The sequence below is a fragment of the Dehalogenimonas sp. W genome (assembly GCF_037094495.1).
Lineage (GTDB): Bacteria > Chloroflexota > Dehalococcoidia > Dehalococcoidales > Dehalococcoidaceae > Dehalogenimonas > Dehalogenimonas loeffleri.
The window spans coordinates 1,314,864-1,772,240 of the sequence record NZ_CP146612.1; the positions used below are offsets into that span (position 1 = coordinate 1,314,864).

Annotated in this window: 441 protein-coding genes, 18 tRNA genes, 2 pseudogenes, 2 riboswitches and 2 other annotated features; of the genes and pseudogenes, 249 read left to right on the top strand and 212 right to left on the bottom strand. The window is 51.5% G+C overall.

Going from position 1 to position 457,377, the window contains the following annotated elements; genetic code table 11:
* Positions 1-339 precede the first annotated feature (339 nt).
* Positions 340-1,167 carry a DUF72 domain-containing protein gene (locus tag V8247_RS06815; RefSeq protein WP_338737097.1) on the bottom strand — a complete coding sequence of 276 codons (828 nt, stop codon included), beginning with the start codon at positions 1,165-1,167 and terminating at the stop codon, positions 340-342.
* A gap of 127 nt (positions 1,168-1,294) precedes the next feature.
* On the opposite strand from V8247_RS06815, the gene lexA reads away from it, so the two are divergent.
* The 19 genes from lexA to nrfD all read left to right on the top strand — a co-directional run bounded on the left by lexA (position 1,295) and on the right by nrfD (position 21,958).
* Entirely contained in the window at positions 1,295-1,927 is a 633-nt protein-coding gene (lexA, locus tag V8247_RS06820; RefSeq protein WP_338737098.1) for a transcriptional repressor LexA, read from the top strand.
* A 23-nt stretch (positions 1,928-1,950) separates the two neighbouring features.
* On the top strand, positions 1,951-3,129 hold the full coding sequence (locus V8247_RS06825) for a hypothetical protein (RefSeq protein WP_338737099.1): 1,179 nt from the start codon (positions 1,951-1,953) through the stop codon (positions 3,127-3,129).
* A 17-nt stretch (positions 3,130-3,146) separates the two neighbouring features.
* Positions 3,147-3,362 (top strand): hypothetical protein, encoded by a 216-nt coding sequence (locus V8247_RS06830; protein WP_338737100.1) that lies wholly within the window; start codon positions 3,147-3,149, stop codon positions 3,360-3,362.
* 28 nt (positions 3,363-3,390) lie between these two features.
* Positions 3,391-6,528, top strand: coding sequence for a DNA polymerase III subunit alpha (locus V8247_RS06835; protein WP_338737101.1), 3,138 nt, complete (start codon positions 3,391-3,393; stop codon positions 6,526-6,528).
* Positions 6,529-6,606: 78 nt separating this feature from the next.
* A complete protein-coding gene (locus V8247_RS06840) occupies positions 6,607-7,521 on the top strand; it encodes a hypothetical protein (protein ID WP_338737103.1) in 915 nt (304 codons plus the stop codon).
* A gap of 253 nt (positions 7,522-7,774) precedes the next feature.
* Positions 7,775-8,887, top strand: a complete 1,113-nt coding sequence (locus V8247_RS06845; protein WP_338737104.1) for a cytochrome c3 family protein — start codon at positions 7,775-7,777, stop codon at positions 8,885-8,887.
* A gap of 5 nt (positions 8,888-8,892) precedes the next feature.
* Positions 8,893-9,282 (top strand): hypothetical protein, encoded by a 390-nt coding sequence (locus V8247_RS06850; protein ID WP_338737105.1) that lies wholly within the window; start codon positions 8,893-8,895, stop codon positions 9,280-9,282.
* Positions 9,283-9,295: 13 nt separating this feature from the next.
* Positions 9,296-9,697 carry a cytochrome c maturation protein CcmE gene (locus V8247_RS06855; RefSeq protein WP_338737106.1) on the top strand — a complete coding sequence of 134 codons (402 nt, stop codon included), beginning with the start codon at positions 9,296-9,298 and terminating at the stop codon, positions 9,695-9,697.
* 16 nt (positions 9,698-9,713) lie between these two features.
* Positions 9,714-11,663, top strand: coding sequence for a heme lyase CcmF/NrfE family subunit (locus V8247_RS06860; protein ID WP_338737107.1), 1,950 nt, complete (start codon positions 9,714-9,716; stop codon positions 11,661-11,663).
* Between the two features lie 29 nt (positions 11,664-11,692).
* Positions 11,693-12,127, top strand: coding sequence for a hypothetical protein (locus tag V8247_RS06865; protein ID WP_338737108.1), 435 nt, complete (start codon positions 11,693-11,695; stop codon positions 12,125-12,127).
* Between the two features lie 6 nt (positions 12,128-12,133).
* Positions 12,134-13,261, top strand: a complete 1,128-nt coding sequence (locus V8247_RS06870; RefSeq protein ID WP_338737109.1) for a hypothetical protein — start codon at positions 12,134-12,136, stop codon at positions 13,259-13,261.
* 2 nt (positions 13,262-13,263) lie between these two features.
* Positions 13,264-13,986 carry an ABC transporter ATP-binding protein gene (locus tag V8247_RS06875; RefSeq protein ID WP_338737110.1) on the top strand — a complete coding sequence of 241 codons (723 nt, stop codon included), beginning with the start codon at positions 13,264-13,266 and terminating at the stop codon, positions 13,984-13,986.
* The gene (locus V8247_RS06880) at positions 13,983-14,657 is read left to right on the top strand and encodes a heme exporter protein CcmB (RefSeq protein WP_338737111.1); all 675 of its coding nucleotides are present in this window, start codon (positions 13,983-13,985) and stop codon (positions 14,655-14,657) included. Before V8247_RS06875 ends, V8247_RS06880 begins: the two co-directional genes overlap by 4 nt.
* Before the next feature lie 3 nt (positions 14,658-14,660).
* Positions 14,661-15,350 carry a cytochrome c biogenesis protein CcsA gene (locus V8247_RS06885; protein WP_338737112.1) on the top strand — a complete coding sequence of 230 codons (690 nt, stop codon included), beginning with the start codon at positions 14,661-14,663 and terminating at the stop codon, positions 15,348-15,350.
* A 15-nt stretch (positions 15,351-15,365) separates the two neighbouring features.
* A complete protein-coding gene (locus tag V8247_RS09145; RefSeq protein ID WP_375340860.1) occupies positions 15,366-15,509 on the top strand; it encodes a CcmD family protein in 144 nt (47 codons plus the stop codon).
* A 215-nt stretch (positions 15,510-15,724) separates the two neighbouring features.
* Positions 15,725-16,771 carry a multiheme c-type cytochrome gene (locus V8247_RS06890; RefSeq protein WP_338737113.1) on the top strand — a complete coding sequence of 349 codons (1,047 nt, stop codon included), beginning with the start codon at positions 15,725-15,727 and terminating at the stop codon, positions 16,769-16,771.
* 182 nt (positions 16,772-16,953) lie between these two features.
* The gene (gene fdnG, locus V8247_RS06895; RefSeq protein ID WP_338737114.1) at positions 16,954-19,956 is read left to right on the top strand and encodes a formate dehydrogenase-N subunit alpha; all 3,003 of its coding nucleotides are present in this window, start codon (positions 16,954-16,956) and stop codon (positions 19,954-19,956) included.
* Positions 19,957-20,754, top strand: coding sequence for a 4Fe-4S dicluster domain-containing protein (locus V8247_RS06900; RefSeq protein WP_338737115.1), 798 nt, complete (start codon positions 19,957-19,959; stop codon positions 20,752-20,754).
* Entirely contained in the window at positions 20,747-21,958 is a 1,212-nt protein-coding gene (nrfD, locus tag V8247_RS06905; RefSeq protein WP_338737116.1) for an NrfD/PsrC family molybdoenzyme membrane anchor subunit, read from the top strand. Before V8247_RS06900 ends, nrfD begins: the two co-directional genes overlap by 8 nt.
* Positions 21,959-21,981: 23 nt before the next feature.
* Here nrfD and V8247_RS06910 read toward each other — a convergent pair whose 3' ends face one another.
* Positions 21,982-22,875, bottom strand: a complete 894-nt coding sequence (locus tag V8247_RS06910; RefSeq protein WP_338737117.1) for a universal stress protein — start codon at positions 22,873-22,875, stop codon at positions 21,982-21,984.
* Positions 22,876-23,033: 158 nt separating this feature from the next.
* Between V8247_RS06910 and V8247_RS06915 the strand changes: the two genes are divergently transcribed.
* From V8247_RS06915 to metF, 10 genes are read left to right on the top strand one after another with little or no spacing between them, the layout of a single operon-like run.
* Positions 23,034-24,212 (top strand): radical SAM/SPASM domain-containing protein, encoded by a 1,179-nt coding sequence (locus V8247_RS06915; RefSeq protein WP_338737118.1) that lies wholly within the window; start codon positions 23,034-23,036, stop codon positions 24,210-24,212.
* Positions 24,209-25,351: a radical SAM/SPASM domain-containing protein gene (locus V8247_RS06920; RefSeq protein ID WP_338737119.1), complete on the top strand. Its 1,143-nt coding sequence runs from the start codon at positions 24,209-24,211 to the stop codon at positions 25,349-25,351. The genes V8247_RS06915 and V8247_RS06920 overlap by 4 nt, the downstream gene beginning before the upstream one ends.
* 23 nt (positions 25,352-25,374) lie before the next feature.
* Positions 25,375-26,349 (top strand): AsnC family transcriptional regulator, encoded by a 975-nt coding sequence (locus V8247_RS06925; protein ID WP_338737120.1) that lies wholly within the window; start codon positions 25,375-25,377, stop codon positions 26,347-26,349.
* A complete protein-coding gene (locus V8247_RS06930) occupies positions 26,346-26,987 on the top strand; it encodes a bifunctional precorrin-2 dehydrogenase/sirohydrochlorin ferrochelatase (RefSeq protein WP_338737121.1) in 642 nt (213 codons plus the stop codon). Before V8247_RS06925 ends, V8247_RS06930 begins: the two co-directional genes overlap by 4 nt.
* Before the next feature lie 16 nt (positions 26,988-27,003).
* A complete protein-coding gene (hemA, locus tag V8247_RS06935; protein ID WP_338737122.1) occupies positions 27,004-28,263 on the top strand; it encodes a glutamyl-tRNA reductase in 1,260 nt (419 codons plus the stop codon).
* Position 28,264: 1 nt separating this feature from the next.
* The gene (gene hemC, locus V8247_RS06940) at positions 28,265-29,191 is read left to right on the top strand and encodes a hydroxymethylbilane synthase (protein ID WP_338737123.1); all 927 of its coding nucleotides are present in this window, start codon (positions 28,265-28,267) and stop codon (positions 29,189-29,191) included.
* A complete protein-coding gene (cobA, locus tag V8247_RS06945) occupies positions 29,192-30,709 on the top strand; it encodes a uroporphyrinogen-III C-methyltransferase (RefSeq protein WP_338737124.1) in 1,518 nt (505 codons plus the stop codon). It abuts the gene before it with no gap.
* A complete protein-coding gene (hemB, locus tag V8247_RS06950) occupies positions 30,702-31,685 on the top strand; it encodes a porphobilinogen synthase (RefSeq protein WP_338737125.1) in 984 nt (327 codons plus the stop codon). The genes cobA and hemB overlap by 8 nt, the downstream gene beginning before the upstream one ends.
* On the top strand, positions 31,685-32,989 hold the full coding sequence (gene hemL, locus V8247_RS06955) for a glutamate-1-semialdehyde 2,1-aminomutase (RefSeq protein ID WP_338737126.1): 1,305 nt from the start codon (positions 31,685-31,687) through the stop codon (positions 32,987-32,989). Before hemB ends, hemL begins: the two co-directional genes overlap by 1 nt.
* 16 nt (positions 32,990-33,005) lie before the next feature.
* Positions 33,006-33,893 carry a methylenetetrahydrofolate reductase [NAD(P)H] gene (gene metF, locus V8247_RS06960; RefSeq protein ID WP_338737127.1) on the top strand — a complete coding sequence of 296 codons (888 nt, stop codon included), beginning with the start codon at positions 33,006-33,008 and terminating at the stop codon, positions 33,891-33,893.
* Here metF and recO read toward each other — a convergent pair.
* The 12 genes from recO to V8247_RS07020 all read right to left on the bottom strand — a co-directional run bounded on the left by recO (position 33,831) and on the right by V8247_RS07020 (position 45,525).
* The gene (gene recO / locus V8247_RS06965; protein WP_338737128.1) at positions 33,831-34,679 is read right to left on the bottom strand and encodes a DNA repair protein RecO; all 849 of its coding nucleotides are present in this window, start codon (positions 34,677-34,679) and stop codon (positions 33,831-33,833) included. The two genes, metF and recO, sit on opposite strands and share 63 nt — an antisense overlap.
* Entirely contained in the window at positions 34,676-35,371 is a 696-nt protein-coding gene (locus V8247_RS06970; protein WP_338737129.1) for a DNA alkylation repair protein, read from the bottom strand. The genes recO and V8247_RS06970 overlap by 4 nt, the downstream gene beginning before the upstream one ends.
* Positions 35,368-35,697 carry a tRNA-binding protein gene (locus tag V8247_RS06975; protein WP_338737130.1) on the bottom strand — a complete coding sequence of 110 codons (330 nt, stop codon included), beginning with the start codon at positions 35,695-35,697 and terminating at the stop codon, positions 35,368-35,370. The genes V8247_RS06970 and V8247_RS06975 overlap by 4 nt, the downstream gene beginning before the upstream one ends.
* Before the next feature lie 4 nt (positions 35,698-35,701).
* Positions 35,702-36,763, bottom strand: a complete 1,062-nt coding sequence (gene corA / locus V8247_RS06980) for a magnesium/cobalt transporter CorA (protein ID WP_338737131.1) — start codon at positions 36,761-36,763, stop codon at positions 35,702-35,704.
* A 15-nt stretch (positions 36,764-36,778) separates the two neighbouring features.
* Positions 36,779-37,390, bottom strand: coding sequence for a recombination mediator RecR (recR, locus tag V8247_RS06985; protein WP_338737132.1), 612 nt, complete (start codon positions 37,388-37,390; stop codon positions 36,779-36,781).
* Between the two features lie 3 nt (positions 37,391-37,393).
* Entirely contained in the window at positions 37,394-37,693 is a 300-nt protein-coding gene (locus tag V8247_RS06990; protein ID WP_338737133.1) for a YbaB/EbfC family nucleoid-associated protein, read from the bottom strand.
* Positions 37,693-39,315 (bottom strand): DNA polymerase III subunit gamma/tau, encoded by a 1,623-nt coding sequence (dnaX, locus tag V8247_RS06995; RefSeq protein ID WP_338737134.1) that lies wholly within the window; start codon positions 39,313-39,315, stop codon positions 37,693-37,695. The genes V8247_RS06990 and dnaX overlap by 1 nt, the downstream gene beginning before the upstream one ends.
* Before the next feature lie 82 nt (positions 39,316-39,397).
* Positions 39,398-40,351 carry an IS110 family transposase gene (locus V8247_RS07000; protein WP_375340887.1) on the bottom strand — a complete coding sequence of 318 codons (954 nt, stop codon included), beginning with the start codon at positions 40,349-40,351 and terminating at the stop codon, positions 39,398-39,400.
* Positions 40,352-40,836: 485 nt separating this feature from the next.
* The gene (gene budA / locus V8247_RS07005; protein WP_338737136.1) at positions 40,837-41,622 is read right to left on the bottom strand and encodes an acetolactate decarboxylase; all 786 of its coding nucleotides are present in this window, start codon (positions 41,620-41,622) and stop codon (positions 40,837-40,839) included.
* A 117-nt stretch (positions 41,623-41,739) separates the two neighbouring features.
* Positions 41,740-43,446 (bottom strand): DNA mismatch repair endonuclease MutL, encoded by a 1,707-nt coding sequence (gene mutL / locus V8247_RS07010; RefSeq protein ID WP_338737137.1) that lies wholly within the window; start codon positions 43,444-43,446, stop codon positions 41,740-41,742.
* A gap of 52 nt (positions 43,447-43,498) precedes the next feature.
* Positions 43,499-44,854 (bottom strand): HAMP domain-containing sensor histidine kinase, encoded by a 1,356-nt coding sequence (locus tag V8247_RS07015; RefSeq protein WP_338737138.1) that lies wholly within the window; start codon positions 44,852-44,854, stop codon positions 43,499-43,501.
* Positions 44,851-45,525: a response regulator transcription factor gene (locus V8247_RS07020; protein WP_338737139.1), complete on the bottom strand. Its 675-nt coding sequence runs from the start codon at positions 45,523-45,525 to the stop codon at positions 44,851-44,853. The genes V8247_RS07015 and V8247_RS07020 overlap by 4 nt, the downstream gene beginning before the upstream one ends.
* Positions 45,526-45,636: 111 nt before the next feature.
* On the opposite strand from V8247_RS07020, the gene V8247_RS07025 reads away from it, so the two are divergent.
* From V8247_RS07025 to V8247_RS07060, 8 genes are all read left to right on the top strand, one after another.
* Positions 45,637-46,305, top strand: coding sequence for a hypothetical protein (locus V8247_RS07025; protein ID WP_338737140.1), 669 nt, complete (start codon positions 45,637-45,639; stop codon positions 46,303-46,305).
* Between the two features lie 160 nt (positions 46,306-46,465).
* Entirely contained in the window at positions 46,466-47,566 is a 1,101-nt protein-coding gene (locus V8247_RS07030; protein ID WP_338737141.1) for a hypothetical protein, read from the top strand.
* An 86-nt stretch (positions 47,567-47,652) separates the two neighbouring features.
* On the top strand, positions 47,653-48,156 hold the full coding sequence (locus tag V8247_RS07035; RefSeq protein ID WP_338737142.1) for a hypothetical protein: 504 nt from the start codon (positions 47,653-47,655) through the stop codon (positions 48,154-48,156).
* Positions 48,157-48,417: 261 nt separating this feature from the next.
* A complete protein-coding gene (locus V8247_RS07040) occupies positions 48,418-48,924 on the top strand; it encodes a hypothetical protein (RefSeq protein WP_338737143.1) in 507 nt (168 codons plus the stop codon).
* On the top strand, positions 48,914-49,225 hold the full coding sequence (locus tag V8247_RS07045; protein ID WP_338737144.1) for a hypothetical protein: 312 nt from the start codon (positions 48,914-48,916) through the stop codon (positions 49,223-49,225). Before V8247_RS07040 ends, V8247_RS07045 begins: the two co-directional genes overlap by 11 nt.
* A gap of 13 nt (positions 49,226-49,238) precedes the next feature.
* A complete protein-coding gene (locus V8247_RS07050; RefSeq protein WP_338737145.1) occupies positions 49,239-49,655 on the top strand; it encodes a hypothetical protein in 417 nt (138 codons plus the stop codon).
* Positions 49,656-49,757: 102 nt separating this feature from the next.
* The gene (locus V8247_RS07055; protein WP_338737146.1) at positions 49,758-50,207 is read left to right on the top strand and encodes a hypothetical protein; all 450 of its coding nucleotides are present in this window, start codon (positions 49,758-49,760) and stop codon (positions 50,205-50,207) included.
* Between the two features lie 219 nt (positions 50,208-50,426).
* Positions 50,427-50,879: a hypothetical protein gene (locus V8247_RS07060; protein WP_338737147.1), complete on the top strand. Its 453-nt coding sequence runs from the start codon at positions 50,427-50,429 to the stop codon at positions 50,877-50,879.
* 143 nt (positions 50,880-51,022) lie between these two features.
* Here the strand turns inward: V8247_RS07060 and V8247_RS07065 are convergent, their stop codons facing one another.
* Positions 51,023-51,226, bottom strand: a complete 204-nt coding sequence (locus tag V8247_RS07065; RefSeq protein WP_338737148.1) for a hypothetical protein — start codon at positions 51,224-51,226, stop codon at positions 51,023-51,025.
* Positions 51,227-51,558: 332 nt separating this feature from the next.
* On the opposite strand from V8247_RS07065, the gene V8247_RS07070 reads away from it, so the two are divergent.
* From V8247_RS07070 to V8247_RS07125, 12 genes are all read left to right on the top strand, one after another.
* Complete coding sequence (locus V8247_RS07070; RefSeq protein WP_338737149.1) at positions 51,559-51,930, top strand: DUF2089 domain-containing protein; 372 nt, start codon at positions 51,559-51,561, stop codon at positions 51,928-51,930.
* Positions 51,927-52,205 (top strand): hypothetical protein, encoded by a 279-nt coding sequence (locus V8247_RS07075; RefSeq protein WP_338737150.1) that lies wholly within the window; start codon positions 51,927-51,929, stop codon positions 52,203-52,205. Before V8247_RS07070 ends, V8247_RS07075 begins: the two co-directional genes overlap by 4 nt.
* 25 nt (positions 52,206-52,230) lie before the next feature.
* Entirely contained in the window at positions 52,231-52,650 is a 420-nt protein-coding gene (locus V8247_RS07080) for an SHOCT-like domain-containing protein (RefSeq protein WP_338737151.1), read from the top strand.
* Positions 52,651-52,695: 45 nt separating this feature from the next.
* On the top strand, positions 52,696-52,842 hold the full coding sequence (locus V8247_RS07085) for a hypothetical protein (RefSeq protein ID WP_338737152.1): 147 nt from the start codon (positions 52,696-52,698) through the stop codon (positions 52,840-52,842).
* A 69-nt stretch (positions 52,843-52,911) separates the two neighbouring features.
* Positions 52,912-53,193, top strand: a binding site (T-box leader).
* Between the two features lie 37 nt (positions 53,194-53,230).
* Positions 53,231-54,658, top strand: coding sequence for an anthranilate synthase component I (trpE, locus tag V8247_RS07090; protein ID WP_338737153.1), 1,428 nt, complete (start codon positions 53,231-53,233; stop codon positions 54,656-54,658).
* A gap of 9 nt (positions 54,659-54,667) precedes the next feature.
* Entirely contained in the window at positions 54,668-55,249 is a 582-nt protein-coding gene (locus V8247_RS07095; RefSeq protein ID WP_338737154.1) for an aminodeoxychorismate/anthranilate synthase component II, read from the top strand.
* The gene (trpD, locus tag V8247_RS07100; protein ID WP_338739344.1) at positions 55,242-56,270 is read left to right on the top strand and encodes an anthranilate phosphoribosyltransferase; all 1,029 of its coding nucleotides are present in this window, start codon (positions 55,242-55,244) and stop codon (positions 56,268-56,270) included. The genes V8247_RS07095 and trpD overlap by 8 nt, the downstream gene beginning before the upstream one ends.
* Entirely contained in the window at positions 56,260-57,036 is a 777-nt protein-coding gene (gene trpC / locus V8247_RS07105) for an indole-3-glycerol phosphate synthase TrpC (protein ID WP_338737155.1), read from the top strand. The genes trpD and trpC overlap by 11 nt, the downstream gene beginning before the upstream one ends.
* Before the next feature lie 3 nt (positions 57,037-57,039).
* A complete protein-coding gene (locus V8247_RS07110; RefSeq protein WP_338737156.1) occupies positions 57,040-57,702 on the top strand; it encodes a phosphoribosylanthranilate isomerase in 663 nt (220 codons plus the stop codon).
* Positions 57,689-58,876, top strand: coding sequence for a tryptophan synthase subunit beta (trpB, locus tag V8247_RS07115; RefSeq protein WP_338737157.1), 1,188 nt, complete (start codon positions 57,689-57,691; stop codon positions 58,874-58,876). Before V8247_RS07110 ends, trpB begins: the two co-directional genes overlap by 14 nt.
* Complete coding sequence (gene trpA, locus V8247_RS07120; RefSeq protein ID WP_338737158.1) at positions 58,873-59,658, top strand: tryptophan synthase subunit alpha; 786 nt, start codon at positions 58,873-58,875, stop codon at positions 59,656-59,658. The genes trpB and trpA overlap by 4 nt, the downstream gene beginning before the upstream one ends.
* 212 nt (positions 59,659-59,870) lie before the next feature.
* Positions 59,871-60,971: an ATP-binding protein gene (locus V8247_RS07125; RefSeq protein ID WP_338737159.1), complete on the top strand. Its 1,101-nt coding sequence runs from the start codon at positions 59,871-59,873 to the stop codon at positions 60,969-60,971.
* A gap of 21 nt (positions 60,972-60,992) precedes the next feature.
* Here the strand turns inward: V8247_RS07125 and V8247_RS07130 are convergent, their stop codons facing one another.
* Positions 60,993-61,232: a hypothetical protein gene (locus V8247_RS07130; RefSeq protein ID WP_338737160.1), complete on the bottom strand. Its 240-nt coding sequence runs from the start codon at positions 61,230-61,232 to the stop codon at positions 60,993-60,995.
* 252 nt (positions 61,233-61,484) lie between these two features.
* On the opposite strand from V8247_RS07130, the gene V8247_RS07135 reads away from it, so the two are divergent.
* The 8 genes from V8247_RS07135 to V8247_RS07170 all read left to right on the top strand — a co-directional run bounded on the left by V8247_RS07135 (position 61,485) and on the right by V8247_RS07170 (position 66,410).
* A complete protein-coding gene (locus V8247_RS07135; RefSeq protein ID WP_338739346.1) occupies positions 61,485-62,015 on the top strand; it encodes a cysteine peptidase family C39 domain-containing protein in 531 nt (176 codons plus the stop codon).
* Between the two features lie 85 nt (positions 62,016-62,100).
* Positions 62,101-62,496, top strand: a complete 396-nt coding sequence (locus tag V8247_RS07140; RefSeq protein ID WP_338737161.1) for a metalloregulator ArsR/SmtB family transcription factor — start codon at positions 62,101-62,103, stop codon at positions 62,494-62,496.
* A 42-nt stretch (positions 62,497-62,538) separates the two neighbouring features.
* Complete coding sequence (locus V8247_RS07145) at positions 62,539-63,021, top strand: permease (RefSeq protein ID WP_338737162.1); 483 nt, start codon at positions 62,539-62,541, stop codon at positions 63,019-63,021.
* Entirely contained in the window at positions 63,018-63,575 is a 558-nt protein-coding gene (locus tag V8247_RS07150; RefSeq protein WP_338737163.1) for a permease, read from the top strand. Before V8247_RS07145 ends, V8247_RS07150 begins: the two co-directional genes overlap by 4 nt.
* 42 nt (positions 63,576-63,617) lie before the next feature.
* Positions 63,618-64,688 (top strand): ACR3 family arsenite efflux transporter, encoded by a 1,071-nt coding sequence (arsB, locus tag V8247_RS07155; RefSeq protein ID WP_338737164.1) that lies wholly within the window; start codon positions 63,618-63,620, stop codon positions 64,686-64,688.
* 138 nt (positions 64,689-64,826) lie between these two features.
* Entirely contained in the window at positions 64,827-65,042 is a 216-nt protein-coding gene (locus tag V8247_RS07160) for a hypothetical protein (protein ID WP_338737165.1), read from the top strand.
* Between the two features lie 72 nt (positions 65,043-65,114).
* Entirely contained in the window at positions 65,115-66,143 is a 1,029-nt protein-coding gene (locus tag V8247_RS07165) for a permease (RefSeq protein WP_338737166.1), read from the top strand.
* Between the two features lie 21 nt (positions 66,144-66,164).
* Positions 66,165-66,410, top strand: coding sequence for a thioredoxin family protein (locus tag V8247_RS07170; protein ID WP_338737167.1), 246 nt, complete (start codon positions 66,165-66,167; stop codon positions 66,408-66,410).
* 15 nt (positions 66,411-66,425) lie between these two features.
* Here V8247_RS07170 and V8247_RS07175 read toward each other — a convergent pair whose 3' ends face one another.
* The 3 genes from V8247_RS07175 to V8247_RS07185 all read right to left on the bottom strand — a co-directional run bounded on the left by V8247_RS07175 (position 66,426) and on the right by V8247_RS07185 (position 68,143).
* Positions 66,426-66,821 carry an SRPBCC domain-containing protein gene (locus tag V8247_RS07175; RefSeq protein WP_338737168.1) on the bottom strand — a complete coding sequence of 132 codons (396 nt, stop codon included), beginning with the start codon at positions 66,819-66,821 and terminating at the stop codon, positions 66,426-66,428.
* Between the two features lie 171 nt (positions 66,822-66,992).
* Positions 66,993-67,544: a peptidylprolyl isomerase gene (locus tag V8247_RS07180; protein WP_338737169.1), complete on the bottom strand. Its 552-nt coding sequence runs from the start codon at positions 67,542-67,544 to the stop codon at positions 66,993-66,995.
* Positions 67,545-67,576: 32 nt separating this feature from the next.
* A complete protein-coding gene (locus V8247_RS07185) occupies positions 67,577-68,143 on the bottom strand; it encodes a peptidylprolyl isomerase (RefSeq protein ID WP_338737170.1) in 567 nt (188 codons plus the stop codon).
* Positions 68,144-68,269: 126 nt separating this feature from the next.
* Between V8247_RS07185 and V8247_RS07190 the strand changes: the two genes are divergently transcribed.
* On the top strand, positions 68,270-68,497 hold the full coding sequence (locus V8247_RS07190; RefSeq protein WP_338737171.1) for a hypothetical protein: 228 nt from the start codon (positions 68,270-68,272) through the stop codon (positions 68,495-68,497).
* On the opposite strand, the gene V8247_RS07195 is transcribed toward V8247_RS07190, so the two are convergent.
* From V8247_RS07195 to V8247_RS07265, 15 genes are all read right to left on the bottom strand, one after another.
* Positions 68,494-68,682: a hypothetical protein gene (locus tag V8247_RS07195; RefSeq protein WP_338737172.1), complete on the bottom strand. Its 189-nt coding sequence runs from the start codon at positions 68,680-68,682 to the stop codon at positions 68,494-68,496. The two genes, V8247_RS07190 and V8247_RS07195, sit on opposite strands and share 4 nt — an antisense overlap.
* A gap of 144 nt (positions 68,683-68,826) precedes the next feature.
* A complete protein-coding gene (locus V8247_RS07200) occupies positions 68,827-69,072 on the bottom strand; it encodes a glutaredoxin domain-containing protein (RefSeq protein ID WP_338737173.1) in 246 nt (81 codons plus the stop codon).
* 137 nt (positions 69,073-69,209) lie between these two features.
* Positions 69,210-69,950, bottom strand: a complete 741-nt coding sequence (locus V8247_RS07205) for a DUF502 domain-containing protein (RefSeq protein ID WP_338737174.1) — start codon at positions 69,948-69,950, stop codon at positions 69,210-69,212.
* 190 nt (positions 69,951-70,140) lie between these two features.
* A complete protein-coding gene (locus tag V8247_RS07210) occupies positions 70,141-70,431 on the bottom strand; it encodes a DUF1540 domain-containing protein (RefSeq protein ID WP_338737175.1) in 291 nt (96 codons plus the stop codon).
* Between the two features lie 123 nt (positions 70,432-70,554).
* Positions 70,555-70,809, bottom strand: coding sequence for a Smr/MutS family protein (locus V8247_RS07215; RefSeq protein WP_338737176.1), 255 nt, complete (start codon positions 70,807-70,809; stop codon positions 70,555-70,557).
* A 50-nt stretch (positions 70,810-70,859) separates the two neighbouring features.
* Positions 70,860-70,936, bottom strand: a tRNA-Val gene (locus V8247_RS07220).
* A gap of 72 nt (positions 70,937-71,008) precedes the next feature.
* On the bottom strand, positions 71,009-71,617 hold the full coding sequence (locus V8247_RS07225) for a biotin transporter BioY (protein ID WP_338737177.1): 609 nt from the start codon (positions 71,615-71,617) through the stop codon (positions 71,009-71,011).
* Positions 71,618-71,632: 15 nt separating this feature from the next.
* The gene (locus V8247_RS07230; RefSeq protein ID WP_338737178.1) at positions 71,633-71,872 is read right to left on the bottom strand and encodes a hypothetical protein; all 240 of its coding nucleotides are present in this window, start codon (positions 71,870-71,872) and stop codon (positions 71,633-71,635) included.
* 88 nt (positions 71,873-71,960) lie between these two features.
* The gene (ribE, locus tag V8247_RS07235) at positions 71,961-72,425 is read right to left on the bottom strand and encodes a 6,7-dimethyl-8-ribityllumazine synthase (RefSeq protein ID WP_375340861.1); all 465 of its coding nucleotides are present in this window, start codon (positions 72,423-72,425) and stop codon (positions 71,961-71,963) included.
* Positions 72,418-73,650 carry a bifunctional 3,4-dihydroxy-2-butanone-4-phosphate synthase/GTP cyclohydrolase II gene (locus tag V8247_RS07240; protein ID WP_338737179.1) on the bottom strand — a complete coding sequence of 411 codons (1,233 nt, stop codon included), beginning with the start codon at positions 73,648-73,650 and terminating at the stop codon, positions 72,418-72,420. The genes ribE and V8247_RS07240 overlap by 8 nt, the downstream gene beginning before the upstream one ends.
* An 84-nt stretch (positions 73,651-73,734) precedes the next feature.
* Positions 73,735-74,361, bottom strand: coding sequence for a riboflavin synthase (locus V8247_RS07245; protein ID WP_338737180.1), 627 nt, complete (start codon positions 74,359-74,361; stop codon positions 73,735-73,737).
* A 7-nt stretch (positions 74,362-74,368) separates the two neighbouring features.
* Positions 74,369-75,466, bottom strand: coding sequence for a bifunctional diaminohydroxyphosphoribosylaminopyrimidine deaminase/5-amino-6-(5-phosphoribosylamino)uracil reductase RibD (gene ribD, locus V8247_RS07250; protein ID WP_338737181.1), 1,098 nt, complete (start codon positions 75,464-75,466; stop codon positions 74,369-74,371).
* Between the two features lie 71 nt (positions 75,467-75,537).
* Complete coding sequence (locus tag V8247_RS07255; RefSeq protein WP_338737182.1) at positions 75,538-76,380, bottom strand: 4Fe-4S binding protein; 843 nt, start codon at positions 76,378-76,380, stop codon at positions 75,538-75,540.
* Positions 76,381-76,450: 70 nt separating this feature from the next.
* Positions 76,451-76,774: an FmdB family zinc ribbon protein gene (locus V8247_RS07260; RefSeq protein WP_338737183.1), complete on the bottom strand. Its 324-nt coding sequence runs from the start codon at positions 76,772-76,774 to the stop codon at positions 76,451-76,453.
* A 68-nt stretch (positions 76,775-76,842) separates the two neighbouring features.
* Positions 76,843-77,223, bottom strand: coding sequence for a RidA family protein (locus V8247_RS07265; protein ID WP_338737184.1), 381 nt, complete (start codon positions 77,221-77,223; stop codon positions 76,843-76,845).
* Between the two features lie 225 nt (positions 77,224-77,448).
* Between V8247_RS07265 and nusA the strand changes: the two genes are divergently transcribed.
* From nusA to truB, 5 genes are read left to right on the top strand one after another with little or no spacing between them, the layout of a single operon-like run.
* Positions 77,449-78,933, top strand: a complete 1,485-nt coding sequence (gene nusA / locus V8247_RS07270) for a transcription termination factor NusA (protein ID WP_338737185.1) — start codon at positions 77,449-77,451, stop codon at positions 78,931-78,933.
* Complete coding sequence (gene rnpM / locus V8247_RS07275; protein WP_338737187.1) at positions 78,905-79,213, top strand: RNase P modulator RnpM; 309 nt, start codon at positions 78,905-78,907, stop codon at positions 79,211-79,213. Before nusA ends, rnpM begins: the two co-directional genes overlap by 29 nt.
* Positions 79,206-80,981, top strand: coding sequence for a translation initiation factor IF-2 (gene infB / locus V8247_RS07280; protein ID WP_338737188.1), 1,776 nt, complete (start codon positions 79,206-79,208; stop codon positions 80,979-80,981). The genes rnpM and infB overlap by 8 nt, the downstream gene beginning before the upstream one ends.
* Positions 80,978-81,340, top strand: a complete 363-nt coding sequence (gene rbfA, locus V8247_RS07285) for a 30S ribosome-binding factor RbfA (RefSeq protein WP_338737189.1) — start codon at positions 80,978-80,980, stop codon at positions 81,338-81,340. Before infB ends, rbfA begins: the two co-directional genes overlap by 4 nt.
* Before the next feature lie 4 nt (positions 81,341-81,344).
* Entirely contained in the window at positions 81,345-82,235 is an 891-nt protein-coding gene (gene truB, locus V8247_RS07290; protein WP_338737190.1) for a tRNA pseudouridine(55) synthase TruB, read from the top strand.
* Between the two features lie 7 nt (positions 82,236-82,242).
* Here truB and V8247_RS07295 read toward each other — a convergent pair whose 3' ends face one another.
* Positions 82,243-82,683 (bottom strand): hypothetical protein, encoded by a 441-nt coding sequence (locus V8247_RS07295; RefSeq protein ID WP_338737191.1) that lies wholly within the window; start codon positions 82,681-82,683, stop codon positions 82,243-82,245.
* 149 nt (positions 82,684-82,832) lie between these two features.
* On the opposite strand from V8247_RS07295, the gene V8247_RS07300 reads away from it, so the two are divergent.
* The 5 genes from V8247_RS07300 (at position 82,833) to V8247_RS07320 (ending at position 87,403) form a co-directional block, all read left to right on the top strand.
* Positions 82,833-82,967 (top strand): DUF5679 domain-containing protein, encoded by a 135-nt coding sequence (locus tag V8247_RS07300; RefSeq protein ID WP_338739350.1) that lies wholly within the window; start codon positions 82,833-82,835, stop codon positions 82,965-82,967.
* A gap of 123 nt (positions 82,968-83,090) precedes the next feature.
* On the top strand, positions 83,091-84,206 hold the full coding sequence (locus tag V8247_RS07305) for an inositol-3-phosphate synthase (RefSeq protein WP_338737192.1): 1,116 nt from the start codon (positions 83,091-83,093) through the stop codon (positions 84,204-84,206).
* A gap of 39 nt (positions 84,207-84,245) precedes the next feature.
* On the top strand, positions 84,246-85,430 hold the full coding sequence (locus tag V8247_RS07310; protein ID WP_375340862.1) for a glycosyltransferase family 4 protein: 1,185 nt from the start codon (positions 84,246-84,248) through the stop codon (positions 85,428-85,430).
* A gap of 16 nt (positions 85,431-85,446) precedes the next feature.
* Positions 85,447-86,031: a CDP-alcohol phosphatidyltransferase family protein gene (locus V8247_RS07315; RefSeq protein WP_338737194.1), complete on the top strand. Its 585-nt coding sequence runs from the start codon at positions 85,447-85,449 to the stop codon at positions 86,029-86,031.
* A gap of 88 nt (positions 86,032-86,119) precedes the next feature.
* Positions 86,120-87,403, top strand: a complete 1,284-nt coding sequence (locus V8247_RS07320; RefSeq protein ID WP_338737195.1) for an adenylosuccinate synthase — start codon at positions 86,120-86,122, stop codon at positions 87,401-87,403.
* Here the strand turns inward: V8247_RS07320 and V8247_RS07325 are convergent.
* From V8247_RS07325 to rpsO, 6 genes are all read right to left on the bottom strand, one after another.
* On the bottom strand, positions 87,400-88,041 hold the full coding sequence (locus V8247_RS07325; protein ID WP_338737196.1) for a GNAT family N-acetyltransferase: 642 nt from the start codon (positions 88,039-88,041) through the stop codon (positions 87,400-87,402). The two genes, V8247_RS07320 and V8247_RS07325, sit on opposite strands and share 4 nt — an antisense overlap.
* 12 nt (positions 88,042-88,053) lie before the next feature.
* On the bottom strand, positions 88,054-88,956 hold the full coding sequence (gene dapA, locus V8247_RS07330; protein ID WP_338737198.1) for a 4-hydroxy-tetrahydrodipicolinate synthase: 903 nt from the start codon (positions 88,954-88,956) through the stop codon (positions 88,054-88,056).
* A complete protein-coding gene (locus tag V8247_RS07335; protein WP_338737199.1) occupies positions 88,956-89,978 on the bottom strand; it encodes an aspartate-semialdehyde dehydrogenase in 1,023 nt (340 codons plus the stop codon). Before V8247_RS07335 ends, dapA begins: the two co-directional genes overlap by 1 nt.
* Positions 89,979-89,989: 11 nt before the next feature.
* On the bottom strand, positions 89,990-90,784 hold the full coding sequence (gene dapB, locus V8247_RS07340; RefSeq protein ID WP_338737200.1) for a 4-hydroxy-tetrahydrodipicolinate reductase: 795 nt from the start codon (positions 90,782-90,784) through the stop codon (positions 89,990-89,992).
* Between the two features lie 103 nt (positions 90,785-90,887).
* Entirely contained in the window at positions 90,888-93,086 is a 2,199-nt protein-coding gene (locus tag V8247_RS07345) for a polyribonucleotide nucleotidyltransferase (RefSeq protein ID WP_338737201.1), read from the bottom strand.
* A gap of 59 nt (positions 93,087-93,145) precedes the next feature.
* On the bottom strand, positions 93,146-93,409 hold the full coding sequence (gene rpsO, locus V8247_RS07350) for a 30S ribosomal protein S15 (protein ID WP_338737202.1): 264 nt from the start codon (positions 93,407-93,409) through the stop codon (positions 93,146-93,148).
* A gap of 172 nt (positions 93,410-93,581) precedes the next feature.
* Here rpsO and V8247_RS07355 point away from each other — a divergent pair, with 172 nt between their 5' ends.
* From V8247_RS07355 to V8247_RS07385, 7 genes are all read left to right on the top strand, one after another.
* Positions 93,582-95,381, top strand: coding sequence for an ABC transporter substrate-binding protein (locus tag V8247_RS07355; protein WP_338737203.1), 1,800 nt, complete (start codon positions 93,582-93,584; stop codon positions 95,379-95,381).
* Positions 95,382-95,459: 78 nt separating this feature from the next.
* Entirely contained in the window at positions 95,460-96,506 is a 1,047-nt protein-coding gene (locus tag V8247_RS07360; RefSeq protein WP_338737204.1) for an ABC transporter permease, read from the top strand.
* The gene (locus V8247_RS07365; RefSeq protein ID WP_338737205.1) at positions 96,503-97,393 is read left to right on the top strand and encodes an ABC transporter permease; all 891 of its coding nucleotides are present in this window, start codon (positions 96,503-96,505) and stop codon (positions 97,391-97,393) included. The genes V8247_RS07360 and V8247_RS07365 overlap by 4 nt, the downstream gene beginning before the upstream one ends.
* Positions 97,390-98,565 (top strand): ABC transporter ATP-binding protein, encoded by a 1,176-nt coding sequence (locus tag V8247_RS07370; protein WP_338737206.1) that lies wholly within the window; start codon positions 97,390-97,392, stop codon positions 98,563-98,565. Before V8247_RS07365 ends, V8247_RS07370 begins: the two co-directional genes overlap by 4 nt.
* Positions 98,558-99,616, top strand: a complete 1,059-nt coding sequence (locus V8247_RS07375; protein ID WP_338737207.1) for an oligopeptide/dipeptide ABC transporter ATP-binding protein — start codon at positions 98,558-98,560, stop codon at positions 99,614-99,616. The genes V8247_RS07370 and V8247_RS07375 overlap by 8 nt, the downstream gene beginning before the upstream one ends.
* A gap of 87 nt (positions 99,617-99,703) precedes the next feature.
* Complete coding sequence (locus tag V8247_RS07380; RefSeq protein ID WP_338737208.1) at positions 99,704-100,582, top strand: DMT family transporter; 879 nt, start codon at positions 99,704-99,706, stop codon at positions 100,580-100,582.
* 322 nt (positions 100,583-100,904) lie between these two features.
* On the top strand, positions 100,905-101,816 hold the full coding sequence (locus V8247_RS07385; RefSeq protein ID WP_338737209.1) for a carotenoid biosynthesis protein: 912 nt from the start codon (positions 100,905-100,907) through the stop codon (positions 101,814-101,816).
* On the opposite strand, the gene V8247_RS07390 is transcribed toward V8247_RS07385, so the two are convergent.
* Positions 101,745-102,635 carry a TPM domain-containing protein gene (locus V8247_RS07390; protein ID WP_338737210.1) on the bottom strand — a complete coding sequence of 297 codons (891 nt, stop codon included), beginning with the start codon at positions 102,633-102,635 and terminating at the stop codon, positions 101,745-101,747. The genes V8247_RS07385 and V8247_RS07390 overlap by 72 nt on opposite strands.
* A 2-nt stretch (positions 102,636-102,637) precedes the next feature.
* A complete protein-coding gene (locus V8247_RS07395; RefSeq protein ID WP_338737211.1) occupies positions 102,638-103,204 on the bottom strand; it encodes a LemA family protein in 567 nt (188 codons plus the stop codon).
* Positions 103,205-103,329: 125 nt separating this feature from the next.
* Here V8247_RS07395 and V8247_RS07400 point away from each other — a divergent pair, with 125 nt between their 5' ends.
* Complete coding sequence (locus tag V8247_RS07400) at positions 103,330-104,250, top strand: PAC2 family protein (RefSeq protein WP_338737212.1); 921 nt, start codon at positions 103,330-103,332, stop codon at positions 104,248-104,250.
* The gene (locus tag V8247_RS07405; protein WP_338737214.1) at positions 104,234-105,058 is read left to right on the top strand and encodes a PAC2 family protein; all 825 of its coding nucleotides are present in this window, start codon (positions 104,234-104,236) and stop codon (positions 105,056-105,058) included. Before V8247_RS07400 ends, V8247_RS07405 begins: the two co-directional genes overlap by 17 nt.
* 361 nt (positions 105,059-105,419) lie before the next feature.
* Here the strand turns inward: V8247_RS07405 and V8247_RS07410 are convergent, their stop codons facing one another.
* On the bottom strand, positions 105,420-106,145 hold the full coding sequence (locus tag V8247_RS07410; RefSeq protein WP_338737215.1) for a hypothetical protein: 726 nt from the start codon (positions 106,143-106,145) through the stop codon (positions 105,420-105,422).
* Between the two features lie 54 nt (positions 106,146-106,199).
* Complete coding sequence (locus V8247_RS07415) at positions 106,200-106,655, bottom strand: ferritin-like domain-containing protein (RefSeq protein WP_338737216.1); 456 nt, start codon at positions 106,653-106,655, stop codon at positions 106,200-106,202.
* Positions 106,656-106,877: 222 nt separating this feature from the next.
* Between V8247_RS07415 and V8247_RS07420 the strand changes: the two genes are divergently transcribed.
* Genes V8247_RS07420 through V8247_RS07460 form a run of 9 tightly spaced genes read left to right on the top strand, consistent with a single transcriptional unit; the run spans position 106,878 to position 113,723 of the window.
* Positions 106,878-107,087 carry an AtpZ/AtpI family protein gene (locus V8247_RS07420; protein WP_338737218.1) on the top strand — a complete coding sequence of 70 codons (210 nt, stop codon included), beginning with the start codon at positions 106,878-106,880 and terminating at the stop codon, positions 107,085-107,087.
* Between the two features lie 19 nt (positions 107,088-107,106).
* Positions 107,107-108,060, top strand: coding sequence for a F0F1 ATP synthase subunit A (locus V8247_RS07425; protein ID WP_338737219.1), 954 nt, complete (start codon positions 107,107-107,109; stop codon positions 108,058-108,060).
* 42 nt (positions 108,061-108,102) lie between these two features.
* On the top strand, positions 108,103-108,333 hold the full coding sequence (gene atpE, locus V8247_RS07430; RefSeq protein ID WP_013218006.1) for an ATP synthase F0 subunit C: 231 nt from the start codon (positions 108,103-108,105) through the stop codon (positions 108,331-108,333).
* A gap of 24 nt (positions 108,334-108,357) precedes the next feature.
* Complete coding sequence (atpF, locus tag V8247_RS07435; RefSeq protein ID WP_338737220.1) at positions 108,358-108,858, top strand: F0F1 ATP synthase subunit B; 501 nt, start codon at positions 108,358-108,360, stop codon at positions 108,856-108,858.
* 9 nt (positions 108,859-108,867) lie between these two features.
* On the top strand, positions 108,868-109,413 hold the full coding sequence (locus tag V8247_RS07440; protein WP_338737221.1) for a F0F1 ATP synthase subunit delta: 546 nt from the start codon (positions 108,868-108,870) through the stop codon (positions 109,411-109,413).
* 33 nt (positions 109,414-109,446) lie between these two features.
* Positions 109,447-110,958, top strand: a complete 1,512-nt coding sequence (gene atpA, locus V8247_RS07445; protein ID WP_338737222.1) for a F0F1 ATP synthase subunit alpha — start codon at positions 109,447-109,449, stop codon at positions 110,956-110,958.
* A 17-nt stretch (positions 110,959-110,975) separates the two neighbouring features.
* A complete protein-coding gene (gene atpG / locus V8247_RS07450) occupies positions 110,976-111,833 on the top strand; it encodes an ATP synthase F1 subunit gamma (protein WP_338737224.1) in 858 nt (285 codons plus the stop codon).
* Positions 111,834-111,850: 17 nt separating this feature from the next.
* Entirely contained in the window at positions 111,851-113,242 is a 1,392-nt protein-coding gene (gene atpD / locus V8247_RS07455) for a F0F1 ATP synthase subunit beta (RefSeq protein ID WP_338737225.1), read from the top strand.
* A gap of 31 nt (positions 113,243-113,273) precedes the next feature.
* Positions 113,274-113,723: a F0F1 ATP synthase subunit epsilon gene (locus V8247_RS07460; protein ID WP_338737227.1), complete on the top strand. Its 450-nt coding sequence runs from the start codon at positions 113,274-113,276 to the stop codon at positions 113,721-113,723.
* Positions 113,724-113,874: 151 nt separating this feature from the next.
* On the opposite strand, the gene V8247_RS07465 is transcribed toward V8247_RS07460, so the two are convergent.
* Together V8247_RS07465 and rpsP are read right to left on the bottom strand one after the other, a co-directional pair.
* Positions 113,875-114,102, bottom strand: a complete 228-nt coding sequence (locus tag V8247_RS07465) for a KH domain-containing protein (RefSeq protein WP_338737228.1) — start codon at positions 114,100-114,102, stop codon at positions 113,875-113,877.
* 27 nt (positions 114,103-114,129) lie between these two features.
* Positions 114,130-114,372, bottom strand: a complete 243-nt coding sequence (rpsP, locus tag V8247_RS07470) for a 30S ribosomal protein S16 (RefSeq protein ID WP_338737230.1) — start codon at positions 114,370-114,372, stop codon at positions 114,130-114,132.
* Positions 114,373-114,652: 280 nt separating this feature from the next.
* Here rpsP and prfB point away from each other — a divergent pair.
* The 3 genes from prfB to V8247_RS07485 all read left to right on the top strand — a co-directional run bounded on the left by prfB (position 114,653) and on the right by V8247_RS07485 (position 118,544).
* Positions 114,653-115,697, top strand: a protein-coding gene (gene prfB / locus V8247_RS07475) for a peptide chain release factor 2 (RefSeq protein ID WP_375340888.1) whose coding sequence is annotated in 2 segments (ribosomal slippage) — positions 114,653-114,664 and positions 114,666-115,697 — 1,044 coding nt in all. Because the reading frame shifts where the segments join, the coding sequence is not laid out codon by codon here.
* Entirely contained in the window at positions 115,690-116,922 is a 1,233-nt protein-coding gene (locus V8247_RS07480; protein WP_338737233.1) for a peptidase MA family metallohydrolase, read from the top strand. The genes prfB and V8247_RS07480 overlap by 8 nt, the downstream gene beginning before the upstream one ends.
* Complete coding sequence (locus V8247_RS07485; protein WP_338737234.1) at positions 116,919-118,544, top strand: peptide ABC transporter substrate-binding protein; 1,626 nt, start codon at positions 116,919-116,921, stop codon at positions 118,542-118,544. Before V8247_RS07480 ends, V8247_RS07485 begins: the two co-directional genes overlap by 4 nt.
* 33 nt (positions 118,545-118,577) lie before the next feature.
* Here the strand turns inward: V8247_RS07485 and V8247_RS07490 are convergent.
* A tRNA-Ser gene (locus V8247_RS07490) sits at positions 118,578-118,667 on the bottom strand.
* Between the two features lie 54 nt (positions 118,668-118,721).
* Positions 118,722-121,274 carry a PAS domain S-box protein gene (locus tag V8247_RS07495; RefSeq protein ID WP_338737235.1) on the bottom strand — a complete coding sequence of 851 codons (2,553 nt, stop codon included), beginning with the start codon at positions 121,272-121,274 and terminating at the stop codon, positions 118,722-118,724.
* Between the two features lie 184 nt (positions 121,275-121,458).
* Here V8247_RS07495 and V8247_RS07500 point away from each other — a divergent pair, with 184 nt between their 5' ends.
* The gene (locus V8247_RS07500) at positions 121,459-122,799 is read left to right on the top strand and encodes a glutamine synthetase family protein (protein WP_338737236.1); all 1,341 of its coding nucleotides are present in this window, start codon (positions 121,459-121,461) and stop codon (positions 122,797-122,799) included.
* Between the two features lie 420 nt (positions 122,800-123,219).
* On the opposite strand, the gene V8247_RS07505 is transcribed toward V8247_RS07500, so the two are convergent.
* On the bottom strand, positions 123,220-123,759 hold the full coding sequence (locus V8247_RS07505; protein WP_338737237.1) for a hydrolase: 540 nt from the start codon (positions 123,757-123,759) through the stop codon (positions 123,220-123,222).
* An 11-nt stretch (positions 123,760-123,770) separates the two neighbouring features.
* Positions 123,771-124,967, bottom strand: a complete 1,197-nt coding sequence (locus V8247_RS07510) for an MBL fold metallo-hydrolase (protein WP_338737238.1) — start codon at positions 124,965-124,967, stop codon at positions 123,771-123,773.
* 318 nt (positions 124,968-125,285) lie between these two features.
* On the opposite strand from V8247_RS07510, the gene V8247_RS07515 reads away from it, so the two are divergent.
* Positions 125,286-125,726 carry a universal stress protein gene (locus V8247_RS07515; protein WP_338737239.1) on the top strand — a complete coding sequence of 147 codons (441 nt, stop codon included), beginning with the start codon at positions 125,286-125,288 and terminating at the stop codon, positions 125,724-125,726.
* Between the two features lie 51 nt (positions 125,727-125,777).
* Positions 125,778-127,181 (top strand): MFS transporter, encoded by a 1,404-nt coding sequence (locus tag V8247_RS07520; RefSeq protein WP_338737240.1) that lies wholly within the window; start codon positions 125,778-125,780, stop codon positions 127,179-127,181.
* Positions 127,182-127,362: 181 nt separating this feature from the next.
* Here V8247_RS07520 and V8247_RS07525 read toward each other — a convergent pair whose 3' ends face one another.
* On the bottom strand, positions 127,363-128,166 hold the full coding sequence (locus V8247_RS07525) for an ABC transporter permease subunit (protein ID WP_338737241.1): 804 nt from the start codon (positions 128,164-128,166) through the stop codon (positions 127,363-127,365).
* Positions 128,159-129,115, bottom strand: a complete 957-nt coding sequence (locus V8247_RS07530; protein WP_338737242.1) for an ABC transporter ATP-binding protein — start codon at positions 129,113-129,115, stop codon at positions 128,159-128,161. Before V8247_RS07530 ends, V8247_RS07525 begins: the two co-directional genes overlap by 8 nt.
* A gap of 216 nt (positions 129,116-129,331) precedes the next feature.
* On the opposite strand from V8247_RS07530, the gene V8247_RS07535 reads away from it, so the two are divergent.
* The gene (locus V8247_RS07535; protein WP_338737243.1) at positions 129,332-130,120 is read left to right on the top strand and encodes a DOMON domain-containing protein; all 789 of its coding nucleotides are present in this window, start codon (positions 129,332-129,334) and stop codon (positions 130,118-130,120) included.
* 64 nt (positions 130,121-130,184) lie between these two features.
* Here V8247_RS07535 and V8247_RS07540 read toward each other — a convergent pair whose 3' ends face one another.
* The 5 genes from V8247_RS07540 to V8247_RS07560 all read right to left on the bottom strand — a co-directional run bounded on the left by V8247_RS07540 (position 130,185) and on the right by V8247_RS07560 (position 136,283).
* Positions 130,185-131,063 (bottom strand): DMT family transporter, encoded by an 879-nt coding sequence (locus tag V8247_RS07540; RefSeq protein ID WP_338737244.1) that lies wholly within the window; start codon positions 131,061-131,063, stop codon positions 130,185-130,187.
* Positions 131,060-132,808, bottom strand: a complete 1,749-nt coding sequence (recN, locus tag V8247_RS07545; protein ID WP_338737245.1) for a DNA repair protein RecN — start codon at positions 132,806-132,808, stop codon at positions 131,060-131,062. The genes V8247_RS07540 and recN overlap by 4 nt, the downstream gene beginning before the upstream one ends.
* Before the next feature lie 96 nt (positions 132,809-132,904).
* Positions 132,905-134,878 carry an endonuclease/exonuclease/phosphatase family protein gene (locus tag V8247_RS07550; protein WP_338737246.1) on the bottom strand — a complete coding sequence of 658 codons (1,974 nt, stop codon included), beginning with the start codon at positions 134,876-134,878 and terminating at the stop codon, positions 132,905-132,907.
* A complete protein-coding gene (locus V8247_RS07555; protein WP_338737247.1) occupies positions 134,875-135,405 on the bottom strand; it encodes a ribonuclease H-like domain-containing protein in 531 nt (176 codons plus the stop codon). The genes V8247_RS07550 and V8247_RS07555 overlap by 4 nt, the downstream gene beginning before the upstream one ends.
* Positions 135,406-135,578: 173 nt before the next feature.
* On the bottom strand, positions 135,579-136,283 hold the full coding sequence (locus V8247_RS07560) for a DUF5343 domain-containing protein (RefSeq protein ID WP_338737248.1): 705 nt from the start codon (positions 136,281-136,283) through the stop codon (positions 135,579-135,581).
* Between the two features lie 176 nt (positions 136,284-136,459).
* On the opposite strand from V8247_RS07560, the gene V8247_RS07565 reads away from it, so the two are divergent.
* Genes V8247_RS07565 through ftsZ form a run of 3 tightly spaced genes read left to right on the top strand, consistent with a single transcriptional unit; the run spans position 136,460 to position 139,079 of the window.
* Positions 136,460-136,672, top strand: coding sequence for a hypothetical protein (locus V8247_RS07565; protein WP_338737249.1), 213 nt, complete (start codon positions 136,460-136,462; stop codon positions 136,670-136,672).
* Positions 136,673-136,723: 51 nt separating this feature from the next.
* Positions 136,724-137,923 (top strand): cell division protein FtsA, encoded by a 1,200-nt coding sequence (gene ftsA, locus V8247_RS07570; protein WP_338737250.1) that lies wholly within the window; start codon positions 136,724-136,726, stop codon positions 137,921-137,923.
* A 25-nt stretch (positions 137,924-137,948) separates the two neighbouring features.
* On the top strand, positions 137,949-139,079 hold the full coding sequence (gene ftsZ / locus V8247_RS07575; RefSeq protein ID WP_338737251.1) for a cell division protein FtsZ: 1,131 nt from the start codon (positions 137,949-137,951) through the stop codon (positions 139,077-139,079).
* Between the two features lie 200 nt (positions 139,080-139,279).
* Here ftsZ and V8247_RS07580 read toward each other — a convergent pair whose 3' ends face one another.
* Positions 139,280-141,715, bottom strand: coding sequence for a hypothetical protein (locus tag V8247_RS07580; protein WP_338737252.1), 2,436 nt, complete (start codon positions 141,713-141,715; stop codon positions 139,280-139,282).
* 202 nt (positions 141,716-141,917) lie between these two features.
* On the opposite strand from V8247_RS07580, the gene hemW reads away from it, so the two are divergent.
* The 5 genes from hemW (at position 141,918) to V8247_RS07605 (ending at position 147,005) form a co-directional block, all read left to right on the top strand.
* On the top strand, positions 141,918-143,048 hold the full coding sequence (hemW, locus tag V8247_RS07585) for a radical SAM family heme chaperone HemW (protein WP_338737253.1): 1,131 nt from the start codon (positions 141,918-141,920) through the stop codon (positions 143,046-143,048).
* Positions 143,049-143,069: 21 nt separating this feature from the next.
* Entirely contained in the window at positions 143,070-144,893 is a 1,824-nt protein-coding gene (gene lepA, locus V8247_RS07590) for a translation elongation factor 4 (RefSeq protein ID WP_338737254.1), read from the top strand.
* An 80-nt stretch (positions 144,894-144,973) separates the two neighbouring features.
* On the top strand, positions 144,974-145,675 hold the full coding sequence (gene cbiE / locus V8247_RS07595) for a precorrin-6y C5,15-methyltransferase (decarboxylating) subunit CbiE (RefSeq protein WP_338737255.1): 702 nt from the start codon (positions 144,974-144,976) through the stop codon (positions 145,673-145,675).
* Positions 145,676-145,696: 21 nt separating this feature from the next.
* On the top strand, positions 145,697-146,257 hold the full coding sequence (cobO, locus tag V8247_RS07600; RefSeq protein WP_338737256.1) for a cob(I)yrinic acid a,c-diamide adenosyltransferase: 561 nt from the start codon (positions 145,697-145,699) through the stop codon (positions 146,255-146,257).
* Between the two features lie 121 nt (positions 146,258-146,378).
* Entirely contained in the window at positions 146,379-147,005 is a 627-nt protein-coding gene (locus V8247_RS07605) for an inorganic diphosphatase (protein ID WP_375340863.1), read from the top strand.
* Here V8247_RS07605 and V8247_RS07610 read toward each other — a convergent pair.
* Entirely contained in the window at positions 147,002-147,598 is a 597-nt protein-coding gene (locus tag V8247_RS07610; RefSeq protein WP_338737258.1) for a glycosyltransferase, read from the bottom strand. The genes V8247_RS07605 and V8247_RS07610 overlap by 4 nt on opposite strands.
* Before the next feature lie 132 nt (positions 147,599-147,730).
* On the opposite strand from V8247_RS07610, the gene glmU reads away from it, so the two are divergent.
* The 4 genes from glmU to V8247_RS07630 are packed head-to-tail and all read left to right on the top strand — an operon-like array spanning position 147,731 to position 152,414.
* Entirely contained in the window at positions 147,731-148,933 is a 1,203-nt protein-coding gene (gene glmU, locus V8247_RS07615; RefSeq protein ID WP_338737259.1) for a bifunctional sugar-1-phosphate nucleotidylyltransferase/acetyltransferase, read from the top strand.
* Positions 148,934-148,963: 30 nt separating this feature from the next.
* On the top strand, positions 148,964-150,148 hold the full coding sequence (locus V8247_RS07620) for a sugar phosphate nucleotidyltransferase (protein ID WP_338737260.1): 1,185 nt from the start codon (positions 148,964-148,966) through the stop codon (positions 150,146-150,148).
* 1 nt (position 150,149) lies between these two features.
* A complete protein-coding gene (gene glmS, locus V8247_RS07625) occupies positions 150,150-151,937 on the top strand; it encodes a glutamine--fructose-6-phosphate transaminase (isomerizing) (RefSeq protein ID WP_338737261.1) in 1,788 nt (595 codons plus the stop codon).
* 24 nt (positions 151,938-151,961) lie between these two features.
* Positions 151,962-152,414: a universal stress protein gene (locus V8247_RS07630; protein WP_338737262.1), complete on the top strand. Its 453-nt coding sequence runs from the start codon at positions 151,962-151,964 to the stop codon at positions 152,412-152,414.
* On the opposite strand, the gene V8247_RS07635 is transcribed toward V8247_RS07630, so the two are convergent.
* Entirely contained in the window at positions 152,411-152,866 is a 456-nt protein-coding gene (locus tag V8247_RS07635) for a YbhB/YbcL family Raf kinase inhibitor-like protein (protein ID WP_338737263.1), read from the bottom strand. The two genes, V8247_RS07630 and V8247_RS07635, sit on opposite strands and share 4 nt — an antisense overlap.
* Before the next feature lie 20 nt (positions 152,867-152,886).
* A complete protein-coding gene (locus V8247_RS07640; RefSeq protein WP_338737264.1) occupies positions 152,887-153,585 on the bottom strand; it encodes an HAD family hydrolase in 699 nt (232 codons plus the stop codon).
* A 141-nt stretch (positions 153,586-153,726) separates the two neighbouring features.
* On the opposite strand from V8247_RS07640, the gene V8247_RS07645 reads away from it, so the two are divergent.
* On the top strand, positions 153,727-154,575 hold the full coding sequence (locus V8247_RS07645) for a universal stress protein (RefSeq protein ID WP_338737265.1): 849 nt from the start codon (positions 153,727-153,729) through the stop codon (positions 154,573-154,575).
* 64 nt (positions 154,576-154,639) lie between these two features.
* The gene (locus V8247_RS07650) at positions 154,640-155,290 is read left to right on the top strand and encodes a ribulose-phosphate 3-epimerase (RefSeq protein ID WP_338737266.1); all 651 of its coding nucleotides are present in this window, start codon (positions 154,640-154,642) and stop codon (positions 155,288-155,290) included.
* A gap of 3 nt (positions 155,291-155,293) precedes the next feature.
* Here V8247_RS07650 and rpiB (V8247_RS07655) read toward each other — a convergent pair whose 3' ends face one another.
* From rpiB (V8247_RS07655) to malQ, 7 genes are all read right to left on the bottom strand, one after another.
* On the bottom strand, positions 155,294-155,767 hold the full coding sequence (gene rpiB, locus V8247_RS07655) for a ribose 5-phosphate isomerase B (RefSeq protein ID WP_338737267.1): 474 nt from the start codon (positions 155,765-155,767) through the stop codon (positions 155,294-155,296).
* The gene (gene tkt / locus V8247_RS07660; protein ID WP_338737268.1) at positions 155,760-157,772 is read right to left on the bottom strand and encodes a transketolase; all 2,013 of its coding nucleotides are present in this window, start codon (positions 157,770-157,772) and stop codon (positions 155,760-155,762) included. Before tkt ends, rpiB (V8247_RS07655) begins: the two co-directional genes overlap by 8 nt.
* Positions 157,773-157,962: 190 nt before the next feature.
* Positions 157,963-159,003 (bottom strand): HD domain-containing phosphohydrolase, encoded by a 1,041-nt coding sequence (locus V8247_RS07665; protein WP_338737269.1) that lies wholly within the window; start codon positions 159,001-159,003, stop codon positions 157,963-157,965.
* A complete protein-coding gene (locus tag V8247_RS07670) occupies positions 159,000-159,386 on the bottom strand; it encodes a response regulator (protein ID WP_338737270.1) in 387 nt (128 codons plus the stop codon). Before V8247_RS07670 ends, V8247_RS07665 begins: the two co-directional genes overlap by 4 nt.
* 126 nt (positions 159,387-159,512) lie before the next feature.
* Positions 159,513-161,894, bottom strand: coding sequence for a DUF3536 domain-containing protein (locus V8247_RS07675; protein WP_338737271.1), 2,382 nt, complete (start codon positions 161,892-161,894; stop codon positions 159,513-159,515).
* Position 161,895: 1 nt separating this feature from the next.
* Positions 161,896-163,809: a 1,4-alpha-glucan branching protein GlgB gene (glgB, locus tag V8247_RS07680; protein WP_338737272.1), complete on the bottom strand. Its 1,914-nt coding sequence runs from the start codon at positions 163,807-163,809 to the stop codon at positions 161,896-161,898.
* A complete protein-coding gene (malQ, locus tag V8247_RS07685) occupies positions 163,810-165,933 on the bottom strand; it encodes a 4-alpha-glucanotransferase (RefSeq protein ID WP_338737273.1) in 2,124 nt (707 codons plus the stop codon). It lies immediately after the preceding gene.
* 164 nt (positions 165,934-166,097) lie between these two features.
* On the opposite strand from malQ, the gene glgP reads away from it, so the two are divergent.
* The gene (gene glgP, locus V8247_RS07690) at positions 166,098-168,194 is read left to right on the top strand and encodes an alpha-glucan family phosphorylase (protein WP_338739352.1); all 2,097 of its coding nucleotides are present in this window, start codon (positions 166,098-166,100) and stop codon (positions 168,192-168,194) included.
* Here the strand turns inward: glgP and V8247_RS07695 are convergent.
* A complete protein-coding gene (locus V8247_RS07695) occupies positions 168,191-169,273 on the bottom strand; it encodes a glycosyltransferase family 2 protein (protein ID WP_338737274.1) in 1,083 nt (360 codons plus the stop codon). The genes glgP and V8247_RS07695 overlap by 4 nt on opposite strands.
* Before the next feature lie 125 nt (positions 169,274-169,398).
* Here V8247_RS07695 and V8247_RS07700 point away from each other — a divergent pair, with 125 nt between their 5' ends.
* Complete coding sequence (locus V8247_RS07700) at positions 169,399-170,097, top strand: Crp/Fnr family transcriptional regulator (protein ID WP_338737275.1); 699 nt, start codon at positions 169,399-169,401, stop codon at positions 170,095-170,097.
* A 51-nt stretch (positions 170,098-170,148) separates the two neighbouring features.
* A complete protein-coding gene (locus V8247_RS07705) occupies positions 170,149-170,364 on the top strand; it encodes a ferredoxin (RefSeq protein ID WP_338737276.1) in 216 nt (71 codons plus the stop codon).
* Here V8247_RS07705 and V8247_RS07710 read toward each other — a convergent pair.
* The 6 genes from V8247_RS07710 to V8247_RS07735 form a co-directional block, all read right to left on the bottom strand.
* Positions 170,357-171,229: a YihY/virulence factor BrkB family protein gene (locus V8247_RS07710; protein WP_338737277.1), complete on the bottom strand. Its 873-nt coding sequence runs from the start codon at positions 171,227-171,229 to the stop codon at positions 170,357-170,359. The two genes, V8247_RS07705 and V8247_RS07710, sit on opposite strands and share 8 nt — an antisense overlap.
* Entirely contained in the window at positions 171,219-172,343 is a 1,125-nt protein-coding gene (locus V8247_RS07715; RefSeq protein WP_338737278.1) for an AI-2E family transporter, read from the bottom strand. Before V8247_RS07715 ends, V8247_RS07710 begins: the two co-directional genes overlap by 11 nt.
* 93 nt (positions 172,344-172,436) lie before the next feature.
* The gene (locus tag V8247_RS07720; RefSeq protein WP_338737279.1) at positions 172,437-172,664 is read right to left on the bottom strand and encodes a YtxH domain-containing protein; all 228 of its coding nucleotides are present in this window, start codon (positions 172,662-172,664) and stop codon (positions 172,437-172,439) included.
* A gap of 3 nt (positions 172,665-172,667) precedes the next feature.
* On the bottom strand, positions 172,668-172,952 hold the full coding sequence (locus V8247_RS07725) for a hypothetical protein (RefSeq protein WP_338737280.1): 285 nt from the start codon (positions 172,950-172,952) through the stop codon (positions 172,668-172,670).
* A 105-nt stretch (positions 172,953-173,057) separates the two neighbouring features.
* On the bottom strand, positions 173,058-173,648 hold the full coding sequence (locus V8247_RS07730) for a phosphatase PAP2 family protein (protein ID WP_338737281.1): 591 nt from the start codon (positions 173,646-173,648) through the stop codon (positions 173,058-173,060).
* Positions 173,636-174,025 carry a hypothetical protein gene (locus tag V8247_RS07735; RefSeq protein WP_338737282.1) on the bottom strand — a complete coding sequence of 130 codons (390 nt, stop codon included), beginning with the start codon at positions 174,023-174,025 and terminating at the stop codon, positions 173,636-173,638. Before V8247_RS07735 ends, V8247_RS07730 begins: the two co-directional genes overlap by 13 nt.
* A gap of 31 nt (positions 174,026-174,056) precedes the next feature.
* Here V8247_RS07735 and V8247_RS07740 point away from each other — a divergent pair, with 31 nt between their 5' ends.
* Both V8247_RS07740 and V8247_RS07745 read left to right on the top strand, forming a co-directional pair.
* On the top strand, positions 174,057-174,455 hold the full coding sequence (locus V8247_RS07740; RefSeq protein WP_338737283.1) for a hypothetical protein: 399 nt from the start codon (positions 174,057-174,059) through the stop codon (positions 174,453-174,455).
* A gap of 14 nt (positions 174,456-174,469) precedes the next feature.
* The gene (locus V8247_RS07745) at positions 174,470-175,639 is read left to right on the top strand and encodes a tubulin/FtsZ family protein (RefSeq protein WP_338737284.1); all 1,170 of its coding nucleotides are present in this window, start codon (positions 174,470-174,472) and stop codon (positions 175,637-175,639) included.
* Positions 175,640-175,706: 67 nt separating this feature from the next.
* Here the strand turns inward: V8247_RS07745 and V8247_RS07750 are convergent, their stop codons facing one another.
* The 8 genes from V8247_RS07750 to surE form a co-directional block, all read right to left on the bottom strand.
* A complete protein-coding gene (locus V8247_RS07750; RefSeq protein ID WP_338737285.1) occupies positions 175,707-177,980 on the bottom strand; it encodes a hypothetical protein in 2,274 nt (757 codons plus the stop codon).
* Between the two features lie 95 nt (positions 177,981-178,075).
* Positions 178,076-179,131, bottom strand: coding sequence for a 23S rRNA (adenine(2503)-C(2))-methyltransferase RlmN (rlmN, locus tag V8247_RS07755; protein ID WP_338737286.1), 1,056 nt, complete (start codon positions 179,129-179,131; stop codon positions 178,076-178,078).
* A 23-nt stretch (positions 179,132-179,154) separates the two neighbouring features.
* On the bottom strand, positions 179,155-180,531 hold the full coding sequence (locus V8247_RS07760) for a cobyrinate a,c-diamide synthase (RefSeq protein ID WP_338737287.1): 1,377 nt from the start codon (positions 180,529-180,531) through the stop codon (positions 179,155-179,157).
* Between the two features lie 109 nt (positions 180,532-180,640).
* Complete coding sequence (gene panC, locus V8247_RS07765) at positions 180,641-181,474, bottom strand: pantoate--beta-alanine ligase (RefSeq protein WP_338737288.1); 834 nt, start codon at positions 181,472-181,474, stop codon at positions 180,641-180,643.
* Entirely contained in the window at positions 181,461-182,306 is an 846-nt protein-coding gene (gene panB / locus V8247_RS07770) for a 3-methyl-2-oxobutanoate hydroxymethyltransferase (RefSeq protein WP_338737289.1), read from the bottom strand. Before panB ends, panC begins: the two co-directional genes overlap by 14 nt.
* Before the next feature lie 10 nt (positions 182,307-182,316).
* Positions 182,317-182,694: an aspartate 1-decarboxylase gene (panD, locus tag V8247_RS07775; RefSeq protein WP_338737290.1), complete on the bottom strand. Its 378-nt coding sequence runs from the start codon at positions 182,692-182,694 to the stop codon at positions 182,317-182,319.
* Positions 182,691-183,560 carry a Rossmann-like and DUF2520 domain-containing protein gene (locus tag V8247_RS07780; RefSeq protein ID WP_338737291.1) on the bottom strand — a complete coding sequence of 290 codons (870 nt, stop codon included), beginning with the start codon at positions 183,558-183,560 and terminating at the stop codon, positions 182,691-182,693. Before V8247_RS07780 ends, panD begins: the two co-directional genes overlap by 4 nt.
* 170 nt (positions 183,561-183,730) lie before the next feature.
* Positions 183,731-184,507 carry a 5'/3'-nucleotidase SurE gene (gene surE, locus V8247_RS07785; protein WP_338737292.1) on the bottom strand — a complete coding sequence of 259 codons (777 nt, stop codon included), beginning with the start codon at positions 184,505-184,507 and terminating at the stop codon, positions 183,731-183,733.
* Positions 184,508-184,848: 341 nt separating this feature from the next.
* Between surE and queA the strand changes: the two genes are divergently transcribed.
* On the top strand, positions 184,849-185,880 hold the full coding sequence (gene queA / locus V8247_RS07790; protein ID WP_338737293.1) for a tRNA preQ1(34) S-adenosylmethionine ribosyltransferase-isomerase QueA: 1,032 nt from the start codon (positions 184,849-184,851) through the stop codon (positions 185,878-185,880).
* Positions 185,881-186,246: 366 nt separating this feature from the next.
* On the top strand, positions 186,247-186,549 hold the full coding sequence (locus V8247_RS07795) for a hypothetical protein (RefSeq protein WP_338737294.1): 303 nt from the start codon (positions 186,247-186,249) through the stop codon (positions 186,547-186,549).
* A gap of 47 nt (positions 186,550-186,596) precedes the next feature.
* Here V8247_RS07795 and V8247_RS07800 read toward each other — a convergent pair whose 3' ends face one another.
* The 3 genes from V8247_RS07800 to V8247_RS07810 all read right to left on the bottom strand — a co-directional run bounded on the left by V8247_RS07800 (position 186,597) and on the right by V8247_RS07810 (position 187,957).
* On the bottom strand, positions 186,597-186,803 hold the full coding sequence (locus V8247_RS07800; protein WP_338737295.1) for a helix-turn-helix transcriptional regulator: 207 nt from the start codon (positions 186,801-186,803) through the stop codon (positions 186,597-186,599).
* Positions 186,796-187,233 carry a hypothetical protein gene (locus V8247_RS07805; RefSeq protein WP_338737296.1) on the bottom strand — a complete coding sequence of 146 codons (438 nt, stop codon included), beginning with the start codon at positions 187,231-187,233 and terminating at the stop codon, positions 186,796-186,798. The genes V8247_RS07800 and V8247_RS07805 overlap by 8 nt, the downstream gene beginning before the upstream one ends.
* 286 nt (positions 187,234-187,519) lie before the next feature.
* Entirely contained in the window at positions 187,520-187,957 is a 438-nt protein-coding gene (locus V8247_RS07810) for a protease inhibitor I42 family protein (protein WP_338737297.1), read from the bottom strand.
* 566 nt (positions 187,958-188,523) lie between these two features.
* Here V8247_RS07810 and V8247_RS07815 point away from each other — a divergent pair.
* Positions 188,524-188,718 (top strand): hypothetical protein, encoded by a 195-nt coding sequence (locus V8247_RS07815; RefSeq protein WP_338737298.1) that lies wholly within the window; start codon positions 188,524-188,526, stop codon positions 188,716-188,718.
* A gap of 45 nt (positions 188,719-188,763) precedes the next feature.
* A complete protein-coding gene (locus V8247_RS07820; protein ID WP_338737299.1) occupies positions 188,764-189,864 on the top strand; it encodes a hypothetical protein in 1,101 nt (366 codons plus the stop codon).
* Between the two features lie 185 nt (positions 189,865-190,049).
* On the opposite strand, the gene V8247_RS07825 is transcribed toward V8247_RS07820, so the two are convergent.
* The 3 genes from V8247_RS07825 to V8247_RS07835 form a co-directional block, all read right to left on the bottom strand.
* The gene (locus V8247_RS07825; protein WP_338737300.1) at positions 190,050-191,123 is read right to left on the bottom strand and encodes an ABC transporter permease; all 1,074 of its coding nucleotides are present in this window, start codon (positions 191,121-191,123) and stop codon (positions 190,050-190,052) included.
* A 4-nt stretch (positions 191,124-191,127) separates the two neighbouring features.
* Entirely contained in the window at positions 191,128-192,045 is a 918-nt protein-coding gene (locus V8247_RS07830; RefSeq protein ID WP_338737301.1) for an ABC transporter ATP-binding protein, read from the bottom strand.
* A gap of 85 nt (positions 192,046-192,130) precedes the next feature.
* Positions 192,131-192,718: a hypothetical protein gene (locus tag V8247_RS07835; RefSeq protein ID WP_338737302.1), complete on the bottom strand. Its 588-nt coding sequence runs from the start codon at positions 192,716-192,718 to the stop codon at positions 192,131-192,133.
* 43 nt (positions 192,719-192,761) lie between these two features.
* Here V8247_RS07835 and hpt point away from each other — a divergent pair, with 43 nt between their 5' ends.
* The 3 genes from hpt to V8247_RS07850 are packed head-to-tail and all read left to right on the top strand — an operon-like array spanning position 192,762 to position 195,747.
* Positions 192,762-193,337 (top strand): hypoxanthine phosphoribosyltransferase, encoded by a 576-nt coding sequence (hpt, locus tag V8247_RS07840; RefSeq protein ID WP_338737303.1) that lies wholly within the window; start codon positions 192,762-192,764, stop codon positions 193,335-193,337.
* Positions 193,321-195,030 carry an adenine deaminase gene (ade, locus tag V8247_RS07845; protein WP_338737304.1) on the top strand — a complete coding sequence of 570 codons (1,710 nt, stop codon included), beginning with the start codon at positions 193,321-193,323 and terminating at the stop codon, positions 195,028-195,030. The genes hpt and ade overlap by 17 nt, the downstream gene beginning before the upstream one ends.
* 6 nt (positions 195,031-195,036) lie before the next feature.
* Positions 195,037-195,747 (top strand): phosphoribosyltransferase family protein, encoded by a 711-nt coding sequence (locus tag V8247_RS07850; RefSeq protein ID WP_338737305.1) that lies wholly within the window; start codon positions 195,037-195,039, stop codon positions 195,745-195,747.
* Positions 195,748-195,756: 9 nt separating this feature from the next.
* Here the strand turns inward: V8247_RS07850 and V8247_RS07855 are convergent, their stop codons facing one another.
* The 5 genes from V8247_RS07855 to V8247_RS07875 are packed head-to-tail and all read right to left on the bottom strand — an operon-like array spanning position 195,757 to position 201,531.
* Positions 195,757-196,566, bottom strand: a complete 810-nt coding sequence (locus V8247_RS07855) for a pseudouridine synthase (RefSeq protein WP_338737306.1) — start codon at positions 196,564-196,566, stop codon at positions 195,757-195,759.
* Positions 196,563-197,801, bottom strand: a complete 1,239-nt coding sequence (locus V8247_RS07860) for an exonuclease SbcCD subunit D (protein ID WP_338737307.1) — start codon at positions 197,799-197,801, stop codon at positions 196,563-196,565. Before V8247_RS07860 ends, V8247_RS07855 begins: the two co-directional genes overlap by 4 nt.
* Positions 197,802-197,829: 28 nt before the next feature.
* Positions 197,830-199,125 (bottom strand): glycine--tRNA ligase, encoded by a 1,296-nt coding sequence (locus tag V8247_RS07865; protein ID WP_338739354.1) that lies wholly within the window; start codon positions 199,123-199,125, stop codon positions 197,830-197,832.
* Between the two features lie 34 nt (positions 199,126-199,159).
* Positions 199,160-199,690, bottom strand: coding sequence for a hypothetical protein (locus tag V8247_RS07870; protein WP_338737308.1), 531 nt, complete (start codon positions 199,688-199,690; stop codon positions 199,160-199,162).
* Between the two features lie 56 nt (positions 199,691-199,746).
* Entirely contained in the window at positions 199,747-201,531 is a 1,785-nt protein-coding gene (locus tag V8247_RS07875; protein ID WP_338737309.1) for a sodium:proton antiporter, read from the bottom strand.
* Between the two features lie 89 nt (positions 201,532-201,620).
* On the opposite strand from V8247_RS07875, the gene V8247_RS07880 reads away from it, so the two are divergent.
* The gene (locus V8247_RS07880; RefSeq protein WP_338737310.1) at positions 201,621-202,259 is read left to right on the top strand and encodes an MBL fold metallo-hydrolase; all 639 of its coding nucleotides are present in this window, start codon (positions 201,621-201,623) and stop codon (positions 202,257-202,259) included.
* Here V8247_RS07880 and V8247_RS07885 read toward each other — a convergent pair.
* The 5 genes from V8247_RS07885 to V8247_RS07905 form a co-directional block, all read right to left on the bottom strand.
* Entirely contained in the window at positions 202,256-204,298 is a 2,043-nt protein-coding gene (locus V8247_RS07885) for a sodium-translocating pyrophosphatase (RefSeq protein WP_338737311.1), read from the bottom strand. The two genes, V8247_RS07880 and V8247_RS07885, sit on opposite strands and share 4 nt — an antisense overlap.
* Positions 204,299-204,331: 33 nt before the next feature.
* Entirely contained in the window at positions 204,332-204,976 is a 645-nt protein-coding gene (locus tag V8247_RS07890; RefSeq protein ID WP_338737312.1) for a haloacid dehalogenase, read from the bottom strand.
* Entirely contained in the window at positions 204,973-205,836 is an 864-nt protein-coding gene (locus V8247_RS07895) for a thiamine phosphate synthase (RefSeq protein WP_338737313.1), read from the bottom strand. The genes V8247_RS07890 and V8247_RS07895 overlap by 4 nt, the downstream gene beginning before the upstream one ends.
* 115 nt (positions 205,837-205,951) lie before the next feature.
* Complete coding sequence (locus V8247_RS07900) at positions 205,952-206,308, bottom strand: YraN family protein (RefSeq protein ID WP_338737314.1); 357 nt, start codon at positions 206,306-206,308, stop codon at positions 205,952-205,954.
* Positions 206,305-206,943, bottom strand: coding sequence for a ribonuclease HII (locus V8247_RS07905; protein WP_338737315.1), 639 nt, complete (start codon positions 206,941-206,943; stop codon positions 206,305-206,307). The genes V8247_RS07900 and V8247_RS07905 overlap by 4 nt, the downstream gene beginning before the upstream one ends.
* An 86-nt stretch (positions 206,944-207,029) precedes the next feature.
* On the opposite strand from V8247_RS07905, the gene V8247_RS07910 reads away from it, so the two are divergent.
* Together V8247_RS07910 and V8247_RS07915 are read left to right on the top strand one after the other, a co-directional pair.
* Positions 207,030-208,664: an NAD+ synthase gene (locus V8247_RS07910; protein WP_338737316.1), complete on the top strand. Its 1,635-nt coding sequence runs from the start codon at positions 207,030-207,032 to the stop codon at positions 208,662-208,664.
* Position 208,665: 1 nt separating this feature from the next.
* Positions 208,666-209,691, top strand: coding sequence for a nitrogen fixation protein NifH (locus V8247_RS07915; protein ID WP_338737317.1), 1,026 nt, complete (start codon positions 208,666-208,668; stop codon positions 209,689-209,691).
* Here V8247_RS07915 and V8247_RS07920 read toward each other — a convergent pair.
* From V8247_RS07920 to V8247_RS07945, 6 genes are all read right to left on the bottom strand, one after another.
* Positions 209,688-211,529, bottom strand: a complete 1,842-nt coding sequence (locus tag V8247_RS07920) for a Maf family nucleotide pyrophosphatase (protein ID WP_338737318.1) — start codon at positions 211,527-211,529, stop codon at positions 209,688-209,690. The two genes, V8247_RS07915 and V8247_RS07920, sit on opposite strands and share 4 nt — an antisense overlap.
* Before the next feature lie 56 nt (positions 211,530-211,585).
* Positions 211,586-213,397, bottom strand: a complete 1,812-nt coding sequence (gene typA / locus V8247_RS07925) for a translational GTPase TypA (RefSeq protein WP_338737319.1) — start codon at positions 213,395-213,397, stop codon at positions 211,586-211,588.
* Positions 213,398-213,562: 165 nt separating this feature from the next.
* A complete protein-coding gene (locus V8247_RS07930) occupies positions 213,563-214,177 on the bottom strand; it encodes a response regulator (RefSeq protein WP_338737320.1) in 615 nt (204 codons plus the stop codon).
* 4 nt (positions 214,178-214,181) lie between these two features.
* Positions 214,182-216,605 (bottom strand): histidine kinase N-terminal 7TM domain-containing protein, encoded by a 2,424-nt coding sequence (locus tag V8247_RS07935; RefSeq protein WP_338737321.1) that lies wholly within the window; start codon positions 216,603-216,605, stop codon positions 214,182-214,184.
* Between the two features lie 142 nt (positions 216,606-216,747).
* Positions 216,748-219,099: an endonuclease MutS2 gene (locus V8247_RS07940; RefSeq protein ID WP_338737322.1), complete on the bottom strand. Its 2,352-nt coding sequence runs from the start codon at positions 219,097-219,099 to the stop codon at positions 216,748-216,750.
* A 124-nt stretch (positions 219,100-219,223) separates the two neighbouring features.
* Positions 219,224-219,300, bottom strand: a tRNA-Asp gene (locus V8247_RS07945).
* A gap of 272 nt (positions 219,301-219,572) precedes the next feature.
* On the opposite strand from V8247_RS07945, the gene rpsF reads away from it, so the two are divergent.
* The 10 genes from rpsF to ileS all read left to right on the top strand — a co-directional run bounded on the left by rpsF (position 219,573) and on the right by ileS (position 227,602).
* A complete protein-coding gene (gene rpsF / locus V8247_RS07950; RefSeq protein ID WP_338737323.1) occupies positions 219,573-219,893 on the top strand; it encodes a 30S ribosomal protein S6 in 321 nt (106 codons plus the stop codon).
* Between the two features lie 29 nt (positions 219,894-219,922).
* Positions 219,923-220,324 (top strand): single-stranded DNA-binding protein, encoded by a 402-nt coding sequence (locus V8247_RS07955; protein ID WP_338737324.1) that lies wholly within the window; start codon positions 219,923-219,925, stop codon positions 220,322-220,324.
* A 38-nt stretch (positions 220,325-220,362) separates the two neighbouring features.
* Positions 220,363-220,839: a 30S ribosomal protein S18 gene (rpsR, locus tag V8247_RS07960; protein WP_338737325.1), complete on the top strand. Its 477-nt coding sequence runs from the start codon at positions 220,363-220,365 to the stop codon at positions 220,837-220,839.
* Between the two features lie 38 nt (positions 220,840-220,877).
* Complete coding sequence (gene rpmH / locus V8247_RS07965) at positions 220,878-221,018, top strand: 50S ribosomal protein L34 (RefSeq protein ID WP_338737326.1); 141 nt, start codon at positions 220,878-220,880, stop codon at positions 221,016-221,018.
* A gap of 36 nt (positions 221,019-221,054) precedes the next feature.
* Positions 221,055-221,390 carry a ribonuclease P protein component gene (gene rnpA / locus V8247_RS07970; RefSeq protein WP_338737327.1) on the top strand — a complete coding sequence of 112 codons (336 nt, stop codon included), beginning with the start codon at positions 221,055-221,057 and terminating at the stop codon, positions 221,388-221,390.
* The gene (yidD, locus tag V8247_RS07975) at positions 221,387-221,596 is read left to right on the top strand and encodes a membrane protein insertion efficiency factor YidD (protein WP_338737328.1); all 210 of its coding nucleotides are present in this window, start codon (positions 221,387-221,389) and stop codon (positions 221,594-221,596) included. Before rnpA ends, yidD begins: the two co-directional genes overlap by 4 nt.
* A 28-nt stretch (positions 221,597-221,624) precedes the next feature.
* Complete coding sequence (locus V8247_RS07980; RefSeq protein ID WP_338737329.1) at positions 221,625-222,689, top strand: PQQ-binding-like beta-propeller repeat protein; 1,065 nt, start codon at positions 221,625-221,627, stop codon at positions 222,687-222,689.
* Between the two features lie 67 nt (positions 222,690-222,756).
* Positions 222,757-223,659: a YidC/Oxa1 family membrane protein insertase gene (locus V8247_RS07985; RefSeq protein WP_338739356.1), complete on the top strand. Its 903-nt coding sequence runs from the start codon at positions 222,757-222,759 to the stop codon at positions 223,657-223,659.
* On the top strand, positions 223,547-224,236 hold the full coding sequence (jag, locus tag V8247_RS07990) for an RNA-binding cell elongation regulator Jag/EloR (RefSeq protein ID WP_338737330.1): 690 nt from the start codon (positions 223,547-223,549) through the stop codon (positions 224,234-224,236). Before V8247_RS07985 ends, jag begins: the two co-directional genes overlap by 113 nt.
* Positions 224,237-224,290: 54 nt before the next feature.
* Positions 224,291-224,533 (top strand) — a binding site (T-box leader).
* A gap of 33 nt (positions 224,534-224,566) precedes the next feature.
* Positions 224,567-227,602 (top strand): isoleucine--tRNA ligase, encoded by a 3,036-nt coding sequence (gene ileS / locus V8247_RS07995; RefSeq protein WP_338737331.1) that lies wholly within the window; start codon positions 224,567-224,569, stop codon positions 227,600-227,602.
* 36 nt (positions 227,603-227,638) lie between these two features.
* Here the strand turns inward: ileS and pdxT are convergent, their stop codons facing one another.
* From pdxT to V8247_RS08020, 5 genes are read right to left on the bottom strand one after another with little or no spacing between them, the layout of a single operon-like run.
* Entirely contained in the window at positions 227,639-228,247 is a 609-nt protein-coding gene (gene pdxT, locus V8247_RS08000; protein ID WP_338737332.1) for a pyridoxal 5'-phosphate synthase glutaminase subunit PdxT, read from the bottom strand.
* Positions 228,248-228,274: 27 nt separating this feature from the next.
* Positions 228,275-229,858, bottom strand: coding sequence for a phosphoglycerate dehydrogenase (gene serA, locus V8247_RS08005; RefSeq protein ID WP_338737333.1), 1,584 nt, complete (start codon positions 229,856-229,858; stop codon positions 228,275-228,277).
* Positions 229,859-229,900: 42 nt separating this feature from the next.
* Positions 229,901-231,004, bottom strand: a complete 1,104-nt coding sequence (locus tag V8247_RS08010) for an alanine--glyoxylate aminotransferase family protein (protein ID WP_338737334.1) — start codon at positions 231,002-231,004, stop codon at positions 229,901-229,903.
* A gap of 45 nt (positions 231,005-231,049) precedes the next feature.
* Positions 231,050-232,267, bottom strand: a complete 1,218-nt coding sequence (gene tyrS / locus V8247_RS08015; protein WP_338737335.1) for a tyrosine--tRNA ligase — start codon at positions 232,265-232,267, stop codon at positions 231,050-231,052.
* On the bottom strand, positions 232,261-233,193 hold the full coding sequence (locus tag V8247_RS08020; protein ID WP_338737336.1) for a bifunctional riboflavin kinase/FAD synthetase: 933 nt from the start codon (positions 233,191-233,193) through the stop codon (positions 232,261-232,263). The genes tyrS and V8247_RS08020 overlap by 7 nt, the downstream gene beginning before the upstream one ends.
* A 305-nt stretch (positions 233,194-233,498) precedes the next feature.
* Here V8247_RS08020 and V8247_RS08025 point away from each other — a divergent pair, with 305 nt between their 5' ends.
* The 5 genes from V8247_RS08025 (at position 233,499) to rimI (ending at position 243,523) form a co-directional block, all read left to right on the top strand.
* The gene (locus tag V8247_RS08025; protein WP_338737337.1) at positions 233,499-237,254 is read left to right on the top strand and encodes a DNA-directed RNA polymerase subunit beta; all 3,756 of its coding nucleotides are present in this window, start codon (positions 233,499-233,501) and stop codon (positions 237,252-237,254) included.
* Positions 237,247-241,137 (top strand): DNA-directed RNA polymerase subunit beta', encoded by a 3,891-nt coding sequence (gene rpoC / locus V8247_RS08030; RefSeq protein WP_338737338.1) that lies wholly within the window; start codon positions 237,247-237,249, stop codon positions 241,135-241,137. Before V8247_RS08025 ends, rpoC begins: the two co-directional genes overlap by 8 nt.
* 118 nt (positions 241,138-241,255) lie before the next feature.
* Positions 241,256-242,281: a Holliday junction branch migration DNA helicase RuvB gene (gene ruvB / locus V8247_RS08035; RefSeq protein WP_338737339.1), complete on the top strand. Its 1,026-nt coding sequence runs from the start codon at positions 241,256-241,258 to the stop codon at positions 242,279-242,281.
* Positions 242,282-242,331: 50 nt separating this feature from the next.
* Entirely contained in the window at positions 242,332-242,913 is a 582-nt protein-coding gene (locus tag V8247_RS08040; protein WP_338737340.1) for an epoxyqueuosine reductase QueH, read from the top strand.
* Positions 242,914-242,941: 28 nt separating this feature from the next.
* Complete coding sequence (gene rimI, locus V8247_RS08045) at positions 242,942-243,523, top strand: ribosomal protein S18-alanine N-acetyltransferase (RefSeq protein ID WP_338737341.1); 582 nt, start codon at positions 242,942-242,944, stop codon at positions 243,521-243,523.
* A gap of 10 nt (positions 243,524-243,533) precedes the next feature.
* Here the strand turns inward: rimI and V8247_RS08050 are convergent, their stop codons facing one another.
* The 3 genes from V8247_RS08050 to V8247_RS08060 form a co-directional block, all read right to left on the bottom strand.
* The gene (locus V8247_RS08050) at positions 243,534-243,731 is read right to left on the bottom strand and encodes a tautomerase family protein (protein WP_338737342.1); all 198 of its coding nucleotides are present in this window, start codon (positions 243,729-243,731) and stop codon (positions 243,534-243,536) included.
* 56 nt (positions 243,732-243,787) lie between these two features.
* On the bottom strand, positions 243,788-244,009 hold the full coding sequence (locus V8247_RS08055; protein WP_338737343.1) for a hypothetical protein: 222 nt from the start codon (positions 244,007-244,009) through the stop codon (positions 243,788-243,790).
* A gap of 71 nt (positions 244,010-244,080) precedes the next feature.
* Positions 244,081-244,740, bottom strand: a complete 660-nt coding sequence (locus tag V8247_RS08060; protein ID WP_338739358.1) for a class I SAM-dependent methyltransferase — start codon at positions 244,738-244,740, stop codon at positions 244,081-244,083.
* Between the two features lie 11 nt (positions 244,741-244,751).
* On the opposite strand from V8247_RS08060, the gene V8247_RS08065 reads away from it, so the two are divergent.
* The 9 genes from V8247_RS08065 (at position 244,752) to V8247_RS08105 (ending at position 254,459) form a co-directional block, all read left to right on the top strand.
* Positions 244,752-246,164 (top strand): tRNA uridine(34) 5-carboxymethylaminomethyl modification radical SAM/GNAT enzyme Elp3, encoded by a 1,413-nt coding sequence (locus tag V8247_RS08065; RefSeq protein ID WP_338739360.1) that lies wholly within the window; start codon positions 244,752-244,754, stop codon positions 246,162-246,164.
* A 187-nt stretch (positions 246,165-246,351) separates the two neighbouring features.
* On the top strand, positions 246,352-246,942 hold the full coding sequence (locus tag V8247_RS08070) for a 4Fe-4S dicluster domain-containing protein (RefSeq protein WP_338737344.1): 591 nt from the start codon (positions 246,352-246,354) through the stop codon (positions 246,940-246,942).
* Entirely contained in the window at positions 246,939-247,805 is an 867-nt protein-coding gene (locus V8247_RS08075; protein ID WP_338737345.1) for a CoB--CoM heterodisulfide reductase iron-sulfur subunit B family protein, read from the top strand. Before V8247_RS08070 ends, V8247_RS08075 begins: the two co-directional genes overlap by 4 nt.
* 1 nt (position 247,806) lies before the next feature.
* The gene (locus tag V8247_RS08080) at positions 247,807-250,839 is read left to right on the top strand and encodes an FAD-dependent oxidoreductase (RefSeq protein WP_338737346.1); all 3,033 of its coding nucleotides are present in this window, start codon (positions 247,807-247,809) and stop codon (positions 250,837-250,839) included.
* Positions 250,840-250,863: 24 nt separating this feature from the next.
* A complete protein-coding gene (locus V8247_RS08085) occupies positions 250,864-251,307 on the top strand; it encodes a hydrogenase iron-sulfur subunit (protein WP_338739362.1) in 444 nt (147 codons plus the stop codon).
* A gap of 2 nt (positions 251,308-251,309) precedes the next feature.
* Complete coding sequence (locus tag V8247_RS08090; RefSeq protein ID WP_338737347.1) at positions 251,310-251,498, top strand: hypothetical protein; 189 nt, start codon at positions 251,310-251,312, stop codon at positions 251,496-251,498.
* A 78-nt stretch (positions 251,499-251,576) separates the two neighbouring features.
* Complete coding sequence (locus V8247_RS08095) at positions 251,577-252,497, top strand: methyl viologen-reducing hydrogenase (protein WP_338737348.1); 921 nt, start codon at positions 251,577-251,579, stop codon at positions 252,495-252,497.
* Between the two features lie 19 nt (positions 252,498-252,516).
* Positions 252,517-253,959: a Ni/Fe hydrogenase subunit alpha gene (locus V8247_RS08100; RefSeq protein ID WP_338737349.1), complete on the top strand. Its 1,443-nt coding sequence runs from the start codon at positions 252,517-252,519 to the stop codon at positions 253,957-253,959.
* Positions 253,959-254,459, top strand: coding sequence for a hydrogenase maturation protease (locus V8247_RS08105; RefSeq protein WP_338737350.1), 501 nt, complete (start codon positions 253,959-253,961; stop codon positions 254,457-254,459). Before V8247_RS08100 ends, V8247_RS08105 begins: the two co-directional genes overlap by 1 nt.
* Here the strand turns inward: V8247_RS08105 and V8247_RS08110 are convergent.
* The 3 genes from V8247_RS08110 to V8247_RS08120 all read right to left on the bottom strand — a co-directional run bounded on the left by V8247_RS08110 (position 254,456) and on the right by V8247_RS08120 (position 256,057).
* Positions 254,456-254,767, bottom strand: coding sequence for a hypothetical protein (locus tag V8247_RS08110; RefSeq protein ID WP_338737351.1), 312 nt, complete (start codon positions 254,765-254,767; stop codon positions 254,456-254,458). The genes V8247_RS08105 and V8247_RS08110 overlap by 4 nt on opposite strands.
* Positions 254,768-254,867: 100 nt before the next feature.
* A complete protein-coding gene (locus V8247_RS08115; RefSeq protein WP_338737352.1) occupies positions 254,868-255,350 on the bottom strand; it encodes a TlpA disulfide reductase family protein in 483 nt (160 codons plus the stop codon).
* Between the two features lie 14 nt (positions 255,351-255,364).
* Entirely contained in the window at positions 255,365-256,057 is a 693-nt protein-coding gene (locus V8247_RS08120; protein ID WP_338737353.1) for a cytochrome c biogenesis CcdA family protein, read from the bottom strand.
* 195 nt (positions 256,058-256,252) lie between these two features.
* Here V8247_RS08120 and V8247_RS08125 point away from each other — a divergent pair, with 195 nt between their 5' ends.
* From V8247_RS08125 to cobU, 12 genes and pseudogenes are all read left to right on the top strand, one after another.
* A complete protein-coding gene (locus V8247_RS08125) occupies positions 256,253-256,996 on the top strand; it encodes a radical SAM protein (RefSeq protein WP_338737354.1) in 744 nt (247 codons plus the stop codon).
* A pseudogene (locus tag V8247_RS08130) lies at positions 256,996-258,774 on the top strand (adenosylcobalamin-dependent ribonucleoside-diphosphate reductase). Before V8247_RS08125 ends, V8247_RS08130 begins: the two are co-directional and overlap by 1 nt.
* Positions 258,775-258,956: 182 nt before the next feature.
* On the top strand, positions 258,957-259,916 hold the full coding sequence (locus V8247_RS08135; RefSeq protein WP_338737355.1) for an ABC transporter substrate-binding protein: 960 nt from the start codon (positions 258,957-258,959) through the stop codon (positions 259,914-259,916).
* Positions 259,917-260,063: 147 nt separating this feature from the next.
* Positions 260,064-261,017 carry a cobalamin-binding protein gene (locus V8247_RS08140; RefSeq protein WP_338737356.1) on the top strand — a complete coding sequence of 318 codons (954 nt, stop codon included), beginning with the start codon at positions 260,064-260,066 and terminating at the stop codon, positions 261,015-261,017.
* 66 nt (positions 261,018-261,083) lie between these two features.
* Complete coding sequence (locus tag V8247_RS08145; RefSeq protein WP_375340865.1) at positions 261,084-262,157, top strand: FecCD family ABC transporter permease; 1,074 nt, start codon at positions 261,084-261,086, stop codon at positions 262,155-262,157.
* A gap of 2 nt (positions 262,158-262,159) precedes the next feature.
* On the top strand, positions 262,160-262,966 hold the full coding sequence (locus V8247_RS08150) for an ABC transporter ATP-binding protein (protein WP_338737357.1): 807 nt from the start codon (positions 262,160-262,162) through the stop codon (positions 262,964-262,966).
* A gap of 134 nt (positions 262,967-263,100) precedes the next feature.
* On the top strand, positions 263,101-264,030 hold the full coding sequence (locus V8247_RS08155; RefSeq protein ID WP_338737358.1) for a cobalamin biosynthesis protein: 930 nt from the start codon (positions 263,101-263,103) through the stop codon (positions 264,028-264,030).
* Positions 264,008-265,105, top strand: coding sequence for a histidinol-phosphate transaminase (gene hisC / locus V8247_RS08160; RefSeq protein WP_338737359.1), 1,098 nt, complete (start codon positions 264,008-264,010; stop codon positions 265,103-265,105). The genes V8247_RS08155 and hisC (V8247_RS08160) overlap by 23 nt, the downstream gene beginning before the upstream one ends.
* Before the next feature lie 33 nt (positions 265,106-265,138).
* Positions 265,139-265,328, top strand: a riboswitch (cobalamin riboswitch).
* 226 nt (positions 265,329-265,554) lie between these two features.
* Entirely contained in the window at positions 265,555-266,613 is a 1,059-nt protein-coding gene (gene cobT, locus V8247_RS08165; protein WP_338737360.1) for a nicotinate-nucleotide--dimethylbenzimidazole phosphoribosyltransferase, read from the top strand.
* A 36-nt stretch (positions 266,614-266,649) separates the two neighbouring features.
* Positions 266,650-267,417 (top strand): adenosylcobinamide-GDP ribazoletransferase, encoded by a 768-nt coding sequence (cobS, locus tag V8247_RS08170; protein ID WP_338737361.1) that lies wholly within the window; start codon positions 266,650-266,652, stop codon positions 267,415-267,417.
* Positions 267,418-267,427: 10 nt separating this feature from the next.
* Complete coding sequence (locus V8247_RS08175; protein WP_338737362.1) at positions 267,428-268,048, top strand: histidine phosphatase family protein; 621 nt, start codon at positions 267,428-267,430, stop codon at positions 268,046-268,048.
* A 2-nt stretch (positions 268,049-268,050) separates the two neighbouring features.
* Complete coding sequence (gene cobU, locus V8247_RS08180; RefSeq protein ID WP_338737363.1) at positions 268,051-268,605, top strand: bifunctional adenosylcobinamide kinase/adenosylcobinamide-phosphate guanylyltransferase; 555 nt, start codon at positions 268,051-268,053, stop codon at positions 268,603-268,605.
* 86 nt (positions 268,606-268,691) lie between these two features.
* Here cobU and trxA read toward each other — a convergent pair whose 3' ends face one another.
* The 7 genes from trxA to V8247_RS08215 form a co-directional block, all read right to left on the bottom strand.
* A complete protein-coding gene (gene trxA / locus V8247_RS08185) occupies positions 268,692-269,009 on the bottom strand; it encodes a thioredoxin (RefSeq protein ID WP_338737364.1) in 318 nt (105 codons plus the stop codon).
* Positions 269,010-269,110: 101 nt separating this feature from the next.
* Positions 269,111-272,464 (bottom strand): FAD-dependent oxidoreductase, encoded by a 3,354-nt coding sequence (locus V8247_RS08190; RefSeq protein ID WP_338737365.1) that lies wholly within the window; start codon positions 272,462-272,464, stop codon positions 269,111-269,113.
* Between the two features lie 17 nt (positions 272,465-272,481).
* On the bottom strand, positions 272,482-273,627 hold the full coding sequence (locus V8247_RS08195) for a (Fe-S)-binding protein (RefSeq protein WP_338737366.1): 1,146 nt from the start codon (positions 273,625-273,627) through the stop codon (positions 272,482-272,484).
* Between the two features lie 89 nt (positions 273,628-273,716).
* Positions 273,717-274,787: a sensor histidine kinase gene (locus V8247_RS08200; protein WP_338737367.1), complete on the bottom strand. Its 1,071-nt coding sequence runs from the start codon at positions 274,785-274,787 to the stop codon at positions 273,717-273,719.
* Between the two features lie 92 nt (positions 274,788-274,879).
* The gene (locus V8247_RS08205) at positions 274,880-275,572 is read right to left on the bottom strand and encodes a response regulator transcription factor (protein ID WP_338737368.1); all 693 of its coding nucleotides are present in this window, start codon (positions 275,570-275,572) and stop codon (positions 274,880-274,882) included.
* A 124-nt stretch (positions 275,573-275,696) separates the two neighbouring features.
* A tRNA-Arg gene (locus V8247_RS08210) sits at positions 275,697-275,769 on the bottom strand.
* A gap of 34 nt (positions 275,770-275,803) precedes the next feature.
* The gene (locus tag V8247_RS08215; RefSeq protein WP_338737369.1) at positions 275,804-276,349 is read right to left on the bottom strand and encodes a small multi-drug export protein; all 546 of its coding nucleotides are present in this window, start codon (positions 276,347-276,349) and stop codon (positions 275,804-275,806) included.
* Positions 276,350-276,466: 117 nt separating this feature from the next.
* Here V8247_RS08215 and dxs point away from each other — a divergent pair, with 117 nt between their 5' ends.
* The 7 genes from dxs to V8247_RS08250 are packed head-to-tail and all read left to right on the top strand — an operon-like array spanning position 276,467 to position 284,649.
* Entirely contained in the window at positions 276,467-278,389 is a 1,923-nt protein-coding gene (gene dxs, locus V8247_RS08220) for a 1-deoxy-D-xylulose-5-phosphate synthase (protein WP_338737370.1), read from the top strand.
* Positions 278,390-278,436: 47 nt separating this feature from the next.
* Positions 278,437-279,648, top strand: coding sequence for a phosphoglycerate kinase (locus V8247_RS08225; protein ID WP_338737371.1), 1,212 nt, complete (start codon positions 278,437-278,439; stop codon positions 279,646-279,648).
* Positions 279,645-280,853: a 2,3-bisphosphoglycerate-independent phosphoglycerate mutase gene (locus V8247_RS08230; protein WP_338737372.1), complete on the top strand. Its 1,209-nt coding sequence runs from the start codon at positions 279,645-279,647 to the stop codon at positions 280,851-280,853. The genes V8247_RS08225 and V8247_RS08230 overlap by 4 nt, the downstream gene beginning before the upstream one ends.
* Before the next feature lie 4 nt (positions 280,854-280,857).
* Positions 280,858-281,610 (top strand): triose-phosphate isomerase, encoded by a 753-nt coding sequence (gene tpiA / locus V8247_RS08235; RefSeq protein ID WP_338737373.1) that lies wholly within the window; start codon positions 280,858-280,860, stop codon positions 281,608-281,610.
* 28 nt (positions 281,611-281,638) lie between these two features.
* Positions 281,639-282,589 (top strand): tRNA (adenosine(37)-N6)-dimethylallyltransferase MiaA, encoded by a 951-nt coding sequence (gene miaA, locus V8247_RS08240; RefSeq protein WP_338737374.1) that lies wholly within the window; start codon positions 281,639-281,641, stop codon positions 282,587-282,589.
* A complete protein-coding gene (gene dapF, locus V8247_RS08245) occupies positions 282,576-283,424 on the top strand; it encodes a diaminopimelate epimerase (protein ID WP_338737375.1) in 849 nt (282 codons plus the stop codon). The genes miaA and dapF overlap by 14 nt, the downstream gene beginning before the upstream one ends.
* 40 nt (positions 283,425-283,464) lie before the next feature.
* Positions 283,465-284,649 carry a pyridoxal phosphate-dependent aminotransferase gene (locus V8247_RS08250; protein WP_338737376.1) on the top strand — a complete coding sequence of 395 codons (1,185 nt, stop codon included), beginning with the start codon at positions 283,465-283,467 and terminating at the stop codon, positions 284,647-284,649.
* A 120-nt stretch (positions 284,650-284,769) separates the two neighbouring features.
* On the opposite strand, the gene hflX is transcribed toward V8247_RS08250, so the two are convergent.
* The 4 genes from hflX to lysA all read right to left on the bottom strand — a co-directional run bounded on the left by hflX (position 284,770) and on the right by lysA (position 289,187).
* On the bottom strand, positions 284,770-285,927 hold the full coding sequence (gene hflX, locus V8247_RS08255) for a GTPase HflX (protein ID WP_338739366.1): 1,158 nt from the start codon (positions 285,925-285,927) through the stop codon (positions 284,770-284,772).
* Between the two features lie 71 nt (positions 285,928-285,998).
* Entirely contained in the window at positions 285,999-286,850 is an 852-nt protein-coding gene (locus V8247_RS08260) for a regulatory iron-sulfur-containing complex subunit RicT (protein WP_338737377.1), read from the bottom strand.
* On the bottom strand, positions 286,843-287,880 hold the full coding sequence (gene holB, locus V8247_RS08265) for a DNA polymerase III subunit delta' (RefSeq protein WP_338737378.1): 1,038 nt from the start codon (positions 287,878-287,880) through the stop codon (positions 286,843-286,845). The genes V8247_RS08260 and holB overlap by 8 nt, the downstream gene beginning before the upstream one ends.
* Positions 287,880-289,187, bottom strand: a complete 1,308-nt coding sequence (lysA, locus tag V8247_RS08270; protein ID WP_338737379.1) for a diaminopimelate decarboxylase — start codon at positions 289,185-289,187, stop codon at positions 287,880-287,882. Before lysA ends, holB begins: the two co-directional genes overlap by 1 nt.
* A gap of 109 nt (positions 289,188-289,296) precedes the next feature.
* Here lysA and dprA point away from each other — a divergent pair, with 109 nt between their 5' ends.
* From dprA to V8247_RS08305, 7 genes are read left to right on the top strand one after another with little or no spacing between them, the layout of a single operon-like run.
* A complete protein-coding gene (gene dprA, locus V8247_RS08275; protein ID WP_338737380.1) occupies positions 289,297-290,391 on the top strand; it encodes a DNA-processing protein DprA in 1,095 nt (364 codons plus the stop codon).
* Between the two features lie 25 nt (positions 290,392-290,416).
* Complete coding sequence (topA, locus tag V8247_RS08280; RefSeq protein ID WP_338737381.1) at positions 290,417-292,546, top strand: type I DNA topoisomerase; 2,130 nt, start codon at positions 290,417-290,419, stop codon at positions 292,544-292,546.
* Positions 292,524-293,501: a site-specific tyrosine recombinase/integron integrase gene (gene xerA / locus V8247_RS08285; protein ID WP_338737382.1), complete on the top strand. Its 978-nt coding sequence runs from the start codon at positions 292,524-292,526 to the stop codon at positions 293,499-293,501. Before topA ends, xerA begins: the two co-directional genes overlap by 23 nt.
* 8 nt (positions 293,502-293,509) lie before the next feature.
* On the top strand, positions 293,510-294,574 hold the full coding sequence (locus V8247_RS08290) for a Xaa-Pro peptidase family protein (RefSeq protein ID WP_338737383.1): 1,065 nt from the start codon (positions 293,510-293,512) through the stop codon (positions 294,572-294,574).
* Between the two features lie 12 nt (positions 294,575-294,586).
* On the top strand, positions 294,587-295,249 hold the full coding sequence (locus V8247_RS08295) for a PHP domain-containing protein (RefSeq protein WP_338737384.1): 663 nt from the start codon (positions 294,587-294,589) through the stop codon (positions 295,247-295,249).
* Positions 295,250-296,086, top strand: a complete 837-nt coding sequence (locus tag V8247_RS08300) for a formyltransferase family protein (protein WP_338737385.1) — start codon at positions 295,250-295,252, stop codon at positions 296,084-296,086.
* On the top strand, positions 296,073-297,065 hold the full coding sequence (locus tag V8247_RS08305; RefSeq protein ID WP_338737386.1) for a carbohydrate kinase family protein: 993 nt from the start codon (positions 296,073-296,075) through the stop codon (positions 297,063-297,065). The genes V8247_RS08300 and V8247_RS08305 overlap by 14 nt, the downstream gene beginning before the upstream one ends.
* Here V8247_RS08305 and V8247_RS08310 read toward each other — a convergent pair.
* Genes V8247_RS08310 through aspS form a run of 3 tightly spaced genes read right to left on the bottom strand, consistent with a single transcriptional unit; the run spans position 297,058 to position 300,920 of the window.
* Positions 297,058-297,672, bottom strand: coding sequence for an ATP-dependent Clp protease proteolytic subunit (locus V8247_RS08310; RefSeq protein WP_338737387.1), 615 nt, complete (start codon positions 297,670-297,672; stop codon positions 297,058-297,060). The two genes, V8247_RS08305 and V8247_RS08310, sit on opposite strands and share 8 nt — an antisense overlap.
* On the bottom strand, positions 297,672-299,087 hold the full coding sequence (tig, locus tag V8247_RS08315) for a trigger factor (protein WP_338737388.1): 1,416 nt from the start codon (positions 299,085-299,087) through the stop codon (positions 297,672-297,674). Before tig ends, V8247_RS08310 begins: the two co-directional genes overlap by 1 nt.
* A gap of 36 nt (positions 299,088-299,123) precedes the next feature.
* A complete protein-coding gene (aspS, locus tag V8247_RS08320; protein ID WP_338737389.1) occupies positions 299,124-300,920 on the bottom strand; it encodes an aspartate--tRNA ligase in 1,797 nt (598 codons plus the stop codon).
* A 557-nt stretch (positions 300,921-301,477) separates the two neighbouring features.
* Here aspS and V8247_RS08325 point away from each other — a divergent pair.
* On the top strand, positions 301,478-302,236 hold the full coding sequence (locus V8247_RS08325; protein WP_338737390.1) for an ABC transporter ATP-binding protein: 759 nt from the start codon (positions 301,478-301,480) through the stop codon (positions 302,234-302,236).
* Positions 302,215-303,459 (top strand): SufD family Fe-S cluster assembly protein, encoded by a 1,245-nt coding sequence (locus V8247_RS08330; RefSeq protein ID WP_338737391.1) that lies wholly within the window; start codon positions 302,215-302,217, stop codon positions 303,457-303,459. Before V8247_RS08325 ends, V8247_RS08330 begins: the two co-directional genes overlap by 22 nt.
* Positions 303,460-303,552: 93 nt before the next feature.
* On the opposite strand, the gene V8247_RS08335 is transcribed toward V8247_RS08330, so the two are convergent.
* Positions 303,553-303,747 carry a zinc ribbon domain-containing protein gene (locus V8247_RS08335; protein WP_338737392.1) on the bottom strand — a complete coding sequence of 65 codons (195 nt, stop codon included), beginning with the start codon at positions 303,745-303,747 and terminating at the stop codon, positions 303,553-303,555.
* Positions 303,748-303,852: 105 nt separating this feature from the next.
* On the opposite strand from V8247_RS08335, the gene V8247_RS08340 reads away from it, so the two are divergent.
* Together V8247_RS08340 and V8247_RS08345 are read left to right on the top strand one after the other, a co-directional pair.
* Entirely contained in the window at positions 303,853-304,485 is a 633-nt protein-coding gene (locus V8247_RS08340) for a YkgJ family cysteine cluster protein (protein ID WP_338737393.1), read from the top strand.
* A gap of 1 nt (position 304,486) precedes the next feature.
* Complete coding sequence (locus tag V8247_RS08345) at positions 304,487-306,253, top strand: YgiQ family radical SAM protein (RefSeq protein WP_338737394.1); 1,767 nt, start codon at positions 304,487-304,489, stop codon at positions 306,251-306,253.
* A 301-nt stretch (positions 306,254-306,554) separates the two neighbouring features.
* Here V8247_RS08345 and V8247_RS08350 read toward each other — a convergent pair whose 3' ends face one another.
* The 9 genes from V8247_RS08350 to V8247_RS08390 form a co-directional block, all read right to left on the bottom strand.
* Entirely contained in the window at positions 306,555-307,094 is a 540-nt protein-coding gene (locus tag V8247_RS08350) for a hypothetical protein (RefSeq protein WP_338737395.1), read from the bottom strand.
* On the bottom strand, positions 307,015-307,356 hold the full coding sequence (locus V8247_RS08355) for a DUF6717 family protein (protein ID WP_338739368.1): 342 nt from the start codon (positions 307,354-307,356) through the stop codon (positions 307,015-307,017). Before V8247_RS08355 ends, V8247_RS08350 begins: the two co-directional genes overlap by 80 nt.
* A 13-nt stretch (positions 307,357-307,369) precedes the next feature.
* Complete coding sequence (locus V8247_RS08360; protein ID WP_338737396.1) at positions 307,370-307,918, bottom strand: zinc ribbon domain-containing protein; 549 nt, start codon at positions 307,916-307,918, stop codon at positions 307,370-307,372.
* A gap of 15 nt (positions 307,919-307,933) precedes the next feature.
* Positions 307,934-308,299: a hypothetical protein gene (locus V8247_RS08365; RefSeq protein ID WP_338737397.1), complete on the bottom strand. Its 366-nt coding sequence runs from the start codon at positions 308,297-308,299 to the stop codon at positions 307,934-307,936.
* A 622-nt stretch (positions 308,300-308,921) separates the two neighbouring features.
* Positions 308,922-309,200: a hypothetical protein gene (locus tag V8247_RS08370; RefSeq protein WP_338737398.1), complete on the bottom strand. Its 279-nt coding sequence runs from the start codon at positions 309,198-309,200 to the stop codon at positions 308,922-308,924.
* A 103-nt stretch (positions 309,201-309,303) separates the two neighbouring features.
* Positions 309,304-309,376: transfer RNA gene (locus tag V8247_RS08375), tRNA-Lys, on the bottom strand.
* Between the two features lie 49 nt (positions 309,377-309,425).
* On the bottom strand, positions 309,426-310,079 hold the full coding sequence (locus V8247_RS08380) for a thymidylate synthase (protein WP_338737399.1): 654 nt from the start codon (positions 310,077-310,079) through the stop codon (positions 309,426-309,428).
* Between the two features lie 20 nt (positions 310,080-310,099).
* Positions 310,100-310,807, bottom strand: a complete 708-nt coding sequence (locus V8247_RS08385) for a hypothetical protein (protein ID WP_338737400.1) — start codon at positions 310,805-310,807, stop codon at positions 310,100-310,102.
* Positions 310,808-310,817: 10 nt separating this feature from the next.
* Complete coding sequence (locus tag V8247_RS08390) at positions 310,818-311,408, bottom strand: DUF6657 family protein (RefSeq protein WP_338737401.1); 591 nt, start codon at positions 311,406-311,408, stop codon at positions 310,818-310,820.
* 105 nt (positions 311,409-311,513) lie between these two features.
* On the opposite strand from V8247_RS08390, the gene V8247_RS08395 reads away from it, so the two are divergent.
* Positions 311,514-312,140, top strand: a complete 627-nt coding sequence (locus V8247_RS08395; RefSeq protein WP_338737402.1) for a SagB/ThcOx family dehydrogenase — start codon at positions 311,514-311,516, stop codon at positions 312,138-312,140.
* On the opposite strand, the gene cimA is transcribed toward V8247_RS08395, so the two are convergent.
* The 12 genes from cimA to V8247_RS08455 all read right to left on the bottom strand — a co-directional run bounded on the left by cimA (position 312,117) and on the right by V8247_RS08455 (position 324,741).
* Positions 312,117-313,712, bottom strand: coding sequence for a citramalate synthase (cimA, locus tag V8247_RS08400; RefSeq protein WP_338737403.1), 1,596 nt, complete (start codon positions 313,710-313,712; stop codon positions 312,117-312,119). The genes V8247_RS08395 and cimA overlap by 24 nt on opposite strands.
* 2 nt (positions 313,713-313,714) lie before the next feature.
* Positions 313,715-314,803: a 3-isopropylmalate dehydrogenase gene (leuB, locus tag V8247_RS08405; protein WP_338737404.1), complete on the bottom strand. Its 1,089-nt coding sequence runs from the start codon at positions 314,801-314,803 to the stop codon at positions 313,715-313,717.
* Positions 314,803-315,306 (bottom strand): 3-isopropylmalate dehydratase small subunit, encoded by a 504-nt coding sequence (leuD, locus tag V8247_RS08410; protein ID WP_338737405.1) that lies wholly within the window; start codon positions 315,304-315,306, stop codon positions 314,803-314,805. The genes leuB and leuD overlap by 1 nt, the downstream gene beginning before the upstream one ends.
* Positions 315,307-315,334: 28 nt before the next feature.
* On the bottom strand, positions 315,335-316,588 hold the full coding sequence (leuC, locus tag V8247_RS08415; protein WP_338737406.1) for a 3-isopropylmalate dehydratase large subunit: 1,254 nt from the start codon (positions 316,586-316,588) through the stop codon (positions 315,335-315,337).
* Positions 316,575-317,000, bottom strand: coding sequence for an MgtC/SapB family protein (locus V8247_RS08420; RefSeq protein ID WP_338737407.1), 426 nt, complete (start codon positions 316,998-317,000; stop codon positions 316,575-316,577). Before V8247_RS08420 ends, leuC begins: the two co-directional genes overlap by 14 nt.
* A gap of 10 nt (positions 317,001-317,010) precedes the next feature.
* Positions 317,011-318,546: a 2-isopropylmalate synthase gene (locus V8247_RS08425; protein ID WP_338737408.1), complete on the bottom strand. Its 1,536-nt coding sequence runs from the start codon at positions 318,544-318,546 to the stop codon at positions 317,011-317,013.
* Between the two features lie 130 nt (positions 318,547-318,676).
* Positions 318,677-319,678, bottom strand: coding sequence for a ketol-acid reductoisomerase (ilvC, locus tag V8247_RS08430; RefSeq protein WP_338737409.1), 1,002 nt, complete (start codon positions 319,676-319,678; stop codon positions 318,677-318,679).
* Between the two features lie 11 nt (positions 319,679-319,689).
* Positions 319,690-320,211, bottom strand: a complete 522-nt coding sequence (gene ilvN / locus V8247_RS08435) for an acetolactate synthase small subunit (protein WP_338737410.1) — start codon at positions 320,209-320,211, stop codon at positions 319,690-319,692.
* Positions 320,211-321,899, bottom strand: a complete 1,689-nt coding sequence (gene ilvB, locus V8247_RS08440) for a biosynthetic-type acetolactate synthase large subunit (protein ID WP_338737411.1) — start codon at positions 321,897-321,899, stop codon at positions 320,211-320,213. The genes ilvN and ilvB overlap by 1 nt, the downstream gene beginning before the upstream one ends.
* 9 nt (positions 321,900-321,908) lie before the next feature.
* A complete protein-coding gene (gene ilvD / locus V8247_RS08445; protein ID WP_338737412.1) occupies positions 321,909-323,576 on the bottom strand; it encodes a dihydroxy-acid dehydratase in 1,668 nt (555 codons plus the stop codon).
* Positions 323,577-323,682: 106 nt separating this feature from the next.
* Complete coding sequence (gene rpiB, locus V8247_RS08450) at positions 323,683-324,114, bottom strand: ribose 5-phosphate isomerase B (RefSeq protein WP_338737413.1); 432 nt, start codon at positions 324,112-324,114, stop codon at positions 323,683-323,685.
* Positions 324,115-324,120: 6 nt separating this feature from the next.
* A complete protein-coding gene (locus V8247_RS08455; protein ID WP_338737414.1) occupies positions 324,121-324,741 on the bottom strand; it encodes an L-threonylcarbamoyladenylate synthase in 621 nt (206 codons plus the stop codon).
* A gap of 70 nt (positions 324,742-324,811) precedes the next feature.
* On the opposite strand from V8247_RS08455, the gene guaA reads away from it, so the two are divergent.
* The 6 genes from guaA to V8247_RS08485 are packed head-to-tail and all read left to right on the top strand — an operon-like array spanning position 324,812 to position 331,207.
* Positions 324,812-326,485 (top strand): glutamine-hydrolyzing GMP synthase, encoded by a 1,674-nt coding sequence (gene guaA, locus V8247_RS08460; RefSeq protein ID WP_338737415.1) that lies wholly within the window; start codon positions 324,812-324,814, stop codon positions 326,483-326,485.
* 23 nt (positions 326,486-326,508) lie between these two features.
* Positions 326,509-327,069 (top strand): hypothetical protein, encoded by a 561-nt coding sequence (locus tag V8247_RS08465; protein WP_338737416.1) that lies wholly within the window; start codon positions 326,509-326,511, stop codon positions 327,067-327,069.
* A 52-nt stretch (positions 327,070-327,121) separates the two neighbouring features.
* Positions 327,122-328,378: a phosphoribosylamine--glycine ligase gene (gene purD / locus V8247_RS08470; RefSeq protein WP_338739370.1), complete on the top strand. Its 1,257-nt coding sequence runs from the start codon at positions 327,122-327,124 to the stop codon at positions 328,376-328,378.
* Between the two features lie 54 nt (positions 328,379-328,432).
* Entirely contained in the window at positions 328,433-328,891 is a 459-nt protein-coding gene (gene purE / locus V8247_RS08475; RefSeq protein WP_338737417.1) for a 5-(carboxyamino)imidazole ribonucleotide mutase, read from the top strand.
* Positions 328,892-328,893: 2 nt separating this feature from the next.
* The gene (purB, locus tag V8247_RS08480) at positions 328,894-330,249 is read left to right on the top strand and encodes an adenylosuccinate lyase (protein ID WP_338737418.1); all 1,356 of its coding nucleotides are present in this window, start codon (positions 328,894-328,896) and stop codon (positions 330,247-330,249) included.
* 43 nt (positions 330,250-330,292) lie between these two features.
* Positions 330,293-331,207, top strand: a complete 915-nt coding sequence (locus tag V8247_RS08485) for a phosphoribosylaminoimidazolesuccinocarboxamide synthase (protein ID WP_338737419.1) — start codon at positions 330,293-330,295, stop codon at positions 331,205-331,207.
* A 6-nt stretch (positions 331,208-331,213) separates the two neighbouring features.
* Here V8247_RS08485 and hisB read toward each other — a convergent pair whose 3' ends face one another.
* The 5 genes from hisB to V8247_RS08510 are packed head-to-tail and all read right to left on the bottom strand — an operon-like array spanning position 331,214 to position 336,806.
* Complete coding sequence (gene hisB, locus V8247_RS08490) at positions 331,214-331,804, bottom strand: imidazoleglycerol-phosphate dehydratase HisB (protein WP_338737420.1); 591 nt, start codon at positions 331,802-331,804, stop codon at positions 331,214-331,216.
* 1 nt (position 331,805) lies between these two features.
* Positions 331,806-332,891 (bottom strand): histidinol-phosphate transaminase, encoded by a 1,086-nt coding sequence (gene hisC / locus V8247_RS08495; RefSeq protein WP_338737421.1) that lies wholly within the window; start codon positions 332,889-332,891, stop codon positions 331,806-331,808.
* Positions 332,884-334,170: a histidinol dehydrogenase gene (gene hisD / locus V8247_RS08500; protein WP_338737422.1), complete on the bottom strand. Its 1,287-nt coding sequence runs from the start codon at positions 334,168-334,170 to the stop codon at positions 332,884-332,886. The genes hisC (V8247_RS08495) and hisD overlap by 8 nt, the downstream gene beginning before the upstream one ends.
* Positions 334,171-335,571, bottom strand: a complete 1,401-nt coding sequence (gene hisG, locus V8247_RS08505) for an ATP phosphoribosyltransferase (RefSeq protein ID WP_338737423.1) — start codon at positions 335,569-335,571, stop codon at positions 334,171-334,173.
* Positions 335,568-336,806, bottom strand: coding sequence for an ATP phosphoribosyltransferase regulatory subunit (locus V8247_RS08510; RefSeq protein ID WP_338737424.1), 1,239 nt, complete (start codon positions 336,804-336,806; stop codon positions 335,568-335,570). The genes hisG and V8247_RS08510 overlap by 4 nt, the downstream gene beginning before the upstream one ends.
* Positions 336,807-336,984: 178 nt before the next feature.
* Between V8247_RS08510 and ligA the strand changes: the two genes are divergently transcribed.
* From ligA to V8247_RS08525, 3 genes are all read left to right on the top strand, one after another.
* Positions 336,985-339,042 (top strand): NAD-dependent DNA ligase LigA, encoded by a 2,058-nt coding sequence (ligA, locus tag V8247_RS08515; RefSeq protein ID WP_375340889.1) that lies wholly within the window; start codon positions 336,985-336,987, stop codon positions 339,040-339,042.
* The gene (gene pth / locus V8247_RS08520; RefSeq protein WP_338737426.1) at positions 339,042-339,608 is read left to right on the top strand and encodes an aminoacyl-tRNA hydrolase; all 567 of its coding nucleotides are present in this window, start codon (positions 339,042-339,044) and stop codon (positions 339,606-339,608) included. Before ligA ends, pth begins: the two co-directional genes overlap by 1 nt.
* A gap of 70 nt (positions 339,609-339,678) precedes the next feature.
* Entirely contained in the window at positions 339,679-340,983 is a 1,305-nt protein-coding gene (locus tag V8247_RS08525) for a DUF1015 domain-containing protein (RefSeq protein WP_338737427.1), read from the top strand.
* A gap of 50 nt (positions 340,984-341,033) precedes the next feature.
* Here V8247_RS08525 and V8247_RS08530 read toward each other — a convergent pair whose 3' ends face one another.
* Positions 341,034-342,398, bottom strand: a complete 1,365-nt coding sequence (locus V8247_RS08530) for a TrpB-like pyridoxal phosphate-dependent enzyme (protein ID WP_338737428.1) — start codon at positions 342,396-342,398, stop codon at positions 341,034-341,036.
* 481 nt (positions 342,399-342,879) lie between these two features.
* Between V8247_RS08530 and V8247_RS08535 the strand changes: the two genes are divergently transcribed.
* The 6 genes from V8247_RS08535 to V8247_RS08560 all read left to right on the top strand — a co-directional run bounded on the left by V8247_RS08535 (position 342,880) and on the right by V8247_RS08560 (position 348,688).
* On the top strand, positions 342,880-344,388 hold the full coding sequence (locus V8247_RS08535) for an AMP-binding protein (protein ID WP_338737429.1): 1,509 nt from the start codon (positions 342,880-342,882) through the stop codon (positions 344,386-344,388).
* Between the two features lie 74 nt (positions 344,389-344,462).
* Positions 344,463-345,053 (top strand): ATP-binding protein, encoded by a 591-nt coding sequence (locus V8247_RS08540; RefSeq protein WP_338737430.1) that lies wholly within the window; start codon positions 344,463-344,465, stop codon positions 345,051-345,053.
* Positions 345,054-345,065: 12 nt separating this feature from the next.
* Positions 345,066-346,565, top strand: coding sequence for a leucyl aminopeptidase (locus V8247_RS08545; RefSeq protein ID WP_338737431.1), 1,500 nt, complete (start codon positions 345,066-345,068; stop codon positions 346,563-346,565).
* Between the two features lie 66 nt (positions 346,566-346,631).
* A riboswitch (molybdenum cofactor riboswitch) is annotated at positions 346,632-346,752 on the top strand.
* A gap of 25 nt (positions 346,753-346,777) precedes the next feature.
* Entirely contained in the window at positions 346,778-347,767 is a 990-nt protein-coding gene (gene moaA, locus V8247_RS08550) for a GTP 3',8-cyclase MoaA (RefSeq protein WP_338737432.1), read from the top strand.
* A gap of 5 nt (positions 347,768-347,772) precedes the next feature.
* Positions 347,773-348,252: a cyclic pyranopterin monophosphate synthase MoaC gene (gene moaC / locus V8247_RS08555; RefSeq protein ID WP_338737433.1), complete on the top strand. Its 480-nt coding sequence runs from the start codon at positions 347,773-347,775 to the stop codon at positions 348,250-348,252.
* Entirely contained in the window at positions 348,245-348,688 is a 444-nt protein-coding gene (locus V8247_RS08560) for an MOSC domain-containing protein (protein ID WP_338737434.1), read from the top strand. Before moaC ends, V8247_RS08560 begins: the two co-directional genes overlap by 8 nt.
* Positions 348,689-348,703: 15 nt before the next feature.
* Here the strand turns inward: V8247_RS08560 and V8247_RS08565 are convergent, their stop codons facing one another.
* Positions 348,704-349,843, bottom strand: coding sequence for a type II glyceraldehyde-3-phosphate dehydrogenase (locus V8247_RS08565; RefSeq protein WP_338737435.1), 1,140 nt, complete (start codon positions 349,841-349,843; stop codon positions 348,704-348,706).
* Between the two features lie 148 nt (positions 349,844-349,991).
* On the opposite strand from V8247_RS08565, the gene V8247_RS08570 reads away from it, so the two are divergent.
* The 6 genes from V8247_RS08570 (at position 349,992) to V8247_RS08595 (ending at position 351,386) form a co-directional block, all read left to right on the top strand.
* Positions 349,992-350,064 (top strand) — tRNA-Lys (locus tag V8247_RS08570).
* A 71-nt stretch (positions 350,065-350,135) separates the two neighbouring features.
* Entirely contained in the window at positions 350,136-350,921 is a 786-nt protein-coding gene (locus V8247_RS08575; RefSeq protein ID WP_338737436.1) for a MarR family transcriptional regulator, read from the top strand.
* An 81-nt stretch (positions 350,922-351,002) separates the two neighbouring features.
* Positions 351,003-351,078: transfer RNA gene (locus V8247_RS08580), tRNA-Phe, on the top strand.
* A 33-nt stretch (positions 351,079-351,111) separates the two neighbouring features.
* A tRNA-Leu gene (locus V8247_RS08585) sits at positions 351,112-351,199 on the top strand.
* Positions 351,200-351,223: 24 nt separating this feature from the next.
* Positions 351,224-351,297, top strand: a tRNA-Gln gene (locus V8247_RS08590).
* 14 nt (positions 351,298-351,311) lie between these two features.
* Positions 351,312-351,386 (top strand) — tRNA-Asn (locus V8247_RS08595).
* A 312-nt stretch (positions 351,387-351,698) separates the two neighbouring features.
* Here V8247_RS08595 and V8247_RS08600 read toward each other — a convergent pair.
* Positions 351,699-352,286, bottom strand: a complete 588-nt coding sequence (locus V8247_RS08600) for a phosphatidic acid phosphatase (RefSeq protein ID WP_338737437.1) — start codon at positions 352,284-352,286, stop codon at positions 351,699-351,701.
* A gap of 75 nt (positions 352,287-352,361) precedes the next feature.
* The gene (locus V8247_RS08605; RefSeq protein WP_338737438.1) at positions 352,362-352,850 is read right to left on the bottom strand and encodes a ferredoxin-like protein; all 489 of its coding nucleotides are present in this window, start codon (positions 352,848-352,850) and stop codon (positions 352,362-352,364) included.
* A gap of 219 nt (positions 352,851-353,069) precedes the next feature.
* On the opposite strand from V8247_RS08605, the gene V8247_RS08610 reads away from it, so the two are divergent.
* The 9 genes from V8247_RS08610 to V8247_RS08650 are packed head-to-tail and all read left to right on the top strand — an operon-like array spanning position 353,070 to position 364,585.
* Entirely contained in the window at positions 353,070-354,836 is a 1,767-nt protein-coding gene (locus V8247_RS08610) for a formate--tetrahydrofolate ligase (protein ID WP_338737439.1), read from the top strand.
* Between the two features lie 22 nt (positions 354,837-354,858).
* Positions 354,859-356,778, top strand: a complete 1,920-nt coding sequence (locus V8247_RS08615; protein ID WP_338737440.1) for an ASKHA domain-containing protein — start codon at positions 354,859-354,861, stop codon at positions 356,776-356,778.
* Complete coding sequence (locus V8247_RS08620) at positions 356,775-357,545, top strand: AAA family ATPase (protein ID WP_338737441.1); 771 nt, start codon at positions 356,775-356,777, stop codon at positions 357,543-357,545. Before V8247_RS08615 ends, V8247_RS08620 begins: the two co-directional genes overlap by 4 nt.
* A gap of 2 nt (positions 357,546-357,547) precedes the next feature.
* A complete protein-coding gene (locus tag V8247_RS08625) occupies positions 357,548-358,435 on the top strand; it encodes a tetrahydrofolate dehydrogenase/cyclohydrolase catalytic domain-containing protein (RefSeq protein ID WP_338737442.1) in 888 nt (295 codons plus the stop codon).
* Positions 358,436-358,488: 53 nt separating this feature from the next.
* Entirely contained in the window at positions 358,489-359,430 is a 942-nt protein-coding gene (locus tag V8247_RS08630; RefSeq protein ID WP_338737443.1) for an acetyl-CoA decarbonylase/synthase complex subunit delta, read from the top strand.
* A 57-nt stretch (positions 359,431-359,487) separates the two neighbouring features.
* Positions 359,488-361,689 carry an acetyl-CoA decarbonylase/synthase complex subunit alpha/beta gene (gene acsB, locus V8247_RS08635; RefSeq protein WP_338737444.1) on the top strand — a complete coding sequence of 734 codons (2,202 nt, stop codon included), beginning with the start codon at positions 359,488-359,490 and terminating at the stop codon, positions 361,687-361,689.
* Positions 361,690-361,707: 18 nt separating this feature from the next.
* Positions 361,708-363,066 carry an acetyl-CoA decarbonylase/synthase complex subunit gamma gene (acsC, locus tag V8247_RS08640; RefSeq protein WP_338737445.1) on the top strand — a complete coding sequence of 453 codons (1,359 nt, stop codon included), beginning with the start codon at positions 361,708-361,710 and terminating at the stop codon, positions 363,064-363,066.
* Positions 363,066-363,947, top strand: coding sequence for a dihydropteroate synthase (locus tag V8247_RS08645; RefSeq protein WP_338737446.1), 882 nt, complete (start codon positions 363,066-363,068; stop codon positions 363,945-363,947). The genes acsC and V8247_RS08645 overlap by 1 nt, the downstream gene beginning before the upstream one ends.
* On the top strand, positions 363,932-364,585 hold the full coding sequence (locus V8247_RS08650) for a DUF3786 domain-containing protein (protein WP_338737447.1): 654 nt from the start codon (positions 363,932-363,934) through the stop codon (positions 364,583-364,585). The genes V8247_RS08645 and V8247_RS08650 overlap by 16 nt, the downstream gene beginning before the upstream one ends.
* Positions 364,586-364,785: 200 nt before the next feature.
* Here the strand turns inward: V8247_RS08650 and rplT are convergent, their stop codons facing one another.
* The 10 genes from rplT to V8247_RS08700 all read right to left on the bottom strand — a co-directional run bounded on the left by rplT (position 364,786) and on the right by V8247_RS08700 (position 372,190).
* Positions 364,786-365,133, bottom strand: coding sequence for a 50S ribosomal protein L20 (gene rplT, locus V8247_RS08655; protein ID WP_338737448.1), 348 nt, complete (start codon positions 365,131-365,133; stop codon positions 364,786-364,788).
* Positions 365,134-365,152: 19 nt separating this feature from the next.
* Positions 365,153-365,356, bottom strand: coding sequence for a 50S ribosomal protein L35 (rpmI, locus tag V8247_RS08660; RefSeq protein WP_338737449.1), 204 nt, complete (start codon positions 365,354-365,356; stop codon positions 365,153-365,155).
* Complete coding sequence (infC, locus tag V8247_RS08665) at positions 365,334-365,945, bottom strand: translation initiation factor IF-3 (protein WP_338739372.1); 612 nt, start codon at positions 365,943-365,945, stop codon at positions 365,334-365,336. The genes rpmI and infC overlap by 23 nt, the downstream gene beginning before the upstream one ends.
* Before the next feature lie 27 nt (positions 365,946-365,972).
* On the bottom strand, positions 365,973-367,721 hold the full coding sequence (gene thrS, locus V8247_RS08670) for a threonine--tRNA ligase (RefSeq protein ID WP_338737450.1): 1,749 nt from the start codon (positions 367,719-367,721) through the stop codon (positions 365,973-365,975).
* A gap of 97 nt (positions 367,722-367,818) precedes the next feature.
* Positions 367,819-369,060, bottom strand: a complete 1,242-nt coding sequence (locus tag V8247_RS08675) for a hypothetical protein (protein ID WP_338737451.1) — start codon at positions 369,058-369,060, stop codon at positions 367,819-367,821.
* A 263-nt stretch (positions 369,061-369,323) separates the two neighbouring features.
* Entirely contained in the window at positions 369,324-370,037 is a 714-nt protein-coding gene (locus tag V8247_RS08680) for a 4Fe-4S dicluster domain-containing protein (RefSeq protein ID WP_338737452.1), read from the bottom strand.
* A complete protein-coding gene (locus V8247_RS08685) occupies positions 370,027-370,284 on the bottom strand; it encodes a phosphohydrolase (protein ID WP_338737453.1) in 258 nt (85 codons plus the stop codon). The genes V8247_RS08680 and V8247_RS08685 overlap by 11 nt, the downstream gene beginning before the upstream one ends.
* Before the next feature lie 90 nt (positions 370,285-370,374).
* Positions 370,375-371,058 (bottom strand): Crp/Fnr family transcriptional regulator, encoded by a 684-nt coding sequence (locus V8247_RS08690; protein ID WP_338737454.1) that lies wholly within the window; start codon positions 371,056-371,058, stop codon positions 370,375-370,377.
* Positions 371,058-371,990: a 4Fe-4S double cluster binding domain-containing protein gene (locus V8247_RS08695; protein WP_338737455.1), complete on the bottom strand. Its 933-nt coding sequence runs from the start codon at positions 371,988-371,990 to the stop codon at positions 371,058-371,060. The genes V8247_RS08690 and V8247_RS08695 overlap by 1 nt, the downstream gene beginning before the upstream one ends.
* A 118-nt stretch (positions 371,991-372,108) precedes the next feature.
* Positions 372,109-372,190, bottom strand: a tRNA-Leu gene (locus V8247_RS08700).
* Between the two features lie 20 nt (positions 372,191-372,210).
* On the opposite strand from V8247_RS08700, the gene V8247_RS08705 reads away from it, so the two are divergent.
* Together V8247_RS08705 and V8247_RS08710 are read left to right on the top strand one after the other, a co-directional pair.
* A complete protein-coding gene (locus V8247_RS08705) occupies positions 372,211-372,642 on the top strand; it encodes a zinc-ribbon domain-containing protein (protein ID WP_338737456.1) in 432 nt (143 codons plus the stop codon).
* 4 nt (positions 372,643-372,646) lie between these two features.
* Positions 372,647-373,324, top strand: a complete 678-nt coding sequence (locus V8247_RS08710; RefSeq protein ID WP_338737457.1) for a YggS family pyridoxal phosphate-dependent enzyme — start codon at positions 372,647-372,649, stop codon at positions 373,322-373,324.
* On the opposite strand, the gene V8247_RS08715 is transcribed toward V8247_RS08710, so the two are convergent.
* Together V8247_RS08715 and def are read right to left on the bottom strand one after the other, a co-directional pair.
* The gene (locus V8247_RS08715) at positions 373,321-373,965 is read right to left on the bottom strand and encodes an MtnX-like HAD-IB family phosphatase (protein WP_338737458.1); all 645 of its coding nucleotides are present in this window, start codon (positions 373,963-373,965) and stop codon (positions 373,321-373,323) included. The genes V8247_RS08710 and V8247_RS08715 overlap by 4 nt on opposite strands.
* Positions 373,962-374,495 carry a peptide deformylase gene (def, locus tag V8247_RS08720; protein ID WP_338737459.1) on the bottom strand — a complete coding sequence of 178 codons (534 nt, stop codon included), beginning with the start codon at positions 374,493-374,495 and terminating at the stop codon, positions 373,962-373,964. Before def ends, V8247_RS08715 begins: the two co-directional genes overlap by 4 nt.
* A 111-nt stretch (positions 374,496-374,606) precedes the next feature.
* Here def and V8247_RS08725 point away from each other — a divergent pair.
* Positions 374,607-374,683, top strand: a tRNA-Pro gene (locus V8247_RS08725).
* Between the two features lie 17 nt (positions 374,684-374,700).
* On the opposite strand, the gene V8247_RS08730 is transcribed toward V8247_RS08725, so the two are convergent.
* From V8247_RS08730 to V8247_RS08750, 5 genes are all read right to left on the bottom strand, one after another.
* On the bottom strand, positions 374,701-375,666 hold the full coding sequence (locus V8247_RS08730; protein ID WP_338737460.1) for an oligopeptide/dipeptide ABC transporter ATP-binding protein: 966 nt from the start codon (positions 375,664-375,666) through the stop codon (positions 374,701-374,703).
* Complete coding sequence (locus V8247_RS08735) at positions 375,663-376,604, bottom strand: ABC transporter ATP-binding protein (protein ID WP_375340890.1); 942 nt, start codon at positions 376,602-376,604, stop codon at positions 375,663-375,665. The genes V8247_RS08730 and V8247_RS08735 overlap by 4 nt, the downstream gene beginning before the upstream one ends.
* 1 nt (position 376,605) lies before the next feature.
* Complete coding sequence (locus V8247_RS08740) at positions 376,606-378,039, bottom strand: ABC transporter permease (protein ID WP_338737462.1); 1,434 nt, start codon at positions 378,037-378,039, stop codon at positions 376,606-376,608.
* Positions 378,040-379,020: an ABC transporter permease gene (locus V8247_RS08745; protein ID WP_338739374.1), complete on the bottom strand. Its 981-nt coding sequence runs from the start codon at positions 379,018-379,020 to the stop codon at positions 378,040-378,042.
* 92 nt (positions 379,021-379,112) lie between these two features.
* Entirely contained in the window at positions 379,113-379,439 is a 327-nt protein-coding gene (locus tag V8247_RS08750) for a hypothetical protein (protein WP_338737463.1), read from the bottom strand.
* On the opposite strand from V8247_RS08750, the gene V8247_RS08755 reads away from it, so the two are divergent.
* Complete coding sequence (locus tag V8247_RS08755; protein WP_338737464.1) at positions 379,420-380,130, top strand: oligopeptide/dipeptide ABC transporter ATP-binding protein; 711 nt, start codon at positions 379,420-379,422, stop codon at positions 380,128-380,130. The two genes, V8247_RS08750 and V8247_RS08755, sit on opposite strands and share 20 nt — an antisense overlap.
* Positions 380,131-380,134: 4 nt before the next feature.
* On the opposite strand, the gene glp is transcribed toward V8247_RS08755, so the two are convergent.
* The 4 genes from glp to V8247_RS08775 form a co-directional block, all read right to left on the bottom strand.
* Positions 380,135-381,346 carry a gephyrin-like molybdotransferase Glp gene (glp, locus tag V8247_RS08760; protein WP_338737465.1) on the bottom strand — a complete coding sequence of 404 codons (1,212 nt, stop codon included), beginning with the start codon at positions 381,344-381,346 and terminating at the stop codon, positions 380,135-380,137.
* Positions 381,346-381,849, bottom strand: coding sequence for a MogA/MoaB family molybdenum cofactor biosynthesis protein (locus V8247_RS08765; protein ID WP_338737466.1), 504 nt, complete (start codon positions 381,847-381,849; stop codon positions 381,346-381,348). Before V8247_RS08765 ends, glp begins: the two co-directional genes overlap by 1 nt.
* Positions 381,850-381,937: 88 nt before the next feature.
* Entirely contained in the window at positions 381,938-383,020 is a 1,083-nt protein-coding gene (locus tag V8247_RS08770; RefSeq protein ID WP_338737467.1) for a type IV pilus twitching motility protein PilT, read from the bottom strand.
* Between the two features lie 23 nt (positions 383,021-383,043).
* Complete coding sequence (locus V8247_RS08775; RefSeq protein ID WP_338737468.1) at positions 383,044-383,256, bottom strand: MerR family transcriptional regulator; 213 nt, start codon at positions 383,254-383,256, stop codon at positions 383,044-383,046.
* 273 nt (positions 383,257-383,529) lie between these two features.
* Here V8247_RS08775 and V8247_RS08780 point away from each other — a divergent pair, with 273 nt between their 5' ends.
* From V8247_RS08780 to mfd, 9 genes are all read left to right on the top strand, one after another.
* Positions 383,530-384,717, top strand: coding sequence for a M20 family metallopeptidase (locus V8247_RS08780; RefSeq protein WP_338737469.1), 1,188 nt, complete (start codon positions 383,530-383,532; stop codon positions 384,715-384,717).
* Positions 384,718-385,509 carry an acyl-CoA dehydratase activase gene (locus tag V8247_RS08785; RefSeq protein ID WP_338737470.1) on the top strand — a complete coding sequence of 264 codons (792 nt, stop codon included), beginning with the start codon at positions 384,718-384,720 and terminating at the stop codon, positions 385,507-385,509.
* Positions 385,510-385,556: 47 nt separating this feature from the next.
* A complete protein-coding gene (plsX, locus tag V8247_RS08790; protein WP_338737471.1) occupies positions 385,557-386,582 on the top strand; it encodes a phosphate acyltransferase PlsX in 1,026 nt (341 codons plus the stop codon).
* A complete protein-coding gene (gene trxB, locus V8247_RS08795) occupies positions 386,560-387,492 on the top strand; it encodes a thioredoxin-disulfide reductase (RefSeq protein ID WP_338737472.1) in 933 nt (310 codons plus the stop codon). The genes plsX and trxB overlap by 23 nt, the downstream gene beginning before the upstream one ends.
* A gap of 14 nt (positions 387,493-387,506) precedes the next feature.
* On the top strand, positions 387,507-387,959 hold the full coding sequence (gene rplI / locus V8247_RS08800) for a 50S ribosomal protein L9 (protein WP_338737473.1): 453 nt from the start codon (positions 387,507-387,509) through the stop codon (positions 387,957-387,959).
* A gap of 6 nt (positions 387,960-387,965) precedes the next feature.
* Positions 387,966-389,321: a replicative DNA helicase gene (gene dnaB / locus V8247_RS08805; protein ID WP_338737474.1), complete on the top strand. Its 1,356-nt coding sequence runs from the start codon at positions 387,966-387,968 to the stop codon at positions 389,319-389,321.
* Positions 389,321-389,998: a DnaD domain protein gene (locus V8247_RS08810; RefSeq protein ID WP_338737475.1), complete on the top strand. Its 678-nt coding sequence runs from the start codon at positions 389,321-389,323 to the stop codon at positions 389,996-389,998. The genes dnaB and V8247_RS08810 overlap by 1 nt, the downstream gene beginning before the upstream one ends.
* Positions 389,985-391,331, top strand: coding sequence for an ATP-binding protein (locus V8247_RS08815; protein ID WP_338737476.1), 1,347 nt, complete (start codon positions 389,985-389,987; stop codon positions 391,329-391,331). The genes V8247_RS08810 and V8247_RS08815 overlap by 14 nt, the downstream gene beginning before the upstream one ends.
* Before the next feature lie 77 nt (positions 391,332-391,408).
* A complete protein-coding gene (mfd, locus tag V8247_RS08820) occupies positions 391,409-394,837 on the top strand; it encodes a transcription-repair coupling factor (protein ID WP_338737477.1) in 3,429 nt (1,142 codons plus the stop codon).
* 52 nt (positions 394,838-394,889) lie between these two features.
* On the opposite strand, the gene V8247_RS08825 is transcribed toward mfd, so the two are convergent.
* Positions 394,890-394,965, bottom strand: a tRNA-Ile gene (locus tag V8247_RS08825).
* 9 nt (positions 394,966-394,974) lie between these two features.
* Positions 394,975-395,643, bottom strand: coding sequence for a zinc ribbon domain-containing protein (locus tag V8247_RS08830; protein ID WP_338737478.1), 669 nt, complete (start codon positions 395,641-395,643; stop codon positions 394,975-394,977).
* A gap of 166 nt (positions 395,644-395,809) precedes the next feature.
* On the opposite strand from V8247_RS08830, the gene lysS reads away from it, so the two are divergent.
* Together lysS and serS are read left to right on the top strand one after the other, a co-directional pair.
* Positions 395,810-397,294: a lysine--tRNA ligase gene (gene lysS / locus V8247_RS08835; protein WP_338737479.1), complete on the top strand. Its 1,485-nt coding sequence runs from the start codon at positions 395,810-395,812 to the stop codon at positions 397,292-397,294.
* Between the two features lie 6 nt (positions 397,295-397,300).
* Positions 397,301-398,545, top strand: a complete 1,245-nt coding sequence (gene serS / locus V8247_RS08840) for a serine--tRNA ligase (protein WP_338737480.1) — start codon at positions 397,301-397,303, stop codon at positions 398,543-398,545.
* Between the two features lie 14 nt (positions 398,546-398,559).
* Here the strand turns inward: serS and V8247_RS08845 are convergent.
* From V8247_RS08845 to V8247_RS08900, 12 genes are all read right to left on the bottom strand, one after another.
* Positions 398,560-398,634: transfer RNA gene (locus V8247_RS08845), tRNA-Gly, on the bottom strand.
* Between the two features lie 63 nt (positions 398,635-398,697).
* The gene (locus V8247_RS08850) at positions 398,698-400,167 is read right to left on the bottom strand and encodes an NAD(P)/FAD-dependent oxidoreductase (RefSeq protein WP_338737481.1); all 1,470 of its coding nucleotides are present in this window, start codon (positions 400,165-400,167) and stop codon (positions 398,698-398,700) included.
* 335 nt (positions 400,168-400,502) lie between these two features.
* Positions 400,503-400,579: transfer RNA gene (locus tag V8247_RS08855), tRNA-Pro, on the bottom strand.
* A gap of 40 nt (positions 400,580-400,619) precedes the next feature.
* Positions 400,620-401,351 carry a 2Fe-2S iron-sulfur cluster-binding protein gene (locus V8247_RS08860; RefSeq protein WP_338737482.1) on the bottom strand — a complete coding sequence of 244 codons (732 nt, stop codon included), beginning with the start codon at positions 401,349-401,351 and terminating at the stop codon, positions 400,620-400,622.
* A 5-nt stretch (positions 401,352-401,356) separates the two neighbouring features.
* On the bottom strand, positions 401,357-403,234 hold the full coding sequence (locus tag V8247_RS08865) for an NADH-quinone oxidoreductase subunit NuoF (protein ID WP_338737483.1): 1,878 nt from the start codon (positions 403,232-403,234) through the stop codon (positions 401,357-401,359).
* Between the two features lies 1 nt (position 403,235).
* On the bottom strand, positions 403,236-403,706 hold the full coding sequence (locus V8247_RS08870; protein WP_338737484.1) for an NAD(P)H-dependent oxidoreductase subunit E: 471 nt from the start codon (positions 403,704-403,706) through the stop codon (positions 403,236-403,238).
* On the bottom strand, positions 403,703-404,623 hold the full coding sequence (gene porB / locus V8247_RS08875; protein ID WP_338737485.1) for a pyruvate synthase subunit PorB: 921 nt from the start codon (positions 404,621-404,623) through the stop codon (positions 403,703-403,705). Before porB ends, V8247_RS08870 begins: the two co-directional genes overlap by 4 nt.
* The gene (locus V8247_RS08880; RefSeq protein WP_338737486.1) at positions 404,623-405,798 is read right to left on the bottom strand and encodes a transketolase C-terminal domain-containing protein; all 1,176 of its coding nucleotides are present in this window, start codon (positions 405,796-405,798) and stop codon (positions 404,623-404,625) included. The genes porB and V8247_RS08880 overlap by 1 nt, the downstream gene beginning before the upstream one ends.
* On the bottom strand, positions 405,798-406,094 hold the full coding sequence (locus V8247_RS08885; protein WP_338737487.1) for a 4Fe-4S binding protein: 297 nt from the start codon (positions 406,092-406,094) through the stop codon (positions 405,798-405,800). Before V8247_RS08885 ends, V8247_RS08880 begins: the two co-directional genes overlap by 1 nt.
* Positions 406,087-406,662: a 2-oxoacid:acceptor oxidoreductase family protein gene (locus V8247_RS08890; RefSeq protein WP_338739376.1), complete on the bottom strand. Its 576-nt coding sequence runs from the start codon at positions 406,660-406,662 to the stop codon at positions 406,087-406,089. The genes V8247_RS08885 and V8247_RS08890 overlap by 8 nt, the downstream gene beginning before the upstream one ends.
* 31 nt (positions 406,663-406,693) lie before the next feature.
* A tRNA-Arg gene (locus V8247_RS08895) sits at positions 406,694-406,766 on the bottom strand.
* Positions 406,767-406,822: 56 nt separating this feature from the next.
* The gene (locus tag V8247_RS08900; RefSeq protein WP_338737488.1) at positions 406,823-408,103 is read right to left on the bottom strand and encodes a cation:proton antiporter; all 1,281 of its coding nucleotides are present in this window, start codon (positions 408,101-408,103) and stop codon (positions 406,823-406,825) included.
* A 113-nt stretch (positions 408,104-408,216) separates the two neighbouring features.
* Here V8247_RS08900 and V8247_RS08905 point away from each other — a divergent pair.
* Positions 408,217-408,304: transfer RNA gene (locus tag V8247_RS08905), tRNA-Ser, on the top strand.
* A gap of 96 nt (positions 408,305-408,400) precedes the next feature.
* Positions 408,401-408,490, top strand: a tRNA-Ser gene (locus tag V8247_RS08910).
* A gap of 70 nt (positions 408,491-408,560) precedes the next feature.
* On the opposite strand, the gene V8247_RS08915 is transcribed toward V8247_RS08910, so the two are convergent.
* Positions 408,561-409,127, bottom strand: coding sequence for a bifunctional nuclease family protein (locus tag V8247_RS08915; protein ID WP_338737489.1), 567 nt, complete (start codon positions 409,125-409,127; stop codon positions 408,561-408,563).
* Positions 409,128-409,460: 333 nt separating this feature from the next.
* Here V8247_RS08915 and ppsA point away from each other — a divergent pair, with 333 nt between their 5' ends.
* The 5 genes from ppsA to V8247_RS08940 all read left to right on the top strand — a co-directional run bounded on the left by ppsA (position 409,461) and on the right by V8247_RS08940 (position 418,962).
* The gene (gene ppsA / locus V8247_RS08920) at positions 409,461-411,725 is read left to right on the top strand and encodes a phosphoenolpyruvate synthase (protein WP_338737490.1); all 2,265 of its coding nucleotides are present in this window, start codon (positions 409,461-409,463) and stop codon (positions 411,723-411,725) included.
* Between the two features lie 229 nt (positions 411,726-411,954).
* Positions 411,955-412,989, top strand: coding sequence for a deoxyguanosinetriphosphate triphosphohydrolase (locus V8247_RS08925; protein WP_338737491.1), 1,035 nt, complete (start codon positions 411,955-411,957; stop codon positions 412,987-412,989).
* Between the two features lies 1 nt (position 412,990).
* Positions 412,991-414,754 (top strand): DNA primase, encoded by a 1,764-nt coding sequence (dnaG, locus tag V8247_RS08930; protein WP_338737492.1) that lies wholly within the window; start codon positions 412,991-412,993, stop codon positions 414,752-414,754.
* Positions 414,755-414,757: 3 nt separating this feature from the next.
* Positions 414,758-416,281, top strand: coding sequence for an RNA polymerase sigma factor RpoD (rpoD, locus tag V8247_RS08935; RefSeq protein WP_338737493.1), 1,524 nt, complete (start codon positions 414,758-414,760; stop codon positions 416,279-416,281).
* An 89-nt stretch (positions 416,282-416,370) separates the two neighbouring features.
* A complete protein-coding gene (locus V8247_RS08940; RefSeq protein ID WP_338737494.1) occupies positions 416,371-418,962 on the top strand; it encodes an SMC family ATPase in 2,592 nt (863 codons plus the stop codon).
* Positions 418,963-418,974: 12 nt separating this feature from the next.
* On the opposite strand, the gene V8247_RS08945 is transcribed toward V8247_RS08940, so the two are convergent.
* Complete coding sequence (locus V8247_RS08945; protein WP_338737495.1) at positions 418,975-419,523, bottom strand: HD domain-containing protein; 549 nt, start codon at positions 419,521-419,523, stop codon at positions 418,975-418,977.
* Positions 419,524-419,565: 42 nt separating this feature from the next.
* Here V8247_RS08945 and V8247_RS08950 point away from each other — a divergent pair, with 42 nt between their 5' ends.
* Entirely contained in the window at positions 419,566-420,435 is an 870-nt protein-coding gene (locus tag V8247_RS08950; protein WP_338737496.1) for a lysophospholipase, read from the top strand.
* 684 nt (positions 420,436-421,119) lie between these two features.
* Here the strand turns inward: V8247_RS08950 and uvrA are convergent.
* Complete coding sequence (gene uvrA / locus V8247_RS08955) at positions 421,120-423,945, bottom strand: excinuclease ABC subunit UvrA (protein WP_338737497.1); 2,826 nt, start codon at positions 423,943-423,945, stop codon at positions 421,120-421,122.
* Positions 423,946-424,123: 178 nt separating this feature from the next.
* Here uvrA and V8247_RS08960 point away from each other — a divergent pair, with 178 nt between their 5' ends.
* Positions 424,124-424,786 (top strand): DUF6629 family protein, encoded by a 663-nt coding sequence (locus V8247_RS08960; RefSeq protein ID WP_338737498.1) that lies wholly within the window; start codon positions 424,124-424,126, stop codon positions 424,784-424,786.
* 136 nt (positions 424,787-424,922) lie between these two features.
* On the opposite strand, the gene V8247_RS08965 is transcribed toward V8247_RS08960, so the two are convergent.
* The 3 genes from V8247_RS08965 to V8247_RS08975 form a co-directional block, all read right to left on the bottom strand.
* Positions 424,923-425,429, bottom strand: a complete 507-nt coding sequence (locus V8247_RS08965; RefSeq protein ID WP_338737499.1) for a hypothetical protein — start codon at positions 425,427-425,429, stop codon at positions 424,923-424,925.
* A 193-nt stretch (positions 425,430-425,622) separates the two neighbouring features.
* Positions 425,623-426,483, bottom strand: a complete 861-nt coding sequence (locus V8247_RS08970; RefSeq protein ID WP_338737500.1) for a nucleotidyl transferase AbiEii/AbiGii toxin family protein — start codon at positions 426,481-426,483, stop codon at positions 425,623-425,625.
* A complete protein-coding gene (locus V8247_RS08975) occupies positions 426,480-427,070 on the bottom strand; it encodes a type IV toxin-antitoxin system AbiEi family antitoxin domain-containing protein (RefSeq protein WP_338737501.1) in 591 nt (196 codons plus the stop codon). The genes V8247_RS08970 and V8247_RS08975 overlap by 4 nt, the downstream gene beginning before the upstream one ends.
* A 213-nt stretch (positions 427,071-427,283) precedes the next feature.
* Between V8247_RS08975 and V8247_RS08980 the strand changes: the two genes are divergently transcribed.
* Positions 427,284-427,514 carry a hypothetical protein gene (locus V8247_RS08980; protein ID WP_338737502.1) on the top strand — a complete coding sequence of 77 codons (231 nt, stop codon included), beginning with the start codon at positions 427,284-427,286 and terminating at the stop codon, positions 427,512-427,514.
* Positions 427,515-427,544: 30 nt separating this feature from the next.
* On the opposite strand, the gene V8247_RS08985 is transcribed toward V8247_RS08980, so the two are convergent.
* The 6 genes from V8247_RS08985 to V8247_RS09010 form a co-directional block, all read right to left on the bottom strand.
* Positions 427,545-428,081: a plasmid pRiA4b ORF-3 family protein gene (locus tag V8247_RS08985; RefSeq protein ID WP_338737503.1), complete on the bottom strand. Its 537-nt coding sequence runs from the start codon at positions 428,079-428,081 to the stop codon at positions 427,545-427,547.
* A gap of 268 nt (positions 428,082-428,349) precedes the next feature.
* Positions 428,350-429,546 (bottom strand): HD domain-containing protein, encoded by a 1,197-nt coding sequence (locus V8247_RS08990; protein ID WP_338737504.1) that lies wholly within the window; start codon positions 429,544-429,546, stop codon positions 428,350-428,352.
* A 66-nt stretch (positions 429,547-429,612) separates the two neighbouring features.
* Positions 429,613-430,224, bottom strand: coding sequence for a hypothetical protein (locus V8247_RS08995; protein ID WP_338737505.1), 612 nt, complete (start codon positions 430,222-430,224; stop codon positions 429,613-429,615).
* Positions 430,221-432,866, bottom strand: coding sequence for a site-specific DNA-methyltransferase (locus tag V8247_RS09000; RefSeq protein ID WP_338737506.1), 2,646 nt, complete (start codon positions 432,864-432,866; stop codon positions 430,221-430,223). Before V8247_RS09000 ends, V8247_RS08995 begins: the two co-directional genes overlap by 4 nt.
* Before the next feature lie 17 nt (positions 432,867-432,883).
* Positions 432,884-433,087, bottom strand: a complete 204-nt coding sequence (locus tag V8247_RS09005; protein WP_338737507.1) for a hypothetical protein — start codon at positions 433,085-433,087, stop codon at positions 432,884-432,886.
* Positions 433,087-436,077: a BPTD_3080 family restriction endonuclease gene (locus V8247_RS09010; protein WP_338737508.1), complete on the bottom strand. Its 2,991-nt coding sequence runs from the start codon at positions 436,075-436,077 to the stop codon at positions 433,087-433,089. The genes V8247_RS09005 and V8247_RS09010 overlap by 1 nt, the downstream gene beginning before the upstream one ends.
* A 537-nt stretch (positions 436,078-436,614) precedes the next feature.
* On the opposite strand from V8247_RS09010, the gene V8247_RS09015 reads away from it, so the two are divergent.
* Both V8247_RS09015 and V8247_RS09020 read left to right on the top strand, forming a co-directional pair.
* The gene (locus V8247_RS09015) at positions 436,615-437,568 is read left to right on the top strand and encodes an IS110 family transposase (RefSeq protein ID WP_375340891.1); all 954 of its coding nucleotides are present in this window, start codon (positions 436,615-436,617) and stop codon (positions 437,566-437,568) included.
* 277 nt (positions 437,569-437,845) lie between these two features.
* Positions 437,846-438,481, top strand: a complete 636-nt coding sequence (locus V8247_RS09020) for a MarC family protein (RefSeq protein WP_338737510.1) — start codon at positions 437,846-437,848, stop codon at positions 438,479-438,481.
* 37 nt (positions 438,482-438,518) lie between these two features.
* Here V8247_RS09020 and V8247_RS09025 read toward each other — a convergent pair whose 3' ends face one another.
* The 3 genes from V8247_RS09025 to V8247_RS09035 form a co-directional block, all read right to left on the bottom strand.
* Positions 438,519-439,472 (bottom strand): IS110 family transposase, encoded by a 954-nt coding sequence (locus V8247_RS09025; RefSeq protein WP_375340892.1) that lies wholly within the window; start codon positions 439,470-439,472, stop codon positions 438,519-438,521.
* A 283-nt stretch (positions 439,473-439,755) separates the two neighbouring features.
* Positions 439,756-440,766, bottom strand: coding sequence for a nucleotidyl transferase AbiEii/AbiGii toxin family protein (locus V8247_RS09030; protein WP_338737512.1), 1,011 nt, complete (start codon positions 440,764-440,766; stop codon positions 439,756-439,758).
* Positions 440,754-441,380, bottom strand: coding sequence for a DUF6088 family protein (locus V8247_RS09035; protein ID WP_338737513.1), 627 nt, complete (start codon positions 441,378-441,380; stop codon positions 440,754-440,756). The genes V8247_RS09030 and V8247_RS09035 overlap by 13 nt, the downstream gene beginning before the upstream one ends.
* Before the next feature lie 563 nt (positions 441,381-441,943).
* On the opposite strand from V8247_RS09035, the gene V8247_RS09040 reads away from it, so the two are divergent.
* The 15 genes and pseudogenes from V8247_RS09040 (at position 441,944) to V8247_RS09110 (ending at position 457,361) form a co-directional block, all read left to right on the top strand.
* Entirely contained in the window at positions 441,944-442,450 is a 507-nt protein-coding gene (locus V8247_RS09040; protein ID WP_338737514.1) for an NYN domain-containing protein, read from the top strand.
* 673 nt (positions 442,451-443,123) lie between these two features.
* On the top strand, positions 443,124-444,299 hold the full coding sequence (locus tag V8247_RS09045; protein ID WP_338737515.1) for a tubulin/FtsZ family protein: 1,176 nt from the start codon (positions 443,124-443,126) through the stop codon (positions 444,297-444,299).
* A gap of 730 nt (positions 444,300-445,029) precedes the next feature.
* Positions 445,030-445,404: an NADH-quinone oxidoreductase subunit A gene (locus V8247_RS09050; RefSeq protein ID WP_338737516.1), complete on the top strand. Its 375-nt coding sequence runs from the start codon at positions 445,030-445,032 to the stop codon at positions 445,402-445,404.
* A complete protein-coding gene (locus tag V8247_RS09055; RefSeq protein ID WP_338737517.1) occupies positions 445,395-446,006 on the top strand; it encodes an NADH-quinone oxidoreductase subunit B family protein in 612 nt (203 codons plus the stop codon). Before V8247_RS09050 ends, V8247_RS09055 begins: the two co-directional genes overlap by 10 nt.
* Entirely contained in the window at positions 446,006-446,455 is a 450-nt protein-coding gene (locus V8247_RS09060; protein ID WP_338737518.1) for an NADH-quinone oxidoreductase subunit C, read from the top strand. The genes V8247_RS09055 and V8247_RS09060 overlap by 1 nt, the downstream gene beginning before the upstream one ends.
* Complete coding sequence (locus tag V8247_RS09065; RefSeq protein ID WP_338737519.1) at positions 446,445-447,548, top strand: NADH-quinone oxidoreductase subunit D; 1,104 nt, start codon at positions 446,445-446,447, stop codon at positions 447,546-447,548. The genes V8247_RS09060 and V8247_RS09065 overlap by 11 nt, the downstream gene beginning before the upstream one ends.
* On the top strand, positions 447,548-448,603 hold the full coding sequence (gene nuoH / locus V8247_RS09070) for an NADH-quinone oxidoreductase subunit NuoH (RefSeq protein WP_338737520.1): 1,056 nt from the start codon (positions 447,548-447,550) through the stop codon (positions 448,601-448,603). The genes V8247_RS09065 and nuoH overlap by 1 nt, the downstream gene beginning before the upstream one ends.
* Complete coding sequence (locus V8247_RS09075) at positions 448,590-449,171, top strand: NADH-quinone oxidoreductase subunit I (RefSeq protein ID WP_338737521.1); 582 nt, start codon at positions 448,590-448,592, stop codon at positions 449,169-449,171. Before nuoH ends, V8247_RS09075 begins: the two co-directional genes overlap by 14 nt.
* Complete coding sequence (locus V8247_RS09080; RefSeq protein ID WP_338737522.1) at positions 449,171-449,656, top strand: NADH-quinone oxidoreductase subunit J; 486 nt, start codon at positions 449,171-449,173, stop codon at positions 449,654-449,656. Before V8247_RS09075 ends, V8247_RS09080 begins: the two co-directional genes overlap by 1 nt.
* A 5-nt stretch (positions 449,657-449,661) precedes the next feature.
* Positions 449,662-449,967, top strand: a complete 306-nt coding sequence (gene nuoK / locus V8247_RS09085; protein WP_338739378.1) for an NADH-quinone oxidoreductase subunit NuoK — start codon at positions 449,662-449,664, stop codon at positions 449,965-449,967.
* 16 nt (positions 449,968-449,983) lie between these two features.
* Positions 449,984-451,945: an NADH-quinone oxidoreductase subunit L gene (nuoL, locus tag V8247_RS09090; RefSeq protein ID WP_338737523.1), complete on the top strand. Its 1,962-nt coding sequence runs from the start codon at positions 449,984-449,986 to the stop codon at positions 451,943-451,945.
* Between the two features lie 22 nt (positions 451,946-451,967).
* On the top strand, positions 451,968-453,458 hold the full coding sequence (locus V8247_RS09095; RefSeq protein ID WP_338737524.1) for an NADH-quinone oxidoreductase subunit M: 1,491 nt from the start codon (positions 451,968-451,970) through the stop codon (positions 453,456-453,458).
* On the top strand, positions 453,459-454,919 hold the full coding sequence (locus V8247_RS09100) for an NADH-quinone oxidoreductase subunit N (protein ID WP_338737525.1): 1,461 nt from the start codon (positions 453,459-453,461) through the stop codon (positions 454,917-454,919).
* A gap of 246 nt (positions 454,920-455,165) precedes the next feature.
* Positions 455,166-456,117, top strand: a pseudogene (locus V8247_RS09105) (IS110 family transposase).
* 308 nt (positions 456,118-456,425) lie between these two features.
* Complete coding sequence (locus tag V8247_RS09110) at positions 456,426-457,361, top strand: IS110 family transposase (protein ID WP_338736829.1); 936 nt, start codon at positions 456,426-456,428, stop codon at positions 457,359-457,361.
* The last annotated feature ends 16 nt before the right edge of the window (positions 457,362-457,377 follow it).

Sequence of the window (457,377 nt, forward strand, 5' to 3'; positions counted from 1 at the left end):
CGCAGCGGTAATATTTATTTTTGTCTGGTACCGGAAAAGGCCCGGAATGGGACATTTGACTATTGCATTATCTCGCAGAATATGCTATTATATGTTCTGATTTTAGGCACCAGGTGAAAGTAGTACCCGAGCTGAATTGTTTCTTATACTGACGAATCCCCGCCACCCCCGATTCAATCGTAAAAATGGATTCGCTTCCTTCGTTTATCGGACAGAATACGACCCGGCTTACCAATAACACCTTGAGGGTAAGGCAGACTGCCAACTGATCACTGACCACTGATCACTGTAAACTGATAACTGCCAACTGCAAACTGATTACTGACTACTGACTACTGACTACTGACTACTATCAACTGACTGCAGTATATTTTTCATATCCTGCGCATTCCGGGGCGCGTAAGCCTGCCAGTGATTATTAAAAAAGGCGTACACGGTATGACCCTGAGCGGCGGTTCTAACCTGTTCCGTCAGCAGTTCAATCTCCGGTTCTGAATAGAGATAACGGTATCGGGTTTCATTGTTGCCGGTCCACCAGTCGGCGGCGTTGCGGCCGTGAAACCGGAAATATGCCAGGCCGGAGGTCAGCGGCAGGTTGCGGGCGATGGAAGAGCTGAACTGCGGTTCATCAATGTTGACCCAGGCGGCACCGGCTTCTGACAGCATCCCCGCCATAGCCGCATCATCACTCCAGCTGCGATGCCGCAGCTCTATTGCCAGCGGATAGTCGCTGAAGGTGTGCAGTACCGCCTGCAGTAGTTGTTGCCCCTGAGGAGTGTTTTCAAAGCCGGCCGGGAACTGTGCCAGCACCGCGCCCAGTTTGCCGGCCTGGTGCAGCGGCCGGATGCCGCGGGTGAACTGTTCCACATCATCCCGGCAGATGACGGCTGTCTCGCCGGTGGCCTTTTCAAACATCCCGGGATGGGTGAATTTCTGCCACAGCTTGGCGGTGAACTTGAAATCATCCGGAGTTTTACGCACCCAGCTTTCGGCATACGCCGGGTTGACCGGGGCGTAGAAGGAACTGTTAATCTCCACGCAGTTAAAGGCCTGAGCATAAAAACCCAGTTCGTTACGGGTGCCCGGCGGGTAAAAATATCCGTTCCAGGTGCCCTCGCCGCGCGGGTAGCTCCAGCCGGAAGTGCCGATGTAAATATCGCCGGTCATCACCCTGATATTATAATCCCTTCTTGAGTTAAGGGTGCAGCTAAAAATATGCCGCAAAACCTATTGACAATACCCCGGCGTAAGTATAACATATGTAATATATAACAAATGTTATAAGAGGTGCGGTATGGAAGCACTTTCAGACAAACAACAAAAAGTTTTGGACTATCTCGGGCGGTTTATTGACCGCCACGGCTACGCCCCCTCCATGCGGGACATCGCCGGCGGCTGCGGTCTTAAAGCAGCGCCGGTGGCTCAGTATTACCTGGATGTTCTGGAAAAGAAAGGTTATATCAGCCGGATGAAGGGGGTTTCCCGCAGTATCACTTTTCCGCTTAAGGCAGCCGGTTCTTTGAAGCTGGTGCCGCTGCTGGGTACTATCGCTGCCGGTACGCCCATCGCTCTGCCGGAAAATGATACCTGGAGTCTGTCGCCTGAAGAAATGCTGGAGGTCTCTGATGACATCCTGCGCGGGCGCACCAATGTGTTTGCGCTGAAAGTCCGGGGCACTTCCATGATTGATGCCCTGGTGGATGACGGTGATACGGTGCTGCTGACTCAGGCCAATACCGCCGAGGACGGGGCCATGGTGGCGGTGTGGCTGCAGGACCGCAATGAGGTAACCCTGAAAAAGATTTACCGTGAAGCCGGTCGGATTCGCCTCCAGCCGGCCAACCGCTATATGGATCCCATTTTCTGTGACCCCGGCAACGTTGAAATTCAGGGCCGGGTCATCGGCATCATCCGCAAGCTGGACTAAGCAGTCTTTTTGAAGAGCAGACCATGAAATTGTGTTGCCTCCTTTTGCCTAATTTTCCGTTCCGTTGTGAAACGCTGCGGCAGCCGGAGCTTGCCGGCCGTCCGGCGGTGGTTACCTATTCCGTCGGTTCGCAGAAATTAGTGCTGGACCACTCACCGGGCCTTAAAGGCGTGGAGCGGGCGATGCCGCTACAGCAGGCGCTGTCCCGACAGCGTGAACTGGCTATCGTTCAGGCCGATATGGCCCATTACCGGGGCATATTTGACATCGTTCTTGATCGTCTGGAGCAGGTCAGTCCGCTGGTGGAAGGTAGTGTCCTGGGCGATATTTATATCGGCTGCGGTGGGATGGAGCGGCTTTACCCGGATGACCGGGCGCTGGTGCAGGTGGCCCGGCAGACTGTTCCGGCTGATTTTGAAGTTCGTTGCGGTATCGCCGACGGCAAGTTCCTGTCCCGGCTCATGGCCCTGAACAACAGTTCCGACGGCTTTGAGAAGGCTGCCGGAGATATTGCCGGATTATTAAAAGACATGAGCTGTGATTTATTGCCGGTGTCGCTTAAAAGCAAAAGCCGGCTGCATGATTTTGGTCTGCATACCCTGGGACAGCTGACCGCGCTGTCGCGGCCGCAGCTGGAGGCTCAGTTCGGGCCGGAAGGCGGGCTCATCTGGAAACTGGCCCGCGGCCGGGATAATACGCCGCTTTATCCCCGGCTGTCCGAGGAGACTATTGAAGAAAGCACCAGCCTGCCGTCACCGGTGACTTCGCTGGAAGTCCTGTTGCTGGCCGTGGAATCATTGTTAATCCGAGCCTTTGGCCGGTTCGGGACGCGGGGCTGCGGCGTGCGCTGTATTGAATTGTGGAGCCGCACCAGCGCTGCGGAGTACTGGCAGAAGACAGTGCATTTCAAGGAACCGGCAATGACGGTCGCCGCGGCTCTCCGCCGCGTTAAACAGGTGATAGAGAATTGTCCCCAGCCCGGACCGGTGGAGGAACTGGGCATGAAGGTTGTCCGGCTGGGGCGGCCCGGCGGACAGCAGAGCAGTATCTTCACCGAAGTCAGGTCGTCCGATAAACTGGAAAGCGATATTCAGCAACTGGAACTCAAGATGGGCGCGCCGCAACTGTTTAAGGTAAAGGAGGTGGAGCCGTGGTCCCGGATACCGGAAAGACGCTACACGCTGACACCCTTAAGCCGGTAAACCTGCCGGAGCCGGTTATGGTGCGCGAAGACGCCTCACAGCCGGCGGCCGTAAACCTGAACCGGCGCTGGTTGCCGGTGGAGCGGGTGGCGGAAAGCTGGCGGGTGGATGATGAATGGTGGCGTCCCCGGCCGCTGGCCCGGCTTTATTACGCCGTTATCCTCTCCAGCGGACGGCGGCTGACGGTCTTCAAAGACCTGACGGACGGCCGCTGGTATCACCAGAGCTACTAAAAAAAGAAGCTGAAAGCTGGCGGCTGAAATGGCTTACGCTGAACTACACTGTCACAGTTACTATTCCTTCCATGACGGCGCTTCCTCGCTGGAAGAACTGATTGTCCGTTCCAGAGAACTGGGTTATACCGCGCTGGCCGTTACCGACCACGACAACCTGTGCGGGGCCATGCGCTTCTCCCATCTTACGCAGTCAATGGGTCTGCCGGGCATCATCGGTGCCGAGGTGACGCTGGAAGGCGGGTTTCATCTTACTTTGCTGGCGGAAAATCAGGAGGGCTACCGCAATTTAAGCCGCCTGATTACCATCGGGCATGAGACCGGGGAGCGCCATCTGCCCCGGATACCGGAAGCGCGGCTGGCCGATCACGCCGCCGGTCTTATCGTGTTGTCCGGCTGCCCTCAGGGCCGGTTGTCTTTACTGGCGGCGGAAGGGCGTCTTGATGAGGCCCGTATGCTTATCCGCCGGTATCTTGAGTGGTTCGGCAGCGGCAACTATTTTATTGAACTGCAGCATAATCTGGTCTATGGTGACGATGAACGTAACCGCCGGCTGGTCCGGCTGGCCGGCGAAACAGGCGTGCCGGTGGTCGCTGCCGGTAATGCGCATTATCATGTCCGGGAGCGGCACCGGCTGCAGGATTGTCTGGTGGCCGTCAAGGCCTGTAAAAGTCTGGAAGCCAGCCATTTAGAGCGGCGGCCAAACTCGGAATTTTACCTGCGTGCGGTGCCGGAAATAGAGGCCCTTTTCCGCGGCTGCCCGGAGGCCGTGGCTAATACGGTCGGCATCGCCGCTCGCTGTACCTTTAATCTGGCGGCTCAGGTCGGCTATGCCTTGCCGGATTACCCGGCGCCTGAAGGTTATACGCCGGAAAGTTATCTGGAGCAGCTGTGTCTGGAGGCCGCCGTCAGGCGTTACGGCAGCGTTACCCCGGCCGTCAGGTTGCGGCTGGATGAAGAGTTCCGGCTGGTGCGTAAGCACAATCTGGCTGGCTTTCTGTTGCTGTACCATGACGTTATCAAACTGGGGCGGGAGGTCATGATAGATCAGGGGCTGACCACCCCGGAGGTGCCTCTGGAAGAAAATCCGCCGGGCCGGGGTCGCGGCTCATCGGTATCGCTGCTGATCGGTTACCTCATCGGCCTGTCGCATATAGATCCGTTGCAGTACAAGCTGTCGCTGGAGCGGTTTTTGCCGGAAGACGCCCTGGGTTGCGTGCCGGATATTGATCTGGATTTTCCCCGGCGGATTCGTGAGGAACTTATACTGCGTACCCACCGGAAATGGGGCTGGCGCTACGCTGCCCTGACCGGTACCATCGCCACCTATCAGATAAAGGGGGCGGTGCGGGGTCTGGGCAAGGCGCTTAGTTTGCCCCCGGAAGAAGTGGACCAACTGGCGAAATATGTTGAATGGGGCAGTGCCAAAAAACTGGAGAAGCGGATGCAGCAGGAACCACGCTTTCGTGCCAGGGTTACGGCACCCGTCTGGCGGGACCTGATAACGCTGGCTGCGGAGCTTGACGGTTTCCCCAAGTATCTGGGACAGCACCCCGGCGGCATGATTATTTCCTCGGTGCCGCTGACTGATATCGTACCGGTGCAGCGGGGTGCCATGGCCGGACGCTATGTCTGCCAGTGGGATAAGGACAGCATTGACGATGCCGGCTGTGTCAAGATTGATTTTCTGGCTCTGGGGGCCTTGTCCCAGATGCAGGATGCCGTGGAGTTGGTCAGGCAACGCACCGGCCGGTTCATAGATATGTCCCGGATAGATTTTGATGACCCGGCGGTTTATGACATGCTCGGCCGCGGCGATACCATCGGTATCTTTCAGGTGGAGTCGGCCGCCCAGATGCAGACCATTACCCGGCTGAAGCCCCGCAATCTGCTGGACATGGCCCACGAAGTGGCGGCCGTGCGTCCTGGTGTCGGCGCCAACGGCGGTGTCCAGGAATACCTGGCCCGGCGGCTGGGCCGGAGGCCGGTGGCCTTTGACCATCCGCTGGAAAAGCGGGCCTTGGAGCGTACTTTGGGCGTGGTGTTGTTTCAGGATCAGGTCAACCAACTGGCTATTGACGTTGCCGGGCTGTCGCCGAGCCTGGCTGATCAGCTCCGGCGCGCTTTCAGCCGTCGCCATAATGAGGCGATGCTGGAACACTTTCACGGTCTGTTTATGGCCGGTGCCGCCGGTCGCGGCGTGCCTGAGGACGCCGCCGAAATCATCTGGCGCAAGTTTAACGGCCAGTACATGTTCCCGGAGTCGCATGCCTTTGCCTTTGGTGTAACCGCCTATCAGGCGTCATGGCTTAAACTGTATTACCCGCTGGAGTTTTTTACCGCTATTTTCAATCAGCAGCCGATGGGTTTTTACAATCTGGAAACGCTGAAAGAGGATGCCAAACGCCACGGCATTACCGTGCTGGGGCCGGATATTAACCGCAGTTTAAGTGAATGTACCGTTGAGAACAGTGCGTTGCGTCTGGGTTTGCGACAGGTGACCGGATTGGGCGAGGCCGCGGCGACGGCAATTGTCGGCAGCCGGAATAAGGCCGGGGATTACAAGAGTATCGGGGATTTTCTGGAACGCAGCGGTGTTTTGGAAGATGTGGCGCTGTCCCTGACCGGTGCCGGAGCCTTTGACGGCCTGGAGGCTAACCGCCGGCAGGTGAAATGGGAAATCGGCCTGCGGTACCGCCCGGTTAACTCTCAGTTATTCTTGCCGCTGCCGGTAGCCCAGGATATGGCGGCCCTGGCCGCGCCCGGGGTATGGGAACGTATGGAGGAGGAATACTGCACGCTGGGACTGTACCCGGCCGGTCACATCATGGCCGGTATGAGGCCGCGGTTGTCACCCGGTATCAGCTCCAGCCGCGACATCGCCGCCATGCGTGACGGTACCGAGCTTACTACCGCCGGCATGGTCATCCGCCGGCAGCGGCCGCATCGCAAGGTGGTGTTTATTACCCTGGAAGATGAATTCGGGCATATTCCGTTGATGATTTTCCCCGGGATATATGAGCGTAATGAACATCGGTTTAAATCCCCCTTTATCGTGGTCAGGGGGCGGTTGTCACGGCGTGACGGGACTCATAATCTGGTGGTGGAACAGGTAAAGACATTTACCGCGCTGGCAAAGGCGCCGGCGTCAAAGGATTGGGGCTAAACTTGTACCGTTAAAGGAAAATAGGGTAAGCTGAAAAAGCAAAAGTACTAATACCAGTGGTGCTATTGGAGGTGACACATGGTGAAATATCTCGGACGTTTGATGCTGGTTTTATGGTTCGCCGTGATGTCTGTCGGAATTGCCCCGGTGAGTCCGATCGCCGCCGCTGACGGCGAAACGATCACCGGCTATGAAAACGTCACCATCTGGGTTTATCCGGAGTACGATGACCCGCGCCTGCTGGTGATGATGGAAGGGGATATTACGGGCGCTGATGCCCCGGCTGAAGTCCGGTTCCTGGTGCCGGCGACCGCGCAGATGTATTCTGCCGGTTCCATTGATAGTCAGGGGGTTTATTCCGGAGGTCCGCCGAACCGGGAGGCCTCAGAGATTTCCGGATGGGATGAAATCAGTTACGAGCTAACCTCCCAATCCTTCCGTGTTGAATACTATGCGCCGTTAATCAACGGCCAGGTGGATAAGTCCATAGCCCTGGATTATCAGTTTCTTTATCCCGTGGTTAATCTGGAAGTTATCATCCAGGAGCCGCGGACATCATCGGGGTTTAAAGCGGTCCCCGCGGGAACCAGTTTTATTGATGCTGAGGGGTTCAAATCTCATTCATATACCTATGATGCGGTTATTGCCGGGCAGTCGTTAGTATATGACATAACCTATACCAAAGCCGACAGTCGCCCTTCTCTGGAGATTAATGAAAACGGGACTTCGGGTGCATTGACCGCAGTTATTGTCATTCTCGCCTTAACAGCCGCCGTAGCCGGGTTCTTCTTGTGGCTGAGATCCGCCGGTAAAAAGCCGGCGAACCGCGCCGCTAAACGGCGTGCCGGCAGACAACAACCCAAAGGCAAAACGTTGCCTGCCCGGGGCACGTCCAATGCACGTTTTTGCTCCTACTGTGGTAAACCCTTGAAAGGATCGGGCGCCTTTTGCGCCTTTTGCGGTGAAGCCACCGGGCATGGCTCTGAAGACTAAATAGTAAGAGTATCAAAACCCGTAGTAATGGAAAATCCCGTGGAAGGAAGGCTTGGTTTTGCCCTTCGTAGGAAATTGCTTTTTACGACGTGGTTCTTTTGTCGGGTTGGGTTTGTCGGGAATGGGAAGTGTTGACAAGCTGAAAATGCCTCATGTACTATATCCAAAGAACTAGTGCTAAAGCTCAATGATTATCATTGACATCCAGGGAATCAGGCTTCTGCATCAATCAAGTGATAAGGCGGATTAACGGATGGCAACATTTACGGGCAGAAAATGGATTTTATTCGGCATTATCACGCTCATGATGTCGCTGCTTTTCATTCTCTCAGCCTGTTCTCAAACCCCCGACGAAGAAACCAGCGGTACCGTTGAAGATTCTCATACCACAGTTGAATATGCCGGTTCCGATGCTTGCTTTGACTGTCATCCCGCAATCCACAATGATTTTGTGACCTCCGGTAATCCCTGGAAGTTAAAAACCTCTGAGGTTGCCCGCAATAATCCCATTCCGATACCTGCCGGATATGCTTGGGAACTGATCAGCTATGTCATCGGCGGTAATACATGGAAGACATTGTATGTGGACAATAACGGCTACCTGATTACCTCTGCCGGCGGTAAACCCGGCAACAATCAGTATAATCTGCTTACCGGCGTCTGGTCGGATTATGCCCCGGACGAACAGATTCCATTTACTTGCGGTGAATGTCATACCACCGGTTATTCTCCGGAAGGTAATCAGGGCGGTTTGCCCGGCATCGTCGGCACCTGGGAACTGGAGGGTGTTCAGTGTGAAGCCTGCCACGGGCCGGCCCGGGATCATGTTGAAGGACAGGGTGAAAAAAAGGAGACGGTGGTTATTGATTCTTCTGCCGCATTGTGTGGCCGCTGTCATACCAGCGGTGATGACCTGAGTGTCATCCCGGCTAACAATGGGTTCATATTAAAGAACGGGCAATATAATGAACATCAGGCGTCCCCTCACCAGTATACGGATTGTGTAAAATGCCATGACCCGCATAAAAAGGGTGAGTTCTCCGTCAAGATAGATTGTGGTGATTGTCACTTGAAGGTGCGTGACGACTATACCGGCAGTACCATGGATATTGTAGGCGTAGACTGTGAAGATTGTCACATGCCTAAGGCAACGCTCTCCGGCCAGAGCCTTGGTCTTTATCAGGGTGATGTCAGAACGCACTTGTTCCGGATCAACACCGACCCGGATGCTCCGATGTTCAGTGAGGACGGGAGTCAGGCTAACGGGTATGTAACCCTGGATTTTGCCTGCCTGTCATGCCATTTGCAACGAGACATTGAATGGGCGGCGGCTAATGCTCCAGGGATTCACTCGGCGGGTAAGTGATTGATATGAAGAACAGTGGTGTTATTAGAAAAAGGATAAAAAGGATTCTGCTGGCATTACTGGCGTTCATGGTGGTGATGGGGCCGGTAACGGCCTGGATATTACCCAACATCCACAACATCATCACGATAAATGATTTTGATTATACCCTTGATTCTGGTATTGTTTCACTGGCGCCTCCTGGTCTGGTGCCGCAGCCTCCGGCAATATTACAGGCGACCGGACCTTCCGATTATGTGAAAACTCCCCACTCTTTGGAAGGCCGTGTGGGGTTTTGTTTTGATTGTCACTCCCTAAGCGGTAAAATACCTTCGCCGGCCAGTCATCTTGGCCGGCCTCAGGACGATTGTACAGTCTGTCACAGTCCGGTATGGGTGATCGCTGAAACCGGTTGAAAGGTGGGTGCAGATGGGTAAGAAGAAGTTTGTTATCGGCGGTTTGATTCTGTTTCTCGCGATCGGTTCGCTTGGCTGGGTGGGGTTTATGAATTCAGCCACTTATTATTACGAAGTCAATGATTTTCTGGAGCGACAGGAACTTCTTGGCGATCAGAGTGTCCGGGTTAATGGGACAGTCGTTTCCGGCTCGGTGGAGACCGCGAACGGGGGATTGGGCATCACTTTCACAATTAGGGATGTGACATTAAGTTCCGCGACTATTCCGGTCGTCTATCACGGGGCAGTACCGGACACCTTTCAACCGGATACTGACGTAGTTGTTGAAGGGAAATTTTCTGCGGATGGCGTTTTTGAAGCGACAGCTATTATGACTAAGTGCGCTTCAAAATATGAACCTGAGCTTGCAGAATGAAATGGACAATTGAATAATGGCTGATATCGGTTACATCGCGCTTTTCCTTGCGCTGGCCGTCTCTGTTTATTCTGTAATAGCTTTCATCGTTGGTGGCATCAAGAATGGTAATTCAGCTTGGTTCGGAAGCGCGCGAAACAGCCTTCTGGCAGCTACTGGTCTGATTACCATTGCCGTCGGCGTTTTGTGGACGGCAATACTGACCCATCAGTTTAATATTGAATATGTTGCCCAGTATACCTCCACCGATATGCCCCTTGTATATCTTATAAGTACTTTGTGGGCGGGTAACGATGGTTCTTTGTTGTTCTGGGCCTGGTTGTTGTCAATATTTGCCGCCATCGTAGTTCTTACACGACACCGCACCGGTCAGGACCTGGTTCCGATTGCCTCAGCCGTGATGATGTTTAGCCTGGTGTTTTTCTTGGTGTTGTTGGTGGTTGTTGCCAATCCGTTTGATACATTGAGCTTTACCCCCCTTGAAGGTAACGGGCTGAATCCGTTGCTGGAGAACATCGGGATGGTGGTACACCCGCCGACCCTGCTTTTTGGATATGTCGGTTTTACCGTACCTTTTGCATTTGCTATTGCCGCCCTGGTCAAAGGACGGGCCAGCGACGAATGGCTGGTCCTAAGTCGCCGCTGGGCACTGATTACCTGGCTTATCCTCGGTCTCGGCCTGGTTATCGGCATGTGGTGGGCTTACGTTGAATTAGGCTGGGGCGGTTATTGGGCGTGGGATCCGGTTGAAAACGCGGGCCTGATGCCTTGGTTGCTGGCCACTGCTTTTTTGCATTCCATCAAGATGCAGCGCCGGCGGGGCATGTTCAAAGTCTGGAATATGCTCCTGATTATAGGTACGTTCGGGCTCAGTATATTTGGAACTTTCCTTACGCGCAGTGGGCTGCTTTCGTCGGTTCATACCTTTGGTGAAACCGGGCTTGAGCCTTATTTTCTTACCTTTTTAGGTGTTACCATTTTAGGTGCGTTGGGATTGCTGGCATACAGAAGCCGGATGCTCAGAAGCGAAACCGAGATGGAATCGTTTGTGTCCAGAGAAAGCACCTTTTTACTGAATAATCTTCTGTTTGTCGGTGCCACCATCGCTGTTTTTGTCGGTACTATGTTTCCGGCTATCTCCGAACTGTTCGGCGGTTCCGAGGTTACTTTAGGAGCCAATTTCTTTAATCAGGTAAACGGGCCGATATTCCTGGCTATTGTTGCATTGGCTGGTATTTGCACACTGATTGGCTGGCGGAAAGCGTCTAATAGTAATCTGATTCGCAATTTTTTACGGCCGCTGATTGCTGCTTTGGTGCTGGCGGTTGTGTTGTTTGCCTTAGGGGTCCGCGAATTGACGGCGTTGGCAGCTTACCCGCTTTTGCTTTTTGTCCTGATGACCATTTTAACGGAGTGGTTGCGGGGGGCCAATTCCCGCCGTAAGGTCAGGAACGAGAATTTTATTATCGCTTTCCTGCGGTTGATCTGGTCAAACAAGCCCCGCTATGGCGGTTACATCATTCATCTGGGTATTCTGGTAATGACCATGGGCATCATCGGCTCATCGGTGTTTGATGCCAAAACCACTGCCGTGTTGAATGAAGGTGAGACCGTTGAGATCAACCAATATGCCCTGACATTTGATAAGCTGGATTTTTATACTACCCCCAGCAGAGATGTGATTACTGCCGGACTGGCGGTAACTGCTGATGGCAAAGATGCCGGGCATATTATTGCAGAGAAGATATACCACTATAGTTTTGCGCAACCAGTGACGGAAGTCGGCATCATCGGTTCCCCCATAGAAGACTTGTACGTCATATTTATAGACTGGGATGAAACCGGAGCTGCCGCTTTTGAGATTAGAGTAATTCCGCTGGTGTTGTGGGTATGGATAGGGGGCATGATTATTGCCCTGGGCGGAGTGGTCGCCTTCTGGCCGGAACGCCGTGCGGTAACTGCCTGACTAGTATCTGAAGCCGATAGGGGATATTAATGATTATTGCGCTGGCAATATTAATGGCTTTGGCGGTTTTTGTCGCCGTGGTTTATCCATTTTTCAGAGTAAGTGGTGTTAAGGAAAAGCTAGTGCGGACCGGCAGTGTGAAAGAGGTTCATTATCAGCGTGACCATACCTATGTTTTGCTTAAAGAATTAGAAACTGACTATCAATCGGGTACTCTTAGTCGCGAAGACTATGAGGAATTGGAGTCTAAATATCGGAACCGGGCAGTGTCCATATTAAAGGACCTTGATAATATTCAGTCCGAGTCTAACGAAGGATTGCGTAGCCTTGAAGCAGATATAGAGCAACAAATCGGCCGACTCAGAAAGGCCAAAGGGCGATTTTGCGCCTATTGCGGAGCGCAGCAGGACTTGGATACTCTGTTTTGTCCGGATTGCGGCAAGCGTTTGAAGACTAAGGGGTAGGATCTATTGAAAAAAGCGGTTCTTGTTTTTTTTGTGGCGTTCGTTCTCTCGTTTAATCAAGTTGCTGCGGCTGAGGCAGACGGTGTCATAACCGGGCAGCTAATTAACGGCTCACTAAATGGTGAGCCGGCAGGGGCGCTGGGCCTGATTTTGGAAGCCTACGGCGCCGGTGCGGTTGAGCCGGTTGCTACCGCAGCGGTCGCCGGGTCTGACGGATCCTTTGAATTTACCGGTTTAAATACCGATTCTTCAATCACATATTATGTCGCCGCTGAATATCTGGGGGTAACGTATTACAGTGAACCCATTAATTTTCCGACAGATGTTGTTGTCGTTGAAGCTGAAGTGCCGGTTTATGAGACCACTGAACTTGATGATGCGGTCAGTATCGCTTTGTCGCATACCATAATTTCGCTAGAAGAGGATGGTCTCGGTTTTACCGAATTTTTTATTATTGAAAACAAGGGTGACCGTACTTATGTCGGATCAGGGCAGGTAATCGGCACCGCTGCCGTCACTTTGGTATTACCCCTGCCAAATGACGCTGAACATATTGAGATAGGTGCTGAAATCGCTGACACAGTTGTATTCACTAATGCCGGTTTGGTGTATTCCGGGCCGATCAAACCGGGGTACACACCTGCGACTTATTCATACCATATCCATACCAGCCAGTCACAATATCTATTTAGTCGCCAGGTAGACTACACACAGGACAGATATGAATTACTGGTACAAGGTACCGACAAAATTAATGCCCCGTTGTTAACTAGAAATGAGACCTTGGTAATTGAAAACGTGGCTTATCAATATTTCTCCGGCAGTGCCATTTCCGGTGGGGAAGTGCTGTCCATCCAACTTGACGGGTTAAAGACAAATCCTGCGCAGACTATTTTATGGGTCGGCGGTGTTCTTGTGCTTTTGGTTGCCGGGTTTGTACTCCTCATGCGCCGAGGTGGCCGGGGTCGTGTGGCGGTCAACGGAAATGAGCGTGAACAGTTGCTGATTCAAATTGCCCGGTTGGATGACGAATATGAGAGCGGGAACATTGAAGAGGGTGAATATCGGACAAAACGGGCTGAATTGAAGAACGCCGTATTGACCATGAGTCAGCGACCGGAAGACGAGGAATAAACGTGGTAGGGAAGGACGAGAAAGAACTGGCGGTTACGGTTAGTCAACTCGTCAAAACGTTCAACCATCGTCCTGCTCTTAAGGATGTGTCCTTAACAATCGGACGGGGGGAGAAGCTCGTTATCTTCGGCCCCAACGGGGCTGGTAAGACTACCTTGCTAAAAATTCTTGCGACCCTGATGAAGCCTGGTTCCGGCACCGTCCGTATTGAGGGGTATAGTCTTGACCAGGACGCCGAACAAATCCGGAGACGGATCGGAGTGGTCAGTCATCAGAGTTACCTTTACGGCGGCTTGACGGCCTTTGAAAATCTGGAATTTTATGCCAAATTACATGACATCCCAAATCCTGGCCGTAAGGTTAGGGAAGTGGTGGATCTGGTGGCAATGACCCCCAGAATTAACGATAGGGTTGTCACTTTTTCCCGGGGTATGCAGCAACGGGTTTCCATCGCTCGCTCCTTACTGCATGACCCGTCAATTTTGTTGTTGGATGAACCGGAAACCGGACTTGACCAGGCGGCTATCGCTACCGTCTGGAGTCTTCTACGGGAGCGCGGACGTACCATAATAATGACCACTCACAGTCTGGAAAGAGGATTGGAAATTGCAGACCGGGTGGTTATTCTGAACAAGGGAAGAGTTGTCCTGGAATCCTCGGTTTCATCTATGAGTCTGGCAAGTTGCCGCCAATCATACTTTGAACTGACCGGAGCCAGATCGTGAGTTCATCTTTTAAGAAAATAAAGGCAATCCTTTACAAGGATATGATCTCGGAACTGCGGACCCGTGAGGTGACCTTTTCCGTATTGGTATTTTCATTACTGGTTATCGTGATTTTTAATTTTGCGTTCGGAGTGGACAGGCCGACGATGGAAGCCGTGGCGCCGGGGGTGCTCTGGGTCGCATTTGCGTTTGCCGGAGTTCTTGCGTTAAATCGGACATTCATACCGGAAAAAGAAAATGGGTGTCTTGATGGTATTTTATCGTGTCCGGTTAGCCGCGAAGATATCTTTTTGGGAAAAATGTTGTCCAGTTTGGTCTTCATGCTGGTGGTTGAAGCGATTACTCTGCCGGTTTTTGCGGTTCTTTTTAACCTGCCGGTCCTCTCGTTACAGATTATTGTGGTCACTGTTCTGTCCACCATCGGCTTCGTTGCCGTCGGCACCTTGTTTTCAGCTTTAGCAGTCAATACACGGGCCAGGGAAATGGTATTGCCCATTCTGTTTTTGCCGGTGGCTGTCCCCGTGATTATCAGTGCGGTTAAAGCCTCAGAAATAGCGCTTGCCGGTGGCGGCTGGGGGGACATTTCTTCGTGGGTGTTGATCATAGTGGCTTTTGACGCCGTATTTGTGACCGTCCCATACCTGGTTTTTAATTATGTTGTGGAGGAGTAGCCGATGGATAAACCGATGAAAACAATATCCCCCCGATGGAGTTATTTTCTGCTGGGATTGAGCGCTGTTTCAATTATCGTCAGTTTGTTTATGGTTTTTGTCGTGGTGCCTACTGAAGCTACCATGGGCATCATTCAGCGTATTTTTTATTATCATGTACCGGTGGCCTGGGTGGCATTTCTGGCGTTTTTCGTGGTCTTTGTCGCCAGCATAATGTATCTGTGGAAACGGTCACGAATGTGGGATATTATCGCGCACGCAGCTGCCGAGATTGGCGTTATTTTTACTACGCTGGTCTTGATAACCGGTTCTATTTGGGCCAAGCCCATTTGGGGTGTTTGGTGGACCTGGGATGCGCGCCTGACGGCGTCCCTGGTATTATGGCTGATTTATATCTCCTACTTAATTGTCCGTTCATTTATCGCTGAAGAAGAGCGGGCGGCTCGCTTTGCCGCCGTAGTCGGTATTATAGGCTTTGTGGATGTTCCCATTGTGGCCCTGGCTATCGTCCTGTGGGGCACTCAGCATCCCAATCCGGTTATTTTTGAGGGCGGGTTGGCACCGACCATGCTGGCGACACTGCTGACAAGCCTGCTGGCTATTACGAGTGTATTCTTCCTGTTATTGCTGCAGCGCATATCGCTCAGACAAGATGAACTTAGAATCAACGAATTAAAACGTTATTTGGACTGACGAAAGGAAATCACCATGGAAAACATAGAATATTTATTTGCTGTATTCGCCATAATCTGGGTCGTGATTTTTGCCTACGTTATGATATTGATCCGAAGACAGCAACGCTTGAAACAAGAAATTTCGCGTTTGACCGAGATTCTCTCCGAACGTACTTAATTCATTTTTCCGCTGGTTGACGCTGTCATTGAGTGTCTATTGTTAACTTGGTAGTAACTATATATAAAGTATTAGTACTCAACTCACTAAAACCTTGACAGTACTAGTTCCCCGGGCTTATACTTCGGCGTGTCACTGCTGACTTGCAGTACCCTCATCTTGTTGCTTTTTTGCGCGCGCAAACGCGAGGCAAATAAAGAGAAAGGAGACCCGAAATGCCAAAAATGACTCGGGGAGGGGTGGTGGCCACATTACTTGGGGCGCTCATGTTATTTGGGTTGTCACTGGTGTTTGTGGGATGTACCGGGGAGCAGGGATTAGCAGGACCGGCAGGACCTGCGGGCCCGCAAGGACCTCCAGGTGAACCGGGCGAAGACCCAACGGTGGCTTGTATTGACTGCCATAACGAAACTGGTCTGATCACCTCAAAAAGACTGCAATACAGCTATTCCGTACACGGAACCAGCGCGCCGGAATCAGATACTCAGACTGTATATGATTATGCCGGAGCTCGCGACAACTGCACCGCCTGCCATTCAGGAACCGGTTTTATAACCTGGCAGGAACAAGGTGGTTCAACGAGTGCAGTCAAAGCAGCAGTCAATAACACCAGAATTGATTGCCGTGCTTGCCACGAAATCCACACGACCTATTCAGAGGATGACTTCAAGTTGCGCACAATTGATGCGGTGCCGATGCTGATTGACTCCACTAAGATCTATGACGCCGGCAGCAGCAACTTGTGTGCTAATTGTCACCAGTCTCGAACCCCGGCACCGGTGCCGGGTGGTGGAGTGGTTGCTATTCCTAATACCCACTATGGACCGCATCATGGGCCCCAGGCAACCATGCTGTTGAGCATCGGGGGGTACGGACTCGTTGATGACCCCAATCCTCATGCAACTCAGGTGGAAGGCGGCTGTGTAACCTGCCACATGGCCGATGACAAAGCCACCCAGGCCGGAGGCCACACCTTCAATGCTTCTCTGGCTGGGTGTCAGAGTTGCCATGAAGGATTGAATACCTTTGATCGTCATGGTGTTCAAACTGAGACCAAGGCTTTGTTAAACCAATTGGAATCTTTGCTTACGCAACAAGGCGTGATGCATGACGGCGAACCGGTTGCCGGTAAAACCTTCACTGAAGATCAGGTTGGAGCATACTTCAATTGGCTGTACATAACTGAAGACGGCAGCCTCGGCGTTCACAATTCCTACTATGTCCAGGAGCTATTGAAGAAGTCTATTTCTGATATAAGCTAATCGGGCGTCGCACATTCAGGGTTGGATTGGAGGGGGAGTAGCGTAGGGATGGCTCCCCTCCAATCTAAATATCCATCAGACAGACTCGGCGTCATATTTGTCAGTGAGAACTGTGGTAATAGCCGATACACCGGCAGATTTTTGGTAGAGAACTCTAATTACCGTTAGGAAAAGTTTTTGATATGAAAAATGGGATCAACCGCCGGGATTTCATTAAACTCAGCAGTGGTACCGTTGGGTTGTTTGCAACCACCGGTCTATTCCGAGGCCCGCTTGAGCCGCTGGTTGACAGTCATATTAAACAGGTTGAGCTCAGGTGGGGTACTGAGACTCCCACTATTTGCCCATTTTGCTCCTGCGGTTGTGGCCTGGTCTGTTATGTTGCTGATGATCGTTTGGTACGGATTGAGGGGGATACTTCTCATCCCATCAACCATGGTTCAGTCTGTCCCAAAGGCGGGGCTTTGGCCCAGGTCAGGAACGGGGTAGAAGAAGGCAGTTTCAACCAGCAGCGTTTACAGCACGTTCTCTATCGGGCCCCTGGATCCGATGTTTGGGAACAAAAAGATTGGAATTATGCTTTTGACCGCATCGCGCGCCGGATAAAAGATACCAGAGATTCTCATTGGATTGAGGTGAACCATCGTGGACGCCGGGTTAACCGGGTAGATGCGATCGGTTCAATCGGGGGTGCTGCACTAAATAATGAAGAATGCTATTTGATTTCTAAAATGGTGCGTGCTTTGGGTGTTGCGTACGTGGAGCATCAGGGTGCTAACAGTCAATTATCAGGGTTTGCCGGACTTAACGCCTCTTTCGGGCGTGGGGCAATGAGCAATCATTGGACGGATGTATCCAATTCGGATTGCGTACTTATTATCGGAGCCAACGTTGCCGAAAATCATGCCACTGGATTTTTACATGTAAAATCGGCTCAGGATAAAGGTGCTGTTGTCATCAATGTTGATCCGCGCTTTACCAGGACCTCGGCGAAAGCAGATGTATATTGTCCGCTCAGATCCGGCACGGATTTAGCCTTTGTTGGAGGCTTGATCAAGTTCGTTATTAAAGATATTGAAGCTAATCCCGAAAATTACAACTTGGACTATATCAGGAATTACACCAATGCTTCATATTTAGTGCGGTCGGAATTTAAGGGGCCGGAAGTGCTTGACGGCTTTTTTTCCGGATTCAACACCAATACGTCTGAATATCAGAGGACTAGTTGGGCTTTCCAGAAAGGCGAAGATGGTCTGCCTTTAAGGGACAGCTCATTGATGTCTCCGGAGTGCGTGTTTCAACTGATTAAACGGCATTTTGCCCGATATACGGTCGAACTGGTCAGTACCGTTACCGGTATCTCGCCGCGGTTATTGAATCAAGCGTACCGCCTTTTTGGTGACACCGGGGCTAAGAATAAAGCCGGGACTATCATGTGTTCTACGGGGACAACTCAGCATACCACCGGTACGCAAACGATTCGGGCGATGGCTATTTTGCAACTGCTATTGGGTAATATGGGAATTGCCGGTGGCGGCGTCAATGTTATCAGCGTTGAGTCAAACGCTCAGGGTGCATCTGACCATGGTCTTGTGTCCGGTTTGCTGCCGGGTTATCTGGAGATGCCGTTAGATACTGACACTAATCTGATGGCATACGGCAACCGATTACAAAATCATGGAAACCCAGGAACCTATTCCCACGGTACCCAATCCACCGGACTTGTCAGTTTACTGAGGGCATGGTTCGGCGAAACGGCTGTGGCCGATGATGGATTTGGCTATGATTATTTGGTTAGGCTAGATAGTGATGGTGACTATTCAGGTCTGTCCCTGCTTGATGGTGTCTCCCAGGGGCGTGTTAACGGACTGATGGTTTGGGGACAGAATCCTGCCGTTGGCAGTGCCGGGGCCGATGCAGTTAGTCGAGGTCTGGAGAGATTAGACTGGCTGGTAGTCACCGATCTTTTTGAGACTGAAACGGCGGCCTTCTGGAAACGTCCCGGTATTAATCCGTCCGGGATTCAAACCGAGGTGTTTTTATTGCCGGCGGCGGCCTCATTTGAAAAATCCGGCAGCGTCACCAATTCCGGGAGATGGATGCAGTGGCGCGAAAAAGCGCTGGATCCGCTAGGAGAAAGCCGCGCTGACCTGGGAATTGTTGACGGTATCATGAAACGCCTGAAAGACCTTTATGCCGAAGAGGGAGGGCCTAATGAAAAAGCGATTTCAAACCTCACCTGGAGCTATGGCGATGCCCTCTCGGTGGCCCGTGAAATCAATGGTTATCGCGTCGGCACCGGCCTTCGGCTTGAGGCCGCAGACGATCTGACTGAGGACGGTGACACGGTCTGTGGAAATCGTTTGTATCGCGGAAGCATGGCTGGATCCGGCAATATGGCAGCCCGCAGAGATATTGACCCGGGTGGGTTTATCATAAACCTGTATCATCGTTGGGGCTGGAGCTGGCCGGGCAACACCCGGATTCTGCATAACCGCGCTTCAGTGGATCTTGATGGAAAGCCTTGGGACGGTCGGCGTTCGGTGATTGAATGGGATTCTTTCAACAAACGTTGGAAAGGGGACGTGCCTGACGGCACGGGAGGGCCGCATGCGCAGGCTTTTGTGAATCTGGAATACGGCTGCGGCCGGATGTTCACCGCAGGCTTGCCGGACGGGCCTTTGCCGGAACACTATGAACCTTGGGAGAGCCCGGTTCAAAATATGCTTTCATCTATTCAGAATACCCCGCTCTTGCGGCAGTTTGAACCCCTCAGGGCCAATGCGGCGGAATACCCTTTGGTAGCCTTCACGTTTCGGGTGGGAGAGCACTTTGGTTCCGGGCAGATGACGCGTAATATGCCCTGGCTTTTGGAAATGTCTCCAGAGCCATTTATTGAAATAAGTTATGAACTGGCCGGGCAGCGGGGAATTAGAAACGGTGACGAAGTTATTGTGCGCTCTGTCCGGGGAGAAATTCGGATGCGGGCGTTGCTGACTCATCGTCTCAAACCGCTTGATATCGGTGGTCAGACAATACATCAGGTAGCCCTGCCAACTCAGTGGGGTTTTATCGGTCTCGGCACCGGAGATAGCGCAAATAGGTTGATTCCGGCGGTCGGAGATGCAATGTCTGCGGTGCCGGAATTTAAAGCATTTTTATGCGATATCGTAAAGGGGGCATAGATGGTTGAAGTTGCGGTACTGGTTGATATTACCCGCTGCATAGGTTGCCGGGCTTGTCAGATGTCATGCAAGCAGTGGTGGCGTTTAGAACCGTCGGAGACATCTTTTAGCCCTACCATCACGAATCCCCCCAAGCGAGACGAACACACTTATCTTAATGTTGAGTACCATGAAGTCATCGGTGACGACGGGCGACTTTCCTGGAATTTTGTTCATAAACGTTGTTTCCATTGCGTGGACCCGGTGTGTGTGTCTGTCTGCCCTGTCGCGGCGATGCGGAAGACGCCTGACGGTCCGGTGGTTTGGGATGAAGCCCGCTGTATGGGTTGCCGTTATTGCGCCCAGGCTTGCCCTTTCAGAATACCCAATTATCAGTTCCACAGCCTCTGGCCGGAGGTCAGTAAATGTTGGTTCTGTTGGGACCGGATTGCCGAAGGCCTGCAACCGGCTTGCTCCAAGGCCTGTCCGCCCAAGGCGATAGAATTCGGTGAACGGGAAGCCGTGTTGGCTGAAGCCCATCGCCGGATTGAAGAGTTTCCAGAAAAATACGTTGATTATGTTTATGGTGAGAAAGAAGCCGGAGGAACCTCTCTTTTTTACATCTCCGGGGTGCCTTTTGAACAACTCGGTTTTAATATGGCAGTCCCTCATGAACCCTTGCCTGAATTAACATGGGAATTTTTAAGTAAGATCCCGTTTGAAGCGGCGGCCATAATCGGTTCAATGACTGCTATCTGGTATATTCGAGGCCGGGCGCTACAAGATTTGCCGGAGAAAGATGAGGCTGGTCATGAATAACAAGCCTTCTCTTTACACCCGTTGGGCACCATCAAGCGATACTCCGTTATTTACCCCGTGGAGTGTGTTGTTGTTACTGTTAGCTATTGGTGCACTGGCCGTCGCGGCGGGCAAATTCATATTTGGGATGCACGCCGTAGATAATCTTAGCAATGACTGGCCTTGGGGGATTTGGGTTTCGTTTAATGTCATGGCAGGGGTTGCCTTGAGCGCCGGCGGTTTTGTAACAGCAGGGATCGTCTATATATTTCGCATTAAAAGATATTGGCCGGTAATACGGCCGGCAGTGTTTACCGCGTTTATCGGATATGTCATTGCCGGGGCTGGTATTGCCATTGATATCGGGCGCACTCCGAGAATTGTACATCCTTTGTGGATGTGGCAACCGGAATCAGTCATGTTTGAAGTTGCGGTCTGTATGACCATTTACACGACGGTGCTATTTTTTGAATTCAGTCCCCTGATTGCAGAGCGGTTTCGATTGCGGCGCACCCTTAAATTCCTACATGCTATTATGATTCCGCTGATTATTTTGGGCATTACTCTGTCGTTCATGCATCAGTCCTCACTGGGGGCTGTTCACCTGATCATGCCGCATTTAATGTATCCCTTGTGGTACAGTGAATGGATGGGCCACATGTTCTTTGTGTCTGCCATGGCCCTTGGTTTGTGTGTCGTCATTATTGAGTCAACCATAAGTTCAAAGATATTTAAAAAAGGGCTGCGGATTGACCTGCTGGGCGGTTTGGGTAAGGCTGCAGCCTGGATACTCCTCGCTTATTTACTTTTCCGGTTCTGGGATTTGAATACAACCGGACGGCTGGACAGTTTTACCTTGGATAATACCTTCGGCTGGCTATTTACCGTAGAAATCGGGCTGATGACCTTGGCAATGATTTTACTTTTCATCAAAGGCGTTCGGCGTTCTGCCGGGTGGCTTTTTACAGCCTCTATGTTCGTCTTGATAGCCGTAGTATTAAATCGGCTAACTACTGATTTGATCGCCATGGCTCCATCCAGAACGACCGCGTATGTACCCGCCTGGACGGAGCTGCTTTTTTCCATCGGTCTCGTGGCTGGCGCCATGTTTGTTTTCAGGGTGGTGGCTAAGTATCTGCCCTTGTTTGAAGGTCGGGGTTACGGGCTCTCTGGGGAAGAAGAAAAGGCCAGCTTTTCCTCGACTGCTGAAACTGAAACCGCCTGAGGTTAGTTTCGGTCCGGTCAAAATTATAAATTCGGTTTAAGCATCAACACCGGACAGGGTGCGCCGACCATTATGCGTTCAGCTGTGCTGCCATAGACCCATCGCCCCTTACCGGATTGGCCATGAGTAGACATGGCGATGAAACTGAATGGGTTGCTGGCGGCTAGATTGATGATCTCTTCGGCCGTTTTACCGACGAGTACCTGAGTCCGGGCCTTAACCCCTTGGTCACCCAATTTATTTTTGATTGAGTTCAGGTATTGCTGTCCGTTTTTTACCGACAGGGCAGATTCCCGGCTCTCCTTTTCGCGCCATACGTCCTTCATTTCGTCAGTAAAATCGGAAGGAATGATTGGTTCACGGCAGACATTGGTGAGAACAATCTCAGTTTGATTTACTCCCCATTCTTTGATTAATTGGACCACAAGGGGCAAAATGGATTCTGCAACCGGTGATTCATCCAACGGAACGATAACATCTGTGTGTTGCCAATCGCAATTAACCGAAGTTCCATTACGGATCAGCCACACCGGTTTATCAGTCTGACGCAACACTTTGAGCGCAATAGAACCAAGGACCCAGCGGTTAAATCCAGAGCGGCCATGGGTGCCCATCAGGATGAAATCACTATTGTCTGATGCGGCATATTTGGAAATGCCATCGCTTGCCTGCCCGTTGATCATGACGGCCTTAGCCTTGACCGGTCGTCCGGTATCATGGGATTGACGGATGAGTTTGTTGGCGGTTGCCTCAACGTAAGCCTCGTGCATTGGGCAGAACTGGTCTTCAGGCTCACAGATATGTAGGCAGGTAATTTCCAAGTCAAGCCGGTGGGCGAGTTCTCTGGAGAAAGGGAAAACTATTTCCCCCATTTTGGAACCGTCAAGTGGAACCAGTAACCGTTTGAACAATGACATAGCGTCCTCCATGTCTGTAGTCGGTTTACACTCTGAGGATTCTAGCGCTATCCGGAGAAGATAGTCAAAAATATAGCGAAAGTTCTAGTACTTATGATATACTCTTGGCGCCAAGTAATCAAATCATATAATGTGCTGATGTTGGAAAGGGGTCGTTTATGATTTCAATTTCCCGGTTACTGTGTGACAACATTGGACCTCAGGATTCTTTGCGTTACAGCCCAAATGCAAACGCGGATGGCCAGCCCAAACCGTTTCAACCGCCGATAGTAGTCTGGAATTGCACCCGAGCTTGTAACCTGCATTGCATTCATTGTTATGCCAGCGCCACCAATAACTGCTCGCCTGATGAAATCAGTACCGATGAAGCTAAGACGTTTATCAAAGGACTGGCTGACTTCGGCGTACCAGTGATTCTTTTTTCCGGTGGCGAACCTTTAATGCGGCGTGATTTGTTTGAATTGGCTGATTTTGCCCGGGCGCATGGAATCCGGGTCGCCCTGTCTACCAACGGCACTCTCATTGATCGGGAAATGGCGGTCAGGATTCAAAATGCCGGTTTCGCTGAAGTCGGTATCAGCCTTGATGGTATTGGTGAGAATAATGATAAGTTTCGTGTTCAACCCGGCGCTTTTGAAGCTGCCCTCACAGGAATTCGGCACTGCGTGGATTTGAAACAAAGGGTTTCTTTAAGGTTGACTATCACCGGACATAATCATAAGGAAATTCCTGCGATGCTGGATTTGATTGAGGAAGAAAATATACCCCGCGTCTGTTTTTATCACCTGGCTTATACCGGGAGAGGCGACAAAATCATCAAAGATGACCTGACCCATGCGGAAACACGGGCTGCGGTTGATGTTATCTGTGATAGAACAATTGACTGGCACAAACGTGGTATTGCTAAAGAAATTTTAACGGTGGATAATGCCGCCGATGGGGTTTACCTGTATCTGAGGGCCCGCTTGACTGACCCGGAAAGAGCGGAAACCATTTACAGTTTGTTGAAGCGAAACGGCGGCAACAGCTCCGGAATTAAAATTGGCGCCATTGATGACCGGGGCAATGTCCATCCTGATCAATTTACCTGGCACCACACTTTCGGTAATATCAGAGAGCGTAAATTCGGCGATATCTGGATGGATACTTCCCATCCGCTTCTCGCTGCGTTGAAGGATCGGAAGAAGGTGCTTTCCGGACGTCGCTGCCCCCAGTGCCGTTATCTGGAAGTATGTAATGGTAATCTAAGGGTACGGGCTGAATCGGTCAGCGGTGATTATTGGGAAGATGACCCAGCCTGTTATTTGAGTGACGAAGAAATCGGGATTATCGCGTGACAGTTGAAAAATCAAGCAAAGATATCATAATTCCCAAACTTCAATTGGTGGCTTGGGAAGTCACCCGCAGCTGTAATCTTTTGTGCGACCATTGTCGCGCTTCTGCGGTACAAGGACCTTATTCCGGGGAACTCAATACCGCCGAGTGTTTTAACCTGGTTGACGAGATAACTGAGGTGGGGAGTCCAATCCTTATCCTGACCGGCGGAGAACCGCTCCTGAGATCGGATATTTTTAAAATAGCTGATTATGCTTCATCAAAAGGTCTGCGGGTGGTATTGGGAACAAACGGGACTCTGATTGATCCGGACATGGCGGCAAAAATGCAGGCAGTCCCGGTAGCTCGGATCGGGGTGAGTCTGGATTTTCCAACACCGGAACTTCAGGACAAATTCCGGGGACAAGCTGGTGCCTTTGAAGCGGCGATACGCGGAATAACCAATGCCCGGCGTGCAGGTATCAGCGTTCAGATAAATGCTACCATCACCAAACTTAACGCCTGCTATCTTGATGATCTGTTAGCTTTGGCGAATGAACTTGAAGCCGTCGCCTTTCATCCATTTATGCTGGTGCCTACCGGTCGCGGCAAGGGGTTGGCGGAAGTGGAACTTTCTCCTCAGGAATACGAAGATATTCTGAATTGGATTTACGACAAACAACAGGAATTGGGTGACCGGATGTTTTTCAAGCCGACCGATGCGCCCCATTACCTAAGGATAGTACGGCAACGGCAAAAACAATCACGTCTGACGGCACAGGCCTCTCCTGCATCTTGTCATCGGGAGGCTGATGGTCATTCAGGCAATCAGCCTCACGCTCATGCGATGAATGCCTTGAGCCGCGGGTGCCTGGCCGGAACGGGTTTTTGCTTCGTTTCGCACCGGGGTGATGTTCAGGGTTGCGGTTATCTTGATGTTCAAGCCGGTAATGTCCGGGAACAAAAGTTCACCCAAATTTGGAATAATTCTCAATTGTTCTGTGATTTACGTGATTTGAGTCTTTATAAAGGTAAGTGCGGGCAGTGTGAATATCGCCGATTATGCGGCGGGTGCCGGGCGCGCGCTTTTGAAGCTACCGGCGATTATCTGGAAGCCGAGCCTTATTGTATTTATGAGCCGCAGTTGGCTGAGCAACATTAAGCCCGTGAAAGGGGTGGTGAGGCATGATGACGTGTGACGCGACCGATAAAAAACTCATCGGATTATTACAGCGTGATTTTCCCTTGAGCCTGGAGCCTTTTAATGATCTGGGTCGTTGTTTGGGTTTATCTGGAGCCGCTGTTTTGGAGCGCACCAAACGTTTTAAGGAAGACGGTCTTGTCCGGCAAATCGGCCCGGTCCTTGAAGCTCGTAAACTGGGTCACTATACCACCCTGATAGCCCTCAAGATTGCATCGGAAAACGTTGAAAAGGCCACCGGGGTCATTAAACATCATCGGAGTATCAGCCACGGGTACCTGCGACAGCATGAATTCAATGTGTGGGTTACCTTGACGGCCCCTTCTGAATCAGCCATGAAAGATGAATTGCACCGGCTGAAAGAGCAAACACTGGCGGATGAGATTGCGGAATTGCCGGTAGTAAAGCTGTTTAAAATAGGTTTTTATCTGGACCTCGAAGAAAATGGCAGGCAACCGGACTTCAATACGGCCGTGGATTACCGTCCCGTCAATATTACCCCTGAAAAACGGGCTGTGCTCAATGAACTGCAACAGGATTTACCGCTGATTGACCGCCCTTTTGAGGCCATGGCCCGGAATGCCGGAATTGACACCGAAGGGTTTTTAAGTTGTTGCCGGTCATTGAAGGATGACGGGGTGATACGCCGTTTTGGAGCGGCGGTAAATCATCGCCGCGCCGGATATGTAGCCAATGCCATGACCTGTTGGGCAGTACCGCCGGAATTAGTGGACACCGTCGGCACACGACTGGCCGCTCAAAAAGAGGTTTCCCATTGCTATGAGAGGAAAACAGGTTCGGGTTGGGAGTATAATCTGTTTGCGATGATTCATGGCCGCCGGGATGTTGAATGCTTTCGAGTGGCTGATGCGGTAACCGATGAGCTGGGATTAGATAAATATTCGGCTCTTTTCAGTATTCATGAAATCAAAAAAGAAAGAGTTAAGCACCGAATTTGAGTGAGGCACCAAAATACTACCCCACATTTATCAGCCTGACTGGACGGGATTGTCTGGTTATTGGGGGTGGTACCGTTGCCCAGCGTAAAATAGAAACCCTGTTGGAATGTCAGGCGAGGGTGAGGGTCATCAGCCCTCAGGTGGTATCCCGGGTGGCTGAATTGGCGGCTGCCGGTTCTATTGAGCTTGTTGACCGGGGATATGCAGAGGGTGATCTGGACGGTGCCTTTTTAGTAGTCTCGGCCACTAATGATGCGGCTGTTAACCAGCAGGTTTCACTGGAGGCGGCGCGGCGAGGCCAGTTGATTAATATGGTTGATGATCCGGACCACTCTAATTTTATCGTACCGGCAACGCTAAATCGGGGAGATATTACCATTGCGGTTTCTACTGCCGGCACCAGTCCGGCGCTGGCCCGCCGAATCAAGCACGATATTGAAGAAAGTATCGGTGCTGAATATGCCGATGTCGCTAAACTGGTCGGCGGGGTGCGGCGCAACCTTTTAGATCGGGGCATATCCATCAGCCCCGAAAAATGGCAGGCGGCATTGGATTTGGAAGAGCTGACCGGATTGGTCAGGAACGGCCGGGGCCAACAGGCCGCCGAGATACTGCTAACAAAATTAGTGGAAGATTAGCGGGGAAGAAATACACGTGCAAATCTGTGCCGTTGGCGTTGCCCATCATACCGCACCCGTACACATTCGGGAAAGACTGGCGATCGGCCATGCCCGGTTACCCGAAGTCCTGAGTGAACTGCAACGCTACGTTGACTACGGCGTCGTGCTTTCAACCTGCAACCGGACCGAAATCTATGTTTCCGGTGGGATTGAGCGTAAGCTTGAAGAGCATGCAATCAAATTCCTGAATGATTTTACAGGGGTCTCCTTCGCCGACTTGCTGCCGCATATCTATTTGAAAAAGGATGCCAGTGCCTGTGGGCATCTCTTCCGGGTGGCCGGCGGCCTGGATTCCATGATCATCGGTGAGTATGAGATATTAGGACAGATTAACACGGCACTTGAGATTGCTGAACAGTCCAAAATGGTGAATCTGCCGTTGCGGCAGCTGTTTAATCAAGCCGCCGGTACCGGTCGGCGAATTAGAGAAGAAACTGATATCAGCAAGAACGCCCTGTCGGTCAGTTCGGTGGCGGTTGACCTGGCAAAGCAGGTGCTGGGAGAATTAAAAGGGTGTTGTGTATTAGTGATCGGGGCCGGTGAAGCCGGGAGATTGGTGGCCAAAGCCGCCAGGGAGCGCGGAGCTTCCCGGTTGATAATTTACAATCGCTCCCGGGACAAGGCTCTGGAGCTGGCAAAGTCCCTCGGGGCGGAACAGGTCACGGACGACCTGTGTCACGCCCTGGCTGAAGCCGATGTGGTGGTGAGCTGTACCTCCGCCCCACATACGGTGGTAGATTATGAGCATATGGTTCAGGCAAAAAAGCGCCGTACAAGACACCAGGTGGTGATGGTGGATATTGCCGTTCCCCGGGATATTGACCCGAAGGTCAAAACACTGGACGGTGTCGTCCTCTATAATCTGGATGATATGACCGAAATCTGTAATGCTAATCGTAACCGGCGGCAACGTGAAAGTCTCAAGGCGATGAAAATCATCAGCGCCGAAGCCGATGATTTTCTGGATTGGTGGCAATCGCTGGAAGTGAAGCCGACGGTGACCGCTCTTATCAAAAAGGCTGAAAATATCCGCAAGATGCAATTGGAACAGACCATCAAGAAACTGCCGCCGATGTCGGAAGAACAGCGGCAAAATCTGGAGGCAATGACCCGGTCAATAGTCACCAAGGTATTGCACGACCCCATTGCCTATCTTAAAGAAGACTCCCGGAATAAGAAAGAGTATTCAAAAATGGTCAACGAAATTTTCCGGCTGGATAGAGAGAAAGTTTGAAGTGATACAACCAGGTATAAGGATCGGTTCGCGGGCTAGCCGCCTGGCGCTGGTACAGGCGGAATATATCAAATCGCGTTTGCAACAGGCCCATCCCGAAGTAGCGTTTAACATCGTGAAAATCAGCACTCAGGGGGACCTGAATCGGCGGGTTTCCATGGGGGAATTACCCGGCGTGGGCTTTTTCGTGAAGGAAATAGAAGCCGCTTTGATGGCGGATGAAGTGGATATTGCAGTTCACTCACTTAAGGATATGCCCGCCGACGTGCCGCCGGGGCTTGCCCTGACGGCGGTGCCTGAACGCGAGGATCCGCGGGATGCCTTAATCTCCCGGGGTCATTATTCCCTGTCGGAGCTGCCTCCGGGGGCTAAAATCGGCAGTGACAGCCTCAGACGAGCCTTTCAAATCAAGGCGGTTCGGCCGGACATCCAGGTGGTATCCATCCGGGGAAATATTGAAACCCGTATCAAGGCGGTTGACACCGGGCAGGTTGACGCGGTTATTCTGGCCGCCGCCGGGTTAATCCGGCTGGGTTGGCGGGACCGGATAAACCAGTACCTGTCGCTGGAAATATTTTTGCCTCCGCCCGGGCAGGCGGCGCTGGGGATTGAGATCCGGAGTGGAGATGACCGAAGAGCCGCACTTACAGCGGCGGTTAACCACGCTCCCACTCATCAGGCAGTGAAAGCAGAAAGAGCCTTTCTTCGCCGATTAGGCGGCGGCTGCCGGGCCCCTATTGCGGCTCTGGGTACGGTTGACGGTGCTGTGCTAACATTGCGGGGTACGGTCGCCGATGAAAGCGGCAGAACGATTATCACAGACCAGGCTTCCGGCGATGTTTCGGCGGCCGAAAAAGTCGGTATCGCGCTCGCAGAACGTCTGTTGAGTCTGGGTGCCGCCCAATTTATCAATAAGGCAGGGGAATAGATGCAGCAAGGTATGGTATATCTGGTCGGTGCGGGTCCGGGTGACCCCGGATTGATTACCGTCAAGGGACTGGCCTGTCTGAGTAAAGCCGAGGTTATTGTCTACGACCATTTGCTGGACGAGTGTCTGATGGAAGCGGCTCAAGCCGGAGTGGAAAAAATATATGCCGGTAAAAAAGCCGGCTGTCACGCCCTGAAACAGGAAGAAATTAACCAGTTGCTGGTGGATAAGGCGGCGGCAGGAAAAATCGTGGTTCGCCTCAAAGGCGGCGACCCGTTTGTCCTGGGACGGGGCGGTGAGGAAGCCGAAGCCTTAAGAAATGCCGGTTTGCCGTTTGAGGTAGTGCCCGGTATCACCTCTTCAATTTCCGCGCCGGCATATGCCGGTATCCCGGTGACTCACAGGACGCTGGCTTCATCATTTTCCGTTATCACCGGGCATGAAGACCCGGCCAAGGAAACCAGCAGCATCAATTGGGCCAAGGCCGCTATCGCCACCGACACTCTGGTATTTTTAATGGGCACGGCTAACTTGCCCAGGATTGTGGCTAAACTGATTGAGCACGGCCGAGCCCCTCAAACGCCGGCCGCCGTGATTATGAACGGTACCCGTCCGGAACAGAAGGTGGTAACCGGCACCTTGGACAACATTGTTGAAGTCGCCCGGAAAGGCGGCATCCAGCCGCCTTCCATTACTGTTGTCGGCGATGTGGTCAGCATGCGGCAGAAAATAAACTGGTTTGACAACCGGCCGCTGCATGGCCGGAAGGTATTGGTTACCCGCTCCCGAAGTCAGGCCAGTGAGTTGAGCCGGGCACTGTCCGCCCGCGGCGCCATAGCGGTGGAATTGCCGGTAATTTCAATTATCGCCGGGGATGAAGCCAGGCTGGATGCCGCCGTAAACGATGCCGGCAGGTATGACTGGGTAATCTTTACCAGTGTAAACGGCGTTGAAGCCTTTTTCCAGAGTCTTGACCGACAGGGTAAGGACAGCCGCTGGTTTGCCGGGTCACAAATTGCCGCTATCGGTCCGGCGACCGCCGCAGCGCTTGAGGCTCGTTGCCTGCGGCCGGATTTCATGCCGGCGGAATATACCGCAGAAGCCGTTCTGGCCGGTTTTGGCGATGAAGCAGTTCGCGGTCAACGGTTCCTGCTGCCGAGGGCGGATATCGCCCCACCGCTGCTGGCTGAAGGATTACAACAGCGAGGCGGTGAAGTGGTGGAGATTGCCGCCTATCGGACCAGGGGTGAACCGGGTAGCGATTCCGATACGGCCAAGTCGGCGGCTGCCGGCTGTGAAGTAATCACGTTTTGCTCGTCCTCCACCGTAGAGTATCTGCTGAAACTTATCCCGGCTGAAGAACTGACCGGCAAGATTATTGCCTGTATCGGGCCGGTGACGGCCGCCACGGCTGAACAATCAGGTCTGAAGGTGACTATACAGGCAGGGCAACATACCATCCCCGGCCTGGTAGAGGCGATTGAGGAATATTATGCGGCGGAGGGGGACGGTGAGTAATTTTCCTGAACTCAGGTTGCGGCGATTGCGGCAGACTCCCGGTCTGCGGCGGCTGTTCCGCGAAACCGAACTGGACGGCGGTGATTTTATCCTGCCGCTTTTCGTTGAGGAAGGTGATGGGCCCGGCAGCAGCATCAGTTCCATGCCTGGAGTGGCCCGGCAGACGCTTGAGAGCCTGCCGGGGGAACTTGAAGAGATTGTCCGGCTGGGTATCGGCGCCGTGATTCTCTTTGGTATTCCAGACACGAAAGATGAACTGGGTTCATCCGGGCTTGACCCTGAGGGTATCGTGCCGCAGGCGGTCAGGCTGATCAAGCGGCAGGCGCCGGAACTGACGGTGATTACCGACGTCTGCCTGTGTGAATACACCAGTCACGGCCATTGCGGTATCATCAAAGGCGGTGGCGTTGATAACGATGCCACGTTGCCGCTGCTGGCTAAAATGGCCGTGATGCACGCCCGGGCCGGGGCTGACATGGTCGCGCCTTCAGATATGATGGACGGCCGGGTCGGGGCGATCAGGCAGGCCCTGGATGAGGCCGGGCTGGAAAATACCCCGATTCTGGCGTATTCCGCTAAATATGCTTCTGCCTTTTACGGGCCTTTCCGCGAAGCCGCCGGTTCTACGCCCGGATTCGGTGATCGCCGGGGCTATCAAATGGACCCGGCCAATGCCCGTGAAGCCACCCGGGAAATCATAACCGACATCAATGAGGGGGCTGATGCCGTCATGGTTAAACCGGCGCTGGCCTACCTGGACATTATCCGGCAGACGAAAGATAGCTTTGACTATCCGGTGGTTGCTTACAACGTTTCGGGCGAATATGCCATGGTCAAGGCCACCGCCGAGCGGGGCTGGGGCGATGAAAAGCGCCTGGTGTTGGAGATACTGACTTCCATTAAACGCGCCGGCGCTGACGCCATAATTACCTATCATGCCAAAGATGCCGCCCGGTGGCTGGGGGAACAGGACTAATGGAGCGATATCCTAAATCAGCCGAACTGTTTGCCGCCGCGCAGCGGGTTTTACCCGGCGGCGTGAACAGCCCTGTCCGGGCTTTTAAGGCCGTTGGCGGTCAGCCGCTGTTTATAGAGCGCGGCGAGGGCGCGTACCTTCACGACGTTGATGGTCACCGGTTTATTGACTTCGTCGGCTCCTGGGGGCCGATGATTCTGGGGCACGCCAGTCCGGCGGTGATTAAAGCCATCGTGGAAACAGCCGGAAAGGGCACCAGTTTCGGCGCGCCCAGCCGGTTGGAGACCGAACTGGCGGAGGCAATAAACAACGCCATGCCTCATCTGGAGATGGTACGGCTGGTCAGTTCCGGCACCGAGGCGGTCATGAGCGCCTTGAGACTGGCCCGGGCCTTCACCGGCCGCGATAAGATTATAAAATTTGAAGGCGGCTATCACGGCCACTCCGACGGCCTGCTGTCCAAGTCCGGCTCCGGTCTGGCGACGCTGGGTATTCCCGAATCACCCGGCGTGCCCGCCTCTTTCGCTGCGGAAACGCTGACCGGCGTTTATAATGACCTGAGTTCGGTTGAAACGCTGTTTGAGCAGTTTCCCGGCCAGATTGCCGCGGTGATACTGGAACCGGTGGCCGCCAATATGGGCGTCATTCCGCCGCAGCCCGGTTTCCTGGAAGGATTACGGCAGTTAACCTGTGAGCGCGGTGCCTTGCTGGTATTTGACGAGGTAATCTCCGGTTTCCGCGTCGCCCAGGGCGGTGCCGCTGCCAGGTACGGTGTGACGCCGGACCTGACTACGCTGGGTAAAATCATCGGCGGCGGTCTGCCGGTGGGGGCTTACGGCGGCCGCGCGGACATCATGCGCCATGTCGCGCCGTCCGGGCCGGTGTATCAGGCCGGTACCTTGTCTGGTAATCCGCTGGCAATGGCCGCCGGGCTTGCCACTCTCGCCGCTCTGGCAGCTCCGGGCGTCTATCAAGCCCTGGAGGACAAGGGGCGTATGCTGGCTGACGGTATTCTGACGGTTACCGGGAAACTGGGACTGCCGGTGACGCTGAATCGGGTCGGCAGCCTGATGACACTGTTCTTTACCGGCGATGAAGTGACCAACTACACTTCGGCCAGCCGTTCCGACACCGGGTGTTTCGGGGTCTTTCACCGGGCATTGCTGGACAACGGGATATACTGGCCGCCGTCTCAATTTGAGGCGGCCTTCCTGTCCACTGCCCACAGCGAAGCTGATATAATAGAGACCATCCGGGTTATTGGGCTCGCCCTGAACAAAACAGAAATAGCACAGCCCGGATAAAGGGTGGTAACAACACATGCACGTCAGGGATATTTACGGCCAGGGTAATATTGTCTTCAGTTTTGAACTCTTCCCGCCGCGGTCGGAAGATGCTTCAGAACGGCTTTTCGCTACCATCAAGGACCTGATTCCGTTGGAACCGGCCTGCGTTTCGGTTACTTACGGCGCCGGTGGCTCCACCCGTGAGCTGACGCATGACCTGGTGGTGCGGATTCAACAGGAAACCGGACTGACGGTTATTTCTCATCTCACCTGTGTCGGTTCTTCCCGCGATGAAATCTACCGGATACTTGAACGTTATCGCCGCAGCGGCATTGAGAATATCATGGCCCTGCGGGGCGATCCGCCCAAAGGGCAGGCCGATTTCGTGCCTGCCGCCGACGGCTTCAGTCACGCTGCCGAACTGGTGGAGTTTATCAAGGAACATTTCCCCGACATGGGTATCGGCGTGGCTGGATATCCCGAAGGTCACCCCCAGATGCCCAACCGCCTGACGGAGATTGAATATCTCAAAGCCAAGGTGGATGCCGGGGCGGATTATATCTGTACTCAGCTTTTCTTTGATAACCGTGATTTCTATGATTTTCGGGAGCGTTGTCACCTGGCGGGGATTACGGTGCCCGTCGTGGCCGGCATCGCCCCGGTTACCTCCAGCCGGCAGTTAAAAAAGATGGCTGAAGTGGCCGCCGGCACCCGCTTTCCGGCCAGTCTGCTTAAGGCGGTCGCCCGCACTGAAGATGATGACGGGGTCAGGGAAGTCGGCGTGCATTGGGCTACCGAGCAGGTCCGGGATCTGGTGGACCACGGAGCGGCCGGTATTCACTTCTATACACTCAATACCTCAGGCGCCACCCTGCAAATCTACAAGGCGCTCGGCATCACCAGTTCCCGCAGATTGGCCTAACCGCGTATCCGAAGCCGGTTCTAACGGCGGCAGCATGACTTCCAGTTGGTGCAGCCAGGCGCTGCTTTTGATATCGCGTTCCAGCAGATAACGCAGGTAGTTGTGCAACAGTTGCTTCAGCTCCCGGTTGAGCACTGAGTCCAGCTTCAGGCGCACCGATTGAGCCAGCCCGTGGTCAACCAGAAAGCGCAGCACCTTCTGGCCGTTGACCGAAACCGGCAGCACGGACGATTTAGCCGCACAGTTCGGACACAGCAGCCCCCCCAGACTGTTGGAAAAGTAATTCACCTCGGCTTTAAGCGCCGCGCCGCAGTCCAGACAGAGCCGCAGTTGCGGCTGGAAGCCCAGTGCGCTCAGCAGATTAAGCTCAAAAAAGCGGCTCAACAGCTCCATATTTTCGGCGGTGCAGGCATTGTCCAGCGTTTCAACCAGCAGGTCAAAAACCAGAGTGCTGGGTTGCTCTTCCTCTACGAAATGGTTGACCAGTTCGGCGTAATACAGCGCGTAGGCCGTTCTTTCCAGTGAAGAGCGCAGGCACAGGTGCGGGTTGAGCGTCTGACTGCCGATAATGGTCGGGAAGCCCTTGCCCCGCGTTAAAGTAATGTCCGTATAATTGAGCAGTTCCAGGTGTCCGGCCAGTTTGCTGCCGGACTTGCGGACGCCCCGGGCCAGCGCCGAAACCTTGCCGGATTGCCGGGTGAACAAGGTAATCACCCGGTCAGCCTCTTTCAGCCGGGCGCGCTTGATGACTATCGCCGGTGTTTTAATTTCCCTGGCATCACTCATAAAGTGGCTGACTTCCCGGACAGGCGATTCTGCACGGCTTCGCTCCTAAGTTCCCGCAAAGCATCGGCGGCAATCCAACGGGCGGCCTTGTTGTTCAGGGTGGTCATTTCTTCGCCGGTTGTAATCGCCAGCGCGTTGAGCGCGATTGAACGTTTACCGATCTGGCGTAGTGCCCAGTTAACGGCCTTTTTGACCAAATTACGTTCATCCGCCGCGCCGCGCAACAGGTGCGGCAGAAACTCCGCCAATCCGGCGTCTGACACCATCTTGTTACCGACCGCCAGCCGGGCCATCAACACAAAACCGGCCCGCTTGATAAACTCCCCCTCGGCGCGGCTCCATTCCAGGGCTTTTTCATAGGCGTAAGGTGTCTTTTCCCATAGATTGGCACAAACCTGGTCGCAGGTATCCCAGGAATCAAATTCTGACGTCCATCGGTCCATCAGTTCCGGGGTAACCTGTCCGGGATCGGCGACCATTGAGGCCAGAATCCGCGCCTCATGGATACCGGTCTGCCAAAGCTCCAGGGCCAGCGGGTGTTGCTTGCGGTGGGCCCGGGCAATTTCCCGCAGGGCGGGTATTGATACCCCCAGGGTATTATCGGAGTTGATGCCGAAGCGGGCCATGCCGGCAACATTGGCCGGATTGGCGGCTTCCCGCAGGTGCTTGATGATGATAGTGCAATCGTTCATAAAATCCTCGTGCCCGGCGGGGTAACGGCATCCGGCGCGATGAGAACCACGTCACCTTCTTCCGGCACGGCACCCAGCACCAGTACTTCAGATACGAAATCGGCGACCTGCCGCGGAGGCAGGTTGGTGACCGCCAGTAGGGTGCGTCCTTCCAGTTCTGCCGGCTGGTAACGCCGGGTCAATTGAGCGCTGGACTGCCGGATGCCCAAATCGCCGAAGTCCAGCCATAATTTATAAGCTGCCTGCCGGGCTTTGGGAAAAGGTTCTGCCTTGATGACCCGGCCAGTGCGGATTTCTATTTTGGTAAAATCATCGTAGGTTATCATGCGCCTAGAGCCACTTTTTGCGGCGGAAGAAAATCAGCAGGGCGATAGCCACGGCGGACATGAAGCCGAGAATCAGGAAATAGCCGTATTCCCAGCCCAGTTCCGGCATATTCTCAAAATTCATGCCGTAAACCCCGGCAATGAAAGTCAGCGGGATGAAGATGGTAGCGATTATGGTCAGCACCTTCATGACGGCGTTCATCCGGTTGGAGACGCTGGAGAGGTAAATATCCAGCAGGTCGGACAGCATTTCCCGGGCGTTTTCAATACTGTCCATTGCCTGGACGGTATGGTCGTAAACATCCTGAAAATAAATCCGGGTGGCATCGTGAATCAATGAAGAATCCGAGTTACGGAGTCCGCTGATGACCTCCCGCAACGGCCAGATACCGCGGCGCATGAATAATAATTCTCTTTTAAGGTTTTTAATGATGGAAAGAGTGCCCTCAGCAGGGGATTCCAGCAGATTCTCCTCCAGATTTTCGGTGATCTCGCCGAAATCCTCCAGCACCACAAAATAGTTGTCCACGATGGCATCAATAAGTGCGTAGGCCAGGGAATCAGCGGTTTGGCGGCGCAACATGCCCTTGTTTTTACGCAGACGTTCCCGAACCAGACCGAAGGCATCGCCCGCACCTTCCTGGAAAGAGATGACATAATTTCTGCCCAGTATCAGGCTGACCTGTTCAGCAACGGTTTCGCCTTCAATTTCATCCCGGTACAGCATCTTGAGTACGATAAAGAGATACTCTTCATGATCCTCAAGTTTCGGTCTTTGCTGGGTGTTGACGATGTCTTCCTGGATGAGCGGATGCAGTCCGAAGCGCTGCCCGATTCTTTGGATTATTGCCGGATCTTGAAGGCCGTCAACATTGATCCAGGTGATCGTGCCTTCCCGGAGAGCAAAGGTTTCGTTGATGTCGTCAAGAGGTTTTTCCTGGAATTCCGCTGTGCTGTAATCTATCAGGTTCAAGCGTGTTTTCTCGGTTCGCCGGCGGCCGACATGAATCACGGTTCCCGGCGGCATCCCGGCTTTATGAGACTGACTGAAAACTTCTTGATTCACCTGAAGATTCTCCGCTTAAAACTCCTGACGGTTTTCCAGCGCCCGGGACAACGTTACGTCATCGGCGTATTCAATCTCGCCGCCGAAAGGCAGCCCCCGGGCCAGCCGGGTTACTCTGACGCCCAGCGGGGTAATCAGGCGCTGCAGGTACATGGCGGTGGTCTCGCCTTCCACGTTGGCATTGGTCGCCAGGATAACCTCGGTGACGGTGCCGCTTTCCAGCCGCTGCATTAGTTCCGCCAACCGGATATCAGCGGTGCCGACGCCCTCGGAAGGGGACACCGCGCCGTGTAAAACATGGTAGGCGCCCTTATAGACGCCGGTGTGTTCCAGCGTCAGCATATCCTGAGGCTGTTCCACCACGCAGATTCGGGTCGCGTCACGTTCCGGCGAGGCACAGATGGTGCAGGTGTCGTCGTCGGTGATGTTCCAGCAAATACGGCACAACCGAGTCTGCTGCTTGACGCCGATGAGGGCGTCAGCCAGTTCCCGCACCTGATCCGCACTGGCCTTCAGGATATGATAGGACAGGCGCTGGGCGCTTTTCGGCCCGATGCCCGGCAACCGGCCCAGCACTTCGGTCAGGCGATTGACTGCCGCGGCCGTGGACTTGGGTGCCTCTTTCATCGTTTAGCCCAGTCCGGGCATTCCCATGCCGCCCATCATGCCGGACATTTCCTTACTGGCCGCTTTCTTGGCTTTTTCGGTGGCATCATTGATGGCCTTGATGATGTTATCCTCAAGCTGCCGCGTTTTTTCCGGTTTCATCGCTTCCGGGTCAATGGTGATGGACAGCAGTTTCTGCTGGCCGTTGACGGTTACTTTGACCGAGCCTTTTTCACCTTCAACTACAATTTTGTCCAGTTCTTTCTGTATCTTGGACAGTTGTGATTTGAGTTCCATTGCTTTTTTTACCTGGGAAAAGTCCATTATTCCTCCACGTTATCTACGTTTATTATCTCGGCGCCGCGTCGCTGCGCCTCCTTGACCAGGTGGTTGGCGGGCGGCTCATGCAGGCAGTTGACCTCGCACGGGACGCCCAGACAGGCCGACAGAATCTCGGCGGTGATCCGCCGGTTCTCCGGCTCATTGATCTTGTTCATATGAATCGGGAACTTAAACGACAGGGTTACCACGCCGTCAGTGAAGCTGACGGGCTGCACTCCGGCGCTGCGCAGGATGGCCAAAGCCGAGGAACGCCGCAGCTTCGGCGGGGCGCAGCCGAGGATGTTCGGCCAGTTATTCCGGAGTTCCTCCAGCGTACTCACCGGTTCGGCGGCGGGCGACGGGGCAGGCCCGGGTGTCTCCGGCCTGGGCGGGGCGGGGCTTTCAGCCCTGGTGGTTACTGGCGCCGGTTCCGCATCGGGTTTTGCCGCCGCTGGTTTAGCCGCAGCAGGCGGCGAGACCGGTTTGCGTGGCTCTGCCGGACGGACCGGAGAGTGGGAGGACGCCGGCGCGGCGGCTACCGGGGCAGCCGGGGGCAGTACCGCGTCCATCAGCGCCATTTCCATGGCCAGCGGGGTCGTCATATCAGTATTGCCGGCTAACGAGATGAAGCCTTTCAGCGCCCGCATGATGTAATCCATGGAGGCCGCAGCTGCGGCGGTTTTGGCGGCGAGCAATTCTTCATCGGTCAGATTGAGGGAGTCCGCCGTGCCGGCTTTCACCAGAAGCACCTGGCGCAGTTTCTCAATCACTTCCCGGTTAAACTGTTTAAGGTCAACGCCGTCGGCAGCGACACCGGCCAGCAACCGGATACCGGCAGCGGCGTCCGCTTCGGCAATAGCCTGCATCAACTGGCCGGCACGACCATCGCCGGTCAGCCCGAGGCTGTCCTGAACCTGGCGCAGACTGATGGTGCCCTGGCAGACGGTAGCCGTCTGTTGCAGCAGGTTTTCCGCATCCCGCAGGCTGCCGCCGGCCGCCCGGGCCAGCAGTGTCAGGCCCTCGCGGTCAATATCAACCCCCTCAGCCTTTGCGACCTCGGCCAGCTTGTCGGTGACGTCGGCGGTAGTCAGACGGCGGAAGTCAAAGCGCTGACAGCGGGACAAAATGGTGGGTAGTATCTTATGCAATTCAGTGGTGGCCAGAATAAAGATGACCCGCGGCGGTGGTTCCTCCAGCGTCTTCAACAGCGCGTTGGAAGCACTGGTGGACAGCATGTGGACTTCATCAATAATGTAGACCTTGAATCTGCCTTCGGCCGGCGCGTAATTGGCGCGTTCGGTGAGTTCCCGAATCCGGTCCACCTGGGTGAACGTCGCGGCATCAATCTCAATGACATCCATGGCACTGCCCTGAGTGACAGCCTGGCACATGGAGCAGGTGTTGCACGGCTCACCGGTGCCTTCGTTGGTCAGGCAGTTGACCGCCTTGGCCAGGATACGCCCGGTGGAAGTCTTGCCGGTACCCCGCGGCCCGCAGAAAAGATATGCCTGGGCTACCCGTTGCTGCCGCAGGGCGGACAGCAGGGTGTCGGTTATCGGCTTCTGGCCCACCACCTCGCCGAGGCTCTGGGGGCGCCATTTGCGGTAATAAACATGAGACGTCATAAGCAGGGAGATTATACCTTATAGTTAGTTTGCTGTCAGCAACCGTTGGCAGTTATCAGTTTACAGCAACTGTAATGGAATCCTAATGACAAGCAACCAACGGATGCATGATTTGGGCGTTCCAGACAGTCCTGTTTTTCAGCATAGCGTTCAATATACAAAGCAATTTACGCATACAGGCCACCAGGGCTACCTTGCGCCGTTTGCCCGAGTCCACCAGGCGTTGATAGAATTCTCTCAGCAAAGGGTTCCAGCGAACAGCTGAAAAAGCAGCCATGTAAATAGCAGCGCGTACGCTGCTTCGGCCTCCCCAGATAGACCGTTGGCCTCGCCTTTGACCGCTGTCACGATTGAATGGCGCCAAACCACATAATGCCGCAATCTCTTTACGGTTCAGGTTGCCGAGTTCAGGCATGTCAGAAAGCAAAGTCAGAGACAGGTTAGGACCTACTCCAGGTACGCTTTGCATGATATCGCTTTTCTCTTTCCACTCAGTGTTGCTTTCTATCATGCTCCCCGACTCTTTGTTGATATCATCCAGTTCCTGCTCCAGCCAGCTAATATGTTGTTTAATCCGTTCTTTTACGGTATGGTTTGCTTGACCCAGGCGGTTCTTTTCCGCCGTCAGCATAGCTACTACCTGCCTGCGCCGGGCCATGATCGCCGCCAGCTTCTGAGTGTCTTCATCCGGCAAAATCCGGGGTGACGGCTTAATGGTGGCGGCAAAACGAGCAATGACTCTGGCATCCAGGCCGTCCGTCTTGGCCAGAAGACCGGTAGAGCGGGCAAAGTCTCTGATATGGCGGGGATTGACCACCGCCACAGAGAAACCGCGGGCGCTCAATTCATAAGTCGCTGCGACTTCGTAACTGCCGGTGGACTCCATGACGATCAGGCTGGGGGATACTTTACGCATCAGACTCGACAGCTTCTTGATACCATTTTCGTCGTTAGTAAAGGCCCAGTGCTCCTTGTTTTCGTGTACCGCTACATCAATGGTGGCTTTGGAGATATCGATGCCGACAAAACTTTCCATTTCCATGCATCTCCTTTTTCCCTTATCCCATCCTTGCAGATACGGGCTTTAATGGCCCATGCAACTGTTCGGGCTTTCCGGGCTTATTCGGGAGACGACCCCGCTGTCTAACGGTGTTGGAGCACCTAGTAATCATCGGTCTGTCTCCCGTTAACAGATATTTTACTATTTAGTTAAAGATACAAGTTATCAGTGGTCAGTGATCAGTTGGCAGTCTGCCTTACCCTCAAAGTGTTATTGGTAAGCCGGGTCGTATTCTGTCCGATAAACGAAGGAAGCGAATCCATTTTTACGATTGAATCGGGGGTGGCGGAGGATTCGTCGGGATAAGAAACAATTCAGCTCGGGTACAACTTTCACCTGATGACTAAAAACAGAACATATAATAGCATAAACTGCGACGTAATGCAAGGGGTAAATGTCCCATTTAAGGGATTTATTTTAATCTGGGGATGATCATTGTGAAATCTTCTTCCAGCCTGGTACTACTTCTCCACTTGCTCCAGATCATCTGATAAATCCGGGGTTAAATCCAGGTCATAGAAGTCACTGTCGGGACCGGGCAGGGTCAGATTGAATTCGGAGATATAATCAATGGCGGCGGTAGCCTCGGATATTTGCAGGTCAAGCACATGACCGCCGGCCTGTTTGTCGGCCGTCAGGAAATGCAGGTGGAAGCCGGGGACGTTGATGCCGTCAACGTACGGCGGACTGATGAAGCCCACGATGGTTCCCGCCACGTTGGTGAATTCAAATACACTTTGGTTGGCGGTTACTGCCGCCAGCGGCGGATAGGGCTTTTGCTGCGCCGGGACGCTGCGCGTCTGCACATAGGAAAAAGTGCCGGTAATCTCAACGGCATAAAAGATGTTATCGGTGGGCAGAATGCCGTCCAGAAAAGTCTGCAAGGTTACATAACTGGTGCCCGCTGCCAGCGGAACTTCCTTGTCAGTGTCAAAAAAGGTGACGGCGGCGAAGGGGGCGGTGACGCTGTCGGCCGGGACATAGGCGACACCATCGGCTTTGACCTGGTAGAAAACGCCGTCATAAAAGACCATCTCGCCGTCAAGACCTTCAAAGGTGCCGATACCGAAATCCCCGTACTCTTTCAATTCGCCTAGAGACATGACGCCGTCATAAACCCCGTTGAGCAGGGCGTCAATGGTGGAGATCTGGGTCAGGGCATCGCTTTTGGGAGCGGGAGCGCAGGACGACAGACCGATTATCGCCAGTAACAAGGCCGGAACAACAAGAATATTTCCAGGTTTCATCAGAAAAAATTCGCCTTTCAAGGGGGTTCGGGGTGCCTTACCGTCAGGAGATTCTAACAACGGGAGAGGCAAATCACAAACGGCGGCAGCTGACCGCTGAGGTTTGATAACTTGTCATCACGTCCGTTTGAAATGGCGTTCCAGCGCAACGGTTTCCAGCTTCATCAGGGTGGGGCGGCCGTGGGGACAGGTGTTGGGGACTTCCGCCTTCTCCAAATCCAGCAGCAAGGCCCGTATTTCCTCCTGGGTCAGGCTTTTGCCGGAGCGGACGGCAGAATGACAGGCGATGAGTTCGGCCAGTTTTTCCTCGCCGCGGGTACGGGATTCCGGGGAATTGAGAAACTCATGCAGCGCCGTGAGCCAGTCACTCCCGGCCAGGGCCGAAGGCACCGCCCGGACCAGCAGCGTGCGGCCGCCGAAGTCCTCAGTGACGAAACCGAATTCTGCCAGCATTTTGGACAGTGCGGTCACGACGGCAGCTTCCGCCGGACTGAGTTCAACGTTCCGCGGTTCTAAGAGCGCCTGGGAGGCCGGAGTGTGGTTTTGCCGCGCCGTCAGTACCTTTTCGTACATGATGCGTTCGTGCGCGGCGTGCTGGTCAACGATATATAAACCGTCCGGCCCCTCGGCCAGAATATAACAGCCGGCCACCTGGCCGATGGCCCGGAGGGCCGGTAAAGACCGCGCCACGGTCATGCCCGATGCGGGCAGCGACCGGGCAGGGGCGGCGGTTTCCGGAAACAGATTTTCCACAAAGGGCTTCATATCCTGCCGATAATCAGATGGCCGATAAAGCGGTACCGGTTCGCCGATAACCGGCACCGGGGATTCACCGATCAGTGCCGAACGAACAGATTGACGCACGAAATTGAAGATACGGTTATCCTGATGAAATTTTATCTCGGTCTTGGCCGGATGGATGTTAATGTCAATGTCTGCCGGCGGCAGGGTCAGATTGATGACGGCCACCGGATAACGACCTACGGTGAGCAGGCCGTGATAAGCTTCTTCTACTGCCCGGCTGAGCATGGGGCTTTTCACCCAGCGCTGGTTAACGAAGAAGAACAAGCCTGTGCGGTTAGCCCGGCCGGCATCAGGCGGCGCAGCCAGGCCGGAAACCGACAGCGACTCAGCGGCGGCTTCAACATCAATCATGCGGGAGGCCGTTTCCCGCCCCAGTATCTCGGCAGCGGTATCCCGTAATTGACCGGTGCCCGGCGTGTTCAAAGAGCGGCGGCCGTCAACGGTAAGGGTAAAACGCACCTCCGGCCGGGCCAGGGCATAGTTGCTGACTACGTTGACGATATGGCCGGTTTCAGTGGCATCTGTTTTCAGGAATTTCAGCCGCGCCGGTACCGCTTTGAACAGGTGGGAGACACTGATGCTGGTGCCGCGGGTGCGGGCGGCGGGTTTGTCGGATGTCCGGCCGTCGCGCCGGATGACTAAACACCCCGAAGGGGCATTGGCTACGGCGGTTAAAAGCTCTACGTCGGCTACGGATGTAATACTGCCCAGCGCCTCGCCGCGGAAGCCCAGGCTCATGATACCGGTCAGGTCATCAAAAGAAGTTATCTTGGAAGTGGCGTGGCGGGTAAAAACCAGCGGCAGATCGGCCGGGGCGATGCCGCAACCGTCATCGCTGACCCGGATAAGGCCGGTGCCGCCGCCTTTAATCTCAATATCCAGGTTCCGCGCTCCGGCATCCAGGGCGTTCTCAATAAGTTCCTTGACCACTGACGCCGGACGCTCCACCACCTCGCCGGCGGCGATACGGGCGACGGTTTTTGAGTCCAGCAGTTTGATAGGCACAGTAGGATTGTACATGAGAAGGCAGGCAGTTGTCAGTAGTCAGTTATCAGTTGACAGTTCGCAGTTGTCAGGTTTTGGAGTTGACCGGCAGGGTCACGGTAAAGGTGGAGCCTTTACCCAATTCGCTTTCCACCTCCACCCGGCCGCCGTACATCAGGGTTATGCCCTCAACGATGGGCAGCCCCAGCCCGTTGCCCTCGGCGTGGCGGTCAACCCGGTAGAACCGCCAGAAGATCTTTTCCAATTGGTCCGGCGGTATGCCGCGGCCCGTGTCCGCCACGGTAATCGTTATCAGCCCGCTGCTTTCCGTCATGGTAAAGGTAACGCCGCCCTGACTCGTCGCCTTCACGGCGTTTTCCAACAGGTTGTCGACGATGCGCTGGAAGTCCAGCGGTTCTCCAGTCGTTTCTATATCCGGCTGGATTTTATGTGTAAGCGTAAGTCCCCTGGCGGCGCAGGGCGCCTCCCAGTTGGTGAGGATTTCTTCTATGAGGCTGGAGAGGTCAAAGGGGGAGTTTTCCTGGTCGGGTACGGTATCCAGGCTGGTCAGCGTCAGCAGGTCTTCCACCATGGACTCCATCTGCTCCGTGTCTTCCTCTATGGAGCGCAGCGCCTCCCGATAGTAGTCCTTCGGCCTATCCCGCTCCAACGCCAAAGATGTCTGTGCCTTGATGTTGGTCAGCGGTGCCCGCAGGTCGTGGGTGGCGTCCTCGGTGAACCGCCGCTGGCGGTCAATGAAGCCGTGGATGCGGTCAAAAGCGGAATTCAGTGTCCCGGAGAGCTGCCCCAACTCATCGTTGCCCCTAACCGGTATGCGGTCAGTCAGCTTGCCGGGGTCAATCCCCTCAGCGGTCACCCTGATTGCCTTCACCTGCCGTAATGAGTGGTTAGCCAGGGCGTAACCGGATGCCCCGGCGATGATGAGGGCGAAGGGAACGGATCCGTAGAGGACGTTCTTGTATTGGTCCACGGTACTGCCGATGTAGCTGGAGTCACGCGTCACCACCAATAACTTGCCAGGGGATGATTCGTTGTACGGCCCGATACACAATTGCCGGCCGTCCAATCCCTCTTTGAACTGAAAACCAGTACCAAGTGTGGTGAAACCTGACAGCGAAAGACGAACGTCATCAAGTAACGACGGGTTACCCATGAGGGTTTCTGTTTCAACGTTGTAGATGAAAAGCGAACCCGGAACCTGGACTTCCAATTCGTTCAGCATCTCGGGAAGTTCTTCATTGCCGCTGATGAATATGGAAGACTTGACTCTGTTAAAATCAACGATCAACGATTCATACAGGTTATCATGTAAGCCCGAGGATAACAGCGCCAAAGATATCCAGCCGAACGTTGCCAGCGTGACCACCAGAACGACGGAATAAATAACCGTCAGCCTGAATTTAACGCTTTTCAACCAGTTCATGGAATTTTCAGCCTGTAGCCTTCTCCACGAATGGTCTGGATCGGGCCGGTTCCGGCATTCCAGCCGAGGCGCCGGCGCAACCTCTTGATGAGAGAGTCCATGGTGTTGGAAACGTGGTCTGTCTCTCCGCCCCATACATGCTCTTCTATCATTATCCGTGTAAGCACCCTTCCGGGGTGGGTGATAAAGTAGTCCAGCGCCCGGTACTCCATGGCAGTCAGGGCAACAAGATTTCCGTCAGCCGTGACTTCATGCGTCACTGTATCAACCGTGACCCCGGAGATCTCCACAACGGTTTGTCCCCCATTGGCCTGTCTTCTTTGCAGAGATCGGATGCGCGCCTTTAGCTCGGTTATAGAGAACGGTTTGCACAGATAATCGTCGGCACCGGCGTCCAGTCCCTCAATGCGGTGCCCGATGTGTGTTTTAGCTGTCAGCATGAAGATCGGTGTAGTCATGCCCTGTTTTCTTAAGATACGGCAGACATCGGTGCCGGAAATCTCCCCCGGCAGCATCACGTCCAGAATGAGGAGATCAAAGTTTGAGGTTTCGGCGTACAGCAGCCCGGATTCGCCTTCATCAGCCAGTTCTACAATGTGCCCCCCATCGTTTAACCCCCGTTGGATCAACCGGGCGAGTTTGAGGTTATCTTCAACCAGCAATATCCTCATTTACAAAACACTTTCGTACTACCTAAATCTTAGCTTCGGCCTGTCATAATTCTGTCAGGTTCGGGTGCTATTATGGGACAGGTGAAAATGATTACAACCTGGAGGTGTGAAATGAGAAACCTGATCTTGAGTCTGTGTGTCTGTATGTTGCTGGCCGTTCCGGCACCAAAGATCACCTCCGCTGCTTCCTCCTCGGAAAATTACACCCTTGAGCCTCCTATTGTCAACAGTACCAAAGATCAGCCCAGAACCCCGTCCGAGATTGAGGCCGCCCACCCCATGTCCGCGGAGGCGGAGGCCGCCATAGTCCACGTTGTCCCGCAATGCCCGGTCATCATTGACGGTGTGTGGTATACGGCTGAGCAGATCAACCTTTTCGATGGACAGCGTCTTCGGTTCACCGTGGATAAAGCAGGCGTTCTTTACGCTTTCACCACTGTGGAAGATTTTGAGTATTTCATACAAAGCGAGTACGGACGCGTTTTTGACGCGTTACCAGACATGGGTACATCTTCAACCGGCTTGACCGTTTCATACTTGCATACAGATATGTGGTACGAGGGGGGAGTGCCTCTCGTCGTGGTTCCCGGGGGCAAATTGGAGTACCTGGGCGTGTATAACAATGCCATTTCATCGGCAAAAATAAGCGACACACGTGGCGTCATGCTTTATGAATATGAAGCGTGTATGGGTTCCTCTTATTACTTACCGCCTGGCACCGTTTGGTCAATGCTCATTTTCCAAGGCTGGAACGACCGGGCTTCTTCTCTTCAGGGATAGGGGAATAACCAAGTCCGTTACCTCCGTAATGAGGCGCCGGCCGGAAGGAGGAGCCGAGATGAATGTATAACGGTTCTCGCAGCGTGGCCTTTACATGGGACGAAAGAAAAGGTTCCCAAACGGCAGTCAAAGGTCTAAAATAAACGAAAGGAAAACTCAAATGCAATTCAAGAAACGGTTTCTAATGGTTTTCATGTCCCTGACGCTTCTAGTGGGGATGCTGGGTGGGGGGGCCCCGTTCGTACAAGCGCAGGAGATGGTTAACAGCAAAACGGGTGCCTATGAATTTTCAGTCAAGCCGGGCACCGAAGAATGGAAGCGGTTCCTCAATTTCGATGAAATGCTAGAAGCGTGCCAAGTGCCTGAAGAGATATTGAAAAATATGTCAACCACAGCATTAGTGGAAACAGTTTTAAATTACCCACTGTTACGTGTTTACATGGCACATGATGACTTTCAGCAAGGGTTTGAGATTCTAACCTCCAATTTTAATGGTTTGCAAGAATTGTTTAATCGCTACAATGCAGGTACCGAGGTTTTCCAAATATACCTTGCGATGGATCCTTCATCGATCAACAAAGAATGGACCGATGTCCAGAAAGGTTCATATGCTCTCAGTTTTCTGGATATTGAAATGTTGCTTTTCCAAGAGCCGATCCTCACAAGCTTAACTGCCATTGAACTCCAGATGTTGGAAATAGAGGCTGGGAATAAGAACCGATTGATGCAAAATAACCCAGAGGTGTATAGCCTTTTTAATAGACAGATCTGTGCATCTCTCCTTGAGCAAGCATGCAACCAATACTCGAATAGATATTATGGTACGTCTGTATATACACCGATGGGTAGTGCCGTTGCGGCCCTACAAATGCAACCAGGAGATGAGCTTAGCCCGGCAGAGATAGCTTCCATAAACGCGTATTATGATTCTGCTTTCCCATACGCAACAAGAATGAAAAGTGCAACACGGATGTATAACTGTCACTCCTATGCTTGGTATAGTCAGGAATGGGGAAATACGATATGGATAAATGCGCCTAATCAGGCGACATATTGGAATGATGGCAGTTATAGTCAATGGACCGGGGTGCCCTATGTGAACCTAAAGGTAAGATATGTTAATGATGATCATTCCGCAATAATATACTCGACGGTGAATCATCAATACATATCGAAATGGGGCGCGGCCGGTTTATACACACACAGTCCCAGCCACTGCCCATACGTATCTACAACACTTTACTATTATTCCAGAAATTGACCAAAAAGATAACGCGACAGACCGGAGGTGGAGGCAATTTCCACCTCCAGTTTGCGGAACGTAATAGAGAATTGCTAGGAGGGCAAATGAAATCCCAATTCATGCCAAAACGGATTATCCTAATTCTGTTAATTGTTTCTCAGCTGACAATGACACTCGTTGGCTGTAGCGCTTCAGAAAGCAAGGGGGGGTTCAGTGTTATTTTGGCAGATACTGGTGAATCCCTGCTGACCGAAAGTGACATTAAAGCTTACCATGCTGACACTAACTCTCTCGAACTCAATACGTCCGGAATCAGCAAGTGGAATTCACAGCTGATTTATCAGGATGCCCCCAAGTTAGAAGACAGTATGTTTGGCCGTGAATTCATTATCGAGATTGAAGGTAAAGAGGTCGGTAGAGGCAAACTTTGGTCGAATGCTTCTTCTTCAACATTCCTAGGACTGGTGATTCTTGATGCTCTCGGAAGACTAGATAACGCCAATAATACTCTTTGGATCCAATCAGGTTATCCTAATACCGGGACATTACCCCCAACAATAAGTTCTGAACTCATCCGATATTTTGAAAAGCAGGATAAAATAAAATAGTATAGTTTACCCAGAATACTGGGGCCGGAACGCGAAGTTTGGATTATGGGAAAAAAGCATCAGATCATGCTGGAATATGCCATCCATGGCCCCCCTTCGATTCTTCGACAGCCCGCGCATTATTTGAGTAACAGGATTACGGGGATAAAAAAGCAAAGAAATAAAAATAACCGTAAAAACAGACCCGTTTATTCATCTCCTGTTCATGTTGGGGTGATATAATCCGTAACAATAGGAATGATCAAACGTGGAGGCATCACAATGAAATGGCATAAACTCATACCGGCGGCATTACTGACCATAATACTGACAACCGGCCTTTTGACCGGCTGTGCGAAGGTGGAAGCCGACCAGCCATCAGGACTCGTGGTCAATAGCCTTTCATATTCGATCGGCAATGTTGACGGGGATCCGGAGAAACCGGTCAAGATCTCATATTCCCTTTCGATCCAGAACAAAAGTAAAAGCGACATTTTCATCGGCAGAGTAACCCCCGTTATATCCGGGCCTGGGAATGATCTTATCCTGACCCAGACCGATGATTTTGACGCAAACACCAAGTTGGCCCCGGATTCTTTTGCTAATATCAACGGGGAACTGATCCTGGATCCCGGCTACACCGGCATGACGAAGGAAGATATGAAATGTTTAATGCCGAAGACTACAGAGTCCAAGGTATCGGCGTTCGCCATATATGGTGGAACGATGGGTATGCACGAGGCGTTCAATATGGAAGCACCGGATAGGAGGAGTGACGGTGAGTCGTGATCTCGGAATGGCACTAATGGTACTTTGCGGATTGGCTGTCTCATTACTTTCAATCCTGCTAGCAAATTGGTTAGGAGTGATTGTTGGAGGGGCTTTTCTGATTTCAACAATCGGATCTCTGATATGGAAACACTCGGGACCAAAATATGCAATTGGAACGGGTTTGATAGTACTAAGTTGGTCCATAGTATTTTTAGCTACAAACTACGAAGCGACATCTATTTACGGCCTTGCCGGAGTAATTGTAACTAGTTTGTTTACGGTGGGGGCTTTTTTCACCTACCGTGATCAAAACAAATAAGGCAAGTTGCCCCATGGGAAATGCATGGGCGGCGACCGGGCTCGCCATAAGCACGGATCCTTGGAGTTTTGGGGAATCTCACAACATTGATATCAACCTGCTCGGGTATACAGGATGGGCAATGATGTCAACTTGGTTTTGGGATATTGGTACTTTTGCAGTTACATATAATATTTACGATGTAACAGGTGGGTATTATGTAGATAGTCGGACACTGTATAGCAGAGAATTTGCTATTGTCTTCCAAGAAGATACTCCAATCTACGGATCAATCAACACAACACTACAGGCTGATCGTACATACCTAATATTCCTGCATGCCTACATTGATGCCAGCGCTTCGGACATGACAAGCTTTTCGCAGTCTTGGTCAAATGGGCCCGACTATTACACTACTTGGTCTATGATCGAACTCGCCTACAACAATTAACGTATTTGTAATTTAAGACAATACAATATCCAAGAGAGGGTTAATATTGACCTTCTCTTGGATATTGTATATAAAAATCAAGGTTTGAAACGAGGTATTCTGATGAAGTACGGATTAGGCGAGATTATTCTTATAATTGCTCTAATCGGACTTGTTGGAGTGCGGGTATTCCTTTACGCACTGGGATCATTGCACAAGAAAGAATCAGGTAAATATGTGACGTCTAAGGGAACGATACATATCCCCAAGGTTGATCTGGACAGAATCCCGACATCAAAAAGAGTCCAAATTGAAACAATGCCGATTGAAAAACAAGTTGCTTTCCTGGACGAATATTTGTGGCGGACGAAGAACCTGCCCGAGGCATATCTTCATTGGGCGTTTTTCGGGATGCATTATACCTATCTGGTAAGAGATGATCTCCAGTTTCGCTACTGGCTGACACTTGGCGGGTTGCTGGTTTGGGCGGTCATTGATTTATTCAGGATGCCTGAGATGGTCATGGCATATAATCTTAAACTTGTTGACCGAGTGTTAAAAGAGTTGGGATAGTGCCAACTGACGGGTTTATTCCCAATTTGTTTTCAGACACAGTACGAACGGTTTGTCGTCTGCTCCGGTGAGCCTCGCGGTGAAGGGTTTTAAGCTATTAGTTAGTAGCAATCTGTTTTAGGGAAAATATTTTCCCGTAAAAACCGTTTCGTTCATCTCCCGTTCATGTTGGGGTGGTATAATCCTAAAAATAGGAAAGACCAACGAGGAGGCATCGTTATGAAATGGCATAAACTCATACCGGCTGCATTACTGACCATAATACTGACAGCCGGCCTCTTAACCGGCTGCGCGAAGGTGGAAGCCGGCCAGCCATCAGGACTCGTGATCAATAGCCTGTCATATTCGATCGGCAATGTTGACGGGGATCCGAAGAAACCGGTCAAGATCTCATATTCCCTTTCTATCCAGAACAAAAGTAGAAACGACATATTCGTCGGCAGAGTAACCCCCGTTTTGTCCGGGTCCGGGAACGATCTTATCCTGACCCAAACCGATGATTTTGACGCAAACACCAAGCTGTCGCCGGATTCTTATGCCAATATCAACGGGGAACTGATTCTGGATACCGGCGACACCGGCATGTCCAAGGAAGAGATGAGTGCATCACTCAATATCACGGGGGTGGAAGTAGAATCCACTCTCATCCTTGGTCTTCCCGGCCAGGAATGACCGGATATCGTTCATTGTGGAAAAATACCTCAGAAAATACGAGCTGTCCCCGGACACCAGGGCACGCGCAGCGTGCTCCTACGGATAATACTTCAGGAAATGAGGTGTCCCCCCCACAGCAGGTGACGGCAGTATTTAACTGATCAGGATTTAGACTCGCCAGTACCATACTGGTTCATGACGGTTTTTACTTCTTCTATGCGCTCCGGTTTCAGCATCGCTAATATTTTGGGAACAAAGCTTCCCAAGTATTCCACGTTGAAGGTACCATTCGGCTGGATGCTGAAACTCTCATTCAGTGATGCTTTTACCTCATCCTGTTTTCCGTCCAGGACACGCTCCATCATAAAACTGAAAAACCTTTCCTGTCCCGGATTTAACTATTCTCCTAACGTTGTTCTTGTCTGTGATATCAGATCGAACGATAAGGCAATTTACTTTAGCACTTGTCATGACGGCAACAAACTCCAAGTTTGACAAGGCGCACGAAAGTATCGGTGAGTTCCCAAGCGGAACATTAAAGCAATCGGAGTCATGTTTTGATTTATTTCAGAGTTGAGTCCGAAATTATCCAATAATTCAAGCGAACAACAAGCTATAATTAAAAAAATCAAAAACACTATTGACAAAATCAATATATGCAGTATAATATCTGGTGAAAGTTCAAAGGGGGTGTCTGATGGCAAAAGAATGGGCTGAGCTGACAAAGTTGACCGGCGGGCAAACGATAGTGGTAGAACGGGTGCGGTTGCCGGAGTCGGGCATTGCCATAGAGGGTGAATTCGCCCTGCCTTCCTTAGCCCAGCTCTCCGGCGACGACCAGGTCTTCATCATGGCTTTTGTCGGGGCGCACGGTTCCATCAAAGACATGGAGCGTTTTTTCGGCATCAGCTATCCGACGGTGAAAAACCGGCTGGATAAGCTGGCGGCACAGCTTAAAATGGTGGAAATGGTGCCTTCGTCGCAGGGCGAAGACAAGGAAGATGTGCTGGGACTTCTGGAAAGAGGCGAAATATCTGCCGACGAGGCACTCAGGAGGATGAGCAAATGAACCGGCCGCCACTGCTGCTCCATTTGAGAATCCCGACCAGCGACGGTTCCTTCGGGCTATGGCTGCCTTGGTTTTTGATCTACCCGATACTGCTGGCGCTGATGCTGATCGCCTTGCCGATTGTGCTGGTGGCGGTATTGATACTGCTGCCGACCGGGAAGGCCCGGCCGTTGATCATGGGCGGGCCTTACCTGTGGAGAATCCTTTTTTCAATGCGGGGGCTTAACGTGGATATCAACGACGGCCCGAAGCGGATGACCTTTAATTTCATTTAAGAATCAGGGGACGGGAGATAATAAGATGACTGATAATCGGAAACGCATACTGGACATGCTGGAGGCAGGCAAAATCAGCGCCGCCGAGGCCATGAAACTGCTTGAGGCTATGGAAAAGACGGGCACGGAACCCAGACGCGAAGTCCGCAAGATAAAATATCTGCGGGTACTGATAGATAATCCCGGCGGTGATCACGGCGGGGGCAAGGCGGACAAGGTGAACGTACGGGTGCCGGTGTCGCTGATCCGGGCCGGGATGAAATTTACCTCACTGATACCCCAGGATGCCGCAGACCAGGTGGAAGGCGAACTCAAGAAAAAGGGCATCAGCCTTAACCTGAAGAACCTGAAAGATGAAGATATTGAGGAATTGATTGCGGCGCTGGCGGAACTTGAGGTTGATATTGACGGCGGCGAAGGTAAGGTCAGGGTCTTCGCGGAGTAGACCGGGAATTCCCGAAAAGCAAGACTAATTGTAAGGAGCAGATACATGAACAAGAGTTGCGGCGCAAGCGGCGGGTATATCTGGTTTATCGGCTGGCTGTTCACTATCGGGTTTGTTGATTTGTCGTTTTGGAAAATAGTGCTGGGAATCATCGTCTGGCCGTTTTACCTGGGACAGGCTTTGGCCGGATAAGTGAGACGTTGCTGCTCAGGATTTGACAACCCGCCACCGTTTGCGGTATTTTTAGTTTAACTTAAAAATTTAAAAGCGTTGATCCAGACGAGTACGTCTTTGGCGGACTTCAGAGAGCCGGGTAAGGTGTGAGCCGGTAGTTGCGCAGGGGCCGAATGGACTGGGGAGCTTCAGACCGAAAGCGTTAAGCGAGTAGGCTCTGACGGAAAGGGCGCCGTTAGCCGGCCCAGGGTATCGCCGTGCCTGAGAGTACGAGCCGTATCCGACAAATGAGATGGTTTTTACCGGTCGCAAGACCTGGATAAACCGAACCAGGGTGGCACCGCGAGATTTGAAGCTCTCGCCCCTAGTGGGCGGGGGCTTTTTTATTTGGTCGCGGGAGAGAAGAATGTACCAGCCAACTCTGGCAGAAATCAGGAAACTCAAGGGTAAAGGGAATCTGGCGGCGGTCAGCCGGGAGCTGATAGCCGACCTGGAAACGCCGGTTTCCGCCTTTCTTAAAATACAACGCGGCGGGCCGTCATTTCTGCTGGAAAGTGTTGAAGGCGGACAGCGGATGGCCCGTTACAGCTTTCTCGGTACGGAGCCCGGCCGGGTTATCGTGGCTGACGCCGGGTCAAAGGCCGACCCGCTGGAAACGGTGGAACAGGCGTTGAAAAACCGGCATATCGTGCCGCAGCCGGGGTTACCGCGGTTCAGCGGTGGCGCGGTGGGCTACCTGTCTTATGAAGCCGCCGGACGATTTGAAAAACTGCCGTCGCCGGCAGCCGACTCACTGGGGCTGCCGGAGGCCATGTTCCTGCTGACCGATACTTTCCTGGTGTTTGACCATGTTGCCCACCGCATCAAGGTCATTTCACTGATGCCGCTGGACGGCGATCTGGAAGAGGCTTACGCCGCGGCGGTGGGGCATATAGACGAAATGTGCCGGCGGCTGGCGGAGCCGCTGGCCAATGGCCATAAGGCCGCCGGGACCGTTACGACTGAGTTCACCTCCAGCGTCACCAGGGAAGCCTTTGAAGCCGGGGTGGCCGCCATCAAGGAAGATATTGCTGCCGGCGAGGCCATTCAGGTGGTGTTGTCGCAGCGGCTGTCACGGCCGACCGGCGTCGCTCCGTTTGATATCTACCGCTCATTACGCAGCATCAACCCCTCGCCGTACATGTTCTTTTTGGACTTTAATTCATTCCAGATTATCGGCACCTCTCCGGAGATACTGGTGCGGGTGGAAGACGGTGAAGTGGTGACCCGGCCGCTGGCGGGCACCAGGAAACGCGGGGCGACACCGGAAGAAGACCTGGCGCTGGAAGCTGAACTCATAGCCGACCCCAAGGAACGCGCCGAACACATCATGCTGGTGGACCTGGGCCGCAATGACATCGGCCGGGTGGCGGAGCCGGGGACGGTGGAAGTTTCCGACCTGATGAACGTGGAGCGTTACTCCCACGTCATGCATCTGGTCAGCCACGTCAAGGGGGAATTAAAGCCAAACCTGACGGCTTATGACGCCTTGCGGGCGACCTTCCCGGCCGGTACCGTCTCCGGCGCCCCCAAGGTCCGGGCGATGCAGATTATCGCCGAACACGAGCCGGAAAAACGCGGGCCTTATGCCGGCGCGGTGGGCTATTTCAGCTATAACGGCAATATGGATATGGCCATTGCCATCCGCACCATGCTGACCAAAGACGGCCGCGCCTATGTTCAGGCGGGGGCGGGCATCGTCTATGACAGTCAGCCGGTAGCGGAGTATCAAGAAACATTGAACAAAGCGCAGGCGCTGTTCAAAGCAGTCAGTCAGGCAGAAGCCGGCGGATAAGAGGAAACCATGATTTTACTAATTGATAACTACGACAGCTTTACCTATAACCTGTACCAGTACCTCTGCGAACTGGGGGCGGAGGTTGAGGTCAGGCGCAACGACGAGATTGATATCGACGGTATTGAAGCGCTGGCGCCGGAGAAGATCGTGGTTTCGCCCGGCCCCTCCACCCCGGACCATGCCGGTATCTCCATGGCGGCTATCCGGCACTTCGGGACAAAGCTGCCGGTGCTGGGAGTCTGCCTGGGGCACCAGTGCCTGGGTCAGGTGTACGGCGGTGAGGTGGTCAGAGCCGGCGCGGTGATGCACGGCAAGGCCTCCATGGTGGAACACCACGGGGACGGGCTTTTCCGGGATGTGCCGTCGCCGTTTTCGGTCATCCGGTATCACTCGCTGGCGGTGCGCCGGGAGTCGCTGCCGGCGTGTCTGGAAGTGACCGCCTGGACGGCTGACGGTGAGATCATGGGGTTGAAACACCGTGATTACGACGTTCAGGGCGTCCAGTTTCACCCGGAATCCTTCATGTCCGAATACGGGCGGGAAATCCTTAAAAACTTTCTGAACGGAGGCAGGAACGATGATAATTAAAGAGGCCATTGAGAATCTGGTCTGCGGCCGCTCGCTGAGCGCCGATGAGGCGGCGGCGGTGATGAATGAAATCATGGAGGGCCAGGCGACGCCGGCGCAGTTCGGCTCTTTCGTGACGGCGCTCCGGTGCAAGGGTGAAACGGTGGAGGAAATGGTCGGGCTGGCCCGGACGATGCGGGCCAAGGCGCTGCCGATGACGGCGGCCGGACCGTTAGTGGATACCTGCGGTACCGGGGGCGACAAGGCCGGGACGTTTAATATCTCCACTGCCGCGGCCATTATCGCCGCTGCCTGCGGCGTCAAGGTGGCTAAACACGGCAACCGGGCGGTGTCTTCCCAGTGTGGTTCAGCCGATGTCCTGGAGGCGCTGGGGGTCAAGATTGACCTTCTGCCGGACGAGGCCGTGGCGTGCCTGGACCAGGCAGGTATTGTGTTCATGTTTGCCCCGGTGTTTCATCCGGCGATGAAACATGCCGGGCCGCCGCGCCGGGAAATCGGCATCCGCACCGTATTTAATTTACTGGGGCCGCTGTGTAATCCGGCCGGGGCGACGGCGCAGGTTATCGGCGTGCCGCGCCGGGAACTGGTGCTGACCATCGCTACCGTGTTGAAAGAACTGGGCAGCCATCACGCCATTGTGGTTCACGGGGCTGACGGCCTGGACGAAATTACCCTGACCGGGGTGACCCATGCCTGTGAACTGCGGGCCGGCCGGCTGGAATGTTATGATATTGACCCGGCGGCGCTGGGTCTTGCCCGGTGTGAGGCTGAGGCCATCAAGGGCGGCGATGCCCGCTGGAATGCCGCCGCCATGTTGCGGCTGTTGCAGGGCGAGCCCGGGGCATTGCGGGACGCAGCCATCATTAACGCGGCGGCGGCACTTAAAGCCGCCGATGTGGTTGATTCACTGGCTGAGGGCGTGGTTCTGGCCGCTGCGGCCATAGATAATGGCAAGGCGCTGGCCAGGATGGAAAAATTCATTGAGGTCAGCCGGCTGCTGGAGGCGCAGCGTGATTCTTGACGATATCGTCAGGGCAACACGGGCGGCCACGGCGGTGCGTCAGCAACAAGTGCCGCTGGAGGCGCTAAAACGACAGGCGGCCCAGAGTCCGGTACCCCCGGATTTTACCGCGGCCATTGCCCGGCCGGGCCTCAGTATTATCGCTGAAGTCAAAAAGGCGTCACCGTCCCGGGGCATTATCCGGCCGGATTTTGAACCGGTGGCCATTGCCCGCAGCTATGCCGGCGGCGGCGCTGCGGCGATATCGGTGCTGACCGAAGAGCAGTATTTTCTGGGCCGCCCGGAATACCTGAAGGAGATTGCCGCAGATCTCGGTGCGGGACGTCCGCCGCTGCTGCGCAAGGATTTCATTACCGACCCGTATCAGGTCTATGAGGCGCGGGCCTGGGGCGCCAGCGCGGTGTTGCTGATTGCCGGTATTCTGACGCCGGAACGGCTGGCGGAGCTGCTGGAGCTGGTGGGGCGGCAGGGGATGGCGGCTCTGGTGGAGGCGCACGATGAAGCCGAGGTGGCAGCGGCGGTTAGCGCCGGTGCCCGGGTTATCGGTATCAATAACCGGGACCTGAAAACCTTTACAGTTGACATAAATACAACGGGGCGATTGCGGCCGTTGGTTCCGGCTGACCGGCTGGTGGTCAGCGAGAGCGGTATTGCCACCCATGAGGACATGAACTATTTAAGGCAGTGCGGGGTGGACGCCGCGCTTATCGGGGAGGCATTGATGACCGGAACAGAAATTAAACATCTAATGTCGGGTGGTGAATAGGCGATGACGCAAATAAAGATCTGCGGCATCACGGATGTGGAAACCGCCGATTTATGCCGGCGGCTGGGGGCGGACTTCATCGGCCTGGTGTTTGCCGATTCTGCCCGGCAGATAACGCCGGAGCGGGCGATGCTGATTACCCATCACCTGCTGAATCAGCCGCGGCGGCCGAAGCTGGTGGGTGTATTTGTCAATGCCCCGGCCTATGAGGTCAACCGTATTGCCGAATACTGCCGGCTGGATCGGGTGCAGTTGTCCGGCGATGAGGATGAAGATTATTGCCGGCGGATGGCCAGGCCGGTTGTCCGGGCGCTGGGGGTGAGTCACGAGGCGACCGCTGAGGAGATTGAAGCCCGCCTGACGGCGGGGCCCCAGCAAATTCATCTGGTGGATGCGCGGGTGTCCGGGCGCTACGGCGGCTCCGGCGAGCGTTTTGACTGGGAATTGCTGGCGTACCTGAATCCGGCACTGCCGGTGATGGTGGCCGGGGGACTGAACCCGGAGAATGTGGGGACGCTCATCAGCCGCTACCGGCCGTGGGGGGTGGATGTTTCCAGCGGGGTTGAAAGCCACGGACATAAAGACCCGGCCAAAATAATGGCTTTTATCCGGGCGGTGCGGGAAGCCGATTCCGGATTGAGAGGAGTAAATAATGCTGCCAGATAACAGGGGCTATTTTGGGGATTACGGCGGGCGTTACGTTCCGGAGACGATTGTGCCGGCGCTGAGTGAGTTGGCGCGCGGCTATGAAGCGGTGAAAGCTGATGAAGCCTTTCACCGGGAACTGGAGCGGCTGCTGACGGATTATGCCGGGCGGGCGACGCCGCTGTACTTTGCCGCCAACCTGACCGCCCGCTGCGGCGGGGCGAAAATCTATCTTAAGCGGGAAGACCTGGCCCATACCGGTTCTCATAAAATCAACAATGCCTTAGGCCAGGGACTTTTAGCCAAACGCCTGGGTAAACAGCGGATTATCGCCGAGACCGGCGCCGGGCAGCACGGAGTGGCGACCGCCGCCGTCTGCGCCATGCTGGGTCTGAAGGGCGTGGTTTATATGGGCGCGGAGGATGTTAAACGCCAGGCGCTGAATGTTTTCCGCATGAAGCTGATGGGCACCGAGGTGGTGCCGGTGGAATCCGGGTCACGAACCCTGAAGGACGCCATCAATGAAGCCATGCGGGACTGGGTCAGCCATCCCGATGACAGCTACTATCTTATCGGTTCGGTGGTGGGGCCGCACCCGTATCCGGTGATGGTGCGGGATTTTCAGGCGGTTATCGGGCGGGAAGCCCGGGCGCAGATGCTGGCGGTGACCGGGGCGTTGCCGGACCAGGTAGTGGCCTGCGTCGGCGGCGGCAGCAACGCTATGGGTATATTCTATCCCTTCATTAACGATGCCGGCGTCAAACTGACCGGTGCTGAGGCCGGCGGGTCGGGACTGACTTCCGGGCACCACGCCGCGCCGCTGTCCGGCGGGCGGCCGGGGGTGCTGCACGGGGCGATGTCTTACCTGATGCAGGACGCGCACGGTCAGGTGGCGGAAACCCATAGTATTTCCGCCGGTCTGGATTACCCGGGGGTCGGGCCGGAACACAGCTATCTGAAAGACAACCACCGCGCCGCCTATTTTGCGGTGAACGATACTGAGGCGCTGGCGGCCTTCCGGCTGCTGTCGGAGACCGAAGGCATCATGCCGGCCATGGAATCAGCTCATGCCGTGGCCCAGGCGGCCAAAATGGCACCGACGATGAGCGCGGAGCAGACGATACTGGTTTGTCTGTCCGGGCGGGGAGATAAGGACATGGATATTGTAATGAACGCTCTGGGGGTGACGGCATGAACGGAGTAACCGGTGCTTTCAGGCCGAAACATAAAACCCTGATCGGCTATCTGACGGTGGGCTATCCGGATATTGCGACCACGCTCAAGGCGGTGCCGCTGCTGGAAAAAGCCGGCTGTGACATGGTGGAACTGGGAATTCCTTTTTCCGACCCCATCGGGGATGGGCCGGTTATCCAGGCGGCCAGTTTTCAGGCGCTGGAAAACGGGGTGACGCCGGTGGATTGTATAGAACTGGCGCGGCAGTTAAGGCAGAAAGTGAATATCCCCCTGGTATTTATGGGGTACTATAATCCTATCCTCAGCTACGGCCTTGTGGACTTTTGTCGTCAGAGCGCGACGGCCGGCGTCAACGGCCTGATTGTGCCCGACCTCCCGCCGGACGAATCCGGGGCTTTGGACGCGGCGGCCGCGGATAACGGTCTGGACCTGATCCACCTGCTGGCGCCGACCAGTACCGCGGAGCGGATTGAGCTGGTGGCGGCTAAAAGCCGGGGCTTTATTTATCTGGTTTCGGTGGCCGGGGTCACCGGCGCCCGGGAAGGGGTGCCGGAATACCTGCCGGGTTTTGTGGCCCAGGTCAGGCGTCAGGCGTCTCAGCCGCTGGCTATCGGTTTCGGCGTGTCGTCACCGGCTCAGGCGGCGGCCATGGCCGGACTGGCCGACGGAGTGATTATCGGCAGCAAGCTAATTAAACTGATTGACGAAGATCCGTCTTTAGGGGGGCTGGAGACTTTTGTGCGGCAGGTCCGACAGGCGCTGGACGCGGCGGGTCCGGACTAAAGTCACCGGTCGGCGGCGGCGCGTGCCTGAGGGTAACTGGTACGATAGTACCAGGTAAGCGGCAAAATGGTACTAAGGTACTATGCCAAATCCACCCGAAAATGGCCGCATATAGTCAGATAGTATTATAGACAGCGGCAGCCGGGGCATACTATAGTGTTACTCAGTGACAATTGACCAAATAGACCACCTTGATGGGACGGACCCGGCGGATGTGTAAATTCCGTCGGTCAGATGATGCCTTGCGCTATGCCGCTGAAGAGTGGCGCAGCACCTTTGATTCCATTACCGACCCCATCTCCATTCATGACACTGATTACCGCATTACCCGATTGAATAAGGCTTTTGCCGCGGCTTATGCCGGCGGCGACATTGCCGCCTGTCTGGGGCAGCGTTGCTACGAGGTGATTCACGGCACCGCTGCGCCGCCGGAAGACTGTCCGCACCGGAAGGTCATGGAAGAGCGGCAACCGGTTAATACGGAGCACTATGATGTGGCCGGTGACCGCTTTCTGGATGTTTCCGTGTCGCCGATAATCGGCGAAGACGACCGTGTGTCCGGCGTGGTTCATATAATCCGCGATATTACCGAGCGCAAGCGGATGGAAGAAAATCTGATTGTTACCGACCGCATGGTGTCGCTGGGTGAGATGGCCTCCGGACTGGCTCACGAAGTTAATAATCCGCTGACCGGCGTCATCGGCTTCGCTCAGCTGGTCCTGAGCGACCCGCGATTGCCGGCGGGGTTGAAGAGTGACCTGGAGATGGTCAGCAGTGAAGCCCGGCGGGCAGCGGAAGTGGTGCAAAAAATGCTCAATTTTGCCCGGGGCGGCAGTGCCTCAGTCGGCTCGGTGGACGTTAACCAGACCCTGTTGAATGTCGTCCGGCTGCGGGAATATGAGCTGAGAGCCAATAATATCACGGTGGACAAGCGCCTGACGCTGTCGCTGCCGCAGGTCAATGCTGATGCCATGGAGTTGCAACAGGTCTTTGTAAACCTGATTATCAATGCCGAATATTTTATGGATAAATATCACCGCGGCGGGCAACTGGAGTTGACCACCGAAGAGGGTGAAGGGGTGGTGCGGATTATCATCGCCGATGACGGACCGGGCATTGCTCCGGATAAGCTGGCCCAGATATTCTCGCCGTTTTTTACGACTAAAGACTTCGGTCAGGGAACCGGATTAGGATTGTCTATCTGCCGGGGTATTGTGACGCGCCACGGCGGCACCATCCGCGCGGAGAGCGAAGCCGGCTCCGGGGCGCGGTTTATCATTGAGTTCCCGGTAGCTGAGGTGACTGAGGCCTGACGGCTCCCGGTGCGGGGCGATTTATTCTATCGGGATGACTTCTCCGCAGTGGGGACACTTGATGGTGGTGCGGAAAAAAGCCTGATACTCAGCCACGATGCCGTTTTGCGGAAAGACGGCGTAGCGGGTACCGATCTTATCCTGGGCCAGTTTGATGGCCTTGGCTTTGGCCTGTTCAAAATCCCCTACAAAATCCAGGCGGGTTACCGTCTTGGGAGAGTAGCTGGTTTCTACGATTTCGTACTGGCGCTCGTCGGTCATAAAACCTCCCGGCAAATTAATCTGCCGGTAATGATTATAGGCCAGTGCCGGATAAAAATAAATAGCGGATTTTTAGCTTTCAGCAGTCAGCCTTCAGGTGTCAGCTTTCAGTAAGCAGTAAACGGTAAACGCTTCGGCTTTTGACTTGCCCGGGACTATGAGCTAATCTGCGGAAACAAGCATGGAGGCAGGCCGGTATGGGGAACCTTGATCAGGTTGAACCGGTCTGATGAATCGGAGGGTGCGGTGACGATGATTAATATGCCCGGCGGCCGGCAATCATTTGATTTTGATTGCGGCCCGAAAGCCCTCCAGTTGGTGCTGGCATATTATGGGGTTGATATCCGGGAAGACCAACTGCTGCTGAAACTCAACGCCGATCATCTGGGTACTCAGGTGACAGACATGGCGGATATGGCCCGGTCACTGGGTTTTATCGTGGAGGCCCGTTGTGACGTAACTATTGGGGAAATCAAGAGATACGTTGATGCCCAACAACCGGTCATCGTCCTGGTTCAGGCGTGGGCTGATAAATATATGAGCCTGGATGACTGGCGGCAGACTGAAGAGCATGGTCATTATGTGGTTGTTATCGGATATGATGGACGCACCATCTTGTTTGAAGACCCGGCTACTTTCGGCAATACCTGGCTGACGGAACGGGAATTCCTTGCGCGCTGGCACGACATTGACCCGGTTACCGGTGAAAAACTCAATCGGTTCGCCATGATACTCGGTGGTAAACCGCCGGCACCGCCTCTGGTGCCGCAGCATATGGACTAGCCGGCCGGCACAGCCCGGCACCACTGAATTGACTAACCCGGAACTATCTGCTAATATGCGGAAATAAGCATATAGGCAGGTGGCCATGAAGAACCTGGTGGAAATTTTTAAATCCTTATCCGACAGCACCCGTTTGCGTATCCTGAATCTGCTCATTGAACGGGAATGCTGTGTCTGCGAGGTGGTGCAGGCGCTGGGTATTTCTCAGACGCGGGCTTCCCGCAATCTGTCCCAACTTTATGATGCCGGACTGCTGGAACAGCGGCGCGAGGGGTTATGGGTGATTTATTATCCGGCGCCGCAGACCCTCAACGATTATCGGGATTTGATCATCCGGGCGGTGGGTCAGGGCCTGGAAAATAATGAACAAGCCGCCGCCGACCGCCGCCGCTTGCGGGGCAGCGCCCGCTTGTGTCCGCCCGGCGACACTATTTCACCACCAACCGGCAGCACGCCTCACCCGGGCAGTGTCCGATGTTAGAGAATCCCAAATTTACCGGTTCTGAATCATTCAAGGAGTAATATGAGCAGCAACGCCCTTATCTTCATCTCCGCCGCCGCCGCTTTGTCGTTGGTCTCTTTTATCCTGGACCGCGATAAAACCATGCTGGGATTCAAGAAAGGCTGGCAGATGTTCCGCAAACTGCTGCTGCCGTTTTTGAATATCCTGATTATCGTCAGCATTGCCCTGTATTTAATTCCGCCGAGTGCGATTAATGAGTATCTGGGCGCCGAGTCCGGTATCCTGGGCTACTTTATTGCAGCCACTGTTGGCTCCATTACGCTTATTCCGGCTTTTATTTCCTATCCTATCGCCGCGGGGCTGTTGCAGCAGGGGGCCGGATACGCGGTAGTGGCGACTTTTATGACAACGTTGATGATGGTGGGTGTGGTTACTCTGCCGCTGGAAATCCGCTATCTGGGGCGTCGCGTCGCCATTACCCGTAATGCGCTCAATTTTGTGGCCGCCGTCATTGTTGGACTGGCAGTAGGAGTCATCTTGTGAAACAACTGGCAAAAAAATATCAGGCTTATGTCTGGATTGCCGCCTTTGCGGTGGCCATGATTGCCTCATTTGCGGTCGGTTTTAACCCCGGCACCACGGTTTTTACCAATTTCCGGGTTTCTTTGGTGGAAATGCTGTCTTTCCTGCCGTTTTTGTTCATTATTGTCGGCTTATTTGATGTCTGGGTGCCCAAGGAGAAGATTCAAAAGCATATCGGTCATGAGTCCGGCATCAAGGGTATCGCCCTGGTGGTCCTGCTGGCGATGCTTCAGGCCGGGCCGCTGTACGGGGCCTTTCCGATAGCCTATATCCTGTATAAGAAAGGTATCAGCCCCCGCAATCTGTTTATTTACCTGGGAGCCTTCTCTTCTTTGAAGATTCCGATGCTGGGTATTGAAATCGGCTATCTGGGCATAGAATTTACCTTAGCCAGGACGCTGATTTCCCTGCCGCTCTTTATTGCCATCGGTTACCTGATGGAGCGCTTCCTTAAAGGCCGGCAGTTTGAAGTTTTTGACGGCGGCAATAACGCCAGTCCTAAAGCAGGGGCCTGACATGACGCTGGTTTTACCGAAAAACGGGGAAGAAATTAACTGATGAGACAAACCGATGCCGGTTGCCCGAGCACGCTGTCCTTCCTGGACCGGTTCCTGACACTGTGGATATTTATGGCGATGGCCGCCGGTGTCGGGTTGAGCTTCTTTCTGCCGGAATTCGGCAGTTTCATCAATTCCCTGTCGGTGGGGACAACCTCAATTCCCATTGCGGTGGGTTTGATTCTGATGATGTACCCGCCGTTAGCCAAGGTGAAATACGAAGAACTGGGCAAGGTCTTCCGCAACTGGAAGGTGCTCAGCCTCTCGCTGGTGCAGAACTGGATTATCGGTCCCATTCTGATGTTTGCGCTGGCAATCATGTTTCTGGCGGATTTTCCGGAGTATATGGTCGGCCTGATCATGATCGGGCTGGCGCGCTGTATTGCCATGGTCATTGTGTGGAACGAACTGGCCAAAGGCGATTCCGAATACGCCGCCGGGCTGGTGGCTTTCAATTCCATTTTCCAGATTTTGTTTTTCTCGGTTTACGCCTATGTTTTTATTACCGTCGCACCGCAATGGTTCGGGCTGGGCGGCGCTATCGTGGATATCAGCATCGGGGAGATTGCCCGCAGTGTACTGATTTATCTGGGTATTCCGTTCTTTGGCGGCATGCTGACCCGCTACATTCTGCTCAAACAAAAGGGACGGGAATGGTATGAAACGCGTTTTATCCCCCGCATCAGCCCGGTTACCCTGATTGCGCTGCTTTTTACCATTATCGTGATGTTTTCGCTCAAGGGCGATGTTATCGTGGAACTGCCGCTGGATGTGCTGCGCATCGCGTTACCGCTGCTAATTTACTTTGTGGTGATGTTTCTGGTCAGCTTTTATATGGGACGGCGCATCGGCGCCGACTATCATCAAACGGCAGCCATATCATTTACCGCGGCGTCTAATAACTTTGAACTGGCCATTGCGGTGGCCATCGGGGTGTTCGGCATCGGTTCCGGTGTGGCGTTCGCTGCTGTTATCGGGCCGCTGGTGGAAGTCCCGGTGCTGATCAGTTTAGTCAACCTGGCGCTCTATTTCCAACGGCGATATTTTAAGCCGGCACCAGTAATAAATTAATTTAGAAGGAGATAAACCAAAATGTCCCAACAACAAGCCAACATCATTGTCTATCCTACCCCGGCCGGGGCGTCTTGCTGAGGGCCTAAAGGACAATCGTCGGAGACGATTGACGCGATTAAAAAAGCCGTTGAGGGCGTGCTCGGGGGCAGTGCTGAAGTTATTGATATTGAAACCATTGATGCCGATGCTGCGGAATTTGCCCCGGTGGTTGAGGCCTTCAACCGTTACGGTATCTGGGCGCTGCCCGTGGTGACGCTGGACGGCAAAGTGGTTTCAGTGGGTATCACCGCGCCGGAGCAAATAGCATCTGCTGTGAAGCAGGAAATCGGGCAGACTTCCCAGGCCGGCTGACGGATAGAAAGGTGCTGTTCAGGCAAATCAATATGACTTCAAACGTCTCTTTAGCACGGTAGGGAACCACGCATGGATTTTATCTTAAATCTGATTTCCGGCGGGGTTGAGTCCCTTTTTGATTACCTGTCGGCACATGTACTCACCTGCCTGGTACCGGCCTTTTTCATCGCCGGCGGTATCGCCGTGTTCATTTCGGCACCGGCGGTATTGAAATACTTCGGACCTCAGGCCAACAAATTCTTAAGCTACGGGGTGGCCTCCGTGTCCGGCAGTATACTGGCCGTCTGTTCGTGTACGGTACTACCGCTGTTTGCCGGTATCTATAAACGGGGCGGCGGTATCGGGCCGGCGACGACCTTTCTGTTCTCCGGCCCGGCCATTAATATCCTGGCGATAGTCTATTCGGCCCGGTTGCTCGGGTGGGATATCGGTCTGGCCAGAGCCATCGCGGCGGTGTCTCTGGCCATAGTTATCGGGCTGATCATGGCCTATCTGTTCAGGCAGGGGGCGGAAAACCAGGCCAGTCCGGAACTGTTTTCCGGCGACACAGATGATGCCAGTCCCCTCTGGCAAACGCTGCTGTTTTTCGGCAGCATGACCGGGATTCTCATTTTTGCTTCAGCCGCCAACTGGCCGGTTACTATCGCACTACTGGCGGTGTTGGGCTGGGTGTTATGGCGCTTCTTCAGCCTTGATGAGATTAAACAGTGGCTCAAGGAAACCTGGTCTTTTGTAAAATTGATCTTTCCATGGTTGATCGGCGGTGTTTTTCTAGCCGGGGTTATCAAGACGATTATCCCGGCTGATATCATCACCGGCGTGGTCGGGAGCAGCAATATCGGCTCCAATGCCCTGGCCTCGGTTTTCGGCGTCTTGATGTATTTTGCTACGCTGACGGAAGTGCCGATCATCAAGGCATTTCTGGAACTGGGCATGGATAAGGGGCCGGCGCTGGCGCTGCTGTTGGCCGGACCGGCTCTGTCGCTGCCCAGCATGCTGGTAATCCGCAAGATCATGGGCAATAAACGGGCTTTTACCTATTTCGGCCTGGTTGCAGTTTCAGCAACACTCGCCGGACTGATCTTCGGGATGATATAAGAACTTACGGAGCGTTGACGGATGAAAATTAAGATTTTAGGTACCGGTTGCCCCAAGTGCAACCAATTGGAAGCGGTGACCCGTGAGGCTTTGCAGGAACTGGGTATTGATGCCGAGGTTCAGAAAGTCAAAGATATCAACGAGATAATGGCTTATCCGGTGATGATGACGCCCGCGCTGGTAATCAATGAGAAGGTGGTGCTGTCCGGCAAGGTGCCCGGTAAATCTGAGGTGGCGGCGTTATTGCAAAAAGCGGCTGCCGCATAGGCGGTTGACCGGCGGTTAAGGTTTCTCCAGGTAATCCCGGAGGCGATCCCAGTAAAAGTCATGCCAGCCCTGGGCGATGGCTTCGGCGAATTCTTCCGGGACGCCTTCCTGGGTCAGCATCAGGGTGGTGGCGCCGCGTTTCTCCTGAAGTTCAATGGTAACGAGCGATGAAACGCCCTCCGGCCAGTCCGCCGCCCGCCAGTCCTGAACGATGAGCTTACCCGGGACAATTTTGCGGAAGGTGCCGGTTATATAGCCGCCATAGGCTGAGAAACACCCGCCGGGTTTGGCGTTTATTTCGGCCCGGTCACCGGTGAAGGCGGAGTGCTGTTCACTGTCGGTCAGGGCTTGAAAAACCTTCCGTACCCCAAACTCAAAAACCGCCAACTGGACGATGGTCTTACCGCTCAACCGGCCGCTCGCAATGGGGCAGGGTCCGGCGGTGCTTCGCTCGGCAGGCGTCACACTCGTTGTAGCAGGAACAGTTAAGCTGCGGACAGGTGCAAGAGCCGGCAGAGCGACCAATGGCAGCCGTATCGCCGCTCCCCCGGGTCTCTTGCGGACACTGTCGCGGATTCATTATTAGCTTTCGGTGACCTTAATCCCTTTAATGACCGGCGGGTCAACCGGGCTGGACATTTCACCGTGGGGAGAGCGGGCGACCTGGACGGCGGCCAGCTTCTCAATGACGTCCATGCCGGCAATCACCTTGCCGAACTGGGTGTAGTTGGGCGCGCCGTTAAGGCCGCGGGAGTCAGCGCCGGTGCAGACGAAGAACTGGCTGCCGTTGGTGTTGGGGCCGGCGTTGGCCATGGCGACGATGCCAGGATCATAGGAGTGTTTCACCGGCAGTTCGTCGGCAAAACGATAGCCGGGGCCGCCGGCGCCGGTGCCGGTGGGGTCGCCTGTCTGGATCATGAAAGTCTTGATAATGCGATGGAAGATGACACCGTCGTAGAAGCCTTCACCGGCCAGAAAAACGAAGTTATTGACCGTCTTGGGGCTTTCGCCGGCCAGCAGTTCAAGAGTGAAACTGCCGAGGCTGGTTTCTATCTCTGCACGATATTTCTTAGCCGGGTCAATTTTCATCTCCGGCGGGCTGCTCCAGCGTTTGGGGGTCTGTTCTGAACTCATTTTATTCCTTTCAGTATTTTTATTAGCTCTGGTTAATCGGAAGTGATGGTGACGCTGATCATATAGGGAGGGTCAATGGGTTTGGAAAGTTCGCCGGAAGCCGAAAGCGTCACCGGCACAGCGGCGATTTTCGCCACCACGTCCATACCCTCAACCACCTTGCCGAACTGGGTGTAGGCCGGATTCTGGTTTAAACTCAGTGCATTGGCACCGGTGCAGATAAAAAACTGGCTGCCGTTGGTGTCGGGGCCGCGGTTAGCCATGGCGACGATGCCGGGATCATAAGACCGTTTGACCGGCAGTTCATCGGCGAAGGTGTAGCCGGGGCCGCCGGCGCCGGTGCCCTGGGGGTCGCCGGTTTGAATCATAAAGGGTTCCATGATGCGGTGGAAGATGATACCGTCATAAAAACCGTCTTCGGCCAGGTCAATGAAGTTCTGGACGGTATTGGGGGCATCTTCAGTAAAAAACTCAATCTTGATGGTGCCCAGATTGGTTTCAATGACGGCGTATTGTTGTTTCGGGGTTGAACTACAGCCGGCGGCAGTCAGGATAGCCAGTATCGGCAGGACTAACAGAAAGGTTTTTAAAAGTTTCATCTTACCTCTTGGTTATTGGAAATGAGCCTTAATGATACGGGAAAAGCCCCGTCATTGCCAAATCGGGGGCTATTAAAAGTGACTTTGCCGGTATATAATCTGTTCAATATCGCGGCGGAGGAATCCATGAAAATAGAAAAACCGATTTCCAGCGTCTCCATTAACTACAAGGACGGCACCAAAGAATATTTAGACGTTTACGCCGTGGTGGGCCTCTCCGGGGATACCTGGTACAGCGCCCTGATGTCACCAGCCGACGAGGAAGAAAAGGTCACCCTGAACAATCTGATGGTGGACCTGTCCGACGCCATGCTGGAAGACCTGGATAAACTGCGGGGCAAAGGCAAGCGCTAGCAGTCCGGTTTTTCATCCCGCACAGGTTGCGGCCTTACCCTGAGATACATGATGCCGGCGGTGGCCAGGCCCATGATGACCCAGGCTATCCCCATCAGCGGCTGGCCGCTGCTCCACAGGCTGATGCCTAAGCCGTCCATCAGTCCGGCGGTGATTCCGATCAACAGTGACATATTGATTTCCATTTCCGCCGCAGATGGGGCAGGGAAGGCAGCTGCTTTTGTTTAATTTTACCGGTTAATCTTATATTCGGGGAATACGGGACAGTACCCGTTTATGGCGAAATTACTACGCGAATCCGGGGTTAATCCCCTTAGTTTGGCTGGTGCTTATGTGGCCAGCCTGGCTTCCAGCTCGGCATTGGCCGGTTCCACCAGGATGGTGCCGTCCGGGAAGACGATGGTGGGGACGCTGCGGCACCCCTTGTTGAGGCGCTCCACTTCAGCGGCGGCGTTCTGATCCTCGGCCAGGTCTATCCACTTGTAGGCAACGCCTTTGGCCTCAAAAACCCGCTTGGCCCGGTGGCAGTCGGGGCACCAGGTGGTACCGTACATGATGATTTCTTTTTCAGACATTCAACACCTCTCCATAACATTATAAAACGGATTGGCGGGAACCGGTTAACGATATACAGCTCCGTGGAGCCGCACAAAGAAAAATTGGACGTGGGCAGGTTTATCATCGCTGAATCAGGCACTCATCAGCTTCGCCGTTATTTTACTCCCAGCTTATATGACATTGTTTTAAGTTTTCCGTCCGGGCTGATGTTAACCGGGATAGCGCCGGAAGGAATTTCCGAAAGCTCACCGTTATCAGTGACGGAGCGATAACCATCAGCCAGGCCGAATCCCTGGCACTTATCCGGGGTGACCATGCCGCCGGAAACTATCATTCGCATAGCGCAATCCACCGCCAGGTCCGGACGACAAATTTGGTTTTCCCTAAGCAACTGCAGGAAGCCGGATGTCGGTAGCGGGGAAGTCGGCACATAGACGACATAAATCTTCTCGCCATTTTCGTCGACCATCTCGTTGGTGATAAAAGCCAAGGCCTTCATCCCGGCACGTGGAAAGTCTACCAACACCGTTTCTTTGAAGGCGGTCCTCCTGACGCCGCCCAGCGAATCCATTACCTGCTTGGCACCTGTATAAATTTGGGAATAGAGGGGAACGCGTTCCATCCCCTGGTCCAGCCTTTTTAACATGGCTCGCCCTAGTCCATTGTGCAGAACCAGTCCGACCCCCCAGATCAAGAGCAGCGTACTCAATATACCCAGGCCCATGATTTGCTGACCGAAGATAATGGTTATGAGGGGTTGCAGGATGCCATCTATCGTGGTGAAGACCCAGATAAGAATTAATATGGAAGCCAGAATCGGAATCAGAAAGAGCATACCGGATGTAAACTCTTTTTTGATGTTTCCTGTCAGCCACCGTCCGTGTTTATTGAACATTCAGGACTACCCCCGGATAATCACCCGGCTAAACCAACCGTTATTCCCATGATCGTTCACATTCGTAGCGACCCCTAATTAGGCACCGGGGCACTAATTCAAATCGGTGTACATAAAATCGGAAGCGTCTCCACTTGAGCCAAGGATTTTGCGGTTAATCAAACCCTTCCATGCAAATCACGCCGACGAATCACTTGCACTCAAAAGTGCTGCAATCCGCCGAAAAATTGTTGAAGCAGGTGACATCAATGGCCGGTGCCTGGCATTCCAGGCTGGCGTTGAATTTACAATTGGATGCGGCGCAAGCCCCAACACCGCTTTTCAGATCCTGGAATCCACCCTTGCTGGAACCGTGCAGATACGTATGGCACTCGGCGTGCGGTCCGACATTAATCGTGGCGGTGTGGCATATTCCCTGGTCGTTGTAGGCGCATACCCCCATGTTGCACTGGGACACGGAACTCATGGAACTCTGAAGCATCTCACCCTCCTGTTCTTTTAGGAACAGAATAAAACAGCATGAGGGGTTGAGCAATACGTAAAACCCCGCAATTTAATGTGTGAAGGTACCTAAAAATCGGGGCAATTGGCTGACTTGAGTAGGCTAGTGTTTGAAATGGACGAAGATGCGGCCGAAGTTCTTGTCGTCTTTTTCCAGCCGGTGGTAGAGCTTTTTGATGTCCGGCTGGGCCAGAAAGCGCAGTACCTTTTTCTTTAACTGGCCGGAGCCTTTGCCGGGGATAATCTCTACCGGGGTGATACGTTTGGCGACGGCCTCGTTAATGACGCGATTGAGTTCGGCGTCAATAGCGGCGCCTTTGTTGAAGATATCATGCAGATCAAGGGTAATTTTAGCCATTTGGGTACTCCGAATCATTGGCAGGCAGGGGTGTTATGCCGGGTTGAAAGTGGTGGGCGGTAGTGGTCTCGAACCACTGACCTCTGCGATGTCAACGCAGTGCTCTAACCAACTGAGCTAACCGCCCCAGAGAAGCGCTAAGATTTTAGCGGAAGCGGCCTTCTATGGCAAGCGCCGCTGTAACCGCGAAGCCGGTCTCTTAGCTGAGATAATCCCGGCCGGGAGTAATAACCCGGGCCACCGCGGCTGCGGCCGCAGTCTTGATCAGGTCACCGGCCAGGAAGGGCGCGACACCCATGGCGATAACCGAGGCCAGGGTGGGCGTCTGACCGATGAAGCCGAGCCAGAGGTACAGCCAGATAACGCCGGGGATATAAATGAGCAGGACCGATGCCAGGGCCATCAGGCCGAACATCCGGGGTACGGTCCGGGAAATAACATATTTGTCAGTAATGTGGCCGATAACCAGGGCGGCCAGGATAAAACCGATGAGATAACCGAAGGTGGAGCCGAAACCGGCGACACCGCCGGTGAACCAGGGAACGCCGACAATACCCAGCCCGACATATAAAGCCATGGCCCCGCCGCCCCACCAACGCCCCAGCGTAACGCCGGCCAGCAGCACGGCGAAGGTCTGCATGGTAACGGGAACCGGGGTAAACGGCAGGAGCGAAAACTTAACCTGTGCCAGCAGACCGGTTAAAGCGGCAAAGCCGATAACCAGGGCGATTTTAGCCGGGACAGACAACGCCTGTCGGCGGCGGAATACGTCATATTTCAGCTGTTCAAATTGAGCTAACAGTTCCATGTGAGACTCCGGTAATTATTTTCTTGCGATAGTCGGTTTTTCGCTGGCCAGAAGGTTGTAGGTGCTGACCCGGCCGCAACCGGCGCAGGTGACCGAGATGGTTATCGGCTGGCTCATCACCCGCTCGGCGACATTGGTGACGATGGAGTCAATGTTATCCAGCCGTTCATCCAGAACGGCCAGTTGCTGAGCGATGTCTTCCAGCGTCGGGGCGGCTTCGCGCCGCGTTACCTGCGATTTGGATTTATCGGCCAAATTATGCTCCAAAGGGTTCAGTGTTGAACCATTATAGGTTTTGAACCAGTGAGTGTCAAAACGCCGGGTTTCACCCGAACGAGTTTTTTTAGCCCATGGCCTTCATGAGGTTGGCCATTTCAATGGCCTGAACCGCGGCGTCAAAACCCTTGTTACCCATCTTGGAACCGGAGCGCTCTATGGCCTGTTCCAGCGTATCGGCGGTGATGACGCCGAAGATTACAGGGGTGCCGGTATCCAGATTCACCGCGGCCACACCCTTGGCTACTTCGCCGGCGACGTAATCAAAATGAGGGGTACTGCCTTTGATGACGGCGCCCAGACAGACCACTCCGTCATAGCGGCCACTCTTCGCCAGTTTCTTGGCAGCCAGCGGAATTTCAAAAGCGCCGGGCACCCAGGCGAAATCAACATCGGCGTCGTTCACGCCGTGCCGGGCGAAGGCGTCTTTAGCCCCGGACAGCAGTTTGCCGGTCATGAATTCATTGAAACGTGAGACGACCACCGCGAATTTAAGCCCCTGGCCGATGAGAGAACCTTCAAAATTAGCCATTATCCACTCCTTCAGCCTTTGCGGCCGGTTTAAAAATATGTCCCATTTTATCCCGTTTGGTTTCCAGGTATCTCAGGTTATGGGGATTGGGCGGTATTTCAATCGGTATAGTTTCTACCACTTTCAGGCCGTAACCTTCAAGTCCGACGACTTTTTTGGGGTTGTTGGTCATCAGCTTAATCTGATGCAGTCCCAGGTCAGCTAGTATCTGAGCGCCGATACCGTAATCCCGGAGGTCGGCGCCGAAACCCAGCCGTTCATTGGCTTCAACCGTATCCAGCCCCTGATCCTGCAGGGCATAGGCGCTAAGCTTGTTGTGAAAGCCGATGCCGCGCCCTTCCTGGCGCATGTACAGCAGGACGCCGCGGCCGGCGGCGGCAATCTGCTTCATCGCCAGATCCAGCTGCTCACCGCAGTCGCAGCGCATGCTGCCCAGCACGTCACCGGTCAGACATTCGGAGTGAACCCGCACCAGTATCGGCTCGGTGGTATCGGTGATGTCGCCGTATACCATCGCCAGATGTTCCCCGGTTTCCAGGGCGCTCTTGAAGCCGATGGCGCTGAACTCTCCGTAGCGGGTCGGCAGCCGGGCTTCAGCCACCCGGCGGACTAATTTTTCATTGCGGCGGCGGTAGGCGATAAGGTCTTCCACGCTGCCGATTTTCAGGCCCCATTCGGCGGCCAGTTCCCGTAATTTCGGCAGCCGGGCCATGGTGCCGTCTTCATCCATGATTTCACAGATAACGCCGGAAGGGTACAAACCGGCGAGGCGGGCCAGGTCAACCGAAGTTTCAGTGTGTCCGGCGCGCACCAGCACGCCGCCGTCGCGGGCCCGAAGGGGGAAGGTGTGGCCCGGGCGCAACAGGTCTTCCGGACGGGTGGCCGGGTCAACCAGCGCCCTGACGGTTTCCGCCCGGTCAGCCGCCGAGATGCCGGTGCTGACCCGGTGCCGGGCTTCAACGGAAACGGTGAAAGCGGTGTAGTGTTTGGCGGTGTTGTCCTGTACCATCAGCGGGATATTAAGTTCATCCAGACGCTCCCCGGTGAGGGAAACACAGATCAGCCCGCGGCCGTTTTTAGCCATGAAGTTGATGACATCCGGGGTGGCTTTTTCGGCGGCGACCACCAGGTCGCCTTCGTTCTCGCGGTCTTCGTCATCAACGATGATGACCATCTTGCCGGCTTTGATGTCGGCGATAATTTCGGGTATTGGTGCCAGTGTCATGAGCGAAAAATGTCTCCTGTCAGGGGTAATAATAGTCTGTCCTTGTATAAGGACATAACTAATCATACTACATAAAGGGGGAATTTACGAAGTAAAACCGTGTTCGGCCAGGAACGACGGGGTGATGCGGCTTTCCCGTCGGGTGGTAAAACGTTCGGTGTATTTGGCGATGATATCAGCTTCCAGATTGAGCCGGTCGCCGGGTTTCCGTTCGGCGATGGTGGTGTGTTGCCGGCTGAAAGCTACCAGCGACACGGTAAAGCTTTCATCAGTGACGTTTATGGCGGTCAGGCTGAGGCCGTCTACGGCGATAAAGCCCTTATCCACCACATAACGCATCAGCTCCGCCGGGGCAGCCAGCGTCAGCAGTTCGGCGTCGCCTTCCCAGGCGATCGCCTTCACCGTACCGGTGGCATCCACATGGCCTTGCACCAGGTGCCCGCCCAGACGGGAAGACAGGGTCATGGCCCGCTCCAGATTGACCCGGTGGCCGGGCTTGAGTTCACCGAGATTGGTGCGTTTGAGGGTTTCCGGCATGACATTGACGGTGAAGAAGGGCTGCTTCATCTCTTTGACGGTCAGACAGACCCCGTTGACAGCTACTGAGTCACCGGGTTTGAGGTCGGCAAATATCACCTCTCCCTGGATGGACAGGGAGTCGCCGCTGGTGGTGGTGATGATGCCGGTTTCTTCTACGATGCCGCTGAACACTGCTGACCTATTCCTTTAAAACGTAACCGGTAATGGCGGTATCGCCGTTAAAGTGGCTGGTGCGGGTTTTCTCCAGCCGCCAGGCTTTAGCCAGGGTTTCAGCGCCGATGCCGCCGACCGGGGTCAGCGCCTGCGCCCCGCCGATAATAACGGGCGCGATAAACACAATGACCTTGTCTACCAGTCCGGCATCAAACATGCTTCCCAGCACAGCACTGCCGCCCTCCACCAAAATGCTGGTCACCTGCTGTTGTCCCAGATGTTGCAGCAGGGCCGGCAGGTCTACCCGGTTATGGCCGTCGGGCAGCTCCACCAGCTCCGCACCGGCTTTGATGTAGCTCTGGCGCTGGTCTTCCGGAATTTGGGTCCCGAAGGCGATGATAGTGCGGCCGGGTTCGCCGAAAAGACAGGCCTCCGGCGGAGTGCGGCCCACGGAATCAATTACTACCCGCAGGGGTTGTTTATGAGAGGTCCCACCGCGACCGGCGCAGCAGCGGGCGGTCAGCTTGGGATCATCAGCGATGACGGTGCCGACACCGGCCATGATGGCATCAGCATCATGGCGCAGCGAATGGGAGTAAGCCCGGGATTCATCGTTGGAAATCCACTTGGAATCGCCGGTACAGGTGGCGATTTTGCCGTCTAGGCTCATGGCGAATTTGGCGGTCACAAAGGGCAGACCGGTATTGATATATTTAAAATAGGCTTCGTTGATTTCGCGGGCGGCCTCGCGGTGCTGGCCGACGTGGACTTCAATGCCGGCCGAGACCAGCGCAGCCTTGCCCTTGCCGAAAACCACCGGATTGTCGTCAAGGGTGGCGAAATGGACTTCTTTAATGCCGGCGGTGATGATGGCGTCGGTGCAGGGCGGCGTCCGCCCCTGATGAGCGCAGGGCTCCAGAGTGACGTACATGACGGCGCCGTTGGCTGCAGCGCCGGCCTGTTTCAGGGCGACAATTTCTGCGTGGTCCTGCCCTGGCGGCTGGGTGTAGCCCTGGCCGATAATCTCGTCATTCTTGACGATAACGGCACCGACCGCGGGATTGGGACTGACTTCACCAACAGCCAGCCCGGCCAGTTTCAGCGCCTGTTCCATGTAGTCCATGATGGTGGCATTCTAGCATCGGGCGGAAAACGGCGCAAATGGCCGGAGGGGGATGCCGCGCGGCAGCGCGCCTACCACAGGTTGGCGACGGTTGAGGCACTGCGGGCCCGCAGGGTAATGGCCCCGGTAGGGCAGGCGGCGCGACAAACGCCGCACCCGTAGCACTGGCGGGGGTTGATTTGGGCGGCGGCTGAGGTATGACTGTACTCCAGGGCGCCGAAATGGCAGACGCTGAAGCAGTTGCGGCACCCGGAACAGGCCGTTTCATCAATCTCAGCGACATATTCCGCCCGGAACAACACCGGCGTTTGCAGATTAAGGCTGACGTTCAGCGCCATGCAATCGGCCCGGTCGCAGTTGCAGATGCCGCCGATAAACGGCGTCTGAAAAGTCCAGATAGTGTGGCATAAGCCGTCTTCGTCGTGTTTTTGCATATCCAGCAGGGCTTCGGCAGGCGTGAGCACCTCCAACCCGGCGGTATCCGGCCCGTGAAGAAAGGTATCGTCAAGTTCGTTCAGGATTTCCTTGATACGGCCGCCGCCGGGGGACAGACTCAGGCCGTAGCAGTAGCGGGCCTCTTTTTTACCGATGGCATGACGGCAGATGCAGGTCAGACGCACCACCGAGGTGGTCATGGCCAGGACTTCGCTGACGTCCTCCAGCGGCAGTACCTGGCCGAAATGGTGTTTTTTCTGACGGCCGGTGAGCACCGGGGTGACCATATTGCGGACAATGGCTGGCATGTCCTGGATTTTGTTCAGGTTAGCCGCGCCGTTGGTCAGTCCTTCCGGATGGCGGAAGAAATGCTCAATGTACCGGCGGCGTTTGACGTCGTTCAGCAGTTCTTCGGAGTAATTGGCGGCTTTCAGGTACCATTTTTGGCCTTCACCGTGCTGGTGACAGAATTGACACATGGCGCTACTTTAAGGGGTCAGGCCCCGGCGGGTCAAGGCGCCGGCCCGTTTTCCTTTTGCTGACTGCCGTTTAAACACCTTCGCCTGCCGGTTTGGCCGGTTCCGCGGCCGCCGGCGCGGCGGCTTTTTCGGGTACGGCGGGTGTGCCGGCGGCGTCCGCAGGTTTGGCAGCAGCCTCGGTTTCCTTCTTGCGGTGCGCTACCTCCGGGTCTACCTCGGTCCGGCTGTCGGTGACGTAGAATCCCGGCCCTTTGAATACCAGATGCGGCGCACAATAAATCCGCTGGCCTTCTGCTCCGCATTTCGGACAGGTGCCGCCGCCGGTTTCAGAAAACTTTCGCGTTACCTCAAAGCGTGACTTGCACGTCAGACAGTCATATTCATAGGTGGGCATGTATGCTTCTCCCTTATTATATGGCGGGTCGGGTGTTATACCGCCCGGATGACAGTGATACCCTGAGTCTAGCCCAGTACCGCCACCACTTCTATCTCCACCAGGGCATTTTTCGCCAGGCCCGACACCTCTACGGTGCTGCGGGCCGGCGGTTTGACGCTGAAATACTGGGCGTAGACCTCATTCATGGCGGCAAAACCCGCCAGATCAGTGATAAAGACGGTGGCCTTGACCACGTCAGCCAGCGTCCCGCCGGCGGCCTCAATGACGGCTTTAAGGTTTTCCAGCACCTGCCGGGTCTGGGCGGCGATGTCGCCGCCGACTTCACCCGTCGCCGGATTAAGCGGCAACTGGCCGGAAGTGAACAGTAAGTTTCCGGCTTTTATCGCCTGAGAATAGGGGCCGATAGCTTTGGGCGCGTGGTCGGAGTGAATTATTTCTTTGGTCATTTTAGGGCCTCGCAAGTTATTTTGATGGCCCTGATTCTAATCTACCGCCGACCCGGATAGCAACCGGTCACGGACGGCTGGTTAAATACGGATATTTATGTTTACAACCTATTGCAGAAAGAATATTGAAGTGATATACTCTTTGCAGTTGAAGAGACCTGTGAAGTGGGTTGGAATCCCACTTTTTTATTGTATTAAAAATTGAAGGGGGAGCCGTAGTAAGAGATGAAGAGCGACTTTTTGCTCGCTATCACTCAACTCTCCGCAGAGAAAAACCTCTCTAAAGAGGTAGTGCTGGCGGCAGTTGAAGCAGCCCTGGTGTCCGCTTACCGCAAGGAGAGCTTTACCCCTAATCAAAATATCCAGGCCAAAATTGACAATCAGACCGGCCGGGTAAAGGTTTGGGCTGAGAAAACGGTGGTTGAGAAAGTCACCGATCCCCGGATTGAAGTGACGCTGGCTGAGGCGGTTAAAGTCCACCCCGGCATTCAGATGGGTGAGCCGGTGCTGATTGAAGACACGCCGCATGATGCCGGGCGTATTGCCGCCCAGACGGCCAAGCAGGTTATCCTGCAGCGCCTGCACGAGGCTGAAAGCACCGCTATCGTGGATGAATATGCCGGCAAGGCCGGTGATATTGTCTCCGGTATGATCCAGCGGGCGGAACCCCGTCAGGTGGTCATTGACCTGGGGCGGGCCGAAGCGGTCATGCCGCCGAATGAACAGGTGCATACCGAACGTTATCGTCCCGGTCAGCGCCTGAAGGTGTATATGGTGGAAGTAGCCCGGACTGTCAAAGGTGCGGTCGTGGTCGTTTCACGCTCCCACCCGGGCTTGCTGCGGCGGCTGTTTGAAATGGAAATCCCGGAGATTTACTCCGGCATGGTGGAGATAAAAGGGGTGGCCCGCGAAGCCGGCGCCCGTTCCAAAGTGGCCGTGTCTGCCCGGCAGTCCGGTATTGACCCGGTGGGCTGTTGTGTCGGTTTACGCGGTATCCGCATTCAGAATATCGTCAGCGAGCTCAACGGGGAAAAGATTGACGTTATTTCTTGGAGCGCGGATCCGGCCGTCCTGATTACCAATGCCCTCAGCCCGGCGCAGGTGGTGCGGGTTATCATCAATGAAGGTGAGAAAACCGCCACCGCGGTGATCCCGGATCGCCAGCAGAGCCTGGCTATCGGCAAAGAAGGGCAGAATGTCCGCCTGGCGGTGAAACTCACCGGCTGGCGAATTGACATAAAGAGTGTTTCTCAATACGAGGCCGAACACCCCGTGGTAGTCGCGCCGCCGGTGGTGGAACCGGAACCGGTCAAGGAAGAAAAGCCGGCGCCGAAGGCTAAGGAAAAAGCCGCCGTCAAGGCGGAGGAAAAGAGCGCCGAGAAACCGGCGGCCAAGCCGCAGGAGAAGCCCGCTGAACCGCTGCCGGAGCTGGCGCCTGAGATCATGGAACCGGTGCTGAGTGTTGAACCTGAAGCGCCGGCACCCGAACCTGAACCTGTCGGTCTGAAGCTATCTTTGGATATGGCCGAACGGGTATCGGTCGGCGAGAGCAAGTCCGGCGTTCGGTTCGCTGAGGATATCCTCGGTCGGGCTGCGGAAAATGCAGAAAAGAAAAAGCGGCGCGGCGGCCGGGATTCTGATGATAGAGATAAACGTAAGAAAAAGCGCAGCGGCGGCGCCGGTGAATTTGATTTCGGAGATGATTACTAACAAAAAGGTTCCACAGCGTACCTGTGTGGTCTGCCGGCAGGTAGGGGGCAAACGGGGTTTACAGCGTTTCGTACGCACCCCGGAAGGCGGCGTGTCGCCGGACAGCACCGGCAAGGCACCGGGCCGGGGCGCCTATCTGTGCCGCGAGCCGGCCTGTCTCAACGGTGCCTTGAAGGGCAATCAACTGGAATACGTCTTAAAGGTGAGACTCGGCAGTGAAGACCGGGAGACACTGAGGGCGGCTATCGCTGAAATGTTAAAGGAGCAATCCAGTGTCTGAACAAAAACAAAACCCAGCCGATTCCGCAGACCAGACTCCGGCTCGTCCGGTGGTGGAACTGCCCGCGGCTCTGACCGTGCGTCAATTATCGGCCACCATCCGGCAGCATCCCATTGAAGTCATCAAGCAGTTGATGCGCAACGGCGTGATGGCCAACGTCAATGAGGTGATTGATTTTGAAACCGCCGCCAAACTGACGGCGGATTTCGGCATTGAAGCCAAACCGCAGCCGGTGCGGTCGGCCGCCCAGAAGAAGAAGCGCCCGGATCAGGAATATCTGAAGCACCTGCCCCTGCGCCCGCCGGTGGTGACCATCATGGGTCACGTTGACCACGGTAAGACGCGCCTGCTGGATGCCATTCGCCAGACCCACGTCATGGAAAGTGAAGCCGGCGGCATCACCCAGCATATCGGGGCTTATCAGGTGGAGGTCAAAGGCCAGAAGATAACCTTCCTGGATACCCCGGGTCATGAGGCGTTTACCGCCATGCGGGCCCGCGGTGCCCGCGCGACCGATATTACTATTCTGGTGGTGGCGGCCGATGACGGCATCATGCCGCAGACCCTGGAAGCCATTGACCATGCCCGGGCAGCCGAGGTGCCGATTATCGTGGCTGTCAACAAGATTGACAAGCCCGGCGCCAATCCTGACCGGGTCAAACAGCAGCTGGCCGACCAGGGACTGGTAATTGAAGAGTGGGGCGGCGATACCATCGCCGTCGGCACCTCCGCCAAGGACGGTATCGGTATTGATGAGCTGCTGGAGAATATTCTCCTGGTGGCGGAAATTGAAGACCTCCACGCTGACCCCGGCGCTTCAGCCACCGGTGTGGTTATTGAAGCCGAGATGGATAAAAACCGCGGCGCCATGACCACCGTGCTGATACAGAACGGGACGCTCAAAGTCGGCGATATCGTGGTCGTCGGCAATGTCTTCGGCAAGATCAAGGCCATGTTCAATGACCAGAACAAACAAATCCGCAAGGCGGAGCCGTCCACTCCGGCGGCCATCCTGGGTTTGCCCGCCGTGCCCAACGTCGGCGATACCCTCACGGTGGCTACCAACGAACGCCAGGCCAGATTACAGATCAGCGAAAGGGCCGAAAAGAAGACGGCCACCGTCACCCTGTCCAGTCTGCATGAGCAGATTGCCTCCGGCAGCGTCAAGGAACTCAACATCATTCTGAAAACCGACGTTCAGGGCAGCATTGAACCTATCCGCACCTCGCTGGAGAAGCTGACCACCGAGAAACTGTCGGTGCATATTATTCATGCCGGCACCGGCAACGTCACCGAAAACGACGTCATGCTGGCTATTGCGTCCAGTGGTCTGGTTATCGGGTTCTCTACTGGTATTGAGACCGGCGCTCAGCGTCTGGCTGACGCGGAGAAGATAGACATCCGTCAATATGACATCATTTATAACCTGGTGGAAGAGGTTGATAAAGCCCTCAAGGGCCTGCTGGAACCGGAGATTAAGGAAATCATTGAAGGCCGGGCTGAGGTTCGCGCCGTATTCTCCGCCGGCAAGAAGGTCAATGTGGCCGGTATGTACGTTCTGGAAGGCAAGGCTACCCGTGGTGCCCGGGTCCGGGTCATGCGGGGCAGCGAGGTCATAACCGAAAATCCGATGATTTCACTGCGGCGCTTCAAGGATGATGTCCGTGAAATATTGGCCGGTTTTGAAGGCGGCGTCGGGCTGGATGGCTTCAACGAATTTGCGGTCGGGGATATTCTGGAATTTGTCCGCCGGGAGAAAAGCGCTTGAGCCATCGCATGGAGCGGGTGAACCAGTTAATCCGGGAAGAACTCAGCCGGATCATGCAGCGCGAGATTCGCGACCCGCGGCTGGAGTTTCTGTCCATCAACGCCGTGGAAACGGCGGCGGACCTGGGTTTTGCCAAAGTCTTCGTCAGTCATCTGGTCACCTCGGAAAACAAGAAGGAAATCCTTCAGACCCTGACCGGGGCGGCAGGGTATTTCCGGGGCGAACTGGGCAAGGTGCTGACGCTGCGTCATGTGCCGGAGCTGGCTTTTTACTGGGATGATTCCATTGAACGGGGCGCCCGCCTGAATCGTTTGATTGAAGAGGCCAACCGGGATTCCGTTAACCCCTCCGGTGAGTAAAACCATGAGCCTCAACGGCTGGCTCAACGTAGATAAACCGGCCGGCCTGACCTCTTACGGGGTTATCGCCCGCATCAAGAAGATTACCGGCCGTTGCCGTATCGGCCACGCCGGCACGCTGGATCCGCTGGCTACCGGGGTGCTGCCCATCGCTCTGGGCCAGGCGACCCGGACGGTGGAATATCTCCATCAGCTTTCAAAAACCTACCAGGCCGATATTGAACTGGGTACGGCGACCGATACCTACGATGCCGAAGGCCGGATAACCTTTACCGCCGATGCCTCCGCGGTGACGCTGAGTCAGGTGGCCGCCGCCCTTAAGGGTTTCTCCGGCAGTATTGAACAGATTCCCCCCATGTACAGCGCCCTTAAACTCAACGGCCGTCCGTTATATGAGCTGGCGCGGCGGGGAGAGACGGCTGAGCTTAAACCGCGCGCCGTCACCATCTTCCGGTTGGACTTGCTGGAATTTACCTCCCCGGTGGTGCGGATTGAAGTGGAATGCAGCGGTGGGACCTACATCCGTTCCCTGGCTTATGACCTGGGGCAGGCGCTGGGGGTGGGCGCGCATCTGAAAAAATTACGGCGGACGGCTTACGGCTGTTTTAACATCGGGCAAGCCGTCGCGCTGGATGAACTGACTGACGTCGGGGGCGTCGCCGCCGCTTTATTGCCGCTGGACCACGGACTGGATTTACTGCCGCGGCTAATGCTGGACGCCGCTATGTCGGCGAGCCTCAGTCACGGGGTGGTGACGCCGGAACTCCGGGCGCAACTGGCCGAAGGTCAGGCTTACCGGCTGTACGCTGCCGAAGGGGTTCTGACGGCCATCGCCGACCTGACCGGGCCGGAGCTGCGGCTGAAGGTCTTCGGGGCCGCTCAGCCGGGGGAATAAAACCGGGTCAGTCCTGGATTTCCGCCGATGGTTCCTCTTCCGCCACGGTGTCGGCCTCGGTTCCCGGCCGGCAGAATTTGTAACAGGCCACGGCTTCATGCAGTTTATCGGTGGCCTTTTCCAGTGTTATCCACCAGACGCTGCGGTTCCACGGTGAGGGCGTACATAAATATTCAACCCCGTAATTACAGCCGTCCAAAAACACCTTATAACCGTCAGCAAAGCGTTTTTTCACTTCTTTCAGGTCTTTGCCTGCCGGCTTGGGGGTGTCTTTCAGCTCGGCCAGCAGCGGCGTCATTACGGTCACGGCCTTATTCAGGGCTGCTCGGGTGGCCGCTTCATCTTCACTGTTCACCGCCAGGGTGACTTCATCTATTACGGCATCAGCCTGCTGAAAGATGCGGTCAAAATTTTCAAGCCAGCCGGAGTCTTTGGTGTTTTCATTCATTGCATTATTCCTCGCCCAGAGTATAGCAAGAAAACCCTTTTAAGGACACCCGGTAATTATTTGTTTTATTATAGCTTGAAATAGCTTGACAATGAGTCCATAATCAACGATGATATGGGGCTGGAATGACAAACCAAGGAGTCAGGAAGATGGAAGCTTATTGCGTCAAATGCCGGGCTAAAAGAGAGATCAAGGACGCCAAGAAAGTCACCCTCAAGAACGGCAAGCCGGCCACTCAGGGCGTCTGCCCGACATGTGGCACAAAAGTTTTCCGCATCGGATAGTCCGGGTTCCTCCTTATTTTTCCACCGGGACTGGTTGTCGTGTGTAAACACAGGCTGTAATCCTGCGTTGGTTCAGTCGTCTGAGTTTAGCTACCGTAATTATTAGAAAGGAGTCCAAATATCTTGGGCAAAATCAATGTCGCCATTATCGGCGTGGGCAATTGTGCGTCATCATTCGTACAAGGGGTTCACTACTACAAAAAAGCTAAGGAAAACGAATTCGTACCGGGTCTGATGCATGTCAACCTGGGCGGCTATCATGTCAGTGACATAGAGTTCGTCGCTGCTTTTGACGTGGATAAAAATAAAGTCGGCAAAGACCTGGCCGAGGCTATTTATACCACTCCGAACAATACCTTTAAATTCGCGGAAGTGCCGCTGACCGGTGTTAAGGTTGAGCGCGGCATGACCCATGACGGTCTGGGCAAATACCTGTCCCAGATTATTGAAAAAGCCCCCGGTCCGACTGCCGACATCGTCGGCATCCTCAAGGAACGGAAAGTTGACGTAGTCATCAATTACCTGCCGGTCGGCAGCGAAGAAGCCACCAAATGGTATGTTGAGCAGGTGCTGGAAGCCGGTTGCGCCTTCATTAACTGCATCCCGGTATTCATTGCCCGTGAAAAATACTGGCAGGATCGCTTTATTGCCAAAGGGCTGCCCATTATCGGCGACGATATCAAGAGCCAGGTCGGCGCCACCATCGTTCACCGCGTCCTGACCCACCTGTTCCGGGAGCGCGGCGTCAAGCTGGAGCGCACCTATCAGCTCAACTTCGGCGGCAACACCGACTTCATGAACATGCTGGAGCGCGAGCGTCTGGAAAGCAAAAAGATTTCCAAGACCAACGCTGTTTCTTCCCAGTTGGATTACAAGATGAATCCCTCTGACATCCACGTCGGTCCTTCTGATTATGTGCCGTGGCTGGAAGACCGCAAGTTCTGCCACATCCGCATGGAAGGCCGCACCTTCGGTGATGTCCCGTTGAATCTGGAGTGCAAGATTGAAGTCTGGGACAGCCCCAACTCCGCCGGCGTGGTTATTGATGCCGTCCGCTGTGCCAAACTGGCCCTGGAGCGCGGCATGAAAGGTGCGCTGTTCGGGCCGTCATCCTACTTCATGAAGTCACCGCCGGAACAGTATTCAGATGCCTGCGCTCATGACGCCACCGAAAGCTTCATCGCGGAAAGTGTCGCCGAGCTTAAAAAGGGCAAAAAAGCTGATACCAAAGAGAGCTAACAGCGCTCAACCCGTAATTGATGTAATCCTGCGGGGGAGGTGCCATTGAGAATAGCGCTGGTTGCGCCCTATGATTTTGCTTATCATGGCGGGGTCGCCAATCATGTGACCGCCCTGGAGCGGCATTTGACCGCTCTGGGGCATCATGTGGTTATCATTGCCCCGGCTTCCAAACCGGTAACCGCTTTCGGTAACCGCTTCGTGCATATCGGCACCCCGCGGCCGATGCCGGCGTCCGGTTCGGTCGCCCGTATCACCATATCCGTTCGTCTGGCCAACAAAATCAAAGCCGTTCTGGCCAAAGAGCAGTTTGACATCGTGCATTTGCATGAACCGTTTATGATCATGCTGTGTTCGGCGGTGCTGCGTTATTCTCAAGCCACCAATATCGGCACCTTTCATGCCGCTGAAGGCAAGCCGGGCTATAATTTCGGCTGGCCCGTCAGCCGCTGGATACTGAATCGCCGCGCCCGCAAGCTACAGGGGCACATTGCCGTGTCCGCCGCCGCGCGGGATTATCATTCCCGCTACGTCAAGGCGGATTACAGCGTTATTCCCAACGGTATTGACCTGACGCATTTCCACCCTGATGTTGAGCCCATCGCTGAATACTGCGACGACAAGCTCAACCTGCTTTTTGTCGGTCGGCTCGAGAAGCGCAAGGGGTTGAAATACCTGATTGATGCCTTCAAGAAGGTCCATCATCATAACCCGGAAACCCGTTTGATCATCATCGGTCCCGGCACCCGGATGCGGCCGAAATTTGAAAAACAGGTCCGCGACGCTCATCTGACCGATTCGGTGGTCTTTGTGGACTGCGTCAGTTATCAGGACCTGCCGCGCTATTATAAAACGGCTGATATTTTCTGCGCTCCGGCAACCGGGCAGGAGAGCTTCGGCATCATTTTGCTGGAGGCCATGGCGGCGGGCAAGCCGGTGGTGGCTTCCCGCATTTCCGGCTATGCCGGCGTATTGACGCACGAGCAGGAAGGTCTGCTGGTTAAACCCAAAAATGCCGCTGACCTGGCCAAAGCCCTGAACCGGCTGATTGATGATCCCGCCCTCCGGGCCCAACTCGGCGCCCGGGGTCTGGAAACGGTCAAAAATTACGGCTGGGACAAGGTGGCGGTGCGTATCCTGGAATACTATCGCCTGACGCTGCTGCGTCATGGCAAAACCGTCTCCGCTGAAGATACCCAGCCCCAAACCCTGACAATAGTATAGATAAGGAATCCGGCTGTTGAGCTTAAATGATTTTCGCCGCTCCATCGGCGGTAAAATGACCCGCGGTTTGTCCGGTCTGTTGGCCCGCAGCGGTCTCAGTCCCAACGCCGTGACCGTCATCGGCTTTTTAATCACCGTAGCCGCCGCTTATATCATTGCTGAAGGTAATCTGTTGGCCGGCGGGCTGGTGGTGCTTTTTGCCGGCTTTTTTGACATGCTGGACGGGGCCCTGGCCCGGGCGACCAACCGGGTCACCAAATTCGGCGCCATTCTGGACGCCACCCTGGACCGGTTGTCTGAGGCGGCGCTTTTCCTGGGTATTCTGGTTTATTTCGCGCCGGACGGTAATACCGCGCCCATCCTGCTGACCGGGGCCACCATGGCCGGTGCGCTCACCGTCAGTTATTTGCGGGCGCGCACTGAAGCCACCGGCCTTGAGGGCAAGGCCGGCTGGTTCACCCGGCCGGAGCGCGTCATCGTGCTGACGGCGGGCCTGTTGACCGGCTGGCTGATTGCCGCGCTGGCCGTTATCTGTATTATGAGCTACATCACCGTCGGGCAGCGCCTGGCGGGGGCTTATCGCCAACTGGGCGGTAAATGACAGACCGCCCTGATTCTGATAAAATGCTTCTTTGGCTTTTTCAACGGCGAGTATTCGCCGTCAGCCAATAAAACCGGGGGAGATTTCAATGCCAGTAACGGTTATAGTCGGTGCCCAGTGGGGCGATGAAGGCAAGGGCAAGGTCATTGACATGCTGGCCGAACGGGCGGACGCCGTGGTGCGTTTTTCCGGCGGCGATAATGCCGGCCATACGGTCATGAATCCGGGCGGCACCTTCAAACTGCATCTGGTGCCCTCCGGCGTTTTTTATCCGGATTGCACCTGTGTTATCGGCAACGGCGTGGTGGTCAACCCGGAGATCTTTGTCAGTGAACGCCAGATGCTTAACAGCCGGAACGTCAGCACTGATAATGTCTTTATCAGCGACCGCGCACACCTGGTGATGCCTTACCATTTGCAGCTGGACGCCCTGGAAGAAGCCGCCCGCGGCAATAAGTCACTGGGCACCACCCTGCGCGGCATCGGCCCGGCTTTTGCCGACAAGGTCGCCCGGATGGGTATCCGCGCCGGCGATCTGCTGGATGCCGACGTACTGCGCACCCGGCTGGAATATGTCCTGGAATACAAAAACAAGATTCTGACCAAACTGTACGGCGAAGCGCCTATTGATATTGAAAAACTCTATGACCTGTCCTGCTCTTACGCGGAGCAGTTGAGGGCTAATATCCGGGAAACCTCCTCACTGCTTAACGACATGGTGGACGACGGCAAGGCGGTTATTCTGGAGGGCGCTCAGGGGGCGTTGCTGGATACTGATTTCGGCACCTATCCTTACGCCACTTCTTCTTCGCCCCTCTCAGCCGGCGGTTGTCTGGGGGCCGGTATTGGCCCCACCCGCATTGACCAGGTGTTGGGCGTCTTCAAGGCCTATTGCTCCCGCGTCGGCGCCGGACCGTTTCCCACCGAACTGGTGGACGCCGTCGGCGACCGCATCCGGGACCTCGGTCATGAGTACGGCACCACCACCGGACGGCCGCGGCGCATCGGCTGGTTTGACGGCGTGGCGGCGCGCTTCAGCGCCCGCATCAACGGCATGACCGATATGGCCGTGACCCGGCTGGATATTCTGGATTCCTTTGATGAAGTTAAGGTCTGCACCGCCTATCGGCTCAACGGCGACACCCTGACTGATTTCCCGGCGGAACCGGGTTTGCTGAATAAGTGTTCCCCGGTTTATGAGACGCTGCCCGGCTGGAAGCAGACCACCACCGGCATCACCCGGCTGGATAAGCTGCCGAAGGAAGCCCGGTCATTCATCAACCGGCTGGAAGAGCTGTCCGGCTGTCCGGCGGCTTACGTTTGTATCGGCCCGGTGCGGGATCAGACCATAGAACTGCGGGCGCTGCTTTAAGGTTTAGCCGGCTCCCGCAGCATCAGGTGCATCTTAACGTCGGTACCCGGTATGGCCTCGGTTTGTAATAATCGGAAGCCCCAGCGGCCGTACATGGCGGCATTTCGCTCATTCTGAGTTTCCACAAAGGCCGGCATTTTTCCCCGGTCCAGGCGCTCCAGCATCGGCCGCACCAGGCGTCCGGCATGCCCCGCCCCCTGATATTCCGGCGCCACCGCCAGCAGCGCCAGGTATATATGCCGTTTCGGCACCAGTTTCTGACGGACACGGGAAAAACGGGCATCCATCCGGGTTTCCCGGAATAGTGAGCGCCAGCCCAGGCGCAGCGGCAGAACAGGCCAGCCGGCCCGGAACTGGGTGAAGAGAGAATCGTTAGCGTCAGGCCCCACCCAGATCACCACCCCCTCACAAGCCGGCGAGGTGACATAAGCCTCATACCCGGATGACAGCAATGACAGCCGCAGGTAATACTCAAAAGAAAAGTTCAGATTCTCCCGCTTGTCCGCATCCGGCACCAGGTAGGCCGTGGTCGGGTCATCGGCGAAGGCTTGAGCGCAGGTCACCGATGCCGCTTTAACCAGTTCCCCACTGAGCGGCAGGAGGCCTTCCGCCGGCGACAGCGTCACGTTAATGCCCACCCGGCCGACTTATCAGCCCAGCGGCAGATCAATGTCATAGCGTTTGAGTGTTTCCCTTATGAGGGCGGCGGATTTCTCGTCCGGCTCGGTCAGCGGCAGCCGCGGTGCGCCCACCCGGAAGCCGATGTAATTCAGGGCATACTTGATAGGCATCGGGTTGGCCACCACAAACAGGTTGTTGAATATCGGCGTCAGGTGCCGGTGGATGGCCGCCGCCTCTTCCAGATTGCCGGCGCTGAAGCTGTCCATCATCTTCTTAATTTGCAGGCCCACCAGGTGAGAGGCCACGCTGATGACGCCGTGCGCCCCGATGGCCATCATCGGCAGGATGTCGGAATCGTTGCCGCTCCAGATGGTAAAATCCGTCCGGATTTTGCGGGTTTCATCAATAATCCGGGCAATCTCCCCCAGGTTGCCGCTGGCTTCCTTGGTGCCGGCGATATTGGGGATCGCCGCCAGGCGGATGGTGGTGTCGGCGGACAGCGAGGTGACGGTACGGCCTGGTACGTTGTACAGGATAATCGGCAGGCTGGTCGCCTCGGCGACGGCTTTGAAATGGCGGTACAGCCCTTCCTGAGTCGGCTTATTGTAATAGGGCACCACCAGCAGTGCGGCATCCACGCCCAGCTTCTCCGCCTTGATGGTGTTTTCCACCGCTTCGGCGGTGGAGTTGGAGCCGGTGCCGGCAATGACCCTTGCCCCGTCGCCCACGGCTTCTTTAACCGCCATGAACAGCTCGTGCTCTTCCTCCCAGGTAACCGTGGGTGATTCACCGGTGGTGCCGGCCACCACGATGCCGTCTGAGCCGGAGGCCACCAGCCCGCGGGCCAGTTTGCGGGTCTGGTCAAAATCAATGCTGCCGTCGTCCTTGAACGGCGTCACCATGGCGGTAATCAGGCGTCCCAGTTCTTTCATTATTTACCTCCCAGCCAGCCGCGCAGCCGCATTTCTTCGGCAATCTGCACCGCATTGAGCGCTGCGCCCTTGCGGACATTATCGGCCACCACCCACATGGTCAGCCCCTTGGGGTGAGAACAGTCCTGGCGGATCCGGCCGACCCAGGTTTCATCGGTGCCGGCGGCCATCCACGGGTGAGGATAAAGACTGACCGTCGGGTCGTCCAGTACCCGTACCCCCGGGGCTTTAGCTAAAATATTGCGGGCCTCATCAGCCGAAATCGGCCGGTCAAATTCTATATTCAGGGCCTCGCTGTGGCCGATAAATACCGGTACCCGGACGCAGGTGGCCGACAGCGGCAGGTTCGGCAGGTGCATAATCTTGCGGGTTTCCACCAGCATCTTCCACTCTTCCTTGGTGTAGCCGGAATCCATGAAGATATCAATCTCCGGCAGCAGATTAAAGGCAATCTGGTGCGGATAGACGTGCGGCGTTACCGGCTGGCCTTCCAGGACGGTGCGGGTCTGCTCGGACAGCGCGTCAATGGCCGGGGTGCCGGTGCCGGACACCGCCTGATAGGTGCTGACCACCACCCGTTTAATGGGATTGAACTGGTGCAGCGGGTTCAGCACCACCACCATCTGAATGGTGGAGCAGTTCGGGTTGGCGATGATGCCGTGGTGGTTGCGGGCATCTTCAATATTGACCTCCGGGACCACCAGCGGTACGCCGTTATCCATCCGGAAAGCGGCGCTGTTATCAATGACCACGGCACCTTTTTTGGCGGCAATGGGCGAAAAATGGCGGCTGATATCGGCCCCGGCGGAAAAGAGCGACAGGTCAATATCCTCAAAACTGTCGGGGGTGGTCTCCCGGACTTCAATCTGCCGGCCGTTATAGTTCAGTTTCCGGCCGGCGCTGCGGTCGGAAGCCAGCAGTTCCAGGTGGTCTACCGGGAAATGCCGCTGCTGCAGTATTTTAATGAACTCCTGGCCGACCAGTCCGGTGGCTCCCACGATGGCAACTCTGAGACCCTTCACATTATCCCCCTTTAGAAATCAAGCAGTTTTTCCAGCCCGAAGATGAATTCCCCCGGACGTCCGGCGATTTCCCGTATCGCCAGCAGGACGCCGGGCATAAAGCATTCGCGGCTGGTGGTATCGTGTTTGATGGACAGCGTCTGCCCGGGCGCGCCTAAAATTACTTCCTGATTGGCCACCAGTCCCGGCATTCTGACCGAATGCACGGTCACACCGTCAAACTTCTGGCCGCGGCTGGGATGGCCGGCGTCGCTGTCCAGCGAGCGGAAGGGTTTATCCCGGGATGCGGCCATGGTGCGGGCGGTGGCAATAGCGGTGCCGGAAGGGGCGTCGGCCTTGTACTCATGGTGCAGTTCAATGATTTCCGCCCAGTCAAAATAGCGGGCGGCGATGCGGGACAGTTCCATCATCACCACCGCGCCCAGCGCAAAATTGGGCGCAATCACCGCGCCGATGTGATATTCTCTGGTCAAATCATTCACCCGGGCCAGGGTCTGGGCACTGAGGCCGGTCGTGCCGATGACCAGCGATACACCGGCCCGGGCGGCAATTTCCACGGTCTGCGGCACCGCCGCGGCCAGACTGAAATCCACCAGGACATCCGGCCGGGTATCGGCCAGCAGCCGGGCCAGATTATCATTCAGCGGTACCGGCGGCGCGTTTTCGGCGGGGGAAAATTTAGCGGATTTTTCGGCCCTGGCATCACAGGCACCCGCCAGTTCCAGGTCCGGGGCAGCGGTCACCGCCCGCATCACCTCGCGTCCCATCTGCCCGAGAGCTCCCTGTACTGCAACTTTAATAGTCATCACGTTTATCCTGTTTTCAGTATTTAGGCCGCAACCCCGGAATGGGGCGGTTAAAAAACCCCTCAGGGCCGTTGGGCCCTGAGGGGTTTCATCAGTTCCTCTATTACCTTCGGAATTGCGGCCGGTCACCCCGTTCCATCGGCGCGCCGGGCGCTGAGCGCCGGAAACCACCCTGAGGCGGTGCCTGGTTGCGCATGGCTTCCTTTTCTTCTTCAGTCGGCGGCGGCAGCAGAGCGCGGATAGACAGATTGATTCGGCCCTGAGAATCAATCTCAATCACCTTGACGTTGACGATATCGCCGATCTTGAGGACGTCTTCCACTTTATCCACCCGGCGGTTGGCCAGTTCGGAGATATGAACCATGCCTTCCTTGCCCGGCAGAATCTCCATGAAAGCACCGAAGCTCATGATGCGGGTTACCTTGCCGCTGTAGGTGGTGCCGGGTTCAATATCCTTGGTCATGCCCTCAATGATGGCAATGGCCTTTTTAGCAGCTTCGCCGTCGGAGGCGCCGATAATAACGGTGCCGTCGTCTTCAATATCAATGGAGGTTTTGGTCTCTTCAATGATGGCGCGGATCACCCGGCCGCCGGGGCCGATAACGGCGCCGATCTTGCTGGGGTCAATCTTCAGTTTGTACATCCGCGGTGCGTAGGGCGACATCTCAGCGCGGCTATGGCTGATGGCTTTATCCATGACATCCAGAATGACCTCACGGGCGCGCCTGGCCTGCGCCAGCGTCGCTTCAATTACCGCAAAGCTGATGCCCTTGAGTTTGATGTCCAGCTGAATGGCGGTGATGCCGTCACGGGTGCCGGCGACCTTGAAGTCCATATCGCCGTAATTATCTTCCAGACCTTCAATATCGGTCAGGGTGACAAAACGGTCGGGGTTGGCATCGTCGGTAATCAAACCAACGGAGATGCCGGCCACCGCTTTCTTGATCGGCACCCCGGCGTCCATCAAGGACAGGGAGGATGCGCAGGTGCTGGCCATGGAGGTGGAGCCGTTGGAGCTGACCGCCTCGGATACCAGTCTCAGGGCATAGGGGAACTCCGCTTCTGACGGGATTACCGGCAGCAGCGCCCGCTCCGCCAGCGCCCCGTGGCCGATTTCGCGGCGTCCGGTGCCGATCCGCTTGGCTTCACCCACGGAGTAAGGCGGGAAATTATAATGGTGAATATAACGTTTGGAAGTCTCCGGGGCGATATTGTCCAGCTTTTGTTCCATCTGCAGTGAGCCCAGAGTCACGATGTTCAAAATCTGGGTCTGACCGCGGGAGAACAGCGATGAACCATGCACCCGGGGCAGTACGCCGACCTCGGCGGACAGCTCGCGGATTTCTTCAATGCCGCGGCCGCTGACCCGTTCCTTCTTATCCAGAATAGTGGAGCGTACCAGTTGGCGGATTTTCTTATCGTAGGCTTCCATAACGGCGCCGCGGTCAAATTCTTCGCCCAGCGACTCCATCAGTTCGCCCTTAATCTTCCCCAGGTTTTCCTGACGCTGGGATTTGTCGGCCTGGTAAAAGGCCTCGGCCAGTTTGCCGTCCACAATAGCGGAAACTTTGTCCAGCAATCCGGCGTCAATTACCGGCGGGCTGACTTCCCATTTGGCCTTGCCGACGGCAGCGACCATTTCTTCCTGCAGGGCAATGATTTCCTGGTTGGCCTCATGACCGATGCGGATAGCCTCGTACATCAGGTCTTCCGGAGCTTCATTGGCGCCGGCTTCCAGCATGGTGACTGCTTTTTTGGTGCTGGCCACGACCACGTCCAGTTTGCTGTCGGCTAACTGAGAATGGGTGGGGTTAATGACGAACTCGCCGTCAATGTAGCCGACATGCACCGCGGACAGCGGGCCTTCAAACGGCATCTCTGAGATACCCAGGGCGCAGGAAGCGCCGATAACGCCGAGAATATCAGGATCATTCTCCTGGTCGGCGGTCAAAACGGTGACGATGATTTGAATCTCGCGGCGCCAGTACTTGGGCAGCAGCGGGCGTAGCGGCCGGTCAGCCAGCCGGGCGGCCAGGGTGGCGTTTTCTGAAGGCCGGCCTTCGCGGCGGATAAAACCGCCGGGAATTCGTCCGGCAGCGTACATCCGTTCTTCCACGTCAATGGTCAGCGGCAGGAAGTCCACACCGGGGCGCGGTTCTTTGGCTACCACCACGGTCGCCAGTATCACGGTGTCACCATAGCGGACGGTTACGGCGCCATTGGCCTGTCCGGCCAGTTTACCGCTTTCAATAACCAGCTTACGCCCGCTTATGGTGCGTTCAAATGTTTTAATATCAGACAACAGTCTCTCCTTTTAAGTGTTTTGGCAATAGTCCTTTCCTTAAATTATAAAGGAAAAGATTACTTGCGCAGACCCAGCTTGACGATCACAGCCTGGTAGCGGGCGGCATCCTCTTTCCTCAGGTAGGCGAGCATGCGCCGGCGCTGGCCGACTAATCGCAGCAGGTTACACTTGGTGTGAGAGTCCCGTTTGTTGGCCGTCAGGTGGGAGGTGAGCTGCACGATGCGAGCCGAGAGAATGGCGATCTGCACTTCCGCAGAGCCGGTGTCGGTGTCATGGCGTTTGAAGGCATCAATGACGTTGATTTTGTCCAGTTTTTCCAATTTCTTTCCTCTTAATCTTTTATCAAAGATGGATTATAGCACAACGTGTGAGGGGAATTAAAGAGGGGTGAGGAAAAAATTAGATATTGACATAGCACAAACTAGGGTTATAATTGAGACAATCGGTTCTCGGTTGGTAATTACCAGCCGAAATTTAGAAAAGGAGAGACTCATGAAACACAGGTGGCGAACCAGGGCGGGTTTGGTGCTCGCAAGTATTTTAGCACTGGCGATGTTTTTACCAGCATGCAGTGGGGATACTGATCCTACCACGGCGCCTCCAACCACAACTGCTGCCGACCCGGACGCAAACATTAAAAACCCTGAATCATTTATCATGGCCACAATTGGTTATCCTGATTCACTCGACCCGGCTTACGGCTATGACACGGCAAGCGGGGAATCAGTTCAATTGGTTTACGACACACTTCTTACTTTCAAAGGAGCGAGTACAACAGAGTTTTTGCCTGCTTTAGCAACCGAATGGACAATATCTGCAGACGGAAAAACCTATAGATTTCATATCCGCACTGGAGTTAAATTTCACAATGGAAATGACTTGACTCCTTCAGATGTTGAATATAGCTTTGAACGCGGCATGGTACAAGACTACGGCGCTGGTCCACAGTGGATGTTCTTTGAACCGCTGCTAGGTGGTTACAGTTCAAGAGATATTGAGCCCAGAATTCCGTTACAACAGATCACAGATGCGGTTCAAGTTGATGGGGAATGGGTTCAGTTCAATCTGATTGCTCCCTATGCGCCTTTTCTGCAGATTCTGGCAGGCCCTTGGGGTGGCATAGTTGATAAAGAATGGTGTGTACAAAATGGGGATTGGGATGGTTCTGAGGCTTCATACGCAGCTTTAAACGATCCCGATGCTGGAGCATCTCCACTACAGGCAATAATGAATGGCACCGGACCGTTTAAACTTGAGCGTTGGGATCCTGGTGTTGAAATTTCTTTTGTTAGATATGATGCCTATTGGCAGGGACCGGCAAACTTCGAAAGAGTCATCATTAAGACGGTTGACGAATGGTCAACAAGAAAATTGATGCTTCAAAATGGCGATGTTGATTATGCCTACGTACCGGCAACAAATTTTGCTGAAATGGAAGGCGCTACAGGTCTCACCATTATCAAAAATCTTCCAACTGTAACCGTTGACTCATTTTTCTTCCAGATGAGTATCAGTCCCCAGAGCACAATGGTTGGCTCCGGCAAACTCGATGGGGCAGGTATTCCGCTGGATTTCTTTACTGACATAAATGTCAGGAAAGGCTTTTCTCACGCCTTTGATTTCGGGACGTATCTACAAGATGCTCTATCCGGACAAGGTGTACAAGCTGCTTCTCCTGTAATCAACGGTTTGTCATACTACAACCCCAATTTGACCACAAAATATAACTATGATTTGGTTAAGGCTAGGGAGTACCTCCAGGCCGCGTGGGGTGGTCAAGTCTGGGAGAAAGGTTTTACTCTTACCCTTGCCTACAATTCCGGTAATCTTCCGCGCAAACTGGCGTGTGAGATTTTACAAGCCGGGCTCTTTGCAATCAATCCCTTGTTCAAAGTCAATATTCAAGTCATGCAATGGCCGACTCTACTCCGTGGAATGTACACAGGTCTACTACCAGCTTTCCAAATTGGATGGTTACCTGATTTTACTGACGCACATAATTTTGTCGTTCCATTCATGCATAGTCAGGGAACCTTTTCCGGTTGGCAAAACTACAACAACCCTGAAGCCGATGCACTTATTGCTGAGGGTATTAGCTCCATAGATCCCCAGGTGCGGCAACAAATATATGATCAACTCGCTCAAATATATTACGATGACGCTCCGGGAATTTTACTGGCCCAACCCCTGGGTCAGAGATACTTCAAAGATTGGATTCAAGGCTTTGTCTATAATCCAGCTTTACCGAGCCAAATGTGTAACATTTACCTGTTAAGTAAAACATACAAATAGAAGTACCATTGACGAATTTAAGCAGGTGCCCCTTCCCTTGAGAGACGGGGCACCTGCGGTTTACTACGAGGTACACACTTGGAATTCAGATCTTATTTAGTCCGCCGTTTGGCGATGCTTGTACCAGTGCTTTTTGGTGTCACCGTTTTAATATTTTTACTCCTTCAATTATTTTCACCTATTGAAAGAGCAGCCTTATATGTAAAAAATCCTGCCCAATTCCAACACATTGATGAAATTATCGCGCAGTACGGGCTTGATGCCCCAATTTGGAATCAATATATTACGTGGATGAATGAGATATTTCATGGTAATTTCGGTTGGTCCAGGGTTGTTTCGTTGCCGGTTACCGAGGCGATCGGCAAATTTTTGCCGGCAACTGTTGAGTTGGCATTGTTTGCGACTCCTTTGATTATTATCGGTGGGATATTTTTTGGATCCAAAGCTGCTGCCAATAAAGACAAATTTTTTGATCATGCCACACGTTTTGGTGCTATTATCGGTTGGTCTTTGCCTACTTTTTGGCTTGGGCTCGTTCTTCTAATGGTTTTCTACGGATATTTCAATGGTTTGCTGCCTCCTGAAAGATTAAGTACAGAAATGAGCATCGTTGTAAATTCTTCGGAATTTGTTCGGTACACAGGCATAAACTTTTTAGATGGGATAATGAACGGTAATTGGCAGGTTTTCTGGGATAGTATCAGGCACATGATACTGCCTGTAATCACTCTGACAGTGGTAAATATTGCTTTTATAATGAGATTAATGCGATCCAGTATGTTGGAAGCTCTTGGCAAAGGTTATATCACTACCGCTCGGGCCAAGGGATTGACTGAAAACATTGTCGTCAACGTTCATGCAAGGCGTAACGCATTAATACCTGTGCTTACTATCTCGGGTTTTCTTTTTGCTTCAATTGTCAATGGCGTAGTTATTACAGAAACGATATTTAACTACAAAGGCCTAGGTTGGTGGGCCTGGCAATCTGCGGTCCAAATAGATATTCCTTCAATTTTGGCGTTCGCCCTTTTTAACGGGGTGCTTTTTGTTGTTACCAATACCGTTGTTGATCTCCTTTATGCGCGAATAGATCCAAGAATCAGGGTTGGTGGTAAGGCATCATGACTAGTCTAAAGTCGTTATTTGGGAGATTAAAAAAGAATCCTCTGTCTATTATCGGGATAGTCATAATTGTCTCTTTTATATTTGTTGCGGCACTCGCTCCTATAATTGCGCCTCCGCCGGAAGGTCATGTCAATTCATATATGATTCCAAGAGATGGTTTCTCAGCGGTACCTAAACCCCCGAGTGATGACCATATTTTTGGTACCACACAAGGCCAATATGACGTTTTTTATGGTGTGATATGGGGGACTAGAACCGCTTTTCAGATTGGCCTTATTGTAATCGGAGCAATTGTAGTAATTGGGCTATTTCTTGGAAGTGTTGCGGGTTATTTTGGTGGTATTATTGACGATATTATAATGCGTATTACAGACGTCTTTTTGGCTTTTCCTTCACTTATTTTAGCGATGGCAATTACCATCGCCTTAGGTCCGAGCATTCCGAGCGTGATGTTAGCTCTAATTTTAGTTTCTTGGCCGAGCTACGCTCGCATGATTAGAGGGGAGATATTGGCGATACGCGAAGAAGATTATGTGACGGCTGCCCGGGGGGCAGGCAGTTCTGATCTGCGAATTATTACTCGGCATATATTACCTAATTCTATTTATCCTGTCCTGGTGATGGCTTCCCTTGAAATAGGTGCAGTTGTTCTTTCCGCGGCAGCATTGAGTTTTCTTGGACTGGGACCTCAGGAAGGATATGCCGATTGGGGGCAGATGATTAGTTTCGCCAGGAATTGGATTACGGGAACTGCTAATAATCCATTTGCCTATTGGCATGCGATAACAATACCGGGTATTTTTATATTTTTGTTTGTACTAGGATGGAACCTTCTTGGTGACGCTTTCCGTGACATTTTAGATCCTAGATTGAGTAAGGGCAGATGAACGAGCTTTTAAAAATAGAAAACCTTATCGTCCGTTTTCATACTGATGAAGGCGTCGTCCAAGCCTTGAACGGAATTACGTTTGATATCGGTCGCCGAGAAACCGTCGGGCTGGTCGGTGAAACAGGCTGTGGGAAAACTATGACTGCCTTCTCCATCCTTCGGCTCATTCCGCCACCCGGAAAGATTGAAGGAGGTTCGATTATTTTCGACCGAGGGGATGGAAAGCCCGAGGATATCCTGAAGATCGGCGAAAAGGAGATGCGCAAACTTCGGGGCAATCGCATTTCAATGGTTTTTCAAGAGCCAAGCGCTGCATTGAATCCTGTATTCACTATCGGTGACCAAATAGCCGAAGTAGTGTTGGTCCATGGGCGTCAGGAAACAGGTTTGCAGGCACTTGAATCCGTGAAGGCAGCTCTCCTTAAAACGGGATTTTCGGCGAGCGTATTCAAGCCATTCAGAACGGTTCAGCGCTATTTATATGGCCAGATAAGCCGTAATCCCAAAGCACTTCTCCCCCGCTTCATCGGTCGTATCCCGCTGATTCGCGGAATTATGTGGCGACTTAAGGCGGAGGCATTAAAAAAGGCCGTAGCCATGTTGAAAGAGGTTGAAATTCCGGATGCCGCCCGGGTAGCTCAGGCACATCCTCACCAGCTTTCAGGCGGCATGAAACAACGTTCGGTCATCGCTATGGCATTGGCCCATTCTCCCCAACTTTTGCTTGCAGACGAGCCAACGACGGCGTTGGATGTGACCATCCAATCTCAGATTTTGGTCTTGCTCAACAAACTCAAGAACGACTTCAATGCCTCCATACTCTATATCACTCACGATCTGGGAGTAGCATCGGAAATATGTGACCGGATAGGTGTCATGTATGCCGGTACTCTTGTGGAAATAGCTACGACTGAAGAAATATTTCTGCACCCGGCGCACCCTTATACCAGAGCTTTGATGGTTGCGGTCCCTCGGCCGGGAGTTGAACCTAAATCAATCAGCGGCAGCGTCCCGGATCCTATCGAACCTCCTTCGGGCTGCCGATTCCACCCGCGTTGTGACCGTGCAACAGCCGAATGCCGGGAAATATCGCCTGTCATGCGTGAAGTGAGCCCTGGTCACCTGGTAGCTTGTTACAATATAGGAGACGATCTTGGAAACGTTGGTTGAAACCCGTCATCTGAAAACCCATTTTCCTATTTTGAAAGGGCTTCTCCGTCGTCCTGCCGGTGCGGTAAAAGCTGTTGACGGCATTGACCTTAAACTGATAAAAGGGCAATGGCTTGGTCTGGTTGGAGAATCTGGTTGCGGGAAAACTACACTTGGTAAAACACTGGTGCGCCTGTATACTCCTACCTCGGGCCATATATATTTTAACGTGCCGGAAGTTGAAAAAGATGAGATTGAATCCTTGGAAACATCCGGCAATAACGCCGGCAGACTGCAAACACTAAGAGAAAAAGACGATGCCTCGTTATTTTCTGGAAAAACCCTCAAAGCCATGCGGAGACATGTTCAATTGGTGCATCAGGATCCATATAATTCTCTAGATCCTCGGATGAAGGTCAAGGATATCATTGGTGAACCACTGGTAGTCCATAATTTGATGAATTCTGCCGCGCGAAAAGAACGGGTAGTCGAACTCATTGAACAGGTCGGAATGAGTACTAAACATTTACAAAGATACCCTCATCAGTTTAGCGGCGGGCAACGCCAGCGTATCGCCATAGCCAGGTCATTGGCTACAAAACCCGGATTTTTGGTTTTCGATGAGCCTACCTCAGCCTTGGACGTTTCCGTCCAGGCTCAGATTTTGAATCTTCTTAAAACATTGAAAGCTGAAGAAAACCTGACCTATCTTTACGTTACCCATGATCTCAGAGTGGCTGAAAGTGTCTGTGACTCTATCGCTGTAATGTATCTTGGAAAAATAGCTGAGATCGGCAACGCCGATGAATTGTTCCACGCTCCACGTCATCCATATTCACAAGCCTTGGTACAATCTACTCCAATACCTGATCCGACCCGAAAACGTGGGCGGATAATTTTACCAGGAGAAGTGCCAAGCCCTGCTAATCCACCATCTGGATGCGTCTTTCATCCGCGCTGTCCGAAGGCATTTGAACCGTGCCCTAACATTGTACCGGTCCTTGCAGACTGTGGTGACGGGCACGAAGTTGCCTGTTTGCTGTATAAGACCTCATGGCCCGAAATCGGCTAAAAGGGTGGAAGCGATTAATCATACCATGCTGAATGAAAGCGCTTGAATACTTTAAAATACCTTGAATAAATCAGCGGAAATTTGAACTTGAAACCTGGTCTGTATTTGTTAATTGGAGCGGTTTCCGTTTCCTTTGCCGCCATATTTATCAGACTCGCCGATGCTCCGCCTTTAATCATTGCTGCTTATAGGATCGGTATTGCCTCACTAATCATATTGCCTTTTACATGGAAAAAGGTAGTCTATGCAGTCAGAACTATTTCCAAAAATACTTTTGGCTTGTTAGTACTAGCTGGAGTATTTTTATCAGCGCACTTTTATTGGTGGATCACTTCTTTGGAGTACACCACTGTTGCCAGTTCCGTGGTATTGGTTACCGCTAACCCGATATTTATCGGCCTGGCTTCCTATTTGCTTTGGAAAGAAAAACTGGGTCGCCGGTCAATATTAGGTATCATGGTTGCAATCGCCGGGGTCGTGGTGATCAACTTTGATAAGGTCTCTTTTAGTTCCGAGGCTTTTTACGGCAATATGTTGGCTTTGGTTGCTGGACTTATGGCTGGTGGATACCTTTTGATTGCAAGGGTATTACGTGACAAAATCAATGCTATCGCGTATTTGAGCTTGGTTTATGCCATTTCAGCGGTCATTCTGGTGATTTCAGCAATCGTAAGTGGTTTGGAATTCACCGGCTATTCCACCCAAACATTCCTTATGTTTATTTTGCTTGCCATCATACCTCAAATATTAGGTCATTCCAGTTTCAATCTGGCTGCCAGGCTTATGTCGGTAACCTTGGTATCAATTGCAATTCTGGGTGAACCGGTGGGCGCGACTATTTTAGGTATATTGATTCTCGGTGAACAGCCTGCGATACAGGAAATTATCGGCGGGGTCGTGATTTTGCTGGGTATATATCTAGTATTAAACAGAAAAACAGAACCGCAGGCGCTGGTGGATAACTGATAATTCAAATTATAATTGGTTAGTATAAGTCGATTTTTTTCTCGGTCCTTTGCCTCACCACCGTTATTCTAGCTCTTCGTACTGTTTTGGCTGCAGGCTTCCCCCGTTTGTCCGAAACCGCCAAAACCGTTAGAATCAGTCATTATTGCATTTAAACTTGAAAAAGAACCTGAACTTAAACCCCCTGACCTGGTGGTCGGCTGGCCGGGTATCGGCAACGTAGGGGTGAGGGTAAAATAAGGTGACCGGGATTGCTTTGGTTCCTCGCAAGGACGGATGGATGAAGGCCGGGAATGTATAATACCGGCCGAGAGAAAGGCTGATGAATTACAGAGGCTATATTCTTTGGGGACTGTCAATTGGTCTGCTGGTTACCGGCGTCATCCATATTTCCCGGATTATTAACAGCGAAACACATCCTTCTCTGGTTGATTTCAGCCAAGGCTCCCCGACTGGAAGTCTCCTTTTCGGGCTGGCTGTTTTACTCCTGTTTTTGCATTCTCTTTGGACTATCGGGTTCCACAGGGGATTAGCTTTGATAGTCGTAGGATTTGTGTTAGGTTTGCTTTTGGAGATCTTAGGAGTAAACTACGGCGCAATTTTTGGTCATTATGCTTACCATCCGGCTATAAATCCACGCGTAATGGATGTGCCCTTGCTGGTGCCGGTCATCTGGGCGGGTTTCATTTATGGCTCATTCAGTATCATGTCTTCATTTTATATCTGGCTAAACCGGAAGGCACCTGGAGATATGTATCCTGGCATCAGGTCCAAATTGATCTTTGCCGGACTGGGCGCTTTGTTGGTACTGGCGATCGATGTTGTTATGGAACCACTACAGGTCAAAGCCCGGAATTGGACATGGCTGGGCAGTGGTCAGTATTTTGATATTCCCGCGCAAAATTTCCTGGGCTGGTTTTTGTTAGTCTTTTTCGTACTTATGATATTTTTGTTTTTACAGGAGCATCTGCCGCGTATAAAAAGGCGTAACCATGAGATGCACCTGTTGCTGATTCCCGTGCTGGCATACGGTCTTTTGGGCCTGACACTGGCACTTTGGGCGCTTTTATCCAATATTCCGGTGCTGGCGGTTATTGCGGTATTAACAATGTTACCGATAGTAATTGTTAATTTGAAACTGTTTGCCAGATGGAGGGCGTTATCACCAGCCGCGACTGGCACCGCCGCCACCGCTGCTGCCGCCGCTGAAACCGCCGAAGCCGGAACTATGTGACGAACTGCTGCGGAAACCGCCGCCGGAAGACGACCAACTGGTGGGAAGACCGTTGGAGGAACGGGTCTGATAGTTGCGGGACAAGAGGGCATCAAGGAATAAACCGGATACCGCCAGACCGATGGTCAGGCCGACCAAAGCCCAGATATTACCGGTAGCCAGCCCGATGACCACCCCGGCGATGGCGCCCCAGATACCGCCTAACCAAATGCTCCTGGTGCGGGCCATGAAGGCTAAAAGATACATGGTGATAAAACCGATGCCGAAGATCACCGATTCAATCTCCCCAAAAATGTCCCGGATGGGGTTTTCCTCAATGAGGGACGGTGGTGTACCGGCACGGATAAGTTCTTCCAGTGCGGCAACACCATCGGCGATGCCGGCAGCGTAATCATCAACACGGAAAGACGGCAAGACGTAATCATCAAGGATACGCCCGGCGCGGCCGTCGGTGATGATTGGCTCCAGGCCGTAACCGACCTCAATACGTACCTTGTGATCTGCTACGGCGGTGATGAAGAGAACGCCGTTATCAGCATCCGCCTGGCCGATACCCCAGGCCTCAAAAAGTCTGACGGCGTAATTTTCTATGGTGTCGCCCTCTAAAGAGGCAATGGTCACCACGGCAATCTCAGCCCCGGTCTCCTGGGACAGGATGGTGAGACGGTTCTCTAGGGCGGAACGGGTGTCGGCATCAATAACACCGGCAAAATCCGAGACAAAGCCCTGCGGTGGCGGGAAAGGCTGCGCCCAAACAGCAACGGTGCCACCAAGCAGCAGTGCCGCGACGGTCAGGGAAGTTAAAACGAGACGGCGCATAGTTAGCTGAAATCCACCACGGGCGGCTGGTCAGTGCCGGGGAAACTCTCAAAATAATCCCGTGGATCAAAACCGAACATGCCGGCGATCAGAACGGTGGGGAAGCGTTTTATCGCAGTATTATAGTCACGGACTTCGGTGTTGTAGCGGCCGCGCTCCACAGCGATACGGTTTTCTGTGCCCGCCAGTTCATCCATCAGCGTAGTAACTGTTTCAATGCTGCGGAGTTCCGGGTAATTCTCCATGACGACCAGTAAGCGTGCCAGGGCGCTTTCAACGTCATTGGCGGCGGCGGCCTGATCTGTGGCGGTGTCGGCGCCGGCGTAACGGGTGCGGGCGTCGGCGATGGCGATAAAGACCGCCTGCTCCTGAGCCATAATACCCTTAACCGATTCAACCAGATTGGGGATGAGGTCAAAACGGCGCTGGTACTGCGTCTCCACCTGCGCCCACTGAGCATCAACCGACTGGCTGCGGGTGACCAGGGAGTTATAGGTGTTGATAAGAGGCAGAGCGATAACCAGCAGCAGAGCAACGGCGATGCCGATTCCGATAAGGAGTTTCTTCATATAATTACCTCAAAGATCAGGCTCATTAATTAGTATTATAAGGCAGGTCGTGGTTTGCTGCCACAATAATCATACGGTTCTTGATATGTTGTCCGAAACCGCCTAAACCGTTAGAATTAGTCATTATGGCATTTAAACTTGAAAAAGAACCTGAACTTAACGCCCCTGACCTGGTGGTCGGGTGGCCGGGTATCGGCAACGTGGGGCTGCTGGCGGTAGAGACGCTGTGGCGGCAGCTGGAGGCGGAATACCTGGGGGAGATAGAGCCGGAGCCGTATTTTTACCCCAGCGGTTTAACGGTAAAAAACGGGGTGCTGGAGAAGCTGTCTTTCCCGGCCAGCAAGTTCTATTACAAGCGGCTGGAGAACCGGGATGTTATCTTTTTTACCGGCGAGGAACAGCCGGCCGAGAGCGGCTCCACTTATGCCTCCGGGGTGAAGGCCTACCGCATGGCCAATGAGGTGCTGGACGTGGCTCAGCAGTTCGGCTGCCGGCGGGTGTTTACCTCCGGTGCGGCGGTCAGCCCCATTCACCACAAAGCAACGCCGGGGGTGTGGGCGGTGTCTTCCGACAGCGCCTTGCTGGCGGAGATCAACGCGGCCCGGAGCGGCAAGCTGGTCAGCGACTTGCAGGGGCGGCAGACCCAGGCCAATGTTTCCGGCCTGAACGGTTTACTGGTGGGGGTGGCCTCACGCCGGGGTTTGCCGGCGGCCTGCCTGATGGGTGAAGTGCCGGATTATCTGGCCCGGGCGCCGGTGGCCTATCCGGCGGCGGCCAAGTCCGTCCTGCAGGTACTGAGCGGGCTGCTGGGCTTCCGGCTGAATTACACTGAGCTTGATGAGATGCGGGTACAGATGAATGAAATGGTGGAGCAGTTTTTTGAGCAGTTCCCGGCCGAGATAAAAGAAAAACTGGCGCAGCGACGGCAGGAAGTGGCCGAATCTGAAAGCGGGGAACCCATTACCGAAGATGACAAGAAGTGGCTGGAGGATCATATAGAAGACTTGTTTAAGCCCGGAGGGGATGGCGATGACCGGGCAGCTTAAATATTCGGCGGCCCCGCGGCTGGAACGGCCGCTGATGGTGGTGGCATGGAGCGGGGAGACCGGTAATCTGGGACAACGGATTATCGGTTATCTGAACGATACCCTCCAGATGGCGAAACTGGCGGACATTGAACCGGGAGGCTTTTTCGGCATGAACAGTGTGGAGGTGTCGTCAGACCTGGTCAGCTTTCCGGAAAGCGTGCTGCGGTATTCCGAAAAGGCGTCCTTGATTACCATGTATTCCGATGTGCCGGCCTATGAAGTGCCGGAGTTTTTGAAACTGGTCCTGGATGTGGCCGCCCGCTACGGCGTGAGCCAGCTGGTGCTGGTCAACGGCTTGCCGGTCATGGCTTCACATAATACGCCGAGCGAACTGATTGCGAACCTGAACACACCGTTGCTGAAGGAATGGCTGTCCGGCGACGGGGTCAATACCGAAATCAATTATGAATCACCGCCCGGACAGCGGCCGCCCATAAGCAGTTACCTGATCTGGGAAGCGCGGCAACGGGGTATTGAAGCGGTGTCGCTGTGGGTGCCGGTGCCGTACTATCTGGCGCCGTATACCGACGAGGTCGGGGCCCGGCGTACCCTGGCTTTCCTGCGCGAAAAGCTGGCCTTGGCGCTGGACCTGGACGGGGCGGTGGATGCTGAGCAGCGTTTGCGGGAGCAGTTGGGCGCCTTGCGCACCGGCTCCGCCGATGTTGACCGGGCGCTGACCATGCTGGAGAGCAACATGAGCCTGACCGAGTACGAAGCCGGGCAACTGGCGGCGGCGGTGCGGGAGAAGATCGGGCAGGAAGGCTGACGCCGGCCCGGCGGCTGGGAATTCCAGATCCTAAGTTTTTAATTAGAACACTATCCGCCGCCCGATGTTCCACCGCCTGACGGTACCGGGCAAAATATATCCCCAAAATGGGACATTTGGTACTTGCGTAATTGCGTCGGATATGTTATCATATGTTCTGTATTTCTCAGGAAAAAGCCGGTGGCAAGCGATATGATTTGTTTCTCCGGCCGACGAATCCCCGGAGAACTACATTTGAACGTAAAAGAGGATTCGTTGCCTTCGTTTTCCGGTCAGAATACCAAAAGCCGGCGATGACGCCGGCTGGTTGGTTGCCTGAAATGGGCGCAGTGACAGCTTTTTCTTAAGGGACTCCGGTTGGTTAAGCGGTCTTTTTCTTGCGCGCCGGGGCCTTGCGCGGCTTCTTGGGGGCTTCGGGCTGGCCGGCCGGTTCTTCAGCTTTGGCGGCATGTTCTTCCGGCTGGGCCTGTGGCTGCGGCCTTTCCTGGGCATTGCGCAGGTAGCGGTGAATCTCATCCAGAGACGGCGGTGACACGCTGAAGACTTCAATGGTCGCCGGGAACTGAATCTGGTGGCCTTCGCGCATGAAGAGAATGCCGGCCTCGTTATCCTTGAGGGTTTCGGTAATCCGGCTGCCGATGTGCTCATAGCGCTTTTTAGCCACGGCCATCAGATTTTCCGTGGCCAGCCGGGCTACCTTGGATGAGGCAAAGCCCATCATGACAAAGCGTTCCCAGTCAATGCTCTCGTTCATCAGTTCCCGGTCTTCAATCGGCGTCAGGGCGGCGTTCTTGCTGAGACGGGCCTGGGTGATGTCGTACGAGGGGTTTTCAAACTGCTTCAGCGTGGCGACGGCCGCGTCGCCGGAGCTGTCAATGCCTTCATGATAAATCTGCGCCACCGCGCCGATGCGGTCCTCCAGGTGGTTGAGCTGGTCAGTGACCTCAGACCAGTAACGGTGAAACAGGGCCTGGTATTCCGCCGGGGCATCCGGCCATTGATAGAGCAGCGGCACGACATAAAGTTTGCGCTTGCCGCTGAAAGAGGCCGCGGTCGGCCGTTCAATCTTACTCAGTTCTTCGGACATGGTTTGACTCCTTCTGATTGTTACATTATTTATATAAAGAAAGAAAAGACGGCGTCAGTCTTCAACATAGACGACAGTTTCATACAGCCGCTCCAGCGCCGCCTGATGCTCCCGTTCCTGCTCCGACAGGGCGACGGCCAGTTCCCGGGCCAGACTGTCGGAAAAGACATCAGCCAGGTCCTGATAAAAGGCCGCGGCAGACGCCTCCTGGCGGATGGCAAAGAGCAGGGTGCCCGGCAGGTCGGCACCGGGCAGTTCATCCGGGGCTATCAGGTACTCTGATAAAGTGATGCGGGATATATCGGGATGGGGCACGGGCTGGATCGGCATTTCGCCTTCGGGTAACTTCTTAAGCGCCGCCAGATGGTTTTCCTCGGCCGCGGCCAGTTCCCGCAACAGCGCGGCGGCAGCCGGGTCGCTGGTCAGTCCGGCAGCGCGGTGGTACAGAGCCGCGGAGGCGACTTCCTTCATCATGGCGGTTTCCATTATTTCGGCGATCTGGTCGTTCATAAAGATCCTCCCGGCGGTTTAAAGCCGCAATCTATTCTAGTAAGCCGGAGACGGCAGTGTCAATGCCGGAGGGACAGCGCTCAGCCTGCTGAGTATTTGGTGTCGGAAATACGGGGTTTTTCGGGTCTTGGGACATCAACCGCCGAGTCTTAGTTACCCGGGACTAGGACTTGACCCGTATGGCCCGTTCTGCTATGCTTTGTCGGGTTTTTTGAGGCAGTGATGAACCGTTGGCTAATCGCTCTGAAGTTCATCGGCGTTGGCTGGTTTATCAGTTTCGCCATTTTGGGCGGGGTATTGCTGGGCCGATGGGTTGACCAGCGTCTGAACAGTGAACCTCTGGTCCTGATTATAGGCTTGTTTCTTGGTTTGATTGTAGCGTTTTACGGCGCATATCAGTTGATATCCGGGTCTTCTAAGAATAAAAACTGAAATAGCAAGGAAAACAGAAGTGCCAGAAGCCAAAAAAGTAATGGGGATGTCCAAACCGGTTTTCATTGCCGTCCTGTTGGTTATTCTGGCCGTTACCATCGTCAGTTTCCTCGCCGGCGGCATCGGCCAGGCTTTATTCGGGATAGATTTCCCCGAATGGCTGACCGTCAAACAGCCTGCACCCCACCTGCCGCCTTCACCGGTCTTTCATATCGGCGGCTTTGCCGTCACCAACACCATTCTGACCGCCTGGATTTCCATTTTGCTGCTGGGCGGAGTGTTCTGGGCGGCGACCCGGCGGATGAAGCTGATTCCCGGCCGGTTTCAGGCGATAGCTGAAAGCGTTATCGCCTATCTTTATGACTTCTGCACCGACATCGCCGGCGACAAGAACGGCCGTAAATTCTTCCCGCTGGTGGCTACCATCTTCCTGTTTGTTATTACCAACGCCCTGATGAACCTGATTCCGGGCTATAATTCCCTGCTTATTGACGACGGTCAACACATGGTGCATTTATTGCGCGGCGCTAACACTGATGTAAACTTTCCCCTGGCGCTGGCGGTGATTTCCTTCATTATGGTGGAGTACTGGGGCTTGAAAACCATCGGTATCTTCCATTACCTCGGCAAGTTCTTTAATTTCGGTCCGCTCATCAAGAGCATCAAGCATTTCCGCAAGGAAGGCCCGATGGGCGTTTTCAACGGCCTGATTGCTGTCTTTATCGGGTTGATTGAACTTATGGCTGAGTTTATCCGGATTATCTCTTTTACCTTCCGTCTTTTCGGCAATATGACGGGTGGTGAAATCTTACTGGTGTCAATGCTGTTCCTGATGCCGTTCATGCTGGCGCTGCCTTTCTACGGGCTGGAGCTGCTGGTCGGTTTCATCCAGGCGTTGATTTTCGCCGGCCTGACTCTGGTGTTCGCTCACATTGCCGTGACACCGCACTCCGAGGAAGCCTCGGAGCATTAATCCGTCACCAAATTAGCTCATATAGAGAAAAGGAGAAAAGACATGGAATTGGATGCAGCAAGACTTTTAGCGGCCGGTCTGGCCATGGGCCTGGGTGCTATCGGCCCCGGTATCGGTATTGGTATTCTGGGTAGCGGCGCGGTAAACGCGGTCAGCCGTAATCCGGAAGCTCGCGGCCCGATCTTCACCAATCTGCTGTTCGCTGTCGCGTTGGCTGAAGCTGTGGCCATTTACGCCCTGGTCGTTTCAATTCTTTTGATATTCGTAGCCTAGTTGTCCTAAAGGGGGGTTCTGACAGTGGAAAAACTGGGGATAGATCTTGCCAGTTTTATAGCCCAATTGGTCAACTTCGGCATTTTGCTGGTCGTGTTGTACCTGGTGGCCTATAAGCCGATTCTGAAAATGATGGACGCGCGCTCTGCTCGCATCAAAGAAAGCCTGGAACAGGCTGAAGAGATGAAAAAGCAGGCCGAGGCCGCTGAGGTGGAGTTTAAAAAGCAGATTGCTGAAGCCTCCAAGCAGGGACAGGCGGTTATTGAACGGGCATCTAAAACAGCCGATGAAATTCGGCTAAGAGCAATGGATGAAGCCAGGGGTGAGGCTGAAGCCCTGGTCAGCCGGGCGAAAGCGGATATTCACCGCGAACGGGATGAAGTCATTGACGAACTGCGCAAGGAGTTCGCTGATCTGACTATTCTGGCCGCCGGCAAGGTTATCGGCAAAACGCTGGACAAAAGCGCGCACCGCGACCTGATCAATCAGGTACTTGAAGAAAGCAATCAGTTAAGAAAGAATTAGGGGAGACAATTGGCAAAAAGAGCCTTTGCATTAGCCCTGCGTTATGGTCAGGCCGTCTATGAGATTGCCGAAGCTAAAGACGCTTTTGACAGCTGGCTGAGTGACCTGCAATTACTTGATACGGTCGTAGCTGATAAAGACATCCTCTTTTTTCTGGAGAGTCCGAAGATTGCCCTCGGCGTTAAGAAAGAAGTTTTGGGAAAAAAGCTGACCGGTGTTAATCCGGCGGCCGTCAACCTGGTGCTGTCACTGGCCAACCGGGGACGGCTGGGCATCATGCCCGATATTGTGGTTGACTTCCAACGCCGGGTGGACGAACGGCGGGGCATCGCCCACGCCGAGGTCACCTCGGCTGTTGCCCTTAGCGATCAGGATGTCGCTGATATCCGCAAAAAGCTCAGTGAGATGTTTGATAAAAAGGTGGAGGTTTCCGCCTCTGTTGACGCTTCATTACTGGGCGGGGTGGTCGCCCGGGTGGGCGACAAGGTAATTGACGGCAGTTTAGCCCGTCGTCTGCAAATTATGAAACAGGAAATCAATCAGGCCAGGCTGTAAACTAGTTTTGCTCCTGGAAGGAGGCTTGTAAAAGTGTCACAACGAGGACTTGATATTGTATCTGTCATCAAAGAACAGATAGAAAACTTCGGTTCTGACGTCGCCGTGGCTGATGTCGGAACGGTAATTGAAGTAGGCGACGGCATTGCCCGGATCCACGGTTTAGCCTCCGCTGAATTTAACGAACTTCTGGAGTTCCCCGGCGGCGTCATGGGTATCGCCATGAACCTGGAGGAAGACTCCGTGGCGGCGGTACTGCTGGGCGAAGATACCCTTATTAAAGAGGGCGATCAGGTCCGCCGGACCAATCGCATCATTGAAGTTCCGGTCGGCGAAGAGATGATCGGCCGCGTGGTTAATCCGCTGGGTCAGCCCATTGACGGCAAAGGCCCGCTGAAAACCACCAAACGCCGCGCTATTGAACGGGTGGCCCCCAACGTGGTTACCCGCCAGGGTGTGGATACGCCGGTGCAAACCGGCATCAAGGCTGTTGACGCCATGATTCCCGTCGGCCGCGGTCAGCGTGAGTTGATCATCGGCGACCGCTCTACCGGTAAGACGGCCGTGGCTATTGACACCATCATCAATCAAAAAGGCGGCAACCTGCTTTGCATCTACGTCGCCATCGGTCAGAAAACCTCTAAGATTGCTCAATTAGTGGGCACGCTGGAGAAATACGGTGCCATGGAACACACCATTGTGGTCGCGGCTTCGGCCTCTGACCCCGCCGCTTTCCAGTACATCGCGCCGTTCGCCGGTTGCGCCATGGGTGAGGAATTCATGGACAGCGGTAAAGAGGCCCTGATTGTGTACGATGATTTAACCAAACACGCCTGGGCTTACCGCCAGTTGTCATTGCTGCTGCGACGGCCGCCCGGACGCGAAGCCTATCCCGGCGATGTTTTCTACCTGCACAGCCGGTTGCTGGAGCGCGCCGCCAAACTGAACAAGGAAAACGGCGGCGGTTCACTGACGGCGTTGCCGATCATTGAGACCCAGGCGCAGGATGTGTCGGCCTATATTCCGACTAACGTTATTTCCATCACCGACGGTCAGATTTACCTGGAGCCGGATCTGTTTAACGCCGGCGTGCGTCCGGCGCTCAACGTGGGTATCTCGGTCTCCCGCGTCGGCTCAGCCGCTCAGACCAAGGCTATCAAGAAGGTGGCCGGTAAACTGAAGCTGGAAATGAGTCAGTATCAGGCGCTGGCGGCTTTCGCCCAGTTCGGTACTTCCGAGCTGGATAAGACCACCCGCGCTCAGCTGGAACGCGGTCAGCGCATCACTGAGGTGCTCAAGCAGCTGCAGTACAAACCGGTGGCCATGGAGAATCAGGTGGTTATCTTCCACGCGCTGCTTAACGGGTTCCTGGACGATGTGGAAGTTGCCAGTGTATCCAGGTTTGAAACCGATATGTACCAGTTCTTACAGGCTAATTACGCCGATATCACCAAAACTATCGCCACCGAAAAAGCGTTCACCGAACAGACCGAGAAGGCCTTGAATGACGCTTTGAAAGAGTTTAAAAAGAGCTTTGTGGCCTAAGGAAGGGAAGAAGCTGAATGGCTAACCTAAGAGCCATACGGTTGCGCATTCGCGGCGTTAAGAACATCGCCAAGATTACGCGCGCCATGGAAATGATTGCCGCTTCCAAAATGCGCCGGGCGCAGGACCGCGGCCTGGCCGGTCGGCCGTACCGGGAAAAGATTACCGAGGTGATTGCTGCGTTGTCCGCGGTTTCCGGCGGTGAGGCCGGGCATCCGTTGCTGGTCAATCGGCCGGTAAAAAAGATAATGGTAGTTCATATCACCCCGGATCGCGGTTTATCCGGCGGACTGGTCGGTAATATTAACCGGGCGACCCTGGCGTTTATTCAGGAGAAAAAAGGCACACCGGTTAACTTCATCGTTGTCGGTAAAAAAGGTTTGGATGTCATGCGCCGGACGCAGCGGGAAATTGCCGCTGAGTTTGTGGGCATGGGCGACAAGCCGACGTTGCAGGAAACCCTGCCGATTTCGCGGATTGTCATTGATGATTTTAAGTCCGGCGCGGTGGATGAAGTCTGGGTGGCTTACAGTCAGTTTGTGTCCACCATGGTGCAGAAACCGGTACTGGAGAAACTATTGCCCGTTGAGCCGGCGGAGATTGAACCGCAGCATAACGTGGAGTACATCTATGAGCCCGATGCGGCTTCCGTACTTGGTTCATTGCTGCCCGCCTATGTGGAAATGAAAATATTCCAGTTGTTACTGGAATCAATTGCCAGCGAGCAGTCGGCGCGCATGGTGGCCATGAGAAACGCTACCCAGAACGCCAACGAGCTTACTGAAGAACTTACTCTGGAATACAACAAGGCCCGGCAGGAATCCATCACCGGTGATTTACTTGATATCGTCGGTGGTGTGGCGGCGCTGGCTTAACTCAACAGGAGGAATTGATGTCCAAAGGCAAAGTAGTACAGGTTATCGGCTCGGTGGTGGATGTGGAATTTCCGCCGTCGGAACTGCCCGCACTTTTTAACGCGTTGGAAATTGACAACAAGGGTGAAAAGCTTGTCCTTGAAGTTCAAGCCCACGTCGGCAATAACTGGGTGCGTGCGTTGTCATTTATGCCCACCGACGGCTTGGCGCGGGGCGCGGTAGCCGTGGACACCGGGGCACCCATCAGCGTGCCGGTCGGCCAGGCCGCCCTGGGCCGTATCTTCAACGTGCTGGGTGAACCGCTGGATAATGAAGGCGAAGTCAAGGCCACTGAAAGATGGCCGATCCACCGCAACGCCCCTCCCTTTGAGGAGCAGGAAACCAGCGCTCAAATGCTGGAAACCGGCATCAAGGTTATTGACCTGATTACCCCATTCGCCAGAGGCGGCAAGGCTGGTCTTCTGGGCGGCGCCGGTGTCGGCAAGACGGTTATCATTCAAGAACTTATCCGCAATATCGCGACTGAGCACGGCGGCTATTCGGTCTTTGCCGGAGTCGGCGAACGCTCCCGCGAAGGTAATGACCTGTGGCATGAAATGAAGGACTCCGGCGTTATTGACAAGACGGCGCTGGTATTCGGTCAGATGAACGAACTGCCCGCAGTGCGTCTGCGCATCGCGCTGACCGGTCTGACCATGGCCGAGTACTTCCGCGACAAGGAACAGCGCGACGTGCTGCTCTTTATTGACAATATTTATCGTTATACCCTGGCCGGCGTGGAAGTGTCGGCGCTACTGGGGCGCATGCCCTCGGCGGTAGGTTACCAGCCGACTCTGGCTACTGAAATGGGCCAGCTGCAGGAACGGATTACCTCCACCAAGAACGGCTCCATCACTTCCTTTCAGGCCATTTATGTGCCGGCGGATGACTACACCGATCCCGGTGTGGTGGCGACCTTCGGTCACCTGGACGCCATTATCGCCCTGGAGCGTTCGCTGGCGGCTCAGGCGCTGTTCCCGGCGGTGGACCCGCTGGCTTCCAATTCCCGGATTCTGGACCCGGCGGTGGTCGGCGAAGAACATTACAAGGTTGCCCGCGATGTTCAGCGCGTACTGCAACGCTACAAGGACCTTCAGGACGTCATCGCCATCCTGGGTATGGAAGAGCTCTCAGAAGAGGACAAGGCCACCGTGGCCCGCGCCCGCAAGATTCAGCGCTTCCTGACTCAGCCGTTCTTTGTCGGTGAAATTTTCACCGGCCGGGCGGGTAAGTATGTCAGCGTGGCCGACACGGTGCGCGGCTTCAAGGAGATTCTTGAAGGCAAGCACGATTCTTTGCCGGAGCAGGCATTTTACATGGTTGGTTCCATTGAAGAGGCTGTTGAAGCTGCCGAGAAGATGGCCGCCTAGTTTTAATGATGTTACTTAACGGAGTGCGGTTGTGGCAACAATTAGATTAGAAATAGTGACCCCGGAGCGCCAGGTGTTTTCCGATGACGTGGATCTGGTAGTCGCACCCGGCAGTGAGGGAGAACTGGGTATTTTGCCGCATCACACCCCGCTGATGACGGCCCTCAAGACCGGTGAACTGCGGGCCAAAAAAGGTAGTGAAGAATATCTGCTGCTGGTTTCGGGCGGTTTTCTGGAAGTCAGACCTGACCGGGTGATCGTGCTGGCTGACGTTGCGGAACGGGCTGAAGATATTGACCTGGCCAGAGCTGAAGAAGCCCGCAAGCGGGCCGAGCAGCGTATGGCTGAGAAGTATGAACCCGGTGTTGATGCCGCGGAAACCGAGGCGGCCCTGCACCGCGCCATGGCCCGGTTGGCCATCGCCGAAAAATCCCGGCGCCGCGGTAAGCGGTCTCACGGCGGCCCGCCTCAGGTAGGGTAGAATTATTTAAAAACACTTAAGCCCTCCGGTTAACCGGAGGGCTTTTTTATTGGGGCGGACCATCCGGTCAGGGCGCTCTAACGGCAATGACCGAAAGGGCATAGTAACATACTATGCCCTTGATTGGTGCTGTAGGAAACAGAGGGTGGAATTACAGGATTTCAAGACGGGCTTTGATGCCGGCCTTGGCTGCCTTCACCCGGATCAGGGTGCGCATGGCCTGGGCGATTCGGCCCTGCTTGCCGATGATGCGGCCCTTGTCGCCGTCATCAACCTGCAGGCTGATCTTCAGCCCTTCTTCTTCCTGTTCTTCCGTTACGACCACCGCTTCAGGCTTGTCTGCCAGAGACTTGGCGATGTACTCAACTAGCTCCCTCATGGAGGCTCCTTTTCGGCGGGAGTCAGGTTACTCCAGAACCCCGGCCTTTTTTAGAAGTCTGGTGACAGTATCCGTCGGCTGGGCACCCTTGGTCATCCAGTCCTTGGCTTTGTCAGCTTCAATGCTGACGGTTTCCGGGTTGGTCATCGGGTCATAATGACCGATAATCTCCAGGAACGCGCCGTTGCGCGCTGACCGGGAGTCAGAAATGACGATCCGGTAACTTGGTTTCTTTGGGGCACCCATTCTTCGTAATTTGATTTTCAGCATTGTGTTGAGGATAACTCGCTTGTCTTTTTAGGGTATTATCCGATATGCCAGCTTTGGTGTCAACTATGTAATATTTGGCGGACTACGCGGCAGGTTTGGCAGGAAAGCAGGCAGCCGGTATAATCAGGGGGATTTATCCGGCGAGGCAGGAATCGGCGTCTCAGGCTGCTGATTATCTGGTGAAGGGGCTATCCCGGAGCCGGAATTAACGTTTAATGGAGTGATGCTGTTGGAAATACCGGAGAAATTCAGAGGGCTGTTAGAGCGGATTAACCACGATATGGTGTGTCTTTGACGTTGTCGAAAAAGAAAAAGAAGTAACCAGCCTGGAACACCTGATTACCGGAGACGGTTTTTGGGAGGATAGTGATAATTCCCAACGGGTAATGCGCCGGTTGAGCGGCTTGAAAAAGACGGTGGACCAGTGGCGCGGCCTGGAAAAACGGGTTGTGGAATTGGCGGAACTGGCGGGACTGGCTGGAGCCGATTCTGAAATGACTGAGGTGGTGGAGTCCGAAACCTCTGAACTTGAAACCGAGCTGGATAAGCTGGAATTTGAGCTGGCTTACAGCGGCGAATATGATGAACGCAATGCCATTTTGGCTATTCACGCCGGTGCCGGGGGTGTAGAGAGCCAGGACTGGGCGGAGATGCTGCTTAATATGTACCTGAAATGGGCGGAACGGCGGGATTATGAGGCGGAAATACTGGAAACTTCCGCCGGGGATGAAGCCGGCATCAAGAGTGTGACGGTGATGGTTCGCGGCCGTTACGCTTACGGCAGCCTGCGGAGTGAACACGGGGTGCACCGGTTGATCCGGTTGTCGCCTTTTGACTCCGATCACGCCCGGCATACCTCCTTCGCACTGGTGGAGATTATGCCCGAAGCTGAAGAGGATACCGATATTGAGATCAATCCGGATGACATAAAATTAGAAGCATTCCGCGCCAGCGGCGCCGGCGGCCAGAATGTTCAAAAAGTTTCCTCGGCGGTGCGGATTACCCATGTACCCAGCGGACTTGTGGTTACTGCCCAGACTGAACGCTCGCAGCATCAGAACCGGGAAATGGCCATGGGGTTACTCAAGGCGCGGTTGTTGAAACGCAAGATTGCCGAACAGGAAGCGGAGCGGGCGCGCATCAAGGGCGACCGGATTTCCAATGAATGGGGCAGCCAGATCCGCAGTTATGTGCTACATCCGTATAAGATGATTAAGGATCACCGCACCGGTGTTGAAACCGGAAATCCCCAGGTGGTGCTGGAAGAGGGGCAACTGGATATGTTTATTGAAGCCTATCTGAAAGGTCAGATTACCAGTGAGTAAGCGGTTTTTGGGCCTGATAGCGACCGGTATATTGCTGTTGGCGGCGATAGCGCCGGTACCCGCGGCGGCTGAAGAGCTGAATATCAGCAGTATGAATTACGCCGCTTCATTTCCGAATTCCCTCAGTTTCACCCTGAAGGCTACAGCACCGGTTGAAATTGTGGATGCCCGGTTGCATTATCAGGTGCAGCGGCAGGGCTTCGCCGAGGTGTTCAATGAAGTCATCGTGAAGGTGGCTCCGGCGACGGACGTCAGCCTGAGTTATTCACTTAATTTGCGCCGGGTAGGGGGCTTGCCGCCCGGAGTCGTCATAGATTATTGGTGGACGCTTTATGACGCCGGCGGGCGGGAATATGTCACTGAAGTGAATAAGCTGACTTTTAACGATGAGCGCTACCAATGGCGGGCGCTGTCTGAAGGGTTGGTAACATTATACTGGTATAACGGTTCAGATTCATTCGCCGGCCAACTGATGGCTACGGCCCAGCAAGCTCTGGATAAACTGGAGAACGATACCGGTGCCCGATTGAGCGAACCGGTTAATATTTACATTTACGATAGTGCCCAGTCACTTCAGGGTTCCATGGTGTTTCCTCAGGAATGGACCGGCGGGGTCGCCTTTACTAATTTCAATACCATAGCCATCGGTATAGAAACCTCCAGTTTGACCTGGGGAAAGCGGGCCATCGTCCACGAGTTGGCGCATGTGGTAACCAACCAGGTGACGGCTAACCCATACAACAGCATTCCGACGTGGTTGAACGAAGGCTTGTCTATGTATGCCGAAGGGCCGCTGGATGCCCTGTATGTCGTTTTTTATAACAGCGCCCGGGATCAGCAAAGCCTGATTTCAGTGCGCAGTCTGACCAGTCCGTTTTCGGCTGACCCCGCATTGGCGTATCTGTCCTATGCAGAAAGTTATCATGTGGTGAAATACCTGATTGATACCTACGGTCAGGACAAGATGAGCCGCTTTCTCGATCAGTTTGCTGAAGGCGCCAGCGCCGACGGTGCCTTGGAGGCAGTGTACGGTTTTGACTTGGAGGGGTTGGACGCCGAATGGCAGGAATACGCCTATAATGCCGTGCCGGACCGGTTTCAGTCCGCTGTGATATGGACACCATGGCTGGTGCTGCTTATAGTCCTCGTATCTGGAGCTTCGGTAATTATTGCCGTGTGGCTGTTTTATCCCCGGATGGTCAGGGTGGAAAGGGTGGATCAATGATCAGACGGTTGCTGACTCCCGTGCTGAGCGCGGTACTGGTTTTCTCAATAATTCTCACCGGTTGTACCCCTGGAGGCGGCGACACGCTACCCCCCCCCGGCAGTGGCGGCCGATTGAATCTGGCGGCAACTGAGCCTTATAACCTGGACCCGGCGCTGGTGGGGGATGCCGGCGGCCTGACGTTTGTCAGCCAGATTTTCACCGGGCTGGTGAAAGTGACCGCGACCGGTGTTGAGCCGGATATCGCCGCCGGCTGGGTGATTAGCAATGACGGTACCGTTTATACTTTTACCCTGCGGCAGGACGTCCTTTTTCAGGACGGCACCCCGGTGACGGCCGCTGACTTTAAGTATTCCTGGGAACGGGCGCTGACGCCGGCCACCGGCAGCACCACCGCCCGGACCTATCTGGGCGATATTCTCGGTGCTGAGGCAATGCTGGCCGGGGAATCGTCGTCATTGGCTGGAGTCAGGGTGATTGACGACTATACCTTGGAAATCACCATAGATACCGCCCGGTCCTATTTTCTGTCCAAACTGACGTATGCCACCGCTTTTGTGGTGGACGCGGCTAACGTTGCCGAAGGCGGGGAATGGTGGCGCAGCCCCAACGGCACCGGGCCGTTCAAGATGGACCAGTGGGCGACTGACGCCTACATCATGCTAAAAAAGAATGAAAGCTACTACGGCGGCGTGCCGTCGCTGGATTCGGTAGTATTTAAATTCTTGGCCGGGCGGGCCATGGACCTTTATGAACTGGGTGAAGTTGACGTGGCCGGGGTTGACCTGGCCTATATTGACCGGGCGCTGGATCCCGCAGGTGTATTTGCCGCGGATGCGCAGGTGATATCTCAGCTAAGTCTGTATTTTCTGGGTTTCAACAGCGCCGAAGCCCCTTTTGATGACCCGCTGATCCGTCAGGCTTTCTCCCTGGCGTTGAACCGGAATCAACTGATGGCACTGGTTTTCAACAACATGAACCAGGCGGCGGAAGGTATTGTACCGCCGGGTATTCCCGGGTATGACCCGGATAAAACGGGCATCGGCTTTGATCCGGAATTGGCTCGGGAGCTGATTGCCCGGTCATCATACGGCAGTGTAGCCAATTTACCCGAGATAACGCTGACTACTCTGGGTTATGGGGGTCTTATTGGCTCTGATCTGGAAGCGGTTATTCATCAGTGGCAGGTGAATCTGGGAGTAGAAGTTAAAGTCCGGCAACTGGAGCCGGAGGTCTTTCTGTATAACCTGAAACAGGAAAAAGATCAGATATTTTACCAGGGCTGGATCGCGGACTACCCGCATCCGCAGAATTTTCTGGAAATTCTGTTTCAGACCGGAGCCGACAACAACTGGGGTGGATACAGCAATCCCTTGGTTGACCAGTTGCTGGCGCAAGCCGCGATGTTGACCGATGAGGCGGCCAGCGAAGCGCTGTACCGGCAGGTGGAGGAGATACTGGTGGCGGATGCGGCAGTCTGGCCGTATTATTTTGGCCGCAGCTACCTGCTGGTCAAACCGTATGTGAAAGGCTATGAACTCAGTCCGCTGGGTGTGCCTGTGCTGCAAAACGTCAGCGTTGACCGGGCGGTGGAGGCTCCGACCGGGCTTACGGTGAGTTAATTCCGGGAAGCCTATCGGGAACGGTGGGGAAAATGGCGGAGGGTGTGGGATTCGAACCCACGGTTCCCTTGCAGGAACAACGGTTTTCAAGACCGTCACCTTAAACCGCTCGGACAACCCTCCATGGCAGGCCCGGAAACCAGCGGGCGTGAGCGTTATTTTATCACGAGCGGCTGTTTATTGCACGGCTGCGACGGTGGGATCCAGCGGTAACTCAATGATAAAAGCGGTATCCTGACCCTCGGCGCTTTTAACCCGGACCGTGCCGCCATGGCTGGTGACAATGCCATACACAATGGACAGCCCCAGTCCGGTACCCTGACCCTCCGGTTTGGTGGTGAAAAAGGGATCAAAAAGGTGTTTCTGTTGCTCCGGACTGATAGCCGGCCCTGTATTGGCCAGCGTCACCCGGATTTTGCTGCCGGCAACTTCTGTGGCCACCGTCAGACGGCCTCCGTTGCGGGATTCCCGCATGACATATTCGGCATTGATGATGATATTCAGAAAAACCTGTTGCATTTGCGCCGGGTCGGCCTTGATCTCCGGCAACTCCGGTGATAGATGTAAAACAACCTCAATATTATTAACTTTGTGCTCGTAAGCTCGAAGCAAAAAGGTCTCAGTGAGGACGTCGTTGAGCTGAGTCGGGCGTTTGAATGCCTCGTGGCGGCGGGCAAAGGTCAGCATATTGCGAACAACCTTAACGGTGCGCTGGGCTTCGGAGTAGATGGTGTTTACGTCCTCCCTGATGTCAGCCGGCAAGGTTTTCTCCTTGAGCAGTTCGGCAAAACCCAGGACACCGGTCAGGGGGTTGTTGATTTCGTGGGCGATTCCCGCGGCGAGTTCGCCGACTGAGGCCAGCCGGTCGGTGATGATCAATTTTTCCTGCATGGCTTTACGGTCGGTTATATCCCGGGCCAATCCCATCATAAAGGTTTGACCGTTGATATCAACTTTTTGCGCATGTATCTCCACCGGAACGTTGTGTCCGTCTTTGTGGTGGTGAACGGTCTCAAAGACCGCGCTGTTTTGCTCCAGCACCCGGGAAATGTTTTGTGGTAAGGCTGAAAGGTTTTCGGGCGCCACGATTTTATCCAGTGTCAGGTCCATGAATTCAGACTGAGTATAGCCCAGCGATTTGTGAGCCTGTTCGTTAAAATACTTGAATTTGCGAGAACCGGCCTCTACCACGAAGATACTGTCCAACGAAGCGTCCAGTAACCGGGCCCGGAGCGCCAGGTCCTGTTGCGCCCGATTACGATCAGTTACGTCCCAGACGGTGGAGATCATCAGGTTTTGCTCCGGCAGCGGGATATTGATGGCGCTGATGACATGTTCCGACCCATCCTGGTGGACAATCGGAATATTTTCCCAGACCATACGTTCCGGGTCTCCGGAGTTGATGTCGGACATGATTCTTTGCTGAATCTTGTGACGATACTCCGGATCAGGGTAGACGTGTTTGAAGAATTCAGTCACATCGGAAATTATTGCCGCCGGCCAGCCGTAGATAGCCTCAAATTGTCGGTTAATATATTCAAAAGGTTGATCCGGTGCGTTGACCGCCAGGCCGATCGGCAGATTGTCGGTAACTGTTTCAATAAACTGATTGCGGCGCGCCAGTTCCGCCAGATGGCGCGCCGCTTCAGCGCGTTTGCGGATTTTTTCAATACCGAGCGATAAATCCTGGGATACTTCCTCAATCAGATCGAATTCTTCCTGGTCAGCAAAGGCCTGGGCATTGGCAGAGCAAATACTGAAAGCGCCGATTACCTGATTATGCACGATTAGGGGCATAGATATGGCCGTGGCAAGCAAGCTGTCAGCATAACTGGCGCGAACGACCGGGTGGATGTCCTCTACTCGCTCGCTGCCAAATTCCTGCAGACAGCGTTCATAATCGGCCAGTTCACCGGCATGGACTGCCGGTTGCAGCAGCCCGTCGGTGTCAGCCAGCGCAATCCAGGCGACGTTATAATCCGGATGCTGGACGGTTCTCCGGCAGGCCTTGGCCAGCAAGGCGGTTTCTTCTTCCTCCTGGACGATGAGTTGATTGATATCCCTGATCAAGCTCAAAACCCTATTCAGGTAGACGATTTTTTCCGTGTGCTTGCGGCGTTCAGAAACATCCTCCAGCAGGGTAACAATGCCCCATGGTGAGCCTTCAGTACCTTTGAGCAGGGCCGAGCTATAGCGGGCCGGGAAAGAAGTGCCGTCAGGACGAATGATATCGTGTTCAATGACGCCGCTTTCACCTTCTCTGATGGTATGTCGTACCCCGGCGGTGAGCTCCGAATGTGATTCTGGCGTGAAAAAATCGTAAATACTCATACCGAAAAGTTCAGCCGGTTTATCCAGGCAGGACATACGGAATGCTGCGGGGTTGAATTCTACGATTTTGCCGTTAAGGTCTGTGACTACCACCCCCTGGGTGAGGGCATCAAACATCACCCTCAATTTTTCTTCAGCCTGTTTCAGGAGCTGATTGGAACGCCTTAACCGGCTCATGGAAGATCGTATTAAGAAAAACAGGAGGGCGGCAGTGATGACGACGAACCCTAGTCCTTTAAACGTTTGTAGGGATGCGATAGAACCAGGATCGCTGACTATCATAGCCACGAAACGGTCAGAAAATACGATCCAGATTACCGACACGACAAGATAAATGAGGGTGATGGTCAGCGGGGATAAACTCCTGAGCCTGGTTGATCCGGAATCAGTTTGCAACATTTTCGGTCTCCAACCTCTGAACAGCTATACTCATTATTAGCACACAAATCTCATTAGGACAACAGTTACAATGAATAACGGAAGATATTTTAGCGGGTGTTACAAAAACAGGCGGATTTTCTGTAACATACCTGAAACATTTATCGGGTAGAATGTTACCGAAAGAAATAACATGGAGGGAACTATGGCTAATACCCGTTCTGAGGCAATAGAATACGTTCTTAAACGAGCCCACGACGAAAAAGTGAGGTTCATCCGGTTATGGTTTACCGATATTCTGGGGCACCTGAAGAGTTTTTCCATTTCCATTTCGGAACTTGAAGGTGCTCTGCAGGAAGGTATGGGTTTTGATGGTTCATCAATTGAAGGCTATTGCCGGATTGATGAAAGCGACATGATGGCCTTGCCGGATCCTGATACCTTCATCACTCTGCCCTGGCGCAAAAAAGGTGAAGAGAATGTCGGTCGGATGTTTTGCGATATCAAGAAACCGGGTGGGGAACAGTTTGAAGGTGACCCCCGTTACGTTCTGAAGCGGATGCTTAAAAAGGCAGCCGAAAAGAACTATACATACTACGTCGGTCCGGAACTGGAGTACTTCTACTTTAAAGATGACAAGACGACCGAGTTTCAGGATCAGGGCGGCTATTTTGACCTGACACCCCGCGATGTGGCCAGTGACTGGCGTCGGGAAACGGTGCTGACGCTGGAAGACGTGGGTATCCCCGTAGAGTATTCTCACCACGAAGTGGCGCCTTCCCAGCACGAAATTGATATTCGCTATGCCGATGCACTGACCATGGCTGATAACGTCATGACCTATCGCCTGGTGGTCAAGGAAATTGCTTTGAAATACGGTATCTACGCTACATTCATGCCAAAACCGGTTTTTGGGGTGAACGGTTCCGGGATGCATTGCCACCAATCTTTGTTCAAGGGTGAACGGAATGCATTCTTTGACGCCAATGACCCTTACAACCTGTCCGATACCGCCCGCCAGTACATTGCCGGTATTCTTAAGCACGCCCCGGAGTTCACCGCGGTGACCAATCAGTGGGTCAACTCCTATAAGCGCCTGGTACCTGGTTATGAGGCGCCTATCTATCTTTCCTGGGCTCGTCGTAATCGTTCTGATTTGGTACGTGTGCCGGAATACCGCGTCGGTCGGGAGAATGCCACCCGGATTGAACTGCGTTCGCCGGATCCAGCCTGCAATCCTTACCTGGCTTTCGCAGTCATGCTGGCTGCCGGTTTAAAGGGTATTGAGGAAAAATATGAGGTGCCCGCGCCGGTGGAAGAGAACGTCTATGAGATGTCGGAAAAAGAACGCTCGCGCCGCGGAATTGCCACCTTGCCCAGTAGCCTGGAAGAAGCCGTGCATCTGATGGAGAAGAGTGAGTTGATACGCGAAACACTTGGGGAGCACGTCTTCAACGCCTATATTGAAAACAAGAAGATTGAATGGGCTAAGTTCCGCGCTTACGTCACTGATTGGGAAAGGAATCAGTACCTGTCAGTTTTGTAGGCCGTTACGGCCGATAAGGCAAGTTAAATCGGAGGCCCGCTAACAGGCTCCCGATTTAACTTGGGAAAGTTATCTTCACACCGGTCTTAAGCGCCTTTAGATGTGGCGGCGGACTTTCTGCGCGGAAATCCACAAATGGCCAAACACATTACAAAATAACTCTTCCCATCACAGGGGAAGTAATGGTAAGATAGTACTATGCTTGAAGGTAAATGTCCCAAATGCGGGTATCAATGCGCCGGATGGGGGTTAAGTTTCCCCCGGCATCAGGCTTGCGCGCATTGCGGGTCGGCTCTGGTGATTTCCGAAGACGGAAAAGTGATTGGAACCGGGTACTCACCGTTCACCGCCGAAAAGACACGGTGCGATAATACTGCCGCCGATACTAAAGAACGACGGGAATCCCGTTCCAGCTGACGCCTATTTTATCAAAGTGCTGACCGCTTTAAACTGCTCCGACCGGGCAGTTTTTAACATTTCAAAGAGAGCCATTTCCACACCAGTCAGTCGTATCCCCTCATTTTGCAGTCTGGTCAGCGCCAGCTTACGGTTGGCGGGTGATCGGGAGGCGACTCCGTCAGTGACAATCTGCACCTCGTATCCGGCTTTTTGAAGTTCCAAGGCGGTCTGATAAACGCAGATGTGGCTTTCAATGCCGCAGATGATGATTTGCCGGCGGCCGGTATTCCGCAGCGTTTCTAAAAATCCGTTTTCGGCACAGCAACTGAAGGTGAATTTCTCAATTGTTGCTGTCTCCGGCGTTAATGAGGCGATTTCCGGGATGGTGGGGCCCAGGCCGGCGGTATTCTGTTCGGTGATTATGGCCGGTACGCCCAGTAGCGCACAACCCTGAATCAGGTTCCCGATTTTTTTCAGCAGTTCCTCTTTATCCGGCATGACCCGGAACAGTTTCACTTGAACATCAATAATCAGCAATAGCGCATTGTCGGCTGTCAGCATTTTACCCTCTTTCAGGCAGGATTATTTTGCATTGCGGCGGCCAGCGAAATGCCCAACCGGCGACAGGCTTCCAGATCCGATGGATCAGGTTGCCATTTTGCTTTGACACCGGGGACGACGACCGGGATACCGCTGTCATTAAGGTGTTGTTCCAGTATGGACAGGCTCTCTCCACTCCAGCCGTAACTGCCGAAGGCGGCCCCGATCTTATTCTTGAATTTGAGACCTTTGAGGTCTGTCAGTATCGGCGACAGGGTGGGGAGGATGCCCTGGTTGAAGGTTGGAGAGCCCAGGACTACCCCTTTGGAACGGAAAACATCGGTAATAACGTCGTTCCGGTCAGAGGCGGCAGCATTAAACAGTTTGTAAGAAATACCAGCGGTGACCAGTCCTTCACCGACGGCTTCAGCCATTAACCGGGTGGCCTGCCACATGGTATCGTAGATAATTACGGCATCGTTATTTGGTTGTTGGGCGGCCCATTGCTGGTATTGAGCGACAATCTGGCTCGGGTTTTGCCGCCAGATCAATCCATGGCTGGGGGCTATCATATTAAGCGATAGGTTCAGTGCCAAAAACTCCTCAATTTTGCGGGAAACCATCGGGCTGAAGGGCGTTAAGATATTAGCATAATATTTTTCAGCCTCAGCAAAAAGCGCCGCGGTGTCCACTTCATCATTGAATCGTCCGGAAGATGCGAAATGTTGCCCGAAGGCGTCGCTGGAAAATAGAACATTATCTGGTGCGCTGTAAGTCAGCAGATTATCCGGCCAATGGAGCATGGGAGCCTCTATGAAGGTTAGAGTTTTTTCTCCCAGGTTCAATTGTTCTCCGGTCTTAACGGACCTGAAATGCCAGGGCTGACGATAGTAGCGGGGAATGCTTTCCAAGCCTCGGGGAGAAACGATAATTTCCGCTTCGGGACAATGTCGCATCACGGCAGGGAGTGAGCCTGAATGATCAACTTCAGCATGGGCGGCGATAACATAATCAATTTTACCAGGATCAATGATTTCGCTGATGTTGGACAATAGTTGATCTGCGAACGGAGTCCACACGGTATCAATCAGGGTGACTTTCTCGTCAATAATCAGATAGGCATTATAGGTTGAACCCTGGTGGGTTGATAACTCGTGTCCGTGAAATTGGCGTAAATCCCAGTCTGTCACGCCGACCCAAAAAATATTGTTGGAAATTTCAGTTTTCACAGATATTCCCCATATTCAAAAATCCTTGTTTATTCTATCGCGAACGGCGATTTGTAGCAAAAGGAGGTTTGAGAAAAGTATAATAAAGTAAAATAATATAACAATGTCCCAAACAAGGTGTAGTATACAAAAATATTTAAAAGAGCAATTTGCAATATGGTACTAGTTCCTGTATGATACCTGCATCAAATCTTCGGAGGAGGCGAAGTTACCCCTTGGGACCTAATATCGGGCAGGGTCTGATTGAGTAATTCCGCTCCAGTCTTGTCACAAGGAAATTGTCCGGAATGGGCAAAACTCAGAGAAAGGGAGGGAGGCATGTACAAAAAGATTTTGGTGCCCCTGGACGGGTCCAAAACTGCAGAGGTTGTTTTGGCACACGCCAAAGCACTGGCATATTCGGAAGGCGCGGAAATAGCTTTACTGAATGTGGCAGCCAATCCGGCTCAGGAGTTTGCTTTTGAGGACCCGGCTATCGCAGGTTATTCTGTTGCCGAACAGGAGCAAAAGGCGGCCACATACATGAGTAAGGTTTGTGATGAAATTAAAGCGGCAGGTTTTAAAGTCTCGTGTCATCTCCGTGAAGGTTCACCGGCTAACACCATTCTTAAAGTGTCCGAAGAACTGGGAGTGGATGCCATTGCTATGGCTACTCACGGCCGAAACTGGCCGGCTACCTGGCTTATCGGCAGCGTAGCCGAAAGGGTTGTACGTCATTCCAAGGTGCCGGTTTTGATGATACGCGCCAACGAAAGTTAAATCACGTACTGATTATTCTGTTTTGAAGGAAAATTAAAAGAGGGAGGGATCATGGCGAATATAGTTCAATCCGCCAAAAACGGAGCGCAAAGCCTGAAAAAGGTTATTTTTGCGTCATCCGCCGGTACCATGATTGAATGGTACGATTTTTATATCTTCGGCTCCCTGGGCACCATTGTTGCGCCCAAGTTCTACGCGTCCGATACTGAACTCGGCAGTATTATTGCCTGGCTGGCGACATTTGCGGTCGGCTTCATTGTGCGTCCGTTCGGTGCAATATTCTTCGGACGTATCGGTGACGTTGTTGGCCGAAAATTCACCTTTATGCTCACCATGGCAATCATGGGGCTGGCCACTTTTACCGTTGGTATCCTGCCTACCAAAGAAGTGCTGGGTGACTTTGCCGGCATTATCCTGATTACCCTGCGTATCCTGCAAGGTCTGGCGCTCGGTGGTGAATACGGGGGTGCCGCGACTTATATCGCGGAGCATACCCCTCACGGCCGCCGCGGCTTCTTTACCAGTTTTATTCAGACCACCGCAACGCTCGGTATGCTGATGTCCCTGGGTGTTATTTTGGCCACCCGTTTAATTGTTGGCGACGACGCCATGAATGAATACGGCTGGCGTATACCGTTTATCATCTCCATATTCCTGGTGGGTATTTCTCTGTGGATACGTTTATCCTTGCGTGAATCACCCATGTTCCAGAAACTTAAAGATACCAAAACTGTATCCAAGAATCCCCTGAAGGAAAGTTTTGCCAATCCATATAACCTGAAATGGGTGGCGCTGGCGTTGTTTGGCGCGACCATGGGTCAGGGTGTGGTTTGGTATACCGGTCAGTTCTATGCGTTATACTACCTGCAGAACATCTTTAAAGTGACCCTTCTTGACTCCAACATGATTATGGCCGGGGCTATCATTGTGGCTACCCCGCTTTTCGTCTTTTGGGGCTGGCTGTCAGACCGGATAGGGCGCAAAAAGATAATGATGGCCGGTATGCTGCTGGCGGTACTGACCTACTATCCGATCTATGGTGCCATGGCGGCTTTTGCTCCGGTGGATACCGGTCAACCATTCCTGTTTGACTATGTCAGTTATCAACCGGTAATTCTGAGCTTCTTGATTTTTCTCCAGATCTTGTATGTCACCATGGTGTACGGTCCCATTGCCGCCTTCCTGGTGGAGCTGTTCCCGACCAAGATCCGCTATACATCAATGTCTTTACCGTATCATATCGGTAACGGCGTCTTCGGCGGATTGGTACCCATCATCGGTTTGCAGATGATCCAGGCGACCGGCAATAATTACGCCGGTTTGTGGTGGCCGATGCTTATCGCAGGTGTCTGCTTTGTGGTTGGTTCAACGCTGTTAAAGGAAACCAACCGCGTTGATATTGACGACGATACAGCCTCCTTCGGTGCCCAGGACAAAGCTAAAGCCGAAGCCTAGTTCTGTAAATTCAACAAAAAAGCTATCGCCGGGTTTTTCCCGGCGATAGCTTTTTATTATTTTAAGGGGTTAGTTTTTGATTAGGCCGGTGTAAGACACTCAGTGTTGGTTGTATTCCTTGATAGGGTGAAGTGTTCCAACCGGCTTCAGTGCCCTTGGGTGTTACTGTTACGACGGTTAATTATAATTCCTCCCGGTTAATGCGGTGCAGGGCCATATAGATAAAAAATGCCGACAGCGCCAGAGTAATGAATACAGTCAACGGCCAATATTCTCCGCCCTCGGAGGTGACGAATCCGGTACCGATTGACAGTAGGCTGCCGGGCAGGACATAAGGCAACCATTCGGCAATATTCTCCAGCGCACTCAGCAGGAATATCTGAATCAGGATCAGGGCCAGGGGAATGCCCATTACCGGCACCCGGCTGTTAAACATGGTGCCGAGCATAAGCGACAGGGAGATATAAAAAATCACCGCCAATACGATGGTGAAAAAGGCTCCGAGAAAGGCGCTGACGGGGATAAACATTTGCTGGGCTAGTGATAATTGTGCATAGGCAATGACACCTTGAAGTACCACCGCCGTCACCAAAATGCTGGAGCTTAGGGCGATGAATTTGGCAATAACAAAACCGGAACGCGATACTGGTTTGGACAGAATCCAGGCCGCGGTGCCGGTAATCTTTTCTCCAATGAGGGCGCCAGCGGTAATTACCGCAGCACCCATCGGCACCAGGACCCCGGAAAGCAGGACATATGTGATGAAGCTGGTGGTCACCAAGCCGCTGTTGGATTCAAGCTCAATGACCAGTGCCAGAATCATATTGATTAGCACCATCCAGACCAGACTGTGGATCAGGAAGGTCTTGATGTTCCAAACCCGTTCCATTTCACGTTTGAAGACATTGGCGAACCCCATTCGCCAACCTTTGGCAGTGACCGGCTCCAGTTCGGCGGCATTATGAAAAACGGTAACTTCAGCCACTCTTTTCTCCTTCAACCAAGTTCATGAAAACTTCCTCCAGATGGTGTTTGCGGCGACCGAAATCAACAACAAAAACACCATTCGCGGTCAGGGCTAACTTGAGCAGGTGGCCTTCGGCGATTTCAATGTCTTTAACAGAAATATCCCAGTGGTACTGACCGTTCTCAACATTGTGCAGCACCCGGCCGATCCAGGCCTGGGCACTGAAAATATCATGGAGAACGTCAGAGTCACCACGAGTTACCAGAGAATAAGAAGAATCCTTATCGGCCAGCAAACGGTCAATGTTAGACTGCGTTACCAGCTTGCCCTTGTTAATGATTATGACTTCGTCGCTGACCCGCTGGACATCACTTAAAATATGAGTGGAGTAAAGGATGGTGGTTTTCTTCCGGAGCTGCATAAGTAGTTCCAACACGTCACGTCGTCCCATGGGATCCAGGGAAGCCGCCGGTTCATCAAGGATAAGCAGGTCCGGAGCGTGGATATAAGCTTGGGCGATACCCAGCCGCTGGCGTTCACCGACTGAAAAACCTTTGATGGGTCGGTCAGCAACCTCCGTTAAACTGACAATATCCAAGGTTTCGTTGATCCGTTCTTCAATCATGTCTCTGGGGCCTTCATAAAAAAAACGGCAGACATAACGCAGTGTCTGCCGGGCGGACATGTAATCATAAAACCGGGGGTCTTGAGCCAGATAGCCGACCCGCTTGCGGATATCCAGACTATCTGGGCCGATATCCATACCGAAAACTGAGGCCGAACCGCTGGTGGGGTGCTGGAGACCCAGCAACAATTTGATCGTGGTAGTTTTACCAGCGCCGTTAGGCCCCAGAAAGCCGATGATGGCATTCTCCCGGACTGTGATGTTCAGGGAGTCAACCGCGGTAACGGTTTCGTCAAACACCTTGGTAAGGTCAGTTGTGCGGACCACGACGGCATCAGACATATTGTGGGTACTCCCTGCTATGTTGTTAAATTATTATTATCAGGAAAACCGGCATAACTCTAGGATGAAACCCGTTATTTGTCAAGCATGAGTTAATTCCTGATCAGGAGTAATATATGAAATATTTCAATTTAAGTGCCGAATCATATAATATATAGGCGTTCTTCAGGTGTTGGATAATTACTCCCATTACAGGGATCATAACAGGAGGCACTAATGGGTGGTGAAGTCTTGGTTCTCGGTATTATCGCGATGGGTACATGGCTGATTCCGTTCTTCGGATTGCCGGTTCCTATCATCGGTCTGGTCTGGGGTATTATGATTCTGCGCCGACGACCAGCCAAAAAAGGTATGACCATCAGCGGAGTGATTCTCAGCTCCATCGGCCTGTTTCTAGCTGTCAGCTATACCATCATTACCGTTATCGGCGGGCAACCTGATATTATCAATCTCAATCCCGGCGGTGACTCAAATCTACCACCTCCAGGCCCGGTAGATTGGGAAGCTGACGGCGATATTTCCGCGGGTGAATATGAAAACTACCTGAGTCTGGGATCAGGATTGCAGATATACTGGAAAAATGACGGCCAATTCATTTATGCCGGAGTCCAGGCCACCACCGAAGGCTGGGTCAGTGTCGGCTTTATTGACGCTCTGCGGAGCGGGCCCAAAGATCTAATTATCGGATATACCGACGATACCGGTGTCGGACATATTTATGATCGCTGGGCGGCGACACAACCCGGCGGTAGTTTTCAGGATGATGAACAGCTTGGCGGCCAGAAGAGTCTTTTAGAATGGGCGGTAGCTTACGTTCCGCCGGTGGAAGAAGAAGAAGAAGTGGCTTTCACGGTTATGGAATTCCGACGCCGGTTGAATACCGGTGATGCATATGATCTGCAATTACTCACCGGTCCTAATTTGTTTACCTGGGCTTACGGTTATTCTGATGACATAAACACAGGTGCGGCGGAAAGCGGTTACGGGGTTCTGGAGATAAAATAACCCCGCCCGGACAGGCGAAGTTTAAACGGGCGTCTTTTCAAGGGCGCCCGTTTCTGTTTGCTGTTTAGCGCACGCTTCTGGCGGTGATGATAACACCGGTTAGCGCTAACAGGCCGCCCAAGGCGGCTATCGCCGAAGGAATTTCCCCCAGCCAGACGAAGGCTATCAGGGTGGCCACAATCGGGTTAAGGTACATGAAACTGGTGGCCACCGAAGCGGTGGTGCGGGTAAAGACATAATTCCAGGTCAGGTACGCCAGCGCCGCGGGGAAAATACCGAGATAAATGACTGCAGTGGTTGGCCCGGCAGCAGCGGACGGCAGATCCCGCACCAGGTCCGGGAGAAAAACCAACATTAAGGCAGTCCCAGCCCAGAATGAATAACAGGTTACTTCAAGCGGCTTGTAATATTTCAACAGGCGTTTCTGAATTACAAAAAATATTGAAGTACTCAAGGCTGCAAGCAGGATAAGCAGAGCCCCGGTTTCAAATTCAAGGTGGCCACCTTCACCAAAGGCAATCAACACGATACCACTAAAGCTGACGGCAATACCTATCCATTGCCTGACGGTTAGTTTTTCATGCAGCGTTATTGCCGCCAGTAGGCCGGTGAAAATAGGTACCGCACCGATGATAAAGCTGGCCGAGCCGGCGGTTACGGTTAATTGGCCGTTTGCCAGTAGGGTATGGTAAGCAGTGATGCCGATAGCTCCACCGAAAATTATCCATCCCAGGTCAGACTTCCGCGGCCATCGGATTCCACGGGTAAACCAAGCATAGGTGCCCAGGACGGCGGAAGCCGTTAGAAAGCGCAACAGGATCATGGCTCCCGGACTGTAACTTTCCAGACCGGCACGGTTGCCGGCAAACGACGATGCCCAGAAAATCAAGGTGACGCTGATAGCGAGTAAGGCTTTTTTGTCCACGCCAGGGAATAAGTTCAAATTGAGGAGCCCTTCTGCTCGGCGATGAATTGGGCAGCCCGTTCAAGAAGTTCCAACGCCCCCGCTTGTGAAGACGCCGAAACCGAATCACCTGAGAGCATCAGAGCCAATTCCCGTATGCGGGTTACAGTATTCAGTTCATCCAGTCGGCTGGAAGTGTGGCCGTTGGAAACGGTCTTATTGACGCAATAATGGTGTGCAGCGTATGCGGCTATCTGCGGCAGATGGGTAACGCAGATTACCTGATGCGTCAGAGCCAGCGTGGCCAGCTTGCGCCCGATAATGTCGCCTGATCTGCCGCCGACGCCGATATCAATTTCATCAAAGATGAGGACCGGAATCCGGTCTGCCTTTGCCAGGGCAGTTTTTACTGCCAGGGTGAATCTGGATAGTTCACCGGTGGATGCAATACGTTCCAGTGCTTTTGCAGGCTCTCCCGGGTTTGTGGCCGCCAGGAATTCCACCTTGTCCGCTCCGTTATTGGAGTATGCCACCTGACGGCCATCCGGCAAGGGTAATCCGTCCGGTGCCTCAACATATCCGAGGTTGATTTCAAATTTGACCATTTCCATTGCCAGATCAACCAATTCCTGGTTTATGGCTTTGGTTAGCTCGGCAGCACCCAGCTTGCGTTGGGTGGATAGCTGCAGTGCTTTTTCGGCTAGTAGTTGTTGCACCTGGTCGGCATTCCGACGTAACGACTCTATCCTTTCTCCGGAACTGTCCAGGTCACTAAGTTCATTGCTGGTTTTTCGGGCAAATTCCAGAATATCCGATATGCTGCCGCCGTATTTTCGCTTGAGTTCACGAATGAGATGCAAACGGCTTTCCACTATTTCAAGGCGTGCGGGGTCAAAATCCAATCCAGAGGCATAGGAGTTCAAGTCTCTGGCAGTTTCAGTAACGGTATATAGAGCTTCACGCAGGGATTGAGCTTGAGCCGATATGGAATGATCAATCCCACTGAGTTTTTCCAAGCCGGACAGCGCCTGGGACAGGCGGGAAACGGCAGAAGTTTCCCCCTGCGAGTCTTCGTCATCCAGCGCCTGTAATGTCTCAAAAACCAGCGCCTTTAATTTTTCGGCTGATGTGAGAACGATGGCTTCCTGTTCCAATTCTTTGTCTTCACCAGGGCAAAGCGTTGCCCTGTCAATTTCCTGAACTTGAAATTTCAAATAATCCGTCTGGCGGGAGCGTTCGGCCGCAGTGTGGGCAAAATCTGCAATAGATTTTTGTATTTGATTCATCTTCAGACTGAGCTGGCTGAATTCCTGCCTTGCGCCGGTAGTTCCGGCATAGGCATCCAGAAAATCCAAGTGGCTGGTGCGATCCAGCAAAGACAGGTGCTGGCTTTGACCGTGAATATCTATCAGTTGTCGGCCCAGTTCAACTATCAGAGTGCGGGGGACACTATCGCCGTTAAGCCGGATGACGGCACGGCCGCTTCGCTTCAAATTGAGGGTGATGATCAGGGGGTCGTTCCGGCAATCAATGCCTTTATGAATCAGATATTCAATGAGATCGGTGCGGGCAGACAGGTCAAAGATGCCTTCCAGACGAATTTCATCGGCACCATGACGTACCGAGGTTTCATCCAGCCGACCGGATAACAAAGCACTGACCGCGTCAATGACCAGCGATTTACCGGCGCCTGTTTCTCCCGTCAGTACATTAAAGCCGGCTCCGGGCAGCCAGTCAAAATCTTCAATTATGCCAAAATTCTGGACGCGCAGGTGTAAAAGCAAAGTGTGTGTCTACCGCAAATTTTGGTTTCAATTGTGGCATAAAAGCCGGAGCGGTACAAATAAAAAAAGGTTGCACCGGATGGTTCGGCGGGGTGGTCAGGGGGATGGATCATTGACTGTGGCGATTACGCCGTGGTGGTCAGAAGCTGTCCCGGTGGTCAGACTGACTTCAGACCAGGTGAGATCGGGTGACACCCAAATATAATCAATGCGTTGGAACGGGTCATCGGAACGGAAGGTATATGCCGGCGGAGGTTCAATGGACAGCAGTACATCCCGTAATCCGGCGGCCCGCATCAATTTGATTTCCGGATCATTGGGTTCGGCGTTAAAATCACCCATGATTACAGTGCGGGCGGTATTGCCGTAGAAACTCAACAGTGCCGATACTTGTTCAACCCGGATGTCTGAATCATCAGCTACATGATGCAGATGTACGGCAATTACCTGGAAATTGCGGCCGTTTATTTCCAGAATAGCAGCGATAAACGAACGTTCAAGCGGCAAACCTTCAGATGGTAGGGGGATATTAACCGCTGAGGCAATGGGGTAACGTGAAAGTATGGCATTGCCCCAGAATGGGCCGGAAGACGGACCGAAATAGTAAGGCATATTTAACCTTTGGGACAGCCATTCCAGCATATCAACCCGGCCACTGACCAGCCAGCCGCGTGAAATCTCCTGTAAGGCGACGACATCGGCGCCGCTTTCTTCTATATCAAGTGCCAGCGCCTCAAGGTTTAGAGTACCTTCGGCACTAAAACCGTTGTGCAGGTTGTAAGTCGCAATTCGCAGGGGGAAGCCGGTGTCAGTGCCGGCAGAAACCGCCGGTGTGGTAAATAAAAGGGCCACAGGTAGAATGACAGCGGCGATTACGGCGATTAAGCTTTGGGACCACTGGCGATGGCCGATGCGCAATCGGGGGCCCATATGGCGGAGGGAGGTCATAGCGCCGCCAGCGACCAGAACCGCCGCTAGAGCCAGCAGAATGGAATTATTATAAGGCAGAGCTATCTGATAAGAGGCGTAATAGCCCAGGATAAAAACCATCAACAGCGTCATACCGATGCCGTTGGAGATCGGCAGGCTGAGCGCGCCGCTACGCCGGGAGCCTGATGCCATTCCAGTAACAATGGCAAAAAACAGTTGACTGGCGGCTATCTGGCCCAGGAATAATAAAATTGCTCCCGGCCACCCTGAGAGGTAAGGGAACAGAGAAAACGTTAACAGGATTCCGGCAGAAAACAAAGTGATGAAATAGATGGTATCTTCCTGAAGGCTGTGAAAGTAGTAGGCGGCCATGATGCCGAAGGCTTGCGAAACGATTATCCAGAGAAAAGCCCCGTTGGTACCCCATCCGGTAAGTGTGGTCAGGGCAGGGATATTCTGCAGGATAATGAGTTGCAGGAAGATGAAGGGTCCGATGGCCAGCCAGGCACCGGCTTTGCCCTTGAAATTGAATGATGCCGAATCATTGTGATTTTCTAAATATTTAAAAACGAGCCCAACCAGTAACCCGGCGTTGATGACCGTGACGATTATCGGTAATGGTGTTTGTTGCCAGACCAGGTCATAGGTGCCGGCTCCGCCATAGAGCAGCGTATCCAGGACAATACCCCCCAAGAACCCGCCGGCGAATAACGGCATGGCGGCGTTGCCCTCACGCCGGACCTCATCCAGATAAATCGGGAGGAAGATAACTAAGGCGATAACTGCAAGTCCTGCCCAAACCACCGTCAGCAGCGGTAGTCCGTGCCAGAACTGGAGAAACAAACGGAATAAAATCAGAGATCCGAGGCTGAATAAGATAAGGTGGCGGTATGACAGACGGCGGCGCAGTGGTCCGGCGAGAAAGGAGGCACCGAAAATCAGCAAAGCTACAGCGCCTAATATGGGGGCGCCCAGGGAGTAGGTGTCGCCCAATGTCCAGGTTAGGCCTGCAACCAATGACCGGATGCTTTGTAGCCCGAACACCAGCGCGAGTGCCGGCAGTCCGACTGCAGGAAATATTTCCGGCAAGCCGATATCCAGTTTGGACAACAAATCGCCACGGAGCATAGGCTTCATCATACCATGTCCGTGTCCGGTATGGTACCAATAATCAGCCGATGCCGGATAATTTTCAGGTTCTGAGTGTCTTCCTTATTATATTCGAGCAGGGTGGTCAGCGCGGTTTGGTCCAAATCGTTAATAAAGCGCCACCACAGGCGAACAGCTTCATATCCGTTGACTTCGGGCAGGATACGTTTGATACCGAGTAATGGCTCCACTTTTTTCAGGCCGCCGTAAAGCCCATGGCGGTGGCAATGGTTCATCAGGTCGCAGTGGTTAAAACCTTCTGCCAGCAGGTCAACACCGAGTCGGCGTTTGATGTAGGGCAGGTCAAAACGGGCACCGTTATAGGTGTATATGGTTCCCACTCCGGCCAGTGCATTCAGCAGGGATTCAGAGGTAATATCGTCGCCGACCAATTGGATAAACTCCTCAGCCTGTTCGGGGCGGCAGATGTGAATACCGATAACGGTAATGGGGCAGGATTCCGGACTCAATCCGGTTGTTTCAATATCAAGGTAAGCATCGCCAAATGATTCACTCATCACATAATTATAACAAAACTCAGCCTTTGCCCTGACAAGAGTAGTAACTAGACATAATCACTGGAAAATAAGTATAAAATAATTATTATGCGAACCATTAAATAGGCACAAGTGGTGTGCGTTAAATTAGGTGAACACCAGAAGTCAGGGAAAAAGAAACTCAGGGGTGGAGATTATTTGCGGTTGTCGGCCATGATACGCTGAAGTTTATCAAAGGTTTCAAACCAGCGGAGTTTGACTTCATCTGTCCAGTTGGGGTCAAAGGTTGGAAATTTTGCCAGTAATAGTTGATTGGCATCAGGCGTCGAACCGTCCTGAGCAGAGACAGGGGATAAGGATTGTGGCTGTGAATTAGTGTCGGCGTCCTGGGGGGGGTGGTGTGTAGTTTTACGGACCTTTTTTGCGGTAGTCGCTCGGGAAGTACGGGATTTTCGGGTGATGAATGACGACAGGGTAATGCCGGCTTCATCTGCCATGCCGATAAAGAATTTGATGCACTTGCGGTTAACGTCGGCGGTAATCGGGAAATTCTCCCGTAGTTTTTCCTCCAGCTGGGAATAGGTAGCAGTGGCTGGATCAAGCGCCTGCAGAAAGAACGGATAGGCTTCATGAGCCAGTTGCTGCAGCAAATCGGAGCGCTGTTGCCCTTTGGCGAACACTATCTGCCGTAAGCGGAGAGTTGGTATGCCGGCGGCGTCAATCATTTTGAGATATTTCAGCGCCGAGATTAACTGCCCGCCGGTGCTGCCGGAGAATTTATCCCCCCAGAAACTGCGGTCTATACGCGCAGGTATGGCAGCCTTCAGCCCGTCCAAAAAATTCCAGAACGTGCGGTAGGACACATAAGGCGGTAGTGATTTGGTAACTGGTAAATTCATAGCTAAACAACCTCATTCTATGCCAGCCGGACAAAAATGACAAGGATTTTTGGTGGATGAAAGGACAAAAAATATTATGGCTTGGTAACAGTTAGGACGATTTTGGACAGTTGTTGACGGGTGCTTTTTCCAGCGCTTAAGATAGCTGCAATTCTTTCAGAAAGGCGGAAAAAATCATGGGGACAGCAATTGATTATCAAAAATTAATGACGGAGATTGTGTTCATCAATCTGCCAGGCCCGCAAGAACCCCAGCCGGGGATGAGCGGCGGTGAACTTCTTCACGGCTTCCTGGCAGAACTCAAGCGAGCGCCTGATGCCAACACCCGGGCTTTCATTGATAGTGTGGCTGCTAAATGGAGCGTCCGCTACCGCGAAGCCGGGAAATAGAACGGCTGCAAAATTCGACTACATTAACAGTAGGAATAATAAGGAGACAAAATGAAAAAAACGAGACTTGCAGCCATTGACGTCGGCACTACCAAAGTGTGTACGATCATGGCTGACGCTGATGAGGCCGGTATCCGGGTGCTCGGCGTCGGCGTGACGCCGTCTCGTGGCCTCCAAAAGGGTATGGTCGTCAATCTCAATGAAGCACGGGACGCCATCAAGCGTTCGGTTGGTATGGCTGAACAGTCAGCCGGTTATAAGCTTGATACTGCCACAGTCAGTATTACCGGACGGCACATTCATTCCACCAACAACCGCGGAGTGGTGGCTATATCAAGGAGAGAAGAGACGGTCAGACCACCGGATGTTGCCAGGGTGTTGGAAGTGGCGCGTAACGTCACCATACCCGGTGATAGGCGGATGCTGCATTTGCTGCCCCTGGCATATACGGTTGATGGGCAGGAAGGGGTCAAGAATCCGGTGGGAATGCACGGGTTCAAGCTGGAAGTGGAAACCCACATGGTCACGGCCTCGGCTACCTCACTGGAGAACCTGGTTAAGTGTTTTAAGGGCGCAGGTGTCAGTGTGGATGAAATGATTTTCAGCCCATTATCCAGTGCTGAGGCTACACTGTCCACTGATGAGATGCAAAATGGCGTGGTTCTGGCTGATATCGGCGGCGGCACCACCGATATTGCCGTATATAAAGACGGCAATATTATCCATACCTCAGTGTTACCGGTTGCCGGCTACCAGATTACTCACGATATTTCGGTCGGTTTGGGTGTCAGTTGGGAACTGGCCGAGCAAATTAAAATGAAGTACGGTTCGGTCTTTCCGATTGCCGGCGATTCTGAAGAAATGCTTTCTGAAGGTGGTAATTCATTTCCCCATTCACAACTAACGGAGATTATCCGTTCCCGGCTGGAGGAAATGGTGCGGCTGGTTCTTATGGAAGTGCCCACTGAAGATTATCAGAATCTACTGCGGGGCGGAATGGTATTTACCGGCGGGAGCGCCAATCTACCAGGACTGGCTGAGCTTGGAGCCGAGGTAACCAGACTCCCGGTACGAGTGGGAATGCCTCCGGCAATGTACGGTGTATCTGAAAAACTTAATGACCCGGCTTTTGCCACGGCAATCGGTCTAATCATGTGGAAAGCCAATGACCGCACTGGTATTCCGGTAAAGGCCACCGCGGGTCCGTCAGAAGGCGGCGGCAAATTCCTTGGTCTATTCAGAAAAAAATAACAGGTCAAAATAAGAAGGAGTAAAAATGGCTAAGACTATCTATGTCCCCAGTGGTGCCAGGATCAAGGTTATCGGTTGCGGCGGTGCCGGTTGTAATGCGGTGACCCGTATGGTGCGGGAGCAGATTCGCGGCGTTGAATTTGTCGCGATGAATACCGATGCTCAGGCGTTAGCAGTGACCGAAGCCCCGTTGCGGATCCAGTTGGGTGAACGCTGTACCCGTGGTTTGGGCGCCGGTGGTGATAATAAAATGGGGCGCAAAGCGGCTGAAGAAAGCAAAGAAGAGATTAAACAGGTCGTCGGGGAATCCGACATGGTTTTTGTTACTGCCGGTATGGGCGGCGGTACTGGTACCGGTTCGGCGGCGGTAGTTGCTGCGGCTGCCAAAGCCAGCGGGGCGCTGACTATAGCCGTAGTGACTAAGCCTTTCAGCTTTGAAGGCACCCACCGCACCAAAGTTGCGGAAGAAGGTATCAACGAACTCATGGAGAATGTGGATACTCTTATCCTGATTCCCAATGATAGATTGTTTGAAATCTGCGATCAGAAAACCGGCGTGGATGGGGCTTTCCGCATGGCGGATGAAGTCCTGCATCACGGCGTACAGGCTATCGCCGAGGTTATTACAGTCCCTGGTATTATCAATCTGGATTTTGCTGATGTACGCGCCGTCATGAAAGATGCAGGTCCGGCCTGGATGAGCATCGGCCACGGCAAAGGGCAGAAACGTGCCATTGAAGCGGCGCGGCAAGCTCTGACCAGCCCATTGCTGGATGTCTCGGTTGAGGGTTCCAAAGGTTGCATCTTTAACGTGGTCGGGGACAGTTCATTGTCGCTTTTTGAAGTCAACGAAGCTGCCGATGTCATCCGTCAGGCGGTTGACCCGGAAGCGAACGTTATCTTCGGCGTTACGGTTGACGATTCTATGAAAGACGAAGTTCGTCTGACCTTGATTGCCACTGGTTTTGCCGACCATACCACGGCGCTGGATAGCCGGGACAAGGAAATAACCCGGTTGCTCCGCAATATCAAAACTGAAAAAGAATTGGAAATCCCGGCATTTCTGCGGCAACGCGGCTTGATGGGTTCTACCCGCCGGCCGGAGCCGGTTCGTCCGGCTGCGCCCGCTTCACATAGCTTCCAAAAACGCTGGTAACCCTGGTTTGTTCCCTTAGACTAGGGGTGGCGGTTGGTTACCGCCACCCCGCCTGGACCTAGGTTTGTGGTTCAACCTAACAATTTGCTATTGGGGCGATCCGTTAATTATTTGATTTATTCCGCCTCATCTATAAAAAGAAGAAGACCGTCGGGACTCCTCCTCCCCCGACGGTCTTCTTCTTTTTAGGCACGGGTGTTTTAGTTGATGGCACCGAGGGCAACGGCGAACAGCACCGCAGCCAGTACGATACTGAGGTTGATTACCACCAGTAACGTTATCCAGGTGCCGCTGGTGAGTCTTTTGATAACGGCCCTGACCATGGCCTCCTCAGCCTTGGAGAGGGCCTCATTGGCCGCCTCACGGGCAGAGGCAGCAACATCTGATGCCCGGGCGGATGACTCACGGGATGATTTTGCCGAATCTTCAGCAGCCCGTACTGCGGTATCGGCGGCAATCCTAGCTGATGACTCAGCGTGTTCAGCCCGAGCGCCGGCTGCGTCTGCGGCTTTCTTGGCGGCAGCGGCGGTCATCTCCGCATCTTTGGCGGCCTGTTCCGACCGACCGGCGGCTTCGGCCGCCAATCTGGCGGCTTTTTCAATGGCCTCTTTGGCACCAGCTTCGGCCCGGGCGGCGGCATCAGCAGCTGATTTTGAAGCGACTTCAGCCCTAGCAGCGGCTTCGGCCGCCGAACGTATGGCTTCCTCAGCTGCGGTTTTGGCAGCTCTGGAAGACTCTTCTGCCGCCTGTCGGGCGACGGTTTCTGCATGTTCGGCGGCCTTTCTGGCTGCTTGTTCTGCGCGAGTAGCCGCTTCGTCAGCTAATTTGCCTGCTGTTTCAATAGCTTCTTTAGCTCCGGCTTCCGCGCGGGCAGCGGCCTCGGAGGCTGAAGTGGAGGCCACTCCGGCTCGGGCTGAAGCTTCGGCGGCTGAGCGGATGGCTTCATCCGCGGCCTTTTTAGCCACCTGGGCGGCCTGTTCGGAAGCCTCAAGAGAGGCAGCCACGGCTGCTTCACTAGCCTGGCGTGCGGCGACTCCGGCCTCCTCGGCGTGTTTGATGGCATCAGCGGCGGCACTTTCTGCCCTGGCGGTGGCCGTTTCAGTGGTTTGTTTGAAACTCTCCATCGCTTGTTGTGCCCGCTGGTCAACGGCTTCGGCTTTTTCTGATGCGGCTTCAGCAGCTTGACGGGCCAGGCGGGAAATCTCTGATGCCCTGGCAGCCGCATCTTCGGCAGATTTTTTTACCGCTTCGGCATGAGTGTTGGCGGATTCTACGGTGGCAGAGGTTAATTTGTCGGCGGCCTCCCCTGAGGTATCTATCAAGTTGTCAGCGGCGTTGTCAGCCAGTTCGGCGATACTCTTGACATCCGCCGCAACTTTGAAACCGTGCCGGGCTGCTTCTTTGGCGCCGTTGCCGGCCTCGTTAACGCCCGATGCGGCATCCCCGGTAATTTGGGTGGCGGCTTCAAGCGCGACGTCACCGGCGATATTAGCCAGTTCGCTGCGACGGGCGGTATCTTCTGCGGCACGGAAGGCCGCCGCTGCGGCTGATTTGGCAGCACGCCCAGCCTTAAGGGCATGAGTAACGGTCTCTCTATTAGGATTATTAGTCAAGGCCTTTGCAGCGCCGGAGGCATTTTCAACGGCGCTTTCAGCGTTCCGACCGGCGATCAGGGCCTCTTCTATGGATTTCTCCAGAGCTTCCCGAGTGGCCAAAGCGGTTAGTTCAGCCCGGGAGGCAGCCTCCTCGGCTGCGCGAGCAGCGGCTTGAGCGGATTCACGGGCCGCCATTTCAACGTCCTGAGCCTTGGCGGTAGCTTCTTCAGCAGCATATTTAGCGGCGCGGGCGGTTTTTTCCGCCTGAGATGCGGCTTCTTCCGCGCGGTGGGCGGCATCAGAAGCAATCTGAGTTGCCTGTTCAGCGGCGTCTTTAGCGGTATTGGAGGCCGATTCTGAACGGGCGGCGGCTTCTTCCGCCAAACGTTTTGCGGCCTCGGCGGATGCCAAAGCCCGGTCAGCGGCTTCCTTAGCCTTTATCATGGCTTCGGCGGCGGCTCTCTGGGCAGCCGAGGACGCGTTTTCCGCCTTGGTTGCCGCGGCTTCAGCCGCAGTTCGGGCACTTTCTGATGCTGCCTTGGCTTCTGCTGCCATTTTCTGGGCGGCCAAACCGGCGGCTTCAGCTCGTTTAGCGGCCTCGTCCGACACTTTAGCGGCGGCTTCTGCGGCTGTTTTAGCCGAGGCACCGGCTATTTCAGCCTTCTCGGCGGCTTCAGCAGCGGTTTTCTGGAAAACCTGAGCGGCCGCCGCGGCACCCTTTTTAGCTTCTTCTGCCTTGCTGACGGCATCGTCAGCGGCTTTTTTAGCCTCACCAGCGGCTTTTGCAGCTGACTCGGTTGCCTGTTGGGCAGCCTTTTCCCCGGCTTGGCGGGCTTCCACCGCCCTTTTTTCAGCTTCCTGAGCGGCTTGAGTAGCATTTCCGGCAGCTCCGGATGCCTGGGCAGCCGCGGCTTCAGCTTGACGGGCAGCCTGGATAGCCGCCCGGATATTGGCATCCATTTCATCAAGTATTTGAGGCAACGGCTTGGTTAGAATCTGGGGTTCTTCGCCATGAGATTCGGAATCAATGTTGTCAGACACCGCATTTCCTCCAGCCTATTATTTAAAGCAACAGTGTAAGCTCCTAATTGAAGGAGCAAAAATCGCTTGTGAATAAATCTAATGCTTAGGGTGACGGGTGTCAACTTAAAATATTAGCTGTCGGATAGCAGAATCAACGTAGCAGGTCCGTTGGCGGCAGTTTAGCGGTTATGCTACTATTGACATAAAAAAATAATGTTTAATGACTGATATTTCGCTCTATATTCATATTCCTTTCTGTGCTCGTCGCTGCGCCTACTGTTCGTTTACCTCCTTTACGGGTCGGAACCGGCAGATTCCCGAATATATTGAAGCTTTGGCCAGGGAAATAAGCCTGACCCGGCGACCACAGCGAAGTGTTGCGACTATATACTTCGGCGGCGGCACACCCAGTCTGATTCAGCCGGAAGATATTCAACGGCTGATTGCAGAAGTGAACCGGCATTATTGTATAACCGAGGGCGCTGAGATTACATTGGAAGCCAATCCCGGTACCGTGAACCCGGGGTATTTAAGGAATATCCGGTTGGCCGGGGTTAACCGCTTGAGTCTGGGGGCACAAAGTCTGGACGACCGTGATTTGGGATCGCTTGGCCGAACACATTCACAATCGGACATTTATATGGCCATTGCAGATGCCCGTGGGGCGGGATTTGATAACATCAGTCTTGATTTCATATACGGTTTGTCTCGAAGCCGCCCTGATGGCTGGGAATTGATGCTGGGCCGAATTGCTGAGCTTTCCGTGGAGCATTTGTCTTTGTACGGCTTAACGGTGGAGGAAGGCACGCCGCTGGCGGCTGCGGTCAGGAGTGGTGAAGCTGCGGTCCCTGATCCTGATGCCGCGGCGGCGGAATATGAGCAGGCAACGGAAATGCTTAAAGTGGCCGGTTACCAGCAGTATGAGATTTCCAATTGGGCGCGGCCTGGACGTGAAAGCCGCCACAATCTGGTGTACTGGCGGCGCGGAGAATATCTGGGGCTGGGAGTGGGCGCCCATTCATTATTGGATAACCAGCGTTTGTCCAATACGGCTGACCTTGATGATTATCTGGCGGCTTTAAGCCACGGTTGGATGCCGTGCGTTACCGAAGATACGATTAATACGGAAACTGCGTTGGCTGAAGCGGTCATCCTGGGGTTACGGTTGAACCGCGGGGTCAGTGCGGATGACATTGCCAGCTGGTATAATATAGACTTATTCCATCGGTTTGAGACCGAAATCAACGAACTGATTGGCCTTGGGTTAATGGATATCAGCGACGGGCGGCTGCGTCTGACCAGTCGTGGGCGATTGCTGGGCAATGAGGTTTTTCTGCGCTTTTTACCCTGATTTTAAATATAAAGGAAACGTATGCGACAAAGTCATATCCGGAATTTCTGCATTATCGCTCATATTGATCACGGGAAGTCAACTCTGGCTGACCGGTTGATTGAGAGTACTGGTGCGATGCGCCGAGAGGAAATGAGTGAGCAGGTCATGGACCGCATGGAACTGGAGCGAGAACGCGGGATAACCATTAAGGCCAAGGCTATCAGGTTGAATTATACAGCCGCGGATGGGAACAGTTACCTTTTGAACCTGATTGACACTCCCGGTCATGTTGATTTTTCGTATGAGGTTTCGCGCACTCTGGCTGCCTGCGAGGGAGCGGTACTGCTGGTTGACGTTACTCAGGGCATTCAGGCTCAGACCCTGGCTAATGTGTATCTGGCCATGGAACACAATCTGGAAATCATTCCCACCTTGAATAAGGTGGACCTGCCCAGCGGAGAACCGGAACGGGTGATGGATGAAGTGGAAAGTGTTCTCGGTTTTAGCGAAGCAGAAACCCTCAGGATTTCCGGCAAGACCGGTGTAGGCGTCCCGGAACTGCTGGAAACCATAGTTAAACGGGTGCCGCCGCCCGGAGGCGACCCGAAAGCGCCCTTGAGGGCGTTGATTTTTGACTCCCATTACGACCAATATAAGGGCGTGATTGCCTATCTTAGAGTGGTGGACGGCCGGATTAAAACTGGTGACCGGTTAAAATTAATGGGGCAGGGTACTACCCTTGAGGTGCTTGAGGTCGGGTATTTTAACCCCCGGGAGTGCCCGGTGTCCAGTCTTGAGGCCGGCGAGGTCGGATATATCGCGACCGGATTGAAAACGGTTGGTGATTGTTCGGTGGGTGATACCGTAACCTCTCTGGTCGAACCGGCACATGCAGCACTGGCGGCCTATCGGCCAGCCAAACCGATGGTCTTTGCCGGGATTTATCCCACTCAGGCATCCGACTATCACGAACTGCGTGAAGCAATGGAAAGATTGAAGTTGAACGATGCGTCGCTTTCCTACGAAATGGAAAACAGCCCCTTATTAGGGCATGGTTTTCGTTGCGGCTTTTTGGGTTTGCTGCACATGGATATTGTTTATGAGCGCCTGGAAAGAGAATTCGGTCTGTCGCTGGTGGTTACGGCACCGGCGGTCAGTTACTACATCACCCGAACCGACGGTGAAGTTATTACGGTGGTCAATCCATCCGAATTGCCGGCCCCGGCGGATATCGCCAGGATGGAAGAGCCATGGGTGAAGATTCGAATTCTGGTGCCTTCCAACTATATCGGCACGGTGATGGAAATGGAGAGAGAATTCGGTGGCATCCATCGCCATACTGAATTTTTGGGTCATGCCACCGGAACAGAAGGTACCCAGCGGGTACAGTTGGATTATGATATGCCGCTGCGATCTATGCTAACGTCATTCTACGATCAGTTGAAGAGCCGAACCAATGGATATGCTTCGCTGGACTATGAGTTTGACGGATATCGGGACGCCCGTCTGGTGAAGATTGACGTGTTGGTTAACAATCTGCTGGTGGACGCCTTTAGCCGCATCGTTCCGCCGGAGCAAGCCCAGGACGTTGGTAAATCCCTGGTACACAAGTTGAAGGAAGTCATACCGCGGCAATTGTTCAATATTCCTATTCAGGCGGCAGTTGGCGGCCGGATTGTTGCCCGGGCTGATATCGCAGCGAAACGTAAAGATGTACTGGCGAAGTGTTACGGCGGCGATATTACGCGTAAGCGGAAGCTGCTGGAAAAACAGAAGGAAGGTAAAAAGAAAATGAAATCCATCGGGCAGGTGGAAGTGCCCAAGGAAGCCTTCTTTAGTGTGCTTAAGACTGACATCAAATAATGTAATACACGCTTATTTCTGGAATGGTTTAAAATATGTTAATATTTTGTATCCAAGAAAAAAAGGAGTCTGTTGAGTTAATGAATCAGGCCAATAAACCTGTTTGCTACATCGTGGGAATCGGTCCAGGGGGGTCTTCCAAGTGGCTCACCCATGCCGCTGAAGAGGCGATTAAGGAATCCGATATCATTTTGGCCTGGGATTGGTCATTGAAGCCGGTTAAGGAACTGGCTAACGGGAAAGTGATTTTTTTCCAGGGAACCAAAGATTATCTGCAAAAGGAAAAAGAGGCCGCGGAGCGGGCGCTGCAGACCGGGGAGACCGTCGCAGTGTTGAGGGTCGGCGACCCTTGCGTGTCTTCCAGTTTGGCTCAGGTGCTGAGTGTTTTTAAAGATTTTGAAGTCCGAATTATTCCGTCGGCCGGTGCCGCACAGTTTGCCGCCGCTAAGGCACAGATCTGTTTGGATGAATCGGTACTGGTGTCCTTCCATGATGGTCGGGAAGAAGTTAAACAGCTTAAGCTGAAATTCCTGGTGGACAGTTTTAATATGGGGCGAAATCCCCTGATGCTGACCAACGAAACTCAGGTACCGCGGCAGACCGCTGAATATCTGGTTGAGCACGGTATACCGGCCACAACAACCACTCTTATTTGCGAATACCTGACTATGGAAGACGAGCAGGTTTACGAGGTGACGCTGGGCGATGTGGTCAACAACGATTACCGGTTGACCTCGGTCATGGTGGTCAAAAACCCGGCACCGCATGAATGTTGCGTTTAACTGTCGACGAATTAAATCTTCATGGTTGAAAAAATTGAGACACCTATCGTTCGTGAACCACTAAAGCAGGGATTGGTTCAGGTTTTTACCGGCGGCGGCAAGGGTAAAACCTCCGCCGGCCTGGGGACCGTACTGCGGGCATCGGGACGCGGCCTCAGGGTCTATGTCATATACTTCATGAATACCAGCTATGATTCCGGGGAGCATGAAGTTCTTCATCAGTTGCCAGGCGTCAAGTGGGCTGCCTTTGGACCGGGACTGGTACGCCATCCGGAAAAACCGTCGTCTGAGATCAGGGAACGCGCCGGTCAGGCACTGAGGGAAGCCCGAAGGGCAATGCTGTCGGGTGATTTTGACGTCATCGTCCTGGACGAGATTAATATTGTCACCGGCTGGGGCTGGTTGGATATCAAAGATGTGTTGCAACTGGTTAAAGATAAGCCTGAGCAGGTGGAACTGGTGATGACGGGGCGCCTTGCGCCCCCGGAACTGATTGAAGTTGCCGATCTGGTGACCGAGATGGTGAAAATCAAGCACCCTTACGACCGCGGTATTCCGGCGCGCAAAGGGATTGAGTATTAGGCGGTTTTTGACTCTGGCGGTTACCCTCTTTTCCTGATTGACCAAATTCCGAACTGTCTGTTACTTATCGTAATCATTCCCTTTTTCTGCTACAATATATTCAATTTATTAAGGAGTTATGATGTCACCGGAAAACAAGGAATCCACGAACGATTTGAATGAAATAAGAATTACCACTGGGTGCAGTGAGGAAGAGGCGTGCCCCAAGGTGAAACGCAAGCGCATTGCCAAACATGAAGATATGATTCTGACTATCCTCATTGAGATACCCAAAGGCAGCCGCAATAAGTATGAATATGATAAGGAACGCAAGGTCATCAAGTTTGACCGGATGCTGTTCTCGGCTGTCCATTATCCTTCGGATTATGGCTTTATCGTTGAAACCCTGGCGGGAGATTCCGATCCGCTGGACGCATTGGTTTTGGTATCGGAGCCGACCTTTCCGGGTTGTCTGATTGAAGCTAAGCCGGTTGGGCTTTTCCGCATGCGCGATGAAAAGGGTCCGGATGAAAAAATTCTGTGTGTGCCTATGGGGGATCCGCACTGGAATTTTATCAAGGAATTATCGGACGTGCCCGCGCATCTGCTGAAAGAAATAGAGCACTTTTTCAATATCTATAAGGAGCTGGAAAAGAAGAAGACCGGTGTTGATGGCTGGGAAGACAGAGAGTCCGCCATTAAAGCAGTGCTGGAATCTCAAAAGCGTTATCAGGATGATCTTAAGGAATTAGGCAACAGCCGAATTTAAAAATTTTCAGGTTGACCGTCGCCGCTCAGCAGTCTGGTATAGATTCCCACCAGTTGTTCGGCGGCGGTTTTTGTTGTTTTGGCATTATCAGCGTTCAAAATCATAAGGCGGTCCTTTGAGATTGCCATCCGGTCCAATTCCGCCAGTATTTCATCGTCTTCGGCTGTGACAACTGCCTCAAACATTTTCAAGGCATGTTCCGCTGACCAGCGGGTCATACCTTGCCGTGCGTCCTTGAGGATGTCAGGGCCGCTAACGGTCAGCACCATAGGCTTGAAACGAAGAAAGCGCCGATGGACGGCGGCCATAATGCCATAACTGCTCAGTCCGCAGGCATGAACAATGTCCGGTTTCAATGAGAGAATCAAGGGCGCGGCAAACAGGAAAGCCGCATAGGTGAGCGGATAATCTGCGCTGACGGGCAGATGGCGATATTTAATTCCCGGGTGTAATGCCGTTCCGGGCATCGGGCGATGAGCACTGATAAAATTCACCATCCATCCCAGATTAACCAATTCACCCAGTTGGGCGGCCGTTGCTTGAGATGCGGCATCACCGAGGTATACCAAAATTTTCCGTGTCCTGTCAGTCATGAGGTAACTATAGCCTAATTGACGACCCGCCGTAAATCCAAGAGGAACCTGAGTTTACGGCCATTGACAGCGTATTAGGTTGTGTTAGAATGACTTTGGTATTAACTTATGCTTGAGAGGCAATAAACTGCTGTGACTTCATTAGCGGTAATTTTGGCGGCTGGCGAAGGGGCCCGCATGCGGCCCTTAACGGCAACCAGACCCAAAGCGATGTTGCCGGTGGCCGGCCGGCCGATCCTAGAGCACCTGCTGGTTGAATGCCGCGCGGCGGGGATATCTGATTTTATTTTTGTGGTTGGTTTTCGGGAAGAGATTATCAGAAATTATTTTAATGACGGTAGCAGTTGGGGAGTCAGGATCAGGTACGTTTCCCAGCGACACCCGCTAGGTACTGCTGATGCTCTGCGGCAAGCCGGTCCGTGGCTGCATGCCCCTTTTGTCCTGATTAACGGGGACGTTGTGGTTAAAGCGGAAGATATCCGATTACTGAAGGAAATGGCGCCGCCGGCTATCAGCCTGGTTGAATGTGATGATGTTACCGGAATGGGGGTCGCTGAGGTTTCTGGTTGCCGAGTTGTGAAGCTTCATGAAAAACCTGCTGTGCCGCCGACCCGGCTGGTTAATGCCGGTATATATCACCTGTCATCAAACGTGTTGGCGACCGCCGCCAACACGGGTACTTCATCCCGGGGTGAATATGAAATTACAGCCACCCTTCAGTTGCTGATTGATTCAGGGGTTGAGGTTGGGTATCGGATGATAAATACCTGGCGGGATATCGGCAATCCCTGGGAACTCCTGTCGGCTAACGAAGACTATCTCAGCACCATTGAAAGCTATTCTGAAGGCAAGCTGGAACCGGGCTCAATGATTACCGGTCCGGTCTCTATCGGTCGGGATAGTCTGATACGGTCCGGTTGTTATATCACCGGGCCCGTGATCATCGGCGCAAATTGTGATATTGGCCCTAATTGTTACATTCGGCCGGCAACCACCATCGGGGACCATTGTCGGCTGGGTGCCGCGGTGGAAATAAAGAATTCGGTAATCATGTCTGGTACACACATTCCTCATCTCAGCTATGTTGGCGACAGCGTGATCGGCGAACGATGCAATTTGGGTGCCGGTACCAATGTGGCCAACGTCCGACTGGACGGTCAAATGGTAATAACCGGACGCGGCGGTCGCCGCAAAGCCGGCGTTATTATGGGAGACAAGGTGCAAACAGGGATTAATTCGAGCATTAATCCGGGTACCATCATTGGCTGCGAAGCTGTTATCGGTCCGGGGGCGGTAGTTGCCGGTAATATCGGTGCCGGAGCCAGGGTTTTTTAGGGACAATTGAGTGGGGCGCTATATAATCAAATGGTGAGACAGGCGATCATACTAGCCGCTGGCGAAGGACAACGACTGAGGCCGTTTACGGCGGCCAAACCTAAGGTCATGTTACGGGTCGGCGGCAAAGCTATCATTGAACATGTTATTGAGGCACTGGCTGGATGTCGTATCTGCGATATTATTATTGTTGCCGGCTATCACCGTGAACAGATTTATGATGCTGTCGGGGACGGTCGAAAGTTCGGTGTTAGTGTCCGATATGTCGTCCAGGAACAGCAGATTGGGACAGCTCACGCTTTAATGCAGGCAGCTGATTTAGCGTCTGATACTTTTTTGGTATTGCCAGGCGATCAATATATCACCGCTGACACCGTCAGATGGCTTTCCGATACAGCACCCTGGGCATTATTGAGCACAACGGTGGCCGATAACCAGACAGTACGGTATGGTGTTGTTAATTCAGAAAACGGGGCATTGCGGTCAATTATTGAGAAACCAAGACAGCCCTGCCATGCAAGGGTCAGTACTGGGATATTTGCCCTGAGCCGGGCAATATTTGATCATATTAAAACTGATGGTGATATGCCGGCAGTGGTAAATCGGATGATCGGCAGCGGCATAGCATTTCAGGAAGTTGAAACTCAAGCCCCCTGGCTGGATGTAATCTATCCGTGGGATTTAATTGCCTTGAACGACCGGATACTGAGGCAACAGGCACCGTTAAATGAAGGGACGATGGAGGCCGGTGTTTACGTTCAAGGTGGTGTTACCATCGGAGTCGGCAGCCGGCTCTGCTCAGGAGGTTACCTGAAGAGCCCTGTTAAAATTGGACAGGGATGCCGGATAGGGCCGAATGTGGTTATTGGTGCCGGGGTCAGTATCGGGGATAATGTTAACATCGGGCCTTTCAGCGTCATTGAAGACAGCATCATAGGCAATGATATTACAATCGGCCCTGGGTCATATTTATACAAGTCAGTGGTGGACTCCGGATGTCAAATCGGCAGTGGTTTTAAGGCGGTAGCCGGCCCGGCTGAGATACACTTGAACGGAGAGTTCCTCCAGATTGACACCGGTTCCATGGTCGGCGGCAATTGCCGGATTGCCGAGGGAGTCGTCGCTTCCCCCGGCAGTATTATCGGTAACGGCTGCTCCGTGGCGGCGTTAAAAGTGATTAAAGGCAATATTGCCGACGGCAGTCAGGTGGTCTGACATGTGCGGTATTGCAGGGTACGTTGGGCACCGCGCGGCTCAGCCCATTTTGCACACCGCCCTGGCCAGGCTGGAATACCGCGGCTATGATTCCTGCGGTATTGCCGTAGTCGGGGAACAAATGGTTGTGTATAAAAACTCGGGACGGGTTGAGGAAATGACGGCTACCGCTCCAGTGCTTTCAGGAAATGCCGGTATCGGTCATACCCGCTGGGCGAGTTGCGGCTTGCCGACCGCGGAAAACGCTCATCCTCACCTGGACTGTAGCAGGCACATTGCGGTGGTGCATAACGGTAATATCACCAATTATTTGAGTCTTAAAATCGATCTGGAAACCCGGGGGCATGTTTTCCTGTCCGGTACGGACAGTGAAGTTATCGTCCATCTCATTGAAGAGCATTACCATGGGAATGTGGCCGACGCTCTGTCATTGGCGGTCAGACAATTAGAGGGTTCGTATGCGATTGTAGCCCTGCATCAGGAAGAAGCACGATTGGCGGCGGTGAAACGTGGCAGTGCTCTGGTTGTCGGATTAGGCGATGGTGAAAATTGGGTTGCTTCTGACGTTAACGCTTTAGCGGAGCATACCGGTCGGGTTATGTATCTGGAAGAAGGGGACCTGGCGGTTATTGAGCGCGGAGCGGTTGTTATTCTCAATGAAGGCCGACCCGTTGAAAGATTCGTTCATCCCATAGAATGGCAACCAGATGATGGCGGTAAAGGCGGTTATGCACATTTTATGCTCAAGGAAATCCATGAGCAACCGAGAGTTTTACGGGAAAATATAGGTAATTGGTTGACCACCGAAATGTCTCCAAAACTCCGTTTATTATGGAACAGATTGTATCAGCCGCCGATGATTTTGGGTTGTGGTAGTTCCTATTACGCCGGTTTGACAGCCCGCTATTTTATGGAAGAAATGACCAGCCGTCCGGTGAGAGTGGAATTGGCGTCTGAGTTGAATCACCGGCCGGAGACTCCGGAGGCTGGGCGCCTGGTAATTGGATTAACCCAGTCTGGAGAGACGGCTGATACTTTGAATGCCCTGAATCGTCTCCGACAGTCCGGGGCTGGAATACTAGCCTTCGCCAATGTGGTCCGTTCCAGCGTTACCAGAATTGCCGATCAGACGATGTTACTTCGGGCCGGGCCGGAGATCAGTGTTGCGGCGACAAAAACCTTTACCGCTCAATTGGTAAGTTTATATGCGGCGACATTGGCAGCAGTAGGCAGGGATTACAATAGTAATAATGGCCTGGAGGCCCGGCTCAAGGAGCTGCCGGCGCTGGTCCAGATGTCTCTGGATGATACTGAAGAAGTAATTGATGCTGCCCAATGGCTGACGGGCTTTAGCAACGTTATCTGCATCGGACGGGGTGCTCATTATCCAATCGCCATGGAAGCTGCCCTGAAATTGAAGGAAGTTGCTTATATTCATGCCGAGGCTTGTTCAGCCGGGGAACTGAAACATGGGCCGTTGGCATTGCTGAACAGCCGCACTCCGGTAATTGCTGTTTTCGGGTCCCGTGACGATACATGGGAAACAATGTTGACTGCGGTCAGGGAAGTGAAGGTGCGCGGGGCACCGGTTCTTGCGCTGGTCCCGGGTGATAACGCCAGCGTCAGGCAACTGGCGGACCGGGTCATTTCGGTGCCGCAGGCGGACCGGCGGTTTCAGCCGGCCATCACGGCAGTAACAGTGCAACTCCTGGCGTACTACACAGCTCTGGCCCTGGGTTGTCCCATTGATCGGCCTCGGCACCTGGCAAAAAGTGTCACTGTGGAATAAAGAAATAAAGGGAGACCGTAGAAAATGTTCAATAAAATTTTGGTACCTCTGGACGGCTCAGTGTTATCCGAGTCCGTTTTGCCGCAGGCGGTTGCGATAGCAGAACCATCCGATTCTCTGATTACACTTTTCCGGGTGATGGAACCATTGGATAAAGGCGTTCGGGATACGATGGGCAGTGATCTGGCTTCCAAATTAGATGAAGTAAATCAGGATGAAGCAACAGACTATCTGGCTAAAATTGCTGCCGAACTTAAACGTCAGGGGTTAAAAGTGGAAACGGCCATCGTCACCGGCAAGCCGGCCGAGGCGATTATTGAATATATTGGGATGCACGCAGTGGATATGGTGGTAATGGCCACCCACGGACGGAGCGGGCTGTCCCGGTGGGCCTTCGGCAGTGTCACTGACAAGGTTTTGCATCAGTCTCCGGTACCTGTTTTAGTCGGTCCGGTACCGGGGGCCGCCCGCGGTTAGCGGGAGTACAGGCCGGTAACACAGGCTTCAGCCAAAACGTGCCCTGTTATTGACTGGTCAAATTGTTCCCGCCCGGAGCCGGCAGGGAGGTATGGCATATAATCAAGAGCCAGCAGTTTATAGACGTAACGATGAGCTGGCCCGGGCGGCGGACATGATGGATAAAATCCGAAGGTTCCGCCGGAATTAACACCCTGGCGGATACCCGTCGGTAATTCAGCCTTACGGGCCAGATTGGCCTGGAGGCGGCGCGTGTCGGCTGGGATACGCCATACCGTCCAATGGGTGAAAGTGCCCCGGGGGGCGTCGGGATCTTCCATGACCAGCGCCAGGCTTACGGCGTCGACGGGGATCTGTTCCCATGAAATTTCGGGCGAGAACCCGGGCCCGTTGCAGGTATAGCGGTCAGGGATTGTTGCTCCGTCGCCAATACCATCAATAATGAGTTTCATCCCGCCTCCTTGGTAATTTATTACAGGTAAGCAGTCACCTGGGGGAGGCTACTGATTTGCAGACAGTCCCTGGGGGCTTCACTAAATCCGCCGCGGTCAATCAGAACAGCCTTCATTCCAACGGCAGAAGCGCCCTGGACATCTATCTGAAATTGGTCGCCTACAAATATTGAATTGTCAGCCGCGGAGTTGGAACGCCTTAATGCCTCTTGAAATATTTCCGGATGAGGTTTGGTGAAACCTGTTTCCCGAGAAGTGACGACAGTGGTTAGGAAAGGGCTCAGTCCTAAATCATCCAGCATAGGGGTGATATCTTTATCTACGTTTGAAACCAATCCTAGTGCAATATCACGGCGCCGGAGTTCGTTCAGTGCGGGCAATACGTCATCAAAGAGAACATGATTGAATTTGGTATTCTGCCAGCGGAGCAGGATGGATCTCACTAAATCCGGGGCAGGTTCAACCCCTCCTTCTTTGAGGACGATGGATTGATGTTTGGCGTAAACTCGGTTGATTTCATCAGGAGCACGCTTGCTTAAGGGTAAGCGCGCGTTCTCATTATAGAAATATTCGTCTGCCGCGTTAAAAGCCCGCCGGAATGCTTTCGCCGGCATTTTAATGCCAAGTTCATTCAGTACTTCTGATTCCCAATCTTCCCTTGAAGGCTTATAGGTAATCAGGGTTTGGTAGAGATCAAAAAAGACCGTGTTAATCAACAAGAGGATTCTCCTTGAATTGTGGTTTGTTGTAAGTCCATTCTATCTCAGTCCACGCTCATGGCGCAATGGTAAAGGCTTTGGCCTGACTGATTTATTGGGGTATAATCTGAAATGATAACCAACTCTAGACACGGAGGCCGCATGACATATAGCAGGATACTCATACCTCTTGATGGCTCTGAATCTGCTGAGCAGGCGTTGCTTTTTGCTCGCGAAGTGGCGGGTCCCGGGACCGAATTGGTTTTGTTCAGCGTGTGCCCCGAAGATGATTTACGGCTTTGCCGTCTCAACAATGTTTATTTAGAGGTTCAAGCAAGGTCGTTAAATGCGGACGGCGTTAATACCAGGGTACATACCGAGCCAGGGGAAATGGGCGAGAGTCTTAAACGATACGCAGCAAAAGAAAAAATTGACCTGGTGGTGGCGTGTCGCCAGCCTCACACTGACTTGAATCGGGAAGACAAGGTTCTGAACAATCTAGTTTCCAAAAAATGTTCGTTGCTTTTAATAAAACCCGGTGAAGTTAATACCAAAATCAAACGCATTATCCTGCCTCTGGACGGTTCAATTACGTCCGAGGACGTATTGCCGTATGTGATGGAGTTAGCCGGAGCAACCGGCGCTGAAATCATTCTGCTTTCGGTCAACTCATTCCCGGATATTCCCTCGGACCGGCCGGCATCGGCCAAACCGAGCTGGGAAGAATACGCACTGATCTTGATGAAAGAAGTCCGTGAACAGGCTTCCAGTTATCTGGAACGCATCAGTGAAGAGTTTGATCAACATGGTATTAAGAAACAGACCCAGGTGGTTTTCGGCGGGGTAGCTGAAAGTATTCTTAAGGCTGCCGAGGATGAAAAGGCCGACCTTATCGCCATGGGTACCCATGCTCGGACCGGTTTTGACCGCTGGGTTTTTGGTTCAGTGGCGGCGACGGTGAGCGCCATGACCAGATTGCCAATGCTTCTGGTTCGCTCGACTGAGAATTGATAGCATAAAGATCTCTTGGACATTCGTGGCAACGAATGAAATTAACTTAATTAAGGATGAAGTTTTGGGAAAAATCAGGATCGTCCCGGCAATTTTGACCGATGACTCGGTTGCTCTTAAAACCATGGCGTATATGATTAAAGATGTGGCTGACTGGGTGCAAGTGGATATAATGGATGGTGAATTTGTGCCTTCCCACAGTATCAACTGGCAGGAGGTCAAGGCAACTCAAATGCCTTTTGAGTGGGAGGCTCATCTGATGGTGATGGAGCCCGGAGATTTTATCAGCGGTTTTAAATCTGCTGGCGCCCAAAGAATTATTTTTCATTTTGAAGCTACTCATGATCCTACCGGAGTGATTACAGCCGCTCGAGAGCAAGGCGTAGGTATTGGCATGGCAATCAATCCGGAAACTACGGTAACTCAGGTGGCTGGATTACTGCCGTTGCTGGACAGCGTACTGTTGTTGTCGGTTCACCCCGGTTTTTATGGGGCGGAATATATCCCTGAAGTGCTGGATAAGGTCGGGCAGTTACGAACACTGGTTCCCGATATCAGCATAAGTATTGACGGCGGCATCAAGGAAGACAATATTCTGGAAGTGGCTGCCAGTGGCGTCAATGATATCTGTGTCGGCAGCGGTATTTTTCGTGCCGATGATCCGGCGGCAGCTTATCTTAAATTTCAAGGAATATTAGACGCGGCCAGTCTCTAGCGGTTAGTGGTCAAGTAACGCCCGTCTTTCAATCTCAATCATCTTATCCAGACGGCGACGGTAACGTGGTTCGTCGCGAAAAGTCGCCTTTAGAAAGGCAACGGCGAGTTCCTGAGCCAGTGACAATCCGATAACTCGCGCACCCAGACAAAGAACGTTCATATCATCGTGCTCAACAGCCTGGTGGGCGGAGTAGGAGTCATGGCAGACAGATGCTCGGATGCCGGGAATCTTATTGGCGGCCATGCAGGCCCCAGCCCCCGAACCGCAAATCAATATACCTTTTTTCACCCGGCCGGAATTTACCTCTCTGGCCAATTTCTCGGCGTAATCAGGATAGTCGTCGTCTTGCAGGAATTCATGGGCTCCCAGATCCTGAATTTTGTAACCTTCACGTTGCAACAGCGGCATCAAAGCCTGTTTTAAGGCAAATCCGCCGTGATCGGAAGCGACCGCCAGCTGGTGTCCGTTATTCACTGTAGCTATCCATCAGGTTAATTGCTGCTTTGACAATATCAGCTGTCGAGAAACCGAATTTTTCAAAGAGAATATCGGCGGGTGCTGAGGCTCCGAAGTGGTCCAGGCCGATGCATACGCCTTTTTCACCAGCGTAACGTTCCCAGCCGATAGTGCGGCCGGCTTCAACGGTAATACGCCGGTGGATTTCCGGCGGTATAACTTCGCGACGGTATGACTCTGGCTGGGATTCAAAGAGTTCCCATGACGGCAAAGAAACAACCCGGGCACCGATACCTTTGGTCTCTAACTCCTGACCTGCTTCCAGCGCCGGAGTGACTTCGGAACCGGTAGCGATGATAATCAATTCCGGTGCATTAGCGGACTGCCACAAGGTATAGCCGCCGCGGCGGACGGCGGACAACGGTGCCAGCAAGCCTCTATCAAGTATCGGTAATTTCTGTCTGGTGAGCACCAGAGCGGTTGGTCCGTCACGGCGCTCCAGTGCCATCTGCCAGGCGACGGCGGTTTCAGTGGCGTCCGCCGGCCTAAAAGTTACCAGATTTGGAACCGAACGTAGGCCTAAAGTTTGCTCAACTGGCTGATGGGTGGGGCCGTCTTCGCCCAGACCAATGGAGTCATGGGTAAAGACAAAAATAACCTGAAGTCCCATTAAGGCAGCCAGACGCACTGGCGGCCGCATATAGTCGTAAAATACCAGGAAAGTTGCGCCATAAGGAATTATGCCGCCATGGAGGGCTAGTCCGTTGGCGATAGCGCCCATGGCGTGCTCTCGGACACCAAATTGCAGATTCCGACCGGACGGATTTTGGGTGCTGAAGATAGTACTGAAATCCATAACAGTCTTGGTGGATGGAGCCAGATCTCCGGAACCGCCCAGCAGATTTTCAATTTTCCGACCGAGGAAATTAATTACCTTGCCGGAAGCCTCGCGGGTGGCCAGCGGTTTGTCAGCTGATTTAAAAAGACTATCAAGTCCATCAGTCCAGCCATCCGGCAACTGCCCGGAGATAAAACTTCGGAGTTGGGCCGCTTCATCGGGGAAGGCGGCGGTATAGGCATCCAGTCGTTTTTGCCAGTCGGCTTGCCGGACGTGTCCGGCCTCAGTTGCCGACATATGCTGTTTAACTTTATCCGGGACATAGAATGACTCAGAGAACGGCCAACCAAGGTGTTCCTTCGCGGCAGCCAATTCTTCCACCCCCAATGGCTCGCCGTGAGCACTCCCGGTGCCGGCCTTGTGGGGGGCACCATAACCGATTACTGTACGGCAGATTATCAGCTTGGGTTTGTCTGTATTCAGCCGGGCTTCAGCGATGGCGTTTCTAACGGCGTCCGTATCAAGACCGTCTACTGGGCCGATGACGTGCCAGCCATAAGCACGAAAACGTCCGGCAACGTCCTCATTAAAATAGTTGGCCGTGTCACCTTCAATAGAAATATTATTGTCATCATACAAATAGATAAGTTTACTCAGTTTCAATGTGCCAGCCAGTGATGCTGTCTCAGAAGTGACGCCTTCCATCAGGTCGCCGTCAGATACCAATGCATAAATATAATGGTCAATGATGTCAAATCCGGGGCGATTGAAGCGGTCGGCCAGCCATGTTTCGGCCATTGCCATGCCGACGCCGCTGCTAAATCCCTGACCCAAGGGGCCGGTAGTCATTTCCACTCCGGGAGTCAGCCCGTGCTCCGGGTGCCCGGGTGTTTTTGAATCCCATTGTCGGAATTGTTTTATCTCGTCAATAGGCAAGTCGTAGCCGGTCAGATGCAGCATTGAATAGAGCAGGGCGGAGGCATGGCCGGCGGAAAGAATAAAACGATCACGGTCAAACCATGTTGGGTCTGCCGGGTTATGTTTTAAAAAGTGATGCCATAATGCGTAAGTCAGGGCTGCGGCGCCCATCGGTGCTCCTGGATGTCCCGAATTGGCTTTCTGGACCATATCAGCAGCGAGAAAACGAATGGTGTTTACAGCCAGGTTGTCTAGAGTATCGCTCATCCGAAACCTTTCAAGTGAAATCTATCTTGTTTAGCTTTTACATTATAACGATTTCGCCCGGTTGCTCCAAGCAAAATTTTCCAAAAAAGTGCCCGGAACAGTGATTCAAGGCAGCATCAAACAATCGTTATAGGATGGTTTGATGCGATGGTCGGGTATTCCGTTTGGTGGAAAATGGGTCTCTATGATATCAGGTGCCGGTGCTCATGGCTTGAGTTATAACGTGGCGGGCCTGAAAAAAGGCTTCGGCAACCGCCAGATCAAATTGTGTTCCCGAACAGCGGCGAATTTCATCCATGGCAAAATCAACACTCTTGGCAGCACGGTAAGGCCTTTCCGAGGTCATGGCATCAAAGGTGTCCGCCAGAGCCATGATACGGGCTCCCAGCGGAATGCTTTCGCCGGCCAGTTTATCCGGATAGCCTGCACCGTCCCAGCGTTCATGATGATTGCGCACCATAGCCAGAATTTCCACATCATCCACGACTGGCTTCAAAATTCGTTCGCCAATACCAGGGTGTTTTTCCATCTCGTCACGTTCTTCCTGAGTTAAAATCCCCGGTTTGTGCAAAACGTTGCCGTCAATGCCGATTTTACCAATGTCATGAACCAACCCGGCCAGCCGGATTTGCTCAATCAGGGTTGATGGCAAGCCCATTTCAATCGCGATACCGACAGCCATTTCCGAAACCCGCTGTGAATGTCCGGCGGTATAACCGTCTTTGGCATCCAAAGCGTAGGCGAGTGAGGTGATGGAGTTGAAGAAAGAGGAGCGTATTTTTTCCGCCTGGACCTCAACTTTATCTTCTAGGTTGCGGCGATATTCGCGGTTTTCAAGTTGCAATCGTCGTTTTTCCAACGCCCGCCAGACCGAAAAGACTACTTCATCAAGTTTGAATGGTTTTGTCAGGTAGTCATAAGCGCCCTGTTTCATGCATTCAATGGCTGTAGCGGTTTCGGTGACTGCGGTTGCCATAATTACGCCTATATCCGCATAATGCGTCTTGATTTCCGCCAGAAGTTCTATACCGGTTTTTCCGGGCATCTTCATATCCGAGATGACCAGTGCGATATCCGGATTATCTCTGATTAGGCTGAGCGCTTCGTCCGCAGACGAAGCTTCCAAACACTCGTAACCCTCATTGGCCAATTTTTGGTGCAACAGACGGCGGACGATCATCTCGTCGTCAACTATCAGAATAATGTCATTGCCGTGATTGTTATTTATCATAGTGAAGATACTACTTTTTCAATAATTGTTGTTAATTCTTTAGGGGAAAACGGTTTGGGGAGATACGGCTGGTTCACCGAGGTGAGGAAGTTCTCTGTGTTATGGGAAATGACGTCTCCAGTGGTGAAGATAATACCCGGCAATAGAGACGGCTGATGTTTGGTAATCCAATTATACAGTTCTTCGCCGTTCATCAGCGGTGTCCGGATATCAATTAAAGCCAGATCAAAAGCCTGGGCGTTGATGAGTTCCATCGCCGTCTGGCCATTGGGGGTCAAGGTGATTTCGTAAGCTTTTTCCAAGGTACGGCGGCATACTTCGCTGATGACCTTTTCATCTTCAACGATCAATACCTTGAGGCGTTTATGGCCGGCTTCTTTCATATTCCTGCGGTTTCTCTCAGTAGAATTATTGATTCAACTTAAGCGTAAGATAACATAATCCCGATTTTAAAAGCAATTAAAAAGCGGGGGTACTTTGGTACTACACTGCAGGTCTTAATTCAATCGTCAATGAACGAAATAATTCAATCGGGCCGCCAGACGATGGAAAGCAGCCACCCATGAGGCTGACGCAGGGTCGTCCTTTAGCCGGGGGTAGGTTTCTAACCGCAGTTGATGGAGGCTATTCTGTAATTGCTGGACATCAGGTAAAACCCCCTGGTTTTCAAACATATCCAGTAGGGCGACGAAGTTGTCCAGCGTGGGCTCATCCGGTGTGGCAACCAGTAATCTTTCTAAATACCTGGTCAGGCTTTCCGTCAGGGGAACCAGGTCCAGATTGAGCTTCCATGATGAGATTTCATTAAGAACCGACTCTAGTGCGGGTATGTTTATGTTATGGCCTTTTAACTCCGCTACAAGCCTCGAGTTGAGGGCTCTTTCCGCGGCGGCGGTAAAAAGAGCCGGGGCTTTCAGGCCGAGGTCAGTGCCGGATTTCATCACGGAACGGGTACGATTGAAGATTTGCAGATATGACTCTTCGGCGTCGGTCAAAGCATCGGCCAGAAGTTTACCGATGATTTGGCGTTGCATATCCGGTGACAAATCGGCCGGACGGTAAGTATTTCCTGGAAACTCTGTTGTCAGAAAATTCTGAATCTGATTGATTCCAAAATTGTTTTTGACTAAATCGGCAGCATATTGTGCCAAAGCATCATAATCATTTTCGGTGGTAAAGGTTTTTATTCCAGCCTGAAGAAGATTTCCGGTTAAGAATGCGGTGAACACAAACCGTTGGCGCTCACCCGTCGTTAGTGAGGTGATAACGACGTCACCCACGGAACCGCGGCCTGATCCAGCACCATAAAACCTGATGCCGGTATTATCTACTCTAAAGTTAAAGATATTCGTAGTTGGCCCGGGATTTTCAAAAATACTGGTCAAGGCAAAATGGGCGGCGATTTTTTCTAACCCGACAAATAACGGAGGGACGTTTCTCAGATAGATATCTCGTCCGGTGCCCCATTCCGGCCGATTGGAAACGGCAGTTTCAAGGATTGTCAGAAAAGAAGTTTCCGGGGATGTGCCGAATAGGTTTTTTGACAACTCCAAGGCCCGGCCGGCCTGTCTGAGTACCAGTATGGATTCCAGACCGCCGATATCGTCAAAGAACCAGCCGCAACTGGTAAAGCATGCCATTAACGTTCGCTGGAGTTCCAACAGTTTCAACGCTTGTGATGTTTCAACCGCGGAAAGAGGACGGATGGCCCATTGATTGAAGAAATTCACGATATTTTCGGAGCTGCGGTTCACGATGACCCGGCAGTAGTCGTCACGGGCTGCCCACGGGTCGGACAATAATTTTACGGCTTCAGATTCAAATAGGGGGTTTAGACGATCTCGGAGCAGTTCCATAGCTTGACGTAACGGGGCACGCCAACGCTGGTTCCAAAGAGGGTGTTTTCCAGTAGAACAACAACAACCGGAACGCCAGCGCTCAATGCCGTGGTCACAACTCCAGGAGGTGTTTTCCAGTATTTCCACCTCATGATCCGGAGGGTTTAAAGCCAGATACTCCGCGATACTGGTGACCCGGATGCCGGTTTGTTTCAGTTTGTCCACCGCGTAAGCCAGAGCCATTTCTCCGAAACGGTGATGATGACCGAAGGTTTCACCGTCTGTGGCAATGGTGATAAGTTCGGGGGTATCTGTGGTTGACTGGAAAGACTCCAGTATCCGGTTAGTGAAGTTGTCACCATTCCGCAATAAATTTCCGAAAGCGACATCCCGTGAAAGCTGAGGGTGGAAAAAGGCAATATTGATGTGACCTCCGGAAGGGAGAGCGCAACGATATAACCGTGAGGTATTGATACCGTCAGGTAATTCTTGCCACTCACCGCCGGGTGGTTTGAAACGGCCGGCCTGGTGCGAAGCGAGAATGGTGTATTTAATACCTTGCGAGGCCATGATTTCCAATGTCTTTAAGTCAACTGCTGTTTCCGGCAACCACATTCCTTCTGGGTGATGACCAAACCGGTGACGAAAGTCAGCAATCCCCCATATCACCTGTGTGCGCTTATCACGGTGGTCAGCCAGCGGCATAATCTGGTGGTTATAAGGCTGAGCGATCGGATTTCCCGGGTGGTTGTTGGATAGACTTGGCTTGGTCAAACCGGAATATAGCCTGGGATGGTTTGTTTGCATCCATGACAGCAGGGTAGGCCCGAAATTGAAACTCAAGTCGGTGTAATTATTGACGATGCGGATAATACGCCCCTGATTGTCTAGTATTCGGGCATTTAGATTTGCGGCGTAACATTCATCGGTAATGCGTTCATTCCAATTGTGATACGGGGCGGCGGACTCCTCAGTTTCTATCGTTTCCAGCCATGGATTTTCCCGTGGCGGCTGATAAAAATGGCCGTGGATGCATAAGTATCTTTCGTTCATATCAATCCGATGTTACCGGGGCCAGTATAAGGCCTCCCAAGGGCGGTAAATCAAGGGAAAGAATCTGGGTTTCATGTTCAGGGAAGGTATTAAATATTTCTGGAACCGGCATTCCTGAACCTCCGTAGCAGACAGCGTCGCTGGAAAAGATGACTTGCCAGCGACCCGCCTCCGGCAACGTTGCCCGATAACCCTGGCGGGTTACCGGAGTCATGTTTAGAGCGACGATTAATGGATTCTCTGAGGCTTGGCCCAGGCGCATGAAGATGATGACACTGGAAACGGAGTCGTCAGGAACCAGCCACTTAAAGCCTTCGGGTGCCGTATCCAGCTGATAAAGGGCTGGGTACTCGGAATACAGGCGGTTTAATTCGGCAACCAGTTTGAGCAGCTGATGATGCCGGGCAAAATCCAGGAGACCCCAATTCAGCTCTTCATCGTGTTGCCACTCGTGCCATTGCCCGAATTCGCCGCCCATGAATAACAATTTCTTGCCTGGGGCGGCGAACATGTAAGTAAATAACAATCGCAGATTGGCAAATTTTTGCCAATCATCTCCCGGCATTTTTGCCAGCAGGGATGCTTTTCCGTGGACAACTTCATCGTGTGAGAGGGGCAGGACGTAGTTTTCGCTGAAGGCATACAGCCCACGGAAGGTCAACTTACCATGATGATACCCGCGGTTAATCGGGTCCTGGTTAAAATAACTGAGCGTATCGTGCATCCAACCCATGTCCCATTTGAATCCAAAGCCCAATCCACCCAGGTGTACCGGACGAGAAACCATCGGCCAGGCGGTGGATTCTTCGGCGATACTGTGAGTATCCGGGAAACGACGATAAATCTCAGTATTTAACTTTTTTATGAAATCCACCGCCGCCAGGTTCTCCCGACCGCCGTATTTATTGGGCTCCCACTGGCTGGGTTGGCGGGCATAGTCCAGATATAGCATGGAGGCTACTCCGTCGACCCGCAGTCCGTCCGCGTGATAGATATCCAGCCAGAACAGGGCATTGGAGATTAGAAACGCCTGGACCTCGTGACGGCCGTAATTAAAAATACAGGATTTCCATTCCGGGTGGAAACCCTGACGTCGGTCGGCGTGCTCATAAAGATGGGTACCGTCAAAACCAGCTAATCCGTGGCTATCATTTGGAAAATGAGATGGAACCCAATCCAGAATCACGCCGACACCACTGCGGTGCAGATAGTCAATCAGATACATCAAATCATCAGGATTACCGTAACGGGCGGTAGGCGCAAAATAGCCGCTGATCTGGTAGCCCCATGAACCATAGAAAGGGTGCTCCATCAACGGCATAAATTCTACATGACTGAAATTATTTGATTTAACATAATCTGTGAGTAGCGGCCCTATTTCTCTATAACTGAGGAAGCTGCCGTCTTGTCGGCGACGCCAGGAACCCAGGTGGACCTCGTAGATGCTGATCGGGGAATTCAATCCGTTTTTGGTGCCGCGGCAACTCATCCAATCATGGTCTTGCCATTGATAACCAAAATCCCAGACTCGGGACGCGGTTCCGGGCGGTGATTCAGCGGCGAAGGCCACAGGGTCGGCTTTGATAAGGGGGAGTTTGTTATGGCGGGAAGTAATCTGGTACTTATAAAGGGTGCCGGCAGCTGCCGGAATGAAACCTTCCCAGATACCGGAATCGCCCCGTGGTTGCAGCCGATGGCTATCAGGGTTCCATTGGTTGAAATCGCCGATGACCGAGACTTCAGTGGCATCTGGCGCCCAGACGGCAAAAAAACATCCTGGTTCGCCAAGTCTTACCGTCGTGTGGGCGCCCAATTTGTTGTAAAGTTGATAATGGGTTCCTTCATTGAAGAGATGAAGGTCGGTGTCACTCAACAGAGTAAAATCATAATAAACCAGGCTATGCTTGTGAGGCATTTAGTTAGACTTCCGCATTTCGTTTATTTTCATCAGGAAACTTCTGATACCGGCATTTTGTTCCAACTTTTCCAGGGAGAGGGCGGTTTTAATTCTCCAATTAGCCCGCTGGTCGGTGGTACCCGGGATATTTTGGGATTGATGCTCGTCCCAGAGATCGGCCAGGTTAATCAGGAGCAACGGCGCGGGGCTTTGAGCTAATATTTCCATAACCGCTTTGCCGATACGACCCGCCGGCACTCCCTCCAGGTCAGTCGCCAAACCACTGGCTGCAAGCTCCTTTAGGAGTCTGTTTTTGCCGTTGAGACGAAGGGCTGTTTCAACTTCAGCTCGTTCTGGTGTCAGGACGCCGAGTGCCAAACGTTCCGGTATATCTTCTGAATTCCAAAAGGCCGCAAATGGAGGCAGATCATGGGTGTTCAAAGCGGCTGCCGAAAATCGCGGCGAGGCCGGAACAGTGTTTTCGGCGCCTCCGACTATTTCATACTGGGCGATATAACTCCGGTGAATGCGGTGATGGTCCATCATCGGTCTGACCTCGGGCGGCACCAAGCCTAAATCTTCGCCGATTATAACGGTATTGTGCCGCCGACTCTCCAAACACAGAATAGCATAAATCTCTTCGGCATTATATCTAAGATACACTCCTTCCGAAGGTGCTTTACCTGATGGGATACAAAACAGCCGATGCAAACCCATGATGTGGTCAAGTCTCAAAGCGCCGGAAAATTTCAGATGGTGGCGCAAAGCTTTGATAAAAGAACGGTAGCCGTTTTCCCGTTGCCGAATCGGGTGAGGTGGTTTGAATCCCCAGTCCTGTCCGCTGGGGAAAGCCGGATCGGGGGGTGCGCCAACCGATACGTTCGGTAGGTACTCTGTTTGATCCCGCCAGGCATCAAATCCATCCGGATGGACTCCTAACGGCAGGTCAAGATATAGCGCCTGACCCGTCTGGTGAATTGTCGTAATGGTGTCTGCCAGTTGAGTTTGAATAACAAACTGGCTGTAGCGGTAATAATTCAGTGTTTCGGGGCAGCAATCTGTTTCCTCAATTAAGCCTGATTGCTGTCTTTGGGGCCAATCCGGCCACGGAGTGCGGTGTTCTTCTGAGAAAGCGCGGAAGCGGGCGTAGAGCTCCATATCGGGATTGGCAGCAACGTGGTCTGTGAATTGTGTCCAGCGAGGTTCCGGACGCAGGTGAAAAAAATCTTCTGCGAGTATTTCCAGCAATGATCGCTTGAGTTCACCGACCAGGTGGTAATCGACGGTTTTGGTGCTTCTTGAATAACTCAGCTTTTGTTGAAAATCAACGGAGTGTAATAATGATACCGCTTCCGGGCAGTCGGATAATTCAGGGATTATTGCAGGCTCAATATATAGCTCATTCCAGAATTCACGGCTTACCGGTGAATAGGGGCTGGGATTAAAGTGTTCTCTAAGGAATACCGGTAACAACGGCAAGAGCGCGATTATTTCGCCTCCTAAGTCTGAACAGAACCGGGTCAGACGGCGTAAATCACCGAGGTCGCCAATGCCCCAATTTATACTGGAACGCAATGCATATAATGGACAAAACAATCCCCAGGGTTTTTGGGTTTCGTTATAAGTGAAGGCGTCGAAAGGAGCTGAAATGATCAGACTGGCCGTATTCGTGCCTCCAATGTCAAGGCACATTTGGTGATAGCCCCACGGTAATACCTCCGTGAAAGGCAACTCAAGCTTAAGATAATCCGCGGATTGGCCTGATGATTTGCAGAACTGATTGACGTCGTTCCAAACGTAACGTCTGACTTCACCGTTTTCCAATGTTAAACAGGCATTTATGGAGCCTTCAACTGAGGTTGTTTTTACCGTAAGGAAATTCAGTTGCCCAGACCAGGCGGTGAGTACCGGCTCAATCACTCTCCGGCAGCGATTTTCCTTAAGTTTTTCGGCTGCTCCTGAGGCTTCGGAAATATCGTTTACTTGCACGTCCATTGACCGGGCCAGCGCCAGCACGGAATCCGCACTGGGAACAACGGTCTGTCCCGTCATATCCAAATAACCGGGCAGGATGCCGCATTCGTTAGCCAGTGAAGTGATACCGTTGTCCAATGAACTTGAATGACTGGTGTTATTGTCCATGAGCCTCTGATTTCATAGCTGTCTCTTACCGATATTTAATAAAATAATTATACTTGTTGCTTACTTGACTTGCCATCGGCAGCCGATATAATGGTAGGCTGTTAGGTTCGGTCTGGTTGCCGGGGAGGCGTTTAGAATTGGAAGTTCAACATCTTAAATCAAAGTTGCCTGTTAGAATTAATCAATTGGCTGATTTATCAGCCAATTTGTGGTGGAGCTGGCATCGTGACGCAAGGGATATGTTTAATAAAATTGACCGGCGGTTGTGGCAGGTAACGGGTCATAATCCAGTAAAAATGCTGTATGATATAAATCCGGGACGGCTGGAAATTTTGGCCACAGATCCTGAGTTTTTAGAAATTTACGATGACGTAATTGCATCATTCGGGGCTGAAATCAGCGGCAGCGATGCCTGGTTAGCCCGGGAAGCCAAAACATCATTGAGCAGGCCGGTGGCCTATTTTTCCATGGAGTTCGCAGTTCATAACTCTTTGCCGATCTACGCCGGAGGGTTGGGCGTTCTGGCGGGGGACACCTGCAAAGAAGCTTCAGATCTGGGAATCCCCTTTGTCGGAGTGGGATTCATGTATCCCGAAGGCTATTTTCATCAACGTATCAGTGAAGACGGGTGGCAGACCGAAGATTATCTTTTGCTTGATTTTGAACGTGCCCCAATCAGCCGTGTTTGTACGGCGGACGGCCAGCGTTTATTGTTGAATCTTTCGGTCGGCGATAGGCAGGTTTATGTGGCTGCCTGGCAGGTACTGGCGGGCAGCAGTAAGCTTTATCTTCTGGATACCAATGTGCCGGAAAATGATTTGGAGGACCGGGGACTTTCAGCCCGGCTTTACAGCCCGGGTAAAGAGATGCGCTTGCAGCAGGAATATCTGTTGGGTTTCGGCGGTGTCATGCTGTTGCGGGCATTGGGGATTGAACCTGCTGTATGGCACTGTAACGAAGGCCATACAGCCTTTTTACTGATTGCGCGGTTGAAAGAATATATGACAGCGGGGCACTCCAGGATTGAAGCCGAAGAGTTGGTGCGGCGGTGCTCGGTGTTTACGACTCATACGCCTGTTCCTGCCGGGCATGATGTTTTTGAACTTGGCTTGATTGATCGCTACTTCTCATGGTTGTGGAATAAACTCGGAATAACCCGCGAAGAATTAATATCATTGGGACAGGTTCCCGGCGGACAGGATTTCAACATGACTGTGCTGGGATTAAAATTGGCAGCCAGCGCGAATGGTGTCAGTCAGGTTCACGGCGAAGTCAGCCGAAACATGTGGCGAAGCCTGTATCCGGGTCGGACCGCAGCTGAAGTACCAATCAGGCATATTACCAATGGGGTGCATATCCCCACCTGGGTGGCACCTGAGATCGCCCGTCTATATGAGGAATATGTTGATAAGGAATGGTATCGGCGACAGGATGACGCAGGGTTATGGGAGTCGCGGGTTCCGTTGATACCTGATGAAGAATTGTGGCATACGCATCAAGGGCGTAAACAAAGATTACTGCATTATATCCGGGAAAGGGTGCGTCGCGATTGGAAGGCCGGTGTTGATTCCGCCCCCAGACTGGCAGCCATGGGGGCTATGCTGGATCCGGAGGTACTTACGGTTGGTTTCGTCAGGCGTTTCGTTGAATATAAGCGACCGACCTTGTTGTTTCGTGATCTTGAACAGCTCAAGGAGTTGATTCGTGATTCCCAGCGCCCGGTCCAATTTATTTTTGCCGGCAAATCTCATCCAGCGGACTCCATGGCCAAGGAATTGATACATCGGGTTTATACTCAAGCCAAAGAGAATGATTTTGAAGGACGCCTCTGTTTCGTTGAAGATTATGATCTTCACCTGGCCCATTATCTGGTTCAGGGCGTAGATGTCTGGTTAAATAGCCCCCGGCGCTGGTTGGAAGCTTCCGGTACCTCGGGGATGAAAGCTGCGGTCAACGGGGTGCCGAATTTATCAGTCCGGGATGGCTGGTGGCACGAAGGATTCAATGGGAAAAACGGCTGGGCGATAGGAGATATCTCCAAGCCCGAAAGCGTTGATGAAGAAGACGCACTGGATGCCGGTGCTCTTTTGTATGTCCTTAAAGAACTTGTGGTACCGAAGTATTATGACCGAAATTTGGAGGATATTCCGTTAAAGTGGATGGCGGTTGTGAAGGAATCCGTCAGTACCGTACTGCCGCATTTTGCAGCCGCCAGAATGATGAAGGAATACACTCGTGAAATGTATCTGCCGCTAATTTAGCGCCAGGTCCACCAGCTGTTAGACAGAAAGTTCCAGCCAAAGGCAGCAATGATACCGATTGCCGCCGAAATAATATAGTGAAATCCGGTAGTTTCGGTCAGTAATCCCAGTATCCCCAGGTAGATAACCAACCCGCCCAGACTGACCAGGTTGAAACGTGCCAGGCGTCCGATATAATTTGAGCCAGTTGTGACGCGGCCTTTGAAGGTGAATCGGTCATTCAGTATAAAATTCCAGATAACCGCAGTTTCAAAGGCGACCGCACCCGAGGCCAGATAGGGTAATAGTCCGTTTTCAGTCAGTAGAGCGAGGATGGACAAATTGACAATTGAGCCGCTGGCGCCGACCGCAATAAATATAATAATCCGCTTATGTTCCCCCGAACGGCGCATCAGGCTGAACAGGTGGCGAAGATAGTCACCCTGGGTCAGTAATGAGAGTTTGGTCTGACCGGCACGCCGGTTCTCAAAACGGTATGGCACTTCCTTGATTTGTTGGGTATTGGACAGACACAGTATCTCCAGTAGGATCTTATAACCTACTGGACTAAGACTGGTACCTTGGAGTATTTCCCGGCGGAACAGAAAGCAACCGCTCATGGGGTCCTTGACGGAGCGGGTCTGCGGCAACAACAAATGCGCCAACCAGCCGGCTCCGGAGGAAATGAAACGTCGAAACGCCGACCAGTTACCGACACTGCCGCCCGGAATATATCGGCTTGCGATAGTCAGGTCTGCCCCATTTTGGCAGGCAGTTAGCAAATCAGCCATGACTTCCGGCGGGTGCTGCAGGTCGGCGTCCATAACCGCCAGCAGTTGACCCTGGGCTAGCGAAAAACCATCAACCACGGCGGAAGCCAATCCTCTTTTGTCGGTTCGGACCACGACAGTTACCGGGAAATCGGCGGCAAGTCGGCCGACTTCAGCCGCGGTGCCGTCAGGACTATTGTCGTCAACGATCAAAACATCGTAAGGGTAGCTTTTCAAGGCGATATGAATGCGTTCCAAAAGGGGGTGGATGTTAGCCACTTCATTGTATGTCGGGATAATAATGCTGAGATGTAGTTTGGAGTTCTTCATTGAGGTTTAATGCTAATGGAGACGAGGTGCGACGTCAAGTCCATGTAAGGGTGCGGCACTGACCGGCCTGGGTAATTCTCCGCGCTGTTTGCTCTCAAACCTCAGCTCTCTTATAATCAATGGCAATGTCAAATACGACTATTCCCAAGAACAAGATTGCTCTACCGGTTATCGGACGACGGGAACTGTTGATGAAAAGTCCGTATTTTGCGGGCTTATCGGAGGAAAACCTGTTACGCGTTGAAGAGATGATGCGTGAGGAGCACTTTGACCGGGACCATTTTATCTTTACTGAAGGTGATGATAATCATTACCTTTACCTCACTGCCAGTGGGGCGGTTAAAGTTTTTGGAACATCGGCGGATGGCAAGGAGCAAATTCTCTCCCTGGCCCGACCAGGTGACAGCTTTAATGATGTTGCGGCCTTTGACGGACGTTTATCACCGGCGGGCGCCCAGGCATTGACCCCGGTGATACTTTACCGGCTCAGCGGTCCTGAGTTGTTATCCCGTTCCTGTAGTTATGGTGCGTTGGCGGCGAATATTATCCGCGCTTTGGGCCAGCGAATCCGGGAGTTAGGTGACCTGGTGTCTGACCTCTCCTTTAGGCCGGTAGCGGGTCGTCTGGCGAAATTACTACTGGAGCAGCTACCCCACTCAGGCTCGGTTAAACTCACTCAACGTGATATGGCATCTATGGCTGGAACCGCGCGCGAAGTGGTAGCCAGAGCACTAAAGAGCATGGAAGATGACGGAATACTCAGAATTGAACGTCAACATATCATTATATTGAAGCGGGACGTTCTGGAGAAAATGGCGGCCTGACGATGACATATATCACAGACATCTATCATAAGTCCGGGTACCATTACTAAGATGGTGTATATTTTTGTTGACAATGCCCGATGTGACGGATGCATGCTTTGTCTGGCTGCCTGTAATCGGGACGGTTTGATGTTGACGGACAGCGGAATTACCCATGACCGCAGTTGTGATTGTCTGGATTGCCGTAAGTGCGAGTACATCTGTGCCCGGGGTGCCATTACTTGGGGCTATGAGGTAACCGAAGCCGGTTGCCGTAATATCAAATAGGTTTATCTGCGTCCAGGTTCAAAGTGCCTTCTGCTAATCTTTTCAGCTGTCCGTTGAATTCTGCGCCGATCAGCAGGATAAATGCTGACAGATATATCCACATCATTAATGCGATTGCGGAACCGATTGTTCCGTAAACGAGCTGGAAATTACTGAAGTTAGATAGAAAAACAATAAATCCGTATCGCAATAATTCAAATAATAGTGTGCCCAGCAAGGCGCCAGGCCAGATAAAACGCCAAAGATTGCGGTGGGTGGGCAGGAAGCTGTAAAGCACCAGAAATACCAGTAAGGACAACCCGGCACCTGTCAGGGTAAGGATAAGGCTGGCTGTATCGCCGAACAAGGGCAATTTGACCGACGGAATCAGGCTGATCACCGTAGGTAGCACCCCCGAAAAGAGGAATAGAAACCCGGCACTCAGAGACAAAGCGATATCCCTTGGCTTTCTCAGGTAAAAAGGGTGTCGTTCGCATATGCCGCAACTGCGATTCAGCGCTACAGCGATGGCGGTGAACATGTTGGAACTTGTCCAGAACAAAGCCAGCAAACTCACGACTCCGATGACACCCCTTGAAGCAATGATACTGTCAATATTTTCTACGATAACCTCTGAGGCGATAGGCAGGTTCTGTTCCATGAATTCAAAAATGGCTTGCTGAACTGTTTCCGAAGGCAGAAAAATACCAGCGATGGATATGAATCCCAATAGCAGGGGAAACAGCGAAAGAACGGCAAAATAAGCCACTCCGGCTGCCAGATGTGAGGCATCGTCACGGCCGAGAGCTTCAATAGTGCCGACGATGACACGAAACTGCCTGACGGATAAAAACCGATCTTTAATCCGGTTGATTCTATTTCTCAAAAGTTGTGCTGTCATAATGTAAAAGGGGCCGGTTGTCTTCCATCCGGGCGAGGTCATCGGTGTACTGGAAAATTTTGACTAATGTTGCTGCCAGTGGGACTGCCAATAAAACGCCCCAAATTCCCGCCAGATACGCCCCGAGTACCAGGAGCAGCAGGGCGATAGCCGGATGAATATGTAATAGCTGTCCCTGAACCCGAGGCACCAGCAAGTTGTTCTCCAGGCCCTGAATAAGAAGAAATAGTATTATTACCCATAAAATCAGGTCGGGATAGGTGGCAAGGATAATGAATATCGCGAAAATCCCGCTAATCCACGGACCGATGGTTGGCACCATTTCAAATAATCCGGCGACGATTGCCAGAAGCAGCGCCAGACCAAAGTTGACGTTTAATAGCAAAAGGCCGATAAAGGTAACACTGCCGACGATGCTGCCCAGAAGTATTTGGGCTCTGAGGTAACGGCCTAATACGCCCGAGATGATATTCAGAATATTCCGAGTGTGTACCGCCGCCAGCCCCGGCAAACCACGGTACATCGCATCGCGCAGTTTCTCCCAGTCTTTGAGCATGTAAAATAGAAACATCGGCAGGGCAGCGAAACCAAAGATGAAACCGATGGTGGTGGGGATAACAGTCACGCTGCGGGAGAAAAACCCTTGAGCGGCATTAGCGATTTCCTTGCCGGCATCTGCCACAAATTCATCAATACTGGCCTGAACATCGGGTGGGAACTGGGTCCGGATACTTTCCAGAAGATTAGAAAAGTAGTTGGTTACCGCGGTAAAAATCTGAGAAGTATTGTTAGAGAGTTCGGTTACAGTATTAAACAACGTAGCCAGCATATAGCTGGCAACCGCTATGATTAAGGCCAGCAGGACAAGCAAAACGAAGGTCACGAAGATAAGACGCTGGTAACGATTTAATCGGCCGGGCAGGGAAATGTGTTTTTCCATCAACAGGATTAGCGGGTGGAGGATATAAGCCGCCAGCAGCCCCAGCATAAACGGCAACAATACGCTTCTCAGGCTGTAAATGAGTACGGAGAATACACTTAGGACAACCAGAAAAACAATCATTCGCCAATGCCGGCTGATGATGTGCTGCAATTGCATACTGCTACCTTTTGGCCGCGAACGGGTTAAAAAACACAGTCTCTCCGATATCCGGCGCTGACGCCGGGAGAGACTGGTTTTTCAGCGGCGGGATTATTCGGCTTCTGAGAGCCGTGATTCCAGGTTGTTCTTGGCGATAGCCGCCCCCTCTTTAACCCGGTCTGCGAATTCATCAGCCCGGTCACCGAATTCAACTGCTTTATCTCGTAAGATAGCCCGGGTTTCGTCGCCCGGGTGAGGAGCGTAAAGCAATCCGATACCAATGCCGATGGCGGTGCCCAAAATCAACCCTAATGCGAAGTTGCCGGAATCGTTGCTCATAATCTATTTTCTCCTTCTGAAAAAACTATCAAATCCAGTTTTGAGACCCTGAAACAAGGCGGCGATTTCAATTATTGGTCTGACCAGCTCCCTGGTGGCGTATTGGGTAAACCCTTCAATAGCGCCTGAGGTGTTCTCAAGGGATTTTAAGATGTTTTGCGAACGGTCATAAATCCGGTTGGTTTTTTTATAAATAGAAATCACCAACAATAAGACAACAAAGCTGATTAAGATAATGAGGACTCCGGCGATAATGATAACCAGATCCCGATACCATTCAATGCCCATTTACGACCTCCGTTTGGGTTGGTGGTAGCGTCTCAACCACGGTTTGATGATAACATGCGACCTTGGCAGGCGCAAGTAGTATGATTTGTCAGAATAGTCAAAATCTCAAACCAGAAAGACCTGCCGCAGCACTGCTAACAACCAGTTGATAAAAAATGACAGCAAATGAAAAAGCCATCGTGTTGCCAGAGCAGCTAAAATGCCGATGCCGGCGCCACTGATAATATCCAGAGGGTAATACATCCCGGCATATATTCTGGCGAATGAATGTACTCCTGCGATCAGGAAAAAGAAATTTCCTGCTTTGCGGTTTCCTAACCAGACCGCAGCAGCAACAGCGAACAGAATAGCCGCTGAATTAGCCGGAAAAGAAGAGTCAGTCGGTTGATACAGCAACACGTTTATCGGCAGCTCGTCAAAAGGGCGGGGCCGGAAGATAACCAGATTTAGTAAACTGACCAGTCCGGTCCCGATACCCAGTGCAGCCATGGCTTGAAGAGTCAGTTTCTGGTTGGTCAGACGTTGCCGTGGCTCAGAAGCGGACAACCAAAGAAAAACCAATCCCAAGTTGGTGCTGATCAACAGAAAATAATCATTAGCCAATCCCTTAAACAATTCGTCCAAAATTCGGATATATCCGACCAGGGAATTGATGGCCTGTACCACCGCCTGGTCAAAATGAATCAGGTTCTCCAATATCGTATCCTGATCGCCTGGAAGAAGGTCATCTGCTTTAGGGATTCAATCCCGTTGACTATGGTGCCAACCGGGGGAGTGAACTTAGGGTGATTCACCAGGGACGACATGATAAATGTAAATGACCCGGCTGACAAAACAGCCAGACTGAATAGTCCGGCCTGTTGGGCGCCTTCAATAATTCCGGTCGGATTCCGGGCATTCCAGGTAAAAAACAGCACTGCCGGTATTACCAGAGCAACGATGGAGGTGATGCTATTGAACAGCCGATTTTGACTGAATAGCAAGCCGAGAAGACCACTTCTGATGGCGGCCAGTTGAATAACCGCAACTGTGGCGATAAGACTGGACAGAAAGTATTCAACAGAGAGGGTCATAAAGTGCCTCGCGCGTGAATTGGAATAAAAGTTGAAAGGGGTATCACCCGGAGTTGTTGCAAAACCAGCAGATAACTTCGCAATCATCAACGCTCTTGGTGAATTTACCGCTCTTGCTGGCCGCGACCCAGCCACCGGGCCCACTTTCAGCCCGCCGTTCCCAGACCAGCGGACGATTACAGCGTCCGAAGTGCTGGTGGGTGCCCCGAGCGCACTCACATCTACCCGAAGACCTGATCCATGCCTGTTGAATAATGCCGGTGGAAAACATTGGCCGCCAATTCCCCAGTTTTGGCAAATTATAACACCTGAGCCGGATTTTGCAATCACCCGGATTATTCAGCTTGTGATGAGTCTCACCGAAGCAGTTTCCACTGCTCCGCAGTTTGTGTTAAAATCGCGTCAATACACGAATAAAAAGCTTCAATAAGGCGAGGGAATAATATGAAATTAATGGTTGTGGGCTGCGGGCAGTGCGGCGGTCGTATTGCCGACCAGTTTTCTAAATTAAACCGGGTTGCCCATGTGCGTCGGGGTGTGGATATCGCCACCAATGTGGTCGCAGTAAATTCGGACGTGGCCGATCTTTCCGGGTTGGAGCATATCCGGGCTGATTACCAGCACCGGATTCTCATCGGTTCTCAAAAGACGTCCGGTCACGGTGTTGGTAAGATCAACGAGATGGGAGCTGAAATTGCTCGTGACGACGGCGATAAACTGATTGAGGCAATCAAAAACACCCCTAATTTTGGGGAAACCGACGCCTTTCTGCTGATCGCCGGCGCCGCCGGTGGTACCGGTTCCGGTTCCATTTCGGTGCTGTCTCAGCAGATTAAGGAAAGATTTCCGGAAAAGCCGGTATATAACATGCTGGTTTTGCCCTTCGCCTACGAAGAGGCGACTGAGGAACGCTCGGTTTTCAATGTCGGTATCTGCCTGAAATCCTGCTATCTGGTGGCCGACGCGATATTCCTGGTGGACAACCAGCGGTTTATTAAAGCCAGCCACTCACTAAGAGCGAATCTGGATAAGATTAACTATCACATGGTCAAACCGTTTTATAATTTATTATGTGCCGGAGAAGAAAAGAATTCCAAGTATATCGGTTCTAAAGTAATGGACGGTGGTGATATCATTCAAACGCTGTCCGGTTGGACGGTTATCGGCTTCGGACAGGCCAAGACGCCGAATCTGCGTTTTAGCCGAAATGCTGATTTCCGGGAACAAAGCAGTGAAGTCCGGAAAGGCGCTGAGGCGATAAACGCTGCGCTGGCCGACTTGTCATTGCGGTGCAACCCGACTGATGCCAAGCGGGGTCTGTATCTGCTGACCGCCGCTCAGGCGGATATGAGCATGGACCTGATCAATGAGATGTCCGGCGCTCTGAAAGGGATGGCCACTGAGGCCACCATCCGTACCGGCGATTATCCGCGCGGCGACAAGACGCTTGACGTTACCGTGGTGCTGTCCGAACTGGTTAATTCCAGCCGGGTGATGGATTACTTCAGCAAGACCATCAGCTATATTAACAATTCCCGTCGCCGTCAGTCCGGTCTGGAGTATGGTTTCCGCGGTGTGGAAGACTCCTTCAAGGATATTCCTTCACTTTTGTAGTTTTCGCAGGCAATAAAAAGGGGCTGGCGTTAAACGCCAGCCCCTTTTAGTGTTTTTTCAACGGTTACTACTTGTCTTCCGGGGGTTCCGGCGGCAGATTTTTGGCCTCTTTAAACATCTGCTCCAGCATCTCCATCCGGCTTTTCATGGTCTCACGCGGCGGCGGGGGCGCCTCCTCTTCGGGGGCTGCTTTTGCTGTTGGAGCTGGTTCCGGCTGGGGTTCGGCCAGTGGCGACGGACGACGGGGTTTGGCTGCTATTTCAGAGGCGGGTTTTTTAAGTTCATCAGCAGTTTCAGCAATCAGCCATTTAGTCCCGCTACCGATATCCGTCGCGTTCTGGACAATTTCCTGAAAAGTGCTGATCCAGGAACGGGCAGCCTCCTGGGCGGCGCGGCGAGCGGCTTTGACAGCATCCCGGGCGGCCCTGGTGGAAGCTTCACTGGCTTGTTTAGCCTCTTCAATGAGTTCCTGCATACGTTCAATGGTTGCCTGGGAAGCCGCGGCGGAATTTTCGGCCATCTCTCGGGTCGTTCGGCTTTGCTCCTCAATAGCCTGGATATGTGATTTGGTTTCTTCCATCCAGGTAGAAACCGTCTGTTTGGCATCTTCGGTCATTCGGAAGACCCGGTCCATGGCTTCCTGGGCTGTCTTACGGGCGGCCTCGGCGGATTGGACAGCAGCCTTGCCCGCTTCATCAGCTTTGGCGGCTGCTTCTCTGGCATTGTTACCCGCAGCTTCCGCGGCCTGCCGGGCAGAGCGTCCGGCTTCTTCAGCCCTGGCGATAGCCTCGGCAGCCAGTTTGACGCAATTCTCACTGGCCAGTTCTGAGCTTTTGACTGCATTCTCGCTGGCGTCCATTGCCATTCTGGTGGCCTTTTCCGAGGCTTCTCTGGCTTCATGTCCGGCACTTTCGGCCCGTTGAACAGCCTGTTGAGAAAGCGCAGCGGCGCGTTCCCCAGCTGCCTGAGCAGACAAAGAGATTTCTTCGGCGGTCTTGATGGCCTTTTCATAATTTTTGGAATAACCAGCGATAGAGGTTTCGGTCTGTTTGGCCAGTGTCTCGGCCCGTTTGATAATATCCCGGGTTTTAACTTCTACCACTTCGGCAGCTTTTTTGGCCTCCGTGGCAGCTAATTCCGCACCGGCGACACCGGCCGCGGCCAGTTCGGCCTTTGAGGCGGCATCAGCAGCCATATTCCTGGCGGTTTCAGCAGCCTGGGTGACGGCGGCAGTAGCTGTTTCAGCTCTGGCGATAGCTGCCTGGGAGGCCTCAATGCTGGATTGGGATGCCGTCTCAGCGGCTTTGATAGCCTTGTTGGAAGTCTCAACCGATAAACGGGAAGCCTGCTCTGCTGCTTCTTTGGCGGCCTCGCCGGCGGTTTTGGCTAATTCGGCAGCCTGCTGGGAAATACTGACGGCCTTTTCTCCGGCAGCTTTGGCTTCAGCGGCCGCATCGTTGGCGGTTTTTACCGCCTTATCGTAAGCGGCGGTGTAGGAGGAGGCTGATTCATGAATCTGACGGGCAATCGCCTCGGCCTGCTGCACAGCCTCCGACGCCTGCTGTTCCGCGGTGGCGACAGCTTTGGCAGCTTCAGATGCGGCATCGTCCAGCGCCTGTTTGGTCCTGGTGACGGTGGTATCGGTAAAACTGCGAGTCTGTTCAGCGATGGTATCGGTATTTTTGCGGGCCTCGGCAACCAGAGATGCTACATCTCGTTGTGCCTGGGCAATCACGCTGGCAACCTTTTCTTGGGTTCTGGCAACCGCCTCAGTGGCTTCCTGGGCGTTCTCTTGGGCGTCAGTCCGGGCATTTTCAGCCGCGGCCATAGCTTCTTTGGACGTAGCCAGGGCACGCGATGATTCCTCGGCGATGGTTTTCGCGGCTGCTTGAGCCTCCTTCAAAGCCTGTTGCGCCTCCCGGTTGGCGGCAGCTATTTCATCCTTTAACTCTTTGACCGTGGTTTCGGCTTTTTTAGAGGCATCCCGGTAGGCGCGGTTGAGTTCGTCAGCACCGGTCCCGGCGGCAGCAATGGCATTTTCGGCTTTGCGGAGGGCCTCTTCAAAAGCACGAGAGCCTTTTTCGTTCGCGTCCTGTGATTTTTGGGCGGCCTCTTCCGCCAGGCTGATAGCCTTGTCGTAGTTTTTGGCATAATTACGAGCGGCGTCGCCGGCGGCTTTCACCGCTTTATCCGCTTGCTTAACGGCTTCCTGGGCCTGCCGTTCGGCATTATCCACAATGGTGCGGGCGGTGCGGGCGATGTCACTGGCCTCTTTCATCGCCTCTTTGGCGGCATTGACTGACATTTCGCCTTTGGCCTGGAGATCATCTTTTTCCGACATGGCAACCTCTCGTCAAGAATGTTAAATTTATTCAGCCGGGGGTAATTGTAACTGAGGGTAAATGCGTTGGCAAACAGGAGACGACGAAACCGCTTTTAAGCCTGACGGCGGCGTAACTGACCGCAGGCGGCGTCAATATCAGCGCCCCGGCGGAGACGCGCCGTGACGGCGATGCCGTGATTTTCCAACAGGTGTTGAAAAGCCCTGACGTGAATCGCCGGTGAAGATTTGAAGGGAATATCATCCACGGGGTTAAAAGGAATCAGATTGACGTGGCAATTCAAGCCCTTCAACAGTTTTGCCAGTTGGAGAGCATCGTCCGGGCGGTCATTAACACCAGCCAGCAGACAGTATTCAAACGTCAGGCGGCGGCCGGTAGCAACCAGGTATTCCTGAGCGGCGCTGATGATTTCTGCCAGATTGTGTTTCCAACCGGGAATCAGCTGCCGGCGCAAATCGTCGTCCGCGGCATGCAGGGAAACGGCGAGGGTAACCGGTAATTCTTCCTGTGCCAGTCGCCGGATACCGGCAACGTGCCCGATAGTGCTGATGGTCAGGTGTCGGGCGCTGATACCCATTTCCTGGCTGAGCAGGCGCAGGGCTTTAACGACAGCTTCGTAATTCAACAAGGGCTCACCCATACCCATGAAGGTAACGTGATCCACGGTCTGATTTGGGTTTACCGGAGATTCGGAGAAGGATGTATTGACCGCTAAAACCTGGTCAACAATCTCCCCGGCACTTAGATTTCGCTGGAATCCGCTAAGGCCGGTGGCGCAAAAGGCACAACCAACGGGACATCCTGCCTGTGTGGACACACAACAGGACCGGCGTTCCGAATAGGGCAGTCCGACAGTTTCCACCTGGGCGCCATCAGCCATTTCCAGCAGCAGTTTAACAGTGCCGTCAGCACTATGCTGTCGGGTGATTATCGTGGAACGGCCGGGAGTATATTCCTTCGCCAGTTTCAACCGGAAGGATGCCGGCAGGTTGGACATGGCGGAAAAGTCCGCAGCCCCTCGCCGGTACAGCCATTCGGCCAGCTGGTTACCGCGAAAGGCCGGTTCACCCAGGGTAACGGCCACCCCCCGCAGCTCTTCGGTATTCAGGCCGATCAGCGATTTGAAGGGATAATCTGTCGCGTTGGTCATAACGGAATTATTTTTACAGCGGCTCAAGACCGGGCGCAGCGGTCAACAAAATGCTTCGCCATCCGGGCATCGCTGCCGAAGTGAAGATGAAGATAGCTGGCCAGTAAATTGTTACCGGGGCCCAGGACAAAGCCCTCCAATTGCTTTTTAGGTTCAACAACATGGTAGGCGGCTGAGTTCTCATCCGGCGTATCAAGGTGAGACCAATGAAACATATGTCCGCGAAGTTGTTGCCCACGCTCAGCAACCGGTGATTCTTTGAGAACCTCAGCTTCGGTATACCCCAGCCGCTGTAATTTGCCCTGCATGCGGCAAAGACCGGGCAGCAGGCCGATCATATCATGGGATTGGCCTTCAAAATCAACGATTCCCTGCGTCAGGTACATCAGACCGCCGCATTCGGCATAAACCGGCAAACCGGCGGCCACCGCTGCCTTGATGGACTCTTTCATTGACGTGTTGTCTTCAAGTTCTTTAAGGAAGACCTCAGGGAAGCCGCCGCCAATATAAACACCTTCAGTTCCTGCCGGCAGGGAGGTGTCGGCGACCGGGCTGAAGTAAGTAATTTCAGCGCCCCAGGCACGCAGCAGCTCAATATTAGCCTGGTAGTAAAAATTAAAAGCTTCATCTTTGGCGACGGCCATGCGGCAGCGGACCGGCTGCGGGTCGGCCGGAAAAAGTACTGGAGTTTCCGGCGGGTAAAATTCCGGGGCTTGTCCGGCGATTTCAATCAGGCGGTCCAGGTCAATGGTGCTCTCAATAAGGTCTCCAAGTTGGTCCAGAAAGCCGGAGTTGTCATTACGCTCAACCGCCGGCACCAGGCCCAGGTGGCGTTCCGGCAGGGTCAGCCCGGCATTTTTAGCCAGACTGCCGATGACGGGAATGCCGCAATTTTGTTCAATGGCCCCTTTTACGGTTTCCAGATGACTGGGGCTGCCGACCTGATTGAGGATGATGCCGGCGATTTTGACGTCCGGGTCATAATGAGCGAAGCCGTAAGCCAGGGCGGCGGCGCTCTGCCCCATTTTAGCCACGTTCAGAATCAGGATAACAGGTGAATCGGTGACTTTGGCGATATGGGCGGTTGAGCTGGTGCCGGCCGAAGCCCGATGGCCGTCAAAAAGACCCATGACACCTTCAATAATGGCTAAATCGCTGGTGCGGTTAAAATAGGCGAAGAGTTCTTTAACGTGGTCTTCCGGCAGCATCCAGGTGTCAAGGTTATGACAGTCTCGGCCGGCGGCGATGCTCAGATAGCCGGGGTCAATATAGTCCGGCCCGCATTTGAAGGGCTGAACCTTAAGCGCCCGGCGCTTCAGGGCATAGGCGATGCCGGTAGCGATGGTGGTTTTCCCGACACCTGATGAGGTACCGGCGATGACGATGCGAGGAATTTTCATAATAATCCGTACGGCGCTGATTAGCGGCACAAGCGCTGTCGCCTCAAACAATGAAACCAGAATGTATTATAGGCAGATTACCGGCAATACTCAATGAATGCCGGCCGGTTTATTTCAGAATGATATTATCAATCAGCCGGGTTTTACCGATTCTGGCCGCCAGCGATATCAGCACCGGACGGGCAACCACGGCCAATTCAGTCAGGGAGTCTGCGTCGGCCAGGCTGACATAATCAATAGCTGCGGACGGGACGGTCTCAATCAGGTCGGTCATGCGGCCTTTGATGACGCCGGTGTCGGCTTCGCCGCCGGCAATCAGATCGGCCGCCAACTGGAGCGAACGGTACAGTATCAGGGCTGCCTGCCGTTCAGCCGGATTCAGGTAGGTATTACGGCTGCTCATAGCCAGACCGTCGCTTTCCCGCACGGTCGGCATGACGGTGACACCCACCGGTATGTTCAGGTCGGCAACCATTTTTTGTATTACGGCTACCTGCTGGGCGTCTTTCTGGCCGAAGTAGGCGTAATCCGGTTGAACCAGATTGAACAATTTTAGCACCACGGTGGCGACGCCCTGGAAATGACCGGGCCGGGCTGCGCCTTCCAGTTTGCCCGCAATCTCGCCGGGGACGACGACGGTATCGGTGCCCGGGGGGTACATTTCCCCGGCTTCAGGCAGGAATACGGCATCGGTGCCGGCGGCGGCCAGTAAAGCCAGATCCCGCTCGGTGTCACGGGGGTAACTCTTAAAGTCCTCACCGGGACCGAACTGGGTGGGATTAACAAAGATGCTGACTACCGTTTGGGCGCATTCGGCGACTGAGGCCCGAACCAAAGACAGGTGGCCCTCATGGAGGTAGCCCATCGTCGGCACCAGCCCGACCAGGCCGGTCAGGCCGCGCCGGTATTGCCGTAATTCGGCGATGGTTTTAAGAATTATCATCAGCCTGCCGCAGGGCGTCAATCAGCGTATCATCCATGTCAAAGCTTTGCTGAGCCGTGGGGAAAGCGCCGATTTTTACGTCGTTGTTATAGGCGCTGACGGCTTCAGTGATAACTTCCGCCAGATTAGCGTACCGGCCGGCATGTTTGGGAACAAAATCGGTAAAAAGGCCCAGCAGGTCGGAAATCACCTGTACCTGGCCGTCACAGCCGGCACCGGCGCCGATACCGATGGTCGGAATGCTTATCGTTGAAGTAATGAAAGCGGACAGCGCCGACGGCATGGTTTCCAGCACGACGGCGAAGGCTCCGGCAGCCTCAAGTGCCCGGGCATCGGCAAGCAGTTTATTGGCGGCTTCCAGACTGCGTCCCTGGACCTTATAGCCGCTGAGTTGGTTGACCGACTGCGGCGTGAGACCGATGTGCCCCATGACCGGAATGCCGCAATCAACCAGTTTGCGGACCTTATCGGCAACAGTGACGCCGCCCTCCAGTTTGACTGCCTGAGCCCCGGCTTCCTGAATGAAGCGGGCGGCATTTCTGAGGGTTTCCTCAACGGTGATATGGTAGGTCATGAACGGCATATCGGCGATGACCAGAGCGTTTTTGGTCCCGCGGACGACGGCTTTGGTGTGATGGAGCATCTCAGCCATGGTGACCGGGATGGTGGATTCATAACCCAGGACAACGTTGCCCAGCGAGTCGCCCACCAGAATGAGAGGAATGCCGGCCCGGTCCACTATTTGCGCGGTGGCGTAATCGTAGGCGGTCAGGACTGAAAAGTGCTCGCCTTTATCCTTGAATTGCTGTACCTGCTGAATGGTGGTTCTCATAAAATGCCTCCTAAAAGGAGATAGCTCCAATGGCGTGTTTAACTGAGGTAATACGGTTGTTTCGGTCAACGTAAACCAGCGTGGGCATGTGACCGGTCAGGCTTTCTTCGGCGATCTGGACGTAAGTTAAAATGATGACCATGTCGCCCTTACAGGCGCAACGGGCGGCGGCGCCGTTCAGGCCGATTTCGCCGCTGCCGGCCTCACCTTCAATGACGTAAGTGGCGAAACGGGCACCGTTATTAAGGTTCAACACCTGTACCTGTTCATTAGGCAGGATATTGGCTGCCTGGAGCAGGTCGCGATCAATGGTGATGCTGCCTTCATATTCCAAGTCGCAGCGGGTAACCCGCGCCCGGTGTATTTTGCTGTTTAACATGGTTCTCACGATTGGGCCTCCAGCAGTTCTTTGAGTTCGGCGGCCTGAATGGTGTTGATACCGCCCCGGTTCAAGGCCAGGGGGATGGTTGCCTGTCCCATCACCTGGTAAAGATCCAGAATGTCAGGCGCCGCGGCGGCCAGCGCCGCCAGATGTTGTTGAACGGTTCCGGTGTCACCGCGCGAAATAGGGCCGGTGAGACAGTCCGGAGTCCCGATGGTCTCAATGTTGGCAATGGTGCCACGGATAAGCGGCAGAAGGGCTGTCACTGCCTGTTCCCGGGTGGCGAAACCCTGCCACAGTGCAGCCGCACGGTCAACCAGGGTGACCAGATAGTTAGAAGCCAGAATGGCCGAAGCGTGGTACAGGACGCGGTCCGCCGCAGACAGCTCAATCACCCTGCCGTCTAATTTGGCGGCCATGGCGCACAGGATAGACCGCAGGGGTTCAGACGCTTCAACGGCGAAGCTGATACCTGACGGAATGCCGGTAGTATCGCGGGAGCCGGCGCTGAGCAGGGGATGGAAGACGCCTGTGACCGCGCCTTGTGCCGTCAGTGTGTTCAGAGCCTCCAAAGGGGTCGCCGCTGAGATGTGACACACCATCCGGCCCGGTCGGACGTGAAGCGCATCGGCAACCTCAGCAATGGCACTGTCAGGGGTGGTGATAAATAACAGGTCAGCTGACTCAGCCACTGACCGGGGGTTTTCATACACCGCGGCGGAGGCCAGTTTGCCAGCCAATAACCGAGCCGAAGCCGGACTGCGGCTGGTAATTCCCGCCACCGTATAGCCGGCTTGATTTAAACTCAAGGCCAGAGCGGTGCCCATTCTGCCGGCACCGATAAAACCGATTTTAAAGTCTTTTGTGGTCACAGAAATACCAAAACCTTCCCGGCAAAAGCGGCGAAGGTTTTCCTCCTGTGCTATTGCCGTCTCGTTCCGGTGAGGGATACAAGCGGACTGTTTAGGCCAACATTATACCGCATCTTGTACAGAGCGGGAAATATTACGTTTCAGCAGGCTGGCTGATTGTGAAAAGCGGGTTACTGACGGAGTTTGATAAACCATTCCTGACAGACAGCATCAAGCCCGGTAATCATCGGCCTGCGGAACAGATTGGCGTGTAGTTCGGTCACTGAGACACAGTTCCGTTCAATAGCCTTGATATCAGTGCCCTCAACGGCTTCAAAATCCAGTTGACGGCGTACCAGCCAATAAAACTCCCGGCGTCCATCATGACCTTCCTTGACGCTGTCTATATTGGTCTTGTGCGCCAGTACGGTCAGTTCAATGCCCTTGAGTTTACCCAGGGGCAAATCCGGTACATTTACGTTCAAAAAAATATCCTTCGGCAGTTTGCCGGCCTGGATGTCGGCGGCGATAATGGCGGCCAGCCGAGCCGGGACTTCCAGGTTGGCCGAGTCTACCCCGGCGGTGGATATGGCCACGGTCGGAATGTTTCGGAGGTAACCTTGAAGCGCGGCCCCAACGGTGCCCGAGATCAGGACATCATCACCCATGTTGGGGCCATTATTGATACCGGAGATGACTAAATCCACCGGACCCGTAACCAGGTTTTCCAAGGCCAGAATGACGGCGTCACCAGGCATGCCCTCCACCGCAAAGCACTCCATGCCGTTAAGCGGTGAGTCCGCCTTACGCACCCGCAACGGCTGGCGCAGGGTGATGGCGGTGCCGGTGGCGCTCTGTTCCCGGTCGGGGGCTACCACGGCTACCGGGGCTACCTCTGATACATGGGTTGCCAGCGCCCAAAGCCCGGCGGCATTAATTCCGTCATCATTAGAGAGAAGTATTTTCATATGATTTCAGGATAGCATAACCGGTATTCGCTCTGCCAATGGGGGTAAGTTCTTAAGAATGATTGGCGTATTCGTCGTGAAATAGAAATCGAAGGCAACGAATCCCCCTTTATGACTGGAAAATCGCCGTTGCGGCGGGTGGTCGGCAGAATGTACAAAAAATTCAAAAGCTCTAATAAACATATAATAATATACAGAACACATAATAGCATATTACCAAGCATTCTGCAAGTGGCAAATGTCTCATTTCCAAAGTATATTTTTCAGCCGAAAAACAGGGGCGCCTTAAAATGTCAGGAAGTTTGACCAACGAACTGCAAAAACCGTTATAATTGCTTGCTTTGAAAACATCTGATTTTGATTATCATTTGCCGGAAAACCTGATTGCCCAAACACCCATTGAACCTCGCGACAGTTCCCGCTTGCTGGTGCTTGACCGCAATACCGGGGGGATTGAGCATCAGCGGTTTACGGATATTATGGACTATCTGGAGCCGGGAGACGCTCTGGTTTTCAATGACAGCCGGGTGATTCCGGCCCGGCTATACGGGCATAAACGGGAAACCGGGGCCAGGGTTGAAGCGCTTCTGCTGATTCGGAAAGCCCGGAATGAGTGGCAGGCCTTGCTGAAGCCGGCTAAAAAACTCGGTGGCGGCACGGTAGTTGAACTGCATGACCAAACCGGAGGGGACAGCGGGGTTAATTTTGAGGTGTTGTCCAAGAGCGAAGAGGGGATTGCAGATATCCGGTTCTCCGATGAAGCACGTCTGGAAGAATTGGGCATATTAGCCTTGCCGCCGTACATCCATCACCGCCTGGATGAGCCGGAACGCTATCAGACGGTTTATTCACGCATCAGGGGCAGCGTGGCGGCACCGACTGCCGGACTGCACTTTACGCCGGAACTATTGAAATCCATTGAGTCCAAAGGAATTAAACTGTTGTTTGTAACCTTGCATATCGGTCTGGATACCTTCCGACCGGTCAAGGAAGAAGACCCGGCCCGGCATCCGATCCATAAAGAATTTGCCTATCTGCCGGCGGAAACGGCGGCGGCGATCAATGAGGTCAAAGCCAATGGCGGCAGAGTGTACGGCGTGGGGACTTCGGCGGTGAGGACACTGGAGTGGGCGGCGAAAACCGCCGGACTGCCGTTGGAACCGTTTGAAGGCTGGGTGGAGCTGTTCATATTGCCAGGATTTGAATATAAGGTGATAGACAGGTTGATAACCAACTTTCACCTGCCGTGCGGTACGCCTTTGATGCTGACAGCGGCTTTTGCCGGGTGGGACAAGGTGAAGGATGCTTACGAGGCGGCGGTGGCGGAAGAGTATCGGTTTTTCAGCTTCGGAGATAGTATGCTGGTATTGTAATGAGCGGTCTGGACAGGTAACCACCTGTTGAGGAATCTGCTTTGTTACGGCACAATTGTCCAGCAGTTTTAACTGCTGCTACAAAAAACATAACGATACTTGATAGCCCCGGAGATATCTCGGTGACGATGGCGGTGAAAGCCAGCAGTACGCCATCCTCCCTGAAAAGTTCCCATTTCCAAATTTAAGCGAAAGACAGAATTCGCTGTATTGACAAGATAGACCAAAAAGATGTCCCTCCCGTTTTTTAACCATGTTGTGACATGATAAAGCCTGTGATGACAGTTCGTTGAACCTGGTGGTTTGGGCGGTATAAAACGTCGTGATAAGATGGAAATGGGAAGCTTATGGTATGGTATCAATACAATGAATAAATCCAAAAAAAGCCTGGAAACGGCCTATTTGTTGTTATTCTTGTTATGGCCGACAGGGGCACACAATTTCTATCTGGGGCGAACCATCCAGGGTGTCGGTTTCATCATCGGTTATTTACTTTGGGCGATAACCTACGTTTTACTCTCACCCGACAACGGTGGAGGATTTTTCATCGGTCAAGTTCTAATTACACCGTTAGCCGTTGTTTATTCCGTGTTGTTTATCCTGCCCATGCTGGTTGAATCTTTATTATTAAGCGGGAGAGTGGAACGCTACAATAGTAAGATGGACTGAATAGACGTCAAACGTTGGGAAAGCCAGTATTCGGAATAAGTAGTACGTCACTCTTCATGTAGAAATACTGCTTCAATAGGGGTGGCGAGGGCTTTGGCGACCCTATAAGCCAGTTCGATAGATGGCACGTATTTGTCCTGCTCCAGTGCAATAATAGTTTGCCGGGTACAGCCGGCACGTTTAGCAAGCTCATCTTGAGTCATTTCACTTTGTTCAAAACGGAGTCGCCGAATGCGATTGGTTATTTTACCCATTTCGGTTCATTTCCCAGTAGCCTATTAAAATACCGAGCGATTGCGCGATCGGAGTGATAACCAATATTGAGATGAATATCAGGGTCAAAAATACGATGGGAACCTGGCCTTGATCCTGATAGATTTCTGTCAAGGCTATAGTCCAGGTCACAATGGTCAATATCGTCGCAACCCATTGAATGCGGTGAGATCTTTCTTTAATCAGGATATCTCTTTCGTCAATCTGCGTTGTTTTCCTTAGTGTAATGTCCACCAATATCAAGTAGATCAATGGAATGCCGATAAAGATCGCATAGGTGATCAGTCTTATATTCAGATCTGTCTCAAATGCGTCAACACTTCCCTGTGAAATCAAGATAACAACGAGGACAACGACTAGTACGATTCCTGTTATCAGGCTGTACAATGCTCTTTTTTGTAAAGGGGCCATATCACACCTCCGATTTGTATTATCAGCATAATAGTAACCTATACTATACAAAATGTCAAGAGTATAATACATATATCGTTGGCAGGCGCGAAACAGGCGCCTATGTTGACCGGGTAAATGTATCGTCAAGTATCAGCTCTGGGTGGAAGGCGACTAGAAACAGCCGGATAGAATGATGTGTTTAGGTGTCAGTCTGAATGCTTCCCGGCACGATCCCGGTATGACACGACCAAGATGGCAACGTTCTTCTGTTTGAGTTTGATGTGGGGGGCATGGACGATGCCGTTTATTCCACAGTCACGTTGATCTTTAGTCTATTGATAACCGGCGGTGGGGTGTCAAAGACGCCTACCGAGGCGTATGACATGGAGATCACGGCGGTACCGACTCCAACCGCCTTAAAAGTCCATTCCTCGCCGCCCCGACCACCGAAGATGAATCCCCCGGTGAATTCCCGCGCACCGTCCTGTCTGGCAACTGCCGGATTGGTGAAACTAACACTCCAACGCATTCCAGCACTGCCGGCGGCGTATAGTTTTATAGTAAATGTGTCGCCCTGGGAGACGATAACATCTCGAATTATCAGACCGTCCTGGGACTCTGCCGCTTGTTCCATGTCCGACTGGGTTACTTCAATGACGGCGGCGGGGCGTGAAGCGATTAAGATGCCAACCAGCAGGACTGCAACGGCGGATACTGAGAAGATCAGGAGTCGTTTCTTCATCACCAGTCAGTGTACTCCGGAGATGGAGGTACTACAAGGGTGTGATCCTAGCTTAAGACTGGAATTGACTAATCTCAAATTGCGAATGAATTTCAAATCCGTATTACCGAAATGGGTTCCGATACGAACAGTCAGCGACTACTAATTTCGATGGCTTGATTAATGGGTAGGATTACACTTCTGCTGGCAATATTCTTCACAAGCCCTCTTTTGAGTTTTAAGGCTTGTCTTCTCTCTCTCTCTAGTCAATCGGGGTGCTTACGCGGCAATATATCACGGCTCTTTTGGCGTTCATCATCATCAAAGATCTTCCCTAGCAAAATGCTAAACTTTCAAGAAAGCGAATCACGGTAAAACCCGAAGGGCAAGAGTTCTCCCTGCTTTGTTACCAGAGATTAATCGGCGGGAAAAGCCGGGAACTCTCCCCGTCGGGACGGCCCCGCGAATGCCAGTCCCCTGGACTTTTCATAAGGCACATACTTGACCGCGACAGCCTGCATTACCTTTTATTGTTTGACCGTCCTTTACGTAGGGGCTATAGTGTAATACATGACAAGATGGAAAACATGGTAAAAGGACGCAATACTTCGGTCATTTCCGTCAGAGTACCGGATGACTTCCTGGCAAAGTTCAAGGCTGAGGCAAACAAGCGGGGCAAGTCTTACACTGTCCTCGTCCGGGAGTTGATGTACAAGGGCATCGGGATGAGTCCGCCATCAAATAAGGTGACAGCTTCAGTCAAGACCCCCTTCCCTCACTAACAGAGAAGGCGCAAACGCCAGAATAGAATGGTAAAGGCGCGAATTATGTATTACTTAAATAAAATACTATTTGCAATCAGATTGGGGAATAACCAAATCACCCCTTCTGGTGCGGTGTGGGATTCGATTCATTTGGATTTAGACTCATTTATCAAATCCTGTACCAATGACGGATTCACAATCTCCAAAATAACCGGTACTCTTGAGGGTGAAGTGGCGAATCTTACTCAAGGGCTGTGTTCCCAAACTTTGACACAGGAATTTGGTTTTTGCTTGTGGAAGCCTGTTGAATTTGACCTAGTATACAAAATGAGTAGTGTTGATCCCGATTTTGTAAATAATATATCGAAAAAAGATGTCAAAATATTAACAAGAGTCAAGATGGATGGCATCGGTCTTCAGTTAATGACATTCAGTAAAAATCGCTACAATACACGACGTCATGGTTTCAGAGTAATCAAATATCTCGCAGGGCAAATTAACAAACTTTCTAATGATATGACAATAGAATACTCATTTGACTATTTATTTATGAGATTAAAACCCGTAAAGGATATAGAATTGATTTCTAAATATGATAGTAATATTGTGATTTCGCCTATAAATGATAGGGTTATAGAATTTGAATATAAATATCATTCCAGCCTATCGAATTATCTATTTGATAGCGCTTGGAACCAGGTCAGCTACATTCTTAACACTGTATTTCCTATGTACTTCGCCCACCAAGTATATCTTATTTGTATCAATGAAAGTGAATATAAGTTGACAATGCTAATCCGTAACACCTCGAAAATATTTGAGAAATTCAATGACAGTAATTATCTGAATATTCGCCAAAGAATTAGGCTTTACAAACAGGCATCTAAAGAATTTTCGATATTCTATCAATTGGCTGCTGACGTAGAATTGATTAGACAAGCATACAATTCTAAAGCCAAAGAACCAATTGAAGAAGAACAAATTAAATTATTTGAAATCGTTGAGAAAACAAAGCAATCACTTCATTCTCCGGTTATAATACCGAATCGTGAAAAATCGATGGAGTTTTTGGTTCACGAAATGAGAGCACAGATTGGAACTGTTTTTATATTTCTAACTATTATAGTCTCTGTAGCTGCTCTATTAGCTTCTCTAATTATATGAGGCGATACTATTAGTTTATAGGACCCATACTGAACACCTTAATACCTTTCCAAACGCCAATGGCATGGCAACATAGAAATAGTTACTTCTCCTGATGGGTAGCTACGCTCAATTAGCACCTTCATCCCCCATGTTCGTCTAGTGGTGGTCTGAGGGCTACAAAAAAGCCCTCAACTTGGTGGAGTTTACTCCCACTTAAAGAAGCGGATGGTTAGAATTAGACAGACGACCAGCCAGCCCAGCAACACCAGAATATCGGTTGACAGGGGATACAGCGGCGCTGATTCCACCATCACCTGGCGGAAACTGTCGGCCAGATAGGTCAGCGGCATGGCGGTAATGACCGGGCGAATGAATTCCGGCATCATGTCCACCGGGAAGAAGACACCGGATAGGAACATCATGGGGAAGGATATGAGATTAACAATGGGGGTGGCGCCTTCAACGGTCTTAACGCGGGCGGCAACGACATAGCCCAGACTGATAAAGACCAGGGTTCCCAGGACAACCAGTCCGAGCAACAGGAATATACTGCCCAGGATGGGGACACCGAAAACGGCATAGGCAATGCCAAGCAGAATCGCCGCCTGGATTACGGCCAGCACCAACCGAAAGACCAGCTGACTGATAACCACGGTGGAGCGGCTTAACGGCGTGACCCCCAGGCGTTTGAGAACTTTCTTTTCCCGCCATTCAACCAGCGGCAGAATGCCGAACAGGCCGCTCTGCATGATAGACATGGCCAGGATGCCGGGGACGAAGAAATCAATGAAACGGAAACTGTCGGCCAGGATGGATTCTTCCGAAACGGTGATGAGAATCGGTGCCTGGGTCAACTGACGATTGAATTCATCAACAATCTGCCGGACAACCGGCAGGATTATCTGCGCTGTCTGGGTTTGGGAGGGGTCATGATAAATGGTCAGCGCCGCGGTGCCGCCGGTGCCGATGGTTTCCTCAATATTCGCCGGAATCCGGATTACGGCTGTCAGATCGCCGTTTTTGAGGGTATCAAGAGAGGCGTCAAGTTCGCCTTCGGATATGGTGAAGATGGGCACCGATGAAAAAGCTTCGTTCAAACCCTGAGCGATGTGGGAATCATCTTCAACGACCAGCCTGATATTGTAGTTGAGTTCGTCGGAACCGCTGAAAACCATGCCGAACAGGAAGATGAAAATCAACGGGAAGGCGAAAGTGAAAAAGACGGCGGTTTTATCACGCAGAAACTGTTTAAAATTGGCGATGATAAGTTTGTTCATGCGGCTATTCCCTGATCTTCCGACCGGTTAATTTCAAAAAGACATCTTCCAGTGAAGCCTGCCGGACATGGAGGTCTTGCAGCATGGAGGTCAGGTTGTGGTCCTCGGCGTATTTCAATACGGCCGACATGGTGACCGGCACATTGTCGGTGTAAATAACCACTTCATTGAGATCAACGGCGACACTGATGGCGCCGGGAAACTTCAATAATTCCGCCTCGGACGGCCGGGGTTCAAGTTCAAACTGGATGGCTTTCTCATGGAAATTACTGTTAATCAGCCCCCGGGGGGTGTCCAGCGCAATAATCTTGCCGTGATCAACGATAGCGATGCGGTCACATAATCGTTCCGCTTCTTCCATGTAATGGGTGGTTAAGAATATAGTCTTGCCCTTGGCTTTCATATCCTCAATGACCTGCCACATGCCGCGCCGAACCTGGGGATCCAGGCCGGTGGTGGGCTCGTCCAGAAAAGCGATTTCCGGGTCATTGATGAGTGCCATGGCCACCGACAGGCGTTGCAGCTGCCCGCCGGAAAGGTTTTTTACCAGTACTTTGCGGCTTTCGGTCAGCGAGAGCATGTCCAGAAGCTCATTGACCGGCAGGGTGCGGGTATAGAAAGCCGAGAAAACATCCAGCAGTTCTTCCACCGTAAGCGACGGCATCAGCGCCGGAGTCTGGAGCTGTGCGCCGATACGCTGCTTGATAGCGTTGGAAGCCCTGGCCGAGTCCATGCCGAGAACGGTGACTTTACCGGAATCCGGTTTGCGGAGGCCTTCAATTATTTCAACCGTGGTGGTTTTGCCGGCCCCATTGGGACCAAGCATACCGAAAACTTCACCTTGTCTGACTTCAAAACTAAGACCGTCCACGGCGCGGATGGGGCCGTAGACCTTGACAAGATTTTCTACTTTAATGACCAATCAGAGCCCTCAGAATGTACGATAATAGCGGAGATTCTAAACGACTGACAAGGCAACATCAAGAATTTTCAGGCACAGGCCGGTATCAGATGGCAATGGCAATAGCAAGGATAAGAATCAACGCGATAATGACGACCGCACCGATAAAAAGATAACGCGGCGGGATGTCTGCCAAAATACCGGAAAGCTGGACGCCTCCGCCGGAGGGGGCATGGTGCCGGGGCGCCTGAGCCGGACGGGGTTTTTCCATCACCGGCAGGGCTTCTTCCGGCAGGTCGGAATAGGCGGCCCATTGTTTGTAGAGTTTCTTTAATTTAGGGTCGGTGACGACCTGTTTGTGTTCAGCTGATGGCCCGGCGGGCGGAGCGATAAAACCTTTTTTAGCTGCGGCCAGCTCTGCCGGAGTGGGCGGATAATCTTCAGGCGAAGTGTGTCCATCGGCAGAAGCTTCGCCGTTTAATCGGGTGCCGCAGCCGGGACAATAATCAAATGGCGCGGACAGGGCTTTACCGCAACCGGGACAATAGTTGGTTTTATGCTGCGGGGGTGGGGTGAACAATTGACCGCCGCAATTGGGACAATATTTAACGTCACCGCCGGCGACGGCGGTGTCAATGTTGGTACGGCACCTGGTACAGGTAACGATGTTATGACCTTTTTCAGCTGTACTCATATCAGCCGCTATTATAGCACGAGCGGTAAAGAGAGAGGCAAGAATGGTGGACACAAAACAGACCAGTGTTTATAATGCCGGTGTGCCTGAACTTAAATTACTGTACACTCGTCATGACATTGAAGTCAGGATCAAACAACTGGCCTCGCGCATATCCGATGATTATAACGGCCGTTCGCCCCTGGTCATCGGCGTGCTGAAGGGGGCGGTTATTTTCCTGGCCGACCTGGTCCGGGAAATAGAGCTGCCGCTGGAAATTGATTTTATCGGCATGTCCAGCTACGGCAGTGATACAACCACCTGCGGCCAGGCAGTGGTGACCAGTAATCCAACCGCGGCGTTGGACGGCCGGGACATTATCATTGTGGAAGATATTGTTGATACCGGTATTTGTTTGAAGGCTTTGCGGGAATACCTGGCCAGCCGGCATCCGGCCTCGGTCAGGGTCTGCGCCCTATTGGACAAACCATCGCGACGGCGGGTGCCGGTAGCGGTGGACTATGCCGGGTTTGAGATACCCGACAAGTTCGTCGTCGGTTATGGCCTGGATTGTGCGCAGCGTTACCGTAACCTGCCGGCTATCTACACTCTGGAGGATAACGATGTCCGTGAATATTGAAAAACTGAACCGCCGGATAAAGGTTGCCCGGAGAGAGGCCCCGGCCGACCTGTTGCTCCAAAATGCCCGGGTGGTCAATGTCTTTAACGGAGAGATAGAAAAAGCCTCCGTGGCGATTTGCGACGGCATCATTGCCGGCGTGGGGGAATATGACGCCGCCGCAGAAATAATTGATCTTGAAGGCCGGTTTTTGTTGCCGGGCTTTATTGACGGTCATACCCATATTGAAAGCTCAATGCTGGATATCGGTGAGTATGCCCGGGCGGTCACGGCGCGCGGCACGACCGGTTTGGTAACCGACTTGCACGAACTGGTTAATGTCACCGGTATTGAAGGAATACGCTATATTCTGGAGGCGTCGCGCCATTTGCCGCTGGATATCAAGGTGATGGCGCCTTCCTGTGTGCCGGCGACGCATCTGGAGAGCAGCGGTGCGGTGCTGGACGTTGACAGCGTGACTGACGTGCTTAAAATGCCCGGTGTAATCGGTCTGGGTGAGATGATGAATTTCCCCGGCGTGCTGTTCGGCGACAGCCAGGTATTGGGGAAGGTTACGGCAGCGGCCGATAAAATTATTGACGGCCATGCCCCCGGTGTTACCGGATTTGACTTGAACGCCTATGCCGGCGCCGGCATTGGTTCCGATCATGAATCCACCAGATTGGCTGAAGCCAGCGAAAAACTAGCGCGCGGACTTCACATAATGATAAGGGAAGGTTCCACGGAAAAAAATCTGGAGGAACTGCTGCCGCTGGTAACAGCCCAGACCAGCCGCCGGTGCATGTTTGTGGTGGACGACCGGAGCTGCGCCGACCTCAAGCGGGATGGGGACATGGACGCTATCGTCCGCAAAGCCATCCGGCTGGGACTGGACCCGGTTACGGCCATTCAATTGGCGACATTGAACCCGGCGGAATATTTCGGATTCAAGCAGGTCGGGGCGATTGCCCCGGGATACCGGGCGAATCTGCTGGTAACGGATGACCTGCGGGTATTAGATATCAAACAGGTATTTTTTAATGGCCGCCTGATTGCAAATGATGGTCAGGCCTTGTTTGAAGTTACACCCAAGGCTCCCGAAGCCTTGAGGCGCAGCATGCAGGTCAAGCCGTTTGACCGAAAATCACTGGAACCTGACCTGAGGGACGGACCGGCGCCGGTTATCGGTTTGGTGCCGGGACAGATTGTCACCCGGTATTTGAAAGAAAAAATAACGGCGATACCTGATCTCAACCGGGATATTTTGAAAATGGTGGTAGTGGAAAGACACCATGGTACCGGTAATATCGGTATCGGACTGGTCAAGGGGTTCGGCCTGTCCGGCGGCGCCCTGGCTTCTTCGGTCGCCCATGATTCGCACAATATTATCTGCGTCGGTACTTCCGATGAGGAGATACAGAAGGCGGTTCAGGAAGTCATCCGGATGGGCGGCGGTTTAACGGTAGTCCGGGACGGGAAAGTACTGGCTTCTCTGGCTTTACCGATTGCCGGACTGATGTCCGACCGGCCGCTGGATGAGGTGGTGGCGGGATTTGAACATTTGGAAGCCGCGGCCTTACTAACCGGCGTCAGCGCTCCGGCGCCGTTCGCCGCGCTGTCCTTTCTGGCTTTGCCGGTAATCCCCGAACTTAAACTGACCGACCTGGGTCTGGTAGATGTCGGCGCCTTCGCACTAATTGGAAAGCAGGTATAACAACCTATGGTTTTTCGCGCACCAGCCCCCCAGCCTTTGTTTGAAAACCGCTTTGATGCCGGCAAACAACTGGCCGAGAAATTGACGGCATATAAAAATGAACCGGCCATTGTGCTGGCGATACCTAACGGCGGCTTACCGGTGGGTTTGCAGGTAGCCCTGGCACTGGGAGTGGACCTTGATGTCGTTATTGCGCGTAAGATTCCCATTCCGCTGCGGCCTGAGGGCGGGTTCGGCGCGGTGGCTGATGATGGTACCACCATTTTTAATAACGACATTATCAAATCCGTGGGCCTGACCCAGTCTCAGATTAACTACCAGGTGGCCAAAGTGCGCAATGATATCCAGCAACGCTCCCTGGCCTTTCGCGGCCCGAACCGGTCGCTGTCAGTGGTGACCGGCAAGACGGCACTTATCGTTGACGATGGTCTGGCTTCGGGTTACACCATGATGGCGGCGGTGGAGTCGGTCCGGCGGCGGCGGCCTGCCCGTATCGTGGTGGCGGTGCCGGTGGCTTCAGAAATGGCGGTGCGGACGGTGGAAAAGGTGGCCGACCGGGTAATCACCGTCCATACAGCGCTGGTGCCCAAGTTTTACGTGTCCTATTACTATCGGTTCTGGCACGAAATGAAAGACGACGACGGGCTGAAATGTGTGCGGGAATGGGAAATCCGGCGCTACAAGCCTAACCTTAAATCCATCAACAAGCCGCTGTAAGGATAGAGGTCAACGGCTTCGGGCGGTACCGGGTTTTAGCCCTGAGTTTGGTTTAGGCGGCTGGGCGGCGGTGCGGGTCAAACGCTGAATCTCTGAAGGCGACAGACGGCGGTAGTTACCTTCCTTCAAATCTCTTAACTCAATTGAGCCGATTCTGATCCGCTTCAATATTCTTACCTGGTGGCCCAGCGCGGCGAACAAACGCCTGACGATGCGCTTACGGCCTTCGTGAATGATAACACGGTAATTGTAAGGGGCTTTCAATACCGGATGAATCATGGCCGGAGCACTCAGACCGTCATCCAGGACAATGCCTTCTTTCACTTTTTCAAAATCGGTGACCGTCAGGGCGCCGTTGATGGCGACCAGATACTCTTTTTCCACGCCGAAGCTGGGGTGGGTCAGCCGGTGGGTCAGTTCGCCGTCATTGGTCAGCAGTATCAGCCCGGTGGTATTTTCATCCAGGCGTCCGACCGGAAACAACTGGTAACGGCGATAACTTTCCGGTATCAGATCAAGCACGGTGGTCCGCCCCTGCGGATCATCGGTGGTGGAGATAATGCCCAGCGGTTTATTGAGAATCAGGTAGATTTTGTTGGCGCTGGTGCCGGTGAGTTCAATAATCTGGTCGTTCAGCTTGACGATGTCTCCGTTGGCCAGCTCCAGGTTATAACCTTCAGCGGGAATATCGTTGACGGTGACCTGTCCTTTTTTTATGGCTTCCGCCAGCTCCCGCCGGGAACCGGCGCCGGCATCGCGAAGAGCTTTCAACAGCGTCAGACCAGGGGCGGCAACAGGTGATGATCTGGTTTTTCTCATGAGTTTGAAACCTCAGCCAGCAATATGTCCGCATGCTGCAGCAGTTCCGTCCGGCGGGTGCCGGTAATTGCCTGGACGTCCAGATACTGTTCCAGAGCTTTTCGGGGCGACAGTGCTTCAGCCTCAGCAACGCCGTACCGGCTCCGGTTTTCCCGTTCAATCAGGCGGGAAACGGCAAAATAATGGGCACCCTTGAGCGCACTTTTAATATCCGATTCACGGAGGGCCGGGGCGATGGACTCGGGTAGCCGTAATTTTAGCTGCACGACGGAGTTCATAATCAGTTCCCGGTTGGCTTCAATCAATGCCAACACTTCCGCCGTGGGATCCAGACAGTCTGCACCAAGGGTTTTCTCCAGGGTGAGAAACCTGCGGCCGTCAAGGCGGTGAAACCGATAATTTACTTTTTTTATAGCGGATCCGGTAGTCAATTCAACCTCATAAAAGCCCTTATCGTCTTTCTCTTCACCGAAATCCAGGCGCTCCAGCCCGCCGGCATAAACTACCGGCGGCGTTTCATTAAGCACCTGTCGCTTGTGAAGATGACCCAGGGCGACATAATCAAATTTGGGAGATGCGATATTGCCCAGCATGACTGTCGGTTCATTGCCAAGCACTAGTGATTTTTCCGACCCGAGGCGGGCCCCGTCCACCCAGATGTGGGCGGCCAGCACCGCTGGTAATGACGGATCCAGTTCCGCCGCCATGCGTTCAACCTTGGCTGATAAGATGGCTTCAATACCGGCCTTCAGGCCTTCCGCCGACAAGGGACGATCATCATTCTGGGCTTTAACCTCCAGCGCGCCTTTGCGGGGCCAGGGCAAGGCAGCTATCTGGATATCGCCGGAAGCGGTGGCAATGCGGTAGATACCAGGTTTGGCAGCCACAGTGACTCTGGAGATGCGCAAGATATCGTAAATTTCGGTTGACGTAGCGCGCCCGGAAGCTGCCGGAAGATCGTGATTACCGATCAGCAGAAAAACCGGGATATTATTATCGGCCAGTTGGCGGATACGGCGCGCGAATTCCCGCTGCTGAGTCTGGGACGGGTCCCGGCTTTTGAAGGCATCACCGCAGAATAAAACCAGGTCCACTTTTTCAGCGACGGCATACGTCACCAGCTTATCAAACGCCGCCAGAAAATCCAGGAAACGGGTGTTAAGGCCGCTGTCGGCGTCGGGACGGCCATAGGTTTCCACCCCCAGATGCAGGTCCGCAAAATGGATAATCTTCATTGCTGAATCACTGATTCGGCGCTGTTCTCTATTTTAGCTCACCTTTGAGACGGGGGAAGAGGTAGGCTTTAATCTCCGCAATGGGGATGCGGACCTGGGTCATGGAGTCCCGCTCACGAATAGTGACCTGATTATCATTGAGGGAGTCAAAGTCCACCGTAATACAGTAGGGCGTACCGATCTCATCCTGACGCCGGTAGCGACGGCCGATGCTCTGGGCATCATCATAGGTCACCATCCAGGCTTTGCGGAGCGAGGCATAGACTTCCTTTGACAGATTAGCCAGCGGTTCCTTCTTGGACAGCGGCAGTACGGCGGCCTTGAACGGAGCGAGGCGGGGATGCAGCTTCAGCACGGAGCGGATCTCATCCTTATCCGGCTCCTCGGTATAGGCATCAATCAGGAACGCCAGCACTGAGCGATCAACCCCCGCTGACGGCTCAATGACGTAAGGAGTGATGTGTTCTTTGGTTTCTTCATCAAAATATTCCAGCTTCTTGCCGCTGTGCTCCGAGTGTTGCTTGAGGTCAAAATCACAACGGTTGGCAATGCCTTCCAACTCGCTCCAACCCATGGGGAACAGATACTGGATGTCAGAGCAGGCTTTGGCATAATGGGCCAGCTCGCTGTCGCAATGCGCCCGCAACCTCAGATTAGCCGGATTCATACCCAGAGAGGCATACCAGTCAAGCCGGGTCTGGAGCCAGTGATCGTGCCAGTATTCATCGGTGCCCGGTTTGACGAAATACTCCAGTTCCATCTGTTCAAACTCCCGGGAGCGAAAGATGAAATTGCCGGTGGTGATTTCATTACGAAAGCTCTTGCCGATTTGGGCGATGCCGAAAGGCAGTTTTTTACGGGTGGTATTCAGCACATTCTCAAAATTAACGAAGATGCCCTGAGCGGTTTCCGGCCGCAAATAGACGACGGCAGCGGTATCTTCCACCGGGCCCATAAAGGTTTTGAACATCAAATTAAACTGACGCGGCGCGGTCAATTCTCCACCGCAGGAAGGGCAGACAGTGCCCTCAAAATCCTCCGGTCGCCAGCGCATTTTGCACTTGAGGCAGTCACACATGGGATCCGAAAAGCCGGTGACGTGACCGGAGGCTTCCCAGACGCGGGGGTTCATCAGGATGGAGGAATCCACACCGACAACGTCATCGCGCTCCTGAATAATGGATTGCCACCAGGCCTGTTTGATGTTGTTCTTGAGCTGGACGCCCAAGGGGCCGTAATCCCAGCAACCGCCCTGGCCGCCGTAAATTTCACTGGACTGAAAGACAAAGCCGCGCCGGCGGCTGAGCGATACAATTTTATCCATTTCGGTGGGGTTTTTTGCGTCCTGTGCCAAGTAATTACTCCTTTTTCTTGTCCTGGAAAGAATCAAAACCGCGGTAAGTCTGCAAGACCACCGGTAAGGCATAGATGATGAGGATAATTCCGCCGAGCACCAGGGTGATCAGAGTAAACAGCCACAGCGGCATAAGGTGACTGTCATTAAGAGCATAAAAGATGCCATCAATCAGAATATAGGCCACTACGGTCTGGATAATGGCCGGCATGTTGCCCATGGCTGTCAACAGTTTGGTGGGATTGAACCAGAAGTTGTGGACATTATCCTGAAACAGCTGCACCCGCCCGATAGCTCTGACGGACAGGTAGGCCAGCCCGGTCAAACCGATTTGGATAGCCAGCATCAGCCCGATAAAGCCGTTTTTGGAAACCGGGTCGCCGGAAGGTGCGCCGTCCAGGCCGAAGCGGTAATGAATCTCGGCCGGCAACTGGCCGAAAAAAAACCCGGCAATACCCGCAGCGATGACCATAACAGCCAGCGGCAGGATAATAAAACTCAAACGAAATTTCAGCGGATCAGGGTTTTGCGGCACGTGTTCCTCGTGCCATATTCTACCTTAATCCTGCCGGCGATGGAAATGCCGGGGATTCAGGAAACCAGGGCAACGAGGGTGGTTACCGCCTTGTTTTCCAAATCCGTATCCGGAGTGATTACGGTCAGTTCCGCTGAAGCCGACACCAGGAACAGGGGTATAGCTTTCTTGTGGTCACTCAAAAAAGCCTTGAAGGGGTAGTCGGCAGTAAGATTTGTGGTTTTAATCCTGGCGCCTTCAAGATACAGGTCATTGATGGTTTCATAACCGGCTCGGTCGTCAAATAGAACCCGGCCGGGCAGGTGGCTTTTTAAATGGGCTGCTTTTTTAGAAGCCGGCAGGTTTTCCGGCGGCAACAGGTAAGTATTGGCCGAGCCAAATTCCTTACTGAATTGCAGGGCTGCCAGGTGGTTTACGTTATCATTGGAAGTCATGGAGAGTACCCGGCCGTAATCACTGAATCCCAGGTTATCGGCAATACCCGGCGACAGGGCATTGCCGTAATAGGCTTTGAGTTTTTTACGCCGGGCGTAGGCAATATTAGATTTGCTGTGGTCAATAATGCAGGTTTGAATTTTTAATTCTTCCAGAATAGTGGCGATGTCCCGCACCCAGATTTGGCCGCCGATAAAGACGACGCCCTGAGGATTCGGTTTGGATATTTTGAACACGCGGGTGGCCACGGTGGCCAGGGTGCTGGAGGAGATAACGGTGATTATGATGACGGCAAAGGTTATCGGCAACAATATGTCTGCATCGGCAAAACCTTGTTCAGCAAGTCTGAAGCCGAATACCGAAGCCACGGAGGCGGACACGATACCTCGGGGGGCGACAGCACTCAGTAATATTTTATCCCGCCATTTCAACTTTGACCGCCAGCCGGCGATAAATACCGACAGCGGCCGGGCCAGAAAAATTAGCAACAGGCTGAACAACAGGATGCCGCCCGCCAGCGGCCTGATGGCCTGGATATCAATGGTGGCCGAAAGGGTAATGAACAATAGTGAAATCAGTATCAGCCCCAGGGTTTCCTTGAAATCCACGATGTGCTCAACACTTACCTGCTTCTGATTGGCGAGAACGGCACCCATGATGACGGCGGTAAATAAACCTGAATCCGGCTGAATCAAATCAGATACCAGAAAGGCTCCGATGACTACGGCCAGCACCACCGGAATCTGCAGGAAATCCGGGATAAGAAAACGGCGCAGCAGTTGTGTAATCAGCAATCCGCTGGCGCCGCCGAGGATGACCCCGACCAGGAGAGTAACGACAAGCGTCGTCAGGCCCTGCAGCACCGCTTCTTCCGGGCCGCCGGCCAGAATCACGCCGAAAACCAGCAGCGCCAGGGTGGCTCCTATCGGGTCAATAAGAATACCTTCCCATTTGAGAATGGGGCCGATATCGCCCCGCAGGCGTAAATGGCGCAGCAGCGGCATAATGACTGTCGGGCCGCTGATGACCAGAATGGCGGATAACAGGATTGCCGGCGCCCAGTCCAGACCCAATAGCCACCAGGCACCGAGAGCTCCGACCACCCAGGTGAGGACTACCCCCAGCGTAATCAACCTGGTAACCACCCTGGCGGTGCGCTTGATTTCCTCCAGTTTGAGGCTGAGTCCGCCTTCAAAAAGAATGATGGCCACCGAAAGAGAAATAAAAGGAGTTAAGAGGTCACCGAAAACAGCCTCGGGTTGCAGCCAGCCGAAAACCGGACCGGCCAGCAAACCGGCACCGATCAAAATCACGATTGAGGGGATACGGGTATACCAGCCGACAACCTGAGCGGCGATGCCCAGTACCAGAATGAGGGTCAGGCCGGACATGATGTGTTCGGTCAAAAATAACCTCCAGAGAATGAACCAATAATAAAAATACTATATAGTAAATGGGGAAGCAAGACCAAAAAAGATGAGGAGTTGACGCACTGATGATTTTGGAACGTTTAACGGTCGGGGCGATTGAGGCTAATTGTTATCTGGTGGGTGATGAAACCACTAAAGAAGGGCTGGTGATTGACCCGGGCGCTGACGCGGAACTGATAATAAGCCGGATCCGGCAGCTGGGACTGAAGATAAAATATATCATCCTGACCCACGGTCATTTTGACCATACGGCAGCAACCGGCGCGGTGAAAGAAGCGACCGGGGCGGTACTGGCGGTGCATCAGGGTGACCTGGAATTGTTGAATGATGACTCGTTGCCCCGGCTGATTGGTTTTCGGGCCACGCCGGTGCCGGCACCGGAAATGATATTGCAGGGGTGGGAAGACCTTAGTATTGGAGAAATGAAATTCACCGTACTGCATGTGCCGGGTCATTCTCCGGGAGGCATTGCGCTTTACGGTCAGGATACTGTCTTTACCGGGGACGCGCTGTTTGCCGGCGGTATCGGGCGGACGGACCTGCCGGGCGGCGACTATAATACTTTAATTGACAGTCTGAATACCCGGCTACTGGCCCTTGACGATGCCATAAAAGTTTACCCCGGGCACGGCCCCGATACTACTATCGGAGACGAGCGCCGGGGTAATCCATTTTTAGTTAATCCGCCCAGGCGGGAATGCTAAAAGATACCGTTCATATTCACGATGACCGGAGCCAGCACCAAAGAGATGATGGACACCAGTTTAATCATGATGTTGAGTGACGGACCGGAGGTATCCTTCATGGGGTCGCCAACGGTATCGCCAATGACGGTTGCTTTATGGGCTTCGGAGCGTTTGCCGCCGTAAGCACCGGTTTCAACCCACTTCTTGGCATTGTCCCAGCTGCCGCCGGCGTTGGAGAAGGCCACAGCCAGAATGAAGCCGGTAACCGTAGCGCCAATCAGGAAGCCGCCCAAGGCGATCTTGCCGAATAAGAAGGCGATAACGATAGGAGCCAGAACGGTCATAACGCTGGGCAGAATCATCTGTTTGAGAGACTCTTTGGTACAGATGTCAACGCACTTGGCGTATTCCGCCTTGCCGGTACCTTCCATCAAACCGGGGATTTCCGCGAATTGGCGGCGGACCTCATTAACGATGGAGAAGCCGGTTTTACCGACCGCCTGCATGGTCATGGCGCTGAAGACCGCGGGCAGCATGCCGCCCAGGAACAGACCGACCAGCACGGCGGGGTCCAGCAGACTGATTTGAGACGGGGTGATGCCGACAGCGATGGTGTAGGACAGCAGCAGAGCCAGGGCGGTCAGCCCGGCGGAGCCGATGGCGAAACCCTTGCCGATGGCGGCGGTGGTGTTGCCCAGGGAATCCAGCGCGTCGGTGCGCTCGCGAATTTCGTGAGGCATCCCGGACATTTCCACAATGCCGCCGGCGTTGTCAGCGACCGGGCCGTAGGCATCGGTGGCATCCTGAATACCCAGGGTGGCCAGCATGCCGACGCCGGCCAGCGCTACGCCGTAGACGTCACCGAAATTGTAGGCGACGATAATGGCGATGACGATAAAGACGACCGGGGGCGCGACGCTCATCAGGCCGTTGCCAAAGCCGGCGATGATGTTGGTGGCGGCGCCGGTCTGAGAGGCCTCAGCGATTTTAAGGGTGGGTTTGTAAACGTATGAAGTGAAGTAGTTGGTGCTTTCACCGATGGCCATACCGGCAGCTAAACCGGCTACGATGGCCACAAATAAGCCGAGGTCGGCTTCCAGGAAATACACTGCGGCGAAAGAGAATATCACCGACAGAATGGCGGCGACATAGGTGCCGCGGCGCAGCGCATTTAAAAGCGCCGTCATCTGCAATTTCTCACCGACGCGGACCGAGAAGATGCCGATAATAGAAGCGACGATACCGCCGGCGGCGACCAGCATCGGCAGCCACCAGGCTGTTTGTTCATCCGGCACCAGACCGATATTCAGATGGGTGGAGAACACGGCGATAGTGCCGAGGGTCATGGTGGCGATGATAGAGTCAACATAGGATTCAAAGAGGTCGGCACCCATGCCGGCGGTGTCGCCGACGTTGTCGCCGACGAAATCGGCGATGACCGCAGCGTTGCGCGGGTCATCTTCAGGAATGCTTTTTTCCACCTTGCCGACAATGTCAGCGCCGGTGTCGGCACCCTTGGTGTAAATACCGCCGCCGACGCGGGCGAAGATGGCGACTGAAGAAGCGCCGAAGCCGTAGCCGGGGATGATGGCCAGGAAGTTGGCATCGCCATTAAAGGCGAAGTACAGGATAGACAGGCCGAGCAGGCCGATGGCGACCACACTCATACCCATGACCGAACCGGCGCGGAAAGAAACTTTCAGACCATGGTTCAGGCTGACCGCTGCGGCTGCGGCGGTGCGGGAGTTGGCGCGGATGGCGATACTCATGCCGATGTAACCTGCCAGACCGGAGCTGATGGCACCGAAAACAAAAGCCAGTGCTACTTTCCAGCCGAGGTCAGGGACGACAATCAGTACCAGGGTGACTATCGCGACGAAGATTGCGAGTATCCTATACTCGCGTCCAAGGAAGGCCAGGGCTCCCTCTTTGATGGCAGCGGCGATTTCCCGGACTTTAGCGTTACCTTCATCCTGGCTAAGTACGAACTTGGCCAGGAATCCGGCGAGCACCAGTCCCAGGACCGCACTGCCGAGGGCTAGAATAATTGGGTCCACTAGTTCAGATTCCTCCTTTTATTATTTTGCTCTCTATTTAAGCCTATCGTTAAGCGCACCCAGTTGACCTTCCAGGCGCTTCTGCTGGAGTGACAGAGTCAGGTCGCTGCGGGTTTTTTCCAGAATACCCCGCGCCACATCGGTACTGCGGCGCAGGTTACCGGTAATGGCATCGGGAAAATCCATGGTGACCAGTATCTCATAAATTGAGTCCATGATGCCAAGCAGTTCTTCCGACCGCGACATATCGCCCTGGCGCAGGCCGTCAAGGATATAGCGGCGTAATTCACCGACGACCTCGGACATGCCGTTCAGGTAGGCGGCGGAATCAACACTGAGGTCTTCCGGAGCCGGAATCGGTTGTCCGTTGATGACGGCCAGAGTGATGCGGCCTTCGGCGTATTCCTTCTGGGCATCACGGAAAAAGCTGATGTTGGATAATTCGTCACAGGCTTTGATGCTGGCCGCCGCTTCCTGGAGCAGACCGTCTGCCTTGTTCAGCGCCTCTTCGGCTTCGGTCAGTTGCTGGCGGTGTATGGCGCGGATGGACAGCGAACAAAACCTGATGGCTTCCCGGGACAGGGGCAGGGATTTCTCTCTGGCGGCATCTTTTTCTGAAAAGGCAATGCGGATGCCGGCGGCAATCCGGTCCAATCTTTCGGCAAAATCCTGCGTCATACCGCTGCGGTCTCCTGTGGGGTAATGACCGGAATGCCGACCCGGCCGGCGAGAGTGTTTTTTAAGGCTGCCGGGCAGACCAGATAATCAGCCCCGCTGTCGGCTGCTTTGACCGCCTCGTCAGTATCCCGGGCTGCAAAACCGATGAGCTGGTCAACCGCCAGTAGTTTTCTTATCACCCCGGGCGGTAACGAACCGCCGTTAATGGCAACGCCGTCGGCGTTAACGGCGACGGCGATGTCTGCATATTCTCCAATAATAAAGAGACCTTTATCAGGTGTTTGCGAGCCCGACAGGTTCAAAGCCTGCCGCCACAACTCGCCGCGGCCGGCCCCGCTCTCATTGAGCTGAACCGTGGTTGCCGGTTCAGCCAGAGCTTCGGCAGCGGCAGCGATGTTACCGGTGATCAGGTAATGTTCCCCCAGCCGCTTAAGTCGGTGGCGGCGGCCGACGGCTCCGGTGAGTTCTTTCTCCAGGTCATATACCCGGTAACGGATTGATTCAAATAACGCACCGCTGAGGCGGGAATCCGGCAGGCGTGCCAGTTCTTCCAGGACCCGCAGTGACTGTTCCACCCGCCGGGCATTGGCGGTTACGGTATCAGCCAGACCTGTTGATGGGATTTTAGCTGCTTCTGGATTTCGGCCGACGTCGCCGGAGCTGTCACGGGCCGAAGTTAATTCAGCACTGGTGAAGGGGATGCCGGCCAGCAGGCGATTGCGCAGGCTTTTTAATTCGGCAGATACGGGCAGTGAATCAAGACAAAAACGTGCCACGTCCTCAAGAACGCGCAAGCCCTCGGCAGCGCGGTCAAGGTTGGCATCAACGGCCCGTAGCGTTTGACTGTGGAAATAAGTCAAGTCACATCCGATTGGACATTCATTCAATATATTTAAGCGCCTGATTGTAGCATAAGGGCTGGAGCAAGGCAAAGCTGATGGGCTGCCGGTAACACAGGGCGACCCGGCCTGTAAATTATTCCAGACTTACGGCGTAAGGTATATGTTCCAGCTGGTGGGTATTACCGGTGAACTGGATGCCGATGAAATCAATGCGCCAGTCCCCGTCAATCTTATTTTCAGCCAGGTAGCTCTGTGCGGCGCTGATCAGTTTCCGTTGTTTGTGCCGGGTGACGGATTCCGCCGGGGTGCCGAAGGCGTCAGTGGATTTGGCGCGGACTTCTACGAACACAATTTCTCGGCCTTTCCGGGCGATCAGGTCCAACTCGGCATTTTTGGAACGCCAGTTGGCGGCCAGAATTCGGTAGCCGTTCTTTTCCAGATATTTGCGGGCGATGGCTTCGCCGTTTTGCCCGGTGCTGATCCGGCTCATAAAAGGCTCCGGAAGTGTTGAACCGGAGCGAAGGAACGGCGGTGAATCGGGCATGGTCCATGGTGATTCAAGCAGGCCAGGTGTTCCGCGGTGCCGTATCCTTTGTGCCGGCTCAGGTGATAAAGGGGATAGCGGTCATCCAGCGCGGTCATCAGCCGGTCACGGGTGACTTTGGCGATGATAGAAGCGCAGGCGATGGATATGCAGACGGCATCGCCGTCCACGATGCCTTTTTGGGGCAGGCGGATGTCCGGCAGGGTCAGGTAGTCAATCAACAAACCGTCTGCTCCGGGCTGGAGTTCCGAAAGCGCCAGTTTCATCGCCAGTTTGGTGGCGGCAACGACGCCGTGGGCGTCGATATGCTGGTGCGAGACGACGCCGATACCAAAGGCAAGCGATTCCGTAGTGATCAAGTCATAAAGTTCTTCCCGGGTTTTGGCTGACAACAGTTTGCTGTCTTTGACGACCTTAAGCCAGCCTTTGCGCCGCCGCCGTCCCAAAATAACGGCCCCGGCCACCACCGGTCCGGCCAGGGCCCCCCGGCCGGCTTCATCCACACCGGCGACCAGGGTAAGGCCCTGTTCAAAAAAAGCCGATTCTTCCCGGAAATGCGGTATTACATGAGAGACAGCCATCAGTCGGCTATTATAGCATCTAAATAACGGGACGGCTTTACAGGGCACTTGACAATGAACCGGCAGCCTCATACGATAGCGAGACGATGAAAAAATTACGGCTGGCGCAGGCGCAGATAAATACCACGGTGGGTGATTTTTCCGGGAATGTCCGGCTGATCAGCGAATACCTGATAAAGGCACGGGATGCCGGTGCCGACCTGGTGGTTTTTCCCGAAATGACGGTTTGCGGTTATCCGCCCGAAGACCTGCTGCTCAAACCGGGCTTTATTGCAGCGAACGGAAAAGCCATGAGCGAGGTGGCGGCGGTGGTGCAGGGGATTACGGCGGTGGTGGGATTTGTGGATTGCCGGCCGGAAGGGCTATTCAACGCTGCGGCGGTGATTCAGGACGGGCAAATAACTGGTATCTACCATAAGATACATCTGCCGAATTACGGTGTTTTTGATGAACAGCGTTATTTTCAACCGGGGCAGGCCTGTCCGGTATTCACCATTAGAGGAGTCAAAGTTGGCCTGAACGTGTGTGAAGATATCTGGCGGGACAACGGGCCGACCGCCGGGCAGGCCGCAGCCGGCGCCGAATTAATCTTGAATATCAGTGCTTCACCATATCACCACGGGAAATATCTGGTTAGGGAACAGATGCTCAAGAGCCGGGCGCTGGATCACGGAGTCAGCGTGGCTTTCTGCAATCTGGTGGGCGGACAGGACGAACTGGTGTTTGACGGCGCCAGTCTGGTGGTTGACCGCCAGGGAACGGTGATTGCCAGAGCCGGTCAATTCAATGAAGAACTGCTGATAACCGACCTGAGTGTTGGCGGGATAGACACTGACAAATCCGGTCTGCGCCGGATGGCTGGACTACTGGAGCCGGACGCCGAGGTCTATCAGGCGCTGGTGACGGGAACCCGGGACTATATCACCAAAAACGGCTTCCAGCATGTGATTATCGGCCTGTCCGGCGGGTTGGATTCATCTCTGGTGGCGGCAGTGGCGGTTGATGCGGTCGGCGCGGAACACGTTAACGGTCTGATAATGCCGTCCCGTTTTTCCTCTCCGGTTAGTGCCGAGTACGCCGGGCAATTGGCGGCTAATCTGGGTATCAAGGTGTTTTCCATTCCTATTGAAGAGGTGTATAGCGCCTATCTGGATAATCTGGCTGGAGTTTTTACCGGGCTGAACGCTGACGTGACTGAAGAAAATATTCAGGCCCGCATCCGCGGCAATCTGCTGATGGCGTTATCCAACAAGTTCGGCTGGCTGGTGTTAAATACCGGCAACAAGAGCGAGGTAGCTACCGGTTACACCACACTTTACGGCGATATGGCCGGGGGTTTTGCGGTAATCAAGGATGTACCCAAGACGCTGGCCTATGAACTGTGCAAACATCGCAACCGGCAAGCCGGGCGTGACTTGATACCTCAAGCCATAATTAACCGGGCACCTTCGGCGGAACTGCGACCGGAACAAAAAGACTCCGACAGTCTGCCGCCTTATGATGTGCTTGACCCGATACTGTCGGCCTATGTGGAAGAAGACCGGAGCGTGCCGGAAATCATTGCGCAGGGATATGACGCGGCAACGGTGCGCCGGATAGCCCGGCTGGTGGACTCCAGTGAATACAAAAGGCGTCAGTCACCGCCGGGCGTGAAGATTACGCCCAAGGCTTTCGGGAGAGACCGCCGATTGCCGATCACCAATAAATTCCGGGGGGCTTAAAATGTCCGGCTGGCAGGACATGGTGAAAGGGAATCCGGTTGACTGGTTGCTTGAGCCGGATATCCAAAATCCTGCGGTGCGTTATCTGGCATTACGGGACTTGCAGGATTCACCGGCTGACTCTCCAGAATTTATTCAAGCTAAAGCAGATGCCTTTTCAACAGGTTCCGTGGCCACTATTCTTAGCCGGATGCGGCCGGAAGGTTTTTGGGTTAAGCCCGGAGGCGGGTATGGGCCGAAATTCACCGGTTCAGTGTGGTCGCTGGTGACACTGGCTCAAATGGGCGCCGACATATCACACCCGGGAGTACGGCTGGCGGCTGAGTATATGTTAGGGCATACCATCGCGCCTGCCGGCTGGTTCAGCTACAACGGCACCAATCCCGGTTTACTACATTGCCATGCCGGGTACCTGGCAGCGGCGATGCTTGATCTTGGCATGACAGGTGATCCGAAAGTGATGAACGCCGTTGAGTGGCAGGCAAGGTTGATCACCGGTGAAGATATTGCTGAGGTTGGCGACGAATCTCCCATCAGGTATTATCGCTACACCCCGGGTCCGGGTTTCGTCTGCAGCGCAAATACCGGAATGCCCTGTGCCTGGGGGGTGGTAAAAGCGATGGGGGCTTTGAGCAGGGTAAACTGCCTCCAGCGCAGTCGGACGATTCACGAAGCAATTGAAACAGGGCGGCAATTCCTTTTTGGAACCAATCTGAAAATTTGTGATTTTCCGACCCGTGATAAATCCAAAGACTATCGTGCCTGGTTCAAATTGGGGTTTCCCATGCTATATTCGTCAGACATATTGGAGGTTCTGGAAGTATTGACTCGCCTCGGAGATGGGGCGGATTCACGGTTACAAGCGATTTGGCAACTGGTTTTGGACAAACAAGATGCTGAAGGCCGATGGCTGATGGAATCGGCCCATGACGGTAAGAAGTGGGTTACAATTGAGGAAAAAGGTCAGCCGGGCAAATGGGTGACGTTGCGCGCTTTGCGTGCGCTAAAAGCGGCCTTTCCCTCTTAAGTGTTATGCCATTTGGCACAGTCACGGCACCCGGCCTCCGGGCGCCAATTGGATGAGACATTCGGGTGAACGCTTAGTTTAAGCAGCATGTCCATCATCAGGCAGACCGGCAGGCCGACGACGTTGTGATAGCAGCCCTTGATGCAGGCAACCGGATTAAATTCCTTATCCTGGATACCGTAAGCCCCGGCTTTATCCAGCGGGCTGCCGGAATTGACATAAATATCAATTTCAGCATCAGTATAATGCCGCATGGTAACCTGACTGGTTTTAATGTCAGCCAGGGTCTCACCAGTGGCAGCATCAGTGACGGCAACTGCGGTGACAACCCGGTGGGTTTTGCCGCGAAGCGCCTTCAATATTTCGGCGGCTTGCTCCGGCGAGTCGGGTTTTCCCATCATTTCACCGTCAAGAACGACGATGGTATCTGCGGCGATGACCGTGCCATGCTCAGTTCGGCCGGCCACCGCCGATGCCTTGGAGCGGGCGTGAGCCAGCGCCTGTTCTGCCGGTGTTAAACCGGCGGCAGGTGTTTCAGTTACCGATGAGGCGGACGTGGCAAACTTTAAGCCCAAAGCAGTCAGTATTTCAGCACGACGGGGTGAGGCGGAGGCCAGTATCAGGTTCTGGCGTTGAGTAAAAGCCTCTTCTTTAGACTGATTATGTTTTAAGGTTGCCACCGTTTCAACATGGAAAGTCTGCGGGAAGAGATCAACCGGGGTGATGTCTTCAAGGTCATAAGGCCCATGGGTCAGCGTCACCAGGTCCCGGGCCAGCGCTTCGGGATTGCAGGAAACATAGACCAATCTCTTTGAGGGATAAAAGTTCAGCGTCTTCAAGGCACCGGGATGGCAGCCGTTGCGGGACGGGTCAACGATGACGGCATCGGCCAGCCGCCCCAGGTGAGGCAGGACTGATTCCGTTCGGGCTTCCAGCAGTTCCACATTGTTGAATTCGCGAATGTTAGCCCGGGCATCTTTGACGGCGGCACCGGATTCTTCAATGGCGATCGCTTTTTTAACATAGGGTGCCAGCAGCACGGCGAAAGTTCCCACTCCGGCGTAGGCATCAACGACTGTCTCCTCGCCGGTGAGCTGTAATCGGTCCCGGATAATTTCCGCCAGTTTTTCGGCCTGAGCGATATTAACCTGAAAAAATGCCGGTGACGAAACCCGAAAACGCCGGCCGGCCATAATCTCGTGGTAATACGTTTGCCCGGTAATGACCGTGACCTCAGGGTTTTTTAATTTCGGCTGGATCAAGTACTCGTCGGTGTTGACACCGTAACGAATGGAAAACTGGGACGTTTCGCCACAACGGCCGGCCAGCGCCGCCATCAGGGAGTTAATGCCTTCGGTCATAATGAGACACTGGTCAACCGGCGCAAACCGGCGGGTGACCCGGTTGATAAAACCGAACCGGTTCAGACGGCGGCGTACTGTAAAACGGGCGTGATTGCGGTAACCGAATTCCTCCGGCGCCGGCACCACGGCATTGATGGGGAAATCAATGCCTTGCCCGGCCAGGGCATTTTGGACCAACTCCTGTTTAAGTACGAGTTGGTGGGGGTATTCAATATGCTGCCACTGGCAACCGGAGCAATCACCGAAATAGGGGCAGGGAGGTTCCCGGCGATGCGGTGACGGAGTGACCACTTTCTCAAGCATGCCTTCAAGTTGAGTTTCGGAATCGCGCAGAATGCGCACCTGGACCGTTTCGCCGGCGATACCGCCGAAAGTGTTGACCGGCAGACCTTCCGGTGACTGACCCAGTGCGCCGCCGCATTCCCCGATACCGGTCAGGACAATGGTTACAAGTTCAGAATCGGGATTATTCATGTTTAAATCCTCGTTTGAGCGGCGGTGACGGGCTAATCAGCTGAAAATACAGGCGGTTATTTTTCAGATCTTTTCCGGTCATGAGCTGACAGGAGCTTTTTTCTCAATCTGAGATTTTTCGGTGTAACTTCAACCAGTTCATCATCTTCAACAAAGTCCAGTGATTCTTCCAGAGAAAGTTTAATCGGCGGCGTCAGTCTAACGGAGATATCACTGGTGGATGACCGGATATTGGTCATCTTTTTTTCCTTGCAGACATTGACGGCTAGGTCAGAGCCACGGGCATGCAGACCGACAATCATCCCTTCATACACTTCCGTCATGGGATCAATGAAGGTCAAGCCGCGCTCCTGGGCATTGTTCAGGCCGTAGGTGACGGCGGTGCCGCTCTGGGAGGCGACCAGCACACCGCTGCGGGAGGACCCGACTTCACCCTGCCACGGTTCATAATGTAAAAACAGCGTATTCATCACGCCGCGGCCGCGGGTAGCGGTCAGAAAACTGCTGCGGAAGCCAATCAGGCCGCGGGTGGGAATATGATATTCCAGCCGGACATTGCCGTTGCCGTCATGATGCAGGTTGGTCATCCGGCCTTTGCGTTTGGCCAGCATTTCCGTCAGTTCACCGATACATTCCTCGGCGGTATCAATGGTCAGGGCCTCCATGGGTTCCATGACCTGACCGTCAACAGTTCGGGTGATGGCTTCCGGTTTGGAAAGCTCTACCTCGTAACCTTCCCGGCGGAGGGTTTCCACGAGCACGGAAAGATGAAGCTCGCCCCGGCCGGAAACGAGGAAGACATCCGGTGAGTCGGTATCTTCCACCCGCAGACTGATGTTGGTTTCCAGTTCCCGGTACAGGCGGGCTCGTATCTGGCGGGAGGTGCAGTATTTGCCCTCACGGCCGGCAAGGGGGGATGTGTTGACGCCGAAGGTCATTTTAACCGTCGGTTCTCCGATAGTGATACCGGGCAGCGCTTCCGGACGCTCCGGGCTGGCGATGGTTTCGCCGATGTTAACGGCATCAAGGCCGGTTACGGCGATGATATCGCCGGCATCGGCCCGGTCAACTTCCTGTCGGGCCAGACCGAGATGGGTAAATACTTCGTTTATCTGATAGCGTTTATTTTCGCCGGTGCTGTTAATGACTACTACGGAATCCCTGGGGGAAACCGCACCGCGGCGGATACGGCCGATGGCTATCCGGCCTTTGTGACTGGAATAATCCAGATTTGAGACCAGCATCTGCAGCGGGCCATCCTCAATTTCCGGCGGCGGTATTTCCCGCAGGATACATTCAAAGAGGGGCACCAGATCGGTGCCGGCCGTGTCAGGGTCGCTCACCGCGAAACCGTCCCGGGAACTGGAGTAGATGACCGGGTAATCCAGCTGAAAGTCGTCGGTGGCCAGTTCCAGAAAGAGATCCTGGGTCATGGATAAAACTTCTTTTATGCGGCGGGTCGGGCGATCCATTTTGGTGACCACGACGATCGGCTTAAGCTTTTTCTCCAAGGCCTGTTGGAGGACAAAACGGGTTTGGGGCATCGGTCCGTCGGTTGAATCAACCAGCAGCAGGCAGCCTTCCGCCATATTCAGCACCCGTTCCACTTCACCGGAAAAATCGGCATGGCCGGGGGTGTCAATAATATTTATTTTATGGTCACGGTACAAGACGGCGGTGTTCTTGGCCAGAATAGTGATGCCTTTTTCACGCTCCAGGGCGTTGCGGTCCATGATAAGTTCACCGACTTCCTGATTTTCCCGAAAAACGTGGGATTGCTTCAGCATCACGTCCACCAGGCTGGTCTTGCCATGGTCAACATGGGCGATAATGGCGATATTACGAATGTCTTCACGGTATTTGGGCACAAAAGTCTCCTTCAAACGGCGTGGTTAAATAATTCGGAAAAACAAAAACGACGCCTTAATCAAGCGTCTAAATTCGGAAGCGGCGCCGACGGGGTCGGGTGAATAAATATGAATTTAAAACCATTTAGGATTATATTGTAGCTTTATTACCGGCATGATGACAAGTCAGTCCTTGTAAACCTGGTCATAGTACTCCGGGTAAAGCTCTTTGGTGCATTTGGGGCAGATGGAATGGGTGAAATCAGCCCCGGTGTGCAGGGCGACATAATGTTCAACCGATTGCCAGTAGCCTTTATCATCACGGATTTGTTTGCAGTTGGCGCAGATGGGGATAAGGCCTTTGAGTTCTTTGATGTTATCCAGCGCTTCCTGGAGCTTGCGGGTGAGTTCCCGGCGTTCAGCTTCCATACCGGCTTTATACAGGGCTATTTCTACGGCGGCGCGGAGATCATTTTCGTTAAACGGTTTGGTCAGATAACCCAGCGGCTCAGCCTTTTTGGCCTGTTGCAGGGTAGCGGCATCAGCATAGGCTGTCAGATACACCACCGGAATGGTAAACCGGTTTTTCAGCTCAATAGCCGTGGCGATGCCGGAGTGCGGGCCTTTCAAGACAATGTCCATAAGAGCCAGGACAGGCTGGTGTTCCTCAGCCAGCGCCAGCGCGTCATCGCCATTGGCGGCCGGACCTATCACCTCATAACCCATGTCTTCCAGACTCATCTGGATGTCCTGGGCGGTGATGCCTTCATCCTCAACTACCAATATCTTAGCTTTAGCCATTGATTTAACCTTTCTGGAAAACAATTCTGAAGGTGGTACCGCCGGAGCGCTCCAGGTCAAAAACACCGCCTAATTGATGGCGGGCCAGGGCATTGACCAATCTCATGCCCAGCGAGCGATTATTCAGCGGGTCAAAACCTTCCGGAAGTCCGATGCCGTTGTCTTTGACGATCAGGACATATTTACCATTATCGTTAAGGGGTTGTAAAGAAATCCGAATGGTGCCGTGCTTGCCCTCGGGGAAAGCATATTTTATGGCATTAGTTACCAGTTCGTTGATGATCAGGCCCAGCGGGATGGCGGTATCAAGGTCAAATGACACTCCGGCGACATCAATGTCAGCGTGGATTACACCGGGTTCGGGAGCATAGGCGTGCAGCAAATTTGTAATCAGATCATTGACGTAATCCCGGATATCAATACTGGCGATATCGGCGGATTCGTATAGCTTGTTATAAACCAGCGACATACTCTTGATGCGTTCCTGGCTTTCCTTGAGCATTGCTTTAGTAGGTTCATCGGCGACGTACTGGCTCTGCATTTTAAGCAGGCTGGACACCACCTGCATATTATTTTTAACCCTGTGATGGATCTCTTTCAGCAGCAGTTCTTTTTCGGCCAGAGCGGCTTTAATGCGAGCCTGGGACTTTTTAACCTCAGTGATGTTCCGGGCAATGGTGGAGTATCCGGTAACGTGACCGTCGGTGTCTTTGATAGGGGATATAATCACCGCCACGTCAATAAGTGCGCCGTCCTTCCGTTGACGTGTGGTTTCCCAATTGACGGCGGTCCCGGATTTAAAAATCTCCTGGAGTATTTCCGGGACTTCATTGTCAATGCCGGCGGGGATGAGCGGGGAATTGGACTGACCGATCATTTCGGCCGCAGTGTAGCCAAAAATCTTTTCGGCTGCTTTGTTCCAACTGGTGATTATCCCGTTGGTGTCACGCCCGATGAGGGCTTCAGCGGAAAACTCAACGATGGAAGCCAATTGCGATGTGGTCTCCCAAATTCGGTTTCGTTCGGTAATATCGGTGAATATGGTAGCGAAACCTTTTTCTCCCCAGGGTGCGATTGAGATATCAAATTGGCGCCCCAGCGGTTTGAAATAGACCTGAATATGGCTCGGTTGACCGGAATAGGCCACTCCGGCATATTCTTCAAGGTACGGGGCTTGCGGGATGCCGTAGGCCTCTGTGGCAAGTTTGCCGATGACATCTTTCTTCTTAATGCCGATCAGCTTTTCAAATTCAGGGTTAACGTCAATAATGCGGTAATTTACGGCCTGACCGTGTTCATCTTCAACCAGCCGATGCAAGGCCACGCCCTCGGACATATTGGAGAACAGGGAAAGATAAAGCTCCTGGCTTTTACGGACCGCTTGTTCAGACAGATGGCGCTCAGTGATGTCCCTTAAAAGGATAATACGCCCGGTGGTCCGCCCGCGATTATCCCGCAAGATGCTGATGCTGGCCTCCAGGTGATGGTTTGTCCCGGTAATCAGACACAAGCTTGAAGACTCTTCACTTAATGAACTTAAAGAACTCAGCCACGGTGTGACGGAAATCAGGCTTAGCAGAGGCCGGCCGATGGGTGAATGGTCTGTTATGCCTATCATTTCCCTTGCAGAGCGGTTGATGTCAATTATTCGGTCGGCGCGATCCAGTACCAGCATGCCGTCAGGTATGGTATCAATGATGATGTTGCGGGCGACCGGGGCGATAGCCAGCAGATGTCTGCCGAAGATAGCCAGTAAAAACATTAACCCGGAAAAGGCAAATGCCACTCGGGTCAGGTCATAGCCGGGGAAGGGATTGAATCCGGAAACATAAAGAAGGCCGGCAATCCAGGGAATGGAGACGCCCGATAACAACAAAAAGGCGATCGGCCGGTATTCAGCGTGGGATTGTAAAGCCGCCCGGATAATCAGCAGTCCACCGCCCAGCAGGCAGAGGGTTGAATAGCCGATATTGGCGATCCAGAACCAAATCCCATGCCCGTAAATCATCAGATTGGTGTCTGGATTGACTGCGGAAAATGAATCCCAAATCAAATGGTGGTGTTCGTTAGTGAAGGCTAAGAGTAAAGTCACCGCAGGGATTAAAAAAAGCAGCACCAAATTGCGCTGCGACAGCCAGCGGCTGAATCCGCCATATGCCGCCGCGAATACAAAAAACAGAACCGGCGTATTCACCCCTCCGATGTATTCCAACTTGGATAACAGTATTTTGGTACTCTGAGCGGTGGCGGAGACTTCCAGTAAACCGAAAAAGATCCAGATTGAAGCGGCGGTCATCAGCAAAAAAAGCGCAACCCCACCGAAGGACTGACGGCGTTGCCAAGATACTGCGGCGGCGATCAGAGTAATGGTCAGAGAGAACAGGTACCCGGCGGTATAGGGCGTGATAATGAAGGCTGGTGCTTCCATGGCGTGTTAACGAACCCCCGTTATTGATGCGGTATTGAATTGGTGCCGGGTAAGTAACGATTTACGACAGTGATCGGTTGAACGTTGGTTCATTGTTTTTCAATGGTAACATACCGTCCGGGATTGTCAAGAGTCGGTTGTATTATTTCAACCGAATCACAGTTGCACCGTCACCGCCCTGGTCACGCGGCGCGCTGAAAAAATTACCTACCAGCGGATGACGGGCCGCTTGCTGTCGTACGATATCACGCAGCACTCCGGTACCGTAGCCGTGGATGACTCGGACTTCCGGCAGGTTGGCTGTTGCGGCATTATTCAGATATTCATCCAGCAGCGTTTCAATGTCATCGGCGCGTTTGCCCCGGAGGTCAAGTTCAATTCCAATCTGTTTGCCTGCGGACAATATCCTGACTTTGGTATCAGGCCGTTTGCCGGAAATGCCATTAGTTTTGACCACGCCCTGACGCTCCAATTTGAAGCGCAAAGACCCGGCAGATACTTCAATCTGACCGGTTTTGTCGTTAACGGATACGACATCAGCTTCTATTTCAGCCTCCTTGAGCCATACCCGGTCGCCTGTTTTAAGCAACTCGTTATCCGGCGCAACCTCGTTGGATATTTCAGAGAAAATACCCTGTTTCAGGCGGGTGCGGACATTTTCTGATATCGTTTTAGCCTGGTTTAAGGCGGCAGTGGAACGCTCTTTTTCCAGCGTATTTCTGGCCAGGCGCAACTCTTTCTGGAGTTGGGAGATTTCTTCCACGATGGTGTCTCGCGCGGTCTGAATGATTCCGGTTTTTTCATCGTGAAGCCGAGATAATTCGGTTTGGAGGATTTGCTGTCGGTTGTGCAGTGATATACGCTCCCGGCTAATTAATTTTTGCTGATCCTCCAGGCGCTGTTTCTCCTCCTGCAGGACATTAAGCAATTCTTCCAGTCGGCGACCGCCGCCGGATAACAGGCCACGAGCGGTTTCAATAATTGTTGGAGGTATCCCATAACGGGCGGCGGTGGCAATGGCATTTGAGCCGCCCGGCGAACCCAGAGTGAGCCGGTAGGTCGGTTTCAAGGTATCCGGGTCAAACTCAAACGAGGCGTTTTGTAAGCCCTGGGTTACATGGGCAAAAACCTTAAGGTCGGTGAAGTGAGAGGTAACCGCTCCCAGGGCGCCCAGAACCTGTAAGTGGAGCAGTATCGCCCTGGCCAAAGCGGAGCCTTCCTGAGGATCGGTACTGGCCCCCAGTTCATCCAGCAAAATCAGACTGCCGTCCTTAGCCAGGTTGATAATCCGGGCGATATTGTTCATATGGCCGCTGAAGGTTGAAAGAGCTTCCTGAACGCTCTGTTCATCGCCGATATCAGCAAATATACCGGAAAATACGGGCAATCGGGAGCCGCTTTCGGCTGGGATCGGCAAACCAGCCTGAGTCATGGCACTTAAAAGCCCCAGCGTCTTAAGGGCAACGGTTTTGCCGCCGGTGTTGGGGCCGGTGATAACGATAATACTGAAGTCCTTACCTATTTCAATAGATAGCGGGATAGCAGAATCACCAATCAAGGGGTGGCGGGCGTTATTGAGGTGGATGATGCCTTTTTCGGACGACGAGTTGCTATATACCGCGGCTTCCAGTGCTTTGACCTGATGCGCGTAGCGGGCTTTAGCCAGGGCATAATCAATTTCGGCGGCAGCCCGGAGGCCAGATATGATAGCGGCGGCGTGATTGCCGACCGCGGCTGAAAGCTCTCTCAGAATCCGTTCAATTTCCCGGGCTTCCATGATTTCCAGTTCCTTGAATTCATTGCCGGTTTCCAGGGCGGTAAAAGGTTCCAGAAACACCGTGGCGCCGGAGTTGGAAATATCATGGACGATGCCCTTGATTTCACCTTTGTATTCGGCTTTTACAGCGAGTGAGAAACGGCCCTCACGCTCGGTAATGATCGGCTCCTGAATATAATGCCGGGTAGCTTCAGACTGGATAAGGTTTTGTAATTTAGCCGTCATTTCGTCACGCTTGGCCCGTAAGCGGTTCCGGATGTTGAGCAGTTCCGGTGAAGCGCCGGGTTGGAGCTCCCCGTCTGCGGTGATTATGCGGTCCATGGTTTTCTCCAGCGTTGAAAAGCCGGCGATGTTTTCGGCAATAGCGGCCAGACGAGGTGTGTCGGCGGAGGTGTCTCCGATACCGCTTTTTAACTGGCGCAGAACGCCGATATTTCGCCGAATTTCGGCTAATACCTTACCCTCCAAGCCACGTCCCAGGTGGGCGAAACGCAATGGTTCGGTCACATCTGAAAGACCGTACGCCGACAGCCCCGGTTCATGCTGTAAAATCCGGCGGGCTTCGGCGGATTCGGCTAAACGGGCTTCAATCCAATCAACATCAGTTGAGGGTAAAAGCTTCAGCACCAGGGCTCGGCTGAGTTCAAAATGACAGAATTCAGCGATTATCTCCCGGATGCGGGGGAATTCTAGAAGGGAAAGATCTTTGTCCTGCATATGATTAAGGTTGTTGAATTAAACCTATTTTATCCGACATGAAAGGGCACACCAAATCATATCCTAGCAATAGTGGAAGAATCGTGCAAATAGACGAAAAACCCGGACGGGGAAGCTGAAAGAATGGCGACCCCGATGGGATTCGAACCCACGATCTCCACCGTGACAGGGTGGCATGTTAAACCGCTACACCACGGGGCCGCGCGAAGTGGAAGTGTACCGTAATCTTGCGCCGAATGTCAAACGAAACCGCCGGTATTGAGAAATTGAAACGATGAGTGAAAATTAATCAGGATCTGGATATTTGCAGAGCCGGCCGTAAACGCACATAATAGTATCCAATCATTACGCGGTATTCAGACAAACCTTGTTGTTTGCCCGGTTACGTTGTGCTATAATACCGCAGTTATTTAGGATTAAGTGTACTGTGGGAGGGTACTACCATCGCTGTTAAAGAAAAACGAAGCCAGGAAATGACCGAACTGCTGCGCAGTCGCACTGAGCCGGTTAGCAGTTATGAATTGGTCGTCATCTATCGCCAGGAATTGCCCCAGGAGAAAATTGATGTTGCTGTAGAGCACATCTCCAACATGATAACCGCCAACGGCGGTGTTGTTGACGCGGTGGACCGGTGGGGCAAGCGAAGGCTGGCGTATCCAATCAAGCAACAGCTTGAAGGTGTCTATGTCTTATTCAAATTCACCGCCGGCTCATCGGTAGTCAGAAAATTAACCGATGACCTGAGGATTTCCGAAAGCGTCCTGCGCCATATGGCGATTAAACCGGACGCCTAGGTCTTTGATGCCGGAAACGGGGGATATTGATGGTTAGTTTAAATAAGGTAATGATAATCGGCAACGTGGGTGTGGAGCCGGAGATGCGCTTCACTCCCGGCGGGCATCCGGTGACCACTTTTTCTGTTGCTACCAACCGGCGGTATGATGCCGGGGATGGTGAAAAGAAAGAAGAAACCGAATGGTTCAGTGTCGTTGCCTGGAACAAACTGGCGGAACAATGCAACCAGTTTGTGGCCAAAGGCCGACTGGTTTATGTAGAGGGCCGACTCCGAACCCGCAGCTGGGACGGACCGGATGGCCAGAAACGTTATAAGACAGAAGTTATTGCCAGTACGGTAAGTTCATTGGATCGGGCGCCGGCATCTTCCGGCGACAGTGCCACCGTGGAGCCCGGCGGCGATATCAGTCCCGATGACCTTCCTTTCTAAGTATATACAACAGATTATTTTTTTCAGGAGATTTTAACTTGGTAGTTTCGAGAAGTTTTGGATCCCGGCCGCAGGGCGGCGCCAGGCCCGCTGGACGCTTCGGCGGTCGCGGACGTTTTCAGGCAAGGCGTAAAGTATGTGCCTTTTGCGCTGACAAGAATCTGGTGATTGATTACAAGGATACCGCCCGTTTGAGCCGGTATATATCCGAACGCGGCAAGATTAACCCCCGTCGCCGCAGCGGTACCTGTGCGAAGCATCAAAGGGCTTTGGCAAACGCGATTAAACAAGCCCGGATGATAGCCTTGCTGCCCTTTGTACCGGAGCATATTCGTGTTGCCGGTACTTCCTGGACGGTCAGTCCGGGGATGCCGAAAGCCGTACCCGCTGTTAACGAAGCGGTAGCACCGAAGGTGGAAGGAACCGTGGCTGTTGTTGAAACTGAAACAGTGGCTGAGATTGAGATCGTCACCGAGGTTTCGGCTGAAACCACTGAAAATCCGACGGCGGAATAATTACTTTTTTTATTTGAATTATTGAGTGAGGGATAATCGTGCCCAAAAGAACATATCAACCCAAGAAAATTCCCCGGAAACGGGAACATGGCTTTTTAGCCCGCATGGCAACACGCGGCGGTCGTAATGTTTTGAAAGCTCGGCGTGCCAAGGGTCGTTTACGTCTGACAGTAGTTTAACCGGTTCTGCCCCTGGGTTCGGAAAGCGGAGGGGCAATGGCGCAATATTATTCGTTAAAAGATTCCCGGGAATTCCGCCGGATAATGAACGGCGGACGCGGTTGGTCGGATGCCAGACTGGTTATCAAGATAATACCTGGACATAGCGAGCACAATCGCATCGGCATCGTGGTCAGCAAGAAGGTCGGCGCTGCAGTAGTCCGCAACCGGGTCCGGCGGAGAATTAAAGAAATATTTCGCCAAAAACCTTTAGAAAAGGGATATGATATTGTAGTCATCGCACGGCAGGCTGCCCGGGACGCCAGCTACCACCAACTGGTGGAAAGTGCTCAAAAACTCACCGGACGGGCCGGATTGGTAATTCAGCAATGAAAAAAATGGCACTGTGGCTGATTAAAGCCTACCAAAACAGCATTTCCCGGGTTACTCCGCCGTCCTGTAGGTTTTTACCGACCTGTTCACAATATACGTATGAGGCTATATCCAGATACGGGGTTTTTAAAGGCGTCTGGCTGGGGGCCAAACGGCTTTCCCGTTGTCATCCATTGAATGAGGGTGGGTACGACCCGGTACCATGACCAGTGCATTATTGAGAGGTAGCCCGCTTTGAAAAATAAATTATTATCTTTGACAGCCATGCTGCTGGCTTTTACCATTCTTTTTACCGGATGTTTCGGCGGCGGCACCAGACCGCTGGGCTGGAGCGGCGTAACTCCGGATGGGGACAATCTATATTTCGTTACCCGCGACGGTACATTATTTTCCATTGACGCCGGCAACGGCAATACCGTTTGGCAAAACGCGCTGGAGAAAGCCCAGGGAGCCTACGGCAGTCCGCTGGTGATAGACGGCACTGTTTTTGTGGCCGGTTACAGCGGCAAGGTGTTTGCCTTGAATACAGCAGGCACGCTGAAGTGGGTTTATCCCACCGACAACAAACTACCGTCGGCGGTAGTCAGCGGGCTGGCGTACAGTGACGGGCTGATATACTACGGGTCCGATGACGGAAATATATACGCCTTAAACGCCGCTTCCGGTCAGAAAGAATGGCAATTTGAAACCGGCGACAAGGTATGGGCGACACCGGTAGTTGCTGACGGTGTTTTGTACGTCGGCTCCTTTGATAATTCCTTTTATGCACTTTCTGCCGATGACGGCCAGGAGTTATGGTCGTTTGACGCCCAAGGCGTGTTCACCAGTGCGGCTAGAATCGTTGGCGATACTGTCGTCGTGGGTTCTTTGGATCGTCAGCTTTACGCCCTTGATAAAAACACTGGAGCCGAACTGTGGTCCTTTACAGGTGAACGTTGGTTCTGGACGGCACCGGTCGTGCTGGACGGCAAGGTTTATGCGCCCAATACCGACGGCACTATCTACGTGATTGATCTTGCTTCCGGCTCACTGGACAAACAATATGAAATGACAGCACCTGTATCTTCAACACCGGTTGTGGTCGGAGATAAGCTGGTTGTGGCCGCCCAGGACGGCGTAATCAGCCTGATCGCGCTTTCAACAGGGACAGTCAGTGTCCTGACCGAACTGGATACCACGGTTAGAGCGCCGCTGGCAACCCAGGGCGATATTGTGTTTGTGCATTCACAGACAAATGAGACTATTTACGCTTTGAACGTAGCCACCGGGGCTCAAATCTGGCTACACAGCGTTCAGTAGAAGAGGTATTTAAGTGGATATAGGCGCGATATGGGATTTAGTTATTCTGAACCCGCTGATCAACGTTATGGTCTGGTTGTCCAGCGTATTGTTTCACAATTTTGGTTTGACGGTTATTGTTCTAACGGCAATTATATTCGGTATCCTGTATCCGTTGACGATGAAGCAGATGCGCGCCGCCAAGGCGATGCAGGAACTGCAACCCAAGATCCAGGAACTGCAAAAAAAGTACGCTAAAGACCGTCAAAAACTAGCTCAAGAGCAGATGGCGCTGATGAAGGAATCCGGGGCCAGTGCTTCTGGTTGCCTGGTGCCAATGCTGATTCAAATGCCGGTCTGGATCGCGCTTTATCAATCCATTATCCGGGTGCTGGCAGTTACTCCGGAAGATTTTGTGAACTTATCCAGCCGTTTGTATGACTGGCCGGTTTTGTATCAATCGCTGCCTTTGGACAGTAGTTTCTTATGGCTTAATCTGGCGGTGCCGGACTACTTGTTGGCGTTCCTGGTTGGCGGTGTAATGTTCCTGCAACAGAAAATGACGACACCTGCTTCAACCGACCCGAAGGTAGCGGCTCAAGGGAAAATGATGTTGTTCATGATGCCGGGCATGTTTGTTTTTATTTCCATTACCTTTCCGGCTGGTCTGGCATTGTATTGGTTGACCTCCAGCATTTTACGGGTTGTGATTCAATTGTTTGCCACGGGCCCCGGGGAATTGAAGCCCTGGATACAAGGAATGCTAAGCAGGTTTGACCGTGATCGGGATATTAAGGCTCGTGCAAGCCGGGTTGAAAAAGTAAAAACTAAGCCGGCGGCGTCTGCCGTTGTGGTTGATCAATCTGAGGAGATAATTGATGAAGCATCAGGAGATATACGGGCGGACAGTGGAAGAAGCGATAAGCAGCGCACTGGAAAAGCTAAAGGTAAGTCGGGAAGAACTGGAGATAGACGTAATAAGCGAAGGTAGTCACGGTATTTTCGGACTGGGCGCCGAGGAGGCATGTATTACGGTGGCTTTCAAAGAAAACTGCGCTCCGAAGGCTGTTTTATGCGCGGAAGATGCGATTACCATCACAACCGAGATTATTCAAAATCTGGTTGACCGGATGGGACTGGACGCTGATGTGGAATATCTGCCCGATGCCATGTTGACCGAAGAATCAGAGAATGAATCCGGGATGGTGTTTGATATTCTTGGTGAAGACCTTGGGCTGCTGATTGGTCGACACGGTCAGACGCTGTCTAATTTTCAGTATCTGGTGCGGATTTTGGTCGCCCAGCGTATCAAGGAGTACCTGCCGATTCTGGTTGACGTCAACGGTTATCGCCAGCGGCGCTTCAAGGCGCTTGAGGTTTTAGCCCGCCGGACGGCTGAACAAGTCAGGATAAAGCGGGTATCTTTCACCATGGATCCGATGCCGGCTTTTGAGCGCCGAATTGTTCACATGGTTCTTGCGAATGATCCGGCGGTTACGACACAAAGTACGGGTATTGGCGATGACCGTAAGGTGGTGGTAGTCCCGCGCGATAATACTACCAGGTAGGCTTTAAACAAACTTTCAGCTTGCCGCCACAGGCGGCGTATGATATTCTACGAGTCAAAAGCGGTGACGGAGAAGAGTAAACTGGGATTAACCTCCAGCGAGTCCGGTATGGTGGAAGCGGACAGGTATAAGACGGTTGAAAATCACTCCAGAGCTTCCAGGTGAAAGATCTATTGATTGATTAACTGAGGACGGGTTCCGCCCGTTATCCCGGAAGGGCATGTCAGTGCCTGAGAGCGTCTCTGTAGCAGGCAGGGAAAATAGGGTGGTACCGCGGGTGATTTTCCCGTCCCTAACCGGACGGGATTTTTGTATTTTGAGGGGAAAAATATGTTTCAACCAGTAGCCAGCCGGGTCAGCTTTCCGGAAAAAGAAGCCGAGGTTCTAAAACTCTGGGCCGATAAGGACATCTTCCGGCGGTCAATAGATAACCGGAAAGGTGCCAAACGATTCACCTTGTATGAAGGGCCGCCAACCGCCAACGGCAAACCCGGTATTCACCATGTGTTGTCGCGGGTGTTCAAGGACGTAATCCCGCGGTACAAGGTCATGAAGGGCTATTATGCGCCGCGGATCGGTGGTTGGGATACCCACGGTCTGCCGGTGGAGCTTGAGGTTGAAAAGGAACTGGGATTTAAAAGCAAAACCGATATTGAGCGTTACGGTATCGCCGCATTCAATCAGAAGTGTCGGGAGTCAGTTTTTCGTTACGTTAATGATTGGAACAAACTGACCGAGCGTATCGGATACTGGGTTGATCTGGAACATGCGTATGTAACCATGAATAACACCTATATTGAAAGCGGTTGGTGGGTGGTCAAACAATTATGGGATAAAGGACTGGTTTACCAGGGGCACAAAGTTACCCCGCACTGTCCGCGGTGCGGCACTTCTTTATCATCACATGAGGTGGCTCTGGGTTATGAAGAAAATACGGAAGACCCTTCGGTGTTTATCAAGTTTCTGGTGGACAAAAATTCACTCAGCGGCGAATTGGAGCAATTTGTTGACAAACCGTTTAATCTGCTGGCCTGGACTACCACTCCCTGGACTTTGCCGGCTAATACCGCTCTGGCAGTATCTGATTCCGCGACCTATGCCGTACTTGATATGGGCGATGAATACCTGGTTCTGGCGGCAGCTTTGGTTGAGGCTAACGGCTTAGCTGAAGTGCCGGAAGCCGGACGAATATCCGGAGCCAGGCTGGTGGGATTACGGTATGCCCCACTTTATGATGCGTTTAAATATGGAATGACAGTCTCACGTTTGGTGAATGGAGAGTTAATGCCGGTTGATGAGGAGGAATTATCGTATCCGGTAATTGCTGCTGATTATGTGTCCATGGATGACGGTACCGGTATCGTTCATACTGCTCCTGCCTATGGTGAGGTGGATTACGATTCAGGGCGCAAACAGGGACTTAATTTTATTCATCATGTTGATTTACAGGGTATGGTCACCGGCAATTATCCCGGTGCCGGCAAATTTGTAAAAAAGGCTGATGGTCTCATCATGGCCGATCTCAAGGAACGCGGTCGGGTATTCAAGTCTGAAAAAATTCTCCATACCTATCCATTCTGCTGGCGATGCGCTACCCCGCTGCTGTATTTTGCCAAACAGAGTTGGTATATCCGTACCACAGCCTGTCGTGACGCCCTGATTGACGGTAATGAAGCCATAAACTGGTATCCCGGTCATATTAAAACCGGGCGTTTCGGGGACTGGCTGCAGAATAATGTAGACTGGGCTTTTTCCAGAGAACGTTACTGGGGTACGCCGGTCCCGGTATGGCGCTGTGGTGATTGCCAGACTACGGAGTGTATCGGCGGATTGGATGATCTTAAATCCAAACCTGGTTTTTCCGGACTGTCGGAAAAACTGGATCTGCACCGGCCATATGTGGATGAATTTACCTTTGATTGTCCCCATTGCGGCGGCATCATGAAACGGGTAACCGATGTCATTGATTGCTGGTTTGATTCCGGGGCGATGCCGGTAGCCCAATACCATTATCCCTTTGAGGAAGACAGCCGCAAGATTTTTGTGGACGGCCGTTTTCCTGCTGATTATATTTGTGAGGCCATTGACCAGACGCGGGGCTGGTTCTATAGTCTGCATGCACTGTCAACTTTGTTATTCGGTCGGCCGAGCTACCAAAATGTAATCTGTCTCGGTCATATCCTGGACGGCAAGGGCGAGAAGATGAGTAAATCCAAGGGGAATGTGGTTTTGCCGGAGACCGTTATTGATAAATATGGGGCTGATGCCGTGCGCTGGTACCTGTTTACAGCTTCGCCGGCCGGTAACGCCCGCCGTTTTTCAGAAAACTTGGTAAGTGACGTAACCCGGTCCTTCATGTCAACGCTTTGGAACGTGTATTCTTTCTTCGTATTGTATGCCAATATTGATCAATTTCAGCCGGCTGAAAATCAGTTGGAGCCAGCGTCCGAGTTAGACCGATGGATACTTTCAGAGCTTAATCAGCTTGTCGCCGAAGTGACTGAAGATATGGATAATTATGACCCTGTAGCCGCCGCGAGGGCCATAGAGTCGTTCGTGGATTATCTGTCAAACTGGTATGTACGGCGTTCGCGGCGGCGTTTCTGGAAGTCTGAGAGTGATGCGGACAAGGTGTCAGCGTATCACACGCTGTATCAATGTCTGTTCAAAACCTCACAATTACTGGCGCCTTTTATGCCGTTTTTAGCAGAAACCATGTATCAGAATCTGGCTAAGTCGGTTTCTTCGGAAGCTCCTGACAGCGTCCATATGACCGATTATCCCGTGGCGGAAACAGAGTGTATTGACTCTAATCTGTCAACGGCAATGCGATTGGCGATGAAAGTTTCAAGCATCGGTCGAGCGGCAAGGGCTCAAGCCGGTATCAAGGTGCGACAACCCTTGAGTAGGGCCTTAGTGGCCGGGGTAAATAACCAGGAAAAGAATGGACTTACTGGGTTACTGGATGCGGTTATGGAAGAACTGAACGTTAAAGGCATTGAATTTGCCGAGGATGAAAAAGCATTACCTGAGGGGGCGGTAGCTGTTACTGAAGGACCTCTTACTGTGGCGGTTGATCCGGTTTTGACCCCGGAATTGGCCGATGAAGGACTAGTGCGGGAAATCACCCATCGTATTCAAGGTTTACGCCGGAGCGCCGGATTTGAAATTGCCGATAACATTATCACTTATTATGAATCAAACTCAGAGGTTGCAAGAGTCATTGGGGAATGGAGCGGTTATATTCATAAGGAAACATTATCCCGGCAGATTTCCAGGGGTATACCGGAAGAAACGGATCTGACTGCCGATGATTACAAACTTGAAGGACATCCTGTTCGGCTGGCAGTGAAGAAAGCCCTGTAAACGCAGTATTGGGTTTTCTATTGGTGACAATAGGGGTCAGAAATTGGTGTGGTAAGCCTGGTAGGTTTCAGCCATGCTGACAAAATATTGATGAAAACGGTCATCGTCCCCTAATTCCGGGTGAAAGGTGGTGGCCAGCAGATTATCCTGCCTGACGGCGACGATGGCACGGTTGCCCAATCGGGCCAACACTTCGGCAGGCGGTTCCGATGATTCTATCAAGGGAGCCCGGATAAAAACGGCTGGGAACGGCTTATCTCCGAGTACCGGAACCCTCAGCTTTTCTTCAAAGCTATCTACCTGCCGGCCGAAGGCATTTCGGCGGACGGTGATTTTCATCAGTCCCAGGCCGGCGGGCATATTGGGGTTGGTGTTGCCGACTTCTCCTGCCATCAGGATGGCACCTGCGCATGTGCCCCAAATCGGGAATCCTCTGGCGCAAAGATCAGCCAGCATAGTGTCCAGGCGGTATAAACCCATCAGTTTCAGGATGGTCGTGCTTTCCCCCCCGGGAATTATAAGCCCGCACAGATCAAGCAACTGGACCGGTTGACGTACCTCAACTGTCTCCAGGTTTTGGAAACAACGAAGTATTTTAAGGTGCTCGGAAAAGGCTCCCTGTAGCGCCAGCACGCCAATTTTCATTTTATGTGCATACCTGCAAAATGATATTTACAAATTAACCAGTCTGGCGGAATTGACTCCGTCAAGCGATTTTACCTGCTTCAGGCCATCCTCTGATAAGGCCTCATCCAGTGCCAGAACCATCAAGGCCTGACCTCGGGGTTTAAGGCGGGACAGGTGCATGTAGCTGACGTTGACATCGGCTTTGCCGGTGATGTTACCAACGGCACCGACCAGTCCAGGACGATCACGATGATCGGCGAAGAGGAAAAAGCCGCCGGGAGAGATATCAATCCAGTAGTCATTGACTTTAACCACATGAACTTCATCTCTCAGAAAGGTAGCGGCGACTGACAACGGACCGGCGCTGGTAACGGCTTCAATGGTGATAAGGCTTTGATAGTTATCACAAACCGGCTCTTTCTGCTCAGAAACGGTAATACCCCGCTTGCAGGCTATGATATCGGCGTTTACTACGTTAACGCGTTCTTCCGAAATTTGTTCTAAAACGCCGCCGAGTACCGTGGCTTTCAACGCCTGTGTTTCGTATTTAGAGACTTCGCCGCTGTATTTAATACCAAGAGTTTTGAATTGCCCTTCAGCCATCTGTTGTAATAATCGGCCCAGAGTTCTGGCTACCTTAACATAAGGGGCTATTACCGGTAAGCTTTCAGCCGGGATGTAAGGCGCATTGACCGCATAGCGGGCAGGGCGACCTTCAAATACGTCAATCACCTGGGTTACGACATCGGAGGTGGCCAAATCTTGGGCTTCGGCGGTGGATGCACCCAGATGCGGAGTGACGATTATATTATCAACGCCAAATAAAATACTTTCGGTACAGGGTTCTTTGACAAATACATCAATGGCAGCACCAGCCAGTTTATTGCTATTTATAGCGGCGACCAGGGCTTCTTCATCAATCAATCCGCCGCGAGCCGCATTAATGATACGGGTGGTGGGTTTCATCAAAGCCAGTTCCCTGGCCCCGATCATATTTTTGGTCTGGGCCGTCAGCGGTACATGAAGAGTAACAAAATCAGCTTCCCGGTAAATCCGGTCAAGTGTAGCCAGTTCAACTTGCATCGTCAGAGCGCGTTCCTCGGTGACATAAGGGTCATAACCCAATACCTTCATCTCAAAACCGCGGGCGCGTTTGGCTACTTCCGAGCCGATGTTGCCTAAGCCGACGACGCCCAAAACCTTGCCTTTCAATTCAGTGCCCATAAAATCGGCCCGCTTCCACTGACAACTCTTGAGCGAGGAGTTTGCGCGGGGAATATGGCGGGCCAGTGACAACATCAGCGCCATGGCGTGTTCAGCCGCTGAAATGGTGTTACCGGTGGGGGCATTAACCACAATAATGCCGCGTTCAGTAGCCGCATTGATGTCAATATTATCAATGCCGACTCCGGCACGTCCGATAATCTGGAGCTTTTTCCCGGCAGCAATGATATCCGCAGTAACTTTAGTTTGAGAACGTACCAGCAGGGCATCGTAGTCGCCGATTATGGCAACAAGCTCCTCCAGTTTCAGACCGGTTTTGACATCCACTTTAGCGACAGCTTTGATGCGCTCAACTCCGGCTGAGGAAAGGGCGTCGGCAACTAAAACTCTTTTATTATCTGGCACGAGTATCTCCTTATGATTTTGATTAAGCTGTTTTTCGTTGAATTATCTTTGTTCTGATTTTCCGGTAAACCCGGCTTGGGGCAAGGCTAATTTTAAGGCGTCAAAAACCGCCTGGATATCGCTCTCCTTTACCATACCAAGGTGTCCGATACGAAAAATCTTACCTTCCAGTGGTCCCTGACCGCCGGCCAGGACAATATCAAACTCTTCCCGCATGATTTTATTGAGCTTTTTAGCATCCAGTCCCTGGTCAGCGATGACCGATGTTACGGTATTGGAAGCGTAACGCTCGTCAGCCAACAGGTTGAGTCCGAGAGCCTTGACGCCGGTGCGGGTGAAATTGCCCATGCGGGTGTGACGGGCGAAGATACTTTCAATGCCTTCTTCCAGCATCATATTCAGGGCGACCCTGAATGCCAGAACAGCAGAAACGTTGGGGGTCCAGGGTGTCTGGCCTTTTTCCAAGCTTTTTTTAGCTTTGCCCAGGTCAAAATAGAAACGCGGCATTTTGGACTGAGCGTAAGCTTCCCAACCTGCTTCGGAGACCGCCAGCATGGCCATCCCGGGAGGTACCATCCACCCTTTCTGGGAACCGGAAATTGCCACATCAATACCCCATTCGTCAACAGGTACATTAATAGAGCCCAGGGAACTGATGCAGTCCACCATTAGAAGCTTGCCGGCAGATTTTACGATCTTGCTGATGGCAGCCAAATCATTGGTGATGCCGGTGGAGGTTTCATTATGGGTCACCAGCACTGCTTTAACGGCCGGGTTATTTTCCAAAGCAGTGCGTACGGCCTCCGGGTCGGCAGCCTGGCCGTGGGCAAAACTGAGGGAAACCACGTCGGCGCCATAGGTTTCGGCAATCTTGGCAAAACGCTCACCAAAGACTCCAATTGAAACCGACAGAACTGAATCGCCGGGCGAGAGCATATTGACGACGGCGGCTTCCAAACCTGCGGTTCCTGATCCCGTAACCAAAAGCGGGTCAGCCTGAGTTTGAAATACTTTTTTCATTTTAGCAGTGACGTCTTTAAGGGCGTCGGCGAATTCAACACCTCGGTGGTTTATCATCTGATGTCCCATGGCTGTCAGAACTTCAGGCGGGCAGGGGGTTGGGCCGGGAATTCTTAAGTTTTGCATTGTTTATAACTCCTTATTACAACTCATAATAGTTAACAAAATTGTTTAATCGGCGTTAATAATCCGGATAAAACCTCTTTTACCGGCTTTGATGACACAACCATTCGTCAGCGATGCCTTGTCCACCTTAATCTTTTCGCCTTCAATGGCGACGCCGCCTTGCGAAATCAGCCTCTTGGCCTCGCTTTTACTGCCAATCAAACCACAGCTAACCAGTAATGACGGTATATCTACGTTTGAATCATCTGCTGAAATCAGAGAACTGAAGGATACTCGATATTCGGCAATTTCAGTTGGGAGTTCACGGCGCTGGTGTACCCGTTCAAAGTGCTCAGCAGCTTCCCGCGCTTCAGCTTCAGTATAAAGTTGCAGTAATATTTCCTGAGCCAAACGTTTTTTGAGCCGCATCGGGTTAATTGCACTTGAGCGTATAGCGGAGGTGAATTCAGCCAGCTCCGCATCATTGATGTCGGTCAGTAGTTCAAAATACTGAATAATCAGGTCATCATTGATTGACATAACTTTGCCAAGGATGATCTCCGGGGGTTCCGCTACTCCGATATAATTATTCAGGCTCTTGGACATTTTCTTGATGCCGCTGGTGCCGGTCAAAATGGGGGTCATAAACACCTGCTGTGGTTGCTGACCAATCATGGACTGTAGTTCACGGCCGACCAGTAAATTAAACTTTTGATCATTCCCCCCGAATTCAATGTCCGCCTCCACCATGACGGAATCATAGGCCTGGAGCAGGGGATACAGGAATTCGGTGATGGTGATCGGGCGATTGCTTTCAAATCGTTTTTTAAAATCATCACGGGCCAGCATTTGAGCTATGGTGAAACGGCTGGTGAGTTTAATAACATCGGCCAGAGAAAATTTACCGAACCATTCGCTCTGCCACCGTACCTCGGTTTTTGATTTATCAACAATTTTGAAAAATTGCTGCAGATAGGTTTCGGCGTTGGCTTTAACCTGTTCAGCAGTCAGAATTGGCCGGGTGACGGAAGCTCCGGTCGGGTCGCCGATCTGGGCTGTCCAGTCGCCAACAATCAAAACTACCTGGTGTCCAAGCTCCTGTAATTGCCGTAATTTTCTCAAACCAACCATGTGACCCAGATGAATATCGGGTGAACTGGGGTCAAAGCCTTCTTTAAGGCGGAGCTTCTTACCGGAAGCCAGCAGAGTTCTGAGTTCGGATTCAGAAATTATCTCGCTGACGGCCCGTTTAAGAATATAATCCAGGTCTGCAACCATTAACATTCCGCCTTTGCCAAAATCGTTCTGGCTCTCAAAATATCGCCCTCAATCTGCTTCTTTAAAGAGTCAACTGAGTCAAACTTAATTTCCGGGCGAATTTGCTTTATTATAGCAATTTCCAGTATGTCATCGTAAACCTGGGTATTAAAGTCAAAGATGTGGGTTTCCACTGATCGCTTACCGCCACCAAAGGTCGGTCTCGTCCCGATATTGGTAATTGCCGGCCAATACTGCCCGGCAATTAAGGCCCGGGTGGCGTAAACACCGTCAGCCGGCAAGGCCTGATCAGCGGCAATTTCCAAATTAGCCGTCGGAATGCCCAACCCCATTCCACGGCCCTCACCTGTAATGACCCGACCTTCAAGCGAAAAACAGCGTCCCAGCAATTGATGTACCCGTTCCATATCACTTTGGGTCATTGCTTTGCGTATCAGTGTGGAACTGATTTTAGCATTGTCAATTTGCTCAGGTTCCACAACGGTCAGGCTGAAGCCTTTGCGGGCTCCGATATCTTTCAGGATAGCAGCGTTGCCTGAGCGGTCACGGCCAAGGGTAAAATCCGGCCCGATTACGAGTCTGCGCATAGATAAATGGCTGACCAGTAAATCCGTAAATTGTTCTGCTGATAATGCAGCCAGTTCTTCGGAAAAAGTCAGGCATACGACATGCTTAATACCAATTGCCTTGATAAGGTTCAGTCGCTGCTTTATTGACGTCAAATGAGGCAACTCTCGATGTTTACCCAAAACCAGCCGGGGGTGACCGATGAAGGTAACGGCGGCTGAGGCCAAACCAAGGACAACAGCTTGCCGGACGGTTTCCTTGAGAAGCGCCTGGTGACCCAGGTGAACCCCATCAAAAACACCGACCGTTAAAACTGTTGGCTGGATTAGCTCGGCAGATTTGAATTCTTTTTGTAATTGCGTCACGTTAAACAAAACCAAAAAGGGGATACCTATCCCCTTAACTATAAAATTGGGTGAAATGACACTTAATATTAGCATGGGTGGCCGAAAAGCTCAATCACAGTGGGTAGGAGACGTGCCGGAAATGTAATGGGCGACGCCATAAAACATGTTGACATCCGATTAGTATCGGTATATACTGAGTGGTTGTTAATTATGCCTCTTAGCTTTTATTATTATTTTGGGCCTCTTTCGGCCCATTTTTTCACTTGGTCATAGTCCGTCATTTTCCTTAAGCATTTATTGATCGTTTATTTTAAGGAGTAGACATGGTTTCAACTTTACCTGCTACCGGTGTAGTATCATCGGCCGCCACCCGCAAATCCTATTCCAAGATCCCCGAAGTGGTAAACGTACCCAATCTCATTGATATCCAATTGGCCTCTTTCCGCTGGTTCATGGAAGACGGGTTGAAAGCGCTGGTTGAAGAGATATCTCCGGTAAAAGACTTCAACGGCAACCGTATGGAACTGGAGTTTATCGGGTATGAATTCAGGGAACCGCGCATGTCCGAAGAAGAATGTCAGCATCGGGACAAAGATTATTCCATTCCTTTATATGTTAAGGCTCGTCTGATAATCAAGGCCACCGGCGAGATCAAGGAGCCGTTTGAGATCTTTTTTGGCGACCTGCCGCTGATGACTGCCAACGGCACTTTCATTACCAGCGGTACCGAAAGAGTCGTCGTCAGCCAGTTGTTACGTTCACCCGGTGTGTATTTTACCGTTCAGGATGATACGGCAACCGGCCGGCCACTGTGCCATACCAGTTTGATACCCAGCCGCGGCGCCTGGCTGGAATTTGAAACTTCAAACCGTGACGTAATCTCGGTAAAAATTGATGGCCGGCGCAAGATTCCGGTCACCAGTTTCTTGCGTGCTATCGGCTACGGTTCAGATCAGGAACTTATAGATTTATTTGCTGATGTGGATACATCGCCGGACCACATATATATACAGTCTTCTATTGAAAAAGATCCGCTGATTCGGGATACAGCCGGGGCTTTGATTGATCTTTACGGGCGGTTGAGACCTGGCGATCCGGCCAACGTTGATAACGCCACCAAGCTGGTTAACGATATGTTCTTCAGCCCTGATCACTACGACCTGGGCGCTGTCGGCCGTTATAAAGTCAACCGGCGGTTGAATTTGGAAGGCAAGGTTAGTGAGGCAAATAGGGCCTTAACCCGGGAAGACATCATTGCTATTATCAAGCAAATCATCAATATCAATAACAGTGTGGATCATGCTGATGATATTGACCATCTGGGCAACCGGCGTATCCGAACGGTAGGGGAACTGATTCAGAATCAGTTCCGTATAGGCCTTATTCGGCTGGAACGGGTTGCAAGGGAGAGGATGAGCATTGTCCCTTTGGATCAGGTGACACCCGGCGGGCTGGTGAATATTCGCCCGGTGGTTGCTGCGGTGCGGGAGTTTTTCGGCGGCTCGCAGTTGTCCCAGTTCATGGATCAGACAAATCCGCTTTCTGAACTGACCCATAAGCGCCGTTTGTCAGCCATGGGTCCCGGCGGTTTGTCTCGCGATCGTGCCGGGTTTGACGTCCGTGACGTTCATTATTCCCATTACGGCCGTATTTGTCCTATTGAAACGCCGGAAGGCCCCAATATCGGCCTAATCGGCTCTCTGGCAGCGTACGGCAGGGTTAATCGTTATGGTTTTATTGAAACCCCTTACCGCAAGGTGATCCGGGAGTTGCTTAATCATGATCTTCGATTGGTCGGCCTGGCGCCGGTTGAGGACATCATGGACGGGGGAAAAATTGTTTTGGCCGCCGGTAGCATTGTGGATGATAAATCTTTCAAGGCCATAGCCAAATTATCGGAGCAGACAGTTAAGGTTGAGCCATTCGTTTCTGATGAAATATATTATCTGGCTGCTGATGAAGAAGATAAGTACGTTATCGCCCAGGCTCACGCCCAACTTGACGGTCGGGGGCGCTTTTTAGACGAACGTATTGAGTCTCGCCTTGGCGAAAGCTATCTCTATGAACCACCGGCCAAGATTGAGTATATGGATATCTCGCCCAAACAGATTTTCAGCGTAGCGGCGTCGTTGATTCCATTTTTGGAACACGATGACGCTAACCGTGCTTTGATGGGCGCCAATATGCAACGGCAGGCAGTGCCTTTGTTGCGGCCCGAAGCACCTTTAGTAGCGACCGGTATGGAAAAAGAAGCTGTTCGTTATAGTTCTCATGTTATATTTGCCCGTCGTGACGGCAAGGTGCAGTCGGTAACCAGCGAGAAAATCATCGTTGAAACCCTTGATGGGCAGGAAGATGAGTACAAGCTGGTCAAGTTCATGAAAACCAATCAGGGCACCAGTATTAACCAGCGTCCCATCGTCAACCGTGGCGATAATGTTGTCGCCGGTCAGGTTTTGGTGGATTCCTCCGCCACTGAAAACGGTGAGCTGGCACTTGGACAGAATCTGGTCTGTGCCTTCATGAGCTGGCACGGCTATAACTACGAAGACGCTATCATTTTGAATGAGCGGTTGGTTAAGGAAGACCGACTGACCTCACTTCACATAACGCGCCATGAACTGGAAGCCAGAGATACCAAGCTGGGCGTTGAAGAAATTACTCGTGATATTCCGAACGTGGGCGAGGAATCACTGCGGGAACTTGATGAAGATGGCATTATCCGCGTCGGGGCTGAGGTAGGGCCTGATGACATTCTGGTGGGAAAAATTACTCCCAAAGGCGAAACCGAGCTGTCAGCCGAAGAGAAGCTGTTGAGAGCCATATTCGGGGAAAAAGCCCGGGAAGTTAAAGACACATCATTACGTATGCCCCATGGCGAATGGGGTAAAGTAATCGCTGTTAAAATGTTCTCTCGCGACGAAGGCGATGACCTGCCGGCCAGGGTCAATAAATGGGTGCAGGTCTGGGTTGCCCAAAAGCGTCAAATTTCTGTAGGCGACAAATTGGCCGGACGTCATGGTAATAAGGGTATTGTTTCCATTGTGGCGCCTTCCGAGGACATGCCTTTTTTGCCTGATGGGACGCCGGTTGACGTGATTCTTAACCCTATCGGGGTGCCTTCCCGTATGAATTTGGGTCAGATACTTGAACTGCACCTGGGATGGGCCGGACATTTGATGGGTTTCAAAGTTCGTACACCTGTTTTTGACGGAGCTTCTGACGTGGATATTGAAGACGATCTGGCACGTGCTTCTATTGCCCAGATGGCTGGTTTGATTAAACTGGACTACGCGGCCAAGAATACCGCTGAAATTGTTAAAAAATCCGTTGCCTGGCTTAACGAGCGTGGCTATGATGGGCGTAAAGTGTTTGACAGCCAGGTTGTCGGGTTTGCCCGCGAAGTATGTTTGCGATTATGGCTGACCCAGCAAGGCATAGCTGATGTTGGCGACATCAACGCCGGGGAGCTCTTTGATCGGGCGTTCAAAGTGGCCAGGGACCATAATATACCATTACCCATTGATGGCAAGACACTGTTACGTGACGGTAAAACCGGTGAATATTTTGACCAGCCGATTACCGTCGGGAACATGTATATTCTGAAGCTGAACCATTTGGTGGAAGACAAGGTTCATGCCCGGTCCACCGGTCCTTACTCCCTGATAAGTCAGCAGCCTTTGGGCGGGAAAGCCCAATTCGGTGGGCAGCGATTCGGTGAGATGGAAGTTTGGACTCTTGAGGCCTATGGCGCCGCATATAACCTTCAGGAAATGCTTACCATCAAAAGTGACGATGTGACCGGACGCGCCAAAGCCTATGAGTCAATTGTCAAAGGTGAAGATGTGTCGCAACCAGGTGTACCGGAATCTTTCAAGGTTCTGGTTAAGGAATTGCAGAGTCTGGGTCTGTCGGTTGAGGTAATCAACGAAGAGGAAAATCGGTTACCGGCGGAGCATTTAAACGAATCTCAAGCCGAGGAAGAAGGCTCGGAACTGGCTTTAGCCGGGGAACTGGCGGCCAGTTTGCTGGAATCTGAGGTAAATGAGGAAGAGGATAAAGAACTACAAGATGAATGAAGTAATTGATTTTGATGCCATCCGGATTTCTCTGGCCTCCCCGGAACAAATTCGCGGGTGGTCATACGGCGAGGTAACAAAGCCCGAGACCATAAACTACCGTACGTTAAAACCGGAGCGCGATGGACTGTTTTGTGAGCGGATTTTTGGCCCTACCAAAGATTTTGAGTGCCAGTGCGGCAAATACAAGCGTATCCGTTACAAGGGCATTATTTGCGATAAATGCGGCGTTGAAGTCGCCAGAGCAAAAGTCCGTCGCGAAAGAATGGGGCATATAGAACTGGCCTGTGCTGTTGGTCATATCTGGTTTACCCGGGGTATTCCCAGCCGCATCGGTTTGTTGCTGGATCTCTCTACCCGCAGCCTTGAGAGAATCATCTATTTCTCTCACTTTGTCATTACCCATGTTGATGAAGTTGCCAGGCAAGCTGCAGTGGACAGCCTTGAGCAAGGCCGTCAAATGGAACTGGATGACCGGGAAGCTGAAATTAACGCCCAGGTGGCCGCTATGGAGTCCGAAGGCGCCGAGATTGCCGAAATCAATAAGCTCCGCGGTGACTTTGAAACTGAACGTGCCGAAAGCGAAGAACAGACCGCCGTTATAGTTGAACAATTGCGTGGTCTTCGCCGTGGAAATCTGTTAACGGAGAGCGTGTTTTTTGAGTTGAAAACCCGGTTTCCAGAAGTTTTTGATGCTAAAATGGGTGCCGAGGCGATACTTGACCTTTTAAGGTCTGTTGATCTTGGCGAGATGCGCAACCACCTCATTTTGGAAACACGATCGTCTTCCGGACAAAGGCGGAAGAAAGCCTCCAAACAACTTCAATTGGTTGAGGCTTTCCGGCGCAGCGGTAATAAGCCGGAATGGATGGTGCTGACCGTATTACCGGTGTTGCCGCCTGATTTAAGGCCCATGGTCCAGCTTGACGGCGGTCGGTTTGCTACCTCTGATTTGAATGACCTTTATCGACGCGTCATCAACCGTAACAACCGGTTGAGTCATCTTTTAGAAATCGGCGCGCCGGAAATTATTATCCGCAACGAAAAGCGCATGTTGCAGGAAGCGGTTGATTCATTGATAGATAACGGTCGCCGGGGACGCAGTGTAGCTGTGTCCGGCGATCACAAGGCTAAATCAATATCCGACCTGTTAAGGGGAAAGCAAGGCCGGTTCCGGCAGAATCTTCTCGGAAAACGGGTTGATTACTCTGGACGGTCGGTTATTGTGGTCGGGCCGGATCTGAAACTACATCAATGCGGTCTGCCGCGCAAAATGGCTTTAGAGTTGTTTAAACCATTTGTGATGCATCGCCTGGTTACTGATGGTTTAGCCCCAAATATAAAGAGCGCCCGACGACTGGTTGAAAGAGCCAGACCCGAAGTATATGACATTCTTGAGGATGTCGTTAAAGACCGACCGGTAATGCTGAACCGGGCTCCGACGTTGCACCGGCTGTCAATTCAGGCGTTTGAACCAGTGCTGATTGACGGTTCGGCGATCCGGATTCACCCTCTGGTCTGCGCTGCCTTTAATGCTGACTTTGACGGAGACCAGATGGCGGTTCATCTGCCGTTATCCAAGGCGGCCGTTAAAGAAGCCCGGGAGGCCATGCTTTCCATCCACAATATGTTGTTGCCTTCCAGCGGGGATCCGGTAGTGACCCCCAGCTTGGATATGGTTTTCGGTTGTTTCTATCTGACTACCACACGCCCTGGCCTGAAGGGTGAGAACAAAGTCTTCGGGAGTTTTGAAGAAGCCAAACGATATTTTGACCGGGGCATCATTGACCTGCGGGCGGAAATCGATGTACGGACACCTGAAGGGGAGATGGTCAAAACCACGGTCGGACGCATTATCTTTAATGAGGCCCTGCCCCAGGGGATAGCGTTTTTCAACAAAGCTGTGGATAAATCAACCTTACGCCGTTTGATCGGCGAGTGTATTAAGATCACCAGCGACAATGAAATGGCCTTGTCATTGGATCACATCAAGAGACTGGGCTTTGAGTTCGCCACCCGTTCGGGTATCACCATTGCCATGACCGATATCGCTGTCCCTGGTCCGAAGGCGGAAATTATCGCCGCTGCTGATCACGACGCTGATTTGATTGAGCACCAGTATGCTCAGGGTTTGATCACAGACGATGAGCGCTATAACGGCGTTGTAGAAATCTGGTTGCGAGCAACCGACCAAATCGGCGATGCCATCGCCAAGGGCATGGATAACATCGGCAACGTGTATATGATGGCTAATTCCGGAGCCAAAGGTAACGTTTCTCAGATCAGACAGATGGCTGGTATGAGAGGTTTAATGACTAATCCTTCCGGTAAGATCATTGATTTTCCCATCAAGTCCAGTCTGCGGGAAGGTCTTTCTACTATTGAATACTTCATTTCTACCCATGGCGCCCGAAAAGGTCTGGCCGATACGGCATTGCGTACTTCCGGTTCCGGCTACCTTACCCGGAGGTTGATTGATGTTACCCAGGACCTGATTATCTACGAAGAAGACTGCGGTACCTTGGACGGTCTGTGGATTGAGGAACCTTCAGAGAAAGGTATTTTGCCGCCGTTAGCCGAGCGAATTGCCGGACGGTTGGCCGCGATGCCGGTGGCCGATCCTCAGACTGGTGAAATACTGGTTGATCGGGACGGTGAAATTGATGACAAGAAGGCTAGGGAGATTACGGCAGCCGGCGTTACCGGCGTGTTCGTGCGCTCTCCGATGTCCTGTGGGTCCAAGCGCGGTATTTGTCAGAAATGTTACTGGCGTGACCTGGGGCGCGGTAAGACGGTTGAGTTCTATACTGCCGTTGGTATTCTGGCCGCTCAGAGCATCGGCGAACCAGGTACCCAGCTTACTTTGCGGACGTTTCATACCGGTGGTGTGGTGGGTACAGATATTACCACCGGTTTGCCTCGCGTTGAAGAACTGTTTGAGGCCCGACCGCCCAAAGCTCAGGCGATTATCACGGAAATTGACGGTAACGTTGAAATTCAGGAGAGTGATGAAGGCCGCAGTGTGCGGATTCTGGCTAGAGAGAACTATCAGGATGAATACGATTTACCTGATAATTGGAATGTTGAAGTCGCCGACGGACAAGTGGTGGACATGGGTTCGGTATTGGCTACTGCTCCTGAAGCCGATAAGGAAGCTGTTCATCTTACTACGGACGGTGAATCTGTTCTGATTGCCAGAGTCGGTGGCCGCATGAGCGTTGAAGGACAAAAACTGGTTATCAGATATGAAGATCTTGATGAGCGGGAATATATGATTCCTGCAGCTACTCATATCCTGGTCGCCAATGGTGAAACTGTAAAAGCCGGACAAAAATTGACCGACGGTTCTATCAACCCGCAGGATATATTGTCGATTCTTGGTCGTGAATCTGTACAGCGGTATCTGGTTGAGGAAGTTCAAAAAGTTTACTTTTCTCAGGGTGTTCACATTAATGACAAGCATATTGAAGTCATTGTCAGGCAGATGATGAACAAGGTTCGCGTTGATTCTTCCGGCGACACTGACCTGGTACCGGGAGAACTCGTGGATAAGTTCCGCTTTGAGGATATCAATAACAAGATACTGGCTGAAGGTGGAGAACCGGCCACTGCGCACACGGTTTTGATGGGTATTACCCGTACCAGTTTGTCCACCGAATCCTGGCTGGCGGCCGCCTCATTCCAGGAGACCACCCGGGTGTTGACCGATGCAGCCATTCATGGGAAGAAAGATATTTTGGCCGGGCTGAAAGAAAATGTGATCATTGGTAAACTCATTCCTGCCCAGTGTCAATCATGCCGGGATGCAACATCCGAGAAAGCAGCAGAAATTGAATCTGCCAAACTGGTTCAGATTGAGCAACTTGAACAGCCTGTAATTTAAGTCTGTACATGGATTGAAAAAGGGGGGAGCGTCTGACGCTCCCCCCTTTTTTACGTAGGGGCACCTTGGAAACAGGTCAGAAAAGTTTAGGTTTATGATATAATGCCGACAGTATTTTATGACAGAACGAATTATTTCCAGTCAAAACAATAATGAAGACGATGGTCTTGATACCAGTTTAAGACCGAAATCGCTGGATGACTTTATCGGGCAAGCCAAGCTACGTGACAATCTGGATATCGCCATGGCCGCGGCCAGGGAACGCGGGGAAGCACTTGATCATGTACTGCTGTATGGGCCGCCGGGATTAGGTAAAACGACATTAGCTCACATAATTGCCCGGGATATGGGGGTAAGTATCCGGATTACCGCCGGGCCGGCCATTGAACGAGCCGGTGATTTAGCAGCCATTTTGACCGGGCTCCAACCTCATGATGTTTTATTTATTGATGAAATTCATCGGTTGGGACGGGCTGTTGAAGAAATCCTGTATCCAGCCATGGAAGATTTTGCTTTGGATATAGTAATTGGCAAAGGCCCGGGTGCCAAAAGCTTGAGGTTGAAACTGCCGCCGTTTACACTTATAGGGGCTACTACTCGCTATGCCATGTTATCCTCGCCATTAAGGGACCGGTTCGGTTCGGTATTCCGGCTGGACTATTATACTGAGCCCGACATTGAGGCTATTGTCAAACGGAGTGCTAACATATTGGGTGTCACAGCTGACACTCCAGGACTGCGGGAGCTCGCTTGTCGCGCAAGAGGTACGCCGAGGGTAGCCAATCGTCTATTAAAGCGAGTACGGGATTACGCGCAGGTGAGGGGTGACGGGTTCATTGATCAGGAGATTGCCGTTGCGGCGCTGGGCAGGTTGGAAGTGGATGATGTTGGTCTGGATAGTATTGACCATCACCTGCTAAAAACAATTATTGAAAAATTTTCCGGCGGACCTGTTGGATTGGAAACACTGGCAGCGGCAATCAGTGAAGATGCCGATACCATTATGGATATTTACGAGCCGTATCTGATGCAGCTAGGATTTTTAGAGCGGACATCGCGTGGGCGGGTGGCTACACCAAGAGCGTACGCTCATTTGAAGATCAAGCACAGCCGTAGAGGAAACCAGCAGAATCCGCTGCTGTAGATTTTCAAATCAGGTTGAAAGCTCCGAATAAGCTGTAGTATATTGAAAAAATGAATTGCCCCCGTTTACTGGTACACTGTTGCTGTGTGCACTGTTCCGCCTATACTCTTCAGTATTGGCGCGAACAAGGTTATGACGTTACGGCCTACTGGTATAACCCAAATATTCACCCTAATAAGGAGCATCAGCAGCGGTTGGAATCGCTGGGTGCCTATCTTAAAGGCAAGTCTATTGAGTTGATCTGGGAGAACGACTACAACCCGGCAGATTATTACGCCGCAATCGGGAATAGAGGCGAAAACCGATGCATTGGTTGCTATTCTATCCGACTCGTTAAAACTAGGGAATATGCAGAAGGGGCTGGTTATGATGGTTTTACCAGCAGTCTGTTAATCAGCCTGCAACAAGATCATCAGTCCGTCATAGATCAGGCGTTAAGGGCGACAGGTGAAACCGGATCCAGATTCAAGTATGCTGACATACGGAAAAGCTACAGTGAAAGCCGACGAATGACCAAACAGCGACCGTGGCTATATCGTCAAACCTATTGTGGTTGTTCATTCAGTGAGGCTGAGGCAGCTGCAAAGCTCAGGTACAAAGAATTTTTACAGCGAGACGAACGGCAACCATGAAGGGCTGCCTGATTTGTTGGATTACACAATGAACACTGACTATATCGTCAGACCGATGAACCGGAAAGACGTAACACAGGTAGCTTCCATTGATCGGGAGGCCTTTCCCACCATGTGGCCGCCGATGAATTTTTATCGGGAACTGGAAAACCAACTGGCTTCTTATCTGGTCTTGGTTGAAAAAACGGCGGTTATAGAACAAAGCGATATCGAAAATGAAGAGGACGGGATTTCTGGTAAAGTAAAGAGGTGGCTGACGCCACACGGGAAAGACCAGGGAAAAATCATTGCCTTTGCCGGTTTTTGGATCATGGCCGGCGAAGCTCATATCATCGGAGTAGCGGTAAAAAGCGAGTATCGGCGACAAGGGCTTGGGACGCTGATTCTGCAAGAGTTGATAGACCAGGCTAAGCAACGGCAGGCTGACTGTGTAACATTGGAAGTCAGGATGTCCAATTACGAAGCGCAACGTTTGTATGCCAGTCTCGGTTTTGTGGAAATGGGGGTAAGGAGGGCTTATTACACCGATAATCGGGAGGATGCGGTGATAATGACGCTGAAACCTGTTGCTTCAGGCAACAAAGCTCTGGGTAAGGCTTCCGACTTATAAGTTTCAGATTTTACAGCTGGCGAATGGACGACTCGGCGGCTAGTTTACCGCCGCTGGCCCAGTCATGTTTCGGGACGTCCCGAAAGATAATGGTGACCTTTTCCGCTGGAGTGCCGATTTTAACGAATTCAGCGGTGATGCCTTCGACGAGTTGTTTCTTCTGAGCGATGGTACGACCTTCGTGCATTTCAATACTTATAACGGGCATGAGTGCCTGCCTTAATCAAATACTTGTAAAACAAACTGAGGGAGCCTGAAAAAATTCTATCTGCCGCCTTTGGCTCGGCGGCGGATTTCCATCTCCTGTTCAAAACGGCTAAACTCTTCTTCGCTCATCAACTCGCAGCTTTCCAAACTGTTTTGCTCTAGATGGATCTTCATGGCTGCCCGGCATTTCCAGCAACGGTAAGGGCCGATGTACTGTGCATCGCTGATGGAAAAACCGCCACTGGTTTCGCATTTGGGACAGGTAATATTGACTAGCATATCATTCTCCTTTTTCAGGTAAATGGTCAGGTGACGGATAAATGTTATCAGTTTATCAGGCTGCAAACAAATTATGATGCAGGTTTTCTAAGCAGGAGACAAATATTGCGGGAAAAATATTTGAAAAGTCCTTTGTGATTAGCCTCCGGGCTGATGGAAATTATTTCAAAACCGGCACGGCGGGCCAGCTTTTTTATCTCCCCGTAGGTAAATAGATGGTAGAAACGGTTGACACTTCTGCCACCTGTACGCCAGGGAATGAAGGTGTCACGGCGCGTGAACCAGAATTTTGGCTGCCCGGCATTCCAGACCGTCAAAAACAGTTCGCCTTCCGGTCTTAAGACCCGTTTAATTTCCTGCAAGGCAAGTAACTGTTCCGATCGGGTTTTTATGTGATGGAGGCTGGCTACAGCAATCACCTGGTCAAAATGGCTATCTGGAAATGGCAGTGACCGCATGTCGGCAAGGTCTAACTTGACGTCAAATTGGTGTTTGGCGGCATATTTGGCGGCATATTTCAGCATTTCTGACGACAGGTCAATGCCAGACAATTCAAAGCGGCCTCGGAATGGAAGGAAGTCTGCACCATGACCGCAACCGGCGTTCAGCAATTTACCTTCAATCCAGCGGTCAGCTAGGGCGGTCAGCTCACTACCAAAAATGGTGTAGTGACGGAAGTTATACCAGCCAGGGGCGATAGCATCAAATTCGGCCTTTTTATGGTCAAGCATCAATAGAATTCATTACACTCCGTAAGTCCTGTATAATTGAACAGTATATAATGAAGAAGAGCACACGAACAATATCAGGCGTGACGCCTATCGCCGTAATGTCGCCGCCGGCCGGGTGTCCCGGCAAATGTATCTATTGCCCGGATTTTAACAATACTCCCCGGAGCTACACTCCGCATTCTCCTGCGGTGATGCGGGCGGCCTCCAGAGATTATGACGCCGCAGAACAAGTCGATCTTCGTCTGAAAATCCTTCAGGACATGGGACACCCAACTGATAAAGTGGAACTCATCATTATGGGCGGTACTTTTCTGGCCACGTCGATTTCCTTTCAATACAGGTTTATCAAGGACTGTTTTGACGCGCTGAATGGGCGGGTGTCAGAGTCTTTGTCGGAAGCGCAAGGTCTCAATGAGACGGCACAGCACCGAGCGGTAGGTTTGTGTCTGGAAACCCGACCTGATGTGTGCGGGGATGCGGAAATTGAACGCATGGTTGCCTGGGGCACGACCCGGGTGGAATTGGGCGTGCAGATGCTGGACGATAAAATCTATGAAATTGTCGGCCGCGGGCATGATATTGCCGCTGTCGCCGACGCCAGCAGAAGGCTTCGCAACGCCGGACTGAAAGTGCATTACCATTGGATGCCTGGATTGCCGGGTTCTACTCCGGAACATGACCTGGAACTGACGCAGGAAATTTTTAAAAATCCTGATTATCGGCCGGATGGGTTAAAGCTCTACCCAACGATGGTGGTAGAAGGGACCATATTAGAAGAGTGGCATCAAAACGGGCGTTACCAGCCGTATTCTGATGAAACTATGACCGGATTAATCGCCGATATGAAAAAGACTATTCCCGGTTATGTGCGTATTTCCCGGGTTTTAAGGGATATTCCGGCAGAATATGTTTCCGGCGGTTTGAAGAATTCCCTGCGGGATGGCGTCAGAACGAGATTAGAAGAGGAAGGCCTATTTTGCCGTTGTATCAGATGCCGGGAATACGGACATCGCCTGAAGAGAAAACTAAAAATCGGGACTCCCGGGCTGAAACGGACTGACTACCAGGCATCAGCCGGTCATGAAATATTCCTATCGTTTGAAGATGAATACGATACTTTGTTCGGATTGCTGCGGTTGAGAATTCAAGCTGAAATACCCAAACAACTGGCAGACCAGTATGAAAACGTTGCCCTGATTCGGGAGTTGCATGTATACGGCTCCGAGCTTGCCATAGGTGACCGCAACGATGAAAGCGTACAACACCGGGGTTATGGCCGGCGTCTGCTAAGCGAAGCAGAGCAAATCGCCCGTGAAGAGTACGGAGCGCAGTATGCGGCCATATTGTCCGGAGTGGGGGCCAGATCATATTATCGTGAACAAGGCTACACACTGCATTCATCATATATGGTAAAAACGCTTTGATGGCTCTGGTTGATTGACAAAAAACCTTCTTTACGATAATATTTTCCAACATGGTACTTTGGATATAGTACTGCTTATTAGTGCTGTCGCACGGCATGTTTATCAAGGCTTTTGCAGGCTTCAAATATTGCGGACAGGGGCTGGATGTATGTGGAAAAATTTGAAACCGAGGTTGAGGTGTTGAACTGTGCCTGATTCAAATCCGGTGCCTGAGTATGAGCTACTTCCGGGTCATGTCAGTGAATTTTCCTCTAATATCAAGGCAATGCATGGTATTGATGCCAATATGTGCTATCAATGCGGTAAATGTACAAGCGGTTGTCCCTTGAACGAATATATGGATATGACTCCGACACAGGTGATTCACGCGGTGCGTCTGGGATTGAAAGAATTAGTATTGAATAGCAATACCTATTGGCTATGTGTCGCCTGCGGAACCTGTACCAGCCGTTGCCCTCAGGATACCGGTTTGTTACAAGTGATGGATGCGTTGGCCAATATTGCCATGAAAGAGGGGATTAAGCCTAAGGAACCGGCGGTGGCGGCGTTTTACCGCACCGGACTAAGTCTGGTTAAAAGATTCGGGATGATGTATGAAGCCGGAGTTGCAGGACTGTTAACTCTGAAAACCGGGACATTGGCGCGGGATGCCGGCCTTGGGATCCGTATGCTGAAAAAAGGTAAGCTGGATGTATTGCCACACTCGCAGAACGCGGGGGAAATGAAAAGGATATTTGAGCGGGTAGCCCAAAAGGAAAAGGAGCTGGCTGGTTCATGAAATACGCGTATTACAACAGCTGCTCCTTACGTTCAACAGGCAAAGAATATGACAACTCATTGCAACATGTCTTTAAGGCGCTGGATATTGAACTTGAAGAACCGAAAAATTGGGTCTGTTGCGGTTCAACTCTGGCCCATAACGCTTCGGTATTGTTAGCCGATACATTGCCTCTGAAAAATCTGGCCGAGGTTGAAAAAATGGGGCTTGATGAGGTCATGGTTCCGTGTACAGCGTGTTATAACCGATTCAAGATAGCCCAATATGAACATGAAGACGATCGCAGAATTAGACATGAGATTGAAGATATCATTGGACATACATTTCAAAAAGACATCTCTGTGTTACATCCATTGGAAATATTAGCCCTTGATCAGAATCTGGAAAAATTAAAAACACTGGTAAAGCGGGATTTATCCCATTTAAAAGTTGTTAGTTATTACGGTTGTCTTCTGGTTCGGCCTCACAAGGAAACACAATTCAGAGATAATCCCGAATATCCGGTCACCATGGACCGAATCCTCAGCGCGATAGGTATTAAGACGTTGGATTGGTCTCACAAAGTGGAATGTTGCGGCGGTTCACTGTCAATTACCAGGCCGGATGTCGTGCTTGACCTGACCTCCCGGATTTTGGACGATGCTAAAGCGGTTGGTGCAACTGCGGTGGCGGTGCCCTGTACGTTTTGTCAGTTAAACCTTGATATACGGCAGGAAGATCTGGCAAAAAGAGGTAAGACGTACGATATGCCGATATATTATTTTACAGAATTGATTGCGCTGGCTTTGGGTATTCCTGAGAGGGAATTGATGCTGGGTAAACATTTTGTGGAATCTGAAAAAGTACTGGCGAGGGCGACTTAATATGGTGGATAAGACCAAAGTTGGCGCTGCCTTGGTGATCGGCGGTGGGGTAGGCGGCATGCAGACTGCATTGGATCTGGCTGAAGCGGGCATCAAGGTATATCTGCTGGATGAAGCTCCGGCAATCGGCGGCAAAATGGTTCAACTGGATAAAACCTTTCCGACTAATGACTGTGCCATGTGTACCGTGTCACCGCGCCTGGTTAATATTGACCGGCATCTTAATATAGAATTACTGACCAATTCAAAAGTAGTTAGTTATGACGGGGAGCCCGGTAACTTCAGGGTGAAGGTACATAAAAAAGCCCGATGTGTGGATGAATCCAAATGCACCGGGTGTAATGTGTGTATTGAAAAGTGCCCGGCAAAAACCAGCAGCGAATTTGATCATGGACTGGCAAACCGCAAGGCGATATATACCCTGTATTCCCAGGCGGTGCCGAATGTGCCGGTTATTGATAAAGCCCACTGTATTTATTTTATAAAAGGCAAAGGTTGCCGAGCGTGTGAAAAGTTTTGTGAAGCCAACGCTATTCTTTTAGATCAAGACGATGAGGAATTAGAGCTGAATGTAGGGGCCATTGTGATAGCCCCGGGGTACGATCTGTTTGCCGCCGAAGAAAAGCCACAGCTAGGTTACGGCCGATATCCGGATGTATTGACCAGTTTGCAATTTGAACGTATGCTTTCGGCATCGGGTCCTTCGGCCGGCAAGGTGATGAGACCTTCCAACGGCGAGTTACCCAAGAAAGTGGCCTTCATCCAGTGTGTCGGGTCTCGGGAAACGGGTGCCGATTTTTGTTCTGCGGTTTGTTGCATGTACGCGACCAAAGAAGCCCTGATATTGAAAGAGCATTATCCGGATACAGAAGTAACCATTTTCTATATTGACATTCGGGCTTATGGCAAAGGTTTTGAATCCTATTATGAGCGCGCAAAAAAAGCCGGCGTGAGATATGTTAGATGTCAGCCATCATCAATTAAGCAGGTTCCTTCCAATGATGAACTGATAATTCGTTATCAGGATGAACAAGGCAAGATCAGAGACGAAAGATTTGAAATGGTGATGCTTTCCTGTGGGTTAAGGCCCGCAGCGGCCGGACAGGAATTGGCGGCTAAACTGGGCATTAAAACTACCGGTGATGGGTTTTGTGTGACTGAAGGTTTGGACCCTGTAGCCACCAGCGTGGCAGGTGTTTATGCCGTCGGGGCTTTTACAGCACCGAAGGATATTCCAGAAACAGTCATCCAGGCCGGGGCTGCAGCATCCAGAGTTTTGGCTTTATTAGCTGATAAAAAGGGCGAACTGATACAAGAACGGGTAAATCCGGCGGAACGGCCCATTAGTGATGGAAATCCAAAAATCGGGATATTCGTGTGTCATTGCGGAAAAAACATATCTTCAGTAGTCAGTATTCCTGAGGTAGTTGAAGATGCGAAAACTATTCCCAATGTGACATTTGTTGATGATACTCTTTTTGCCTGTGCCTCCGATGCGGGTGAAAAAATTAAACAGGCGATTATTGAAAATGATTTGAGCCGGGTCATAATTGCTGCTTGTACTCCCAGGACCCATGAAGGGCTGTTTCAGGATACGATGCGTGAAGCCGGGTTGAATCCGCACCTGCTGGAAATTGCCAATATCCGGAATCAATGTTCCTGGGTTCACATGAATCAGCCTGAAGCGGCTACTGCCAAGGCCAAGGACATCATCCGATTAGCCGCAGTTAAGGTTACTCATTTGAAGCCGCTTTATCCCGGTCATATGGCGGTGAGTAATGAAGGCCTGGTTGTTGGCGGCGGTCTGGCCGGTATGTCTGCTGCAATTGATTTAGCTGATGCCGGATATCAAACCTACCTGTTGGAAAAAAGCGGGGACCTGGGCGGTAATCTTAAACGAGTGAAAATTGGGGAACCCGGCCGGGAGCCACAGATTAAATTGAAGGAACTTATCGAGCGGGTCAAGATTCATCCGAGGGTGAAGTTGTTTTTAAATTCTGAAGTAACTTCGTTTGAAGGCTCTGCGGGCAATTTTGTCATTGATTTTAAACATGATGGTGACAACCACGAAATAAAGGCTGGTGCCGTTATTGTAGCAACCGGAGCGTCGGAATATCGCCCTGGGGAATACCTGTACGGACAGGACTCAAGGGTAATAACCCAGCTTGAATTAGAGGAACGATTGAGCACGGACAGGATTGATGCTCGTACCGTGGTAATGATTCAATGTGTTGGTTCCAGAGACGAGGCTCACCCTTACTGCAGCCGGTTGTGTTGTATTCAGGCTGTTAAAAATGCCATTAAATTGAAAGCCCGCAGGCCGGAAACTGAAGTGTTCATTTTATATCGGGATATCCGCACCTACAGCCTGCATGAATCAGAGTACAGCCGAGCGCGCAAACTGGGCGTCAGATTTATCCGCTTTGAAGAAAATTCCAAACCTGACGTTATAGTTGATGGTAGCCGGCTGAAAATTTCAGTAATTGATTCGGTGCTGAACGCCAGACTAAATATCCCGGCAGAACTGGTGGTATTATCGGCCGGAATTGTACCCGATGCGGATCAAAGTTTGGCAAAGTTGATGAAATTGCCTCATTCCGAAGACGGCTTTTTGATGGAAGCCCATATTAAACTGAGGCCGGTGGACTCGCCGGTTGAAGGGGTATTTTTAGCTGGTTTAGCCCATGGCCCGAAATTGGCTGAAGAATCCATCGCGCAGGCTGGGGCTGCGGCGGCCAAGGCTGCTGCTATATTATCCAAGGATAATATCCAGCTTGAGGCTTGTGTTTCCGAGGTGCTTGATGAAAATTGTGACGGATGCGCCTATTGCGTTGATCCTTGCCCCTATGATGCCATCACCCTCATAGAATATAATTCAAACGGCAGCTTGAAAAAGACAGTTGAGGCTGATCCGGCCAAGTGTCATGGTTGCGGTGTGTGCATGGCGACCTGCCCTAAAAAGGGGATTATGGTGAAAAACTACTATCTGGACGAATTGTCCGAAATGGTTGCCTCAATTCTGACTCCGGCTTAAAAAGGTGGAATGATTGTGAGTACGATGATTACAACGGAAAAATCTGAAACCGAGCAGGACAGTGGTTACCAACCTTTAATCATTTGTTTTGCCTGCAATTGGTGTTCTTATGCGGCGGCTGATTTAGCCGGTGTATCCCGCATTCAATATCCCCATAATGTGCGTATTATCAGAGTGATGTGTTCCGGTATGGTCCATCCCAACCTGGTGATTGATGCGTTGACCAAAGGCGCGGATGGGGTGCTTATGTGCGGTTGTCATCCTGGAGATTGTCACTACCGGGAGGGCAACTTAAAGGCCGAGTCACGGGCTGAGGCTATTCAGCTGATGCTGCAGGATTTTGGCCTGGAAGAAGAGCGCTACCGGCTGGAATGGGTGTCGGCGTCAGAGGGGGCTCGCTTCGCACAGATTGTGACAGATATGGTGGCCGAGCTAAAGAGCCTGGGTCCCAGTCCGTATAGGATGTAAGGATGATGCAAATGGAGTTAGCACGCTTTTTTGATGGACGGAAATTCATGTGGGATGGGGAAACCTATGATTCTGAAACGGAGTATCGTCCCCATCTGGAAAAATATTCGGCTGAAGGATTTGAAGTAAAAGAGCTCAATGAGAATGAGAAGTACTACTTGTTTACCCGGCGTGTGGTGGCTGGTAGTTAGAGATAACCGCTCCGCCGGTTGACTGGTTACCGGTATTATCTTCAGGTAAGGTTGAAAAAACATAAGGAGGACCCAATCATGGTACGTGTAGCCGAGGAATGGTTCGCGGTATGTGGAGGCTGCGAAGTGTCTATTCTGGACATTGGCGAGCCGCTGTTGGACCTGTTGCCCAGTCTGGAGTTTGTTCACATTCCGGTTTTGATGGACCACAAGCTTTTTGGACAGACTGGTGAAAAATCCCAGATGGAAATCCCGGATGCCGACGTCGGTATCATTACCGGAAGCATCCGCACCCAGGAAAATAAAGAACTGGCCGAAGAAATGCGCCGGAAGTGCAAGGTAATTATTTCGTTAGGGTCCTGCGCCAATTTCGGGGGTATCCCGGCGTTAGGCAATATGTATTCCAATGATGACATTTATGAGACTAACTACCGTTCAGGTGTCAGTACCCAGTCCGGTGAAAACCCGTCGGAAGGCCTGCCGGCATTGACCGACAGGGTATATTCGGTCAATGAGGTTATCAAAGTTGATGTTTCTATCCCTGGTTGTCCGCCGACTCCAGAATGGATTGCCGGTGCGCTGGTGGCGCTTTTAGAGGGGAAGACCTTTAGTCTGCCGGAGCGCAGTGTTTGTGATGATTGTCCTACTGTCCGGGAAAAGAAAGCTCAGGTGGATATCCGACGACCGCTACAGGCTCCAGAATTCACGCCGGGACGATATGACAATATGCGTTGCTTGAACGAACAGGGCATTCTTTGTTTGGGACCGGCGACCCGCACCGGGTGCGGCGGATCAGAGAAGACACCGCGGTGTATCAAAGCCTATACCGCTTGCCGGGGTTGCTACGGTCCCATTCGGGCCGGAGCTAATCCGATGGTGGATATGATGGGAGCCCTTTCATCTGTCGGGCTTGACCCCAAGCAGATTGAAGACCGGATGGCTACTTTTAACCGCTTTATCGGCGCCGGGCGTCTACGCCCGATGCCGGCCCGTAAATAAGGGATTAGGAGAGAAAAAAATGAAAGAAATTGTAATTCAGCCAGTTTCCCGTATTGAAGGCGGGGCGAAGATAACCATTAAACTTGATGATGCCGGAAATGTTGCCGACACTCAGGTAAATGTGTTGGAATTAAGGGGTTTTGAACGTTTCTGTATCGGGCGTCCGGTAGAGGAAATGCCGCGCATTACTACCCGTATTTGCGGTGTTTGTCCGTGGTCACATCACTTGGCATCGGCTAAAGCCTGTGACGCTGTTTTCGGCGTCACTCCGCCACCGGCCGGGCGTAAATTACGAGAATTGTGCAACAGTATTGCCTTTATGGAAGAACATATCCTTCACTTCTACTTCCTGGGTGGGGGCGATTTTGTGATGGGACCTGATGCGGACTATGCGGTGCGTAACGTTTTTGGTATCGCGCAAAAACTGCCGGATGTCGCCCGTAACGTGGTCAAGGTGCGTCATATGTGTGCCCATATGCTGGAGATTATTGCCGGCAAGAGCATTCACCCCACCGCAGCGGTCCCGGGAGGATTCTCCAAACCGATGACTGAAGATGAACGCAAACAGCTTATCCCGATGGCGGAACAGGCTTTTGAACTTGCCAAGTTCTCCATTGACTATGCCAAGAAAAACATTTTCCCAGCCTATATTGATGTCGTCAAAACGGTAGGAGTCATTAAAACCGGCTTTTTAGGCACAGTCAAAGATGATGGGACACTGGATCTGTACGACGGTAAGCTTCGTATGATGGACCCGGAAGGGAATTATGAGGATTTTGAAGCGAAAGATTATCTGGACTATATCACGGAGCATATAGAGCCATGGTCATACGTCAAATTTCCTTACAATAAAAAATGGGGTGAATTTTCCATGGATCCGGAGAATCCCAATGGTATTTATCGGGTCAATACACTGGCACGGATGAATGTGTCCGATAAAATCAGCACTCCATTGGCTCAGGCTGAACTTGAAGAATTCCGGGCGGCCTTTGGTCGGCCGGCTCAACAGACGATGCTTTTCCACTGGGCACGTCTCATTGAAATATTGTACAACGCTGAAAAAGCTCTGGAACTGCTGAATGACCCTGAAATCACCAGTACTGAGACCAGGGTTCCGGTCACCCCGAGGGCGGCCAGAGGCGTTGGTTGCACTGAAGCGCCACGCGGCACTCTTATCCACGACTATACCACCGATGAAAACGGACTGGTTACTGCAGCTAATCTGATTGTGGCCACTTGTCAGAATAACGCGCCGATTAACATGTCTGTCAAACAGGCCGCCAAGCTGCTGATAAAGGACGGCAAATACGACCAAGGGATTCTGAATACGGTGGAAATGACTATTCGCGCTTATGATCCTTGTCTTTCCTGTGCCAGCCATGATTTGAACGGGCAGTTAGCCTGTAAACTGGATATTGTCAGTGCTGACGGGGAACTCATAGAGACCTTGAAAAATCACTAATGGAATATGTGCCGGATTACTACCGTAAGGATCTCTTGATTATGGGAGTGGGTAATCCGCTCTTTGGGGATGATGGATTTGGCCCGGCCGTGGCGGAGGAATTAGAACGCCGCGGCCGGGTGCCGTCTTATGCAGCGGTGTTGGATGTCGGAACAGGGGTGCGTGAAATTCTTTTTGACCTGATACTCAGCCCAAAACGCCCGAAAGAAGTTATCATCGTTGATGCACTGGATTGCGGTCGGGAAATCGGCGAAATCTTTAAAGTCAAAATTGATGAAGTACCGGCTATCAAGCGCCATGATTTTTCATTGCATCTGGCGCCCAGTCTTAATTTACTTAAAGAATTGAGAGACGATGCGGAAGTGACAGTGACAATTTTAGCCTGTCAACCGGAATCAATACCCGATCTGGTGACCGGCGGCTTGTCATCAGTGGTGGAACAATCAGTTCAAGGAGCCGCCGACTATATTGAAGCTCAGTATTTCAATAAAATAATTTAGGCGTTATCATCTGACCAATTCTGCATGATACGTTTTATGCGCTCGGCCAGTTTCGGCGAAGTGCGCAGACGCTGGATGAAAACCGGGCAGGCCTCAACCATAGAATTTTGAACGGCTTGAGCCATATTAGCCATCATCCCCTGCATTATCGCGTCATCCGGTATGCCTGAAGTGGTTCCTTGCTGGGATTCCAATTGACGCTGGATATCTCCTGGTGAAAAGCGCATCGGCATAGCACAAGACTTGTACCAGGGGCATTCCCGGCATTGAGCAATATTACTGGCTTCGTTAAGTATATCGTCTGTCATTTGACACCTCATCAACAGGATTGTGTACGTAGCACATATTATACATCACCGTACCCCGCCGAACCCAGCGGCAGAAAGTATGGCGCATTTCTGGACTGTTTTAATCTAGTCTTTTCAGGAAATTTTCAAGTTCATTAATATTTGCGAAAGGGCCGACTTTAATATCGGCAATTTTCCCATAACTGTTGATAAAATAGGTGGTGGGGGTGAATCTGACGTCATATTCGGCCGTCACCGTTCCGAATTTATCCTGAAGGACCGGAAAGGTGTAGGCATTTTCAACCATAAACTGGGTCAACGCACTCTGGGAATCCCTGATAGCAATAGTAATTATGTTAGTTGCCGTAGTTTGATTGGTATAAACTGCCTGAATAAAAGGCAGTTCCTTAATGCATCCCGGGCAGTCCAGTCTCCAAAAATTAATGATTACCGGTTCGCCGGCAAACTGACTGAGCGAGGTGGCATTGCCGTATAAATCCGACAATGAAAAGTTTGCCGGTGTGGCATCAATTGACTTATTACTACACCCAGAAAATAAAAGGGTGATCATACCAAAAAGATAGATAGACAGCTTTAATTTCAAATTACACTCCTTGTTTACACCGACAGGAGGTTTAACTTGCCGGTCAATATTAACAACCCGGTAAGCACCAATACTAGGCCTCCAGCAGCATAAAGCCAAATGAAGATACCTTTAAAACGCCGGATGGCAGAAAGGGCGGTTCCGGCAAAAAAAGCGATGATTAATAGTGGGATACCCATCCCTAACGAAAAGAGCATCAGCAGCCCGGTGGAATAGTAAACATCAGTGCCGCCGACCGCCAACGTCAGAATGCTGCCTAGTACCGGTGTGACGCACGGCGTCCAGGCAAGAGTGAAAACCGTCCCGGTAACAAAGGACCGAAGCAAACCCTGGCGACCAGCGGGGAGATGAATTCGCCTTTCCAAATTTAATTGGGGGAAACGAATGGCGGCTAGCATGAAAGTTCCCAACACAAAGAATATAAATCCAGAAATATATCGTATGACGGGAGATTCAGGACTTATCAGGTTGCCGGAAATACCAGCAATGAACCCCAGACCTGTAAAAATAATGCTGAATCCGGCGATAAATGCCACAGCATGTTTAAAGATAGAAAGACGCACCTGCCTGCTAACAGGCGACGAATTATCCAGGAATTCGGGGCCAGCCAGGATCACCAGATAGACTGGAATCATTGGCAAAACGCACGGAGAAATAAAGGCGACTACTCCGCCTCCGAAGGCAATCAACAAGTTTAAATCGTTCATTGGCTACCCCAATTATAAGGGCTAAAGGTGATTATCTAAAAATTGCCGTAATACGGGCTCAGATGATGTTAATATGTGTAACTTATGGTATAATTCCCCGGAGCAAACTAATCTAAACTTTAGATACATATTTATTCTAAAACTAATTTCTGAATACGGGGGCGGCAAGTTCCCATCTCGTGAAGGAGTTGACTGTTGAAGGTATATCATATTGCTTATGAACCATCTTATGGTTCTGTGGATATTCATATCTGGACAAAATGCACACTGGATTGCCGCGCCTGTTATACCAACTGGGAACTATATGATTTTGGCTTATATGACGATGCGTTGGAAGATATTAAAAACCGTGAACGACAGGCACCACCGGACAAATTTTTGTCCTATGACGAAGTAATAGCCTACCTGAAACCGCTGGAGATTAAATACGCGGTGTTTATGGGGACTGAAGCCGCCCTGGATCCGGAATTGCCTCAACTGGCGAAGGAACTCCATGAAAAGTGGAATTCGTACAATATTTTACTGACCAACGGCATGGTTATGCCGAATTTGGAAGATATTGATCAAGTTATATTCAGCTTAAAGGCTTACTCTGAAGATGTTTTTAAGGCATATACAGGGCGATCTAATAAGACAGCTTTGAAAAATTTTGAGGCAATCGCCAAAGCAGGTAAGAACCTTCACGCTGAGGTGGTCTATATTCCAGAACTTATTGAGGCTGACGAGGTTGAAAGAGTAGCCCAATTCGTCGCCTCAGTTGATCCTAATATCTCATTCCGTATTGACGCATATTTTCCGGTCCCGGAATGTCCCTGGCGGGCGGCAACAAACGAAGAAGTTGAGATAGCCGCTGAAAGAGCCAAAAAACATATGGACAATGTCACCATACTTACGCTTGATATGAAACGTATTGGGGACAAGGCGGTGAGGGTTTATTAATGGCAGCGCCAGCCATTGACAGTCTCTTGAATCTGACGCCTAATGCCCTTCGTGTTTTGGAAAAACGGTATCTCAGGCGAGACAGCCGGGGGGAAGTGGTTGAAACTCCCGCTGAAATGTTTCGCCGAGTGGCTGACGCCGTCGCCGCCGCTGAACGTAAATATTCTTCTGATACATGTGTAAGGTCTATCGCCGACGAATTTTATCGGATTATGACCGGTTTGTTGTTCTTACCAAATTCCCCAACACTTTTAAATGCGGGGACGACCAGCGGACAATTATCAGCCTGTTTTGTATTACCGGTTGAAGATTCTATTGAGGCGATATTTGATGCCGTCAAATACACGGCGTTAATTCATAAAAGCGGCGGTGGCACCGGGTTTTCCTTTGCCCATGTCAGGCCGGTCGGCGATATGGTCGACGGCCGGGTTGAAGCTGCAACCGGTCCGGTGGCACTCATTGACGTTTTTTCTAAAGCCGCTGATTATGTGCGGCAGGGGGGGATTCGCCGAGGTTGTAATTCGGTAGTTTTACCAGTTGACCATCCGGATATAATGGATTTTATTAAAGCCAAGGCCGATCCTTTGTCCCTCACTAATTTTTATATTTCTATTGCGGTTACCGATGATTTTATGCGACGGGTAAAGAGTCGTCAGGACTACCCGCTGATTAATCCGCGAAATGGACAGATATCCGGATGGTTGAATGCAAAGGCTGTTTTTGACAGGATAGTTGATCAAGCCTGAATGACCGGTGACCCTGGATTCGTATTTATTGACCAGATTAATGCGGCTAATCCCACACCCCAACTGGGACGGATTGAAATAATCAGCGGTTGCGGTGAGCAAACACTTCTGCCGTACGAATCATGTAATTTGGGTTCCATCAATCTGGCAAGAATGGTCAAGAATGACGGCGACAAGATTGGGGTTGATTTTGACACCTTAAGCGATGTTGTACCGCTGGCAGTTAGATTTTTGGATAATGTTATTGACGTAAATAAATTTCCGATTACCAAAATAGAAGAGATGACCAAACGTACGCGTAAAATCGGACTCGGCGTTATGGGATTCGCTGATATGTTGTATCAAATGGGTGTTCCTTACAATTCCGACCGTGCCGTGGGAATCGCACGGGAGGTGATGCGGTTTATTCGGGATAAAGCTCATGAAACCTCAAGGCAATTAGCCAGGGAGAGAGGCGCCTTTCCAGCTTTCAAGGGCAGCATCTTTGACGTTGAAGGTGGTGAACCGATTCGCAACGCCGCCTGCACAACAGTGGCGCCGACAGGTACATTGTCCATTATTGCCGGGTGTTCCAGTGGGATTGAACCGGTGTTTGCCGCGGTTTTTGTGCGTAATATTTTAGATGGGGAGAATCTACTTGAGGTTAATTCCCATTTTGAAAAGGCGGCCAAAGAAGCAGGGGTGTGTTCGCTGGATCTATTGCATCGGTTGGTGACATGCAACCACCTGCATGAGCAGAAGGATGTTCCAGAATACATTAGAAGTGTATTTGTAACCGCTCACCAGGTCAGTCCTGAATGGCATGTTAAAATTCAGGCTGCTTTCCAAGAATTCACAGATAATGCTGTTTCTAAAACGGTTAATTTTCCAAAAGAGGCTACACGGCAAGATATAGCGTCAGTTTTTAATATGGCGTATGAATCAGGACTAAAAGGGATTACCGTCTATAGAGACGACAGTCGTGAGCTTCAACCACTTTGTACCGGTGACGCCGGTATTGAATTAGTAAAATCCTACTTCAAACGTAAATAGTCCCCCCAAAGTTGCTTGACATCACGGTCGTATTGCGTTATATTATACGCAAATAGACCTTATATAAAACAAGACTACTTGATAAAATATGTCTTACTACTTTAAGCGGGTCAAAATATGCAAGTAATTACAGAGTCTGACAGTTATTTGGATTCAAATATATTAAGGAAGGTGGATAGGTCATGAAAAAACTATGGGAGTCAAGGGTGAAACACAGGCTATTTAAGGTATTGAGTGTTTTGGCGGCGTCGATGCTTGTGGCTATTGTGTTAGTTGGGTGTAGTAGTGAAAACGCCCCCGGAGCTATTACAGATCATGCCGGGCGACAATTGAATGTTAGTGAGATTCCAAACAGGATCGTGTCATTAATACCAAGTCATACGGAAATTGTCTTTGCACTTGGCTTAGGAGATAAAGTTGTTGCGGTAGATGATTATAGTGACTATCCGCCCGCTGCAACCAGTAAAGCAAAGGTAGGTAGTACATTATCTGGGTTAAGTACCGAGGCAATTGTTATTGCTGAACCTGATTTAATACTAGCTGATATTTCAGCAGTTGAATTAGGCGTTGTCGATACATTAACCAAACTGCTCCCGAAAACCGTTGTCGTTGTCGTAAAAGGCACCAGCGTGGCGAGTTTTCAAGATGTATATGAATCAATAGAGCTTATTGGAAAAGTCACTGGTGCTTCTAAAAATGCTGAACAAATCATTTCTGATATGAAAGCCAGAGTAAAGGCAGTAACCGACAAAACCGGTGGACTAACAACCGCAAACAAACCACGGACGGTGTATATCATCTGGCCTGAGCCGATGTACGTTTATGGCGGTCATGCGATCGGGTCTGCTTTGATAGAAGCCGCAGGTGGCGTCAATATTTTTGCTGAAAATCAAGGCGATGCAGTTCAGCTTGAAGAGCTAATTAGCCGTAATCCTCAAATAATACTGGCTTCCGCGAGTGAGGCAATGGGCGATTATGCTTACCAGTTTGCCCTTACCGATACCAGATTGGATACGACTGAAGCCAAAATCAACGGGGCTATTTATGGTATGAATGATGATTTTACCGGTCGTCCAGGCCCACGATTGGTTGAAGGTCTTGAGCAGATGGCGAAATTATTGCATCCGGAATTGTTCACCTGATACATGAAAAATAACCGAGCGTTCCATGTCCGGGTCGTTTTTATGTCTTTGCTGATGGAATTCCGGTGATAGTCTGGGAAAGAACCGCCTGCTGTAACCGTTAGTAGGTCATGCTAAAGCCAACGATATGATTCCAAGGAGGGAAACATGAAAGGTCCAAAATATCTTATTTCGATCATTACAGTGCTTATCGCAGTCATTGGCGTCAGCGCTTTGACGGGGTGTAAAGCGGGGGAACCGGAGGAGGTGTATGCCGACACAACCTATCCGCTTACTATTACTGATCAACTGGGGCGTTCTGTAACGATAAAATCCGAGCCGCAAAAGATTATTTCATTGGCGCCCAGCAATACAGAAATCGTGTATGCATTAGGATTGCAGTCCAGGCTGGTAGGCGTTACGACTTACTGTAATTATCCGGAAGCCGCCAAGGACAAACCGAAGGTCGGCGGCTTTTCCACCGTTAATGTTGAACTTATAACGTCCGCAAAACCAGATCTCATTATTGCCGCTAACATCCACGCGGGGAAAGTAATTCCTCAACTTGAAGGTCTTGATTTTACGGTGGTTGCTGTCAGTCCGAATAATATTGATGAAGTTATGCAGGCAATGGAATTGGTGGGGAAAGTTTCAAATGTGAATGCAACTACCGGGCCATTGGTTAAGGCTCTTCGTGATAGAATTGATATTGTTGTTAACAAGACTGCGACATTGAGTCAGTCGCAATTAACTAAAACCTTCTATATTGTTTGGCACGATCCGTTGCAGACCATTGGTGCAACTTCTTTTATTCATAGTCTGATTGGGGCTGCCGGCGGGTTGAATATTTCGGGTGATATTGAAGAAAAATATCCAAAAGTAAGTCTGGAAACAGTTATAGGATACAATCCTCAGGCGATAATTGCCCAAATTGGAATGGGTTCCGGTGAAGATGGGCCATTGATTTATGCTCAAACCGAGCCATTATTAGCCGGGGTAGATGCTCGAAGCAATGGCCAGATTTACGGGGTAATCTCGGACGTTGTTGGAAGGCCCGGACCGCGGGTGGTTGATGCACTTGAGCAATTAGCAAAGATGCTTCATCCGGAGCTTTTCAGTTAAAATAAAATCAGGGTTGGCCTTTGTAAGCCAATCCTGATCTTCAAACTTAATAAGGGAAACGAATATTTGAATATATCTGACGTTCAGGAAAGAGCAGCGGCGATTTCAAAAACCTGGAGAAGCCGAACGCTGGCGATTGGCTTTTTATTTATCATTCTGGTATTGGTGGGTGTTTTTGCTACCACACTGGGCAGTGTTAGTATTCCGTTTAATGAAACATTCAGTATATTGTTTTCCAAATTACCATTCATAGATATTACGCCAACCTGGCCTCCGGCGTTCGAGGTCATTATTACTAACATCAGGTTGCCAAGGGTGCTGCTTGCCTGTATTGTTGGTGTAGCTTTAGCGGTGGCGGGCGCCTCATATCAAGGATTATTTAGAAACCCTTTAGCTGATCCTTATTTGATTGGTGTAGCTCAGGGTGCGGCGCTCGGAGCGGTTTTAGGATTTTTATTCCCAATAGTGATTTTTGGAAGCACTGCGGGCGTAGTTCCAATATTTGCTTTTATCGGCGCACTGGTCAGCGTGGGCGTTGTATATATACTGGCCCGAGTTGGTGGGGTTATACCGGTGACGACACTGATATTGGCAGGTGTCGCTATGGGAGCTCTCTTTTCAGCTATGGTTTCATATCTTATTACCATTAGCGGTGACAAGATTCATGGTATTATTTTTTGGATGATGGGTAGTTTTTCTTCAAGTCAATGGACTGAAGTTAAGATTACGTGGCCAATAATCGTGATTGGTGTTGCCATAATATTCCTATTTGCACGGGCATTGAATATAATGCAACTTGGTGAAGAACAGGCTAAACAACTAGGCATTGACGTTGAAAAGGTAAAAATTATCTTGCTTGCCGTTTCCACCCTAATCACTGCAGCTGCTGTTTCTTTTGTCGGGATCATCGGGTTTGTCGGAATTATTGTTCCCCACGCCGTGAGGTTGGTATGGGGGCCGGATCACAGATTTTTATTGCCGCTTTCTGCCTTAGTAGGAGCAATATTTATGATAGTGGCAGACATCATTGCCAGGACTTTGCTGGCTCCAACGGAGATCCCCATCGGAATTATCACGGCGATTAGCGGCGCTCCATTCTTCCTATATCTATTGCGAAAACGTACTAAGGTGCTATTTTAATTATGCTGACCATTGAACTAGAAAAAATATCACTGGCTTATGGCGAAAACACAGTAGTCAGGGACGTGAGTTTTCGCATGCTCCCTGGTGAAATGGTTGGATTAGTTGGCCCGAATGGTTCGGGGAAATCAACTTTAATCAAGTCACTAAGCCGGATTTTGTCGCCGATACGGGGTAGGATCACAGCCAACAACTGTGACATTTCCCGGCTTGGTAGAAGAGAACTAGCCAGACTCATAAGTGTAGTGCCGCAGACGCCATGGCTGCCAAGCGCGTACACTGCATTTGAAATTGTACTGATGGGTAGAAACCCTCATTTAGGCACATTTCAATATGAAAGTGAGAAAGATCTTGCTATTGCCTGGGAAGCCATGGAGAGGGCGGGTGTACAACAATTTGCAGAGAGAAGAATATCCGAGCTTTCAGGTGGTGAAATTCAGAGTGTCCTGATCGCCAGAGCTTTGGCGCAGGAAACTGAAGGCATCCTGCTTGATGAACCAACCGCCAATCTGGATATTGGCCGCCAGATAGAAGTTCTGGATTTGATCAAAGAGGAGTGCCACCGCCGGCATTTGACGGTAATCGCAGCCATTCATGACCTGAATCTGGCAGCTCATTATTGTGAGAAACTGGTGCTTATTCGTCGTGGGGAACTCTACGCCTTTGGGTCACCCCAAGAGGTAATTACGACGGATAATATTTGTCAGGTTTACGGTCCCGGTAGTTATGTTCATGAACATCCTTTAACTGGATTACCAGCAGTGTTGCCTCGGGTCGGTAATGTAAAAAACGGTGATGGTTGCCGATAAAAAAAGCGGTAATTTAGTATTTACTTGCGTTAACGGGGACACAAAGGGAGAATAAAAAATGGCGCGGCGCTGTAATAGCTACGTCATAAACATCACCGGGCGTTGTAAGCCTTTGTATTGATAAGGGGTATTGTTTGGATATTATTTATATTTTGATAGTCGCCTTGGTGATTGAATTCACTATTGGTGATCCTCCTAACCAGGTTCATCCCGTGGCCTGGGTGGGTAAGGCGATTTCTTTTTTAGAACGCTTCGCATTTATTGGGGGGAAAGTCTATCAGTTTATTTACGGTATTGTTATAACCTTATTGCTGACTGCAGGGGTGGTCATTGCCTTAATATTGTTTCTGGATTGGCTGAAAGATATTAATTATTGGTTGTTTATAGCGGTTGCGGGTTTACTTTTAAAAGTCAGTTTTTGTTTTTTCTATTTACGTAAAACAGCGTTAGGCATCAAAAAACAGCTAGAGTCAGGGAAGCTGGGTGAAGCACGGTTTGATCTGAGGGGACTTGTAAGCCGGGACACGTCAAAATTATCTGAGCCGTATTTAGTATCAGCTACTGCGGAATCCGTTTCAGAAAGCTTATGCGACAGTGTGGTTACGCCGTTGTTTTATTTTCTTATTTTCGGTGTACCTGGAGCACTGGGATTCAGGGTGGTAAGCACTTTTGACAGCATGGTGGGCTACCGCGGCAAGTACGAATTTCTTGGAAAGTTTCCGGCTCGGTTAGATGATGTGCTTAACTTTATACCCGCGCGTATCACCGCCGGTTTGATCATATTGTCATCTGTTATTAGCGGTATGTCAGCGCGTCGTGCGCTGGAAATCGCCCGTCGCGATAATTGTAAAACCGAAAGCCCAAATGCCGGTTGGCCAATGGCTGCCGCTGCTGGCGCACTGGAAGTTCAATTTGAGAAAATAGGTCATTATAAGCTTGGAGACCCCAATAGACTGATGACCACTCGGATTATTGATGACTCACTAAGATTGATTAATGGAGCCACTTTGATTTGGTTTGTCATATGTTTTGCGGCAGGGGGTGTTATTATTGCTGTCGGCTAAGCCCAATATATCAGTATTGAGACGTTGCTATCACGGCGGGCCTGATTTTGCCGAATTAGAACGTCTAAAAATCAAACCCGAAGACGTTTTGGATTTTAGTTCAAATTCAAACCCGTATCCGTTTAACCTAAACTTCAACCTGAATGATGTGGTGATAGACCATTATCCGGATTCAAATTCTACCGAATTACGGCGTCTTATCGCAGCCCGGAATAAGCTGACAGAGGATAATGTTGTTGTCGGTGCCGGCAGTATGGAAATTATCCGGCTGATAGCGCAGGCTTACTTAGGCCCTGGAAATAAGGCGTTAATCTTGAAGCCGACTTTCGGTGAATATGAGACGGCCTGTCAAATTGCCGGCGCGGAAATAATTGAGTATTGGGCGGAAGAAAGCACACAATTCAAGTTTGATTCAGCACGATGTGGGGCAATTGCTATTCAATTAAAACCGAAAGTTGTGTTTATCTGTAATCCTAATAATCCCACAGGACAATATCTTTCCGGGGCAGAAATTGAGGCAATAATTGACGGTGTCGGCACTGATGGTCTGGTTGTTATTGATGAAGCATACATCGCCTTTACTCGCGACTCATGGGATTCGGCTGAATTACTGACCCGTCACCATAATCTGGTGATTATACGCAGTATGACCAAGGATTTTGCATTGGCAGGGTTACGTTTGGGTTATGGCTTGGGCAATTCCGAAATTATTGAAAATTTGGATAAAGTTAAACCGCCGTGGAATGTTAATGCGGTTGCGCAGAAGGCTGGATTACAAGCATTAAATGATGGTGCTTACATTCAGCGCAGTGAGCGCCAAATCCGTCTTAATCGGGATTATCTACTTTCTGAAATTAAAGCTCTTGGACATAAAACCTTGTCTTCCTGTACCAACTTTTTTTTAGTGAAGGTTGGAAAAGCGGCCCAATTTCGCGCCAGGCTGTTGCAAAATGGAATTATTGTGCGTGACTGTACTTCGTTTGGGCTTTCTGAATATGTGCGTATCGCGCCAAGGACTATGCCTGAATGCCGCAAACTGGTGAACGCTCTGCAGGCTCCTGTTAGTAAATGTTGACATGATATAACGTCTTCATTAAAATGATTATTAATTGAATATCGGGCTTACGGCGCTCGTAAGAGCTTAATTGGGAAATCCGCGAAAGTCGGATGCGGTCCCGCCGCTGTGACTGGTGACGAAAACGGCAAACAGCCACTGCTTTCCAACAGGAAGGTGGGAAGGCGCCGGTAGTAGGTTTGAGCCAGAAGTCAGAAGACCTGCCGTAGTGTTAAAGCCCTCGAGGAAGGGTTCGGGAGATGGTAAATCCCTGGACCGGAGAAGGTTCGGGGATTATTGCATTTATATCCCTGAACTGGATTCCAGTTTGGGGATTTTTCTTTAGATTGAAACAAAGAAGATGGCAAGGCTAAATACACTGGGACGGCTGGTTTAAGTAGTATTTTGGTTTAAATTCATGTCAATTATTCAAGTATGCGGCATATAAAATATATTAAAGGAGTCAAGGAATGGGAGAACTACTTAACAAAACGCTGGCGTCCATCAAACCACTGGACAAAGAAGCCATGCGCAAGGCATCCGCGAGACAGGATACTTTGATCAAACCCCAAGGTGCGTTGGGCCGATTGGAAGAAATATCTATTACATTGGCTGGTATTCAACGCAAGGCTATTCCGCAAATCAAAAATAAAGCAGTGGTTACCATGGCTGGGGACCACGGAGTGGTTGCTGAAAAAGTAGGGAATTATCCCCAGGAAGTTACCCCGCAAATGGTGCTGAATTTTGTCAACGGTGGTGCGGCAATCAATGTAATTGCCCGTCAGATCGGGGCCAGGGTAGTGGTTGTAAACATGGGGGTAGCCGGAGATTTGCCAGCGGAAATTCCCATAGTCAATAAACTAGTTGCCAGGGGTACCGCAAATATCGCCAGGGGCCCCGCTATGTCTGAGGCTCAGGCTATTCAAGCGATTGAGTCCGGAATTGAGGTGATTAATTCTGAAATTGATAAAGGGCTGGATATTGTGGGTACCGGGGATATGGGCATCGGCAACACCACACCTTCAGCGGCTATTTGTGCCGTTATGACAGGCCAAAGCGTAAAAAATGTCACCGGGCGAGGCACCGGACTTTCTGACGAACAGCTGGAATATAAAATCGGCGTGATTGAAAAGGCCATTACTCTTAACGACCCGGACGCTAATAACGCACTGGACGTGTTAGCCAAAGTTGGTGGTTTTGAAATCGGGGGTATTGCCGGGGTAATTTTGGGTGCCGCCGCCCGCGGGGTACCGGTGGTTGTTGACGGGTTTATCTCCGGAGCAGCGGCACTTATCGCCGAAGGTTTATGCGCACAAGCCAAAGACTATATGCTGCTTGGACACTTGTCGGTGGAACCAGGGCATCGTATTATGGCCGAAAAATTGGGTCTAAAGCCCATTGTTACTCTAGACTTGCGATTAGGTGAAGGTACCGGAGCCGCCATAGGTATCTTTATTGCTGAGACTTCCGCTAAAATACTGGCGGAAATGGCAACATTCGGCGAAGCCGGCGTTTCGGAATCCGAGTAAGAGCAGCTCAACCCTTATAATGAGGAGTAGGCATAAATGAAGTCTTTTCTCGCAGCCTGGCGTTTTTTAACCAGCGTACCAGTCCCGTTTTATAAAGAAGAATGGGACCGTCCCCTAAGTCAGGAGCAATTTGCCCGGTCATTGGTTTATTATCCTGTTATAGGTCTGCTTATAGGGACTATTCTGTGCGCGCTGTACTGGCTGTACAGCCAATTCCTGCCGGAACTGCTGGTAGATGCTATGCTGCTGGGAAGTATGGTCATGCTGACCGGTGGCTTGCATCTGGATGGAGTGGTGGATACCTTTGATGGTTTGGCAGGAGGGCATCGTTCACCCGAAAGACGCAAACAGATAATGAAAGAGCCGGGAGTCGGCGCCATCGGCGTTGTCGTGGTGGTGGTGCTGCTGTTGCTGAAATATGCCGCGCTACTTAGTTTGCCTGATAATGTTATGTATTCAGCGTTGGTCTTGATGCCGGTACTCAGCCGATGGGCGATGGTTTATGCCGTCTTTAGTTTTCCTTATGCCCGGGAACAGGGTATGGGAAAATCCCTGAAGGATGGTTCCGGCCGTGCTGTTTTGTTGATGGCAAGTGTAACGGCATTGATCATCGCGGTTTTGGCAGGGGGCTGGCGGGGTTTGGTGCTGTTCGCATTTATCTGGTTGCTAACCATTGCTTTATCCCGCTTTTTTCAAGGCAAGTTTCAAGGGTTAACCGGTGATAGCTACGGCACGATAAACGAGTTTAGCGAGTTTGCCGTTCTGGTTTTAGTCGTGTTATTCTCTTTCAACAGTTGGTTGTAGGAGTTTAAGGTTGAAATTGATTCTGGTTAGACATGGTGATACAGCCACTGATGATTCCGGCAAATGCTATGGCGCAACGGACATTGATTTATCCGAAAAGGGACAGCAGCAGGCTTTAGCACTGCAACAATCCTTTGCGGAAATTAAAATTGATGCCATCTACTCCGGTACTTTGAAACGCGGAGTTAAAACGGCAAATACTATCGCTGGCGTGCATGGCGTAACTGTCGTGAAGGCACCGGAATTAAATGAAGTTAATTTTGGGCTTATTGAAGGGCTCACGTTCAATGATGCCCGCTTGCAGTTCCCCGATGTTGCCGAAAGCTGGCAGCTAGGAAGTCAGGATCTATGCTTTCCTGATGGAGAAAGTTTCCATGAGTTATACGACAGGACCCTGAAATTTTTAGAGCGACTGAAAGGACACCAAAGTGATGAGACCGTTATGGTGGTAGGGCACGGAGGTCCATTGCGGATAATGGTATGTCATTTACTTGGGGTATCAGTCAGCCATCATTGGCAGTTTACCATGTCGCGATCTTCTGTGAGTGCACTAAGTATATATCCTAATGGTAGTGTACTGGAAAAGCTCAACGATATGGCCCACTGGAAATATTTTGAGGATAAAAAATAAATATGTGTCACAGAACCATCTTGTTGATTGGCGGGGCTCGTTCAGGTAAAAGCAACTTTGCGGAGGAACTGGCCAAACAAGCCGGGGGTGACGTTTTATTTGTGGCAACCGCAGAGGCCGGCGATGATGAAATGAGGCGCCGGATTGAAGTTCATAAAAAATCCAGGCCATCACATTGGCATACACTTGAGGCCACGCGCGGTGTCGGTACCCACATACAGGGAGAAAGCCGGAAGCACAGTGTAGTGATTTTAGATTGTATCACTCTTCTGGTAACCAATGTGCTCTGTCAGCATATGGCCGTCAGCGGTGAGGATTTAGATGAAAACAGTTTTGAATGCGATGTCCGCGCCGAAGTCAATTCAGTAATTGAGGTGATGAATAAGGAATCTGCCTCATTTATTATTGTGACAAATGAAGTCGGTGAGGGGATTATACCGATTGGGGCCGCAACTCGTATGTACCGTGATGTGTTGGGGAGGGCGAATCAGATGCTGGCACATGCCTGCGATGAGGTTTATTTAATGGTAGCCGGTATTCCACTCAAGGTAAAATAAAGAGCATCTGACTAAACGGAAAACGATATATAAAGGAATGGCGGCACAAAAAAGCCGCCATTCCTTTATTTTCTTAAATTATCTACTTAAGCCAGTTTATTGATTTTTTCTTCAAGGGTGCTTTCCGGCACTGCACCAACAACGGTATCTTCAACTTTACCGTCTTTGAAAAACATCAGAGTCGGGATGGACATGACGCGGAACTGTCCTGCGGTCTTCTGGTTTTCATCCACATTCATTTTGCAGAATTTGAAATTTTCCTTGTATTTCTCCTCAAGTTTGTCCACGATCGGGCCTACCATACGGCAGGGACCACACCAAGGCGCCCAGAAATCCACCAGAACTGGTAGTGTGGACTTAACGACTTCGGCATCAAAAGTATCGTCAGTAATTTCAAGCGGCATACTATTCTCCTCTTAATATCATGTATTATACCTGTATGATGGTAACGCGAAATCATCCAAAGGTCAAACCGCAGAAAATTTAAACGGTTAAACAAACTTGATTATGGCTTCAATATTGCGTTTACCATAGCGCTTAACTGATCGGTGGTAAAGTTTTTAACGACAATCCCTTTTTTAGGGCAGGTAGCCATACAAACCCCGCAACCTCGGCATTTTACCGGATCAGATTCAACTGTCTTTTTAATGTCACCGTTTCTGCAGTATTCAATAAGGGTAATGGCATTATAGGGGCAAGGATCAATACAGTACGCGCATCCGTCACAGTTGTCATCAATAACTTCCGAGACGCATGGTTCCAGAGTAATATACCCTTTACCAATGGTTGCCAGCACACGAGCCGCTGCTGCTTGGGCTTGAGCAACGGTTTGCGGGATATCCTTGGGTCCTTGGGCACATCCGACGACAAAGACACCGTCATTCATGGTGGCCACCGGGTCAAGTTTGGGATGCCGTTCCATAAAAAAGCCGTCTGCGCCGCGGGAGACTCCGAACAGGCGGCCTACAGATTCCGTGTCCTTTTGAGGTTCTACTGCGCCAGCCAGCACGACCATATCCACCGGTACGCGCAGTACCTGACCCTGAAGGGTGTCTTCCACGATGACTATCAGCTTCCCGGGTGTTTCGTCTCCAATAATGTGATTGGTAACTTCAGCGACCTTACCACGAATAAGGGCAACCCCTTCATCGGTTACCCTGTGGGAAAATTCCTCATAGCCTTTTCCGGCACAACGCAGGTCAATATACATTTGATATACTTGAGCGCCGGTACGTTCTTTTACGATGTGAGCCTGTTTCAATGAATACATACAGCAAATTTGAGAACAATACTCATGGTAATTCTTGTCTCGGCTGCCGACGCAATGCACAAAAGCAACACTTTCCGGCTGGCTGCCGTCCTTTAACACTATTGCACCGCTGGTGGGGCCGGAGGCATTGGCTAGTCTTTCAAACTCCAAACCAGTAATAACATTATCCAATCTGCCATAACCGTAATGTGCAATTCCCGATGGATCAAACATTTCGTAGCCGGTAGCAAGGATAATATTACCGGCTTCAATTTCAGACTCTTCGGGCTGCTGGTCAAAATTAATGCATTTAGGCTCACATGCCGCGACACACTGCCGACAGTCGGCGCATACAGCGCAATTCAGACATCTCGAGGCTTCGGCTATTGCCTGAGATTCAGTAATGGTTTGCGCTGTCTCGTCAAAAGAACCGGCTGAAAATGGTAAATGGGAAACATGGACTCGGTCTTTTTTTGCGATCCCTCCGGCAGATGGGCGGGTGACATTTACATTTGGTTTCCGGTTAATTGTTAAATCACGCCGGGTTAAATAGCGGTCAATAGAAACTGCGGCTTCTTTGCCGACGGCAATCGCTTCAATAACCGTGGCGGGGCCGGTGACGGCGTCACCTCCGGCAAAAACGCCGTCAATGTTGGTCTCCAGTGTTAAGGGGTTAACTCTGACAGTGCCGTTGTTTTCAAGGTCTAATCCGGACAATCCGGCCTTGTTAACCGACTGTCCGGCAGCAATGATGACAGAATCAGCCTTAAGCTCAAATTCACTCCCAGGCACAGGAATCGGCCTGCGTCTGTCGCTGGAATCAGGTTCAGCCAATTCCATCCGGATACAAAGCAATCCACTGATATTGTGATCCCTTTCGTTAATAGATACCGGGGTGGCGAGAAAGATAAATTTCACTCCCTCTGCCTCAGCTGCCAGTACTTCCTCAGGTATCGCGGGCATTTCGGTGCGTGACCGACGGTAAATGATACTGACTTCGGCGGCGCCCGACCGTAGGGCTGTTCGAGCCGCATCAATCGCTGCGTTGCCACCGCCGATAACGGCAACTCGATCCCCCAATGCCGGCATTTGGCCCTGTTTGACTCGTGTAAGAAAGTCCAGGGCATAATAAACGCCACCAGCCGTTTCACCAGGAATATCAAGGTGCTGGTTTTGCCAGGCCCCGCAGGCGAGAAATATGGATTCAAATCCGTCCTTTTTAAGCTGTTGAACCGAATCAACTCTACAATTTGTCTTGATTACTGCACCTATTTCCTTGATGTAATCAATATCATTATCCAAAACCGCATCAGGAAGGCGATAAGATGGGATTCCATATCGAAGCATACCGCCAGCCTTCTCTGCCGCTTCAAAGAGAGTAACTGGGTAGCCCAGTTTCAGTAAGTCATAGGCGCAGGAAAGGCCAGCAGGTCCGGTACCGATAACCGCGATTTTTTCACTACGATTAACCACGGACTTGATGGGTTGGCGTTTGTGGATTATTTCGTAATCACCGATAAATCTCTTTAAGGCGCGAATGGCTACCGGGGAGTCAATATCGGCACGGCTGCATTCAGTCTCACACGGGTGAGTACATACTCGCCCGCAGACAGAGGCAAAGGGCATGGTACGTCTTAGGACCTCAAGTGCTTCAGAGAATTTACCTTGCGAGATCAAAGCAACGTAGCCGTGAGCATTCACGCCGGCAGGGCAGGCGGCGCGACAGGGTGAAATGCCGCGCCGGTCAATTGTGTAAGTATTAGGGACCGACTGAGGGAATGGACGGTAAATTGCTTTGCGATTGGCTATTCCTAAATCAAATTCTGAGGGGACGGCTACCGGGCAGGCCACGGCGCAATCACCACAGCCTTTACATTCCTTCTCGTTTACATAACGAGGTTTGTGTTTCACTTGAATTTTGAAGTTACCTGCGTGTCCTCCAACATTGGTTACTTCGCTATACGCCATCAAAGAGATGTTAGGGTGTTGCCCAGTCTGGCTCATTTTGGGTGTGGAAATGCAAGCGGCACAATCAAGAGTGGGGAATGTTTTGTCTAATTGGGCCATGTGTCCGCCAATGGCTGGGTTTCTTTCTACCAGAAAGACCTGATTGCCTGACTCGGCAATCTCCAGTGCGGCGGTAATTCCGGCAATGCCGCCACCAACAACGAGGGTGTTGGAATTAACCTTTATCTGCGGTGATTCTAAAGCCTGCTGAGTAGAAACTCTTGCTACGGCTGCTTTGACCAAATCCTGAGCTTTGGTGGTGGCCATAAGCTTGGCGGGGTTAACCCAGGCACAATGTTCGCGAATATTAGCCATTTCCAACAAATAGGCATTGATTCCTGCCGATTCAAGTACCCTGCGATAGGTCTTTTCATGCATGGAGGGAGAACATGCGGCTACAACAATTCTGTTAAGACCATATTTTTTTATATCATCTTTGATGATTGTCTGACCCGGATCGGAGCAGGTGTACTTGTTAGTTCTGGAAACAGCCACCCCGGGTAATGATGCAGCATATTCGGCAACTGCGTTAACGTCAACAATACCGGCAATATTTACCCCGCAGTGACAGACATAAACTCCGGTACGGATTTCGTCGGTCATAATAACCTCCTTCAGGTCTATAAAGCCTCTGCAACTAACTCGTTGATGTCCAGTATCACAAAATCCTCCGGCAGGGCATGATTCAGTTTGCTGTCTCTGAGGTTAGAGAGGCAATATGGGCAACTGGTCACCAATTTATTTGCGCCGCTGGCTAGTGCCTGCTGCAAACGAGTGTCACTGAAACGTTCATTTTTTGGGGTTTCCAACCATATTCTGGCACCACCGCCACCGCAACACAGGCTGTCAGGTCCATAGCCCTGCATTTCTACAAGTTCCGTACCAGGCAGCGATTTAATAATTGTCCGGGGCTCATCATAGACATTATTATGCCGGCCTAAATAACATGGGTCGTGATATACAATGCGACCATTAATTGGTTTGGTAAATGTTAACCTGCCGCCTGTTATTAATGTTGACAATAATTGGGTGGTATGAATAATTTCAAATCCGGCGCCAAAATCTGGATAGTCGTTTTTGAAGGCCTGATAACAATGGGGCGAATTAACGATTATTTTGGTGACTTTGTGAGTGGAAATTGCCGACATATTGCCCTTAACAAGGCTTTGAAAGAGGGCTTCATCACCGCATTTTCGTACACTTTCACCACAGCAATTCAAGCCATCCAGAATTCCAAAGTTGATGCCGGCTTTTAAAAGAATGTCAGCAATCATCCGGACGCTATTCTTCTGGGTTGGGTCATAGGCCGTCACACAACAAGGGAAAAAAAGATATTCTGTTTCAACGTCAAACTGTTTGATACCAAGACCATCAGCCCAGTCGTTGCGTTTCTCCTGAGCTTCACCCATAGGATTACCGGTGGCGGTCAGGTTTCGCAGGGTACCGGATAACGCGACAGGTACTTCGGCAATCCCCAGGCTGGTGACTGCTCTTCTCAAGGAACGCATAAAATCAATGATAGGAACACCTCTGGGGCACCGTTGAACACACTTATTACAGGTGACGCAACGCCAGATATCACTGGAATCAAAATCGGTCAGGCCAAGTCGGGCTTCCAACAGCATTTTGCGAGGTAAAAATGAAACATAGTCCTGCCAGGGGCAGGTGGCGGAACAGGTCCCGCATTGGAAGCATTGGGACAGAGCCTCGCCACCATTTTCTTTGATTAGATCAAGTACTTCCAGGAACGGTGATTTGGTGGACATGACCAGTCCTCCTTAATGTGGTTGAACGCTCATTCAATATAAGGGATTATATCATAGTCAGGCACAAATGCTACAATCTTGGCGTTTGGTTAGTAGGTGTGCTCTTTGGAATCTGTTGCCATGGGTAACTCAACCGTGACGGTGGTACCCTGACTGGGAACGGAATCAATTTTAAGATTGGCACCAATCAGTCGTGCCCGTTCCTGCATCCCGGTTAGGCCAAGTTTTCCATTGACAGCCAGATCGCCGATACGTTCAGGAGGGTTGAACCCACGACCATTATCTTTAATGGTTAAATAGGTGGCCTGATCTGAAAAATCGATGGTGAGCCATACCTTGTCGGCAAACGCATGTTTACCAATATTACGCAAAGATTCCTGCACAATACGGAACAACACAAGTTCGGTTTCAACTGGGAACCTTCTGGGTTTGCCGATAATCTGGATTTCAGTTTTAAATTTAAAATGCTTGTCCAGTTCCGGAGCCAGCCATTCAATAGCCGGAATCAGGCCGAGATCATCCAATACCGAGGGTCTAAGGTCCTGACTGAAGCGACGTACACTGCTTAATGTACGATTTAAATGCTGGTGAACATCTTCAAAGTACGCTTCATCTGAAGACGGCAGGGCGGGGTGAAGCGACATATAGCCGTCAATTTTTCGGGAAATCGCAATCAAATCCTGAGCGGTATCATCATGTAGTTCTTGCGCAATCCGGCGACGTTCTTCTTCCTGTGCGATGGTGATCTGTTTCAGATAAAACCGAAGATTTTGCTGCATGCGTTGCAATTCACGCTGGGCATTTTCCAGTCTTAGGTAGGCCATCTGTCTGTGATGCTTGTCAGTTTCGTAGCTCTCCAACCAAAGATTAACTACCAGGCCAATTATTACGATGCCGATTATTTCAATGATGTCATCGGCAGTAATCGGTATTTCTAAGATAAAAAGATTAGGGACGATGATTGAAATAGCTGCCAGCAACACAAGGAGACCGATGCGAATCCCAAACACCAAGGCGGCGTAGGTCACCGGTAGCAACATGATTAATCGGCCGAAAGAGTGGCGACTTAAATCAAAAAAACTATTAGGGTCTAAAGTATCAACGAAAGGTATGAGTTGCGGATATTGTAATAAAAAGCCACCTATCAGCAAAAGAAGCAATAGCCATAAATGAAAGTTGGTAAATATCCTGAAAATCCGTCGCTGCCAGGAAAGCCTGCTACGGCCCGGAGAGTGGGTGGAAGAATTATTCTTCAGGGTAGTTCCTCCATATAGAACCACCCTCGTTTTAGGCCATATAGGATTGCTTCCGTTCTGGAAGCAACATTGAGCTTCTTGAAAATATTAGACAGATGAGTTTGAACAGTACGGCTGCTCAAGAACAATTGAGAGGCGATATCCCGATTACTGACGCCTTTGGCCGCGAGTTTCAAGACTTCCATTTCGCGTTCAGTTAATGCGTGAGACATGGAATCTGTCTCTGCCTCGGTAGCCTCAGAAGCCGGCGGGTTGTTCTTGTTGAGCTGGTCAATCACCCGTCGGGTCGTGGATGGCTGCAAAATAGATTCACCCGAATGCACAGCCCTGATAGCATCAATCAATTGATTGCCGCGGACATTTTTGAGCATATATCCTGCGGCACCGGCTTCAATCAAGGCCATGATATATTGGTCGGAATCATAGGCAGTCAATATTAACACTGCGGTTGTGGGGAGTATTTTCTTGATTTCCCGGGTTGCCTCTATACCGTTCATATTAGGCATGGCTATATCCATGACAATAACATCAGGACGATATACCCTTGCAAGTTCAACCGCGTCAACTCCGTCATTGGCTTCGGCAACAACCTGAATATCCGGTTGTCTTTCCAGCATCTCCCGCGTACCTTCGCGCACAATAATGTGGTCGTCAGCCAACAATACTTTAATTCTGTCGTTACTTTCCATAATAATTGTATTATAACGCTAACAAAGACTGGTGTCCATGATATTTTAGTTTTTGTAAAAAGCCTGACTTTTAGACGAGACTTATTTACTGAGTGTATAGGCGATAATTATAAAACTGATTAAGCGTCCCAGGAGGGATTCGAACCCGCGACCCGCTGCTTAGAAGGCAGCCGCTCTATCCACTGAGCTACTGGGACTCGTGGTTATACTATCATCGCTTTAAATCGGGGGTCAAGGTCTACTCTTTAGCCGCGTAAATATGAAAATGCCAATTAAAAATAATCCGGCTATAAAGGCTCCGGCCCATCCCAGCAGTGCCAAACAAGTGACGATTACTCCGGCGATTAACACGCCTGTAAGAATAGAGAATAAAGCGGCATGGAAACCCATTCCCAACAGTACCGCTGCAATGGCGCCGGTCCATGCCCCAGTCAGTGGCAAAGGAACAGCCACGAACATTACGAGTCCAATGCTCCGATATTTAAAAATGATACCGCTGCGTTTTTGAGTGCGTGCAAAGAGCCATTCAACGAAAGCCGCCCCCCAAGAATATTGCCTGACTTTTTCCGTAAACCAGGACAATAATTGTAAAATGAACGGAACAGGCAACATATTTCCGGCAATAGCTAAAAAATATGCGCCGAGCCATGGATAATCCAAGATATTAATCGCTACGGGAATGGCGCCGCGTAATTCAACTACGGGTAAAGTGGAAATAATAAAAATAACCAGTGAAGGTGAGAATCCAAGGTCTAAGAAGTACTGTTGGATGTCCATGTTTTGTGGAGTCTAACAAAGCTCATAACGGGCGTCAATACGAACGTGCCAGCTTGACAGACCAATCGGGCGCTGTTAGTATAATCGTTGTGCCCAACCCTTTGAAAAGGCGGTTCATTGTCTAAAATACTGGACAAAATTAATTCACCAATAGATGTTAAATCTCTCTGTGGGGCGGATTTGGACCGTCTGGCTGCGGAACTTCGGGAAGAAATTATTACCCGGGTTACGGCCAACGGAGGTCATCTAGCCTCCAGTCTTGGCGTTATTGAATTGACGATAGCTTTACACCGGGTATTCACTACCCCAACAGATAAAATAATCTGGGATGTGGGACATCAATCTTATGCCCATAAACTTTTAACCGGACGCAGGGAGCAATTTGCAACGTTACGACAATATAACGGCATGTCCGGCTTTACCTGTCGGGATGAAAGCTCTCATGACCCTTTTACTGCCGGCCATGCCAGCACTTCCATTTCTGCCGCTATCGGTATGGCGGTTGCTCGTGATTCACAAAAACAAAACCACAACATCATTGCCGTTATCGGTGACGGAGCAATAACCGGTGGAATGGCAATGGAGGCCTTGAATCATGCCGGCCATTTGGGGAAACGGCTGATTGTAATTTTAAATGATAATGGGATGTCAATTTCTCCAACAGTCGGCGCAGTTGCCAAGATATTCAGTCGCGTCCGTTTTGATCGACGGTATTACAAGGTCAGTGAGAAAAGCCGCCACATTCTAAAAAGAACGAAGCAGGGATCTAGACTGTGGGATTTTGGACAAAGAATCAAGGGTAGTTTAAAGCGGATGGTGATGCCGACGACGTTATGGGAAGAATTCGGCTTTGCTTATACGGGACCAATTGATGGGCACGATATTGAAGAAATTGTGGCGGCGCTGGAACAAACAAAAAATTATTCTCATAAACCTTCATTAATTCATATTATGACCACTAAGGGTAAAGGTTACGCCCCTGCGGAGAGCGACGCGGTGCATTTTCATGGCATTTCTCCCAAAGGCAGCCCGAAAAAGAATGGACACGGGCAACACTTACCTTCCTACAGTGAGGTTTTTGCCGCGACTGTTGAAAAATTGGCGGGAGATAATCCCAAAGTTATGGTTGTCACTGCGGCTATGCCTGACGGCTATTGCCTGGGCCAGATGCAAAAGAATATGCCCCAAAGAGTCTATGATGTTGGTATTTGTGAGCAACACGCCGTTACCTTCGCCGCCGGTATGGCTGCGGAAGGACTGATTCCGATAGTAGCGATATATTCTACTTTCCTTCAAAGGGCCTTTGATCAGATTATACACGACGTCGCCCTTCCCAAATTGCCGGTGATATTTGCTTTGGACAGGGGAGGGATCGTCGGCGAGGATGGTAAAACCCATCAGGGTATATTTGATCTGTCTTATACATCATTGATTCCCGACCTTATCGTGGCGGCACCGGCTGATGAAAACGAGTTACAGCATATGTTATACACTGCCACCCAGTGCGGGCAACCGATGGTTATCAGATATCCCAGAGGTACCGGTACCGGATTGAATTTGGATCGCGAACTTAAGATGATCCCTATCGGTAAGGCCCAGTTAATCCGGGAAGGCTCGGATGTGCTTTTTGTGGCTACCGGTGCCAGTGTCAACGCTGCGATCGAGGCTGCTGGGATGCTTGAGGAACAAGGTCATTACGCGGCAATAATCAACATGCGTTTTATAAATCCGCTGGACACCGATTTATTGCGAGAGATGACGAGATCAATCAAGAAGGTGATCACCATTGAGGAAAATGTCCTGAGCGGTGGCCTCGGAAGCCGGGTTGCCTTGTTTTTAGAAATCACCGGTATCAAGGACGTGGACTTAAGATGTCTGGCCATACCGGATGAATTTGTGAAACATGGCACGCAATCTCAATTAAGGGCGGACTACCACCTGGACGCCAGGGGAATTTACCAAGAAGCTGTTTCCTTTATCAACCAATCCTATCAAACCGACCAGGAAAACAATCTTATTTCTAACCATATAGGTTCATAATTGTCGCATTGGGATGCTGTCTGGTCATTTAAAAAGCAGGAGATCAAATGGATACATTGACGATTCGGGATGTTAATGTAAACAATAAGCGCGTGATAGTACGCGTTGATTTTAATGTTCCTGTTAATGGGGACGGACAGATTACTGATGATGGCAGGATCAGGGCATCCGTGCCAACCATAGAATACCTTGTTGAACGAGGAGCCAAGGTTATCCTGATGTCTCATTTGGGACGACCTGAAGGGCATTATGATCCGTCAATGAGTCTTAGTATCACCGCTGAGAGACTAGCTGTGATAATGCGCCACCCAGTACGGTTCGTTGGAGCGAGTGTCGGTCCGGAGGTGGAGCAGGCGGTTGACGCTATGGTTGGAGGGGATATAACTGTCCTTGAGAACTTACGGTTCCATCCTGAGGAGGAGGCCAACGATCCCCAATTTGTCGCTCAATTAGCCAGTGTGGGAGACATATTTGTTGATGACGCTTTCGGAACAGCCCATCGCAATCACGCTTCTATCGTCGGAATTGCCGAATATTTGCCGGCTTATGCGGGACTATTACTTGAGAAAGAGATAATTTCTTTGGGGCATATTCTGGAAAAGCCGGATCGGCCTTTTTGCGTGTTATTCGGTGGGGCTAAAATAAGCGATAAGGTCAAGTTATTAGAGAACGTATTGGATAAAGTAGATACAATTCTTGTTGGCGGCGGAATGGCGGCAACCTTTTTAAAAGCCAATAATTACGAGGTTGGAAAATCTATTGTTGATGAAAATTTGGAAGCGGCCGCCAAAATCATGGCTAAAGCAAAAAGTCATAACATTAGATTGTTACTGCCCCGGGATGTAATTGTCACCGGCGATCTGACACCGGATGCCAGGGGTGTGTGTGTTCCTATTGAAAATATTCCGCCATTGGGAAAGATCGTAGATATTGGCCTATTGACTATCAGTGTCTTCACCAAGGAGCTAGAACGTTGTCGCACGGTATTTTGGAACGGCCCCATGGGAATTTACGAAATGCCTCAGTTTTCCGAAGGTACTAAAGCTATGGCGGAAGTCATAGGGCGTTTGCATGCGACCACCATTATTGGCGGCGGATCTACCGCCGAGATTGTAGCTGAATTGAAAATGGCTGAAAAGATGAGCTTCGTATCTACCGGTGGTGGATCATCCATGCTGTTTTTATCCGGCGAAGCGCTTCCCGGTGTGGAAGTATTACAGAAAAAAAAGACGATTTGTGATCCCGGTAGGAAAGTATGAAAGATCAACTATCGTTGTTGCAGACATTGTCCGTTGAAACCGATAGTAAAATAGTGATGTTGGTTTTGGACGGCATTGGGGGAATACCCCATCCGGATACCGGCTTAACCGAATTAGAAACCGCGGCCACGCCCAATTTAGATGCTCTGGCTGCTATAAGTATTTGTGGGATGTCTGATCCGGTGATGCCTGGGATTACCCCTGGAAGTGCCCCTGGGCATCTAGGGTTATTTGGATATGACCCGCTGGAATATTATATCGGTCGCGGTGTGCTGGAAGCTTTGGGCATTGACTTTGAATTGCGGGACGGTGACGTAGCTGCAAGGGGTAATTTTTGTACTTTGGATGAAAATGGAATTATCGTTGACCGCCGGGCCGGGCGAATTTCAACAGGGAAAAGCACAGCATTGGCTGAGCAACTATGCGGTATTGATGTTGAAGGCGTTGAAGTTATTGTAAAAGCCGTTAAAGACCATAGAATAATAGTCGTCTTTCGGGGAGAGGGCTTGACGGACAAAATTACTGATTCGGATCCACAGCGGGTTGGATTTAGACCACAAACCGTTGAAAGACTGGCTGTTGATGGCTCAAAAATGGCTGAAGCTGCTAATCAGTTCATAGAAAAGGCCCTCCATGTTTTGAAAAACCATCACCCAGCCAATGGTTTAGTGTTAAGGGGGTTTTCTCAAAAGCCCGATTTACCTGGATTTTCGGAAATCTATAAATTGAAAGCCTGTGCCATTGCCAGTTATCCGATGTATCGGGGATTAGCTAAAGTGGTGGGCATGGATATTATCAGAACCGGGCAAACGGTTCAAGACGAGATCCAATCGCTGGTTGAAAATTACCGGAAATACAATTATTTTTTCGTACACTACAAGCCGACCGATGCTACCGGAGAGGACGGAAAGTTTGAACGTAAAGTCGCTATGATTGAAGAATTGGACCGCGTAATACCTCAGATTCAAGCTCTGGGACCGGATGTGTTGGTGGTAACAGGTGACCACTCTACTCCGGCTGTCATGAAAGGGCACAGCTGGCATTCCGTGCCGGTAATGATTTGCGGGGCTTTTTGTCGCCCTGATAACGTAAATTCGTTTAATGAAAGAGCTTGTTTGTACGGTGGCCTGGGGCATTTGACTGCCAGTCAGATTATGCCTGTTGCCATGGCGAATGCGATGAAATTGGAAAAATACGGGGCTTAGGCATATGGAAAAGCGGAAAATTGTTATCGCGGCTAACTGGAAAATGAACACTAATCTTGACGAGGCAGTGGAGCTGGCCAGTGAAATGCTGTTTGAGCTGTCCGAAATAGATAGTGTTGAAACCATTCTTTGCCCACCGTTTATATCATTACAAAAGCTCAAAGAACTATTCACTGATACCCGGATAAAATTGGGAGCTCAAAATGTATTCTATGAAGAAAAAGGGGCGTTTACTGGCGAAATATCGGCTTTGATGCTTCATGACCTTTGTCAGTATGTCATTATAGGGCACTCTGAAAGAAGACAATATTTCTGTGAAACTGACGAGATCGTCCAAAAAAAATTGGCCTCAGCTGTCAACTTGGGTATAAAGCCAATATTTTGTGTTGGAGAAAATTTGGAACAATACCAATCCGAGCAAACCGAAGAGGTTATCATTACTCAATTAACAAGAGGGCTAAGCGGACTGAAATTGCCGGATATATTGATCGCTTACGAGCCCATATGGGCTATCGGTACCGGCCAGGCAGCCAGTGCTGTTGAAGCGAACGAGGTAGCGTCTTTAATTCGGCGAACTTTCGGGGAATTATTTGGCCTTGATGCGGCCGGAGTGCTACCGGTTTTATATGGTGGCAGTGTAAACGCTGATAATATAGCTGAATATGTTTCAAAGACTGATATAGATGGGGCATTGGTAGGCGGAGCCAGCCTTAAATCAAGTCAATTTGTCAGTATTATTAAACGAGTGGCTCTATAGGGGATATTACCAGGCCTGTGTCTTTTTAGTGATTGACAACAAACTTGTTGCCATTGTAGGCCCAACCGGTAGTGGGAAATCAGAATTAGCGGTTAAGCTGGCGCATTTATTTCCGGGTGAAATAGTAAATGCCGACAGCAGACAGTTATATCGTTTCCTTTCCATTGGGACAGCTAAGCCCACTGATGCAGAAATGGAAAGTATACCGCACCATCTATTAGATTTGATTGAACCGGATCAGGATTTTAATCTGGCAGAATACCAGCATGTAGCCCATGAGATGATCCGGGGTATTCAATCCAGAGATTTGTTACCATTTATGGTGGGTGGAACTGGGTTGTACGTCTGGGCAACAATTGAGGGTTGGAATGTTCCTCAGGTGGCCCCAGATTGGAAATTGCGTCACTCATTGGAGGAGCGAGCCCGACGCGATGGGGCGGAAGCTTTGCAAAAATATCTTTCTGAGATTGCACCTGATGCAGCCTGCAAAATTGATTACAGAAATGTGAGACGCGTCATTAGAGCCTTGGAAGTCGCTTTGTATTTACGTAATGATAACAATCGCGATAACCCGACAACTCAAAGTCCGCCATACCAGACCTTAATTATAGGGCTTACCACTGACCGGGAATCCCTATATCAGCGTATTGACGCGCGGGTGGATAAAATGTTAGAAAAAGGTCTTGTCGGCGAAGTCCAGACAATTTTAGGCGCTGGATTTACGAGTGGTGCCGCCGCTTTCAAAAGCGTTGGGTATAGAGAAGTGCTAGAATATCTGGGTGATAGAGTCAGTGCTTCGGATATGGCAACAAAAATTAAAACACAAACCCACAGGCTGGTCCGGCAACAGTATAACTGGTTTAAACTTAATGATTGTCGGATACACTGGTTTGACATAAAAGCGGATTATTTTTCTGACGCCGTTGTTTTAATTAAGCGATTCCTTGATAAAAAAGGACGGAATAGTGGATTTTACTAAAGTTCAGAGCGTGGGCAATGACTTTGTCTTGATTGAGGCTTCCAAAAACAAACGAGATTGGTCTAGTCTGGCAAAAAATATTTGCTCAAGGCATTTTGGAGTTGGGGCGGACGGTTTGTTGGTATTATTTCCATCAAATGACGCCGATTTTAGGATGCGGATATTTAACAGTGACGGTACTGAGGCAGAGGCCTGTGGTAACGGGTTAAGATGCCTGGTAAATTATGTGCATCAAAAAAGAATTCACAGTGGTGACCACATGACGGTTGAGACAATGGCGGGAATAAGAAACGCCGAAATTAAAGTAGAAGGTGAAGGCACCAAAATCAGAATAGGCATGGGGTTGCCGGTTTTTGAGACCAGTAATATTCCGGTTGTCGTAGAGAAAGGGCAGGCAAAGCAAATTTGTAATATGACGACCGAATATCCACTTAATGTGCGGGATATTCAACTTAGCTTGTCTTTTGTGTCAATGGGCAACCCACATGCAGTGCATTTTAACAATTATCCGGTGACTGAATTCCCTCTGGACGTTTATGGGCCATTGGTAGAAAATGCCGCGATTTTTCCGGTACATACCAATTTTGAAGTAGTAAGGGTGATTCAACCGGATAAGATAGAAATGCGGGTGTGGGAACGGGGAGTAGGGGAGACGCTGGCGTGCGGAAGCGGGGCTTGTGCTGTTGCGGTGGCATCCTGGATATTAGGCTACACTGGCAGCAAGGTGGATATTAAACTACCCGGCGGTCTTCTCCAAGCTGAGTGGGATGGATACAACGAAGTGTTTCTGACAGGCAAAGCTGAAATCGTCTTTTTTGGTGTATGGCAACAATAATAGCGACACAACAATTCAACAACGAAAGGTCTGTTTATAAATGGAAATTGCTAATCGTATTAAAGAATTACCGCCGTATCTCTTTGTGACTATTAGTAAAAAGATAGCTGAAAAGAGGGCCAAAGGCGAGGAAATAATCAGTTTTGGCATCGGTGACCCTGATTTACCCACTCCTCAGAGGATAATTGATAAAATTTGTCAGGAATCAAGTGTTACGGCCAATCATAGATATCCTGAATCAGAAGGCTTACCCGAACTCAGACAGGCTATTGCTCAATGGTATCAGAAACGCTTTGGTGTCATGCTGGATCCTGAAACGGAAGTATTGCCTTTGGTTGGGTCCAAGGAAGGTATTGGTCATATAGCCTGGTGCATGTTAAATCCTGGAGATATCGCTTTGGTGCCGGATCCAGCTTATCCAGTTTATGCCATAAGCACATTGCTGGCCGATGCGGAACCGTACTATCTGAAATTGACCGCCGACAACAACTATTTACCAGATTTACCTAGTATTCCTGATAATGTACGGGCTAAGGCAAAAATGCTGTGGTTAAATTACCCCAATAATCCGACAGGTGCTATAGCAGACATAAAGTATTTTGATTCGGTTGTCCAATTTGCCGACGCAAACGACATTGCCGTGTGTCATGATGCCCCGTATACGGAAATTGCCTTCGAGGGCTATCGTCCCCCCAGTTTTCTTCAGGCATCGGGTGCTAAGAATATCGGCATAGAATTTCACTCGTTATCAAAGAGTTATAACATGTCCGGTTGGCGTATCGGGATGGCAGTTGGAAATGCGACTATGATTGATGCACTAAAACGCTTCAAGTCCAATATTGATTCAGGAATACCTCAAGCCATACAAATGGCTGCCATTGAGGCTTTAACCGGGTCTCAGGAGGATATCGCGAGAAATACAGCGGTTTATCAGCGCCGTCGTGACTTAATTGTGGAAACTTTATCTGATATGGGGCTGGAAGTAGAGAGCCCTAAAGCGAGTCTGTATATCTGGGCTCGTGTACCCACAGGATATACATCGGCCTCTTTTGCTACGGAGCTTCTGGACCAGGTTGGCGTCGTGGTTACTCCGGGCAACGGTTACGGTAGCCATGGTGAAGGTTATGTCAGACTGTCGCTGACAGTACCGGACGCGAGTCTATTAAAGGGGTTGTCTAAACTCGCCGCATGGAAAGGGATGGTTGGGCGAAGTAAAACCCGGTAGACTTGTTGAAAACAAATATATAGAGATTATGTAAACAGATAAACGGGTCTTTTGCGAGATATCTAACATAACATATATAGTGCGAACCTATATTGCAACATTGAATTAACAATTCCTTTTTTATTCATCAGATGAAATGAGAGCGGCTATTGTTTCCATCAGGTCTGACAAACCCCAACGCTTTACGGTGGAAGTTAATACAGTATTATCTGGACGATTGGATACAATAGCAGAAAGTTCATTCAAAGCTTTTGCCTCGTCCCAATCCCCGGCTACGCCAGGTAACAGGTCAATTTTATTGTAAACGGTAATACGCGGTTTTTGGGATATTTTAAGGTCGGATAGCACCGATTCAACTGTTTGGCAATGTTCTGGGGCGTTGTGCGCGGCTATGTCTATAACATGAACAATAATGGAGGCCTCCTGAAGTTCCTCTAAAGTGGCATTAAAGGCATTAACTACTGCCGGAGGCAGTTTGTTGATGAAGCCCACAGTATCAGTTAAAAGAACCTGGCGATTTCCCGGCAATGAAATTCGTCGAGTTGTCGGATCTAAAGTGGCGAATATCTTATCCTGAACAATGACGTCTGCTTTGGTTAATGCTTTAAGCAGGCTGCTTTTGCCGCTATTGGTATAGCCGACCAGCGCAACGACAGGTATGCCCTGGCGACGGCGATTTGAACGGTATAGCTCCCTTTGGTTACTCACATCATCAAGTTTGTGTTTTAGCGTGACAATTTTTCGTTGGATAAGGCGCCGGTCTGTTTCCAATTGGGATTCACCGGGACCTCTGGTACCAATCCCAGCCCCCAGCCTTTCCAGATGACTCCATTGACCGGCTAGTCTGGGTAAAAGGTATTCATGCTGGGCAAGTTCAACTTGCAAACGGCCTTCCCTGGTTTCAGCGTGCTTTGCGAATATATCAAGGATTACGGCGACCCGGTCTATAACCTTGACCTGAAGGGTGGCTTCTAAAACTCGTTGTTGCAACGGAGACAATTCATCGTCAAAAATAACGGTTTCGTAATTAAGGCTTTGTTTTAATTCTACAAGTTCTTCCAGTTTTCCCTTGCCCAAATATGTTGTTTTTAAGGGCTTAGGTAACCGTTGGGTAAGTCTTCCTACCACCGTTCCACCGGCAGTTTTGACGAGGTTTTCCAATTCATCAAGTGAATCCTGGCTATCCCAACCGCTCGTAGTCCGGGTTGTTGCCAGATCCAGAGCAACGAGAACCCCTCGCTCAGACTGGTGCGATGTTGAATGAGAAGCTTTTTTTATTAACCGTTACCTCAGTAAATCCAATAAACTTAAACAATATATAAAAGAGAGTGAAAGTTATGGTAAATCCCTTAGCGTTTTCTTCTTCGTCTGCGCGGCGGCCGCGTAGCCTCTGGTTCTTTTAACGGGGAGACAATTATGTCAAGCGTGTTGTCATCGTCGGTGATATTAGGTAAATCTTTTTCGGGCTCTGCCGTCCTAACCGGTCTCCTGCTGGGTTGAACCGGCATCGGTTTGGCCTCTATTGCCTGACAAGCACAGGCAGCACGCTCCTGATTTAACTGACGATACACTTCGTACTCATGACCCAAGCAACACAATAGTCGACCACAAACTCCAGATATTTTTAATGGGTTTAAGGGTAAATTTTGTTCTTTGGCCATCTTAATAGATACCGGTTCAAATTCAGATAGATAGCTAGAACAACAGAATTCCCGACCACAACGACCGAACCCTCCGAGTAATTTCGCTTCATCCCGTGGGCCAATTTGCCGTAACTCAACCCGCACATGCAACTGCCGGCCTAACTCCCTGACCAACTCACGAAAATCAATTCGACCTTCGGCGCTGAAAAATATGGTTACATGAGACTCATCAAGATTATATTCGGCTCCGAGGCATTTCATGGGAAGATTCAACCGGCTTACCTGTTCCCGACACGCCTCTAAAGCCTGAGACTCAGACTGGCATATATGATGCTTGTGTGTCATATCTTCATCGGTGGCAAGCCTGATTACTGGTTTTAAAGGACTTTCCAGTTGAGTTTCACCTTCTTGGGCTCGCACGGCGATTACTTTACCTACCTCTAACCCCCTCACCGTTTCAACAACAGCTAAATCACCCTGTTTGAGGGTAAACTCTGCACAATCAAAAGTATAGGCTTTGCCGGCCTTTTTAAATCTAATATCAACAACGTCAGGCATAATGGTTAATTGGCCCTCCTGAAAGTGGTAATTCTAACATTAAGGACTCGAGTGTAAGTTTTGGATTCGCATTTAATCCCAAAAACTTGCTGGTCTTTACGATAGACTGGAGTAAATGGCAGACTTCGTCTGTTTCAAACTGTGCGGCCAGGTAATTGGCAGCGTTAAAGTGCGTCAGATTCACGACAGAGTCTGTTATGTTAAGTTTACAGAGCAAAATATCTCTGCAGAAACTGCCCCAACTCGCCAACATACTATACACGTCTTCTCGTTTTGCGGCCATTAACCCAGCTATTTGATTTGCGGAGTCAAATCTAATTTTGTAATCAGCCGGCAACAGTTTAACAAATGCATCCAGATCACTTTCTCGTTGCTGTAGTATGCTAATATCGTCAATAGCACTGACAGCCCATCCGGCTCGTCCTTGGCAAAGGCGTGACAGTAAATCTGCCTGTTCCGTAGGCGTGTCGTGATTCTGAATCAACAAATCCCTGATATCGTGTTCCTTTGCCAGCCCTATATTCAATATCTGACAACGAGAACGAACAGTTTCCGGTAGCCCAGCTAAATTAGTAGTAATTAGAATAAACACTAGGTGAGCGGCCGGTTCTTCCAAAGTTTTTAAAAATGCATTTGCGGCTGATATTGTCATCTTTTCGGCTTGTTCAATGATGAACACCCGATATTGACTTTCATAAGGCGGAAGCGATGCTGCGTGATTGATGTCTCTTATCTGTTCCACCGTAATACTTGTTTTTGCTTTTATGTCAGCGGTGTCAGTAGCAATTTCAGTTATTTGGATGTCGGGGTGAAGGTTCTCAATAATGCGGCGGCATGACTCGCATGTTCCACATGGTGGATTATTTTCTACACAATTCAATGCTTGAGCAAACTTAAGGGCCAGCGTATGTTTCCCGCTATGCTCCGGGCCGTTGAAAATATACGCTTGAAATATTTCTCCGTTCTCAATCGCTCGTGACAGGTATTTTATTGGATTATCAAGTCCGATAAGCCCCCAGGTGCTATTCATCAATTGATATCACATCGTAATAAGTCAGCCATTACTTCCCGGCGTCGGATCAATCTCGCCTGGCCTTTATGGACCATCACTACCGCAGGTTTGAGCGAACCGTTGTAGTTTGATGCCATAGGGAGGCAATAAGCCCCGCAAACGGGCACAACGATGACGTCCCCGGATTTGACCGCGGGCAATTCAATGTCAGTTGCTAGGATGTCTCCGGATTCGCAATAACGTCCCGCAACCGTATAAACCTTATCCGGGGTTTCATTCATCCGATTGGCCAGGTAAGGCTCATATGCGGCACCATACAAAGAAGGTCGGATATTATCAGCCATCCCGCCGTCAACGCAAACATAATTTCTTATCTCGGGTATTTCCTTGATAACGCCAACTGTATATAAAGCGACCGCAGCCCGGGCGATCAATCCCCTGCCCGGCTCAATGGTTAAACCTGGGGGTACAATTTTCAATCGACCGCACTCATTGTCAAAGTGGCCTAAAATAGCTTCGGCATAAACGCCGATATCCGGCGGTTTCTGGTCTGACAGGTATTGAACTGCGAAACCTCCGCCGGCATCAAGTTCTTGTGTTACGAAGCCATGCACCTTTTGCATTTCTGAAATGAACTCTAAGGTTGTCGTCATGGCATCAAGGAATGGCTGGATCTCAAATATCTGTGATCCAATATGATAGTGAAATCCCACTATCTCAACATTTTTCAAAGCCATCGCCTGGGGGACTGAGACCATCGCTTCATTAAGGCTAAAACCGAATTTAGAATCAATATTTCCAGTAGAAATCTTAGCATGGGTATGAGGGTCGATGCCTGGCCTTATCCGAAATAAAATTTTCGGTTTGGCCCCCCGGTCTTCAGCAAGGCGATTCAAGCGGAACATTTCCCCAGGATTATCAATGACAATCCGCCCGACCCCTTTTTCAAGAGCTAATTCAAGCTCGCTGTCAGATTTATTGTTCCCATGCAGGTATACTTTTTCCATAGGAAACTCGGCGGCAGATGCAATCTCAAGCTCACCACCAGACACGGTATCCAAGCCCAACCCTGCTTCAGCGATGATTTTGAGAATAGCAATATTCAGCAACGCCTTGCCGGCAAACACAATTCTTGTATGATGACCATTTCGGTGGAATTCGGTAGCAAACTCTCGGCAACGTCCCCTGATGTCTTCTTCCGAGAATACATATAATGGAGTGCCGTACTCTGCGGCCAGGGTAACGGTATCGTATCCGCTTATGGTCAAATGACCTTCATCAGAAATAGATGAGCTGATAGGAAATATTTTAGATGGTTGTTTCATAAGTTCATCATAGCAAGCAGACACGATGTAGTCAAAGTTACCTACGTTTCAAAATGGAAGGTGGTTACCTTTTGTCGCGTTAAACTTGCTATGCTAGAATTGCAACACTTTGAATAATTATAGTAATAAAGCCTGGCATATCGGTTTCAGCATGATTCCAGGTGTTGGTCGTGCACGGATAGCTTTATTGGAAAACTATTTTGGTAATTTATATGAAGCATGGCGCGCAAATATTGAAGAGTTTTCCAAAGTTGGATTAGACACAGCAACGGTTCAGTCTATCGCTTCCTGGCGACCTAAAATAGAGCCGGAACGTGAATTAGAGAAAGCCAACGAATCAGGGGTTGAAGTGCTGATACCTGCCGACAGTGGCTATCCTGAGCGACTCAAAGAAATTTATGAGCACCCGATAATACTTTATGTTAAAGGCACCTTGGAACCTTCCGATGCAATATCGATCGCAATTGTGGGAACACGCAAACCGACAATCTACGGCCGGCAGGTTACTGAAGAACTGACGGCAAATCTTGCTGGTTGCGGACTTACAATATGCAGTGGTCTGGCAAGAGGTGTTGATACACTGGCTCACCAGACGGCGTTGAAGAATAATGGCCGCACACTTGCCGTTTTAGGTAGTGGAATTAACGTAGTTTATCCCTCAGAAAACCGTGAATTGGCCAAGCGAATTGTGGAAAGCGGCGCTCTTATCAGTGAATATCCAATTAATTCCGGTCCGAAGGCCGAAAACTTTCCCAGGAGAAACCGCATTATTTCCGGTTTGACGCTTGGCACGTTGGTCACTGAAGCCGGCAATTCCAGTGGAGCCAGTATAACAGCTGAATTTGCACTGGAGCAGAATCGGGAAGTGTTCGCAGTCCCTGGAAGTATTTTATCGGCTCAAAGCCGAGGCACTAACAAATTAATACAGCAAGGCGCGAAGTTGGTCAGAGAGGCCGCCGACATACTGGGTGAACTTAATTTGCGGTCGGTTATCAGCCAGCTTGATTTTAAAGAGATAGTACCGGAGAATGAGGCTGAAACGCTTATTTTGAGTAACCTTTCGCCGGAAGCGAAACATATTGACGAAGTCTGCCGGGCTTCCGGAATGTCCATCTCTCTGGTTAGCAGTACTTTAGCCGTCATGGAACTCAAAGGATTAGTTCGGCAGTGTGGAGGCATGCATTATGCTCTGTTCGGAAAATAAAAGGAGTCAATAATTCAAACAGCTTATGGTTAAAAGTAAAAAACTTGTCATTGTTGAATCACCGGCCAAAGCCAGGACTTTAGGCAGATTCTTAGGTTCTGGCTATACGCTGAAAGCGTCACTGGGTCATATCCGGGATTTACCTAAAAGTAAAATCGGTGTTGACGTTGATAACGATTTCACCCCGCAATACATAAATATGCGGGTGAAATCCGCCGTTTTAAAGGAACTTAGGGAAGCGGCAAAGAACTCGACCTCAATAATCCTGGCGACTGACCCTGATCGTGAAGGAGAAGCCATTGCCTGGCATTTGGTTGAGGCTATTAAGGCCGTCAACACCCCCTACCGGCGGGTAGTCTTTCATGAAATAACCAAAGATGCCATTGAGCAGGCATTTAAGTCGCCGCGGGATCTCAATATGAATTTGATCAATGCTCAACAAGCGAGGCGAATTCTTGATCGTCTGGTTGGATACAACCTGTCTCCTTTACTGTGGCAGAAAGTCCGGCGGGGCCTTTCCGCTGGTCGTGTGCAATCGGTTGCCTTGCGTATAATTGTGGACCGCGAACGTGAAATAGATGCGTTTGTACCGGTTGAGTATTGGACGATTGAAGCTGAATTTACTAAAGAGGCCGTAAAAGCTGCTTCTAGTTTCAAAGCAATACTCATCGGTGCAGGTGAGAAGAAAAAAATTACCATTTCAGACCAACGCGCTGCGGGAGATCTCATCGCTGATTTAAAACCCGCGGTATTTGCAGTCGGAAAAGTTACTACGAAAACTGCACCGAGGGAACCAGCCGCGCCTTTTATCACCAGTACTCTGCAACAGGAAGCCTGGCGTAAACTGAGATTTTCAGCTAAACAGACCATGGCACTAGCTCAACAATTGTATGAAGGATTGCCACTGGGACCCGAGGACAGTACCGGTTTAATAACCTATATGCGTACTGACTCAACTCATGTAGCGCAATCTGCCATTTCGGAAACCAGAGACTACATTTTAGATAAATACGGACATGATTATCTCCCGCAGAAGACACGCCAATTTGCAGGTAAAGTGAAAGGAGCCCAGGAGGCTCATGAAGCCATACGCCCAACTAGTATCAAACGCGAACCGGGAAAGATAAAACAATATTTAGAGTCAAATCAATTTAAACTTTACCAACTAATCTGGCAAAGAATGGTAGCCAGTCAAATGGCATCTGCCAAATTTGAGAATATTACGATTGATATTGAAGCCGGCAAAACGCACTCCGGGACTAAGTATACTTTCAGGGCGCAGAGTTCAGACAGTGTGTTTCCAGGATTCATGGCGCTTTACACCGAAGGCAAAGATGAAGATGAAGAGCAGAAGGTGCCTAAACTGCCTAAACTCGTTGAAAAAGACCCGTTGAAACTTCTCCGTATTCTTGATGAACAGCATTTTACTCAGCCTCCTCCGCGTTACACCGAGGCGACGCTGGTAAAAATGCTGGAACAGCACGGCATTGGGAGACCAAGTACTTATGCACCTATTCTTTCAGTTGTACAGCAAAGAGATTATGTGGAAAAGCAAAGAGGTGTTTTTAAGCCGACTGAATTGGGAATATTGATCCGGGATATCCTGGTGCAACAGTTTCCTGAGGTAATTGACACCGGTTTTACCGCACAGATGGAAAATAAATTGGACAAAGTGGCTGAGGACGGCTACGACTGGGTAAATGTGGTCAGGGATTTTTACATCCCCTTTGCAAAAGACCTCTTGGCTGCCAGGGAACAATTAGAAAAAGTTCCTCCGCCGATAGAGACTTCTGAAGAAGAGTGTCCTCAATGTAAACAGGACAAACTTTTAATAAAAGTAGGTCGCTACGGTAAATACATGGAGTGTCCTTCATGTCAATTCAGACAGTCATTCCGGATTCATACCGGCGTCCTTTGTCCGGGTTGTCCAGAACAAGCTGAAATTATCGGGCGATATACAAAAAAAGGCAAGATATTTTACGGTTGCGCCGCATTTCCGAAACATAAATTTGCCATGAATGCAAAGCCCTTGCCAACACCATGCCCCCAGTGCGGTGGTTTATTGGCCGAGTATCGCGATGATCAGGTTAAGTGTACGGATGCCAAATGCGGGTACAAAGCGAAAAAGAAAGATGACAACAACGCCGTTACCTGAAAATTATATAGATGAATATGTTTCCCACCTGCAGACAGAGTTAAACCTTTCTCCCAGGACAGTTAGAAATTATCTGAACGATATTATCGGTAACTATGAGCATGGAAAGCCCAAAGGCTTTTTTCAGTATCTATCATCTATCAGCGTGGATTTCCCAACCGGTGTAGATAAATATGTTATTCGGGGTTATATCGCCTGGCTCCTGGAACAAGGAGTGGCTAAAAACTCCGTTGGGCGGAAACTATCGGCCATCAGATCGCTGTACCGGTTTTTGTTGAGGGAAGAAATGATCAGTGAAAGCCCGATGCCGGTAGCCCGAAAACACGGTGGCAGATTATCGGCATTTTCCATCAAGCTTGATAAAAGGCTGCCTTCTTTTCTTACAGAAGATGAAATGCAGCGGTTGCTGGAAGCTCCCGACCCTGCTACGCCTTTAGGACTTCGCGATCGGGCAATTATGGAGCTTATCTACGCCGCAGGATTACGCGTCAGTGAACTTGTCAGCCTTCAGGATAATCAGATAGACCTTTACAGCCGGGAGCTCAGAGTTACCGGCAAGGGAAATAAAGAGCGCCTGGTACTGATTGGCAAACCGGCGGTGGATGCGATTAACCGGTATATCAAATCCGGACGGCCCCTGCTGATGAAAGACAAGAAAACTGATACGGCTTTATTCGTGAATTACCATGGCACCCGACTCACAGCCAGATGGATTCAAAAGCAGATGCTGAAGTATGCCAAATCAGCAGGTATCCGGCAGGAAGTTCACCCACATTTATTGCGGCATAGTTTCGCGACCCATATGCTTGATGGGGGGGCTGACTTGAGAGTCGTCCAGGAATTGCTCGGGCACGCCAGTTTATCCACCACACAAATATATACGCATGTATCCCGGAGCCACGCACGTAAAGTTTATCTGGCATCACATCCTCTGGCGAAAGAAGAAAAAACTTGAGGTCACATATGACAGAAAGACTCACCAGGCTCCGCCAGGAGTTTTCAGCGTTAGGCGTTGACGGCATGCTGATTGCGCAACCGGATAATCGGTATTATCTTTCCGGCTTTGACGGGTCGTCTGGTTATCTGTTGATAACCAGCAACCGGATGGTATTCGCGGTGGATTTCCGCTACGTGGAACAAGCAAAATTGCAGGCTCCGGGATTTGAGATTTTCCAAATACAGGGGAAGTTGAAAAATTGGCTGCCGGAATTATTACATGGGGCGAGTATCAGTAAGTTAGGCCTGGAGGCTAATTTCCTGAGCATGGCCGATTATCGGAATATCAGTGGGGTTTTGTCCGATTTGCAGCCGGCTGTTGAGGCCATTCACACCAGCGATGCCATAGAGATGTTACGCATGATCAAGGATGCCAAAGAAATCAGTCTGGTAACCGCGGCTGTCAAAGCGACCGAACGGGCGATGTTATTTGCATCGGAGGAGGTCATCAAACCGGGAATCAGCGAAAAAGAAGCCGCCTGGCAAATAGAGAAATATATTCGCCACGCCGGAGGCGAACTCGCATTTCCGATTATCGTTGCCGGTGGCGCAGCATCAGCCATGCCGCATGCTCAGCCCAGTGAACGTCCGATTCAAAAGAACGAGCCCATCGTGGTGGATTTAGGTGTCAGGCTTAATAAATATTGCGGGGACCTGACCCGGACTTTCTGGCTGGGTGAAAAAAGCCCGCGTTTTGAAGAGTTGTACCGCCTGGTGCTGGAGGCTCAGACCCAGGCTATCGCCAATATTTCCAGTGGTCACAGTGGTGTTGAAGCCGATGCCTTTGCCCGGGATATTATAGACAAGGCCGGTTACGGTCAGGAATTCGGGCATGGTTTGGGACATGGAATTGGCCTGGCTGTGCATGAGCTTCCCCGAGTCAGTACTGCCGGTGAGTCCCGGCTGACGGACGGGATGATTTTTACTGTTGAGCCTGGTCTGTATATTCCCGGCTGGGGCGGGATTCGGATTGAAGATGATGTGCTTCTTGAATATGGTAAAATCAAGCAACTGTCCACGTTGGCGAAATAGAAAGGCTGCGATTTGATCAAGGTTGACCTGCATATTCATACGTTTTACTCACCGGACGCCAATACTACTTTTGAAGAATTGACCGACCGATGCCGGGTGCTTGGCTTGGGCGCGATCGCTATTGCTGATCACGGCACCGTTGAGGGTGCGCTGGACTATATTAAAACCGGCCCGCCGGTGAAGGTTATCGTGGCCGAGGAGATACTGACCCCGCATGGTGAAATTATGGGTATGTTTCTGAAAGAAACCATACCTTCAGGTTTCTCCGTAGATGAAACGATCAAAGCCATCAGAGAACAGGACGGACTGGTATGTATTCCGCATCCCTTTGACCCGGTGCGCAGTTCAGCGCTTGACAGCCGTGTCCTGGAGCAATTGGCGGAAGCGCATAAAGTGGATATTCTGGAAACGGTTAACGCCCGTTATGTATTTAACTCCAGCATTCGGCAAGCCCGAAAATTTGCCGAAAGTCAGCGGCTGTTGCCGGGAGCCGGCAGCGACGCGCACAGTGCGGAGGAAATCGGCAGCGTTTATCTGGAGATGGCTGATTTTAATAATAAAGCCCAATTTCTGGAAGCCTTAAGGAAAGCCCGGATTTACGGACGCAACCGCAGTCCCTTTGTCCATGTCAGCAGTATCGCGCGGAAAATTAAAAAGAACATCACGGGGCGTTAGATGTACTCAATCGGTTGGTTCTCTACGGCCAAAGGGCCCGGTTCCCGCAATCTCTTAACGGCGGTGCAAAAAAGCATTGAGTCCGGTGAAGTTAAAGCCAGAATCAGCTTTGCGTTTGTCAGCCGGGAACCCGGAGAGTCAACGGAAACAGATAAGTTTATTGAGCTGGCTGGTTCTTACCAAATTCCCGTGGTGTGCTACTCCTATAAACGTTATCGGCGGGCCCACCAGAAAGCATCTGAGGATGAAACCGGTTTTCCCGAGTGGCGCCTGGGTTATGACCGGGAAGTGATGCGGCTGTTAGCTGATTTCCCCAAACCTGATCTTAACATGCTGGCCGGATATATGCTGATAGTCGGCCCGGAAATGTGTACCCGGTACAATATGGTTAACCTGCATCCGGCGGCTCCTGACGGTCCCTCCGGCACCTGGCAGGAAGTAATCTGGCACCTGATCAACGCCGGAGCCAGTTCTTCAGGTGTAATGACGCATCTGGTGACTCCGGAACTGGATCAGGGACCGGTGGTCAGTTACTGTCGCTTTCCGATTCGTCATGCCTATCAGTTTGACCAGTACTGGCGTGACAACGAGGGTTTGTGCAGCGACGACATCAAAGCCGGCGAAGGCGAACATAACCGGTTATTCCGGGAAATCAGGCGGCATGGCGCCGTTCGGGAATTGCCGCTCATCGTCAGCACCGTAAAGGCTTTCAGTGACGGCATCCTGAATATTAGCGACGGTCAGATATACGATACCCAGGGGGTGCTGACCACCGGATATGACCTGAGCGAACAAATTGACCGGCTGGTGAAAGCTGAACTTGATGGAGCCGCTTGAAGTAATCGGCCTGGGCGGTTTTCGGCAGGATGAGATCTATGGGCTTGACGATGATTATGCCGGCGCGGAGCGCCCTGCCCGACTGATTGCCACTGCTTCCGGCGGTCCGGCAATTAATACCATATTCAGCCTCGCACGGCTGGGTTTGAAATGCGGCGTCAGCGGCGCTGTAGGGGCAGATACAGCCGGTGGCCTGATGTTGGATGATATCCGGCGGGCCGGCATAGATACCTCCCTGGTGGCTGTTCGCGACGGGTCTGCTACCGACAAAGCCATTATCGTGTACGATCAGAATACCGCAAGTACTGCTTACCATTGTTACGACGCCGGCAATACCTGGGTTCCCGATGAAAGGCTCGCCTCTTTTTTGGCCCAGGCCTCGGTGGTTCATATTGCCGGTTTAGCCTCCGCGTCACAGTTGACCGCCCTGGGTGAGGTTATTGCCCGTGTCGCCCCCGAAGTCCGCCTCAGTCTGATGATCTCGGAACGCGAAGCCGCCTGGGGCATCAAGGCTTACGCGCCTCTGATTGGCCGCTCAGCGGTGGTATTTGCCGGCAAAACAGCCATTGAACGGCTGACCGGCAAGAATTTTAAAAGCGCCATGAGGATTTGCCGTAATCTGGGAGCCCAGGCGGTGGCGGTGTTTTTAAGCTGCGGTGAAGAAACCCGGAAGATTCGGAAAAAAGGCAAAGCCGCCTGTGTTTCCACGTTTATCTGCAATCATGAGTACGAATGCATGATAGAGTCAGCAATTCGTAAATGGCCGAATATCGTTGAGATAACCGGTGCCCAGGATGCCTTTGCCGCGGGGTTTATCTTTGGGATGGTCAAAAACAAAGGCATTGATGAGTGCGGCTTTATCGGGGATATCGTGGCTCAATTCTGTCTCAAAACTCCGGGGGCCAGGGATTCTCTCCCTGACCCCCGTGAACTTACGGAGCGTTTCTTCCAGATACACCGAGAAGAGTTGATTATTTAGCCGGCTTGTCTTCCGGTTTCTTGAGAATATCATCTATCAGACCGTATTCCTGGGCCTGAATGGGGTTCAGGTAGTAATCCCGGTCGGTATCGTGGATGATTTTATCCAGTGTCTGTCCGGTTCTGGCGGCCAGAATATCCCGGATGATGTCCTGAAGACGGGTGATTTCCTTGGCCTGAATCACAATATCAGACGCCTGACCCCGGGCGCCGCCGAGGGCCTGATGCATATGGATGGTGGAATTAGGCAGGGCAAAGCGTTTGCCCTTGGCCCCGGCGCAAAGCAGGACAGTTGCCATGCTGGCGGCCATGCCGACACAGATCGTGGACACCGCCGGACGAATCAGCTGCATGGTATCGTAGATCGCCAGACCGGCCGAGATCACGCCGCCGGGTGAATGGATGTACAGGTGAATATCCTTGTCCGGGTCTTCCCGGTCAAGAAACAGCAATTGGGCAATGATGGTATTGGCGACCTGATCATTGATTTCGCTGCCCAGGAATATAATTCTCTCTCTGAGCAGCAGGGAATAAATATCAAAAGACCGTTCCCCGCGGGAACTGCTTTCAATTACCATCGGGATTATGTTGGATGGATTCATAGTCATTATTCGGTTGCCTCCTCTTTTTCCTCTACCGCTTTTTCGGTTTTCTTAACGGTTTTTTTGGCCGGAGCTTTTTTAGCCGCGGCTTTGACCGGTTTTTTGACGTCACCGGCTTCAGGCGTTTCGCCGGCGTCCTGCCCGGCCAGTTCTTTCAAACGGGCCATGGTCTTGCGGGACAAAATAATTTGATTAATCTCATCACGGGCTTCCGGCCCTTCAAATCCCGGACGCTGGGCTTCGCGCTGATCCTCAGGGATGCCGGACAGCATCACTTCAATCTCGGCGTTTATCTCTTCTTCGGTAACTTCAATGGCTTCAGCCGTGGCGAGTTGTCCCAAAATCAAAGAGCGGCGGACCCGTTCCTCAGCCTGGGGGCGCAGCTGCCGGGCAAGGTCTTCCGGATTAACCCGGGCAAGTAATTCCCGGTATTCTTCCTCGGAACCCACCTGTTGCTGCCAGCGATCCAGCTGCTGATTCACCAGACGTTCATATTCCATGTCCACCAGATTGGACGGGAACTCAGCCGTGCTGACCTTAACCAGTTCGTCAACCAGCTTTGACTCAAATTTGCCTTCGGCACTGTTTTCAAGCTGTTTGCGATAGTTGTCGGTCATCCGTTCTTTGAGTTCGGCAAAGGTTTGAATTTCAGCTACGTCGATTGATTTAGCGAATTCATCATCCTCCGGCGGCATATTCTCTTCCTTGACTTCATGCACTTTAATCTTAAATTCAGGTTCCTTGCCGGCCAGTTCCGGTTTGGCGAAGTCATCGGGGTACCTGAGCTTGAATTCTTTTTCATCACCGGCTTTAAGCCCGATAAGCGCTTCGGAAAAACCCGGGGCCGGATAACCTGACTCCAGATTGATACCGATTTGGACGCCTTTTTGGTTAACAAAAGGGGTTCCGTCAATATTGCTTTCCATATCCATGACGGCCAGGTCCCCGTCTTTTACCGGCCGCTCAACAGGTTCCCAGGTGGCTTTTTCGTGGCGTATCTGCCGGATCATATTGGTAATGATTTCTACCGACACCTCCACCGGTTCAGGAGATAACCGGATGCTTTTATAATCACCAAGCTCAACCTTGGGCGGCAGCGGCACTTTGGCCTTAAAAATAACCGGGTCGTTCTGCAGAATCTCAACTCCGGGTGTGCCGAAGCTTTTTAGATCCTGTTCTTTAATGGCGGCTGAACAGGCTTTGGGTAAGACCTCATCCAGAGACTCTTCAATAAGCCGGTCCTTGCCAATATAACGCTCCAGAATCGGCCGGGGCGTTTTACCTTTGCGGAAACCCGGGACTTCGGTCTTTTTCACCAGCCTCTGATAGGCGTTTTCCATGGCTTCCTGCATGTCCGCGGTGTCCAGCTCAATGGTGAGCAATGCCTGGCAACCTTCAATCGTTGTTTCGGTGACTTTCATCAATACCTCTAAATATTATTACTATATTATTATAAGCTAATCTGGTACGTTTAACGAAATATGAACCTGGTCAATTTGAGCCTGACTGACCTCAGACGGCGAGCCGAACATCGGGTCAATCCCCGCCTGGTTCTTGGGGAAGGCAATTACTTCCCGGATAGTCGGCTCCCCGGCTAAAATGGCAACGACCCGGTCAATTCCCGGCGCCACACCGCCGTGAGGGGGCGCGCCGTATTCAAAGGCATCCAACAACTGCCCGAATAGTTCCTGATAGCGCTCTTCGGAGTGCCCCAGCAACTTAAACACCTTTCGCTGCAGGTCCGGCTGGTGGATACGGATGCTGCCGCCGGCGATTTCGTAACCGTTCAAAACCAAATCATAATGGCGTCCGTGGACTTTGCCGGGGTCGGTATCAAGCAGGGCTAATTCAGTCTCCCGGGGGGCGGTGAACGGATGATGCGTCGGCTGCCACCGTCCGGCCTCCTCGCTCCAGGTAAAGAGGGGGAAATCCACCACAAAAGCGAAGGCCAACTCATTCGGGTCAGCCAGTTCAAGGCGACAACCAAGGTCAGACCGGAGTCCGCCGAGTACAATGTTTGTCCGTTCATGCTCGCCGGCCACAATCAGCAGCAGGTCCCCGGCTTTAGCCCCGGCCCGCTGTGCCATTTCCCGGATTTGTTCTATGGTTAAATATTTGGCGGCGACTGATCTCACCTGTTCAATATCAAGGGTGTCCAGCTCACCGGCCTCTGAACCGAGGGCGATGGGAACCAAACCGGCTGCACCGAGTTGTTTAGCAGTATTGATCAGATCTTCAATTTGTTTCTTGTTGTAACCGCCGCAACCGGGGGCAGCAATTGCTTTGACCACCCCCCCTTTAGCTACGGTGCCGGAAAAGACACTAAAAGCAGAATCACGGACGATATCGGACAGGTCGGCCAGTTCCATGCCGAAGCGCAAATCCGGTTTGTCGCTGCCGTAGCGCTCCATGATGTCTCCAAAACTCAGGCGTGGAAACGGCTTGCGAATCTTTTTATGGGGCACGACGATCTCTGCGAGACTGGTGAACAGCCCTTCCAGCAATTCCATCATGTCTTCTTCATCAACGAAGCTCATTTCAAGGTCAAGCTGGGTGAATTCGGGTTGTCTGTCAGCCCGCAGGTCCTCATCCCGGAAACAACGGGCGATCTGATAGTATTTTTCCACCCCGGCCACCATCAACAACTGCTTAAGCTGTTGCGGCGATTGGGCGAGCGAGTAAAATTTCCCCGGATAGACCCGGCTGGGCACCAGATAATCGCGGGCGCCTTCCGGAGTGCTTTTCAGCAGAATCGGCGTTTCAATCTCCAGGAAACCCCGGTCATCCAGATAACGGCGCATAAAGCTGACGACCTGATGACGCAGTTTCAGATTGGCGGCCATGCGCGCGCGCCGGAGATCCAGATAACGGTACTTCAGGCGCAGGGCTTCATCAACTTCAACTTCTTCATTAATATAGAACGGCGGGGTTTTTGATTCGTTGAGGATTTCAACACTGTCAGCCACCACTTCCACCATGCCGGTTGCCATTTTTGAGTTTTCCGTGCCGGCCGGACGACGGGTGACGGTACCGCTCAGCTTGATGACGAATTCATTACGCAGGGCTTCAGCCAGATGATGGGCTTCCTTGGTATTTTCCGGGTTAAAGACCACCTGCACAATACCGGAGCGGTCGCGCAAATCTATGAAAATCAGATTACCGTGGTCGCGACGGCGGTGAACCCAGCCGGCCAGTGTCACCCGCTGGTTAATGTCGGCTTCGGTAAGTTCTCCGCATTGATGGTCTTTTAACAAGTTACTTCCTCAGATTTGCTAATACAAAGAGTGATTATATCCGAAGGACTATTTGAGTTCAACCATATTTGGGCCCCTTCCCTATTAAGCAGCCGTGATAAGTCACCCGCCGGCGCCACGGGTTTTGCATGCTTTACGACTTTGGCTGGAGTCTCTGACGCCCGACTGTTCATGGTGCTGCCTGAGAAGGTAATTGAATTTCATAATTCGGGCCAATTTTCGGGTAACGAACAATTTGCCAGCTTTGGCAAAAAAGGGGTTTAATCGTAAAAGGCTTTTTCGTAAAATTTTAACATCAATTGAAACAAATACCGGCTTTCCTGGCTGATAAGGCAGAAGAAGACAAACAATGCTGGAAGTACTTACAACATTAATAAACGTGCTGATATAATAGCACACTAGTATGTATAAGTCAATAGGCAGATGTCTCATTCAGGATATTTAGCGTTTGGTATCCGGATGACTGCCGAAATGATGACTTCGGCAATAAATTTGCGATTTGACCCGATGGATATTGTAAGTGATAATAGCCTCAGTCAACTCGTAAGAGGTATATTGTGGATAAAGAAAAGTTACTGGAGATAATCGGGCTTAAAGTAGAGGTCGGCGGTAAGGAAATTCTGCACGGCATTGACCTGACGATTAACGCCGGAGAAACACACGTCATATACGGTCCTAACGGCAGCGGCAAAACCACCCTGCTGATGACGATCATGGGTTTTCCCCGCTATAAAATTACCGCCGGTAAAATCATGTTTGAGGGTCAGGATGTGACCTATGCCTCATTAGATGAGCGGGCCAGGGTGGGCATCGGGCTTTCATTTCAACGACCGCCGATCGTGCGCGGTGTAAAAACCCGAGACATGGTTAACGCCTGCTTTAATGGACGGGAGGAAGCGGCAACGTTGACGGCACTGGCTGAAAAAGCCAATATGACCGGTTTTCTGGATCGTGACATTAACCACGGCTTTTCCGGCGGCGAAACCAAACGCTCCGAATTATTGCAATTACTGGCCCAGAGCCCGGACCTGGTACTGCTGGATGAACCCGAATCAGGCGTTGATTTGGAAAACATTGCCCTCATCGGCGAATTGATTAATGATTTACTGGGAAAAACCCACCCGATGCGCAGCCGCACCCGCAGCGGCCTGATTATTTCGCATACCGGTCATATTCTCAATTACGTTAATGCCCGGACAGGTTATGTCATGTTTGAGGGGCGCATCATTTGCGAGGGTGATCCTCACGAAATTCTGGAAACGGTGAAGATAAAAGGCTACGGAGAGTGTGCTTCATGTCAGACGTGCAAAAGATGAATAACCAGGCGAACCTGGAACGCGCCCGACTGGCGGCCGACAAAAAAGCCGGCGCCGGTCAGGATATAGATTTAACGCAATATCAGGTGACGGACAAAAAGGCCAAAGAATACCTTGACCGTCCGGAAACCATCGCTGAAGTAGATAAAGCGCGGATGCTGGAATCCGGGATCATGATAGACGACCGGTCCGGGCGATCCGGGACGTTCGTCCAGATGGATAATACCCCCGTTCACTTTGGAGCCGGCCAGGACGGCATTGAGGTCATGAGCGTCAGCCAGGCCTGGGAAACTTACGATTGGCTCAAGGACTACTGGTGGAAAGCCGTTGCCGTTGATGCCGACAAATACACCGCCCATGTGGAGCTTAACGGCGCCGACGGCTATTTTATCCGCGCCTTGCCGGGAGTAAAAACCGAATATCCGGTGCAGGCGTGTCTGTATTTACAACATAATAAATCGGTCCAGGATGTTCACAATATCATCATCGCCGAAGAAGGCTCTGAATTGCATATTATCACCGGCTGCGCGGTGGCTCATCGTCAGGAAATGGGGCTTCACCTGGGTGTTTCGGAGTTTTTCATCAAAAAAGGCGCCAAGGTCACCTTCAGCATGATCCACAACTGGACTGAAGCCACCGAGGTCAGGCCGCGTACCGGCGCTATTATTGAAGAAGACGGCCTGTTTTTATCCAACTATGTAATTATGAAACCGGTTAAATCAATCCAGTCTTCACCGATCGCCCACTGTATCGGTAAGAATGCCACCGTACGTTTCAACACCGTTATGGTGGCCACGCCCGGTTCTCACATGGACCTGGGTTCACGGGCATTTCTGGACGCTCCCGGGGCCCGGACCGAGATGATTGCCCGTGCGATCACCGCCGGCGGCGAAATCATCTCCCGCGGCTATATGGAAGGAAATGCGCCGGATATCAAGGGACACCTGGAGTGCCGTGGGTTGATACTCAAGGACGGCGGCAGCATCCATGCCATCCCGGAACTAAAAGCCACCGTGCCGAATGTGGATATGTCTCACGAAGCGGCGGTCGGTAAAATCGCCGAGGAAGAAGTTGAGTACCTGATGGCGCGCGGTTTAACCCGCGATGAGGCCACCGCGGCGATTATCCGGGGCTTTTTGAAAGTGGATATTGAAGGGCTGCCGGAGGCATTAAACGCGGAACTGCAAAAAGCGATTCAGGCTTCAGAAAGCGAAGCCTTGTAAGCCGGCAACATAATACTATGCCAATTAAAAAGACCGATGAGAAATCATCGGTCTTTTTGTGCCAGGGAACCGAACCGGTTCCCGAATTTAGCCTCAAGACGATACGCTGGGGGCACACCCCATGGCACCATAACCACCGCTACTGCCACCGCAACTGAAGCTGGAAAGAACCTTTTCCACTTCAACGCCGCCGCACTTTGGGCAGGTCACCTCGGCGGCATCTGAGAAATGGCGCAGCAATTCAAATTTAGACTCACATTTTTTACAGGAATATTCGTATATCGGCATTAACCCTCCATAATATATTGCCATTATACAATATGAGGATGGCTAGTAAAGTGACTTCGGTCACGCACTTTTGATTAAAGTAACCGCCATGTCTATAATCAATTGATGAGTTTAGCGACTACCGCCTTAACCGGTCTGTTTTCTGAGACTGACCTGACACGGATCAATAGCCTGGCAGCGACAAATTTCCAGAATTTGGGCCAAAAATATCAAAAATTCATTGCCCAGGTCATCCGGGTATTACGCGAGAATTTCCCCTCGGCGACGGTTTATAACGACGCTGACCTGGCCCAACTGGCGGCAATTGCCGATGTCATCGGCCATGATTCCAGGGCGATGATGAAACGGTTGAAAACCGCCTGCACGGGTTGCGGTTGGTGCTGTTCCAAAACCAAGCGTATTGTAGTCACCGAGGCGGATGCCGACCGTATCAGCCGGAAACTCAAACAAAAGCGTGAAGCGCTGTTTGTCTTCAATAATGGTGAATGGGAAATTCGGCAAGCCCAACCCTGTCAATGGTGGAATCCGAGGAACGGCCGATGTACCATATATAATGAACGTCCCCACACCTGCCGGTCCTGGCCCCTGGGTATTAATGATAATGATATAAACGCCATCATTCCGCAAAGTGAATGTAATTACGCCGTGGTAGCCTTGGCTCATAAAACCGTCATGCTGCTTCAGGCGATTGAAGCAGGCCAGGGAGTCCAGCCCTTAGCACCTGCAGCGGGTATTTAGAATGTTCTTACCGACTACCCGTGCAGAAATGACCCAGCTCGGCTGGGAAGAGGCTGATGTCATTATCGTCACCGGAGACTCGTATATAGACAGCCCCTTCATCGGGGCTGCCGTTATCGGCAAAATATTGCACCAGGCTGGATACCGGGTCGGAATCATCGCCCAACCCGATATCACCTCCCCTGCTGATATTACCCGGCTGGGCGAACCCCGGCTTTTCTGGGGGGTTACCGGGGGCAGTGTAGATTCCATGGTGGCCAATTACACTTCGCTGAAGAAGAAACGAAGAAGCGATGACTATACCCCCGGAGGGCTAAACACCCGGCGCCCCGACCGGGCCGCTATTAAATATACGAATCTGATCCGGCAGTATTTCAAAGGCACCGCCCCTATCGTTTTAGGCGGCATGGAAGCCAGTTTGCGCCGGGTGGCCCATTATGACTATTGGGATGACCGGATCCGGGGCTCTGTCCTGATAGACGCCAAGGCAGATTATTTAATCTACGGCATGGGCGAAAAAGCGATAACCGAACTGGCCGGCGCCCTGGCAAGCAAGTCAGCCGTCAAGTCAATCCGGGGTCTGTGCCGGGTGGCTAATGAAGCGGAAATTAACGAACTCCGGGGTGAATATCTGGAGTTGCCGTCACTGGAACAGGTTGTCGCCAGCGGCGATTCATTCACCACAATGTTTAAACAGTTTTATGTAAACAACGACCCGATTACCGCCAAAGGTCTGTTTCAAAAACACGATACCCGCTATCTGGTACAGAACCCGCCGGCATTGCCGTTAAGCCAGGCCGAGCTTGATGATGTTTATGCAATGCCTTATGAACGCGCCCAGCATCCTTATTACCAGCGTCTGGGGAAAGCTAAAGCCCTGGAAACGATCAAATTTTCCATCCAGACTCACCGCGGCTGTTACGGCGAGTGTAATTTTTGCGCCATCGCAGTTCATGAAGGCCGAACCGTCCAATGGCGAAGCGAGGCTTCAATTCTGGCAGAGGCCAGGCGACTAACCGAATACACGGACTTTACCGGCTACATCCGGGACATCGGCGGACCGACGGCTAATATGTACGGGTTTGAATGCGCCCAAAAACTCAAACGAGGGGCCTGTGCCGATAAGAGATGCTTATCACCGGGAGTATGCCCCACACTTAAGGCCGACCATTCCAGACAAATCTCATTGCTTAACAAACTGCGCCGCATAGACGGGGTTAAAAAGGTGTTTGTGGCCTCAGGTATCCGCTATGACATGGTGTTGAGTGACAAACAACATGGCGAGCCCTATCTGAAAGAGGTGATCCGACACCACGTTTCAGGCCAGATGAAAGTGGCGCCGGAGCATAGCGAGCCCAGAATTCTAAAAGCGATGGGTAAACCGGGTATAGAATCGCTGCTGAAATTTAAAGCTGAGTTTGACCGCATCAGCGCCAACGCCGGTAAGAAACAGTTTCTAACGTATTATTTGATCGCCGCGCACCCGGGCTGCACGGCGGCGGACATGCGTAAGCTGAAACAGTTCATCAGCCGTAATCTGCGGATAAATCCCGAACAGGTACAGATATTCCTCCCGGCACCATCCACCTGGTCAAGCGTGATGTACCATACCGGGAAAGACCCTTTCACCGGTAAGCCAATATTTGTAGAAAAAGACCTTAAAAATAAAGAAGGTCAAAAAGAAATAGTCACAGGCAGAGACGCGCCACATCAGCCACCAAAAAGAGCCACCAAGACAACGGATCGCTCTTTCGTTCGGAAACATTGAAAAATAAAGCTAGAATCATATTTGTTCGCCGCTCTGTTTCTAATCCCCCAGTCTACTAAGTTCGTTACTGATTCTTAAAGGGCTGTAGTATAGTTTTGTCAGAGTAACCCAATAGCGAAAGTTGAATTATCCTACCTCTTTTGTCCCCGAAAACCATTCAAATTGTCTCATAAATGACAGGGCTGTAAAAATCCACGTCTGTCAAGTGATTCAGGTTTGTCAAGACTATTAAAATACGAAGTGGATCGGGATAGAAGACCAAACTCGGTTGGGTAATATCTGTCCTCGTCGAATATTTCAACTATAGACATTTATGAACGCCATTAAATAACGGAAAGCCATGTTCTTTGTTAAAAACTCGAATACTAGATCTAAGTCTTTTAATACCCGAAGGGAATGATTGAGCTTTACAACCAAGAGAGTGAATATAATCCTCTATTTGGTAAAACATAAAATCGTATGGTAAAAATGACCCTCGTCGAACATCATTTCGATAGTCGTTAACAAATGACTCAACCTCTTTTATCTCATTTTTCAAATAATCAATGGAGTTTCGGTATCCTTTTAAAGATTCATAAATGTCTTCTAAGGCTGCTTCAATTTTAAGTTGTTCGGGATGTTTACCTGTTCCCAAACAGATTTTACACGATAATTTCTTTCCTGTATTTGAGACTGTGAATCCAGCGCCTTCGCAAGCTGTACATTGGTATAACGGATTTGGGGCAGTCATATCACCTCCAACAACTGTTTTTGGATTTTCGCTATTTTTCGGCTCTGATATATATATAATTTGGCGCTTCAGCGAAATACTTAAAAAGGGCAGGGCAGAGCCAACCTTCATCTGTTTTCCCAAATTCCCGATACCAGTTGCCCCCGTTTTCTTCTCTAACCCATTCTAATTTTGCTTGATGTCCCGGAAAAAGATTTGCTGAAAAGAACATTTTGAAGCCTCTTTCAGCATCGGGGATGTCTTTAACCAACTCGTTTATCATCTTGGGTATACCTGATACAAAAGGTTCTTGCACCAAGCCGACTCTATCGTCATCGAAAACCCAAGTACCATAGTAGAGATAAGGATAGATAACCATAATTGAATTCAAAATAGAATTCCTTTCTCTATTTATTCTTTCTTAATAGATTTATACCACCTGCTATGGTTAACCCAAACCCCAAAATTGATAATCCTGCCCCGAATCCAATATTGGCGGTATTCCTAGTTGGTACTGATGTCCCATAGTATTTCAATTGTTGCGGTGTGTAATTGTTTGGATTATACGGGGTAGTTAAACCATAGAAAAACACACCAGTTCCCAATGCCCATATTATCAAACCTAGTATAAATATAATCCCAGCATTTTTTAACCCTTTCGTAGTGGCCCCAAGGGTCGGGCCTTTTTGTGCCGTCGAGGATGGAAGTGTTGAAACAGCAAGGAGATTTGAAGTGGTCTTCGTTTGTTGTTGTCCACATTTTGGACAATAAACAGTCTCGGTATCTAATTGACGACCACATTTAACGCAAAAAGTAACACTGTTTTTTATTGAATTCTCTTTGTTTTGCAAATCATTTGAACGATATCCACGAATGATACCTAAAATGAATGAAGGTAATACAATCAAAATTGGTATTCCAATTATCAATAATAAGAGAGCCTCTGCGTCAGACATACAATGATTCCTCTTCTATTTTCTCCTTCTTAATTGACCAATACCGCCCCCGATGGTCAATCCAAAACCTAAAATTGACAATCCTGCTCCGAATCCAATTTCGGAGGTATCCCTCGTTGTCACTGAAGTTCCATAGTATTTCAATTGTTGTGGTGTGTAATTATTTGGATTGTAGGGAGTAGTCAAACCATGGAAAAATAAACCCGCTCCAATTGCCCATATTATTAAACCTATAAAAAAAATACCCCCAGCATTTATATGCCATTGGGTATTTCCAGTTGATTCGGTAGAGGATTTGAAAGGTAGTTCAGAGGCAGAAGGTGAAATTGGAGCGGCTATTGTTTTCCCACATTTAGGGCAGAATAACATTTCACTTTCCAACTTGTTTTCGCATTCGAAACATACACTAGTCTCCGACTTTTTGGGGGTGGTTGTTTTTGGGGAATATGTTACGATCCAAATTACCAAAATCGCCGTAAGAATTAAAAGAAATAGAATACTAACATAATCCAACGTGCCACTCCTGTCAATTTATAATATTTCTGAATTGCTGACTTGAAAACGAATCGACCTCGTATACCTTTGCACCATCTCAAGGCTTTTCCATCTTTTTAAATACTGGATTGTCATAGAATCTACACCTGTTTTCCTTAAAAGGCAAGCAAAAGTTCTTCATAAGGTACGTGTGTCACAGGGGATTAGTCTGATTTTCTAACCTTCGAAGAGTTGTCTAAATACCTTGCTAATAAATGCCCCCCTATATTCCCATTTGTTTGTCCATCATGGGAAACTGCCTTTAAGAAACCTACTGTGAGTTCGCCAAAGACTGTCAGAGGTCCTTTTTAAACTTGGTGCCAAGCGCGATTCTTCTGTTGGAGATTGAAAAGAGCATAATTTAAGCAGTGATCGACTGGACGGCGCCGATTGAGTTAGCCGACAAGATAAATGGTAAAATCAGCGATATAATGGCCGCTGTCCATATGAATAGTAAAGCCACATGGTCTTACGCCTCCGCTTTAGGTACTATCCCTAAAAGAACGGCATTAAATATCAGGGTGTTACCGCAGTTGGAGCACACCAACTGAATATGAGGTGTTACCGAACAGCCGCCAAGTATAACTTCGGTAGAGCCCATGTTTAATTCAGTAGATACAAAGACGCCGGCATTCCATTTGTCCATCTTACAGATCGGACAGCATTTCTCGCCGACCCATTTTGTCTCAAGCCAGTCGGAAACAAGCTGTTGTTCAGCCGGTGTTAACCGGCCCTGGTCATCAGGCATATACAAAGCCTCTCACCAAGTATTACCCTCTGTCGGTAGAATGTATTTTACAATACAATGTTGAAAAATGCCTCCGGCGAAGAAACCAGGGGAAGGTTGAATATGAGCCGCACAGGCCTCGAACCTGTAACCTGCTGATTAAGAGTCAGCTGCTCTGCCAATTGAGCTAGCGGCCCGCTGGGGACAACCTGACAAGCATAGCAAAAATGGGTATGTCAGGGCAAGTTATTCAGACTCAAGACCACAGGCTGTTTTAGCGATGTCCCAGGAATAATCATAGAGGTGCATGCCCTTGCTGACGGCAACGATTTCCCCGTCTTCCACCCCTATTTCCCCAGTCATATACTCTTTTAATAATTGAAGGGCGGCCAGATTGGAAGGAAACCCGGCCCAGAGGTCCCAGGAGCGGAAATAGACCACGAAATGCAGTTTGCCGTAGCGAATACGGGTATCCACACTTCTGAGGCAAGGCGGGTCAGACAGGTAAATAGCCTCAGGATTGCCGACAGTCATAAAGGCCTGGTTGGTGTTGTAACCGTCTTCTTTATACATTTTAATGACTTCGGTAATCTGGTTTTCCAGATACTGGCCGTAAGTGTATTGCTCGCCTTCGGCACGCTGGCCGGTCATCAGATACGGCAGGTAGTGATCCAGGTAGCCCATGGTGGTCGGCGCCGGAACGCCGGGGGGAACGTCAGGGATAATGGGGCGGTTACCGGGGTTTTGGATATGCACCGTAATCATGTCCAGTTCCCGCCGCTTTTGTCCGGCGTAACTGCCGCGCTCAATGGTATATTCATAGCCGTGCGCCAGAACTTCCCGCAGACAAAGGAACCAGGCTTCTGACAGGTCCCGGGCAACAACGCTGGACATCCTCATGACGGCCCCCTGAAGTTTATTTAAAGGGTTTTACGTAAGGCGGCGAAAAAGCGGTCCTGATATTCTTCAAAGAGATTCCAACGGTCCAATTCGGCTTTTACCACTGACGGGCTGATATCCCCGGCCTGGAGCTGGATGAACATTTCTTCAATCTTTACCCGGGCTTCGGTAGGTACACCGCGATGATCAATCCCCAGCAAGCCATGGGCTTTGAGTTCATAAACATTTTGGCTGACGGAATTTTCCGTCAACTGGTAAATGAACCTTAAAAGAGAAACATCCCAAAGCTCATCCAGACCGCGGATAATGGCTGCCTTTTTTTCACCCCGGCTGGTGATATCAGCATTGATGCGTTCAGCAACCGAGGGTAAATTGCCACTCAGGATACTCAGATTGCCGGGTTCATTTTTATAGGTGTAGAGCAGGCCGGGCGCGTTTGGCCCTAAATGAGAAGCAACCATGTCAAAATAGCGTCGGGCTTCCTGGCCGAACCCCTCAAGCCTCTGCATGTACATCGGGGTGACCAGTTTGGGTTGTTCCGCCAAAACCCGACCCTCCCGCAAAACGGTTTCCGGGGTCGCTGTCGGACCTTGCAGTTCGGAGTATACCGGTTCAGTTAAAAGATAGTAGTGGATATTGGTCTGACCGAAGGTGGCCAGCAACTGTTCCGGCGGCCGGATTACCTGAGTGTGGGCAATGGCCAGGTGAATACGTTCCTGTTCATTCATAGGTAAAATATCAGGCGACCGCGGCCAATTCCTTTTTTAGCTGATCTATGGAGTTCAGATACTGGCGGTCAAATTGAGTGAGGTTGCGGCGCCATTCTTCCTTAAACTGGGGGTACTGTTCAACGTTGATCTGACCCGGGTAATCCACCCCCTGCTGCTCCCGCATGGTCTGCCGGATGCGTTGTTCAAACCGGGTTTTGAATTGCTGGAAGGCCTGTTGTTTCTGTTGTTCACCCGGGCCGGTGTAGTGTTCAAAAATCTGCTGCAACTGACCGAGCAAGCCGGCGACGGTTTCCTGGTCGTTCTTAATCAGCATCAGCGCGCCCATGATTTTATGGGATTTCTCGGCAGCGGCTTCATCCCGCGGCACATCAAGCGCGGCCAGTAGCACCGGCGTCAACCCCAGTTTGACGAAGGCTGCTTCCTCCGGTTGGTAGGCGGCCAGTTCCTCCTCCAGGTCCAGGTCTTCCGCCAGATACTTATGCGCCAGCTTCTCCCCCAGCGGAACGTATTTCCAGCGCAGACGATCTTCCGGTGTGATTTCTTCAATTTCCTTAACTTTGTCCAAAGCAATGTCTTTGGCAGAGCGCATAAAATCCATTAATCAAGCCCCCGTTGTTGTTGGATAGGCACATTATACTAGATACGCCGGGTTGCTTAAAGAAAGGTCACCGGTCAATAAACCGGTGGTGTTATAATAATCATCATGGACGGTTTAGTAAGGCTGCCCGGTCCGAAATTGGACAGCGATGTAAGCGTTGAAGCTGCCATCTTTCGCCGGCGTTCAGTACGTCGTTTCCTCAAAGAGGAAATCTCCAAGGAAGCGTTGGCTCAAATTCTGTGGGCAGCTCAGGGAGTCTTAATTGGGGAACATCGCACGGTGCCGAGCGCCGGAGGCCTTTTCCCTTTGGAAATATGGGTGGTCATCGGTGCTGACGGAGTTGAGGCGACTGGCTCAGGTATATATCTGTATGTCCCGGCGGAAAACGGGCTGATAAGCCGCAGCCGGGGTGACTTTCGGGCGGCGCTGGCCGCGGCTGCTTTCGGCCAGCAATCTATTGCTGAGGCACCGGTAAGTTTGATAATTACGGCGGATTATGAACGAACCAAAGCGCGTTACCGGCAACGGGCTGAAAGATATGTTCATATGGAAGCCGGTCATGCGGCGCAGAATGTGTACCTTCAGGCAACGGCGCTGGGTTTAGGGGCGCTGGCCGTCGGGGCATTTGATGACGACGCTGTCAGGGAAATATCAGGGGCGGGCGAGAATCATGCGCCGCTGTATATCATCCCGATCGGCAGTGCGCCGTTAAACCTGCCCGCCGTTTTTTAAAAGCCAATACTCCAGACTGTCAACAAGGGCTAACCAACTGGCTTCAATAAGGTTGGAAGAGGCGCCGACGGTGTGCCATTCCTCATTACCGTCAGTTGACTCAATCAACACCCTGACAATAGAACCGGTGCCGGTGCTTTCTTCAAGAATCCGCACCTTAAAGTCTTTAAGATTGACCCTGGCCAGGGTGGGATATGAGGGCAGGAGGGCTTTTCTTAAGGCCAGGTCCAAGGCGTTTACCGGGCCGTTGCCCTCGGCGGCGGTATGCATAACTTCGCCGTTAACCCGCACTTTAACGATGGCTTCACTCATCATCTCTTCATGCGCCAGAGATACCATGGGGGCACGCCGCCGTTTTTCTATCACCACCATGAAGTCAATAAGTTCAAACGGGGGCTGGTAACCGGTCGCCGCCCGATGAACCAGCAGGTCAAAGGAAGCCTCGGCATTTTCATATTGAAAGCCCAGGCTTTCAAGGTCTTTGACTCTTTGAAGCAAGGCCTTGACTTCTTTGCCCCGGGCCGGGAGTTCAACCCCGATTTCGGTGGCGCGTTGTACAATGTTGGTTTTACCGGACAGCTCGGAAACCAGCGTCCGCGGTTTGTTCCCGACCGCCGCCGGGTCTATATGCTGATAAGCAAACTCCCAACGGGCCAGACCTGATACATGGAGTCCCGCTTTGTGTGAAAAGGCACTGTGGCCGACGTAAGGGAGAAAGGGATCCGGGGCCAGATTAGCCACTTCAGATACAAAATGGGACAATTCGGTGAGGTCAGACAGGTTATTGTCCGGCAAAACATCCAAGCCAAATTTTAACTTAAGAGCCGGGATGATGGAACACAGATTAGCGTTGCCGCAACGTTCGCCGTAACCGTTGATGGTGCCCTGGACCTGGACGGCGCCCGCCTTGACGGCGGCCAGACTGTTGGCTACGGCCAATTCGGCATCGTTGTGAGCGTGAATACCGACCGGAACATTGACGGCGGAAACGACGGCGGATACTGCTTCGGCGATTTCGCCGGGTAAGGCGCCGCCGTTGGTGTCGCACAAGACCAGACACTCCGCCCCAGCAGCGGCAGCGGCCTTCAGGACGGCCAGCGCATAAGCCTGGTCGGCCTTATAACCATCAAAAAAATGCTCGGCATCCAGAAAAACGCGCCGGCCATGAGCTTTCAGAAACTCAATAGAATCCGTCACCATGCGGATGTTTTCTTCAAGGGTGGTCGCCAGGACTTTTTCTACCTGAGGCGCTGAGCTTTTACCCACCAGGGTCACTACCGGCGCGCCGGATTCCAAAAGAGCCTTAAGGGTAACGTCATCTTCCGCGGCTATACCGGCTTTACGGGTACTGCCGAAGGCGACCAGACTGGCATTCTTAAAACCCATTTTAAGGGCTTGCTGGAAAAATTCATTGTCCTTGGGGTTGGCTCCAGGCCAGCCGCCCTCAATGAAGTGCATGCCGAAATCATCAAGCCGCTGGGCGATATGCAGCTTATCAGCAACCGAAAACGAGATGCCTTCACGCTGGGCTCCGTCGCGGAGGGTGGTATCATATAATTGTATTTCAGTCATGACTAAACCTCGGCGGCGACCAAATCCCCCATCTGCCGGGTACCGACCCGGGTATTGCCCGGCGCCATTATATCATCAGTACGGTAGCCCCGTTCCAAAACGGAATTGACGGCAGCCTCTACCGCCCGGGCTTCAGTTTCCAGGGCCAGTGAGTAGCGTAACATCATGGCCACCGACAGAATAGTGGCCACCGGGTTAGCGATATCCTGGCCGGCGATACTGGGGGCGCTGCCGTGTATCGGCTCATATAAACCGAAGGTTTTATGTCCGGACACCGGGATGCCGGCTAAACTGGCGGAAGGCAGCATGCCCATGGAACCGGCGAGTTGCGCCGCTTCATCCGACAAAATATCGCCAAATAGATTTTCCGTAACGATGACGTCAAAAGCCGATGGAGTACGGATGAGCTGCATGGCGCAGGCGTCCACCAGTGCATGGGTTAAGGTGACGTCGGGATATTCCGCCGATACTTCAATGGCTACCTGTCGCCACAGCCGTGATGATTTTAAGACATTAGCCTTATCCACCGATACCAGAACCTTTTTCCGGGCGCGGGCGACTTCAAAACCGGCCCGGACGATCCGGGCAATCTCGTGTTCTGAATACACCATGGTATCAACCGCTTTTCGGCCGCCGGCGGTAACCCATTCCTTTTTTGGCTTGCCAAAGTAGACGCCGCCGGTAAGTTCCCGAATAAAGATAAAATCAGTACCCCTGATGACATCCGGCTTAAGAGTGCTGGCATCAACCAGTTGATCAAAAACCTTAACCGGTCTCAGATTGGCGAACAGGCCCAGGCCTTTCCTCAATGCCAGCAAGCCGTCCTCCGGATGAACCGGCAGTTTAGGATCGTCAAAGCGCGGGTCACCGACCGCGGCGAGTAAAACCGCATGGCTTTTCCTCGCGGTTTTGAGGGTGGCCGCGGGCAATGCCGAACCGGTCTGGTCAATGGCTATGCCGCCGATCAACTCAGATTTAAATTCAAATTCATGGTGATATTTGGCAGCAACGGCCTGGAGTATTTTCAAGCCCTCGGCCATCACCTCCGGCCCGATGCCGTCGCCCGAAAGAACTGTTACTCTATATTTCACTATTGAACTACCCCTTTTGAAATCCGGTGTTTGGTATATTCAATCAAACCACCGGATTGAATAATCTGACTCATAAAATCCGGGTACGGCTTGGCCTTGAAAACCAGATTCTTGTTGACATTGCGGACGGTGCCGGCTTCAAGGTCAATTTCCAATTCATCCCCGGCCTCGGTTGCGTCCACCGCTTCCTGGCTTTCCAGTAACGGCAGGCCGATATTTATGGCATTACGGAAAAAAATACGGGCGAAAGTGCCGGCGACCACCGCCGATACTCCGGCCGCCTTAATGGCGATGGGGGCGTGTTCCCGGGAAGAACCGCAACCGAAATTTGAGGTAGCCACGATGATATCGCCGGGCTTGACCTTTTTTACAAATTCCAGGTCAATGTCTTCCATGCAGTGCTTCGCCAATTCATCGGGAGCGGAAACGTTGAGGTAGCGCGCCGGAATTATGGCATCGGTATCCACGTTGGCACCGTATTTATGAACAACACCTTTCAGCATGTAGCCTCCGTTAGTTTAATAATGAAATTCAGGCCAGGGCGCCGGGTGATACAATCTTGCCCGCCAGGGCACTGGCGGCAGCAACGGCCGGGCTGGCCAGATATACCTCGCTCTGGGGGCTACCCATGCGGCCGACAAAATTACGGTTAGTAGTGGCCAGGCATTTTTCACCGGCGGCTAAAATACCCATATGACCGCCGAGACACGGGCCGCAGGTGGGCGTGGAAACGGCGCAGCCCGCCTGAATGAATACCTCAATATAACCTGCCCGCAAGGCATCAAGATACACTTGCTGTGAACCAGGGATGATGATACAACGCAAATTGGAATTAACCTTTTTGCCGTTCATAATACTGGCTGCGGCTTGCAGGTCCTCAAAGCGCCCGTTGGTACATGACCCGATGACCACCTGATCCAGATAAACCCGGCCGACCTGGCTGACCGGTTTAACATTGGAAGGAAGATGCGGCAAGGCTACCTGGGGCTCCAGTTGAGAAACATCGTATTCATGTACCGCCTGATACTGAGCATCGGCATCAGCTTCAAAAACCACCGGCTTCCGGTCACCCCGACCCCGGGCATAGGCGACGGCCTTTTTATCGGGCTGAAACAAACCGGCTTTGGCCCCGGCCTCAATGGCCATATTGGCCATGGTGAAGCGGCCTTCCATTGACAGCTTATCAATGGCTTCACCGCCGAATTCCATGGCGGCATAAAGCGCGCCGTCAACACCGATCTGACCGATGGTGTAGAGAATCAGGTCTTTACCGCTGACGTATTTTGGCAGCTTGCCTTTGAAATTAAACTTAATGGTCGGCGGCACTTTCATCCAGATATCGCCGGTGGCCATGGCTGAGGCGATATCAGTGGAACCCATACCCGTGGCGAAAGCCCCCAGAGCCCCGTAAGTGCAGGTATGGGAATCCGCGCCGATGACAACGTCACCGGGCATGACCAGGCCTTTTTCATGCAGAATAACGTGCTCAATCCCCATTTGCCCGCATTCAAAGAAATTGACGCCCTGAGCGCGGGAAAATTCCCTTAATATCTTGGCCTGCTCGGCCGAAGCGATGTCCTTATTGGGCACGAAGTGATCCGGCACGAATACGATCTTCTTGGGATCAAACACCTTTTCCAGGCCGAATTTCCAAAACTCACGAATGGCAATCGGCGCCGTAATGTCGTTGGCCAGCACGACATCCACTTTAGCGCTGATAAACTCCCCGGGGGTCACATGGTCTTTACCGGCGTGGGCGGCCAGTATCTTTTCAGCTAGATTCACTTTTATTACTCCCTTTATGGTTGGTGTGCGGCAGGATCAGCAACAACAAAATTAATATGGCGGTAGCTATAGCAATAAGATACATTCCGGCGCCGGCGGCAATACCGATGGCCGCGACCGCCCAGATGGTGGCCGCGGTGGTCATACCTTCAATAACGCCTTCGCCGCGGCGCATGATGGTGCCGGCCCCCAGGAAGCCGATTCCGGTCACGACATTGGCCGCGATACGGGCCGGGTCAGCGGCATCAAAGGCAAAGATGGAAACAACGGTGAAAAGCGCGGCGCCGAGCGAAATAAGCGCCAGCGTGCGTATCCCGGCAGATTTACCGGCGCTTTCCCGCTGCACGCCGACAACAGCGCCTAATACCGCTGCCAGAACCAACCTGATGACCATTTCCAGTTCATTTTCCATGAGCAATACCTTAATCAGTAGTGGTCGGCAAGCCGTTAAGTTTAAATGCCAACAACCGGTTTAACGCGTTCATATAGGCTTTGGCACTGGAGACAATGATGTCGGTGTCCGAGCCGCGCCCCGAATAGGAAACGCCTTCGCTTTCAATGCGGATGAACACCTCTCCGATGGCATCAATGCCGGCGGTGATAGAGGTAACCGAAAACTCGGTTAACCGGTTAGGCACACCGACCAGGCGGTTAATGGCTTTATAGACCGCGTCCACCGGACCGGTACCCAGAGCGGCGTCTTCCAGAATGACGCCTTCAGGTCCAATCAGACGGACCGCAGCGGTAGGCACACCCCGGTCACCGCAGGTTACCTGAAGCCGGTCTAAATGGTAGGCTTCAACCACCGTCCGCTGTTCTTCAGCGACGATTGATTCCAAATCCCGGTCGGCCACTTCCTTCTTCTTGTCCGCCAGTTCCTTGAAAGCATTAAAGGCCCGGTCAAAGTCGGCTTCTGAAAGGTTATAGCCTAATTCCGCCAGGCGTTCCTTAAAAGCGTGCCGTCCGGACAGCTTACCCAACACCAGACTGGAAGACGGCACGCCCACGGAATGCGGGTCCATAATCTCGTAGGTTTTGGGCATCTTGATGACGCCATCCTGGTGAATGCCCGATTGATGGCGGAAGGCATTGGCTCCGACAACCGCCTTATTCGGCTGAACAGAAAAACCGGTCCGCTGGCTCACCAGCCGTGAGGTCGGATAAATCAGCTCGGAGTTGATGGAGGTAGTGACGTCATAGTAATCCGGGCGGGTACGAATAGCCATGACGACTTCTTCCAGCGCGGCGTTGCCGGCGCGTTCTCCGATGCCGTTTATAGTGCATTCCACCTGCCGGGCGCCATGACGTACCGCTTCCATGCTGTTGGCAACCGAAAAACCCAGGTCATCATGGCAATGAACGCTGATAACAGCCCGGTCAATATTTCTGACGTGGGTAAAAATATTCTGAATCAGGCCGCCGAATTCGTGCGGCATGGCATAACCCACGGTGTCAGGTATATTCAGGGTGGTGGCGCCGGCGTCAATGACAGCCTCCAGCAACTCGTACAGAAACTCCGGGTCCGAGCGTGAAGCGTCCATCGGGGAAAATTCAATATCGGACAGATAGCCTTTGGCCCGGGCGACCATATCTCTGGCCAGCTGCAGGACTTCACCGCGGTTTTTCTTCAGCTGGTGCACCATGTGAACCTCGGAAGCCGAGATAAATACATGGATACGGGGAGCGACCGCGTCCTTCAAGGCCTCATAAGCCCGGTCTATGTCTTTGGCATTAGCCCGCGCCAAACCGCAGACGGTGCAATTCTTGATTTCACCGGCAACGCGCTTGACGGCTTCAAAATCGCCGGGCGAAGTAACCGGGAAGCCGGCTTCAATGACGTCAACACCGAGCAGGTCAAGCGCCCGGGCGATCTCCAGTTTTTCCTGAATGTTCAGGGCTGCGCCGGCTGCCTGTTCGCCGTCCCGCAGCGTAGTATCAAAAATCTTTAACTTGTCCATTTATCCGGAATCCTCCTAAAATCGTTATTTTCAGATAACGGCTACCCCTCCTCCTGCCAGGAAGAGGGGTAAATAAGGATGAGAAGATTCCGGGATAAATATTTCATGCGTTTCAGACTTTCAATGCCGCTTATTTTTTAGGTTTGTTCAGCCAGCTCATCATACCGCGCAGCTGCTCGCCGACGATTTCAATGGGATGGGTGGCCTCAATACGCCTGGTGGCGTTGAAGTGAGGCTTGCCGGCCTGATTTTCCAGTATCCATTCGCGGGCGAAAGTGCCGTCCTGAATCTCGGTCAGTACCCGCCACATTTCATCTTTGGTTTCATCGGTGATGATGCGCGGACCGGTAACGTAGTCGCCGTACTCTGCGGTGTCGCTGACCGAATAACGCATATAGCGCAAGCCGCCGCGGTACATCAGGTCAACAATCAGCTTAAGTTCATGCAGACACTCAAAATAGGCGACTTCCGGCTGATACCCGGCTTCAACCAGTGTTTCAAATCCGGCTTTCACCAGGGCAGCGGTCCCACCGCAAAGAACTGCCTGTTCACCGAAAAGGTCGGTTTCGGTTTCTTCCGCGAAAGTGGTTTCTAAAACACCGGCCCGGGCCGCGCCGATACCGGAGGCATAGGCCAGCGCGGTGTCATGGGCTTTACCGCTGGCATTCTGAAACACGGCGATGAGCGCCGGCACGCCGGCACCTTCAGTATAAACCTGACGAACCATGTGACCGGGTCCCTTGGGAGCGATCATGGCGACGTCTATATTATCCGGCGGCAGTATCTGGTCAAAATGAATGTTAAAGCCGTGGGCAAACATCAAAGTCATGCCGGGCTTCAAATTAGGTTCAACGTCTTCCCGGTAGATTTTGGCCTGAACCTGATCCGGGGCCAGAATCATGAGAATATCAGATTTTTTAGCGGTTTCAGCGTTGGAGAAGACCTGAAAGCCGTCTTCCCCGGCCTGAGTGCAGGTGGGGGATTTGGGCCGTCCGCCGATAATGACGTTGAAACCACTGTCCCGCAAATTCTGTGCGTGGGCGTGTCCCTGACTGCCGTAGCCGATAATACCAATTACCTTATCCTTGAGCAGCTCGGGGTTGCAATCTTTTTCGTAATAAATGGTAGCCATTTTTTCTCCTATTATTTTTCTGATTCAACGTCGGTGCGACGATTCACCTGGTCGCCGCGAGGCATGGCAATACGCCCGGTGCGGGTCATTTCCATGATGCCAAAGGGCTTGAGTAGATTATACAGGGAATCTACTTTTTCCTCATCTCCGGTGGCTTCAACCATGACGGAACCGGCGGAAACATCAACAATTTTGGCCCGGAAGATATCCACTATCTGCATGATTTCCGAACGATTTTCCGCAGTGGCCTTGACTTTAATTAAAGCCAGTTCGCGGGTTACGATGTCCTGAGACGTAATATCCTGAACGCGGATGACATCAATTATTTTTTCTACCTGTTTGCGAATCTGTTCTACCTGGGTGGTGGTTCCTTCAGCCACGATGGTCATGCGGGACAGATGCGGGGTTTCTGAGTGGCCGACAGCGATAGAGTCTATGTTAAAACCGCGGCGGCGGAACAGACTGGCCATGCGGTTCAGGACACCGGGACGGTCAGCAACCAGAGCGACAATAGTATGTTTGGCGGCAGCCATCAGCAAGCCTCCTTTTTGGGCTCATGAAGAATATTGTTTATGCCGGCACCGGGCGGCACCATCGGATACACATTTTCCTCCGGCTCAATGATAAAATTCAAAATGAACGGCCCGTCGGTCGCGGCCGCCTGTTCAATGGCTGCTTCCACTTCGGCTTTACAGGTGACGTTTCTGGCCGGAATGCTGTAACCATCAGATATTTTAATAAAATCAGGGCACCACAGCGGCGTAGCTGAATAGTTGTGGTCGTAAAAAAGTTCCTGCCACTGACGCACCATGCCTAAAAAGCCGTTGTTCAGAATGGCGATCTTGACCGGGGCGTTTTCCTGACGAATAGTGCCAAGTTCCTGAATAGTCATCTGGATGCTGCCGTCACCGGCGATGCACCACACCGGTTCACCCGGCAATCCAACCTGTGCGCCGAAGGCGGCCGGCAACTCAAAGCCCATGGTGCCCAAGCCTCCGGAAGTAATAAAGCTGTTTGGTTTATCGTAGTAATAATGCAGGGCGGCAAACATCTGATGCTGCCCGACTCCGGTGACTATGGTAGCTTGGCCCTGGGTCTTTTCCCAGATTTTGCGGATAACGTACTGCGGCAGGATAGTGTCGGATTCCCGGATTTCCACGCCTGACGGGTATTCTTTTTTCCAACCGTTTATCCTGCTCAACCAATCTGAATGGTCGCCGGGGGCAATCTCTTTATTCAGTTCAAGGAGAACGGTCCTGACGTCACCGACGATGGGGACGTCCACTTTAACGTTCTTGCCGACTTCGGCGGGGTCAATATCAATATGCACCACTTTTGCTGACGGGGCAAAGGCACTGATCTTGCCGGTGGCCCGGTCATCAAACCGCATGCCGATGGCAATAATCAGGTCAGAGTCAGTCACCGCCATATTGGCACAAGCCAGGCCGTGCATGCCCAACATCCCCAGCGAAAGTTCATGGGTTTCCGGAAAGCTGGAAATACCCAAAAGCGTGGTGATTACCGGAATATTGGTGGTTTCAGCCAGTTGCCGCAATTCCTTGTAAGCGCCGGAGATACGGACGCCGTGGCCGGCGATAATCACCGGTTTTGAGGCCTCGCCAATCAGCTTGACGGCCTTTTTTACCTGAAGCTGATTACCGGCTCTGGTGGGTTTGTAACCCGGCAGATGGACTTTGGAGGGATAATGAAATTCAGCGGCCGCCTGCTGGATGTCGCGCGGCAGATCTATCAACACCGGGCCGGGACGACCGGTACCGGCGATGTAAAAAGCCTCTTTAATGGTCCGCGCCAGGTCATTGACATCGGTGACCAGATAATTATGTTTGGTTATCGGTAACGTGATGCCGGTAATGTCTGCTTCCTGGAAGGCGTCCCGGCCGATCATCGCCATGGGTACCTGGCCGGTGATGGCCACCATTGGAATAGAATCAATGTAAGCATTGGCCAAACCGGTCACCAGATTGGTGGCCCCGGGGCCGGAAGTTGCCAGACAAACGCCGACCTTGCCGGTAACCCGGGCATAGGCATCAGCGGCGTGGACCGCACCCTGTTCATGGCGAACCAGAATATGCCGCAGTTTCGGATAATCAGTCAGCGTGTGATATAAAGGCAATACCTGCCCGCCGGGGTAGCCGAAGATGACTTCAACGCCCTCTTTCAACAGGCTTTCGCATAAAATCTCTGAACCGGTTTGCTTCATCTTGTGCTCCTAATCGGTAAAAACCGCCCCGCGGCTGGCGGAACTGACCCTTGAGGCGTAGCGTTTCAAATAGCCGGAGTTAACCCTGGCCTGAAATACCGGGAGGCGTGATAATCTCAATTTGATTTCCTCATCGCTCAGCCGGACATTAAGCTGGTGCAAGGGAATGTTTATGTCTACAATGTCCCCTTCCTGCAGCGCGGCTAAAGGTCCGCCCAACGCGGCTTCCGGAGCGGCATGGCCGATAGCCGCACCGCGAGTGGCGCCGGAGAAACGGCCATCGGTTATCAGTGCAACCTCTTTATCCAAACCCATGCCGGACAGCATTGAAGTTGGAGTCAGCATTTCACGCATGCCGGGACCGCCCCGCGGCCCTTCATAGCGGATAATCACGATATCACCGGACTTCACTTTACCCGATTTAATACCATCGGTAGCGGCTTCTTCCGACTCAAATATGCAGGCCGGACCGGTATGCACCATCATCTCCGCGGCGACGGCCGAACGCTTAACCACGGCCCCTTCCGGGGCTAAATTACCGAACAATATAGCAATACCGCCGGTGGCGGCTACCGGGTTTTTCAGCGAGCGGATTACCTGTCCGTCAGCCGGAATGGCTTCTTTTAAAACATCCCCGAGAATGCCGCCAAAGACACTCCGGGTATCCAGGTGCAGGAAGCCGTGCAGTTCCCGCATTACGGCCGGAATGCCGCCAGCCGCATCAAGGTCTTCAATGTGGTCATCACCGGCCGGCCGGATACGGCACAGGCACGGTGTTTTGTCGCTTATTTCGTTAATCCGGCTTAAAGGGTATTCAATACCGGCTTCATGAGCAATGGCGGTCAGGTGCAGCACTGAATTGCTGCTGCCGCCCAGCGCCACATCAACCACAAAGGCATTATCAATGGCTTTTTTGGTAATAATCTCCCGCGGCCGGAGGTCCTCGGCGATCAATCGTAAAATAGTCTCTCCGGCTTGCTGGGCCAGGGCGCGGCGGCGGCTGTCAACGGCCGGGATGGTGCCGTTACCCGGCAGGCCGATACCCAAAACCTCGGTCAGGCAATTCATGGTGTTGGCCGTAAACAGCCCGGAGCAGGAACCGCAACCGGGACAGGCCGCGGCCTCAACTGATTCCAATTCTTCAGCCGATACGGTGCCCTTGACGAAGCCGCCTACGGCTTCAAAAACTGAGCTCAGATCAACCGCCTTAACCTGGCCGTCTTTATGGAGACGCCCGGCCAGCATCGGCCCGCCGCTGACAAATACGGCCGGAATATTCAACCTGACCGCGGCCATCAGCATGCCGGGAATGACTTTATCACAATTAGGAATAAACACCAGACCGTCAAAGGCATGTGCCCGGGCCATAACCTCTACCGTATCGGTAATCAGTTCCCGGGAAGCGAGGCTGTACTTCATGCCGTCATGATTCATGGCCAGACCATCGCAGACTGCAATGGTGTTGAACTCAAACGGGACGCCGCCGGCCTGGGTGACGCCCTTTTTGACCGCATCAGCTATATCCCGAAGATGCTGATGCCCCGGCACTATTTCAGTGAAACTGTTGACAATGCCGATAAAAGGCTTTTTGAAATCCGCCGGAGCTACACCGAGCGACCGCAGCAAGGCGCGATGGGGTGCGCGTTCAACACCGGTTTTTATGGAATCACTGTTCATACGGGCCGCCTAACTAAAAACCGTCCTGAGGGGGACGGGTAAAAATAGTACATCTAACCTTATCACAGGCACGATAATTTATCAAGGAAATACGATTAAAATCCGGTTAACGGCAGGCGGAAATCTTATCAATGCGCCGCTGATGACGCCCGCCTTCAAATTCGGTGTTTATGAATACGGTGAGCACTTCCAAATTAAGGTCGTCACCGTTAAGCTCGCCCAGGCACAGAATATTGGCGTCGTTATGACGCCGGGTCAGCTCAGCGTATTCCGTCTGGTAGCAGAGGGCCGCTCTGGCGCCGGGGTATTTGTTGGCCGTCATGCTCATGCCGATGCCGGTGCCGCAAATGAGAACCCCCCGGTCGGCGTCATCGTTGACCACCTTTGAGGCGACCAGGTGGCCGAAATCGGGATAATCAGCAGATTCCGCACTGTCGGTGCCGAAGTCGTAAACTTCGTGGCCCTGTGCGCTCAGTAAAGCCGTGATTTTAACTTTTAACCCATATCCGCGGTGGTCATTACCGATAGCAATTTTCATAAAATCCTACTTGTAGAAATTTTCCAATTCTTCCCGTTCAACTGCGCCTTCCCGGACGATGGCCGGAGGATCTGAAGTCAGGTCAATAATGGTGGATTCTTTGCCCCCCGGACAGGAACCGCCGTCAAGGACAAAATCCACCAGATGACCGATTTGGGCCGATACCTCACCGGCGGTGCAGACGCTGCCGTGCCCGCTCAAGTTGGCGCTGGTGCCGGTCAGCGGGGCGCCGCAGGCTTTAATCAAGTACAAAGGCAACGTATGACCCGGAATACGTACAGCCACGGTGTCCCGGTCGCCGGTGACAATATCAGGCACTTCCGAAGTTTTCTTTAATATTACCGTCAGCCCGCCGGGCATGAATCTCCTGACCAGGCGGTCAGCCAGCGGCGTCATCTCAGCTACCTGTCTCATCTGAATGGTATCGGCAACGAGCACAGGCAACGCCTTGGTGGTTTCGCGACCTTTGATATCAAAAATACGGCTGACGGCTGCCGGAAATTTGATGGAGGCCGCCAGGCAATAAACCGTATCGGTCGGAAAAGCCACTACCCCGCCGCCCTTAATAATTGCCACTGCCCGCGCCAAAGCACCGGGGGTGGAGTTGTTGGAAAATTCCGCTGTCATACTTTATGTCTACCTAAAGTATATATCTTGACGCTAGTATATCAGAATGATAATCTTTTATACTATTAACATGACAAAAAATGAAGAGCTTAGCCCTAAGGAATCCCATCGCGTTACCACGTCGGGCGACATTGAGGTATCCACTTATCTGGAAATCGCCAAGCAGGCTGATACCACCGAGGCCGGTGGCGCCGTGTCCGGTGCCTCCAGGGAATCCATTGTCATTTTTGACTTCGGCTCCCAGTACAGTCTGCTCATCGCGCGGCGGATTCGCGAATTAAACGTTTATTGTGAATTGGTTCCTCATAACACGCCATGGGAGAAAATTGCCCATCTGAATCCCAAGGGGTTCATTCTTTCCGGCGGCCCGGCCAGTGTGTACGCCCCGGGAGCCCCCATGGCGCCGGCTTATATCTATGAGAGTAAAATGCCGGTACTGGGCGTCTGTTACGGGATGCAGTTAATCACTCAGCAACTCGGCGGCATCGTCGCCGAAGGCCAGGCCCGTGAATACGGCCATGCCGTGCTGCATCTGAGTGAATTTGATGACCCGTTCTTCAAGGACCTGCCCGATGCCTCCGCCGCCTGGATGAGCCACGGCGATCGGGTGGAAAAACTTCCGCCTGATTTTAAGTCACTGGCTTATACCGAAAATTCTCCCTACGCAGTAATGGGCAACGGCAAGAACATATACGGCCTGCAGTTTCATCCTGAAGTGGCCCATACACCCTACGGCAAGACTTTGCTCCAGAATTTCGTATTCAACATCTGCGGTTGCCAGCCCAGTTGGACGCCGGGGCATTTTATTTCCGAGAGTATTGCTAAAATCAAGGAACAGGTGGGCGGCGGCAAAGTTATCGCTGCGCTATCCGGCGGCGTGGATTCGTCCATTGTGGCCAGCCTGATTCATCGGGCTATCGGCGACCAACTTACCTGTATTTTTGTTAATAACGGGCTGCTCCGGCGCGAGGAAGCCGACCGCACCTTAAAAGTCTTCCGCCAGAATCTGGGCATGAACATAGTTTATGTTGAGGCCACTGACCGTTTTTTGAAGCGATTAGCCGGAGTAACTGACCCGGAACTGAAGCGGAAGGCCATTGGAGCGGAGTTTATCGCCGTTTTTGAAGAAGAAGCATTGAAACTCGGCCAGGTGGATTTCCTGGCTCAGGGAACGTTGTACCCCGATGTGATTGAAAGCACTTCTTCCGTCGGTACGGCATCGGCCAAGATTAAGAGCCATCACAATGTGGGCGGTTTGCCGGAAAACATGGCCCTGAAACTGCTTGAACCGGTGCGTTACCTGTTTAAGGACGAGGTCAGGCAGGTCGGTATAGAGCTTGGTTTGCCGGAAGAGATGGTCTGGCGCCAGCCGTTCCCCGGCCCCGGTCTGGCAATACGGGCGATTGGCGAAGTGAACCGGGAAAAACTGGAAATGCTGCGCGCCGCCGACTGGATTGTGATGCACGAAATTAAAAAGGCAGGGCTTTATCGCCAGGTATGGCAAAGTTTTGCGATTATCACAGATGTCAGAAGCGTCGGCGTTATGGGTGATTTCAGGACTTACGGCCATATGGTGGCCATCCGCGCGGTTACCAGTGACGACGCCATGACCGCCGATTGGGCCCGGCTGCCCTATGACCTGCTGGCCCGTATATCTAACCGCATTGTCAATGAAGTGCCGGGTGTTAACCGGGTTGTTTACGATATTACCTCCAAGCCCCCGGGCACCATTGAATGGGAATAATCCCGGTTTCAGGAGAAAAGATTATGGGGCTTTTTGGTAAACGTAAGATTCAGGGTGATGAACTGCTGAATTATCTGGACTACCTGGGAGAAGAGTGGAAACTCAAAGCCTTTCAGGAAAAGGAAGCCGGCATTTATACCGCCGCGCTGGACTCCTATAACCCGAAAAACTCCAAGGATACTGAGGCGCTGGAAGGCTTGCTAAATGCTGCCAACCGACTGGCGCTGTCAGCGGCCGAACTGCTCCGCCGCAAAGATGCCATAAGTTCAGTGCCTGATCAGGCGACATCGCTGTTTTTTGCCTGGCACGCATCCTATGTAGATTACCTGGCGTGGACGGTGGCTCAGGCCGAGGCTATGGAAGATAAACTGGACGGCAAGGTGCCGGATACGACCACGGTTAAAGAGTTACAGACCAAAAGCGAGGCTTCTCAGGCCGCGGCGGACGCCGAAGAACAGAAACTGTTGAAACTGCTGGGATTTACCGAAGCCGATATGCAGCAGTTGCTGGATCGGGTCAATCAGTCAATAGAACAGGATCGTTGGCAGCCAAGAAATTTGAGCCCGCGAACCAAACGACGATAATTAGCGACCCAGGCTTAATTAATATTTAAGGCAGGACAGAACGCTGAAGATACTGGTTATCGGCGGTGGCGGACGTGAGCATGCTATCGTTTGGAAACTTAGGCAAAGCCCACAGGTTGAATCTATCTTTGTAGCCCCCGGTAACGGCGGCACTGCGGCTATCGCCCGCAATCTGGATATTGAACCGACTGATTTTCCCCGCTTACTGGCAGCCGTTGAATCAATGGGAATAGACCTGGTTATTGTCGGGCCGGAGGCTCCTTTGGCCGCCGGTTTGATTGACGACTTTCAATCCCGGCGCATACCGGCTTTCGGACCGGTCAAAGCCGCGGCACAATTGGAATCCAGCAAGACTTTTGCCCGCTCGCTGATGGAAAAATACGCCATCCCCTGCGCCAAAGGCAAGTCCTTTTCAAATTACGCTGAAGCCAGAGCATATTTACTGGAGCAGACTGCACCGCTGGTAGTAAAGGCTGACGGTCTGGCCGCCGGCAAGGGTGTCAGTGTGTGCAGCACCATAGCCGAAGCTGAAGCCGCTTTAGCGAATATTATGGAAAGCCGGGCTTTCGGGCAGGCGGGTTCCACCGTGGTTATTGAGGAATGCCTGGTCGGTCAGGAAATGAGTTTTCTGGCTTTTACCGACGGTAAAACTCTGGCTGTTATGCCGCCTGCGTGCGACTATAAAAGAGCTTTTGACGGCAATCTTGGCCCCAACACCGGCGGCATGGGTGCCTATTCTCCCCCGACCTTTTTGACGCCGCGGCTGAAAGCCCGGATTGAATCAACGGTTATGGAACCGGTTATCCGGGCGTTGGCTTCAGAAGGGATCAATTACCGGGGTGTTATCTATGCGGGTTTGATGCTGACCGAAAGCGGTCCCAAAGTCCTGGAGTTTAATGCCCGTTTCGGTGACCCGGAAACCCAGATAATATTGCCGCAGTTGCGGACAGATCTGGTGGATATCATGCTTAACATCATTAACGGAACATTGGAAAAGGTAAAGGTTGAATGGGATAATACGTCCTGCGTGACCGTGGTGATGGCCGCCGGCGGCTACCCGGAAACGTATAAAAAAGGGTTGGTTATCAACGGTCTTGGCGACGTTGACGAACAGGTTACGGTCTTCCACGCCGGCACCAGGCTGGGCAACGACGGCAAAGTAGTGACAAACGGCGGGCGAGTGCTGAATATTACCGGCTGCGGTGAGTCAATTGCAGCAGCCAGAGAAATAGCCTATCGGAACATCGGCCGGATAACCTTTGAAGGCGCACAATACCGCAGCGATATCGCTCTGTTCCCCGGCTCCTGACCGGCGTAAACCCCGTCCTCTTCAGGAAAGTTTAATTAATACAGGCAGGTATTTATGACAAAAGCAGCAATTATTATGGGTTCTAAATCTGATATGGAGATTATGAACAACACATCTGAGGTGTTGAATAAGATGGGCATTGCCCATGAAGTTCTGATTATGTCAGCCCACCGGACTCCGGAAAAGGTTCAGGATTTCTGTGCTTCAGCCAGGGAAAAGGGATTTGAACTGGTCATTGCCGGCGCCGGTGCGGCCGCTCATTTACCCGGCGTTATTGCCTCCTGGACGACCCTGCCGGTGATCGGGGTTCCTATCCCTTCATCGGAATTGAATGGTGTTGATTCTCTTTATGCCATCGTGCAGATGCCCGCCGGTATTCCGGTAGCCACGGTGGCTATAGGGGTGGCCGGGGCCAAAAATGCCGGCTATCTGGCAGCGCAGATACTGGGATTGAAATACCCTGAAATTGCCCAGGCCTACGATAATTACCGCAACGAACTAAAAGGAAATTAACGATGATAGAACGTTATAGCCGCCCGGCGATGAAAAAAGTCTGGAGCGATGAAAACAAATTTGATAAGTGGCTGGATATTGAATTAGCCGTAGTTGAAGGCTGGGTTAAACAGGGTGTAGTGCCTCGTGAAGCCCTGCCAAAGGTCAAGATGGCCCGTCTTAATTTCAAACGCATGGAAGAATTACTAGTTGAGACACACCATGATATGACCGCCTTTCTCGGATCAGTAGCGGAAAGTGTTGGCGAAGAATCACGCTTTATTCACCTCGGCCTGACCTCTTCTGATGTCATGGATACGGCTACCAGTCTGCAACTGGTGGAGGCGTCTAAAATTCTGGCCGATGATTTGAAACAGCTGGTCACCGTGCTTGGCAACCGAGCCATTGAACACAAATATACGGTCATGGCCGGCCGAACTCACGGCGTTCACGCCGAACCCATCACTTTTGGCTTGAAACTGGCTTTGTGGATGGAGGAGATGCAGCGCAACCGCCAGCGGCTGGCTGATGCGGCTAAAATTATCGCGGTTGGTAAAATGAGCGGCGCGGTCGGCACCTACGCCACGGTACCGCCTGAAGTAGAGGAATTTGCCTGCGCCAAGCTGGGATTATCGCCGGCGCCTATCTCCAATCAGGTAATCCAACGCGACCGGCATGCCCAATTTATGACGACGCTGGCTATTATCGCCGGTTCACTGGAAAAATTCGCCGTAGAAATCCGGGCACTTCAAAAAACCGAATTCCGGGAAACTGAAGAGCCCTTCGGTGCCGGTCAAACCGGCAGTTCCGCCATGCCGCATAAACGCAATCCGGAACTGTGCGAGCGGGTTACCGGAATTGCGCGTTTGGTACGCGGCTACGCTGTGACTTCCTTGGAAAACATTGCATTGTGGCATGAACGGGATATTTCTCACTCATCAACTGAGCGCGTGATTTTGCCGGATGCCTGCCTGGTATTGGATTATGGGCTGAATATTTTCACTAATGTCATTAAGGGAATGACGGTTTTCCCGCAGCGGATGCGCCGCAATATGGATCTGACCCGAGGTCTGCTGTTTTCGCAGCGCGTTCTGTTGGCGCTTATTGAAAAAGGGCTTACCCGGCAAACTGCTTATAAGATGGTTCAACGAAACGCCATGGCCACCTGGGGCAATGAAGACAATAATTTTATTGATCTGTTGAAGGCCGATGCCGAAGTGACGGCGAAGTTGTCGCAGGCTGAAATTGATGAGCTGTTTGACTACAAATATTACACCCGGCACGTGGATGATATTTTCAAGCGCCTTGGTTTGACGGCGGCGCAATGGAAAGTGCGGCCCGAGTCCGGACCTGAAAACCTGTCGCCCGCGGCTCTGTAACATCCGCCGACTAGTAACCCAATTTTATTATCGGAGGGTACTGATGACTGATAACAGTGTAGTGCTTGCGACTGATTTGCCCCTGAAACGATTTATCTTGGGGAAGGTGCGCGATACCTATGATCTGGGCGAATACCTGCTTATTGTTGTTTCTGACCGTATTTCGGCTTTTGACGTGGTGCTGCCGGTGGGCATCCCAGACAAAGGCAAAGTGCTTAACCTGATTTCGGCTTTCTGGTTTGATAAAACCCGCAGTATTATCCCCAACCATGTTGTGGCGGTGATTAAGGATGTCAGACAATTGGATGAGTTTATCCCAGAAGAACAGCGTTTTGAGTATCCGGAATATCTTGAAGGCCGTTCCATGATCGTCAAGAAAGTAAAACGGTTGCCGGTGGAATGCGTAGTGCGGGGCTATTTGGCGGGCTCCGGCTGGTCTGAATACAAAAAGACTCAGTCAGTTTGCGGCGTGGCGCTGCCGGCGGGTTTGAAACAGAGCCAGATGCTGCCGGAGATTATTTTTACACCCACCACCAAGGGTGACGATGCCCACGACCTGCCGATGACCTACCAAGAGGTAGAAGAGACTGTTGGTGCCGCCATGGCTATTAAATTAAAGGCGATCAGCACCGCTCTTTATGCTTACGCCCGGGAATATGCCCGCAATCACGATATCATTATCGCCGATACCAAGTTTGAGTTTGGGCTTGACGGCAACAATCTGATCTTAATTGATGAAGCCTTATCGCCGGATTCCTCCCGCTTCTGGGACGAAAAGCTTTATAAGGTGGGTGAAGCTCAGGATTCGTATGATAAGCAGCCGGTACGCGACTGGTTGGAGGCGTCCGGTTGGAATAAAGAGCCTCCCGGTCCGACTTTGCCGGATGAGATAATTGAAAATACCCGGCGGAGATACGTCCATGCCTTTGAAGTGTTGACAGGAACGACGCTGGACTAGGCCGAATTAACCTTCAACAAACTCCTTGGTACTCGGCAATTTGTCGGCGATACGCGGGTCAATTCTGGTGGCTTTATCCAGGGCTCGCCCCAGGGCTTTAAAGACCGCTTCGGCCTTGTGGTGGTCATTGGTGCCGTAAGCCACACCGGCATGCAGATTCAGCCGGCCTTCCGCTGCAAAACTTTCCAGAAAGTGCCGTAACAAGTCGGCCGGGAAGTCCGACATGTCGTTGTTTTCAAAATCCATGTTTAGTACCGAATAGCCCCGGCCGCCCAAATCAACAACCACTGTTGCCAGTGATTCGTCCATGGGAACGGTGGCATCGGCGATTCTAACCAGACCCTTTTTGTTACCCAGAGCCTGATTGAAAGCCTGGCCCAAAGAAATGCCGATATCTTCCACCAGATGATGCACATCATCCCCGGTGGCCGAAACGCTGATATCCATTATTCCGTGTCGGGCTATCTGAGCCAGCATGTGGTCAAATAGGCGGATACCGGTACGCATTTCATCAACGCCATGGCCGTCAAGATTAATACTGACACTGATGGTGGTTTCCCGGGTATCTCTTTTTATCGTTGCAATACGTTCCGTCATGTTAAGCCTCCCCAATTTTAAGCAGTTCCGTTAACAGCCTGTCGGTATCGTGAGGTTTGCCGATGGAGAACCTCAGGCTGTTTTCCATATTCGGTGAATTAAAATACCGCACCAGTATGCCCCGCTGCTCCAGCCGGCTTTGAATTTCCGCACCATTTTTACCTTCAACCCGGCATAAAATAAAGTTGGCGGCTGAAGGAAACGGCTTAAGATAATAGACTCCCTGTAATGCCTGAAATAGTCTTTCCCGCTCCTGGATAATAAGCTTCACTTTATCCATCAGGTAGTCAAGGTCATTAAGTGAGGCTCTTGCCGCGGTAACGGCCGCGGCGTTCACGCAATACGGGTCTTTGATAGCGTCAAGTTTTCGGGCGACTTCGTCCGGAAATAGCCCGTACCCTATCCGGAGCCCGGCCAGGCCGGCCCATTTACTGAACGTACGCAATATGATCAGGTTGGGGTATTGGTCAAGTTTATCTGCCAGTGTCTGTCCGGTAAATTCATAGTATGCTTCATCTACGACGACCGGCAAACCGGTTTGCAGCAGTGTATATACTGTCTCCAGCGGCACCTGAGTGCCGGTGGGATTATTGGGCATGGCAATAAATATCAGTTTGGTCCTGTCTGACACGACTTCCGGCAAACGATCAAGCACCACTTGATAATCATTGTCACGGGGTACTGCTATGAATTTGCCGCCGGCCAGATCCGTAAAAAACTTATACATAGCGAAAGTAGGCGTGAAGGTGATCACTTCATCATCAGGGCTGACAAACATCCGAACCAGCAAATCAATCAACTGGTCTGAGCCGGAACCGGCCACAATATTCTCAGAAGGAACTCCCGCATATTGAGCGAGCGCCTTGCGCAGCTCAGTCTGGCAAGAGTCAGGATAAATATGCACGTCGTTCAATTGCCCCAAAGCCCTGGTTACAGCAGGTGAAGGCCCGTAGACGTTTTCGTTGGCATCCAGTTTCACCACGCCTAAACGCCGGACTTCTTCGGTCAGGACTTCTGGCGATTTACAGGCGGCGTACCCGGCAAATTTCCCCAGTTCCGGGCGCATGAATTTTTGCAGACTACCCATTGGAAACACCTCGGTAACGCGCCTCAATCGCCCGGGCATGGTTCTCCAGCCCTTCTGCGCGGGCAATGGTCACTGCGGCCGGGCCGTATTTAAAAATCATATCGGCATCTACGTTGACCACATCAGTGATCTTGACAAAGTCCCAGATATTGAGCGGAGAACTGAAACGGGCGGTACCAGAGGTCGGTAAAGCGTGGCTGGGCCCGGCAACATAGTCCCCGACAGCCACGGTAGCTTTTTCCCCGATAAATATACAACCGGCATGACGCAGAGAGGCCAAATAATCGCCGGCCGAGGCCGCCAGAAAGCAAAGATGTTCTGGTGCGTACAGATTAGCCAGTTCAACCGCTTCTTCAAGAGAGGCAACGACGGCAATAATACCCCGCTGCTCCAGTGACTGTTCAATGATCATATGCCGGGGGTTTTCCCGCATCCTTAATTTCAGCTCACCGAGAACATTGCCGGCCAATTTATGGGAAGTTGTCACCAGTACTGATTGTGCCAGCGGGTCATGTTCCGCCTGAGCCAGGATATCGGCGGCACAATCAACCGGATCCGTGGTTTCGTCAGCGATAATCAATACTTCACTCGGACCTTGCAGACCGTCAATGGCGACATGACCGAAAACCATCTTTTTAGCCGTCATGACATACACGTTTCCCGGACCGCAGATTTTATCAACCTGCGGGATCGTCTCGGTGCCATAGGCTAAAGCAGCGACAGCCTGAGCACCGCCGACGGCGAAAACACGGTCAACCCCGGCAATCGCCGCCGCGGCCAGCGTGGGTAACGGAATCCTTCCGTCGCTTCCGGGGGGAGTGGCCAGAATCACCTCTTTAACCCCGGCTTCTCTGGCAGGAATAGCAGTCATCAAGACGGTTGAAGGGTAAAAAGCCTTGCCGCCGGGGGCATATACGCCTACCCGATCCAAAGGTCGTAACAATTGCCTGCTGCCCATGGCATCCACCGCCGATTTTATCGCAGTAAACTGTTCAGAATGATAGGAAGTTATCTGTCCGGCAGCCGTTTCCAGGGCATCCAGCAGACCGGGATCAATAGCGTTCCTGGCTTTTTGGATTTCTTCAGCAGTTACTTCAATCCGGTCCAGGCGGGCACCATCATACTTAGCGGTGAGTTCTTTTAAGATTTTATCGCCGCCGGCTCTGACCTGCTCAATGATAGCCCTTACCGACTGTTCAACAGCTGGGTCGGTCGCTTGAAAGCCGGTCCGCCGGTTCAATAGTTTGCCGGCGGCATCAATACCGGAGACAACCCGCATTTAGCCCTGCTCCAGGGCACGGGCGAGCCGGCTCACCAAAGCCTCCATACGGCGGCGTTTCACCGGGTTTTCCGCTGCGGTGGTATTGCCGATAACGCACGCTGTTGACTCAAACAAGGTGTCAATAATCCTCAAGTTATGACGCGCGATAGTCCCGCCGGTTTCAGTGTTTTCAATCAGTAAATCGGCATCTTCAGGTAAAAATACTTCGGTTGAACCCCAGGTGGGGGCAATGCGATAACGACCAAAATGATTGTTACGGGCGTAATCGTCAGCTATATTCACGTACTCCGTGGCAACTCTGAGGTTCTTACCCCGGAAATATTCTTTTAGCTCATCTGGATTAGTCACCGGTAATTCATTCGCCACAACGGCTACGATTCTGACCCAGCCGTATTTCAAATCCAACAGACGTTTGACCGGACTGCCGGGAAACTGGGTCAGGTGATCATTCAGCCAGTCCCAGCCGGTAATGGCCAGATCAAAGTTCCCGTTGGCCACTTGAATGGTCATATCCTGAGGCCGGATAGTTTTGATGGAAAAACCCTCCAAGTCGGTCTGAGGCCTTCGGAAACCCCGGTCTGAGGGATAGTCCTCAATGGTAATTCCAGCGGCATCCAAAATTTTGCGAACATGCGGTTGTTGATGCCCGTCCGGTAAGGCCAGTCTGACAATATCCTCTGAATATTGGTGATAGGTTTCAACGGCTGAGTCAGCTATTTTGATTGCAGCATCATCTGACGCAGTGAGCGGCGGCAAATTTTCCAAAATAGAAGTGATGACCTCTGATAAATCCATGGTGGCCAGACTTTCGCGGTTAGCCACCAGCACGGCACGGAAGTCCATCACCTTCCCCAACACATTCAAACCTCGGGCCGTCAGTTCTTCGGCACGTTTCCGGGGGAGAATGATAACTTCGGCAGTTTCCGGCGGATAAGCTTCCGCGCTGCCCCACAACGGATAAACGGCAAAATTCTTCAATCTCAGATCTAAGGCGAATTTTTCAGCAATATTGGGGTACTCGGACGCCAGACGTATTTTGCCGGTCTGCCGGCTTAAATCAGCGAGGCATTTAACATCACCGCCACCGGCTACCGCCACAAAAAGGGCTCCCTCACCGTACCCCAGTATCTTTACCTGCACCAGCGAACTGAGCCGGTATCGTGAGACAAGTTCTTCAACCCAGTCCGCACCGCAAATACCCAGATCATAGTTGCCGATGGCAACTTGAATGGGAATGTCTTTTTCGTGCAGCATTTTGGCCGAAAGGTCCGGGAACCTGCCGCTCTCCAGACGATATAAACGCGCTTTTGGCTGATAATCGTTCAACTGCCAATCTGCCCGCTCCAGCATGGACGCGGTTTCCGCCAGCAATCTTCCTTTTGGCAGGGCAATCTTCATTCTTCAGAAGCCTCCCCGCCGAGCATCTCAATGAGTTCTTCAACGGTTTCAAACTCAAATTCTTCCTCGGTTTCGGTGTCGGTCATCAGCAGTGTTCCGCCATCGTTGATGCCCAGGACCCAGTCATACATCATCGTATCGGGGTCACCGAGTTTTATTTCAGCGGTATAGCCGGCATCACGCAGGTCAGTAGCTACGGCAAACGCCTGGGCTTCATTTCCCGCCTCAAATGTTAACAGGAAGCGGTCCGGTTCATCCAAAGCGTAGACATCATAGTCAATAAAATCCATGATCTCATCCATGTAAAGGGCAAAACCGGCAGCCGGCCGGGCGTCACCACCCATTTGGCCAACCAGATTGTCGTAACGCCCCCCGCCGCCGACCAAAATGTCGTTGGTAAAAATATGCATGATAAGTCCGGTGTAATACTCAAAACCCCGGCCGGCGGCTAGGTCAATCACATACTCAATATCCAGTGAATCAAGAATATTGAGTGTTGACTGGAAAGACCTGCAAGCTTCATCTAATTCGCTGGTTTTGCCAAAAAGGGCTTTCACGTTAGCAACGTAGTCAGCTGAACTGCCGGTGACATTTAACATCATTTCCAATCCGGCGGTCAGTTCCGGACAGCGGGCTTTCAGGCTGTTTAAAGTAGTTGCGTTGCCGTCTAATATTTCATCAAAAAGCTGGTGCCGGGCTTCCGGATTCGGTTCCAGTTGAGCCAGCACCGCCTGAATAAAGCCCGAATGCGACAGCTTAATAACGGTTCCGATTCCCAGTAGTTCCAGTGATTCAACAGACATCCGGACTAATTCAGCATCTGCCAAACCGGAATTAGCGCCGATCAGCTCAGCGCCGCACTGCCAGCGTTCCCGTTTTTCTTCAGGATTTTCCTTAAACCTGAAGACATTAACCACATAGAACAGCCGCACCACATCCCGGTCGGCCAGGTTGTCAACAAAATAACGAGCCAGGGGGATGGTGCCATCCGGGCGCATTACCACCCTTTCGCCGCTCCAGCCGTCCCAATCCAGGAAAGAGTAGACCTGGCGCAACATGCCGGGGGTCAGAGTACCCGCCGAGGTGAACAGATTAAGATATTCCAGGATTGGAGTCCTGACTTCTTCATACCCCCACTTAAGAGCTGTATCAATAAAAACAGATTCGGCCAACCGGAACTTCAGCATTTCTTCCGGGCCAAGATCGTTACAACCGCGACATCGGTTTTGAGTCATGATTTCTCCTATAATTAATATATGGTTTGATTTTACACCAGCCAAACGTATGCTTCAAATATTGTCGGGTTATTTCTATTTTACTATGACAACTATAATTTCCGATATCACTCACCGTAAAACAAAGCTACCAAACGCCCACCCGATTGTGATATAACATTGTACGGAAATGATTCAAATATTACAGGCTCAAGAACGTGTTCTGGAACTCCGGCGATTGCTTAATCACCACAATTATTTGTATTATGTCAAGGACACGCCAGAAATATCTGATGAGTCATATGATGCCCTGTTAAGAGAACTGCGACAACTGGAACAAGAATATCCTTCACTGGTAATCCCTGACTCCCCGACCATGCGGGTAGGTGCCGAACCGCTGAAAGCCTTTGGCGTTATTACCCACCGTAAACCTCTTTTGTCATTGGCTAATGCTTTTAGCAAAGCAGAACTGCAGGCCTGGGTAAAAAGGATAGAAAAATTGTTGCCGGGGGAAGAGTTCACCTTTGTATGCGAACACAAAATGGACGGACTGGCTGTTGCCGTAACCTATGAAGATGGACAGCTTTCTACCGGCGCCACCCGTGGCGACGGGGTAGAAGGTGAGAATATCACCGCTAATTTGCGCACAATCAGGAGTCTGCCGCTCTCCGTGGCAAATCAGTCACCCGAACATTTTGAAGTCCGCGGTGAGGTGTTTTTGCCCAAAGCCAATTTTGAACAGCTTAATCTGAAACGGGATAAAGCCGGCTTACCGCTTTTTGCCAATCCCCGAAACGCGGCTGCCGGGTCGCTGAGGCAGTTGGATCCCAGGGTCACGGCTCAAAGACCGCTGGATATCTATGTTTATGCCTTAGGCTGGGCTGATGGCTCACAATTACCGGCGAGCCATTGGGACACCATGGAACGGATTAAGAGTTGGGGTTTCAAGCTAAATCCTTACAACCGCCATTGCCGTTCGCTTCAGGAAGTTGAACAGTATTATGACGAATGGCTGGAAAAGCGCCACACGCTGCCCTATGAAGCCGACGGTGTGGTCATTAAAATAAACGATCTGGCACAACAGGAGCGCCTGGGTTCGGCGGCCAGGGAACCGCGCTGGGCAATAGCCTTTAAATTTCCGGCGCACCAGGCAACCACCATTTTGAAAGATATCGGCATCAGTGTCGGCCGGACAGGCACTTTGAATCCTTATGCTATTCTGGAACCGGTATTCGTCGGCGGCGTGATTATCAGACAAGCATCACTGCACAATGAAGAAGACATCCAGCGTAAGGATATCCGCATCGGCGACACTGTGGTCATTCAAAGGGCGGGGGACGTTATTCCCCAGGTTGTCGGGCCGGTGTTGGAAAAGCGACCCCATAATGCCAGTGTGTTCAGTATTGAAACTAAACTAAAAGGCGCTGACGGGTTAAGCCATTGTCCGGTCTGTAATTCGCTTATCAGAAAATCACCCGGCGAGGTGATGTATTATTGCCCGAATGCCACCTGCCCGGCTCAATTGGCCGAGAAATTGGAGCATTTCGTCTCCAAATCAGGCATGGATATCAAGGGCATGGGAGAGCAATTGGCCGTTGCTTTTTTGGCCGAAGGCCTAGTTAAAAACGTTGCCGATATTTACAGTCTTGAGGTTTCCCAACTGGCTGCCCGCGACCGGATGAAAAACAAAAGCGCGGTTAATCTCATTGATGCCATTAACAAATCGCGCAAGCGACCCCTGACCAATGTCATCTTTGCGCTGGGTATTCGTCACGTCGGATTGGAGAGCGCGACGGTTCTGGCCCAAAATTTTGGCACGCTTAAAGCTCTGTTTGAAGCCGACCAGGCCCAATTAAAAATTATCCCTGGTATCGGCGACAAGATCGCCGAAAGCATAATTACCTACTTCACCGAACCTCAAAACCGGGAAACTGTTAACCGGTTAATCCAGGTGCTGGAGACTCCCCCGGTTACCCCTGACAATTCAACCGGAACTGACCCTTTAGCCGGAACTGAATTTGTAATTACCGGCACGCTGGCAGGTATGACCCGGCAGCAGGCCTGGGATAGAATCACCGCCGCCGGAGGCACATACAAAACCGATCTAACCAAAAAGACGCGATTTCTGGTAGCGGGCCAGGAGGCCGGATCCAAACTGACCAAAGCCAGGGAGATGGGTATTGAGATTTTGACTGAGGACCAGTTTATAATACTGATTGAAAAACCTGTCACTGAACCACAACCGAGGCTGTTTTAATGAAATTGATCATTGGTTTGGGAAATCCCGGCTGGGAATATTCCGGAACGCGGCATAATATCGGTTTCGTGGTTCTGGGGACACTGGCCAGGCGTCATAAGATAAATTTCAACAAACGCAGTTGCCACTCCCGGATCGGTGAAGGCGATCTGGGACCAATTAAAGTTGCTTTAGCTAAACCGCAGACTTATATGAACCTTTCCGGCGACGCGGTTTCGTCGTTGCTGCGCCGGTACCGACTGAAACCCTCGGATATTATCGTCGTCTATGATGACCTTGATTTGCCGGTTGGTCGCATCAGAATGCGAGCCGATGGCAGTGCCGGCGGTCATAACGGAATTAAATCAATCATTGCGGCTCTGGGTACGGATAAATTTATCAGGCTGAAGGTCGGTATCGGACGACCGACGGTTGAAATTGACCGCAATGAAATAGTGGATCATGTGCTGTCCGGCTTTGACAAAACCGAACATGAGGCGGTGACAGACGCCGTGAACCGGGCCGTGGACGCAATAGAAGTGCTGGTCGCCGAAAACCCGGAAACCGCCATGAACCGCTTCAATTGATTTGAAAGAACCGCCGGTATCCTATAAACTGGCGATTCTGAACGTTTTTTGATTCAAGAAAGGAATATTTATGGCCGACGTACGACCTTTTAAAGCATTGCGCTATGACACCCAGCAGCAGGATGTCAGCGCTTTGATTTGTCCGCCTTACGACGTGATCAGCCCGAAGCAGGAGGAAGCATTACTGCAATCCAACCCTTATAATTTCGTCAGAATAGAGTTTTCTAAAGCTCAACCCGGTGATGATGAGCAAAGCAACCGTTACAGCCGCGCGCTGAGTTTTCTGGAACAGTGGATTGAAAGCGGGGTACTGCGGCAGGACGATAAACCTGCCTATTATTTACACGAGCACACATTTGAATATGAAGGCAAAAAATCCAAAAGATACGGTTTGTTTGCCCGAATCAGGCTGGAGGAATGGGACCGGATGATCGTTCGCCCCCACGAACGTACGCTGGCCGGCCCTAAGCGTGATCGCATCCGCCTGATCAGCACTCTGGAGGCTAACACCAGTCCGGTTTTTGGCCTTTATCACGATCCGGAAGGATATATTGCCGGGATACTGGCTCAAATCATTGACTGGCCGGCAACAGCAGCGTTTAACGGCGAAAACGGAGAATACCACCGACTGTGGCTCATTGATGATGCCGTCACTGTTTCGGCGATTGAAAAAGGATTTGCTTCAAAACCACTGTATATTGCTGACGGCCACCACCGGTATGAGAGCGCACTGGCCTACTGTAAAGAAAGTCAGGTCAAAAGCCCGGAACTGCCGCTGGATGCCGCCCTGAAATTTGTAATGATGTCCTTGACCGACATGTCTGACCCGGGCATGCTGATACTGCCGACTCACCGACTGGTGAAGGGCATCGCCCCGACGGCCATAAATGCCCTATCTTCCAGTCTGGCGGAGTTTTTTAACATTGAGCGATTTTCCCTGACTGATTCAAATGTATGGGCACAACTGGAACCGTTACTGGCTGAGGACAGCTCCCGGTTTTTCATTTACGGCTTAAACGGTAAAGAATTAATCAGTCTGACAGAAATAAATCACGCACAGGTAGAAGCCCTGATGCCTGGCGGACATACCAAAACATATCGGGGGATGGATGTCAGCGTTGTTGATCATGTGGTGCTGGAAAAAATATTGGGTATGGATGCCATGGACGAGGAGCGCATCGATTACGATCACGACCGCAGTTCTACCATTTCCCGTGTTGATTCCGGTGAATTCCAGCTGGCCTTTATTTTGAAACCGGTTCATCCTGAAACCATTCAGTCTATTTCAGATGCCATGGACAAAATGCCGCGAAAAAGCACCTATTTTTACCCCAAAATACCGTCCGGAGTGGTTCTCTACCGTTTAAAGGATTAAAAAGAGAGGGTGCTGAACGCACCCTCTCTTCATATTCTTCAACAAGCTTTTTAGCCCAGCAGACATTGGGGCAGATCCTTGAGCGCCGATTCTACCAGCGCTTCCGGATATTCATAGTCAGCCAGCTTACCGGACAGATAAGCATCGTAGGCCGCCAGATCAAAATGACCATGGCCGGAATGGCTGAACAGGATGACCTTCTTTTCACCAGACTCACGGCATCTCAGGGCTTCATCAATGGTAGCGCGGATGGCATGGTTGGTTTCCGGCGCACTGATAAATCCTTCGGTTCTGGCAAATTGGATCCCGGCTTCAAAGGTCGGTAACTGAAGAACGGCTTTTGCTTCTATCAGGCCGAGGTCATAAAGATGGCTGATAATCGGCGACATGCCGTGGTAACGCAATCCGCCTGCATGAACCGGCGGCGGCATGAATTTGTGACCCAGTGTGAACATCTTCACGATCGGCGCCATGGCAGCGACATCGCCATAATCAAAGGCAAACTTGCCCTTGGTCAGGGTGGGACAGCTTGATGGTTCCACTGCGATGATGCGGGTATTTTTGCCGGCGGTCAGATTCTGATGAACAAAAGGCAAGGCCATACCGCCGAAGTTGGAACCGCCGCCGACGCAACCGATAACTACATCGGGATATTCGCCGGCCATTTCCATCTGTTTCAGCGATTCCAATCCGATAACCGTCTGGTGCATCAGCACATGATTAAGAACGCTGCCGAGGGAATAATGGGAATCAGCTCTCGGTGCGGCGTCTTCCACAGCCTCCGAAATAGCCAGACCCAGGCTGCCGGGGCTGTTGGGGTCCTCAGCCAGGGCTGCGCGACCGGAATTGGTGTCCGGGCTGGGGCTGGGCACACATTGGGCTCCCCACGTTTCCATCATCATGCGCCGGTACGGCTTTTGTTGATAACTGACCTTAACCATATAAACTTTAAGCTCAATGTCAAACTGACAGCAGGCAAAGGCCATGGAACTGCCCCATTGTCCGGCACCGGTTTCGGTGGTTAACCGCTTAATACCCTCTTTTTTGTTGTAGAAAGCCTGGGGCACGGCGGTATTGGGCTTATGGCTGCCGGCCGGGCTGGAACCTTCATACTTGTAAAATATTTTGGCGGGTGTATCCAGAGCCTTTTCCAGGGCACGGGCGCGATATAGTGTGGTCGGCCTCCAAGCCTTGTAAATATCAATGACCTCGCCCGGGATATCAATATAGCGCTCCTGAGAGACCTCCTGCATGATCAGTTCCATTGGAAATAACGGAGCCAGATCCGCCGGCCCCAGCGGCTGCATTGTGCCCGGGTGAATAGCCGGAGCCAAAGGCTTGGGCAGATCAGCCTGGATGTTGTACCAACTGGTCGGCATTTCCTTTTCAGTTAGCAGATACTTGGTGTGTTCCACGATAATTCCTCCTTCTTGATTGTGTTTTGACTTTCTTCCGATCGGCAATTTTGGACAAAAGAAAAAGCCCTCTCCCTTTTTCAAGGGGCAGAAGGCTCCGCGGTACCACCCTTATTAAGCTGTAACAGCTCATCTCACTGGGCACTTGCCGATATTTTACACCGGAAACTGCCCGGGACTTTAACGTTTCCCCAACGGCTGCGCCTACCTGCCGTTTTCAACGGCCATCGGACAGCGGCTCCTGAGTCCATTCACTCACCTGCCTCTGGCACCGGCTTCCACCTGATCCGGCTCTCTGTGCCCGGCCTCGGGAGTTACTACTCTCATTCACGGCCTGTGTGAATATTCAGTTGCTGGCAATATAATCCAATATTACATTCTTGTCAAGACACCAGGTGTACGGCTACATTATAATTAAGCTATTTGGCAAGGCATGCCTGATTTGATAGACTGCTGGACAACACACTCTTCGAGGACTTTCATGAATTTAACAGCTTTTCTTGCTGACGCAGCATGCCAGCATAAAGATAGAACCGCCTTCAAGATGGGACAGAGAACACTTTCATTTTCTGATCTAGACCGTTTTTCCAACGGGTTGGCGCAAAAACTGGTGGAAGCCGGCGTCACGCCTGGAGAACGGATAGCACTGCTGATGGAAAACTCCCCGGATTTTCCGATTGTTTATTTCGGTATTATTAAAGCCGGAGCAGTCGCCGTTCCACTGGACACCAAATACAAGGAATTGGAAATACGGGCAGTATTTAACGATTGCCGTCCGGCCTGGCTGTTTGCGGAACCGGCGATACTTAAAAACCTTCAGCCTGAGCTGGCCAGGTATGATTTTCTCCGGCATATCGTCTGCTCCTCTCCGGCCGATATTGAAGGGTATATAGCTTACGGCTCGCTGGTGTCCAGATCTGACAGTGCCCCGGACGTTAAGACCCAGCTTGAACTGGCCCATATTGCTTATACATCCGGGCCGACGTTAAGGCCTCACGGCGTGGAAGTCACCCATCAAGCCCTGATAGATGCCGCCGCCGGCTCAGCCGCCGGGTTCAGGCAGACGGAAGCGGATGTTGCCATTCTGTTCGCCTTGCCGTTGCATCATACGATGGGTATCGCCATTATCATGATGGCCTGTTTAAGCGCCGGTAGTTCCATAGTTATGATCGGCGGTATCTCCATTGATGCTGTTTTATGCGCTATTGAACGAGAACGAGCCACCATGTTCCATGGGGTACCATTTATTCATGCCATGATTGTGAATCATCTGAAAATCAACGGCTTGAAATATGATGTCAGTACACTGAGATTTTGCGGCAGCGCCGGCGCCCCGATCCCCGTCAGCGTGATCAAAGATTTTGAAGAACTAACCGGTAAGTATTTGATCCAATATTACGGGTTAACCGAATCCACCACCCACGTTACCTGTCAGGATGTCAGCCGGTCCGGTCGCAGCGGCGGTGTCGGCACTGCAATACCGGGTTTTAGTGTCAGAGTGGTTGATACTGACGGCCGGGAGGTTGCTGCAGGCGAACCTGGAGAAGTGATTATCAAGGGGCCTGTCATGCGGGCGTACCACAATCTTCCGGAAGAGACTGCCCGATATATCCGGGATGGCTGGTTGTTCACCGACGATATCGGGGTTAAGGATGAACATGGCGAACTATATATCACCGGCGTAAAAAAACCGATGCTCATCACCAAAGGTCAGAATATTTATTTTTCCGATATTGTTGACGTATTGAATACCCACCCTGATATTGCCGAGGCCGCCGCCGCCGGTATCCCGGATCCTGACGGCATGCGCGGTGAAGTGGTATTGGCCGTGATAAAATTACGCCCCGGTGCCGACATTACTGAACAACAGGTTAAAAAATATTGTCTGGACAGACTAGCCAATTACAAGTGCCCCAAGAAGGTTTTGTTTGTCACCGACATTCCACGGCATTCCAACGGCCATCTGGCCGCTTTCGGTCTGCTGGACTAACTTCAAACATGGCCGTCCTTTTATCCGTCGGGCAAGGTTTTCTAACATTCAACAGAACAGCGTATAATTAATCAATGGTTATCAATCCACTGGTAAAACGCGACCTTGAAAAAGTTAGACGGGCGGTCCGGCTGTTTCCTAATTCCGCCTCTGAAAAACCGGTATTATTCGTCATGGTCGGCTTGCCCGGCAGCGGAAAAAGCTATTTTGTTGACAGACTGATTCGGAAGATTCCGGCAACTGTGTTGCAAAGTGATTTTATCCGCAAAACTCTGTTGAAAAAGCCCACTTACACCCAGCGGGAGCATACCCGGGTTTTCAGAGCCATTCACACCGCTGCCCGCGAATTGCTGGACTCAAATAACAACGTTTTAATTGACGCAACAAATCTGAACCGGAAATACCGTCGTCCGCTGTATCAAATGGCGGCAGAAACCAGGGCCCGAATCATCATTATATATCTGGATACACCCAGAGAAATTGCCAGGGAACGCATCATGGATCGCCGGGCACAGGGTGAGTGTATCTCCGATGCGGATTGGGAAGTATATCAAATGCTGGAAGAGGATTTTGAACCGCCGGTAGAACCCGATTACACCGTGACGCCGGTCACGGATCTCCCGGAACTTATTACCAAAATCGCCGGCGACATCGCCATTAAATAAAAGTGAGGCTTCATGGACATCAAACTAATTACCACCGAATTTGAACAGATTCAAGCGGATGCAGTTATCGTGGGGGTTTTTGAAATTACCACGGACGACAGCGAAGCAACAAACTGGGACAAGTCACTGGTTCAACTAATTCAACGACTGCGGCAAAAGAAGGAAATTAAGGGAACACTCGGTGAACTGACCACGATTCATGGTCTGGCTCCTACCGGTACTGGTAAATTCATCGTACTGGGGTTGGGTAAACAGGACATTCTCACACTGGCGCGTTTACGCTCGGCTGTTGCAGATGCTTGCCGTGCCGTACAACGCGCTCATGGCTATGAACTGGTTATCGCCCTGCCGAAAACCGGTATGACCGGCGAACAGACCGGTTCGGCAATCGCTCAGGGGGCTTTATTGGGGACATACCGGTTTACCCGGCATCAGACCAAAGAACCGGAATACGGCCAGCTAAAATCGGTGGGGGTTATCGGTGCCGGAGATTTCACCGCTGAAGCTTTTGAACAGGGGCTGAAGAAAGGACAAGCGGTGGCTGATGGAATCGTCATGGCCCGTGACATGGCCAATGAACCTTCAAACCATATGACTCCCGCGCATATGGCAGAGGCCGCACTGAAACTAACCAGCATTCCGGGTCTAAAAGTTGAAGTCCTGGAACGAGCCGATATGGTCAAGATGGGCATGGGCGGACTGCTGGGGGTATCCAGCGGGTCATCAGCCGTTAATCCACCGAAACTGATTGTCATCCGTTACAAAGGACGTACTGCAAACGATTGGGACCTCGGTTTGGTAGGTAAAGGCCTGACCTTTGACAGCGGCGGCATATCCATCAAGCCGTCCGAAAAAATGGAGGAGATGAAATTTGATATGAGCGGCGGCGCATCGGTAATCGGCGCCATGAGTGCCATCGGCCGCTTGAAATTGCCGTTGAACGTTATCGCCGCAGTACCTGCTACCGAAAATATGCCGGACGGCGGGGCCTTCAAGCCCGGCGACGTGCTCAAGATGTACAGCGGCAAAACGGTTGAAGTTATTTCAACCGACGCTGAGGGACGATTGATTTTGGCCGATGCTTTGACGTTTGTTGATCGGGAAAATCCGAAAGCCCTGATTGACGTGGCTACGCTGACCGGAGCGGTAATTATTGCTCTGGGTACTCAGGCTTCCGCAGCGGTGACTAATAACGAAGCCCTGTTGCAAAAAGTGATTAAAGCCGGTGAAAGCGCCGGCGAACGCGTCTGGCAGTTGCCGGGCTGGGATGAATATCGCGACCAATACAAGAGTGATTATGCCGATATTAAAAATGTCGGCGGCCGCCCTGCCGGCACCATTACCGCCGGACTGTTTCTGTCAGAGTTCATCAATCCCCAGACACCATGGGTTCACCTGGATATCGCCGGTACCGCCTGGGGGGATAAGGAAAAAGGCCACTTGACCAAAGGCAGCAGCGGCGTGCCGGTAGCGACACTGGTTAATCTGGCGGAAATGCTGATCCCAGTCTAAAATTTTAAATTGATTCAAGCGGGAAAATAATCGTATTTGCCGGGTACTAGTACCGGGTGATAGAATATATCTAGTTTCCCTTCGAGTCGTTAGGCCTAATCCCAAACGGCATGGCCGACGACCTTTAGGGCGTCGTTGGAAACGGCGGCACCTCCCGTATTTGGAAAGAAGGGCGGAATATTCAGCCGCCTCTTTTGGAGGCTTTTTTAGTCGTGACTGAAGCCAGTTGCATTACCGGCACTTTAGATGCCTATAACCGGCGCATTAATTATCTCCGAATTTCGGTGACTGACCGCTGCAACCTGCGTTGCGTATATTGTTCCGACGGCGGACTGGATCATCTGTCTCACAACGACATACTTTCTTACGAAGAAATTGCTGCCGTGACCCGCGTAGCCGCAAGTATGGGAGTCAGGCACATCCGGTTGACCGGGGGCGAACCTCTGGTCCGTCCGGCGCTGTCCAATTTGATTAAACTTTTAACAGTCATACCTAATATTGATGATGTTTCACTGACAACCAACGGCACGCTGCTCAAAACCCAGGCGGCTGACCTGAAAAAGGCCGGCTTGAAACGCATCAATGTATCTCTGGATTCTCTTTTACCGGACAGATTCGCCCGGATAACCGGTGGTGAACAACTGGACCGGGTGTTTGAAGGAATTGAAGAGGCCCATCGCGTCGGGTTGTCCCCCATCAAGGTTAACATGGTGGTCATGCCGGGCATTAACGACGACGAGATAACGAGTTTCGCCCAAAAAGCCAAATATGAAGGCTGGCATGTACGTTTTATTGAATATATGCCGTTTGAGGGTTCTGACAATTCCAAGGTTCTATCGGTCGCGGAAATCAAGGATAGGATTGAAGCCGAAAATGGACAACTCTGGGCATGCTGTATCAGCGGCGCCGGGCCGGCGAACTATTACAGTTTCGGATCCGGCCAGGGGACTATCGGGTTTATCCGGCCTATCAGCCATCGTTTTTGCGGACAATGCAACCGATTACGGCTGACTGCCGACGGCAAATTGCGCCCTTGCTTGTTGAATGATACTGAATTAGACTTAAAAAACGTTATACGCAGGGGCGGTACCGAGCAGGATATCAAAGACCTGCTGCTTCAAGCCGTCATGGCGAAACCGGAACGGCACAATCTGGAGGAAATGGCGGTGGGCGGCCGGCAGATGAGGCAGATCGGGGGCTGATGCTGATGGAATTATCACACGTGAACGAAAACGGTCAGGCTCATATGGTGGACGTGACCGCCAAGGCCGTCACCAACCGGCGGGCAACGGCCGTCTCTTTTATCCGTATGAAGCCGGAAACGCTGCGTCTGATCAGGGAGAACCAGATAAAAAAAGGTGACGTCCTGGCCACGGCGCGTATCGCCGGTATCATGGCGGTTAAACAAACGCCGGAATTAATCCCGTTATGTCACCCTTTGCTAATCACCTCAGTCACCGTTGATTTTGAATATCAGGGCGAGACTACCATCAAGATCATGACGGAAGTCAGAACTACCGGGCAGACCGGAGTAGAAATGGAAGCCTTGACGGGTGCTTCCGTGGCTGCACTAACAATTTATGACATGTGTAAAGCAGTAGACAAGGGCATGACCATTGAACAAACCCGCCTGGAAATGAAAGAAGGCGGCAAAAGCGGCACCTACAGGAGAAGTGTTGATGGGTAAGATTATCGCGGTATGCGCCAGCGTAAAAAAGGGCACCAAGAAGAAGGATATCGGTTGCGGTGTTTTAGAAACAGATTACGGCCTTCAAGGCGATGCCCATGCCACTCAGGGTTGGCACCGACAGATAAGCCTGCTGGATAATTCCAGCATCAACAAGATGCGCGCCAAGGGATTGACGTTAACCCCTGGTGATTTTGCAGAAAATCTGACGACTGATGGACTTGAAATACTAATGACGCTGCCCATCGGGACACGTCTGAAGACCAGTCAGGGCGTGGAAATGGAAATTACGCAGATAGGCAAGGAATGCCACCAACATTGCCAGATTTATCGCCAGGTAGGAATGTGCGTCATGCCGCTGGAAGGCGTCTTCGCCCGTATTATCAGCGGCGGCGACGTGGCCGCCGGCGACACCATTGATGTCGTAACGGCCTGAGACGCCCAACCAAACCTAAAACGGCTCTTCAGCCCCTTTGTACCCTTCATCACGGAACTCCGCCCGTTCGGCTTTAAGCGCTTCACCAATAGCCGCATGAACCGCCGCCTCTGGGATGGTTGTGGGCAGAAAGCTTTTTACAATTCCCATGGCCAGATTGGTCTTTTCAATTGATTTCGCACCATCGGTTTCAATGCCGGTCATCGCCCGAATGGCATCAATATTTTCCGGTATGGTGACCGCTTCATTATGCACCTGAAACACCAGGTAGGCTTCCCGTTCATCGGCAGCCAAAGCGTCCTCCCAAATGCCAACTTCCCACATATCATTTCGGGGGCGGCGTAAATCCCGCATGAGTTCAATTACCGAATTCATGGCCACAATACCGTCGCTGGATCTGACGAAAGCCAGACGTGGTTCCTCCCACAAAGCGTGGCGAAGTTCCTTCAAGCTGATCTGGTGGTTTGTTTCCACCATGGCATAATGCATATGACTTAAATTAAATGGTCCGGCACCCGCCATGGTAGTAATATCCAATCCCTTTATTACGGTGCGCGCGTCCGGCCCCTGGTGGCTGGGCACTTTTGTTTCTGGAATCACAGTGTTGATCATGCCGTCACGGTGGCTTTCCCAGGGGTCAGTACCCCGCCGTAAAATCATGACTCTGGCGCGCTTAATCCAGCCCCGCCGGTGGAAGGTGTTCATAACGCGGCATAAAGCCGTGGTATTACACGACACCACCCGGGCGAATTGCCGGTTCAAAGCCTCAGCGTAATTAACCTGGGCGACAAAAGACATCCCGGCGACTTCGTGTTTTTCCGCACCCTGAAAAATCGCTTTTACCCCGGCAGTTTCGTACACACTTTTTAGTTGAGCTCCGACTCCCTTAGGGGTGCAGTCAACGACGACATCAACCTTTTTTATCAGGTCATCCAGGTCGCCAACTGCGGGGATTCCGGCCTCGTTCATCATGGAGAGTTTCTCCGGAACAGCAGAATATATGGGATAGCCGCGCTCAGCAGCAATTCTAATCCGGTAATCCGCATTAACCGCGGTGACACCGGCAACTTCCATATCATCCTGAAGGGCTACGGCATCCGCGACCCGTTTGCCAATTACGCCGTACCCGTTGATGCCGACTCTTATCTTTCCCATGGATACCTCTCATACGGTGTGCATAAAATTCCCGATTCACCGCGACACTATTAATTTAACCTAAGGCCGAGCCGGATGCAACCCGGCGACGTTATGACAGCTTGCGCGAATACGCCTGATTTTGTTAAACTTATCGTCACGTCATCATGGGCCGTTAGCTCAGTTGGTAGAGCACCTGACTTTTAATCAGGGTGTCACAGGTTCGAGACCTGTACGGCCTACATTCAGCCCCCTCGGAAAACCTCTTTCCTGACATGATATAATACTTCCATCAATTATATTCAGGAATGTTATGTCAGATATTCTTCAAAACAAAAACTCGGCCACCCGATTTCAGATACTGGTGGAAATTGCTTCTAAAGGTCCTGCGGTGGAGCAAAAGACCATAGCCGCTCAACTGGAGATTACGCCCCAGGCTGTTTCTGAATACCTGAAGCACCTGATAGCGGAAAAACTGGTCGTCTCTGAAGGGAGGTCCCGCTATCGCCTGACTTCCGGCGGGGTTAACTGGATGCTGAAACAGCTCCGTGACCTTAATACCTATGTGGATATGGCCAAACGGGCGGTGACCGATATTTCAGTCAATGCAGCGCTGGCACTCGGTGACATCAAGGAAGGCCAGGAAGTTGGATTGATCATGCGAGACGGAATCCTGATGGCCAGCACCGGTATTGATGCCGGTGCCAGGGGTGTCGCCGCCGGCAATGCTCAGACCGGCGAAGATGTCGGCATCACCGGTATCAGAGGTATTGTGCCACTCAGCCAGGGAACGGTTTTTCTGGCGGCTGTGCCAGGAATTAAAGAAGGCGGTTCACATCGGGCTAATCTGGAAAGGCTGGCGCTGCTGGTCAGAAACCAAAAGCATATTGCCGCGCTGGGCATTGAAGCATTTGCTTCATTGAAACGAGTGGGCGTTGAGCCGCGCTACTTTTATTCCGTACCCGAAGTAGTCATTGACGCTGCCCGCTATGGTCTGGAAATTATCGTTGTGGCCGTCTCCGATGAACTGCCGGATCTAATAAAGGCGCTCAGTGAATCCGGTATAGAACCTCACTTTATTGATTTACGTCCGGATTAGATTAATCGGAAGCCTTCTCCAAACCAGCGACAGCTTGACCGGATTATCCGGAACGGCTACAATATCAGGCGTTGTCTCGGCGCCGAGGTAGCTCAGTCGGTAGAGCAGCGGACTGAAAATCCGCGTGTCCCCAGTTCAAGTCTGGGCCTCGGCACCAACTCAGTACTTTTAAATAGTTCGGCTGTATTATGCCGGAGTGGCGGAATGGTAGACGCGGCAGTCTCAAACACTGCTAGGGGGTAACTCCTGTGTCGGTTCGAGTCCGACCTCCGGCACCAAGCGACTGCCATTACCAGGCTTGTTGCCGAGTTGTGTAGTGGTAGCACGAAGGACTTTGAATCCTTTTGCCCAGGTTCGAATCCTGGCTCGGCAGCCAAAAAGTATATACGTTCCCGAGTAGCTCAGTGGTAGAGCGGTCGGCTGTTAACCGATTGGTCGAAGGTTCGAATCCTTCCTCGGGAGCCATTTATTTTCTCCCGCAGACTGACTTGGTTTATTTTCCTCACTTTCAGCTGATTGTCTTTTACTTCTCATTCTTTGATGCTATACTTGAGCATCAAACATAAGCCGGGTACAAACGGCGAAGGAGATTTACGTGGATGAACAGACTCAAAGCCTTATCTATTTCATCGTTTTCATCGTAATCTGCGCGGCGCTGTTATTCGGCATCGCGAAGGGCTTGTCCAAGCGTTCCACTAAAAAGTAATTACTATAATCTAAAACAGTAAAGCGGCTGATCCACCGGATTCAGCCGCTTTTTACTATGGTGAAATAATTCTAAATTAGGCCATTCTGAAAGAATATGACCAGGACAATTACCGCCGAAACCACAGCGCCGGCGATAACCTGACCGAGGGTATGCTGGGCCAGTTTTACGCGGGACCAGGCCATAGCCGGCAACAGCAGCAATGACGGCAACGCCCACCAGCCATATAAAACATGCAGGATTACTACAAAAGCTGAGGTGGTGGAGGTGTGAACACTAATCTTCCACCATAAATTAACGGCGGCGAAAGTAACCACCGTCACCAGTGTTATCACCAACACCGCAAAAATGGCAGCCGGGGCATTCATCCAATTCAGCAAGAGCAATGTCATGACAGTGAAGAACAGGCCGATGACGTAAATTCTATGACGCTGGTGCCGCCGGTTGGAGAACAGAGCATCCATGCGCCCGCTCCGCACCAGGAAAATGGCAACAGTAAGCACAGGAAGAATGTTCAGCACAGTAACCAGCAGAAACCAGCGGACAGCCTCGGACGTTGTGGCCGCAGCATCAAAAGAGACCGCAGCCAGAATGATGATACCGAGAGCCAGCGGATTCAGCCCGTCAGAAATATAGTTAGCGATCTTAGTTTGGGTCACAAGTCTTATCCGGCTTCATGAGTGGCTTATTATAACACAATCAAAAGCTTAATCAGACGTATCCGCGCCGTTTGTCTAACCATGATGATCAGCGAGTTGAGCAAAAAAGTCTTCCACGATTTCCGGTCGCCTGACGATGGCATAATTAATGCCGAATCGGGTTTTCAACCGGTGAGGTACGCAGCAGCACTGACAACAATTACAGATGGCGTAATAATGTCCCCGGCATTGCATCATCAGGGGCATCAACCGGGACTCACGGCACTGCTGTAACAAAGCGACGGCTTCGGCGGAGGTAATGCGACGAGTCTTTTCTGATACCTCGGCGTACACATTCCGGCCGAACCCGACAATTAACTCCGCTTCAACCGGAGCATCACAATTATGAAAGGTCCGGCGGCAGGCGCACTCCCCGACCGCCACCCAGGCGGACCTGGTCACAATCTCTTCAGCTTCGGCGGCGGTCAATGCAAATGCACCGTGGTGTTGTGCGGCGTATCGGTTGGCGGCGCGGCGCACCAGACGTCCCAGCAACGGAATACGAACCAAAGGCGCCAACAGCATGTATGCCCTTAAGAATTGACCCTGATGGCGACCGTAAAAAGGCAAAGTATGATGCATAATAAAAAAGTATTTGACGAGTCTGGTTTCTCTCAATATACTTGGAATATACCGGTAATACAAATACCAGGGAACTAAATTCCAATGCCCGGTAATATCCGTTTGCGACCGCGAAAATCCATCCGTTAGCGTTATTTAAGGGTTTTTTGAAGGGGATGCCGATTGACTGACCTTGACCCGTTAAAATTCAAAGACTGGCAAATAGCCGAACAGGCCGAAAGGTCTATGAAGCGCATTGACCGGTTGGCTGACGACTGGGGCGTTCTACGGGATGAACTGTTGCCATACGGTCATTACCTGGGCAAGGTTGATTATGCGGCCGTTGACGACCGCCTGGCGGACCAGACAAACGGCAAGTATATTGACGTCACTGCTATAACGCCGACCCCGCTGGGCGAAGGCAAGAGCACCACCACCATGGGATTGGTGCAGGGCCTGGCCAAACGCCGTAAAAACGTATCCGGCGCCATTCGCCAACCATCCGGCGGACCGACGTTCAACATTAAGGGGAGCGCCGCCGGCGGCGGGCGCTCACAGTGCATTCCACTGACCCCTTTTTCGCTGGGCCTTACTGGTGATATAGATGCCGTCACTAACGCCCATAATCTTGCCATGGTGGCTCTCACAGCCCGTCTGCAGCACGAGGCTAATAATTCAAATGAATTTCTGGCTAAACGGGGCGTGCAACGCCTGAATATTGACCCGCACAACGTCCAGATGCGCTGGGCAATGGATTTTTGTGCTCAGTCACTGAGGGATATCGTTATCGGCCTGGGCGGCAAGAGCGACGGCTTGATGATGAGCAGTGGTTTTGCCATTACCGTCAGTTCAGAGATAATGGCCATACTGTCTATATTCACCAGTTTGAGCGACCTCCGGGAACGCATGGGCCGCATCGTGGTTGCTTATAACCGTCAGGGTAATCCGGTTACCACCAAAGACCTTGAAGTGGACGGCGCTATGACCGCCTGGCTGGTAAGAGCCACTAATCCCAATCTGCTGCAGACCATTGAAGGGCAGCCGGTGCTGGTACACGCCGGCCCGTTTGCCAATATCGCCGTCGGTCAATCTTCCATTGTGGCGGACCGCCTCGGTTTGAAGCTCTCAGATTATCACGTCACCGAGAGCGGTTTCGGCGCTGATATCGGCTTTGAAAAGTTCTGGAACATCAAATGCCGGATTAGCCGATTGAAGCCAGATTGCGCAGTAATCGTGGCAACGGTACGCGCGCTTAAAATGCACGGCGGCGGGCCCAAGGTGACGCCGGGGAAATCGCTTGATTCAGTTTATACCGAATCGAATCCGGAACTGGTTGAGCGAGGCCTGGTAAACCTGCTGGCTCATATAGCCACCGTCAAAAAAGCCGGAATCAATCCGGTGGTATGCATCAACCATTTTCATACCGATTCTGCCGAAGAAATCAACCTGATCAGACGTGCCGCAGAAAGCGCCGGGGCGCGGGCCGCCGTATCACGTCACTGGCTGTCTGGCGGTGATGGTGCGCTGGAATTAGCCGATGCGGTCGTCAGTGCCTGCGAAGAAACCAATAAATTTGAACTTCTTTACGAAACCAATCTGCCGCTGAAAGCCAGGATTGAGAAAATTGCCAGGGATGTCTACGGTGCCGAAGGGGTGAGCTATACTCCTGACGCGTTGGCTAAAGCCAACGCTATTGAAGCTGACGCGACTAAACATGATTTTGCGACCTGTATGGTTAAGACCCACCTGTCATTGTCGCATGATCCGGCATTGAAAGGCCGACCGGACGGCTGGACGTTACCCATCAGGGATATCCTGGTCTACAACGGCGCCGGATTTATTGTACCGGTAGCCGGCGATATCAAGCTGATGCCCGGAACTTCGTCAGACCCGGCTTTCCGCCGCATTGACGTTGATGTGGACACCGGAAAAGTTACCGGCCTGTTTTGACCCCTTTTGAAAACGATTAATGATGACCGATAAATACCGAATTCTGTTGGAGCCCGATAGTCTCAGACTGACGGCCGAGCACGGCGCCAATCTATTAGACGTTATCCGGCACGCCGGAGTCGGCATTGCCGCTGCCTGCGGCGGTGACGGAGTGTGCGGCACCTGCAAGGTTATCATAGAACAGGGTTGCACCGGAGATACCCGGTATCTGAATCTCAGCCAGGAAGAGATTGAGAACGGGGTAAGGCTGGCCTGCCGTTATGAGGTGGAGAGCGATTTGACGGTCAGAATTCCGTTGCAATCCCGCGCTCCAGCCAGCGACGGCCATTTGAGATCACTCTCAACCAGCGAGGAGATAATGGCCGCCGAAAACTGGCGGTTTGCTCCGCCGGTTTTCAAGATATTCCTCAAACTCACTCCGCCCGCGCTTGATGATAATATCAGCGATTTATCCCGACTGGAAAATGCATTGTTGAGCCAGGGCATAGTGGATTTTCGGATCGGTCTTGCCATTGTTAAACAGTTACCGGCAGTCTTGCGCGAAGGAGACTGGGCACTGACGCTGACGTTATCAAAGGAGTCAGGCGGTCTCAGAGTGACCGATATTCAACCCGGAGACACCAGGGTATCGCTTTACGGCCTGGCTTTTGATATCGGGACGACGGGAGTCAGAGGTGAACTGCTGGATCTGATTGAAGGCCGGGTGCTGGCTCAGGGCGTGGAGTATAACGGTCAGGCGGTTTACGGTAGTGACGTTATCAGCCGCATCGCTTATGCCGCCAAGACCGGCGGTTTACCGGCTCTGCAACAAGCGGTGCTTAACACTCTGAACAATATCATCCGACAATTGACTGAGCATGGCGGTGTCCCATGCCGTGACATCAGTCACGTCATGGTGGCGGCCAATACGACGATGGTGCAATTATTGCTGGGGATTGACCCTAAATATTTACGACTGGCGCCTTATGTGCCGGCAGTATCGGCCCCACCGACTATTTCGGCAGGCGAAATTGGTTTGGAAACCGGACCGGGGGTACCTGTAAATATCGTACCGGCTGTGTCCAGTTACGTTGGCGGCGATATTATTTCCGGACTGGTCGGGACCGGCATTTTCCAAAGGGGCGAAACGGTACTTTATATTGACATCGGCACAAATGGAGAAATCGTGGTGGGCAATGCCGACTGGATGGTCAGCGCCTCCTGTTCCGCCGGGCCGGCCTTTGAGGGGGGCGGTATCAAACACGGCATGTTAGCCACCAGCGGTGCCGTTGAAGGATTCAATATAGATAATGCGGTTGATGAACCGGTTATTAATACCATCGGTCAGGCCAGACCCCGTGGGATTTGCGGCGCCGGGCTTATCAGCACGGTGGCGGCCTTATTTAAGGCCGGGGTCATTGACCCTAAAGGCAAGTTTCAGGCCGGAGTCACCGAACGGGTACGCATAGGAACCGACGGCAGCGAGTACGTTTTGGCTGCGGCAAACACGACCGAAACCGGACAGGACATCGTGCTTACCGAAATTGATCTGGATAATCTTATTCGCGGCAAGGCGGCAATGTACGCCGGGTACCAGACTCTACTGTCCAGCGTCGGATTGTCATTCAACGAACTGGACAAGGTTGTCGTGGCCGGCACCTTCGGCAGTCATATTGACGTGGAATGTGCGATAGCTATCGGCCTGTTGCCGGATATTGATCGGGATAAATTTATATTTGCCGGCAACGGCTCGCTGCTGGGGGCCAGGCTCAGCAGTTATTCTACGGAATTGATTGAGGCCGGACGTATTACCGCCAAACTGGTAACCAACATTGAGTTATCTGACAGCGCGTCTTTCATGGATAATTATATGGCGGCGATGTTTTTGCCCCACACTGATATTTCCCTTTTTCCCACCGTCATCAGCCAGCCCAACCATTTTGCCGGGGGCAGCGGCGGATGACGGTATCCATCGCCATGGCCGGCAAGGGCGGCACCGGGAAAACGTCACTGGCCGGACTGATTATCCGCTATCTGTTAAAACACAATCTGACACCGGTGCTGGCAGTGGATGCAGATCCGGCGGCTAATCTGGGTTTGGGAATCGGTCTTAATGCTGAATTAACCGTCGGCTCAGTGCTGGCAGGTTTTAATGAAAATAAAATCTCTATTCCTTCAGGGGTAGTTAAGGAATCTTTTCTTAATATTAAGCTGAACGAAACCATTGTGGAAAGCCGCGGCATTGATCTGATTACCATGGGCCGGGGTGAGGGAGCGGGATGCTACTGTTTTCCCAATAATGTGCTCAAGAACTTCATTGATCAGTTGACGTCCAATTACCGCTACCTGTTGATGGACAATGAGGCCGGTTTGGAACACCTTTCCCGTGGCACCACAGGGCAGGTGGACCACCTGATTCTGGTATCCAACCATTCTATTAAAGGGATACGCACTTTAAACAGCATTTTAAATTTGGTGACTGAAATGGGACTGGACATCAAGCAGAAATGGGTGGTAATAAATCAGGCTCCGGCAGTAATTGACCCGCTGGTCTACAGTGAACTTGACCGTTTGGGCATTACCGTTGATGCCGTAATACCCCAGGATTCCCAAATCATGGAATACGATTGGCATCAAAAATCATTGCTGGACCTGCCGGACGAAGCGGCCGCCGCAGCGTCCATGAATGAGTTGATGGCTAAAATAATAACGCCGGATCAAGAGAGGTAATAATGACGGCCAGAATAATCAGCGGTACCGAAACCGCCCGCCAGATACGAGAAGAACTGATTAAGGAAGTGGCGAACTTAAAAGCCAATCATAACATTGTGCCTGGTCTGGCGACTGTTATTGTCGGAGATGACCCGGCCTCGCAGACTTATGTCGGCGCTAAGATCAAAGCCTGTCAGGCCCTGGGAATATATTCCGCCAATTATCCGCTGCCAGCCGGCACCTCAGAGGAAGAATTATTAAAACTTATCGCCGACCTGAATACCGACCCCGCAATCAACGGCATTCTGGTACAGGTACCCCTGCCCGACCATATTGATGAAAACCGCATACTACTGGCGATCAGCCCCGATAAGGATGTGGACGGGTTTCATCCGGTCAGCGTGGGGAGGATGGTAATCGGTCAACCGGGTTTTCTGCCTTGCACCCCTCATGGGATTCAGGAGCTGCTGATTCGCGGCGGCGTGGAAACCAGCGGCGCGGAGGTTGTTATCGTCGGTCGCTCAAATATCGTCGGTAAACCTGTAGCCAATATTTTATTACAAAAGGCACCGGGCGCTAACGCCACTGTCACTGTTTGCCATAGCGCTACGCGGGACATCGCGGCTCATACCCGCCGGGCAGACATTCTGATTGCGGCAATCGGCAAGCCCAAATTCATCACCGCCGACATGGTAAAACCCGGAGCTGCCGTCATTGACGTAGGTACCAATGAAATCGGACGGACGCCGGAAGGAAAGAGAATCTTGTCCGGTGACGTAGATTTTGATAATGTTAAGGAAGTAGCCGGCGTCATCACTCCGGTTCCCGGCGGCGTCGGTCCAATGACCATTGTCATGCTGATGGCTAATACGGTTCGAGCCGCCAAACTGGCACACGAATTGATATAAAACCCGACGAGTCTTCGGCATCCTGCACCCGGCGACAATTACTGGAGGAAGAAATGACCATTGAGATTCCTGAGATTAAATACAACGGAGCCATTCGCTCAATTCAACTGGGCGATAATGACGCCGCCGTTACAATCGGAGGGGAAACCGGATATCCGTTTTATACCTTTGAAGGCCAAATGCCCAACATGCCTCAGATTGCCATGGAGGTCTATGACGAAGCACCGGTTGACTGGCCGGAGGCAGCTTTACATCCTTTCGCCGACGTATTGAATGACCCGGTGGCCTGGGCAAAAAAGTGCGTCTCGGAATACGGTGCGGAAATGATCTGCCTGCAGCTTCAAAGCACCGATCCCAATGGTTCCAACCGCAGTGCGGAAGAAACCGTTGAACTGGTAAAAAATATCTGCCGGGAGATAGACGTCCCAATCATCATCTGGGGCACGGCAAATCTGGAGAAAGATACCGAGGTGTTGCGGGCGGTCGCTGAAAACATAACCGACCGCCGCTTGGCGCTGGGCCCGGTTGAAGAAGGCAATTACAAGAAAATCGGGGCGACAGCGATGGCCTCCAATCATGTGGTTATTGCCTCCAGTCCGATTGATATTAACCTGGCCAAGCAGCTTAACATCCTGATGTCTAATCTGGGAGTTAAGGAAACTGATACGGTAATGGATCCGACGGTCAGTGCCATCGGCTACGGTATTGAATATGCCTATTCAGTCATGGAGCGTATCCGGATGGCGGCCTTAACCCAGCAAGACGAAAAACTGCAATTTCCGCTGATCTGCAACATCGCCCGGGAGACCTGGAAGGCCAGGGAATCCAAGGTAACCGAAGCTGAAGAGCCGGGGATGGGCGACGCCGCAAAAAGGGGTATCGCTCTGGAAGCCATGAGCGCTTCCTTGCTGTTAATGGCCGGCGCGGATGTACTTATAATGCGTCACCCTGAAGCCGTAGCGGCGGCCAGGGAATTAATCATTGACCTTGTCTAAGTGCATTCCTGTTGACCTCGTGTGGGAATCAGACGGTCTGAAAGCGAGTGAATTAAAATGTCCAGAATAATTGCCGCCGGCGCCATCAGGGGCGCATACCGGTTTGTAGAAGAAGCCGAAACTGCCTGGCAACGGATCAACAGTAGTTGCAACGGTTCCGAGTTAATCGGCTTCCCTAACACCGCCTATTATTTGCCGGTAATCTACGGTGTCATGGGACACAAAGTGGAACAACTGAATGATATGGTTGCGGTGCTGCAGCGCTGCCGTAAGCTTTTGCCGCCGCTTTTAGCTGATGACATGGAACTAAACTCGTTGCAGCCGGTATTGGATGCCGGAATTGCCGCCCTTTTTGCTGCAGAGATTACTGAGGCTATTGACTATTATGAAAACCCCCAAAGCTACACCGGAACCGAAACACCAGCGGGCGACAATTTATGGCTGGGCGCAGCAGATGACGTGATTCTCCGCAAACGCGGCGTGGAGTTTGTGGACGGCAGCGTTCCCGGGTTTGCCGCCATATTGGGGGCCGCACCGGATAAGGCTACAGCCACTGAAATTACTGCGGAACTGCAGCAGCGTAATCTCTATGTTTTCTTGAGTGCCGGCGATAAGAATCAGAATTTTGCACAGCAACTGGAGTCTACCGGGCACCAACTCGGTTGGCCGACCCGGCTGGTGCCTTTCGGACCAGGTGCCGCGGCAACCGTATTTACCTTTGGTTTTGCGACCCGGGTGGCCTTGTCCTTCGGTAATGTAAAACCGGGAAACGCTAAGGACTTATTTGCTTACACTCAGGAGCGGGTGCCGGCTTTTGTGATGGCGCTTGGTGAAGTAACCGACAAATGGTATGCCCTGGCAGCCGGTGCCCTGAATTTCGGCTTCCCGGTTATCACCGACAGCAAAATACCGGGACTATCGGCAGGCGATCCTCCGACTGAACTGGTGGTCAGCAATGTACCGCACGATAAAATCGTCAGCCGCTCGGTGGACGTTCGCGGTATTAAAACAGTGATTACCGACGTTCCGGTACCGGTGGCCTACGGTCCGGCCTTTGAAGGCGAAAGGGTCAGGGGTGAAAATATCTATTTAGAATGCGGCGGCGGTCGCACTGCTATGCTGGAATGGGTTACATCCCGACCCGGCGAGGATATCGTTGACGGTAAGGTATCGGTTATTGGCCCTGAAATAACTGATACGCCGCCGGGTAGCAAACTACCGCTGGGTATCGTTGTTGAGGTATCCGGACGACAGATGCAGGAAGATTATGAACCTATTCTGGAAAGACAAGTTCACCACCTTATTAATTACGCCCAGGGCGTGATGCATATCGGGCAGCGAGATATGGCCTGGTTAAGGGTCAGCAAGGACGCCGTAGCCAAAGGTTTCCGGTTGGAACACATCGGTTTGCTGTTGCATGCGAAACTTCATCAAGATTTCGGCCGGATATTTGAGAAGCTTCAGGTTAAACTATTCACCTGGGAGACCGATGTAGCTGAATTATTACATCAGGCCAAGGCCGCTTATGCCGCGCGGGACGCCCGGATTGAAGGTATGACCGATGAAACCACCGATATCTTTTATTCTTGTCTTTTATGTCAATCATTTGCCCCATCCCACGTTTGCGTGATCAGCCCGGAACGAACGGGACTGTGCGGTTCCTATAACTGGATGGACTGCAAGGCATCATTTGAGATAAATCCCACCGGTCCCAATCAACCGGTGACTAAGGGGGCAACCATTGATGCCCGTCTCGGTCAGTGGCAAGGTGTCAATGATTTCGTCTTTAAAGCCTCACGGGGAAATATTGACCACTACAATTTTTACAGCATTATTTCCGACCCGATGACCGCCTGCGGATGTATGGAATGTATCTCCGCAGTTGTGCCGTTGTGCAATGGGGTAATGACAGTGAACCGGGAGCATAGCGGCATGACGCCATCCGGAATGAAATTTACCACTCTGGCGGGGACTATCGGTGGAGGTGTCACTACTCCCGGTTTTGTTGGTCATTCAAAGTACAACATGACACAGCGTAAATTCCTGTCCGCAGAAGGCGGCCTGAAACGTTTGGTTTGGATGCCTAAGGCGTTGAAGGAAGAAATCGCTGACCGCTTTAATGAACGAGCCGCCGAAATCGGCATTCCCGACCTGCTGAACCGCATCGCCGACGAAACTGTAGGAGTGACCGAGGAAGATATCTTAGAATATTTAACTGAAAATAATCATCCGGCTCTAACCTTGGAGCCGCTCATTTAGGCATAAGGAGATAAATTAATGGGACTTTCTGGAATAGAAATATTTAAATTCTTACCTCGGACTAACTGTGGTAAATGCGGCGTACCCACCTGTCTGGCCTTTGCTATGAGCCTGGCGGCCGGAAAAGCGGAATTAACCGCCTGCCCGTTTGTCACCGAAGAAGCCAGAATTCGTCTGGAAGAGGCCTCGGCGCCGCCCATCAGGCCGGTTACAATTGCGACCGGCGAAAAGCCGCTTCGCATAGGCGGTGAAACCGTCATGTTCCGTCATGAAAAGCGGTTTGAGAATCCGCCCGGAATTGCAGTTATCATCAGCGATACGATGGAAGAAGCTGAAATACCCCGCCGTCTGGAGAGTTTTAATCTATTTACCTTCACACGGGTTGGGGCGACGCTGCGCCCGGAACTCACCGCTCTGAAATATGAATCCGGTAATGTGGAGACTTACGCCGCCCTGGCTGCCCGGGTAAAACAAGAGACTGATGCGGGCATCATTCTGATGTGTCAAGACGTTGCAGCCGTCAAAGCCGCTGCCATGGCTTGCAGAGACCGGAAACCCGTTTTGTGCGCCGTCACAACCGCAAATTTTGACGACCTAGCGGGAGTTGCAAAGGAATTAAATCTAACGGTCATCGCCCGCGGCAGCAGTCTGGATGAATTGGCCGAATTGACCACCAAACTTAATGGTATAGGTATCAAGGATATTATTTTAGATACCGGTACCCGTACTTTGAAGCAGGCGCTGACGGAACAGGTCGGACTCAGACGACTCGCATTATTGAAAAAACAACGAACTCTGGGTTATCCGACCATCGTCTTCCCGGCCGAAATGACTGATAAACCGCTGCAGGAAGCCTTAATCGCCTCGGTTCTTATGGCCAAATACGCCGGAATAATTGTGCTGTCAGATTTCCGGGGCGAGACGCTCTTTCCGCTGTTGGTCGCCAGATTGAACCTTTATACCGACCCGCAGCGACCGTTGGCTACTTTAGAGGGTATTTATGATATCAACGGACCGGATGAGAACTCGCCTGTAGCCATCACCTGCAATTTTTCACTGACCTATTTTATAGTTTCCGGCGAGATTGAAAATACCCGTGTGCCGGCACATCTTTTAATCAAGGATACTGAAGGGCTTTCGGTAATGACAGCCTGGGCGGCCGGGAAATTTGGAGCGGACAATATCGCCGGATTTATCAAGAAAAGCGGTATCGCAGACCGCATCAAGCACCGCAAGCTGATTATTCCGGGATATATAGCCATGGAAAGCGGCGGACTGGAAGAAGAATTACCGGATTGGGAGATATTGGTGGGCCCCAGAGAAGCGGCTCACCTGTTGTCCTATCTTAAAAATAATTGGGAATCACCTGACGTTTAATGACTATTCTTATAGCTGAAAATATCAATGTTATGTCCAAAAGTCTGGGGCAGGCGCTCAAGGAACGTCAGTCTGAACCGGTTCAGTCAATAACTGGTATTGCGGCCAGGGCCGGTATAGATTACCTTGACCTTAATATAGGGCCGGCCAAAAAGACCGGCGCGGACTTAATGTCGTGGCTGGTTTCAACGGTACAGGAAGTCACTGACCTGCCGCTCTCCCTGGATACCACCAATGCCGCCGCTATTGAGGCCGGGCTTAAAGCCAGTAAACGGCGCGCCCTGGTAAATTCCGTATCCATGCAACCAGAGCGTCTGGAACAGTTATTACCAGTGGTCAGCAAATACGGAGCCGAAATGATTGGTTTGCTGTGGGGGGCTGAGGGGATGCCGCGGGACGTGAACGAGCGTTGTTTGTTGACGGTTGACCTGGTATACCGCGCTAATGAGGCTGGTATCATCAATGAAGATATCTGGATAGACCCGATTGCAACCCCGGTCAGCGGTGAAATCAACCAGCTAAATGCCTGTGTGGAGTTTTTGACAATGCTGCCGGAAATCGCCCCCGGCTGCAAATCTGTGGTGGGACTATCCAATGTTTCCAACGGCAGCCCAGCCCGACTTCGTCCTATCCTGAATCGCACTTACTTCATCATGTTAGCGCGTTATGGGCTTCATGCCGCCATCATAGACGCTCTGGATGAAGAATTAATAGCGATTGCTCGGGGACTACGACCGGATATAGTGAACACAGTTCACCGGACAATGGACGGTGATATGGCGGATCCGGCAATAATTGGTAAACACCTGGCAGATTATGTCAAAACAGTTCGGGTACTTACCGGACAAACGTTGTACTCAGATTCATGGCTGGAGATATAAATCCTACGGCCGGTGGTCAACCTACCGGCTTTAAGCTTGCCTACGATGAATCAGCAACGCTCGCATACGATAAACTGTCAGCTGTTGATGTCGCTGAGATATGTCGCCGTTCAGGTGCCACCAGAGTCGGAGAGTCTTGCCTTTCACTGGATTATATTGGTGAAGCTTACCAGATAGATATTTCCCGTCGGGTAATCACTGGAAGATCAGTCTTGCCCGAAATTCACGACCAGTTGGTCATGCTGCACTATTTGACCGGCAATAGTCCTCCCAGCCTTCAAACGGAACCGATAACCTTCAAGGATTTGCCGGAAGGCCTCATTTATTACCCGACTTATCTTAAAAGGTGCGTGCAACCTTTGATTGAACGCTTTGGCAATAACCTGGATAATTTTATTAAAGCCGGCCAAAAGCTGAAGGCTGTAAATATTCCCCGCGGTGATGCCGGAGTCCATCTGCAAGCTCTTCCCCGAATCGGCATAAATATCGTGCTGTGGCTCGGTGATGATGAATTGCCGGCTGAAGGTACCGTATATTTTTCCAGCGACATTAAAAACTACCTACCAATTGAAGATATCGCTGTTTTGTGCCAGTCAATCAGCCTTAAAATAGTCGCGGCAGCCGCTACCAACCATTAACCAAACGCGGAACACTTCAGCTTATTTCCGGCGTTTGAATACGAAGAACAACACCACAATAATAACGATAATGATAATAAATTCAGTCGGTCCCAGACGCATATCGATTGCCTCACAAGTATTTTCTGCTGGTAATATTATATAACAAATAAGCCCCGCCGACATAAGCAAGCGAGGCTTATTTTTTCTATACAGTCTAACTATTGCTGAGAGGTTTTTACCAACTCGGCAAATGCACCGGGCTGAGTGATAGCCATATCAGCGAGAATCTTGCGGTTCAGCTCAATACCGGACTTGGAAAGACCGGCAATAAACTGACTGTAAGTCAAGCCGTTCAGACGAGCCGCAGCATTAATACGGGCGATCCACAGACGCCGAAAATCACCCTTTTTATCACGCCGATGCGCGAAGGAATAAGCCAAAGCATGAGTCAGGCTTTCTTTTGCACGGCGAAAATTGTGGTTTCTCTGACCCCGGTGTCCTTTGGTCAGTTCCAGTACTGATTTGTGTCGTTTTTTGGTGGCGACACCACCTTTAATGCGAGCCATGTTTTATCTTTCTCCTAAATTAAGGCGTTCCGTATGGTACCAGGCGGCTTAAACGTTGGACGTCCACTTTAGCCACCGGAATCATTTCGTCAAAAAGACGCCGGGTACGAGCCGACTTATTACGACGTAGATGACTTTTTGGGCCTTTAACACGCATCATTTTCCCATTGCCGGTAAATTTAAAGCGGTTCTGTGCCCCTTTATGAGTTTTTAATTTCGGCATTATCCGTTTGACCTTCCTTTGTTTTAACTTTATTGGACGGTTTAGGCACCAGCATCAAATGAATCCGTGAGCCTAAAAGAGTGGGCTGTCCCTCTACGTTGGCGATATCCGAAAGTTCATCCGCAGCGCGCTTTAATATTTTGATTCCCAGTTCTGAATGGGTAATTTCCCGGCCGCGAAACATGATGGTTACTTTAACTTTGTCGCCATCCTCAAGTTGTTTGCGAATACTGCGGACTTTGGCTTCATAATCATGAGCGCCGATCTTAGGCCGCAATCTGATTTCCTTTAACAGGGAAAGCTTCTGCCCCTTTTTGGCTTCACGTTCCTTTTTGGTTTGTTCGTACCGATATTTGCCGTAATCCATCAGGCGACAAACCGGTGGAACTGAAGTGGGAGCGACTTCAACTAAATCAACGCTGTTGCGACGGGCCAATTCTTTAGCCTGAGCTACAGTCATCACACCTAACTGCTCGCCTTTTTCACCGACTACCCGAACCTCGCGGCCCAGAATCTTGTCGTTAACCCGCAGTTCTTTAATTATGTGCTGGCTACCTCCCTGAGAATCATGATACTGAATGTAGAATATAGCATATTTACGATAGCAACTTCAAATCTACAAGGGTAAATCATTACGACGCTGCTCAATCAAGTCCTTAATTGTCGCTTTGAACTCTTTAATCGTAACCCCGAACCGTTGTTGTCCAGTGCGCAACCTGACCGCCAGAGTGCCTTTTTCAATTTCTTTATCGCCGATAACCAGAATGTAAGGTGTTTTATCCAGTTGGGCCTGTCGAATCTTCTGGTTCACCGTTTCCGAACGATCATCAACAGTAACCCGGATACCGGATTGTTTCAATTCACTACTGACCTGATTAGCGTACTCCACATGTCTGTCGGCAATAGGCAGAACCGCCACCTGGGTGGGATGAATCCAAACAGGAAAGGCTCCTGCATAATGTTCAATCAACAAACCGAAAAAGCGTTCCCAGGAACCTAGTAAAGCCCGGTGAACCATGTAAGGCCGATGCTCCTGCCCGTCCTGTCCGGTATAAACCATGTCAAAGCGTTCCGGCAGGTTAAAGTCAAACTGAATTGTGGTCATCTGCCATTCACGACCAAGCGAATCCCTGACTTTAATATCAATCTTAGGCCCGTAAAAGGCACCGCCGCCTTCATCAACACTATATGCCAGTCCTTGAGCATCCATAACCCGCCTTAAGGCATCTGATGCACGTTGCCACTGTTCCTCTGTTCCAATAGCCTTTTCCGGCCGGGTCGCCAGGAAAAGCTTTAAGTCTGTGAATCCAAAAACTTTCCACATATCAAAGGAAAAACGCAACACTTCGTTGATTTCATTGTCAATTTGTTCCGGGGTACAGATAATATGAGCATCATCCTGGGTAAAACCCCTGACACGAAGCAACCCATGTAAAACACCGCTGCGTTCATAGCGGTACACGGTGCCTAGTTCAGCCCAGCGCAGCGGCAAATCCCGGTACGATCTCATCTGGGATTTATAAAACATAATATGAAACGGACAGTTCATCGGTTTGACATAGTAATCCTGCCCGTCGATATCCATCGGGGAGTACATGATATCCCGATAATTTTGCAGGTGACCGGAAGTCTCCCAAAGATTAGACCGTCCAATATGCGGGGTATATAGCAACTCATAACCATTATCATAATGGGCACGTCGCCAGAACTCCTCAATAATTGTACGAATGCGCCCGGCTTTGGGGCCATAGATAACCAGACCTCCGCCCACTTCTTCAGGGGTTACGAAGAGATTCAATTGTTTGTTGATTTTCCGGTGATCCCGAGCTTCGGCTTCTGCTAAGCTGGTCAGATATTCATCAAGTTCTGACCGTGAAGGGAATGCCGTACCGTAAATCCGCTGCAACATCGGATTTTTTTCATCACCTCGCCAGTAAGCCCCCGCTATTGACAGCAATTTAAAAGCTTTTACTCTGGCTGTGTGGGAAACGTGAGGACCCCTGCATAAATCCACAAAATCACCGTTGCGATATACCGTAATCTCTTCGTTATCGGGTAAATCATTTATCAGTTCCAGTTTATACGGCTGGCCTGAAAAAAGATTAACTGCATCATGACGACTGAGCGTTTGGCATAAAAATGGTTGGTTCTTTTTGGTGATCTCCACCATTTTGGATTCAATTAACTCCAAATCCTCCGGCACCAGCGGACGGGGCAATTCAAAATCATAATAGAAACCGGAATCAATGGCCGGACCTATTCCAAGCCGGGCTCCGGGAAATAACTCGGCAACAGCCTGGGCCATGATATGGGCTGCTGAATGTCTGATGATTTCCAATTTAGAAACTTCGTTTTCGCTTGTCACAATTACAACCTCATGGAATAGCTGAGCCCCTCATATTTGCGATGAGAGGCTCAGCGCGTTTAACGCATTATAACTTGCCCTAATATAGGGCGCAAGGCTACGCCAAAGCACCCAATGCCAAAGCAATCATGACGGCGGCCATCACGATACCAAGGTTAATAACGACTAATAAGGTTATCCATTGCCCGCTGGTAAGCTTTTTGACAACCGCCTTAAAAAGCGCTTCTTCAGCTTTGCTCAGGGCTTCCTGAGCCGCCAATCTGGCGGCATCGGCGACGTCCTGCGCCCGTTGCGCCGCCTGATCGGCGTGGGCTTGGGCCGCCTTGGAGATTTCAGCAGCGGCCGTCCGGGCGGATTGTCCGGCGCTTTCAGCACGTTTAATCATATCCTGCAATACGCCTAATGCGGCATGAATTGCATCGTCACCAGATTTATCAGCGGCCTTGGCTGATGTAATGGCGCTTTCTGCAGTAGTCTGGCCTTTTACAGCAACAGCCATAGCAGCCTTGCCGGCCTCTTCCACTTTACCGGCAATGGCATCAGAAGCTTTGGCGGCAGACTCAACGGCGTCAGCACCGACTCTTTCTGCATATTCAGTCTTACGGGCAACTTCTTCAGCAATATGATAAGCCTGGCTGGCGGCCAGTTTAGCTTGTCGGCCAGCTTCATCCGAGTGTCTGGCAGTTTCATTTGATGGATCGTTTCTGGCTGCTTCAGCGGCAGCAGCAGCTGTTTGGGCTGCTTTGTCAGCAATTCTAGATGCTTCGGCGGCTTTGGCGACAATTTCTTCCAGTGCCTCTTTTGCCGCCAATGCCATTTCCTGAAGCTTGAGTGCATTCTCTTCAGCTGCTTTGGAAAGCGCCATTGAAGCTTCACGAGCCGCCATGGAAACTTCTTCAGCTTTTGACGAGGCTTCTTCAGCCGCATATTTGGCAGCGCGTGCTACTTCCTCTGCCCGCCGGGCAGCTTCCTCAGCGCGTGCCAAGGCTTCATCGGCAATTCTTGAGGCTTCCTCGGCTTTATGAGAGGCTTCGCTTGATGCGTGGTCAGCATCCTCAGCTTTGTGAGCTGCATCTTCTGCCGCCAGTTTGGCCTCGGCAGCAGCGTGGGCTGCTGCCCGAGTGGCCGATTCAGCAGCGTCTTCCCCAGCCTTACGGGCTTCTTCAGCTCGTTTTTCAGCAACCAGCGAAGCTCTTGTCGCGGCCTCAGCCGAAGTTCCTGCACTTTTAGCTGCCTGTTCAGCCTTCTTGGCGGCTTCAGCCGCAGCCCTGATATTGGCATCCATTTCATCCAATATCTGAGGGAGGGGTTTCACCAGAATATTGGGTTCAGCAACCATAAGTACCTCCTTATTGGTATATCTACAAGCAGGAGTCTTCTCCGGCTCATAACCACCAATGAACGCTCTCACTTTTTCCAGCTTGAACAACGCGCTATCTTGTACGCCTACTGGAGTTACCAGAGACGGGCAGACCGGAGGGTACTTTGGTTTACTCTGATTAGTGTAGTCTACCGGAACATGGTAGTCAATAACCTTTTACCTAATAATGAAAAAATATGGCGTATTTTACGCCATATTTTTTTTCAAAAACGGAGCGGAATTTATGCTTCAGCCAGAACTTTACCCTGGACGCCTACTGTTATCTCCTTAACCTCTACTTTGATTCCGGAGGTTTGTACAGCTTGTTTGACCAGATGGGTCAACCCGCCGCAACACGGCACTTCCATGCGAAGAATGGTAATACTGGCCGGTTGAGCCTGCTGCAGAATCTGGGCCATTTTATGAAGATACGGCTCAAATTCATCCAATTTAGGGCAAGCGATCAGCAATACTTTTCCAGACAGAAAGTCCCGATGAAAATCAGGGTAAGCGAATGGAACACAATCAGCAGCCAATAAAATATCGGCGTTTTTCAAAAATGGAGCATGCGGCGGCACCAGCGTCAACTGTACCGGCCAGTTATTGAGCGAGGAATGCTGACTTTCCTTGTTACCGGTATGGGGGGGTGAGCTTTCGCCAAACGACATCAATCTGGCTGATGGACACCCCAAGGGAATAGCGCGCGGTTTTTCAGCCGCCGCAACATGGCGCATCGCTGCTATTTCATCAAACTCCGGGGCTTCTCTCTCTTCTATGGTGATGGCGTCCATGGGACACTCACCCAAACACGCGCCCAGACCATCGCAAAAAGTATCACTGACCAATCTGGCTTTACCGTCGATTATCTGAATAGCTCCTTCAGCACATGACGGCACACATTCACCGCAACCATTGCACTTGTCTTCATCAAAGCAAACGATTTTTCTAATAGACATCTTTGTCTCCTCCCGACCTGGTCAATTCATTTAATCTTTGCCAGCGCTCTTCACCCAAACATTGGCGGGCAGACGAACACCATTCAATGCACGAAGGTTGGGACTCCCTGACAACCATGGTGCCACACCTCTGGCAACGGGCTTTGGATTCATCCGAAAATATTTCAACTTCAGCCCGACAATGAGGACAGCGGTGTAACTCCACCCGCAGTTTACGAAAATCCTGTCCCGGACATCTGTTTTCCATGACAACCCTTTTATGAAGCTTTACTGCTATTATAAAGCGTGATCAGGGTCGGGAATATGATTTATATCAACTTGAAAACAAAGCCTGAAATCAGGCTATATCGGGAGGACCTTCGGCCAACAAGCGCAACTTCACATCATCTTTAATAATAACAAGTCCGCGTCGAGAAGAAATAATACCACCTTCCTTGAGGCGACTGAGAAATCTAACCGTAGTTTCTAATGTCGTACCTGACATATCTGCCAAGTCCTGCCGGGTAAAGGGTAATTCAGAGCCTATTTTGGAAAATAACCGCTCCAGCGTCCGGGCCAGGCGTTGTTCAACCCGCTCACCGGCCATGTCGTGCAAGCGGCTTTGGGCCTCCCGTAATCTAGCACTTAATATGGCTACCATAGCCATTGCCACCGCTGGATTTCGTTCAATAAAATTATTAAATGTTTTTCGGGAAATCGTCAGAACTTCCGTCCCGGCAACGGCCTGACAACTGGCAGGATACGGTTTATTTTCCAGAACCGCTACCTCGCCAAATATATCTCCAGGACTAAAAAAAGCCACTACCGTCTCCCGCCCCAAGGAGCCGTGCTTCATCACTTTAACCCGGCCCTCGGTCAGCAAATAAAAGAATTCCGGCGGATCGCCTTCCCAGAACAGGTATTCACCGGCTTCGTATTTTTTAACTTCGGATTTGGAAACGATTTCAGTCAGGTCCGTTTCTTTTGACGATGAAAATAGATATGCCCGGCGCAAAGACGCAACTGCTGAAGGTATATCCATTATTGATTCTCCCGACGGTTATCCAACAGTAACCGCAAATTCCGAGGCAAAATGTCGTAATAATCCCCCAGGTGAAACCGTTCCAATTTCATGCGGGTATCCTCAAGTAACTGTCCGAGTGGTACCGCAGACAAGATGGCCTGAGTTTCAATTTCTGAAAACTCCGCCCCAATTGAAGCCTGCTCCAAATAATCCACGTTCATTGGACAAGTCAGTTGGCAAATACGGCATCCGATGATTGAATTATGCCACCGAGAGTCTACCCATTCCGGAAAATCATAAGGTTCTTTGCTTAATAGAGACAGGCATCGCGACACATCAAAACAGTCCGGCTGCAGGCAACCGGTGGGACAATTATTTAAACAAGCCTGACAATGGCGGCATTTTCCACTAACAATATGATCCTGCCATAGGTCACCAGCAACCGGCATGTCGGAATAAAAAGCGGCCAGGCGAAAAAAACTACCCATTCCTGGTATATACCCCATATTGTTCAGCCCATTTTCCAATAGGCCAGCGTGACTGGCGATCAATTTTGTAGGTAGATTGGCTTCAAACAGTCGGTAGCCACCAGCCATTATCACCTCATTGATGATACTGGAAAATATTTTTAAATCCCGCTGATAATCAGTTGACAGCGGCGGGGCGTCTACCTGGTGACGTCTTCCCTGAAAACCAAATTCAAGTTTTACCGGAGGGACCGGAGCGGCCACCGTGATAACAGACCCGCCGAGTCTTAATTTTTCCGGAGGTTTGAAATTAAAAACATGTCGACTGAGATGCGGTGATGACTTCCAGACAGAACGCTGAGTATAACCCTGGTATTCAACTTCCAAAGCCGACATGTGCCCGACAGATGTTACACATGCCCGATATCCTTTTGTAAGCAGTTGTTGAATGACCGCTGATGCTGTCTCTGATAATTCCAACATATACCCATTTTAGCAGCAATTCTTTAAAGAGAAATAATCGCCGTGCGGAAAAGGAAAAAGCAGCGTAATTTCAATGAATGAAATGTCAGTAAAAGTCAATTTTAGACGAAATTAATAATGGGGAAGCGGGGACTTGAACCCCGACGTCTTGCGACACATGATCCTAAGTCATGCCCGTCTGCCAATTCCGGCACTCCCCCAAGACGGTTTATTCTAGCATATGACTGAAAAACCGTCACCGGTTGACAAAAACCGCGAGCGTAGACATACTTTTGTGGTGATTTTACTATTCGGCAATAAAAACTACGGCGAACATCTGGGTTATATCGTGACCAGATGTCAGCATTGTCAATCAGATAGAGTTTTCAGCGTTTCTCAGCGCCGGCAACGTCTGACCGTATATTTTATCCCTACGGTTCAATATCGGGTTAAACAATACATGACCTGTCAGGGGTGCGGGCGTCATTTTGAAATAGCCGATGCTCTTAAGCCTCAAATAGCGGAACGTTTGATGACTGAGTCACAGTTGAAAAAAGTCGTTCAGGAAATGACGGTTGGAGCCAACGTCATGGTTCCTTTGTGTCAATCCTGTTCCCAACCCGTTGGGCGGGGCATGCGTTATTGCCCCAGTTGCGGCACGGCCTTACAATGATTTCATGTACGATCAAATAACCCAAAACGTCAGGCGATTACTGGGAGAAATTCCACCGTACGTCACTGTGGTGGCGGCGGCTAAAACCCGCACCCCTGATGAAATACGAGCTGCAATTGATGGCGGAGTGTCCATCATCGGTGAAAACTATGTCCAGGAAGCCGCCAGAACCAAAATTGAGCTTGGGAACAGCGACCGACTTGGTGCTGAAGCAACTTTGCATTATATAGGCCATCTGCAGCTTAACAAGGTAAAAAAAGCGGTTGAAATATTTGATGTAATAGAAACCGTGGATACAAAGCGACTAGCTGATGAATTAAATGCCCAGGCAAAGCGAATAAATAAAGTATTGCCAGTGCTGATTGAAATTAATATCGCGGGTGAGCCTCAAAAAGCCGGGGTTATGCCGGATCAACTACCTGAGTTAGCCCTTTATCTGGATTCCTTGCCCAATCTTAGGCTACAGGGACTGATGACTATGGGCCCTCGACTGGAAGAATCAGGCCTGAGGAAATACTTCGCTGAGACCAAACGCCTCTTAGGAAGCATTGGGCAACTAGGACTGCCAAATTCAGACTTGCTTTATTTGTCCATGGGGATGAGTAATTCTTACCGCATCGCCATTGAAGAAGGGGCGAATCTAATTCGCCTGGGAACGGCAATTTTTGGCGAACGGGCTTAGGCCAGAGATTTTAATCCAGTTACAATATCCCGTAAATCTTCAAACGAGGTATGGGGCAAATTTTCTCTTCGATAAAAATCAAGTAGTGATTCTGTTGCAAAAGCATGAGCGGCCAAACGAGATGCCGGCACATCCGAAGGTCCGTTACCGGCATAGTAAACCTTGTAGCCCTGTTCAATAAACTGTCGGGTATATGATTCCTTAAACTGGCTGAGAACTTCTTCCCCATGGTGATTATAATAACGCGCATCCATGCCTCGCGGCGTAAAAACAGTTTTGGCTGCGATAATTTTAATGTGACTGAAACCGTTGTTCCCCAGTAAAGTCTTGATATAAAAATCCAGTCCGTTGGAAACCACAGTCATCGTTATGTCTTGTTTGGCACAAAAATCCACCAACTCAGTTAAACCAGGCCGGATCCGGCCTTCTTCACGCACCAGGTTTTCCAGGGTCTCCCGATTTTGCTTAACGAAAGCGAAAGCCCGATTATTAAAATCTCCAACCGAAATTATGCCCTGCTGATAGTCCCTAAGGACAGCGCGCCAATCGCCTTCAGCGTAGCGTTCTAAAATCAAAAAACTGATATCTCCTTCGGTAATGGTACCGTCAAAGTCACATTGTAAAAGTGTCTTGTTTGTCAATTTGCCTGAGGGTCCTTTCCTATGGTTTCAGTCATAGTTTCTAAGTCATCCACTTCAGCCGGAATCTCTTTTTTATGAAGTTTGGACGGCGACTCCACCCGGTCAATAAACAACATTCCGTTAAGGTGGTCAATTTCATGCTCCAGTGCCTGTCCTAAAAGCTCTCTTCCTCTGACACGAATCGGCTTCCCTTTACAATCAACACCTTTGACAATCACCGAAACCGATCGGGTTACTTCTGCCGACAAACCAGGGACGCTTAGACAGCCTTCTTCAACTTCCCGTTCTCCAACCCTTTTTACGATTTCAGGGTTGATAATGGCAAAAGGCACTTCCTCCGGCATACCAATGACAATACACCTAAGCGACACGCCGACTTGAGGCGCTGCCAAACCGCAACCGCTGTTGGCCTGCATGGTCTCGATCATATCGTCAACCAATTTTTTAATACTCTGGTCAACTACCGGCACTTTTTTGGCTTTTTGCCTCAAAACCGGATCGGGATGAAAGTGAAGTACTCTTAAAGCCATGAATCAATACTCGCGTTAAATCTTTATGTCATATTATATACGAAGTGTAATTTTCGGACAAATACCTTGCGGAAAAATTAGCTTTATGCTAACATCTTTGGGCTTTCTCAGCGGGGTGTAGCGCAGCCTGGTAGCGCACCTGAATGGGGTTCAGGTGGTCGACGGTTCAAATCCGTCCACCCCGACCAATTTTTTTTTAAAGCCTTTAAACCCTTGTACAAGCCACAAAATGTCCGGGGTCAATCTCTCTTAAAACGGGTTTAACGCAGTCACATTCTCCCTCCAGCGCCCTATCGCACCGGGGCATGAACGCACAGCAACTTTCGGAGTCTACGGTTACGGTTTCCAGCGGTATAACCGACCTTTCGCGAAATCTGTTCTGAGGATCCGGGGTTGGTATCGCAGCGATTAGATTGATCGTATATGGATGTTTTGGCGAACATATCACTTCCCTAGCCGGCCCATATTCAACGACACGACCGAGATACATGACAGCTACCTGCCTGCAAAAATATCCGGCAGTAGCGATATCATGTGTAATATACAAAAAGCCCAGATTATGGTTATTTTGGAGTTCCGCAAATAGCGACAATATTTCGGCCCGGCTGGACGCGTCAATCATAGACACCGGTTCATCTGCCACAATGTAATCTGGTTTGAGCAATAACGCACGGGCAATGGCCACTCTCTGCCTTTGCCCCCCGGATAACAAATGGGTATATTTGGTAACGAATTGCCGTGCCGGATTAAGCTTAACTTCGGCCAAAGCAGACTCTATAGCCGAATTTCTTTCGCCGGAATTACCCAGATGGTGAATGATCAGGGGTTCCTCTAATATCTGCCCGATGTTCATAAACGGATCTAAAGCGGCAAACGGGTCCTGGAAAATCCCCTGAACTTTTCGACGAAAGTGACCGAGCTTATTTTCTGAAGTAAATGTAATATCATATCCCAAATACGAAATAGTGCCGGAGGTAGGCTTTTGCAATCTGAGCGCTATCCTCGCCAGTGTCGTCTTGCCGGAACCGGATTCACCCACAATACCAAGAGTTTCCCCCTGGTTTAGACGAAGAGACACATCATCTACCGCACGGACAACATCTACCCGAAACATGTGCTTCCGGGACTGAAACTCCATTGTAATATTTTTCAGCTCCAGGGCGGCGGTCATTCGGCCTCCAATTGTCCGCACCTGATTTGTCTGCCGTCAGCAAAACGCTTGATAACCGGATGAACAACACAACTTTCATCTGCCATGGGACACCTTGGCCGGAAGTAACAGCCGTCAGGCAACTGAATCATTCTGGGCGGCGTGCCAGATATAAACTCCGGCCTATCCGTACTGCCTAATCTGGGGATGCTTGCTAATAGTTTCCTGGTATAAGGATGACGGGGATCCAGCAGGATTTGTTCAGCGGTTCCCATCTCCACAAATTCGCCGGCGTACATCACCGCAATGTTATCTGCCAAATCTGAGGCTAATGCAAGATCGTGTGTGATGAACAGTCCGGCCAATTTAAAATCCGACTTCAATTTTTTCAACAAGTTCATAATCTGAGCCTGAATGATTACATCCAGTGCCGACGTCGGTTCATCAAGAATTACCAGACGTGGTGAGCAGGACAAGGCCATAGCGATCATGATCCGCTGCTTCATGCCGCCGGAGAGCTCGTGCGGGTACCGGCGGGCGGTTTCGGGCGGCAGTCGCACCAGTTTTAACAAGTCAATCACTCTGGCATCAGCAGCGGCCTTGCCAGTCCCACCGCCCAGTAAGATTGGCTCCGCAATCTGGTCCCCAACCCGTCTGACCGGGTGAAGCGAATCCAGAGCACCCTGGAAAACCATTGACATTTTTTGCCAGCGCACCTGTCGGCGGAATTCATTGACGGATAGTTTTAGACAATCAATACCATCTAAAATAATGCGCCCGGTGGGCAATTCCGCGTTATTCGGTAGCAAACGCATCATCCCGAGTGATAATGAACTTTTACCAGCACCGGATTCTCCGACCACGGCCAGTGTTTTCCCTGCCTCAATAGTAAAGGAAACCCCGCCGACCGCCTGCAACACTCCTTCGCCGGTGCGGTAACTAATGTTCAAATTTGACACTTCAAGTAGCGGCATGTTTTCTCAACTTAGGATTAACTACCGGTTCAAAACCAAGGGATAATAGCACAAAGGTAGCGGCGGCAAATACCACTAAAAGACCGGGTGGTAAAACCCACCACCAATAACCAACATAGACCGCTCCAGTGGAAAACCCACTTTCCAGTATCTGACCCCAGGTTGGAATAGATGGATCACCCAGACCCAGGAAAGACAACCCAGCTTCAGCCAGTATCGCCCCCGGAGTAGCAAATATCATCTGAGCCAGAACAAACGGCCCTATTTGGAATAATACATGACGAAACATGATACGTGACGGACTAGCGCCTAAGGCTCGAGTGGCTTCTACCAGTTGTGAAGCGCTCTGGTGTAAAACCATGCTGCGGACAATAATCGTAAGCCCCGGCCAGCCGAACACTACAAGTACCAGCATGACCAGCCAGAGCTTTTGACCAAAAATGAAAGCTAAAAATATCAGAATTGGCAATAACGGAATGTTGGCCAGCACATCACACAACCTTTGAATAAGGGTATCGGTCCTTCCGCCGACATACCCGGAGATAATGCCGGTGGTTGTGCCAATGACGGTAATAAATACACTGGTTACTACCCCAATAAGCAGTGCTACTGGGAACCCAAACAGCAAACCGGTGGCTAGATCACGACCGGTAGAATCTGTACCCATTAAACCGTACACCGTCCCACCGATGGTGAAGCTGACTTCACCGATGTAATCATCCTCTCCTGTAGTCAGTACCGTCAGGTCTATGACGTATTCACCGACCAGCGGCTTAAACCCGCCGGTCCCGTCAGGTTCACCAAATAATATCCGATCTACCTGACCTTCAACCTGTGCCAGACTCAATCCAATGCCGTACTCGTTGTTGATAAAGTCTCGAACATTGTAAGCGACACTCCGGTCACCGGAAAGGTATACCCGATACGCAGTGTCTGCATAACGTACGTATGGCGAAACTTCACCCGGTGCCGGCCCTGGTACCACATGGCGCAAGAGCAAGACTTCACTGTTATCAGGCCTGATAATGGAAAGTGACATGACCGGCGGCTGACTTTCATAATTCACGTTATTGATGGTAAATGAAGTAAAGGTTGGAAAATTCTCAAAGCTGTAATCATAACGAAAACGGTACACCAGATATCTAGCACTGCCATCTATGACAACATTGCCCGGATTATCCGCCGTAAACACTTTGTGCACTACCTGGTCGTCGCTGGAAAAAGCATTGCTCCAGGCCGGCGGGACGCTTTGAGGATAGTCCGCCCAGTAGGCCGGGTTGTTCCAGATACGGGTGCCAAAATCCAAGGGATATGTCAGTACAACATAAAAAGATATTATAATCATAAAGGCTAGAAAACCAGCGCCGATACGTCCAACCCAACTGGATAAAAGTGCTTTGAGTATATCCTTTGCATTCATTTAGGCGTACCTAATCCTGGGATCCAGCCAGATGTATAAAATTTCTAATACAAACCTGGCGACCAGATAAATCAGGGTAAATACAAAAGTCAGAGCCACGATTACAGTTTCATCGGCAGCAATAATGGCGTCATAATAGAGCCGACCCATACCCGGCCAGTTAAATACTGTTTCCGTCAAAATCGCACCACCCAACGAACCGGCCAGACCCAGTATCAGGCTGGTTATAATAGGAGGCGCGGCGGCTCTTAATATATAACGCCGCTCCAAGATGTTTTCCGGCAAACCCTTGGCCCGGCCCACAGTAACAAAGGGCTCTTGGGCGGTATTCAAAACCATAGTGCGTACGGAATATGCCCAGGAACCGAAGGAAACCAGGACCAGAGTTATGACGGGTAAAGCAGCGTGCCACAAGGTGTCACCAACTCTGGCGATAATACCATCGGGGGAAGGGGCTGATACCATACCGCCATAGGGAAATATGCCCCATTCAAAAGCAAATATCAGCACCATAAAAATCCCGACCCACCAGGCCGGCAAAGCATATGAAACAGCCAATACCAGACAACTGAAACGGTCCAGTCGGGACCCTGCTCTGGAAGCCAGACGGGGACCGATGATCAAGCCTAAAATGGCAGTAATAACCGATGCAGTAGTAATGAGTAATACCGTATTGCTCAAACGTTCAGCCAGCAAATCAACTACACGGGAACTGCCTTCGGTACTACGGAGCGTACGGGCTTCGCCAAGATCAAAGGTAACAACCCTGCGAACAGTGTCCGGCAAACGGTAATACCAAGGTTTATCAAGGCTATAAAATGCTTCTAGTTGTAATCTGCGCTCTGCGACCGCCTGTTCCAGCAGCAACGGATCCCGAATCGTCTGCGCCAGCCCGATGCGGACGGCCCTGACTTCCTCGTTAACGGTAGCCTGCAGCATCCGATCAGAAAATCCGGTAGCGCCCAGTGAAACCACAACCATCACCAGGACCACCAACAGGACCCCGAATAAAGTGAGCCCTCGGCCGAGGAGCTTCCAGATGACAGGCGACATGCTCCTGCGTTACCCCGTGCCTATTTCTTGGCCCCGGAGCCTTTCAGAATTAGGAAGACCAAACCGCCGCCGACAACTATAGCTACCGGAATAATTATAAAAATCGGAGATAAACCGCCGCTGCTGTTGTTATCGCCCATATCATCCGGCTTAATAATTCCGCCTGTAGCCAGGTCTAAATCAACCCGTCGTTCGGTTACCAGTGATACCGTTTCTCCATAAGCCAACAAATGTAATTGATAGATGCTGGGCGACAACCCCTGAGTATCGCTGGCACTTAGCGAATTTTCCGGCACAGCGTCGCTGGGAGGTACGGAGATATTATCTATGCCGGAATCGGAATTCACTCGTAAAATTCGCTGGAAGAAGCTTGCCTGGGTACCTCAAAATACCAAAGGCTCGCTGGACCCGAGATATTCCATCAATGATCATTTTGAAGAATTATTTCAAATTCACAACGTACCAGATGCCCTTCACAATACGGCTGAACTGTTAGACAGTGTTGGTCTCAGCTCAAGCATCCGATGGTCAATCCCGGATAGACTGAGCGGCGGAGAAATCCAGCGATCTTGTATCGCTTTAGCCCTGGCATTAAGTCCTTCATTACTAATATTGGATGAGCCGACGTCAGCCTTAGACCCAAGCTTAAAGGGACAAATTATTGCTTTGCTGGGAACATTGAAAACACAGCGAGACGCGTCATATCTATTCATTACACACGATATTCACCAGGCAATTTCGCTATGCGAAGAGTTCATTGTACTCTATGCCGGGCACATAATGGAACAAGGCAGTCGTGAATCCGTTTTTAATAATCCGATCCATCCATATACTAAAAAACTGCTGGAATGCGTTTCCTTCAATATCGCAAGTGCGCCGCCGAAATATATAACAGGCGAACCGCCGCGACTTGGTGACCTGCCACCTGGATGCCCTTTTTGGCCCAGATGTGAAAAAGCTGACGCAGAATGTAAGGCATCTTTACCATTGCTTGAAGACAAGGGGAGCGGTCACTACGCGGCTTGCTTTAAGTCTTAAGGATTTAACGAGCAAAAAGGCGAACAATGACTTTTTCGCCTTTTTCCAGAATATCCACGTTTTGGGGAATGTCCAGATAACCGTCAGCGTCCGCGGTTGCAGTAATGGCACCGGATTCCTTAAACAATGGTATAGCTTTTCCGTTTTCAACTTTGACTGGCAAAAATTGGCGACGCCCAACGGCGCCGGGCACACTTTGGCTCAGGCCAGCTTCGATTATCCGCCCTTCATCGTGCGGTAACCCGGCCATTTTCCTAACCGCCGGGGCCAGCAACAAATAGGCGTTAATCAAACAGGAGGTTGGATACCCGGGCATTCCGAGCACCGGTTTACCCCTGACAACGGCAAACATAGTCGGTTTCCCTGGTTTTATCTGGATGCCGTGGAACAAGACTTTGCCAAGTTTTTCCAATATACCGAACATTAAATCACGTTCACCGACTGAAGAACCGCCAGAAATAACCACCATGTCGGCATCTAAAGACTTCTCAATGGCGGCCTGGAGACGGTCAGGCTTATCTTCTGCAATAGGCATTTTTTCAGGTTTGCCTCCGCTTTGACGGATGACCGCGGCGATTGTATGTGAATTTATATCGTAAATCTGTCCAGCTCTCAACTCTGAGTCAAAAGCAGCGATTTCCTCGCCGGTAGGCATAACGGCCACTCTTGGTTTAGTTAGGACCGTGGCTCGTGACAAGCCCTGGGAGGCCAGAACTCCAATCTTGCCAGCATCAAAAACAGTACCTTGAGCCAGGACGCGCTCGCCTTTTTTAATATCTTCCCCGACCCGACCGATATTGGCCCCGGGATACACGGCTTTAAATACCTTGACAACATCACCGGATTTTTCGGTTTCCTCCACCATGACTACAGCATCGGCACCGTCCGGCATAGGAGCCCCTGTCGCTATCTGAATAGCTTCGCCCGCTTTCAAATTTAATGAAGGAGAATCTCCGGCAAAAACATGGCCAACAATTGTTAATTGACGCGGATCCCGTCGTCCTGCACCAAAGGTATCAGTGGCGATAACCGCATAACCGTCCATGGCTGCCCGGTTGAAAGGAGGAATTGACATCGCGGCATAAAGGTCCTCCGCCAAAACACGCCCGGCCAGATCATCCAAGTCAACAGACTCATTCGTGTTAATTACCATGGTTTCGGCTAGTACCGTTTGAAGCGCCGAATCAAAATCCAGCAATTGGCCGAAAGGCTTCATCAACGGCCAGCCTCACGAACCATATGTCCGGCTTCCGGTAAAATTATCTTTTCCATCGCTAATCTGACAGCGTTCAGCGAGCCGGGCAGGCACAGCACCACCTTTTCCCCAATAACGCCACCGATTGCCCGGCTCATAATTGAAGGACTGCCGATGGTTTCCCATGTTAAAAGCCGGAAAAGTTCGCCAAACCCCGGCATAAATTTGTCCAGCAGCGGGGATACCGTTTCCACAGTCAAATCACGATGAGATAATCCAGTACCACCGCTGAATACTACAATCTGAACATCAGGGTCTTTTAGCATTTCCCGAAGGGCTGTTGTAATGGCTGAAGCGTCGTTTTTAAGAAGACGGTAACAGGAGACCAAATGACCGTTGTCCTTCAATGTCCCGGCCATAAAACGGCCCGATTCATCGGTATCTTCAGTTCTTGAATCTGACACGGTAATCAGACCAAAGGCGACTGAGACCGGAGAATGTTCCTTATGATCAATATGCCCCATATAAAAGCCATTATAAGTCCCTGATGCCAGGATTGGCAAAAATCAAGCCGGAATAACCCCCACCCCTGATTTCAAGATAAATATCTGTCTATCTGAAGCCGGCGGTAGCTTGATATTGCAGTAACTTCTCCAGTTTTTCCGGGTGGCTGCTCTTCAATAGTGCTTCATCCTTAGCTACCAGGTTCTTTCGCATCAAGTCTGCTAAGGATTGATCAAGTGTCATCATACCGTCCTTACCGGAGAGTTGGATGACGTTGGTCAGTTCGTGGGTCTTCTGCTCGCGGATTAAATTCCTGACGGCCGGAGTGGCCGTCATGACTTCAAAAGCCGGAACACGCCCTTTTGCGTTCAGTCTGGGAACCAGTGTCTGGACCAGAACAGCTTCAAGAACCTGGCTGAACTGCAGGCGTATTTGTTGTTGTTGAGACGGCGGGAAAATATCAATAACGCGGTCAACTGTCTGAGCGGCATCCGTAGTATGGAGTGTCCCCACAACAAGATGTCCGGTTTCAGCCGCAGAGATAGCCGTGGAAATAGTTTCCAAATCACGCATTTCACCGACGACGATGACATCCGGGTCATGCCGCAAAGCATGTTTCAGCGCCACCGCGAAGGCTTTGGTATCATCTCCCAGGTCCCGCTGAGCAATCAGGCATTTCTTGTTTGAGTGCAGATACTCAATGGGGTCCTCAATGGTAATGACATTACGCGCAGCATTCTGATTAAGATAATCCACCATCGCGGCCATGGTAGTTGATTTACCTGACCCGGTTGGGCCGCAGACCAGAATCATGCCGCGGGGTTTCATAATCAAATTTTTACAGATAGCCGGCACCCCAAGTTTTTCCATGGACAACACCTGGAACGGCACTTGCCGAAACGCCATTGACAAAGAGCCACGTTGCCTCATCACACTGACCCTAAACCTGGCGAGACCGGCGATGCCATAAGCGAAATCCAATTCTTTTTCGTTTAAAAAAGTCTCTTTTTGCTCCGGCTTGGCTATCTCGTCCAAAATTAGTTCCAAATCACCGGTTTTGAGATTGGGATACTGTTCCAAAATCAACAACTCACCGTCAACCCGGATTACAGGCGGACTGGGAACCCGCAGGTGAAGATCAGACCCTCCCTGCTCCACCAACAAGCGCAACCATTCATCAATTTGGGACATCTTTAATTTATCCTTTTCGGTATTTAATCGGCCGGCTCATCAACCCTATTAGCTTCAGCTTTTAGCTGCTCAACTTCTTGCTCCGTGAACAGTCTCCAGCCCCGGCGATCGCGGGCAACGCTTTCACCAAGTAGATCACTCTTTAACCAGCGAAACAATGTCGTACGGCTGATTCCGGCCATTTCGCAAACCTCGGCGGTCCGGTAATATTTAGTTCCTTTTAATATCAATGTCATTAGCTTCAACCTTGTATGGCTATATTCAGATATACTTTAGCGCATTCTGACTTGATGGTAAATGGGTAAAAAGTAAGGGTTGATGACAAACTTTAGTAATGGCTGCATTTACAATACCGCCACAAATATCATCCCTAAACTGCGTACTACGGAAATCAAAAGTACCTTCGTACCATACAAAAGATTGTGCCTGTAAATTTATGTCCATAGTTTTGCCCCACTGAAATTAAAAATAAATGGCTCACAATCAGGACAATGAGATATAATTACGATATGCAGATAAGTTTACTCGAACAAAAACAGGCTCTGATATCCAGCGTCGACCGTCAGGCACCAAGACTGAAAGAAATTGCTTTACTAATCCACGCCAACCCCGAACTCGGATTTCAGGAAAAGCAGGCGGCCGACTGGATAATTGAGTATCTCCAATCAAACGTCTTCAATGTTGAACGCAACATCGCCGGATTAAAAACGGCCTTCCGGGCTACCTATGGCAGCGGGAAACCAGTGGTGGCTTTTCTGGGTGAGTATGATGCCCTGCCGGACGTCGGTCACGCCTGCGGGCATAATCTAATCGCTACTGCCGGTGCCGGTGCCGCTGTTGCCGCCAAACAACTGGCGGACACCTGCGACGGACAGATACAATTTATTGGCACACCTGCGGAAGAGCTTTTCGGCGGTAAAATCATCATGGCGCAACAAGGCGTCTTTGACAACATTGACGCCGCCTTAATGGTTCATCCAGAGTCTGGGCCCAACGTGGCGACGGCCCGTGCTTTAGCCTGCGTCACGCTTTATGTAGAATACTTCGGCAAGGAAGCTCACGCCGCAGCCGAACCCGCCGAAGGGATCAATGCGCTGGATGCCATGACGATCGCTTACTCAGCGGTTAGTGCTTTGAGACAGCATATCAGACCGACAGCACGGGTCCACGGCATCATCACCGACGGCGGCCATGCCGCTAATGTAGTCCCCGGGTACACTGCTGGAAGTTTTCTGGTAAGAGCTGGCGATATGGAATATCTGGATAGCCTTAAGGTCCGCGTACTGGACTGCTTTCGAGCCGGCTCGCTCGCAACCGGTGCCGAACTGAAATACCGATGGGATCCCCTTGCCTATGAACCGTTGCTTAACAACCCGACGCTTGCCGGTTTATTTACCGCTAATGTAGAGACACTGGGTCGTGAAATAATGCTGGAAGACAGCAATCAGTCGTTTGGCAGTACCGATATGGGCAATGTCAGCCGAGTGGTACCGGGATTGCATGGTTTTATTTCCATAGCGCCGACCGGAGTTATCGGACATACCCGTGAGTTTGCTGCGGCTGCCGCGTCCCCTGAAGGATTATCGGGCATGCTGGATGCAGCCAAGGCGCTGGCAATGACAACTGCTGACCTGTTTGTTAATCCGGATACCTTGAAGCGAGTTAAGGAAGATTTCATGATGGGAATCAATTCCTGAATGGGTTTCTTCTTAGGCATTGATGCCGGGTCAATCAGCACCAAAGCCGCCGTTCTGGACGACAATGATAATGTCATACTTACATGCCAAATACCCACAGGAGGCGACCCACTGGCTGCGGCTTGCCAACTTCGGACAACGGTTAATCATGCTATTGGCGAAACCCCGGAAAAACTTGCGGTTACCGGCAGCGCCCGGGAATTGGTAGGAACAAAACTTGGCGCTTCTATCATTAAAAACGAAATAACCTGCCAGGCTTTGGCTGCTGAATATTTTTTACCGGGTGTCCGGACGGTAATAGAAATGGGCGGGCAAGACTCTAAATTGATCATTGTCAGCGGCGGTTTGGTTCAGGATTTTGCCATGAACACCGTCTGCGCCGCCGGCACCGGGTCCTTCCTGGAACATCAGGCCAGCCGTCTGGGTTTGTCCATTGAGGCGTTCGCCGAAATCGGCAACAATCCCCAGGAGCCGGTAAATATTACCGGCCGATGCACCGTATTTGCTGAATCGGATATGATACACGCTCAGCAATCAGGCGCTTCAACCAGCAGTATCATCTATGGATTATGTTTAGCGTTGGTGCGGAACTTCCTGAGTGACACCAGACGGATTAATCGTCTGGTGTCACCTATCATGTTTCAAGGCGGCGTCGCCCGTAATCAGGCCATGGTACGGGCTTTTGAAAAAACTTTTGACCAAAAATTGCATATTCCCGACGGCCCTGAAATGACCGGCGCAATCGGCGCGGCCTTGATACAAAAGCGTCAATTAGCGCATAATATAAGGTAGGCGAGAGCAGAAAGTCGGGAATATTTTTTCACAAAGGACGGGAATTTATGCGAATTGCGGTAGACGCATCAGGCGGTGATTATGCTCCTTATGAAATTGTAAAAGGTGCTATCAAGGCCGCTCAAGAGCTAAAAGATAAAGGTGTAGAAATTATTCTGGTCGGCAAAAGGCCGGTATTGCATGTTCAGGCCGGTAAACATCTAAAGAAATTGAACCTGTCCATCGTCCACGCGCCTCAGAATATTGAATTCACCGAACATCCGGTTGAAGCGCTGAAAAATAAGCCAAAATCGTCTATCGCGGTAGGCACCATGATGGTGAAAGAAGGCCTGGCTGACGCATTTGTGTCCGCGGGCTCCACCGGAGCGGTATTATGTGCCGCCTATCTGTTGCTAGGTAAAATAGATGGGATTGAACGTCCGGCATTGGGCAGTATTATCAAACTAGTGCCTCACGCCCCTTCCCTCTTGCTTGATGCCGGTGCCAATTCCGACTGCCGCCCAATTCATCTGGCTGAATTCGCCCGTTTGGGCAATATTTATGCCAAATACGTGATGGGAATTGAAACACCAAGGGTTGGGCTTATGAGCAACGGCTCGGAAGAAACCAAAGGTAATAAACTCGTGGTTGAAACCCACCAATTACTCAAAAAAATGCCTAATATCAGATTTATCGGTAATATTGAAGGCCATGACCTGGTACGTGATACTGCCGATGTGATTGTGGTTGACGGTTATACCGGAAATATATTAATTAAGGCTTTTGAAGGACTGGGGGATTCTATTATTAAGATCAGACAAGTTGGCCAGGCAGTGACTTCCGCATCTCACCTGAGGGGAAGGGAACTGCTGGTTGATGTTGGGATCGGTCACATGGCCAAAAGTATGGACTTTCGCGAATACGGTGGTGCCTGCCTTCTAGGCGTCAAAGGCACCGTCATTGTGTCTCACGGCCGTTCTCGGGCTAAGGCCATAAAAAACGCAATACTAACTGCCAAAAGAACCGTGGAACAACGGATTCCCGAATTGATTGCTGAGGAGGTAAAAGAACATGCCAGCTCCATCACAGTATGATGTAATTATTATCGGCGGTGGCCCAGCCGGACTTACCGCCGGCCTATATACTGGCCGAGCCAAGCTCAAAACTGCCATTATTGAAGGCAGTGCAATTGGCGGGCGAATGGCCGAGGCTTGGGAGATAGAAAATTACCCCGGTATCGTTGAACCGATAAACGGTTACGACCTGACTCAGAAAATGCATGAACAGACTATTAAGTTCGGTGTAGAACACATTCAGACCGGCGTTACCGGGATTGATCTGGCTGACGGTCATAAAATTGTTAAGACGGCCTTGGGTGACTACGCGGCAAGAGCGTTAATTATCGCCGGCGGGTCCGAGCGACGCAAGCTCGGCGTCCCAGGTGAAAAGGAACTGGCGGGACGCGGGGTTTCTTTTTGCGCGACCTGTGACGGCCCCTTTTTTCGTAACAAAATAGTAGCTGTTATCGGGGGCGGGAACGGCGCTCTGAACGAAGCTATACACCTGACTCATTTCGCAGAGAAGATCTATATTATTCACCGCCGCGACAAATTACGAGCCACCCCCGTTCTTCAGGAAAAAGCGAAAGCCGACAACAAAATTGAATTCCTTTGGAATACTGATGTCACAGCTATTGAAGGTGACGGCACCGTGGAACGCCTGAAACTGAAAAATGTATTAAACGGTAAAGAAACTATCCTGCCGGTAGGCGGCGTATTTGTAGCCGTCGGCCTGATTCCCAATACGGATTACCTTAAAGGGGTAGTTGAACTCAACAAAGTTGGCGCTGTAATCACCAATGAAAATATGGAAACCAATATTCCGGGAGTGTACGCCGCCGGTGATGTCAGGGCAAACTCGGTACGGCAGGTTGTAACGGCAGCCGGTGACGGCGCCACGGCTGCATCTAATGCCCAGGACTACCTGTCCGGAATTAAAGTTTAAGGAACAACAACTAGATGAAAGTTATTTTTTTAAAAGACGTACCGAATATCGGTAAAACCGGTCAAATCAAAGAAGTGCCGGACGGTTATGCCAGGAATTTCTTGTTAAAATCCGGTTTTGCCGCGCCGGCGACAAAAGAAGCAACCGCCCATATCCAATCACAAATTGAAGCCGAGCGCAAAAAACAAGCAAATTTAGAAGCTGAACTGGCCGCTACTGCTGAATTGCTGGAAAAGCTGACAGTTGAAGTTGCAGGTAAGACAGGGGCCGGTGAAAAGCTATACGGCTCAATCACTACCACGGAAATAGCTGCTGCGGTCAAAGCCGCCAGCGGCTATGCCCTAGATAAAAGGAAGATTGAGATTGACGAACCAATCAGGCAGCTTGGCGTTTATCCGGTTACGGTACGGCTGTCGGCTTCCTTGACTCCGGTGATCAAGGTTAAAGTCGTCGCAAAAGGGAGTTAGGTTTTGGTGGAAAACCGGCTGCCACCCCATGATATTGCCGCTGAAGAAGCGGTTAATGGCTCGTTGCTGATAGACGGCAAGGTGATTTATGAGCTGGTCACCTTCCTAAAACCACAGGATTTTTATTCTGATTCCGGGAAATTTGTATATGAAGCCGCATTATCGCTTTTTCAGCGGGGAGCGGGCATTAACCAAGTCACTATTGCCCAGGAATTAGGGCGACTACAGAAACTTGAAGCCATCGGCGGCGCGGCTTATTTGTCGCACCTCATAAGCACCGTACCAACATCGCTGGATGCCGAACATTACGCCCGTATTGTTTATAATCTTGCAGTATCTCGGTTATTGATTACCGCCGGTACTCAAATTACTAATATCGGCTATACCGCCAGCCCAGAGCCTTCGGCCGCTATCGCCAATGCGGAATCACTGCTATTTAATTTACGCAATGAGCGTACATCGCTTGATTTCGTACACATCAAGAACATTCTCAGTAAATATCTGGAACCTCCTCCAGACCGGGAGCAACTGGAAACGGTCCCCACAGGATTTCATGGACTGAATGACTATATAGGTGGAATGAACCGGGGCGATTTGATTATTGTCGCGGGTCGCCCCAGTATGGGTAAAACGTCTTTCGGCCTGAATATCGCCCGAAACGCCGCAGTAGATCATCATGCCTGCACAGCTATTTTCAGCTTGGAAATGTCAGCCGAATCTCTGGTTCAACGTTTGGTCTCCTCGGAATCCGGCATTAACACCCGATATTTCCAACCTGGTCTTTCAACGCCCGACGAAGAAAACAAAATCATGCACGCCATTGGCAACTTGTCGGAGGCCCCGGTTTACATTGACGACAGCCCACAACTCAGAATTTCCGAAATTCGCGCTAAAGCACGTCGTCTTAATTTTGAAAACAAACTTGACCTGATAATCGTAGATTATCTGCAATTGTTACAAGGTGAATCCAGTAATGGCCGGGATAACAGAGTTCAGGAGATAAGTTATATTTCGCGCGCTCTCAAAGGTATTGCCCGGGAACTTAACGTACCGATTATCGCCTTGTCGCAGTTGTCCCGCGCCGTTGAAGGTCGTCCTTCGCACCTGCCACAACTCTCTGACCTGCGGGAAAGCGGTTCAATTGAACAAGATGCCGACATCGTAATTTTTATTTATCGGGAAGAGGTATATTATAAGCCTGAGGAATGGGCTGCTCAATTCCCGGACAAAGAGTACCCCAGTGAACTGGCTGATATTATTATTGCCAAGCATCGCAACGGCCCAATCGGCACCGTTAAGGTGCGGTTCCGTCATGCGCTGACTAAATTTGAAAACCTCCAAAGCGTTGCTGAGATTGGCTGATGAACCAGGTCTTTGACGGATATTCCGAAAGTTTTGACTATAGCGGCATTCCCAAGCCGTTTTTCAGCCGGGTGATGCCCATAATTAATGATCTTGATGAACTAAAAACAACGTTGATTTTTTTCAAGCTGTTTTTTGCTAAAAAAGGCCAACCCAGATTCGTTACAGACTTGGAGCTAGTCGCGGAAGCTCAAGGCCAATTGGACCAGGATCAGATACGGAAAGCGATGAACCTGGCCGGTCAGCACAATCACATAATTGAGCTTAATGGTGTTAACGGCGCAAAAACGTATTTTTTGAACGATGCTTCGGGTCGGAAATCAGTCGCTCTTATAAAACAAGGTGAAATACAAGTCCCAGAGGTTGTTCCGGCAATACCGGTTACACCGCCAATAGAAACACCTAATATATTTTCATTATATGAACAAAATATCGGCCTTATTACACCGATAATTGCCGATGAACTTAGATCAGCTATGGATAATTATCCGGAAACCTGGATCCGGGATGCTATTTCAGAAGCATCTGAATTGAATAAGCGTAGTTGGCGTTATATTAGTAAAATACTGGATAATTGGGCGACACAAGGTGAAAGAAATGGAACACATCAGCGAGATATTCAAAAAGGCCCCGACAAATATGTCAAAGGACGCTATGGCAAATTTGTCCAACGATAGATTTGAACAACGTTCCGATATGAAACCCGAGTGCCCTAAATGTCTGGGAGCACGCTTTGTGTATCCCAAGACTCCGAGTGGCAAAATCGATTATTCCAGAAGCGTGCCATGTACCTGTGTCGCCGGCACCACAGACATGATGTTAAAGAAACAGCGTTTATTGGATTATTCCCGACTGGGAACGCTAAGGGAACTAAATTTTGACAATTTATTACCCGAAGGCCGACATGGGGACCTCCAACAAAAAACGAGTTATATGTCTGCCGTGGAAGCTGCCCGAATCTTTACCGGGGAACCTAAAGGTTTACTGGTTTTTACTGGTCCTTCCGGCTCAGGCAAAACACATGTGTTGGCTGCGATAGTTAACGAGTTAATTGCCAGTGGTAAAACTGTCGTTTACCGTTCCGCTCCCGATATGATGGATGAATTAAGAGCCGGTTTTTCCCAAGGCGCTGAGTATGCCTATGCCGACTTGTTTGAGCGTTTAAAGACCATCCCTATTCTAGTGTTGGATGATTTTGGAGTCCAGAACGATTCTCCCTGGGTTCGCGAAAAATTAGAACAACTATTAACTTACCGCAATCATCAGGAATTACCCACTGTAATTGCCACAGGTGTACCTTTTGAAGTTCTAGATGAACGGGTCAAAAACAGGATTAACAATGCTCATCAGACAGCGATGTTCAGCCTCGGCAGCAACGATATCTCCGGACGTGATTGGGCTGAAGGTCTGGAATTACAAAAACGCATGACATTTGCCTCATTTGACCGTGAGCGTCTTAACCTTCCGTTGGAGGAACAGGAAAACCTTAATCGCGCCTACAAGGTAGCTTATGATTTCGCACGAGCCCCTGACGGCTGGTTGATTCTACAGGGCGTCACCGGTTGCGGTAAAACGCACTTGGCGTCCTCAATCGTGAATTACCGTTATCAATCTAATCTGCCAGCTTTGTTCACGGTCGTGCCGGAGTTTCTGGATCATTTAAGGTCAACTTTTACACCGGACAGCCGCGTTTCCTATGATGAAATATTCGACAGGGTTAAGACTACGCCATTTTTAGTACTTGATGATTTTGGAGAACACGCTTCCACTCCCTGGGCTCAGGAAAAATTGTATCAGGTCATTAGCTACCGCTACAACGCTCAATTACCAACAGTGATTACCACCCGTTCGTCGCTTGATGAAATTGAACCGGCTATCAGTTCCCGTTTCATTGATCATCAATTCAGCATGGTTTTTAATATCACCGCCCCCGATTACCGAGGTGATACCAGCAGGGGGAAAAAGGCCCATTCAAGAGCCGGTAATAAGACATACTATCCTAAGAAATAAACTTTGTGCTTACTACACCATGTTATCGGGCTTTTTTCGTTTCTATTTTGGGTCAACGTATAATATCCTAACAAATTATGACACCTAAACTTAAAAAACTATTCTACTTTCTTCGCAACGACACCTCTTACCTGCAACTGATTAATCAAGCGAAATCCGGAGCAATGGATTTAAGCTGTTCAACCATTGAATCCGCCCGTTCTTATGTAATCAGTTCTATTTGCGACGAACTCAAAAGACCTTGCATCGTAATTACACACAATTCAGAACGGGCAAAACAGCTAACGGAGCAGTTATCACTATATTTTGCTGAGAGTGCCATCTTGCTTTACCCGTACCCCGAACTTTTGCCTTATCAAAGAGCGGCAACCGACCGCACAACACAAATGGATACGATTCTGGCATTGGCTAGAATAACCGGACTTAACAACAACATACCACAGATATCAGTCATTGCACTGGAAAGTCTGTTGCAACATGTCCCAGCACGAGATGACTTTGTTGCCGTCTGGAACACATTAGTCTCAGGGACTGAAATTAGCCCGATGGTACTGACCGGCCAGCTGGTTGCCGCCGGTTATCGGCAAGATGTATTAGCTGAGGTACCAGGAAGCTTCAGTCGTCGAGGCGGCATAATTGATATATTTTCACCGACCGAAGATTATCCTTTTCGCCTGGAATTCTTCGGAGACACCATTGAAAGCATCCGACTCTTTGACCCCGGCACCCAACGCTCCATCAGGACCCTTGACTGTGTAGAGCTTAGCCCGGCTTCTTTGTTAATAACACCACGACACTGGGGACAAGATTGTCTTAATGGTCTTGAAAATACGGTGTACGAAGAATTATTGGAAGAAGTGGATAAATTGAATGCCGGGGGCCGACCGGAAACATCCGGTTTCTGGCAGCCTTATGTTAATAAATCGTCTTTAATTGATTATGTCCCGACTGACACAATCGTGTTTATTGATGACCCTGAACTGGTTGCACGATCTTGGGAGTCATACCATGAAGAAGCCGAACAATTACGAATAGAAAAAGAAACACAGCGGCATTTACCCACCGATTATCCGATACCGTATCTATATTGGCAACATCTGCACAAATCATTCAATAGTCGACTCACTATTGAATTACGGTCATGGGGCGGGTCATCTAACAGCAGCATTGAACTACCATTTGCCGGTGCATCCAGTTACTCCGGACGCTTACCCGCTTTTTTTGAAAAACTCCCGGAATTACTTGAACAACAGAAAACAGTAATTATTCTGAGTTACCAATCTGAAAGGCTTCAGGAATTACTGAAGGAAAAAGCCATACCTTTTAAAGTAGCCGAAGAATTTAGCACCGATTTCCTTAAAAGCCTGACCATAATCCACAGTCTTTCGGACTCAGGTTGGGTGCTGATGGGTGAAATTTTTCTATTCACCGATCTTGAGCTTTTCGGTTTTATAAAGACAAGAAGGCAAAGTCACCGTCGTTCCAATATAAAAGGATTGGTACTGTCCGAACTCAACCCGGGCGACTTTGTGGTGCATATCGATCATGGCATTGCCCAGTTTAAAGAAATCATTAATAAGCAGGCCGGTGGAACCAATAGAGATTACCTCCTGCTGGAATATGCCGCTGGTGACCGATTGTACGTTCCAACCGACCAGATAGAGCGCGTAGGCCGTTATATCGGCACCGACGGCGAGTCCCCAGTTTTAAATAGATTGGGCACTCTTGAATGGACTCGTAGCAAAGAAAAAGCTCAAAAAGCGGCTGAGGAGATGGCCGAAGAGTTGGTTGAACTTTACGCCAACAGACAGCTTGTCAGTGGATATGCATATTCACCTGATACCATCTGGCAGCGGGAACTTGAAGGTTCATTCCCTTACGTAGAAACACCGGACCAGATCCGAGCACTTGATGACATTAAGACTGATATGGAAAAACCACAGCCAATGGACCGCCTGATTCTAGGCGATGTGGGCTATGGTAAGACTGAGGTAGCATTACGGGCAGCGTTTAAGGCAGTCATGGACGGACGCCAAGTTGCTATTTTGGTACCGACGACGGTTTTGGCCCAACAACATTATGTCACCTTTAAAAACCGGCTGGCAGCTTTTCCCCTAAAACTTGAATCACTTAGCCGCTTCCGCTCCGAAAGCGAGCAATGCCGAATAATTGACGATTTGGCCTGCGGTGTGGTGGATATCGTGATCGGTACCCATCGGTTGCTGCAATCCGATGTAAGATTTAACAATTTAGGACTCGTGATCATTGACGAAGAACAACGATTCGGAGTGATGCACAAAGAATTTCTGAAAAAATTACGTCAAGAAGTTGATGTACTTACCCTATCAGCGACTCCCATCCCACGAACACTTCAGTTATCCCTGACCGGTGTCCGAGATATGAGCATTATTGAAACACCTCCGCAGGAGAGACTGCCGGTTAAAACCATTGTCGCCGCCTGGGATGATAATATCGTCCGAGAGGCCATTCTAAGAGAACTAGAGCGCGGAGGCCAGGTGTTCTTTGTTCATAACCGGGTAGCCAGCATTTATCATATTGCGGCGAAGCTGCAAAAACTGGTACCGGAAGCATCATTCACTGTCGGCCACGGCCAGATGCCGGAACACGAATTGGAAATGGTGATGTCCCGCTTTACTGAGGGAACCGAAAACGTCCTCGTTTGTACAACTATAATTGAAAGCGGCGTGGATGTTCCTAATGCCAATACCATTATCATTAATCACGCAGACCGATTCGGATTGACCCAACTTTATCAACTGCGGGGGCGTGTTGGTCGGGGTACCAACCTCGCTTATTCCTACCTATTATATGAGAAAGATAAACGTCTAACGGAAACTTCGTTGAAACGACTAAAAACCATCTATGAGGCAGCTGAATTAGGCGCTGGTTACAGCATCGCGATGAAAGACCTGGAAATACGGGGTGCGGGCACGTTGCTGGGAACCAGGCAGAGCGGTCAGATAAGCGCTGTGGGCTTTAACCTCTATACCGAAATGCTAAGTGAAGCTGTTGAAAAACAGCAGAAAAAGCACAAACAACCGATTGAATCCAACACACGCCGGCTTACCCCTCCGTCGGTGGATTTACCAATTGTTGCCTATATTCCAGAAACATATATAGCCAATACCCAATTAAGACTCAGGCTGTATCAACGATTGACAGCAATCAATAATACCAGTGATTTAACTGAAATGGAAAATGAACTTTCTGACCGTTTCGGACCTATCCCTTCTGAAACCGCCGATGTTTTGTTTTTAATCAGGTTGCGGATATTTGGTGTAAAAATTGGAATCAAGTCCTTCAGTACAGCGAACGACGAAATTATCATCAGTTTTCACCCTGGCCTTCAACCGGATTTTAATAGGCTTCGCCCTCTGAAATCTGGAATATCGCTTTCGCCGACCAAAATAAGGATCAAATATCAAGAACCAGGCGTCAACTGGCGCCAATTGCTGGAAGAAATAACCTGGCGCCTGGCGAAATAAAAAGCAGGGTGAATATATCACCCCGCTTTACCGTATACCTAAAATGCAGAAATGGTGGGCTCGGCAGGTTTCGAACCTGCGACCAAGCGGTTATGAGCCGCCCGCTCTAACCACTGAGCTACGAGCCCGATGGACAATTAAAGATACTGCTCGTCCTCGGGAATCTCGTCTTCGTTTTCAGTAATTTCCGGCTTCCTGCGCTCAAAGCGGCTTTCTTTCTTTTCACCCTTGGGCTTGAACACGGGCGGATAGTCAAACTCCGGTTTGTCATCTTCCCAAACTTCGGTTACCGGATTCCACTTGCGTTTTCTTTCCTCCGGATCAAAGGCAGCGGCCATTTTCTCCTGTTCAATAGCGGCTTTATACATTTCTCGCTCTTTTGGATCAGCCGAAGTTGACTTAGCCGCCCAATTAGCATAGTCACGAACTGCAGTTTCCTTGGTACGTTCTTCGTCGGCTTCCTTTTCCTTACGAGCTACTTCTTCTTTTGCCCACTCAACCCAAGCTTCGGGACCTTTACCGCACGCCTGCTGCCTTTCCTCCCGCCATTTCGCAAGCGGGTCTGGATTTTTAATCTTGTCATCTTCAATTTTTCGTTCAGACAGCCACATTTTTTCAGCAGCTTTATCTTTAGCATGGAGATAATGATCGGCTGGGGTTGCAGTCACATGGGAAAACGCGGATATTATACGGTCACACTCAGCTTTACAAGTCGGGCATTCGGTGACGGCATCGCACTCGCTAAATGGTCGTCGCAACTCAAAGGTATTGCGGCATACGGGACAGATATATTCATAAATCGGCATTTTTTCTTACCTCCGTTAAGTTATGTTTAGCGTTAAAATTGTAACACTATCAGACAGGTTTCATCAAGCTGTTGCGCGTACAATCAATAAAATACCTCATCATTGCGGGCTCCACTGTCATCGCCTATAATTATCATACAGCAAACCTATTTGGAAAGAGAGTAGTATGGCCTCAAGACACGAAAGAATTACTCAAGACCGACAGGACAAGCTTGATCGCTTGAGGCAAGCAGGCATTAATCCATATCCAAATTCATTTCACAGAACACACACCAACCTTCAGGCAATTAATGATCTCAAATTTGCAGAAGATTGCGGCACTCAGCCACCGGTGGTTACCGTAAGCGGGCGAGTGATATCACGGCGTGATATGGGTAAATTAAGTTTTATTGACCTACGTGATGGTGACAGTAAAATACAGCTATTTTGTAGCCTGAAAAATCTAGATGAAACCAGCATCTTAATACTGAGTTCTCTTGATATAGGGGATACCATTGGTGCCACCGGCGTGTTGATGCGAACCCGTGCCGGAGAAGCCTCCGTTAGCGTGACTCAGCTCCTGATGTTAACCAAATCTCTGCAGCCTTTGCCGGAAAAATGGCATGGGCTGCAGGATACTGAGAAGAGGCATCGCCAAAGGTATCTAGACATGATTGCCAACCCGGAAGTTAAGGATACTTTCCGGCGGCGATCTCAGATTATTTCCGAAATCCGCCGTTATTTGGATTCTCACGGCTATACTGAAGTGGAAACCCCTGTACTCCAGTCTCTAGCCTGCGGGGCATCCGCCCGGCCGTTCCTTACTCACCACAACGCCTTACAGCAGGATATGTACCTGCGTATCGCCTTGGAACTTTATTTAAAAAGACTTATTGTCGGCGGATTTGACGGTGTTTATGAAATCGGTAGGATCTTCCGCAACGAAGGTATTTCCCTTAAACATAACCCCGAGTTCACCATGCTGGAGTGTTACAAAGCCTATGCAGACTACCAGGATATGATGACAGTAGTTGAGGAAATGGTTTCCGGGATTGTCAGTGTTATCACAGGTGGGCTTACGGTGGAACACGGGGACGTTACCCTCAATTTTAAATCACCCTGGCCGCGAGTAGATTTCCGCAGCGCTTTATTGGAACACTCCGGGGTTGACTTTCTGGATTATTCGGATGCTGAGTCTTTGCGAGCTAGGATGAAAGAACTCGGCCTGGAAGCAGATGAAGCAAAGGACAAGGGTAAATTGATTGACGAATTACACTCCCACTTTGTTGAACCTCATCTGGTGCAACCGTGTTTTCTGGTTGATTACCCTATAGAAATGTCGCCGCTGGCTAAGACCAAACCTGGCGAACCACGTATAGTGGAACGCTTTGAGGCTTTTGCCGGTGGAATGGAAATAGCAAATGCTTTTTCCGAGTTGAACGACCCATTGGAACAGGAACACCGTTTTTCGGCCCAGCTGGAAAAGGGATCCTGTGCGCCGCAGGTTGACGATACGGAAACCATTGATGAAGACTTCCTTACTGCGCTGGAATACGGTATGCCGCCCACGGGTGGGCTTGGTGTTGGTATTGACCGTTTGATAATGTTGTTGACCGGACACCGTTCCATCCGGGAGGTCATCTTGTTTCCGACTCTCAAGGATAAGGAGTAGCTTGAAATGCTTGATTTAAAATATATTCGGGAAAATCCTGATATCGTACGTCGTGCCGTTGCCGACCGCCAAACACAGGCTCCAATTGACGAAGTTATTGAGGCCGACAACGCCCGAAGGGCAACCACACAGGTGCTGGACGAACTCCGACGTCAACGAAAAGAAATGTCCCAGACTCGCCCGACAGATCCGGAGCCCGGTAGAATCCTGCGAGAAAAAATTGCCGCTTCGGAAGAAGAACTGCGTAATATTGAAAAACGGTTACATGATTTTTTATTGCAGATTCCCAACATTCCTCAGGAAAGCGTTCCCTATGGCACCAGCGAAGCCGACAATGTTATTTTAAGATATTACGGGGAGGCAGCGAAATATGAATTTGACCCTAGACCCCATTGGGAACTGGGAGAACAATTAGGAATCATTGATTTTGAACGTGGTGTCAAATTATCCGGCTCCCGTTTTTATGTACTTAAAAAGTCCGGTGCCCGATTGCAGCGAGCCCTAATCTCGTTTTTCCTTGACTTGCATACCAGAAAACACGGCTATAGTGAGATGTATCTCCCGTTCATGGTTAAAAAGGAGGCGTTAATTGGGTCGGGCAATTTACCAAAGTTCGCTGATAATCTTTACCATGATGCGGTTGACGACTTGTGGATGGTACCGACTGCTGAAGTCCCCCTAACCAATTTGCACCGGGATGAAATTATTGCCAACGAACAATTACCGATCAACTACTGCGCTTATACTGCCTGTTTCCGCCGCGAAAAGATGAGCGCCGGCAAGGACACCCGCGGCATTAAACGCGGTCATCAGTTTGACAAAGTGGAGCTGTATAAGTTTACCAGCCCGGAAACATCCAATGACGAACTTGAAAGGCTTCTTGAGGATGCCGAGGATATTGTCCGAGCACTTCAGTTGCCATACCGAATCGTTCAGTTATGCACCGCAGATATCGGCTTTGCTTCAAGCAAAAGCTATGATATTGAGATTTGGTCACCGGGTGTAAACGAGTGGCTTGAAGTCAGCTCCTGTTCCAACTGTTGGGATTTCCAGGGACGTCGGGCTAATATACGTTATAGGCGGGACAATAACGGTAAAGTAGATTTCGTTCATACACTTAACGGTTCTGGATTAGCATTGCCGCGAGTACTGATCGCCGTATTAGAAAATTATCAGCAAGCAGATGGGACAGTGATGGTACCAGAAGTATTGAGACCATTCATGGGAATTGACTTTATAAAGGCTGAATAAAATTAAAGATAAATTGGAGCGGGCGACGAGGCTCGAACTCGCGACAACCTGCTTGGAAGGCAGGCACTCTACCACTGAGTTACACCCGCAGCAAGACAACCAATGTAATTCTAAACCGAGGCCAGATGTGGTGTCAAAGCCGGGTGATTATATCAAAGTTTGGCTTTAATTGCTTTCAGGTTATTCTTGAATCCGGGCAACAATTTCAAACCAAGTCTAACAAATAAATTCCCAGCCATCCTATCCACGTAAGCCATATCACCCAAGCGTTTCAACACCCCTTCGGCAAAAGTAGGGTAAGCGTGGCTGACTGAGTGTAGAAAATGCAATGGTTTGCCGGTGGCTTTCAACAATTGCATCTCATGCGCTAATTCTTCGGCCCTTTCACCCCAGATATGAACGCCGATAATCTTGCCGTTAGTACGGCAAATGATCTTGGCCATTCCGTAATCCTGACGTTCCATCTTGGCTCGGCGCAAATTCCGATAGTCATACCGGTATATTTTGATGCGCTTGCCGAATCGAGCAGCAGCCTCTTCTTCGGTCAATCCGGCTCTGGCCAGGGGTGGCTCAGTAAAAATCACGGAAACCATATGTTCAAAGTTCTGTCGGGTTTTGAACACAGGTACGATGGCGTTATTAGCTGCCGCCAGTGACTGCTTTTCAACCATGGAAGCGTTCTGGCTCAAACCGGTGACATCCCCACAAGCAAATATATTAGGTTGAGTAGTCTGTAAATGACGGTTAACCGTGATCCCCTTACCGGTATATTCTACGCCCGCCTTTTCCAGATTGAGACCTTCAATGTTCGGCGTTCGGCCGATAGTCATTAATACAGCGTCGCTTACAATGTCTCGCAGGGTACCATCGCTGTCAGTAATGGTTATCCGTACTTGGCTCTCATGTTGTTGAAGTTCCTTCACCTTACAACCGGTTATAATTTTTAATCCCAGCTTTTTGACATGATCCACCAAACATTGCACTATCTCCCGATCTTCCCGAAACAGAATTGAATCAGCAACTTCCAAAATAGTTACTTCCTGCCCCAACAGCCGAAGTGCCAACCCAAGTTCAACACCTGCAGGCCCACCGCCGATAACCACCATAGTGGCAGGAAGTGTTTTCAGTCTAAAAAGACTTTCCACATCCAAGCATCCGGGAATATCAGTTCCTGGAATGCCAATACTGGCTGGGCGACTACCTGTGGCGATAATAAAGCGATCGGCAGAATATTTTCTGGAACCTACTAATACGTGGTGTCTATCAATAAATTGAGCTGAACCAAAAGCCGTGTTAATGCCGATTGCGTTGAAGCTTTCAGGCGTGTCAATGGAATTCACATCGGCAATGACACGGTTGATATACGGAAAAACTCCATCAGCATTGTAGTGGTCAAGTTGGTAGGTTAAACCGTAGTCCTTGGCTCTCTGCAACACATTTGCCATCACTCCTGAACGAATCAGGGATTTTGTAGGCATACAGGTTTTCAATGTACAACTACCACCGATGCGTTCTTTTTCTACCAGCAAGACTCGTTTACCCAAGCCTGCGGCAAAACTGGCAGTAGCCAACCCGCCGATACCGGCGCCGATAACAATTAAATCGTACTCAAAACGAGCCAACTATGTGTCCATCTCCAGTAAATGTAATTTTAAAGTAATTTGCAGAATTTGAACTCCGCAGACATTTTATCTTGCCGGTTATGGGAACCAGTATCGCAGCGTACTGTCGACAACAAAGTGTTAAATTATACCGACTTTTCAATAACATTGACTTCAACGCTTACGCCATCATAATTTTCAAACACCGTAAATTGTTTAAGGCTTTTGTCCAAAGAGGAAGACCAGCTTGTATAGCAGGGGCAAATTAGAATAAAAAGAGTCAGCTCTTAGTTCTGACCACCCAAATAAAGACCACTGTGTCTGCAGTCACAATCTATCTCCCGTTATTAACCCGATGGTCGGGGTGAGAGGACTCGAACCTCCGGCCTCAGCGTCCCAAACGCTGCGCGCTAACCAACTGCGCTACACCCCGTTACTTAAATGGGTATACCCTCAAAAGCGCCTTGACTGATTTAATGGCGGCAATCTGGACAGTAGTCAAATTCGCTAATGGACAGATGAGCTTTTTCAGCCATGTATTGCAACTGTTTAACCGGGGCGTAATGAGTACCGCAGGACGAGCATTCTTTCATCGGAAAATCCGCCTTACTGTTCGGCCAAGTAATCGTCCTGCAATCAGCCGAGTCAGTCAAAGTAATAGCGCTGGTCGGACAAATATAAGCGCAAGAACCACAAGCAATACAAGCCGTTTCATCGTCGTAAAAAGGTAAGGCAACTTCTCGTTTGGTTCCCCTGTTAACCAGGCTAATGGCATTTACCCCAACTACATCAGAACAAACCCGAGTACAAAGACCACAAAGAATACATTTATCGCCGTTATTCCCTTCCATATCTGAAAACCGGGACTCGGTAACATCATAACGTTCCGCCAAAGCAAGTATTTCTTCAGATGTCGGGGTTCGGGCTAATAACAGTTCAATGACTATCTGGCGGACCTTGGTAACTCGCTCTGAATCAGTTGTGACGCTGAGCCCTTCTTCTACCGGATACAAACACGCTGTAACCAGGCGCTTGCGTCCGCGTCTTTCTACTTCAACCAGACAAATCCGGCAGGCGCCGTAATCATGAACCGCTTCGGAATGACACAGGGTAGGAATGTTAATTCCAGCTTTTTGTGCCACGGCAAGGACAGTATCACAGGGTTGTGCCTGAAATACACGGCCGTTTATTGTTAACTTTACCATGCTGATTATTTCACCTCCACGGCATCCAGGCGGCAAACATCATAACAGGCACCGCACTTGGTACATTTAGTTTGATCCAGAATAACCGGTTGTTTTTTGCCCTGGGAAGTAATCGCATTGACCGGGCAAGCTTTAACACACAAATTACAGCCTGTACAATTACCGTCAATAATATTGTAGGTAATCAACGGTTTACAGACGCCGGCGGGACACCTTTTATCCTTAATATGAGCTTCATATTCATTTTGAAAATGGCGAAGTGTAGACAACACAGGATTGCCTGCGGAGCCACCGAGACCGCATAAAGCTCCCATCGTTAAAGCTTCCGACAAATCAGTCAAGGTTTCAATATCCCCTTCCTGCCCATCACCGGCAATAATCCGGTCCAGAATTTGCCGCATCCGCTTTAGCCCTTCCCTGCAGGGTACGCATTTGCCACAGGATTCACCTTCTAAAAAGCTTAAGAAATATCGGGCGATATCCACCATACAATTGTCTTCATCCATAACGATCATGGCACCCGAACCCATCATTGAGCCGGCCTTGGAAAGTTCATCAAAGTCTACATTCAAGTCAAGCTTATCTTCCGGCAAACATCCCCCTGAAGGACCGCCGGTCTGTACCGCCTTAAATTTCTTGCCGTTTGGAATCCCTCCTCCGATATCGTAAATAATTTCTCTAAGGGTAATCCCCATAGGCACTTCAATCAGCCCTGTATTGTTCACCTTACCAACCAACGAAAAAATCTTGGTTCCTTTACTGTTGGCGGTGCCAATTTCATAAAACCAATCAGCGCCTTTGTTGATAATCAACGGCACGTTTGCCAGGGTTTCTACATTATTCAATACCGTTGGATGATCCCACAAACCTTTTTCAGATGTGTGAACGTATTTGGCTCGAGGTTCACCAACTCGACCTTCCACCGAGGCCATTAAAGCAGTTGATTCACCACAGACAAAAGCACCGCCGCCCTGACTTATTTTGACATCAAAACTGAACTCTGAGCCAAGAATGGCTTCGCCCAGCAACCCGGCGCTTTTGGCCTGCTTAATGGCAAGTTCAGCATTTTGTAAAGCAACCGGATATTCATGGCGAATATAGATATACCCCTCATGAGCACCGACAGCATAGGCAGCGATCAACATGCCCTCAATGATGGAATGCGGGTTGCCTTCCATTAATGACCGATCCATAAAGGCACCGGGGTCACCCTCATCACAATTGCATATGACATATTTCAGAGCATCATCAACTTCACGAGTGCTTTGCCACTTCGCGCCGGTGGCAAAACCACCACCTCCGCGACCTCTAAGCCCTGAGTGTCTAATTTCGTCAATGACATCGTCAGCCGTCATCTCAAAAAGCGCCTTAGACAGAGCCGCATAACCCCCAATCGCTATATAGTCATCAAGACTGGTAGGATCAATATAACCGTTGGCGCCGAAGACCAGCCTCATTTGCTTTTTATAAAAAGGTACATCATGTTCACAAGTGATCTTGTCAGTGCTACCGGGTGCAGAATACAAGAGCCGTTCAATTACATTATTCCGGCTGATAGTCTCAGTAACTATCTCCGCAACGTCTCCAAATTTGACTCGTTGATACAGGGTATTCTCCGGCCTAATAACCACCAAAGGACCTCGTTCACAAAAACCATGGCAGCCGGTAGTCTTTACGGTTACCTGTAATTCCATGCCCTGAGATTTAATTTCATCACGGAACGCCTGGGCCAGTTTTGACGCACCATAAGCCAGACACCCGGTGCCGCAGCAAACGGTGATTACCCGTTGACTGGCCTGCGTGTTGAAATTCAATCCGTCCCGATGGTCTTCAAGCTCTTTTTTAGAATTAAGCCGAATGTTCTTAGTTTGTATTAAGGCCATACTATTTACAGCTTTCCAAAATGGATTTTACCTTATCTGTATTTACCTGACCGACATATTCATTATCCACAACAACCACCGGGCCGAGTGCGCAGGCACCGACGCAATTTACTGTTTCCAGGGTGAATTTCATGTCTGTTGAAGTTTCTCCGGCACACAAGCATAAATCTGTCTCAAGTTTATCTAATACTTTTTCGGCACCGCGGACATGGCACGCAGTACCCATGCAAACATGAATGCTATGCCGTCCCCGAGGTTTCAAACTGAAGGCCTTAAAAAATGTAACTACGCTATAAACTCTGCTCAACGGCACATCAAGACATTCACTGATAGTTACTAAAGCCTCTTTAGGCAAATAATTAAGCTCGGTTTGCACGTCCTGAAGAATAGCCACCAGCATACTGGCGTCATTATTATGTTTTGCCAACACCTTGTTGACGGTTGCTTCGTTAAGATTTACAGTTATCGTCATTTAGCTTTCTCCACTAAATTCTCATATTCTTCCACAACACGAGCTTCAATTTGGGCAAGAGTTTCCGGTTTTAGATGTCGGAACCGACGTTGTAATTTAGTGTACTCCTGTAAAGACTTAAGTTTTTGAGGCTCCATGCTCATCTTGTATCGGCCGTTCTCAACTTCATAAAGAGGAAAAACTCCGGTTTCCACTGCTAAACGGCCCAACAGTATGGAAATATCGGTATCACATCTCCAACCGGTGGGGCAAACCGACATAATTTGGATATATGCCGGCCCCTTAACAGCCAATCCTTTTTTCACTTTTTCAATCAGGTCAAAAGGGTAACTGGGGCAAGCGGTGGCAACGTATGGTATCCCATGGGCAACGGCAATCTCCGGCATATTTTTTTTCCATGACAGCTGCCCGGCATGAACCTTGCCAGCCGGAGAGGTGGTGGTTGCCGCTCCAAAGGGCGTAGCGGATGAACGTTGTATCCCTGTATTCATGTAGGCTTCATTGTCGAAGCAAAGGTACAAGAAATTGTGTCCTCGCTCCATAGCACCGGATAGCGCCTGCAAACCAATGTCCAGGGTTGCACCGTCACCGGCAATTGCAACCACATTGATATCTTCCTGAGGCAGTGTTCCTTTACGCATCTGGGCTTTTAGTCCAGCCTCAATACCCGAAGCTACCGCAGCGCTATTTTCAAAAAGTGTATGTATCCACGGCAATTGCCAGGACGTATAAGGGTACTGGGAAGCCACGATTTCCATACAACCTGTAGCATTAACAACGATTGTATTGGGCCCAAAAGCCTTGGCGGCCAGCCTGACCGCGAGTGCTTCTCCACAACCGATACAAGCTCGGTGGCCGGGCGCAAACGGCTCTTCTTTTGAGACCAGTCGGGAGGCATAAATATTCAGATTTTGCATTATTCCCTCACCCCGATCATCTCATATTCTTTATCGGTGCCTGATGCGGCTATCCGCATTCCATCGGTTATCAATTGTTCAAAACCATCTACCGTAATATCACGTCCACCCAAACCCCCAATGAAACTGACCACAGCGGGTTTATCGGCTTCGTTGTACAAAGCGGCCTTCAGCTCCGAAGCAACCGGACCGCCCGGACCACCGGAGGAAATACTTCGATCAAGTACCAGCAGTGTCTTAACGCCTTTAACTGCTGCCCTGAATTCTTCAAACGGAAACGGTCTCCACAGGCGGAGCCGAATCAACCCAATATCAACACCTTTGGCCCTGAGACTATCCACCGCTGACATGGCGGTTTCCGAAAAACTGCCCATAGTAAAAAGCAAGGTTTTGGCACCTTCACATTTATAACATTCAACTGGATGATAAGAGCGACCAAATTTTTGGGCATATTCATCCCAGACCTGTATTATGGTTTTCTTGACCCCGGACATTGCCTGTTCCTGAGCCCATTTTGCTTCAGTAAAGACCACCGGCGGGGCAAAATCACCCATGGCTACAGGTTTGGAAGGATGTAATGTTAAAGGACTGTGAATGGGGGGTAAAAACTCACAAACATCTGATTCTTCAGGCATCTCAATGGGTTCAATCACATGAGAAAGATGAAAACCATCCAGATGCACCATTATCGGTAACAGCACGTTGTGGTCTTCGGCAATCTTAAAGGCGCAGATGATTTGATCAACTACTTCCTGGCCGTTCTCAGTAAAGACCTGAATCCAGCCGGTATCCCTGACCGCCATAGCATCGGAATGGTCCCCCCACACCGATAAAGGCGATGATAAGGCGCGGTTAGCGACAGCCATGACAATAGGCAAACGCATGCCGGAAGCTACATACAAAACCTCGTGCATTAGCTCCAACCCTTGTCCGGCAGTAGCTGTAAAAGTTCTTGCACCGGCTGCCGATGATCCCAAACAGGCACTCAGCGCAGAATGTTCTGATTCAACGGGTACGTATTCGGCATCCAGTTCGCCTTCGGCGACAAGCTCCGCTAGATGCTCAACGATGTGAGTCTGCGGCGTGATAGGATAGGCAGCAATTACATCTGCATTAGCCAGTTTTACCGCATCGGCCAGCGCTATTGATACTTCAATTCCAATTCGTCTACCCATTACTTTTCGGTCTCCTCCCGCATGGTTATTACCCGGGTAGGACACTCATAAGCACAAATTCCGCAGCCTTTGCAATAGAAAAAATCAGCCTCAAAAAAGCCTTTCTGGTTCTGATGAATACAGCCTTCCGGACAAAATATATAGCAGATTCCGCACTTGATGCAGCGTGAAAAATCGTATGAGGGTTGCTGAGAGCGCCAATCCCCGGTTTTATATACCGCAGCACTGCCAGGTTCGGTAACGGCAGCACCAATTTCAATGTCTTTCCAGGTCAATTCATGTTCTTGTTTAGCCACCAGTTTCAAGCTCCTTTACCCGGGTCTCTTCAAAAGCCCGCTTCATGGCCTTGAGATTTTTCGCAGCAATCTTGCCAAACCGGTGATTCACCGGATCAGTCATAGATTCCAGATCTATGATCCCCAGAGCCTTGATTAAGGCCCCAAGCATGGTGGTATTGACGATGGGCACACCCAGTTCTTCCCGAGCGATAAGATTGGCGTCAATAACCGCAACACGCCAATGCTTGGATAATTCGGGAAATGAGTCCAGTGGCTTTGTGGTATTGATAACGATAGTCCCACCCTGTTTGAGACCGGAAGTTACCCTGGCAATTTCAATAAGACTGGGGTCCAGAACAATAACGGCGTCCGGATTGGTGATGCCCGCCCGATTACGAATTGGATTACTTGCGTTGATCCGATTGAAAGCCATGACCGGCGCCCCGCGCCGTTCCGGGCCAAAACTGGGGAATCCCTGAGCGTATTTGCCTTCGGAAATTGCCGCCTGAGCCACCAGTTCCGCCGATGTGACGGCCCCTTGGCCACCGCGACCGTGCCACCTGAGTTCAGCAAGTTCGCTTTTAATAGTAGCCCCTCCCTGATTAAATTTGTAATACTGCCCCTGGAGCGACTCGAACGCTCGCTCCCAGCTTCGGAGGCTGGTGCTCTATCCACCTGAGCTACAGGGGCAAATAGGTGAGTATACATTCTATCTTATAGAACGTATTTTTGACAAGAAATCAGCTTTAATGTGGCAGATGTGGTGAAGAAGGAGCTTCACTCGCGGCTTTTTTAAACAGCGGCTTCAAGAGTGAAGGCGCGATTAATGTGGTAACCAAACTCACAGCTACGGCAACACCAAATATATCCCGACTGATGGCACCAACGAGCAATCCGGCACCCGCAACTATCAGTCCTACTTCACCCCGAGGCACCATCCCCATACCGATTATCATACTGCCTTTATGGTCACACTTGGCGATATAGCGTGCCGGTATATAACAACCAACAACTTTACCAAACACCGCAAGCACGATAATAATTGACGCTGGAATAATGACAGCTCCGATAGCCCCAAGATCAACCTGCATACCAAGATAGGCAAAAAAGAACGGCGCCATGAACAGCATTATAGGCCGCGTTTGATGAATAATATCCTCACGTTCGGCGGTGGCAGCAAACATCAAACCGGCAACATAGGCACCAACTACCGGATGCAACCCCACCAAAGTAACCCCGTAAGATATCAGTACACCAATAACCAGGGCGGTAATCGGCATTAAACCAGAGTCTTTGAATGGAGCCAGTAAAAACCGGGAAATATACTTGTGCCCAAAGTATCCGATGAATAAAATCCCCAGCCAAACCGCAAAGCCAATCAAACCGGTAACAATAGCCGCTCCGGTTGAAAGCTCACCGGTCTTCGCCATAGTAATCACCACTGACAGAATTACCAAACCAAGAATGTCGTCAATAACCGCAGCCACGAGAATAATGGTGCCCTCTCGGGTACCAAGCTTACCCATGTCCATCAGGATACGTACGGTGATACCTATGCTTGTAGCTGTCAGCACCGCACCGGTAAACAACCAACCGACAGTACCGATTTCCGGAAAAAAGTACATCGCGGCACCATAGCCCAAAATAAACGGAACGATAACACCACCAATTGCAATCAATGCGCCGGAAAAAGCATTTTTAACAAAAGCCCGGACATCAGTTTCCAAACCAGCCACAAACAAAAGTGCAATAACAGCAATTTCGGACACGATCTGTAGGGGGTTGAAATTTTCAACCTCCAGCCCACCTTCAGCAAAATGACCGCTGATGGTGGCAAAATTAAGAATCACCGGATCGTTGAATAAACTTCCTAGCAAGAACGGCGAAATAATAATGCCGGCGGCTAATTCTCCGATTACCGCAGGTTGCTTGAAGTATCTTTCCGCAATTTCACCACCCAAACGGGCAGCTAATAATACCAAGCCGAAAGTCAGTATCAGTTTAAAATATATAAGGTCAGTTTCCATATGGAGAGTAACTTTAACAGATAATCAAAAATTCTTCCAATGCCGCATCAACCGAATTATTTGTCGTGTGACGGGGTTTCACATTAACGGCCTGTTCAGGTAAAATAGCCGCCGGAGAGGTGTCCGAGTGGTTGATGGTGTCGCTCTCGAAAAGCGATCTCCGGTAACGGAGCGTGGGTTCGAATCCCACCCTCTCCGCCATTCATACTATAAGCCTTGAAGCGATTACTGTTAGCTTGACTAAGGACGCCGTTTTTTATATCATTGTCGGGCTTTACCAGGTGGGACGACTCATGCGGAGAGGTGCTGGAGTGGACTATCAGGCACGCCTGGAAAGTGTGAGTCGGGGCAACCCGACCGTGGGTTCGAATCCCACCCTCTCCGCCACCTAAACAACACTCTAGAATTAAAAAGCGGGACGAAATTTCGTCCCGCTTTTTTTCACCTTTAAGTCTTTTTAAGACTTCCGTTTATCAAAGTCTTCCAGATCCAAATTGTTCTCAATAAAGTCCCGGAAAGCGCTCATTTTGTTGATTTCATCTTCACTGGCCTTTTTGCGCCGTTCGGTAACATCGGCGGCGCCATCCAGCCCGTCCAGTACCTCCTGCCCTTCACTTTCCCGGTCAAGGACAATTCCAGCCTTATCAAGGACTGACTCATCCGCATATATTGGAACATCCACGCGGACGGCCAATGCCAGAGCATCTGAGGGCCGGGAATCTATTTCCACCTGGTTTTCACCGATGTTCAGTAAAATCTTCGCATAAAAAGTGTCGTTCTTCAGGTCACTGACAATAACGTGATCCACGGTTGCCCCAAGTACTTCAATGGCAGTCGCCAGCAGATCATGCGTCATCGGACGCTGCACCTGAATACCTTCCTGCAATCTGATGGCGATGGCCTGAGCTTCGGCAGAGCCGATCCAGATCGGCAGATAACGCAGAGTGTTCTTTTCTTTCAGCATGACCACCCGCTGATAATTCACCAAACTGACCCGGATACTCTCAATGGTCATTTCTATCATTATATAAAAGGGCCTCCCTGCAACAGACTTGAAGACGTTTCAATTCTACATTTATACCCAAGAGGTGTCAATGAACATTTCCGTACGAATTCATGGTAGAATTAACGCAAGGTGTCCGCATAACAACTGGATTTTACGGTTGAAAAAGCAAGTCAACACTATCCCCCCTGCTTGGCTGCCTTTTGCTAAGATATTTATCCGTGACAGGGGACTTTAACAAGGCGGTTTTTTGTAGTAGAATATCTAGCCTTTGTCGGCACGGCACCCGGTTATCACAACAACTTTACCAGTGACCCAATAAACATTTAGCTATCGGGAAGGAGACAACCACGGATGCAGAAAACCCCGGAGGCGATTGTCTGGTTTGAACAGGTATCTAAAAATGATATCCCCGTTGTTGGCGGAAAGGGTGCCAACCTGGGTGAAATGACCTCAGCCAAGATTCCAGTACCCCCGGGCTTTATCGTTACCGCTAATGCATATTACGAATTCATTCATGAATCGGGTCTACAAGACCGGATTAAGGCATCACTGAAAGGTCTTGACGTTGAAGATTCTAAAGCTCTGTCCGCTGCCGCCAACGAAGCCAAACAACTAATAATGAACACTCCCATGCCTCCTGTGCTGGCGGAAAAGATTCGAGAGTCATACAAATCCATGGGCGAAGGCCTAGTCGCAGTGCGTTCCTCAGCTACCGCGGAAGATCTGCCGGAAGCCTCCTTCGCGGGCCAGCAAAGCACCTATCTGAATATTGAAGGTGCCGATGCCGTAGTCAAGGCGGTCCAGAAGTGCTGGGCTTCGCTTTTTGAACCCCGGGCTGTTTACTACCGTAACGAGCAAAATTTCGACCATTTCCAGGTCGGTATCGCAGTGCCGGTGCAACGCATGGTGCAGTCGGTCACTTCCGGCGTCATATTCACTATTGAGCCAATCACCAGTGACGCTTCCAAAATCGTGATTGAAGTGATTTATGGTTTGGGCGAAGGCCTCGTATCCGGCGAAATCACCCCCGATCTGTTTATCGTTGATAAAGCGGGTCCGACCATCATTTCCCGCCGCATCAGCCGCCAGTCCCGCCGCTTGATCCGCAACACCACCGGCGTTGAAAATGAAGTAGAAGGCGCCAATTACTGGCAATCAGTCCCGCCGTCAAAGCAGGAACTCCAAAAAATGTCGGATGAAGAAGTTCTCAAACTGGCTGAACTGGCCATTCATATTGAGAAACATTACGGATCTCCGCAGGACATTGAATGGGCTCAGGAAAACGGAGATATTTTCATCGTCCAATCCCGTCCAGTAACCGCGTTAAAAGAGAGTTCCGAGGTAGAGCCGGAAATAAAGCAGCCTATTATCCTGGCCGGCGCTGCCGCTTCACCAGGTCTGGCTTCCGGGCCGGTTAAAATTATCCTGGATCCCAATGAGATTAACCGCGTGCTCAGCGGCGATATACTGGTAGCCGAAATGACCACCCCTGATTTTGTCCCGGCGATGAAAAGAGCAGCGGCCATCGTCACCAACCGTGGTGGGCGTACCTCCCACGCGGCCATCGTCAGCCGTGAATTAGGCATCCCGTGCGTTGTCGGCACCGGCGAAGCTACTTCGCTTTTAAAAGAAGGTCAAATCATCACCGTTGACGGTGCTCATGGCAAGGTATATAACGGCAAGGTTACCCGCCGGGTTCAGACTTCTTCGGTGGTCAGTCTGATGCGAGACGCCATCGTTACCAAAACCAAAGTATATGTCAATCTGGCTCAACCCGAACTGGCTGATCAGGTCGCGGCGCGCAATGTTGACGGCGTCGGGCTGCTTCGGGCTGAATTTATCGTCAGTGCTATTGGTAAACATCCCAATTTCATGATTGAACAAGGCCGTCAGGAAGAATTCATTCAGAAACTCTACGACGGTATTTTGCCCTTCGCCAAAGCTTTCAGCCCGCGGCCGGTGGTCTACCGTACGACCGACTTCAAGACTAACGAATATCGGGAACTGGAAGGCGGTGATAAATACGAACTGCCGGAAGAAAATCCGATGCTCGGCTACCGCGGCGCTTCCCGCTACATCACAGATATTGAAAGCTTCAAAATGGAGATTGAGGCTATCAAGCGGGTTCGTAAAGATTACCCCAATCTTTGGGTGATGATTCCCTTCGTCCGGACGGTTGATGAGATCAAGCGCACCATCGCTATTTTGGAAGAAGAAGGCTTAAAACGCGGCCCTGACTTTAAGGTCTGGATGATGACCGAAATTCCCGCTAATATCTTCCTGATGGATAAGTTTATTGACGCCGGCATTGACGGCATTTCCATTGGCTCCAATGACCTCACCCAGTTGGTTTTGGGCATTGACCGTGATTCAGAAAAACTCCAGGAAACCTTTGACGAACGCAACGAAGCCGTCATGGCAGCTCTGGAAATCGCCGTTACCACCGCTAAGAGAAGGGGCATCACCGCCTCCATCTGCGGACAGGCACCGTCGGTCTACCCCGAGCTGACTGAGAAACTGGTATCCTGGGGTATTACCTCGGTTTCCGTCTCTCCCGATATGATCGGCACCACCCGTGAGATAATCGCAAAGGCAGAAGCCAAGCAAAAGAAATAAGACAGAACCGGGCTGCTTCACATTTACAGCCCGGTTCTGCGTCTTTTAAGTAAGCTCTGCTCACTGGAGTTCAGCCAGCGGGAGTGATTTCGCTTTTTATTAAAATACATTGGGAGAGCCTTTAGCTGTTCAGCTTAACATTCCTTCCTGCCCTTCGCTATAATGTCACGAAGGTGGCCGCACTTTTTCCCTCTCACCGCCGGTGCATCCCGGAGAATGTCGTTACAGAATGAAAACACCCGAAAACATACGTCACTTTCTTGAACAGCGTGAGAAGCAGTGGCTATCGCCATTCGCCACGCTTTCGGCCGAAAGCCGAGGACGCCGAAGTGAAGAACCCCAAAGCGATATACGGACTGAGTTTCAGCGTGACCGTGACCGCATCATCCACTCCAAGGCTTTCCGGCGGCTCAAACATAAAACCCAGGTCTTCATCGCGCCCAGCGGCGACCATTTCGTCACTCGGCTGACCCACACGCTGGAGGTGTCCCAACTAGCCCGAACTATCGCGCGAGCTTTACGGCTCAATGAGGACTTGGCCGAAGCCATCAGCCTGGGCCATGATCTGGGCCATACTCCCTTCGGTCACGTTGGTGAAGAAGTTCTGGCTGACCTGTACCCCGGCGGCTTTCGCCACAACGAGCAAAGTCTGAGAGTGATAGATTTTCTGGAGAAGAACGGGCAAGGGTTAAACCTGACGTGGGAAGTCCGCGACGGCATTCTCAACCATTCCAAGGCTCGCGAAGATATTTTATCCAATGCCGCCGGCCGTCCGGCCACGCCGGAGGGCGAAATCTGCCGGCTGGCTGACGCACTGGCTTATGTCAATCACGATATCGCTGATGCCATCCGGGGTAATTTGATCAAGGAAGAAGATCTGCCGACCAGCGCCACGACGGTTCTGGGAACCAGGCACTCTGCCCGGATAAACACCATGGTTAGTGATGTCATTGCCTTTTCCTGGGGTGTTTCCGGAGAAGCCCCGGAGGCGCCGGCAGTTATCGGTATGAGTGACAACGTTCTTGAAGCCACCAATACTTTGCGGGAATTTATGTTTGAGCGGGTGTACAGCCGCCAGGATGAGGAAGCCGACGGTGCCAGAAACATCCTCAGAGCGATGTACTCCTTTCTGCTTAATTTTCCCCACCGCATGCCGGATGAATATATTTACGAAGACGATCCGGAACGCGGCGTGGTGGATTATATCGCCGGGATGACCGACCTTTTTGCCTCCAGTATGGCTATGGCGTTCGGGTTAATATAAGATGGATACAGTCTCAGAAATTAAATCACGCTCAGATATTGCGGAGTTCATCGGCCAGTATACTAAGCTGACACGTTCCGGCAAAACTCTGAAAGGCCTGTGCCCGTTCCATTCAGAAAAACACGGCAGTTTCTTCGTATATCCGGAGCAGCAGACCTGGCACTGCTTCGGCTCCTGCGGGACCGGTGGCGATATATTTTCTTTTATCATGAAAAAAGAAGGGCTGTCCTTCGGTGAAGCGGTGGAGCGCCTGGCCGACAAATACGGCGTCGCTTTGAAAGCTTTTGCGCCGGCATCGCCGGAGCGGGAACAACATGATGAACTGTTGCGGGTAAACGCCGCTGCGGCGCAATATTACCATGACCTGCTGCTGTACTCAGACACGGCGGTCAAAGCGCGGCAATATCTAGAGTCCCGCGGTATCAACCAGAAATCAATAGACGATTTCCAGTTAGGCTATGCCCTTCCCGGCTGGCAATCTCTGAAGGATCATCTCAACGGACAGGAATACCAGGACGACCTTTTATTGGAAGCCGGGTTGCTGGGCAGTGCCGACAGCGGCCGCACTTATGACCGCTTCCGGGATCAGTTAATGATCCCCATCTGTGATATCAAGGGCCGGATTACCGGTTTTGGGGCGCGCGTGCTGAACGATTCTGTGCCGAAATATCTCAACTCTCCGGAAACACCGGTATTCTCCAAAAGCTCCACCCTGTTCGGCATCAACCTGGCTGCTTCAGCCATTCGCCAGGTTGACCGCGCCATCATCGTGGAAGGATATTTTGACGTCATTGTCAGCCATCAGGCCGGGTTTACCAATACCGTCGCCAGCATGGGCACCGCGGTCACGGAAAAACAGATAAATATCCTGCGCAAAATATCCCGCAACCTTATTCTGGCGCTGGATGCCGACTCAGCCGGTGAAGAAGCCATGACCCGCTGTATCCCGCATGAAAATATCCTGGGCCAGGAGATCAAGGTCGCCGTGGCCCCGCCGGGTAATGACCCCGATGATGTTATCCGCCGTGACCCGGAAGCCTGGAAAGCTGTCCTTGATCAGGCCGGACCGCTGACGGAGTTCGTGTTCAAACGCTCTTCAGCCGATTACAATCTGACGACTGCTGCCGGTAAGTCAGAGCTGACTAAATATTTATTGCCGGTGATATCGGTTATCAATGACCCCGTCCGCCGGGGCCACTACCTGACCGAACTGGCCCGGATGGTCGGCGTGGATACCGCTGAACTACAATTCAGTCTGAACCGGCTGAAACCGACCGCCGTGTCGGCGGCTAAAGGGAATGCCGGAAGCGCGGAGCCGCCGGTAACTGCCGCTGCGGTAGAGGATTACCTGCTGGCCATCTGGCTGCGGCACCCTGAACTGGCCGAGGTGTGTCAGTCAGTAAAGCCGGCGTACTTCAGCACCGCAGAAAACCGGGAAATTTTTATTCAGCTTCGGGAGACAGCCGACCTGGCAGCAGCCAGAGCGGCTTTAGACCAATTATGCGCCGCCCGATTTGACCGCCTGCTGGAGCTGCCGGAACCGGCATCAAAATTAACCGAGCGGCTGGCCGAATGCGCCCTGCGCCTGGAGGAAAAGTATTTAAAAGCCACTTCGGCTAGAATTAAAGAAGCAATAAATACCGCCGCCGGTGACGATTCCGAGGCGGAAATCAATAAGTATCATGAACAAAGCCTGGTCATCAATGACCGGCTGGCAGAAATATTCAGACAGAAAAACGAACTGCACCACAGTTCCGGGAGGTAATATATGGCCAAAGAAACCACCAAGTTAGTCACCGATGACGAGGATGATGAGGAGACCGATCAGTCCAAGAAGGTAGTCGTTGATCAGGAAGAAGAGGAAGAACATGAGGGCCCAAAGGTTCCCCATGATGTCAACCCCGACGAACTCAACGACGATGATGATGAGGACTCCGAATCCGATACCATACCCGAAGAAGCGGAACACATGATGCCTAATCTGGAAGCTCCGGCGGAGCAACTGGAGCATGGCATTGTGGATGACCCGGTGCGCATGTATCTGCACGAAATCGGCCGCGTCCCGCTGCTTAACGCTGAAACCGAAAAAATGCTGGCCAAGAAAATGGAAGCCGGCAAGCGTATCCGTGAAATCCGCCAGGTCTGCCGCGAACGTGACGGCCAGAATCCCAATTCCGTTCAGGTCATTGTCTGCATGCTCCAGGAGCTGGTCAAAGCGGCTGAAACCGTCGCTTTGCTGCAGAAGCAACTGGGGCTGGAAGTCTCAACCAATTTCAAGGACGCCGTTTTCGCGCCTAAGCTCCGGGCCAGCATTGAGCAGGAAATTGACCAGGAACTGACCAAGAGTATCGCTGAAGAACAGAATGCGCCGGTGTCGCAGATTGAACAGGCGCTGATTGACCTGTCCCTCAATAGCGAACTGCTGCCCAAAAAGGTTCTGGACGGCATACCGGCCGAGACCGACCTGTCGGAAATCAACGCACTGGTCGCGTCCCCGGCTTTCACCAACCGTCTGGATCACTTTGAGCATCAGTTTAAGAGCTATCTGGATACCATTGAGATTGAGTCCGGGAAGGCGGAACGCCACCTGATTCAGGCTAACCTCCGTCTGGTGGTCAGTGTGGCTAAAAAGCACATTGGGCGCGGCATGCCGCTGCTGGACCTGATCCAAGAAGGCAATATCGGCCTAATCCGGGCGGTGGAGAAGTTTGACTTCCACCGCGGCTTCAAGTTTTCCACCTACGCCACCTGGTGGATCCGTCAGGCCATCACCCGGGCCATCGCCGACCAGGCCCGCACCATCCGCATTCCAGTGCACATGGTAGAAACCATTAACAAGCTGTTGTCCATCTCCCGCTCCATGTCCCAGAAGCTGGGCCGGGAGCCCACCCCGGATGAAATCGCCGTAGAAATGGAGCTGCCGCCGGAGAAGGTCCGCGAGATCGCCAAGGTATCGCAGCTGCCGGTATCCCTGGAATCCCCCATCGGTGAGGAAGAAGACTCTCATCTAGGTGACTTCATTGAAGACCAGAATGCTCTGCCGCCACCGGACGCCGCTTCCCGTCAGCTTCTCAAGGAGCAGATTGACAGCGTTCTGGACAGTCTGACGCCGCGGGAACGCCGGGTATTGCAGCTCCGCTTCGGTCTGGAAGACGGCCGCAGCCGGACGCTGGAAGAGGTCGGCAAAGAGTTCAACGTCACCCGTGAACGTATCCGGCAGATTGAAGCCAAAGCCCTGCGCAAGCTTCGGCATCCCACCCGGAGCCGTAAACTTAAAGATTACCTGGAATAGCGACCAGCACCGGGCGGCCCACAAGCCGCCCGGTTTTTTATCTGCATTCGGTCTCATTATGCTAAAATCCCCCTGGAGAATTGCCGTTTATGATTCCAGTCCGCCTGAAGCTGAAAAACTTTTTGCCCTACCGGGGGGAGATGCCGCTGTTGACCTTTGAGGGCATTCACCTGGCCTGCATCTCCGGTGATAACGGGGCCGGTAAAACCTCCATTATTGACGCCATGACCTGGGCGCTGTGGGGCAAATCCCGCCTGCGCTCCAAGGCCTCCGGCGATGACGACCTGATCACTCAGGGTGAATCCGAAACTGCAGTGACCTTTGACTTCCGGGCCGGTGACGGCCAGGTTTACCGGGTGGAGCGGCGGCGGACCAAGCCGAAAAGGTCTGCTGGAGCCGGTCACTCTGAACTCAGCCTGTTTCTGGTCAGCGGTGAAGAAGTGACCAATATTTCCGGCAGCATCTTAAGTGAGACTGCGGCCAAAATAACCAGTCTGCTGCGACTGGATTATGAAACCTTTATCAATTCCGCCTATCTGAGGCAGGGCGAAGCGGACCATTTTACCGAACTGACACCCAACAAACGCAAGGAAGTGCTGGGCACTATCCTGAATCTGGATATTTACGAACAGTTGTCGGACAGTGCCAAAGCCAGGGCCGATCAGGCCGTCGCCGCCAAAAAGATGCTGACCGACAGCATCGGTCTGGAGCAGACCAAACTGGCTCAGGAGCCGGAGATAGAAGCCGCTCTGGCCGCGGCAACTCAGGATTCTGCCGGTGCCGAAGCTGGCCTGAAGGAAAAACAGGCCGTTCTGGATGAGCTGAAACGCACACGCCAATTGGTGGAGTCTCAGCGCCAGGCGCTGGGTCAGGCCGAGGCTGGCGTCCGGGAAATCACCGGCGACCTGACCCGCCGGCAGGCCGAACTGGCAGCTAACAGCCAGCGGATAACCCAATACCGTCTGGTTATCGCCGAGAAGCCGGCCATTGAAGCCGGATACGCCGGTTTCCAGGCAGCCGTCAAGCGCAATACTGAGTTCAGCCAAAAGCTGATGACGCTCCGCCAGTTTGACGGACAGGCCAAAACTCTGGAAGCCGCCGTCAGTGCCGCCCTCAACGATGCCAGGTCCACCCGAGTTCACTGGCAGACCAAGTTTGATGAACTGGCTGCCCGGGCGGCGGAATTGCCCAAACTTAAAGCCGCCCTTTCCAGTCTGGCCGCTGAGCTGGCGCAACTCGCCGTGAAGGAAAAACACCTTGACGGCCTCGCCACTGCCATCCAGCAGCTCAAGACTGAAGACGCCCGGATAGAAGCCGAGACTGCCAGTTTGCGCAAACAACTGGCCGAAAATGACAGCAAGGCCAAATTACTGGCCGACTCGTCAGAGGCCGCCTGCCCGGTATGTGAAACCGAACTCAGTCAGGACCGGCTGACCACCGTGCTGCATAAATATCACAGCGATAAAGCCGCCATTCAGGAGCGTTTGGACAGCCTGTCGGCTTCAGCCCAGGCCAATGAACTGAAGCGCCGCCAACTAACTCAGGAACTGGACGCCGGAGCCACGCTAAAAGCCGAGAGAACCCGGCTGACCAACCTGGACGCCCGGCTGGGCCGCGATATTGAGGAAGCCGAAAAGGCCGCCGGACGCCTGCCGGAAGGCGAAAAGCATTTGGCCGACCTCAACCGTAAAATTGAAACCGGTGATTTTGCCCCGGAGGAACGCCGGCGCCTGGCTGAGCTTGAAGCTCAGATTAAACAAGTCGGCTATGACACCGAGGAACACCGGCGCACCAGCGAAACACTGGCCGAATTAGAGCCTTTTGACCGGAAACACCGCGAACTGGCCGAAGCGGAAAAACTGCTGGCCGCCGACGAGCAAGCCCGCTTAGGCATTGAGGCCTCTATCGGTGAACTTAACAAACGCCTGGCCGCCCGGGAGCAGGAAGCCGCCGAACTGCGGGCCAAATTAGCCGAACTGCCGGTGGTGGACGACGCGGCGCTGCAAGAGGCGGAACGCCTGGTGGCCGAGCTGAAGCAGCAAGCCACCGCCGCCACCCGAACGACCGGGGTGCTCCAGCAAAACCTGGCCCAGTTGCAGGAACTCAAAAAGGATATTGCCGCTAAAACCGCTGAAATCCGCCGCCAGGCCGAAACCGAGAGCATCTACCGTGATTTAAAAAAATATTTCGGGCGTGACGGCATTCAGGCCGCCTTGATTGACAACGCCATTCCCCGGATGGAGGCTGAGGCAAACCAGCTCCTGGCCCGGATGACCGATAATCGGATGAGCCTGAAACTGGAACTCCAGCGGCTGACCCGCAAAGGCGAAACCACCGAAACCTTTGACATCAAGGTCAGCGACGAACTGGGCACCCGTGATTATGACCTCTTCAGCGGCGGCGAGGCTTTCCGCATCAATTTTGCCCTGCGGCTGGCGCTGTCCCGGCTGCTGGCCGACCGCACCGGCGCGCCCCTGCGGACGCTGATTATTGATGAGGGCTTCGGCACTCAGGACGCCGCCGGCATTGACAAGCTGAAAGAAGCCATCGCCGGGATTCAGGACCAGTTTGACTGCATCCTGGTCATCACCCATATTGAGGAGTTCAAGGATGCCTTCCCAGCCCGGATTGAGGTCTGTAAAACCGCGGACGGCAGTAGTATCCAAGTCAATTATAATTAAGGGACCGGGTTACTATAAGCCCAGATCGTCGGCGACCGCCTGCATGGCCTCAAGGGACAGCGTAATAAACTCCTCCAGCGTCAGCCCGATGTCCGCGCAGGTAGCGATCTGCTCGCGGTTGGCCCCGGCGGCAAAGCTCTTCTCCTTGAAGCGTTTCAGGATGGATTTGGCCTGGACTACCGCCAGCTTTTTTTCCGGTCGGATCAGCGCCCCGGCCGTGATCAGGCCGGTGACCGGATCGGCACAATATAAGGCCTTGTCCATCAGGGTATTGCATGGTTCGCCCAGCATGCCGTGACACAGGATGGCGTGACAGGCAGCGTCGGTTGCGCCCAGTTCTCCGGCCATTTCGGCTGACAGGCGGCCATGGACGGTCAGGTCGTTATTGCAGCGGTCCAGGTCAATATCATGGAGCAGCCCGGCCAGGCCCCATTCTTCAACGTCCTGGCCGAAGTGCGCGGCCAGCCCCCGCATTACCGCCTCCGTCGCCAGCATGTGCTTGATTAAGTTCTGATTGGAAATCTCGCTTTTCACGGCGTCCAGAGCTTGTTGTCTATTCATGTGTGTCTCTCCTTGCGTTATCTTAGTCAGCCGGAAGCGTGATTGTCAAAACTGCGGGTTATTGCTATATTGAACGTCATGTCTCAGATTGAAGGTCTTTTTGATAACGGCTGTCCGCCCGGCTTGTTTTACCGCGCCCGACTGCCGGAAGCCCCGCCGCGAGGGGTCATTGTGCTGATGCACGGTCTGGCCGAACATTCCGGCCGGTACGACCATGTAGTCAACTACCTGTTGGCGCAGGGTTATGCCGTCTGGACTTACGACCAGCGGGGTCACGGCCGCTCGCCCGGGCAGCGTTGTTATGTCAACAGTTTTGACGACCTGACCGGCGACCTGGCCAAATTCGTGGACAAGGTCAGAGCGGCCCACCCCGGTTTGCCCCTGTTCCTGCTGGGGCACAGTCTGGGGGCGCTTGAGATTGCCGATTACGCCGCCTCCGGCCCTGCAGGTATCAACGGAGTTGTGCTGTCCGGCCTGCCGCTGAATATTGAACACGGCGTGTCTCACCTGCTGGTCAAACTGGCCGGCGTGTTCTCCAAAGTGACGCCCCGGCTGGGAGTTCAGAAATTGCCGTCAAATACGCTCAGCCGCGACCAGACCGTTGTTGATGATTATGTCAAGGACCCGCTGGTTTACACCGGCAAGATTCCGGCGCGCATGGGCGCGGAGCTTTTCCGCGTTACCCGTTCCATCAAGTCCCGGCTGGCGGACATCACCCTGCCGCTGCTGGTGCTTCACGGGGAACACGACCGCATGGCGGATCCGTCCGGCAGCCAGTTGTTATTTGATCAGGCCGCCTCAACCGATAAGGAATTGCATATTTTTCCCGGCTGTTACCACGAGATTTTTAATGAGCCCTGCCGGGATACGGTGCTGGGGGTGGTGGGAGAGTGGATGGCGGGACACGGGTAGCTGTCAGCCGTCAGCAGTCAGGTTTCAGCTTTTGAGTTCACAGTTTACAGTAGGCGGTAAACAGTAACTCCGTGGATTACCCGCTTTTGCGGGTAATGACAAAAAGAACGGGACCGGGCGGGCTAGGCATGCCTAGCCCCTACGGAAACGCTATAAGGCTATTCTTGCAAGATTGCCACGACTGCCGGGGCGGCCTCGCAAAGACAGTGAAATACTACAAATACTACCAATTTCCAATATCTGAATGAGTGTACCGAGATTGCTTCGCCGGAGGCTCGCAAAGACGGTTACGAGCTGTCAGCTTTTTAGTTTTCAGTTTACAGTAGGCGGTAAACAGTAACTCCGTGGATTACCCGCTTTTGCGGGTAATGACAAAAAGAACGGTACCAGGCGGGCGAGGCATGCCCGCTGGGCGGGAAATCCTAAATCCCAAATAACAAATCCTAAACAATATTAAATACCAAAATTACAATGACCAAAACGGGGCACCGGGATCGCAGGCTATTCTTACAAGATTGCCACGGCCGCCAAAGCGGCCTCGCAATGACGGAGGGGGGAAGCGGTCAGCCGTCAGCTTTCAGCTTTTGAGCTTACAGTTTACGGTAAGCAGCAAACAGTAGCTCCGTGGATTACCCGCTTTCGCGGGTAATGACAGGATACGGGCTGTACTGAGATTTTATGCAGCTACTTCAGCACCTTTTTTAGGTATTCCCCGGTTGCTGAGGCTTTGACCTGGGCGATTTCTTCCGGCGTGCCTGCTGCCACGATTTCCCCGCCGCGGTGGCCCGCGCCCGGCCCAAGGTCCACGATCCAGTCGGCGTTTTTGATGATATCCAGCTGGTGTTCAATGACGACCACGGAATTACCGGCGTCCACCAGCCGTTGCATGACCTTAAGCAAGGCGGCGACGTCATCAAAGGACAGGCCCGTCGTCGGTTCATCCAGAATATACAGCGTATGCCCCGACGGGCGGCGCGCCAGTTCCGTCGCCAGCTTGATCCGCTGAGCCTCGCCGCCGGAGAGCGTCGGCGCCGGCTGACCCAGCCGGATATAACCCAGGCCGACATCGTGCATGCTTTTAAGTTTGTTTTTAATTGACGGCACGTTGGTGAAAAAGTCCAGCGCATGATCCACCGTCATGTTCAGCACGTCGGCGATATTCTGACCCTTAAAGCGGATATCCAGCACTTCGCGGGAATAGCGCTGACCGTGGCAGACCTCGCAGGGCACGGTGACGTCCGGCAAAAACTGCATCTCAATTTCAATAAAACCTTCACCGCTGCAGGCCTCACAACGGCCGCCCTTGACGTTAAAGGAAAAGCGTCCGGAGTTATAACCCCGTACCCGGGCTTCCGGCACGGTGGCGAAAATGTCGCGGATGGGGGTAAAAGCGCCGGTATAGGTGGCCGGATTGCTGCGCGGGGTGCGGCCGATGGGCGACTGGTCAATGGCGATGACCTTGTCTATGTACTCCAGGCCGTCAATGCCGTCATGGTCGCCGGGTTTTTCGCGCGCCCCGTTAAACGCCTGGGCCATTTTCTTGAATAAAATCTCATTGACCAGCGTGCTTTTACCCGAACCGGAAACGCCGGTGATACTCACCAGCCGCCCCAGCGGGATATGCACGTCAATGTTTTTCAGATTGTTCTGCCGCGCGCCGCGGATAACCATCTCCCGGCCGATACCGGGACGCCGGTGCGCCGGCAGCGGGATGGTCTTGCGACCGGACAGATACTGCCCGGTAATGGAATGACGACACTCCAGCACTTCCGACAATGGGCCGGACACCATGATATGGCCGCCGTGCTCGCCGGAACCCGGCCCCAGGTCTACAATCCAGTCCGCCGCGCGCATCATGGCCTCGTCGTGTTCCACCACAATAATGGAATTGCCCAGGTCGCGCAGGCGCAACAGCGTCTGAATCAGCCGGGAATCATCGGCCGGGTGCAGCCCGACAGTGGGCTCATCGCAAATGTAGAGGACGCCCATCAAGCCGCTGCCGATCTGAGTGGCCAGCCGGATGCGCTGGGACTCGCCGCCGGACAGCGTGGCCGAACCCCGGTCCACTGACAGGTAATCCAGCCCCACGTCCTTGAGGAAACCCAGCCTTGACCGCAGTTCCTTCAAAATCTGCCGGGCAATCAGAACCTCGCGCTCCGACAGTGGCGTATCATCGGCGGCCAGGCGCTCCACCCACTCCAGGCTGTCCACCACCGACATGGCGCTGATCTCGGCGATATGCCTGCCGTCTATCAGCACGCCGAGCGCCTCGGGTTTCAAACGCTTACCGCCGCAGGTCTGGCACGGATTGGCCACCATGTAGCGGGCGATGCCGGAGCGTACGCCCTCTGATTCGGAATCTTTCCACAAACGGTCCAGCCGCGGAATAACGCCTTCAAAGCCGGCGGTGTATTCCCGCGTCTTGCCGAAGCGGTTCTTCATTTTGAATTTTTCGCCGCCTTCGCCGTACAGCACCACTTCCAGTTGTTCCGGGGTCAGTTGCTCCACCGGAGTGTTCAGGCTGAACTCGTAGCGCCGGGCCACGTCTTCCAGTTGGGAAAAATACCAGGTCTGCCACTGGTAAGGGTTAATGGCGCCTTCAGCCAGCGTCAGTTTTTTATTGGGGATAACCAGATCCGGGTCAAACTCCATCTTGACGCCCAGGCCGGTACAATCCGGGCAGGCGCCGTGCGGTGAATTGAAGCTGAAGCTGCGCGGTTCAATCTCACCCAGCGAAATGCCGCAATCCGGACAGGCGAATTTCTCTGAGAACATGTACTCCGGCCCGTCAATGACCGCCACCAGCACCGTGCCCTCACCCAGCTTAAGCGCCGTCTCAATAGAGTCGGCCAGGCGGCTCTGAGTGTCGGAATGTCCGATAACCAGCCGGTCAACGATGACTTCTATGCGGTGTTTCTTCTTTTTATCCAGTTCAATATCGTCATTCAGTTCCCGGATGCCGCCGTCAATACGCACCCGGGCGTAGCCGGATTTACGCAGCTCCTTGAAGATGGCCTGGTGCTCACCCTTGCGGTCTTTGATCAGCGGCCCCATGACCATGATTTTGGCGTTCTCCGGCAGCGCCTTGACGGTATCCACAATCTGCTCCACCGTCTGCATGGTGATTTCCCGGCCGCACTCCGGACAATGGGGATGACCGGCGCGGGCAAACAGCAGGCGCAGATAGTCATAGATTTCGGTGGTGGTGCCCACGGTGGAACGCGGATTGCGGGAAGCGCCCTTCTGGTCAATGGAAATGGAGGGCGACAGGCCTTCAATATAGTCCACGTCCGGCTTTTCCATCCGGCCCAAAAACTGCCGGGCGTAGGCGGACAGCGACTCCATGTAGCGCCGCTGACCTTCGGCGTAGATCGTGTCAAAAGCCAGGGAACTCTTGCCGGAACCGGAGGCCCCGGTAATGACCACCAGCTTGTCCCGGGGGATGGAAACGTCTATATTTTTGAGGTTGTGCTCACGCGCACCCTTCACGACAATCTTATCCAGAGGCATGGAAACTCCTTGAAAAACAGTCTTTCATTATACCGCTGAAAGGCATTTACGGACAATCAGCGGGGGACGGGGGCGGCGGACTCCACCACGGTTGGATTTGGTTCCTGCCGCTATTCGGTATATATTAGGGTGAATAACCGCCTGGGAAATAACGCCCGGTGAGAATAAGGACTGCTTTATGTGTTTTTCAGCCGGAGCCAGTTTTGCCGCCGGGGCTGTTATTTCTGCCACCGGGGTCGCCACCATGCGCAAGGCCCGGCGGCCGGACCAAAGGTTATTCGCCGCCATCCCGTTTATTTTCGGCCTCCAGCAATTGTCCGAGGGAGTGGTCTGGGTGACCCTGCGATCCGGCGAACAGGCCGCCCTGCAGGACGCCGCCGCTCATATTTACCTGTGGGCAGCGCTGGTAATCTGGCCGGTGGTGGTCCCGCTGGCAATGTTCCTGATGGAACGGGTCAGAGAGCGGAAGCTGATCCTGACCGGGCTGCTGGCCGGCGGCGTGACCGTGGCCGCCTACTACGCTTACCGGCTGATATTATTCAGCGTCACCCCGCAGATTGAGGGTACGCATATTATCTACCGCAATGATTTCCCCGGCGGCTTCGGGGATATTATCTTTGTGCTGTATCTGGCGGCCACCATCCTGTCCTTGTTCATCTCATCGGTCAGCAGAATGTGGGTGCTGGCAGGGCTGGTGCTGGTCTCTTTTATCATCGCCGTCTTCATGTTCACCCAGGTTTTGACCTCGGTCTGGTGTTTCTTCGCCGCTATCGGCAGTGTCGTCATTTACTGGATACTCAGCGCGCCGGATAAGCGGCCGGTGACGGCTGCGGCTGGTTAACCGGATTTACAATTGAATTTTCTTAAATGGCGCTAATTTCAGTAAACGAACCCGACTCCAGCTTCGGGAAAAACCCGTTTCAATCGTAAGTGACTTTTTCGTAGAAAAGTAACATCAATTGAAACAATTACGGGTTTCAGCTTTGGGCGCCGGTTGACCGGCAAACAAATACAGGCTCTATGAAAGTTTCAGACTCAGCAGTCCTGAAAGCTGAAGCAACATCAGTGATGTCGTTAAACACGCCCTCTTCCCGGCGCGGCTCCCGGGCATCCACGGCTAATTCCTTAACATCCAGGGCAGCCAGCATCCGGCCGACCAGTTGAATCGCCGACATGATCCCCTCCCCGTCTTTACGGTCAAGGCGAAAATGCCGGCACACCAGCTTTACCAAAGCCTTCAAGGTTTTGTTAAGCACGGCATCATTGTGCGGATCATGGATGGCCACCATCTGCGACCGGATAAAAGCGGCGTACATCTCCCGTTGCAACACCGTAAAGTTGCCGGAACGCTCCAGCAGAGCATGAATCTTCCGGGTGGTCTTGAGGGAATAGACACCATGTTTGCAGGCATTCTGATTGCCGCGCGGTGCGCCGCGGCGACGGGGCGGTCGGCCGGCTTCGCCGGTTTGTGAATTGGGTTCCAATGGACTGTCCGGGGTACAAGTTGTATTATTATTCATAGGTTGTATTTTAGTACACTTGTAAGCTATTGTAAAGAGGTAAATGTCTCATTCAGGCGGATTATTTTGTTATGTCAATAATGAAGAGCGTGGTTTCTACTGGCAAAGCCATGATGCTGATCCGTTTCGCCGGCAATTTAATCACGTTACTTAAGCGTTAATGTCTCTGCTCCCGCGCCAAACGCAACGGTTCGGTGACAAAACTTCGTATACCATTCACGACATGACCCAGCTCCGGCGCTGCTATGCGGTTGCGAGACCGAAAAGCAGACCACATTGCCCGTTTCCCGTCATCTCCCGCAAACTCATCACTCAATCCTAACGGGGTGTCTTCCGGCAACGGGGTTCGGCGGCGATTGAAGGTGGCTACAATGGCTTCGGCGATACTTTCCGGCGGGAGATCTTCGCCAGCCAAAGCAAAAAGATCATAATAGTCCTTAACCCGGCTATTAGCCATCCCCAAGCTGACAATTGCTTCCAATTTTTCGGCAATCATCGTTGAGCGGGGATAAGCCCGCAACTTGATAACGGGCTGTTCGGCCAATATCACCGGAAAATCAATCTCTTCCGGCCCAGGAGTCACCGCGTCACCAAACCCTATATCCACCTGAACGTTACAGCGGGTATTGCCGAGTCTCCCATTAATTTTAACCCTCAGGCCGCCGTACACATCATCTTCTCTAATCTGTTCAACACTGATTGAATCAGGATCAAAACGTATGCCGTCAGCCGCCCTGACTCTGCAAATTTCCTTTATTGCCGAGATGGTATAAGTCTCATTCGCCATACCAATTTCCAGCAAATCAATATCCCGCGTCGGCCGATGAGGAGAATCAAACCAGAGTGAAAAAAGCAGGGCACCTTTAAGCAGATAGCGGTTGCCGGCTTCAGAAACAGACAGACGGTAGAGAAAACGCTCCATAGCATAGCGGGTAAGCAGCAAATTGAATTCTTCCCCACGTTCCCGGGCAATGGTTAATAATCTGGCCTGGATGGAAACAGCAATGTTACTTTTCATGAGAGCACTTCCAGATATGGCTTGATGACATTTTTTACTCGATTGATTGAAGCATATTTCCAAAGAAGGTCAATATCAAGCTTTTTCGCCCTGAGAGCCTCTTTCAACGCTTCAATAGCCACGTCAAGACCGACCTTGTTACGGAATTTGAAACAATCGGCAACGGTTTTCTCAATTCCAGTTATCCGAACCGGTATGCCGTCAATAAGACGAGTCACGACTCCGGCGTTCAGAGAATCCTGTGAATATCTCATTACTCTCAGTGGCGGATAATCCAGTCTTGGGGGATGTGCTTTATTACCGATAGCGATCCAAACCTCAAATGGCGCCTGGGTAGTAAGCCGGTGAAAAGCAAGGGCAGTCATGAGACAAAAAACTACCTGCGGCGCTCTTTTTGAAACCGCAGCCAGTGATCCCAACTCTGACTGAAGGTAACCAGGCAAAGAATACAGCCCGAAAGCAACCCGTTTCAGCTCGCCGCGTTCGGTCATCCGTTTTATCCGCATACGATTCATTCCCGCAGAGGTCAGTTCCCCGGCAGTAATCAGCTTATTCCTGGCAAATATGTGTTGAGTTTTCACTTCCATTTTCATCTATCCGTTATTTTTATTCGGTAGTTACTATAATATACCGCGTATTATTAACATTTACAAGTGGTAACATTTTTAGTCATAAAACGCGATAACCGGAGAGCTTAAAAGCCCCCGGTTATCATTACAGACTATTCACTTCCCGTTCGCCCACGAATTAACTACTCATAAATTCCTAATAGTTGAACCATTGGGTATCACCTCAACCGAATGGAGATTAGACAGACATTCCCGCTTTTATTTTGGTTCCGCCTTGATGAAATTATTCGCCGGTGCCTGGTCAAAATAGTGAAACAGCGCATGAGCTTGAACGACTGGCTGGAACAAGGTTGGCTGGCGAAACATCGGCTTGACCGTCGGGAAATCAGAGAGTTACCGGGCATCGCCACCGGGCTATCACCGATGCTGAGGTTACAGGAATCAGCCCTGACGCACGGTTGAGTGTGGTAAAATTCTCAAGCGAGCCTGTTTCTATCTCACCTTCCTGACCACTTCGTCTGCCGCCGCCAGGTCAAATTCATTCGGATCAAACTCGCCACCCAGCCACTCCACCATCTCCTCGTAGTCTTCGCTTTCCGGATCAGACAGCGTTACCAACAGATTAATATACCCGGGCGGCCCGCCGACGTCCTCCGGCGGACAGGCTCTGGCCCCGGCTATGACGCGCTGTTTAGCCCCCGCCTCACTATCCACGGCCCGCAGCAACTTGATTTCATGCCGCCAGCCGTCCCCCATGTCATATTCATATGTAAACGACTTTCTGCCGTCGGTGAATACCTTATCCAACGTCATTTTGCGGGAGTCCATGATGTCCGGGCCCCATTCAGGATCCGGATCACCATAGCGTTCCCGGCCAATTTCATACATATACAGGTGGGATTCGGTCCAGCCCATAGCCCGCTGGATGATGCGGTGGAACTTGCGCAGATTAGTGTTGGAGGGAACCAGTACCGTCCGCCAGACCGGCGGATCCAGGTACATCAGAGTGATCTTGATTTCATAGAACATATTGCAAAACCCTCCCCGGTTTGTGTCATTGTAATAATTTTGGCGTCATGTGGCAACACAAAAAACCTGAGGGCGGTTAAGCCCTCCGGTTATCGTTACAGATTATTCAATCAAAGACATCTCGTCGCTCGATGGGAGCCTCGTATCGCGCCAGAGGTGACACCATACGTCAAAGGATCAACCGGATAGAAAAGACTGTATCGTCGAATATAACGTCGCTGGTTAGTTATTAAAGCAATAGTAAATAGGTGGAATAGCAACACACTCGTTATTTCAAGCACGGCTCTAAGTTCAACAAAAAACGTTTAATGTTGAAACTGCCTATGGAATCCGATTCTAATTTGTTGTAGATATTGCGCATTGCATCTGTATATTTATCACTCGCTAAGCCATTTGTCTTAGCTAAATAGGCTTCAAGAAAAGCTGCCATCAGATCGCAAGTTTTAACAAGAGTGCCATCCCGAGGAGTGTACCTATCATCGTTATATTCATTAACGAGTTCCTCACAACGAACTTCGCGTTCCTGGTCACCTTCAATTATTGTGTCGGAAAACTCGTTTTTTGTAAAACGACTAATCTCGTTATGCCATTCAGGTGGAATCTTTTTGAAAACTTCTTTTTCCATTTGTTCAACTTCATATTGTTTTAATAATTCTGCAATTCCAGTTCCGTGTTTAACGGGGGAAATAATGTCTCTGGTCAGAGCTTCAGGCAAATCGTGAAATAATCCTGTCAAGTAGTTCGTGACTCTTCCTTTTTCACAAATCTGACGTTCAATTGAAAATATGTACGAATAAATGGCAACAACCAGCATGTGGCCTAATACTGAGGTTTGTGGGACCCGGTCCAAATGAGACCATCTCTTTTGAAAGCGTAATGCACCACATAAATCGACAAAATCTTTTATTGATTCCCGTTTTATAAGACGTTTTATACCGTCTAAATTGAAATATTTGTAAACTTCCGCGTCAATGGAGCCTCTAATGCTATTTCGCTCAAAGTCGTCAGGATTTGCTCTTTCGACAATCTCATATTCCCATTTTGTTGCATAAAAATGCGCTGCCTCAAGAATTTTATCAACTTGATCAGTTTGAGTATTAAAAATAAATTTTTTGTAGCGATCACCAATTTCATTTGGAAATCCATCAAAATATTGATTTGTCTGTTCGTACACCCATGCATTCAACGTATTATACTGTTCCGGAACCGATTTGATTTTGTGAAATATTGGGGGTTTAATATCAGTTGTAGTTATCCTTCTTATGAGTTCAAATAGCCCACGTTCAATTAAAGCAATCCAGTCTACATCGTTACCTGCTGACTCCTCATATTTTGCTAATACATAGCTGATAATCATTTTATGGGACTGTTTATCAAGTTCGGTGAGCATTGTGGGACGTAATTTATCATTCCACCTTTGAAGACTGGCAGCTTCAAATATTTTTAGTAGAAAATCATGATACATATGATCTTGTCCTTTTAAAACAGAATACCTTAGTTTCTGAATTTAGCATCATACCGAACCGTCTATTTATTCGGGCCAAAAATAATGAATAGGCGCCAGCCAGTATTTTTTAGGATTTTGTTCGGTAGTTAGGCGTTCCACGCTAAGGCTAAGATCGTTTTGCCAGCGGCATTCAAACCCTTCTCTCGCAGAAACTGCTGAAATTAACGCATCACGTTCGTGGTCGGTATTTGGCTTGTCTCCTGCTTTAAAACAATCAGAAAATTCGGCCCAATCGTTATAATATAGTCCTTTAAGGAGCGCTTTGGGATGAGATTCAGTCACCGGAATCGAGGGAAAAACCTCTCGCACCCTTTGGACAAACATCGCTGCTTGGATTAATGCCGCACCGCGGAGTGAATTTGCTGCTTGCACCTCACCCCCACTCAATCGATAATGCTGTCGCAACCACTGATCAACTGATCGGTCTCCCGATTTTCCTGATGACCACCACAAAGGAGCGTCAATTCCGATTCCACTTGGTATTCTATCAAGCTTCTTTTGTATTATTTTTATCGCATCTTCGGCGCAGTCCACACACCATGTTTGTGAACTGCCATCACTTCTCAGAATCGCAAGACCGAAATTGCGTTTGCCACCTGGATCCACTCCAATCCATATAGCTCCGTTGTCGTTCATACTGTGAATACCTTCAATACCTCATCCCCATAATGATTGATGACCTTAATTGCGATTTTGCCGGTTTTAGGCGGGTCAAACGGACGGCTGACTGTAGAATAAAGCGCCGCCCATGCCGTTTCGTCAATCTCTGCTCTCAAGGCTTTCTTTAACTTCTCGTAAGGTTCTGCAGCCCCAGTAAAATACGCATGGCGCACGAAGAAACTTTCGGCATTGTAGTCAGTATCTATGAACCAGCACGCAATATCATCAGTTGTATTACTACGAACAGTGCCTTTTGTCGGGTCATAAACGTCAACTCCCCGGATTTCTACTATCACCTTACCGTCATGTTGCCGTATATCCACATCCGGCTCACCGAAAACAGTGAACAGATTTCCCGCTTCAGTTTTCTTCAGTAGTTCATTACTCATTGCCAGGTCAGGATTCATACGGGTAATTAGAATATTGAGTTTGCCGTACCGTTTGGTCTCCTCCGCGACGTCAGCCTCAAAGGCAAAGCCACATACCAGAAGGACATCAAACCCAACGCCTCTGACTGCCTCTTTGGCAGCTTCCTTGACCATTGTGGAATTAACCGTCCCGTATTCAGGGCCGATGAATACCGCCACTGTCCGCGTTGTACCGTCTTTATCGGTATATTCACCTTTGGCATGGAGGTTTTCACCGGGATACGTTTCCAGACTGTCCAGTTTTAAGCGCTCATCCTTGAAGCGCGTTTGTACCCCGGATTTCTTGAGGTTTTCAAGGATAATACTTACAAATTGACCAACCGGAGCTTCATTCTGCGCCTCAGTTTCCGACTCTGGCTTTTCAGAGTTATCTATCATCCGGTGTGGTGACAGACTTTCAACAGTAAAAGGCCCCGTCACGCGCAACCGTTGTTTATCTTCATACGGTTGATCAAAAAGCGTTTCTGTCTCCGCATGTCGTGCAATGGCTGCATCAATCTCTTCCCGCGTCATCCCTTCCTTAATGTCAGGATTGTTGGCTATGGATTTGAGCGTAACATGCGGGACTTTCTTATAAACAAAGCCTTTTTTAATATCACCCTCTGTTTTATAAGGCGGTGGTGCCTGGCCTGTTATTTCAGATTCTTTCTTAATGCCTTCCGGGGAATCAGCCAGTAGGTAGTAAGGGAATTTGGACGCCATTAGTCTTGTGCGTGCTAAAGCTAGTGCAACGCGGCTGGTATCACAGGTAATCCAGCGCCGGCCCCATTGTTCTGCGACATAGGCGGTGGTTCCACTGCCACAAGTTGGATCAAGCACCAAATCGCCGGGGTCTGTGGTAAATAATATGCAACGTTGTAAAACTGGCAACGCGGTTTGAACAACGTACGTTTTATCTCCTCCAAACTGGTTTTGTCCTACAGTGTCAGTCCATAGATTTGTAATAGGCATAAGTGGAAAATCATTGAAATATCGAACGTAGCCGAGTCCGTCTTTTTCAGATATATCCAGTCTATTGCATTGAATTAGATTCTTTATTCCTTTTTCATTTGTTTTCCAACTCCCGCGATATATACGGTATTCCTTCCCATTCAGTCTTATTGGAAAACGTGCAGAATCACCTCCTGCTTGACTTGTTAGATTGTCAAGTGAAAATATTTTACAGCCTCGAGGAACACACTCTGATTCAAAAGAAGTGCTGGCCTGTTTCTCCCACTGCGAAATAGATATTCTGGTACCATCTGACAATTCGATTTTTTTGTACCCCGTTGAACCTTCACCTTTGTAGTCTTTTTCGGTGAATAGTTTTTTGTACTTCAAATTATCAATGCTTTTTGCATACCAGATGATGTAATCTCCAACCGTAGGCGGTGCCAGTAGTTCTCCAGGGCTTCCAGCCCCTGTCGTTTTTTTATAATATAGCTGTGTTACAAAGTTTTCACTCCCAAACACCTCATCCATAAGGCATCGCACTAGATGCACATTTTCATCACCAATTTGCACAAAAGCACTACCGGTTTCTGTGAGTAAATCGCGAGCTATTATCAATCTGTCACGCAAATAAGCTAGGTATGAGTGGATACCAAGTTGCCATGTATCCCGAAAGGCCTTTACCTGCTCAGGTTGTCGTGTAGCATCATCGGTGCTGCCATCCTTTACGTCCCGTTTTCGTGTACTGACTTGCCAGTTTGACCCAAATTTGATGCCATAGGGCGGGTCCATATAAATCATCTGGACTTTGCCCTTAAGACCTTCTTTTTCTGAAAGAGAATTCATCACCAGCATAGAATCACCAAGAATCATCCGGTTGGTCCAGTTTTGTTCGTGCTGGTAAAACTCAACCATGTCCTCAAACTTGATGCCATTGAAGTCAGAAAAGAAATCCATCTGCGCCGGTTTACCTTCATTAGCTTGAGCGCGGATATCTTCAATTATGTATTTTGGTGTTATCTTCTCCTGTATGTAAATAGGCACGGAGGGCACAGCCAGGTCTTTAGAGTCCTGCTCTTCCTTACCCTTCCATACAAGTTGAGGGTCCAAAGATGGGTCGCGAGGGTACAGCACCACCTTTGGTTCTGTTTCTTCTTTCACCACAAAATCTTTTAACTCACCGGTGGGTATATTTACCCTCTTATCTCGGTGTTTTATGGCGTTGATATCTGTTACTTTATCTGACTTGCCTTTGACCATCAGGAATTCTCCTCAAATTACGCTTTCAGCTTATACAGTCCCTTGCTGATTTGGATGAACAACTCTGTATTATTGCCGGGGTTACCCAATCTATGTTTTGGGAGAAAGGTGGAAGCATAGGTAATCCCAAGCGCTGTATCCACATCAGCAGCCCTAAACTCATCAGGGATTGCCCCCTTACTCAAAGCTGTTTTAATACCTCGTATCGTTTTTCGTTCCATTACTGTAACTCGGCATTGTTACCCGGATCTTTTATAAATGACCGGATAGTCCTTTGTGCATCCCATGGGTCGGTAATCTCCAGAAACGCCCAACGCCCAAAACCACCATGGTTATTCACTGCTGGTATCCAAAGGTTACGAGCGGCCGATACCTTGGCAACTTTGTCTTTTTTCCGTTCGCCCGTTACTTCAATAATCAGGTTCAGCAAATCACTCTTTCCGTCATTGATACGAACAATATAATCCGGCATGTAATTACTGCTCTGCCCATCCAACGCGTAAGGAATGAAAAAGTTCATGCCGTGATTTTTTACATAGCAGACCACTTCATCCATTTCCTCAATTGCCTGTGCCATCTTCTGCTCCCAGGATTCAGTGTCAGCCACTACATGAGAAACATGGCATTTTGCCGGGTCAGTCACATATACGGGCCTGGTGGTATCAAAATCCACATACCGCGTTGAGCCGATGTGGTCGTACGGTCTTAAAATGGGCTTCAATCTTTTCGGCCCGCTATCGGATGCAGTTATCGCTGTGTAGATCCGGTCGGACGCGTCATGTGCCATTTCGGAAAGAAACAGCATTTGCGGAAACGCATTATCTTTAAGTGTCAGGCATTCATTCAGCCAACGCCGGGTTATATCTACCAGTTGCGGGAAAAACCAGTATCTGGAGTCATGACCATCGCGGAAGTATTTATCCAGCGTAACTTTGGCCAAATGAAAAACCAGTTCTTGTTGCCGTTTTTCCTTAAGCGCTCCGAGGTCATGGGTGCTAATGTCACCCACTATTGGCGCATTTTCAGTCCGCGTGGGAATATCAGCGGTTGAAAGGGACATATTAGAGTCCTCCGTGAATTTGACGGCCAACTTCTCGGCAGGAAACTCATAACGATACCCGTTTAACCGGGGAAAGGTTATTTCACAGGCGACCCGCTCTTCCAGGGCGCGGACTCTCACCGGCTGTGGGCCGGGTTTTGGATCTTTTGCGGAACCTGAGCATGGAATAAAGGAGAAAGGCACACCGTACACTTCAGCGTACTCCGGCGAAAACATTCCATTATCATCCGGTACATAACTCATACGCCGCAGGGCGCGACCAACCACCTGTTCACACAGGAGTTGCGTGCCGAAGGCACGCACGCCCATGACGTGAGTGACGGTATTGGCATCCCAGCCTTCGGTCAGCATAGACACGGAAACAACACATTTAACGTTCTCGCCGAGTCGGCCGGGTTTGCCAACTGTGTTCATCACCTCACGGAGAATATCCTCATCGGTCAGCTTTTCCGCGTCCCGACCGGGGAAGCGCACACAATAATCATGCTTGAATTCCTGTATAGCTAAAGCTGCCGCCTTTTTGAAATCGTCACTTATGCTTTCCCCGGAATCAAGTTGTTCACTGTCAATCAGGATGCTGTTAGCAACGGCCAGAGGGTTACCGTATTCATCGGTATTTCTAAAAATTGGTAGATTTCCGGGGACGATAGTGGTTGAATCATCCGGCAATTTCTTTTCCCAGCCGGAAATCCAATCATATACCAGCTTGGAGACGTTGGTGTTATTACACACCACGATGAATACCGGAGGGGTCAGCCCGGTAGACCTCCCCTCTACATTAGCTTCCCATTTGCGGTAATATTTCTCGTAATTCCCGTAAAGGCTGTGCAACGCCCCCTGGAGTTCCTTGGGCAATTCCGGTTCGCCGCTGTCGCTGGCGTCGTTGCTACTGCGGCCTTTTTTGGGCAGATGGTCCCTGATCAACGTCCAGATATTCCGGTACGTCGGCAATTCGCCGGTCATAGAATCATCGCTGACCGGTACACGCGGCACCTTTACAATGCCGCTTTCAATGGCATCAATGAGTGAGAAATCAGAAATCACCCACGGAAAAAGCGTCCCCTCTGAGTAACCGGAACCGCGCAGGAAGAAAGGTGTGGCAGAGAGGTCATAAACAGCTTTAATACCGATCTTGCGTTTTATTGCTTCCAGCCCGCTTATCCAGACCCGCGCTTCTTCCTCGCGTCTCTCCGCTTCTTTTCGTTCGTCGCCGGTAAGTTTAATGTCTTCTCCATCGTTACGGCGCCGGTAACAATGGTGAGCTTCATCATTGATGACAATAATATTTTTCTTCGTCCCCAACTCACGGCAGACACGGCGCACCATTTGATCCGGCGTCTCAGTTAAGGCGCTAGCTTGCCCTTTTGCCAGAATGTCTTTGGTTAGCTTACCGGCCTTCACCAATTCCCGTTGTTTGAAGGCATGAAAATTAGTGATTACTATCTTGGCTTGCCCAATTTCCTGAAGCTGCTCTTTGGTCAGGATATCGCGCTGAAGATAATAATTTTGAGGGTCGTTAGGCAACAATACCCGCAGGCGGTCCCGGATGGTAATACCCGGCGTCACGATAAGAAAGGTATCAGTAAATCGTGTATCCTGCGGGTTGGCTTTCTTATTGAGTACATGCCAGGCAATCAGCATGGCCATGACTACGGTCTTACCGCTGCCGGTGGCCATCTTAAAGGCAATTCGGAAAAGGTCGGGATTCGCTAATCTGTTGAATTCACGCAGCTCGTTTTCAATCCATGAATCGCCATATTTTCCGGCTACCTCGGTTAAATAAATGACGGATTCCAGCGCTTCAATCTGACAGAAAAATAACTTACGTTCCCGTTCCGGGTTAGTCCAGTATTCAAGTAATCTACGGGTAGCTGTAGTAATGCCGACGTAGCCGCCTTTGCGCCACACGGAAACCCGGCCGCGCACACGGTTGATAAATTCATTTTCTTGAATGCGCTCTTCCGTCCACTCTGTACCGAACGCAAGTTGTTTCCCTTTTGATTTAGGTCGTGCGATAGGCACAAAGTAGGTACTGATTCGACGGGATTCTATAACCTCATCGGTAATTCCTTCACTGGAGAAGCGAAAGTGCCTTACAGGTTCTATAAAGGCTGAGTTTAGAACGGGGTTTTCAATTACGACTTGAGTCACGACACTCCTTAGTTAAGTCGTTAGATACCAAAGGCAAAACTGGTTATATGCTAACTACAAATAGCTCATTAGTCAATCAAAATATCGGGCGGGCTTCGTTAATGGGGGACCGAGATTGCCACGTCGCTACGCTCCTCGCAATGACGGGGAAGGCGAGCTGTCAGCAGTCAGCCATCAGCTTTCAGCTACGATTAACCAGGCGGGCTAGGCATGCCTAGCCCCTACGGATACCGAAATGACGGGGGACGGGTGGGCAGTTTGCAGTACGCAGTGATTAGAACGTGGATCCCACGCTTTCGCGTAGGATGACAAACCCGTCAAGCGGGAAATCCAAAATCCTAATACCTAAATCCTTGTATCTTTAATTGGTAGTAAAATATCTGTTGATGGGAGACAGATCGAAAAATTCCAGGTGTCCCAACACCGTTGTTTAGCAAGGTCGTCTCCCAAATAATCCCGGAAAGCCCGGACAGTTGCGCGGGTCATTAAAGCCCGTATCTGCAAGGATGGGATAAGGGAAAAAGGAGATGCATGGAAATGGAAAGTTTTGTCGGCATCGATATCTCCAAAGCCACCATTGATGTAACGGTACACGAGAGCAAGGAACACTGGACCTTTACCAACGATGAAAATGGCATCAAGAAGCTGACCAATCTGATGCGCAAGGTCTCTCCCGATCTGATTGTCATGGAGTCCACCGGCAGTTACGAAGTCGCCGTCGCCTATGAATTGAGCGCCTGCGGCTACCCCGTGGCAGTAGTCAACCCTCGTCATATCAGGGACTTTGCCCGCTCTACAGGTCTTCTGGCCAAGACTGACGTCTTGGATGCCAGAGTCATCGCCCGTTTTGCCGCCACCATCAAACCGGCACCCCGGGTATTGCCGGATGAAGATACCCAGAGGCTGGCGGCGATCATGTCCCGGCGAAGACAGTTGGTAGCTATGCTGACAGCGGAAAAGAACCGCCTGGGTCAGGCAAACCGCATCATAAAAGAACGGATTGCCCAGCATATTAGCTGGCTGGAACAGGAACTGGACGATATCAACAAAGAGTCGGGCAGTATGATTGAAACCAATCCTGAGTGGAAAGAGAAAAGCGACATCATGCAAAGCGTGCCTGGAGTAGGTCCCAACCTGTCCCTGACTTTGCTTTCCGACCTGCCTGAACTGGGCAATCTGAATCGCAAACAGATTGCGGCTCTGTGCGGCTTGGCACCTTTCAATCGTGACAGCGGTCAAATGCGAGGTAAACGATCTATCTGGGGAGGCCGGAGCAGCGTACGGGCCGCTGTTTACATGGCGGCCTTTTCGGCTGTTCGCTGGAATCCCTTGCTCAGAGAATTCTATCAACGATTGGTGGACTCGGGTAAACGGCGCAAGGTAGCCCTCGTGGCCTGTATGCGTAAATTGCTCTGCATACTGAATGCCATGCTGAAAAACAGGACTGTCTGGAACGCCCAAATTATTCATCCGCTGGTTTCTTGTCCTTAGTTTTCATTACAGTTGCTAAACAAATTCTAAATAACAATATTAAATGACCGAAACAAGGCCGAGACTGCTTCGGCAGTAGCCTCGCAGTGACGGATAGGAGTCAATGACTGGGGGGGGCAGTTTGCAGTTTACGGTACGCAGTTTGCAATTTGCTGTATTCAGTTTTCAGGAATCGGTGGTCAGGCATTAGAAACCGAATACCGAGTGTTCAACTCATATCTTTTTCCCGGTTTCCAGCATATAATTACCGCGGGTGAAACCGCGGAGAATTAATTAAATGGATGATTTCTGGCAGTCCTTCTTACTGACCTTTGTGCCGCTGTTTATTGTGGTTGACGCCATCGGGAATCTGCCGTTTGTGATAGCGTTAACCGAAGATTCCGACAAGTCGGAGAGACGGCGCATAATTAATGTGGGGGTCTTCACCGCGGTCATTGTCGGGTTGATCTTCCTATTCTTCGGCCGGATTCTCCTAAATGCCATGAATATTTCCATGGGGGCCTTCAGCATTGCCGGCGGCATTGTGCTGCTGGTGCTGGCGATCCGGTACATGACCACCGGCCATATGGTGCAGGTGATCAAAGAGGAGATGGTGGCGGTGGTGCCGATTGGGACGCCGCTGGTGGTAGGCCCGGCGACGATTACCACGCTGTTGCTGCTGGATATCCAGTTCCCGATTTATATGGTGCTGCTGTCATTTTTGCTGAATATCGGGATTACCTGGATGATATTCAGTTCCGCTGGGTTGTTTATCCGGTATATGGGGCTGGGGGGATTAAGGGCGGTGTCACGGGTGTTCAGCCTGCTGCTGGCGGCATTGGCGGTGAATATGATGATACAGGGGTTGGAGTTGGTGGGGATAGTGGGGGGAGGCGAGCTGTCAGCAGTCAGCCATCAGCTTTCAGCTTCTTAGTTCACAGTTTACAGTGGACAGCAACTGTAATGGAATCCTAATGACAAGCAACCAACGGATGAATGATTTGGGCGTTCCAGACAGTCCTGTTTTTCAGCATAGCGTTCAATATACAAAGCAATTTACGCATACAAGCCACCAGAGCTACCTTGCGCCGTTTGCCCGAGTCCAACAGACGTTGATAGAATTCTCTCAGCAAAGGGTTCCAGCGAACAGCTGAAAAAGCAGCCATGTAAATAGCAGCGCGTACGCTGCTTCGACCTCCCCAGATAGACCGTTGGCCTCGCCTTTGACCGCTGTCACGATTGAATGGCGCCAAACCACATAATGCCGCAATCTCTTTACGGTTCAGGTTGCCGAGTTCAGGCATGTCAGAAAGCAAAGTCAGAGACAGGTTAGGACCTACTCCAGGTACGCTTTGCATGATATCGCTTTTCTCTTTCCACTCAGTGTTGCTTTCTATCATGCTCCCCGACTCTTTGTTGATATCATCCAGTTCCTGCTCCAGCCAGCTAATATGCTGTTTAATCCGTTCTTTTACGGTATGGTTTGCTTGACCCAGGCGGTTCTTTTCCGCCGTCAGCATGGCTACTACCTGCCTGCGCCGGGCCATGATCGCCGCCAGCTTCTGAGTGTCTTCATCCGGCAAAATCCGGGGTGACGGCTTAATGGTGGCGGCAAAACGAGCAATGACTCTGGCATCCAGGCCGTCCGTCTTGGCCAGAAGACCGGTAGAGCGGGCAAAGTCTCTGATATGGCGGGGATTGACCACCGCCACGGAGAAACCGCGGGCGCTCAATTCATAAGTCGCTGCGACTTCGTAACTGCCGGTGGACTCCATGACGATCAGGCTGGGGGATACTTTACGCATCAGACTGGCCAGCTTCTTGATACCATTTTCGTCGTTAGTAAAGGCCCAGTGCTCCTTGTTTTCGTGTACCGCTACATCAATGGTGGCTTTGGAGATATCGATGCCGACAAAACTTTCCATTTCCATGCATCTCCTTTTTCCCTTATCCCATCCTTGCAGATACGGGCTTTAATGGCCCATGCAACTGTTCGGGCTTTCCGGGCTTATTCGGGAGACGACCCCGCTGTTTAACGGTGTTGGAGCACCTAGTAAGCATCGGTCTGTCTCCCGTTAACAGATATTTTACTATTTAGTTAAAGATACAAGTAAGCAGTTACCGCGATAGAACGTGGATCCCACGCTTTCGCGTAGGATGACAGGGTGGGCAGTTTGCAGTACGCAGTTTTCAGTATTCTGTCTTTAACTAACGGGGTACGAGTTGGTTGATTTCCGTCTCCAGATTGCGGAGTCCGTTGATAATTTCTTCAAACTCAGGCACATTGCCAAAAAACATCGGGTGCATATTCAGGTAGTCTTTTTGAAGCTCTTTCAAATGCCCGTCTTGTGGTAATAATCTGAATGTCCCAGGCATTGCTGCGTCATAATCCGCCCAGGCAGCGTAATAGTATTTCTTTTTATGTTCCACCACGCTCTCAAGCAACCCCAGGTCCTGAAGAGCAGTATCTTTCGCCTTTAGCCGGCTAAGGCAAAATAAATCATAGTAATGCCGTGAATAACGCCGGGGAAATCGGCCATTATCCAAGCGGTGCGCTTCCTGATGTAGTATGGTGGCTTTTTCCCATAACGTTCGTTCAATGGTAACAGTCGGTATAGACGAAATTGATTTGGAAAATTGCCCTGGAAACTGCTGTGCCGCATAAGACGAGATTTCTCTGACAGCGTTCGGTGTCCATGCCGCCAAAGGGCCAATCTCCAGAATTATCTCCGGCTTTATGGCATCAAGAGAAAAGGATTTGGGATAACGGATCAGTATATTTTGTTGATTGTTTTGGTCAATATGCACATCAAAGTTTTCAGTCACTGCCAAACCCGTAAGATCATTGAGGCAGACTGGTAAAAATGTATTTTGTAAAAACTCTGCGCAGCGCTTATTAACGTCAACATTGAATTTATCCTGTTGACTCCTGGATCTGCTTTCGGACAAATCATCTTCAGAAATCCCAAGCAGCCCGGTGTCTACTATTAAGTCAATATCTTCGGAAAAACGTTCAATCGCATTATATGCTTTGGAAAGACTGGTGCCGCCTTTGAATATGAATTTATCCTTCCACAGGCTTTTTTCAAATATATAGTCAAGAACCCAGCAGACCCAGAAGTCCTTTTCAATTATGGCTTCATGAACCCGCATGCGCTGAGCTGTTTCCCGGAACAGCTCACGTCTGGCCTCCTCGCGTAATCGGGCTACTCTATACATACGTCTCGCCTTTTAACATCCAGTTCTTTAATAATTTCATAGACCCAGGCTGTGGAGTACTTTGCTTCCCTGAGAGCGATTTTAATTTCTCCGGGCGTCAGCTTTGCCATGATTTTGTTTTTAACGGCATTATCTATCTGTGATTCCCCAATGTTTTTGAGTGCTTGAACAAGCAGAGCGGTTCCGCCGGACAATTTAGTGGTCTCTTTGTTGGTACGATGCTTAAAGGTCAAGGTCCCGTTATCCCATTCGTAGTGTTTTGTCGGCCCGTCACTCAGATACTGGTATCGGGCAGGAATCTGAGTTGAAAGACCCAGAATATTTGCAGCCGTATCACCGGTTGGCATAATTGTCCAGCCATGGGCCCGCGCTATTGCCCGGGCAATAGCATATGGATCCGGCGCGGCTGGCGCGTCAAACAGAGTACTCGGCCGCGGATAATCATAAACACCGTGCATAAGTCTGCGGATGGTTCCGGCGGTTGTTAAGCGACTAAGGATTTTCCTTGCATTTTCATGGCTGGCGATATCCAAAAAGTCTTTGGCGATAAACACCCACCCTCTGCCATGTCCGTAGATTCTTTGTCGGATCTTTTTTGCCGTTTCGTTGTTCATATAAGGCTCCTCATTTATGTCACATATTTTAGGTATTATTTGTGACATTGTCAAGGGGGGGGAGCGGCTATCAGCAGTCAGCTTTCAGCTTTCCGCTGGAATTTCTAAATCCTAATTTCTAAATCCAAAACAAATCACAATATTAAAGGTCCAAAATACCCAACAAGGGACCGAGATTGCCACGTCGCTTCGCTCCTCGCAATGACGAGGTGAGGAGCTATCAGCAGTCAGCCATCAGCTATCAGCTACGTTTAACCGGGCGGGCTAGGCATGCCTAGCCCCTACGGATACCGAAATGACGGGGGACGGGTACGCAGTTTACGGTAGACAGTGATTAGAACGTGGATCCCACGCTTTCGCGTAGGATGACATGGTGGGCAGTTTGCAGTACGCAGTTTTCAGTATTCTGTCTTTAACTAACGGGTTCCAAGCCGGTTGATTTGCCGCTCCAGGCTATTGAATTCGTCATTGGATATTCTATTCTTGCAATCCAAACCAAAATCTCTATAATGGGCCTTTATGTTTGAAAATAGGACAACCGGATAACACTCCAGACAACGACTATGAACACCAATACAATAAATTCAGACACACCCACGAATAATTATGCATTCATTGATAGTCAGAATCTGAATCTTGCTATCAGGGATCAGGGTTGGACACTAGATTTCTTGAAATATCGCCAGTACCTGACCAAGAAATATGGTATTACCAAGGCGTTTTTGTTCATTGGCTTTGCTCCCGAAAACCAAAACATGTACACAAACCTTCAGAAAAACGGTTACGTTCTGGTGTTTAAGCCCACACTGAAATTGCCTGATGGAAAAGTTAAAGGTAACGTTGACGCAGAGCTAGTGCTGCATACCATGATAGAATTCGCTAATTTTGACCAGGCTCTCATCGTTACCGGAGATGGTGACTTTTTTTGTCTGGTGGACTATCTACATAGAAAAAATAAGCTTCTGAAGTTGATGATACCAAACCAGTATAAGTACTCATCCCTTTTAAGGGGATTGATGTCCCACATCGTCTTTATGAATAATCTTAGAAAAATTCTGGAGTATAAATAAGAAGAGAGGCATTGCTGCCGGACAAGCCCCGCAGATTGGCCTCTCATCGTGATCCGTTTACCATTTTAGTATCACTGGTGTTAATTGTCAATGGTTACCGAGCTGTCAGCCGTCAGCGGTCAGCTTTCAGCTTTCAGCTTTTTAGTTCACAGTTTACAGTGGACAGTAAGCAGTTACCGCGATAGAACGTGGATCCCACGCTTTCGCGTAGGATAACGGGGTACGGGGTGGACCGAGATTGCCACGGCCGCCAGAGCGGCCTCGCAATGACGGGGTGGGGAGCTGTCAGCTGTCAGCCGTCAGGTATCAGCTTTCCGCTGGAATTTCTAAATCCAAAACAAATCACAATATTAAAGGTCCAAAATACCCAACAAGGGACCGAGATTGCCACGTCGCTTCGCTCCCCGCAATGACGGGGGATGCGAGCTGTCAGCAGTCAGCGTTTTAGTTTACCGTATGCAGTTTTCAGTAGACAGTATTACCGGGCGGGCAGGTCTTAGACCTGCCCCTACCAAACGTTATTAGGCTATTGTTGCTAGATTGCCACGGCCACCGAAGCGGCCTCGCAATGACGGGGGATGGTTATGAAGCACGGATATGAAACCATATTCTTATTGACAAAGGCGCTGTGGGCATTTAGACTCAAACTGAATAAAACTGGGAGGACGCTCCGATGAAATTAGTAGTTGTCGGTCTGGGACAGGCCGGAGGCCGGATTGCCGATGAATTCGCTCGTATCGCCATCAAGGTCAGGCAGGACCGGGGTCTGCGGATTGTAACCGATATACTGGCGGTGAATACCGACACGGCGGATCTGTCCTCGCTGGTTAAAGTTAAAAAGGATCAGCAGCACCGGATATTGATCGGGGGCGGGCAGACGCATGGTCACGGCGTGGCCAAGATATCCGAGATGGGCGCCGAGATAGCCAGGAGCGAAAAGGACAACCTGATCGGCATCGTTAAAAAGAACGACCGGTTTTATGAGGCCGATGCCATTATGCTGCTGGCTTCGGGCGGCGGCGGTACCGGTTCCGGGACGCTGCCGGTGGTGGCCCAGGCGTTTAAGGAAAGCTTCCGCGACAAGCCGGTTTATGCCATGGTGGCCCTGCCCTACGAGCATGAGCGGCAGACCGAGGAACGGGCTGTTTTTAACACGGCGATGTGTTTGAAATCCACCCACGCGGTGACTGACGCCATTATTCTGGTGGACAATCAGCGCTTTATCCGCAAGGCCCAGTCACTGGCGAATAATTTCCAGAAGATCAATGAACTCATCGTGGCGCCGTTTTACAACCTGCTGGCCGCCGGCGAGGAGAACAAACCCAAATACATCGGCTCTTCGGTGCTGGACACCGGCGATATCAAGGAAACGCTGGTCGGCTGGTCCGGCATCGGCTACGGGACGGTGGACGTGGATATCATTCCCAAGTTCCGCGGGGAAAACAACTACCTGAAAAAGAACATGGAATCCCAGCGCGGACTGTATGCCATGGATGAGGCGCTGGCGGAGATGTCGGTGGCCATCAATCCGGTGGACGCCGGGCGTGCGGCGCTTTTGGTATCCGGACCGGCCAAGGAAATCAGCCTGGATATGATTGCTGACCTGTCCGAGCGGCTTCGGGAAGTGGCGCCGCAGGCGCAGCAGCGCATGGGCGATTATCCGCGGGAACGCGGCGTCATGGATGTCAGTATTATTATGTCCGAGTTGGCGGACCTGGCTATTCTGCGGCAGTTCTTCCAGGATTCCAAGGAATTGGCGGTGGAGTTCAAGGAGCGCCAGAAGCTCCGGGCGGTGAAGGCCGATCTGACTGAGGAAGCGGCGCGGGATGTGCCGTCGTTGTTGGAATGAGGCGAGCTCGCAAGGACAGTGAAATACTACCAATACTACAAATACTACCAATTTCCAATATTTGAATAAGGGTACCGAGATTGCTTCGCCGAAGGCTCGCAAGGACGGGGGCGAGCTATCAGCTATCAGCCGTCAGGTATCAGCTTTTTAGTTCACAGTTTACAGTTCACAGTTTACAGTAGGCAGTGATTAGAACGTGGATCCCACGCTTTCGCGTAGGATGACAGAAGGCGAGCTATCAGCCGTCAGCCGTCAGGTATTGAGTTCACAGTTTACAGTTCACAGTTCACAGTTTACAGTTCACAGTTCACAGTTTACAGTTCACAGTTTACAGTTCACAGTTTACAGTTCACAGTTCACAGTTTACAGTTTACAGTTTACAGTTTACAGTAGGCAGTGATTAGAACGTGGATCCCACGCTTTCGCGTGGGATGACAGAAGGCGAGCTATCAGCTATCAGCCGTCAGGTATCAGCTTTTTAGTTCACAGTATACAGTTCACAGTTAGCAGTAGGCAGTATTACCGGGCGGGCGAGGCATGGCCTCGCCCCTTCATTAGTTACTGGCGGGGTTTGGCGTGGGGCGGGTTTCGTTGTACAATGATTCAATTATTCCGTTTTTGGGGCCGTAATACGCCGGTAATAACGGACGGATAATTTGCCAACTTTGGTCAATCAGGCTATACTAACCTATAACTTTTGGCCTAGTACCCCCCGGAGGCTGGACACCCTATGTTAACTCAATTCGGCTATGTCGGGCTTTTTCTAATTATTGCGATCGGCTTCATTTTAGTGACGCTGGGTATTCCGGCGCTGCTGGCCCGGCTGACCAAAATCGTGCCGCGCAATCCCAGCCCGATCAAACAGGAAACCTATGAGTGCGGTATGGAAACGACCGGCCGCTCCTGGGTGCAGTTCAACTTCCGATATTATATTTACGCGTTGATGCTTATCGTCATGGATGTGCTGGCGGTGTTCCTCTACCCGTGGGCAGCCAGTCTGGGCGACCTGGGGGTGGGGGCTTTCTTCATCGCCGTATTCTTCCTGTTTATGGTCAGCGTGGGTTATTTTTACGCCTGGAAGAAAGGGGCGCTCCAATGGCAATAGAGCAGCCGTTTAACTACGCTTATTCCGACCTGGAGCTGGATGCCCGCGAGGGCGAGTGGGTGGAAAGCTTCTTTCGGGATAATCAGACGCCGATTGCCGACCCGGCTGCGTGGCTGAGCGAAGATGCGTTGCCGCCGAATGTGCTGCTGACCAGCGTGGACAAGGTGGTCAACTGGTCCCGGCGCTACTCCATGTGGCCGGTGACCTTCGGGCTGGCCTGCTGCGCCATTGAGATGATGACCATGGCGGCTTCCCGGTTTGACCTGGCGCGCTTCGGGATGGAGATCTTCCGGGCCTCGCCGCGGCAGGCGGACCTGATGATCATTGCCGGAACGCTGACCTGGAAAATGGCGCCGTGGCTGCGGCGGATTTACGACCAGATGCCCGACCCCAAGTGGGTGCTGGCGATGGGTTCCTGCGGCGTTACCGGCGGACTGTTTAAGGATTCTTATTCCGTGGTGCCGGGATTCAATAAGGTGGTGCCGGTGGATGTGTACGTCCAGGGCTGTCCGCCCCGGCCGGAAGCGCTGCTCCAGGCTATTCTGGATATCCACGCCAAGGTGGATAAAATGAGCCCGACCCGCAAGGCGGTGCAGCCCTGATGCCGGAGCAGGATTTAGCCCATATTGCCGCCCGGCTGAATAAAGAGTTCGGCGAAGGCACTGCGGCGGCCGATGACCTCCGGCTGATAATTTGTGCTGAGCGGTTAAGCCAGGCGGCGACGCTGCTCCGGGACGCGCCGGAGTACGGCTTTGATTATTTGAATTCACTGACCGCGGCGGATCACAAGACCCATTTTTCCGTGGTCTATCACCTGACCGCGCTGGAAGCCGGCCGGCGGCTGAGCTTCAAGGTGGACCTGGACGACCGGGAGAATCCGCTGCTGCCTTCGGTCATCAGTGTCTGGCGCGGCGCCGACCTCCAGGAACGCGAAGTATTTGATATGTTCGGCATCACCTTCAGCGGTCACCCCAATCTCAAGCGGTTGTTCATGTGGGAAGGCTTCCCGGGCTATCCGCTGCGAAAGGACTGGGTGAACCGTGACGTTTAAGACCGAGCATTATGTCATCAATATCGGCCCGCAGCACCCCAGTACCCACGGCGTTTTCCGCCTGCGGCTGACGCTGGACGGCGAGGTCATTGTGGATGTGGAGCCGATCTTCGGCTACCTGCACCGGGGGATGGAGAAACTGGCCGAAGGCCGGAATTACACCAAGAACATCCCGCTGACCGACCGGCTGGATTACCTGGCATCCATGATCAATAACCAGGGCTACTGCATGGCGGTGGAAGACCTGCTCAAGATTGAAGTGCCGGAGCGGGCGCAGTATATCCGGGTCATCATGGCCGAGTTGCAGCGCATCGGGGCGCACCTGGCCGGCATCGGCTTTTTCCTCAACGACATCGGTGCTTTCATGACGCCGCTGCTGTATATGTTCCGCGAACGGGAAAAAATCGTAGAGCTGTTTGATATGGTCTGCGGCCAGCGGTTGAATTATAACTACATGCGCTTCGGCGGTGTGGCCATGGACCTGCCCGATGAATTTTTACCGGCGCTGAAAAAGCTGCTGAACGAATTACCCGGCTTTATAAATGAATACGATCAACTGATCACCACCAATGAGATTGTACTGGTGCGCTCCAAGGGCGTGGGCATCCTGCCGCGGGAGATGGCCGTCAATACTTCCGCCGCCGGGCCGGTGCTGCGGGGCAGCGGGGTAAAGTGGGACCTGCGCAAGAACCGGCCCTACTCTATTTACGACCGCTTTGAATTTGATATTCCGGTGGGCGAACACGGCGATACCTATGACCGCTACCTGGTGCGCATGGAAGAGATGCGCCAGAGCGTGCGGATTTTGAAACAGGCGGCGGCGCAAATACCCGAAGGCGAGTATATGGGCAAGGTGTCCAAGCTGATCCGGCCGCCGGCCGGGGAGACCTATACCGCGGTGGAAGGCGCCAAGGGGGAGCTGGGCTTCTATATCATTGCCGACGGCTCCGAAAACCCGTACCGCTGGCATGTGCGCGCCCCCAGCCTGATCAACCTGACGGCGCTGCGGGAGATGCTGATCGGCTGGAAGGTGGCTGACCTGATGGCTATCTTCGGCAGTATTGATATCGTGATGGGCGAGGTGGACCGGTAATGGACTGGGGACACTTCCTGATCTTTACGGTGATACTCTTCGGCTTTGTTATTTCCGGCGTGCTGTTCTTTATCTGGTACGAACGCCGCGGCCTGGGGCGCTTTCAGCTCCGGCCGGGCCCGAACCGGGCCGGACCCTTCGGGCTGCTGCAGCCCATTGCCGATGCGGTCAAGGTGCTGCTGAAGGAAGACCTGGTGCCGGCGCTGGCCGACAAGCCGGTGCATTTCCTGGCGCCGCTGGTGGCCTTTGTGCCGGCGATGGCCGTATTTGCGGTGATTCCCTTCGGCGACGGGGCGCTGCTGGCCGACCTGAATATCGGTATTCTGTATATCATGGCGGTCAGTTCCATGATCGTCATCGGCATCTTCATGGCCGGCTGGAGCTCCTCCAACAAGTATTCCCTGCTGGGCGCGATGCGCACCATTGCCCAGGAAGTCAGCTATGAGATACCGCTGGTGCTGTCCATTCTGGGGGCGGTGATGCTGGCGGGGTCGCTGTCGCTTAACGACATCGTCAAGGCCCAGGACGTGCCGTTCATTTTATTACAACCGCTGGGTTTCCTGATTTATATGACTGCCGCCATGGCCGAGATCAACCGGACGCCGTTTGACCTGCTGGAAGCGGATTCTGAGATTATTGCCGGTTTCCAGACGGAATACTCCGGCATGAAATTCGGACTGTTCTATCTGACTGAGTACGCGGAGACGCTGTCGGTATCGGCCATCGCCAGTACGCTGTTCCTGGGCGGCTGGGCCGGCCCGGCTTTCCTGCCCGGCTTTGCCTGGCTGATTTTGAAGATTATCGCGGTGTTCAGCTTGATCCTGTGGGTGCGCGCCACTTTCCCGCGGCTGCGGATTGACCAGGTGATGGCCTTCTGCTGGAAGTTCCTGCTGCCGCTGGCGCTCCTGAACCTGCTGCTGACCGCAGTGCTGGTGCTGACCGGGCTGAACGACCAGTTATGGCTGGCTATCCCGCTGAACCTGGCGCTGGCGGTGGTGCTGATTATCGGCCTGAGCCGGCAATACAAAACCGGAGGCGGCCATGCCGTCAATTAAGAACTTCGGCGAAGGACTGTGGCGCGGCTTGAAGATTACCTTCAAGCACCTGGGCCGGAAGTGGATTACCGTCCAGTATCCGGAGCAGAAGCTGACCATGTCCAAACGGGTCCGCGGGACCGATATCATCTGGGACCGGGAGAGTTGTATCTCCTGCCGCGCCTGCGAACGGGCCTGCCCGGTGGGCGCCATTAAGATGGAGGTATCCCGGGGGGAGGATAAGAAACTCCAGACCGATGATATTACGACCGATCTGGGACTGTGCATCTACTGCGGGCTGTGCATTGAATCCTGCCCGACCGGCAAGTCCATATACCTGGGTTACAATTATGCCAATACCACCTACCGCTGTACCCAGTGCGCCACGGCCAAGACCGGCACCAGCCCGTCCGACGGGCGCTGCGGCGAGCTGATACTGAGCAACGACGCCCTGCTGCCGGACGATATCAAACGGCCCCGCTCCGGCTACTACCGTCCGGAACGGGCTGCCGAACTGCCGGAGCAGACGCTGCTGGTGTATAAAACCACCTATGCCGAAGACCGCCGCAATAAGAAGGAGGGCAAATAATGGAGATTGCCTTTTTCATCTTTGCCGCCGGTATCATCGGCACGGCGCTGGCGGTGGTGCTGCTTAAGAATATCTTCCGCGCCTCGCTGATGCTGGTGCTGTGCTTCTTTTTGATTGCCGGGCTGTTCATTACACTGTTTGCCGACTTTCTGGCGGCGATCCAGGTGCTGATCTATGTGGGCGCCATCTCGGTGCTGATTATTCTGGCCATCATGCTGACGCGCGAGATCCAGACCGGCAACCTGTCCAACCGGCTGAAGACCCCGGCGCTGTTTGCCGGCGGCGGGGTGACGCTGGCGCTGATTGCCACCACGGTGACGACTGACTGGAATATTTCCGCCGCGGCGCCGGCGGAGGATACCACGGCATCACTGGCCGCACTGCTCTTTGCCGCCGACGGTTATATGCTGGCGGTGGAAATGGCGGCGGTGCTGCTGCTGACCGCGATTATCGGCGCGATCATCCTGGTGAGGGATAACAAATAATGGAAATCGGCCTGAATCATTATCTGGTGTTGTCCGCGGTGCTGTTCGGCATCGGGCTGTGGGGCGCGTTGTCCAAACGCAGCGCCGTGGTTATTTTAATGTGCATTGAACTGATGCTGAATGCGGCGGCCATCGCCATGGTGGCCTTTTCCCGTTATGTTACCCCGGAACTCTTAACCGGGCAGGTATTCACCATCTTTATTATCGTAGTGGCCGCAGCGGAAGCGACGGTGGCGCTGGCCATCATCATGAATATCTACCGCAGCCGCGACACCATAGATGCCACCAAGATTGATTTAATGAAATGGTAGAGAGAGTGAACGCATAGTGATTACGGCACCGTTTGTCTGGGCGATCCTGTTGCTGCCGCTGGCGGCCTTCGCTCTTATTGCTCTGGTGCTTAAGCCGCTGAAGACCGCGCCGGCCTTGAGCGGCTATGTCAGCATTACCGCCATCGGCGCGGCTCTGGGGCTGTCGCTGTGGGCGCTCTTCGGCGTGATCGGCGCCGAGCATCACGAAATCTTTATCGCGCCGCTGGAATGGGTCAACGTGGCCGGGCTGACGATCAACTTCGGCATTATACTGGACGGACTGACCGCGGTGATGCTGGTGGTGATTACCTTTGTGGCGCTGATGGTCAATATCTACTCCCAGGGGTATATGCACGGCGACCCGGGCTACCCGCGTTATTATGCCTTCCTGTCGCTTTTTGCCACGGCGATGATCGGCCTGGTGCTGAGCGATAATCTGTTTATTACCTTTGCCTTCTGGGAACTGGTGGGGCTATGTTCCTACCTGTTGATCGGCTTCTGGTTTGAACGCCCGGCGGCGGCGATTGCGGCTAAAAAGGCCTTTATTGTCACCCGCATCGGCGATTTCGGGTTCCTGGCGGCTATCCTGCTGCTCTTTGCCAACACCGGCACGCTGGACATCCGCGAGCTTAATGAACTGGCGATAGTCGGCATACTGGCCGGCGGCGTGCTGACCTGGGGCGCACTGGGTATCTTCCTGGGCGCGGTGGGCAAGAGCGCCCAGTTCCCGCTGCACGTCTGGCTGCCGGACGCCATGGAAGGCCCGACGCCGGTTTCGGCGCTGATCCACGCCGCGACCATGGTGGCCGCCGGTGTGTTCCTGGTGGCCCGCACTTACCCGATGTTTGAACACTCGGCCACGGCGCTTACCACGGTGGCGGTGGTGGGCGGCATTACCGCCATCTTTGCCGCGACCATGGGGCTGGTGATGCACGATATGAAGCGGGTGCTGGCCTATTCCACCATTTCCCAACTGGGTTATATGATGCTGGGTCTGGGCACCGGCGGTGTGGCGATTGCCATTTTCCACCTGATGAATCACGCCTTCTTCAAGAGCCTGCTGTTTCTGGGTTCCGGTTCGGTTAACCATGCCACCGGCACTTTTGATATGCGCCGGATGGGCGGACTTAAAAAATACATGCCTAAAACCTACTGGACGATGATGATTGCTTCACTGTCCATGGCCGGCATCTGGCCGCTGTCCGGTTTCTTCTCCAAGGACGAGATTGTGGCCGGTTCCGCCACGCAGCCGGTACTGTTCACGCTGGCGCTGATTACGGTTTTTATGACCGCGTTTTATATGTTCCGGCTGATGTTCATGAGCTTCCACGGTAAGTACCGGGGCGAGGGGCATCCGCATGAGTCCCCGCTGGTGATGACGGCACCGCTGCTGATACTGGCGGTACCGGCCGCCTTCTCCGGCTTTTTGAACCTGACCGGCGGCTTCGGGGCGTTGTTCGGTCACGGGGAGAGCGTCAGTATTCTTAAAGGCTTGTTCGGCGCCTTCAGCCATGGGGAAACCTGGCTGTCGCTGGGGCTGGCCGGTTCCGGTATCCTGCTGGCTTATGCCATCTATATTAAAGGCTGGGTGAACGCCGACAGCATCAGCCGGCGCTTCGGGGCGATATACGAACTGGTTAAGCGCAAGTACTTTATGGATGAGCTGTACGAGAAGGTTATCGCTGAGTTAGTGCTGCTGCGCGGCGTGTTTGCCGGATTCCATTTCTTTGACAGCCGCATGCTGGACAACGGCCTCAATACCCTGCTGGTGCAGAATATTATTACCCGTAAGCTGTTCGGCAAAATGCGCTATTTTGATGAAAAGGCCGTGGACGGGGCGGTTAACGGGGTGGCCGACGGCACGGTGGCCGCCGGTTCGGTGCTGCGCCGGGCGCAGACCGGGCAGCTTCAGACGTACGGTTTATTTATTTCAATGGGAATTTTAGTCATTGTCGTGGCGGTTTTTCTCGCCGGTTAGAGGAGGTGTTGTTTAATTGGATATGCCCTATTTAACACTTACGATTGCTATCCCGATACTGGGAGCGCTGCTGATCGCCCTCTGGCCGCGGCTGTGCAGTAAGACCATCCGGAATATTTCTCTGGCAGCCACTATCCTGCCGCTGATCTTTTCCATCATTGTTTTTGCCGGCTTTGACCGCTCGGCGGCGATGAACGGCGTCATCCAGTTCAGCGAAAAGATATCCTGGATTCCGCTGATCAACGCCAATTACTCTCTGGGCGTGGACGGCGTGTCTTTGCCGTTTCTGCTGCTGACCACTTTGCTGGGCTTTCTGGTAATCCTCATCTCCTGGAAGATTGACCTGCGGGTGCGGGAATACTTTGCCTGGATACTGCTGCTTCAGGCCTCCATCACCGGCGTCTTCCTGTCCCAGGACTTTCTGTTGTTCTTCATTTTCTGGGAACTGGAACTGATCCCGATGTACTTCCTGATTGCCATCTGGGGCGCCGGACGCCGGGAATATTCCGCACTGAAATACGTGTTGTATACCCTGCTGGGCGGGGCTTTCATTCTGGCCGGTATTCTGGTGCTGTTCTTCGGCACCGGCTCACTGGATATGGCTTATCTGGCTTCGGCCGATTTAACCGGACTGCTGGCACCTGGCATGCTGGCGCTGGCCTTTGTGTTTTTCTTCCTGGGCTTTGCCATCAAGCTGCCGGTGTTTCCGTTCCATACCTGGCTGCCGGACGCACATACTGACGCGCCGACCGCCGTTTCGGTGGTGCTGGCCGGGACGCTGCTGAAAATGGGCGGCTATGCCATGATCCGGGTGAACGCCGCCATGTTCCCCGATGAAGCGCTCACCTTTGCGCCGTTTATCCTGGTGCTGGCGGTTATCAGCATTGTGTACGGCGGCGCGGTGACGCTGAAACAAACCGATATCAAGCGGCTGATTGCCTACTCTTCCGTCAGCCACATGGGCTTTGTGCTGCTGGGTATTTTTGCCCTGGGTCATCTGTCTATGATCGGCGCCGCGTTGCAGATGGTGTCGCACGGTATTATCACCGGCCTGCTCTTTGCTATTACCGGCGTGGTGATGCATAATACTCACGAACGGTCTATTCCCCTGTTAGGCGGTTTGACCCACCAGATGCCGCGGGCGGCGGTTATCTTCATTCTGGGCGGTCTGGGCGCTATGGCGGTGCCGGCGACCTCCGGCTTTATTGCTGAGGTGTGGACCTTTATCGGCGCCTTCTCCAGCGGCGTGGTGCCGGGGATTGAAATCTATACCATTTTCTCACTACTGGGTATTCTCCTGGCGGCGGCTTACATCCTGTGGACTGTCCAGCGGGTGTTCTTCGGCCAGCCGTTGCCGAAGTTTGCCAAAGTGAAGGACGCCGACCGGGTGGAAGGTCTGTTTGCGGTGATTTTTGTTATCGCCATGTTTGTCATCGGGTTGTACCCCCGGATTCTGACCGATGTTTTTGAAGGCGGCATCAAACCTATCGCCGCGCTGTTCGGAGCGAGTTAAGTGGAATTCCGTTACCTGATACCGGAGCTGATTGTGCTGGGGACGGCGGTAGCCGTGATTCTGGCCGACCTGTTCGTCAAGGAGAAGAAATGGCTGACCATCCTGGCCCTGGGCGGCCTGGGAGCGGCGGTTATCGCTGCTGTTATCGGCTGGCCGGACGCGTCGCTGAGCCTGTTCGGCGGCATGATTTCCCATGATGCCTTTGCTTCATTTTTTAAAATTTTCTTCCCGGTGATGGCCGGACTGGTCATCATGGCCTCCGTGGACTGGACTCATAAGTTTGAGCGCTTCAGGGGTGAGTATCACGCCCTGATATTGCTGGCGGCAACCGGTATGATGCTGATAGCCGGCGCCACCAACCTGATTACCCTTTACCTGGCGCTGGAAATCACCGCTGTGGCGTTCTATGTACTGGTGGGTATTCAGAAGGATAAAAAGTCCACCGAATCAGCGCTGAAGTATGTGCTGCTGTCCGGCACCGCTTCTGCGGTGCTGGTGTACGGCATGGCGCTGGTCTTCGGGTTTACCGGTACCACCGGACTGGCCGAAATTGCCGCCTCACTGCAATCCATGGCGCCGGGTGCCATTCTGGATTCACCCGGTCTGCTGATGGGGTTAATCCTGATTATTGCCGGTCTGGGGTTCAAGATTGCCGCGGTGCCGTTCCAGTTCTGGGTGCCGGATGTATATGAAGGCGCACCGACACCGATTACCATGTACCTGTCCATCGCCTCCAAAGCGGCCGGTTTTGCTATCATCCTGCGGATACTGGGCACGGCTTTCCTGGAACCCGGAGCGCTGGCGCAGCAATGGGCGCCGGTGGTGGCGGCGCTGGCGGCTATCGGCATGACGCTGGGCAACCTGATGGCCATACCACAGGCCAATATCAAACGCCTGCTGGCTTTCTCCACAGTGGCTCACGCCGGTTATATCATGGTGGGTTTGGCGGCGCTGGGTAACGCGCCGGAACTGTCCAGCGTGGCTATCGGCAGTATTATTTTCTATTTAATCGCCTTTGCGGTAAGCGACCTGGCCGCTTTTATTACGGTTATCGCGATCTCCAATAAACTGAATAGCGACAACTTTGCCGACTACGCCGGACTGATCCGCACCTCGCCGTTTATGGCCGGCATGCTGACGCTGGCGCTACTGTCGCTCATCGGCTTTCCGCCGACGGCGGGTTTCCTGGCCAAGTTTTATATCTTTGCCGCCGGTGTGCAGGCCGATTTGCTGTGGCTGGTGGTGCTGGCGGCGGTTAATACCGTTATTTCCGCTTACTATTACTTCGGCGTCATCAAGGTACTGTGGATGCGGGAACCGGCGCAGCAGACCGGGGTGACGGCGTCCGGGGCGTTGAAAACCGCGCTGGCGGTGTCTTCCTTCGGCATTCTGCTCTTCGGCATCCTGCCGGCGCTGGCCATGAAGCTGGCGGAAACGGCGGCGGGGGTGTTTGGGGGATAAGGCTATCAGCCATCAGCTTTCAGCTATTAGCTGAGAAATCCTAATCCCAAATTTCTAATTTCTTGTATCTTTGATTGGTAGTAAAATATCTGTTGATGGGAGACAGATCGAAAAATTCCAGGTGTCCCAACACCGTTGTTTAGCAAGGTCGTCTCCCAAATAATCCCGGAAAGCCCGGACAGTTGCGCGGGTTAAACAAGCCCGTATCTGCAAGGATGGGATAAGGGAAAAAGGAGATGCATGGAAATGGAAAGTTTTGTCGGCATCGATATCTCCAAAGCCACCATTGATGTAACGGTACACGAGAGCAAGGGACACTGGACCTTTACTAACGACGAAAATGGCATCAAGAAGCTGGCCAATCTGATGCGCAAGGTTTCTCCCGATCTGATTGTCATGGAGTCCACCGGCAGTTACGAAGTCGCAGCGACTTATGAATTGAGCGCCTGCGGCTACCCCGTGGCGGTAGTCAACCCTCGTCATATCAGGGACTTTGCCCGCTCTACAGGTCTTCTGGCCAAGACTGACGTCTTGGATGCCAGAGTCATCGCCCGTTTTGCCGCCACCATCAAACCGGCACCCCGGGTATTGCCGGATGAAGACACCCAGAGGCTGGCGGCGATCATGTCCCGGCGAAGACAGTTGGTAGCTATGCTGACAGCGGAAAAGAACCGCCTGGGTCAGGCAAACCGCATCATAAAAGAACGGATTGCCCAGCATATTAGCTGGCTGGAACAGGAACTGGACGATATCAAAAGAGTCGGGCAGTATGATTGAAACCAATCCTGAGTGGAAAGAGAAAAGCGATATCATGCAAAGCGTGCCTGGAGTAGGTCCCAACCTGTCCCTGACTTTGCTTTCCGACCTGCCTGAATTGGGCAATCTGAATCGCAAACAGATTGCTGCTTTGTGCGGCTTGGCTCCTTTTAATCGTGACAGCGGTCAAATGCGAGGTAAACGATCTATCTGGGGAGGCCGGAGCAGCGTACGGGCCGCTGTTTACATGGCGGCCTTTTCGGCTGTTCGCTGGAATCCCTTGCTCAGAGAATTCTATCAACGCCTGGTGGACTCGGGTAAACGGCACAAGGTAGCCCTGGTGGCCTGTATGCGTAAATTGCTCTGCATACTGAATGCCATGCTGAAAAACAGGACTGTCTGGAACGCCCAAATCATTCATCCGCTGGTTTCTTGTCCTTAATTTTCATTACAGTTGCTAAACAAATTCCAAATCACAATATCAAATGACCGAAACATAAAAGCCTTCAGCAGTCAGCCGTCAGGAATCGGCTACTTACTTTACCAGGCGGGCGAGGCATGCCTCGCCCCTTGTATCTTGAGACAGTGCTATCATTAAGTGAAGCGCGGCAGGCCGTTCGCCCCTTGGTCTTAAAGACCGTTCGTAGCATGGGTCGCCGCGCCGAAATACCTCTCCAGATCCCGAACAGTTGTCGGGGCGAGGATTCTCAGCCCGTATACGCAAGGAAGGGAGAGACAGGAGGAAATCTCATGGCAACGCTCTGTTATTTCGGCATCGATGTCTCCAAAAACCGCCTGGATGTGGCGGCAAACCCCGATGAGTCTTCATGGCAATTCTCCAATGATGAGAAGGGCATCAGCCAATTGCTGACCCTAATCAGCAAACACTCCCCGGAACTGGTGGTATTGGAGCCGACCGGCGGTTATGAAATCCCGGTGACCGTGGCTCTGGCCGCTGAAGGCGTAAAAGTGGTGGTCGTCAATGCCCGCCAGATCAGGGAATACGCCCGGGCAATAGGCAAATTGGCCAAGACAGACAAGATTGATGCATCGGTCATTGCCAGTTTCGCGGCGGTCATCAAGCCGGCAATACGGCCGGTGAACGATGACCAGGCCTTGAGGCTCAAGGCTACAGTAAGCCGGCGCCGCCAGTTATCTGATATGGTCAAAGCGGAGACTTCCCGTCTGGACAAACCTTATCATGAAGAAATTAAACTCCACATTCTTGCTCACATCGCATGGTTGCGTGAGGAACTCAGCCGCATAGACGATGATTTGAAGCAGATGATTCAAAACAGTCCGGTATGGCGTGAAAAGGACGAGTTGTTAAAGAGCGTGCCGGGCATCGGTAATGTACTGTCTGCGGTTATTCTGGCTGAATTGCCTGAACTGGGCACCCTGAATCGTAAACAGATAGCAGCTTTGGTTGGCGTGGCACCATTCAATAGAGACAGCGGAGCCATGAGAGGCAAACGAATGATTTGGGGAGGCCGGGCCACGGTCAGGGCTGCACTTTACATGGCGGCCCTGGTAGGTATTCGGTACAATCCCTTAATCAGCGAGTTCTATTATCACCTCCTGAGCCACGGTAAAGCGAAAAAGCTGGCACTGGTCGCTTGCATGAGACGTCTACTTACCATCTTGAATGCAATTATCAAACACCGTACTGAGTGGAAATATGCCTAACCAAGACAGTTGCTAC

Bases quoted from the DNA above. Each gene is read 5' to 3' on its own strand.
- budA (WP_338737136.1), bottom strand. From the start codon at position 41,622: ATGAAACCTGGAAATATTCTTGTTGTTCCGGCCTTGTTACTGGCGATA.
- malQ (WP_338737273.1), bottom strand. From the start codon at position 165,933: ATGGACAATAACACCAGTCATTCAAGTTCATTGGACAACGGTATCACT.
- V8247_RS06975 (WP_338737130.1), bottom strand. From the start codon at position 35,697: ATGATAACCTACGATGATTTTACCAAAATAGAAATCCGCACTGGCCGG.
- V8247_RS07205 (WP_338737174.1), bottom strand. From the start codon at position 69,950: ATGTTCAATAAACACGGACGGTGGCTGACAGGAAACATCAAAAAAGAG.
- V8247_RS08995 (WP_338737505.1), bottom strand. From the start codon at position 430,224: ATGAACGACAACGGAGCTATATGGATTGGAGTGGATCCAGGTGGCAAA.
- moaC (WP_338737433.1), top strand. From the start codon at position 347,773: ATGGAATTATCACACGTGAACGAAAACGGTCAGGCTCATATGGTGGAC.
- V8247_RS07110 (WP_338737156.1), top strand. From the start codon at position 57,040: ATGACGCAAATAAAGATCTGCGGCATCACGGATGTGGAAACCGCCGAT.
- rnpA (WP_338737327.1), top strand. From the start codon at position 221,055: ATGGCGCAATATTATTCGTTAAAAGATTCCCGGGAATTCCGCCGGATA.
- V8247_RS08305 (WP_338737386.1), top strand. From the start codon at position 296,073: ATGGAGCCGCTTGAAGTAATCGGCCTGGGCGGTTTTCGGCAGGATGAG.
- V8247_RS07495 (WP_338737235.1), bottom strand. From the start codon at position 121,274: ATGTTGCAAACTGATTCCGGATCAACCAGGCTCAGGAGTTTATCCCCG.
- glgB (WP_338737272.1), bottom strand. From the start codon at position 163,809: ATGCCTCACAAGCATAGCCTGGTTTATTATGATTTTACTCTGTTGAGT.
- tkt (WP_338737268.1), bottom strand. From the start codon at position 157,772: ATGAGCGATACTCTAGACAACCTGGCTGTAAACACCATTCGTTTTCTC.
- V8247_RS06830 (WP_338737100.1), top strand. From the start codon at position 3,147: ATGGTGCGCGAAGACGCCTCACAGCCGGCGGCCGTAAACCTGAACCGG.
- nrfD (WP_338737116.1), top strand. From the start codon at position 20,747: ATGAATAACAAGCCTTCTCTTTACACCCGTTGGGCACCATCAAGCGAT.
- V8247_RS06990 (WP_338737133.1), bottom strand. From the start codon at position 37,693: ATGGACTTTTCCCAGGTAAAAAAAGCAATGGAACTCAAATCACAACTG.
- V8247_RS07605 (WP_375340863.1), top strand. From the start codon at position 146,379: ATGTCACCGGAAAACAAGGAATCCACGAACGATTTGAATGAAATAAGA.
- V8247_RS08150 (WP_338737357.1), top strand. From the start codon at position 262,160: ATGCTGACCATTGAACTAGAAAAAATATCACTGGCTTATGGCGAAAAC.
- trpE (WP_338737153.1), top strand. From the start codon at position 53,231: ATGTACCAGCCAACTCTGGCAGAAATCAGGAAACTCAAGGGTAAAGGG.
- dnaG (WP_338737492.1), top strand. From the start codon at position 412,991: ATGGATACAGTCTCAGAAATTAAATCACGCTCAGATATTGCGGAGTTC.
- V8247_RS07905 (WP_338737315.1), bottom strand. From the start codon at position 206,943: ATGGCTGTCTCTCATGTAATACCGCATTTCCGGGAAGAATCGGCTTTT.
- V8247_RS08300 (WP_338737385.1), top strand. From the start codon at position 295,250: ATGTACTCAATCGGTTGGTTCTCTACGGCCAAAGGGCCCGGTTCCCGC.
- V8247_RS08925 (WP_338737491.1), top strand. From the start codon at position 411,955: ATGAAAACACCCGAAAACATACGTCACTTTCTTGAACAGCGTGAGAAG.
- purB (WP_338737418.1), top strand. From the start codon at position 328,894: ATGATAGAACGTTATAGCCGCCCGGCGATGAAAAAAGTCTGGAGCGAT.
- ribE (WP_375340861.1), bottom strand. From the start codon at position 72,425: ATGGCTAATTTTGAAGGTTCTCTCATCGGCCAGGGGCTTAAATTCGCG.
- V8247_RS07910 (WP_338737316.1), top strand. From the start codon at position 207,030: ATGAAAAAATTACGGCTGGCGCAGGCGCAGATAAATACCACGGTGGGT.
- V8247_RS08870 (WP_338737484.1), bottom strand. From the start codon at position 403,706: ATGACGATAACTGTAAATCTTAACGAAGCAACCGTCAACAAGGTGTTG.
- trxA (WP_338737364.1), bottom strand. From the start codon at position 269,009: ATGCCGCTTGAAATTACTGACGATACTTTTGATGCCGAAGTCGTTAAG.
- V8247_RS07760 (WP_338737287.1), bottom strand. From the start codon at position 180,531: ATGAAAATTCCTCGCATCGTCATCGCCGGTACCTCATCAGGTGTCGGG.
- V8247_RS07385 (WP_338737209.1), top strand. From the start codon at position 100,905: ATGAATTACAGAGGCTATATTCTTTGGGGACTGTCAATTGGTCTGCTG.
- V8247_RS07750 (WP_338737285.1), bottom strand. From the start codon at position 177,980: ATGTCGGAAAAAGATGATCTCCAGGCCAAAGGCGAAATGTCAGTCAAT.
- V8247_RS09055 (WP_338737517.1), top strand. From the start codon at position 445,395: ATGGCAATAGAGCAGCCGTTTAACTACGCTTATTCCGACCTGGAGCTG.
- topA (WP_338737381.1), top strand. From the start codon at position 290,417: ATGGTTAAAAGTAAAAAACTTGTCATTGTTGAATCACCGGCCAAAGCC.
- V8247_RS07560 (WP_338737248.1), bottom strand. From the start codon at position 136,283: ATGAATTTACCAGTTACCAAATCACTACCGCCTTATGTGTCCTACCGC.
- V8247_RS08695 (WP_338737455.1), bottom strand. From the start codon at position 371,990: ATGTTGGAATTATCAGAGACAGCATCAGCGGTCATTCAACAACTGCTT.
- V8247_RS09030 (WP_338737512.1), bottom strand. From the start codon at position 440,766: ATGTATAGAGTAGCCCGATTACGCGAGGAGGCCAGACGTGAGCTGTTC.
- plsX (WP_338737471.1), top strand. From the start codon at position 385,557: ATGCGAATTGCGGTAGACGCATCAGGCGGTGATTATGCTCCTTATGAA.
- V8247_RS08110 (WP_338737351.1), bottom strand. From the start codon at position 254,767: ATGACAGACGATATACTTAACGAAGCCAGTAATATTGCTCAATGCCGG.
- V8247_RS08770 (WP_338737467.1), bottom strand. From the start codon at position 383,020: ATGTCCCAAATTGATGAATGGTTGCGCTTGTTGGTGGAGCAGGGAGGG.
- cimA (WP_338737403.1), bottom strand. From the start codon at position 313,712: ATGACTGAAATACAATTATATGATACCACCCTCCGCGACGGAGCCCAG.
- uvrA (WP_338737497.1), bottom strand. From the start codon at position 423,945: ATGCCTCTGGATAAGATTGTCGTGAAGGGTGCGCGTGAGCACAACCTC.
- V8247_RS08340 (WP_338737393.1), top strand. From the start codon at position 303,853: ATGAGTTTAGCGACTACCGCCTTAACCGGTCTGTTTTCTGAGACTGAC.
- V8247_RS08745 (WP_338739374.1), bottom strand. From the start codon at position 379,020: ATGGTTGTGGTTTCACTGGGCGCTACCGGATTTTCTGATCGGATGCTG.
- V8247_RS08360 (WP_338737396.1), bottom strand. From the start codon at position 307,918: ATGTCTGACGCAGAGGCTCTCTTATTATTGATAATTGGAATACCAATT.
- V8247_RS07860 (WP_338737307.1), bottom strand. From the start codon at position 197,801: ATGAAGATTATCCATTTTGCGGACCTGCATCTGGGGGTGGAAACCTAT.
- V8247_RS07000 (WP_375340887.1), bottom strand. From the start codon at position 40,351: ATGGAAAGTTTTGTCGGCATCGATATCTCCAAAGCCACCATTGATGTA.
- rpoD (WP_338737493.1), top strand. From the start codon at position 414,758: ATGGCCAAAGAAACCACCAAGTTAGTCACCGATGACGAGGATGATGAG.
- V8247_RS07180 (WP_338737169.1), bottom strand. From the start codon at position 67,544: ATGAGTTCAGAACAGACCCCCAAACGCTGGAGCAGCCCGCCGGAGATG.
- trpA (WP_338737158.1), top strand. From the start codon at position 58,873: ATGAACGGAGTAACCGGTGCTTTCAGGCCGAAACATAAAACCCTGATC.
- V8247_RS08990 (WP_338737504.1), bottom strand. From the start codon at position 429,546: ATGTATCATGATTTTCTACTAAAAATATTTGAAGCTGCCAGTCTTCAA.
- V8247_RS08330 (WP_338737391.1), top strand. From the start codon at position 302,215: ATGTCAGACGTGCAAAAGATGAATAACCAGGCGAACCTGGAACGCGCC.
- V8247_RS08120 (WP_338737353.1), bottom strand. From the start codon at position 256,057: ATGAACGATTTAAACTTGTTGATTGCCTTCGGAGGCGGAGTAGTCGCC.
- V8247_RS07135 (WP_338739346.1), top strand. From the start codon at position 61,485: ATGATTAATATGCCCGGCGGCCGGCAATCATTTGATTTTGATTGCGGC.
- V8247_RS07530 (WP_338737242.1), bottom strand. From the start codon at position 129,115: ATGTCTGATGCCGTCGTGGTCCGCACAACTGACCTTACCAAGGTGTTT.
- V8247_RS07745 (WP_338737284.1), top strand. From the start codon at position 174,470: ATGAAATTAATGGTTGTGGGCTGCGGGCAGTGCGGCGGTCGTATTGCC.
- V8247_RS08985 (WP_338737503.1), bottom strand. From the start codon at position 428,081: ATGTTCTATGAAATCAAGATCACTCTGATGTACCTGGATCCGCCGGTC.
- V8247_RS08685 (WP_338737453.1), bottom strand. From the start codon at position 370,284: ATGGAAAACAGATGTCCGGGACAGGATTTTCGTAAACTGCGGGTGGAG.
- cobU (WP_338737363.1), top strand. From the start codon at position 268,051: ATGTGTCACAGAACCATCTTGTTGATTGGCGGGGCTCGTTCAGGTAAA.
- V8247_RS08060 (WP_338739358.1), bottom strand. From the start codon at position 244,740: ATGCTTGACCATAAAAAGGCCGAATTTGATGCTATCGCCCCTGGCTGG.
- V8247_RS07225 (WP_338737177.1), bottom strand. From the start codon at position 71,617: ATGGAACTGTTAGCTCAATTTGAACAGCTGAAATATGACGTATTCCGC.
- rpiB (WP_338737413.1), bottom strand. From the start codon at position 324,114: ATGAAAATTGCTATCGGTAATGACCACCGCGGATATGGGTTAAAAGTT.
- V8247_RS08310 (WP_338737387.1), bottom strand. From the start codon at position 297,672: ATGACTATGAATCCATCCAACATAATCCCGATGGTAATTGAAAGCAGT.
- V8247_RS08785 (WP_338737470.1), top strand. From the start codon at position 384,718: ATGGGTTTCTTCTTAGGCATTGATGCCGGGTCAATCAGCACCAAAGCC.
- V8247_RS06865 (WP_338737108.1), top strand. From the start codon at position 11,693: ATGATTATTGCGCTGGCAATATTAATGGCTTTGGCGGTTTTTGTCGCC.
- cobA (WP_338737124.1), top strand. From the start codon at position 29,192: ATGCAGCAAGGTATGGTATATCTGGTCGGTGCGGGTCCGGGTGACCCC.
- V8247_RS07810 (WP_338737297.1), bottom strand. From the start codon at position 187,957: ATGAAGAAACGACTCCTGATCTTCTCAGTATCCGCCGTTGCAGTCCTG.
- V8247_RS08860 (WP_338737482.1), bottom strand. From the start codon at position 401,351: ATGGTAAAGTTAACAATAAACGGCCGTGTATTTCAGGCACAACCCTGT.
- V8247_RS08830 (WP_338737478.1), bottom strand. From the start codon at position 395,643: ATGCCGATTTATGAATATATCTGTCCCGTATGCCGCAATACCTTTGAG.
- hemL (WP_338737126.1), top strand. From the start codon at position 31,685: ATGGAGCGATATCCTAAATCAGCCGAACTGTTTGCCGCCGCGCAGCGG.
- V8247_RS09035 (WP_338737513.1), bottom strand. From the start codon at position 441,380: ATGAACAACGAAACGGCAAAAAAGATCCGACAAAGAATCTACGGACAT.
- ilvB (WP_338737411.1), bottom strand. From the start codon at position 321,899: ATGAAGCAAACCGGTTCAGAGATTTTATGCGAAAGCCTGTTGAAAGAG.
- ribD (WP_338737181.1), bottom strand. From the start codon at position 75,466: ATGGACTACATGGAACAGGCGCTGAAACTGGCCGGGCTGGCTGTTGGT.
- ftsZ (WP_338737251.1), top strand. From the start codon at position 137,949: ATGGCTAAGACTATCTATGTCCCCAGTGGTGCCAGGATCAAGGTTATC.
- V8247_RS07465 (WP_338737228.1), bottom strand. From the start codon at position 114,102: ATGAGGGAGCTAGTTGAGTACATCGCCAAGTCTCTGGCAGACAAGCCT.
- V8247_RS08970 (WP_338737500.1), bottom strand. From the start codon at position 426,483: ATGAAAAGTAACATTGCTGTTTCCATCCAGGCCAGATTATTAACCATT.
- V8247_RS08775 (WP_338737468.1), bottom strand. From the start codon at position 383,256: ATGACATTGATATTAAAAGGAACTAAATATTACCGGACCGCCGAGGTT.
- V8247_RS08755 (WP_338737464.1), top strand. From the start codon at position 379,420: ATGCCGGAATCGGAATTCACTCGTAAAATTCGCTGGAAGAAGCTTGCC.
- V8247_RS09045 (WP_338737515.1), top strand. From the start codon at position 443,124: ATGAAATTAGTAGTTGTCGGTCTGGGACAGGCCGGAGGCCGGATTGCC.
- V8247_RS07420 (WP_338737218.1), top strand. From the start codon at position 106,878: ATGAACCGTTGGCTAATCGCTCTGAAGTTCATCGGCGTTGGCTGGTTT.
- V8247_RS07725 (WP_338737280.1), bottom strand. From the start codon at position 172,952: ATGGGCATTGAATGGTATCGGGATCTGGTTATCATTATCGCCGGAGTC.
- lepA (WP_338737254.1), top strand. From the start codon at position 143,070: ATGCGACAAAGTCATATCCGGAATTTCTGCATTATCGCTCATATTGAT.
- V8247_RS08675 (WP_338737451.1), bottom strand. From the start codon at position 369,060: ATGGTTGCTGAACCCAATATTCTGGTGAAACCCCTCCCTCAGATATTG.
- V8247_RS08560 (WP_338737434.1), top strand. From the start codon at position 348,245: ATGGGTAAGATTATCGCGGTATGCGCCAGCGTAAAAAAGGGCACCAAG.
- V8247_RS08260 (WP_338737377.1), bottom strand. From the start codon at position 286,850: ATGCCTGACGTTGTTGATATTAGATTTAAAAAGGCCGGCAAAGCCTAT.
- V8247_RS08290 (WP_338737383.1), top strand. From the start codon at position 293,510: ATGACAGAAAGACTCACCAGGCTCCGCCAGGAGTTTTCAGCGTTAGGC.
- hemW (WP_338737253.1), top strand. From the start codon at position 141,918: ATGACTGATATTTCGCTCTATATTCATATTCCTTTCTGTGCTCGTCGC.
- V8247_RS07795 (WP_338737294.1), top strand. From the start codon at position 186,247: ATGAATAAATCCAAAAAAAGCCTGGAAACGGCCTATTTGTTGTTATTC.
- V8247_RS07185 (WP_338737170.1), bottom strand. From the start codon at position 68,143: ATGAAACTTTTAAAAACCTTTCTGTTAGTCCTGCCGATACTGGCTATC.
- V8247_RS08025 (WP_338737337.1), top strand. From the start codon at position 233,499: ATGGTTTCAACTTTACCTGCTACCGGTGTAGTATCATCGGCCGCCACC.
- V8247_RS07850 (WP_338737305.1), top strand. From the start codon at position 195,037: ATGGTTTTTCGCGCACCAGCCCCCCAGCCTTTGTTTGAAAACCGCTTT.
- V8247_RS07855 (WP_338737306.1), bottom strand. From the start codon at position 196,566: ATGAGAAAAACCAGATCATCACCTGTTGCCGCCCCTGGTCTGACGCTG.
- V8247_RS08010 (WP_338737334.1), bottom strand. From the start codon at position 231,004: ATGCAAAACTTAAGAATTCCCGGCCCAACCCCCTGCCCGCCTGAAGTT.
- V8247_RS07395 (WP_338737211.1), bottom strand. From the start codon at position 103,204: ATGAAGAAACTCCTTATCGGAATCGGCATCGCCGTTGCTCTGCTGCTG.
- V8247_RS09145 (WP_375340860.1), top strand. From the start codon at position 15,366: ATGGAAAACATAGAATATTTATTTGCTGTATTCGCCATAATCTGGGTC.
- tig (WP_338737388.1), bottom strand. From the start codon at position 299,087: ATGAAAGTCACCGAAACAACGATTGAAGGTTGCCAGGCATTGCTCACC.
- hisG (WP_338737423.1), bottom strand. From the start codon at position 335,571: ATGAAGATTGCCCTGCCAAAAGGAAGATTGCTGGCGGAAACCGCGTCC.
- mfd (WP_338737477.1), top strand. From the start codon at position 391,409: ATGACACCTAAACTTAAAAAACTATTCTACTTTCTTCGCAACGACACC.
- V8247_RS08105 (WP_338737350.1), top strand. From the start codon at position 253,959: ATGGAATATGTGCCGGATTACTACCGTAAGGATCTCTTGATTATGGGA.
- V8247_RS06840 (WP_338737103.1), top strand. From the start codon at position 6,607: ATGGTGAAATATCTCGGACGTTTGATGCTGGTTTTATGGTTCGCCGTG.
- V8247_RS07140 (WP_338737161.1), top strand. From the start codon at position 62,101: ATGAAGAACCTGGTGGAAATTTTTAAATCCTTATCCGACAGCACCCGT.
- V8247_RS08455 (WP_338737414.1), bottom strand. From the start codon at position 324,741: ATGACAGCGGAATTTTCCAACAACTCCACCCCCGGTGCTTTGGCGCGG.
- lysA (WP_338737379.1), bottom strand. From the start codon at position 289,187: ATGAAACAACCATCTAAAATATTTCCTATCAGCTCATCTATTTCTGAT.
- V8247_RS07670 (WP_338737270.1), bottom strand. From the start codon at position 159,386: ATGAAAGAAGCCGGCCATAAACGCCTCAAGGTATTGATCGTTGAAGAT.
- V8247_RS07890 (WP_338737312.1), bottom strand. From the start codon at position 204,976: ATGACGCAGGATTTTGCCGAAAGATTGGACCGGATTGCCGCCGGCATC.
- V8247_RS07825 (WP_338737300.1), bottom strand. From the start codon at position 191,123: ATGAACAAACTTATCATCGCCAATTTTAAACAGTTTCTGCGTGATAAA.
- V8247_RS07125 (WP_338737159.1), top strand. From the start codon at position 59,871: ATGTGTAAATTCCGTCGGTCAGATGATGCCTTGCGCTATGCCGCTGAA.
- V8247_RS08915 (WP_338737489.1), bottom strand. From the start codon at position 409,127: ATGATAGAAATGACCATTGAGAGTATCCGGGTCAGTTTGGTGAATTAT.
- V8247_RS08615 (WP_338737440.1), top strand. From the start codon at position 354,859: ATGACCGATAAATACCGAATTCTGTTGGAGCCCGATAGTCTCAGACTG.
- V8247_RS07400 (WP_338737212.1), top strand. From the start codon at position 103,330: ATGGCATTTAAACTTGAAAAAGAACCTGAACTTAACGCCCCTGACCTG.
- V8247_RS07880 (WP_338737310.1), top strand. From the start codon at position 201,621: ATGATTTTGGAACGTTTAACGGTCGGGGCGATTGAGGCTAATTGTTAT.
- V8247_RS06835 (WP_338737101.1), top strand. From the start codon at position 3,391: ATGGCTTACGCTGAACTACACTGTCACAGTTACTATTCCTTCCATGAC.
- V8247_RS09015 (WP_375340891.1), top strand. From the start codon at position 436,615: ATGGAAAGTTTTGTCGGCATCGATATCTCCAAAGCCACCATTGATGTA.
- cobS (WP_338737361.1), top strand. From the start codon at position 266,650: ATGAAGTCTTTTCTCGCAGCCTGGCGTTTTTTAACCAGCGTACCAGTC.
- xerA (WP_338737382.1), top strand. From the start codon at position 292,524: ATGACAACAACGCCGTTACCTGAAAATTATATAGATGAATATGTTTCC.
- V8247_RS08810 (WP_338737475.1), top strand. From the start codon at position 389,321: ATGAACCAGGTCTTTGACGGATATTCCGAAAGTTTTGACTATAGCGGC.
- V8247_RS08880 (WP_338737486.1), bottom strand. From the start codon at position 405,798: ATGGGTAGACGAATTGGAATTGAAGTATCAATAGCGCTGGCCGATGCG.
- V8247_RS08780 (WP_338737469.1), top strand. From the start codon at position 383,530: ATGCAGATAAGTTTACTCGAACAAAAACAGGCTCTGATATCCAGCGTC.
- rpsF (WP_338737323.1), top strand. From the start codon at position 219,573: ATGACCGAACTGCTGCGCAGTCGCACTGAGCCGGTTAGCAGTTATGAA.
- V8247_RS07410 (WP_338737215.1), bottom strand. From the start codon at position 106,145: ATGTCCGAAGAACTGAGTAAGATTGAACGGCCGACCGCGGCCTCTTTC.
- V8247_RS07940 (WP_338737322.1), bottom strand. From the start codon at position 219,099: ATGCAGGACAAAGATCTTTCCCTTCTAGAATTCCCCCGCATCCGGGAG.
- dapB (WP_338737200.1), bottom strand. From the start codon at position 90,784: ATGACTATTAAAGTTGCAGTACAGGGAGCTCTCGGGCAGATGGGACGC.
- V8247_RS07085 (WP_338737152.1), top strand. From the start codon at position 52,696: ATGAACAAGAGTTGCGGCGCAAGCGGCGGGTATATCTGGTTTATCGGC.
- V8247_RS08710 (WP_338737457.1), top strand. From the start codon at position 372,647: ATGTACGATCAAATAACCCAAAACGTCAGGCGATTACTGGGAGAAATT.
- nusA (WP_338737185.1), top strand. From the start codon at position 77,449: ATGAAGAGCGACTTTTTGCTCGCTATCACTCAACTCTCCGCAGAGAAA.
- cobT (WP_338737360.1), top strand. From the start codon at position 265,555: ATGGGAGAACTACTTAACAAAACGCTGGCGTCCATCAAACCACTGGAC.
- V8247_RS07485 (WP_338737234.1), top strand. From the start codon at position 116,919: ATGATCAGACGGTTGCTGACTCCCGTGCTGAGCGCGGTACTGGTTTTC.
- V8247_RS08620 (WP_338737441.1), top strand. From the start codon at position 356,775: ATGACGGTATCCATCGCCATGGCCGGCAAGGGCGGCACCGGGAAAACG.
- V8247_RS07720 (WP_338737279.1), bottom strand. From the start codon at position 172,664: ATGAGCAACGATTCCGGCAACTTCGCATTAGGGTTGATTTTGGGCACC.
- V8247_RS08090 (WP_338737347.1), top strand. From the start codon at position 251,310: ATGATGCAAATGGAGTTAGCACGCTTTTTTGATGGACGGAAATTCATG.
- ruvB (WP_338737339.1), top strand. From the start codon at position 241,256: ATGACAGAACGAATTATTTCCAGTCAAAACAATAATGAAGACGATGGT.
- hisD (WP_338737422.1), bottom strand. From the start codon at position 334,170: ATGCGGGTTGTCTCCGGTATTGATGCCGCCGGCAAACTATTGAACCGG.
- leuD (WP_338737405.1), bottom strand. From the start codon at position 315,306: ATGCTGAAAGGTGTTGTTCATAAATACGGTGCCAACGTGGATACCGAT.
- V8247_RS07985 (WP_338739356.1), top strand. From the start codon at position 222,757: ATGGTCTGGTTGTCCAGCGTATTGTTTCACAATTTTGGTTTGACGGTT.
- V8247_RS07240 (WP_338737179.1), bottom strand. From the start codon at position 73,650: ATGACACTGGCACCAATACCCGAAATTATCGCCGACATCAAAGCCGGC.
- metF (WP_338737127.1), top strand. From the start codon at position 33,006: ATGCACGTCAGGGATATTTACGGCCAGGGTAATATTGTCTTCAGTTTT.
- V8247_RS07060 (WP_338737147.1), top strand. From the start codon at position 50,427: ATGAAATGGCATAAACTCATACCGGCTGCATTACTGACCATAATACTG.
- V8247_RS08945 (WP_338737495.1), bottom strand. From the start codon at position 419,523: ATGAATAGACAACAAGCTCTGGACGCCGTGAAAAGCGAGATTTCCAAT.
- V8247_RS07050 (WP_338737145.1), top strand. From the start codon at position 49,239: ATGGGAAATGCATGGGCGGCGACCGGGCTCGCCATAAGCACGGATCCT.
- hpt (WP_338737303.1), top strand. From the start codon at position 192,762: ATGGTGGACACAAAACAGACCAGTGTTTATAATGCCGGTGTGCCTGAA.
- V8247_RS09020 (WP_338737510.1), top strand. From the start codon at position 437,846: ATGGATGATTTCTGGCAGTCCTTCTTACTGACCTTTGTGCCGCTGTTT.
- V8247_RS08565 (WP_338737435.1), bottom strand. From the start codon at position 349,843: ATGGGAAAGATAAGAGTCGGCATCAACGGGTACGGCGTAATTGGCAAA.
- V8247_RS08380 (WP_338737399.1), bottom strand. From the start codon at position 310,079: ATGAGGATGTCCAGCGTTGTTGCCCGGGACCTGTCAGAAGCCTGGTTC.
- V8247_RS08190 (WP_338737365.1), bottom strand. From the start codon at position 272,464: ATGACCGACGAAATCCGTACCGGAGTTTATGTCTGTCACTGCGGGGTA.
- nuoH (WP_338737520.1), top strand. From the start codon at position 447,548: ATGGACTGGGGACACTTCCTGATCTTTACGGTGATACTCTTCGGCTTT.
- V8247_RS07355 (WP_338737203.1), top strand. From the start codon at position 93,582: ATGAAACACAGGTGGCGAACCAGGGCGGGTTTGGTGCTCGCAAGTATT.
- V8247_RS08625 (WP_338737442.1), top strand. From the start codon at position 357,548: ATGACGGCCAGAATAATCAGCGGTACCGAAACCGCCCGCCAGATACGA.
- glmS (WP_338737261.1), top strand. From the start codon at position 150,150: ATGTGCGGTATTGCAGGGTACGTTGGGCACCGCGCGGCTCAGCCCATT.
- V8247_RS08230 (WP_338737372.1), top strand. From the start codon at position 279,645: ATGAAAGATCAACTATCGTTGTTGCAGACATTGTCCGTTGAAACCGAT.
- dapA (WP_338737198.1), bottom strand. From the start codon at position 88,956: ATGAAAGAACTGGGACGCCTGATTACCGCCATGGTGACGCCGTTCAAG.
- V8247_RS09110 (WP_338736829.1), top strand. From the start codon at position 456,426: ATGGCAACGCTCTGTTATTTCGGCATCGATGTCTCCAAAAACCGCCTG.
- V8247_RS07145 (WP_338737162.1), top strand. From the start codon at position 62,539: ATGAGCAGCAACGCCCTTATCTTCATCTCCGCCGCCGCCGCTTTGTCG.
- V8247_RS08535 (WP_338737429.1), top strand. From the start codon at position 342,880: ATGAATTTAACAGCTTTTCTTGCTGACGCAGCATGCCAGCATAAAGAT.
- V8247_RS08345 (WP_338737394.1), top strand. From the start codon at position 304,487: ATGTTCTTACCGACTACCCGTGCAGAAATGACCCAGCTCGGCTGGGAA.
- V8247_RS08630 (WP_338737443.1), top strand. From the start codon at position 358,489: ATGACCATTGAGATTCCTGAGATTAAATACAACGGAGCCATTCGCTCA.
- V8247_RS08740 (WP_338737462.1), bottom strand. From the start codon at position 378,039: ATGAATGCAAAGGATATACTCAAAGCACTTTTATCCAGTTGGGTTGGA.
- V8247_RS07620 (WP_338737260.1), top strand. From the start codon at position 148,964: ATGGTGAGACAGGCGATCATACTAGCCGCTGGCGAAGGACAACGACTG.
- V8247_RS08650 (WP_338737447.1), top strand. From the start codon at position 363,932: ATGGCTGGAGATATAAATCCTACGGCCGGTGGTCAACCTACCGGCTTT.
- trpB (WP_338737157.1), top strand. From the start codon at position 57,689: ATGCTGCCAGATAACAGGGGCTATTTTGGGGATTACGGCGGGCGTTAC.
- V8247_RS07705 (WP_338737276.1), top strand. From the start codon at position 170,149: ATGGTGTATATTTTTGTTGACAATGCCCGATGTGACGGATGCATGCTT.
- V8247_RS07715 (WP_338737278.1), bottom strand. From the start codon at position 172,343: ATGCAATTGCAGCACATCATCAGCCGGCATTGGCGAATGATTGTTTTT.
- V8247_RS08980 (WP_338737502.1), top strand. From the start codon at position 427,284: ATGGAGATTAGACAGACATTCCCGCTTTTATTTTGGTTCCGCCTTGAT.
- V8247_RS07630 (WP_338737262.1), top strand. From the start codon at position 151,962: ATGTTCAATAAAATTTTGGTACCTCTGGACGGCTCAGTGTTATCCGAG.
- V8247_RS07515 (WP_338737239.1), top strand. From the start codon at position 125,286: ATGTACAAAAAGATTTTGGTGCCCCTGGACGGGTCCAAAACTGCAGAG.
- V8247_RS07190 (WP_338737171.1), top strand. From the start codon at position 68,270: ATGAAAATAGAAAAACCGATTTCCAGCGTCTCCATTAACTACAAGGAC.
- V8247_RS08385 (WP_338737400.1), bottom strand. From the start codon at position 310,807: ATGAATGAACAGGAACGTATTCACCTGGCCATTGCCCACACTCAGGTA.
- hisC (WP_338737421.1), bottom strand. From the start codon at position 332,891: ATGGGTAGTCTGCAAAAATTCATGCGCCCGGAACTGGGGAAATTTGCC.
- V8247_RS06910 (WP_338737117.1), bottom strand. From the start codon at position 22,875: ATGTCATTGTTCAAACGGTTACTGGTTCCACTTGACGGTTCCAAAATG.
- V8247_RS08250 (WP_338737376.1), top strand. From the start codon at position 283,465: ATGGAAATTGCTAATCGTATTAAAGAATTACCGCCGTATCTCTTTGTG.
- V8247_RS08730 (WP_338737460.1), bottom strand. From the start codon at position 375,666: ATGACCGCCGCCCTGGAGCTGAAAAATATTACAATGGAGTTTCAGTCC.
- V8247_RS08485 (WP_338737419.1), top strand. From the start codon at position 330,293: ATGACTGATAACAGTGTAGTGCTTGCGACTGATTTGCCCCTGAAACGA.
- V8247_RS07565 (WP_338737249.1), top strand. From the start codon at position 136,460: ATGGGGACAGCAATTGATTATCAAAAATTAATGACGGAGATTGTGTTC.
- V8247_RS07735 (WP_338737282.1), bottom strand. From the start codon at position 174,025: ATGACCCTCTCTGTTGAATACTTTCTGTCCAGTCTTATCGCCACAGTT.
- V8247_RS07215 (WP_338737176.1), bottom strand. From the start codon at position 70,809: ATGGCTAAAATTACCCTTGATCTGCATGATATCTTCAACAAAGGCGCC.
- V8247_RS07210 (WP_338737175.1), bottom strand. From the start codon at position 70,431: ATGCTTCAGAGTTCCATGAGTTCCGTGTCCCAGTGCAACATGGGGGTA.
- V8247_RS08575 (WP_338737436.1), top strand. From the start codon at position 350,136: ATGTCAGATATTCTTCAAAACAAAAACTCGGCCACCCGATTTCAGATA.
- V8247_RS08225 (WP_338737371.1), top strand. From the start codon at position 278,437: ATGGATACATTGACGATTCGGGATGTTAATGTAAACAATAAGCGCGTG.
- V8247_RS07700 (WP_338737275.1), top strand. From the start codon at position 169,399: ATGTCAAATACGACTATTCCCAAGAACAAGATTGCTCTACCGGTTATC.
- yidD (WP_338737328.1), top strand. From the start codon at position 221,387: ATGAAAAAAATGGCACTGTGGCTGATTAAAGCCTACCAAAACAGCATT.
- pth (WP_338737426.1), top strand. From the start codon at position 339,042: ATGAAATTGATCATTGGTTTGGGAAATCCCGGCTGGGAATATTCCGGA.
- V8247_RS08395 (WP_338737402.1), top strand. From the start codon at position 311,514: ATGGACGGTTTAGTAAGGCTGCCCGGTCCGAAATTGGACAGCGATGTA.
- V8247_RS07320 (WP_338737195.1), top strand. From the start codon at position 86,120: ATGCCAGTAACGGTTATAGTCGGTGCCCAGTGGGGCGATGAAGGCAAG.
- V8247_RS07550 (WP_338737246.1), bottom strand. From the start codon at position 134,878: ATGATGAAGCCTATGCTCCGTGGCGATTTGTTGTCCAAACTGGATATC.
- ileS (WP_338737331.1), top strand. From the start codon at position 224,567: ATGTTTCAACCAGTAGCCAGCCGGGTCAGCTTTCCGGAAAAAGAAGCC.
- guaA (WP_338737415.1), top strand. From the start codon at position 324,812: ATGACAAAAAATGAAGAGCTTAGCCCTAAGGAATCCCATCGCGTTACC.
- rlmN (WP_338737286.1), bottom strand. From the start codon at position 179,131: ATGACCAACGCGACAGATTATCCCTTCAAATCGCTGATCGGCCTGAAT.
- holB (WP_338737378.1), bottom strand. From the start codon at position 287,880: ATGAATAGCACCTGGGGGCTTATCGGACTTGATAATCCAATAAAATAC.
- V8247_RS09050 (WP_338737516.1), top strand. From the start codon at position 445,030: ATGTTAACTCAATTCGGCTATGTCGGGCTTTTTCTAATTATTGCGATC.
- V8247_RS08040 (WP_338737340.1), top strand. From the start codon at position 242,332: ATGAATTGCCCCCGTTTACTGGTACACTGTTGCTGTGTGCACTGTTCC.
- fdnG (WP_338737114.1), top strand. From the start codon at position 16,954: ATGAAAAATGGGATCAACCGCCGGGATTTCATTAAACTCAGCAGTGGT.
- V8247_RS08215 (WP_338737369.1), bottom strand. From the start codon at position 276,349: ATGGACATCCAACAGTACTTCTTAGACCTTGGATTCTCACCTTCACTG.
- V8247_RS08525 (WP_338737427.1), top strand. From the start codon at position 339,679: ATGGCCGACGTACGACCTTTTAAAGCATTGCGCTATGACACCCAGCAG.
- V8247_RS07070 (WP_338737149.1), top strand. From the start codon at position 51,559: ATGGCAAAAGAATGGGCTGAGCTGACAAAGTTGACCGGCGGGCAAACG.
- V8247_RS08645 (WP_338737446.1), top strand. From the start codon at position 363,066: ATGACTATTCTTATAGCTGAAAATATCAATGTTATGTCCAAAAGTCTG.
- V8247_RS08100 (WP_338737349.1), top strand. From the start codon at position 252,517: ATGAAAGAAATTGTAATTCAGCCAGTTTCCCGTATTGAAGGCGGGGCG.
- V8247_RS07075 (WP_338737150.1), top strand. From the start codon at position 51,927: ATGAACCGGCCGCCACTGCTGCTCCATTTGAGAATCCCGACCAGCGAC.
- V8247_RS08465 (WP_338737416.1), top strand. From the start codon at position 326,509: ATGGGGCTTTTTGGTAAACGTAAGATTCAGGGTGATGAACTGCTGAAT.
- V8247_RS07505 (WP_338737237.1), bottom strand. From the start codon at position 123,759: ATGCTGACAGCCGACAATGCGCTATTGCTGATTATTGATGTTCAAGTG.
- V8247_RS07665 (WP_338737269.1), bottom strand. From the start codon at position 159,003: ATGATAAATAACAATCACGGCAATGACATTATTCTGATAGTTGACGAC.
- V8247_RS06925 (WP_338737120.1), top strand. From the start codon at position 25,375: ATGATGACGTGTGACGCGACCGATAAAAAACTCATCGGATTATTACAG.
- truB (WP_338737190.1), top strand. From the start codon at position 81,345: ATGAGCCTCAACGGCTGGCTCAACGTAGATAAACCGGCCGGCCTGACC.
- V8247_RS07390 (WP_338737210.1), bottom strand. From the start codon at position 102,635: ATGCGCCGTCTCGTTTTAACTTCCCTGACCGTCGCGGCACTGCTGCTT.
- dnaX (WP_338737134.1), bottom strand. From the start codon at position 39,315: ATGACGTCTCATGTTTATTACCGCAAATGGCGCCCCCAGAGCCTCGGC.
- V8247_RS07645 (WP_338737265.1), top strand. From the start codon at position 153,727: ATGACATATAGCAGGATACTCATACCTCTTGATGGCTCTGAATCTGCT.
- hisB (WP_338737420.1), bottom strand. From the start codon at position 331,804: ATGACGGAACGTATTGCAACGATAAAAAGAGATACCCGGGAAACCACC.
- serS (WP_338737480.1), top strand. From the start codon at position 397,301: ATGCTTGATTTAAAATATATTCGGGAAAATCCTGATATCGTACGTCGT.
- V8247_RS06885 (WP_338737112.1), top strand. From the start codon at position 14,661: ATGGATAAACCGATGAAAACAATATCCCCCCGATGGAGTTATTTTCTG.
- V8247_RS08080 (WP_338737346.1), top strand. From the start codon at position 247,807: ATGGTGGATAAGACCAAAGTTGGCGCTGCCTTGGTGATCGGCGGTGGG.
- V8247_RS07695 (WP_338737274.1), bottom strand. From the start codon at position 169,273: ATGAAGAACTCCAAACTACATCTCAGCATTATTATCCCGACATACAAT.
- recO (WP_338737128.1), bottom strand. From the start codon at position 34,679: ATGAGTGATGCCAGGGAAATTAAAACACCGGCGATAGTCATCAAGCGC.
- V8247_RS07955 (WP_338737324.1), top strand. From the start codon at position 219,923: ATGGTTAGTTTAAATAAGGTAATGATAATCGGCAACGTGGGTGTGGAG.
- panC (WP_338737288.1), bottom strand. From the start codon at position 181,474: ATGATAATTCTTAAAACCATCGCCGAATTACGGCAATACCGGCGCGGC.
- ftsA (WP_338737250.1), top strand. From the start codon at position 136,724: ATGAAAAAAACGAGACTTGCAGCCATTGACGTCGGCACTACCAAAGTG.
- V8247_RS07255 (WP_338737182.1), bottom strand. From the start codon at position 76,380: ATGTGTCAATTCTGTCACCAGCACGGTGAAGGCCAAAAATGGTACCTG.
- V8247_RS08960 (WP_338737498.1), top strand. From the start codon at position 424,124: ATGTGTTTTTCAGCCGGAGCCAGTTTTGCCGCCGGGGCTGTTATTTCT.
- V8247_RS07610 (WP_338737258.1), bottom strand. From the start codon at position 147,598: ATGACTGACAGGACACGGAAAATTTTGGTATACCTCGGTGATGCCGCA.
- panB (WP_338737289.1), bottom strand. From the start codon at position 182,306: ATGAGAACCACCATTCAGCAGGTACAGCAATTCAAGGATAAAGGCGAG.
- V8247_RS07675 (WP_338737271.1), bottom strand. From the start codon at position 161,894: ATGAACGAAAGATACTTATGCATCCACGGCCATTTTTATCAGCCGCCA.
- V8247_RS06815 (WP_338737097.1), bottom strand. From the start codon at position 1,167: ATGACCGGCGATATTTACATCGGCACTTCCGGCTGGAGCTACCCGCGC.
- V8247_RS08140 (WP_338737356.1), top strand. From the start codon at position 260,064: ATGAAAGGTCCAAAATATCTTATTTCGATCATTACAGTGCTTATCGCA.
- purE (WP_338737417.1), top strand. From the start codon at position 328,433: ATGACAAAAGCAGCAATTATTATGGGTTCTAAATCTGATATGGAGATT.
- V8247_RS07800 (WP_338737295.1), bottom strand. From the start codon at position 186,803: ATGGGTAAAATAACCAATCGCATTCGGCGACTCCGTTTTGAACAAAGT.
- ppsA (WP_338737490.1), top strand. From the start codon at position 409,461: ATGCAGAAAACCCCGGAGGCGATTGTCTGGTTTGAACAGGTATCTAAA.
- atpG (WP_338737224.1), top strand. From the start codon at position 110,976: ATGGCTAACCTAAGAGCCATACGGTTGCGCATTCGCGGCGTTAAGAAC.
- V8247_RS07195 (WP_338737172.1), bottom strand. From the start codon at position 68,682: ATGGAAATCAATATGTCACTGTTGATCGGAATCACCGCCGGACTGATG.
- V8247_RS06900 (WP_338737115.1), top strand. From the start codon at position 19,957: ATGGTTGAAGTTGCGGTACTGGTTGATATTACCCGCTGCATAGGTTGC.
- V8247_RS09080 (WP_338737522.1), top strand. From the start codon at position 449,171: ATGGAGATTGCCTTTTTCATCTTTGCCGCCGGTATCATCGGCACGGCG.
- V8247_RS08690 (WP_338737454.1), bottom strand. From the start codon at position 371,058: ATGGATATACCTTCAGCAGTTGCGTCTTTGCGCCGGGCATATCTATTT.
- rplI (WP_338737473.1), top strand. From the start codon at position 387,507: ATGAAAGTTATTTTTTTAAAAGACGTACCGAATATCGGTAAAACCGGT.
- tpiA (WP_338737373.1), top strand. From the start codon at position 280,858: ATGGAAAAGCGGAAAATTGTTATCGCGGCTAACTGGAAAATGAACACT.
- acsB (WP_338737444.1), top strand. From the start codon at position 359,488: ATGTCCAGAATAATTGCCGCCGGCGCCATCAGGGGCGCATACCGGTTT.
- V8247_RS07865 (WP_338739354.1), bottom strand. From the start codon at position 199,125: ATGGATAAAATTGTATCGCTCAGCCGCCGGCGCGGCTTTGTCTTTCAG.
- lexA (WP_338737098.1), top strand. From the start codon at position 1,295: ATGGAAGCACTTTCAGACAAACAACAAAAAGTTTTGGACTATCTCGGG.
- jag (WP_338737330.1), top strand. From the start codon at position 223,547: ATGAAGCATCAGGAGATATACGGGCGGACAGTGGAAGAAGCGATAAGC.
- V8247_RS07170 (WP_338737167.1), top strand. From the start codon at position 66,165: ATGAAAATTAAGATTTTAGGTACCGGTTGCCCCAAGTGCAACCAATTG.
- V8247_RS08075 (WP_338737345.1), top strand. From the start codon at position 246,939: ATGAAATACGCGTATTACAACAGCTGCTCCTTACGTTCAACAGGCAAA.
- V8247_RS07520 (WP_338737240.1), top strand. From the start codon at position 125,778: ATGGCGAATATAGTTCAATCCGCCAAAAACGGAGCGCAAAGCCTGAAA.
- V8247_RS07635 (WP_338737263.1), bottom strand. From the start codon at position 152,866: ATGAAACTCATTATTGATGGTATTGGCGACGGAGCAACAATCCCTGAC.
- tyrS (WP_338737335.1), bottom strand. From the start codon at position 232,267: ATGTTAATGGTTGCAGACCTGGATTATATTCTTAAACGGGCCGTCAGC.
- rpmI (WP_338737449.1), bottom strand. From the start codon at position 365,356: ATGCCGAAATTAAAAACTCATAAAGGGGCACAGAACCGCTTTAAATTT.
- V8247_RS07555 (WP_338737247.1), bottom strand. From the start codon at position 135,405: ATGAGTGAATCATTTGGCGATGCTTACCTTGATATTGAAACAACCGGA.
- V8247_RS07265 (WP_338737184.1), bottom strand. From the start codon at position 77,223: ATGACCAAAGAAATAATTCACTCCGACCACGCGCCCAAAGCTATCGGC.
- V8247_RS07820 (WP_338737299.1), top strand. From the start codon at position 188,764: ATGTATTACTTAAATAAAATACTATTTGCAATCAGATTGGGGAATAAC.
- V8247_RS07035 (WP_338737142.1), top strand. From the start codon at position 47,653: ATGAAATCCCAATTCATGCCAAAACGGATTATCCTAATTCTGTTAATT.
- acsC (WP_338737445.1), top strand. From the start codon at position 361,708: ATGGGACTTTCTGGAATAGAAATATTTAAATTCTTACCTCGGACTAAC.
- V8247_RS07130 (WP_338737160.1), bottom strand. From the start codon at position 61,232: ATGACCGACGAGCGCCAGTACGAAATCGTAGAAACCAGCTACTCTCCC.
- V8247_RS08940 (WP_338737494.1), top strand. From the start codon at position 416,371: ATGATTCCAGTCCGCCTGAAGCTGAAAAACTTTTTGCCCTACCGGGGG.
- V8247_RS07835 (WP_338737302.1), bottom strand. From the start codon at position 192,718: ATGAGTACAGCTGAAAAAGGTCATAACATCGTTACCTGTACCAGGTGC.
- V8247_RS09075 (WP_338737521.1), top strand. From the start codon at position 448,590: ATGCCGTCAATTAAGAACTTCGGCGAAGGACTGTGGCGCGGCTTGAAG.
- ilvC (WP_338737409.1), bottom strand. From the start codon at position 319,678: ATGGCTACCATTTATTACGAAAAAGATTGCAACCCCGAGCTGCTCAAG.
- V8247_RS07200 (WP_338737173.1), bottom strand. From the start codon at position 69,072: ATGTCTGAAAAAGAAATCATCATGTACGGTACCACCTGGTGCCCCGAC.
- def (WP_338737459.1), bottom strand. From the start codon at position 374,495: ATGGCTTTAAGAGTACTTCACTTTCATCCCGATCCGGTTTTGAGGCAA.
- V8247_RS07365 (WP_338737205.1), top strand. From the start codon at position 96,503: ATGACTAGTCTAAAGTCGTTATTTGGGAGATTAAAAAAGAATCCTCTG.
- V8247_RS08545 (WP_338737431.1), top strand. From the start codon at position 345,066: ATGGACATCAAACTAATTACCACCGAATTTGAACAGATTCAAGCGGAT.
- V8247_RS08370 (WP_338737398.1), bottom strand. From the start codon at position 309,200: ATGCCTGATGACCAGGGCCGGTTAACACCGGCTGAACAACAGCTTGTT.
- V8247_RS07040 (WP_338737143.1), top strand. From the start codon at position 48,418: ATGAAATGGCATAAACTCATACCGGCGGCATTACTGACCATAATACTG.
- ilvN (WP_338737410.1), bottom strand. From the start codon at position 320,211: ATGGCTGCCGCCAAACATACTATTGTCGCTCTGGTTGCTGACCGTCCC.
- V8247_RS07025 (WP_338737140.1), top strand. From the start codon at position 45,637: ATGAGAAACCTGATCTTGAGTCTGTGTGTCTGTATGTTGCTGGCCGTT.
- V8247_RS08095 (WP_338737348.1), top strand. From the start codon at position 251,577: ATGGTACGTGTAGCCGAGGAATGGTTCGCGGTATGTGGAGGCTGCGAA.
- V8247_RS08195 (WP_338737366.1), bottom strand. From the start codon at position 273,627: ATGTCCACCAAATCACCGTTCCTGGAAGTACTTGATCTAATCAAAGAA.
- V8247_RS07295 (WP_338737191.1), bottom strand. From the start codon at position 82,683: ATGAATGAAAACACCAAAGACTCCGGCTGGCTTGAAAATTTTGACCGC.
- V8247_RS09060 (WP_338737518.1), top strand. From the start codon at position 446,006: ATGCCGGAGCAGGATTTAGCCCATATTGCCGCCCGGCTGAATAAAGAG.
- V8247_RS07900 (WP_338737314.1), bottom strand. From the start codon at position 206,308: ATGAGCCGGATCAGCACCGGGCAAAACGGCGAAGCCATCGCCCGCAAA.
- V8247_RS07030 (WP_338737141.1), top strand. From the start codon at position 46,466: ATGCAATTCAAGAAACGGTTTCTAATGGTTTTCATGTCCCTGACGCTT.
- lysS (WP_338737479.1), top strand. From the start codon at position 395,810: ATGGCCTCAAGACACGAAAGAATTACTCAAGACCGACAGGACAAGCTT.
- V8247_RS07915 (WP_338737317.1), top strand. From the start codon at position 208,666: ATGTCCGGCTGGCAGGACATGGTGAAAGGGAATCCGGTTGACTGGTTG.
- V8247_RS07095 (WP_338737154.1), top strand. From the start codon at position 54,668: ATGATTTTACTAATTGATAACTACGACAGCTTTACCTATAACCTGTAC.
- V8247_RS08085 (WP_338739362.1), top strand. From the start codon at position 250,864: ATGATTACAACGGAAAAATCTGAAACCGAGCAGGACAGTGGTTACCAA.
- rplT (WP_338737448.1), bottom strand. From the start codon at position 365,133: ATGGCTCGCATTAAAGGTGGTGTCGCCACCAAAAAACGACACAAATCA.
- V8247_RS09005 (WP_338737507.1), bottom strand. From the start codon at position 433,087: ATGGAACGAAAAACGATACGAGGTATTAAAACAGCTTTGAGTAAGGGG.
- V8247_RS06825 (WP_338737099.1), top strand. From the start codon at position 1,951: ATGAAATTGTGTTGCCTCCTTTTGCCTAATTTTCCGTTCCGTTGTGAA.
- cbiE (WP_338737255.1), top strand. From the start codon at position 144,974: ATGAATCAGGCCAATAAACCTGTTTGCTACATCGTGGGAATCGGTCCA.
- V8247_RS07370 (WP_338737206.1), top strand. From the start codon at position 97,390: ATGAACGAGCTTTTAAAAATAGAAAACCTTATCGTCCGTTTTCATACT.
- V8247_RS09000 (WP_338737506.1), bottom strand. From the start codon at position 432,866: ATGGTCAAAGGCAAGTCAGATAAAGTAACAGATATCAACGCCATAAAA.
- V8247_RS08050 (WP_338737342.1), bottom strand. From the start codon at position 243,731: ATGCCCGTTATAAGTATTGAAATGCACGAAGGTCGTACCATCGCTCAG.
- V8247_RS07415 (WP_338737216.1), bottom strand. From the start codon at position 106,655: ATGAACGACCAGATCGCCGAAATAATGGAAACCGCCATGATGAAGGAA.
- V8247_RS07815 (WP_338737298.1), top strand. From the start codon at position 188,524: ATGGTAAAAGGACGCAATACTTCGGTCATTTCCGTCAGAGTACCGGAT.
- V8247_RS07260 (WP_338737183.1), bottom strand. From the start codon at position 76,774: ATGCCCACCTATGAATATGACTGTCTGACGTGCAAGTCACGCTTTGAG.
- V8247_RS08205 (WP_338737368.1), bottom strand. From the start codon at position 275,572: ATGGAAAGTAACGACAGAATTAAAGTATTGTTGGCTGACGACCACATT.
- V8247_RS08510 (WP_338737424.1), bottom strand. From the start codon at position 336,806: ATGACTCAAAACCGATGTCGCGGTTGTAACGATCTTGGCCCGGAAGAA.
- V8247_RS06850 (WP_338737105.1), top strand. From the start codon at position 8,893: ATGAAGAACAGTGGTGTTATTAGAAAAAGGATAAAAAGGATTCTGCTG.
- porB (WP_338737485.1), bottom strand. From the start codon at position 404,623: ATGCAAAATCTGAATATTTATGCCTCCCGACTGGTCTCAAAAGAAGAG.
- V8247_RS07300 (WP_338739350.1), top strand. From the start codon at position 82,833: ATGGAAGCTTATTGCGTCAAATGCCGGGCTAAAAGAGAGATCAAGGAC.
- V8247_RS08420 (WP_338737407.1), bottom strand. From the start codon at position 317,000: ATGGAAAATGAACTGGAAATGGTCATCAGGTTGGTTCTGGCAGCGGTA.
- V8247_RS07500 (WP_338737236.1), top strand. From the start codon at position 121,459: ATGGCTAATACCCGTTCTGAGGCAATAGAATACGTTCTTAAACGAGCC.
- V8247_RS07020 (WP_338737139.1), bottom strand. From the start codon at position 45,525: ATGAGGATATTGCTGGTTGAAGATAACCTCAAACTCGCCCGGTTGATC.
- V8247_RS08680 (WP_338737452.1), bottom strand. From the start codon at position 370,037: ATGTCTATTAGAAAAATCGTTTGCTTTGATGAAGACAAGTGCAATGGT.
- V8247_RS06915 (WP_338737118.1), top strand. From the start codon at position 23,034: ATGATTTCAATTTCCCGGTTACTGTGTGACAACATTGGACCTCAGGAT.
- V8247_RS07080 (WP_338737151.1), top strand. From the start codon at position 52,231: ATGACTGATAATCGGAAACGCATACTGGACATGCTGGAGGCAGGCAAA.
- glp (WP_338737465.1), bottom strand. From the start codon at position 381,346: ATGAAGCCTTTCGGCCAATTGCTGGATTTTGATTCGGCGCTTCAAACG.
- mutL (WP_338737137.1), bottom strand. From the start codon at position 43,446: ATGTACAATCCTACTGTGCCTATCAAACTGCTGGACTCAAAAACCGTC.
- V8247_RS08900 (WP_338737488.1), bottom strand. From the start codon at position 408,103: ATGGAAACTGACCTTATATATTTTAAACTGATACTGACTTTCGGCTTG.
- rpoC (WP_338737338.1), top strand. From the start codon at position 237,247: ATGAATGAAGTAATTGATTTTGATGCCATCCGGATTTCTCTGGCCTCC.
- V8247_RS08605 (WP_338737438.1), bottom strand. From the start codon at position 352,850: ATGCTGTTGGCGCCTTTGGTTCGTATTCCGTTGCTGGGACGTCTGGTG.
- V8247_RS08055 (WP_338737343.1), bottom strand. From the start codon at position 244,009: ATGCTAGTCAATATTACCTGTCCCAAATGCGAAACCAGTGGCGGTTTT.
- V8247_RS06970 (WP_338737129.1), bottom strand. From the start codon at position 35,371: ATGAACGATTGCACTATCATCATCAAGCACCTGCGGGAAGCCGCCAAT.
- V8247_RS06860 (WP_338737107.1), top strand. From the start codon at position 9,714: ATGGCTGATATCGGTTACATCGCGCTTTTCCTTGCGCTGGCCGTCTCT.
- V8247_RS07015 (WP_338737138.1), bottom strand. From the start codon at position 44,854: ATGAACTGGTTGAAAAGCGTTAAATTCAGGCTGACGGTTATTTATTCC.
- V8247_RS08705 (WP_338737456.1), top strand. From the start codon at position 372,211: ATGACTGAAAAACCGTCACCGGTTGACAAAAACCGCGAGCGTAGACAT.
- cobO (WP_338737256.1), top strand. From the start codon at position 145,697: ATGGTTGAAAAAATTGAGACACCTATCGTTCGTGAACCACTAAAGCAG.
- V8247_RS07535 (WP_338737243.1), top strand. From the start codon at position 129,332: ATGGGTGGTGAAGTCTTGGTTCTCGGTATTATCGCGATGGGTACATGG.
- V8247_RS08335 (WP_338737392.1), bottom strand. From the start codon at position 303,747: ATGCCGATATACGAATATTCCTGTAAAAAATGTGAGTCTAAATTTGAA.
- V8247_RS07930 (WP_338737320.1), bottom strand. From the start codon at position 214,177: ATGGCTAAAGCTAAGATATTGGTAGTTGAGGATGAAGGCATCACCGCC.
- V8247_RS09040 (WP_338737514.1), top strand. From the start codon at position 441,944: ATGAACACCAATACAATAAATTCAGACACACCCACGAATAATTATGCA.
- V8247_RS06855 (WP_338737106.1), top strand. From the start codon at position 9,296: ATGGGTAAGAAGAAGTTTGTTATCGGCGGTTTGATTCTGTTTCTCGCG.
- V8247_RS07065 (WP_338737148.1), bottom strand. From the start codon at position 51,226: ATGATGGAGCGTGTCCTGGACGGAAAACAGGATGAGGTAAAAGCATCA.
- atpD (WP_338737225.1), top strand. From the start codon at position 111,851: ATGTCCAAAGGCAAAGTAGTACAGGTTATCGGCTCGGTGGTGGATGTG.
- V8247_RS08540 (WP_338737430.1), top strand. From the start codon at position 344,463: ATGGTTATCAATCCACTGGTAAAACGCGACCTTGAAAAAGTTAGACGG.
- V8247_RS07055 (WP_338737146.1), top strand. From the start codon at position 49,758: ATGAAGTACGGATTAGGCGAGATTATTCTTATAATTGCTCTAATCGGA.
- rimI (WP_338737341.1), top strand. From the start codon at position 242,942: ATGAACACTGACTATATCGTCAGACCGATGAACCGGAAAGACGTAACA.
- surE (WP_338737292.1), bottom strand. From the start codon at position 184,507: ATGAAAATACTTCTCTCTAATGATGACGGAATTAATGCCGCCGGGCTT.
- V8247_RS08425 (WP_338737408.1), bottom strand. From the start codon at position 318,546: ATGGACAAGTTAAAGATTTTTGATACTACGCTGCGGGACGGCGAACAG.
- V8247_RS08865 (WP_338737483.1), bottom strand. From the start codon at position 403,234: ATGGCCTTAATACAAACTAAGAACATTCGGCTTAATTCTAAAAAAGAG.
- V8247_RS07920 (WP_338737318.1), bottom strand. From the start codon at position 211,529: ATGAATAATCCCGATTCTGAACTTGTAACCATTGTCCTGACCGGTATC.
- V8247_RS07405 (WP_338737214.1), top strand. From the start codon at position 104,234: ATGACCGGGCAGCTTAAATATTCGGCGGCCCCGCGGCTGGAACGGCCG.
- pdxT (WP_338737332.1), bottom strand. From the start codon at position 228,247: ATGAAAATTGGCGTGCTGGCGCTACAGGGAGCCTTTTCCGAGCACCTT.
- V8247_RS09025 (WP_375340892.1), bottom strand. From the start codon at position 439,472: ATGGAAAGTTTTGTCGGCATCGATATCTCCAAAGCCACCATTGATGTA.
- V8247_RS09095 (WP_338737524.1), top strand. From the start codon at position 451,968: ATGCCCTATTTAACACTTACGATTGCTATCCCGATACTGGGAGCGCTG.
- rpsP (WP_338737230.1), bottom strand. From the start codon at position 114,372: ATGCTGAAAATCAAATTACGAAGAATGGGTGCCCCAAAGAAACCAAGT.
- atpE (WP_013218006.1), top strand. From the start codon at position 108,103: ATGGAATTGGATGCAGCAAGACTTTTAGCGGCCGGTCTGGCCATGGGC.
- V8247_RS07805 (WP_338737296.1), bottom strand. From the start codon at position 187,233: ATGGCCCCTTTACAAAAAAGAGCATTGTACAGCCTGATAACAGGAATC.
- trxB (WP_338737472.1), top strand. From the start codon at position 386,560: ATGCCAGCTCCATCACAGTATGATGTAATTATTATCGGCGGTGGCCCA.
- V8247_RS06845 (WP_338737104.1), top strand. From the start codon at position 7,775: ATGGCAACATTTACGGGCAGAAAATGGATTTTATTCGGCATTATCACG.
- V8247_RS08975 (WP_338737501.1), bottom strand. From the start codon at position 427,070: ATGGAAGTGAAAACTCAACACATATTTGCCAGGAATAAGCTGATTACT.
- arsB (WP_338737164.1), top strand. From the start codon at position 63,618: ATGAGACAAACCGATGCCGGTTGCCCGAGCACGCTGTCCTTCCTGGAC.
- V8247_RS08390 (WP_338737401.1), bottom strand. From the start codon at position 311,408: ATGGATTTTATGCGCTCTGCCAAAGACATTGCTTTGGACAAAGTTAAG.
- V8247_RS06890 (WP_338737113.1), top strand. From the start codon at position 15,725: ATGCCAAAAATGACTCGGGGAGGGGTGGTGGCCACATTACTTGGGGCG.
- ade (WP_338737304.1), top strand. From the start codon at position 193,321: ATGTCCGTGAATATTGAAAAACTGAACCGCCGGATAAAGGTTGCCCGG.
- recR (WP_338737132.1), bottom strand. From the start codon at position 37,390: ATGAAAGAGGCACCCAAGTCCACGGCCGCGGCAGTCAATCGCCTGACC.
- V8247_RS08765 (WP_338737466.1), bottom strand. From the start codon at position 381,849: ATGGGGCATATTGATCATAAGGAACATTCTCCGGTCTCAGTCGCCTTT.
- V8247_RS08135 (WP_338737355.1), top strand. From the start codon at position 258,957: ATGAAAAAACTATGGGAGTCAAGGGTGAAACACAGGCTATTTAAGGTA.
- V8247_RS07935 (WP_338737321.1), bottom strand. From the start codon at position 216,605: ATGGAAGCACCAGCCTTCATTATCACGCCCTATACCGCCGGGTACCTG.
- V8247_RS08350 (WP_338737395.1), bottom strand. From the start codon at position 307,094: ATGAAGGTTGGCTCTGCCCTGCCCTTTTTAAGTATTTCGCTGAAGCGC.
- ilvD (WP_338737412.1), bottom strand. From the start codon at position 323,576: ATGAACAGTGATTCCATAAAAACCGGTGTTGAACGCGCACCCCATCGC.
- V8247_RS07165 (WP_338737166.1), top strand. From the start codon at position 65,115: ATGGATTTTATCTTAAATCTGATTTCCGGCGGGGTTGAGTCCCTTTTT.